This is a genomic window from Parabacteroides sp. KHUB-01 (genome assembly GCF_056640935.1).
Genome location: NZ_CM153256.1, coordinates 2,141,541 through 2,602,913 on the forward strand (window position 1 = coordinate 2,141,541; position 461,373 = coordinate 2,602,913).

The 461,373-nt window shown below is 38.8% G+C and carries 341 protein-coding genes, 11 tRNA genes, 9 rRNA genes, 4 pseudogenes and 1 riboswitch (2 of these 366 running past the window's edge); of the genes and pseudogenes, 246 read left to right on the forward strand and 119 right to left on the reverse strand.

Annotation, left to right across the window (positions count from 1 at the left end; genetic code table 11):
• Positions 1-1,606, reverse strand: partial view of an adenine deaminase gene (gene ade, locus ACYIAR_RS09325; RefSeq protein ID WP_480329109.1) — the 5' portion only. It extends 65 nt beyond the left edge of the window; the window shows 1,606 of its 1,671 coding nt (coding positions 1-1,606); it begins with the start codon at positions 1,604-1,606; the stop codon falls past the left edge of the window.
• Between the two features lie 195 nt (positions 1,607-1,801).
• On the opposite strand from ade, the gene ACYIAR_RS09330 reads away from it, so the two are divergent.
• A complete protein-coding gene (locus tag ACYIAR_RS09330) occupies positions 1,802-2,425 on the forward strand; it encodes a CatA-like O-acetyltransferase (RefSeq protein ID WP_480329111.1) in 624 nt (207 codons plus the stop codon).
• An 80-nt stretch (positions 2,426-2,505) separates the two neighbouring features.
• On the opposite strand, the gene ACYIAR_RS09335 is transcribed toward ACYIAR_RS09330, so the two are convergent.
• The 3 genes from ACYIAR_RS09335 to ACYIAR_RS09345 all read right to left on the reverse strand — a co-directional run bounded on the left by ACYIAR_RS09335 (position 2,506) and on the right by ACYIAR_RS09345 (position 4,108).
• Positions 2,506-2,727 (reverse strand): DUF2795 domain-containing protein, encoded by a 222-nt coding sequence (locus tag ACYIAR_RS09335; RefSeq protein WP_005633363.1) that lies wholly within the window; start codon positions 2,725-2,727, stop codon positions 2,506-2,508.
• Positions 2,728-2,800: 73 nt separating this feature from the next.
• A complete protein-coding gene (locus ACYIAR_RS09340; RefSeq protein WP_480329113.1) occupies positions 2,801-3,364 on the reverse strand; it encodes a cob(I)yrinic acid a,c-diamide adenosyltransferase in 564 nt (187 codons plus the stop codon).
• A gap of 24 nt (positions 3,365-3,388) precedes the next feature.
• Positions 3,389-4,108 carry an O-methyltransferase gene (locus tag ACYIAR_RS09345; RefSeq protein WP_480329115.1) on the reverse strand — a complete coding sequence of 240 codons (720 nt, stop codon included), beginning with the start codon at positions 4,106-4,108 and terminating at the stop codon, positions 3,389-3,391.
• Positions 4,109-4,405: 297 nt separating this feature from the next.
• On the opposite strand from ACYIAR_RS09345, the gene ACYIAR_RS09350 reads away from it, so the two are divergent.
• A complete protein-coding gene (locus ACYIAR_RS09350) occupies positions 4,406-5,338 on the forward strand; it encodes a YitT family protein (RefSeq protein ID WP_480329117.1) in 933 nt (310 codons plus the stop codon).
• 104 nt (positions 5,339-5,442) lie between these two features.
• On the opposite strand, the gene ACYIAR_RS09355 is transcribed toward ACYIAR_RS09350, so the two are convergent.
• The 8 genes from ACYIAR_RS09355 to ACYIAR_RS09390 form a co-directional block, all read right to left on the reverse strand.
• Positions 5,443-6,807 carry a sodium-dependent transporter gene (locus ACYIAR_RS09355; RefSeq protein WP_480329119.1) on the reverse strand — a complete coding sequence of 455 codons (1,365 nt, stop codon included), beginning with the start codon at positions 6,805-6,807 and terminating at the stop codon, positions 5,443-5,445.
• A 14-nt stretch (positions 6,808-6,821) separates the two neighbouring features.
• The gene (locus ACYIAR_RS09360; protein WP_480329121.1) at positions 6,822-7,478 is read right to left on the reverse strand and encodes an ABC transporter ATP-binding protein; all 657 of its coding nucleotides are present in this window, start codon (positions 7,476-7,478) and stop codon (positions 6,822-6,824) included.
• 4 nt (positions 7,479-7,482) lie between these two features.
• Positions 7,483-8,196, reverse strand: coding sequence for a tRNA threonylcarbamoyladenosine dehydratase (locus tag ACYIAR_RS09365; RefSeq protein WP_480329123.1), 714 nt, complete (start codon positions 8,194-8,196; stop codon positions 7,483-7,485).
• Positions 8,197-8,264: 68 nt separating this feature from the next.
• The gene (locus ACYIAR_RS09370; RefSeq protein ID WP_480329125.1) at positions 8,265-8,969 is read right to left on the reverse strand and encodes a ComEA family DNA-binding protein; all 705 of its coding nucleotides are present in this window, start codon (positions 8,967-8,969) and stop codon (positions 8,265-8,267) included.
• 212 nt (positions 8,970-9,181) lie between these two features.
• Complete coding sequence (locus ACYIAR_RS09375; protein WP_480329128.1) at positions 9,182-9,973, reverse strand: basic secretory protein-like protein; 792 nt, start codon at positions 9,971-9,973, stop codon at positions 9,182-9,184.
• A 171-nt stretch (positions 9,974-10,144) separates the two neighbouring features.
• Positions 10,145-12,472, reverse strand: a complete 2,328-nt coding sequence (locus ACYIAR_RS09380) for a GH92 family glycosyl hydrolase (RefSeq protein WP_480329130.1) — start codon at positions 12,470-12,472, stop codon at positions 10,145-10,147.
• Between the two features lie 130 nt (positions 12,473-12,602).
• Entirely contained in the window at positions 12,603-14,201 is a 1,599-nt protein-coding gene (locus tag ACYIAR_RS09385) for a RagB/SusD family nutrient uptake outer membrane protein (RefSeq protein WP_480329132.1), read from the reverse strand.
• A gap of 34 nt (positions 14,202-14,235) precedes the next feature.
• Positions 14,236-17,241 carry a SusC/RagA family TonB-linked outer membrane protein gene (locus ACYIAR_RS09390; RefSeq protein ID WP_480329134.1) on the reverse strand — a complete coding sequence of 1,002 codons (3,006 nt, stop codon included), beginning with the start codon at positions 17,239-17,241 and terminating at the stop codon, positions 14,236-14,238.
• A gap of 1,155 nt (positions 17,242-18,396) precedes the next feature.
• On the opposite strand from ACYIAR_RS09390, the gene ACYIAR_RS09395 reads away from it, so the two are divergent.
• From ACYIAR_RS09395 to ACYIAR_RS09410, 4 genes are read left to right on the forward strand one after another with little or no spacing between them, the layout of a single operon-like run.
• On the forward strand, positions 18,397-18,852 hold the full coding sequence (locus ACYIAR_RS09395; RefSeq protein ID WP_480329136.1) for a DUF4252 domain-containing protein: 456 nt from the start codon (positions 18,397-18,399) through the stop codon (positions 18,850-18,852).
• The gene (locus ACYIAR_RS09400; protein ID WP_480329139.1) at positions 18,842-19,348 is read left to right on the forward strand and encodes an RNA polymerase sigma factor; all 507 of its coding nucleotides are present in this window, start codon (positions 18,842-18,844) and stop codon (positions 19,346-19,348) included. Before ACYIAR_RS09395 ends, ACYIAR_RS09400 begins: the two co-directional genes overlap by 11 nt.
• The gene (locus ACYIAR_RS09405) at positions 19,345-19,755 is read left to right on the forward strand and encodes a hypothetical protein (RefSeq protein WP_480329141.1); all 411 of its coding nucleotides are present in this window, start codon (positions 19,345-19,347) and stop codon (positions 19,753-19,755) included. The genes ACYIAR_RS09400 and ACYIAR_RS09405 overlap by 4 nt, the downstream gene beginning before the upstream one ends.
• Positions 19,752-20,207 carry a DUF4252 domain-containing protein gene (locus tag ACYIAR_RS09410; RefSeq protein ID WP_480329143.1) on the forward strand — a complete coding sequence of 152 codons (456 nt, stop codon included), beginning with the start codon at positions 19,752-19,754 and terminating at the stop codon, positions 20,205-20,207. Before ACYIAR_RS09405 ends, ACYIAR_RS09410 begins: the two co-directional genes overlap by 4 nt.
• Before the next feature lie 65 nt (positions 20,208-20,272).
• Here the strand turns inward: ACYIAR_RS09410 and mutS are convergent, their stop codons facing one another.
• The 3 genes from mutS to ACYIAR_RS09425 form a co-directional block, all read right to left on the reverse strand.
• Complete coding sequence (mutS, locus tag ACYIAR_RS09415; RefSeq protein ID WP_480333613.1) at positions 20,273-22,864, reverse strand: DNA mismatch repair protein MutS; 2,592 nt, start codon at positions 22,862-22,864, stop codon at positions 20,273-20,275.
• 156 nt (positions 22,865-23,020) lie between these two features.
• The gene (gene lpdA, locus ACYIAR_RS09420; protein WP_480329145.1) at positions 23,021-24,367 is read right to left on the reverse strand and encodes a dihydrolipoyl dehydrogenase; all 1,347 of its coding nucleotides are present in this window, start codon (positions 24,365-24,367) and stop codon (positions 23,021-23,023) included.
• A 135-nt stretch (positions 24,368-24,502) separates the two neighbouring features.
• Positions 24,503-24,805, reverse strand: coding sequence for a PH domain-containing protein (locus ACYIAR_RS09425; RefSeq protein WP_480329147.1), 303 nt, complete (start codon positions 24,803-24,805; stop codon positions 24,503-24,505).
• Positions 24,806-25,009: 204 nt separating this feature from the next.
• Here ACYIAR_RS09425 and ACYIAR_RS09430 point away from each other — a divergent pair, with 204 nt between their 5' ends.
• The 3 genes and pseudogenes from ACYIAR_RS09430 to ACYIAR_RS09440 all read left to right on the forward strand — a co-directional run.
• Positions 25,010-26,104: an ISAs1 family transposase gene (locus ACYIAR_RS09430; RefSeq protein ID WP_480329149.1), complete on the forward strand. Its 1,095-nt coding sequence runs from the start codon at positions 25,010-25,012 to the stop codon at positions 26,102-26,104.
• 1,351 nt (positions 26,105-27,455) lie between these two features.
• A complete protein-coding gene (locus tag ACYIAR_RS09435) occupies positions 27,456-29,066 on the forward strand; it encodes a DUF6377 domain-containing protein (RefSeq protein ID WP_480329151.1) in 1,611 nt (536 codons plus the stop codon).
• Between the two features lie 32 nt (positions 29,067-29,098).
• Positions 29,099-29,785 (forward strand): annotated as a pseudogene (locus ACYIAR_RS09440) (TolB family protein); the annotation flags it as partial.
• A gap of 88 nt (positions 29,786-29,873) precedes the next feature.
• Here the strand turns inward: ACYIAR_RS09440 and ACYIAR_RS09445 are convergent.
• Together ACYIAR_RS09445 and ACYIAR_RS09450 are read right to left on the reverse strand one after the other, a co-directional pair.
• On the reverse strand, positions 29,874-31,148 hold the full coding sequence (locus ACYIAR_RS09445; RefSeq protein WP_480329153.1) for a hypothetical protein: 1,275 nt from the start codon (positions 31,146-31,148) through the stop codon (positions 29,874-29,876).
• A 12-nt stretch (positions 31,149-31,160) separates the two neighbouring features.
• Positions 31,161-33,518, reverse strand: a complete 2,358-nt coding sequence (locus ACYIAR_RS09450; RefSeq protein WP_480329155.1) for a TonB-dependent receptor — start codon at positions 33,516-33,518, stop codon at positions 31,161-31,163.
• Between the two features lie 143 nt (positions 33,519-33,661).
• Positions 33,662-33,865: riboswitch (cobalamin riboswitch) on the reverse strand.
• Positions 33,866-34,164: 299 nt separating this feature from the next.
• On the opposite strand from ACYIAR_RS09450, the gene ACYIAR_RS09455 reads away from it, so the two are divergent.
• Positions 34,165-35,262: an acyltransferase family protein gene (locus tag ACYIAR_RS09455; RefSeq protein ID WP_480329157.1), complete on the forward strand. Its 1,098-nt coding sequence runs from the start codon at positions 34,165-34,167 to the stop codon at positions 35,260-35,262.
• Between the two features lie 98 nt (positions 35,263-35,360).
• On the opposite strand, the gene ACYIAR_RS09460 is transcribed toward ACYIAR_RS09455, so the two are convergent.
• The 3 genes from ACYIAR_RS09460 to ACYIAR_RS09470 are packed head-to-tail and all read right to left on the reverse strand — an operon-like array spanning position 35,361 to position 39,013.
• The gene (locus ACYIAR_RS09460; RefSeq protein ID WP_480329160.1) at positions 35,361-36,140 is read right to left on the reverse strand and encodes a radical SAM protein; all 780 of its coding nucleotides are present in this window, start codon (positions 36,138-36,140) and stop codon (positions 35,361-35,363) included.
• Positions 36,141-36,174: 34 nt separating this feature from the next.
• Positions 36,175-38,190, reverse strand: a complete 2,016-nt coding sequence (locus ACYIAR_RS09465; protein WP_480329162.1) for a helix-hairpin-helix domain-containing protein — start codon at positions 38,188-38,190, stop codon at positions 36,175-36,177.
• A gap of 10 nt (positions 38,191-38,200) precedes the next feature.
• Positions 38,201-39,013: a PorV/PorQ family protein gene (locus tag ACYIAR_RS09470; protein ID WP_480329164.1), complete on the reverse strand. Its 813-nt coding sequence runs from the start codon at positions 39,011-39,013 to the stop codon at positions 38,201-38,203.
• Positions 39,014-39,228: 215 nt separating this feature from the next.
• Here ACYIAR_RS09470 and ACYIAR_RS09475 point away from each other — a divergent pair, with 215 nt between their 5' ends.
• Both ACYIAR_RS09475 and ACYIAR_RS09480 read left to right on the forward strand, forming a co-directional pair.
• Positions 39,229-39,786 (forward strand): DUF4294 domain-containing protein, encoded by a 558-nt coding sequence (locus ACYIAR_RS09475; RefSeq protein WP_480333615.1) that lies wholly within the window; start codon positions 39,229-39,231, stop codon positions 39,784-39,786.
• A 101-nt stretch (positions 39,787-39,887) separates the two neighbouring features.
• The gene (locus tag ACYIAR_RS09480; protein ID WP_480329166.1) at positions 39,888-41,432 is read left to right on the forward strand and encodes a family 43 glycosylhydrolase; all 1,545 of its coding nucleotides are present in this window, start codon (positions 39,888-39,890) and stop codon (positions 41,430-41,432) included.
• 81 nt (positions 41,433-41,513) lie between these two features.
• Here the strand turns inward: ACYIAR_RS09480 and ACYIAR_RS09485 are convergent, their stop codons facing one another.
• Positions 41,514-42,044, reverse strand: coding sequence for an RNA methyltransferase (locus ACYIAR_RS09485; RefSeq protein WP_480329169.1), 531 nt, complete (start codon positions 42,042-42,044; stop codon positions 41,514-41,516).
• An 891-nt stretch (positions 42,045-42,935) separates the two neighbouring features.
• On the opposite strand from ACYIAR_RS09485, the gene nadA reads away from it, so the two are divergent.
• Both nadA and tyrS read left to right on the forward strand, forming a co-directional pair.
• Positions 42,936-43,919, forward strand: coding sequence for a quinolinate synthase NadA (nadA, locus tag ACYIAR_RS09490; protein WP_480329171.1), 984 nt, complete (start codon positions 42,936-42,938; stop codon positions 43,917-43,919).
• Positions 43,920-44,165: 246 nt separating this feature from the next.
• A complete protein-coding gene (tyrS, locus tag ACYIAR_RS09495; protein ID WP_480329173.1) occupies positions 44,166-45,458 on the forward strand; it encodes a tyrosine--tRNA ligase in 1,293 nt (430 codons plus the stop codon).
• A gap of 301 nt (positions 45,459-45,759) precedes the next feature.
• Here tyrS and ACYIAR_RS09500 read toward each other — a convergent pair whose 3' ends face one another.
• A complete protein-coding gene (locus tag ACYIAR_RS09500; protein WP_480333617.1) occupies positions 45,760-46,800 on the reverse strand; it encodes an asparaginase in 1,041 nt (346 codons plus the stop codon).
• 351 nt (positions 46,801-47,151) lie between these two features.
• Between ACYIAR_RS09500 and ychF the strand changes: the two genes are divergently transcribed.
• The 3 genes from ychF (at position 47,152) to ACYIAR_RS09515 (ending at position 50,806) form a co-directional block, all read left to right on the forward strand.
• The gene (ychF, locus tag ACYIAR_RS09505; RefSeq protein WP_480329175.1) at positions 47,152-48,255 is read left to right on the forward strand and encodes a redox-regulated ATPase YchF; all 1,104 of its coding nucleotides are present in this window, start codon (positions 47,152-47,154) and stop codon (positions 48,253-48,255) included.
• 291 nt (positions 48,256-48,546) lie between these two features.
• Positions 48,547-50,124 (forward strand): L-aspartate oxidase, encoded by a 1,578-nt coding sequence (gene nadB, locus ACYIAR_RS09510; RefSeq protein WP_480329177.1) that lies wholly within the window; start codon positions 48,547-48,549, stop codon positions 50,122-50,124.
• A gap of 22 nt (positions 50,125-50,146) precedes the next feature.
• The gene (locus ACYIAR_RS09515) at positions 50,147-50,806 is read left to right on the forward strand and encodes a 3-keto-disaccharide hydrolase (RefSeq protein ID WP_480329179.1); all 660 of its coding nucleotides are present in this window, start codon (positions 50,147-50,149) and stop codon (positions 50,804-50,806) included.
• 88 nt (positions 50,807-50,894) lie between these two features.
• Here the strand turns inward: ACYIAR_RS09515 and rbr are convergent, their stop codons facing one another.
• Both rbr and ACYIAR_RS09525 read right to left on the reverse strand, forming a co-directional pair.
• Positions 50,895-51,473, reverse strand: coding sequence for a rubrerythrin (rbr, locus tag ACYIAR_RS09520; protein ID WP_480329181.1), 579 nt, complete (start codon positions 51,471-51,473; stop codon positions 50,895-50,897).
• A gap of 194 nt (positions 51,474-51,667) precedes the next feature.
• The gene (locus ACYIAR_RS09525) at positions 51,668-51,856 is read right to left on the reverse strand and encodes a heme-binding protein (protein ID WP_480329183.1); all 189 of its coding nucleotides are present in this window, start codon (positions 51,854-51,856) and stop codon (positions 51,668-51,670) included.
• Positions 51,857-52,166: 310 nt separating this feature from the next.
• Between ACYIAR_RS09525 and ACYIAR_RS09530 the strand changes: the two genes are divergently transcribed.
• The 4 genes from ACYIAR_RS09530 (at position 52,167) to ACYIAR_RS09545 (ending at position 58,252) form a co-directional block, all read left to right on the forward strand.
• Positions 52,167-53,846: a SulP family inorganic anion transporter gene (locus tag ACYIAR_RS09530; protein WP_480329185.1), complete on the forward strand. Its 1,680-nt coding sequence runs from the start codon at positions 52,167-52,169 to the stop codon at positions 53,844-53,846.
• A 19-nt stretch (positions 53,847-53,865) separates the two neighbouring features.
• Entirely contained in the window at positions 53,866-56,058 is a 2,193-nt protein-coding gene (locus tag ACYIAR_RS09535; protein WP_480329187.1) for a DUF4838 domain-containing protein, read from the forward strand.
• A gap of 245 nt (positions 56,059-56,303) precedes the next feature.
• Complete coding sequence (locus ACYIAR_RS09540; RefSeq protein ID WP_480329189.1) at positions 56,304-57,053, forward strand: NigD-like protein; 750 nt, start codon at positions 56,304-56,306, stop codon at positions 57,051-57,053.
• Positions 57,054-57,298: 245 nt separating this feature from the next.
• Entirely contained in the window at positions 57,299-58,252 is a 954-nt protein-coding gene (locus tag ACYIAR_RS09545; protein WP_480329191.1) for an alpha/beta hydrolase, read from the forward strand.
• Positions 58,253-58,343: 91 nt separating this feature from the next.
• Here the strand turns inward: ACYIAR_RS09545 and polA are convergent, their stop codons facing one another.
• Positions 58,344-61,109 (reverse strand): DNA polymerase I, encoded by a 2,766-nt coding sequence (polA, locus tag ACYIAR_RS09550; protein ID WP_480329193.1) that lies wholly within the window; start codon positions 61,107-61,109, stop codon positions 58,344-58,346.
• 99 nt (positions 61,110-61,208) lie between these two features.
• On the opposite strand from polA, the gene ACYIAR_RS09555 reads away from it, so the two are divergent.
• Positions 61,209-62,180 (forward strand): polyprenyl synthetase family protein, encoded by a 972-nt coding sequence (locus ACYIAR_RS09555; protein WP_480329195.1) that lies wholly within the window; start codon positions 61,209-61,211, stop codon positions 62,178-62,180.
• An 88-nt stretch (positions 62,181-62,268) separates the two neighbouring features.
• On the opposite strand, the gene deoC is transcribed toward ACYIAR_RS09555, so the two are convergent.
• The 6 genes from deoC to ybeY all read right to left on the reverse strand — a co-directional run bounded on the left by deoC (position 62,269) and on the right by ybeY (position 68,576).
• The gene (gene deoC / locus ACYIAR_RS09560; RefSeq protein ID WP_480329197.1) at positions 62,269-63,174 is read right to left on the reverse strand and encodes a deoxyribose-phosphate aldolase; all 906 of its coding nucleotides are present in this window, start codon (positions 63,172-63,174) and stop codon (positions 62,269-62,271) included.
• Positions 63,175-63,178: 4 nt separating this feature from the next.
• Positions 63,179-63,514 (reverse strand): nucleotide pyrophosphohydrolase, encoded by a 336-nt coding sequence (locus ACYIAR_RS09565; RefSeq protein ID WP_480329199.1) that lies wholly within the window; start codon positions 63,512-63,514, stop codon positions 63,179-63,181.
• A gap of 109 nt (positions 63,515-63,623) precedes the next feature.
• On the reverse strand, positions 63,624-64,076 hold the full coding sequence (gene dtd, locus ACYIAR_RS09570) for a D-aminoacyl-tRNA deacylase (protein ID WP_480329201.1): 453 nt from the start codon (positions 64,074-64,076) through the stop codon (positions 63,624-63,626).
• 20 nt (positions 64,077-64,096) lie between these two features.
• The gene (uvrC, locus tag ACYIAR_RS09575) at positions 64,097-65,908 is read right to left on the reverse strand and encodes an excinuclease ABC subunit UvrC (protein WP_480329203.1); all 1,812 of its coding nucleotides are present in this window, start codon (positions 65,906-65,908) and stop codon (positions 64,097-64,099) included.
• A gap of 85 nt (positions 65,909-65,993) precedes the next feature.
• The gene (gene mnmG / locus ACYIAR_RS09580) at positions 65,994-67,871 is read right to left on the reverse strand and encodes a tRNA uridine-5-carboxymethylaminomethyl(34) synthesis enzyme MnmG (RefSeq protein ID WP_480329205.1); all 1,878 of its coding nucleotides are present in this window, start codon (positions 67,869-67,871) and stop codon (positions 65,994-65,996) included.
• A gap of 273 nt (positions 67,872-68,144) precedes the next feature.
• Complete coding sequence (gene ybeY / locus ACYIAR_RS09585; protein WP_480329207.1) at positions 68,145-68,576, reverse strand: rRNA maturation RNase YbeY; 432 nt, start codon at positions 68,574-68,576, stop codon at positions 68,145-68,147.
• Positions 68,577-68,779: 203 nt separating this feature from the next.
• Here ybeY and ACYIAR_RS09590 point away from each other — a divergent pair, with 203 nt between their 5' ends.
• Entirely contained in the window at positions 68,780-69,589 is an 810-nt protein-coding gene (locus tag ACYIAR_RS09590; RefSeq protein ID WP_480329209.1) for an alpha/beta hydrolase, read from the forward strand.
• Here ACYIAR_RS09590 and ACYIAR_RS09595 read toward each other — a convergent pair.
• The 5 genes from ACYIAR_RS09595 to ACYIAR_RS09615 form a co-directional block, all read right to left on the reverse strand.
• Complete coding sequence (locus tag ACYIAR_RS09595) at positions 69,574-69,921, reverse strand: nucleotidyltransferase family protein (RefSeq protein WP_480329211.1); 348 nt, start codon at positions 69,919-69,921, stop codon at positions 69,574-69,576. The genes ACYIAR_RS09590 and ACYIAR_RS09595 overlap by 16 nt on opposite strands.
• Positions 69,891-70,340 carry a nucleotidyltransferase substrate binding protein gene (locus ACYIAR_RS09600; protein WP_480329213.1) on the reverse strand — a complete coding sequence of 150 codons (450 nt, stop codon included), beginning with the start codon at positions 70,338-70,340 and terminating at the stop codon, positions 69,891-69,893. The genes ACYIAR_RS09595 and ACYIAR_RS09600 overlap by 31 nt, the downstream gene beginning before the upstream one ends.
• 44 nt (positions 70,341-70,384) lie before the next feature.
• Positions 70,385-71,620 (reverse strand): nucleoside recognition domain-containing protein, encoded by a 1,236-nt coding sequence (locus ACYIAR_RS09605; protein WP_480329215.1) that lies wholly within the window; start codon positions 71,618-71,620, stop codon positions 70,385-70,387.
• A gap of 228 nt (positions 71,621-71,848) precedes the next feature.
• Positions 71,849-72,925, reverse strand: a complete 1,077-nt coding sequence (locus ACYIAR_RS09610) for an Sb-PDE family phosphodiesterase (protein ID WP_480329217.1) — start codon at positions 72,923-72,925, stop codon at positions 71,849-71,851.
• 84 nt (positions 72,926-73,009) lie between these two features.
• Positions 73,010-73,903, reverse strand: coding sequence for a DMT family transporter (locus ACYIAR_RS09615; protein ID WP_480329219.1), 894 nt, complete (start codon positions 73,901-73,903; stop codon positions 73,010-73,012).
• A gap of 162 nt (positions 73,904-74,065) precedes the next feature.
• Here ACYIAR_RS09615 and ACYIAR_RS09620 point away from each other — a divergent pair, with 162 nt between their 5' ends.
• The 13 genes from ACYIAR_RS09620 to ACYIAR_RS09680 all read left to right on the forward strand — a co-directional run bounded on the left by ACYIAR_RS09620 (position 74,066) and on the right by ACYIAR_RS09680 (position 95,586).
• Positions 74,066-75,601 carry a sulfatase gene (locus tag ACYIAR_RS09620; RefSeq protein ID WP_480329221.1) on the forward strand — a complete coding sequence of 512 codons (1,536 nt, stop codon included), beginning with the start codon at positions 74,066-74,068 and terminating at the stop codon, positions 75,599-75,601.
• 132 nt (positions 75,602-75,733) lie between these two features.
• Positions 75,734-76,291 carry an RNA polymerase sigma-70 factor gene (locus ACYIAR_RS09625; protein WP_480329224.1) on the forward strand — a complete coding sequence of 186 codons (558 nt, stop codon included), beginning with the start codon at positions 75,734-75,736 and terminating at the stop codon, positions 76,289-76,291.
• Between the two features lie 47 nt (positions 76,292-76,338).
• Positions 76,339-76,779: a DUF6078 family protein gene (locus ACYIAR_RS09630; protein ID WP_480329226.1), complete on the forward strand. Its 441-nt coding sequence runs from the start codon at positions 76,339-76,341 to the stop codon at positions 76,777-76,779.
• A gap of 216 nt (positions 76,780-76,995) precedes the next feature.
• A complete protein-coding gene (locus ACYIAR_RS09635) occupies positions 76,996-78,867 on the forward strand; it encodes a glycoside hydrolase (protein WP_480329228.1) in 1,872 nt (623 codons plus the stop codon).
• Between the two features lie 174 nt (positions 78,868-79,041).
• Entirely contained in the window at positions 79,042-81,507 is a 2,466-nt protein-coding gene (locus ACYIAR_RS09640; protein ID WP_480329229.1) for a glycoside hydrolase family 95 protein, read from the forward strand.
• A 218-nt stretch (positions 81,508-81,725) separates the two neighbouring features.
• Positions 81,726-82,673, forward strand: coding sequence for a FecR family protein (locus ACYIAR_RS09645; protein WP_480329230.1), 948 nt, complete (start codon positions 81,726-81,728; stop codon positions 82,671-82,673).
• 135 nt (positions 82,674-82,808) lie between these two features.
• Positions 82,809-86,288 (forward strand): TonB-dependent receptor, encoded by a 3,480-nt coding sequence (locus tag ACYIAR_RS09650; RefSeq protein WP_480329231.1) that lies wholly within the window; start codon positions 82,809-82,811, stop codon positions 86,286-86,288.
• 11 nt (positions 86,289-86,299) lie between these two features.
• Complete coding sequence (locus ACYIAR_RS09655; protein ID WP_480329233.1) at positions 86,300-87,940, forward strand: RagB/SusD family nutrient uptake outer membrane protein; 1,641 nt, start codon at positions 86,300-86,302, stop codon at positions 87,938-87,940.
• Between the two features lie 39 nt (positions 87,941-87,979).
• Complete coding sequence (locus ACYIAR_RS09660) at positions 87,980-89,494, forward strand: Gfo/Idh/MocA family protein (RefSeq protein ID WP_480329235.1); 1,515 nt, start codon at positions 87,980-87,982, stop codon at positions 89,492-89,494.
• A 188-nt stretch (positions 89,495-89,682) separates the two neighbouring features.
• On the forward strand, positions 89,683-90,492 hold the full coding sequence (locus ACYIAR_RS09665; RefSeq protein WP_480333619.1) for a sugar phosphate isomerase/epimerase family protein: 810 nt from the start codon (positions 89,683-89,685) through the stop codon (positions 90,490-90,492).
• An 84-nt stretch (positions 90,493-90,576) separates the two neighbouring features.
• Positions 90,577-92,307, forward strand: a complete 1,731-nt coding sequence (locus tag ACYIAR_RS09670) for an FAD-dependent oxidoreductase (RefSeq protein WP_480329237.1) — start codon at positions 90,577-90,579, stop codon at positions 92,305-92,307.
• 74 nt (positions 92,308-92,381) lie between these two features.
• A complete protein-coding gene (locus tag ACYIAR_RS09675) occupies positions 92,382-93,944 on the forward strand; it encodes a sulfatase family protein (protein ID WP_480329239.1) in 1,563 nt (520 codons plus the stop codon).
• Between the two features lie 112 nt (positions 93,945-94,056).
• Positions 94,057-95,586, forward strand: coding sequence for a sulfatase family protein (locus ACYIAR_RS09680; protein WP_480329241.1), 1,530 nt, complete (start codon positions 94,057-94,059; stop codon positions 95,584-95,586).
• 96 nt (positions 95,587-95,682) lie between these two features.
• Here ACYIAR_RS09680 and bamJ (ACYIAR_RS09685) read toward each other — a convergent pair whose 3' ends face one another.
• The 3 genes from bamJ (ACYIAR_RS09685) to ACYIAR_RS09695 form a co-directional block, all read right to left on the reverse strand.
• Complete coding sequence (gene bamJ / locus ACYIAR_RS09685; protein ID WP_480329243.1) at positions 95,683-96,264, reverse strand: BamJ family beta-barrel-assembly machinery protein; 582 nt, start codon at positions 96,262-96,264, stop codon at positions 95,683-95,685.
• Between the two features lie 5 nt (positions 96,265-96,269).
• Positions 96,270-97,814, reverse strand: coding sequence for a glycine--tRNA ligase (locus ACYIAR_RS09690; protein ID WP_480329245.1), 1,545 nt, complete (start codon positions 97,812-97,814; stop codon positions 96,270-96,272).
• A gap of 322 nt (positions 97,815-98,136) precedes the next feature.
• A complete protein-coding gene (locus ACYIAR_RS09695; protein WP_480329247.1) occupies positions 98,137-98,673 on the reverse strand; it encodes a GNAT family N-acetyltransferase in 537 nt (178 codons plus the stop codon).
• A gap of 487 nt (positions 98,674-99,160) precedes the next feature.
• Between ACYIAR_RS09695 and ACYIAR_RS09700 the strand changes: the two genes are divergently transcribed.
• From ACYIAR_RS09700 to bioD, 21 genes are all read left to right on the forward strand, one after another.
• Positions 99,161-101,896, forward strand: a complete 2,736-nt coding sequence (locus ACYIAR_RS09700) for a DNA gyrase/topoisomerase IV subunit A (protein WP_480329249.1) — start codon at positions 99,161-99,163, stop codon at positions 101,894-101,896.
• Positions 101,897-101,898: 2 nt separating this feature from the next.
• Positions 101,899-102,768: a DUF3316 domain-containing protein gene (locus tag ACYIAR_RS09705; RefSeq protein ID WP_480329251.1), complete on the forward strand. Its 870-nt coding sequence runs from the start codon at positions 101,899-101,901 to the stop codon at positions 102,766-102,768.
• Between the two features lie 12 nt (positions 102,769-102,780).
• Positions 102,781-103,809 (forward strand): S41 family peptidase, encoded by a 1,029-nt coding sequence (locus ACYIAR_RS09710; protein ID WP_480329253.1) that lies wholly within the window; start codon positions 102,781-102,783, stop codon positions 103,807-103,809.
• A gap of 59 nt (positions 103,810-103,868) precedes the next feature.
• Positions 103,869-103,950: transfer RNA gene (locus ACYIAR_RS09715), tRNA-Leu, on the forward strand.
• A 76-nt stretch (positions 103,951-104,026) separates the two neighbouring features.
• On the forward strand, positions 104,027-104,680 hold the full coding sequence (locus ACYIAR_RS09720) for a hypothetical protein (protein WP_480329255.1): 654 nt from the start codon (positions 104,027-104,029) through the stop codon (positions 104,678-104,680).
• 175 nt (positions 104,681-104,855) lie between these two features.
• Positions 104,856-105,866 (forward strand): DUF4837 family protein, encoded by a 1,011-nt coding sequence (locus ACYIAR_RS09725; protein WP_480329257.1) that lies wholly within the window; start codon positions 104,856-104,858, stop codon positions 105,864-105,866.
• Positions 105,867-106,321: 455 nt separating this feature from the next.
• A 16S ribosomal RNA gene (locus tag ACYIAR_RS09730) occupies positions 106,322-107,854 on the forward strand.
• Positions 107,855-107,976: 122 nt separating this feature from the next.
• A tRNA-Ile gene (locus tag ACYIAR_RS09735) sits at positions 107,977-108,050 on the forward strand.
• An 89-nt stretch (positions 108,051-108,139) separates the two neighbouring features.
• Positions 108,140-108,213 (forward strand) — tRNA-Ala (locus ACYIAR_RS09740).
• A 114-nt stretch (positions 108,214-108,327) separates the two neighbouring features.
• Positions 108,328-111,203, forward strand: a 23S ribosomal RNA gene (locus ACYIAR_RS09745).
• A 154-nt stretch (positions 111,204-111,357) separates the two neighbouring features.
• A 5S ribosomal RNA gene (rrf, locus tag ACYIAR_RS09750) occupies positions 111,358-111,468 on the forward strand.
• Together the 16S, 23S and 5S rRNA genes with 2 tRNA genes alongside form the textbook arrangement of a ribosomal RNA operon.
• Positions 111,469-111,641: 173 nt before the next feature.
• Entirely contained in the window at positions 111,642-112,253 is a 612-nt protein-coding gene (locus tag ACYIAR_RS09755) for a DUF4923 family protein (protein ID WP_480329259.1), read from the forward strand.
• 81 nt (positions 112,254-112,334) lie between these two features.
• Positions 112,335-113,399 (forward strand): DUF4831 family protein, encoded by a 1,065-nt coding sequence (locus ACYIAR_RS09760; RefSeq protein ID WP_480329261.1) that lies wholly within the window; start codon positions 112,335-112,337, stop codon positions 113,397-113,399.
• A 106-nt stretch (positions 113,400-113,505) separates the two neighbouring features.
• Positions 113,506-115,167 (forward strand): peptide MFS transporter, encoded by a 1,662-nt coding sequence (locus tag ACYIAR_RS09765; protein ID WP_480329263.1) that lies wholly within the window; start codon positions 113,506-113,508, stop codon positions 115,165-115,167.
• 12 nt (positions 115,168-115,179) lie between these two features.
• Positions 115,180-115,623, forward strand: coding sequence for a hypothetical protein (locus ACYIAR_RS09770; RefSeq protein ID WP_480329265.1), 444 nt, complete (start codon positions 115,180-115,182; stop codon positions 115,621-115,623).
• A 48-nt stretch (positions 115,624-115,671) separates the two neighbouring features.
• Entirely contained in the window at positions 115,672-116,655 is a 984-nt protein-coding gene (gene bioB, locus ACYIAR_RS09775) for a biotin synthase BioB (protein ID WP_480329267.1), read from the forward strand.
• Complete coding sequence (gene bioA, locus ACYIAR_RS09780) at positions 116,652-117,950, forward strand: adenosylmethionine--8-amino-7-oxononanoate transaminase (RefSeq protein ID WP_480329269.1); 1,299 nt, start codon at positions 116,652-116,654, stop codon at positions 117,948-117,950. Before bioB ends, bioA begins: the two co-directional genes overlap by 4 nt.
• A 143-nt stretch (positions 117,951-118,093) precedes the next feature.
• Positions 118,094-119,260 carry an 8-amino-7-oxononanoate synthase gene (locus tag ACYIAR_RS09785; RefSeq protein ID WP_480329271.1) on the forward strand — a complete coding sequence of 389 codons (1,167 nt, stop codon included), beginning with the start codon at positions 118,094-118,096 and terminating at the stop codon, positions 119,258-119,260.
• A gap of 109 nt (positions 119,261-119,369) precedes the next feature.
• A complete protein-coding gene (locus ACYIAR_RS09790) occupies positions 119,370-120,020 on the forward strand; it encodes a DUF452 family protein (RefSeq protein WP_480329273.1) in 651 nt (216 codons plus the stop codon).
• Positions 120,008-120,772 (forward strand): malonyl-ACP O-methyltransferase BioC, encoded by a 765-nt coding sequence (gene bioC / locus ACYIAR_RS09795; protein WP_480329275.1) that lies wholly within the window; start codon positions 120,008-120,010, stop codon positions 120,770-120,772. Before ACYIAR_RS09790 ends, bioC begins: the two co-directional genes overlap by 13 nt.
• Positions 120,773-120,842: 70 nt before the next feature.
• Positions 120,843-121,475 (forward strand): dethiobiotin synthase, encoded by a 633-nt coding sequence (bioD, locus tag ACYIAR_RS09800; RefSeq protein ID WP_480329277.1) that lies wholly within the window; start codon positions 120,843-120,845, stop codon positions 121,473-121,475.
• Between the two features lie 41 nt (positions 121,476-121,516).
• On the opposite strand, the gene ACYIAR_RS09805 is transcribed toward bioD, so the two are convergent.
• Together ACYIAR_RS09805 and ACYIAR_RS09810 are read right to left on the reverse strand one after the other, a co-directional pair.
• On the reverse strand, positions 121,517-122,041 hold the full coding sequence (locus ACYIAR_RS09805) for a low molecular weight protein-tyrosine-phosphatase (protein WP_480329279.1): 525 nt from the start codon (positions 122,039-122,041) through the stop codon (positions 121,517-121,519).
• A gap of 320 nt (positions 122,042-122,361) precedes the next feature.
• Entirely contained in the window at positions 122,362-123,264 is a 903-nt protein-coding gene (locus ACYIAR_RS09810; protein WP_480329281.1) for a helix-turn-helix domain-containing protein, read from the reverse strand.
• Positions 123,265-123,456: 192 nt separating this feature from the next.
• Here ACYIAR_RS09810 and ACYIAR_RS09815 point away from each other — a divergent pair, with 192 nt between their 5' ends.
• Genes ACYIAR_RS09815 through ACYIAR_RS09825 form a run of 3 tightly spaced genes read left to right on the forward strand, consistent with a single transcriptional unit; the run spans position 123,457 to position 129,140 of the window.
• Positions 123,457-124,563 carry an efflux RND transporter periplasmic adaptor subunit gene (locus ACYIAR_RS09815; protein WP_480329283.1) on the forward strand — a complete coding sequence of 369 codons (1,107 nt, stop codon included), beginning with the start codon at positions 123,457-123,459 and terminating at the stop codon, positions 124,561-124,563.
• Between the two features lie 16 nt (positions 124,564-124,579).
• Complete coding sequence (locus ACYIAR_RS09820) at positions 124,580-127,771, forward strand: efflux RND transporter permease subunit (protein WP_480329285.1); 3,192 nt, start codon at positions 124,580-124,582, stop codon at positions 127,769-127,771.
• A gap of 7 nt (positions 127,772-127,778) precedes the next feature.
• Positions 127,779-129,140 carry a TolC family protein gene (locus ACYIAR_RS09825; RefSeq protein WP_480329287.1) on the forward strand — a complete coding sequence of 454 codons (1,362 nt, stop codon included), beginning with the start codon at positions 127,779-127,781 and terminating at the stop codon, positions 129,138-129,140.
• 192 nt (positions 129,141-129,332) lie between these two features.
• On the opposite strand, the gene ACYIAR_RS09830 is transcribed toward ACYIAR_RS09825, so the two are convergent.
• The gene (locus ACYIAR_RS09830) at positions 129,333-130,169 is read right to left on the reverse strand and encodes a helix-turn-helix transcriptional regulator (protein ID WP_480329289.1); all 837 of its coding nucleotides are present in this window, start codon (positions 130,167-130,169) and stop codon (positions 129,333-129,335) included.
• Positions 130,170-130,313: 144 nt separating this feature from the next.
• On the opposite strand from ACYIAR_RS09830, the gene ACYIAR_RS09835 reads away from it, so the two are divergent.
• On the forward strand, positions 130,314-131,504 hold the full coding sequence (locus ACYIAR_RS09835) for a multidrug effflux MFS transporter (RefSeq protein ID WP_480329291.1): 1,191 nt from the start codon (positions 130,314-130,316) through the stop codon (positions 131,502-131,504).
• Positions 131,505-131,622: 118 nt separating this feature from the next.
• On the opposite strand, the gene ACYIAR_RS09840 is transcribed toward ACYIAR_RS09835, so the two are convergent.
• Positions 131,623-131,695 (reverse strand) — tRNA-Lys (locus ACYIAR_RS09840).
• Between the two features lie 168 nt (positions 131,696-131,863).
• Positions 131,864-134,038, reverse strand: a complete 2,175-nt coding sequence (locus tag ACYIAR_RS09845) for a tetratricopeptide repeat protein (protein WP_480329293.1) — start codon at positions 134,036-134,038, stop codon at positions 131,864-131,866.
• A 156-nt stretch (positions 134,039-134,194) separates the two neighbouring features.
• On the opposite strand from ACYIAR_RS09845, the gene lepA reads away from it, so the two are divergent.
• The 16 genes from lepA (at position 134,195) to ACYIAR_RS09925 (ending at position 152,308) form a co-directional block, all read left to right on the forward strand.
• On the forward strand, positions 134,195-135,982 hold the full coding sequence (gene lepA, locus ACYIAR_RS09850) for a translation elongation factor 4 (RefSeq protein WP_480329295.1): 1,788 nt from the start codon (positions 134,195-134,197) through the stop codon (positions 135,980-135,982).
• 712 nt (positions 135,983-136,694) lie between these two features.
• A 16S ribosomal RNA gene (locus ACYIAR_RS09855) occupies positions 136,695-138,227 on the forward strand.
• Between the two features lie 122 nt (positions 138,228-138,349).
• Positions 138,350-138,423 (forward strand) — tRNA-Ile (locus tag ACYIAR_RS09860).
• An 87-nt stretch (positions 138,424-138,510) separates the two neighbouring features.
• A tRNA-Asp gene (locus ACYIAR_RS09865) sits at positions 138,511-138,584 on the forward strand.
• Positions 138,585-138,592: 8 nt separating this feature from the next.
• Positions 138,593-138,666 (forward strand) — tRNA-Ala (locus ACYIAR_RS09870).
• Positions 138,667-138,780: 114 nt separating this feature from the next.
• Positions 138,781-141,656: ribosomal RNA gene (locus ACYIAR_RS09875) — 23S ribosomal RNA — on the forward strand.
• 154 nt (positions 141,657-141,810) lie between these two features.
• Positions 141,811-141,921 (forward strand): 5S ribosomal RNA (gene rrf / locus ACYIAR_RS09880).
• 180 nt (positions 141,922-142,101) lie between these two features.
• Positions 142,102-142,521 (forward strand): tRNA (adenosine(37)-N6)-threonylcarbamoyltransferase complex ATPase subunit type 1 TsaE, encoded by a 420-nt coding sequence (gene tsaE / locus ACYIAR_RS09885; protein ID WP_480329297.1) that lies wholly within the window; start codon positions 142,102-142,104, stop codon positions 142,519-142,521.
• Between the two features lie 21 nt (positions 142,522-142,542).
• Positions 142,543-142,755 carry an immunity 17 family protein gene (locus ACYIAR_RS09890; protein WP_480329299.1) on the forward strand — a complete coding sequence of 71 codons (213 nt, stop codon included), beginning with the start codon at positions 142,543-142,545 and terminating at the stop codon, positions 142,753-142,755.
• Positions 142,756-142,906: 151 nt separating this feature from the next.
• A complete protein-coding gene (locus ACYIAR_RS09895; RefSeq protein WP_480329301.1) occupies positions 142,907-144,139 on the forward strand; it encodes a 3-phosphoshikimate 1-carboxyvinyltransferase in 1,233 nt (410 codons plus the stop codon).
• 105 nt (positions 144,140-144,244) lie between these two features.
• Complete coding sequence (locus ACYIAR_RS09900; protein ID WP_480329303.1) at positions 144,245-144,661, forward strand: phospholipase; 417 nt, start codon at positions 144,245-144,247, stop codon at positions 144,659-144,661.
• A gap of 1 nt (position 144,662) precedes the next feature.
• Entirely contained in the window at positions 144,663-145,487 is an 825-nt protein-coding gene (locus ACYIAR_RS09905; RefSeq protein WP_480329305.1) for a metal ABC transporter permease, read from the forward strand.
• Entirely contained in the window at positions 145,484-148,936 is a 3,453-nt protein-coding gene (gene porW, locus ACYIAR_RS09910; RefSeq protein ID WP_480329308.1) for a type IX secretion system periplasmic lipoprotein PorW/SprE, read from the forward strand. Before ACYIAR_RS09905 ends, porW begins: the two co-directional genes overlap by 4 nt.
• A complete protein-coding gene (locus ACYIAR_RS09915) occupies positions 148,933-149,871 on the forward strand; it encodes a bifunctional riboflavin kinase/FAD synthetase (protein ID WP_480329310.1) in 939 nt (312 codons plus the stop codon). The genes porW and ACYIAR_RS09915 overlap by 4 nt, the downstream gene beginning before the upstream one ends.
• Before the next feature lie 109 nt (positions 149,872-149,980).
• On the forward strand, positions 149,981-151,030 hold the full coding sequence (locus tag ACYIAR_RS09920) for a M20 family metallo-hydrolase (RefSeq protein ID WP_480329312.1): 1,050 nt from the start codon (positions 149,981-149,983) through the stop codon (positions 151,028-151,030).
• 75 nt (positions 151,031-151,105) lie between these two features.
• Complete coding sequence (locus tag ACYIAR_RS09925) at positions 151,106-152,308, forward strand: lipopolysaccharide biosynthesis protein (protein WP_480329314.1); 1,203 nt, start codon at positions 151,106-151,108, stop codon at positions 152,306-152,308.
• Here ACYIAR_RS09925 and ACYIAR_RS09930 read toward each other — a convergent pair.
• Positions 152,281-153,966: a Na/Pi cotransporter family protein gene (locus tag ACYIAR_RS09930; protein WP_480329316.1), complete on the reverse strand. Its 1,686-nt coding sequence runs from the start codon at positions 153,964-153,966 to the stop codon at positions 152,281-152,283. The two genes, ACYIAR_RS09925 and ACYIAR_RS09930, sit on opposite strands and share 28 nt — an antisense overlap.
• A 194-nt stretch (positions 153,967-154,160) precedes the next feature.
• Here ACYIAR_RS09930 and ACYIAR_RS09935 point away from each other — a divergent pair, with 194 nt between their 5' ends.
• Positions 154,161-155,831, forward strand: a complete 1,671-nt coding sequence (locus ACYIAR_RS09935; protein WP_480333621.1) for a uridine kinase family protein — start codon at positions 154,161-154,163, stop codon at positions 155,829-155,831.
• A gap of 181 nt (positions 155,832-156,012) precedes the next feature.
• Here the strand turns inward: ACYIAR_RS09935 and ACYIAR_RS09940 are convergent, their stop codons facing one another.
• The 7 genes from ACYIAR_RS09940 to ACYIAR_RS09970 all read right to left on the reverse strand — a co-directional run bounded on the left by ACYIAR_RS09940 (position 156,013) and on the right by ACYIAR_RS09970 (position 163,636).
• On the reverse strand, positions 156,013-157,482 hold the full coding sequence (locus tag ACYIAR_RS09940) for a TonB family protein (protein WP_480329318.1): 1,470 nt from the start codon (positions 157,480-157,482) through the stop codon (positions 156,013-156,015).
• A gap of 159 nt (positions 157,483-157,641) precedes the next feature.
• Positions 157,642-158,016 (reverse strand): BlaI/MecI/CopY family transcriptional regulator, encoded by a 375-nt coding sequence (locus ACYIAR_RS09945; RefSeq protein WP_480329320.1) that lies wholly within the window; start codon positions 158,014-158,016, stop codon positions 157,642-157,644.
• Between the two features lie 404 nt (positions 158,017-158,420).
• Positions 158,421-159,515 (reverse strand): glycosyltransferase family 4 protein, encoded by a 1,095-nt coding sequence (locus ACYIAR_RS09950; RefSeq protein WP_480329322.1) that lies wholly within the window; start codon positions 159,513-159,515, stop codon positions 158,421-158,423.
• Complete coding sequence (locus tag ACYIAR_RS09955; protein WP_480329324.1) at positions 159,512-160,336, reverse strand: glycosyltransferase family 2 protein; 825 nt, start codon at positions 160,334-160,336, stop codon at positions 159,512-159,514. The genes ACYIAR_RS09950 and ACYIAR_RS09955 overlap by 4 nt, the downstream gene beginning before the upstream one ends.
• Positions 160,337-160,433: 97 nt before the next feature.
• Positions 160,434-161,882, reverse strand: a complete 1,449-nt coding sequence (locus tag ACYIAR_RS09960) for a glycosyltransferase (protein WP_480329326.1) — start codon at positions 161,880-161,882, stop codon at positions 160,434-160,436.
• Between the two features lie 84 nt (positions 161,883-161,966).
• Positions 161,967-162,683 carry a glycosyltransferase family 2 protein gene (locus tag ACYIAR_RS09965; protein WP_480329328.1) on the reverse strand — a complete coding sequence of 239 codons (717 nt, stop codon included), beginning with the start codon at positions 162,681-162,683 and terminating at the stop codon, positions 161,967-161,969.
• A 92-nt stretch (positions 162,684-162,775) separates the two neighbouring features.
• Positions 162,776-163,636: a hypothetical protein gene (locus ACYIAR_RS09970; RefSeq protein WP_480329330.1), complete on the reverse strand. Its 861-nt coding sequence runs from the start codon at positions 163,634-163,636 to the stop codon at positions 162,776-162,778.
• Between the two features lie 237 nt (positions 163,637-163,873).
• Here ACYIAR_RS09970 and ACYIAR_RS09975 point away from each other — a divergent pair, with 237 nt between their 5' ends.
• The 10 genes from ACYIAR_RS09975 (at position 163,874) to mtnA (ending at position 174,847) form a co-directional block, all read left to right on the forward strand.
• A complete protein-coding gene (locus ACYIAR_RS09975) occupies positions 163,874-164,767 on the forward strand; it encodes a serine O-acetyltransferase (protein ID WP_480329331.1) in 894 nt (297 codons plus the stop codon).
• A 75-nt stretch (positions 164,768-164,842) separates the two neighbouring features.
• Entirely contained in the window at positions 164,843-165,769 is a 927-nt protein-coding gene (cysK, locus tag ACYIAR_RS09980) for a cysteine synthase A (protein ID WP_480329333.1), read from the forward strand.
• Positions 165,770-165,825: 56 nt separating this feature from the next.
• Complete coding sequence (locus tag ACYIAR_RS09985) at positions 165,826-166,677, forward strand: exodeoxyribonuclease X C-terminal domain-containing protein (protein WP_480329335.1); 852 nt, start codon at positions 165,826-165,828, stop codon at positions 166,675-166,677.
• A gap of 210 nt (positions 166,678-166,887) precedes the next feature.
• Positions 166,888-168,090, forward strand: coding sequence for an MFS transporter (locus tag ACYIAR_RS09990; RefSeq protein WP_480333623.1), 1,203 nt, complete (start codon positions 166,888-166,890; stop codon positions 168,088-168,090).
• Between the two features lie 125 nt (positions 168,091-168,215).
• On the forward strand, positions 168,216-169,325 hold the full coding sequence (pdxB, locus tag ACYIAR_RS09995; RefSeq protein ID WP_480329337.1) for a 4-phosphoerythronate dehydrogenase PdxB: 1,110 nt from the start codon (positions 168,216-168,218) through the stop codon (positions 169,323-169,325).
• Positions 169,326-169,586: 261 nt separating this feature from the next.
• The gene (locus ACYIAR_RS10000) at positions 169,587-169,823 is read left to right on the forward strand and encodes an acyl carrier protein (protein WP_480329339.1); all 237 of its coding nucleotides are present in this window, start codon (positions 169,587-169,589) and stop codon (positions 169,821-169,823) included.
• A 24-nt stretch (positions 169,824-169,847) separates the two neighbouring features.
• Positions 169,848-171,113, forward strand: coding sequence for a beta-ketoacyl-ACP synthase II (gene fabF / locus ACYIAR_RS10005; protein WP_480329341.1), 1,266 nt, complete (start codon positions 169,848-169,850; stop codon positions 171,111-171,113).
• Position 171,114: 1 nt separating this feature from the next.
• Positions 171,115-172,041, forward strand: coding sequence for a ribonuclease III (gene rnc, locus ACYIAR_RS10010; RefSeq protein ID WP_480329343.1), 927 nt, complete (start codon positions 171,115-171,117; stop codon positions 172,039-172,041).
• Positions 172,042-172,162: 121 nt separating this feature from the next.
• Entirely contained in the window at positions 172,163-173,677 is a 1,515-nt protein-coding gene (locus tag ACYIAR_RS10015; RefSeq protein WP_480329345.1) for a GH3 auxin-responsive promoter family protein, read from the forward strand.
• Between the two features lie 102 nt (positions 173,678-173,779).
• Positions 173,780-174,847, forward strand: a complete 1,068-nt coding sequence (gene mtnA, locus ACYIAR_RS10020) for an S-methyl-5-thioribose-1-phosphate isomerase (RefSeq protein WP_480333625.1) — start codon at positions 173,780-173,782, stop codon at positions 174,845-174,847.
• A gap of 169 nt (positions 174,848-175,016) precedes the next feature.
• On the opposite strand, the gene ACYIAR_RS10025 is transcribed toward mtnA, so the two are convergent.
• The gene (locus ACYIAR_RS10025) at positions 175,017-178,148 is read right to left on the reverse strand and encodes a GH92 family glycosyl hydrolase (protein WP_480329347.1); all 3,132 of its coding nucleotides are present in this window, start codon (positions 178,146-178,148) and stop codon (positions 175,017-175,019) included.
• Positions 178,149-179,073: 925 nt separating this feature from the next.
• On the opposite strand from ACYIAR_RS10025, the gene ACYIAR_RS10030 reads away from it, so the two are divergent.
• The 5 genes from ACYIAR_RS10030 to ACYIAR_RS10050 all read left to right on the forward strand — a co-directional run bounded on the left by ACYIAR_RS10030 (position 179,074) and on the right by ACYIAR_RS10050 (position 186,185).
• The gene (locus ACYIAR_RS10030) at positions 179,074-180,648 is read left to right on the forward strand and encodes an ATP-binding protein (protein WP_480329349.1); all 1,575 of its coding nucleotides are present in this window, start codon (positions 179,074-179,076) and stop codon (positions 180,646-180,648) included.
• A 36-nt stretch (positions 180,649-180,684) separates the two neighbouring features.
• Positions 180,685-182,472, forward strand: a complete 1,788-nt coding sequence (locus tag ACYIAR_RS10035; RefSeq protein WP_480329351.1) for a tetratricopeptide repeat protein — start codon at positions 180,685-180,687, stop codon at positions 182,470-182,472.
• A gap of 289 nt (positions 182,473-182,761) precedes the next feature.
• Positions 182,762-183,343, forward strand: coding sequence for a porin family protein (locus ACYIAR_RS10040; protein WP_480329353.1), 582 nt, complete (start codon positions 182,762-182,764; stop codon positions 183,341-183,343).
• 237 nt (positions 183,344-183,580) lie between these two features.
• Positions 183,581-185,155 carry an ATP-binding protein gene (locus ACYIAR_RS10045; RefSeq protein ID WP_480329355.1) on the forward strand — a complete coding sequence of 525 codons (1,575 nt, stop codon included), beginning with the start codon at positions 183,581-183,583 and terminating at the stop codon, positions 185,153-185,155.
• Positions 185,156-185,222: 67 nt separating this feature from the next.
• Positions 185,223-186,185, forward strand: coding sequence for a sugar phosphate isomerase/epimerase family protein (locus tag ACYIAR_RS10050; protein WP_480329357.1), 963 nt, complete (start codon positions 185,223-185,225; stop codon positions 186,183-186,185).
• A 43-nt stretch (positions 186,186-186,228) separates the two neighbouring features.
• Here ACYIAR_RS10050 and ACYIAR_RS10055 read toward each other — a convergent pair whose 3' ends face one another.
• Entirely contained in the window at positions 186,229-187,500 is a 1,272-nt protein-coding gene (locus tag ACYIAR_RS10055) for a sensor histidine kinase (protein WP_480329359.1), read from the reverse strand.
• A complete protein-coding gene (locus tag ACYIAR_RS10060) occupies positions 187,497-188,864 on the reverse strand; it encodes a sigma-54-dependent transcriptional regulator (protein ID WP_480329361.1) in 1,368 nt (455 codons plus the stop codon). The genes ACYIAR_RS10055 and ACYIAR_RS10060 overlap by 4 nt, the downstream gene beginning before the upstream one ends.
• A gap of 259 nt (positions 188,865-189,123) precedes the next feature.
• Here ACYIAR_RS10060 and ACYIAR_RS10065 point away from each other — a divergent pair, with 259 nt between their 5' ends.
• From ACYIAR_RS10065 to ACYIAR_RS10090, 6 genes are all read left to right on the forward strand, one after another.
• A complete protein-coding gene (locus ACYIAR_RS10065; RefSeq protein WP_480329363.1) occupies positions 189,124-190,575 on the forward strand; it encodes a TolC family protein in 1,452 nt (483 codons plus the stop codon).
• 80 nt (positions 190,576-190,655) lie between these two features.
• Entirely contained in the window at positions 190,656-191,906 is a 1,251-nt protein-coding gene (locus tag ACYIAR_RS10070) for an efflux RND transporter periplasmic adaptor subunit (protein ID WP_480329365.1), read from the forward strand.
• 94 nt (positions 191,907-192,000) lie between these two features.
• Positions 192,001-194,367: an ABC transporter permease gene (locus tag ACYIAR_RS10075; protein WP_480329367.1), complete on the forward strand. Its 2,367-nt coding sequence runs from the start codon at positions 192,001-192,003 to the stop codon at positions 194,365-194,367.
• A gap of 176 nt (positions 194,368-194,543) precedes the next feature.
• Entirely contained in the window at positions 194,544-196,889 is a 2,346-nt protein-coding gene (locus tag ACYIAR_RS10080; RefSeq protein WP_480329370.1) for an ABC transporter permease, read from the forward strand.
• 110 nt (positions 196,890-196,999) lie between these two features.
• A complete protein-coding gene (locus ACYIAR_RS10085; RefSeq protein WP_480329371.1) occupies positions 197,000-197,671 on the forward strand; it encodes an ABC transporter ATP-binding protein in 672 nt (223 codons plus the stop codon).
• 116 nt (positions 197,672-197,787) lie between these two features.
• Complete coding sequence (locus ACYIAR_RS10090; RefSeq protein ID WP_480329373.1) at positions 197,788-199,629, forward strand: glycoside hydrolase family 13 protein; 1,842 nt, start codon at positions 197,788-197,790, stop codon at positions 199,627-199,629.
• 78 nt (positions 199,630-199,707) lie between these two features.
• On the opposite strand, the gene ACYIAR_RS10095 is transcribed toward ACYIAR_RS10090, so the two are convergent.
• The 3 genes from ACYIAR_RS10095 to ACYIAR_RS10105 all read right to left on the reverse strand — a co-directional run bounded on the left by ACYIAR_RS10095 (position 199,708) and on the right by ACYIAR_RS10105 (position 204,082).
• Entirely contained in the window at positions 199,708-201,363 is a 1,656-nt protein-coding gene (locus ACYIAR_RS10095; protein WP_480329375.1) for a ribulokinase, read from the reverse strand.
• Between the two features lie 369 nt (positions 201,364-201,732).
• Entirely contained in the window at positions 201,733-203,229 is a 1,497-nt protein-coding gene (araA, locus tag ACYIAR_RS10100) for an L-arabinose isomerase (protein WP_480329377.1), read from the reverse strand.
• A gap of 163 nt (positions 203,230-203,392) precedes the next feature.
• Positions 203,393-204,082, reverse strand: a complete 690-nt coding sequence (locus ACYIAR_RS10105) for an L-ribulose-5-phosphate 4-epimerase (protein ID WP_480329379.1) — start codon at positions 204,080-204,082, stop codon at positions 203,393-203,395.
• A gap of 438 nt (positions 204,083-204,520) precedes the next feature.
• Between ACYIAR_RS10105 and ACYIAR_RS10110 the strand changes: the two genes are divergently transcribed.
• The gene (locus ACYIAR_RS10110) at positions 204,521-204,763 is read left to right on the forward strand and encodes a toxin-antitoxin system protein (protein ID WP_480329381.1); all 243 of its coding nucleotides are present in this window, start codon (positions 204,521-204,523) and stop codon (positions 204,761-204,763) included.
• A gap of 460 nt (positions 204,764-205,223) precedes the next feature.
• A complete protein-coding gene (locus ACYIAR_RS10115) occupies positions 205,224-205,889 on the forward strand; it encodes a hypothetical protein (RefSeq protein WP_480329383.1) in 666 nt (221 codons plus the stop codon).
• Between the two features lie 94 nt (positions 205,890-205,983).
• Here ACYIAR_RS10115 and ACYIAR_RS10120 read toward each other — a convergent pair whose 3' ends face one another.
• Complete coding sequence (locus ACYIAR_RS10120) at positions 205,984-206,685, reverse strand: response regulator transcription factor (RefSeq protein ID WP_480329385.1); 702 nt, start codon at positions 206,683-206,685, stop codon at positions 205,984-205,986.
• 6 nt (positions 206,686-206,691) lie between these two features.
• A complete protein-coding gene (locus ACYIAR_RS10125; protein WP_480329387.1) occupies positions 206,692-208,020 on the reverse strand; it encodes a sensor histidine kinase in 1,329 nt (442 codons plus the stop codon).
• Between the two features lie 156 nt (positions 208,021-208,176).
• Between ACYIAR_RS10125 and ACYIAR_RS10130 the strand changes: the two genes are divergently transcribed.
• Entirely contained in the window at positions 208,177-210,465 is a 2,289-nt protein-coding gene (locus ACYIAR_RS10130) for a TonB-dependent receptor (protein WP_480329389.1), read from the forward strand.
• Between the two features lie 137 nt (positions 210,466-210,602).
• A complete protein-coding gene (locus ACYIAR_RS10135; RefSeq protein ID WP_480329391.1) occupies positions 210,603-211,190 on the forward strand; it encodes an LOG family protein in 588 nt (195 codons plus the stop codon).
• A 14-nt stretch (positions 211,191-211,204) separates the two neighbouring features.
• On the opposite strand, the gene ACYIAR_RS10140 is transcribed toward ACYIAR_RS10135, so the two are convergent.
• Entirely contained in the window at positions 211,205-213,505 is a 2,301-nt protein-coding gene (locus ACYIAR_RS10140) for a GH92 family glycosyl hydrolase (RefSeq protein ID WP_480329393.1), read from the reverse strand.
• 589 nt (positions 213,506-214,094) lie between these two features.
• Between ACYIAR_RS10140 and ACYIAR_RS10145 the strand changes: the two genes are divergently transcribed.
• Positions 214,095-214,697: a hypothetical protein gene (locus tag ACYIAR_RS10145; RefSeq protein ID WP_480329395.1), complete on the forward strand. Its 603-nt coding sequence runs from the start codon at positions 214,095-214,097 to the stop codon at positions 214,695-214,697.
• A 163-nt stretch (positions 214,698-214,860) separates the two neighbouring features.
• Here ACYIAR_RS10145 and porZ read toward each other — a convergent pair whose 3' ends face one another.
• Together porZ and ACYIAR_RS10155 are read right to left on the reverse strand one after the other, a co-directional pair.
• The gene (porZ, locus tag ACYIAR_RS10150) at positions 214,861-217,143 is read right to left on the reverse strand and encodes a type IX secretion system anionic LPS delivery protein PorZ (RefSeq protein WP_480329397.1); all 2,283 of its coding nucleotides are present in this window, start codon (positions 217,141-217,143) and stop codon (positions 214,861-214,863) included.
• 22 nt (positions 217,144-217,165) lie between these two features.
• On the reverse strand, positions 217,166-217,741 hold the full coding sequence (locus ACYIAR_RS10155; protein ID WP_480329399.1) for a non-canonical purine NTP diphosphatase: 576 nt from the start codon (positions 217,739-217,741) through the stop codon (positions 217,166-217,168).
• A 145-nt stretch (positions 217,742-217,886) separates the two neighbouring features.
• Here ACYIAR_RS10155 and ACYIAR_RS10160 point away from each other — a divergent pair, with 145 nt between their 5' ends.
• Entirely contained in the window at positions 217,887-219,392 is a 1,506-nt protein-coding gene (locus ACYIAR_RS10160) for a phosphoethanolamine transferase (protein ID WP_480329401.1), read from the forward strand.
• 93 nt (positions 219,393-219,485) lie between these two features.
• Here the strand turns inward: ACYIAR_RS10160 and ACYIAR_RS10165 are convergent, their stop codons facing one another.
• Positions 219,486-220,364 (reverse strand): YitT family protein, encoded by an 879-nt coding sequence (locus tag ACYIAR_RS10165; protein ID WP_480329403.1) that lies wholly within the window; start codon positions 220,362-220,364, stop codon positions 219,486-219,488.
• 171 nt (positions 220,365-220,535) lie between these two features.
• Positions 220,536-223,367, reverse strand: coding sequence for a leucine--tRNA ligase (gene leuS, locus ACYIAR_RS10170; protein ID WP_480329405.1), 2,832 nt, complete (start codon positions 223,365-223,367; stop codon positions 220,536-220,538).
• Between the two features lie 509 nt (positions 223,368-223,876).
• Here leuS and ACYIAR_RS10175 point away from each other — a divergent pair.
• Positions 223,877-225,103: a site-specific integrase gene (locus ACYIAR_RS10175; protein WP_480333627.1), complete on the forward strand. Its 1,227-nt coding sequence runs from the start codon at positions 223,877-223,879 to the stop codon at positions 225,101-225,103.
• 2 nt (positions 225,104-225,105) lie between these two features.
• Complete coding sequence (locus ACYIAR_RS10180) at positions 225,106-225,483, forward strand: virulence RhuM family protein (protein WP_480329408.1); 378 nt, start codon at positions 225,106-225,108, stop codon at positions 225,481-225,483.
• Between the two features lie 64 nt (positions 225,484-225,547).
• On the opposite strand, the gene ACYIAR_RS10185 is transcribed toward ACYIAR_RS10180, so the two are convergent.
• The 9 genes and pseudogenes from ACYIAR_RS10185 to ACYIAR_RS10225 form a co-directional block, all read right to left on the reverse strand.
• On the reverse strand, positions 225,548-225,877 hold the full coding sequence (locus ACYIAR_RS10185; protein ID WP_480329410.1) for a hypothetical protein: 330 nt from the start codon (positions 225,875-225,877) through the stop codon (positions 225,548-225,550).
• An 87-nt stretch (positions 225,878-225,964) separates the two neighbouring features.
• Positions 225,965-228,235, reverse strand: a complete 2,271-nt coding sequence (locus tag ACYIAR_RS10190; protein WP_480329412.1) for a DUF6562 domain-containing protein — start codon at positions 228,233-228,235, stop codon at positions 225,965-225,967.
• Between the two features lie 213 nt (positions 228,236-228,448).
• Entirely contained in the window at positions 228,449-229,495 is a 1,047-nt protein-coding gene (locus ACYIAR_RS10195) for a DUF6562 domain-containing protein (protein ID WP_480329414.1), read from the reverse strand.
• Complete coding sequence (locus ACYIAR_RS10200; protein ID WP_480329416.1) at positions 229,492-230,586, reverse strand: DUF3575 domain-containing protein; 1,095 nt, start codon at positions 230,584-230,586, stop codon at positions 229,492-229,494. The genes ACYIAR_RS10195 and ACYIAR_RS10200 overlap by 4 nt, the downstream gene beginning before the upstream one ends.
• A gap of 438 nt (positions 230,587-231,024) precedes the next feature.
• Positions 231,025-231,210 (reverse strand): annotated as a pseudogene (locus ACYIAR_RS10205) (site-specific integrase); the annotation flags it as partial.
• Between the two features lie 130 nt (positions 231,211-231,340).
• Positions 231,341-232,114 carry an IS21-like element helper ATPase IstB gene (gene istB, locus ACYIAR_RS10210; RefSeq protein WP_480329418.1) on the reverse strand — a complete coding sequence of 258 codons (774 nt, stop codon included), beginning with the start codon at positions 232,112-232,114 and terminating at the stop codon, positions 231,341-231,343.
• Positions 232,104-233,669 (reverse strand): IS21 family transposase, encoded by a 1,566-nt coding sequence (istA, locus tag ACYIAR_RS10215; protein ID WP_480329420.1) that lies wholly within the window; start codon positions 233,667-233,669, stop codon positions 232,104-232,106. Before istA ends, istB begins: the two co-directional genes overlap by 11 nt.
• A 225-nt stretch (positions 233,670-233,894) precedes the next feature.
• Positions 233,895-234,269, reverse strand: coding sequence for a plasmid mobilization protein (locus ACYIAR_RS10220; RefSeq protein WP_480329422.1), 375 nt, complete (start codon positions 234,267-234,269; stop codon positions 233,895-233,897).
• Positions 234,270-234,505: 236 nt separating this feature from the next.
• Entirely contained in the window at positions 234,506-235,012 is a 507-nt protein-coding gene (locus ACYIAR_RS10225; protein ID WP_480329424.1) for a DUF3408 domain-containing protein, read from the reverse strand.
• Positions 235,013-235,769: 757 nt separating this feature from the next.
• On the opposite strand from ACYIAR_RS10225, the gene ACYIAR_RS10230 reads away from it, so the two are divergent.
• The 5 genes from ACYIAR_RS10230 (at position 235,770) to ACYIAR_RS10250 (ending at position 238,839) form a co-directional block, all read left to right on the forward strand.
• Positions 235,770-236,081: a helix-turn-helix domain-containing protein gene (locus ACYIAR_RS10230; protein ID WP_480329426.1), complete on the forward strand. Its 312-nt coding sequence runs from the start codon at positions 235,770-235,772 to the stop codon at positions 236,079-236,081.
• A 38-nt stretch (positions 236,082-236,119) separates the two neighbouring features.
• Positions 236,120-236,431 carry a helix-turn-helix domain-containing protein gene (locus ACYIAR_RS10235; protein ID WP_455589812.1) on the forward strand — a complete coding sequence of 104 codons (312 nt, stop codon included), beginning with the start codon at positions 236,120-236,122 and terminating at the stop codon, positions 236,429-236,431.
• 127 nt (positions 236,432-236,558) lie between these two features.
• Positions 236,559-236,780 (forward strand): hypothetical protein, encoded by a 222-nt coding sequence (locus ACYIAR_RS10240; protein WP_480329428.1) that lies wholly within the window; start codon positions 236,559-236,561, stop codon positions 236,778-236,780.
• A 246-nt stretch (positions 236,781-237,026) separates the two neighbouring features.
• Complete coding sequence (locus ACYIAR_RS10245) at positions 237,027-237,590, forward strand: Crp/Fnr family transcriptional regulator (RefSeq protein WP_480329430.1); 564 nt, start codon at positions 237,027-237,029, stop codon at positions 237,588-237,590.
• A 112-nt stretch (positions 237,591-237,702) separates the two neighbouring features.
• Positions 237,703-238,839, forward strand: coding sequence for an acyltransferase family protein (locus ACYIAR_RS10250; RefSeq protein WP_480329432.1), 1,137 nt, complete (start codon positions 237,703-237,705; stop codon positions 238,837-238,839).
• Positions 238,840-238,968: 129 nt separating this feature from the next.
• On the opposite strand, the gene dpp7 is transcribed toward ACYIAR_RS10250, so the two are convergent.
• The 11 genes from dpp7 to ACYIAR_RS10305 all read right to left on the reverse strand — a co-directional run bounded on the left by dpp7 (position 238,969) and on the right by ACYIAR_RS10305 (position 254,618).
• Complete coding sequence (gene dpp7 / locus ACYIAR_RS10255) at positions 238,969-241,110, reverse strand: dipeptidyl-peptidase Dpp7 (protein ID WP_480329434.1); 2,142 nt, start codon at positions 241,108-241,110, stop codon at positions 238,969-238,971.
• Between the two features lie 3 nt (positions 241,111-241,113).
• Positions 241,114-242,472 carry a TIGR00341 family protein gene (locus ACYIAR_RS10260; protein WP_480329436.1) on the reverse strand — a complete coding sequence of 453 codons (1,359 nt, stop codon included), beginning with the start codon at positions 242,470-242,472 and terminating at the stop codon, positions 241,114-241,116.
• A 73-nt stretch (positions 242,473-242,545) separates the two neighbouring features.
• Entirely contained in the window at positions 242,546-244,030 is a 1,485-nt protein-coding gene (locus ACYIAR_RS10265; RefSeq protein WP_480329438.1) for a lipopolysaccharide biosynthesis protein, read from the reverse strand.
• 191 nt (positions 244,031-244,221) lie between these two features.
• Positions 244,222-245,247 carry a Holliday junction branch migration DNA helicase RuvB gene (gene ruvB / locus ACYIAR_RS10270; RefSeq protein ID WP_480329440.1) on the reverse strand — a complete coding sequence of 342 codons (1,026 nt, stop codon included), beginning with the start codon at positions 245,245-245,247 and terminating at the stop codon, positions 244,222-244,224.
• Positions 245,248-245,640: 393 nt separating this feature from the next.
• Positions 245,641-245,802: a hypothetical protein gene (locus ACYIAR_RS10275; protein ID WP_480329442.1), complete on the reverse strand. Its 162-nt coding sequence runs from the start codon at positions 245,800-245,802 to the stop codon at positions 245,641-245,643.
• A 12-nt stretch (positions 245,803-245,814) separates the two neighbouring features.
• On the reverse strand, positions 245,815-248,016 hold the full coding sequence (locus ACYIAR_RS10280) for a peptidase domain-containing ABC transporter (RefSeq protein ID WP_480329444.1): 2,202 nt from the start codon (positions 248,014-248,016) through the stop codon (positions 245,815-245,817).
• Positions 248,017-248,147: 131 nt separating this feature from the next.
• On the reverse strand, positions 248,148-250,436 hold the full coding sequence (locus tag ACYIAR_RS10285; protein WP_480329446.1) for an outer membrane beta-barrel protein: 2,289 nt from the start codon (positions 250,434-250,436) through the stop codon (positions 248,148-248,150).
• Between the two features lie 128 nt (positions 250,437-250,564).
• Positions 250,565-251,860 (reverse strand): radical SAM protein, encoded by a 1,296-nt coding sequence (locus ACYIAR_RS10290; RefSeq protein ID WP_480329448.1) that lies wholly within the window; start codon positions 251,858-251,860, stop codon positions 250,565-250,567.
• Between the two features lie 209 nt (positions 251,861-252,069).
• Positions 252,070-252,249 carry a hypothetical protein gene (locus ACYIAR_RS10295; RefSeq protein ID WP_480329450.1) on the reverse strand — a complete coding sequence of 60 codons (180 nt, stop codon included), beginning with the start codon at positions 252,247-252,249 and terminating at the stop codon, positions 252,070-252,072.
• A gap of 184 nt (positions 252,250-252,433) precedes the next feature.
• Complete coding sequence (locus ACYIAR_RS10300) at positions 252,434-252,802, reverse strand: DUF3244 domain-containing protein (RefSeq protein WP_480329452.1); 369 nt, start codon at positions 252,800-252,802, stop codon at positions 252,434-252,436.
• A gap of 157 nt (positions 252,803-252,959) precedes the next feature.
• Entirely contained in the window at positions 252,960-254,618 is a 1,659-nt protein-coding gene (locus ACYIAR_RS10305) for a hypothetical protein (RefSeq protein WP_480329454.1), read from the reverse strand.
• A 687-nt stretch (positions 254,619-255,305) separates the two neighbouring features.
• Here ACYIAR_RS10305 and ACYIAR_RS10310 point away from each other — a divergent pair.
• The 5 genes from ACYIAR_RS10310 (at position 255,306) to ACYIAR_RS10330 (ending at position 262,192) form a co-directional block, all read left to right on the forward strand.
• Entirely contained in the window at positions 255,306-255,614 is a 309-nt protein-coding gene (locus ACYIAR_RS10310) for a HigA family addiction module antitoxin (protein WP_480329456.1), read from the forward strand.
• A 76-nt stretch (positions 255,615-255,690) separates the two neighbouring features.
• Positions 255,691-256,968: a DUF2851 family protein gene (locus tag ACYIAR_RS10315; protein ID WP_480329458.1), complete on the forward strand. Its 1,278-nt coding sequence runs from the start codon at positions 255,691-255,693 to the stop codon at positions 256,966-256,968.
• A gap of 49 nt (positions 256,969-257,017) precedes the next feature.
• A complete protein-coding gene (locus ACYIAR_RS10320) occupies positions 257,018-258,934 on the forward strand; it encodes an Ig-like domain-containing protein (protein WP_480329460.1) in 1,917 nt (638 codons plus the stop codon).
• 13 nt (positions 258,935-258,947) lie between these two features.
• Positions 258,948-259,703: a DUF3108 domain-containing protein gene (locus tag ACYIAR_RS10325; protein WP_480329462.1), complete on the forward strand. Its 756-nt coding sequence runs from the start codon at positions 258,948-258,950 to the stop codon at positions 259,701-259,703.
• A gap of 77 nt (positions 259,704-259,780) precedes the next feature.
• The gene (locus ACYIAR_RS10330) at positions 259,781-262,192 is read left to right on the forward strand and encodes a hypothetical protein (protein WP_480329464.1); all 2,412 of its coding nucleotides are present in this window, start codon (positions 259,781-259,783) and stop codon (positions 262,190-262,192) included.
• A gap of 578 nt (positions 262,193-262,770) precedes the next feature.
• Here ACYIAR_RS10330 and ACYIAR_RS10335 read toward each other — a convergent pair.
• On the reverse strand, positions 262,771-263,184 hold the full coding sequence (locus ACYIAR_RS10335; protein ID WP_480329466.1) for a PaaI family thioesterase: 414 nt from the start codon (positions 263,182-263,184) through the stop codon (positions 262,771-262,773).
• 682 nt (positions 263,185-263,866) lie between these two features.
• A complete protein-coding gene (cysS, locus tag ACYIAR_RS10340) occupies positions 263,867-265,348 on the reverse strand; it encodes a cysteine--tRNA ligase (protein WP_480329468.1) in 1,482 nt (493 codons plus the stop codon).
• Positions 265,349-266,587: 1,239 nt separating this feature from the next.
• On the opposite strand from cysS, the gene ACYIAR_RS10345 reads away from it, so the two are divergent.
• Positions 266,588-267,064: a hypothetical protein gene (locus ACYIAR_RS10345; protein ID WP_480329470.1), complete on the forward strand. Its 477-nt coding sequence runs from the start codon at positions 266,588-266,590 to the stop codon at positions 267,062-267,064.
• Between the two features lie 54 nt (positions 267,065-267,118).
• Here ACYIAR_RS10345 and ACYIAR_RS10350 read toward each other — a convergent pair whose 3' ends face one another.
• On the reverse strand, positions 267,119-267,757 hold the full coding sequence (locus ACYIAR_RS10350; RefSeq protein WP_480329472.1) for a ribonuclease H1 domain-containing protein: 639 nt from the start codon (positions 267,755-267,757) through the stop codon (positions 267,119-267,121).
• Between the two features lie 78 nt (positions 267,758-267,835).
• Between ACYIAR_RS10350 and ACYIAR_RS10355 the strand changes: the two genes are divergently transcribed.
• The 7 genes from ACYIAR_RS10355 to ACYIAR_RS10385 all read left to right on the forward strand — a co-directional run bounded on the left by ACYIAR_RS10355 (position 267,836) and on the right by ACYIAR_RS10385 (position 275,659).
• A complete protein-coding gene (locus ACYIAR_RS10355; RefSeq protein WP_480329474.1) occupies positions 267,836-269,020 on the forward strand; it encodes an MFS transporter in 1,185 nt (394 codons plus the stop codon).
• Positions 269,021-269,249: 229 nt separating this feature from the next.
• Positions 269,250-269,777: a shikimate kinase gene (locus tag ACYIAR_RS10360; RefSeq protein ID WP_480329476.1), complete on the forward strand. Its 528-nt coding sequence runs from the start codon at positions 269,250-269,252 to the stop codon at positions 269,775-269,777.
• Positions 269,778-269,917: 140 nt separating this feature from the next.
• On the forward strand, positions 269,918-271,108 hold the full coding sequence (locus ACYIAR_RS10365; protein WP_480329478.1) for an alanine dehydrogenase: 1,191 nt from the start codon (positions 269,918-269,920) through the stop codon (positions 271,106-271,108).
• Positions 271,109-271,520: 412 nt separating this feature from the next.
• A complete protein-coding gene (locus tag ACYIAR_RS10370; protein ID WP_480329480.1) occupies positions 271,521-273,377 on the forward strand; it encodes a 2-oxoacid:acceptor oxidoreductase subunit alpha in 1,857 nt (618 codons plus the stop codon).
• Positions 273,378-273,380: 3 nt separating this feature from the next.
• Complete coding sequence (locus ACYIAR_RS10375; protein ID WP_480329482.1) at positions 273,381-274,397, forward strand: 2-oxoacid:ferredoxin oxidoreductase subunit beta; 1,017 nt, start codon at positions 273,381-273,383, stop codon at positions 274,395-274,397.
• Between the two features lie 134 nt (positions 274,398-274,531).
• Complete coding sequence (locus tag ACYIAR_RS10380) at positions 274,532-275,062, forward strand: hypothetical protein (protein WP_480329484.1); 531 nt, start codon at positions 274,532-274,534, stop codon at positions 275,060-275,062.
• Positions 275,063-275,215: 153 nt separating this feature from the next.
• Positions 275,216-275,659, forward strand: a complete 444-nt coding sequence (locus tag ACYIAR_RS10385; RefSeq protein WP_480329486.1) for a tellurite resistance TerB family protein — start codon at positions 275,216-275,218, stop codon at positions 275,657-275,659.
• Between the two features lie 233 nt (positions 275,660-275,892).
• Here the strand turns inward: ACYIAR_RS10385 and ACYIAR_RS10390 are convergent, their stop codons facing one another.
• Complete coding sequence (locus tag ACYIAR_RS10390) at positions 275,893-276,366, reverse strand: pyridoxamine 5'-phosphate oxidase family protein (RefSeq protein WP_480329488.1); 474 nt, start codon at positions 276,364-276,366, stop codon at positions 275,893-275,895.
• 229 nt (positions 276,367-276,595) lie between these two features.
• Between ACYIAR_RS10390 and ACYIAR_RS10395 the strand changes: the two genes are divergently transcribed.
• The 19 genes from ACYIAR_RS10395 to ACYIAR_RS10485 all read left to right on the forward strand — a co-directional run bounded on the left by ACYIAR_RS10395 (position 276,596) and on the right by ACYIAR_RS10485 (position 301,496).
• On the forward strand, positions 276,596-277,288 hold the full coding sequence (locus ACYIAR_RS10395; RefSeq protein WP_480329490.1) for a succinate dehydrogenase/fumarate reductase cytochrome b subunit: 693 nt from the start codon (positions 276,596-276,598) through the stop codon (positions 277,286-277,288).
• 95 nt (positions 277,289-277,383) lie between these two features.
• Positions 277,384-279,327, forward strand: a complete 1,944-nt coding sequence (locus ACYIAR_RS10400) for a fumarate reductase/succinate dehydrogenase flavoprotein subunit (protein ID WP_480329492.1) — start codon at positions 277,384-277,386, stop codon at positions 279,325-279,327.
• Between the two features lie 93 nt (positions 279,328-279,420).
• Entirely contained in the window at positions 279,421-280,176 is a 756-nt protein-coding gene (locus tag ACYIAR_RS10405; RefSeq protein ID WP_480329494.1) for a succinate dehydrogenase/fumarate reductase iron-sulfur subunit, read from the forward strand.
• Between the two features lie 227 nt (positions 280,177-280,403).
• Entirely contained in the window at positions 280,404-282,101 is a 1,698-nt protein-coding gene (locus ACYIAR_RS10410; RefSeq protein WP_480329496.1) for a tetratricopeptide repeat protein, read from the forward strand.
• A 206-nt stretch (positions 282,102-282,307) separates the two neighbouring features.
• The gene (locus tag ACYIAR_RS10415; RefSeq protein ID WP_480329498.1) at positions 282,308-282,781 is read left to right on the forward strand and encodes a hypothetical protein; all 474 of its coding nucleotides are present in this window, start codon (positions 282,308-282,310) and stop codon (positions 282,779-282,781) included.
• Positions 282,782-283,226: 445 nt separating this feature from the next.
• Positions 283,227-284,474: an efflux RND transporter periplasmic adaptor subunit gene (locus ACYIAR_RS10420; RefSeq protein ID WP_480329500.1), complete on the forward strand. Its 1,248-nt coding sequence runs from the start codon at positions 283,227-283,229 to the stop codon at positions 284,472-284,474.
• Positions 284,475-284,680: 206 nt separating this feature from the next.
• Complete coding sequence (locus ACYIAR_RS10425) at positions 284,681-285,919, forward strand: ABC transporter permease (RefSeq protein ID WP_480329502.1); 1,239 nt, start codon at positions 284,681-284,683, stop codon at positions 285,917-285,919.
• Between the two features lie 17 nt (positions 285,920-285,936).
• Complete coding sequence (locus tag ACYIAR_RS10430; protein ID WP_480329504.1) at positions 285,937-287,196, forward strand: ABC transporter permease; 1,260 nt, start codon at positions 285,937-285,939, stop codon at positions 287,194-287,196.
• A 139-nt stretch (positions 287,197-287,335) separates the two neighbouring features.
• Entirely contained in the window at positions 287,336-288,004 is a 669-nt protein-coding gene (locus ACYIAR_RS10435; protein ID WP_480329506.1) for an ABC transporter ATP-binding protein, read from the forward strand.
• 112 nt (positions 288,005-288,116) lie between these two features.
• Positions 288,117-289,385, forward strand: coding sequence for an ABC transporter permease (locus tag ACYIAR_RS10440; RefSeq protein WP_480329508.1), 1,269 nt, complete (start codon positions 288,117-288,119; stop codon positions 289,383-289,385).
• Positions 289,386-289,389: 4 nt separating this feature from the next.
• Positions 289,390-290,670 carry an ABC transporter permease gene (locus ACYIAR_RS10445; RefSeq protein ID WP_480329510.1) on the forward strand — a complete coding sequence of 427 codons (1,281 nt, stop codon included), beginning with the start codon at positions 289,390-289,392 and terminating at the stop codon, positions 290,668-290,670.
• Positions 290,671-290,970: 300 nt separating this feature from the next.
• Positions 290,971-292,230, forward strand: a complete 1,260-nt coding sequence (locus ACYIAR_RS10450; protein ID WP_480329512.1) for an ABC transporter permease — start codon at positions 290,971-290,973, stop codon at positions 292,228-292,230.
• A gap of 27 nt (positions 292,231-292,257) precedes the next feature.
• Positions 292,258-293,511: an ABC transporter permease gene (locus ACYIAR_RS10455; protein WP_480329513.1), complete on the forward strand. Its 1,254-nt coding sequence runs from the start codon at positions 292,258-292,260 to the stop codon at positions 293,509-293,511.
• 273 nt (positions 293,512-293,784) lie between these two features.
• The gene (locus tag ACYIAR_RS10460; RefSeq protein ID WP_480329514.1) at positions 293,785-295,044 is read left to right on the forward strand and encodes an ABC transporter permease; all 1,260 of its coding nucleotides are present in this window, start codon (positions 293,785-293,787) and stop codon (positions 295,042-295,044) included.
• 28 nt (positions 295,045-295,072) lie between these two features.
• On the forward strand, positions 295,073-296,329 hold the full coding sequence (locus ACYIAR_RS10465) for an ABC transporter permease (RefSeq protein WP_480329515.1): 1,257 nt from the start codon (positions 295,073-295,075) through the stop codon (positions 296,327-296,329).
• 491 nt (positions 296,330-296,820) lie between these two features.
• A complete protein-coding gene (locus ACYIAR_RS10470) occupies positions 296,821-298,299 on the forward strand; it encodes a TolC family protein (protein WP_480329516.1) in 1,479 nt (492 codons plus the stop codon).
• Positions 298,300-298,469: 170 nt separating this feature from the next.
• The gene (locus tag ACYIAR_RS10475; protein WP_480329517.1) at positions 298,470-299,819 is read left to right on the forward strand and encodes a sigma-54-dependent transcriptional regulator; all 1,350 of its coding nucleotides are present in this window, start codon (positions 298,470-298,472) and stop codon (positions 299,817-299,819) included.
• A complete protein-coding gene (locus ACYIAR_RS10480; RefSeq protein WP_480329518.1) occupies positions 299,810-301,105 on the forward strand; it encodes a sensor histidine kinase in 1,296 nt (431 codons plus the stop codon). The genes ACYIAR_RS10475 and ACYIAR_RS10480 overlap by 10 nt, the downstream gene beginning before the upstream one ends.
• An 88-nt stretch (positions 301,106-301,193) precedes the next feature.
• On the forward strand, positions 301,194-301,496 hold the full coding sequence (locus ACYIAR_RS10485) for a GNAT family N-acetyltransferase (protein ID WP_480329519.1): 303 nt from the start codon (positions 301,194-301,196) through the stop codon (positions 301,494-301,496).
• 6 nt (positions 301,497-301,502) lie between these two features.
• Here the strand turns inward: ACYIAR_RS10485 and ACYIAR_RS10490 are convergent, their stop codons facing one another.
• The 6 genes from ACYIAR_RS10490 to ACYIAR_RS10515 form a co-directional block, all read right to left on the reverse strand.
• Positions 301,503-302,054: a chromate transporter gene (locus ACYIAR_RS10490; RefSeq protein ID WP_480329520.1), complete on the reverse strand. Its 552-nt coding sequence runs from the start codon at positions 302,052-302,054 to the stop codon at positions 301,503-301,505.
• Positions 302,055-302,132: 78 nt separating this feature from the next.
• Positions 302,133-302,657 (reverse strand): chromate transporter, encoded by a 525-nt coding sequence (locus ACYIAR_RS10495; protein WP_480329521.1) that lies wholly within the window; start codon positions 302,655-302,657, stop codon positions 302,133-302,135.
• A 116-nt stretch (positions 302,658-302,773) separates the two neighbouring features.
• Positions 302,774-304,369: a S41 family peptidase gene (locus ACYIAR_RS10500; RefSeq protein WP_480329522.1), complete on the reverse strand. Its 1,596-nt coding sequence runs from the start codon at positions 304,367-304,369 to the stop codon at positions 302,774-302,776.
• A 66-nt stretch (positions 304,370-304,435) separates the two neighbouring features.
• Positions 304,436-304,888, reverse strand: a complete 453-nt coding sequence (gene coaD / locus ACYIAR_RS10505; protein WP_480329523.1) for a pantetheine-phosphate adenylyltransferase — start codon at positions 304,886-304,888, stop codon at positions 304,436-304,438.
• A 95-nt stretch (positions 304,889-304,983) separates the two neighbouring features.
• Entirely contained in the window at positions 304,984-306,828 is a 1,845-nt protein-coding gene (locus ACYIAR_RS10510; RefSeq protein ID WP_480329524.1) for a DNA topoisomerase IV subunit B, read from the reverse strand.
• 134 nt (positions 306,829-306,962) lie between these two features.
• Entirely contained in the window at positions 306,963-308,093 is a 1,131-nt protein-coding gene (locus tag ACYIAR_RS10515; protein ID WP_480329525.1) for a hypothetical protein, read from the reverse strand.
• 195 nt (positions 308,094-308,288) lie between these two features.
• On the opposite strand from ACYIAR_RS10515, the gene ACYIAR_RS10520 reads away from it, so the two are divergent.
• From ACYIAR_RS10520 to sppA, 3 genes are all read left to right on the forward strand, one after another.
• Positions 308,289-309,236 carry an SMP-30/gluconolactonase/LRE family protein gene (locus ACYIAR_RS10520; RefSeq protein WP_480329526.1) on the forward strand — a complete coding sequence of 316 codons (948 nt, stop codon included), beginning with the start codon at positions 308,289-308,291 and terminating at the stop codon, positions 309,234-309,236.
• A 72-nt stretch (positions 309,237-309,308) separates the two neighbouring features.
• Complete coding sequence (rnr, locus tag ACYIAR_RS10525) at positions 309,309-311,486, forward strand: ribonuclease R (RefSeq protein WP_480329527.1); 2,178 nt, start codon at positions 309,309-309,311, stop codon at positions 311,484-311,486.
• Between the two features lie 21 nt (positions 311,487-311,507).
• Positions 311,508-313,280 carry a signal peptide peptidase SppA gene (gene sppA, locus ACYIAR_RS10530; protein WP_480329528.1) on the forward strand — a complete coding sequence of 591 codons (1,773 nt, stop codon included), beginning with the start codon at positions 311,508-311,510 and terminating at the stop codon, positions 313,278-313,280.
• On the opposite strand, the gene ACYIAR_RS10535 is transcribed toward sppA, so the two are convergent.
• The 3 genes from ACYIAR_RS10535 to ACYIAR_RS10545 all read right to left on the reverse strand — a co-directional run bounded on the left by ACYIAR_RS10535 (position 313,281) and on the right by ACYIAR_RS10545 (position 315,763).
• A complete protein-coding gene (locus tag ACYIAR_RS10535) occupies positions 313,281-313,862 on the reverse strand; it encodes a Crp/Fnr family transcriptional regulator (RefSeq protein WP_480329529.1) in 582 nt (193 codons plus the stop codon).
• A 454-nt stretch (positions 313,863-314,316) separates the two neighbouring features.
• Positions 314,317-315,423 carry a PspC domain-containing protein gene (locus ACYIAR_RS10540; protein WP_480329530.1) on the reverse strand — a complete coding sequence of 369 codons (1,107 nt, stop codon included), beginning with the start codon at positions 315,421-315,423 and terminating at the stop codon, positions 314,317-314,319.
• Positions 315,424-315,436: 13 nt separating this feature from the next.
• Positions 315,437-315,763, reverse strand: coding sequence for a PadR family transcriptional regulator (locus tag ACYIAR_RS10545; protein WP_480329531.1), 327 nt, complete (start codon positions 315,761-315,763; stop codon positions 315,437-315,439).
• Positions 315,764-315,976: 213 nt separating this feature from the next.
• Between ACYIAR_RS10545 and ACYIAR_RS10550 the strand changes: the two genes are divergently transcribed.
• The 7 genes from ACYIAR_RS10550 (at position 315,977) to ACYIAR_RS10580 (ending at position 324,591) form a co-directional block, all read left to right on the forward strand.
• The gene (locus ACYIAR_RS10550; RefSeq protein ID WP_480329532.1) at positions 315,977-317,788 is read left to right on the forward strand and encodes an AMP-dependent synthetase/ligase; all 1,812 of its coding nucleotides are present in this window, start codon (positions 315,977-315,979) and stop codon (positions 317,786-317,788) included.
• 247 nt (positions 317,789-318,035) lie between these two features.
• A complete protein-coding gene (locus tag ACYIAR_RS10555) occupies positions 318,036-319,361 on the forward strand; it encodes a TolC family protein (RefSeq protein WP_480329533.1) in 1,326 nt (441 codons plus the stop codon).
• A gap of 99 nt (positions 319,362-319,460) precedes the next feature.
• A complete protein-coding gene (locus ACYIAR_RS10560) occupies positions 319,461-320,687 on the forward strand; it encodes an efflux RND transporter periplasmic adaptor subunit (protein ID WP_480329534.1) in 1,227 nt (408 codons plus the stop codon).
• An 11-nt stretch (positions 320,688-320,698) separates the two neighbouring features.
• Positions 320,699-321,439, forward strand: coding sequence for an ABC transporter ATP-binding protein (locus ACYIAR_RS10565; RefSeq protein ID WP_480329535.1), 741 nt, complete (start codon positions 320,699-320,701; stop codon positions 321,437-321,439).
• Between the two features lie 13 nt (positions 321,440-321,452).
• A complete protein-coding gene (locus ACYIAR_RS10570) occupies positions 321,453-322,673 on the forward strand; it encodes an ABC transporter permease (protein WP_480329536.1) in 1,221 nt (406 codons plus the stop codon).
• Positions 322,674-322,708: 35 nt separating this feature from the next.
• Positions 322,709-323,779 (forward strand): sensor histidine kinase, encoded by a 1,071-nt coding sequence (locus tag ACYIAR_RS10575; RefSeq protein ID WP_480329537.1) that lies wholly within the window; start codon positions 322,709-322,711, stop codon positions 323,777-323,779.
• Positions 323,780-323,844: 65 nt separating this feature from the next.
• Complete coding sequence (locus tag ACYIAR_RS10580; RefSeq protein ID WP_480329538.1) at positions 323,845-324,591, forward strand: LytR/AlgR family response regulator transcription factor; 747 nt, start codon at positions 323,845-323,847, stop codon at positions 324,589-324,591.
• A 125-nt stretch (positions 324,592-324,716) separates the two neighbouring features.
• Here the strand turns inward: ACYIAR_RS10580 and dacB are convergent, their stop codons facing one another.
• Complete coding sequence (gene dacB, locus ACYIAR_RS10585; protein WP_480329539.1) at positions 324,717-326,177, reverse strand: D-alanyl-D-alanine carboxypeptidase/D-alanyl-D-alanine endopeptidase; 1,461 nt, start codon at positions 326,175-326,177, stop codon at positions 324,717-324,719.
• Between the two features lie 124 nt (positions 326,178-326,301).
• On the opposite strand from dacB, the gene ACYIAR_RS10590 reads away from it, so the two are divergent.
• From ACYIAR_RS10590 to ACYIAR_RS10600, 3 genes are all read left to right on the forward strand, one after another.
• Positions 326,302-327,462, forward strand: a complete 1,161-nt coding sequence (locus tag ACYIAR_RS10590; protein ID WP_480329540.1) for an AI-2E family transporter — start codon at positions 326,302-326,304, stop codon at positions 327,460-327,462.
• A 67-nt stretch (positions 327,463-327,529) separates the two neighbouring features.
• Positions 327,530-327,605 (forward strand) — tRNA-Lys (locus ACYIAR_RS10595).
• A 198-nt stretch (positions 327,606-327,803) separates the two neighbouring features.
• The gene (locus tag ACYIAR_RS10600) at positions 327,804-329,003 is read left to right on the forward strand and encodes a 6-bladed beta-propeller (RefSeq protein ID WP_480329541.1); all 1,200 of its coding nucleotides are present in this window, start codon (positions 327,804-327,806) and stop codon (positions 329,001-329,003) included.
• Positions 329,004-329,151: 148 nt separating this feature from the next.
• Here the strand turns inward: ACYIAR_RS10600 and ACYIAR_RS10605 are convergent, their stop codons facing one another.
• Together ACYIAR_RS10605 and ACYIAR_RS10610 are read right to left on the reverse strand one after the other, a co-directional pair.
• Positions 329,152-329,988 carry a patatin-like phospholipase family protein gene (locus ACYIAR_RS10605; RefSeq protein ID WP_480329542.1) on the reverse strand — a complete coding sequence of 279 codons (837 nt, stop codon included), beginning with the start codon at positions 329,986-329,988 and terminating at the stop codon, positions 329,152-329,154.
• 8 nt (positions 329,989-329,996) lie between these two features.
• The gene (locus ACYIAR_RS10610; RefSeq protein ID WP_480329543.1) at positions 329,997-330,878 is read right to left on the reverse strand and encodes a helix-turn-helix domain-containing protein; all 882 of its coding nucleotides are present in this window, start codon (positions 330,876-330,878) and stop codon (positions 329,997-329,999) included.
• Between the two features lie 338 nt (positions 330,879-331,216).
• Between ACYIAR_RS10610 and ACYIAR_RS10615 the strand changes: the two genes are divergently transcribed.
• From ACYIAR_RS10615 to ACYIAR_RS10650, 8 genes are all read left to right on the forward strand, one after another.
• Positions 331,217-332,566 (forward strand): threonine/serine exporter family protein, encoded by a 1,350-nt coding sequence (locus ACYIAR_RS10615; RefSeq protein ID WP_480329544.1) that lies wholly within the window; start codon positions 331,217-331,219, stop codon positions 332,564-332,566.
• Positions 332,567-333,482: 916 nt separating this feature from the next.
• A 16S ribosomal RNA gene (locus ACYIAR_RS10620) occupies positions 333,483-335,015 on the forward strand.
• 122 nt (positions 335,016-335,137) lie between these two features.
• Positions 335,138-335,211 (forward strand) — tRNA-Ile (locus tag ACYIAR_RS10625).
• 14 nt (positions 335,212-335,225) lie between these two features.
• A tRNA-Asp gene (locus ACYIAR_RS10630) sits at positions 335,226-335,299 on the forward strand.
• A gap of 8 nt (positions 335,300-335,307) precedes the next feature.
• Positions 335,308-335,381, forward strand: a tRNA-Ala gene (locus ACYIAR_RS10635).
• Positions 335,382-335,495: 114 nt separating this feature from the next.
• Positions 335,496-338,371 (forward strand): 23S ribosomal RNA (locus tag ACYIAR_RS10640).
• Between the two features lie 154 nt (positions 338,372-338,525).
• Positions 338,526-338,636 (forward strand): 5S ribosomal RNA (gene rrf / locus ACYIAR_RS10645).
• 73 nt (positions 338,637-338,709) lie between these two features.
• Positions 338,710-339,882, forward strand: a complete 1,173-nt coding sequence (locus ACYIAR_RS10650; RefSeq protein ID WP_480329545.1) for an MFS transporter — start codon at positions 338,710-338,712, stop codon at positions 339,880-339,882.
• Here ACYIAR_RS10650 and ACYIAR_RS10655 read toward each other — a convergent pair.
• Positions 339,874-340,557 (reverse strand): SIR2 family NAD-dependent protein deacylase, encoded by a 684-nt coding sequence (locus ACYIAR_RS10655; protein ID WP_480329546.1) that lies wholly within the window; start codon positions 340,555-340,557, stop codon positions 339,874-339,876. The genes ACYIAR_RS10650 and ACYIAR_RS10655 overlap by 9 nt on opposite strands.
• A 235-nt stretch (positions 340,558-340,792) precedes the next feature.
• Here ACYIAR_RS10655 and ACYIAR_RS10660 point away from each other — a divergent pair, with 235 nt between their 5' ends.
• From ACYIAR_RS10660 to ACYIAR_RS10750, 19 genes are all read left to right on the forward strand, one after another.
• Positions 340,793-341,629 carry a hypothetical protein gene (locus ACYIAR_RS10660; protein WP_480329547.1) on the forward strand — a complete coding sequence of 279 codons (837 nt, stop codon included), beginning with the start codon at positions 340,793-340,795 and terminating at the stop codon, positions 341,627-341,629.
• A 95-nt stretch (positions 341,630-341,724) separates the two neighbouring features.
• The gene (bamJ, locus tag ACYIAR_RS10665) at positions 341,725-342,312 is read left to right on the forward strand and encodes a BamJ family beta-barrel-assembly machinery protein (protein ID WP_480329548.1); all 588 of its coding nucleotides are present in this window, start codon (positions 341,725-341,727) and stop codon (positions 342,310-342,312) included.
• Positions 342,313-342,417: 105 nt separating this feature from the next.
• Complete coding sequence (gene bamJ / locus ACYIAR_RS10670; RefSeq protein ID WP_480329549.1) at positions 342,418-343,116, forward strand: BamJ family beta-barrel-assembly machinery protein; 699 nt, start codon at positions 342,418-342,420, stop codon at positions 343,114-343,116.
• Between the two features lie 244 nt (positions 343,117-343,360).
• Positions 343,361-343,828 (forward strand): Lrp/AsnC family transcriptional regulator, encoded by a 468-nt coding sequence (locus ACYIAR_RS10675; RefSeq protein ID WP_480329550.1) that lies wholly within the window; start codon positions 343,361-343,363, stop codon positions 343,826-343,828.
• Between the two features lie 114 nt (positions 343,829-343,942).
• Entirely contained in the window at positions 343,943-345,328 is a 1,386-nt protein-coding gene (locus tag ACYIAR_RS10680; protein WP_480329551.1) for a S8 family peptidase, read from the forward strand.
• Complete coding sequence (xseA, locus tag ACYIAR_RS10685) at positions 345,300-346,649, forward strand: exodeoxyribonuclease VII large subunit (protein WP_480329552.1); 1,350 nt, start codon at positions 345,300-345,302, stop codon at positions 346,647-346,649. Before ACYIAR_RS10680 ends, xseA begins: the two co-directional genes overlap by 29 nt.
• 7 nt (positions 346,650-346,656) lie before the next feature.
• Complete coding sequence (gene xseB / locus ACYIAR_RS10690; RefSeq protein ID WP_480329553.1) at positions 346,657-346,857, forward strand: exodeoxyribonuclease VII small subunit; 201 nt, start codon at positions 346,657-346,659, stop codon at positions 346,855-346,857.
• Positions 346,854-347,546, forward strand: a complete 693-nt coding sequence (locus tag ACYIAR_RS10695) for a 2-C-methyl-D-erythritol 4-phosphate cytidylyltransferase (protein ID WP_480329554.1) — start codon at positions 346,854-346,856, stop codon at positions 347,544-347,546. The genes xseB and ACYIAR_RS10695 overlap by 4 nt, the downstream gene beginning before the upstream one ends.
• 3 nt (positions 347,547-347,549) lie before the next feature.
• Positions 347,550-349,649 (forward strand): ATP-dependent DNA helicase RecG, encoded by a 2,100-nt coding sequence (gene recG, locus ACYIAR_RS10700; RefSeq protein WP_480329555.1) that lies wholly within the window; start codon positions 347,550-347,552, stop codon positions 349,647-349,649.
• Positions 349,650-349,865: 216 nt separating this feature from the next.
• Positions 349,866-351,092 (forward strand): peptidoglycan DD-metalloendopeptidase family protein, encoded by a 1,227-nt coding sequence (locus ACYIAR_RS10705; RefSeq protein ID WP_480329556.1) that lies wholly within the window; start codon positions 349,866-349,868, stop codon positions 351,090-351,092.
• 357 nt (positions 351,093-351,449) lie between these two features.
• Positions 351,450-351,992, forward strand: coding sequence for a DUF1599 domain-containing protein (locus tag ACYIAR_RS10710; RefSeq protein ID WP_480329557.1), 543 nt, complete (start codon positions 351,450-351,452; stop codon positions 351,990-351,992).
• A gap of 22 nt (positions 351,993-352,014) precedes the next feature.
• A complete protein-coding gene (locus tag ACYIAR_RS10715) occupies positions 352,015-353,319 on the forward strand; it encodes a BT_3928 family protein (protein ID WP_480333629.1) in 1,305 nt (434 codons plus the stop codon).
• 9 nt (positions 353,320-353,328) lie between these two features.
• The gene (gene tpiA / locus ACYIAR_RS10720; protein WP_480329558.1) at positions 353,329-354,090 is read left to right on the forward strand and encodes a triose-phosphate isomerase; all 762 of its coding nucleotides are present in this window, start codon (positions 353,329-353,331) and stop codon (positions 354,088-354,090) included.
• A gap of 164 nt (positions 354,091-354,254) precedes the next feature.
• Complete coding sequence (locus tag ACYIAR_RS10725) at positions 354,255-354,764, forward strand: SPOR domain-containing protein (protein ID WP_480329559.1); 510 nt, start codon at positions 354,255-354,257, stop codon at positions 354,762-354,764.
• A 7-nt stretch (positions 354,765-354,771) separates the two neighbouring features.
• Positions 354,772-355,365: a GTP cyclohydrolase I FolE gene (gene folE, locus ACYIAR_RS10730; RefSeq protein ID WP_480329560.1), complete on the forward strand. Its 594-nt coding sequence runs from the start codon at positions 354,772-354,774 to the stop codon at positions 355,363-355,365.
• Positions 355,366-355,534: 169 nt separating this feature from the next.
• Entirely contained in the window at positions 355,535-356,995 is a 1,461-nt protein-coding gene (nhaC, locus tag ACYIAR_RS10735; protein ID WP_480329561.1) for a Na+/H+ antiporter NhaC, read from the forward strand.
• Positions 356,964-358,133 (forward strand): dicarboxylate/amino acid:cation symporter, encoded by a 1,170-nt coding sequence (locus ACYIAR_RS10740; protein ID WP_480329562.1) that lies wholly within the window; start codon positions 356,964-356,966, stop codon positions 358,131-358,133. Before nhaC ends, ACYIAR_RS10740 begins: the two co-directional genes overlap by 32 nt.
• Positions 358,134-358,286: 153 nt before the next feature.
• Positions 358,287-358,952: a hypothetical protein gene (locus tag ACYIAR_RS10745; RefSeq protein WP_480329563.1), complete on the forward strand. Its 666-nt coding sequence runs from the start codon at positions 358,287-358,289 to the stop codon at positions 358,950-358,952.
• Between the two features lie 681 nt (positions 358,953-359,633).
• Positions 359,634-361,202, forward strand: coding sequence for an ATP-binding protein (locus ACYIAR_RS10750; RefSeq protein WP_480329564.1), 1,569 nt, complete (start codon positions 359,634-359,636; stop codon positions 361,200-361,202).
• Between the two features lie 665 nt (positions 361,203-361,867).
• Here the strand turns inward: ACYIAR_RS10750 and ACYIAR_RS10755 are convergent.
• Together ACYIAR_RS10755 and ACYIAR_RS10760 are read right to left on the reverse strand one after the other, a co-directional pair.
• A complete protein-coding gene (locus tag ACYIAR_RS10755; RefSeq protein WP_480329565.1) occupies positions 361,868-362,188 on the reverse strand; it encodes a YbjQ family protein in 321 nt (106 codons plus the stop codon).
• Between the two features lie 92 nt (positions 362,189-362,280).
• A complete protein-coding gene (locus ACYIAR_RS10760) occupies positions 362,281-364,545 on the reverse strand; it encodes a GH92 family glycosyl hydrolase (protein ID WP_480329566.1) in 2,265 nt (754 codons plus the stop codon).
• A gap of 111 nt (positions 364,546-364,656) precedes the next feature.
• On the opposite strand from ACYIAR_RS10760, the gene ACYIAR_RS10765 reads away from it, so the two are divergent.
• The 3 genes from ACYIAR_RS10765 (at position 364,657) to ACYIAR_RS10775 (ending at position 366,760) form a co-directional block, all read left to right on the forward strand.
• The gene (locus ACYIAR_RS10765; RefSeq protein WP_480329567.1) at positions 364,657-364,935 is read left to right on the forward strand and encodes a LysO family transporter; all 279 of its coding nucleotides are present in this window, start codon (positions 364,657-364,659) and stop codon (positions 364,933-364,935) included.
• Complete coding sequence (locus ACYIAR_RS10770) at positions 364,932-365,558, forward strand: LysO family transporter (RefSeq protein ID WP_480329568.1); 627 nt, start codon at positions 364,932-364,934, stop codon at positions 365,556-365,558. The genes ACYIAR_RS10765 and ACYIAR_RS10770 overlap by 4 nt, the downstream gene beginning before the upstream one ends.
• A gap of 212 nt (positions 365,559-365,770) precedes the next feature.
• A complete protein-coding gene (locus tag ACYIAR_RS10775) occupies positions 365,771-366,760 on the forward strand; it encodes a rhodanese-like domain-containing protein (RefSeq protein WP_480329569.1) in 990 nt (329 codons plus the stop codon).
• Here ACYIAR_RS10775 and ACYIAR_RS10780 read toward each other — a convergent pair.
• Positions 366,755-367,636, reverse strand: a complete 882-nt coding sequence (locus tag ACYIAR_RS10780) for an AraC family transcriptional regulator (RefSeq protein WP_480329570.1) — start codon at positions 367,634-367,636, stop codon at positions 366,755-366,757. The two genes, ACYIAR_RS10775 and ACYIAR_RS10780, sit on opposite strands and share 6 nt — an antisense overlap.
• A 110-nt stretch (positions 367,637-367,746) precedes the next feature.
• Between ACYIAR_RS10780 and ACYIAR_RS10785 the strand changes: the two genes are divergently transcribed.
• From ACYIAR_RS10785 to ACYIAR_RS10830, 10 genes are all read left to right on the forward strand, one after another.
• Positions 367,747-369,228, forward strand: a complete 1,482-nt coding sequence (locus tag ACYIAR_RS10785) for a rhamnulokinase (RefSeq protein ID WP_480329571.1) — start codon at positions 367,747-367,749, stop codon at positions 369,226-369,228.
• Positions 369,229-369,235: 7 nt separating this feature from the next.
• Positions 369,236-370,495 (forward strand): L-rhamnose isomerase, encoded by a 1,260-nt coding sequence (locus ACYIAR_RS10790; RefSeq protein ID WP_480329572.1) that lies wholly within the window; start codon positions 369,236-369,238, stop codon positions 370,493-370,495.
• Between the two features lie 3 nt (positions 370,496-370,498).
• Positions 370,499-371,521: an L-rhamnose/proton symporter RhaT gene (gene rhaT / locus ACYIAR_RS10795; protein ID WP_480329573.1), complete on the forward strand. Its 1,023-nt coding sequence runs from the start codon at positions 370,499-370,501 to the stop codon at positions 371,519-371,521.
• Between the two features lie 68 nt (positions 371,522-371,589).
• Entirely contained in the window at positions 371,590-372,393 is an 804-nt protein-coding gene (rhaD, locus tag ACYIAR_RS10800) for a rhamnulose-1-phosphate aldolase (RefSeq protein ID WP_480329574.1), read from the forward strand.
• A 14-nt stretch (positions 372,394-372,407) separates the two neighbouring features.
• Complete coding sequence (locus ACYIAR_RS10805) at positions 372,408-374,192, forward strand: alpha-L-rhamnosidase-related protein (RefSeq protein WP_480329575.1); 1,785 nt, start codon at positions 372,408-372,410, stop codon at positions 374,190-374,192.
• A gap of 44 nt (positions 374,193-374,236) precedes the next feature.
• Positions 374,237-376,813, forward strand: coding sequence for a family 78 glycoside hydrolase catalytic domain (locus tag ACYIAR_RS10810; RefSeq protein WP_480329576.1), 2,577 nt, complete (start codon positions 374,237-374,239; stop codon positions 376,811-376,813).
• 73 nt (positions 376,814-376,886) lie between these two features.
• On the forward strand, positions 376,887-378,044 hold the full coding sequence (fucO, locus tag ACYIAR_RS10815; protein WP_480329577.1) for a lactaldehyde reductase: 1,158 nt from the start codon (positions 376,887-376,889) through the stop codon (positions 378,042-378,044).
• Positions 378,045-378,503: 459 nt separating this feature from the next.
• Positions 378,504-378,956: a CD225/dispanin family protein gene (locus ACYIAR_RS10820; RefSeq protein ID WP_480329578.1), complete on the forward strand. Its 453-nt coding sequence runs from the start codon at positions 378,504-378,506 to the stop codon at positions 378,954-378,956.
• Positions 378,957-378,967: 11 nt separating this feature from the next.
• A complete protein-coding gene (locus tag ACYIAR_RS10825) occupies positions 378,968-379,108 on the forward strand; it encodes a CD225/dispanin family protein (RefSeq protein WP_480329579.1) in 141 nt (46 codons plus the stop codon).
• 119 nt (positions 379,109-379,227) lie between these two features.
• Positions 379,228-379,593, forward strand: a complete 366-nt coding sequence (locus ACYIAR_RS10830; RefSeq protein ID WP_480329580.1) for a DUF2752 domain-containing protein — start codon at positions 379,228-379,230, stop codon at positions 379,591-379,593.
• A 57-nt stretch (positions 379,594-379,650) separates the two neighbouring features.
• On the opposite strand, the gene ACYIAR_RS10835 is transcribed toward ACYIAR_RS10830, so the two are convergent.
• The 7 genes and pseudogenes from ACYIAR_RS10835 to ACYIAR_RS10865 all read right to left on the reverse strand — a co-directional run bounded on the left by ACYIAR_RS10835 (position 379,651) and on the right by ACYIAR_RS10865 (position 387,690).
• Positions 379,651-380,844, reverse strand: coding sequence for an esterase (locus ACYIAR_RS10835; protein ID WP_480329581.1), 1,194 nt, complete (start codon positions 380,842-380,844; stop codon positions 379,651-379,653).
• A gap of 132 nt (positions 380,845-380,976) precedes the next feature.
• Positions 380,977-382,179 (reverse strand): hypothetical protein, encoded by a 1,203-nt coding sequence (locus ACYIAR_RS10840; protein ID WP_480329582.1) that lies wholly within the window; start codon positions 382,177-382,179, stop codon positions 380,977-380,979.
• A gap of 93 nt (positions 382,180-382,272) precedes the next feature.
• Positions 382,273-384,114: a DUF349 domain-containing protein gene (locus tag ACYIAR_RS10845; protein ID WP_480329583.1), complete on the reverse strand. Its 1,842-nt coding sequence runs from the start codon at positions 384,112-384,114 to the stop codon at positions 382,273-382,275.
• Between the two features lie 130 nt (positions 384,115-384,244).
• Positions 384,245-385,480, reverse strand: coding sequence for a sodium ion-translocating decarboxylase subunit beta (locus tag ACYIAR_RS10850; RefSeq protein ID WP_480329584.1), 1,236 nt, complete (start codon positions 385,478-385,480; stop codon positions 384,245-384,247).
• Positions 385,480-385,716, reverse strand: a pseudogene (locus ACYIAR_RS10855) (acetyl-CoA carboxylase biotin carboxyl carrier protein); the annotation flags it as partial. The gene ACYIAR_RS10850 and the pseudogene ACYIAR_RS10855, both read right to left, overlap by 1 nt.
• Positions 385,717-385,782: 66 nt before the next feature.
• Positions 385,783-387,369: pseudogene (locus tag ACYIAR_RS10860) on the reverse strand (oxaloacetate decarboxylase); the annotation flags it as partial.
• A 51-nt stretch (positions 387,370-387,420) separates the two neighbouring features.
• Positions 387,421-387,690, reverse strand: coding sequence for an OadG family protein (locus tag ACYIAR_RS10865; RefSeq protein WP_480329585.1), 270 nt, complete (start codon positions 387,688-387,690; stop codon positions 387,421-387,423).
• Positions 387,691-388,257: 567 nt separating this feature from the next.
• On the opposite strand from ACYIAR_RS10865, the gene ACYIAR_RS10870 reads away from it, so the two are divergent.
• The 16 genes from ACYIAR_RS10870 to tsf all read left to right on the forward strand — a co-directional run bounded on the left by ACYIAR_RS10870 (position 388,258) and on the right by tsf (position 404,607).
• Positions 388,258-390,120, forward strand: coding sequence for a biotin/lipoyl-containing protein (locus tag ACYIAR_RS10870; protein ID WP_480329586.1), 1,863 nt, complete (start codon positions 388,258-388,260; stop codon positions 390,118-390,120).
• A 317-nt stretch (positions 390,121-390,437) separates the two neighbouring features.
• Positions 390,438-391,532: an ISAs1 family transposase gene (locus ACYIAR_RS10875; protein WP_480329149.1), complete on the forward strand. Its 1,095-nt coding sequence runs from the start codon at positions 390,438-390,440 to the stop codon at positions 391,530-391,532.
• A 167-nt stretch (positions 391,533-391,699) separates the two neighbouring features.
• Positions 391,700-392,065 (forward strand): hypothetical protein, encoded by a 366-nt coding sequence (locus ACYIAR_RS10880; RefSeq protein WP_007901163.1) that lies wholly within the window; start codon positions 391,700-391,702, stop codon positions 392,063-392,065.
• Positions 392,059-392,391 (forward strand): IS66 family insertion sequence element accessory protein TnpB, encoded by a 333-nt coding sequence (tnpB, locus tag ACYIAR_RS10885; protein ID WP_008767179.1) that lies wholly within the window; start codon positions 392,059-392,061, stop codon positions 392,389-392,391. Before ACYIAR_RS10880 ends, tnpB begins: the two co-directional genes overlap by 7 nt.
• A gap of 90 nt (positions 392,392-392,481) precedes the next feature.
• The gene (gene tnpC, locus ACYIAR_RS10890) at positions 392,482-394,329 is read left to right on the forward strand and encodes an IS66 family transposase (RefSeq protein ID WP_008767178.1); all 1,848 of its coding nucleotides are present in this window, start codon (positions 392,482-392,484) and stop codon (positions 394,327-394,329) included.
• A 744-nt stretch (positions 394,330-395,073) separates the two neighbouring features.
• Positions 395,074-396,039, forward strand: coding sequence for a tetratricopeptide repeat protein (locus ACYIAR_RS10895; RefSeq protein WP_480329587.1), 966 nt, complete (start codon positions 395,074-395,076; stop codon positions 396,037-396,039).
• A gap of 233 nt (positions 396,040-396,272) precedes the next feature.
• Positions 396,273-396,425: a 50S ribosomal protein L34 gene (rpmH, locus tag ACYIAR_RS10900; protein ID WP_022456740.1), complete on the forward strand. Its 153-nt coding sequence runs from the start codon at positions 396,273-396,275 to the stop codon at positions 396,423-396,425.
• Between the two features lie 155 nt (positions 396,426-396,580).
• On the forward strand, positions 396,581-397,210 hold the full coding sequence (locus ACYIAR_RS10905) for a PASTA domain-containing protein (protein ID WP_480329588.1): 630 nt from the start codon (positions 396,581-396,583) through the stop codon (positions 397,208-397,210).
• A 2-nt stretch (positions 397,211-397,212) separates the two neighbouring features.
• The gene (locus ACYIAR_RS10910) at positions 397,213-398,292 is read left to right on the forward strand and encodes an RluA family pseudouridine synthase (RefSeq protein WP_480329589.1); all 1,080 of its coding nucleotides are present in this window, start codon (positions 397,213-397,215) and stop codon (positions 398,290-398,292) included.
• A 2-nt stretch (positions 398,293-398,294) separates the two neighbouring features.
• The gene (locus tag ACYIAR_RS10915) at positions 398,295-399,284 is read left to right on the forward strand and encodes a D-alanine--D-alanine ligase (protein WP_480329590.1); all 990 of its coding nucleotides are present in this window, start codon (positions 398,295-398,297) and stop codon (positions 399,282-399,284) included.
• Between the two features lie 110 nt (positions 399,285-399,394).
• Complete coding sequence (locus ACYIAR_RS10920; RefSeq protein WP_480329591.1) at positions 399,395-400,567, forward strand: 1-acyl-sn-glycerol-3-phosphate acyltransferase; 1,173 nt, start codon at positions 399,395-399,397, stop codon at positions 400,565-400,567.
• Between the two features lie 107 nt (positions 400,568-400,674).
• Entirely contained in the window at positions 400,675-401,310 is a 636-nt protein-coding gene (locus ACYIAR_RS10925) for a porin family protein (RefSeq protein ID WP_480329592.1), read from the forward strand.
• A 280-nt stretch (positions 401,311-401,590) separates the two neighbouring features.
• Entirely contained in the window at positions 401,591-402,046 is a 456-nt protein-coding gene (gene rplM, locus ACYIAR_RS10930; RefSeq protein ID WP_480329593.1) for a 50S ribosomal protein L13, read from the forward strand.
• Between the two features lie 5 nt (positions 402,047-402,051).
• Positions 402,052-402,438, forward strand: a complete 387-nt coding sequence (gene rpsI, locus ACYIAR_RS10935) for a 30S ribosomal protein S9 (RefSeq protein ID WP_480329594.1) — start codon at positions 402,052-402,054, stop codon at positions 402,436-402,438.
• A 195-nt stretch (positions 402,439-402,633) separates the two neighbouring features.
• Positions 402,634-403,473: a 30S ribosomal protein S2 gene (gene rpsB, locus ACYIAR_RS10940; RefSeq protein ID WP_480329595.1), complete on the forward strand. Its 840-nt coding sequence runs from the start codon at positions 402,634-402,636 to the stop codon at positions 403,471-403,473.
• 147 nt (positions 403,474-403,620) lie between these two features.
• Positions 403,621-404,607 (forward strand): translation elongation factor Ts, encoded by a 987-nt coding sequence (tsf, locus tag ACYIAR_RS10945; protein WP_480329596.1) that lies wholly within the window; start codon positions 403,621-403,623, stop codon positions 404,605-404,607.
• 67 nt (positions 404,608-404,674) lie between these two features.
• Here tsf and glsB read toward each other — a convergent pair whose 3' ends face one another.
• Entirely contained in the window at positions 404,675-405,637 is a 963-nt protein-coding gene (gene glsB, locus ACYIAR_RS10950) for a glycine N(alpha)-acyltransferase GlsB (RefSeq protein ID WP_480329597.1), read from the reverse strand.
• An 11-nt stretch (positions 405,638-405,648) separates the two neighbouring features.
• Positions 405,649-406,476 (reverse strand): lyso-glycine lipid O-acyltransferase GlsA, encoded by an 828-nt coding sequence (gene glsA, locus ACYIAR_RS10955; protein WP_480329598.1) that lies wholly within the window; start codon positions 406,474-406,476, stop codon positions 405,649-405,651.
• Between the two features lie 660 nt (positions 406,477-407,136).
• Here glsA and rsmH point away from each other — a divergent pair.
• The 26 genes from rsmH (at position 407,137) to sov (ending at position 445,758) form a co-directional block, all read left to right on the forward strand.
• Positions 407,137-408,054: a 16S rRNA (cytosine(1402)-N(4))-methyltransferase RsmH gene (gene rsmH, locus ACYIAR_RS10960; RefSeq protein ID WP_480329599.1), complete on the forward strand. Its 918-nt coding sequence runs from the start codon at positions 407,137-407,139 to the stop codon at positions 408,052-408,054.
• Between the two features lie 41 nt (positions 408,055-408,095).
• Positions 408,096-408,428 carry an FtsL-like putative cell division protein gene (locus ACYIAR_RS10965; protein ID WP_480329600.1) on the forward strand — a complete coding sequence of 111 codons (333 nt, stop codon included), beginning with the start codon at positions 408,096-408,098 and terminating at the stop codon, positions 408,426-408,428.
• Positions 408,428-410,608 (forward strand): penicillin-binding protein, encoded by a 2,181-nt coding sequence (locus tag ACYIAR_RS10970; protein WP_480333631.1) that lies wholly within the window; start codon positions 408,428-408,430, stop codon positions 410,606-410,608. The genes ACYIAR_RS10965 and ACYIAR_RS10970 overlap by 1 nt, the downstream gene beginning before the upstream one ends.
• 3 nt (positions 410,609-410,611) lie before the next feature.
• Positions 410,612-412,072: a UDP-N-acetylmuramoyl-L-alanyl-D-glutamate--2,6-diaminopimelate ligase gene (locus ACYIAR_RS10975; RefSeq protein WP_480329601.1), complete on the forward strand. Its 1,461-nt coding sequence runs from the start codon at positions 410,612-410,614 to the stop codon at positions 412,070-412,072.
• Between the two features lie 7 nt (positions 412,073-412,079).
• Complete coding sequence (gene mraY / locus ACYIAR_RS10980; protein ID WP_480329602.1) at positions 412,080-413,339, forward strand: phospho-N-acetylmuramoyl-pentapeptide-transferase; 1,260 nt, start codon at positions 412,080-412,082, stop codon at positions 413,337-413,339.
• Positions 413,340-413,409: 70 nt separating this feature from the next.
• Entirely contained in the window at positions 413,410-414,744 is a 1,335-nt protein-coding gene (murD, locus tag ACYIAR_RS10985) for a UDP-N-acetylmuramoyl-L-alanine--D-glutamate ligase (protein WP_480329603.1), read from the forward strand.
• 140 nt (positions 414,745-414,884) lie between these two features.
• Entirely contained in the window at positions 414,885-416,177 is a 1,293-nt protein-coding gene (locus ACYIAR_RS10990; RefSeq protein WP_480329604.1) for an FtsW/RodA/SpoVE family cell cycle protein, read from the forward strand.
• A 21-nt stretch (positions 416,178-416,198) separates the two neighbouring features.
• Positions 416,199-417,305, forward strand: a complete 1,107-nt coding sequence (gene murG, locus ACYIAR_RS10995; protein ID WP_480329605.1) for an undecaprenyldiphospho-muramoylpentapeptide beta-N-acetylglucosaminyltransferase — start codon at positions 416,199-416,201, stop codon at positions 417,303-417,305.
• Between the two features lie 35 nt (positions 417,306-417,340).
• Positions 417,341-418,726 (forward strand): UDP-N-acetylmuramate--L-alanine ligase, encoded by a 1,386-nt coding sequence (murC, locus tag ACYIAR_RS11000; protein WP_480329606.1) that lies wholly within the window; start codon positions 417,341-417,343, stop codon positions 418,724-418,726.
• Positions 418,719-419,447: a cell division protein FtsQ/DivIB gene (locus ACYIAR_RS11005; RefSeq protein WP_480329607.1), complete on the forward strand. Its 729-nt coding sequence runs from the start codon at positions 418,719-418,721 to the stop codon at positions 419,445-419,447. The genes murC and ACYIAR_RS11005 overlap by 8 nt, the downstream gene beginning before the upstream one ends.
• A gap of 4 nt (positions 419,448-419,451) precedes the next feature.
• The gene (gene ftsA, locus ACYIAR_RS11010; RefSeq protein WP_480329608.1) at positions 419,452-420,933 is read left to right on the forward strand and encodes a cell division protein FtsA; all 1,482 of its coding nucleotides are present in this window, start codon (positions 419,452-419,454) and stop codon (positions 420,931-420,933) included.
• Between the two features lie 28 nt (positions 420,934-420,961).
• Complete coding sequence (gene ftsZ / locus ACYIAR_RS11015) at positions 420,962-422,284, forward strand: cell division protein FtsZ (protein WP_480329609.1); 1,323 nt, start codon at positions 420,962-420,964, stop codon at positions 422,282-422,284.
• A gap of 17 nt (positions 422,285-422,301) precedes the next feature.
• On the forward strand, positions 422,302-422,751 hold the full coding sequence (locus tag ACYIAR_RS11020) for a GatB/YqeY domain-containing protein (protein WP_480329610.1): 450 nt from the start codon (positions 422,302-422,304) through the stop codon (positions 422,749-422,751).
• 95 nt (positions 422,752-422,846) lie between these two features.
• Positions 422,847-424,262 (forward strand): carbon starvation CstA family protein, encoded by a 1,416-nt coding sequence (locus ACYIAR_RS11025; RefSeq protein ID WP_480329611.1) that lies wholly within the window; start codon positions 422,847-422,849, stop codon positions 424,260-424,262.
• A 179-nt stretch (positions 424,263-424,441) separates the two neighbouring features.
• Positions 424,442-425,425: a GSCFA domain-containing protein gene (locus ACYIAR_RS11030; protein WP_480329612.1), complete on the forward strand. Its 984-nt coding sequence runs from the start codon at positions 424,442-424,444 to the stop codon at positions 425,423-425,425.
• Positions 425,426-425,430: 5 nt separating this feature from the next.
• Complete coding sequence (locus tag ACYIAR_RS11035; RefSeq protein WP_480329613.1) at positions 425,431-427,896, forward strand: bifunctional UDP-N-acetylmuramoyl-tripeptide:D-alanyl-D-alanine ligase/alanine racemase; 2,466 nt, start codon at positions 425,431-425,433, stop codon at positions 427,894-427,896.
• A gap of 66 nt (positions 427,897-427,962) precedes the next feature.
• The gene (locus ACYIAR_RS11040) at positions 427,963-428,820 is read left to right on the forward strand and encodes an enoyl-ACP reductase FabI (protein WP_480329614.1); all 858 of its coding nucleotides are present in this window, start codon (positions 427,963-427,965) and stop codon (positions 428,818-428,820) included.
• A 167-nt stretch (positions 428,821-428,987) separates the two neighbouring features.
• Positions 428,988-429,599: an L-threonylcarbamoyladenylate synthase gene (locus ACYIAR_RS11045; protein ID WP_480329615.1), complete on the forward strand. Its 612-nt coding sequence runs from the start codon at positions 428,988-428,990 to the stop codon at positions 429,597-429,599.
• 113 nt (positions 429,600-429,712) lie between these two features.
• Positions 429,713-430,591: an endonuclease/exonuclease/phosphatase family protein gene (locus tag ACYIAR_RS11050; protein WP_480329616.1), complete on the forward strand. Its 879-nt coding sequence runs from the start codon at positions 429,713-429,715 to the stop codon at positions 430,589-430,591.
• A 310-nt stretch (positions 430,592-430,901) separates the two neighbouring features.
• The gene (locus ACYIAR_RS11055) at positions 430,902-431,825 is read left to right on the forward strand and encodes a ribonuclease Z (RefSeq protein ID WP_480329617.1); all 924 of its coding nucleotides are present in this window, start codon (positions 430,902-430,904) and stop codon (positions 431,823-431,825) included.
• Positions 431,826-432,090: 265 nt separating this feature from the next.
• A complete protein-coding gene (locus ACYIAR_RS11060; protein WP_480329618.1) occupies positions 432,091-432,414 on the forward strand; it encodes a T9SS type A sorting domain-containing protein in 324 nt (107 codons plus the stop codon).
• A 517-nt stretch (positions 432,415-432,931) separates the two neighbouring features.
• Positions 432,932-434,845 carry a 1-deoxy-D-xylulose-5-phosphate synthase gene (gene dxs, locus ACYIAR_RS11065; RefSeq protein WP_480329619.1) on the forward strand — a complete coding sequence of 638 codons (1,914 nt, stop codon included), beginning with the start codon at positions 432,932-432,934 and terminating at the stop codon, positions 434,843-434,845.
• A 4-nt stretch (positions 434,846-434,849) separates the two neighbouring features.
• Positions 434,850-436,187 carry a Trk system potassium transporter TrkA gene (trkA, locus tag ACYIAR_RS11070; RefSeq protein ID WP_480329620.1) on the forward strand — a complete coding sequence of 446 codons (1,338 nt, stop codon included), beginning with the start codon at positions 434,850-434,852 and terminating at the stop codon, positions 436,185-436,187.
• Positions 436,188-436,193: 6 nt separating this feature from the next.
• Complete coding sequence (locus tag ACYIAR_RS11075) at positions 436,194-437,648, forward strand: TrkH family potassium uptake protein (protein WP_480329621.1); 1,455 nt, start codon at positions 436,194-436,196, stop codon at positions 437,646-437,648.
• A gap of 89 nt (positions 437,649-437,737) precedes the next feature.
• Positions 437,738-438,334, forward strand: coding sequence for a Holliday junction branch migration protein RuvA (gene ruvA / locus ACYIAR_RS11080; protein WP_480329622.1), 597 nt, complete (start codon positions 437,738-437,740; stop codon positions 438,332-438,334).
• Positions 438,331-445,758, forward strand: coding sequence for a T9SS outer membrane translocon Sov/SprA (sov, locus tag ACYIAR_RS11085; protein WP_480333633.1), 7,428 nt, complete (start codon positions 438,331-438,333; stop codon positions 445,756-445,758). Before ruvA ends, sov begins: the two co-directional genes overlap by 4 nt.
• Positions 445,759-445,954: 196 nt before the next feature.
• Here sov and ACYIAR_RS11090 read toward each other — a convergent pair whose 3' ends face one another.
• The gene (locus tag ACYIAR_RS11090; RefSeq protein WP_480329623.1) at positions 445,955-447,379 is read right to left on the reverse strand and encodes an arylsulfatase; all 1,425 of its coding nucleotides are present in this window, start codon (positions 447,377-447,379) and stop codon (positions 445,955-445,957) included.
• Positions 447,380-448,109: 730 nt separating this feature from the next.
• Between ACYIAR_RS11090 and ACYIAR_RS11095 the strand changes: the two genes are divergently transcribed.
• On the forward strand, positions 448,110-450,824 hold the full coding sequence (locus ACYIAR_RS11095) for a DUF6383 domain-containing protein (protein ID WP_480329624.1): 2,715 nt from the start codon (positions 448,110-448,112) through the stop codon (positions 450,822-450,824).
• A gap of 543 nt (positions 450,825-451,367) precedes the next feature.
• Here ACYIAR_RS11095 and ACYIAR_RS11100 read toward each other — a convergent pair.
• On the reverse strand, positions 451,368-452,312 hold the full coding sequence (locus tag ACYIAR_RS11100; RefSeq protein WP_480329625.1) for a hypothetical protein: 945 nt from the start codon (positions 452,310-452,312) through the stop codon (positions 451,368-451,370).
• 378 nt (positions 452,313-452,690) lie between these two features.
• On the opposite strand from ACYIAR_RS11100, the gene ACYIAR_RS11105 reads away from it, so the two are divergent.
• From ACYIAR_RS11105 to nagB, 6 genes are all read left to right on the forward strand, one after another.
• Positions 452,691-453,845, forward strand: a complete 1,155-nt coding sequence (locus ACYIAR_RS11105; RefSeq protein ID WP_480329626.1) for a Gfo/Idh/MocA family protein — start codon at positions 452,691-452,693, stop codon at positions 453,843-453,845.
• A 122-nt stretch (positions 453,846-453,967) separates the two neighbouring features.
• Positions 453,968-454,960: a sugar phosphate isomerase/epimerase family protein gene (locus ACYIAR_RS11110; protein WP_480329627.1), complete on the forward strand. Its 993-nt coding sequence runs from the start codon at positions 453,968-453,970 to the stop codon at positions 454,958-454,960.
• A gap of 220 nt (positions 454,961-455,180) precedes the next feature.
• Positions 455,181-456,077, forward strand: a complete 897-nt coding sequence (locus tag ACYIAR_RS11115; RefSeq protein ID WP_480329628.1) for a diaminopimelate dehydrogenase — start codon at positions 455,181-455,183, stop codon at positions 456,075-456,077.
• Between the two features lie 113 nt (positions 456,078-456,190).
• Positions 456,191-457,036 carry a prolipoprotein diacylglyceryl transferase gene (gene lgt, locus ACYIAR_RS11120; protein ID WP_480329629.1) on the forward strand — a complete coding sequence of 282 codons (846 nt, stop codon included), beginning with the start codon at positions 456,191-456,193 and terminating at the stop codon, positions 457,034-457,036.
• Positions 457,037-457,151: 115 nt separating this feature from the next.
• Positions 457,152-458,345 (forward strand): FprA family A-type flavoprotein, encoded by a 1,194-nt coding sequence (locus ACYIAR_RS11125; protein ID WP_480329630.1) that lies wholly within the window; start codon positions 457,152-457,154, stop codon positions 458,343-458,345.
• A gap of 74 nt (positions 458,346-458,419) precedes the next feature.
• The gene (nagB, locus tag ACYIAR_RS11130) at positions 458,420-459,232 is read left to right on the forward strand and encodes a glucosamine-6-phosphate deaminase (protein ID WP_480329631.1); all 813 of its coding nucleotides are present in this window, start codon (positions 458,420-458,422) and stop codon (positions 459,230-459,232) included.
• 92 nt (positions 459,233-459,324) lie between these two features.
• Here the strand turns inward: nagB and rsgA are convergent, their stop codons facing one another.
• The 3 genes from rsgA to ACYIAR_RS11145 all read right to left on the reverse strand — a co-directional run.
• Positions 459,325-460,257 (reverse strand): ribosome small subunit-dependent GTPase A, encoded by a 933-nt coding sequence (rsgA, locus tag ACYIAR_RS11135; protein WP_480329632.1) that lies wholly within the window; start codon positions 460,255-460,257, stop codon positions 459,325-459,327.
• Positions 460,258-460,821: a ribosome recycling factor gene (gene frr / locus ACYIAR_RS11140; protein ID WP_480329633.1), complete on the reverse strand. Its 564-nt coding sequence runs from the start codon at positions 460,819-460,821 to the stop codon at positions 460,258-460,260.
• A 112-nt stretch (positions 460,822-460,933) separates the two neighbouring features.
• On the reverse strand, positions 460,934-461,373 hold the final stretch of the coding sequence (locus ACYIAR_RS11145; protein WP_480329634.1) for an MFS transporter. It continues 706 nt past the right edge of the window; the window shows 440 of its 1,146 coding nt (coding positions 707-1,146); its start codon lies beyond the right edge, outside the window; it ends in the stop codon at positions 460,934-460,936.

The window sequence follows — 461,373 nt, forward strand, 5'->3', positions numbered from 1 at the left end:
GTTCCGGAATAACCGGTAATGCCATAAATGCCATGGTTATAAACGGGGCTTTCAATTTACATCCAAGACTCTTTGTTTTGGCATTAATACGATTATAGTTTTCTGCAATAGTATTTGCCGGTTCATGTGACATGAGGCCTGCAACCGGTAGCGGGAAAATATCTGTTTCATCATCCGAAACAACGCCTACACCGCCTTTATATCCAATCAGAGCATTAATGATTTTCACTAAATACTGGTTTGAAGAACCTATAGCCACAATATTATGACTGTCGTGAGCAATTGTTGCACCGATGGCTCCATTGCTGATATTGAATCCTTTGATAAATCCAACCTGAGGCTTGCCGTTTCCATAACGGTTATAAACAACTATTTTCTGTATTTTCGGATCAGACAATTCCTCAACTGGAACAATCTCTTTATCAGTCAGAAGCTCTCCATCAACGGCAACAATGACTTTTGCATAGCCTTTCGATGTGTCAAGAAAAATATCCTGAAGAGTTATCGGTTCTGCCTCAAAATTATTAGGCATAACATTTATACTATCATTCACTGTCAAATTATGATCTATCAGTCCATTTTTACTATCATAAACCAAATAACCGTCTATAATTGCAGAAACCACATTAAAATCCACAAGATTATCTACGGCAATGAAAGTAGCATTATCTCCTTTCCTCATCAACCCGACAGGCAGTTTATAATGATTTACAGGATTGATACATGCAGCCTGAAGAATATCCCATATTGAAATTCCTTTTGCTATGCCACGACGCACCAATGCATCAATATGCCCCGCTACAAGATCATCCGGATGTTTATCATCAGAACACAACATCACCATCTCAGGACTTTCTGAAATAATTGAATAAAGAGCATCAAAATTACGTGCAGCACTACCTTCTCTTATAATAACTTTGATTCCATTCTTGATTCTTTCACGTGCCTCTTCGACGGTAGAACATTCATGATCTGTAGATATACCGGCTTCGGCATACTTACGGAGGTCTTCTCCTTTTATTCCTGGAGCATGGCCGTCAACCTTTTTCCCAGCCTGAAGTGCGGCATCTATTTTGCCTATAACCTCTTTATCTTCGGCAATTACACCAGGATAGTTCATCATCTCTGCAAGAAAATATATATCGTCACGACGTATGTATTCCCTTGTCATATTTGCGTCAATATTTGCACCTGCCGTTTCCAGATGAGATGATGGAACACACGACGGAAGTCCGAAGAAAAATTTGAAGCGGGAATCTTTTGCATTACCTATCATGAAATCCAAACCTGCAATACCTAAAACATTTACTATTTCATGAGGATCGCAAACAGCATTTATTACTCCATGACAAACAGCCACTTTGGCGAAATTAACAGGCGTCATCATTGAACTTTCAATATGAATATGAGCGTCTGTCAAAGCTGGAAGATAATAAGGTGCATTTTCTTCTACCGAATCTATACGGATTATATCACTGATCACTCCATTTTTCACAACTATTACTCCAGGAAATACAGATTTTCCGGTAATATCAACAATATGCCCTTTGTAGGTTTCTGTAGAATTACTATTTATATGTTTTGCCATATAGTCAGTCAAATTCATAAAAACAATTTGAGAAAAATTTATTTGCTGCTTTTGAGAAAAGCTTAATAATAAAGAAGAAGCCGCTTGGCTTAAGTTCTGACATCTAATACTATCTTTAATTTCATATTAACGAAGATAGCAATATTTTTCGTATTTATAATGCTCTGTATCTGCCTTTGCTTATTTTTGTATAAAATACCACATTATAATATTATGACAAAGCACATCATTGACATTGAAAACTGGGAAAGAAAAGAGTATTATAATTTCTTTGGAATGATGGACAATCCATTCCTGGGTGTAACAGCAAAAGCTGATTTTTCCCAATGTTATATTCAGGCAAAAGAAGACGGCGAATCTTTTATGCTCTATTCTCTCCACAAAATCCTTAGAGCAGTTAATGCCATTCCGGAATTCAGATACAGAATTGAGGATGAAAACGTAGTTATTTATGACACAATCAGTGCAAGTTCAACGATAGGAAGAGAAAACGGAAGCTTTGGATTCGGATATTTCAATTATTACGAAGACAGGAAAGACTTTGTATCTGAAGCAAAGAAAGAAGTAAAAAGAATCAAGGAATCGTCCGGCTTATGTTTGGGTAAAGAAGAAGCAAGGATGGATTTAATCTACTATTCTCCACTTCCTTGGATTGATTTCACTGATATCAGCCATGCCGGAAATATAGCCAAAGGCCAGTCTATACCTAGAATTACTACAGGAAAACTAACAGAAACAGGAAACAAACTTGAAATGTCTGTTTCTGTTGAGCTGAACCACGGATTGGCAGACGGATATCATGTTGCCCAATTTTTCCGGCTTCTCAATGAAATGTAAGAAACAGTCATATTCTTAGGACATAAAAAAGAGGAACAAGGAAAATATTTTCCTGTTCCTCGTGTCAAACTATCTTCTAATTAATATTCTTCCTCGTTGAAAAAGAAATCCTCTTTACTTGGATAATCAGGCCAAATATCTTCCATACATTCATATATTTCACCTTCATCTTCCATTTCCTGCAAATTTTCGATTACTTCCAACGGAGCGCCTGAGCGCTGTGCATAATCAATAAGTTCATCTTTGGTCGCTGGCCAAGGAGCATCTTCTAGTTTAGAAGCTAATTCTAATGTCCAATACATATTGTTTTTAGTATTAAATGACTGAGTTAACAGTCAGGTTCTCAAATTTCACGCAAAAATAGAACTTTATTTTTTAGATGCAAGTATAATCCCAAATAATTTCTTTGCCATTTTGATTTATACATTCTTTTCGCGCTAAAACGAATAAATAGTCAGATAATCTGTTCATAAAGACCAGAACAGGTTCTTCAACTTTATGTTCTTCAGCAAGACGATAAATCTGGCGCTCAGCACGTCGGCAAACAGTTCTACAAACATGAGCCAAAGAAGCTGAACGGCATCCGCCAGGCAAAACAAAACTCTTCATCTTAGGCAGTTCGTTATCCAAACGATCAATCTCCCTTTCCAGTTTTTCTATGCTTTCAGGCGTAACTCTACTTTCTATTTTAAGCTCTGTTGTTTCTTGGTCTGTTGCCAAATAAGAACCTATAGTGAACAATTTATGCTGAATAAACAATAAGAAATCAGCATCTTCCTGACTATCCAATGATGTTATCAGTAATCCTATAAATGAATTCAATTCATCAATTGTGCCATAGCTTTCAATGCGCTGATGAGATTTAGGAACACGTTGTCCTCCAACAAGAGAAGTTGTTCCTTTATCTCCAGTTCCGGTATAAATCAAACTTTTCTTCATATTATCGTTCGTATTTATTTATTATCAAAAGTAAACTATATAATCCTTCCTGTGTAATCTTTTATTGAAAAAGACAAAACCTATATTATACAAATCAAAAGTAAGAACTACTTCAGATGTATTCTTCAACTCATTCCAAAACAATCTCATGTTTTTATTGTCACGTATTCCTTCAATAACGAATACTGTATCGGGATGAATATGCTTGATGCATTTATTAAACAATTCAGAAATAGAATTTGAATTATCAGAGCAGTTAAAAAAAACAAAATCAAATATTGGAATATCCTCAAATACTTCATCCAAAGTATGCGAATACTCTCCGATTTTTTTCTCCAGTTTTATATTCATATTAGAGAAAGCCCAATCGGACAATTCAGCATCCTTCTTATCTTCCTTTATTAAAACACTTTGCAATCCGGAAGAATATGCATTATAATACAAAGAAGATATACAATCTCCACCAATCTGTAATATTTTACGTGGTTTTATATAATTCATGAGTCTGAACAAAAGTTCTCCGTGGGAAACTTTTATCAACGATTTGTAATTATATTCAGATTTATATTTTATCTGTTTTCGTATAATATCAATACGGTCAAAACAATAATAAGGACAGCGTTCATCTATAACCTTTGTAATTAAATTAAAGGCGAATGGTGAATGAACACCAAAACCACGACGAAATCTCAGAAACCGATAAATAAGTACCGTTTTCCTCACTTTGTCAAATAATTGAAGCATAATATTTCCCTTCTCGTTAATTATGCGAAGATAGTATTTTTCATTTATATTTTCAGGTACATATTTACTTAAGTTTCGCAAGCTCAAATTTCAGCTAACAAGTTGACAATAACTATTAGATTATTAATTGTAAAGTAACATTTGTTTTTACCTTCTCAACCTGTCTATGAAGTATTGTTTACTTTTAAGCTGAACTACCTGCAAAACTTAAGTAAGTTATAATAAAATGCATATACCTATCTGTTGAAAATTCAATTTGTTTCATTACTTTTGCCGCTGTTTTAACATCTTTGTCTAATGAATAATAAATTATCAAAACTAACGAACCGCCAATATCTCCAAAGAGAAATGCAAGATTACGTTATGATTGCATTTGGTATGATATTGTATTGTATTGGTTGGACAGTTTTTTTACTGCCTAATGACATTACCACAGGAGGAGTTCCGGGTATTGCTTCTGTAGTATATTTTGCAATAAAGCTGCCAGTTCAATATGTTTATTTTGGCTTGAATGCAATCCTTCTTATGTTAGCCTTGAAAATTTTAGGCTTTAAGTTCAGTATCAAAACTATTTTTGCTGTTTTTGTATTAACGTTTTTATTGTCAATAACTCAAAAATGGACAAGTAATTTCCATATTCTAAGCGATCAGCCATTTATGGCTTGCGCTCTAGGTGCTTCATTTTGTGGAGCTGGTATTGGAGTTGCACTATCTTATAATGGTAGTACTGGAGGAACTGATATTGTTGCAGCCATAGTAAATAAATACAGAGATATATCTTTGGGACGAGTTATAATGTTCTGTGATATGATTATCATATCCTCAAGTTATTTTGTCCTGCAGGACTGGGAAAAAGTCGTATATGGCTATGTTACACTGTTCATTTGCAGTTTCGTTCTTGACCAGATAGTAAACAGTAACCGACAGTCTGTACAATTCTTCATTATATCAAAGCATTATGAGGAAATAGGTCATAGAATAAATAAAGACATGCATCGAGGCGTAACAGTTATTGATGGTACAGGTCTTTACACAGGTTTAGGTGTTAAAATGATGTTCGTGCTTGCTAAAAAGAGAGAATCAAATATGATTTTCCGTCTTATTCAAGATATTGACCCAGATGCATTTGTATCCCAAAGTGCTGTAATTGGTGTTTACGGAAAAGGATTTGATCATATAAAGATAAAATCCAAATCAACAGATAAAGAGAAAAAAAGAGACTCCGAATAAAAACTTAGGAAATACAAAAAAGAAGACACACTTATTCAAATGACTGATAAGTGTGTCTTCTTTTTTATATTCTCTTGTCAACTTGTATCTGAAACCTTTATCTACTATTTCAAGAAAATATTCATTAATCCAAGTTCATTAAGGAAAATCAAAGCAATTGCTATAGGAGCAATATACTTAATAAAAAACGCATAAGAACGGAAGAAGTAGAATTTTATACTTCCTTCGTTTGTAAGCTCAGCTTTAAGGATTTTATTATCTATTCTCAAACCGACAAAAATACAAATCAACATTCCTCCAAGCGGCATCATAATCTTCGCAGTCAGATAATCCAGAGCATCAAAGAAAATAAGTCCGCCTATCGTATATTCTTTCAGAACACCAAAAGATAACGAACTTATTATACCCAATATAGCTACACCAAACGAAACAACCCACGCAGCCTGCTTTCTGGTAATATGATATTCCTCATGCACATAAGCCGTTGCTACTTCGTGAAGCGAAATAGTTGATGTAAGAGCAGCTAACGCCAGCAAGATAAAGAAAATAAATGACCATGCATTTCCGAATGGCAACTGAGCAAATATATTAGGTAAAGTGATAAATACCAGTTCCGGCCCGGCTGTAGGCTCAATTCCAAAGCTAAACACAGCAGGGAAAACCAATATTCCAGCCAAAATAGCAACCAAAGTATTAATTACCGTAACCTGAAACGCCGTTCCCTGCAAATTCGTATCCTTGCTAAAATATGAAGAATAGGTTATCAAACATCCCATACCGATGCTTAATGAGAAAAACGTCTGCCCCATCGCACTTAAGATAACCGACGAAGTCACCTTGCTCATATCCGGAAGGAAAAAGAAAGCCAATCCTTCTTTTGCGCCAGACAATGTCAACGAACGTACACAGAGTAACAACAGTATAATAAATAACGCAGGCATCATAACCTTAGACGCACGTTCAATACCTTTCTCCACTCCTGCAGCTATGATATAATGAGTAAGACCAATAAAAACTATTGTCCACATTATTGGTCGGAACACTGATGTGGAAAAGCCTTTGAAATCAGCAGCGAAATCAGCCGTACTTTTATCAGAAAGCGAAGCACTTAAAGCTTGCCATATATATTCCAATGTCCATCCTGAAACTACAGAATAAAATCCCAATATTAAGAATGCCGCAGCAACGCCATTATATCCAATCAAAGGCCATTTCGTTCCAGGAGCCAGTTTCTTAAACGAACCTGCCGCATTGCTTCGTGTATGACGACCTATAAAAAACTCCGTAATCATTATAGGCAAACCAAGAAGAATGGTAAACAACATGAAAAAGAACAGAAAAGTTCCTCCTCCATTGGCACCAACCATATAAGGAAAACGCCATATACTACCCAATCCAACAGCACAACCAACTGTTGCTAATATCACACCTAATTTGCTACCAAAGGTAACTCGTTCCTTTTTAGCCATAACTTTTTTACTTGTTATTCGCGGACAACCAATCCGTCTTTAATATGAATCACTCTATCTGTATCTTTTGCCAACTGTTCATCGTGAGTTACAATGACGAAAGTCTGCTGCATCTTGTCTCTCAGCTCGAAAAACAATGAATGAAGCTCTTCTTTGTTTTTTGTATCAAGACTTCCCGAAGGTTCATCTGCAAGAATTACTACAGGATTATTAATCAGTGCACGAGCAACTGCCACTCTTTGCTTTTCACCTCCAGAAAGTTCCGAAGGCTTATGCGACATTCGTTCGCTCAATTTCAGAAAATCCAATATTTCTTTAGCCCTTTTTTCTGCCAACGAACTTTTTTCCTTTGCAATCAAAGCTGGAATCATGACATTCTCCAAAGCAGTAAATTCCGGTAATAGCTGATGAAACTGAAACACAAAACCTATGTTCTTGTTTCGGAATGCCGAAAGTTCCTTTTCCGGAAGATTCATCACATTAGTTCCATTGATTTCAAGGACACCATTATCCGGTGAATCCAATGTTCCTAGAATCTGAAGTAAGGTTGTTTTACCGGCACCACTTGGTCCTACAATCGAAACCACTTCTCCTTCCTGAATCTCCAAATTAATGCCTTTCAGCACTTGCAGAGAGCCAAAGCTTTTTGTAATATTATTTGCTTTTATCATATCTCTAAATATTCCTTATGACATAAGACGCAAGAAAACAACCAAATGTAGCCGGCATATATGATACAGTGCCGGTTGTAGTTCGCTTACATTCTTCGTCATTAACTTCTATAATAGCATCCGGATTTGCCATCTCAGTTGAGAAAACCACAGGCAAACCTTTCTGAATTCCCATTCCTCTCAAGCGCTTACGGACAGCTTTTGCCAACGCGCAATTTGATGACTTCGACAAATCAGCAATCTTTATTTGCGACGGATCCACCTTCGCTCCAGCTCCCATCGAGGAAACTATCGGAATATGTCGTTGCAACGCATGATATATCAGAAAAACCTTAGGGCTTAATGTATCAATGGCATCAACAACAAAGTCATATTTAGCTTCATCCAATATAGCTTCAGTACGCTCGTCCCGTAAAAACTCGTTTTTTACGATTAGTTCAAGCTCCGGATTTATATCCAAAAGTCTTTTTGCCACAACTTCAGCCTTTGGCTGACCAATCGTTGAGTGCAAAGCCGGAAGCTGACGGTTTATATTACTTTCATTGACCGTATCGGCATCAACTATCGTCATTTTACCAATTCCGGCACGGCATATCTGCTCTGCAGCGTAGGCACCAACTCCACCTAGCCCAACAACCAAAACATGGCAATCGGAAAGGTATTTCATCCTATCTTCGCCGAAAAGCAAAGATGTTCTAGATTTCCAATTATTATTCATTTGTTATAATTTGAACGCAAAAATAATAAATATGCAACAATTTATTCCATTTTTGATGAATATATTCATCATTCTGCATCAAAAGAAATATATGAGCAAAGTCTGATGTAATCATCTTCCTGAAATTCCTCCAAGAAACGTAATTCGTCCCAACTCTTTATTTCCCCTTTTCTTTTCCTTAGTTTCAGCATTACTTCAGCCTGAGAAAATGATATATAAGGATGGGCTGCCAATTCTTTGGCCGAAAGAATATTTATCTGAATTTTGGAAATCTTCGCCGTATCAACACTAAACCAATCTTTCAGCAACTCATATTTTGCCTCATCTATTCCATATACTTCTTTTAATTGTTCGATATGGCAAAACCCTCCAAGCAGATTTCTGTATTTTACAATTCTATTGGCAAAAGTACTGCCTATTCCTGGAACTCCTTTCAACACAGTTGTATCTGCCGAATTAATCTCTACAACTGTTCCTTTCGCAAACTTCCTTGTATAAGACGAATTTCCCTTTTTAGGACCAACCCAAGGTTTATAAAATTCACGCCTTTCTTTTTTGAATGCCGATGTCTTCTGATTCAGATTTCTATCATTCAATCTTACAGTGTCATTATTTATAATGGAATCTTTAGCTGAAATATAATGTGCCACCTGTCCGGATTCGGTTTTCCTTGTGAAAACAACTGTAATCCACGCTCCGACAACTAAGAACAGAAGAAGAATCAACGCTCTTCTTTCTCCTTTTGAGAAGTAAAACAAATCAAGCCATTTCATAGAATTAAGATTTTGATATTATGATGTAAAGATAATAAAAAATACGGAGAAGCCGAGTCACAGAGATATTTTATTGAGATTAATAAAAAGAGCTCTGAAGAAGCGGAATAATTGTATTTTAGTGCCGTTCCTTCAGAGCTTTTATTTAGGTAGGACTCCGTTACAATTGAGACCTGTAACCTCGTCTTCTTGTCAACTCGTCAACTTGTCAACTAAATATCCCCCATAGCCTTCTGATATTCTTCCCACAAAGCATCAATGCTCTGATCTTCACCCAAAGCATATTTTATTGCTCCATCAAAAGACCAAGGTATAACCTTCAGTGTACTTTGATTGAATTTCCTTAGAAAATCTGAATCCTTATTATCTGTCAGCCATGCAAGGAAAAATCCAGTTGTTTTATAGCCGTCAGTATAATGGCCACCTTTAGGTCTGTCTTCAGGTTTAAAACAACCATTCAGCAAACGAACAGCATCAGCCACACCTTCAATCATTGCCCAAAATGTTTTGTTTGTGCCATAGGTGCCGATTCCTTGGGGTTCGAGCTGGAAACCATGAGTAAGCTCGTGATAAAGAACACCACGTGTTTCATAATCCACTCTGGCTGTATCGTTATTTACAAAGCTCTTTTCAACCCATTGAGTGCTATAATCAATAGTGATTACAGGAGGTTCGCCACTCTTGGCAGAAACGCCATCATAATCCTTAAGATTATAACATATAGTTTCTATACCCGGAATACTGTCTTCAGGCGAGAAATATAAAGTTTTCAACACCTTTCTTGCCTGTTCAGCTATATATTTTTCCGGATTAGGAACAATAGCATGATAAATAGCCGAACCTTTTGTTTCAGGAGATAAATCTTTAAAATCAACGTCTCCGACATTATAGTCAGCCCACATATCTGTTGTTGTTTCCACAACTTCATCCGACTCTTTTTTATCATTACATGAAATCAATCCTCCTAAAACAAGGAAAATTCCCAATATATATTTACAATTCATATTTTTCAAATTATCAATTATTTTATGTTTCGCAAGTTGCTCAACTAAAAGTTTATAAGGCTTCAGAGACAAGTTAACAAGGTCAAAACACTTGCAACTTTACTATTAAACACTTATCAACTTGTCTTCTTGTCAACTTATTATCTGGAAGTTGGGCTTGCGAAATTTAATTCAATTAGTCATAGAATACGGTCTGTCTTCTCCTTCAAACACTCGCTTCTTGTTTGGTTTCGAAGTCATCTCAAATGTCAATGTTCCGCCATTCATTATATCATCCTGAGTAATATAACCTTTTGTATAAGGCTTTCCATTCAGACGGACAGATTTTACGTATCTGTTCTTGTCACTTATCTTTTCAGCTACAACTTCAAATGTTTTGCCGTTTTCAAGAGTTACTTTTATATAAGGAAGATATGGAGCACCAAGAACATACTGGTCAGTTCCCGGACATACAGGATAGAATCCCATTGCTGAGAAAATATACCATGCCGACATTTGGCCGCAATCGTCGTTACCACACAAACCATCAATATTGTTGCGATACATACGGTTCATAATCTCACGCTGCCAATATTGAGTTTTCCAAGGCTGTGAAGTCCAGGCATAAAGGAAAGGAACATGGTGACTTGGTTCATTTCCATGAACATATCCACCCAGCAAACCTTCTTTGGTAACATCTTCTGTATGCGCGAAGAATTCATCGGGCAAATGCATAGTAAACAATGAATCCAACTTACCGACAAATGCCTTTTCACCGCCCATCATCTTAATCAATCCGTTTACATCCTGAGGAACATAGAATGAATAGTTCAACGAATTACCTTCAATGAAGCCCTCGCCATGAGTACTCAACAAACTGAAATCTTTCTTGAAACTGCCATCGTTCATTCTCGGACGAGCATAACCCAATGAAGTATCAAATACATTAGAATAATTATTTGCTCTCTTCTTATAAGTTTCAGCAACCTTATTATTTCCAGCTATAAGAGCTGTGTTATAAATAGTCCAGTCGTCATATGCATATTCCAATGTAAGAGAAGCAGCACTTCCACTTCTTTCCAACGGTACATAACCTTTTTCCATATATTCCTTAGTTCCGTCATAATATGGAATAGTTGAGCTGCTCACCATAGCCTTCAAAGCTTCATCCTTATCTATTGGCAAACCTTTTGCAATAGCATCTGCCAGAACAGACACTGAATGATAACCAATCATACACCAGTTTTCGTTACCCATATGGCTCCATACAGGAAGAGCATGATGAACACTCTGCTCGCAATGCTTCATCATAGATTTTACGATATCAGTATTTACCTGGCGGTTGATTACATTAAACAACGGATGCAACGCACGGTATGTATCCCACACAGAAAATACAGTGTAGTTTTCAAACCCTTCAGCCTTATGAATATTATGGTCGATACCACGATATTGTCCGTCCACGTCTGTATATACACAAGGATTAATCATTGTATGATATAACGAAGTATAAAGCATTGCCAGCTGATCGTCACTACCTTTTGCATCCAACACAGACAAAGATTTTTCCCATGTGCTTTTAGCTTTATCAGAAAGTTGAGCGAAATCATAAGAAGAAGCCTCAGCCTGCAAATTCTTCAAAGCACCTTCTGTGCTGACACCTGAAAGAGCAACTTTCACTTCCAATTCCTGAGACTGGCTTGAATCAAAGTTGAAATAAGCAACAATTTTTCTGCCGCCTATATCAGGGAAATTCTCTTTCATATTGAATTTACCATAGCCACCACGATAGTCAACTTTCGCCTTTTCATCGCAACCATAATTAATAATAGGTTTTGAGAAAGACATAGCGAAATAAGTATAGTTGGTACGTGCCCAACCATTTGTTATGCGATAACCCGTAACCAGTGTATCATTCTCCACTCTTAGATTAGCCCAAAGAACTTTTCCGTCATAATTATAGATACCATGTATCAAATCCAGAATAATACGCTGTTCTTTCTTATCCTTCGGGAATGTATATTTATGAACACCTACTCGTTTTGTAGTTGTAAGCTGAGCCTTGATTCCATAGTCATCAAGCATAACTTCATAATAACCCGGGCGTGAGATTTCTGTTGAATGAGAGAAGCGTGAACGATAACCACTGTCCGGATCAGTTGCCGTACCAGGATTAAGTTTTAATTCTCCATTTGTAGGCATAACGAGAATATCACCCAAATCAGAATGTCCAGTACCGCTGAAATGAGTATGACTGAATCCCACAATTGTACTGTCCTTATATTGATAACCGGCACAATATTCGTAAGCTCTTGGCTGATATTTTCCATCAATGTTGTGAGGAATTGTGTCGGTATCCGGACTCAACTGAACTAGTCCGAAAGGAACACAGGCTCCGGGAAAAGTATGTCCCATTCCATTTGTTCCGATAATTGGATTCACTCTGTCAACAACAGAATTTTGAGCAAATGCTGTTGCTACAGAAACACAGAAACATGCTGTTAATTTTAAGAAATTCATGATATCATATTATTTGTGTTATAAAAAAAGGCAGCATGTCAAACGATTATCCAACATAATCTATGACACACTGCCTGCAAATTTATCAATTATAAATCAATTGAATGCTGAGCTTACCAAACATTTATAATCAATATAATGAATTAGCTGCATTTGGCTTCAAATTTGGATTAGATGCCAACTGTTTGCTTGGAACAGGGAACAAGTTATATTCAGCCTTCATACTTGCTTCATGATCCCACCAAGAAGTTGTAACATATTTTCCAAAACGAATCATATCAGTACGACGGCAACCTTCAAACGCAAATTCACGACCACGTTCTCTCAAGAATTCGTCCATAGTCAATGTTGCTGTAGTATATTTAGCCTTTTCCCAATCAGCAGCATCAAATGCACGTTCACGTACACTGTTAACCAAGTCAACAACTTCCTGATTTGCCTTGTTTCCATTCTTACGCATCAAAGCTTCAGCTTTCATAAACAAGATATCTGAATAACGGAAAATTACCCAGTCATTATCCTGGTCACCCAAAGACTGTTCGATAACTTCATATTTGATACTACGTGCGCCACTGTTTTCTTCTCCTTCAGTCATTGATTTGATATCTTTAACCAAAACAAGAGGTTCACCGGCATATTCCTCAGAACCTAACAAAGGCTGCGCATTTGTATCGAAATAATAATTACCGTTTTCATCTTTCTTACGTGGATACTGAGTACCAATCAAGAAACCTTCAGTTTTACGTTTGTCATTATCTGCAAATGAATCATAAAAATCAGGCTGACAAACAAGACCATTCCATGGACCACTCTTCAAGTTCCAACCAGACTGGTGTGCATAATGGAACCAGCGAAGATACCATCCCATACCTTTACCATAAATCTGGTCATAAGCAACTACCCAGATATTTTCTGTTGAAACTTTATCATTATCAGCTTTGAATGGATCGTTCCAGTTCTTATCCAAAACGAAACCGCCATTTGCCTGCAATTCGTTACAAACTGAAATACAATCGTCCAAATGAGCTGTGCCTGAATATACTTCAGCATTCAAATAAACTTTTGCAAGCAAAGCCATAGCTCCCCATTTTGATACTCGGCCGTATGAATCAATCTTGCTTTCTGACAAGCTAGGAATACTTTCTGTCAATTCCTTAACTACGTAATCAAATACTTCCTTACGAGTATTTGTTGCAGGATTCATTTCTCCGATTGTTTCAGTGATAGGAACATCACCATACAAATCCATAAGATACCAATAGCAATATGCACGGTAAGTACGCATTTCAGCTTTTGCCTGTTCTTTTGAAATAGGAACTTTCAATGCTTCAAAATCAATATTTTCAATATCAGCCAGCATATTGTTTGCCAAACCAATACCCATATACATCAAATACCATGCACGTTCTACCTCATTTTCAATTGGAGTCCACTGATGACGATGCAAACGTATCCATGCACCACCGTCATAACCGTGACGACCTTTCTGAGGCCATGCCAGTCCATCAGCTGTAAGCTCTTCCAAAGAATATGGAGCCTGGGCAAACATACTTCCACTGAAGTGTCCCCAAGGGCGAAGCAATGCAGCCATCACTTCATCACCTGATTTATAATAATTATCAGCTGTTACCTCACTATAGATCGTCTCATCCAAATTTGTACAAGACGGTGTTAGAAAAGTTGCACCCAGCAATGCCGCAGCAACACTCATTTTATATAATGCTTTCATAATAAATATGCTATCTAAAGTTTTTATACACTAATTAAAATCCTAAGTTAACACCAAATGTAAACGTACGAGTGAACGGATACATACCACGTTTTTCGATACCTGCTTCCAAACCTGTTACATTAACATCAGGATTCAAACCTTTGTATCCTGTAATTGTTGCCAAGTTTGTTACGTTTCCATAAAGGCGTAGATTTCTGATATATTTATTATCCTTGAAATTAAATGTATAACCAAGTGTAACATTATCAATTCTCAAGAAGTTTCCTTTTTCAAGATAATAATTACTGAAACGCGGATCCTCTTTTACACCTGATTCCAATGCATATTTATATACGTTAGTACCATTCTTGTCAATCTGAGCATTTGTACCAAAGTAAATCTTACCTTCATTCAAGATATCGAAGTCAAACATTCCACGCAAGAAGAAACTGAAATCGAAGTTCTTGTATGTAAATGAGTTCTGCAATCCGGCTTTAAACTTAGGCAAACCATTACCGATAAATGTACGGTCAGCGTCAGACAAACCTTCTTTACCGTCCAAATCTCTGTAAATATATTTACCATCTTTATCTATACCATCACATATAAATCCATAGAAAGAACCTACAGGATGACCTTCCTGCAAACGCTGAGAATAACCTAAGTTACCCGGAGAAGGCAAAGAATAACGGTCTTCGTAGCTAGCTTTATACATATCATTTGACAAAGAAGTCAATTTATTCTTTTCCCATGAGAATGTAAAGTTTGCATTATAAGTGAAGTCCTTAGTCTGAACAACAGCTGCATTCAAAGAAATCTCAATACCTGTATTCTTCATTGTACCTACGTTTGTAAGAATTGTGTTGTAAATCAATGAAGGCTGCTGAGCTGTATAAGAGCCTATCAAGTCTTTAGTTGTTCTCTGATACCAGTCGATTGTACCACTCAAGCGGTTATTGAAGAATGCATAATCAAAACCAACGTTGAATGAAATAGCCTTTTCCCATTTCAAATCTGGGTTAGGGTTGTTACTTGGTCCGTATGTAGCAGTAATCCAAGTGCCTGTATAAGGATCCCAATAACCTGCACCTGTACCATATTTAATCAAAGACATATAAGAATCTGTTGGCAAACTACCAGTAACACCATAACCAACACGGAATTTCAATACATCCAATGCTTCGAAGTTTTCCATGAATTCTTCACGTGAAATCATCCAACCAGCACTTACAGATGGGAACATAGCCCATTTATTGTTTGCACCGAACTTAGATGAACCTTCACGACGGATAGAAGCACTTGCCATATATTTACCGTCATAGTTGTAGTTCAAACGAGCAAAGAATGCTATCAACTTACTTGTAGTCTTATTACTTCTAATATCTGCAAGACCATCTTTCAAATATGAACCTGCACCCATATTATTTGTTTCAAATGCATCAGTAAGGAAACCATTGTTCTTAGCATTGAACCATTCTGTAGCAAAATCCTGATAGCTATAACCCAACAATGCTGTCAAATTATGTACATTATTGATTGATGTTACATAGTTTGCTGTCCATTCCATTGTCTTGTTTGTTGATAATAGATATTTCTTATAAGCTTCACCATTATCACCAGATTTTACAGCATCATAAGATTTACGGCTACGATAATAGCTATAATATTCATCATTCTTTTCTAATGCAAAGAAACCTGCAACATTCAATCCAGGAATAATTTCATACTGTGCTTTGAAGCTGCTCAACAAGTTCTTTTTCTCCAGTTTACGTGACTGCTGATTAATCTTTGCTACAGGATTGTAGTCGTCATAACCTGCATATGTTTCATAGAAACTTCCATCAGAATTGTAAATAGGAATTGTTGGGTTCATTCTTGTTGCCTGATAGAATACATCATAGTCATTATATGTACCATTTCCTGTATCTTCATTGTTTGCTAGATAATTACCCTTAATGTATGAATTTGACAAATTGAATGAAAGCAACAACTTGTCTTCCATTGAACGATGGTTAACAGCAATAGCTCCGTTAATAGTTTCACGGTCTGAATTGATAACTATACCCTCATTCTTACGATAGTTCAAAGATGCACGATAATTCATCTTATTATTACCACCTGTTGCTGTCAAGTTATGAACATGAGTAATATTGCCCTTGTTCAAAAGTAAATCGTATGCGTCATCTCTTCCACCGAAATCACGAATACGTTCATTATTGGTAGCCTTACCATAATCTGCAAATTCTTGAGCAGACAAAATATCCGGACGTTTAGCTACCTGTTCATTCATTATATAACCAGAATAATCAATCTGAGAAACACCAACTTGAGGACGTTTAGTTGTAACGATAATCACACCATTGTTACCACGTGTACCATAAATAGCTGCTGCAGAACCGTCCTTCAATACGTCCATAGCCTCAATATCTTCAGGAGCTATAGCATTCAATGATGACATATTACCAGGAACACCATCAATAATAATCAACGGTTCGTTATTACCTTTCAATGAAGAAGCACCACGCATCTGAATACTTGGAGCAGCATTAGGGTCAGAACTGTTTCTTGAAATAGTCAAACCTGCAACTCGACCTTCAACCAACTGCATAGGGTTCACAACCGGAGCTTTGTTGAAGTCTGAAGCTTTAACGCTTGTTACTGAAGATGTGATTTCCCCCTTTTTCTGAGAACCATAACCAACAACAACTACTTCTTCCAAAGTTTCAGAGTCTTCAGATAATTCAACATTCAAAGTTGACTGACCTGAATATGCTATTTCCTTTGTTTTGAAACCAATAAAAGAATATACCAAAGTACCTTTATCTGAAGGTAAATCCAATACATATTTACCATCAAAGTCTGTAGCAGTACCAGTAGTTGTTCCTTTAAGAACGATACTTACTCCAATTAATGGTTCACCACTAGCATCTTTAACAACGCCGGAAACTCGAGTTGTCTGCTGTGAAACTTCATTAACCTCATGACTCTTACATTTGTGTTTTCTGTACTTCCAAAAGCATAGGAAGGCGTTAACATCAAAGATAAACAAGTGACACATAAAACTTTACCTCCACTTTTCGCCATTTGCTGCAAAAAGTAAGGTTTTCCTTGATTTCCACTTATTCTCCTTTCCATAAAATTAAAATTAAATTTAAATTAATATTAGGTTGTTTTTTAACTACCAATTAATTATGTATACTATAATAATATTAGTTTGTCTTAATTTAAAAGTTGAACAAAGCATATTATCAGAAAAAATTCCTATAATATTGTAAGACTATTACAAATCATAATACTAATATAGATTAAAGGCTTATTTTTTCGAAATGCGAAATTAGTATTTTATTTGAATAAGCAACAACAAATTTGAAAAAAAATTAATTTATACATAAATAATTAATTCAAGGCAACCTCATTTGCCAGTTTTTCATTAGCTTATTTTTTCCTGAAGAATTTTACTCGCCTGCGCGTGCACTCTCACACTCATTAATGTTTATACTTTACTTTGTTTGGAAATGCTAGCATTTTCATCTTTCAACCTGGACATAACTCTATTCATATCCTTTAACTCCAGAAAATTATGTTTGAAAACTTGAGTTATATTGCCATCTAAAAACACATCCGACCCCATTCCAAAATACGTCCGTATATATTCTTCCGTGGGGCAATATATATTCTTTCGCGGGTTCGGACCTACAAAAAATATCTTCATAACTTTTTGGAAATGTTTTTGCATATATTCCGACTTTTTCCCTATGTTGAGTATTTCAGCGAGAGAATGTAGTTCTACAGAAAAAAAGATACTACCTTTTCAAAAAAAGCTCGTTATGTTTTTCCAAATTCATCGTTATGTTTTTCCTGAAACACTGAGAACTTTTTTCTCCCATGTTTCACAATTTCGTTATATTAGTGATTATCAAAGAAATCATGTGAATCTTGAATACATTTTAACATTTACAATATAAAGTGATTAAAAAGTTATCTTCACAAAACTAAAATTACATCATTCAACTGATTTACTAGACGTTAAGAAAATAGTAAAACGTTGTTTCAAAAAAAATCCGAAATTCGTGTAACAAACCATTCACCAGATTCGTCATTATTATGAAACTTTCAAATAGCTATAGAAAGAAAAGAGAAGTTGAGAAGTTGAGAAGTTGAGAAGTTGGCAAGACTTCAAAAAAACGTATAACCAAGAATAAATTAAAATGTCATGAAAAAATTATTTATTATAATTGCTTCATTTCTTGCAATAAGCGAGTTATCATACGGTCAGAATACTGTTGACGATTTGTTCAAACAGTTTGCGAAAAGAGAGAATACCACTTCCGTTCATATCGGAAAAATGACAATGGGCTTTGCTTCTCTATTTACCGAAACTATGGGTGTGAACAATATCGAAGTTATCGACCTTGAAGATTGCAGCGAAAACATCGGAGCTGAGTTTTGCAAAGCAGTTTCGGAACTGAAAGATCCGGAATATGAAACCATGATTTCAAGCAATGAAGATGACGAACGCACAAGAATTCTCGTAAAGATGGAAAAAGACTATATAAAGGAAATGGTTATCCTGACTTCGGGAGACGATAACGCTATTGTTAGGCTGAAAGGTAAAATCAAACCGGAAGATATAAACAAAGTAATCAACGAACACAAAGATGAAAACTGAGGAATTCAAAAAAAAATTCCTGTCATTTCATCCTAAACTGTACAGAATTGCTTTTGCGCTGACCGGCAGCCGTGAAGATTCTGAAGATTTGCTTCAGGAAACATACTGCAAACTTTGGAATCAGCGAGACGAACTGGAAAACATAGAGAATCCGGAAGCATATTGCATAACAGTGCTGAAACATAAATGTCTGGACTATCTCCGCTCCGCACAGGCAAACCGCACGGAAGTTGAAATTGAGAGTTGTTTTGATTTGCAAAGCGGAGCTTCGCCGGCAAAGGAGCTTGAAGAAAAGGAGAAACTGAAACAGGTGAAAAAGGCAATCGATATGTTGCCCGAAAATCAGAAACAGGTTGTCCGGCTTCACAGCATGGCGGAATGTTCGTATGAGGAGATAGAAGAAATTACAGGATTAAGTAACAACAATATAAGGACTCTCCTGTCGAGAGCCAGAAAACAGATAAAAGACAGAATTGAAAAATTATATGCACCATGAACGAGAAAGATATTGACAACTTGATAAAAAAGGCAATGGAAGATGAGGAAAAGTTGCCCGAAGGCTTGTCGATGCGTCTGGAACAGTATATTGACAATCTGGAAAACGACAATAAAAAGCAAACTTCCATCGGACGTATGTGGGTTTGGGCTGGCGGAATCGCGGCTTCTCTTCTGTTGGGTTTGGCTCTCATCCAATTTGATGGAAATGACAGGCAGCAGGAAGTAATGATTGCCGACACTTTCACAAATCCACAGGATGCTGCAGCCACTGCGGAAAAGACTTTGTGTTTCATCTCCACCAAGCTCAACAAAGGTCTGGATAAGGCAAATTCAGCCGACAGACATATCAAAAAAATAAATGATATTTTCAACAGTATTAACGACACAAAAACAAATCAACAATGAGAATAAAATATATTTTGATGGCATTATGCCTGATGATTTCTTCCGTTTGTATTGCTCAGGATAAATTATTTGAAAAATACGGAGAAAAAGATGGTGTTACTTCTGTGTATATCTCAAAGGCTATGTTCAAGATGATTCCATCACTGGATATTGAGGATTTGAATCTTAAGAATATGTCCGAAAAGATAAATTCCATGCAGATTTTATCCTGCGAGAAAAGGGAGACAGCAAAGGAAATGGAAAATGATTTCAAGAAAATAACCGGTTCTTATACTGAGCTGATGAGGGTAAAAGATGATGGTGACTCTGTTTTCTTCTACACCAAGCAAAAAGGAGAGCTGATTGAGGAGCTTTTGATGCTGGTTTCCGAACCTGACGAGTTTACGGTTATAAGAATTACGGGGAATTTCACGATTGAGGATATTCAGAAAATAACGGCTAAAGCAAGTTGACGAGGGAACAAGAGAACAAGTTGACAAGGAAATTATCTCCTGTCAACTTGTTCTCTTTTTTACTGTTACCCTTTAACTATCTTCTTTATCTCATTGAGTTTGTTCAATGCTTCAAGTGGAGTAAGATTATTGACATCAATATTTATTATCTCGTCACGAATCTGGCTGAGAACCGGGTCGTCGAGCTGGAAGAAACTCAACTGATATCCGCCGTCTTTCGATGTTGATTTAGATGCTGTTTTCACGGATTTGCCGGAAATTCCTTCCTGGCGGTTTTCACGTTCCAACTGTTTCAATATTTCATCGGCTCTGCCAACAATACTTTTCGGCATACCTGCCATTTTTGCCACATGAATACCAAAGCTGTGTTCACTTCCGCCCGGAACAAGTTTACGAAGGAATATAACCTTGTTTCCTACTTCCTTGACCGACACGTTATAATTCTTGATGCGCTTGAATGAGCGTTCCATTTCATTCAACTCATGATAATGAGTGGCAAAAAGAGTTTTGGCATGTGCATTCGGATGTTCGTGTATATATTCAACTATTGCCCAAGCAATTGAGATTCCGTCGTATGTACTGGTTCCTCGTCCGAGTTCGTCAAAGAGAACAAGGCTGCGCGATGTCATATTATTCAGAATGTCGGCGGCTTCGTTCATCTCGACCATAAAGGTTGATTCGCCTACGGAAATATTATCGGAAGCACCGACACGGGTAAATATTTTGTCAACTATTCCTATTCGCGCGCTTTCGGCAGGCACAAAACAACCTATCTGCGCCAGAAGAGTTATCAGCGCTGTCTGACGTAGCAAAGCTGACTTACCCGCCATATTCGGTCCGGTGATTATTATTATCTGCTGGCTGTCCTCGTCAAGATATACATCATTCGATATATAAGACTCGCCGAGAGGCAACTGTTTTTCAATAACCGGATGTCGTCCAGCCTTGATATCAATTATATCTGATTCGTCAACTACAGGACGGATATAACGGTTTTCCTCGGCAACCTTTGCAAACGACAGCAAACAGTCCAAACGGCCAACAAGGTTTGCATTGCACTGTATTGGCGGAATATATTCTGTGAGGCAAAGCACCAAATCATTGAAAAGACGTGATTCAAGAGACAATATTTTCTCTTCGGCTCCAAGGATTTTCTCTTCATATTCCTTGAGTTCTTCGGTGATGTAGCGTTCGGCATTTACCAGTGTCTGCTTTCTTATCCAGTCCTGTGGAACTTTGTCCTTATGCGTATTGCGTACTTCAATGTAATATCCGAATACGTTGTTGAACGCTATTTTCAGACTTGGGATTCCTGTTCGCTCAATCTCACGCTGCTGAACCTGCAAAAGATAGTCTTTTCCGGAATAAGCAATTGAACGGAGTTCGTCCAATTCGGGATTAACACCATTGGCTATCACTCCGCCTTTATTTATGAGTGAAGGCGGGTCGTTGTTGATTTCCTTCTCTATTCTGTCACGTATAAGCTGGCAAAGGTTTATCTGCTCGCCAATTCTGCAAAGAGTCGGTTCGCCGCTGTTCATACATGCTTCTTTGACCGGTTCCAAGGCAGACAAAGCCACTTTCAGCTGGACAACCTCACGCGGAGAAACTCTTCCAACAGCTACTTTTGAGATTATTCGCTCCAAATCTCCTATCTGCTCGAGCTGTGAATCCAGTAAGTCTTTAATCTCCGGATTACGGAAAAAGTAATCTACCACATCCAGACGCTCGTGAATAGGCTTAACATCCTTAAGCGGGAAAAGAATCCAGCGGCGGAGCATACGCGAACCCATCGGAGAAATCGTTTTGTCGATAATGTTGAGAAGGCTCTTTCCGTCTTCATTCATCGTCGATACAAGCTCAAGACTGCGGACCGTAAATTTATCCAATCTCACATATCTGTCTTCCTCGATGCGTGAAAGAGATGTAATATGCTGTATGTGTGTATGCTGTGTTATATCGAGATAATGCAGGATTGCACCGGCAGCAATTATGCCCAGTTTAAGATGCTGCACACCAAAACCCTTGAGATTCTTGGTTTCGAAATGTTTCAGAAGTCGCTCGTGAGCTGTTTCGGAAGTAAAAACCCAGTCGTCAAGCTCGAATGTGAAATAACGAGGTCCGAAACATTCCTCAAAATGCTTCTTCTCATTTCTCTCAATAAGAACTTCCTTTGGGGAAAAGTTGTTCAGAAGTTTATCCAAATAGTCCGGTGTTCCTTCTGCTGTAAGAAATTCGCCTGTTGAAATATCAAGCAAGGCAATGCCGCCATTGTTTTTCTCGAAATGAATTGCCGCAAGGAAGTTGTTTTCCTTATGGTTAAGTATATTGTCGTTGATTGAAACACCGGGAGTTACAAGTTCGGTAACACCTCGCTTCACCAGCTTCTTTGTCATTTTAGGATCTTCCAGCTGGTCGCATATCGCAACACGCTTTCCGGCTCTCACCAGTTTTGGCAAATATGTATCCAAGGCATGATGCGGGAATCCTGCCATTTCAACAGACTGGCCAACGCCGTTTGCCCTTTTTGTCTGAACAATACCTAAAATCTCGGCGCCGACAACTGCATCGTCGCCATACATTTCATAAAAGTCGCCTACTCGAAACAATAATATTGCATCAGGATGTTTTGCCTTGATGTCAAAATACTGTTTCATTAAAGGTGTTTCAACTATCTTTGCCACACTAATTTCGTTTTGAATTGTAACGTGCAAAAGTAGTAAAAAGTTGACGAGTTGACAAGGCAGCAGATTGATAAGGAAAATAACCCTTATCTCCTTGTTCCCTTGCCAACTCGTCAACTTGTCTCTATATTACACAAGTCCTTCCTTAATTATCTCTCCTACTGTAGGATGAGGGAATACGAAAGAACGGATTTCTTCTGCCTTCATTCCTTTTTCTATCGCAATTCCTGCAATTACAATCAACTCAGAAGAAGGATTTCCCAACATGTGTGCGCCAATCAAAGTTCCATCTTCCGAAAGGATTAATTTGCAAACGCCATTTCCCATTTCATTCTCGGCAACGAAACGTCCGGAAAAAGCCATAGGAACTTTCTTAACTGTATAAGGAACGCCTTCTGCCTGAAGTTCTTCTTCAGTCTTGCCAACTCCGGAAATCTCAGGATTAGTATATACAACGCCAGGAATAGCTTTATAGCTCATTTTGCGAGACTTTCCAAGTATATGGTCAATTGCGACTTCTGCTTCGCTGACTGCAGTATGTGCCAACAATGAAAAAGCAGTAATGTCACCACAAGCATAAACATTTGGAAGTGATGTCTGCATATATTCATTAACTTTCACACCATTGCGGAACGGTTCCAATGAAAGATTTTCCAAGCCAAAACCTTTTGTCACAGGGCGACGTCCGGTGCTCAACAGAATCTTTTCGCCTGTCAACACTGTTGTTTCTCCATCTTTCTCTATCGAAACTTCTGTGCCGTTTACAGCTGTCACCTTATAATTCAGATAGAACTTGACGCCACGTTTTGCATACTCCGCCTGAAGCATTTCCGACAACTCACGGTCCATCGGACCAAGAATTTTATCAATCATTTCAACAACATGAACTTCAACACCCATGCTGTTGAAGAATGATGCGAACTCCATACCAATCACACCACCGCCAATTATTACCAATGATGAAGGAAGTTCCTTAGCCTGCAATGCTTCGCGGCTAGTCCAGTATTCAGTTTCGCTCAATCCTGGTATTGGAGGTATAACCGTTTCAGAACCGGTGCAAATAAGAAGATTCGCTGCCTGATATTCATTATCGGCACAAAGGACAGTAATTGTTCCGTCATCATCACGACGCTGAATTTCAGCAACACCGGAAACGACTTCAACGCCGTTTTCTTTCATCTTCATCTTTATACCGGCAGTCAGTTTTTTCACAACCTTGTTCTTTCTGGCTATTATTTTCGGTAAATCAAATGAAGGCGATTCTGCAGATACCGCATATTTTGATGCGTGTTTGATATTGTCGTATGTCTTTGCAGAATAAAGAAGTGTTTTTGTTGGAATACAACCTTCATTCAAACAAACACCACCAAGAGCATTCTTCTCGAAAAGAACAGTTGACAAACCGTTCTTAGCTGCTAATTCTGCCGCTGTATAACCGGCAGGACCGCCTCCAATTATGGCTACGTCGTATTTCATAATTTTTTAGTTTATAAGTTTATAAGGTAATAAGTTTTAAGTTTTTGAGTTTTTGAGTTTTTGAGTTAACAAGTTTACAAGGATTAAACACGGAGTATTAATTTTTAATTAAAAAACTCCTTTACTTCTTAATAATTACTCCATTATCTCTATCTCCGGATTAATCTTCTGCAAAACCTTGACAAATTCTGCTTTTCGCGAAGGAGAAATAACTAACCAAGGTTTCTCACCTTTCCATACAACCAATCTGTCTAGAGATAAAGCATAACTAGATACTGGAGTACTTGTCGGTTCCAATGCTGTTATTTCTTCAATTGCTATTTTCTTTTCAGGGAAAAAACTGCAATGAACTATTAATTCTCCATCAGCTGTTATTTTATACCAAGTATTCAAGAGTATATGTATACATTCAAGAAAAACCAGTAATGATGATACCATAACAAATGCCGAAGCTCCCATGATAAAGGATTTAACAGCATAAAAACCTATAAGAAATAAAATTAAGTGATACCAAAGTCCCACTTTAGATTCAGGGCAACCGCATCAAAATTTGTAATCATCAGTGAAGTGTTTATCTGTGCCTCACCTTAGATTTGCAGCGGCAAACCGAAACAGAAATAGAAATGATAAATTTGCAGTGAAATGAATCCATCCAAGTATTTTTCAGAAGTTACCGATCCTCGTGTAACAGGTCGTTGTCTACATTTGTTGTCAGACATATTAATGATAGGTTTGTGTACTTACCTGACAGGCGGAACAGATTATGAGGATATGCGTCTGTTTACCTTGGAACGTGGAGAAAAACTTAAGGATATGCTTTCACTTCCTCACGGTGTACCTTCAAAAGATACGTTTGAGCGTGTGTTTCAACGCATAGACCCAACCGAATTAGAACATTGTCTTTGTAGTTATGGGAAGTCAATCCTGTCGGATTTATCAGAAAAACAGATTGTTATAGACGGGAAGAAGCAAAGTGGGACATCGCCGACCTCTCGCGGGAATAAAGGTCTGTACATTTTGAATGCCTGGGTAAGCGAGAACGAATTCTGTATATATCAGAAAAAAGTGGAAGACAAGTCCAATGAGATAACAGCCATTCCCGAAGTGTTGTCAGCCATAGATATTGAGGATGCAGTTATATCCATAGACGCTATGGGAACGCAACGTGAGGTTGTAGACTTGATACTTGAAAAGAAGGGGCATTATCTATTGTCGGTAAAAGGTAATCAGAAGTCTCTATATGAGGATATTGAATGTGCTTTTAAAGTACACGGCGGCCTTGATTCGGATACGACTGTGGAAAAAGACCATGGAAGGATAGAAGTCAGGAAATGCAGCATTCTTCCAGCCATGGAATATCTGCTTCCGGAAACCATTCAATCTTGGAAAGGACTAGGGACGATTGTAAAAATGGAATCAAGTAGGGAGATGAACGGGAAAACGGCTCTTGAAACCAGATATTATATCAGTGACGAGCAAGGATTAAGTGCGTCTTACTTTCAAAAAATAATAAGAGGACACTGGAGTATTGAGAACCAACTGCATTGGCATTTGGACGTTACTTTTAAAGAGGATGATTGCAGAGCGAGGAAAGGATATTCATCACAAAACCTGTCAGTGATTAGAAAAGTGGCTTTACATATCATCTCTGAACAAAAGGATAAGTTAAGCCTTAAAAAAAGACTTTACAAGGCAGCTTTGGATATTAACTATTTAAAAAAGTTATTGCAGTTCTGACCGGATGATCTGAATCATAAAAAAGAGGCCTCTTTTTATAAGAGTCCTCTCATAAGATCTTACGAATCATAGTCGAAAGACTTTGGTTGTAAAATCGACACGTAAAAAATCCAATCGCTAAGGTTGTTTTTCATAGTTAAGGTTTTGCTATCCGCAATATCCGCTTTATTTCCCAAATAACACATTTTTTTCAGAACTATTTTAACAAACCTGTTGCAAAACATATTTTGAATGGAATTTTGGTGCGGTTGCCCTGCTTTAGATTTAAAAACTCTATCCATTTTTACTTTTTTGCCATAAAGGTAATGAAAAAACATAATAGCAAATATGTTACTCTTACATTTTGTCAAAATCACATATATGCATAAAAAAAATGTATGCCCTTCTTTCACAAGAAGAACATACACAAAATTAACCTACTAAAATATCAACTTATTGATACAATTACAGTTAGCACTAAATCAATTACAAAAACCTTTATCGTCTTTTTTTATATGGGAAAATATAAAATTACTATTTAATATCCCTTGAAATATTATTATTTTATATACTGTATATTTTCATGGTATTAGAAATAATACTGTATAAAATATAGTGTTTTTACTTTTACTACTTTTCTTGCTCATTAAATTACACAGGCAAAAATATACAGATAAAAATATAATGATTTATCTTATAAATTTCATATAAACATATATAAATAATAAATTACTAATAAACAATATATTATATATAATATATATACTAAAAAATATAAACTATATATACATAAATCAGCAACAAAATAGAGATAAAACACAGTATATTTATTCAATAATTATGAATATAAAAATATAAAACAAATTGTTTTAATAGTATATGAAATAGATATATAAAAAGACAGTTTATAATTTGTAGAAGAAATAATACAATAAATTAAAGCTAAAATTCAAAATAGCTTAAACATTATACAGAAATAATATACACACTATGAAATCTAAAAAATATACTGGGAAAATTTAGGGAAAAACGTAAATAAGAAGAAGAAAAAAATAACCTAAACCTTTTTACCTAAAGATTAATACGAAAAACGTCATATTAGCAATGAAGATATGTCAGAAAACATATCATTTATATCCTTTATCTTTTTGGATATTTATTTATGTTCAACGTAAAATTATAGAAAAAGGAATACTACATCATTTTATATAAATATTCTATAAAGATTGAATAAACATAAAATATTAATAATCAGTATATATCTAAAAAATATTATTAATAAAAATATAAATGATATAAGCTTTTTTATAGAATATAAAACCTACAAATAAACTCAAATTAATTAAATTTGCGAACAAAAGCACAAATACATATGAAAGCCGTTTTAGTCATAATAACTATCGTTTCCTTTATATTTAATATTAAAGCTGATAATTCCTCAAGAATAAACAACAGTCTTAAGGAATTAGATAATACGCTTAATAAGCAATGGAAATACAATCAAATGAAAGAAGAAGAAATTGACAATCTTCATGAAAAACTACGCAATACACAAAATATTTATGAGAAATATGAAATATATGGAGATTTGTTTGAGGCTTTCAATAAATATCAAATGGATTCTGCTCTTTTTTATGTCAACCAACAAAAATATCTTTTACACAAGAATCCCAATATTGGCTCTATAGAAGATATACTTTTAAAAAGGGCTGAAGTTATGAGTATGATGAGTATGTATAAAGAGGCTGTTGAAACATTAAATGCTATAAAACGTGACCGCTTAACCAAAACATCCCAGCTCGTTACCTACTATGTTCAATCCAGAAATATTTACGGATATATGTCCGACTATGCCTTAAGTCAATATGAAAGGAAAAGATATAGAGATATAGCTAATCTTTATCAGGATTCTATGACTTATATTTACGATCAGACTAAATGTAAATGTTATGTCCTATTATTGGCAGACAAATTAAGAAATGAAGGTAAACATGAAGAATCTTTGAAAGAGATTGAAAAACAATTCAATGATACGACTATAAACAAAAGGTTAAAAGGTATGCTCGCATATAATATTGCTGAAGCTTATCAAAGACTTGGAGATGATGACAACTATTTGTATTACCTTATACAGTCAGCAATATATGATTTGCAGCTTTCAATAAGAGAGTATGTTGCTCTTCCCAAACTTGCTCTTATTCTATACGAAAACGGAGACATTGTAAGAGCTTACCGTTATCAGACAAGCTCAATGAATGATGCAGTAATATGTAATGCCAGATTAAGAACAATTGAAACGACTAGCATCTACCCTATTATCGACCGGGCTTATAAACTAAAAGAGAGCAGGAATAATACAATTAAAAAAGGTCTGTTCACTGGTATTACAATACTTATTCTTTTCCTTGGAAGTTCTATTATGTATGTAAAAAAACAAAATAGTAAACTTGCAGATACACGAAAAGCTCTTAGTAATGTAAATATTCAGCTTTCTGCAGCAAACGAAGAGCTTTCGCAATTGAATCAGGTAAAACAGCAATATCTGGCTTATTATCTGGATCAATGTACTATGTATTTGGACAAGCTTGAAGACTACAGGCGTTCGTTGAGCAAACTTGCCATAAACTCTAAAATCAATGAACTTTTCAAGGCTATTAAATCTGAGCAGTTTATCGAAGAGGAAAGAGAGAAATTCTATAAAAGCTTTGACGAAACATTCCTGAAGCTTTATCCTAATTTCGTTGAGCAATTCAATAATCTGCTAAATGATGATGAAAAGATTTATCCTAAAAAAGGAGAACTTCTTTGTACGGAAATAAGAATATTTGCTCTAATTAGACTTGGGATATCTGACAGTAATAAAATTGCGCGATTCTTAAGATATTCTATAAATACTATATATATTTACCGAAGCAAGGTCAGAAACAAAGCTAAAGGCGATAAAAATAACTTTGAAAATCAGATTATGAAGATTAAAGAGTAACTGAGGTTAGTTGACTAGTTGACAAGGAAAACGGCGAACCGGAAATCATCAACACCGGATTTGCTACAAACTGCAACAACGACCATGTTCTTTCTGCCGACGGACAGCAGATTGCTATCAGACATGGAACAAAAGAAGATCATAAATCCAGCATCTATGTTCTTCCTCTGAATGGTTCTGATTCTCCTCAATTAATAACACCTATGGCTCCTAGTTATCTGCACGGCTGGAGTCCCAATGGCAAATATCTGGCTTATTGCGCCGAAAGAAATGGCAATTTCGATATTTATACAATTCCTGCTGCCGGTGGTGAAGAGAAAAGGCTCACTACGGCTGACGACCTCGACGACGGACCTGAATATTCTCCATGCGGAAATTATATATGGTTCAACTCTGTGAGAAGCGGACTTATGCAAGTGTGGAGAATGAAAACAGACGGTTCAGAGCAAACTCAGATGACTTTTGATGAAGAACGTAATTCATGGTTTCCGCATATATCTCCCGATGGTGAAAAGATTGTTTTCATTGCTTACAGGAAAGGCGACTTAAAACCTAATGAGCACTTGGCTAATAAAAATGTTGAATTGCGGTTGATGCCGGCTAAAGGCGGTGAACCTAAGACAATTGTAAAATTATTTGGCGGACAAGGAACAATAAATGTCAATTCCTGGTCGCCGGATAGCAAGCATTTTGCTTTTGTGAGTTACAAGGTAGAATGAATATAAAGTTGACAAGGTTTCAGAGACAAGTTGACAAGGAAAAGCTGATACAACTTTAACCTTGTCAACTTGTTTTCTTGTAACCTTTTTATTTATCATTATCAATCAACACCAAACGGCTGAAATCATAACCTTCAGTGATTGTCATACCTTTTGTAGCTTTGCCTGTATTGATGTCATACACATAAATACATGGAGCAGAAGTTTCCGGATTAACTCCAATATAAGCATGTTGTGTTGTCACATAAGAACGCTGAGAGAATGTTCCGCTACAGAAAGGTAGATTCTTTCCGTCTGCCTGGATTTCTGTTTTCTGGTCTGTTGTAAGGTCAAGAATTGCGTAGTAGCAATTGTAGTTACTTCCCCAACCATCTTCACCTAACCCGCAATGAACAGGGTCCTGAATGTAAAGCAAAGCCTTGTTGCTGCCAAGATAGTCAACAGTTACTAGTTTTCCCTTGTCATAGTTATAACCTAAGTATGATTTGTCGAAATCCATTTCACCTTTGTTTATACGAAGAATACGGCCATACTGATAAGTAGTCTTTGGTGAGTTTGGTATTCTGTTGTTACAAGCAAGATACAAGTTGTCGTTTTCATCAAAGAACATCTTGTTTTGCAACAACTCACCATAAGCAGTTCCTGCCATCTGGTCTGCACGGTCTTCTTTAACTTCTTTCTCTACAGACATATCAGAAGGATTTATGAAAGCTGCATAGAAGTTTGTTTCTTCATTCTTATGCTGGAAGAAATAAATGATTTTATTGTCAGATTTTCTGTATCTTGCAAGACCAGAAGTACTGAACTTGTCACCTTCAGGACAAACCAAAGAAAGTTCGCCTTCTTCAATGATTCTCAAATCCTCGGCATTAAGTTTTGTCCACAGAATCTTGTTGGCAGAACCATTTGCAGCCAAAATAACCAATGTGTTATCATCAATCCAAGCGTGAGTATAACGGCGGTCTTTATATGTATTCTTTACGAAAGGCTGCTCTGCAATTCTTCTCAACTCATTGCCAACAATCTGGAACTTAACGAATCTGTCAGCAGAATTTGCAACCTGATAATAATACTTGCCTTTGATTATTGATTCCTGGTCCATATCTGCAGTAACATCGGCTCCGTCGTTCTTGAAGTCGATTGTTGTCTGCTCAGAAAGGTTTGTCAAACCCTTTACAAGAAGAGTTGTTTCCTTTCCCATACCACCAGTTTCACCGATTCCAACCCAAATATCAAAATGTGTTTCTTCTGTTTCTTCTTTGTTCGGATTATCAATTACAGGATCGTCTTCAGAACAGCTGCTGAAAATTGAACCGCACAAAGCTGTAGCCAATGTAAAGGCTAATAATTGTAACTTTTTCATTTATAATATAATTTAGTTTATGAATACTCTGAACTTACAGAAAAACGAACGTCCAGGTTTCTGGAGCATATAGTTGTCGTAAACTGTTTTGTCAAATATATTGTTGCATTCAAGTGATACGTTGTATCTTTCCTTAGCCCATGAATATGTGAGGCGCGCACTGTGAATATGCTGAGTAGGAATTCTTGATTTTGTTTCCAAAGCTCCATATCCTTCCCATGTGAGATAGAACCAGTGGACATACTGATAATCATAGCTTAAGCGGAACTTAGTGTCGTTAACAAACAAATCTCGCCAAGTAAAATCTATTTCGGCATTACCGAAAAGCCAAGGTCTGTTTGGCACCTTGTTGTTATATGATATCGAAGGCTTTCCGTCTTCTCTGTATTTCTTCTTGTCGCGGGCATCCTGATAACTGCAGTTAACTATTGCCTGAAGGAAATCTCCCCAATTGTATCTCACCTCACCTTCAACGCCTTTGATATCTACGCTTGATACGTTGTCGTATTGCATCATTCCTTCGCTTTCGGAAATCACGGCATAGATATAATCGTTCACATCTCTGTAGAATCCGTTTACTTCATAATAAAGCATATGTTCCGGAGCCAGGAGCATTGTGCCGAAAGCTCCAAGATTCACATTGTTGCTGCTCTCAGGCTTCAAGGCGATATTTGGATAAATAGTTGTTCCATTACCCAAAAGCTCGCGTGCCAAAGGCAAACGTACGCTATGTTCATAAGACAGTTTTAGCGCCAACTCATCAAGCAATGAATAACGGCTTCCCAATCCGTATCCTAAATGATTCTTTGTTGATTTGGAAGGAACTTCGTCCGAACCTGTTATCCATGACAAATCCTGCTGCTGGATATCGAGGTGATTTATATAATCCTTTATAAAATAAGTGTTTTCCATCTTTCCCGAGAAAAACGACTGATTGTATGACAATCCCAGTATATGTTTTGCCAATATATCGTTAGAAGGCTCAAACTCAGTGTCGATTTCATCATAACGGTCGTTTCCTGTTCTGTTGAGCAAATAATTCAGATTAAGAGAATGATGTCTGTTGAAAGAATAGTTCAAATTGGCACGCGCAATCGTCAACGGGCGGTTGTAATGACGCAGCGAACGGTCTTTTCCTGTAATCTCATTTCTCGAACTTTCAATATAATTTCCATTCCAGTCGTATTTGCGGAAAGCAGAATCGACTGTCAGAGAATAATCCCACGTATGTGAAACAGAAGCATTAAACTGAAGTCCATCAACAAGGAAATCCTTTTTCTGATAACGTGCCGAAATATTCCAGGCATGCGAAAACAGCTCTGCCTCGCCATAAACCTTTTTCTGCGTTGAACCGGTCTGAAGTTCCTTATCTACTTTCGAGAATGAACCAGAAACAAAGAACAAATCCGCCCAGCTGCGGTTTGTAACTCCAATTTCAATCTGGCCGAGAAGAGAAAAATAGTCGTCGTGAAAGCGGCGGCGGTCAACTGCAACATACTTACGGCTTTCCTCATCCCAAACCTCAACACCTTTCATCATATAGTTGTTCTTCGAATAATTCACACCGATGGTCGGGCGAATAAGAAGTCCGGTTTTCTTTTCAACAAACTGAGCATTCAAATCTGCCTTGTGAGTATGGAATGAACCTATTCCATAGGATAAATCCAAATAGTTTTTCTTTTCTTCTTTAGTTATAATATTGATTGCTCCGCCCAAAGCATCGGCTCCAAGACTGGCAGGAACTACTCCTTTGTATATTTCAACGCGGTCGATAAGGTTAACAGGCAAATTGGCTAGAGAAACTCCGCTACCTTTCGTATCAAGAGGCATGCCGTCGAGGAAATAGCGGACAGAGTTTCCGGACATTCCATTTATCGAAAGTTCGAAATCGGAACCCAAACCGCCTTCTTCACGGATACGGACACCGGTTGTCTTGTTTACAATCGAACTTATATTATTTACCGAAGTAGTGAGTGATTTCACGTCAAGAGCATTAACAGAAAAAGCACCTTCCTTTAGTTTCTGGCTCTTGGTTTTTCCATAAACCTCAACATTATCCAAATCAACTGTTCCGCTTTTCAGAACAATATCCACTCTCCTGTTCTCTTTAATGCTGATTTTCTGACTTGAAGTTTCATAACCAACCGACGAAACAAGGATTGTGTATGTTCCCGGCTTAACTTTTATCTCAAAATACCCGTTGTCATCCGAATATGTTCCTATGGAAGTATTCTCAATGGCAACGGCAGCTACAGCCACAGGATTCTTTCCTTCGTCTTTCACAAAACCGGAAAGACTGACTTTCTCCTGGGCATTCAGACTGGAGAAAAACGTGAAAAAAATGAATAATAAAATGTTTATATGTCTCATCACCAATTTATTTTCCGTAAAAAAAGCACAGAAAACCCGGATATAAACAAAATAAACGAACAAGAGTGTAAGTTTTTCAACAGCATAAATTTGAAATAACCTATTCAGATGTTTGTCTGCTTTGTATCCCGAAAGCTTTCCGACAAATAATCAAGGACTTGGCAGGTCTTCTGACTTGCTCCTTCTTCGTGACGCCTTCCCGTCGCTATCCAGACAGTGGCAAAAGATATGCCCGAAGAATCCAAAAGAGCTTACAGCAGCGGGTCTGTTCAGGATTCTCACCTGATTCCCTTTTCATTGTATGACTGAGATTTCAGACATACAACACCAAATCGGCTGCAAAGGTAGGTATTTATTATATAATATCTCATGTTTTTAACATCTAAATCAAACTATCAAATTCATATTATCATTTATTCAAGAAAATCAAGGGCTTACATTTTCATCATATTTCTATGCGTTGGAAAACTTTTTTCATATATTATGAAAAACTTTTTTCACCGCAATGAAAATTTTTTTCCATATATTATGAAAATCTTTTTCCACATATTATGGAATTTCTTTTCCACCACAATGAAATTCCGTATTTTTCCCAAACTCGGAAAAAATACTCTATCTTTGACAAGCAAACTTAATTCAAAATATCATGACACAAACTAACAGATTACTATCGCTGGACGTTATGCGAGGCATAACGATTGCCGGCATGATTCTGGTAAACGACCCAGGTTCGTGGGAATACGTTTATGCACCGCTGAGACATGCCAAATGGGATGGCTTCACTCCCACCGACCTTGTTTTCCCATTCTTTATGTTTATAATGGGAATTTCAATGTTCTTCTCGCTGAAGAAATATAATTTCCAACTTTCATCGGAAAGTGTGACTAAGATTGTTCGTCGCACAATTGTAATTTTCCTTGTAGGTTTTGGCTTGAATCTTTTCAACCATTTGTGGAACAATGGTTTCAGTCATTTCGAAAACCTGAGAATATTGGGTGTGATGCAGCGTTTGGCACTGGCTTACGGCTTTGGTTCGCTAATCGGACTTGCAATCAATCATAAATATATCCTTCATGTGGCAGCTTCGATTCTGTTGTTCTATGCAATACTTCTGGGAGCAACAGACAGCACAACTTTGAGCCCTGAAAGCTTGATAGCAGTTGTTGACAGAGCTGTTCTCGGAGCATCTCATATGTATCGCGACACTATGGCTGACGGAACAGTCATTGCCTTCGACCCAGAAGGTTTGTTGAGCTGTTTGGGAAGTATCGGTCATGTCCTGCTTGGATTCTATGTAGGAAAACTTATTATGGATGGGAAGAAGAACAACGAGCTGATTGTACGCAACATTTTTATTTTCGGAACAATTCTTGCTTTTGCCGGAATGTTGCTGAGCTATGGTTGCCCTATAAACAAGAAAATATGGAGCAGCACATTTGTGCTTACAACTTGCGGACTTGGTTCTCTCCTGCTCGGATTGCTGATTTGGATTATTGATATCAACAAGCGTAAGAATTGGACATTGTTCTTCGAGTCGTTCGGTATCAATCCTCTGTATCTTTATGTTCAGGCTGCAGTTCTTGCCACTTTGTTGCATGGTTTCCAGGCATACTTTTACAGTGATGTATTAGTGCCGCTTTGCGGAAATTATTTCGGCTCTCTGGTTTGGGCAGTATTGTTTGTTTTGCTGAACTGGATTCCGGGATATTGGTTGTATAAGAAGAGAATTTATATCAAGATATAATTTAGGGAACGAGTCGACAAAAGAACAAGTTGACAAGGAAATAAAAGAAATTATTTATTCTCTGTATATCTTGTTCCCTTGTCAACTCGTCAACTATATCAATACGATACCGAAACCTCAAACCCTTCTCTCCTAGCCTTTTCGGCAATAGCATCAAGCTCTTCCTTAGTAGCTTTTGACAGAGTTTTCAACGGAGTTTCACGGTCGATTGTGTAAATCATAACTTTTGACGGACGGATTTTCTTCAGAGCTTCAATCCAGCCTGATATTTCTTCGTCGGTAAGGTTATCAACAGACTCTCCGTCTCTTTCTCCATGCAGGAACATTGTCTGTATAATAAGTTTGCCATTGAAGCGGCAAAGGTTTTCCAACAACTTTTCGAAACAGAAGCCCGGCTGATTTGGATCGTTTATTTGTCTGATGCGTTTATCCAGGACAGAGTCCAGTTTCATTATGTTATCCTCAATCTTGCACAAAGCCTGGAAAACTTCTTCCTTATGAAGCATTGTTGAGTTTGAAAGAACAGCAATCTTAGCTGACGGACAATGCTCGTTGCGTATGGCAATGGTGTCATCTATTATTCCGGCAAAATCAGGATGCATTGTTGGTTCACCGTTTCCGGCAAAAGTAATTACATCCGGCACAAGACCTTCGGAACGCATAGCGTCGAGTTTCTCGGCAAGAGCTTTTTTTACTTCCTCGCGACGCGGCATAGAAAGACGCGGTTTGTGGTCCTTGTTGAAACCACATTCACAATAAATACAGTCAAATGTACAGAGCTTTCCATCTGTAGGAAACAAATTCATTCCCAAGGAAATGCCCAAACGGCGGCTGTGGATTGGACCGTAAACAATTTTATCAAATATAATAGTAGACATAAGCTTGTATTTTTATTCAAATGTACGCCTTTTCTCAAAATTTCCAACTCAAAACTGCATATAAATCTGTTTTGTTATTTCCCTTTATTTCCTCTGTATCTGTTCCGATAACATCGCGGTCTGAATAATATGTATGCGCCAGCTTTACGGAAAGTTTCAGAGATTTGAGAATATTCCATTGGAAAGTCAATGCCGCACGCAAACCTTCGCCGTAAAACGAAGGCATATAGAAGGCATAAAGTATGTTTTTCTCATATGAACTTATGCGTGTGTAATAATTGTCTGTTTGGAAATATGCAAAATATATATCTGCCTGAAACGGAAACTTTTCTTTCTTCCATCCTGCACGTTGCGACAGCATAAAGCCTTTGTTTCGTTCATTATCAACAGAAGTATATAAAACTCCGTCGGCAGACGAGCGCAAGGTCCAATTTCCGGCATTCACCGACAACTGAAAGCGGAGGCGTTGCTGAGTGTTGCTTCCGTCGCGCTGTTTATATTTATAACGGAGATATGTTGACAACCGTGAACTGAATGAATAATCCACCTGTGTCATATATTCCTTTCCGGACGAAGGATAATCAATCTGATATTTCAACCAGGGAAAACGGAAAATATCAACATAACCAGAGAATTTCCAATAAGGAAACGGGCTCCATTGCAATCCTGCATAAAATCCCTGTTCGTTCTGAACATAACCCTGTGAAAAAGCATTTCCGAAATAGGACTGATATTTACGGTCGTAATAACGATGGAGAAGCAGCATCGTAATGTATGAAGCAGGCGAGAGCTGCAAACCGTTGAGAGTTGCCAACGCTCCGTTCCGAGAAACGGCAGTTTCGCCATATATCTTAGCCCATGAGGTTTTCAACATATAATCAACACCAATGTTGAAATTACTTTTACCTCTGAAATAGAAAAGATTATAAGGTTGGGGAGAAGGATATAAACAATTACCGCCAAAATCATATCCCACAGCAGTCATTCCAATATGAAACGACGGCAAAGCAAAACGGATATTTCCTCCGTAAGTCTGCATAACTACAGTTTTGCGTTTATCCCAGTCGCGTTGCAAACGATGCAAGCCACTCGTCTGAACAGACGGAAAAGTATCATTCTCCAAAGCTGCATCTATCCGCCTGCGGGAATAGAATGCACTGAAATCCCAATTGCCGAAAGATGCAGTAGCTGCAGCTCCACGGAAAAAATCACTTTCGTTTGTTGAAAAGTGCCTGCGGAATCCGTTGTTTCGTCTTTCAGCCTGAGTGACAAGGGCTGAACGGCTAGGAGAGAAGTCGTTGCTTATAACCAGTCCTTGTCCGAACGAAACCTTATAATCACCTATTGCAAGAGTTTTCAACCATTTGAAATCCCGCAAAAGCAAATGAAACGAATAATAGTCATATCCTTTATGAACAGGTTTCCAAAACGGCTCGCCCATATCTTTTTCAGCAAGTAAACCAGCCTGAATCTTATCTTCATAAGCATAGGAGTATTTTACAGAAGTATAAAAAGCCTCGCCCAGATATTTACGGTTAGGATATTTATCCAGAATACTGTCGGAATATGAACAATATCCGCTTTTCTGTTGAAAACATTTATCATATCTGATTTGCAATTCATTGCGTCCTTGTTTCAACATATTCCTAAGAGTTATTGGAGCTTTATCAACAATATTATCCGATATATTCACAAAAGGAAGAATAAGCAAAATCGTTTGCCAGTCGAAATTATCAACAGCCTGCAGTTCATATATGGAAAGCATTTTCCCGTATCTTTTCCTATAATCCATAAGAGATGAAATCTGATTGTCCGAAAGGAAAGGCAAGCGCCTGAGTTGTTCATCGCTTACAGTATTCAAATCAAATGGATTTTCACTTAGGTAGGAAAGTTCTGTGTATAATGCTTCAGCCTTGGCTTCGTCTCCGGTTTCTTCGGCTATTTGCTCAACATATTCCTGCCACTTATCAACAGAATAAGTTTCTTGAGATTCAGCATTATAACAGGATATAAACATATATATAAACAAGATTGTTAACAGCTTTTTCATAACTATATTATTAGAAGTGAAACGACAAACCGGCAGCAAGCGAAGCGCCCAATACAGAATGATAAATTACAGAAGTGTCAATGCAGAAAGATTTCAATCTAATTCCGAAACCAAAACTTGGAAGGAGAGGAGCAATACATAATCCGCCACGAATATGAAAAATATCTTTTACCAGATATTCCATGCCTATTCCGCCTGTTAATCTATATTCGCTGTCCGTTCCGCAATAAAAGGATATCAACGTATTGTTGATAACATCATATTTGAAACCTAACAGAAAATCCCAATATTTTAATATCTCATTATCAGTTGATTCTTTATTAACAGAAACAGACGGGAAATCCTTTATCAACAATCCTATCGACAGTTTTTCCACAGGAGAATAAACAGCGCCAATATCCGTTGACAAACGTGAAGGCGTGTGTTCATATAAAGCAGACTGAAGAATATAATACTGGAAAGCTATGCCTAAAGACCAATGCTCGCCCAATGATTTGGCAAAGGCTGCACGGAACATTGTTTCCCGATATTCATCATAACCGAAAGAAGATATATAAAGACCTGTTGATAACTTATCATTAGGATATTGAAAACCCAGTGAAACTGTGCCTAACTCTTTCACCATATATCTGTTAATATACAATATATCAAGCATTTTAGAGTTTTGATATGAAAGAATAGCTGGATTATATTCCGTTGAAAACATAACTCCATTTCCGCCTAATGCCATAGAACGGATATTGGGAAGACGGATATTTTCTGAGCCTGTCACATTGCCGGAGAAAAGCAATGCAGCAATAAAAAGGAAGAATTTCTTTTTCATAGCCGGTAATTGGTTTTTGATTATTCAACACAGAGATTTATATTTAACTTATCTCTTACTTATATACTCACAAAAGTAGTATTTATCATAGATTTATCAAGTTATTAACAAACTTATTCTACAAGATTTACACCCTTTGATTATTTTTGCAACCAATGAAGCAAAGAAGAAAGATATATTATTCGGCATTCATGCTGTTGACAACTTGTTGGTTAATGGCTCAGGAGCAGAATAAACCTATAAAAATGAATGTTTTACCGGAAGGATATAATCGTGCATATCTTGATGGTAAAGACACTGTTGCTATAGTAAACCTTAGGGAAGTATATGTTTTTCCCAAAGTAAAGTTCAGAAACAGGAGAGAGGAACAGAAATATTGGAAGCTTGTGAGAGACGTAAAACGAACTCTTCCTTATGCTAAAATGGTTTATGAAACTCTTATTGAGACTTATGAATATATAGAAACATTGCCGGACGAGAAATCAAAACAGGAACATTTGAAAAGGATGGAAAAAGAGCTTTTTGCCGAATATAAACCACAGTTGAAAAAACTTACTTTCTCGCAGGGAAAACTACTTATCAAGCTGATAGACAGGGAATGTAATCAAAGCAGTTATCAACTTGTAAAAGCTTTCCTTGGCAGTTTCCGCGCCGGTTTCTGGAATTTCTTTGCAGGAATGTTTGGTGCCAGTCTTAAAGCTGAATATGATCCGAAAGGTGAGGATGCGATGACGGAAAGAATTGTGGTGCTTGTGGAAAACGGATTATTGTGAATCAGTTGACAAGGAAACAAGTTGAAGAGTTAACAAGGAATTATATATTAACATACTTGTCAACTCATCTCTGTAGCCTTTTCAACTCCAAATAAATTATCATGAAGAACATACTATTAACAGCAACTATCGGCCTTATCAGCCTTACAACTAACGCACAGCAAACGGATTCAAATTATTTTATGAATCCAATTATACATGGAGATATTCCTGATCCAACAATGATTAAAATTGACGGAACTTACTATGCGGCAGGAACTTCAACAGAATGGGCTCCATTTTATCCTGTTTTCAAATCAAATGATTTGATTAACTGGAAACAAATAGGACATATTTTCGACAAACAGCCGGAATGGACTGTCAACTCTTTCTGGGCACCGGAACTGTTTGTTATAAACGGTAAAATTTACTGTTATTACACTGCACGTGAGAAAGCTACCAATATATCTTACATTGGTGTAGCAACAGCTGATTCTCCGGAAGGAAAATTTACAGACCACGGTATAGTTGTCCGTTTCGGAAAAGAAGCTATCGACCCTTTTATATTTAATGATAACGGACAACTTTACATTACATGGAAAGCTTATGGTCTGGACGACAGACCTATAGAAATTCTTGGAAGCAAACTTTCCGCTGACGGATTGAGACTGGAAGGTGAGCCTTTCACCATGCTTGTAGATGAAAACCGTACCGGAATTGAAGGACAATATATATTCAAGAAAGATGATTATTACTATCTGATTTATGCAGCCAATTCTTGCTGCGGATACAATAGCGACTACAATGTTTGCGTTGCCCGCTCAAAGAAGTTCGACAGCTTATATGAAAATTATAATGGAAATCCAATTCTCCACGGCGGCGAAGGTGATTATAAATCTTGTGGACACGGAACAGGTGTAACAACCGACGACGGACGAATATTCTTCATGTGTCACGCTTACCTCAACGGAGATATGTTTTTCAACGGACGCCAACCTATATTGCAGGAATTGGAAGTAACAAAAGATAAATGGCTGAAATTCAAAACAGGAGAGTTGGCTGTAAGGAAACAATCATTACCATTCAAAGGTATAAGTCAAATTCCGGTGAAAGACTTTTATGATGATTTTGATGGTAAAAACCTAAAATATGATTGGACATGGAATTTTCCTTTCTCTGATGTTAAAGCAGAATTAAACCAAGGACAACTTTATCTTTCAGGGATTATGAAAGATAAGTCAAAGAACGGCTCAGTTCTTTGTCTGCGTCCTACAAGTTCTGAATATTCATATGAAACACATACATTGAATAAGGGAAACAACACAAAAGGTCTCACTTGGTATGGCGATGATAACTTCATGATTTCATGGGGAATTAACAACAATAATCTCGAACTCAGAAAAGTAGTTGACGGAAAAGAATCTGTTATTTTCTCTTCACCTTTCAACAATAAAGATATTTATCTTAAAACAACTGTTGAAAAAGGTTCATTATTGAAGTTCTATTACAGTGAAGACAACAGCAAATGGGTTTGCGTATCAGATAAAGCTATTGACTGTAAGGAATTTATAAGATGGGACAGAGTGCCTCGACCTGGATTAATACACTCTGGAAATAAGAACGAACCTTCTGTTTTCAGTTATTTCAGATACAAATTGACAAGATAACAAGTTAACAAGAAACGAGTTGACAAGGAATATATATTAACATCCTTGTCAACTCGTCCCCTTGTTCCCTTGTCAACCAAGTTATAAACTCATCTTGTTGAAAAACTCCCAAATAACAATTCCGGTAGTTACGGAAACATTCAGCGAATGTTTTGTTCCATATTGAGGTATTTCAATGCACATATCACATTTGTCAACAACAGACTGTTGAACACCTTTTACCTCATTTCCCATCACTATCGCATACTTTTCATCCTTGTCTAACTGCAACTTATCTAACATTACACTGCCTTCGACCTGTTCTATTGCACAAACAGTATAACCATCTTTCTTCAAGTTTTCAACAGCTTCAAGTGTATCATTGAAATATTTCCAATCAACTGTTTCTTCAGCTCCGAGTGCAGTTTTGTGAATTTCAGCATTAGGAGGACAAGCAGTTATGCCACACAAGTATATTGATTCCACACGGAATGCATCCGAAGTACGAAACACCGAACCTACGTTATTAAGGCTTCTGATATGGTCAAGTACCACAACCAGAGGAAGTTTGCGGCTCTCCTTGAACTCCTCAGGAGTAAGCCTGTTCATTTCTGTTACCTTTAATTTGCGCATATTATTTTCTTTTCCGCAAAAGTACGGAAATATTGTTTAAACCCCGTTGAAAAGCTATTAATAACTAGTGAACATAAAATGAAAAATAAATCTTGCATTATCCGGAATCTTATACATACAAGCTATGTTTTTTATGTTCCAAATAAGAACTTACATTATTTGTTACAAACTATCCACATGGTTTATACACAGAATAAACACCATTTCAGTTATTAACTTTTACACACATATGTTTTTCAACATATATGTAATAAAGTTCATAACAATAAGAAAAACAGTATATATATAAATAAACGCATTGTTAGTTTCTTTTTAATAAGCAGTGAATATCATTTAATAACTTTATATGCAAGAAATAGTTATCAAATGTTTTAACACTTTCAACAGACTATCATATTCATCATTTTATTTAAAAAAGAAAATATTAAAAAGATATATAATGATATAATGGTTGATATTGAATTGTGGATTGTGATGTGTTCTTTCTGAAGTAATGAAAACTTATATGTTTTGCCACGTTTGAATATATACTATTGAAAAAGTTTTTTCATACGGAAGAAAATTTATTTTCAACCGAGTGGAAATTATTTTTCATCTAGATGAAAAAAGTTTTTCAGCTTAGGAAAAATTGTTGGAAATGCAAAAGGCTGTAATACAGTGTTTAAAGTAAATAAGTAATGCTCCTGTCGTTTAAGGTCACGAAAATAGGAGAGTTTTATGTAAATTTGCAATTAAATGATTTAACTTTAGCAAGTTGCTCAACTTAAAAGTTGACAAGGTTTCAGAAACAAGTTGACAAGAAAACTCTGTGACTCTGAGACTTCAGTGTTTTAATAATCCTTGTTAACTTATTATTTTAAAGTAGGATAAAATAAATATATACATAATATTATGCAGAAACAGTCAATAGGTTATATGGACGTTCCGGTTCCTGGCGGAATCGACCTGAAAGAAGAAATCAACAGATTGAGAAAAGAAAAGAATGCGGTTATTCTGGCTCATTATTATCAGACAGGAGATATTCAGGACATAGCAGACTTTGTGGGCGACAGTCTGGCTCTTGCTCAGTGGGCTGCAAAGACAACTGCTGACATTATTGTTCTTTGTGGTGTTCATTTTATGGGTGAGACTGCAAAAATCATTTGTCCGGACAAGAAAGTGCTGGTGCCGGACTTGAACGCAGGATGTTCGCTTGCAGACAGTTGCCCGGCTGTTGAATTCGAAGAGTTCATAAAGGCTAATCCGGGTCACACTGTTATTTCGTATGTAAACACAACGGCTGCGGTGAAGGCTGTTACTGATGTTGTGGTGACTTCGACAAATGCCCGCCAGATTGTTGAAAGTTTGCCTGCTGACGAAAAGATTATTTTCGGACCGGACAGAAACCTTGGTAATTATATAAATAGTATTACAGGACGCAAGATGTTGCTTTGGAACGGAGCTTGCCATGTTCACGAACAATTCTCGCTCGAAAAGATTCTTGAGCTTAAGAAGCAGTATCCGGAAGCTGAAGTTATCACTCATCCTGAATGTAAACATTATATTGTTGAAATCTCGGATTTCGTTGGTTCAACAGCTGCATTGTTGAAACATGCGGTTAAGTCGGACAAGAAACAGTTCATCGTTGCTACAGAAAGCGGTGTTATCCACGAGATGCGCAAGCAATGTCCGGACAAGGAATTCATTCCTGCTCCTCCGGAAGACTCAACTTGTGCTTGCAATGAATGTAATTTCATGCGATTGAACACGATGGAAAAGCTTTATAACTGCCTGAAATACGAAATGCCAGAAATATTCGTAGATGAGGAAGTTCAGAAAAAAGCAATCAGACCGATAAAGCGTATGCTTGATATTTCGGAAAAGCTTGGACTTTGATTTTTATAGATGACGAGGGAACAAGGGGACGAGTTGACAAGGGGGTAAAAAATATACCTTGTCAACTCGTCTTCTTGTATCTTGTCCCCTGAATAAATTATATTTTCAAATAAACATATATATCTATATCAAAAAGTCGTATCTTTGCCGTACTGTCAGTTTTATGCCAGTCCAAATGAGCATATTAGGTGGACAGTGACACTTTAAGAATCAAATAAACGGAAAATATAACTAATTTTTAAATCGATGAATTTTGTAGAAGAACTAACATGGCGTGGGATGATACATACCATGATGCCAGGAACAGAAGAATTATTGCAGAAGGAAATGGTTACTGCTTATGTAGGTATTGACCCGACAGCCGATTCTTTGCATATCGGTCACCTTGTGAGTGTGATGATTCTTAGACACTTCCAGCGTTGTGGACATAAACCTCTTGCCTTGGTTGGTGGTGCGACAGGTATGATTGGCGACCCTTCCGGAAAATCAGCAGAACGTAATCTGCTTAACGAAGAAACATTGCGTCACAATCAGGAATGCATCAAAAAGCAGCTCAGCAAATTTTTGGATTTCGAATCTGACGCTCCTAACAAAGCTGAGCTTGTGAATAACTACGACTGGATGAAAGACTTCACTTTCTTGGATTTTGCCCGTACAGTTGGTAAACATATCACTGTAAACTATATGATGGCAAAAGACTCTGTTAAGAAACGTCTTAACGGTGAAGCTCGCGATGGTCTGTCTTTTACTGAATTTACTTATCAGCTTCTTCAGGGTTACGACTTCCTTCACCTTTATGAAACAAAGAATTGCAAGCTTCAGATGGGTGGTTCGGACCAGTGGGGAAATATCACAACAGGTGCTGAGCTTATCCGCCGCACAAACGGTGGGGAAGTGTTCGCTCTTACTTGTCCGTTGATTACTAAGGCTGACGGTGGAAAATTCGGTAAAACTGAATCTGGAAACATCTGGTTGGACCGCAGATATACTTCTCCTTATAAATTCTATCAGTTCTGGCTAAACGTGAGTGATGCTGATGCTGCTAAATATATCAAGATTTTCACATTCTTGTCAAAAGAAGAAGTTGAAGCTTTGATTGCTGAACAGGAAGCTGCTCCTCATTTGCGTCCTTTGCAGAAACGTCTTGCTAAGGAAGTTACTATCATGGTTCACTCTGAAGAAGATTATAATGCTGCTGTTGAGGCTTCAAATATTCTTTTCGGTAACGCAACTTCTGATTCATTGAAGAAACTAGACGAAGAAACTTTGTTGGACGTATTCAACGGTGTTCCTCAGTTTGAAGTTTCACGCGTAGATGTTGAAAACGGTATCAAATTGATAGATTTGTGTACTGAAAAGGCTAATGTGTTCCCATCAAAAGGTGAAATGAGAAAATTGATCCAGAGTGGTGGTGTTAGCGTAAACAAGGAAAAAGTTTCTGATGTTGATATGGTTATCACAACAGATGCTTTGTTGGACGGTAAATATTTGCTTGTTCAGAGAGGAAAGAAAAACTATTATTTGTTGATAGTGAAATAATTTTGCTTAAAGCCTTGCAAGGATAATATATTTGTATTATCTTTGCATCGCTTTTGATAAGCATCGGATTGTCTCATGGTGTAATGGTAGCACTACAGTTTTTGGTTCTGTCTGTCGAGGTTCGAATCCTCGTGAGACAACTCACAGAAAGTTTCGGTTCTAATTGAATCGGAACTTTTTTGTTTTTAGAAGAATTTGTTCAAGTAAATTTAAAACACAGAGACACAAAGTCACAGAGAAATTTACTGAATATAAATAAACTCTGTATCTCTGTGACTCTGTGTTTTATTATTTTTATTGCTCAATTATCAACCGTTATTTCTCCAGCAAGCGAACAACCCATATATTCTTTCACTTCTGAAGAAGACAAACCGAGTCCGAAAAGGAACATCATCTTTGTTACGGCACATTCCGTTGTGCTGTCGTATCCGCTTATAACACCGGTCTGCAACATTTTATATCCAGTTTCGTAACGATGCATTTCAACTCTTCCTGTATGGCATTGAGTGATGTTGACAATAACAATGCCGCGTTCTGAAGCATCTTTAAGCAGTTTCAGAAACCATTCCTTGCTTGGAGCATTTCCACTGCCGAAAGTTTCCAGCACTACGCCTTTGATTCCAGGAGTATTAAGCATGTTTCCAAACATTTGAGGAGACATGCCCGGGAATATTTTCAACAACATTACGTTGTTATCAAACTGATAGTGAGTTTTCAAAGGTCTTCTTAAAACAGGACGATACATCAAATGAGTATTGTAATGTATAGTTATTCCAGCCTGAGCAAGCGGTGGATAATTGTAGGAACGGAAAGCATTGAAATTTTCCGCATTTATTTTAGTAGTCCTGTTTCCTCGCATCAGATAATTCTCGAAGAAAATACATACTTCCTGAACTATTGGCATGCCATTTTCGGTTGCCGAAGCTATTTCAATTGCTGTAACAAGATTTTCTTTTCCATCAGTTCTCAAAACACCTATTGGAAGCTGCGAACCAGTAAGAATAACAGGTTTGCTCAGGTTTTCGAGCATAAAGCTTAAAGCTGAAGCTGTATATGACATTGTATCAGTTCCGTGAAGAACAACAAAGCCATCATAATCGTTATAATTGTCGGTTATGATTTTAGCCAGTTTAGCCCACGAATCCGGACCAATTTCAGATGAATCCATAGGATTCTTGAATTGGATGGAAGAAATATTACAATCCAAGTCTTCCAAATCGGGAACATGCTGTTTCAGATGCTCGAAATTGAAAGCTTCCAGAACACCGGTTTTCTGATTCTTTATCATACCAATAGTTCCACCAGTATAGATTAATAATATTGATTTGTTTTTTTCTTCCATCATTTTTCTTTTGTGTTCTGCTCTATGTTATTAATGATACAAAGATACAATGACATTTTGAAAGCACAAAGCATTGATTTGTCTATTTACTAGTTATATTTACTTACAAATAGATTTTTTATCCTTAATCTATTGTTTTAAGACAAAATCTCTTATTCCTCAAGTTCATAAAAATTAGTATCTTTGCAGAATTCAAAGCTTTAATGTTTACAAAGTTTACAAGAAAACGAGTTGACAAGCGGATAAGGATTTTAATATTAAACTTTCAACTTTCATTAATGCTTCTTGTCAACTTGTCTCTGAAGCCTTGTTTACTTTAATCTTGTTTTTAAATAAATAACAAAATAAATTATGGCGCTACAATGTGGTATAGTAGGTTTGCCTAACGTTGGTAAATCTACTCTTTTCAACTGTTTGTCAAATGCAAAAGCTCAGTCGGCAAACTTTCCTTTTTGTACTATTGAACCTAACGTAGGTGTTATTACTGTTCCAGATGAACGTTTGAATAAATTGGCTGAATTAATCAATCCTCAGCGTATTGTTCCTACAACAGTGGAAATTGTTGATATTGCAGGTTTGGTGAAAGGTGCCAGCAAAGGTGAAGGTTTGGGAAACAAGTTCCTGGCAAACATACGTGAAACAGATGCTATCATCCATGTGTTGCGTTGTTTCGATGACGACAATATTGTTCACGTTGACGGTTCTGTTGATCCTGTTCGTGACAAAGAAATAATTGATGCGGAGCTTCAGATTAAAGACCTTGAAACTGTTGACAGCCGTATTGCAAAAGTTCAAAAGCAGGCTCAGACAGGCGGAGACAAACAGGCTAAACTGGCTTATGATGTTCTTTGCAAATATAAGGAAGCTTTGGAACAGGGAAAGAGTGCGAGAACTGTAACTTTTGAAACTAAGGAAGAACAGAAAATAGCTCATGAGTTGTTCCTTTTGACAAGCAAACCTGTACTTTACTTGTGTAATGTTGACGAAAAAAGTGCAGTAAACGGAAACAAATATGTTGAAGCAGTTCGTGAAGCTGTAAAAGATGAAAATGCACAAATCTTGGTTGTTGCGGCTAAGATAGAAAGCGAAATTGCTGAATTCGAAACTTATGAGGAACGTCAGATGTTCCTTCAGGAAATAGGTTTGGAAGAATCTGGTGTCAGCCGTTTGATTAAGGCAGCTTATAAGCTTCTTAACCTTGAAACATTCCTTACTGCCGGTGTTCAGGAAGTACGTGCATGGACTTATCACAAAGGTTGGAAAGCTCCTCAGTGTGCCGGTGTTATTCACACAGATTTTGAGAAAGGATTTATCCGTGCTGAGGTGATTAAATATGAAGACTATATAAATTATGGTTCTGAAGCTGCTGTTAAAGAAGCCGGAAAGATGAGCGTTGAAGGTAAGGACTATGTAGTTCAGGATGGTGATATTATGCATTTCCGTTTCAATGTGTAAATATATAAGTTGACAAGGCTTTAGAAGACGAGTTGACAGGAAAGGAGTTAAAGGAAATATGGATTGCTGATTGTGGTCTGGTTTCTTTTAATTCCTTTTTGTTTTTAAGTTGACAAGGTTTCATAAACAAGTTAACAAGGTTAAATAGCTATCAATTCACAGCTGATTACCTAAAAACTCTTGTCAACTTGTTTTCTCGTCAACTTGTCAACTGATTTAATAAAACAATATTGACTTTTAGCAAACAACTAAAAAAAATAATAACTTTGTCTAACTTTAAATTTAAGTAAGATGGTACAAAGATTTGACTTCTTGGTAATCGGCTCCGGACTCGCCGGAATGAGCTTTGCTCTTAAAGTAGCACATAAAGGAAAAGTTGCTCTTATCTGTAAAGCCGGTATGGAAGAAGCTAATACATACTTTGCCCAAGGTGGTATTGCTTCAGTGACGAATCTCGCTGTCGATAATTTCGAAAAACATATCGAAGATACAATGATCGCCGGTGATTGGCTGAGCGATAGGGAAGCTGTAGAAAAGGTGGTTTGTGAAGCTCCGTCGCAAATCAAACAGCTTATAGAATGGGGCGTTAATTTCGACAAAAACGAAAAAGGTGAATTTGACCTTCACAAAGAAGGCGGACACTCTGAATTCCGTATACTTCATCATAAAGATAATACAGGAGCCGAAATACAGACAAGTCTGATTAAAGCTGTTGAGGCACATCCAAATATTACTGTTTTCAAGAATCATTATGCTGTTGAAATAATTACTCAGCATCATATGGGTATAATCGTAACTCGTCATACTCCTGGAATCAAATGCTTTGGTGCTTACATCTTAAATGAAGAGACTGGAATAGTTGATACATTCCTGTCAAAAGTTACTGTTATGGCAACAGGCGGATGCGAGGCTGTTTATCGTAACACTACAAATCCTTTGGTTGCTACCGGTGACGGAATTGCTATGGTTTATCGTGCCAAAGGTGCAGTGAAAGATATGGAATTCATTCAGTTCCATCCAACTGCCCTTTATAATCCGGGTGATCGTCCTTGTTTCCTTATAACTGAGGCAATGCGTGGTTATGGTGCAGTGCTTAGAAATCTGGCAGGAGAGGAGTTTATGCAGAAATATGACCCTCGTCTTTCTCTTGCTCCACGTGATATAGTGGCTCGTGCAATTGATAATGAGATGAAAACACGTGGTGAAGACCATGTTTATCTTGATGTAACTCATAAGGATCCGGAAGAAACAAAGAAACATTTCCCTAATATTTACAAGCATTGTCTTGGTTTGGGAATTGATATTACTAAAGATTATATCCCGGTTGCTCCTGCAGCGCATTATTTGTGTGGTGGTATAAAAGTTGATTTGAACGGACAATCAAGTATCCGCCGCCTTTATGCTTTGGGTGAATGTTCTTGTACAGGATTGCATGGCGGAAACAGATTGGCTTCAAATTCACTGATTGAAGCAATCGTTTATGCTGATGCAGCAGCAAAACATGCTTTGGAAACATTCAGCCGTTACGAATATAACACAGATATTCCTGAATGGAATGATGAAGGAACTATTACAAACGAGGAACGAGTTCTTATTACACAAAGTATGAAAGAAGTAAATCAGATAATGGAATGCTACGTTGGTATTGTACGAAGCAATCTTCGTCTGACAAGAGCCTGGAACCGTTTGGATATTCTTTATGAAGAAACAGAAAGACTGTTCAAACGCTGCAAGGCTTCACGTGAGATTTGTGAATTGCGTAATATGATAAATGTAGGCTATCTGATCACACGCCAGGCAATGGAAAGAAAAGAAAGCCGAGGTTTGCATTACACACTTGATTATCCTCCTGTGAAGAAAAACAAGTAAACAAATCTATAAATTTAATACCATGAAAAGAATTTTATTTGCTTTATCATTTTTGTTGTGCACAACAACATTCAGCTTTGCCAAAGATAACAAATGGCAATTATTGTTTGGTGATAATTTGGAGAAGGCTCAGTATAATCCGGAAGTATGGAGCATGAAAGATGGTGTCTTGAGTGCTGTAAAGGATGAATCAATCTGGACTACTGAAGAATATGAAAACTTTGAATTGGATTTGGAATTTAAGACAGATCATGAAACAAATAGTGGTGTTGTTGTTTATTGCACTGATATAAAAGATTGGATTCCTAATTCTGTGGAAATTCAGATTGCTGATGATCACTGTGAAAAGTGGGGAAATGGCAAACCTTATGAAAAGTGTGGAGCCATTTATGGTCACTTAGGTGCAAAACAAGATAAAGTTGTTAAGAAACCGGGAGAATGGAATCATATGAGAATACGTTGTAAGGGTAAGAATATATCTGTTATTCTAAATGGCAAGAAAGTTACTGATATGGATATGAACCTTTGGACTTCAGGAACTAAGAATCCTGATGGAAGTGATATTCCAAGTTGGTTGCCTAAACCTTTCTCAACTATTCCTACTAAAGGCTATATAGGTTTGCAGGGCAAACATGGCAATTCTCTTATCTGGTTCCGCAATGTTAAGGTAAGAAGTTTGTAATGCTATAGAAAACAAGGTGACGAGTTGACAAGAAATAAGGATTTTCCCCTTGTATCTTGTTCACTCGTCACCTTGTCACCTTATATAATTAATAATTCTGCTTCATTGGCTCAAAGAATGCCTGTGGATGCAAGCAAGCAGGACATTTCTGAGGAGCTTTCTTCGCTTCAATTACGAAACCACAGTTACGGCACTGCCACAAAATTTCTTCGTCTCTTTCAAATACTTTTTCAGCTTCAACGCGAGCCAACAACTGGCGGTAACGTTTTTCGTGTTCAGCTTCAACTTTTGAAATCATGCGGAAAGCAACTGCAACTTCAGGGAAGCCTTCTTCGTCAGCAATCTTTGCAAATTCAGGATAAAGTTCTGTCCATTCTTCATTTTCACCTGCTGCAGCTGCTGCAAGGTTTTCTTTAGTTGTAGAAATAATACCTGCAGGATAAGATGCTGTGATTTCAACCATTCCACCTTCAAGGAATTTGAAGAAACGTTTTGCGTGTTCTTTTTCCTGTTCAGCAGTTTCCATGAAAATAGCAGCAATCTGTTCGTAACCTTCTTTTTTTGCTACACTAGCAAAGTAAGTATAACGACCTCTAGCCTGTGATTCACCTGCGAATGATTTCAACAAATTCTGTTCTGTTCTTGTTCCTTTAATACTTTTTCCCATAACGCTAATTTTTATGTAATTATTAATTCTTTTGTGCTTGTCCCTTTGTTTCTTTTGGACATTGCAAAAGTATTTATTTGTTTTCAGATAATTCTTATTTATTTGAATGATAATTTCTATCACTTAATTGAATATATCTATTATAGATATTCCAGTAGATTATATGATTGATAAAAGCTTTGATATTCATTGAATTAAAGTTGCTTTTCGATAGCTGTTCTCGCTATTTCTGTATCATTATTTCCATGAGCTCCTCCAACTCCAATTCCACCTACAACAATGCCTTCTATAATTATAGGAATTCCACCGTCCATAACAGAAAAATTACTGTCTCCTGTTAGAACAGGCTCTGTATAATTATTTGTAGATTGTACTTTTGTCATAAATGTGAAAACAAATAATATGATTGAAATGCATAATAACCTTTTCATACAGCTTTACGATATATACTTAAATTAGAGCTAACTCTGCTAATATACATAAATAATTTATTTTATACTTCTTTATTCTCTACGTTAATTTTATATCATGAATAAATGTTTTGTAAAAGATATTTACAGAAACAGATTGTTTATTTAGTTATTGGTTATAACTGCTTGAAACTAAACAAAATTAGTTGTAGATATTCTTGAATATTTATATATTTTTTCATACATTTGCAACCTTTTAAAAATAAAAAATAGGCAAAAGAAAATGAGTATGAAATTAGATTTTCAGCCGAAATTAGTTTCTGCGCTGAAAAATTATTCCAAAGAGAAATTTATGACCGACCTTATGGCCGGTATTATTGTGGGTATTGTTGCCCTTCCGCTAGCCATTGCTTTTGGTATTGCTTCAGGTGTTAGTCCAGAGAAAGGACTTATAACTGCTATTATCGGTGGTTTTATTGTTTCTGCATTAGGTGGTAGTTCTATTCAGATTGGAGGACCTACAGGTGCATTTATCGTAATTGTTTATGGTATAATCCAAAACTTCGGTCTTGAAGGTTTGGCAATTGCAACAGTTGTTGCCGGTATTTTGCTTGTAATAATGGGAGCTTTGAAACTGGGAACAGTTATCAAGTTTATTCCTTATCCAATTGTAGTAGGATTCACCAGTGGTATCGCGCTTACTATTTTCACTACTCAGATTAAAGATTTATTCGGATTGACAATGGAAAAGGTTCCGGCCGATTTCATTTCAAAATGGATAGAATATGTAATAGCTTTCCCGACAATTAACTGGATGGCTTCGCTTGTTGGTATTTTAAGTATAATAATTATTGCCATAACTCCTAAGTTCTCAAAGAAAATCCCTGGTTCGCTTGTTGCAATTATCGTAATGACAATTGCTGTATATTGCCTTCGTACTTTCTTTGGAGTAACAGGAATTGAAACTATTGGCGACAGATTCACTATCAACGCTTCAATGCCACAGCCTGCTCCAATTCAGTTTGATATGGAAACTATCAACCTGTTGTTGCCTTCTGCTTTTACAATTGCAATATTGGGAGCTATTGAATCTTTGCTTTCTGCTACAGTTGCAGATGGTGTAACAGGCGACAAGCATAATTCAAATACAGAGCTTATTGCTCAGGGTGCTGCAAATATCATTGTTCCTTTGTTTGGTGGTATTCCTGTTACTGGTGCTATTGCACGTACTATGACAAATATCAACAACGGAGGTAAAACACCTATTGCCGGTATTATCCATGCTGTTGTTTTGCTGTTGATTCTTCTTTTCCTCGGCCCTTTGACAAAACATATACCTATGGCTTGTCTTGCTGGTGTTTTGGTTATTGTATCATATAATATGAGCCAGTGGCGTACATTCAAGTCGCTGATGAAGAATCCAAAGAGTGACGTATCTGTTTTGCTTGTGACATTCTTCCTGACTGTTATATTTGACCTTACAATCGCAATAGAGATAGGTTTGCTTATTGCAATGTTCTTGTTTATGAAACGTGTTGCTGAAACTACTCACGTTTCTGTTACTACTGACGAAATAGACCTTTCTGATGAAGGTGAAATATATCACGAAGAAGAAAAACTTAACTTGCCTAAAGGTGTTGAGGTTTACGAAATTGACGGTCCGTTCTTCTTTGGTGTTGCAAATAAATTTGATGATATTATGAACCGAATGGGCGACAAACCTAATATACGTATTATCCGTATGCGCCGTGTTCCGTTTATGGATTCTACAGGTTTGCACAACTTGGAAAGTTTGATTCGTATGTCGCAGTCAGAGAATATACATATCATTCTTTCAGGTGTAAATGAAAATGTCCATAAAGTTCTGACTAAATCAGGTGTTGAAGATTGCCTTGGTGCTGATAATGTTTGCAGTAATATCAACGAGGCAGTTGAAAAAGCCTGGAGCTTGTGCAAGAAATAAAAATAAATAAACCAACCATATGTCTTTTATCAGAAAAACATCATTACTGTATATGTTATTTATCTGTGTCTTTGCTTTAAAGGCACAGATAAATATTACTGAAAACGGGAAAGCTTTGTCGAGAATTATCGTTGTTGATGACAGCGAAACAAACTTGAAAGCTGCAAATCTTCTTAAGGATTTCGTATTGAAAATAAGCGGAGCTGAACTTAAGATTAAAGAAACTTCCAAATGGAAAGAAGGCGATATTATTATCGGGGAGAAAACTGATAAAGCCGGAGAAGACGGTTTTCAGCTTCTTTCTTCTAATGGTTGTCTTCATATTATGTCCGGCGGAGATAAAGGTGCTATTTATGGTGTAGTTACTTTGCTTGAGAAATATCTTGGAGTTCAGTATTATGCTTATGAAACATATACACTCAGCCAGAATCCTAACATCTCAATTCCAGAGATAAATCACTCAGAAACTCCTGCTTTCAGATACCGACAGACCTTCAGTTACGGTAATGAAGATCCGGTCTATAAATTATGGTTCCGCTTGGAAGAACCGAATGAGACTTTCATTAATAATATGTGGGTTCATACATTTGACCGTATTCTTCCTTCTGAACGATTCGGAAAAGAACATCCGGAATATTATTCCTTTATCAATGGTAAACATCGTCCGGGCAATCATAGCCAGTGGTGCCTGACTAATCCGGCAGTATTTGACGCAGCCGTGAAGCAGTTGGATTCTATTTTCAAGGCAAATCCCGGAATGCGTACTATATCTGTAAGTCAGAATGATGGAAATCACACCAACTGTACTTGCGACGAATGTAAGAAAGTTGATGAATATGAAGGTTCTCCTTCAGGAAATATAATCCGTTTCATGAATAAGCTAGCAGAGCGTTTTCCGGATAAGGAATTTTCTACTCTTGCTTATCTTTATTCAATGCAGCCGCCGAAGCATACAAAGCCACTGCCAAATGTGAACATTATGCTTTGCGATATTGACTGCAAACGTGAAGTTCCACTGACAGATAATGCCTCAGGACAGGATTTTATGCGTGCTCTAAAAGGCTGGTCCGAAATATCTGACAATATTTTTGTGTGGGATTATGGAATCAATTTCGACAATATTGTTTCTCCTTTCCCTAATTTCCATATTATACAGAAGAATATACAGCTTTTCAAGGAGCATAACGTTACGATGCATTTCTCTCAGGTGAATGGTATCAAAGGAGGTGATTTCTCTGAAATGCGTGCTTACATGATTGCCAAGCTTATGTGGAATCCTTATCAGGATGCTGACTCTCTTATGCTCAGCTTTATGAAAGGATATTACGGAGATGCAACTCCTTACCTATATCAGTATCACAAGATAATGCAAGGAGCTTTGCTTGCCAGTCATCAGCCGCTGTGGATTTATGATTCTCCTATATCACACAAAAACGGAATGCTTTGTCCGCAGCTTATAAAAACATACAACGAACTTTTTGATAAGGCAGAAGCTGCTGTGGCTGATAATAAATTGTATCTCGACCACGTCAGACTTTCACGTCTTCCGCTGATATATTCGGAACTTGAAATACTCAGAACTTATCCGGAACGTGATATGCAGACTGTAAAATCAAAACTTGAATTGTTCAGAACTATATCAGAAGAATTCGGAGTTAAGACTTTGAACGAGAGAAATAATCCTCCGGTAGAATACTATGAACTTTATAAAGAACGTTTCCTACCTTCTGAAAAGGTAAATCTTGCAGCAGGAGCTTCAGTAAGATGGATTCTTCCACCGAGCGATAAATATAAGGCGTTGGGTGATACGGCATTGACTGATGGACTATTTGGTGGAACAACATTCGTGGAAAGCTGGGTTGGCTGGGAAGGAAAGGATGCAAGTTTTGTTGTTGACTTGGGTTCGGAGAAAGAAATCAGCAGCATTGAGATTGATTTTCTTCATCAGTTGGGCGGATGGATTCTTTTGCCTAAAGGCGGAACTTACAGCGTTTCCACAAATAATCAGACATTCTTACCTTTCGGTTCGTTTGAGTTTGCCGAAGATAGAGACCCGAAGGTTAAGTTTGTTCGTGGAAAGGTTGCTGTGGATTCTCCTGTCAAAGCCAGATATATCAAAGTTGATATAAAAACTCTTGGAATGTGTCCTAGCTGGCATTATGGAGTTGGATATCCGGCTTGGTTCTTTATGGACGAAATAATGGTTTATTGATTTAAGTTTTGCAATTGCAAAACTTAAAAGTTGACAAGACTTTATAGGCAAGTTGACAAGGTAAAATCGTAAAAACCTTGTCAACTTGTTTTTTTTTGATTCGTTGGTTATCTGTCATTGATATTATTTTCAATAAATTTTTTTCTTTTCATGCAGCATTTTCAGCATTTCCTGCATTTAATAATATAGAAAGTTTCGGAAAATCATCGAGACTGGATAAACTTGAAAATTAATAATATCTGTTTATGAAAACCAATTTATTGAATTTAGGAAAAAGTGTATTGATGCTGGGAGTGCTGGCTTCTACGATGATGTTTCAGTCTTGTTTGAAGGACGATGACAATTATCATTATTCTGATTTGTTGCCTAATGCTTTGGTAACAGTAAAACCTGTTGACGGAGGAGATACTTATTTCCTTCAGCTCGACGACACAACTACATTGTTGCCGGTAAATGTTACTTCTTCTCCTTATGGAACAAAAGAAGTGCGTGCTTTGGTGAACTTTGAGGAAGTGAACGAACCAAGTGGAGAATATACAAAGGCAGTTCATATCAACTGGATGGATAGTATTCTTACTAAAACAATTGCTCCGGATTTGGGCCTTCAGAATGATTCTGTTTATGGAACTGACCCTGTAGAAATTGTAAACGATTGGGTTACGATTGCCGAAGACGGTTATCTTACTCTTCGCTTCCGTACAGAAAGAGGAGAGAAGCATTTCGTAAATTTGCTTTTGGGCAATAATCCTGAGAATCCGTATGAAGTAGAATTCCGCCACAATGCTTTCGGTAATAATTATGGTCCGATGGCTGATGGTTTGGTAGCTTTCCGTTTGGACAGTTTGCCTGATACAAAAGGTGAAACAGTTAATTTGAAACTTAAATGGAAATCTTATAGCGGAGACAAATCTGTTGAGTTCAAATATTGCACTCGCAAATCTACTCCGGCATCTGCTGCTTTGGCCGCTGAAAGAAGTGTGTTGAATTTGAATTAACATTTGTGCTTTACACATAATAGGTGAAAAACTTTTTCCATATAATATGAAAATTATTTTTCATATTATATGGAATTTTTGTTTCATCCCGATGAAAAAAGTTTTCCAAAGTATAAAATTGTACTGAAAATATAATTACCTGTTTTATAGTGTATTAAATAATAATAGAGCTTATACGGAAAAATTTTATTAAGTTTGTTAGTATATAAATTCTATATAATAATAAAACAATAATTCAGGTAGTTATGAGAGCCGTATTTTTCCTGTTTACATTATCTTTTCTGTTTGGATTTACCCAAATATCAAAAGCTTCAGAAATAGAAAAACAGACTTATATTTATGCTGTTTATGGAAAAGATACTTTGTATCTTGACAAATATGAAATGTCAGAACCAGTTAGCCAACAGCCACGTACAACCGTAGTTTTTGCTTTCGGCGGAGGTTTCAGAGGAGGAGACAGGGCTAGAAGTTCTTACGAACCTTATTTTCATTATCTTGCCAATGAAGGTTATGTTGTTATTTCAACGGATTATAGAACAACTTTAAGCAATATAAGTTCTGTAAAAATAGAAAAGCCTCAAGATTATATTCCTTTGCTTCAGAATGCAATTCAGACAGCTGTAAGTGATTTCTATTGTGCCACAAGTTTCGTTTTGCAGCATAAATCAGAGTGGAATATAAATCCGGAAATGATTATTGCAAGTGGTTCCAGTGCCGGAGCAATAACAGCTTCGCAAGCTGTTTATGGTTTGTGCAATGGATTTGTGAATGAGGCTGTTTTACCTAAGGATTTCAAATACGCAGGTTTGATATCTTTTGCCGGAGCAATTTGTTCACCAGGTCCATTGAAATGGACATCAAAGCCTGCACCTTGTTTGTTGTTCCATGGAGATGCAGATAGCATTGTTCCTTTTAAAGAGGCAGTTATTGGTCAGATGGGATTATATGGTTCGTCAACAATAGATGCATCTTTGGATAGCTTGAAAGTTCCGCATCAATTCTTCCAGTTCCGAAATTGCAGTCATGAAATTGCGGATACACCGATGCAGACACATTTGCCGGAGATTGGCAGATTTATATCTCGTTTTATTGAGAAAAAGGATTCGGTATATCAGCATATAGAAGAGGTTAATCCTGGAAAAGAAGATGTGTTCAAGGATTTCAAACTTGAGGATTATTTGAAGGCAAATGTGAACTGATGGATAAGTTGAGATAAAAATATGTATCGAAAAAATAAAACCCCAAAAGCACATACTCCTGTGCCTTTGGGGTTTTGTATATAAATGAACATCAATGAGCTTCAAGCCAACTTTTGCCTTCACCGTAATCTGCAATCAGAGGAACACGAAGTTTGATGACATTTTCCATAGAATCAAGAACTATTTCTTTCACCTTTTCATATTCATCTTTATAGACATTGAAGTTCAATTCGTCGTGAACTTGCAGAATCATACGGCTTTTTAGGCCTTCTTCTTCAAATCTTTGATGTATTTTAATCATTGCCAGTTTAATAATGTCGGCAGCACTTCCCTGAATTGGAGCATTTATGGCATTTCGTTCGGCATAACCACGGACAACTGCATTTCCGGAATTAATATCCGGAAGGAAACGTTTGCGCTTGAAAATAGTTTCAACATAGCCGTGTTCTTTGGCAACGCGGATACTTTCATCCATATATTTTCGTATTTCCGGATAAGTATTGAAATATCCGTCAATCAATTCTTTTGATTCTGCGCGTGGAATATTCAATCTTTCGGCAAGACCAAAAACAGAAATACCATAGATAATACCAAAGTTTGCTGTTTTTGCCTTTCGGCGCATATCGCTGGTTACTTCATTTATCGGAACATTATAAATCTTTGCAGCTGTAGCAGCGTGAATATCTTCGCCACTGACAAAAGCTTCAACCATGTGAGCATCGTTGCTAAGATGAGCCATAATGCGAAGTTCAATCTGCGAATAGTCGGCAGAGAAGAAAATGCAGTCGTCATTATCAGCCGTAAAAGCACGACGAATTTCACGTCCCATTTCATCACGGACAGGAATATTCTGCAGGTTCGGATTAGTTGAACTTAATCGTCCTGTAGCAGTTACAGCCTGGTTGAATGAAGTGTGAATCTTTCCGGTTTCTTTGTTTATAAGTTCCGGAAGAGCATCAATATAAGTGCTCAGTAATTTCTTCAAACCACGATATTCCAGAATCTTTCCGATTATCGGATGCTTTGAACGTAATTTTTCCAAAACCTCTTCGCTAGTGCTGTAGCCTCCGGTTTTTGTTTTCTTTGCTTTTTCATCCAATTTCATTCTGTCGAACAGAACTTCACCAATCTGTTTCGGTGAATTGATGTTGAATTCCAAACCGGCAAGTTCATGAATTTCCTTTTCCAATGAAACAAGTTGGCCGGAAAGAATTTCAGAAGATTCTTTCAAAGCAGATGTATCAAGAGTTACACCGGTTGCTTCCATTTCTGCCAGAACATAAATCAAAGGCATTTCAATATTATGGAACAAATCTTCTACTGATTCCTGTTTCAGCAGAGGTTCGAAGTAATCTTTAAGTTGCAAGGTTATGTCTGCATCTTCTGCAGCATATTCCGAAATCTGATTAAGCGGAACATTTCTCATGTTTCCCTGCTTTTTACCTTTCGGACCGATAAGCTCTTCGATTGATACAGTTTTATACTTCAAATATGTTTCCGCAAGGTAATCCATATTATGACGAAGTTCCGGATTTAGCAGATAGTGCGCAATCATTGTGTCGAAAAGTGGACCGGCAACTTTCACTCCATATTTTCTGAGAACAAGAATATCGAATTTTATATTCTGACCGATTTTCTGAATTTCCGGATTCTGCAGGGCAGGAGAGAAGCGGGCAACAATTTTCGTCGCTTCTTCTCTGTTTGCCGGAACCGGAACATACCAAGCTTCATTTTTGGTGATAGAAAACGACATTCCTACCAATTCTGCAGTCAGCGGGTCGATTCCGTCAGTTTCCGTGTCAAAACAGAAAAATTTCTGATTCGCCAAAATTGAGCAAATTTTGCTTATTTCTTCCTCATTATCAGCAATATGATATGTGTGAGGAGTGGATTTTAAGTCCGCGAGACTCGATTTTTTTTCAGCTTCCGTATTTTCGTCCGAAAAAATGGAAAAAAGTGAGCCTTGAACAGGACCAGATTTTACTTCTTTCTGCGGCTCTTGTTTAAATCTGTTAATAAAAGTTCTAAATTCTAATTCAGTATATATTTCGATTAGTTTATCTTCATTAACATTTTGCTTTTTGCAAGAGTCAGCATCAAATTCAATAGGAACATCAGTCTTGATTGTGGCAAGGAATTTTGAGAAACGGATTTGCTCAGCATTTTCTTCCACTTTCTTTTTCTGTGCACCTTTCAGTTTGTCTGTGTTCGCAAGAAGATTGTCTATACTACCAAAATCAGCGAGAAGTTTCTGAGCTGTTTTTTCGCCAACGCCAGGACAACCCGGAATGTTATCAGAGCTGTCGCCCATCAAACCGAGCAAATCTATTACTTGTTCCGTAGAAGAAAGATTGAATTTTGCCAACACTTCCGGAACGCCCATAATATCATATCCGCCGCCGTGCTTAGGTCTATACATATATATATTATCACCGACAAGCTGACCATAGTCTTTATCCGGCGTCATCATATATACGGTGAAACCTTTCTGTGCAGCCTGTTTGGATATAGTTCCGATTACATCGTCAGCTTCATATCCCGGAACTTCAAGAATTGGTATATTATATGCTTCGATAATATCTCTGATAATAGGAACAGATTGTCTGATCACTTCGGGAGTTTCTTCGCGCTGAGCCTTGTATTGTTCGAAGGCTTCATGACGGAAAGTCGGTCCTTTCGGGTCGAAAGCAACGGCAACATGGCTGGGATTTTCTTTTTTGAGAACATCTTCCAATATATTCACAAATCCGAAAATAGCCGAAGTGTTGAAACCTTTCGAATTGATTCGAGGGCTTCTTATCAGCGCATAATATGAGCGATAAATAAGCGCATAAGCATCTATAAGGAGTAATTTCATTCTTATGAATAGGTTTTTGTGTGACAAACTTCGGTAAATGTACAAAAAAACTAGCTTACTCGATACTTTTTGCTACTTTTGCGTATCGTTGATATTTTTATGAAAGATAGAAGTAAAATAGAGGAACCGGTAGCAGCTGCATTTGCACGTTTCAACGAAGAGTTTGAATCATCTCTTCGCAGTGAGACTCGTCTGCTTCAGTCTGCCATTGAGCAGATATTGAATTCTACCGGAAAGCATGTAAGGCCATTGTTGGTGCTGCTCTCTGCCGAAGCTTGCGGTGGAGTAAACGATTCTACTATAAATGCATCCATATTTCTGGAATTGCTTCATACAGCAACATTGATACATGATGATGTAATTGATGAGACAAAACAACGCCGAGGTGTTCCTTCGTTGAATGCCATTTTTGATAATCGTGTTTCTGTTTTAGTTGGAGATTATGTTCTTTCAACAGCTTTGATTCGTTCAATACAGACAGGAAATTTGCGTATTATCGGTATAGTTTCAAATTTGGGAAGAGACTTGTCCGAAGGAGAAATAAAGCAACTTGAAACAGCAGATGAAAGCATAATTGATGAAGACTGCTATATGCAGGTTATATTCAAGAAGACTGCAACACTGCTTTCTGCCTGTGCTGAGATTGGCGCAATTTCTGCTAATGCAACAGAACACGAAATAGAAGTCCTGAAACGCTTTGGTGAATATTTAGGATACAGTTTCCAGATTAAAGACGATATATTCGATTATTTCCATGATTTGAATATCGGAAAACCGACAGGCAACGATATCCGTGAAGGAAAGATTACTCTTCCTTTATTATATGCATTACGGTCGGGTGGGGAAGAAGCTGAGAATTTCCGCCGCATAATTTTGGAAAAAGATTTCACTACTGAAAATATTGAATCTCTGATTGAGTTTGCCAAGGCAAAAGGTGGAATTGAATATGCTGAATCCCGAATGAGAGAATTTTATAACAAAGCGTTGGCAGAATTGGATTCTCTGAAAGATTCACCTGCAAGACAAGGTTTGAAGGATTTGGCAGAATATGTAATCGAAAGAAAGAAATAATCTATTCGTTAAACAAAATAAGTTGACAAGAATGCAAGTGATAAATCTTGAATCTTGTCAACTTATTTTTTTATGTTCTCAGCAGTTTTTATTTACCAAGTCTTTTCTCTATATCCTGAACAAGGCTGCTTGCACCGATACGGAACAAGTCGCTGTTCAACCATTCTTCACCAAGAATTTCCTTTACAATTGTATAATAGTTCACAGCGTCTTCTGCAGTTCTTATGCCGCCGGCAACCTTTATACCAATCTTATTTCCGGTCAATTCGTGATATTGCTTGATAACTTTACAGATTGTATATGCAGCTTCCGGAGTTGCTCCAGGATAACCTTTGCCTGTAGAAGTCTTGATAAAATCAGCTCCAGAATATGCAGCAAGAATAGAAGCTTTACGGATATTTTCAGCGCTTACCAAAGCTCCGCTTTCAATGATTACTTTCATCTTTCCTTCGCGGCAACTTGATTTGATTTCTTCCAATTCATCGCAAAGTTCCTCATAGTTTTCTTCAAGGAAATAGCCAATATTGATAACTGTATCGATTTCATCAGCTCCTTCCATAACAGCCATTGCTGTTTCTGCAACCTTGATTTCTGTGAAAGTCTGTGAAGCAGGGAAGCCGCCACAAACTGAAGCAATATGAACTTTGTCAGCTCGCAAAGCCTGTTTTACTGTTTCCACGAATATTGGATAAACACAGATAGCAGCCACATTTGGAACATCAGGACGAGTTCCTTCATAGTCGTTCACACTCTCAACCATTTTCCACACGCTTTCTTTTGTGTCGATAGAAGTAAGTGTTGTAAGGTCGATACATCCATGAATTTTCTTCAAGACTTCCGGAGTGAAGTTCTCTCTTGCATGTTTATCAAGAATAGTAGTTACGGCTGTAGCTACTTTTTCATCACTTCCTGCAGCTTCAAATTTCGCGAATGATTCGTGATATTTGTCAGATTTAGGAGTTCCCAAATCTTCATAATCTTGAAATTGTTCCATAATCTTATTGTAGTTTATTATTGTTTATATGTCTTTCTTTATCTCTCTGAGTTTTCTTTGCCAGATTCTTTTCGAATGCAGCTGTAAGATCAATACCTGTCTGGTTGGCGAGGCATATCAAAACCCATAATACATCTGCCATTTCATCGGACAAATCTTTGTTTTTGTCACTTTCCTTGAAGGATTGTTCGCCATATTTGCGGGCAATAATTCTTGCCACTTCACCTACTTCTTCAGTAAGTATTGCCATATTCGTAAGCTCGTTGAAATATCGGACGCCGTAAGTTTTTATCCAATTGTCCACGGTTTCCTGAGCTTGTTTTAATGTGATTTCTGACATAGATGTTTGTTTAGGGGACGAGTTGACGAGTTAACAAGTTGACAAGGTTATTATCTTAGATTCTATAAAAACCTTGTCAACTCGTTCCCTTGTTCCCTCGTATCTGTTACTACTCTTTATTCTGTGAATCTATCAAAATAGTTACCGGTCCATCGTTCAAAAGCTCCACTTTCATATCTGCACCGAATGTTCCAGTCTGAACCTGTTTACCTAAATTAATGCTCATTTCATCGCAAAACTTCTCATACATTGGAATAGCAAAATCAGGTTTCGAAGCTTTGATATATGAAGGACGGTTTCCTTTCTTTGTTGAAGCGTGCAAAGTAAACTGACTTACCACAAGAATTTCTCCGTCAATGTCAGTAACCGAGCGGTTCATTACACCGTTTTCATCGTCAAAAATTCTAAGCGCACAAATCTTCTTGCAAAGCCAGTCTATGTCTTCCTGTGTATCTCTGTCTTCAATACCAACTAGAATAAGTAAGCCTTTTCCAATTTTAGATTTCAAGTTTCCGTCGATAGTAACGGAAGCATATTTTACACGTTGAATAACTGTTCTCATAATTTCCTATATCAATTTAATTATTTAGATAAACTCTCTTTTATGACTTTTGCTTTTGCTTCACCGACCACTTCTTTGAGATCTTCAAATGAAGCCTCCTTGATACGTTTCACACTTTTGAAGTGTTTCAGCAAAGCAGTTTTTGTTTTTTCTCCAACACCTTTTATAGTATCAAGTTCCGAGCGTGTCTGGTTTTTGCTTCGCTTATCTTTATGGAATGTGATGGCAAATCGGTGAACTTCGTCTTGCATTCTGGTGAGCAAATGAAACAGCGGACTGTTAAGCTGCATTCCAACTGTGACGGGAGGGAAGCCAAACAAAAGTTCTGCTGTACGATGTTTTCCATCTTTTGCCAAACCTGCTATCGGAATATTCAGATTAAGTTCGTCTTCGATAACTGAACGGACAACTTCCATTTGTCCTTTTCCACCATCGGTAATAATCAAATCCGGAAGAGGAAGATTCTCTTCTTTTGCCCTGCTGTATCTGCGTCGGACAACTTCCTTCATTGAAGCATAATCGTCAGGACCGACAACTGTCTTTATATTATATTTCCTGTAATCATTCTTCGATGGTTTCGCCATTTTGAATACAACACAAGCTGCAACGGCATCACTTCCCTGAATATTCGAATTATCGAAACATTCGATATGAACAGGCAATTTTGGCAAGTGCAACGCATCTTGAATCTCTTTCAGAAGTCTTGTGTTTCGCTGTTCCGGATTCAATTTTTCTGCTTGTTTCAGCTTGTCTATTTTATATTGTTTGCCGTTCATCTCCGAAAGTTCCAGCAATTTCTTTTTGTCTCCCCGTTGTGGAATGGTAAAGCTGACGCCTTCCATTTCTATATCTATTTCGAACGGAACAATAATCTCTTTTGCCCGGCTTTTGAATCTTTCTCTCATCTCAACGATACCAAGAGCCAAAAGTTCTTCTTTCGTTTCTTCAAGACGTTTTTTATATTCGAAAGTGTATGCTTGAACAATTGCGCCATTACCAATATGCATATAATTAATGTATGCAGAATTGTCGTTTTCCGTAATAGAAAAAACATCCAGATTGTGAAGCATCGGTGGAACTACTGTAGATTTTGATCTGTAATTTTCGATAGCTTCGTATTTAAGTTTTACTTTCTGCGCTTCTTCAAACTTTAGTTCCGATGCTAGTTTCTGCATTTCGTCATAAAGAAGTTTACTTACTTGAGAAATATTACCTCGGAGAATTTCCTTTATCTCGGAAATGTTTTGCTGGTATTCTTCCATAGTTTGCAAGCCTTCGCACGGACCTTTGCATCGTTTTATATGATATTCCAGGCAGACTTTATATTTGCCTTCGCGAATACTTTCCGGAGTCAGCGAATGCTTGCAAGTACGAATCGGATAAAGTTCCTTTATTAATTGCAGCATTAATTTTGCTGTGTAAACTGAAGGGTAGGGACCGTAATATCTTGAGCCGTCTCTGACGATATTTCTGGTTTGATATACTCTTGGAAAATATTCGTTCTTTACTACAATTGACGGATAAGTTTTGTCGTCTTTCAACAGGACGTTGTATCTCGGCCTGTATTGCTTGATTAGATTATTCTCCAAAAGTAGGGCATCTTCTTCCGTATCTACAACAATATATTTTATATCCCGGATTTGTTTTACGAGGACTTTAGTCTTGTTGCTGTCGTGCTCTTTATTGAAATAGGAAGATACACGCCTCTTTAAATTCTTAGCTTTTCCGACATATATAATAGTCCCGTTACTGTCGAAGTATTGGTAGCATCCCGGCTTTTCCGGGATTACTGCCAATATGCTTTTTATATGTTCCGCAGATTCTTTGTTCATTTACTTTTTTCTAGTTTAAAATGCTATAATCAGCAAGTTATGTGTTCTTGTTAAAGTAATGTTTCACGTGGAACACATATGAGGTTTATCTGCCGAGAAGGACCAGCAAGATGTTTATATCGTTAGGAGATATGCCTGGAATTCGACTTGCCTGGGCTATCGTCTCCGGGTCTATTCTCGTCAGCTTCTGTCTGGCTTCTGTCGATAAAGATTGGATAGACATATAGTCGAACTTGCCTTTGATTCGTATATTCTCCAGACGGTTTATTTTGTCTGCGATTACTTGTTCGCGCTTAATGTAGCCGCTATATTTTATCAGGATTTCTGCAGCTTCAATAATTTCATCTTTTCTGCTTTCCGGAACTTTGTCCAACTCTGCTTTGAGGGCCGGAATCAATTCTGCAAGATTTGTAAGGTTGAGCTGCGGACGAAGAACCAATGTCTCAAGTTTGCATCCGTGAGCAAGGGGAGTTGTTCCCAGCTTTTCCAAACCATCATTTATATATTGAGGTTTGATTGAATAGTTCGCACAGAAATTAATCAATGCATCGCGGCTCTCTTTTTTCTCATTTAGCAATCTATATCTGTCAGCTTTTGCCAAACCAAGATTGTGTGATTTTTCAGTGAGTCGCATATCTGCATCATCCTGTCGAAGCAATATTCTGTATTCAGCTCTTGATGTAAACATACGATATGGCTCGTCAACACCTTTAGTCACCAAGTCGTCGATAAGCACTCCAATATATGCTTCGTCACGTCCAAGGATGAAAGGCTCTCCGCCGTGGCAATTAATATGAGCATTTATTCCGGCTACCAAACCTTGTCCGCCTGCTTCTTCATATCCTGTTGTTCCGTTTATCTGTCCGGCAAAGAAAAGATTCTTGATTTGCTTTGTCTCCAGATTATGGTTTAATTGTGTCGGGTCGAAGAAATCGTATTCTATTGCATAACCCGGGCGGAATATCTGAACATCGCGGAATGCAGGAATTGCCTGTAAAGCCCGAAGCTGAACATCAAGCGGGAGAGAAGATGAGAAACCGTTCAGATATAATTCTGTTGTGTTTTCACCTTCCGGTTCCAGGAACAACTGGTGTTGTGTCTTGTCTGCGAATGTTACAATTTTAGTTTCGATACTTGGGCAATATCTCGGACCAATACTTTTTATCTGTCCGTTGTAAAGAGGAGAGTCAGGCAAACCTTCGCGCAAAATCTCATGACAACGTTCGTTTGTGAAGCAAGTCCAGCAGCATAGTTGTTTCAGCTCACGATGTACGTTGTCCATATAGGAGAATTTGTGGAAATCATTTTCTCCTGGCTGCACTTCCATTTCATCGAAATGAACACTTCGTGCATCAATACGTACCGGAGTTCCCGTTTTCATTCTGTCGGATTTAATACCGAGAGAAAGCAATTGCTCAGTTAAACCAGTAGCTGCAGGTTCAGAGATTCGTCCACCTTTGATTTGTGTGCGTCCGATATGCATCAATCCGTTCAGGAAAGTTCCGTTTGTCAGAACAACAGCTCCGGCATGAAATTCCACGCCCATTCCTGTTTTCACACCAACAACACGATTACCGTCCATCAACAGCTCGTGAACCATATCCTGCCATATGGACAGATTAGGAGTGTTTTCCAAAATACCTCTCCAGCATTCGATGAAACGGGCACGGTCGCTTTGCGCTCTCGGGCTCCACATTGCAGGGCCTTTACTTCTGTTAAGCATACGGAATTGGATGGCTGTGCGGTCTGTCACTATACCCATCTGTCCACCCAAGGCATCAATCTCTCTAACGATTTGACCTTTTGCAATACCACCAACAGCCGGATTACAGCTCATCTGGGCAATCTTGTTCATGTCCATTGTGATGAGCAAAGTCTTCGAGCCTAGATTAGCTGCCGCAGCTGCTGCTTCACAACCGGCATGTCCGGCTCCTACAACTATTACATCGTAATTGAAAATCATCGTATATTTTTCTGTTTTTTATTCTTTTGCAAAGATAGTTAAGATGGAGCAGACAACCATTGCTCTTATTCTTTTTTATGGAATCCTCGGCGGGTAGCAGTATTTGTGGTTTGTGGTATGAAATATCTTCGAACAAAAGTTTTGGAGGCATCGAATCCGTTTTTTGCAGGGCCGAACCCAAATCCGCGTGGGGCCGTATATATTTAAACGTAGGACCGGACCTACGCGCCGGCAGGTTCGGTCCTATATTTTGGAATATATAATTATGTATTGTCATCTCTTACATTCTTCCGGGAGTATGGCAAGAGCTTTGTTTTCGTTCTCTTCCATAATTTCTCTTTCTCCCGGACCTTTGTCGTTTATTCCGCAAAGATGAAGAATTCCGTGGATTATTGTACGGTGAAGTTCTTCGTTATATTCTGTATTGAATTTTTCAGCGTTAGTCTTCACAGTATCCAAGCTTATGAACAGGTCGCCGGATATTTTATTCCCGCTTGTATAATCGAAAGTGATAATATCCGTATAATAATCGTGCTGCAAATACTGACGGTTTACTTCCAGTATTTTTTCATCAGAACAGAAAATATAGGAAATATCTCCGGTTTTCTTTCCATGTGTTTCCGCTACTTTTCTCACCCATCCACTCACTGCGTCCTGGTTTATGGCTGGAAGTTCTATGTCTTCGGAATAATAAAAAATTGCCATCTTTTTATTTGTTTGAAGTTTGATTCTGCGAAATTAATCTATTTCGTTTTGCTTTTCAAATCTTCCATAATTTTGTGTGATTTTTTATCTTTGAGCAAAGAAATGAATATTGCTTTGTTGAGTGATAATAGTGCTAACTGAAATATGATTCAAGTCTCAGAACTTAGAGTATATGATTTTGTCTAACAATAAACTTTTATGATATGAAACGATTACTTTGGTTAACCATGCTTTGCTGTCTGTTTGTTTTGACAGCCCAAGCTTCAGATTATGTTTACAAGCGCAACATTCCTTATCGTACGCAAATGCCCAATGCTTATGCCGACTCAATGTGCCGGTTGGATATTGCCAGTCCTGAAGGTGCAGCAAAATCTCCGGTTCTGGTGTGGTTTCATGGAGGAGGACTTACAGGAGGTAGCCGTGAAATTCCAGAAGAATTATTGAAAGAAGGTTTGATAGTTGTAGGTGTTGAATACCGTTTGTCGCCACAAGTGAAAACTTTGGAGATTGTTGATGATGCCGCTGCTGCAGTTGCATGGGTTTTCAATAATATTGGGGAATATGGAGGTGACACTTCTTCCATATATATTGCCGGACATTCAGCCGGAGGATATTTGGTTAATATGATTGGATTGGATAAATCATGGCTGCAGAAATATAATGTAGATGCAGATTTGCTAGCAGGAATTATTCCTTTCAGCGGTCAGGTCATAACACATTTTGCTACCAGAAAGGAGCAAGGCCTGGAACCATTGCAACCAACTATTGACAGGACTGCTCCTCTGTATCATGTAAGAAAAGATTGCGCACCGATTCTGATAATCTCCGGCGACAGAGAAAAAGAGCTCTTTGGCAGATACGAGGAGACAGCCTATTTCTGGAGAATGCTAAAACTTGTCGGTCATCCTGATATTACGATTTACGAACTCGACGGCTTCGACCACGGAACAATGTGCCGCGCAGGTTTCCCGCTTGCCGTTGATTTCATCCGTCAGCATCAGTTGAAGAAATAATTTGCCATATTCAGGTCGCGTCTGTAGATTGTGATTCCAACTCTTTCAATGTGCGATCTCAATCCTGCATTTTTTATTCCTCTAAAATCGACAAGATCTATCATGAAAGGAATAAGAGATGCTTCGAATATTGCCAGAATTGTAGATATATCATCCAGATTTATTTTCTCTCCAATAATGGCAATGTCGATATCTGAGCCTTTCTTAGGGCAGCCTTTAGCTCGCGAACCAAATAATACAGCTTCCTTCACTTTGGGGAAGCTGTATAAAATTCTATGAATTTCTTTCAGCGTTTCCTTGTCTAATACTGTGTTACCAAATTCCCAAGCCATTCGTGAAGTTCTTTTAGTTGGTCATAATATTTGTCTTGTATTTCCGAAACAACATGAAGCGAAACATCTTCGTAGTAGGAATGTGCCATCATGTTTCGGTCGTTCAAAGCCTTCAGCCACGGTTTGGCGTCAGAAATGAATCCACATTGAAAAGCTTTTCTGATTGCATGCTTTGGCGATGAAACATGAAACCCTTCCGACTCCAGATAATCCTTCAATGTTTTCCATCCGAGTTCGAACGTATACTCAAATGTCTGTATCAGTCCTGCCTGGAGCAGAAAATGATTCGGCTCATGTTTAATAATAGTAATAGCTTCGGTCAGTCTGCCAAAAGCCTTAGTGTAATAATTGAATCGTTGTTTCCATCTGATGTCATAATCTATTTCCTCTTTGACATCCTCTTTTTGTTCTTCTTCCATCTTTAATTTTTAGTCATGTAGTCATAAATGTCTTTTCTGTTTCGTCAGCTTCCGAAAAACAGATAAGCCAGACCAATTGAAGCTAGCGCTCCGGCAAGGTCTGCCAGTAAAGAGCATGAAACTGTGTATCGTGAATTTCGTATGCCGACGCTTCCGTAATATAAGGCAACCACATAAAAAGTCGTATCGCTCGAACCTTGAACTATTGAAGCCAGTCTGCCTACGAACGAATCCGCTCCGTAAGTATTCATCGCGTCAAGCATCATCCCGCGGGCACCGCTTCCGCTCAATGGTTTCATAAGCATTGTTGGCAAGGCTTCGACAAAATCGGAATTAAGTCCGACTGCTTCCACACAAAATCTTACTGCATCAATCACAAAATTCATCGCCCCCGAAGCTCGGAACACACCTATTGCCACTAGCACGGCTATAAGATATGGTATAATAGTTATTGCTGTTTGAAATCCTTCTTTTGCTCCTTCAATAAAAGTTTCATAAACGTTTATACGTTTTCTGATGCCACTAACAATAAATCCACAAATAATGGAGAACAGGAGAGTGTTGGCAAAAACTGTGGAATAAAGAGAAACTTCCTCTTGCGGCATTGAGCGGAACAGAACTACCAAACCTCCGATTAATGTTATCAGACCGCCGAAAAACAATATCAGATTTTTCTGCAGAATATTTATTCTCTGTTTGAAACATACGGCAAGAATTGCAACGAGTGTTGAAGTGAAAGTTGCCAGCATAATTGGCAGGAACACATCCGAAGGATTTGCCGCGCCAAGCTGGGCACGATACATCATAATGGTAATCGGTATCAGTGTCAGCCCCGATGCATTTATGCAAAGGAACATAATCATCGGATTGCTTGCCGTGTCTTTATCCTTATTGAATTCCTGCATTTGTTGCATTGCTTTCAATCCCATCGGAGTCGCAGCATTGTCAAGCCCGAGCAGATTAGCTGAAAGATTCATGAATATCGAACCCGTCACCGGATGCTCTTTGGGAATCTCCGGAAACAGTTTGCAGAAAACAGGAGAAGCAAGTTTGGCGAAAGCCTGGATAACTCCACCCTTTTCTCCGATTTTCATAATGCCGAGCCAGAGAGAAAGTACGCCGGTCAGACCGATTGAAATCTCAAATCCTGTTTTTGCTGACGAGAACGTGTTATTGATAATCTCAGTGAACACATTTGTATCTCCGAGAAAAACAAGCTTTCCCATTGCCACCACAAAAGCAATCAGAAAGAATCCAATCCATATATAGTTCAATACCATTTTTAAGAAGTTTAGTCTTATGGCTGCAAATGTAAGTTATTTATACAGACGAGAAAAATAAAAAAGCTGCAAACCCATGAGCTTTTGTGCTTTCCGGTTTTGCAGCTATGCCTTTTTCATTGGTTGGTTTAAAGGCCAGGGAAAATGAAATGTATGTGCGTTTAAGTAAATGTAAGAGCTAGAATTTTCATTTACGCTTTGTTAAGAGAAAAATATATGTGATGTTTTTCAAAGTCTAAAGCTATAGGTTAAACCTTTTCCCGGTGCAATCCACAAATTAGTCACTTCGAAGTTTACATCGCCTTGCGTTTTGTTGTTTTCGAAGCGAACAGATATTGTGTGTTTGCAGTGCGGTTTTATAGTGTATTCACGGAAATAGATAACATCTTTGTCGTGTTCAGTCTTTTTCAGATTGAACTCCAGGTCAGAGTCATTATATAATGTAACTCTTGCGCTGTTTCCATTTCTTTTTATTGATTCAATTTTAATGGAGTTTTCGAAAATCTCTTTCAGGAACACTTCTTCGCCTATCAGATTGTTCTGATGATAAACGGCTGTCCTGCGATTTTCCAAAGCTTCGCGTATTCCCGCCTCGCTTCTTTCCTTAGCGAAGACGAGTGTCATTGTTCTGTGTTCGCCTTTGGCAAAATCAATATCTGCCTGTATTGGCTGGTGAACATCAGAATTACCCATCATTGTAAGTTTTTTGTCCAGACACCACTGGTGAGCTTCCGGGGAATAATTCCCGTTTACAACTTCAATACCATGCATGCATCCGCTGTTCAACAAATCTGTGTGAGCGTCCCACCAAAGAGTTGTGTCCGGTTGCTGTGTGTCCCATGCCGGATGATTCCAGAATATGAAAGCATTTTGCTTCTTTGCTTCGTTGAAAGCATCTTTATATTCTTTTTTGTCCAAGGCATCAGCATCCGAAATGAATATGGCATTGCTGTGTCCTGGCGGCATCGAACGAGTGATTTCGCTACCCTTTATAAGGATGATATTTCTGTCGTCAGCATATTTCTTTGCAATATCAAATGAACGGTCGTGAGCTGCATTTATATCTTCCTTGTGCGGACGATATTCGATGTGCTCAGTCAGAGAAATAGCATCAAGTCCTTCTCTGTATGCTTCGTCAACTCGCACTGTTGGCCAAACTGTTCCGTCCGAGAAAACTGTATGGATATGGAAATCGCATTTCAGAGTTTCGTAACCTTTCAGGTCTGGAATCTGTATTTCGTTTCTTGTCTGTGCCTGACAGAACATTGAAACTAACAAAGCCGGAATTAATAAACTCTTTTTCATCAGATATTGTTTTCTTTTGCGAGAGCAAAGTAACAGCATCTACTTTTCAGAAAGGTTTAGGCTTGATTACAATTTAATGACATATTACTTTTTTGTGGAAAAGAATACGCCGAGAAGAACCAGAACAACTCCGCCAATAGCATAAACCGTAAGTTTCTCATCCAGGAACATCGAAGCGGCTACGGTTGTGAAAAGTGGATTCAGATAAAGATAGTTTGACGATTGTATTGTGCCAAGCTGCTTCAGAACAATATTCCACACAACAAAACAAACCAGCGAAGCCAACACTCCAAGAAAAGCCAGATTCATCCAAACAGCAGGATTGGCAAAACCTTCCGCAGCGAAACTGAAAGGCTTCAGCAGAAATACCGGCAAAACAGTAAGCAATCCGTAAAAGAAAACTTTTCTGGTGATAAATGCTGAATTATATCTTCCCGACAGTTTCCTTATGATAAGACTATAGACCGACCACGACAATGCTGCAGCAAGTGTCAGCAAATCTCCTGCAGGAGAAAGTTGCAGCACGAAGCTGCCGTTGAATATAAGCAGGGCAACTCCAATCAATGCAATTACCGAACCAATAATAATCGGCCGGTTCACTTTTTCATCTTTGTCGGTTAGCAGCGACAGCATTGTTGTCAGCAGCGGAGTTGTACATATAATAAATGCAACATTTGTAGTTTGCGTATAACTCAAAGCCGTGTTTTCAGTCAGGAAATAAAGACTTCCTCCCGTAAAGCCAGAGAGGAGAAGAAGCAATTCGTCTCGCCAACTCTTGGCAAACAGCTTTGCCGGAGAAATAAACCAAATACCGATGTAGGCAACAAGGAAACGGAGAAGAAATATCTCGTGTGGCTGCAAACCATTTTCGATAAGAACTTTTGTTGATATGAATGTTGTTCCCCAAACACCAACAGTTAGTATCGCAAGTATGTGATACAGTTTGGAAGATTCTTTTGTAGGCAGAATATTATTCATGACTGTCTGTATAAAAACGAGGCAAAATTAGTGATTAAATCTTCAATTTTAATATTTTTGCTTTGTTATGTCAATTTTGTTAACTCCGGAAATTTTGATGACATTCACTTTGTGTTTCCTTTGAAATTTCTTCATATAAATCAATAAAACAGAATATCTCTTATGAATAAAGTAAGCACTATCATTTCGGCTGCGGCATTATCATTTGCCGGAATTGCCGCAAACGCCGAGAACAAACCGAATATTATTGTCTTCCTTGTTGATGATATGGGATTGATGGATACATCACTTCCTTTCGTTGTTGATGAAAACGGCAATCCTATAGAGCAGCCTCTTAACCGATGGTACAGAACTCCAAATATGGAAAGACTTGCCGAAACAGGAATCCGTTTCTCAACTTTCTATGCCCAGAGTGTGAGTTCGCCATCGCGCACTTCATTGATGACCGGACAGAACGCCACCCGACACAGAACTACAAACTGGATTAATTCCGAATCAAACAACAGAACTCCATATGGACCGCGTGAGTGGAACTGGAAAGGTATCGATTCGAGTGTTTTCACTCTTCCGCGTTTATTGCATACTCAAGGTTATAAAACCATACATGTAGGAAAGGCTCATTTCGGATGTATTGGCAGTGAAGGTGAGTTTCCTCAGAATATAGGATTCGATGTAAATATCGCAGGTTCGTCTATCGGTCAGCCTGGAAGTTATCTTGGCGAGGAAGGATATGGAAATATTGCCGGATATAAACCAAGAGCTGTTCCAGGACTTGAGAAATATCATGGTTCGGAAACTTTCCTGACCGATGCATTGACCCTTGAAGCCAAAGCTGAAATGGATAAAGCTATAGCCGAAGGAAAACCTTTCTACCTGAACATGGCTCATTATGCCCTGCATGCTCCTTTTATGGCAGATAAGCGTTTCCTTTCGCACTACGAAGGTGATGCTTCGAAGAGCGATGCTGCAAAAGCATTTGCAACTTTAGTGGAAGGAATGGATAAATCCCTTGGCGAAATAATGGACTATCTTGTTGAGAAAGGTGTTGCCGAAAACACTCTTATAATATTCCTTGGTGATAATGGCGGTGATGCTCCTTTAGGACCGGCACGTGAATATGCTTCTTCTGCTCCTTTACGTGGAAAGAAAGGTACGGAGTTCGAAGGTGGAATGCGAGTGCCATTCATCATTTCGTGGGCAAAACCAAATGCAAAAAACAAATTGCAAAAAGCTTTCCCGGTTGCTTCCGGTAAAGTACAAACTCAGATGGGAACGATAATGGATGTTTATCCTACGCTTGCTTCTTTGAGTGGAGCTGAGATTCCGCAATCTCATGCTGTGGATGGACAGAATCTTAAGCCGCTTCTTCAGGGAAACAGTTCTGCCGAGAGAGAAAATGTTTTCCTTATGCATTTCCCGCACAGCCATCGCGGAAGCTATTTCACCGTTTATCGTGAAGGCAACTGGAAAATAATTTATTATTATAATCCCGAACATCCCGAACGTCCGGAGTGTCTTCTTTATAATCTTAAAGATGACCCGTTTGAGAAGAATGAACTTTCAGAAACAAATCCTTCCAAGAGAAATGAAATGTTGAAGACGATGATTGCGCGTCTTGAAAAAGAAGGCGCTCTTTATCCTGTGGATTTCGAAGGAAATGTTGTGAAACCGGATTTGGATTACTTCTTGAGTAAGTAAGCTTCAGAAACAAGTTGACAAGGGAAAGAACTCTTGTCAACTTGTTTCCTCGTTAACTTGTATCTGTTATAATTTGTAAATACAATTTCTTTTTACTAACATTGTGGAACATTAGCTAAAAAGGGAAGTAGTATGTCGGCAATGATGAGTTTTAGCGATATATATACATTATATTATAAGCGTTCATTTATGTTCGTAAAATCTTATGTACGCTACGACCAGGTTGCTGAAGATATTACATCCGAATCTTTGATACAGTTGTGGGAAACGATGAAGACGGAAACGGTTGAGCATCCTTTGGCTTTGCTTATAACAATTCTCCGTAATCGTTCGCTGAACTACCTGAAGCGTCAGGAAACCAAACTTGAGGTGATGGAGAATATATCTTCTGTTCAGATAAGAGATATAAACTATCGTATAATGAGTCTTGAGGCATGTGATCCGTCGACTATTTATACAGATGATATAAATCATATCATTAATGAAACTCTCAATTCTTTACCAGAGCAGACACAACGCATTTTCCGTATGAGCCGTTATGAGCAAATGTCGGTCAAGGAAATTGCCGAAAAGATGGGTGTCTCATCAAAAACTGTGGAATATCACATCACTAAAGCCCTTAAGGAACTGCGTATTTCTCTGAAGGATTATTTACCTATGGCACTTTTCTTTTTCAAGGAAATTATTTAGCTGATTTGTAAACTCAAAAACTTACAAACTTAAAAACTAATAATATTATGAATGAAATTCTAGATTACGACAAATTCCCTGTATCTTTTGTTCATTGCTTCAATGAAAAATGCACACGTAAAGCTGAATGCCTTAGATATAGTGTGGCTTCGAATGTGCCAGCTTCCAGAAAAGTGGTGACAAGTGTTAATCCTGTGTCTATTATTCCTTTAACTGGGGAAAACTGTGAAATGTTTGTACTTGACAAACCGGAAATGTTTGCCAAAGGTTTTAATATGATGCTTAACTCTATGCCTTATGCCGAGGCTTTGGCTGCAAAGCGCATAATGAAACATTATCTTGGACTGTCTACATATTATCGCTGTCTTAAAAAGGAAAGACTTATCAGTCCTAACGAACAGAATTCAATAATTTCTTTGCTGAAAAAATCCGGAATAAAGACCGAATTTAAATTTGACGAATATGTCGAATATTACGATTTAGGGTAATATTCTGATTCATTGCTATTTGCATTTTCAGGATTTTTTTTGAGGTTGGAAAACTTTTTTCATAATATATGGAAATAAATTTTCATGCTGATGAAAAAGAATTTTCATAATATATGGAAAAAGTTTTTCATAATATGTGGAAAAAAAGTTTCATTACAATGAAAAATTGTAGTTTAGCAGTCGTATCCTTATTTATATAATGTAAACTTTAAAATCATGAGAAAACAATTTAAGTGTGTGTTGGCTATGCTCGCCTTGTTTTCTGCCACTTCTTTGTCTGCACAGACAGAAGTTATGGCTTGGGGAAATATGAGTGGTATCCGTGTGGATGGCGAGCTTATGGAATTTGAATCTTCTTTTCGTGTAGGTAAACCTGGAGGAGAAATGGAAATCAGTGGAAAAGAAAGACAATCTTTTCCAAAGTATCACCGTGATGGAAATATGCAGGAAGTTACGACTCCTATACGTGGAGTGACGCTTCATCAGCAGGTCTGTGACACTGAGAAGGGTGTTGCCGAGGTGGTTCTCACTGCAAAAAGTGACACAGTTCTGCCGGGAGCTTCAGTTTATTTCTGTATGGAATTGCCATCTCCCCGTTATGGCAGTGTGATAGTGGACAACGGACGGGAAATCCAGATTAACGGCAAAGGACGAACATTGAAACTCAGCTTGAAGCAGAAGAAAAATGCCTTCGTCCGTGATGAAGACGGAAACAAGGTAGTTTATATTCCTGTGATGGACCGAGTTCGCCGTGGTTCGGAAAAAACTTTGAAATTCAAGATTTCTGCTGATGGTGAAATAAACAATACAGCAGCAAATGTTTCATTGGATTTGCAGAATCCGGGCAGACTGTTTATGGGTATGGGCGGAAATTTCCGTTTGCAGAATCCTAAGAACGACCCGAAAGTCATCGACTATTGCTTGCAGAATATGAGAGTTGCTTATGGCCGTGTGGAAATGCCATGGCAGAAATGGCAGCCGGATGAAACAACAGACCCTATTGCCGAAGCAAGAAAAGGTAATCTTGACGAGCACGTGCGCCGTTCGATGGAAATGGCACAGCGTTTACAGGCAAAAGGTATGCCGGTAATCGTAAGCTGTTGGTTCCCGCCTGTTTGGGCAATAGATGGCAAGCCGGAGGATTACAAACGCAAGGGCGGTATCCAGGCTTATCGTCTGAATCCACAGAAAGAAAAGCAGATATATAAGTCGCTTGCTGATTATCTTGTTTATTTGAAGCAGGAATATGGAGTTGAAACTGTGATGTTCTCGTTCAACGAATCTGATTTGGGTATTGATGTATTGTTCACAGCCGAAGAGCATGCCCGCTTTATCAAAGGTTTCGGAGCTTATATAGCTGAACGCGGATTGTCAACGACACTTCTTCTCGGCGATAATTCAGATGCAACAACTTTGAGTTTCCTTGATGCCGCATTGAATGATAAATCAGTTTGGCAATATATCGGAGCCGTCTCTTTCCATTCATGGCGAGGATGTGATGATGCTACGTTGAAGAGGTGGGCAGATATTTCGAAGAAAATAAACAAACCTTTGATTGTAGGCGAGGGAAGTACGGATGCAGCAGCATGGCGTTATCCGGAAATCTTTGGCGAATCAACATTTGCCTTCTACGAAATCAATCTTTATGTTCGTCTTTGCGCCATCTGCCAACCTTTGTCTATCCTGCAATGGCAGCTCACTTCAGACTATTCACTTCTTTGGGGCGACGGAATTTTCGGCAGTGAAGGACCTTTGCGCCCAACCCAGCGTTTCTGGAACATCAAACAGCTGGCATCAACTCCTGAAAACTCATTCGCTATTCCTTTGGATTGCGACAAGAAAGAAGTGAATGCTACAGCATTCGGCAATATTTCCAAAGGAGAATATGCCGTTCACTTGGTAAATAATGGCGCCGCTTGTGAAGCCATCGTTACCGGCTTACCTGAAAATATTACTTCATGCCGTGCTTATGTAACCAACTCAGAACGCTCAATGGATGAACTGAAATCAATTAAAGTTGAATCCGGAAAGGTTGTTGTTGAGATGCCGGGGTTGAGTTTTGTGACGGTGATGGTGGAAAGTCGGTGATATTCCAGGTTGATATAATTAACATTGGTATATCTAGTTATTTATAACTTCGTGTGAGATTATATTTGTAACGATTAATAAATAGATAATATATTGAATAAGATTTTAGGGTGCTTAGTAATAAGCATCCTATATTTTATTCTGTATAAACTCTAATCTAAATAAGTAAAAAACATGAAAACCTTAAAATCATATATATTATGGATTAGTTTGTCTTTCCTTCCTTTTTCTTCTCAAGGTCAGTTGAAGTTATGGTATAAAGCACCTGCAGAAAGATGGGCAGAAGCTTTACCTATAGGTAATTCTAAATTAGGGGCAATGGTATATGGTGGAGTTGAGAAAGAAGAACTTCAATTGAATGAAGAAACTTTCTGGGCTGGAGGTCCATATCGTAATGATAATCCGGAAGCCCATAATAATTTGGAAGAGGTTCGTCAGTTGATATTTTCAGGAAAGAATCTTGAGGCTCAGGATTTGATAGATAAGACTTTTTATACTAACTCACACGGTATGCCTTATTTGACATTGGGTAGTTTGGTGATTCACAATCAAAATACTGCAAAAGCTTCAGATTATTATCGTGAGTTAGATTTGGAAAAGGCAATTATTACTACAAGTTATAAAGTAGACCAGACAAAATTTAGTCGTGAAGTATTTGCTTCATTGGTCGATCCAGTGATTATCTTGCGTTATACATCAGATAAGCCAGGTATGTTGGATCTGAAAGTTGGATATGAATCCCCATTAGAACATCAGGTACGACATCAAGGAAAGAAGCTTATTATGCGTAGCCGTGGAACAGACCATGAAGGCATCAAAGGTGTTGTTGAGGCTGAAACACAAACTCAAGCACTTGTAAAAGGTGGAAAGATGTGGATAGACGATCAATATATTCATATTCAAGATGCAGATACGGTGACACTTTATGTAACTGCAGCAACAAATTTTGTTGATTATCACACTGTAAGTGCAAATGAGAGTAAAAGAGCTTCAAGGCAGTTGGAAGTGGCTATGAAGAAGACATATGAAGATGCATTACAAGGGCATTTATCTATGTACCAGACTCAATTTAACCGTGTTTCTCTTAATTTGGGTAAAAGTGATTCGGAAAAAGAGGAAACAATAAATCGAATTGCAAATTTCCATAAAGGAAATGATTTACCTTTGGTTGCCTTGATGTTCCAGTATGGTCGTTATTTACTTATATCTTCGTCTCAACCAGGGGGACAACCTGCAAATTTACAGGGTATTTGGAATAATATGCTTTTACCTCCATGGGATTCAAAATATACAATAAATATCAATACAGAAATGAATTATTGGCCCGCAGAAGTAACGAATCTGACAGAAACACATGAACCTTTATTTGATATGATTCGTGATTTGTCTATAACTGGACGGGAAACAGCTCGGATTATGTATGGAGCTAATGGCTGGGTAGCCCATCATAATACTGATTTATGGAGAATAACAGGAGCTGTTGATCGTGCGTTTTATGGGACATGGCCTAATGGAGGAGCTTGGCTTTCCACACATTTGTGGCAACATTATTTATATACTGGAGATATAAATTTCTTGAAAGATATTTATCCTATTTTGAAAGGTGCAGCAGATTTTTATTTGTCGTTTTTGATTCAACATCCACATTATAAATGGATGGTGTGTGCTCCTTCTATGTCTCCAGAACATGGACCTGGAGGTGAGGATACAGAACAAGCATCTACTATTACAGCTGGATGTACAATGGATAACCAGATTGTGTTTGATGTTTTAAGCCAAGCTTTAGATGCTACAAAAGTATTGAATGGTTCCTTGTCTTATCAGGATTCTTTAAAACAAATGTTGAACCATTTACCACCTATGCAGATTGGTAAATATAACCAACTACAAGAATGGCTTGAGGATGTAGATAATCCAGAAGACAAGCATCGTCATATTTCACATGTTTACGGCCTTTATCCAAGTAATCAGATTTCTCCTTATTCTAACCCTTTATTGTTTCAGGCAGCTAAGAATACATTGATACAACGTGGTGATGAAGCTACTGGTTGGTCGATGGGATGGAAAATAAATCTGTGGGCACGTTTGTTAGATGGAAATCATGCTTTTGAAATGATTAAACATTTATTGGAACTGCTGCCTGGTGATGAATGGAAAAATGAATATCCCCAAGGACGTATTTATCCGAATATGTTGGATGCACATCCTCCTTTCCAAATAGATGGTAATTTTGGTTATACTTCAGGAGTCGCTGAAATGTTATTACAAAGTCATGACGGTGCTTTACATTTATTACCTGCTTTGCCAGATGCTTGGCAACAGGGATATGTAAGAGGTTTGGTTGGTCGTGGTGGTTTTGTTGTGGATATTGATTGGAATGGAGGTCAATTATCTTCGGTACAGATACATTCACGTTTGGGAGGCTTTTTGCGTATACGTTCGTATGTTCCACTGGAAGGTGAAGGACTAGTTGAGGCTAAAGGAGAGAATCCAAATCCGTTTTATAAAATTGCTAATATAAAGGAACCGTTGGTTTCAGACCAAATACAACCTCAATATCCTTTATTATTACGAGTTTATGAATATGATTTGGATACAAAGTCTGGATGTTCTTATTCTTTTACAAGAAAGATATTATAATTCTAAGGAGTTTAAAAGAATAATAGTGTTTATATCGAATAAGGAATAGGGCTAATAATTGTCAGTACCCTAAAACCTTATTCGATATAATTTTTAATGAATGATGTGATTGAAAAATAAATATGTTAAAATAAAATTTTTTCTATTTTCTTCATTTTTTGTTTAGGGATGTCTTTTCATGAATTGTCTTAATATATAGAAACGGAAAAAAGAATATAATGGATAAAGATTTATTATACCGTTACATATCCGGTAATATTAGTGATGTTGAGGCAGAAAAAGTAGTTGAATGGCTTGACGAAGACGAAAAAAACGTAAAAGAATTTATGGCTTTGCACCAGCTTTACAATATAACTGTAATGAATCAGGAAGAAGAGAAAGCAAGTGCAAAGAAAAGTAGAAGGTTCTTTTTACCAAATTCTATTAAATATGACTTGCTTAAAATTGCGGCGGCAGTTTTATTGGTATTAGGCGGTCAGGCTTTGTGGTCTTCAATGAATAAAGAAACTGTTGATACACCAGAATATTATCAGACATTGATTGTTCCGGCAGGCCAGAGGGCGGAAGTTGTGTTGCCGGACAGCACAAAAGTGTGGTTGAACGCAGATTCACGCTTGGTATATCCGGTATCTTTCAATAGTAAAAGCCGAACAGTTGAATTGGAAGGTGAAGCTTATTTTGATGTTAAGCGTAATGAAAATTCACCATTCGTTGTTCATACATCAAAAATAGATGTTAAGGTTTTAGGTACGGAATTTAATGTTAGAGCATATCCGGAACAATCGGAGTCGGAGGTAGCTTTGCTTCGAGGAAGTGTTGAATTGAACAGCCCAAACAATTCTGCAGTTTACAGAATGAAACCGGGAGAACAGGTAAAGATAAAAGATAACCATTATTTATCATCAGCGATAGTTGATAATGACTATTTCAAATGGAAAGAAGGTTTGATTTGCTTTAAGGATGAGTCTATTCAAGATATAATGACAAAATTGTCTTTGTATTTTGATATAAACATAAGAGTTGAAAACACGGGATTGAAAACAGAACGATATACGGGAAAGTTCCGTTCGAAAGACGGTGTTGAGCAAGTTCTTAAGGTTTTACAGCTTGAGCATAGATTCAGATATGTTAAGGATAATGAGAAGAATGAGATAATAATTAAATAAATAACAGCCTATGGGAAAGGATAAATAAGGAAAATCCCGGATAATGCTGCCACATTTTCCGGGATTGTAAGGTCAGTATATTCTGACTAAAACGGGAATATAATCAGAAATACAAACATCTAATATCGCAAAATTATGAAAAAAAAGTTGATAAGGGTATCTAATGCCTTGTTGTTAACCGAATTTAAGCACATTTTTAAGATTATGAAAATTACTTCTCTTCTAGGATTTGTATGTGTTGCCTCGGCTTTTGCTGCACCAATGGACGCGCAAACAATGCGTGTTGACATTTCTGCAAATCAGACTCCAGCTAAAGAGGTGATTAAACAAATCGAAGAACAAACCGATTATCTTTTTGTGTATAATAAAAAAGTTAACCTTAATAATAAGGTAACATTAGATGCTTCGGATATTACTGTTGCCGAGGCTCTTAACAGTATTTTCTCCGGTACTGATATTGTCTATGCAATGGAAGGAAATAACATCTTGTTAATGAATAAGAAGGAAGATTCTGTTCAGCAAAATGGAAAAACAAAGCAAATCACAGGAACTGTGGTTGATGCTTCAGGTATTCCTGTTATCGGTGCTAATGTTATGGTGAAAGGTACTACAAACGGAACGATTACTGATATGAACGGAAAGTTTGTGTTGGAGGTTCCGGAAGGATCTGTGTTGGATATTTCTTATATTGGGTATATAAATCAAATAATTAATGTCGGAAAGAATAATAGTTTTAATATAGCATTAAAGGAGGATACACAGAAACTTGACGAAGTTGTTGTGGTGGGGTATGGTACATTCAAGAAAAGTGATCTTACAGGAGCTATAACACAGGTTAAAGGTGATGAGATATCAAATTTACCATTAAGAAGTGCTGCTGATGCTTTACAAGGTAAAGCTGCCGGTGTAACAATAACAGCAAATTCTGGTAGCCCTGGCTCTTTGGGGGATGTAAGAATTCGTGGTATTGGAACATTAAATGGAAATAATCCTTTGTATGTTGTTGACGGTATGCCTCAAAGTGATATTGGATGGCTGAATCCTCGAGATATAGAGAATTTGGAAGTTTTGAAGGATGCATCAGCACAAGCTATATATGGAGCTCGTGCAGCTAATGGCGTAATTCTAATTACAACAAAACGGGGAACAAAAGGTAGTACGTATAGAAGCAATATAGAGTTTGATATGACTGTAGGTTTTCAATCTGCTTCTAAAAAATACGATATGTTGGATGCAGAAGGTTTTATGGAATATAAAAATAGAGCTTATGCTGCAGCAGGAATGCCTCTTTTAGAAGATTTTTCAACAGCAGAGAAACGTGAGCAAATTCTTTCTTTTTTGGAAAAGAATGGTGGTCGTGAGGGCACAGACTGGTGGGATGAGATAACAAGAAATCCTTCAGAAGCAATTAATCAAAATTATAATTTAGCTTTTTCTGGAGGTATTGATAAGTTAAGATATCGTTCTAGTTTTGGTTATATGAATCAACAAGGTATTTTGAGGGGGTCTGATTACGAAAGACTATCAGGAAGATTGAATTTGGATTCAGAAGTAACAAAATGGTTGAATGTGTCTACAAATTTTAATGTTATATATGAAGGTAGAACAAATATACAGGAAAATGATTCTTACACAGCTACTGTTTTCTCTACAGCTGCTGCTGATCCAATTACTCCTGTTTATAGGAATAATTTGATTGATGTTCCTGATTTTTTATATGATAGAATTTATAATGGATATGAACCGACAAATGAATGGTCAAAATATACAGGTGTACTATATTCAAATAAACCTAATACAGTAGCTCAAGTAGATCGTTCTTCATTAAACAAATGGAGAGGTTTTGCGACAAAAGGAAGTATTACTGGAGAAATAAAGCTTTTCCCATTCTTGACTTTTAAATCTAGTTTTTCTATAGACTTGATAAGAAATCAGTCAGATGGTTTTATCCCTAAGTATTATTTGGATGGAGATGAATATAGTACTTATGCAACGGTTAGTAGGAGTATATCTAATACCGATTATTGGGTTTTTGATAATTATCTGACATATAATCAGAAATTTGGTCGTCATTCTATTATGGCTATGGCTGGTTCATCAGCAGAAAAAAATAGATATGAATATATTTACACTGCAAAACAAGGTATGGCTAATAACGATGAGAGACTACAGATTCTTAATGCTGGGACAATAAATCCTCAGTCTAATGGATATGTATCAATAACATCTTTAAATTCATATTTTGGACGTGCATTTTATTCTTATGATAATAAATACATGCTTACGGTTAATATGCGTTGGGATGGATCATCTCAATTTGCATCAGGAAACAGGTGGGGCTTTTTTCCTTCTATTTCTGGAGGATGGAATTTCTCTGAAGAGCATTTTATGGAAAATATAGATTGGCTATCTCAAGGAAAATTGAGGTTAGGCTGGGGAGAAATAGGTAATCAAACAATACCGTTAGATGCATATTTAAATACTTTTGGAGATGGAGGATATTATATATTTGGAAATAAGAATACATCTTTATCTGGAGGCAGAATACAAGTTGGAAATGCAGATTTAAAATGGGAAACAACAAAGCAACTGGATTTGGGTTTAGATTTGGCTTTTTTTGATGGGTCATTTAGAGCTTCTTTTGACTATTTTGATAGAGAGACTAAAGATATGTTAGTGCAAGTTCCATCTCCTTCAAGTTTGGGATTTCCTAATAATCCATGGGTTAATGCTGGAAGTATTAGCAATAGAGGTATAGAATTGACATTAATGTATGATGGGAAAATAGGTTCAGATTTTACTTATCATATAAATGGTAATTTATCTACATATAGAAACAAAGTGTTGGATTTGGGTAGTGACTCTAATATACCAGGAAAAGGCATTCACTTAGGATATTATAGCTATACAATGACAGAGGTTGGAATGCCTATAGGGTATTATTATGGATATAAGACTGATGGTGTTTTCCAGACACAAAATGAAATAGATAGTTATGTTAATAATGGATCTATAGTAATGCCAAATGCTAAACCTGGAGACTTAAAATTCGTAGATTTAAATAAAGATGGAAAACTTGATGAAGGAGATAGAACTATGGTTGGAAACCCTCATCCTGATTTTACATTTGGTTTAACATTTGGAGCAGAGTATAAAGGATTTGATTTCACAGCATTTTTCCAAGGTTCTGTAGGTAATGATATCTTGAATATTCTTAAATATGATTTGTATGGTGGTGTTGGTTGGTATAATGCTCCCAAAGATATTCTTACTAAATTTTGGGATGGCCCAGGAAGTACAAATGAGAATTTTGCTATTGACGCAAATAGCCGTTTAAATAGGGAAATGTCTTCTTGGTTTGTGGAAGATGGATCATATGTTAGACTTAAAAATCTTCAAATTGGATATACACTGCCTAAATCATGGACGGAAAAAATACATTTTAATAATTTAAGAGTTTATGTGGCTGCTCAGAATCTATTCACTATAACTAAATATTCAGGTTTGGATCCTGAAATAGGTGAGTTGAATGGAAACCCTTTGTATAAAGGTGTTGATATGGGTTTTTATCCTCAAGCTAGGACATTAATGTTTGGTGTTAGTATGAAATTATAATTGAAAGAATTATGAAAACGAATATATTAGAAAAATTATTGACTGTATTTTTAAGTCTTTCTCTATTAAGTTGCAATTCTGATTTTTTGGATAGAGAACAGTTGGGTGTACTAGATGAGGAAACTTATATAAGTACAGCAGATGCAGGATATAAATTATTGACTAATTGTTATATTCCAATGTTAGACAATTGGAATTATCAAGTTGCTAAATTTGAAATTGGAGAATCTTTTGCTGATAATTCAATGAAAGGAGGTTCAGATGCTGCGGATAGAGTTATGGTAACGGAAGTTTCAAGAGGTAATCCTACAACAACAAATGGATTATTATATGATTATTGGAATCATCGTTATCGTACTGCAATATCTGCATGTAACGTATTTTTATCTCTTGTAACTCCAGAAAAAGAATTAATAGATGCAAATGGAGCTCTAATTCCTGAAGAAACGAAAAAACGTTGGATATCAGAAGTTTATTTTCTTCGTGCTTTTTATTATTTTGATTTAGCAATAGTGTTTGGAAATATACCTATTGTAGATAAGGTTTTAACAGCAGCGGATAAAAATACTATAGTAAAATCAGATAGAATGGATGTGTTAAACTTTATTGTGTCTGATTTGGATAAGGCAATATCTGAAGATAATTTGATTAGTGTAAAAGATTTACCTTCTTCTGAGATAGGTCGTGTTACAAAGGAAGCTGCATTATCATTTCGTGCAAGAGTAAAAATGTTTTATAATGATTATGTTGGTGCAAAAGAAGATTTAGCTAAGGTTGTAAATAGTGGTTATTATGAGTTGGCAAATGATTATCAATCATTATTTAATAGTTTTGATGAAGGATACTTATCTAAAGAAGCAGTATTTATAACTATTCAGTCATATATACCAAATTATACAGGTGGAAGTGTTTGTCCTCAAATGAATATGGGACGAAACAATGTAGGAGGTTGGGGAGGGCAGTGCCCAACTAATGACTTAGTTGCAGAGTATGAAGTAGGAGACCCTCGTTTAACTCATACTGTAATGTCATCTGGAGATATATTTTACAAAGCAGATGGAGTAACAACGGAGGTACATGATTATACAGGATATGATAATTTTACGTTACAACATAGTAGAAAACAATGGGTTGATTATTCTAGAAGACCAACTGGAAATTTGACGCAAACAGACTGGACCTTTTATCATATAAGGTATGCTGATGTATTATTAATGTACGCTGAGTGTTTGATAGAAACTGATGATAATAAGCAATTAGCTGTAGATCTTATAAATAAAGTTCGTAAAAGAGCTTTTGTCTCTACTTCATCTACAGATAAATATGCTCAATATCGTAGATTTAATATATCAGATGATAAAAAGGTGACAGAGGATATTTTTGAAAGTAAATATAAAATAAAAGTTACTGATGATTTACGAAAAGCAGTAAGACATGAACGTCGAGTTGAGTTAGCAGGAGAAGGGCTTAGATTATATGATTTATTAAGATGGGGTACTTTTGTTCAAACTATGCAAGCTTTTGGTAAAACTCCTGAAGGTCAATATTCTGGTACAGGAACTTTAGTGACAGATAAAACATGGCCTTATCCTATACCTCAAAACGAGATAGACTATGTTGGAGGAAGTTTGACTCAAAACGACAATTATTAATAGAATATATTATGTTTATTTTAAATAGAATATTGTATTATGAAAAACTTTTCAAGAAGAGAATTTTTAAAGACTAGCGCATTTGCTGCAGCTGGATTAACAATTGTTCCAAGTTCTGTTTTAGGCAAGTCTCATGGTTTTGTTTCTCCTAGTGATAAACTAAATATTGCAGGTATAGGTGTCGGAGGAATGGGGCGTAGAAATCTAAAGAACATGAGCACTGAAAATATAGTTGCTTTATGTGATGTTGATTGGCATTATGCTGAAAAGACATTTAATGATTATCCTAAAGCTAAGAGATTTAAGGATTGGCGTGTTATGTTTGATGAGATGGGTAAATCTATAGATGCTATAATGGTAGCAACTCCAGATCATACTCATGCAGGTGTAACAGCTCATGCTATAACATTAGGAAAACATTGCTATACACAGAAACCTTTGACACATTCTGTATATGAATCCCGTTTGTTAACAAAATTGGCAAAGAAATATAAAGTGGCCACACAAATGGGTAATCAAGGAAATTCATTCGATTGGTGTCGTCAGATTGCAGAATGGATATGGGCTGGAGTTATAGGTGATGTTTATGAGGTTCATTGTTGGACAGACCGCCCAATTTGGCCTCAGGGTTTGATGAAACCTAAGGATTTAGTAAAATGTCCAAAGACTTTAGATTGGGATTTATTTATTGGGCCAGCAGAAAAACGACCATATAATCCTGTTTATACTCCTTGGAACTGGCGTGGATGGTGGGATTTTGGAACTGGCGCTCTTGGTGATATGGCTTGTCATATAATGGATCCTTTGTATTGGGCTTTGGATTTGAAGTATCCGACTAGTGTAATAGGTAGTTCAACATTGAGTAATTTATACTCTCCTCCTCATGCTCAGATAGTAACATATACATTCCCGGAACGTCCGGCTAGAGGTAACGTAAAGATGCCTGAGGTTAAAGTTTACTGGTACGATGGAGGACTTATGCCTCCTCGTCCAGAAGAATTAAAAGATGGACAGATGATGGGTGATGAAAATGGAGGAATAATCTTTATTGGAACAAAAGGAAAAATAATGACAGGATGCTACGGAATGAATCCTACATTATTACCAATATCTGATATGGATCACTTTAACCAGCCGAAACCAAGTATTCCTAGAGTAAAAGGTGGAAATGGAAATATTTGGGATACAAATGCTCATGAACAAGACTGGATTCGTGCATGTAAAGAATCTCCAGAAAATAGAGTAGAGGCTTCTTCTAATTTCCAATTTTCTGGTCCTTTCAATGAGATGGTTGTTATGGGTGTTCTAGCAGTAAGATTATCTGGTTTACAAGGATTGCATCGTGAATTGATGTGGGATGGAGAAAATATGAAGTTTACTAATATATCCCCGAATGACAAGATAAAGATTGTAACAGTGGACGACTTTAAAGTTATAGATGGAGATCCAAGGTTTGATCGTCGATTTGCAGAGTTCAATGCATTGGACGTTGCTAATGAATGGATTAATCATACATATAGGAATGGTTTTTCTTTACCAGAGATGCCACAATAAATTTTAGAAATTTAAGTTGCAATTTTTCAGATACAAGTTGACAAGATTATAAACTTATTACTTTTGAGAAATATAGTTTAAAAGGAACTTGTCAACTTGTTTTTCAATGTTTGCTTATTCTTATAAAATTTGAAGAATCTAATATGAAAAAGTATAGTTTATTATTGTTTATTTCTATTTGTATAGGAATGTTATTTGCTTGTAATGGCAATAAGACAATTGCTGAAAAGAATGGCTGGAATTTAGCAATTCAATCTTACTCATTTCATAAATTTACACTTCTAGAAGCTTTAGATAAAACACAGGAATTAGGAGTGAAGTATATTGAGATATTTCCAGGTCATAAAATTGGAGGAAAATGGGGTGACAAGGTTTTTGATTTTAATCTTGATTTAGATACACGTAAAGAACTTAAAGATATTGCAAAATCTAAAGGAATAAAAATAATTTCAACAGGAGTCTATGTTGCAGAAAAATCTTCTGGTTGGGAGAAAATGTTTGCTTTCGCAAAAGATATGGGAATGGAATATATTTCCTGTGAGCCAGCTCTTAATGATTGGGATTTGGTTGAGAAGTTGGCTGAGAAATATAATATAAAGGTATCAGTTCATAATCATCCTAAGCCATCAGATTATTGGAATCCTGATAATTTGCTGGATGCAATATCAAAAAGAAGTAATCTTATAGGTTCTTGTGCAGATGTAGGACATTGGAATCGTGAAGGGCTTAATCATATTGAATGTTTGAAAAAGATGGAGGGACGTTTGATATCTTTGCACTTTAAAGATATAAAAAATGAACCTAATGAGAATAATTGGCGTGATGATACTATTTGGGGTAAAGGAGTTCTTGATGTGAAATCTATGCTTAAAGAATTGGAAAGACAGGGCTTTAAGGGGATGTTTACTATAGAATATGAATATAACTGGGATAATTCTGTTCCAGATATAAAGGAATGTATAATGTATTTTAATAAAGCTTCCGAAGAAATTTTATAACGTTTATTTTAGATTATAATTACAATCAGTACATATTCTATAACTTTATGAATATGTACTGATTTTTTTAATTTTTATGCTATTATGGATAGAAGAAATTTTTTTGGAGAATTGATGATGGGGAGTGGAATATATTTCTCTTCTGTTCTTACATCTTGTTCTTCTACTAGTAATAAAATAGATGTGGGAAAAAGAGTAGTTATTGATACTCTATCTGAAAGTTTTATATCTGATATAATAATTGCGGGAGCAGGTGTCGGTGGATATGCATCTGCTTTATCTGCATTGAAAAATGGTCTTACAGTTGTTATGACAGAAGAGACAGACTGGATTGGTGGACAACTTACGCAACAGATGGTCCCACCTGATGAACATCCTTGGATTGAAGAATTTGGTTCAACCTCTTCTTATCGTAAATTGAGGAATATGGTAAGGGATTATTATAGGAGTTTTTATCCCTTAAAAGAAGAAGAGTTAGAGAATAAATATCTGAATCCAGGGAAAGGTTCAGTTTCTAGATTATGTTCTGAACCTAAAGTTTGGCTTCATGTTATGGAGAATATGTTGATGCCATATATTTCATCTGGACGATTAATTCTTTTGCTTGAACATAAAGTTGTTTCTGCAGAAATGGAAAAAACAAAGGTGAAATCCTTAAATGTTAAAAATTTAAAAAATGGAAAAGAAATAACTCTTTATGCTGAGTATTTTGTAGATGCAACAGAATTAGGAGACTTATTACCAATAACAGGAACAGAATATGTAACTGGGGCAGAATCAAAAAATGAGACAAATGAACTTCATGCTTCAGAATATAAAGATCCTACAAATGAGCAGGCATTTACAATGTGTTTTGCTTTGGATTATATGCCAGGTGAAGACTGGACTATAAGAAAACCTGAGGAGTATGATTTTTGGAGAAATTATGTACCAGATCTCAAAAGAAAATGGTCAGGAAATCTTTTGTCTTTGACATATTGTAATCCACAAACATTAGAACCGCGGACCTTTGATTTTCATCCTGAAGGAAAAGTATTCAATAATAGGATGAATTGGTGGAATTATCGTAAGATAATAGACAAGAATACATTTGAAACAGGTTTCTATAAAGGTGATATATCTTTGATTAACTGGCCTCAAAATGATTATATTTTAGGTAGAATTGTGGATGTTTCAGATGAGGAATTTAGGTATAATATTGAGCGGGCAAAACAATTGAGTTTATCATTAGTCTATTGGCTACAAACAGAAGTGGAACGTCCAGACGGAGGTAAAGGATGGAAAGGTTTACGTTTAAGAAATGATATATCAGGTACTCAAGATGGATTGGCAAAATATCCTTATGTTAGAGAATCAAGGAGAATTAAATCAGTTTTTACAATCAAAGAGGAACATGTAGGTAAAGAACAACGTGAAATGTATTTATCTAAAGGAGAAAAGTTACGAAGTTCAGATTTCTATGATAGTGTTGGTGTTGGTTATTATCATATAGATTTACATCCTTCAACAGGTGGTGATAATTATATTGACTTCCCATCTTTACGCTATGAGATACCTTTAGGTGCGTTAATACCTGTAAAAACAGAAAATTTGTTACCCGCATGTAAGAATATAGGAACAACTCATATAACAAATGGATGTTATCGTCTCCATCCTACAGAATGGGGAATCGGTGAAGCCGTTGGTGCTTTAGTTAAATATGCTTTGGACAAGAAAGTTCGTCCACGAGATATTAGGGAGGATAGTGCTCTACTTAAAGGTTTTCAAGATATGTTATGTAATCAAGGTGTTGAATTGAAGTGGCCTGATGAATAGAAATAAAAGTATTATTGTTTAATGTTTAATACCTTTAGTGTTATATTTGTAACAATAATCAATAGTATAATATCATGTCCCCAAACTACCTATTAATCCCAATTACAGCATTAGCCGTTTCTTCCTGCTCAACACAGAAAGAATCAAAGGAAAAGGCGCAGAAACCTATGAATATCATCTATATAATGTCGGATGATCATTCATATCAGACAATCAGTGCGTATGACAAGAGGTTTATAAATACGCCTAATATTGATCGTATAGCAAACGAAGGTGTACGTTTTACTAACAGTTTTGTGGCAAATTCCATAAGCGGACCTAGTCGTGCCTGTATGCTGACAGGAAAACATAGTCATGCTAATGGTTTCACAGATAATAGTGCGGTTTTTGATGGAAGCCAACAGACGTTTCCTAAATTGTTACAGAAAGCCGGATATGAAACTGCGGTTATTGGTAAATGGCATCTGACTTCTGAACCGACAGGATTTGACTATTCGGAAATATTGATTGGACAGGGAATCTATTATAATGCCCCGTTTATAAAGAATGGAGAGAAAATAGAATCTAAAGGTTATGCAACGAATGTGATTACAGACAAAGCCATTGACTGGATGGAAAATATCAGAGACAAGAATAAGCCTTTCTGTCTGTTGTTGCATCACAAAGCTCCTCACCGCACATGGATGCCTGATTTGCAGGATTTGGAACTTTTCAGTGACACAACTTTTGAGTTGCCGGCAAATTTCTATGACGATTATAAAGGCAGACGTGCTGCTGCAGAGCAGGAGATGAGTATAATCAAAGATATGGATTTGGTTTATGACCTTAAACTTGCGGATAAGGAGAACGAAATACATTCTGGTGATTTGGAAAAAGCCGGACGTAGTATGTATGATAGCATGACTCCGGAAGAAAAAGCAGCATGGGATAAACATTACGATCCGATTATAAAGAAATTCAAGGAAGCAAAACTGTCGGGAAAGAAACTTGCTGAATGGAAATACCAGCAATATATGCGTGATTATTTGCGTGTGATTCATTCCATAGATCGTAATATCGGCCGTGTATTGGATTATCTGGAAGATAAAGGCATGCTTGAAAACACTATGATTGTCTATACTTCAGACCAAGGTTTCTATATGGGCGAGCATGGTTGGTTCGACAAGCGTTTTATGTATGAAGAATCTTTCCGTACTCCTTTGCTTGTCCGTTTACCAGGAGGAAAGAAAGGCGATATTAATGAATTTGTCCAGAATATAGATTATGGACCAACAATTCTGGATCTTGCCGGAGTTGAAGTTCCTGAAGATATGCATGGAGAATCGTTCTTGCCATTGCTGAAAGGTGAGAAAGTGGATGATTGGCGCAAGTCGCTTTATTACCATTTCTATGAATATCCGGCGGAGCATGCTGTGAAACGTCATTACGGAGTAAGAACTGACCGTTATAAACTTATCCATTTCTATAATGATATAGATGAATGGGAACTTTATGACTTGAAAGAAGATCCTTCAGAAATGAATAACTTATATGGTAAAGCCGGCTACGAGGAAATAACTAAGCAGCTTCAGAACGAACTGGTAAGTTTGCAGAAACAGTATAACGACACAACGGCATTGAAACTGAATAATTTCTAGGAATTAATCTTAAAAGTTTCGCAAATTCGACTTTCAAATGACGAGTTAACAAGGAAACAAGTTGACAAGAAAGTTGAGCAACTATAGAAACTTAAATAATCAATATAATATTATGAAACTGACACCAATTTTACCTTTGGCAATTTCCTCTTTCCTTTTATCCTGCAATTCAGGGAATAAGGTTGAAGAGCAGAATAATCGGAAGCCAAACGTTATTTTTATCCTTGCAGATGATATAGGATATGGAGATTTGAGTTGTAACGGAGCAAAAACAATAAATACTCCAAATGTAGATAAGCTGGCAAATGCCGGAGTAAGATTTACTGATGCTCATGCTGTGGCGGCAACAAGTACGCCTTCAAGATATTCTCTTTTCACGGGACATTATGCCTGGAGACGTAATGATACAGGAATTGCAACCGGTGATGCCGGAATGATAATCCGCCCTGAGCAGCCAACAATTGCAGATATGTTCCGCGAATGTGGATACACAACAGGTGCAATTGGTAAATGGCATCTTGGTTTGGGTGATAAAGCAGGAAGTCAGGATTGGAATGGCTTTATAACTCCCGGACCTCAGGATATCGGATTCGACTATTCTTATCTTATGGCAGCAACCGGCGACCGTGTGCCTTGCGTTTATGTGGAAAACCAGCGTATAGTTAATCTTGATCCGAATGATCCGATTGCTGTCAGCTATAAAGAACCTTTTCCCGGAGAACCTTTGGGAAAAGACCATCCTGAGATGTTGACAAATCTTAAACCTAGTCATGGTCACGATATGGCAATTGTCAACGGTATTTCCCGTATCGGTTATATGAAAGGAGGAAAATCTGCTTTATGGAAAGATGAGTTTATTGCAGACAGTATTGCCGGAAAGGCTGTTGATTTCATAAATAAACACCAGTCAAGTCCGTTCTTCCTGTATGTTGGAACAAATGACATTCATGTTCCACGTTTCCCGCATCCAAGATTTGTTGGAAAAAGCGGAATGGGACCACGTGGAGATTCATTGCTTCAGTTCGACTGGATTGTCGGTCAGATTATAGCAGCTTTGGAGAAAAACGGTTTGATGGAAAATACCTTGATTGTCCTTACAAGTGATAACGGTCCGGTTGTTGATGACGGTTATCAGGATCAGGCTGTTGAACTGTTGGGCGATCATACACCTTGGGGCGAGTTCCGTGGTGGAAAATACAGTAACTTCGAGGCTGGGACACGTGTTCCTTTCATTGTATGCTGGCCGGGACAAGTTCAGCCAAAGGTTTCTGATGCTTTGGTTTCTCATATTGACTTGTATGCTTCAATGGCTAAATTGGTAGGAAAGGAACTTCAGCCAGGGGCAGCACCAGATAGTAAAGATTATTTGTCTGCTTTCTTAGGCGAAGACAACAAAGGTCGTGAATATGTTATCGAAGCTGCCGGTTCTTTATCTGTTTCTGATGGCAATTGGAAATATATCAAACCAAGCAAAGGCGCAGCTTATGCGAAAGAAACAAACACAGAGTTGGGAAATGACAAAGCCGAACAATTATACAATCTTAAAGAAGATATCGGCGAAAAGAATAATGTCGCAGCTCAGAATCCGGAAGTCGTAGAGCGCTTGAAGAATATTTTGGAGAAAGAGAGAAATAAGCAATAAATAAAGTTTAATGATAAAAAAGGAGACACAGACCTTACAGAGTTATTATATTCTGTAGTCTGTGTCTCCTTTATGTTTTATCCTTCGGATGGAATATTACTGCTCAGTAATTTCGGCCACTTCCATATCAAACACAAGTGTTGAATATGGAAGAATATCAACTTCACCTCTAGAATCACCTGTTACTCCATATCCCAACTGATATGGAATCCATACTTCCCATCGGTCGCCAACGTGCATGTGTTGCAATGCTGTTGACCAACCGTCAACTACACCAGATACCTCAAATTCTGCCGGGTCATATCCTTCTTCATCCATTTTCTGGTCAAATACAACACCTTTTGTAAGTACAGAATCAAGGTCTTCAATCAAATTACCGTCTTCATCTTTGATAAGACAACCTTTGTAGTAAGCCTTTACAGTACTTGTGTAGTAAATTCTTGTTGTATCAGTTCCTTCTTTGATTACACGATACAGAATATAACCATCACCACTTTGAGAATCCAACTTCTTGAAACCACTCTTTTCCAGGTTTAGCCCTCGCAATGTAAAGGCCTCACCATTCGCTTTTTTCCAATCTTCGTCAACAGCAAGAACATTGTCATCATCCTTGTTGCATGATGCCAGGACTATTCCGAAGAGCAGAACAAGCCATGTTAAATTCAAAAATTTTCTCATCTTATTTATTCTGTAATTTTCTTCAAAAGGTTCTTCATACTAACCTTCTCAGAAATGATATTATGCAAATCTTCGATACGAACTCTTTCCTGTTCCATTGTGTCGCGGAAACGGATAGTCACACAGTTGTCCTTCAATGTATCGTGGTCAACAGTGATACAATAAGGAGTACCGATAGCATCCTGACGACGGTAACGTTTACCGATTGAGTCTTTTTCGTCATACTGGCAACGGAAGTCGAAGCGCAACATGTTGATGATTTCCTCAGCCTTTTCTGGCAGACCATCTTTCTTAACCAAAGGCAATACAGCCAATTTGATTGGAGCCAAAGCTGCAGGTAATTTCAAAACAACACGAGTTTCGCCGTTTTCCAATGTCTCTTCGCAGTATGAACCTGCCATGATGCTCAAGAACACACGGTCAACACCGATAGAAGTTTCGATTACATACGGAGTATAGCTCTTGTTCAACTCTGGATCGAAATACTGAATTTTCTTTCCTGAGAATTTTTCGTGCTGGCTCAAGTCGAAGTCTGTACGGCTGTGAATACCTTCAACTTCCTTGAAACCGAATGGCATTTCAAATTCGATATCTGTTGCAGCATTAGCATAGTGAGCCAATTTCTCATGGTCGTGATAACGATATTTTTCGTCGCCCAATCCAAGAGCCTTATGCCATTTCAAGCGAGTTTCTTTCCATTTCTTGAACCATTCCATTTCTTCGCCCGGACGAACAAAGAACTGCATTTCCATCTGTTCGAACTCACGCATACGGAAAATGAATTGGCGAGCTACGATTTCGTTACGGAACGCCTTACCAATCTGTGCGATACCGAATGGAATCTTCATACGTCCTGTTTTCTGTACGTTCAGGAAGTTAACGAAAATACCCTGAGCTGTTTCCGGACGCAAATAAACCTTCATAGCTCCGTCGGCTGTTGAACCCATGTCTGTTGCGAACATAAGGTTGAACTGACGAACTTCTGTCCAGTTGCGAGTTCCTGAAATTGGACATACAATTTCGCAGTCCAAAATCAACTGACGCAAATCTTCGAAGTTTGAGTCATTCATATCTTTTGAATAACGTTCGTGGATTTCGTTCCACTTAGCCTGGTGTTCAAGAACGCGAGGATTTGTTGCGCGGAACTGAGCTTCGTCGAAAGCATCACCAAAGCGTTTTGCTGCTTTAGCCACTTCCTTGTTTATTTTTTCTTCAATTTTGCCCAGATGATCTTCAATCAAAACGTCAGCACGGTAACGTTTCTTTGAATCTTTGTTGTCAATCAATGGGTCATTGAAAGCATCGACATGGCCAGAAGCCTTCCAAATAGTCGGGTGCATAAAGATTGCTGAATCGATACCTACAACATTCTCATGCAGCAGGGTCATGCTATCCCACCAATATTTCTTGATATTGTTTTTCAACTCCACACCATACTGTCCGTAGTCGTAAACAGCGCCCAAACCATCATAAATTTCTGATGATGGGAATACGAAACCATACTCTTTACAGTGTGATACTAATTTCTTAAATACATCTTCTTGTGCCATAAGTCTTTAGTTGTTTGGTTTTTGAGTTTGTGAGTTTATAAGTTTTATACTTTAATATGATTTTCCCTTAAGATAAAACTTGCAAACTGACAGACTTAAGAACTTTATAGAATAATCTGTTTAATCAAATTGCAAAGTAAATGATTTTTTGTCAAATAGCTTGCTTTTTGCTACCTAATTCGTATTTGTATAATTAAAGTTTTCCAAAACTTTGATTGCAGGAAACAAGATACGAGCTAACGAGTTGACGAGGTTTTTCTATGCTTTTCTTGGGTTGTTCATACTTAATAACCTTGTCAACTCGTCTATGAAACCTTGTCTCTTAAATATACCTGAGTGCTTCTTTATAGGCAACTCTTCTGATATCCGCTATATATTCATCCAGTTTTTCTGGATTTTCAGTTCCCATAATCCATAACGGCAAGGAATCTTCATCTTTCTTATAACTTGGCTGGATATATTCTTTATTCAATATTTCCATTCCGTTGCGGCGATAGAAGTTAATTCTTCTTTCAGTCATTTCGTCGGTTGGCGGTTCCACTTCCAAAAGTTGAGGCTTGTCCAGATTCTGCTTCCACCATTCCAAAACCTTCTGTCCTATTTTGTGATTACGCATTTCCGGGAAAACGGCAAGATGCTCCATATAGAAGAATTCTCCCATATTCCAGTAAACCGCCAGTCCGCTAAGATTTCCGTCAAGTTCGATTGCGCAGAAATTCATTTCCTCTACTTCTTCAATCATTCGTTTCAGCTGAGGAATAGTCCTTCTTTCTTCCTCCGGAAACGAAATAATATAAAGTTCCGTAAGTTTTTCCAAAATCTGCTCGTCTGCTTTTCTAATTCTTTTCAGTGTAATCATAAATATAAAATTTAGGTTTAAGTGAATATTGCAAAGATAATAGCTTACTGTGATTTTCCCATAAATCTGATTTTTATGCTGGTGAAACTTTTTTCTCATAATATGTGAAAAACTTTTTCCATATATTATGAAAATTATTTTTCATCTAGATGAAATTTTTGTTCCATATATTATGAAAAAAGTTTTCCAGGCCGCTGAAAAATCGTGAAAATGTAATTGCTTGATTTGTAGTATTATATACATAAGGGCTTTGCCCCTGTAATTTGCATAGTTTCTTTCATGGTCCATATATAACCCAAATATGGGTTTCCGGATTGGAAAATTGAGATTTTTTACTCTTACTAAATTCAAAAACTTTCTCAAAAAAGGCGTTTTGTTATTCCGGTAAAATAGGTAATTATACTTATAACATGCTGATACTAGGGTAACAGTTGGAAGAAAATTCGTATATTTACACCAAATTTGGAAAATTGGCTTGTTTAATAATATGAGACCTGAAGATATCGAAGACGAAATTACCTCAATGAACGAAGATGCTGATGAAAATGCGTTGAATAATAACCAGGAAAATTTTGACGGGGAGACGGATAGCAATGCACATTCTGATTATAAAGCACCGGCTAAGTCTGACGACAGAGTCGTTCACCACTTGTCCGGAATGTATCAGAGCTGGTTTTTGGATTATGCCTCTTATGTAATCCTTGAGCGTGCTGTGCCTCATATCAACGACGGTTTGAAGCCTGTGCAGAGACGTATCCTTCATTCAATGAAAAGACTGGACGACGGACGCTACAACAAGGTGGCGAACATCGTTGGTCACACAATGCAGTTTCACCCGCATGGCGACGCTTCAATTGGTGATGCTCTTGTTCAGCTTGGGCAGAAGGATTTGCTGATTGACTGCCAGGGAAACTGGGGTAACATTCTGACGGGCGACGGAGCTGCTGCTCCTCGTTATATCGAGGCCAGATTGTCCAAATTCGCATTGGAAACAGTTTTCAATCCTAAAACAACTTTGTGGCAATTGTCGTATGACGGACGTAATCGTGAGCCGGTTACTCTCCCTATCAAATTCCCTTTGCTTCTGGCACAGGGCGTTGAGGGTATTGCCGTAGGTTTGTCTTCAAAAATATTACCTCATAACTTCAATGAGCTTCTGGATGCTTCGGTTGCATATCTCCGTGGCGAGGAATTTACTCTTTCTCCTGATTTCCAGACAGGCGGATATATTGATGTAAGCAAGTATAACGACGGCGAGCGTGGCGGTTCGGTTAAGGTTCGTGCCAAAATCGGAAAGATTGACAACAAAACTTTGGTGATTAGTGCCATTCCTTACGGACGTACAACTTCGTCGGTTATCGAATCTATCCTTAAAGCCAATGACAAGGGAAAGATTAAAATCAAGAAAGTTGATGATAACACTGCGAAGAATGTGGAAATTCTGGTGCATCTTGCTCCGGGAGTTTCGTCGGACAAGACAATCGATGCATTGTATGCATTTACTGATTGCGAAATAAGCATTTCTCCAAACTGCTGCGTTATCAAGGACGACAAGCCGCATTTCCTTTCCGTAAGCGACGTGTTGCGCCATTCTGCCGACACCACATTGGGTTTGCTTCGCCAGGAACTTGAAATCGAAAAAGCAGAATTGTCCGAAACCCTCTTCTTTGCTTCGTTGGAAAAAATATTCATCGAAGAAAGAATATATAAGGATAAAGAATTTGAAGAGGCAAAAGATATGGACCAGGCAGTGGCACATATCGACAGTCGTCTTGAGCCGTTCAAGCCAACTTTTATACGTGAGGTGACTCGTGATGATATATTGAAACTGATGGAAATCAAGATGGGACGTATCTTGAAATTCAATTCAGATAAATGTGACGCACAAATTGCCCAGATAAAGGAACAGATAGAGGAGATAAACCGTCATCTTGCCAATATAGTAGATTATACAATCGACTGGTTCCTCCGCTTGAAGGAGAAATATGGAAGCCGCTATCCGCGTGTGACAGAAATCAGAAGCTTCGATATGATTGAGGCAAGCAAAGTTGCCGAGGCAAACGAAAAACTGTATATCAACCGTGCAGAGGGCTTTATCGGAACAAGTTTGAAGAAAGATGAGTTTGTGGCAAATTGCTCGGATATCGACGATATTCTGATTATTTACCGAAACGGTTCGTATAAAGTGGTTCGTGTAAGCGAGAAGATGTTTGTCGGCAAGGATATACTTTATTTGAATATTTTCAAACGAAACGATACTCGTACAATATATAATGTGATTTATCGCGACGGAAAGCAGGGCACTAATTTTATCAAGAGATTTGCCATAACTGCTTTGGCGCGCGAGCGAGAATATGATTTGACAAAGGGAACAGAAGGTTCACGCATATTATATTTCAGTGTGAATCCTAATGGAGAGGCAGAAACTGTGAAGGTTATCCTTAAGCCGAAGCCTCGCCAGCGTCTGCTTGTGTTCGAGAAAGATTTCAGCACAGTGCCTATCAAATCCAGAACTTCCATAGGTAATGTGCTTACAAAGGCAGAAGTTCATAAGATTTCGTTGAAGCAGCGCGGAAGCTCCACTTTGGGTGGCCGCATGGTTTGGTTCGACTGGGATGTGCTTCGCCTGAATTACGACGGACGTGGGGAAGAGCTCGGAGAATTCCAAAGCAGCGATTCTATCCTTGTAATCCTCAAGAACGGAGATTTCTATACTACAAGTTTCGACTTGAGTAATCATTATGAGAAGAATATTCTTACAATCGAGAAATTCAATCCGTCGAAAATATGGACGGCAATAGTTTATGATGCCGACCAGAAATATCCTTATATCAAGAGATTTGCGCTTGAGGCAACATCTCGAAAACAGAACTTCGTTGGCGAAAATCCGAAGAACGAGCTTCTGATGCTTACCGATGAGGCTTATCCTCGTTTCGAAGTTGTGTTTGGTGGCAATGATGCTTTCCGTGAGCCGTTGATAATTGATGCCGATGAGTTCTCACTGATAAAGGGATTCAAGGCAAAAGGAAAACGACTTACAACATATAGTGTTGAGACAATCAACGAACTGGAGTCAATCCGTAAACCTGAAGAAACAGAAGAACAGGCAAAAGATGATTCCGAAAACGTATTGCCTGATGGTGATGAACAGGAAGGAGAAATCACTGAAGAATCTCCTTCGGATATTATTGATGAGATAACCGGACAGATGAAATTGTTCTGATTATGAAGTACAGGTGGGTTTTGTTGTTGTCGGCAATGGCATTTCTGTTTTCCTGTTTTAGTGTTGAGGCGCAGGATGGGACTTCGGATTTGCCACGTTCGGTCAATGCCTCGACGATGATTGGTGTGGGAAGATATAATATAATGGATACATATCTTTCTCCGGGTAGTAATATGAATTATTCCGGCTTTGCTCTCCGTGTGACCGACGAGCGCATGAAATATACGAAACTGTGTGATGGTCGTATATTACGCCAGCAGTTGTTTCAGATAGATTATGCTTCAACTCTTAATCCTGCAGGAACATTGAGGGAATATGCCGGATTTATTGACTATACTCTTGGGTATCATTATGATTTCCCTGTTCTTCCTGGCTTGCGGCTGTTAGCCGGAGCTTCAGTTCATGTTTTGCTTGGTGGAATATATAATATACAATCATCAAATAATCCGGCATCAGCAAAAGCTGATTTGGACTTGAATTTGTCCGGGATGGCATTTTATTCCTTCAAAATAGGAAAACTCCCGCTGTTCTTGCGCTATCAGTTGCAGTTGCCTTTTGCCGGAGTATTGTTTTCGCCTAAATATGGCCAGTCTTATTACGAGATATTCCAGTTGGGCAATTCGTCCGGAGTTGTTCCTTTTACTTCATTCCATAATAAATTTGTAGTAAAGAATACTTTAACCGTAGATATACCGCTTCCTTTCATTACTCTGCGTGCCGGTTATATGGGTAGTCAGTATCATTTGGATGTCAACGGAATACAGAGCCATTTGAACTCCCGTTATTTTGTTATCGGTTTTGTAAAAGAGTTTATTACAATAGGAGGGAAGCGTAACCGCTCTGCCGGACAGTGTAAAGGTATTTATGACTAAACTTATGTTTATATGAGAAATAAGCTGTTTTGTTTGTTGACGCTATTGCTATTTGTTTCCTGCGAGAAGGAAGTTGAATATACACCTTCGCCAAAGGAAAACTTTGATGCTTTATGGCGAATATTGGATGAGAATTATTGTTTCTTTGAATATAAGGAAGTTGACTGGGATGATGTTTACGACCGTTATTCTGTGCAATTGACGGATACGATGAATCAGTTCGAGCTGTTTGACCTGATGGGTGATATGTTGCGGGAACTGAAAGACGGTCATACAAATTTGATGTCTCCTTTTGATGTTTCCAGATATTGGGATTGGTATGAGGATTATCCTGATAATTTTGATTCTAAAATATTGGAGAATTATCTGGGAACTGATTACAGAATAGCTGGAGGAATGCAATATAAGACTTTGGAAAACGGGGAGATAGGTTATATTTATTATCCTAGTTTTTCGAGTGGCGTAGGTGAAACAAATTTGGATTACGTTATTTATTCCTTCAAGGATTGTAAGGGCCTGATAATAGATATTCGTGGAAATGGCGGTGGAACGCTTACTTACTCCGAACGTATAGCTGCAAGATTTGTTGAGGGAACAATAACTACCGGATATATTCAACATAAAACAGGTAAAGGACATAATGATTTTTCTGAGCCTTATCCTTTGACATTGACAGAGGCAACGGAACATTCACGCTGGTATCGTCCGGTTGTGGTTCTGACAAATAGAGAGTGTTATAGCTCTGCTAATGATTTTGTGCAATCAATGCGTCTTTTGCCTCAAGTTCTGATTATGGGTGATAAGACCGGTGGAGGAAGTGGTTTTCCTTTTAATTCGGAATTGCCTAATGGCTGGACAGTCCGTTTTTCAGGAAGTAGAACTTTAGGGGTTGAAAAAGAACAACTGGAATTCGGTATTGAACCGGATGTCTATGTTTCTATGAAAGATGTTGATAAAGAGAAAGGTAAGGATACTATAATAGAGGAAGCAATAAAGTATATAAAGAATACAGGTAATGATTCTTCAAAAAAAATCGAATAAAATTTGGCAAATAATTTGGAGGGAATAAAAAAATGATTACCTTTGCACTCGAAATCAATGCGGCTGTGGTGTAATTGGTAGCCACGTCAGACTTAGGATCTGATGCTTCACGGCGTGGGGGTTCGAGTCCCTTCAGCCGCACAACGAAAAGCTCTTCTGCGAAAGCAGGAGGGCTTTTTTTACATATAGCTTTCACAGTCTTAAAGGTTAAACTATTATGGAATGGGACTTTGTTTATTCTTTCCTTTATTTGCCGGTGCTTCTTCTGGCAGTTGTTTTATCGTACAGGCTTGGTTTGAGGCAGGGCAAGAGTTTGTCTTCTATAAATTCCAGTAAGCAGAAACTGCAGAGTCGTAAAAATGATTTGTCTCGTTTTGCTGAAGAGAGGTTTTCTTATCTGAAGGAAATTAATGTTCTTTCTTCAGAGCTGGAAGATGCCAGACAGAAATCGGAGCTTTATGATGAAAAACAAAAGCAGTTGAAATTATTCAGGCAGAAACTGCTTGTTTGCGAACAGCAGATAAAGGAGTTGCAAGCTGATGGTTTCTATGAATGGGGAATAAACGTGGTTCGGAATATTAATGAAAATCCTCAATCTCTTTCTTTGTCCAGAAAAGAATGGAATGAATTTCTGCATTTTTCTGACGAAGTATTTGGAGGCTTTCTAACGTCTTTAAACCTTAAGTATGATTTGACTTTACATGATCAGGAATTATGCTGCATGATTAAATGGGGAATTGGAAGAAAGCAGCAGCTTATCGTTTTCAATAATACTTCTGATGCGTTGACCAAGTCCAGGAATAGATTGAAGAAGCGTTTGCTCTTGAAAGAATCGGAAGAACTGGATGAATTTGTGCTTCTTTATAGATAATTTTTCGGTTATTTTCTTTTTGAGATTGTCTGGTTTTGTATTTGTTTGGGATTAGTGTTAGTGTTGTAAAGGTTTGAATAATAGCAGTTCCTTTGCTAATGTGTTTGTCCGGTGTTGTTATCTGCAGGTTTATTTTTTGCTGCATAATTTTGCACAAAACAAAAACTTGTATCTTATGAAAGCGTATAATTTATTTGTTGCGTTGTCGTTTTTAGCTTTGCTGTTTTCGGGCTGTAGAAATTCTACTTCTAAAAGTATAGCAGCTTTTCAGAGTGCTTCCGGGTTGCCATTTGAAACTTTATTGGTTGTTGATGAAAAGTTTTCGGATAGTCCGCTGGTTGATAGCTTGAAAATGAAACTTACCGAGGCTTATCCTTCATTGCCGCAGGCGGAACCTACAACAAAACTTATGGTTTGCAGCGCGAAGGATTTTACTGGTCTGATGCGTTATGTGCGAAATATAGTGATATTGGATATCAATCCAGCATTATACACAAAAGCGTCTATTGTTAAGAAAGATGATGTGTGGGCTAAAAGACAGCTGGTGGTAAACTTGCAAAGTCCTACGCTTGAGGAATTGGAAAAGAGAATATATGGGAAACCTAATGTTGTTTTGCAGGGGATTGTTAAGGAGGAAAGATTGCGCTATACTTCTTTCTTGAAAGATAATCATAGTTTTTGGGTTGACAGTTTGGTTAATTCTTCTTTTGGAATAAGATTGTGTGCGCCTGAAGATATGAGTGCTTTCCGTAAAGGGGATGATTTTATCTGGGTTTCTAATGATGCTCCTACTGGAAGAATGGATATGTTGGTGTATAGATTGAAATCTTTGAAAGAAAATGGCGCTATAGATATAAAAGATAAATTGGTTTATTTAAGGGATTCGGTGTTGAAAATAAATTTGCCTGGAGCGTTCCCTGGTTCATATATGCAAACAGAAAAGAAATTTTTCCCGGTAAACATTGATAAGTCCAAGATTGATGGCCGTGATTGTTTTGTAATGCGAGGACTATGGAAAATGCATGGTGATAAAATGGGCGGACCTTTTGTTGCATATTTTATTAAAGACGAAATAAAAGGTGATTATATCGTAGTGGAAGGTTTTGTATATTCTCCGGAAAGTAAAAAGAAAGTGTATATGCATATCTTGGAATCATCTATAAATACGGTCAAGCTTGATATTTGAAATAGCATTGAAGCGCTTTGAAGTAAAAAAATGATACTTTTAAATGTATTGATTTCTAGTTGAATATAAAGCTATATTGTAAATTGTGAGAAAAAAGTATGAAAAATATTTTGTGTAATTGAAAAATATGTATTAGTTTTGCATCCGCAATCGAGAGAGATAGCGGTAATAAATGATGAACAAATGGAGAATTTTTATTGAATCTTCAGAGTGTAGGAATCCTCAAAATTCCGAAAGCTGAAGAAAAAATAAAAAAAACTTCCGAAAAAATTTGGAAGATTAAAATAAAAGTTCTTACCTTTGCAACCGCAATCAAAAATAACGATAGCGACTAAGTTCTTTGAAAATATTACATATATCAACAAGTAGTACAAGTATTTTGAGAATAAATACCGTCAATACTTGATAAATCGAGAAGTAACGGAATCTTGAGCATAAGACATAAACAATTTATAACAACGAAGAGTTTGATCCTGGCTCAGGATGAACGCTAGCGACAGGCTTAACACATGCAAGTCGAGGGGCAGCGGGATAGTTGGCTTGCCAACTATTGCCGGCGACCGGCGCACGGGTGAGTAACGCGTATGCAACTTACCTATCAGAGGGGGATAGCTCATCGAAAGATGAATTAATACCGCATAAAACAGGGGTCCCGCATGGGAATATTTGTTAAAGATTCATCGCTGATAGATAGGCATGCGTTCCATTAGGCAGTTGGCGGGGTAACGGCCCACCAAACCGACGATGGATAGGGGTTCTGAGAGGAAGGTCCCCCACACTGGTACTGAGACACGGACCAGACTCCTACGGGAGGCAGCAGTGAGGAATATTGGTCAATGGACGGAAGTCTGAACCAGCCAAGTCGCGTGAAGGATGAAGGTTCTATGGATTGTAAACTTCTTTTATAGGGGAATAAAAAATTCCACGTGTGGGATCTTGTATGTACCCTATGAATAAGCATCGGCTAACTCCGTGCCAGCAGCCGCGGTAATACGGAGGATGCGAGCGTTATCCGGATTTATTGGGTTTAAAGGGTGCGTAGGTGGTCTTTTAAGTCAGCGGTGAAAGTTTGTGGCTTAACCATAAAATTGCCATTGATACTGGGAGACTTGAGTGTGTTTGAGGTAGGCGGAATGCGTAGTGTAGCGGTGAAATGCATAGATATTACGCAGAACTCCGATTGCGAAGGCAGCTTACTAAACCATAACTGACACTGAAGCACGAAAGCGTGGGTATCGAACAGGATTAGATACCCTGGTAGTCCACGCAGTAAACGATGATTACTAGGAGTTTGCGATATAATGTAAGCTCTACAGCGAAAGCGTTAAGTAATCCACCTGGGGAGTACGCCGGCAACGGTGAAACTCAAAGGAATTGACGGGGGCCCGCACAAGCGGAGGAACATGTGGTTTAATTCGATGATACGCGAGGAACCTTACCCGGGTTTGAACGCAGGGGGACCGGTCAGGAAACTGACTTTCTAGCAATAGCCGCTTGCGAGGTGCTGCATGGTTGTCGTCAGCTCGTGCCGTGAGGTGTCGGCTTAAGTGCCATAACGAGCGCAACCCTTGCCGTTAGTTACTAACAAGTAAAGTTGAGGACTCTAGCGGGACTGCCAGCGTAAGCTGTGAGGAAGGCGGGGATGACGTCAAATCAGCACGGCCCTTACATCCGGGGCGACACACGTGTTACAATGGCGTGGACAAAGAGTTGCGACCTGGCGACAGGGAGCTAATCTCGAAACCACGTCTCAGTTCGGATCGGAGTCTGCAACTCGACTCCGTGAAGCTGGATTCGCTAGTAATCGCGCATCAGCCATGGCGCGGTGAATACGTTCCCGGGCCTTGTACACACCGCCCGTCAAGCCATGGGAGCCGGGAGTACCTGAAGTCTGTAACCGCAAGGAACGGCCTAGGGTAAAACTGGTGACTGGGGCTAAGTCGTAACAAGGTAGCCGTACCGGAAGGTGCGGCTGGAACACCTCCTTTCTGGAGCGAGAGTTTCCGTGAAGATTATCAAGTGGTATTGAATCTCCACTTGTACTACGGTTGGATATATGAAAAAAAGATAAAAAAGAGAAAGATGAAGCTGGGAAACCGGCAAAGTTGACAGTCCTATAGCTCAGTTGGTTAGAGCGCTACACTGATAATGTAGAGGTCGGCAGTTCAACTCTGCCTGGGACTACTCCGGAAAGAAACGATGAAAAATTTCTTTCCTTTTTATTTGCGGAAAAGAAAAAAGTTTCATACCTTTGCAGCCGCAAATGAAAAAACGGGGGATTAGCTCAGCTGGCTAGAGCATCTGCCTTGCACGCAGAGGGTCAACGGTTCGAATCCGTTATTCTCCACATAGCCTTGAAAAAGGTATAAGATCTTTGACATGTTGGACGATAAAGAGAAAGTTTTTAAAAAGTAGAGCAAGCTTAAGATATATCAATCCGGTACGTTGATGTACCAGATAAGGAAAAGTAAGCAAGGGCAGACGGTGGATGCCTTGGCTCTCGGAGGCGAAGAAGGACGTGATAAGCTGCGAAAAGCCCGGGGGAGATGCAAATAATCCCTGATCCCGGGATCTCCGAATGGGGCAACCCGGCAGGTTGAAGACCTGCCATCTCGTTAGAGAAGCGAACGCGGGGAACTGAAACATCTAAGTACCCGTAGGAAGAGAAAACAAAAGTGATTCCGCAAGTAGTGGCGAGCGAACGCGGAACAGCCCAAACCGATGTTGTCTAGGCAATATCGGGGTAGTAGGACCACGCTGTGGCAAGAAATTATCGAAGTAGAACGTTTTGGAAAGAACGGCCAAAGACGGTGACAGCCCGGTATACGAATCGATAACGAAGCCTAGTGGAATCCTGAGTAGCGCGGGACACGAGAAATCCTGTGTGAATCAGCGGGGCCCATCCCGTAAGGCTAAATACTCCCGAGAGACCGATAGCGAACCAGTACTGTGAAGGAAAGGTGAAAAGAACCTCGAACAGAGGAGTGAAATAGACCCTGAACCCGTCTGCCTACAAGCGGTCGGAGCAGCTTCGTGCTGTGACGGCGTGCCTTTTGCATAATGAACCTACGAGTTACTTTCAGTGGCAAGGTTAAGTAATTAAGTTACGGAGCCGAAGCGAAAGCGAGTCTTAATAGGGCGTTATAGTCACTGGGAGTAGACGCGAAACCAAGTGATCTACCCTTGGCCAGGATGAAGGTTGGGTAACACCAACTGGAGGTCCGAATGGGTATACGTTGAAAAGTGTTCCAATGAGCTGAGGGTAGGGGTGAAAGGCTAATCAAACTTGGAGATAGCTCGTACTCCCCGAAATGCATTTAGGTGCAGCCTGTGGTTAGTATAACATGAGGTAGAGCGACTGATTGGATGCGAGGGCTTCACCGCCTATCAAGTCCAGATAAACTCCGAATGCGTGTTATATATTGCCATGGAGTGAGGGCATGGGTGCTAAGGTCCATGTCCGAGAGGAGAAGAATCCAGACCACCTGCTAAGGTCCCCAAATAATAGTTAAGTTGAACTAACGAAGTCAGATTGCAGAGACAGCTAGGATGTTGGCTTGGAAGCAGCCATTCATTTAAAGAGTGCGTAACAGCTCACTAGTCGAGGAGTTTGGCGTGGATAATAATCGGGCATAAAACTATTTACCGAAGCAGTGGATCTCGTAAGAGATGGTAGGGGAGCATTCCGGCGGCGCTGAAGATAGAGGATGACCTTTGTTGGAGCTTCCGGAAAAGCAAATGTAGGTATAAGTAACGATAAAGGAGGTGAGAAACCTCCTCGCCGAAAGACTAAGGTTTCCTGATCAACGTTAATCGGATCAGGGTAAGTCGGGACCTAAGGATAAGCCGAACGGCGAAGCCGATGGAAGAAACGGTTAATATTCCGTTACTACTTTATGGAGTGACGTGGAGACGGAGAAGTGACAGTCCTGCCGGCTGACGGAATAGCCGGTTGAAGGGTGTAGATTAAGATTTCTGTAGGCAAATCCGCAGAGAGAGTCGAACCTGACAGTATGCCGCGTACTTGTACAAGGCAAAATGGATGTAACCATGCTCCCTAGAAAATCCGCTAAACATATTCATGAAGTACCCGTACCACAAACGGACACACGTAGTTGGGTTGAAAATACTGAGGCGCTCGAGTGAGTCACGGTTAAGGAACTAGGCAAAATGGTCCTGTAACTTCGGGATAAAGGACGCCTGCTTCGGCAGGCCGCAGAGAATAGGCCCAGGCGACTGTTTAACAAAAACACATGGCTGTGCGAAATAGTTAACATGAAGTATACAGCCTGACACCTGCCCGGTGCTGGAAGGTTAAGAGGAGATGTCATCGCAAGAGAAGCATTGAATTGAAGCCCCAGTAAACGGCGGCCGTAACTATAACGGTCCTAAGGTAGCGAAATTCCTTGTCGGGTAAGTTCCGACCTGCACGAATGGTGTAACGATCTGGGCACTGTCTCAACCGTGAGCTCGGTGAAATTGTAGTATCGGTGAAGATGCCGATTACCCGCGATGGGACGAAAAGACCCCGTGAACCTTTACTATAGCTTTACATTGAATTTGGGCACTTGATGTGTAGGATAGGTCGGAGGCTAAGAAGCAGGTACGCCAGTATTTGTGGAGCCGTCGTTGAAATACGACCCTTTGATTGTTTGAATTCTAACCCGCAGAAGCGGGGACACTGTATGGTGGGTAGTTTGACTGGGGTGGTCGCCTCCAAAAGCGTAACGGAGGCTTCTAAAGGTACCCTCAGACCGATTGGTAACCGGTCGCAGAGTGTAATGGCATAAGGGTGCTTGACTGGGAGACATACAAGTCGATCAGGTAGGAAACTAGAGCATAGTGATCCGGTGGTTCCGTATGGAAGGGCCATCGCTCAAAGGATAAAAGGTACTCCGGGGATAACAGGCTGATCATTCCCAAGAGCTCATATCGACGGAATGGTTTGGCACCTCGATGTCGGCTCGTCACATCCTGGGGCTGGAGAAGGTCCCAAGGGTTGGGCTGTTCGCCCATTAAAGTGGCACGCGAGCTGGGTTCAGAACGTCGTGAGACAGTTCGGTCTCTATCTATCGTGGGCGTAGGATATTTGAGGGGCTCTGACACTAGTACGAGAGGACCGTGTTGGACGAACCGCTGGTTTACCGGTTGTACCGCCAGGTGCACCGCCGGGTATCTAAGTTCGGATTGGATAAGTGCTGAAAGCATCTAAGTACGAAGCCAGCCTCAAGATAAGATATCCCTGAGGGTCGTTGTAGACTACGACGTTGATAGGCTACAGGTGTAAAGACAGTGATGTCAAAGCCGAGTAGTACTAATTGCCCGAGACTTTTCCTTATTGGAAGGATTGATAGATTTTAAGGCACTGGAAGTTCAGTGTTAGTTCTACGAAAAGAACTCTCTTTATTGTCACAGACATGTAACTTTTAAGTTAAAGAGTAAGAAACTTAAAAACTCAAAAACTTAAAAACTAAAGACCTTAAAAAGATATTAAGGTGGTTATAGCATTGGGGTTCCACCTCTTCCCATTCCGAACAGAGAAGTTAAGCCCAATCACGCCGATGGTACTGCGTAAAAGTGGGAGAGTAGGTAGCCGCCGTTTTAGAAAGTGAAGAGACTCGGTTCCGAAAGGAATCGGGTCTTTTTTTTATATACTAGTGCTAGTTTATATATTAGTTAAATCTTGATTAAGCTTATTTGTTTACTTATTTGTTTATATGAAAATATTAAGCATTTTCTGTAAATTTGTAATTGATGATTTAGCAATATATTTTTATGAGAAAGTTAGTATTATTATTTGTAGCAGTTATTTTTGTATTTACAGTAAAAGCCCAATCACTTAAGGATATTTTAAATTCTCAAACTGTAAAGGATGTGGTTACAAGCGTAACAGGAGGAAAACAGTTATCTAATGAAGCATTAAAAGGCAATTGGCTTTATATTTCGCCAGCAGTGCAATTAAATGGCGATAACGCTATAAAAAATATAGCCGGAACAGTTGCAACTTCTGAGTTAGAGAAAAAACTAAGTGAATATTGCAATAAAGTAGGAATTGTTGAAGGTGTGTTTAATTATACCTTCAATAGTGACAATACATTTATTTGCCAATTGAAGTCTTCTAAATTGAATGGCTCGTATACGATAAATTCCGATGGAAAAAGCATAGATATGAGTTATACTATAGCCAGTAAGAAAATAATCACACTTACGGCAAATGTGGTAATAACAAATAATAATTTGACATTACTATTCAATGCAGACAAATTGCTTGATTTTATCGAAAAGATATCTTCTATTAGTTCAAATCAATCACTTCAGACAATAAGTAAATTAGCATCTCAATATGATGGCGTAATGTTAGGATTTGAATTACAGAAGCAAAACTGAAAAACTGAATAGTTAAAATAATACATATTCAAAAAAGATTTTATAGATTTGCTTTCTATAAATTAAAAAGTCAAAATGTATATGAAGAATATTATATTCATAATGTCTTTACTCCTTTCACTGTCTGTTTCAGCTCAGACGAAAGTGGTTAAACGAAATGCTGTTAAAGCAAATGATTTCGGTATTACATATTCGTTGCCAAAGACTAATTTAGTTGTAGGTGCTGAAGTTACTAAGGTAACTTGCAAAGCTGGTCCTTATTACAAATATGCTGAGAAATATCTAAATGTAAAGGATATAGTTTTGGAGGACCAGGTTTATTATGAATTGGATAAAATAAAACTGGAAAACAAAGGTGTTCCAGATTCTGAAAATACATATATTGTTTCTTTTAAGCCTGGAACTGTAGCGCCATTTGCTTGTTTGACTGAAGATGGTTTGTTATGTTCAATTAATTCAGAATATATACCAGCTAAAGCTGAAAACAATGATTCAAAAAAATCATCCAAGTCTTCGACTAAAGCTGATGCGTCAGTTTATTCGGAAGAGTTGTTGATGGCAGGCTCAACGGCAAAGCAGGCAGAAGTGGCAGCAAAGCAAATCTATAGAATCAGAGAGAGCCGTATGAATATATTGACCGGTGATGCTGATAATCTTCCACCAGATGGCGAAGCAATGAAACTTGTTATTCAGCAACTGGAAGAACAGGAAAATGCATTGACAGCATTGTTTGTTGGTACAAAAGTAAAAGAATCGCAGTATTATGATGTGACAGTCGTTCCTTCTGATGATTTGAAACAAGACGTATTATTCCGCTTCTCTCCATATTTAGGAATTCTTAATGCCGATGATTTGGGTGGAGAACCAATATATATTGATTTAACAGCGACAGAGCGTGCTCCAATCTTGGATGAAAAAGAAGCTGAGAAGAAAGAAAAGTCTTTGAAAGGAATTGTATATAATATTCCTGGTAAAGCAAATGTAGAAATATATTCAAATAAAAAGACATTCTTCAAGGGTGAAGCCCAAATAACCCAATTTGGCTCAAAAGAAGCTTTGGCGCCAGTTATGTTTGAGGATAAGAAAGCTCCAGTGAAAGTAATCTTCTATCCTGAAACCGGAGCAATAAAACAGATTATTCAGTAACAATTTATCAGGTGACAAGTTGACAAGGCCTCAGATACAAGGTTGTTTCCTTGTCAACTTGTTAACTAATAAACTCAAAAACTAATAAACTCAAAAACTAAAAATTATGTTTGAAGGACAACCTAAAGGATTGTATGCGTTAGCCTTGGCTAATACCGGCGAGCGATTCGGTTATTACACGATGCTTGCGATTTTTACTTTGTTTTTACAGGCAAAGTTTGGTTTCTCTGCAGCAACAACATCAACTATTTTCGGTGGATTCTTAGCTGCTGTTTATTTCATGCCTCTTGTAGGTGGTGTTTTAGCAGATAAATTCGGATATGGAAAGATGGTAACATCCGGTATCGTTATTATGTTTGCCGGTTATGTTCTGTTGTCTATTCCGACATCAGCAGAAGCCGGTAAGATGATGATGTTTGGTGCTTTGGCATTGATTGCAGTCGGAACAGGTCTTTTCAAAGGAAATCTGCAAGTAATGGTCGGAAACCTTTATGATGCGCCTGAATATAAAGCTAAACGTGATACAGCTTTCAGTATATTTTATATGGCAATCAATATTGGTGCTATGTATGCTCCAACAGCTGCAACAAAAGTAACCAATTATATTTTGGCGAAATCTGGTTTGAGTTATGTCCCTCAAATTCCTTCTTTGGCTCACCAGTTCCTGAATGGAAATATTACTCCTGAAAATGAAGCGACATTGAAAGCATTGCAGAGTGCACAAGGTTTTGTGGGTGATACAGCTGCTTTCTGTTCTACATATATTGAGAAATTGTCTGAGGCTTATAACTATGGTTTTGCTGTAGCTTGTGTTTCTTTGATTTTCTCTATAATTATTTATTATGCTTTCCGTTCAACATTCAAACATGCTGATTACAACTCAAAACAGGCTAAACCTGCAAATGTTGTGGAAGAAGAATTGACACCGGCACAGACTAAGGAACGTATCACTGCATTGCTTCTTGTGTTTGCTGTTGTTATTTTCTTCTGGATGGCATTCCATCAGAATGGTTTGACTCTAACATTCTTTGCCCGTGACTATACAGTACAGTCAATCACAGGCGTTGACCGTCTAGGATTTGACATTATTAACTTGACATTATTGTTAGTTGTTGTTTATTCATTATTCTCTGTATTCCAGTCAAAAACTGGTAAAGGAAAGGGTATTTCTGCTGCCGTAATTCTTGCATCTTTGGGATTACTTGGATTGAATTATAGCTCAATGGATACAGAACTTTCAATCCTTCCTCAGATTTTCCAGCAGTTTAACCCATTCTTTGTAATTGCATTGACTCCGGTGTCATTGGCTGTATTCGGTGCTCTTGCAAAAAAAGGAAAAGAACCATCTGCTCCTCGTAAAATTGGAATCGGTATGTTGATTGCATCAATCGGTTTCTTGATTATGGCTGTTGGTTCAATTGGTTTGCCAACTCCGGCTGAATTGGAAACAAATGGTATTGACAGTTCTGCATTGGTTTCACCGAACCTTTTGATTTCAACATATCTGGTATTGACATTTGCTGAATTGCTTTTGTCTCCGATGGGTATTTCATTCGTATCTAAGGTAGCTCCTCCTAAGTATAAAGGCTCAATGATGGGATTGTGGTTCGTTGCAACTGCAATAGGTAACTATCTTGTAGCTATTATCGGATATTTGTGGGGCGGAATGGAATTGTGGATGGTATGGAGCGTACTTATCGTATGCTGTTTGCTTGCTGCATTGTTCATCTTCTCTATCATGAAACGATTGGAAAAAGTAGCTGCTTAATTAGTATAATAAATGCAAAGCGTTAGTTTCACATATAATTTAAAGAATCAGTCATTACGTTTCCGTCGATGGAGCCGTAAGCGCTATGCTGCATTTGTCAGCTTGCACCATACGGTTACTATGGGATGCCTGTCTGCAAATGTAGCAGACAGATTGCAGGGAAAGCAAAGTTCTCTCCATTCTTCAGAGAGAATATGCACTTCTTCATATAAACTAATGGAGAATTTACCTGATGATATGATTTCTGCAGATAAAGATATCTCGTTATCTATAAATATATGTGAAACTATTATGCTGCCAGTAGTATTGGCAACTTCAGCTTCTGAGGGATACTACGGACAAAATATTATAAAAGATATATCTGAAAAGACAGAAGATACCGCATTTATATTGCGGTATCTTCTGTCTTTTTTTATTGGAGTTAAGAAGTCAAGTAGGAATATCTTGTTTCCTTAAGCCTTGTCAACTCGTCAACTAATAAACTTAATAACTTAAAAACTTAAAATGAATATAACATTACTCAAACAAAAACTATTCGATGGAGGTAAAATCACTACTGAAGAAGCAAAGTGGCTTGCCTTTGATGCCGATAAAGAAGAATTATATGAGGCAGCTCATGAAATAACTCAGCATTTCATGGGTAATAAGTTTGATACTTGTTCCATCATCAATGCAAAGAGTGGAAACTGCAGCGAGGATTGTAAATGGTGTGCCCAGTCTGTTCATTACAAGACTTCGGCAGAACTCTATCCTTTGCTTCCTGCTAAAAGTATTCTTGACCAGGCTGCCTATAACGACAAAAAAGGTGTGCGACGCTTTGCATTAGTTACCAGTGGTAAACGTGTTACTCCTTCTGATATGGCGAAAATAGCTGATACGGTAAAGATGATAAAGAAAGAAACAGGAATCCACTGTTGTGCTTCAATGGGACTTTTGGGTGAAGATGCACTTAGAACTTTATTTGAAAGCGGTGTAGAGAATTATCATTGTAACATTGAAACAGCTCCATCTTATTTCCCGTCACTTTGCTCTACTCACACGATAGAACAGAAGATGGAAACAATACATACAGCGCGCCGCATAGGTTTCCGTATCTGCAGTGGCGGTATAATAGGAATGGGAGAAAGCATGGAACAAAGAATTGAAATGGCAACCTTCCTCCGTGACGAGGAAATATTGTCAATTCCTCTGAATCTTCTCCAGCCAATACCTGGAACACCTTTGGAAAATACTCCTTCTTTATCAACTGAAGAATTGCTTACTACTATAGCAATATTCCGCTGGATTAATCCGAAAGCATATCTCCGTTTTTCCGGCGGCAGAAAGCAATTGAGTGAAGATATCCAGAAGAAGGCTTTGTATATTGGTATAAATTCTGCTATAACAGGAGATTTGCTTACAACTGCCGGATGCGGCATCGACCATGATAAGGAATTATTCACCTCTGCCGGTTATTCGCTGACAGAAAATACTGATTGGGAAAAATGAATACATACAGTGACGATATAAATAATATGCTGGATTTCGACCGTGAACATATCTGGCATCCTTATACTTCAACAATTAATCCTCTTCCTGTATTTCCGGTTGTCGGAGCGGAAGGTGTAAGAATCAAACTTGCCGACGGACGTGAACTTATCGACGGTATGTCATCATGGTGGGCTGCAGTTCATGGATACAATAATCCCGTGCTTAATGCAGCTGCTGAAAACCAATTGAAGAAGATGAGCCATATAATGTTTGGCGGAATAACTCACCAGCCGGCAGTTGAGCTGATATCAAAACTTCTTCCTTTGCTTCCTCCATCAATGGATAAAGTATTCCTTGCCGACAGTGGTTCGGTTGCCGTAGAGGTTGCTTTGAAAATGGCTATCCAGTATTGGCAGTCGTTGGGTAAAGCATCAAAGCATTCGTTCGCAACTATCCGTAGCGGATATCATGGCGATACTTGGCATGCGATGTCTGTATGTGACCCTGTGACTGGTATGCATGGTCTTTTTGCCGGAGCTTTGCCTGTGCAATATTTCTTGCCACAACCATCTGTCCGTTTCGCTGATGAATGGGATGAAGCTGCAATTGAGCCGCTCCGCGACTTATTAGACAAACATTCTGATGAAATAGCAGCTTTGATTCTTGAACCAATTGTTCAGGGTGCCGGCGGAATGTATTTCTATTCTCCACAATATCTGGTGCGAGCACGTGAATTGTGTAATCAATATAATGTTTTGCTTATCTTCGATGAGATAGCTACCGGATTCGGACGCACAGGAAAACTATTCGCGTGGGAACATGCCGGAGTAGAGCCGGATATTATGTGTATAGGAAAAGCTCTTACCGGAGGTTATCTTACCCTATCTGCAACAATTACTACAAAGCCAATTGCTGATACTATTTGTTCCGGAGAGGCTGGATGCTTTATGCACGGACCAACCTTTATGGGCAATCCGCTTGCCTGCGCTATAGCTTCTGCATCTGTAAGCTTACTTCTGGAAAGTAATTGGCAGGCAAACGTAAAGAGAATAGAAAAGCAACTCAAGGAAGAATTGGCTCCAGCAGCAGATTTTGATTCGGTGAAGGAAGTGCGTGTACTTGGTGCTATCGGTGTGCTTGAGATGAAAGAGCCCGTGAATATGGCAGTCCTTCAGCAGCGTTTTGTTGAAGAAGGAATATGGGTACGTCCGTTCGGCCGCCTTGTTTATCTTATGCCTCCATTTATAATCAAAGAAGAAGAACTAAGAAAACTGACTTCCGGATTATTAAAGGTCATAAAAGCTCAGGAATAATCAGCGCTTAAAGTTTTGCACAAAAAATATGGTAATGTTTTTTCAGAAACATCCGTTGTTTTTCTGGAAATGTCAAATGTTTTTAGAAAAACAACAGGAGTTTCCGGAAGCAAGTTTCACCATTTCCAAAAGTAAATATAAAAATGAATATAAAAGAGCATCTATCATCATTGGATAAGGCTGGAAACCTAAGACGCTTGCCTCAAATTATACAGGAAGGCAAATGGGTAATAAGGGAAGATATGCGAATGCTGAATCTATCCTCAAACGATTATCTGGGTTTGGCTTCCGGAAGTGATTTACAACAGGAGTTCTTGGATATTTGCCCTAAGAGAGATTTGCGTTTCTCATCATCTTCTTCAAGACTTCTTACGGGTAATTTCCCTATTTGTGAAGAATTGGAGGAAATTCTATCTACAGCCTTTGGCAAAGAAGCAGCATTGCTTTTCAATAGCGGTTATCATGCCAATACAGGGATATTACCGGCGTTGAGTGATAAGTCTACATTGATTGTTGCCGATAAGTTGGTTCATGCAAGTCTAATTGACGGAATACTGCTTGGTTCTGCAACATTCCGCAGATTCCCACATCAGGATTTGGCTCGTTTGGAGAAAATCCTTGAGGCAGAGGCTTCGCAATACGAAAAAGTTTTTGTCGTAGTTGAAAGTGTTTACAGCATGGACGGTGATGTTACAGATCTTCGTCATCTTGTAGCATTGAAGAAAAAGTATCCTAATGTTATGTTATATGTGGATGAAGCGCATGCAATAGGCGTTCGAGGAAAGAATGGCTTGGGAATAGCAGAAGAGCAGGATTGCATTGCAGACATAGACTTACTGGTAGGAACTTTTGGAAAGGCGCTTGCATCAATGGGGGCTTATGTTGTTTGTACTAAAGAAATACGCGAATATTTGGTAAATACAATGCGCCCTTTAATCTTCAGTACTGCATTGCCTCCTTTTCAATGGGCGTGGACTGCTTTTGTATTTTCCCGTTTGAAGGATTTTTCAGAAAGAAGAGATAAACTTAGCAGTAATAGCTCCTATCTTGCGTCAGCCTTGAATGGTAAGGGTGGTGAGATATCAGAAAGTCATATAGTCCCTTTGATGGTAGGAGACAGTGCTGAGTGTATAATCCGTGCAGAATATCTCCAGCGCAAAGGATTTTATTGTATGCCAGTCCGACCACCGACAGTGCCTAAAGGAACTTCGCGAATCCGTTTTTCACTCACCGCAAATGTTGAGCGGGAAGAACTGGAAACTTTGGTGGATATTATTAAGACAAGTCTCGCAAGCTCGATTTATAGATAACAAGTTGACGAGTTTACAAGTTGACAAGAAGAAAACCCTTGTCAACTTGTCTCTGAAGCCTTGTCAACTTTTAGTTATACAACTGCAAAATTTAAAAACAAAATATCATATGAGAATTGAAAAGACAATACACGACGGAAATAGCAGACTAGTGCTTTTCTTCAGCGGATGGGCAGCTACGCCTGTGCAGTTTCGCCATCTTTCAGCCGGTGACGCTGATTGCTGGATTGTCTATGACTATCGTTCGCTTGATTTTCCTGAAATACCGGAGCATTATACAGAAATACATCTGATAGCTTGGTCTATGGGAGTATGGGTTGCTTCTCAAGTTGTTCCTGAATCTCGCTTGACGACGGCAACTGCTATCAACGGAACTCCTTATCCCGGACATGATGAATGGGGTATTCCTGTAAATATTTTCCAGGGAACATTGGAACGTCTTGACGAGGCAAACTGGGCACGCTTCTGCCGTCGTATGTGTGGCAGCCGTACTCTTGCCGTACGTTACGAAGAACTTACGGACCGTCGCGTCGAAGAGTTGAAAGAAGAGTTGTCTTTTCTTAACGAACAGATGAAACAGTGTGGAAGTAACGAATTGTTTGTATGGAATAAAGCATTTGTATCATTGTCTGATCATGTGGTTCCGTCGGAGAATCAGTTATGTTATTGGAAACGTGCCGGTGTAAGAACTATAGAACTTGACGCTCCGCATCATCCTTTTCATCTGTGGAGTACTTGGGAGGAAATATGGAAGGAATAGATTTGTCACATATTGCCCGCCGCTTTGCTCGTGCTTGCCGTACATATGATGATGAAGCAGTTGCACAACAGAAGATTTGCCGTACTGCAGCAGGATATTTAGCAGAAATTACCGAATCTTTATCCGTAAATACTGCATTGGAAATAGGATGCGGGACAGGTGGATTCACGGAGTATCTTCAATCTATGTTCTCTTCGGCAATATGGACATTGAATGATTTGTGCGAGGAATCTGTTGCAATTGCCACTCGTTTTGCAAAGGGAAATACTATTGTAATTGCTGGTGATGCCGAGAAAATAAGTTGGACTTCTCATTACGATCTGATAGTTTCTGCTTCAGCTGTTCAATGGTTCCGACGCCCGGATGCATGGATAGCTGCTATGGCAAATATTCAGGAAGAAGGGGGAATATTATTCTTTACGACGTTTCTGCCCGGAACTCTATCCGAGATTCGTTCAATAACATCTAAAGGTCTGGATTATCCGACAACTGACGATTGGCGTGTATGGCTTGCCGATTATTATGATGTAGTACTGATTAAGGACGAAGAAATAGTTCTCACATTTGATACACCAATGGATGTACTCAAACATCTTAAACTAACAGGGGTGACGGCAACCGGCAATGAATTCTGGACACGCTCAAAATTGGAAGAATTCTCCGTTTCATATAAAAAACTGTATTCCGAGCCAGACGGGAGAGTTAAGCTTACATATCATCCTGTGTATTTTGCTTGCAGGAGAAAGAAATAAAAGTAGAAAAGTGGACGAGTTAACGACTTGACAAGGAAGTCGTTTCTCTAATTAATAAACTGATAAAACAATGAATAAAGAAAAAGTATGGTTTGTGACAGGAATAGACACAAACATTGGTAAAACTTATGCAACAGCCTATCTGGCAAAAGGATTGGCTGCCGAAAACCATTCTGTAATTACTCAGAAAATGATTCAGACAGGTTGCGACAAGGTTTCTGAAGATATAGAGATGCATCGTAAATTGCTTGGTATGGATTTTCTGGAAGAAGATAAAAACGGACTTACATGTCCTTATATTTTATCTTATCCTTGTTCTCCGCATATGGCAGCAGAAAGGGATAATGTTGATATAGATGTTGACAGAATAACAAAAGCTACTGAACAATTAGCTGAAAAATATGAGTATGTTTTGTTGGAAGGAGCAGGAGGATTGATGGTTCCAATCACCCATGATATGCTTACTATTGACTATATTAAACAGCAGGGTTACCCGGTAGTTCTTGTTACAAACGGAAAGTTGGGAAGTCTGAATCATACATTGCTTTCAATCTATGCTTGTCAGCAATATGGAATTGAGATTAAGAAAATAGTATATAATCTATATCCACGCTACGACGAGGAAATAGAACAGAATACATTGGAATATCTTCGCCGCCATTTCCCGAATATTACTTTGGAATTGATGGGAGAGATAGGATGACCGAGGACAAGTTGACGAGTTGACAAGGGGGAACAAGGTACTTAACCCTTGTCAACTTGTTCCCTTGTCAACATGTTTTCTTTAATAAATTCTAGTAATCCACCGCAAGCATCTTCAAGCAAATCAAGAACAAGCTCAAAACCTGATGCTCCACCATAATAAGGGTCGGGAACATAGTCATAAAGTTTGTTCTTTGAAAACTCAGTCATTTGATGAATCTTTTTTACTGAATCCAAATCCGGAGCCTTTTCTTTCAGGTCATCAACATTCCTGTTGTCCATACCAATTATAAGATCGAACTTATAGAAATCCTCAGTCCTTACCGGGCGTGAAATAGAATCAAGATTATAACCTCGCCTTATGGCATGGGCACGCATTCTGCTGTCAGCATTCTCTCCTTCATGATGGTTGATTATTCCTGCAGAATCAATGTAAATCTTATCTGTAAGATTCTCATCAGCAACAAGCTTTTTCATTACTGCTTCAGCTGAAGGGGAACGGCATATATTCCCGAGACATACAAAAAGAACACTGTATTTATTAAATGTAGATTTATTATTTTCCATGTTTTATTTATATTAATCCGTTTAAATCTAAATGATTTAAGTTTCGCAAGTTGCTCAACTTAAAAGTTAACAAGACTTCAGATACGAGTTGACAAGGTCAGAACACTTGTAATTTCACGAATTATTATCCAAAAATCTTGTTAACTTGTCTTCTTGTCAACTTGTTATCTGGAAGTTGGGCCCAGCGAAACTTGAATAAATGATATGCCTATAAATTTATCCCCTTTAAAAAGTATATTCACAAAGATAAAAATACAGAATATATTATAATGCAGGAAGTTTTTGTAATCTTTTTATTGTTGCACTCACTTATGTTTTAACTATTGTTGTTTTATTCTATTATTACTGCGGAATTCTATTGGAGTCATCCCCAAATGCTTTTTTACATATTGTGAGAAAAAAGATATATTGGAGAACTCAAAATCGATTGCAATTTCTTTGATGCTTTTGTTTGAGAACTTTAATTCTGTAATAATATGTTCTATTGTATTTTCATTAATAATCTTCAGAGCATTTTTACCGCTTATTTTTTTTATGATTCTTGATAGATATTTTGATGAATATCCTAAAATATCAGCATAATAATCTAAAGTACGGTGTCTGCCGTTATCCCTTGATAATGTTTCCATGAATTGTTTGAAGATAAAGTCTGGTTGTTTAATGATGTCTTCAAAACTGTAGGAATACTTTTCTGTAGTTTTTTTTGTGTCAGCTATAAATTCTCCGAAGAAAGCTGAAGCTATATATAGCAAAATCTCTTTTTGGTATTTATCTATATTGCTATTTACTTTAATTTCTATCAGATTCAGATACTGGTTAAATAAGGTCATTTCTTCTTCAGTAAAGTGTTTTATAGGATTTTGTTGTAGAAATCTGATTGATTTCCAGGTGTCTTTGTCAGTTTGAAATAATTTTCTTATGAATCTGCTAGAGAAACAAAAAACTTTGATTTTAGAATCTGTAGATTCATTTATTCTTCTTATTATGGTATTAGGCAGACTTGATAAAATATCATTATTACCCAAATGTCTTATAGAGTTATTTAATTCAATATTAATAGAACCTTCTGCACAATATATCATAATGAATACTTCAAGTTTTACGCTTTGGTTTCCTAAAAATATATTATCCAGATTATTTGTAATAAAAAGATAGTCATCTGCATAACTATTATGTGAGCAGGACTCTTTTAGCATATCTAAACTTATGTATGTGATTTCCATATATTTTTTTATGCAAATATGCTGATTTTTATTAGAGAATTAATGTTGTAAAAAACCATAACATTATTGTATTTTCTGTATTTAACAAAATATAGAGAAAAATGAGAAAATAGAATATATCTGTCTGAAAATCCGTTGTGTTTTTTGTTCAGATGAAGTCTACTTTTGCGCATATTTTTAAAACCTATAAATATGATTATTAAAACTATGCGTTTAAAATTTTGCTTTTTAATTATTGCGAGTATGATTGGAATTACATCCTGCCGGAATAAGCAGGATGAGCAAATAAAGCAAAACTATTCTATTTTAAAAATTAATGCAGTATCTGATAAAGAAATAACAACATCCTATTCTGCTTCTATTCAAGGAAAGCAAGATATAGACATTTATCCTCAAATAACTGGCTATATTGTTAAGTTGAATGTATCAGAAGGAGATGTTGTTAAGAAAGGTGAGGTCTTATTTGTAATAGATCAAATTCCATACAAAGCTGCTCTTGAAACAGCAATTGCTGATGTGAAAGTTGCTGAAGCAAGTCTTGCTACAGCAGAACTCACATATGAGAGTACCAAAAAGTTGTTTGAACAAAAGGTAGTTTCGGAATATAATTTGAAAACTACCAGAAATTCTTATCTAACAGCTAAAGCTCAATTGGCGCAGGCTGAAGCTAGAGAAATAAACGCTCGAAATGATTTATCATATACAGAAGTAAAAAGTCCTAGTGATGGAGTTGTTGGAAAACTTCCTTTCCGAGTAGGAACATTGGTAAGCCCTAGTATGCAAGAACCTTTAACTACCGTTTCTGACAATTCTCAGATGTATGTGTATTTCTCAATGACAGAAAATCAATTATTGAGTTTGGCACGTCAGTATGGTTCAATTAACAAGGCTCTTCAAGACATGCCAATGATTCAACTACAGTTGAATGATAATTCAATTTATGAAGAAAAAGGTAAAGTAGAGTCTGTAAGTGGAGTTATCGATAAAGAAACTGGTACGGTAGTAGCTCGTGCTGTTTTTCCCAATAAATCAAATCTCCTTTTTAGTGGTCTGTCAGGAAATATATTGATTCCTAGTAGTTATGATAATTGTATAGTTATTCCTCAAGAGGCAACAGTTCAGTTACAGGATAAAATGATAGTTTATAAAGTTGTTGATGGCAAAGCACAGTCTGCTCTTATAACAGTTGCTCCTGTTAATGACGGTCATGAATATATTGTATTAAATGGCCTGAAATTGGGAGACGAAATTATAGCTGATGGTGCAGGCATGATACGTGAAGGAACTCAAGTTAAATAATAATGAACTTTATTATATGAAAGGAAATATATTTATAAAGAGACCTGTAATGGCCTTATCCATATCAATATTGATATTGATTGTAGGGTTTATATCACTTTATATGTTACCTGTTGAACAGTATCCAGATATTGCTCCTCCAACAGTCAGAGTTGAGGCTACATATACGGGTGCCAATGCCGAAGCTGTATTAAATAGTGTTATCATGCCATTGGAAGAAAGTATAAACGGTGTGGAAAACATGATTTATATTACTTCAACTGCTACTAACTCCGGAACAGCTGAAATTCTTGTATATTTCAAACAAGGTACGGATCCTGATATGGCTGCGGTTAATGTTCAGAACCGTGTATCTGAGGCACAAGGACTTTTACCTTCTGAAGTTACAGCTATAGGTGTCAGTGTGATGAAGAGGCAAAACAGTTTTTTGCAGATAAATACCCTTATTAGTCCGGATAAACGTTTTGACGAAACATTCCTAGCAAATTACTTGGATATAAATGTTATACCACAAATAAAACGAATTCAGGGTGTTGGTGATGTTCAGCTGATGGGTGATACTTATAGTATGCGTATTTGGATGAAACCAGATAGGATGGCTCAATATGGACTTGTTCCTTCTGATATTACTACTGTTTTGGGAGAACAGAATATTGAGGCTCCTACAGGTTCTTTAGCTGAAAGTTCAGATCGTGTTTTTCAGTACACAATGAAATATAAAGGTCGTTTGAAGAATGTAGAGGAGTTTGAAAATATTGTTATTCGTTCAAGGAATGATGGTTCTGTTTTGCGTCTTAAAGATGTTGCGGATGTTGAGCTTGGACGTCTGTCATATAGTTTTCATGGTGAAGCAGATGGTGTTCCTGGCGTAACATTCATGACATATCAGGTGGCAGGAGCAAATGCAACAGCTGTAAATGAAGAAATTTCTAAACTATTGGATGAAATTTCTGAAGATTTACCTACTGGTACAAAGTTCATTCAAATGATGAGTGTGAATGACTTCCTTTTTGCTTCTATACATAATGTCGTTGAAACATTGGTTATAGCTATTATTCTTGTAATATTGGTTGTATATTTTTTCTTGCACGACTTAAAGAGTACGATTATTCCTTCAGTATCAATTATTGTATCTTTAGTAGGAACATTCGCATTTCTTATTGTTGCCGATTTCAGTATTAATATTCTTACTTTGTTTGCTTTGGTCTTGGCTATTGGTACTGTTGTTGATGATGCAATTATTGTTGTTGAGGCTGTTCAGGCGAAATTTGATGTCGGATATAAATCCTCATATCTTGCCACTAAAGATGCAATGAGCGATGTGACTATGGCAGTTGTTTCATGTACTTTTGTGTTTATGGCTGTGTTTATTCCTGTAACATTTATGGGAGGAACATCTGGGGTTTTCTATACTCAGTTTGGTGTTACTATGGCTGTTTCTGTAGGTATATCTTGCTTGAATGCCTTGACTCTTTGTCCGGCGTTGTGTGCCATGATGATGAAAGCTACCGATAGTGAAAAGTCGTCACGTAGTTTAAGCGGAAGAATTAAAACTGCATATAATGTCTCATTCAATGCTATGATGGGAAAATATAAGAAAGGATTGATGTTTTTCTTTCATCACCGTTGGATGGTATGGACTTCTTTGATCGTATCAATGGCTTTGTTGGTTTATTTGATGGCTACAACAAAAACCGGTCTTGTTCCACAAGAAGATCAGGGTACTATGATGATTAATGTCAGCAGTTCTCCAGGAAACTCTTTGGCTGAAACAAATAAAATTATGGATAAGGTTCAAGACGTTTTAAGAGAAACGCCAGAGATTGAGCACTATTCAAGAATTACCGGTTTTGGTCTGATTTCAGGACAAGGAACTTCATATGGCTCTGTAATTGTTCGTCTTCGTAATTGGGATGATCGAAAGGGAAAGGAACATACTGTAGATGCTGTTATGGCAAGGCTAAACCAGCGTTTCAGTGAGATTAAAGAGGCCCAGATATTTTGTTTTCAGCCAGCAATGATTCCTGGTTATGGTACAGGAAACTCTGTAGAACTTTATATGGAAGATAAAACAGGTGGAGATATGGAACCTTTTTACAATGTTGTGATGAAGTTCTTACAAGAATTAAATAAACGACCGGAAGTTGCTATGGCTTATAGTTCATATGCAATGAACTTCCCTCAGATAGCAGTAGATATTGACGCCGCTAAATGTAAAAGAGCCGGAATTTCTCCAAATGATGTCTTGAGTGCTTTGGGTAGCTATTGTGGTGGATCATATGTGTCAAATTTCAATAAGTTTGGAAAGGTTTATCGTGTTATGCTTCAGGCTTCTCCAGATCAACGTCTTGACAGACAATCTTTGGATAATATGTTTGTCAGAAATGGAGATAAAATGGCTCCTATAAGTCAGTTCGTAACATTGCGTACTGTTTTGGGGGCTGAGATTGCCAAGCGTTTTAATTTGTATAATACTATTAATGTAAATGTGAATGCAGCTACTGGTTATTCTTCAGGAGAAGTACAAAAGGCTATTAAAGAAATAGCATCTCAGACTCTTCCATCGGGATACGATTATGAATATGGTGGTATGGCAAGAGAGGAAGCTTCAAGTGGGGGTGCTCAAACAATATTTATTTATACAATTTGTATTGTTTTGATTTATCTGATTCTGTCGTGCCTTTATGAAAGTTTTCTTATTCCATTGGCAGTTATATTGTCAGTCCCGTTCGGACTTATGGGAAGTTTCTTGTTCGCCAAAATAGCAGGTCTTGAAAACAATATCTATTTGCAGACCGGTGCGATTATGCTTATAGGTTTGTTAGCTAAGACAGCTATTTTGATTACAGAGTATGCTTTGGAAAGAAGACGAAAAGGGGTAGGTATAATTTCTGCAGCTTACTATGCTGCTCAAGCACGTTTCCGCCCGATTTTAATGACAGTTCTTTGTATGATTTTCGGTATGTTGCCTTTGATGTTTTCAACTGGTGCGGGTGCAAACGGAAATAGTTCTTTGGCTACTGGTGTAGTTGGTGGTATGTTGATTGGAACTTTGGCGTTATTATTTGTTGTTCCAGTATTCTTTATAGTCTTTGAATATTTACAGGAAAGACTTCGTGGTCCTTTACAGAAAGAACCAGATATGCAAGTCGCATATGAGAAGGAAAAAATATTGGAAGAAAAGAGAACTTTTAAATCAGAACAGTAAAAATAATATGAAAAAGACAATAGTATTATTCAGTATAAGTACATTGTTTACGGGTTGTGGAATTTATTCAAATTACCAGCCACAGACTTCTGTCCCTGATAATCTTTATGGGGAAGAGGTTGATATTTCCGATACAACCAATATCGGAAATATCAAATGGTGCGATTTCTTTAAAGATAAATATTTGCTGGAGTTGATAGAAAGAGGAATAAAAAATAATACTGATGTCCGGACTGCACAATTACGTGTAGAAGAAGCCAAAGCTTCACTTCTCTCCGCTAAGTTGTCGTTTTTGCCTTCTTTTGCTTTCGCTCCGCAAGGTAGTATAACACATGTTGAATCTCAGACATCTCGAACCTACACTTTGCCTGTTACTGCAAGTTGGGAAATAGATTTGTTTGGAAAATTGAGAAATGCTAAACGTCAGGCTCAGGCAGCCTTGATTCAAAGTGAAGATTATAAACAAGCGGTATATTCTGAACTTGTTTCCAATATTGCTAATACATATTATACATTGCTTATGTTGGACGAACAGTTGAGAATTTCCAAAGAAACTGCTCAATCTTGGGAAGAAACTGTTTCTTCTACTCAAGCATTGATGGACGCCGGATTAGCAGATGAATCTGCTGTTTCCCAGATGAAGGCAACTTATTTTGAAGTTAAAAACTCAGTGATTGATTTGGAAGAACAGATAAACCAGACGGAAAATACTCTAGCTTTACTTTTAGCCGAAACTCCTCATTCTTTTGAGAGAGGAAAGCTTGCGGAACAGAATTTTTCAGCTGAATGGTCGGTCGGAGTTCCTCTGCAGATTCTTTCCAATCGTCCAGATGTACGTATGGCAGAGCGCTCGTTGGAGCAGGCTTTTTATGTAACAAATCAGGCTAATGCAGCTTTTTATCCTTCAATTACTTTAAGCGGTAGTGCCGGATGGACAAATTCTTTAGGTGAAATAATTTCTAATCCAGGAAAATTCTTGGCTTCAGCTGTTGGTTCACTTACAGAGCCATTGTTCAATAGAGGAACATTAATTGCTCAGCGCAGAATAGCAAAAGCTCAACAGGAAGAAGCATTGTTGGCTTTTAATCAAAGTTTGCTTGATGCCGGAGTTGAGGTAAATGATGCCTTGGTTTCATATCAGGTAAGCAAGAAAAAAAGAGAGAATTATGAATCTCAAATATCCTCATTACAGAATGCTTTAAGAAGTGTTTCCTTATTGATGCAGAATGGTAATACTACTTATCTGGAAGTCTTGACCGCCAAACAAAGTTTGTTGTCAGCTGAATTGGCACAGGTTGCCAATTGTTTTAAAGAGATACAAAGTATGATTAATCTCTACCAGGCATTGGGTGGAGGTCAGGAATTGTGATATAAATAATCCTTTGACGGAATATTCTACTCTCTATTTGTTTATTTGTTTATCCATCTTTTCTTCGGAATATTCCTCAAAGGATTTATTTTAAAAGCAAATTAAGTGTTCATTTTTTTTCAATTTGTTTTATTTGCTCTTTAAATATGGTAAATATACATTGTATAATGTGATTTGCTAATCTCATATAATTCAGGGTTGTTTTTGTATACGGTATTCCTTGGGAGAGACTCCAGAGTTTTTTTTGAAAAAACGGCTCAGGTATGAAGAGTCAGGGAAATGACAGAGGGAGGCAATTTCTGCAATTGATAAAGCCGGATTGTTGAGCAAGACTTTCAGTTCGGCTGTCAACTGTTCGTCGATAAGTATTTTAGGACTCTTACCATTGGAATAGGTTTCCGTGATTTCGTTTAGGTAACGTGGAGAAATACATAGCTTTTCGGCATAGAATGATACTTGGTGCATTTGTGCGGCATGTTCGTGAATAAGATGCATGAACTTGTGAAACAAGAGTTGTTTTCGTGTGTATGATTTGGCAACAGATACATAAGTATCAGGGATTGAACTGAAAATCCACATCAGCATACTTTGTAGGAAATTCAGTTCCAGCCGTTCTCTGAATACTGAAGAAGGCTGAGTAAAAAGTAACTGTCCCATGTTCATCCATAGGCTTATGTTTTCCCAACTTTCTTTTTCGTGGTTGTATTGAGGGAATTCTCTCATGTAGTTGAAATACGTTGTATCGAGTGAAATGGCTGCCTGTAGAAAAAGCTTCTTTGGATAAAGTAGAAAGCGGACATGAAAATCGTCAGATGCTTCTATGAGTTGCATGATACTTCCTTCCCAAAAAATTAGTTCCGACATTTTGTGTAGATGAAATTGTTGCGCGCCGGTGGATAGAATACCTTCTCCGCTGGTACATAACAGTTGTATGCCACAGTCGAAGTTGAGTAGGGATGCTTTTAGAAAGGCGAGATTTCCTTCGTCATAATGGATGGAGGAAAGAGATGATAATAAGGAAATATCCATGTGAAAATGATTTTATGAAACAAAAATACGGTTTTTTATTAAGAAATAGATTGTTTAGTTCCGATTATGAAAAGTTTTGTACTGTAAAAGAAAGGAAAGTACTTCGTCATAATATCTAATTTTGCAACGTTTAAAAAGGATATTATGACAAGAAGTAATTCTCAATTATTTATTCTCGTATTTTTGGGTATATTAACAGCATTTGGTCCGTTTGTGACTGATATGTATTTGCCTACGCTGCCTGCTATGACCGGATATTTCCATACTACTTCCTCGCAAGTGCAGTTAGGATTGACGGCTAGTATGATAGGATTGGCTGTTGGCCAACTGTTTTTTGGACCGTTGAGTGACAAGTATGGTCGTCGTTTCCCTTTGATTGTGGCTATGTGTCTGTTTCTTTTGGCTACACTGGGATGTCTTTATTCTCGTACAATCATGCAGTTTGTGGGATGGAGATTGGTGCAGGGAATAGCTGGAGCAGGAGGGATTGTGATTTCACGTTCCATTGCAGCAGATAAATATTCTGGAAGGGAATTGGCAAAGATGTTGGCTATTATTGGAGCTATCAATGGTGTAGCTCCGGTGGCAGCACCTGTTGCTGGAGGAGGAATGGCTGAAAGTGTAGGTTGGCACGGCATTTTCTGGGTATTGTTTGGGTTAGGCGTGTTATTACTGGTAGGAAGTTTGCATTTTGCAGAGTCTTTACCGGTTGAACGTCGGCAGAATGCGCGTTGGCTGGATGTATACAATAGCTTTCTTACTGTCATTCACAACCGTAGGTATATGTGTTATATCCTTCAGTTCGGTTTTGCTCAGGGAGTGTTGTTTGCTAATATTGCCTCCTCTCCTTTTATTATGCAACAACATTATGGATTTTCGCCTTTAATGTTCAGTATTTGTTTTGGAGCCAATGCCCTAGCCATTGTCATTTCTGCAACTTCTGCCGTCAAATTTGCCCATCCGGAACATGCATTATATAGAGGAAGTATCGGAATGGTAATTGCTTCTTCTTTTCTATGTGTAGCATTGTGTGTTGGTTGTAGTTTCTGGATATATGAAGTGTTACTTCTTGCATTACTTTTCATGTTAGGGCTAACCTTTACTGCTTCTAATACACTGGCAATGGATTGTGAACGGTCAAATGCAGGTATGGCATCGGCCTTATTGGGGGCATTAGGATTTGCTTTTGGGGGTGTGGTATCTCCACTTGTAGGATTGGGGAATATTATGGTATCTACCGGAATATTGTTTTTTACAGGCTCTGTATGTGCATTTGTTTGTACCCGCATAGCGCTTCGACGTGCTTTCTCATTGGCTCAATATTACCGTAAATGATTTTGTAGTAATCAAAAATTCAAAACTTTGTAGATATAGAATGTCACACAAACCTCAGGTTTTGCAGTATCAATAAAAAAAGATCGCTGATAATTTTCATTATCAGCGGTCTTTTTAGTGATCCGCCTGGGGCTCGAACCCAGGACCCCAACATTAAAAGTGTTGTGCTCTACCTGCTGAGCTAGCGAATCATCCTATGTAATGCAATTATCTCATGATTACGGGTGCAAAGATAGGTGTTTATTTTGTTCTGTGCAATACTTTTGAAATAAAAAAATAAATTTAATGCTGCATTTATTAATTGCTTTTGAGCTAATATATTGATATGCAGCATTAAAAATGTATGATATTTTTTTGAATTATATTATTTCTTCATTAGAATAATACTTCAATAAGTCCATAAAAACAGGAATTTCCTCCTTTTCGAACCCAGCTTTTTCCAATTCCGGAATATCTTGTTCGAACTCTTCTTTGAATTTATCGAACTTATAATCCGCCAATGATATGGCTTTCTTATAAAATAGAAGAGCACCTTTCATATTCTGAAGAATCAATTCCGTATGTCCGGCATTAAGATAATCGTGAATATTCGGAGTTGTTTCTTCCAATATTTTCTTATAATAATTTCTTGCCATATCATATTTACCGGTAAGGAATGAACACCAGGCAATAGGTCGCCATGCCTTATGGCTTTTTGTGTCAAGATAATCTACCTTATAATAATATTTCAGAGCTTCGCTGTAATTTTTAAGCTCAAGATGGCAATGTCCGATACTGATTTGCACAGAGAGATTATCCGGATCTTTTTCCTCATATCTGTGATAATATTCCAGAGCTTTCTGAGGTTCTTTCTTCAAACGATAACAGTTTGCAATTCTTCTGATAACCCATTTGCTGTTCATATTCAGCAAATCTGCCTGGAGATATGCTTCAAGTGCTCCGTCCAAATCTTCCAGCATTTGCTTGCAATATCCGATTTTCTGGAAAAGAGTATCATTAGATGCATCTTTTTCAACAAGCCTGTTGTATATCTTTAATGCCTCGCTGAAATAATTCTTTTGCAGATAATATTCTGCGATAGGAGTTGGGTCGCCACCTTCAAAGAAAAATTTGTCGATTATTGGAAGATTATGGAAATCCAGTGGATAAGTGAATATATCATCAAAATCAAGATGAGCCGGATGCAATTTATAAAACCTGTATAAATCCTGGATATATTGTCCGACCACAAGCTTGAAACTGTCTTTCGATGTCTTTATTTCATTATTTTTCTGTTCTAGCATTTCCACAGCCTGGCTGTCAATTTGCGCGCTCATCGATTGTCTGAATTGCTCAGGAATCTCAAGCATACTCAGATACAGTGAATATTTGTCTGAATTGCACATATATGGCGAAACTCTTACCAGTGCTTCCACCATTGAATTCTGTGCAGAGTTCTTTTCCTGTTTCCCAAAATATGGGTTATCTTTTCTGAAAGGAACAAACCAGTTTGATATTTCTCTGAAGAAAGGATAATTCTTCAGATGCACAAACGTAGAGTGCATAACGTCCGCACCTTCAAGCTGCAAGTCGCTGAATTCTGTCATCATTTTGCTGAGCTCTTTGTCAGCAAAAATCTTTTCCTGCCATTCCGGATTCATTTCATCTCCCAATTGTTCCGGAGTTATATCTTTCAGATTTATCTTTTCGCTTATCTTCGGATTCAGTTTCATCATTTCCGGGATAATCTCGTTCTGAAGTTTATGGCAAATTTTTTCAGTCTCTCTTGAAAGAATGAATTTCAGGATTATTATTTGAGCTTCATCCAAAAAGGCTTGTCCTTTTTCTTTATGGAGATTTATTACCTTTTCTTGAATATCATTGTATAACCATATTCTTTTTCTGTAAAAATATAATGACAGTAAAATCGAAACAAGAGCTCTAGCCTTGATTTCTATTTCATCGGACAAGTAAAGTTTGAATAATATCATTACTTTTTCACTGTCGAATACTTCCTGAATACTCAACCACAGAGATGAGGCAATCTGGCATTTTATCCAATTTTCTATTTCCGGGTCTTCAATTATATCTTTCAGTCCGGCAGCTTCTTCAATGCTCAGGCTGCTGTTTGTCCAGATTTTTTTGAACAGAGAATTTACATATTTTTCTTTCTCTTCCGGATTTGAAGATTTTATATATGACTGAATTTCAACGAAAGATTTGTCCGGACTGAATTTGTTTGTCCGCAAAGTGTTGAAGAATAACCTTGATGATTCTTTTGACAAGGCTTTGATTCGTACCTTATCTGTCAGTTCATAGCAGTCTCTCAGCAGGTCGGTATATATTTTATGTTGCATAGGGTCAGCAAATCCCTCCAATTTGTAGCGCAACATATATTTATATGTATTTTGCAGACCATCCAGTTTGTCCTGGAACTCATAATTGTAACTTCCGGCAATCAGGCCTTGCAAATGGTCAAATGCATTCTTCAGCTCTTTGTTGTCCAAAAAACCGATAATGCGGTTATATGTCTTATTTATTTCTTGTGTAGTCATATAAAAAATTAGTGTCTTAAAGCACAAAGTTAACAGCTTTTATGTAAGAGGATAATATTTGAACTGAAAAAAACAGAAAAAATCGTATCTTTGCAGATAATCCGAAAAATGCTTTGGAACAACTGTTTAAAATAGAAAAGACAAATAATATATTATATGAAGAATATCCGAAATTTCTGTATCATTGCTCACATCGATCATGGGAAAAGTACGTTGGCAGACCGTTTGCTTGAATACACAAATACTGTTGAAGGGCGCGATATGCAGGCTCAAGTCCTTGATGATATGGATTTGGAACGTGAGCGAGGTATCACTATCAAAAGCCACGCTATCCAAATGAAATATAAATATAAAGGTGAAGAGTATATTTTGAATCTTATTGATACTCCGGGACACGTGGACTTTTCTTACGAGGTTTCTCGTTCGATTGCTGCTTGTGAAGGTGCATTGCTTATCGTTGATGCAGCTCAGGGTATTCAGGCTCAGACTATTTCAAACCTTTATATGGCAATCGACAATAATCTGGAGATTATACCTGTACTTAACAAGATAGACTTGCCAAGTGCAATGCCTGATGAGGTTGAAGACCAGATTGTTGAACTTTTGGGTTGCGACCGTTCGGATATTTTGCGTGCTAGCGGAAAGACAGGAGAAGGTGTTTATGATATTCTTAATACAATTGTTGAGAAAGTTCCTGCTCCATCAGGCGATCCGGATGCACCGCTGCAGTGTCTGATTTTCGACTCTGTTTTCAATTCATTCCGTGGAATCATTGCTTATTTCAAGGTCGTAAACGGAAGTCTTCGTAAAGGAGACCATGTAAAGTTTATTGCTACGGGAAAAGAATATGATGCCGATGAGGTTGGTGTTCTGAAGTTGGATATGTCACCGCGTGATGAGATTAAGACTGGTGACGTAGGATATATCATTTCCGGTATAAAAACATCAAAGGAAGTAAGAGTAGGAGATACTATTACTCATGTGGCTCGTCCGGCAGAAAAGGCTATCGAAGGTTTTGAGGAGGTGAAACCGATGGTCTTTGCCGGTGTATATCCTATAGATACGGAAGATTTTGAGAATCTTCGTTCTTCGTTGGAAAAATTGCAGCTCAACGATGCTTCTCTGACATTTCAGCCGGAAAGTTCTGCAGCTTTGGGCTTCGGTTTCAGATGCGGTTTCTTAGGGTTGCTTCACATGGAAATTGTTCAGGAACGTTTGGACCGAGAATTCAATATGAATGTTATCACAACTGTGCCTAACGTTTCATATAAAGTATATGACAAAAAAGGAAATTGTTCGGAAGTTCATAATCCGAGCGGTTTGCCAGACCCAACATTGATTGACCATATTGAAGAGCCGTTTATCAGAGCTTCGGTTATTACTAATACAGCATATATTGGTCCGATTATGACTCTGTGTTTGGGTAAACGTGGTATATTGGTTAAGCAGAGTTATATTTCCGGTGATAGAGTTGAGATTTTCTATGACCTGCCACTGGGCGAAATAGTGATAGACTTCTATGATAAATTGAAGAGTATTTCAAAAGGATATGCTTCATTTGATTATCATTTGCACGATTTCCGTCCGAGCCGTTTGGTCAAACTGGATATTTTGTTGAATGGAGAGCCTGTCGATGCCTTGTCAACATTGACACATATCGACAATAGTGTTCCTTTTGGCCGCCGTATGTGTGAAAAACTTAAAGAGTTGATTCCTCGTCAGCAGTTTGATATAGCAATCCAGGCTGCTATTGGTGCTAAAATCATAGCACGTGAAACTATCAAGGCAGTTCGTAAGGATGTTACGGCGAAATGTTATGGTGGTGATATTTCTCGTAAACGAAAATTGTTGGAAAAACAGAAAGAGGGAAAGAAGCGAATGAAACAGATTGGTACGGTAGAAGTTCCTCAAAAAGCATTCCTCGCAGTTCTGAAACTTGATTAAATAATTATTATAACAACACGTATGTCTCAGGTTAGTATTTCTTAAACATACGTGTTTCTTTTTATAGTCGTTTAATCTACTTGCTTCATTCAATGCATTCATATATCAGATTTATTGTAATAAAAATATCGATTCACCTAGGTGAGTCAATAAATTTAATATGATGAATAGGGGTTATTATAATTATGAATCGTAGAATTTATTATGAAGAAGTTCATAAATGATTTTGTAATGTTTTTCTCCATCATCTTGTAATCTCGTTCCCTCGTCAACTTATCTTCTAAAAAAAACTTCCCTTTCTATTCCTCTGATACTCAGCTAAACTTAAAAATAATTCAAAAATTCTTCCCAAAATATTTTGCAGATTCAAAAATCCGTTCTACTTTTGCACCCGCAATCGAGAGAGATGCGGTAGTCAACATGATGAAGAGGTAAAGGAAAGTAATTCTGTCAGAGATAGGTGAGGTTGGTAAATCCAAGCGAAAATCCGAAAGCTGAAGAAAAAATAAAAAAAACTTCCGAAAAAATTTGGAAGATTAAAATAAAAGTTCTTACCTTTGCAACCGCAATCAAAAATAACGATAGCGACTAAGTTCTTTGAAAATATTACATATATCAACAAGTAGTACAAGTATTTTGAGAATAAATACCGTCAATACTTGATAAATCGAGAAGTAACGGAATCTTGAGCATAAGACATAAACAATTTATAACAACGAAGAGTTTGATCCTGGCTCAGGATGAACGCTAGCGACAGGCTTAACACATGCAAGTCGAGGGGCAGCGGGATAGTTGGCTTGCCAACTATTGCCGGCGACCGGCGCACGGGTGAGTAACGCGTATGCAACTTACCTATCAGAGGGGGATAGCTCATCGAAAGATGAATTAATACCGCATAAAACAGGGGTCCCGCATGGGAATATTTGTTAAAGATTCATCGCTGATAGATAGGCATGCGTTCCATTAGGCAGTTGGCGGGGTAACGGCCCACCAAACCGACGATGGATAGGGGTTCTGAGAGGAAGGTCCCCCACACTGGTACTGAGACACGGACCAGACTCCTACGGGAGGCAGCAGTGAGGAATATTGGTCAATGGACGGAAGTCTGAACCAGCCAAGTCGCGTGAAGGATGAAGGTTCTATGGATTGTAAACTTCTTTTATAGGGGAATAAAAAATTCCACGTGTGGGATCTTGTATGTACCCTATGAATAAGCATCGGCTAACTCCGTGCCAGCAGCCGCGGTAATACGGAGGATGCGAGCGTTATCCGGATTTATTGGGTTTAAAGGGTGCGTAGGTGGTCTTTTAAGTCAGCGGTGAAAGTTTGTGGCTTAACCATAAAATTGCCATTGATACTGGGAGACTTGAGTGTGTTTGAGGTAGGCGGAATGCGTAGTGTAGCGGTGAAATGCATAGATATTACGCAGAACTCCGATTGCGAAGGCAGCTTACTAAACCATAACTGACACTGAAGCACGAAAGCGTGGGTATCGAACAGGATTAGATACCCTGGTAGTCCACGCAGTAAACGATGATTACTAGGAGTTTGCGATATAATGTAAGCTCTACAGCGAAAGCGTTAAGTAATCCACCTGGGGAGTACGCCGGCAACGGTGAAACTCAAAGGAATTGACGGGGGCCCGCACAAGCGGAGGAACATGTGGTTTAATTCGATGATACGCGAGGAACCTTACCCGGGTTTGAACGCAGGGGGACCGGTCAGGAAACTGACTTTCTAGCAATAGCCGCTTGCGAGGTGCTGCATGGTTGTCGTCAGCTCGTGCCGTGAGGTGTCGGCTTAAGTGCCATAACGAGCGCAACCCTTGCCGTTAGTTACTAACAAGTAAAGTTGAGGACTCTAGCGGGACTGCCAGCGTAAGCTGTGAGGAAGGCGGGGATGACGTCAAATCAGCACGGCCCTTACATCCGGGGCGACACACGTGTTACAATGGCGTGGACAAAGAGTTGCGACCTGGCGACAGGGAGCTAATCTCGAAACCACGTCTCAGTTCGGATCGGAGTCTGCAACTCGACTCCGTGAAGCTGGATTCGCTAGTAATCGCGCATCAGCCATGGCGCGGTGAATACGTTCCCGGGCCTTGTACACACCGCCCGTCAAGCCATGGGAGCCGGGAGTACCTGAAGTCTGTAACCGCAAGGAACGGCCTAGGGTAAAACTGGTGACTGGGGCTAAGTCGTAACAAGGTAGCCGTACCGGAAGGTGCGGCTGGAACACCTCCTTTCTGGAGCGAGAGTTTCCGTGAAGATTATCAAGTGGTATTGAATCTCCACTTGTACTACGGTTGGATATATGAAAAAAAGATAAAAAAGAGAAAGATGAAGCTGGGAAACCGGCAAAGTTGACAGTCCTATAGCTCAGTTGGTTAGAGCGCTACACTGATAATGTAGAGGTCGGCAGTTCAACTCTGCCTGGGACTACTCCAAAAAAAGTTGTGGAATCTTTTGGTAGTTTAAAAATAAGTATTACCTTTGCAAACCACAACGGTAGCTCTTTGAAAGATAAATGGTGCGTTAGTTCAGCTGGTTAGAATACATGCCTGTCACGCATGGGGTCACGGGTTCGAGTCCCGTACGCACCGCTTAAATTGGGGGATTAGCTCAGCTGGCTAGAGCATCTGCCTTGCACGCAGAGGGTCAACGGTTCGAATCCGTTATTCTCCACATAGCCTTGAAAAAGGTATAAGATCTTTGACATGTTGGACGATAAAGAGAAAGTTTTTAAAAAGTAGAGCAAGCTTAAGATATATCAATCCGGTACGTTGATGTACCAGATAAGGAAAAGTAAGCAAGGGCAGACGGTGGATGCCTTGGCTCTCGGAGGCGAAGAAGGACGTGATAAGCTGCGAAAAGCCCGGGGGAGATGCAAATAATCCCTGATCCCGGGATCTCCGAATGGGGCAACCCGGCAGGTTGAAGACCTGCCATCTCGTTAGAGAAGCGAACGCGGGGAACTGAAACATCTAAGTACCCGTAGGAAGAGAAAACAAAAGTGATTCCGCAAGTAGTGGCGAGCGAACGCGGAACAGCCCAAACCGATGTTGTCTAGGCAATATCGGGGTAGTAGGACCACGCTGTGGCAAGAAATTATCGAAGTAGAACGTTTTGGAAAGAACGGCCAAAGACGGTGACAGCCCGGTATACGAATCGATAACGAAGCCTAGTGGAATCCTGAGTAGCGCGGGACACGAGAAATCCTGTGTGAATCAGCGGGGCCCATCCCGTAAGGCTAAATACTCCCGAGAGACCGATAGCGAACCAGTACTGTGAAGGAAAGGTGAAAAGAACCTCGAACAGAGGAGTGAAATAGACCCTGAACCCGTCTGCCTACAAGCGGTCGGAGCAGCTTCGTGCTGTGACGGCGTGCCTTTTGCATAATGAACCTACGAGTTACTTTCAGTGGCAAGGTTAAGTAATTAAGTTACGGAGCCGAAGCGAAAGCGAGTCTTAATAGGGCGTTATAGTCACTGGGAGTAGACGCGAAACCAAGTGATCTACCCTTGGCCAGGATGAAGGTTGGGTAACACCAACTGGAGGTCCGAATGGGTATACGTTGAAAAGTGTTCCAATGAGCTGAGGGTAGGGGTGAAAGGCTAATCAAACTTGGAGATAGCTCGTACTCCCCGAAATGCATTTAGGTGCAGCCTGTGGTTAGTATAACATGAGGTAGAGCGACTGATTGGATGCGAGGGCTTCACCGCCTATCAAGTCCAGATAAACTCCGAATGCGTGTTATATATTGCCATGGAGTGAGGGCATGGGTGCTAAGGTCCATGTCCGAGAGGAGAAGAATCCAGACCACCTGCTAAGGTCCCCAAATAATAGTTAAGTTGAACTAACGAAGTCAGATTGCAGAGACAGCTAGGATGTTGGCTTGGAAGCAGCCATTCATTTAAAGAGTGCGTAACAGCTCACTAGTCGAGGAGTTTGGCGTGGATAATAATCGGGCATAAAACTATTTACCGAAGCAGTGGATCTCGTAAGAGATGGTAGGGGAGCATTCCGGCGGCGCTGAAGATAGAGGATGACCTTTGTTGGAGCTTCCGGAAAAGCAAATGTAGGTATAAGTAACGATAAAGGAGGTGAGAAACCTCCTCGCCGAAAGACTAAGGTTTCCTGATCAACGTTAATCGGATCAGGGTAAGTCGGGACCTAAGGATAAGCCGAACGGCGAAGCCGATGGAAGAAACGGTTAATATTCCGTTACTACTTTATGGAGTGACGTGGAGACGGAGAAGTGACAGTCCTGCCGGCTGACGGAATAGCCGGTTGAAGGGTGTAGATTAAGATTTCTGTAGGCAAATCCGCAGAGAGAGTCGAACCTGACAGTATGCCGCGTACTTGTACAAGGCAAAATGGATGTAACCATGCTCCCTAGAAAATCCGCTAAACATATTCATGAAGTACCCGTACCACAAACGGACACACGTAGTTGGGTTGAAAATACTGAGGCGCTCGAGTGAGTCACGGTTAAGGAACTAGGCAAAATGGTCCTGTAACTTCGGGATAAAGGACGCCTGCTTCGGCAGGCCGCAGAGAATAGGCCCAGGCGACTGTTTAACAAAAACACATGGCTGTGCGAAATAGTTAACATGAAGTATACAGCCTGACACCTGCCCGGTGCTGGAAGGTTAAGAGGAGATGTCATCGCAAGAGAAGCATTGAATTGAAGCCCCAGTAAACGGCGGCCGTAACTATAACGGTCCTAAGGTAGCGAAATTCCTTGTCGGGTAAGTTCCGACCTGCACGAATGGTGTAACGATCTGGGCACTGTCTCAACCGTGAGCTCGGTGAAATTGTAGTATCGGTGAAGATGCCGATTACCCGCGATGGGACGAAAAGACCCCGTGAACCTTTACTATAGCTTTACATTGAATTTGGGCACTTGATGTGTAGGATAGGTCGGAGGCTAAGAAGCAGGTACGCCAGTATTTGTGGAGCCGTCGTTGAAATACGACCCTTTGATTGTTTGAATTCTAACCCGCAGAAGCGGGGACACTGTATGGTGGGTAGTTTGACTGGGGTGGTCGCCTCCAAAAGCGTAACGGAGGCTTCTAAAGGTACCCTCAGACCGATTGGTAACCGGTCGCAGAGTGTAATGGCATAAGGGTGCTTGACTGGGAGACATACAAGTCGATCAGGTAGGAAACTAGAGCATAGTGATCCGGTGGTTCCGTATGGAAGGGCCATCGCTCAAAGGATAAAAGGTACTCCGGGGATAACAGGCTGATCATTCCCAAGAGCTCATATCGACGGAATGGTTTGGCACCTCGATGTCGGCTCGTCACATCCTGGGGCTGGAGAAGGTCCCAAGGGTTGGGCTGTTCGCCCATTAAAGTGGCACGCGAGCTGGGTTCAGAACGTCGTGAGACAGTTCGGTCTCTATCTATCGTGGGCGTAGGATATTTGAGGGGCTCTGACACTAGTACGAGAGGACCGTGTTGGACGAACCGCTGGTTTACCGGTTGTACCGCCAGGTGCACCGCCGGGTATCTAAGTTCGGATTGGATAAGTGCTGAAAGCATCTAAGTACGAAGCCAGCCTCAAGATAAGATATCCCTGAGGGTCGTTGTAGACTACGACGTTGATAGGCTACAGGTGTAAAGACAGTGATGTCAAAGCCGAGTAGTACTAATTGCCCGAGACTTTTCCTTATTGGAAGGATTGATAGATTTTAAGGCACTGGAAGTTCAGTGTTAGTTCTACGAAAAGAACTCTCTTTATTGTCACAGACATGTAACTTTTAAGTTAAAGAGTAAGAAACTTAAAAACTCAAAAACTTAAAAACTAAAGACCTTAAAAAGATATTAAGGTGGTTATAGCATTGGGGTTCCACCTCTTCCCATTCCGAACAGAGAAGTTAAGCCCAATCACGCCGATGGTACTGCGTAAAAGTGGGAGAGTAGGTAGCCGCCGTTTTAGAAAGTGAAGAGACTCGGTTCCGAAAGGAATCGGGTCTTTTTTTGTTTATAAGATTTATAACCGTTATTCTTTGATAAGAAGTATCAATCAATCATCATTTCTTAAAAAGAAATACTACCTTTGTGAATATGATTTCTTATATATTGCAATAGAATATATTATTCCAAACATACAGTTATGCAAACAATCCAAATATCAAGTTTAGAAAATATCCGTGAAGCTGCGAAAGAATTCATTGCAGCAATGGACGATAGAACTGTTTTTGCTTTTCGTGGAAATATGGGCGCTGGTAAAACAACTTTTATCAAAGCAATTTGCGAAGAATTAGGAGTTGAAGATGTAATAAACAGTCCTACATTTGCCATAGTAAATGAATATAGAAGCGATGAAACTGGTGAATTAATATATCATTTTGATTTTTACAGAATCAATAAGTTGAGTGAAGCTGAAGATATAGGAACTGAAGATTATTTCTATAGCGGAGCTTTATGTTTCATTGAATGGCCTGAAAAGATTGAAGAACTTTTACCTGGCGATGTGGTTGAAGTTAATATATCAGAGAATCCTGATGGAACTAGAACTGTAACCGTAGATTAAAGATATTATAAGACAGATAAAATGAATCCTACAGATTATTTTATATTTGTTTTGTTTATAGCATTAGGCTGCTTCTCTATGATAGCAGCCTTATTTAATTTAGACTGGTATTTCCGTACTAGTGCAGCGCAAAGCTTTGTGAATTGGTTTGGACGAAAAGGTGCACGAATATTTTATTTGCTCTTGGGTGTTTTACTAATAATTTGTGGCTGTTTAGGTATCATTTATTGGTAGATTGAGCTAAATTTTCAGTATTTTTGTCCTCAATCATAATTCGTAAGTAGTTGATTTTATCGGTTTGTAAATTTTAGAGTTTTTCTGATGGATTAACGCAATAACTTATAAACTTACAAGCTCGGAAACAAAAGAACTAAATACCTGTATAATGAAATATTTAATAACTCCTCCTAGTTATCCAATTAAAGCATCGGTAAAACTGCCGGCATCAAAGAGTATCAGTAACCGAGCGTTAATATTGAATGCACTAAGTTATAGCCCTTATGATATAAGCAATCTTTCTGATTGTGATGATACGGAAGTAATGGTTCGTGCTCTTAACTCAAATGATTCTACATTTGATATTAAGGCTGCAGGAACTGCTATGCGTTTTATGACCGCTTTTCTATCTAAAATTGTAGGGGAATGGGTATTGACAGGTTCCGAAAGAATGAAGAATCGTCCAATCCGGATTCTGGTTGATGCTTTGAATTCTGTAGGAGCAAGAATAGAATATTTGGAGAAAGAAGGTTTTCCTCCTTTGAAGATATATGGGTCAGCATTGAACGGTGGAGAAATTGAACTTGACGGTAGTGTTAGTTCTCAATATATTTCAGCCTTACTTATGGTAGCTCCTTTAATGAAGGATGGGTTGAAACTGAAACTGAAAGGTGATATTATTTCCAGACCTTATATTAATATTACCTTGAAGATGATGGAGGCTTTTGGCGTTTCTGCAGATTGGAAAGGAAATATTATAGAGGTGAAGCCACAGGACTATAATCCTGTTCCATATACGGTGGAATCAGATTGGAGTGCTGCATCATATTGGTATGAAATAAAATCTTTCTCAGAATCTTCGGAAATTGAATTGTGCGGATTGTTTGAAAATAGTCTTCAAGGAGATTCTTTCGGCGCAAGATTGTTTGAACAATTGGGTGTTGTAACGGAGTTTGATAAAGGAACAGGAGTTAAGTTGATTTCTTCTGGAAAATCATGTGATATGCTGGAAGCTGATTTGGTAAATATTCCGGATTTGGCTCAGACTTTTGTTGTGGCAAGTGTTATGAAAGGAGTTCCTTTCCGTTTCAGTGGTTTGCAGAGCTTGAAGATTAAGGAAACAGATAGAATAACAGCGTTGAAGAATGAGTGCAAGAAATTAGGCTATGTTTTGAATGACTACAATGATTCTGTTTTGGAATGGACCGGTGAGAGATGCGCAGCAGATGATATACCTGTTATCAGCACTTATGAAGATCACAGAATGGCAATGTCGTTTGCTCCGGCAGCTTTATTGTTGCCTAAAGGTATAGTTATAGATGAGCCTGGTGTTGTATCGAAGAGTTATCCTGCTTTTTGGAATGATTTAAAAGGTGCGGGAATAGATGTCAGGGAAGCTTGAAATAAGGAGTTAATAAGACAAGAAGGAATATATTATTTCTGTATCCTTGTCAACTTGTCCCCCTATCAACTATAAACTCATAAACTTAAAAACTCATAAACTCAAATGATATATATAATATTAAGTCTATTGGTATTGGGTGTTGTTTCTGCCATTATAGGTTATTTAAGAAACAAGAAGCTTCAGGGTATGTTGGAACGTGGAGAAATAGATTCAATCCCTGAGCCGCAAGAACTGACGGAAGAATGTTGTGGGCAACACGAGACTTGTGAGAAAGACAGTCTTCTTGCCGCTGTAAGTAAAGGAATAGAATATTATAACGATGAAGAACTGGACCGTTTTAAAGGTCTTGAAGGTGATGCATATTCTGAAGAAGAAGTTGAAGAGTTTCGTGAGGTTCTTTATACTTTGCAGGAGACAGAAGTTGCTGGCTGGATAAGAAGTTTGCAATTGAGAAATGTGAATCTTCCGGATGCTCTTAAAGATGAAGCTTTCCTTATAGTTGGCGAGAGGAGACATTGATATGGAATTATTGGAATATGCTTTTTTCCGTAATGCATTGCTTGGTTGTATGCTTACAGCTATAGTGTGTGGTTTGGTAGGTACATATATTGTTTCCCGACGTTTGGTGTTTATAAGTGGTGGAATAACTCATGCTTCATTTGGTGGACTTGGATTAGGTTTTTATCTTGGAATAAATCCAGTATTATCAGCTTTGTTTTTTGCGGTGATGTCAGCTTTAGGCGTAGCATGGATGAGCCGTTCCAGAGGATTGAGAGAAGACTCTGCAATAGCAGGAGTGTGGTCATTAGGTATGGCTTTGGGAGTAATATTTATATCATTGTCTCCCGGATATGCACCTGATATGTCGAACTATCTGTTTGGAAATATCCTGATGGTTACTTCCGGAGATATTATAGCATTGGCAGCTTTTGCACTTTTACTCTTTATAATGTTTGCATTTTGGCAGCGAGAAATTGTGTATGTCGCGTTTGATTCTGATTTTGCTCATACTGTAAATCTTCCGGTAAAATTCTTGGAATATCTGATGATGTGTATTGTGGCTGTGGCAATAGTCCTTTCTATACGTCTGGTTGGGATAATGCTTCTTATGAGTATGCTTACATTACCTCAGACAATAATGAATATGTGGTGTTCTGACTTTAAAAAGATAGCTATTGGTAGTGTTTTGATAGGTTTTTTGGGGTCTGTTGCAGGTTTATGCCTGTCTTACACAATGAATGTACCATCTGGTGCGTTTATAATACTGATTTATGTATTGATGTTCTTCGTTTCGGCGGGAATAAAGGCTGCATTAAATAAATTAATAAACAGAAAACTCGTTTGAAAAGTATACGCTACATATTGTTTTTTCTTCTTCTTTGTATTGTGGCAGGTTGTTCTACAAAGAAGAATACGGCTGCCAGCAGGTTTTATCATGCTTTGACATCACGTTATAATATTTATTATAACGGTAAAGTCTCTTTTGATGAAGCCTTGAAGGCACAGCAGACAGGTTATCAGGAAAACTATACCGAAATGATTCTGATGTATCCGGTTAGTTCTTTGCCAAAAGATAAGGCAGAGCCTGGTGGTCCGTTCGACCGTGCAATTGAGAAAAGCAATAAGGCTATAAAGCTGCACTCTATAAAGACTAAACCTAAAAAGAAACCAGGATGGAGAAACGATCCAAAGCAGCGTAAATTGCAGGAACAGGAAGAATACAATCCTTTCTTGAAGAATTGCTGGATGATGCTGGGAGAGGCTCAGTTTTATAACGGAGATTTCCTGCAAGCTTCAGCTACGTTTTCGTATATTTCTCGTCACTATGCTACAGATGAGACAATTGTTGCTGAATCCAGATTATGGCAGGCTCGTTGCTATTCGGAAATGGGATGGATGTATGAAGCCGAGGATATTCTTACAAAACTGAATACTGGAGGAATACCTGATAAGACCAGACCTTATTATGAAACAGTTTATGCTGATTATTTGATTAAGAATGGAAACTTTGAAGAAGCCATTCCTTATATGAAAACAGCCATAAAGGCTGAGAAAAGCCGTTTACAGAAAAGCCGTATGAAATATCTGCTTGGTCAGATGTATGCTGAATTGGGAAGAAATGCGGAGGCTTATAAATATTTTGGAGAAGTTGCCCGTTCAAATCCTCCATATGATTTGGAATTTGCTGCACGAATACGCCAGACAGAGGTTTATGTTGGTGCAGACAACCGTAAAGTTGTACGAATGCTTGAGCGTATGGCTCGTAATCCTAAAAATAAAGAATTGCTGGATCAGGTGTATTACGCTTTGGGTAATGTTTATATTTCGAAGCAAGACACTGCAAATGCGATAAAGAATTATGAGCTGGGCGTTGAGAAAAGTGTTCGCAACGGTATGGATAAGGCTATTTGCCAGATTCGCTTGGGTGATTTGTATTTTAAGATGAAAGATTATATCAAGGCTCAACCAAACTTTAGCGGAGCCTTGTCTGGAATAAGCAAGGAATATAAGGATTACGACCGTATATCTAAACTTTCTGCAGTATTGGATGAACTTGTTGTTCATGCCGAAGCAGTGCAGCTACAGGATAGTTTGCAGACATTGGCCCGTATGCCGGAGGCTGAACGTCTTGCCGTAATTGATAAAATAATTGAAAAAGTAAAGAAGGAAGAGGAAGAAGCAAAGGCTCTTGCTGAGAAAGAAGCTTATCTTGCAGAGCAGGAAGCAAAGGGTAGTGGAATAGACCGTCCTGGAACTGAAGCCCAGACTGTTACTATACCTGTAGCAGGTGGTGGTTCTACATTCTATTTCTATAATACTCAGACTGTGTCACAGGGTAAAGCTCAATTCCAGAGAAAATGGGGACGAAGAGCTTTGGAAGATGACTGGCGTCGTCGTAACAAACAAATGTCCACTTTTGATGAACCTATGGATACTGAAGAAGGTGAGCTTGCTGATGGCGAAGGACAAGCAGTAGAAGGTGCTGCAATTACTGATTCGTCTGCCGTTGCTGCCGATGACCCTAAGAGCCGAGAGTTTTATCTCCAGCAATTGCCTATGACTCCAGAAGATGTGGAGGCTTCTAATATTATAATAATAGATGGCCTTTATAATATGGCTATGATTTATAAAGATAAGTTGGAAGATTTATCTCTAGCTATAGAAGGTTTTGAGGAACTTGAAAGAAGATTCCCAGAAAATTCCCATTTGCTTGAAAGTTATTATCAGCTTTATCTCCTTGCGTTAAGAACAAAAGATACTGCCTTGGCAAATAAATATAAAGAAAAGCTTATTGCTGCATTCCCTGAAAGTGATTATGCTGTTGCGATTGCTGATCCAAATTACGAGCGTAACATCAGAATGATGGATGTAGTTCAGGATTCATTGTATGAAGCAACATACAACCGCTATCTTGCTACAGATGTGGAAACAGTAAGGCGAAACTTCAAGTATATGCAGGAAAAATATCCATTGGCTAAACTTATGCCTAAGTTTATGTTCCTGGATGCCTTGACTTATGTACAAACAGGAGATGCCGAAGGGTTCAAGACTGCATTAAAGGCTTTGGTAGAGAAATATCCGGATGCAGATGTAATAGACCTTGCCGGTGAAATGCTTAAAGGAGTTCTCCGCGGTAGAGCAATGGTACAAGGAGGAGTTACCGGTATGACATGGAATCTTCGTTTTGGAGCTGAGGGTGATATGGTATCTGCGGCTGACTCAGCAAGGACATTCAATTCGGAAAAGAATACACCTTATCGTATGATGTTGGTTTATTCTGTTGGTGATGTTGATAAAAATCGTCTTCTGTTCAATGTCGCTGCATATAACTTTGCTAATTTCATGGTTAAGGAACTTGATGTGACAATTGAGGAACAAGGACCTGTAGGAATGCTTCATATCAGTGGTTTCTATAGTTTTGATGAGGCTTTGCAATATTATCGTATGATATATGATAAGGATGGATATGCAAGCGCTTTGGATAAAGCTGTAATAGCTTTGCCTATATCAGAAGATAACTATGAAACATTGATGCACGGTAAGACATTAGATGAATATATGGTATTCTTCGATGAGAATTTCGGTAATGAAGCAAAGGCAATATCTGCTAGATGGAAAGCTCGTAAAGAAACGGAGATAACGAGAGCTGAAAGTCCGGATAAGGATGATAAGGAAGTTTCACCTGAAGTTCCTGTTGAAACACTTAAACCTCAAATCTTGCATATAGAAGTGCCGGAAGAGGAAGTGATAATTCATGTGGATACCGTAATTCCAGTCCTTTTGCCTGAACAGGTAAACCAGCCGGCTGTAGTTCCTGCTGTTGAGGAAGAGCAGGGTCTTACTTTGAAAGATATTGAGGAAATCCGTAAACGTGAAGCAGAAGCCGAAGAAGCTCGTCGTGAAGAAGCTCGTAAGGCTTTCGAAGAAGAACAAAAAGCAGAGAAAGAACTTCAGGAACGTCTTGCCAAAGAAAGAGCTGATTTGGAAAAGAAACGTGAAGAAGAGGAAAAAGCTCTGCTCAAAGCCAAGAAAGAGAAAGAAAGACAACTAGAGAAAGAACGTAAAGAAAAATTAAAGCAAGCTGAAGAAGAACGCGAAGCAAAACTTAAAGCTCGTGAACAGCTGCGTAAGGAAAAAGAACGAGAATACAAGGAAAGAATGAAGCAACTTGCGAAAGAACGCAAAGCCAAAGAAAGAGCATATAAACAGAAACTTAAAGAAAAAGAACGTGCTCGTAAGGCTGAGTTGGAAGCCAAGGAAAAGGCTCGCAAGCAAAAAAATAAACAAGAATGATTCTGATAACTGATACAAAAGATATAAAGGAAAAGAACCTTGTTGCCACTATCGGATTTTTCGACGGTGTCCATGCAGGACACCGCTCTCTGATAGGTGAGCTTAAACAGGAGGCTGCTAGAAGGAATATGGCATCTGCAGTAATTACTTTTGCTGTGCATCCTAGAATGGTTCTTAACACGGATTATAAGCCAGCTTTGTTGAGTTCATATTCTGAAAAGATAGCTTTACTTGATGCTACAGGTATAGACTATTGCATTGTTCTGGATTTTACCTATGAACTTTCCTGTTTATCAGCAAAAGATTTTATAGAGAAAGTACTGTATAAGGAGATGAATGTCCGAGTATTACTCATAGGTTATGACCATCGTTTCGGACACGACCGTAAGGATGGTTTTGAGCAGTATGTTTCATATGGAAAGGCGTGTGGAATGGATGTGCTTCGTGCTTCTTGTCTTGAGACACCAGGTGAGATTGTCAGTTCTTCTGTTATCAGACGTCTTATATCATGTGGAAAAGTTGCTGAAGCTGCGGATTTTCTTACCTATTATTATTCAATAACGGGAAAAGTTGTGGAAGGACATAAATTGGGAAGAACTATTGGTTTCCCAACAGCTAATATTTTACCTGATGAACCATTAAAACTAATCCCATCTCCAGGAGTATATGCAGTTCGTTTATATATGGATAATTTATATTATAATGGAATGCTTTATATAGGAAATCGTCCGACAGTAAATAACGGTAGCGATGTTTCAATAGAGGTTAATATTTTTGACTTTTCTGGAGATTTATATGGCAAAACCGTAACTGTAAGTTTTATTTCCAGAACGAGAGATGATATCCGTTTCGAATCAATAGATGAGCTTAAGGCTCAGTTGGAGAAGGATAAAGGGGAGTGCCGGAAGGAGTTAAGGAGTCAAGAAGTCAAGTAGAAATATCTATCTACTGAAACCTTGTCAACTCGTTAACTCGTCAACTTCTCCACTTATCAACTAATAAACTCAAAAACTCAAAAACTCAAAAACTCAAAAACTCAAAAATATGTTCTACTATTCAATAGACCTCTTGAAGAAAATGATTTCCATTCCGTCTTTCAGTCGGGATGAAACAAAAGTCGCCGATTTTTTGGAAAATGAATGGCGCAGTAAAGGACATAAAGTTTCCCGAGTAGGGAATAATATCATACTTACAGATGGAAATCTGGATTTGAGCAAGCCTACAATATTACTAAATTCACATATAGATACAGTCAAGCCTGTTTCGGGTTGGACAAAAGACTCATTTACTCCTGAAGAAACAGAGGATGAGCGTTTGTATGGACTGGGAAGCAATGATGCAGGAGCAAGTGTAGTATCTCTCTATTCAGCCTTTTGCAGATTGACAGAGCATGAGCAACCTTATAATCTTATATTCCTTGCTTCATGTGAAGAGGAAGTTTCAGGTAAGAATGGTATCGAAGCCGCATTAAAACAATTGCCTCCAATATCTTTTGCTGTTGTAGGTGAACCAACAGGAATGCATCCTGCTGTAGCTGAAAAAGGACTAATGGTACTAGATTGCGTGGCAAAGGGAAAGGCTGGACATGCTGCACGAAATGAGGGTGTGAATGCTATCTACAAAGCTATGAAAGATATCGAATGGTTCGCAACATACCAGTTCCCTGAGAAAAGTGATTTTCTTGGTCCGGTTAAGATGAGTGTAACGGTTGTGAATGCCGGCACGCAGCACAATGTTGTTCCTGACCGTTGCGAGTTTGTGGTGGACGTTCGTTCCAATGAGTGTTATTCTAATGAAGAACTATATCGTCTGATACAGCAGAATGTAGAATGCGAGGTTACGCCACGCAGCTTCAGACTTAACTCTTCAAGGACTGATTTGAATCATCCTTTTGTTCGTCGTGCGGTAATGATGGGACTTGAACCATTCGGCTCACCAACTTTGAGTGACCAGGCACTGATGTCGTTTCCTTCTGTTAAGATTGGTCCGGGTCAATCATCCCGTTCACATTCGGCAGATGAATATATTTGTCTGATGGAAATACGTGAGGCTATTGAGGTTTATGTCCGTTTGCTTGATGGCCTGCATATTTAGTTAACAAGTTGACATGGCTTCAGATGCAAGGATTGGAATTAACCTTGTTAACTTTTGCCTATAAAATCTGTTATTATGGGTTTGCTTAAGAAAACATTTTCCACTATTGTCTCGCGCTATTTGGCTGCAGCATTGAACTTTGCAATAATAATCATTAATGCAAAGCTATTAGGTGCCGAAGGCGTGGGAAGAATAGGCATAATATTGGCTTCCGTAAATCTTGCTGTTATGCTGAACAGTATGTTTTGCGGAAGCACAATTGTATATTTTATGCAACAATATACTATGCGGCGTATAATGTTTCCTTCTTACCTGTGGATTATGTTTGTTTCAGCCATTTCATCTTTTGTTATGATGTGGTTGGGAATGATTCCTTCTGAATATACTATTGTAGTATATATTCTCACGCTTCTGAACTCGCTTGTTGCAGCTAATTCCCGTTTTCTTTTAGGGAAGGACAATGTGAAAGCATTTAATATTGTTTTTCTTCTTCAAAGCGCTTTCCTTTTTTTCATACTGATGTTTATATATTATATCATCGGTTCGCATGAGGTGACAGATTATATAAACGGCATGTATATTTCCAACTTTACGGCTTTAGCAGTAAGCGCTGTTTATTTATATAAACCTTATCGGGAAGAAAAAGATACAAATACAACACCTTATTCACAGGTTTTCCGTCGTATGTTTACATATGGAATATGGAGTAATGCCGATAATATGGCGGAGTCAATATCAACACGCCTGAGCTATTTCTTTGTAAATACTTGGGCAGGACTTTCGTCTGTTGGATTATTGGACGGAGCAACCCGTATTTCCGAAAGCGTATGGCACATAAGCCGTGCTGTAGGTTATATTGCTAATAGCGAAGTGGCACGCAGCGAAACAAAATCCCATGGCCGTAGTGTTACTTTAAAGCTTTTGAAGCTTACATTCTTCTCAACGTTTGCTCTTATGGGAGTTATTCTTCTTATCCCTGAGAAATTATTTACGGCTTATATATTCAGTTCTCAATTTGAGGGTATTACTGTGGTTATACGTTGTCTTGCTCCAGGTATAATAGCAGCAGCCTGTAACACCGTTTTATGTCAGTATTTCATAGCTGGTGGAATGATAAAATATAGCGCCATCAGCTCTATCTTCGGACTTGTTGCCGCATCTCTTTTCGGAGTTATATTTGTTCCTGCTTATGGAGTTGCAGGAGGAGCTGCGGCAACATCTGCCGGTTATTGCGTGATGGCGCTAAGCAATTATATTTTCTTTTCAACCAAAGCTTGAACCACGTTCAGAACATAGTCGCCAAGCTTTTCACTTTCGCTTACCATATCCATGTAGTAAACACCGTCCTGATACTGGTAAAGCTTGTTGTTGATATCTTCGATATTCTTAGCCTTCAACTGAGAACGATAGTTGTTTATTTCGTTTTCGATATTGTAAGAAGGATTGATATCGCTGTGAGTTTGGTCTGTTTTGTGGATTAAGACATTCATTCTGTCCAATGCCTGAGAAACGAGAGCAAACATTCTGTCAATATGTTCGTTTTGTTCCTGAGTGAAAGAAGACTTGTGTTCATTTCTTCTCTTGATGCTTCTTGCAAGGTTGTTACAAGAGTCGGCAATACTTTCAATTTCAGAAACTGCACGAAGCATAACTCGTATTTCTTCTTTACTTTCCGAGCTCAATCGACCTTCAGAAACCGCAGTAAGGTAGTTGGCGATTTCAATTTCCATTCGGTCACTGATATTCTCGTATTTCTCGATACGGTTATATATTTTCAGGAAAGCTTCTTCGTTCTTTTCATAGAACAACTCTTTTACCATGTTGAACATTTTACCGGTACGTTCAGCAAACAGAGTGATTTCTTTCTGAGCCTGAAGAACTGAAAGCTCAGATGTTGAAAGCATACCACCAGTGATGAATCTGAGTCTGTATTCTTCCTCATCTTCTTTAGGTTTGATAAGCCATGATACAGCTTTTTCGATGTAATTTACAAACCATATCATGATAAAAGTATTACAGATGTTGAAACATGTATGGAACACTGAAAGTTTAAAAGGCACAGCAACTGCAGGATCTGTTACGTGCATTCCCTTTTCTACGATGAGAGAAACAAGAGAAGTGAAAGGATAGAAAACCAACAATACCCAGCAAACGCCGAATACGTTGAACAGGAAGTGTGCCAGTGCAGCACGGCGAGCTTGTGTATTACCTGTAAGTGCCGCAATGTTTGCAGTGATTGTTGTTCCGATGTTTTCACCCAAAACAAGCGCAATACCAAGCTGGTAATCAATCCAGCCGTTTGCACAAAGAATAAGAGTAATTGCCATTGTTGCTGAAGAAGACTGAACAATGACAGTCATTATAGTACCGATTAAAAGGAAAATCAGGATTGAGAAGAATCCCATGTCTGCGAAGCTCTGCACAAAAGCAAGCATATCTGGATTTGCACTCAGGTCCGGTGCGGAAGTCTTAAGGCTTTCAAGTCCCATGAAAAGGAACGAGAAACCGAAAATAATCTCACCCAGAGATTTTCTGGAGCTTTTGTTGGAGAAAAGGAGTGGAATACCGAATGCCAGAAGCGGCAGCGCAAACACAGAAATGTTGACTTTGAAACCGAGAGTTGAGATAATCCATGCGGTAACGGTTGTACCGATGTTTGCTCCCATGATAACGCCAATAGATTGGCCAAGAGTAAGTAGACCAGCATTAACAAAGCTTACAACCATAACGGTTGTTGCGGAAGAGGACTGAATCAGAGCGGTTATCAGTAACCCCGTTAAAACTCCCGTGACTCTGTTTGTGGTCATTGCCGTAAGAATTTTACGGAGCCTGTCGCCCGCAAATTTCTGCAATCCTTCACTCATGACCTTCATACCATAAAGGAAGAAGGCTAACGATCCCAATAATTTCAGGAGGTCGAAAAATGAATATTCCATTAAAATAAAGTTTAAGTGGATTGATTATCCGATTAATATTCCTAACTTGGGAGACAAATATACGAAATTAAATTAAGTTAACAAGGTGACAAGGGCACAAGTTGACGAGGGAATTATGGAACAAATAGACGAGATTCTTTTCCCTTGTATCAGAAGCCTTGTTCCTATGTCAACTTATAAACTCAAAAATTCAAATCATGCCCACAATAACAATTTACTGCAAGAACACTTCCACCTATAAGGAAGTACCGATGGGAGCATCACTAGCCGAAATATACACAGCAATCGGAGCTCCTCTGCATTATCGTCCTATGAATGCTCAGGTTAATAACCGTACATGCTCACTAAGTTTCCGTTGTTGGCAACCGAAAGATATCGAGTATGTCGATTATACAAGTATGTCCGGAATGAGAACATATCTGCGCTCGCTTTGTCATATATTCTCCAAAGCTGTACATGATATTTTCCCTAATGCAAGCCTGAAGTTGGAACATGCTGTTTCCAAAGGTTATTTCTGTGTTATCAACAATGGCGAAAACCCGATAGGAGAGGAAGATATAAAACGGATAAAGGACAGAATGCAGGATATTATCAACGCAGATATTCCTTTCATCCGTCGTTCTATTCACACAACGGATGCGATAACTCTTTTCAACGAACATAATATGCCCGATAAAGCCCGGCTTATTGAAACAACCGGAATGCTTTATACGACTTACTACGACTTGGACGGATATATAAATTATTTCTACGGCAGTCTTACTCCGTCGACAGGATATATTCATCTGTTCGACCTTATGCCTTATTCCGGTGGAATCCTGCTGCGTGTTCCAAGCCGAAAGAATCCTATGGAACTTGAGCCTTTCGTCCGTCAGGATAAAATGCTGAATGTATATAAGGAGCATCTTTTGTTTCAGGATGCTTTGGATTTGAGTAATGTCGGTGACCTTAATATGGCAATCAAAAAAGGAAAAGCAGCCGGAGTGATTATGATTTCCGAGGCTTTGCAGGAAAAACAGATTGCTCATATTGCCGATGAGATTGCTGAAAGATATGCCGATGGCGTGCGCATTGTCCTTATTGCCGGTCCGTCTTCTTCCGGAAAGACAACAACTTGCAAACGATTGGAAATACAGCTTGCCACAAACCGCCTCAGTCCTGTAGGAATTTCTCTGGATGATTATTTCGTGAATAGGGAAGACACTCCTAAAGACGAAAACGGAGATTATGACTTTGAATCACTTTATGCTCTGGACCTCGATTATTTCAACAGTGATTTGAACAAATTAGTTTCCGGAGAAGAAATAGAATTGCCGTCGTTCGATTTCAATACAGGCAAACGTGTGTATAAAGGCAAGAAGTTGAAATTGAAGAAAAACTCAGTTATAGTAATTGAGGGAATACATGCTTTGAATCCTGAGCTTACTTCACATATTCCGGATAAACTTAAATATCGTGTTTATGTTTCGGCTCTAACTTCAATTTCCTTGGATGATCATAACTGGATTCCAACAACTGACAACCGACTTATCCGACGTATTGTGCGCGACAGTAAATTCCGCGGTTATTCTGCCGAAGATACAATAATGCGCTGGCCAAGTGTGCGCCGTGGTGAGGACAAATGGATTTTCCCTTATCAGGAAAATGCCGATGCTATGCTCAACAGCGCGATGCTTTATGAGCTTGCAGTTCTTCGTCCGTATGTCGAACCAGTGCTGAACGAAGTACCGGAATCTTCTCCTGCATATACCGAAGCATATCGCCTTCGCCGCTTCCTGCAATATTTCAAATGTATTCCGGAATCTGAAATTCCTATGACTTCTCTGTTGAGGGAATTTCTGGGAGGAGGAAAGTTTGAGTATTAAATAATTTAAGTTTCGCAAGTTGCTCAACTTAAAAGTTAACAAGGCTTCAGATACAAGTTGACAAGGTCAGAACACCTATAATTTCACGAATTATTATCCAACAATCTTGTCAACTTGTATTCTTGTCAACTTGTTATCTGGAAGTTGAGCTTGCGAAACTTGAATTATAATCTTACGTTTGTTATTGGAGCTTGAATAGTACCGGAATAGTATATCTTACATTGACAACTTGTCCATCATGTTTGCCAGGTTTCCATTTAGGCATATTCTCGATTACGCGAATTGCTTCCTTGTCCAATAGTGGGTCGACGCCACGGAGAACTTCAACATTGTTTATGCTTCCATCCTTGTCCACCACCATCGCAAGAATTACTCTACCCTGAATGCCTTTTTCCTGAGCTTCGACCGGATATTTTATTTCTTTTGAGATGAATTTCAAAAGACCGTCAAGTCCTCCGGGAAATTCCGGCATTTCATCCACTACTGTGAATACTTTGTTACTGCCTTCCGTAGTGCTCTCAACTTTCCTGTTCTCCTGTCTGTTTTTTTCTGTAACTGTTATTCCGGCATAGGCATCCTTGACAGGAATATTTTCAAGTCTGATTTTCATCCCATCCTGAATATCTTTTACAGCAATTTCCCTAGACTGGAAAGAAGGAAAACCAATTGATAAAGTATCGTCAGTTGACGCTTCAATAGTGAATTCTCCATTCGAATCAGATATCGTTCCGAGATTTGTTCCTTTGATTACAACCGTAGCACCCATAATAATTCCCGAATCGTCAACAACAAAAGCTTTGACCTTTGTTTTTGACGCTTCATCCGATGTTACGTTTTGCTTCGATTGCGGAGAATTGCAATAACTGAACAACAACATAAATCCTATAAGTGGAAGCAGCAGCAGACGCTTTGCTTTCTCGATTCTTTTTGAAGGCTTTTTGTTCATCATAATAATCCGATTTTTAACAGATAAAACATTAAAACTATTATATAAGTTAGCTGCAGCCTTATTATAACTTAAACCAAGAAGATGATATTGATAGCTTTTGCTGTCAATTCCACTGAGCAACACCTTGCGGTCTGCCAGATATTCCAGGTTGTCTCTCACCTCGCGTTTCAGCAACCATGCAAAAGGATTTATCCAACAGATGATAGTTACTATTTCTGCTATCAGAACATCAATTGTATGATATTGCGCTACGTGAGCTTTTTCGTGAAGCAGAATCTCTTCAAGTTCATTTTCTGAATGAGCTTTCGGATAAATGAATATATTGTTGAAAAACGAGAACGGACCTGAATATGACGGGAGCAGACAAACTTCCGTATCATTGATATTCGTTTTGTGGCATTTCAACGCCAGATTTATCAGAAACAGAAATTTGTAAACGAAACGGACTGACAACGCAATCCATCCTGCTGCGATTACAAAATATAACGATTGCCTGGCTATTTCTCCCCAGTTGATTCCAACCTGTTCCGCCTTTACTTCTATTTCCGGCAGAATCTGGCTGTAAAATCCGCTCAAACCGGCAATATATGATTCCGGTTCGATGAATTTTTGTATGCTTATCAGTGGGAAGATAATGGCTATTACCGGAAAGAACATCAGCAAAAACCTTCTCCACACCAGGAATGTGTCTTTTTCAAACATTAGCCGGTAAAATATGTAGAACACGGCTAATGCAATATTTATTTTAAGGTAATAAAGCATTTGAGTTTTTGAGTTTATAGGTTTGTAAGTTTATGAGTTGACGAGGGAACAAGGCTTCAGATACAAGGGGAAATTAACCCTTGTTCCCTTGTCAACCTGTCAACCGTTGGATTCGTCCTTTCCCTTCTCAATCATATTAATAATCTCGTCCAAATCTTCTTTTGAGATTTTCTCTTCTTTTGCGAAGAACGAAACAAGATCTTTATATGAGTTGCCGAAATATCCGGAAACAAACGAGCCTATGAAATTACTTTTATATTCTGATTGCTGAACAACCGGAGTATATTCATAAACATTACCAATATGTCTTCCTTTTATGTATTTCTTTTTCTCAAGATTTCTTACCACTGAAGCCAGTGTTGTGTATGGTGGTTTAGGATCTTCATACAGGTTCAGTATATCTCTGACGCAACATGCTTCAAGTTTCCAAATCATTTTCATTGCCTTTTCTTCTTGAGGAGTGAGCTTTTCCATATTTATTCTTTTTAATTGATTACTACTGTCGCAAATCTACGCATAATTCGTAATAGTGGTGTAAATAGAAGGTTAAAAGAATTTAAAAGGAAGAATTATATTATTTGGATGTTATTGGGCAAGTTTCTGATGGTGCAACTTTATTGGCGTTGTGCAATGTTTAGTTTCTGTATTTTATATTGTTTTCATAACTCTTTGTGGCAGTTTTCATATCTCTTGATAGGAATGGCAATAATTGTTTTCGCCACAGCTGTGGAGAGATTAAATCACAGTTGTGGCGAAATTAGGTCACGGGTGTGATTTAATTAGGTCACAGCTGTGGCGAAACTAGTTGGGTAAATCTTAATAAACAGATAATAATTTATTCCTTGCCAACTTTCATCTAAAGCCTTGTCAACCTAATATTATCTGTTCATCACTTTCCTATATGTTTCCAATGTCTTCTTTGCCGTTTCTTCCCAAGTGAACAGGCGAACGCGCGACAATCCGGCGTTGATCAGTTCCTGTCTGCGCTCTTCATCTGAGCAAAGTCTTTTGATAGACTGATATATTGAGTCCGGATTTTCCGGTTGGAAATATTCTCCGGCTTCGGCAGCAACTTCCGGGAAACAACTGGCATTGCTCAATGCTACGGGACATTTGTTGATATAAGCTTCCAGAATAGGAATGCCGAAACCTTCATAAAGAGAAGGATAAACAAAAATGCGAGCCTGCTGATAAAGTTGTCCTAATTCAAAATCATTTGCCCGTATATGCATTATTCTGTCCGACAAACCTGAATCTTCGAAAAGCTTTATTTCTGCTTTCTTCCAGGCTTTTCCGGTACAGATAAGATGCAGAGCCTTATCTTCGTGAGCCAGACGCGAGAAGGCTTCGAAGAATGTTGCGAAATTTTTATATCCGTGGCGGTCGCCTACATATAATATATATTTCTCAGGAAGGCGGAGTCCGTTGTATGGAATCATTTCCTGAGCAATTCCGTGATATATTATGTCGATTTTTTCTTCCGGAACGTCAAAGAATCTGATAAGGTCAGCTTTTGTGCGTTGGCTGATTGCAATTATTCGCGAAGCATTACTTACGGTTTCCTTTTTCCAAGCCGTCATCTTGTCGGCATTGCCGAAATATTGCGGGAACAGTTCGTGATTCATATCATGAACTGTTATAACATAAGGCTTTCCTTTAGGCAGAACGTCCAGAAAATAAGGATTATAATACGTAGGATGGAAAATATCATAATCGCCTTTACGTATTTCTTTTTGGCTAACGGAAAGATTATATTTTTTAATCGGTCCTTTCAGCCATTTATAAGGTCTTTCCGGAAGATAAAGAGCAGGACAATTGCCGGAACTTTTCAAATAATGGTTTGTTGTAACGCCAAGTGAGAGCTTAACGTTGCAATCCAGCTTTTGTCTTAATTCGAAGAAATATCTTGAAATACCGCCAAACTTCTGCATCTCGAAAGTCTGATGGTCGAAAAGTACTGTTTGTTTGCTCATCTCTTTCTGTTTTTGACAATACGACGATAATTCTTTTCCCTTATTTTACCCAAATATGATTTCGGAATCATACTGTGGAGAGCTTCCTTCAGATGTACTCGCAGACATTTGAAGGCAAACCATATTTTCCATTTAGCAGTGTTTTCCACACCGTGTATGCGTGCATATTCTCTGTTTACCTGAAGTCGGTTCTTTGATGAGGCGCCTTGTTCGGATTCGAATCGTGCCACAACCTTTTCAACATAGTGGAATTTGCCGCCTTGCATATAATATCTGTAGAAAAAGGCATAGTCTGCTGCCAGACGGAACGAAGTGTCGAACTTCTCCTTTCTCATCAAGTCGCCGTCCACAAATACGGACTGATGGCAGAACGACATCTTTTTCCGGAGATAATCCACCGGTTTCGGAAGCATTTCTATTTCTCCGAAATCAAGGGCAAGAACGGTGTTCCCGTAAACAATCTTTGCTTCTCCATAATCCGTATTGGAGAAAAAGCTGGAGAGAACATTTCCGGAATAGAAATTATCGCCGGCATTCATGAAATTTATCCATTTCCCTTTTGCCAGTTTCAGCCCTTTGTTCATTGCGTCATAAATACCTTTGTCCGGTTCGCTGACTATGACCAGCGGAATATTCCTGTCGGCAAAATCCTTTTCCTTGCTGCGTATAAGCTGCAAAGTTGAGTCGGTGGATGCTCCGTCAATCAATATATATTCCAGATTAGGATAGTCTTGAGCCAGAACAGAATCCATCGTAGGAATTATGCAATTCTCGGCATTGAAACAAACTGTTATAACTGAAACCAGAGGATAAGATTCCATTTTTAGTTTTTGAGTTTATTAGTTTTTAAGTTTATTAGTTGACAAGTTTACAAGGCTTCAGATACAAGGTATTTATACTTATTCCCTTGTCAACTTGTTAACTTGTTCCCTTGTTAACTATCTTGATACATTGCTCTTTGTCAAAGCCCCGAGCCTCTGCATACGCACCAATCATCACACGTATGGTTTCTTCGTCCATTGGAAGACGTTCGAAGTTCTTGCAGCCTTTTTCCAAATTTACCTTTCCGAAAGTAAGGCGATTGAGGTCGATTATCTCAATCTTTATTTCCGGCAAATCATCGCGGAACAGAATATTTCCGGCTGAATAATCTTCGTGATACAAACCGGCTTCGTGCATACGTGCCGTTACTTTTCCTATTTCCTGTAATATTTCATTTTTCCTTTCAAATGATTTCTTTGCGAAATCACGGAAAGTGTAAGGACATTCCGATTTCAGGCAAACGAAATAACTTTTGTCGAACAGGCAGCAATTCCCTTTCGTTATAAAACCTACGGGTTGAGGCGAGCCAATTCCGTTTGAGCGGAACAACTCTGCATACTGATAAGCTCTTTCTGCCTTTGACGAGCGGAAATATTCATATACAATGCGGTTGATGAAATGCGGACGCTTGTATGATTTCACTATCATTGTGCCTTGAGGAGTTTCTTTCTCCCGCAATTCATTTCTCCCTTTATATATTGATATTCCATCATTGTCAAATGATTGAGGAAGATTATAAATCCAAGGCGAAAGACTTTTGAACTCTTCAGAAACAAAAACTTTCGATGGTGAGAAAATTCCGGATATGAAGTTTATTACACGCGACCATGTACGTCTGTAACGCAACGGACCGCCAAGGAAGCGGTGGAAAAACTCCGGATGCCTGCGGTTGAGAACAGCAATTACGTGTTTCTTCAAGGCTCTGTCGGTTACACGTTTAGAGCCTTCACGCACTCTGTAATGGAGAGCAATGTAAGGAAGTTTCCTGACTTCGCCGCCGTCTTTGAGCATGGAAATCCAGAATTCCCAGTCTTCGCGCGCTATAATTTCCTCACAATATCCTCCGATTCTTTCCCAGTCGGATTTGCGATACATAGCGCAAGTGTCCATTATGTTTTTTCTCGCTATAAGCTTAAGCGAGAAAGGAGGTAATTTCCATTCTCCACTTCTTGCACCGAAGAAGTCGGAGCGAGGCGCAACAACTTTAACCTCCGGATTGTCCTTCAGTATTGCTGCAGCATCGCCTATAAAAGTTGGCTCAACCAAATTGTCTGCATCCACCGGAAGAATATAGATGCCGTTTGCCTTTGAAATAGCATTGTTTCGGGCAGCACAAGCTCCTGCATTTTTCTGCGTGAACACTTTCACACGGCTGTCTTTTTCCGCAAAACTGCGTGCGACTGCCAGTGAATTGTCCTTCGAGCCATCGTCCATTACGATAACCTCAAATGAAGGATAGACCGACGACAAAACAGATTCCAGCGTTTCGGCAAGGAACGTTTCCATATTATAAACCGGAATAACCACGGAAACCATCGGAGACATATGATTTGAGTTTTTGAGTTTTTAAGTTTATTAGTTGGCAAGGCAAGCCTCTTGTTTCTGTAGCCTTGTTCCCTTGTCTCTGTATTATATCTTATCCAGCCCTTTTGTGAACTTCAGCCAGTAATATTTCAGAGGATTCGTATATTTCAACTGTTTCCACGGGCGACTGCTGTGCGGGCGGTGCCAAACAGGAAGATTGGTGAAAAGATAGTTTGTGAATCCTTCTTTCAGTGAACGGTGTGAGATTGTCACATCGTGCCAGTTCTTTTCCGGGTCCAAATTATGGAAATCAAATTTGTTGAGGAAGTTCAAAGTAAGAAGAGAACAGCAGAAACTTAGATGCTTTTTCTCGGCAAACACCATATTCTCTTTTCCTTTGGCAAAAAGATACGGATAATTGATTTCTCCTTTTTCATCAACAGTAACGGAAGCGGCAATTCCGCAGTCCTTTCTTTCCATTGCTCCGTCAAACAGTTTTTGGATTGTGTCCGGACGCACTACCACATCCGATTCGATAATCATCAGACCGGCTTCTTCAGCTTTGGCAAGCTCTTGCGAGCGCTGCAAAACCAGCAGATAGTTTGGTGACGGATGCGTAGTCAAATCCGAAAGATTCACCAGCGTGAATCCCATCTTTTCGGAAGCTTCCTTCAGACGTGCAGTATTCTCTTCGGTGCTGAAGTCATTATATATATAATATGTATATGGAACGGAAACGTCAGATGCTAAGATAGCTTCTGCCGTTTGTAGAGTCAACTCAATGGAATCTTTTACCGGAGTGATAATATGTAACTTCTTCATACAATAATGTATTCTGCTTTCAACAAGGTCCAAAGGTACAATATTATTTGTTCACATTCAAGCAATTTGAATCTTTGGCACTTTTGCCGGAATCAGAATTTTCTGATATAAGCAATAGAATATGAATCATACAAGATATCTCTTATTCCATGTTTATATCTGAAGGAAAGCACATTCTTTTTCAGTTCGTATTCCAGTTTAAGTCTTAGCTGTATTGGCTTGTCACCATCACCGCGATAACCGTTGAATCCGGAAACGTCGCAATCCAGAAGGAAATTCCGGTATGTTCCTCTTGCTCCTGCGCCATAACAGAAAGCATCGTTCTGGCGATGTTTAGTGTCGTTAGTCATCCAGCAATAGAATCCGGCAAGCATCTGAAGTCTGAATGATGCGTTGCACGATTCATCTTCCCAAAGATTACGGCCGATATTACAATCAAACCAATATGAAGCTGCATCTGTAAATCGGGCATCACAAAGTCTGCCTCCGCTGGCTGTCTTTATATTGGCGCTTATAACCATATCCACCCATTTCTTGTTACGGAGAATCTGATAATAGCAGTTTACAATGACATCGCCGAAACAAGGAATAGGAGAAGATGTTTCTACGGCAGAACGCTCGTCGCACACAGCTTCCGAAGTTTTATACCATTCCTGAACCACACCGCTTACCGACAAACCTGCTCGCCCTTTTACGATTGGAATATACAGACGTGCATAAAGGTTTTTTGTCTTGTCTCCGGGCATTGTGTGATATTCGCCGCGAACTTCAACTTCCCATTCCGAACCAAGGTCTGCGCCCATCATCTCAGGAATAGGGAAAGCATTTGCTCCGAAATATCTTGGAGTGTATTTGAGGAATTCCATTTTCTCCCACCAACCTTCGGCTCTCAGAGGAATTGCAGCAGTGAGAAGTAAAAACAGAAAAATATATTTAAGCAAATGTTTTGTCATTTTATATATGTAAGCTTAAGTGATTGAATATATTTTGTGAAAAGATGGACAAAAGTATGAAATCTGATGTTTTTTGCAAACAAAATGATTGTGATATGTGCTGGAGTTTTTATTTTTGTGAAAGGAGAAGAGGATATGAGGAGTTAAGGAGTCAAGTAGTTAAGAAGTTAAGTAGTCAAGGAGTTTTTTATTTCTTGTCTCTGTAGCCTTGTCAACTCGTCAACTAAAAAGTTATTTATGGAAAAGAAAGACTATACATCTATATTAAATAATGCAGTGGATGCCCTTTCCGACCCACAATCATACCGCGGACTGTTTCATAAGCAGAAAGACGGTGAGGCAATTCCTTCGTGGAAAACATTGTCGAAGATTGTGGAACTGTCAAGGGCAATCCTTTTTCCCGGATATTTCGGGAAATCATCAGTTCACAGCCGTACGATTAATTATCATATCGGTGTGAATGTGGAGGAAGTGTTCCGTATGCTTGCAGGACAAATACAGGCTGGTCTGTGCTTTGGCGCAGCAAACTGTGAGAGTTTGTCGCATGAATCTCCTTGCAGTGAGAATGCTACACGTATAGCTGCCGATTTTATTTCGAGATTGCCGGAGATTCGCCGTATATTGGCAACTGATGTTGAGGCTGCATATTTCGGAGACCCGGCTGCAACTTGCTTTGGCGAGATTATCTGTTGTTATCCTGCAATAAGGGCGGTAACTAACTACCGCATTGCCCATGAACTGTACAAGCTTCATGTTCCGCTTATCCCAAGAATAATTACTGAAATGGCGCATTCCGAAACAGGAATAGATATTCATCCAGGAGCAGAAATAGGACATCATTTCACCATCGACCACGGAACAGGTGTTGTTATTGGTGAAACATGTATAATAGGGAATCACGTGAAACTTTATCAGGGCGTAACTCTCGGAGCTAAAAGCTTCCCTTTGGATGAAGATGGAAATCCGATAAAAGGTATTCCACGTCATCCTATTCTTGAGGATGAAGTTACGGTTTATTCTAACGCAACTATTCTTGGAAGAATTACTATCGGTAAAGGTGCGACAATTGGAGGAAACATTTGGGTTACGGAGAATGTTGCGGCTGGACAAAGGATTGTACAGAGAAAATAAGAGAAGTTGACAAGTTGACAAGGGTTTTTTCTTGTTTCCTTGTTACCTCGTCCCCTCGTATCTAAATAATAATATATGGAAAGAAACATCAAAAACTCACTCATAGAACTTATAGGCAGCACACCATTGTTGCGCCTGTCCAATATTTTCGGCAATGAAGGCAGTGAAGCTGAAGTGTTGGTAAAAATAGAATACTTCAATCCAGGAGGAAGTGTGAAAGACCGCGCTGCACTTTCAATGATTGAAGATGCCGAAAAGAAAGGTTTATTGAAACCTGGAGGAACAATTATAGAACCGACAAGTGGAAACACCGGTGTTGGTCTGGCTTGGATTGCAGCCATCAGAGGTTATAAACTTATCCTTACAATGCCGGAAACTATGAGCATTGAAAGGAGAATGTTATTGAAAGCCTATGGCGGTGAATTGGTTCTGACTCCTGGAAATTTAGGAATGAAAGGAGCGATAGAAAAAGCGGAAGAATTGAATAAATCTATCCCGGGTTCCGTTATTCTCCGTCAGTTCGACAATCCGGCTAATCCTGCTGCACACAAGCAGACTGCAAAGGAAATATGGAAAGATACGGCTGGAAATATTGATTGCTTTATAGCTTGTGTGGGAACAGGCGGAACTCTTACCGGAACAGGAAGAGCTCTGAAAGCAATGAATCCTGACATTAATATTATTGGAGTTGAGCCTGCATCTTCTCCGGTATTGTCAGGAGGAAAAGCCGGAGCTCATAAGATTCAGGGAATTGGCGCAGGTTTTGTTCCTTCAATATATGACTCAACAATTGCCGACAGAATAATCACCGTTTCTGATGATGAGGCAATGGAAACAATGCGTCTGCTTGCCAGAACTGAAGGTCTTTTGGTTGGTATTTCTTCCGGTGCAGCTGTCAGTGCAGCTCTGAAAGTATGCAGAGAAGAGAAATATAAAGGAAAACGTATAGTTGTTCTTTTACCTGATACAGGAGAAAGATATTTGTCTTCAGGCGTGTTCTGAGGGAATGAACATATATACGGACTTGTCAGTTAGTCAACTTTTTAAATCTGAACATTATGGCAAATCCGAGAATACCGGGGCTGTCAGAAGCCGAAATGACAAAGGCTTTTGACAAGCTCAACAATTATAACAGGAATAAGAAATCCTACAAAGATGTGGGCTGTTATCTGGTTGTGCTTCCGCACGAAGGTTACAGCAAATATAGTTTGTGGATTTATACACCTTTGCTGGAACGCAGGGCAGTTTTGTTCATAAGCGAGCTGAGCGAGGATTTTTATATTTCGATGCGTTTCGTGACGTCGGAACTATGGTATTCCGAACGTTGTATATTCCTTGTGGATTATAACCAGAAACGAATGCAGACTCACGGCGATGACCTTATATCATTCGGGAAATACAGAGGGCATTATTTATATGAGATATTGAGAATCGACCCGTCATATATCAATTGGTTAGGATGTAAGTTCAATGCACGCATTCCTAAGCAGGAACGTATGGTGAAGATGTCTCAGGCATATATGCTTTTCTATATGGACAGACTGAAGAAGAAGAGCACTCAGCCTTATCGCAACAGTAAATTCTTGGGCAAGAAAGGCGATAAAATAAAAAGCCTTTCTGTGAAAGTCTTGAGAGTAAATCCTGAAGATGACCCATATTTGACGAAAGTTGAGGGAAACACTCCTTTGTTCTTTGTCCGCCAGAAAATAATGGCTGTCGATCATAATGGCAATCTTGTTGTCTTCAGTATTCCTGCCCAATTCCCCAGCTACGAATCCGGCAAGCTTTCTGCAATGGAGAAGAAATATATTCCGGGCGAAGTGCTTGGTATTGCTTCTGCACGCATTGCCGCTACTTATGTAAGTCATAACATTTGCTTCACCCGGCTTAATTATGTGAAGATGGAATAGGCGATATGTCATAACTCTGTTATTCAGATATTTGCATTTCTAGCCTTTTTTATATTGCTGAAAAACTTTTTTCATAGGGAAGAAAATAAATTTTCACCCGTATGAAAAAGAATTTTCATCGGCATGAAAAACTTTTTCCAGGCCTATGGAAAAGGTTGGGACATTAATCTTACTTTTGCACAGGATTTAGGTTTTCGATGTTTAGATATTATGGGCAAGGATAAAATGCTTTCGCCGAATTTCTGTTATATACTGGCGGCGAATTTTCTGTTGTATTTTGCATTCTACCTGATTATGCCGATTATGGCATTTTATTTGCAGGAAGAGTTTGGGGCAGATAAGACTTGGATAGGATTTATATTGTCCTGTTATACTGTGGCATGTCTGTGCATCAGACCTTTTTCCGGTTATTTGCTGGATACATTCTCGCGCCGTCCTCTTTATCTTGTTGCTTATCTTGTGTTTATTGCTGTGTTTGGAGGATATATTCTTGCCACTACCATAACATTGTTCGTTGCGTTGCGTATCATCCATGGTATTGCATTCGGAATGGTTACTGTTGCCGGAAACACACTGGTCATTGATGTTCTGCCTTCGTCGAGACGAGGAGAAGGAATCAGTTACTACGGACTGGCAAACAACATGGCAATGAGTTTCGGACCTATGATTGGTCTGTTTATGCACAATACATATTCTTATCCTTTTATATTTGCCTGCTCATTATTGTCCGGAAGTTTGGGTATGATAATGGCGTATATGGTGAAGACATCATACCGTGCTCCGGTAAAAAGAGAGCCGATATCATTGGACCGTTTCTTCCTTAAGAAAGGAATATGGGCGGGAATATCACTTCTACTTTTATCTATTCCATATGGAATGACTTCTACATATGTGGCAATGTATGCGGAGGAAATAGGTATAACCGTAAATTCGGGATTGTATTTTACATTCATGGCGATTGGCCTTGCTACATCGCGTATTATATCCGGAAAACAAGTAGATAAGGGAAGGATAACTCTTGTCATAACTTTAGGTATGTATCTTGCCGCCGGAACATTCTTCTGCCTTTCAGCATTGCATCTCCTTGCCGGATGGAATATTACATTAAGTTCTTATTTATATATAATCATAGCATTGATGCAGGGTATAGCGTTCGGAACAATGTTCCCGGCATTCAATACTTTGTTTGTAAATCTGGCTCAGAATAATCAGAGAGGAACGGCAACATCCACATATCTTACAAGTTGGGATGTGGGTACAGGTGCCGGACTTATGATTGGCGGACACATAGCGCAGCAGTGGGGTGGCTTTGAATACGCATATCTGTTTGGCGCAAGTCTGACGATAGTTTCAATTCTGTTTTTCCGATTCAAGGCAGGTCCACATTTTGAGAAGAATAAGTTGAGAGGATAGGAGCTAGGGTAAGAAGTTAAGAAGTCAAGGAGTTAAGAAGATATTCCCTATTTCCTATAGCCTTGTCAACTCGTCATCTTGTCAACTCGTCCCCTATAATTATAAATATAAATAACTGATTCAAAATGAAAATCATTGCCGATAACACAGTGCCATTCCTTAAAGGAGTAGCAGAGCCTGTGGCTGATATAGAATATATAAATTCAAAGGAATTCACACCGGAAAAGGTTAGTGATGCCGATGCGCTTATAGTGCGTAGTATAGATAAATGTACGCGTGAATTGCTAACCGGCAGTAAGGTTAAGCTTATAACTACAGCCACAATTGGTTTTGACCATATTGATACTCATTATTGCGATGAGGCAGGAATAACATGGTTCAATGCTCCGGGCTGCAATGCGGAGTCTGTAGGGCTTTATGTGCTTTCATCCTTGATTGCGGTGTCATTGCGTAGTGGCGAAGAGCTCAAGGGTAAGACTTTGGGAATTGTCGGTGTTGGTCATGTTGGTCGTGTAGTTGAAAGAATAGCAGGATATATGGGAATGAAAGTTCTTCGTAATGACCCGCCTCGTCAGGAGAAGGAGGGAAGTGACGGTTTTGTTTCTCTGGATACTATCGCTGAGGAATCTGATATAATAACCTTGCATGTTCCATTAACCAAAGAAGGAAAATATCCTACATGGCATCTTGCAAATACATCCTTTTTTGATAAACTTCGTAAAAAGCCTTGGTTGGTAAATAGCTGTCGTGGTGCAGTTCACGACACTGAAGCTTTGCTCAAAGCCGTTAAGGAAGGGAAAATCAGCCGTCTGATATTGGATTGTTGGGAAAACGAACCAACCATAAATCGGGAATTACTTTCTCTTTGTGACATAGCAACTCCTCATATTGCAGGTTTCTCAGCCGATGGAAAAGCGAATGGAACACGTGCTTGTTTGATGAATATTGAGAAATATTTTGATATAAGATTTGATAAATTGAAAGATGTGGTTCCTCCAGCACCGGCGAATGATGTAATAGATATGGATAAGTTTGGTGACAGTCACCGTGTTGAACAGGCAGTCCTAAGCTGTTTCAATCCGGAAAATATAGACAGTGAATTACGTCGGAAACCGGAAGATTTCGAGCTGTTCCGTACAAATTATAAGCATCCTCGCGAACTTCTTGCCTATAAGGTGGTAAATGCCCGGGAGGAAGAGAAAAAACAGCTCCGGAATCTTGGATTTTCCTGCTGAAACATGGATGAATCAGATGCCCAAAATTTCTATACATAAATGGATTTATCAGGGTATGTTTATTCAATTTGTAACTGATATAAATGTTAAATAGTTAGAAATTTGGCATAGTTTGGAGCATTTTAATGCACAAGAAAAGAAAAAATGTGCAATAATCAGCATTTTTAATGTAGTAAATTTGTGTTGTTACGTAAAAAATTCTTTTCTTTGCAGTGAAAAATAAAAAAGTAAATTCATATTATTAATCTAAATTAAAAAGTTATGTCTGAAGTTGCATCTAAAGTAAAAGCTATCATCGTTGATAAATTAAGTGTAGAAGAATCTGAAGTTACTAACGAAGCAAGCTTTACTAACGATTTAGGAGCAGACTCTCTTGATACAGTAGAATTGATTATGGAATTCGAAAAAGAATTCGGTATCTCAATTCCTGATGATCAAGCAGAAAAGATTACAACAGTAGGCGACGCTATCGCTTATATCGAAGCTAACGCGAAGTAATCAACCCCTTTTATAAAAAAAGGTATGGAATTAAAAAGAGTAGTAGTAACAGGTCTTGGTGCTATTTCTCCTCTTGGTAATACCCTCGCAGAAACCTGGGAGGGTATTATTAATGGTAAAAGCGGTGCAGGACCTATTACTCATTTTGACGCAAGTAAGTTTAAGACACAGTTTGCATGCGAAGTGAAGAACTTCGATTCATCATTGTATGTTGATCGTAAGGAAGCGCGCAAATGTGATCGTTATAGTTTGTTGGCCATCGGTGCAGCAAAACAAGCAATTGAAGATGCAGCGATGGACTTGGACAACGAAGACAAAAACCGCATAGGTGTTATCTTCGCTGCCGGTATTGGTGGTATCAAAACATTCGAAGATGAGGTAATGGGCTATGCTCAGACTAAAGATACAATCGGTCCGAAGTTCAATCCTTTCTTCATCCCTAAGATGATTGCTGATATCGCAGCCGGTCATATCTCTATGATTTATGGTTTCCGTGGTCCTAACTTTGCCACTGTTTCAGCTTGTGCATCTTCAACAAATGCTATTGCTGATGCATTCAACTATATCCGTTTGGGTAAAGCTAATGTAATTGTAACAGGTGGTGCAGAAGCTGCTATTGCTGCTGCAGGTGTTGGCGGATTCAACTCAATGAATGCATTGTCAACTCGCAACGATTCTCCGGAAACAGCATCTCGTCCGTTCAGTGCAAGCCGCGACGGTTTCGTTATGGGTGAAGGTTCTGCTTGCCTTGTGCTTGAAGAACTTGAACATGCTTTGGCTCGTGGTGCTAAAATCTATGCTGAAGTTGCAGGCGCAGGTATGTCAGCAGATGCTTATCACTTGACAGCAACTCATCCGGAAGGTCTTGGTGCACGCTTGACAATGACTAACGCTTTGGAAGATGCGGAAATGAAACCTGAAGACATTGACTATATCAATGTTCACGGAACATCAACACCAGTAGGTGATATCTCTGAAGCTAAGGCAATCAAGGAAGTATTTGGTGAGCATGCATATAAACTTAATATCAGCTCAACAAAGTCTATGACAGGCCATTTGCTTGGTGCTGCAGGTGCTTTGGAAGCTATTATCAGTGTAATGGCTGTTAAGGAAGATATCGTTCCTCCAACAATCAACCATGCTGAAGGCGATGAAGATCCTGAAATTGACTACAATTTGAACTTTACTTTCAATAATGCTCAGAAACGTACTGTCAATGCAGCTCTTTCAAATACATTCGGTTTCGGTGGTCACAATGCTACTGTTATCGTTAAAAAATTTGTGAAGTAACGTGTTATCACAATTATACAAGAAAATAAGGCTCCTTAAGAATAAAGGTAAGGAGCCTTATTTGTCTATTTACAAGATTACCGGTTATTACCCGGACGATATCAAGATTTACGAGCAGGCATTTCTTCACAGATCTTCGTCTGTCGAGGACGAGAATGGAAAATCACTTAACAACGAACGTTTGGAATTTCTGGGTGATGCTATTCTGGATGCCATAGTCGCTGATATTGTCTATGTTCATTTCCCTAATAAAAAGGAAGGTTATCTTACTAACACGCGTTCAAAAATAGTGAAGCGTGAGACATTGAACCATATAGCCCTCGAGCTTGGTCTTGATAAGATGGTGAAATATGCTACCAAGGTAAGTACTCACAATAATTATATATACGGAAATGCCTTGGAAGCACTTATTGGTGCTGTTTATCTGGATCACGGTTATTCTGCTGCTTTCGATTTCATAAGTAAGATTATCATCAGCAAATATATCGACCTTGATAATATTGCTAAGAAAGAAATGAACTTCAAATCGCATCTTATAGAATGGGGACAGAAAAACAAATTGTCCGTTGATTTCAGTATTATTGAATCATTCAACGATAATGACGGCAACCCGGTTTTTCAGACTTCTATAATTCTTGAGGGCGAGATACAAATGGGTATCGGAATAGGATATACAAAGAAAGAATCTCATCAGAACGCTGCACAAATGGCTTTGAAAAAGCTGCGCACGGACAAAGAATTCCAGCAGCTTGTCAATGATATAAAGAAAAAGAAAAAAGAAGCTCGTGCTGCCGAAAATAGTTCTGAGGTGAACAGTAGTGAACCTGTTGTTTCAAACGAACAGCCGGTCCTGACTGAGATTCAGACGGAAGAATTGGAACAAGAAAATACATCTCTGCAGACACAACAGGAATCTGTGGAAAAGTAAACAATAGATAAAGGAGGTAATAAGTCAGGATTTCATGCTTTTGACATATTGCCTCCTTTTTTATATCCGTAAGTTTGCATACATTTGCGTAATCTAATATCATTATCAGCAAAAATAGGCAATGGATTTATTAACAAAAAGTATTTCCGTATTTTTCCATTCCCGTCAGAAGGCTATTGAAAAATACTATAATCATGCTCATGAACTGCAGGATTTGCAGCTGAAATATCTTCTGAAAACTGCTGAGAAAACAGAATGGGGCAAAAGATATGGCTTCAACACAATTCATTCACATAATGATTTCTGCCGTATTCCAGTACAGACTTACGACTCTTTGAAGGCTGACATAAAGCGTATGCTTAATGGGGAGAGTAATATTATCTGGCCTACTCCCGTAAAATGGTTTGCCAAAAGCAGCGGCACAACAAGTGATAAAAGTAAATTCCTTCCGGTTACTTCTGAAGTTCTTAAGAAAACTCATTATCAGGGCGGTTTTGACACTGTCGCTTTATATTTGCGCAATAATCCGCAAAGTCGTTTTTTTCAAGGAAAAGGGCTGATTCTTGGTGGCAGTCACAGTCCATCGCCTCTGAATAAGGATATTCATTGTGGCGACCTTTCAGCTGTTCTTTTGCAGAATCTTAATCCGCTGGTTGAAACTATCCGTGTCCCTGAAAAGAAGATAATCCTGATGGATGAATGGGAAAGTAAAATAAAATCCATTGTTGAAAATACGTATAATAAGAATGTTTCCAACATATCCGGTGTTCCTTCCTGGATGCTTGTGCTTATCAAGGCTGTGATGAAAAAAGCAGGTGCGGAATATCTGACTGATGTATGGCCCAATCTCGAAGTATTCTTCCATGGAGGAATAAGTTTCAATCCTTATCGTGAACAGTATAAGTCGCTTATTCCATCGGACAAGATGCATTATATGGAAACTTATAACGCTTCCGAAGGTTTCTTCGGTATTCAGGACGACCCGAATGATGCCTCACTTCTGCTTATGCTCGATTATGGAATATATTACGAGTTTATTCCGCTCAATGAATTGGAGAATGATAATCCGACCGTATTGCCTCTTGAAGCGGTGGAAACCGGTAAAAATTATGCAATGCTTATCTCAACTCCCGGTGGTTTGTGGAGATATGAGATAGGGGATACAGTATGCTTTACTTCTACAAATCCATATAAATTTGTAATCTCTGGCAGAACAAAACATTTCATAAATGCCTTTGGCGAGGAACTTATGGTTCATAATGCCGATAAAGCTCTTGCCGAAGCCTGTAAACTTACCGGTGCAGTCATTACTGATTATACCGTGGCTCCTCTGTTCCTCCTTAACAATGCAAAAGGCCGTCATCAGTGGCTGATTGAATTTGACAGGCAACCTGAGTCATTAGCTGAATTTGCCCATATACTTGACTTTAAACTTCAGGAGGCAAATTCAGATTATGAGGCGAAACGATATAAGGAAATATCACTTCAGCCTTTAGAAGTCATTCCTGCACGTAAGAATTGCTTCTATGACTGGCTCAAAATGAAAGGGAAAGAAGGCGGACAGCATAAAATCCCGCGTCTGAGCAATAACCGCATTATTTTGGAAGAACTGCTGAAGATGAATAACGGGATTTGAAAAATTTGTAAACTCAAAAACTCAAAAACTCAAAAACTCAAAAACTCAAAAACTCAAAAACTTATATCTATGATATCCCCTAAACAAATAGGCCTGGACAAACTGGAGCAAACTTTCTCTTTGCCTGATGTTGTTACATTAAACGAGAAAGAAGATTGCCTTGTAATCCTTGACCAAACTCAACTTCCGGAACGGGAGATTTTCCTTAAAATTGAAGATGAAAAAGATCTGATAGATGCAATTGTACGATTAAAGGTCAGAGGAGCACCTGCAATTGGAGTTGCCGCAGCAGCAGGATTGTATGTTTGCTTCGTGCGTACTTTATTGTCAGTTTCTTCTGTGTCTCTTCTGAAAGAAGAATTTATGGCGTTGGCTGACAGAATTAGAGCTAGTCGACCAACTGCTGTTAATCTTTCGTGGGCACTCAACAGGATGGCTGATTGTTTCAATCAATATATAAACGGTAAGGAAATTCTTTCAGAGGAAGATTCTTTTGAATTGAAATCTCGTTTATTATCTGAGGCTATTAAAATCAAGGATGAGGATATAGAAATGTGCAGACAAATAGCTTCGCATGGAGTAGATTTGATTTCAGAAGGAAGCCGAATACTCACACATTGCAATGCTGGTCATCTTGCGGTGTCACGTTATGGAACAGCTCTTGCTCCAATCTATCTGGCGCAGGCTATGGGCTTGAATCCTAAAGTATATGCAGACGAAACACGCCCGTTGTTACAGGGCGCACGTCTTACCGCATACGAGTTGATGAGGTTTGGGGTTGATACAACTTTATCCTGCGATAATATGGCTGCATCATTGATGAGCCGTGGAATGGTTGATATGGTAATGGTTGGTTGTGACCGAATAGCGGCAAATGGCGATGTAGCAAACAAAATTGGAACTTGCGGACTTGCGGTTCTGGCACATCACTATGGCATCCCGTTCTATGTCCTGGGACCTAGCAGCACGTTTGATAAAGATACACCTACGGGGAATGATATTGTTATTGAACAGCGTTCCGCATATGAAGTAACCGAAATGCATTACATTCACCGTATGGCTCCCGAAAATGTAAAGGTTTATAATCCTGCATTCGATGTTACTCCTGCATCTCTTGTCACTGCATATGTAACGGAAAAAGGAGTTTTCAAAAATGTGGATTTAATGTAGTAATGTGTTGAAAAAAGATAGCAATGTTGAAATTGCAATAATTGTTTTATAAAAAACCTTCCGGAAAAATTTCTCCGGAAGTTTTTTTGTTAACCAAACAAATCTTTTTAATCCATTAAAGACTTTACTGTAATATGTCAGTTATTATCTAGTTCTTATGTTTGTGGATTTATTTTTCTACACCCCACTTTTTATTAGGTTTGTCACCCATTTCAAGTACTAAGGTTCCACCTTTCAGCAATTCTGATGCCGGGAATTTGAAAGAATTCAGAGGCTTGCCGTTGAGAGTAGCAGACTGAATATATTTGTTCAGACGTGAAGCGTTGCGTGCTTCGATAACGAATTTGTCGCCACGACCATAACGGTTGTCTAGTCTGATAATAGTCTTTTCATACAACGGGCTTGCGATTTCATAAACCGGATTAATATTACATCCTCCGTCTGTTTGGAATAATCCTATCGCAGCCATGATGAACCATGCACTCATTTGTCCCTGGTCTTCATCGCCAAGATAAGCATTTGCAATACCTGCGCCATAGTAGCGGTCGATGATTGAACGGCTCCATTTTTGAGTTTCCCAAGGTTTGCCCACCCAGTTAAATAGAAAAGCGAAATGCATTGACTGCTGGTTGCCCTGCACTACAGGGAAATCCCAATATTGGTCGTTTGGAGCATTGTAGCGCCATGGTTCGCTTGCTTGGAATCCCCATTCCAGACGTTCTATGAAACGTTTCTTGCCCATATAATCAGCCAGTGCCGGAACATCCTGGGGAACAAAATATGTAAGCTGCCAAGCATTTCCTTCAACATAATGCTGGTTTGCTCCTGAACGGAACGGGTCGAAATCTTTTGCCCATTTACCTTTGCTGTCTTTCAGAACGGCAAAACCTGATTTGCGGTCTATTACGTTTTTCCACCAGTAACCGCGTTCGTTGAATTTCTTGTAGATGTCATCCTTGCCAAGAGCTTTCGCAAACTGTCCTACAGTCCAGTCATCGTAGGAATATTCAAGAGAATTGGAGAAACGTCCCTGGTCAGACGGAACGTAACCATGTTCCAGATAAGTTTTCAAATCTCGGTTTCCGGCATATCCGTCGAATACTTTTTGTGATGGAGTGCTTTGCATTTTCAACATAGCTTCGAGTGCCTTGTCAGTGTCAAAGTCGCGTATACCCATTTGGTATGTACCAACGATAAGAGGAATTTCATGTTCTGCAACCATTACAGGGATATAATTCATACCAGCAGGGCCTTTAGCCAGCCATCCGTTGGCATCATACATGGCAAGCTGTGAGTTTACCCATCGTTTGCTCCATTCCGGAGTGACAAGATTCCAGAACTGGTTAAGATTCCAGAATGTATTCCAGAAAGCATCACATCCCAAAGCCATATCGTCAGAATTAGCCAGGCGGCGAACCTTCTTGTCTGTCGAAATCCATTCACCGTTTACGTCGCTCCATGTATTACGGCTACAAAGGGCTCGATACATATTGTTGTAGAAACGAGTCTTTTCCTGACTGTCTGCTGTATTTATCTGAACACGTCCGAAAATGTCGTTCCATACATCAAGCTGGTTTTTCTTGACAGCTTCGAAATTCCAACCGAATGGTCGTGTTATTTCTGTCTCAAGGTTCAGACTGGCATTCTCAATACTAACCAGAGAAATACCTGAACGAACCTGAACAACAGGATTGTTCTTGACATCGAATTGCAGATATGCTCCTGCATCCTTCAAGTCTTTAGCTTTAAGGATGGTGTCGCGTCTGACTTCTCCATCTACCCAAATACCCATATCTGCGATAGGCTGGTCAAATTCAAGAACAAAATGAAGCTTATAGTCTTGGTCAGCATCATCACTCCATACATTCTTTGACAACTGATGACTTACACCTTCGATTCTATAATCGTTGACACGGCGCAGCTCAACTTCGCGAAGCATATAGTCGTATTCTGTCGGGATGTGCAAATCCACAAGGATACGTGCTCCTTCGCGGTCTGTCGGGAATGTATATCTTTGGAAACCGCATCGGGTTGTGGCAGTCAGTTCTGCCTTAATATCATAGTCCTCAAGATTTATCGCATAATATCCGATACCGGCTTTTTCCGTGCGTTTATCAATACGTGAACGATATCCGGAATCCGGATCAGCTTCGTCACCTTCCTGAATAACCAGTTTGCCGTTTGTAGGCATCAGGCCTAATCCGCCCAAAGTCCATTCATGGATATGGCTGAAGCAACCGATATTTTCAAACGTAGGTTGGTATCCGCTTTGCCATCCGCTGTTCTGGTTGTCCGGACTGAGCTTAACCATACTGAAAGGCATCCATGGTCCCGGTGCAATCATCCAGCGTGAGTGTCCTGTTCCTATGCGTGTGTCAACATAGTCGGCAAGGGTCTGTTCCGGTTTCTGAGAACGGGTCACTGAACCTTTGGCAATAACTTTACCGTCAGCTTTCACTACATAGTTGCTTTTCTTGTCAGCTTTAACTGCCGGCATTGGAGCTTCCAGGATATATCGTGCAGTATCCAGGCGTTGTGAGAAAACTTTTTTGCCGTCAAGTTCAACTTCAAGGTTCGGCCTTCCTGAAAGCTCTTCAACATCGACAAGTAAAGGCTGAACACTGTTTCCGTTGTCTTTCAACTCGTATTCTGCTGCTTTTACGTTACGCACAAAAGCTTTTCCAGGCTTTACAAGAGAAACACCGGACGGACCTTCAAGCATTACCTGGTCGAACATAATCCACGAACCTTGAAGGACAGACAGACGTATCTCGTTTCCTCCTTCGTGCAGGCATTCCGGATTAACAGGAATTTCAATTCTGTTTTCAGTAGTGCCGGATAAATCACCTGTTATAGAGTTTTTGTTTTTACCTTTTGGCAATTGGAATTTCCATATTTCTCCGTTCACGGTAACCTTCAAAAGTGGAGGTAATTCAACTGCATTATCCAGAACGTCGATAACCAGTTTCCACTGTTTCGACGAAGAAGGCATTTTTTCTATTCCGAAAAGTATGGTTGTTTCGTGAGTACGCCAGCCGGAAGTTCCTCCTGTGCCGCCCCATCCGTCGGATGGTCCGGGAATGATATAAGGAAAGTCTTTCTCTGCATCAGAATGTCCGATAAGGAAATATCTGTCTTCATATCCGAAATCATGTGCCAGATAGTCCTTGTATTTGTCCGGAGCCAATGCGAATCCTTTGGCGCTGTTGTCGTTGTTGCCTATTGTCCATATCTGTTCGGCAAATATTGGCTGCGAACAGAATGCCGTAGCTAATAATAAAGAGGCTATTCGTTTATTCATGATATTGTTGTGTTTTTATGCAAAATAACGGAAAAAATTACCAGGAAGGATGGTTGTTTTTTATTATGTGGTTGGACTATCTTATGAAATTGAAGTTTCGCGTGATTCCAGTCCTTTAACTTGTTAAGTTTTAATGATGATACATTATATTTACATTGTTAAAATTCCATATATTTCGCCGTTTTAGTATCATTAATTGAAAATAACAGACTTTTTGCTAACTCGTGATTTGTTCATTTTGATTCTGAAAAATTGATTTTTCTCTTCTTTTTCTATCATTTCAGAAAATCATTGCAATGATTTGGGTAAGTTATCTCAATCGTTTCACCAAGTTATTGTAATGATTCGGGACACTCTTCACAATGATTACCTCAAGTCATTGCAATCAAATTTTTAACAAATGCTCTAGTTAGTTTAATAAATTGTTTTTTAGTGAAAAAATGGACGTTAAAACTATGTTTTTTATTCAGGAATAAGAAAATATACGATTGTTTTGGGAAAGATATTTTGATATGTAATCTTTGTTTTTCTTTTACTCTTTGATATTGGAGTTGAAAATCATTGCAATGAATAATATATTTTGTAAGTTTTATATGAAAAATACTGTCAATTTGTATTTCCTTAAGTTCATGAGAATGCCATCGTTTTGGAATATTTGTAGTTTGCTCTGAAATAACGGAATCTCAGGGTAGTTAATTTGTCATAATGTCAAATTGACAAAATGATATTTCGCTGATTAAGTTTAGCAAGTTACTCAACCTGAAAGTTAACAAGGCTACAGAGACAAGTTGACAAGGAAAAATATCAGTTACTTTACATAGGATTATTAGAAAAACTTGAATTAATGAAAACTATGCATTCATTTGCCTCTGCAATTATCTTTTACTAACTTTGTTACATAGCAAAACATAAATTTATCCCGATAATGAAATACCCAATAGGCATCCAAAGTTTCGACCGGCTGATAGAAGACGGTTTTGTATATGTTGATAAGACAGATATGGTTTATTCCTTGGTTAAGGAGGGCACGATATACTTTCTGAGCCGTCCGCGCCGTTTCGGAAAAAGTCTTTTGGTATCTACATTGAAGAATTATTTCCTTGGCAGGAAAGAACTGTTTAAGGGCTTGAAGATAGATTCGTTGGAGAATGAGTGGAAGGTTTATCCTGTGTTCCACATGGATTTCAATGGGGGAGAATATACCTTGCCCGGTTCGTTGAGAAGTGCTATTCTCGGTTATATCAGCCGATGGGAAAAGGAATATGATATAGAGAGCGTGGAACAGGAAGTAAATCTTGGTATGCGTTTTAAGGAAGTATTGTCAAAAGCCCATGAAGTAAGCGGCCACCGAGCAGTGGTGTTGGTGGATGAGTATGACAAGCCGATACTCGATGTTCTTGATATAGATAAGGATTTGGAAGAAGAACACCGTAATATATTGAAAGGATTCTATTCTGTATTTAAAAGTGCAGACGAGCATCTGCAATTTGTATTTCTGACAGGAGTGACGAAGTTTTCCCAGGTCAGCGTGTTCAGCGGATTCAACCAGCTGTTCGATATAAGTATGCACAGTAAATATGAAACATTGTGCGGAATATCGCAGGAAGAACTTGATTTAATATTTCATGAACCGATAACGGATATGTCCAAGACATACGGATGCTCCTATGAAGAAATGAGGTCAATGCTTAAGTCCCAGTATGACGGTTATCATTTCAGTAAGAGAATGACGGATGTATATAATCCTTTCAGCCTACTGAATGCGTTTGCAACATTGGATATATCAGACTATTGGTTCAAAAGCGGAACACCAACATATCTCATCCGTCTGTTATCCCATACGAACGAGAATATGAATGAGATAACCGGAAAATATTATTCAGCTGAGGAGTTTATCGATTATAAGGCAAGCGTAGAACTACCATTGCCAATGATATACCAGAGCGGTTATCTTACGATAAAAGACTTTGATTTACGTCGTAATGCATTTCTTCTGGACTATCCGAATAATGAGGTCAAGAAGGGCTTTTTATCATTAGTGGCAGGAAGTTATTTCAATACCAAAGAAAGTATCTATTCATGGATACGTAATGCCTCTTTTCAACTTGAGGATGGAATGATAGAAGATTTCCGTGCTGGACTGACCTCATTCCTTGCTAGCATACCGTACACAATGCGCAGGAAGGAGAACGAGCGTGAGCGGGAAAGATACTTCCATTATACATTCTACCTGATAATGCGCCTTATAGGAGTTTATACAGTTTATACGGAAAAGGTCCAGAGCCATGGTCGTGTCGATTGCATAGTTGAGACATCGGGATATATTTATATCTTCGAGTTCAAGCTTGACGGAAGCTCTGATGAAGCCATGCGCCAGATAGAAGAAAAAGGATATGCGCGTGAATATGAATCAGACAACCGCAAGTTGTATAAGATAGGTGCGGTGTTTTCATCAGAGACTGGAACGATAGAGGAGTGGAGAATATCTGAGAGGGAATAATAGAAAATTTATTATATCAAAAAAACCTTTTATACCATGAGAACCTATATATATTATTGTGTGTTGCTGATATTTTCATTACTTATATCAGGGTGTCGTAAGAAAGCCTCGATTTCACCTGTTTTGCAAGAAGCAGAATCGTTGTTACCTACCGATCCAGACAGTGCTTACCGTCTGCTGGAGGCTTTACCGTCTCCTGAAAAAAGTCGTAATCTTGAATATGCTACTTGGTGTTTGCTGTTTACCCAGGCGAAGGATAAGAGTTACCGAACGCATACTTCGGATTCTTTGATACGTTTTGCTACTGATTATTTCCGAACCTCAGGAGATAGGAAGCGTTATGCTACTGCCCTTTACACTTCCGGTCGTGTTGCCTCTGAGCTTGATGAACCTGATGATGCTGTCCGTTTTTATATAGAGGCGGAGGAAGTAGGAAGGGAAGTTGGAGATTATTATTTACTACATCTGATTACTTCTCATTTGGGAACTCTTTATGCGCACAGACGTTTTATGGACAAAGCTTCCGATACTTATCGGCGGTCATTGGAATATGCGGAGCAGTCCGGGGATAAGACGGATATTTCGAATGCTTGTTGTTCTTTGGGACGCATTTATGGTTTGCAGGAGAATTGGACCAAGGCAGATTCCTGTTATACTCTGGCTATACAGGTGGCTCGTGAAGCGGGTGATCCGGATTTTTTAAGTAAAGTTTTGTGCGAGTCGATTTTTATCATGGTGCAGATAGGCAATTTTGAGCGGGCAGAAGTTTGTTATCAGGAAATTGATACCTTGGTACAGGTCGATAAATGGCGTGGAAAGTATCAGTATTATGTGGGAAAAGGAAATCTTTTCCGTTTGCAGAAGAAATATCTATTGGCCATTCCTTATTTGGAAAAATCTCTCTCTTCGGATAATCCTTATACGCGTCGTTCGGCTTGTAAGAGGTTGTATTTAACTTATCGGGAAGAAGGGGATTATGCGAAAGCCTTTGAATATGTAGAGACCTATTGGGCAATTCAGGATTCAATCAAAGCTAATGAACATTTAGAGGCGATAGCCAAGGTAGAGGCAAAATACAACCAGGAGAAATTAAAACGTCATAATCAGGAGTTGGTTTGGAAATCCCGTTTGCTTTCTTGTGTAATTTTGTTGGCATTCTTGTCTTTATGGCTTATGTTTTTGTATGGCCGGCGTTATTATCGGAAAATCATCCGTCAGAAAGAAGCCCGTTTGGCGGGTTTGTCGGAACAAGTACGGAAATTGGAGAAGCAGAAGGAATCTAATTTGCAGCAGATAGCTTGTAAAGAGGATGAACTGAAAAAATTGTCCGAATTGTTGGATACCAGCCGAATCCACCAGTCAGATTGGAATATCCAAAAAGAGGAATTGCAGGTGTCGATTAATTCTTATAAACAAGCTAATCGGAAATTGGAGGAAGAATTGGAACAGTTACGAAAGAAACTTTCCGGTCGTCAGGTGACTTCTCGGGAAATAGCGGTTTCATCTCCCGGATCGATTTGTTGGAAAGATACAGTGTATGCCCGATTACAAAATGCTCCATATTGCCTGAAGGATGAAGATTGGGCAGAATTGTGCGGTTTTACGGATCTGGTGCACCATCATTTCTTGTCCCGCCTGAAAAAAGAGTTCCCGTCGTTGACCGAAAATGATATACATTATTGCTGTTTGTTTCGCTGGGCGTTTCCCAATTCCACGATAGCAACGGTTATGAATGTGTCACCAACCAGTGTCAGCCAGTGGAAACAGCGTTTCAAGAAGAAAGTAAACCAGTCTGAAATCGATACGTTTATTCGGGAATATTAGCCATAAAATAGGTATAGGAAAGTTCAGGAATTTCCTTCGGAAGAAATCATATTTTCCTCCGAAGGAAATTTTATTTTCTTCCGAACCTAATTCAAATTGGGTTCGGAAGTAATTTTGTTTGCTTATTTTAACGTGACGAGAAAAGCCCGTTGTATATATAAAATGGCACTTGCTTTTGCTAATGCGTTGGTATCTACTGGATTAGTATTTGAAATTTGTATATATGGATTTTTTGCTTTGTTGATTGGAGGGAGATAATTTTGCGACAAAACAAAAAATAATAGTTATCATGAAAAAAGTATGTTTGTTTTTGCTGTTAATGTTTAATGTATTTATAGCAAGTGCGCAATTTACAGTAGCTCCAGAATTGGGACTTTCAGCATTGAGTTACAATGGTGCCGGTGTTGGTTGGAAACCGGCGATAAAAGTAGGAGCATCCGTAGAGTATATGTTCCAATCCAATTTCTCTATAGAATCTGGATTGTTTTATACCCAGAGAGGATATTCCAAAGCTTTGGTAGATATACCACATGATATTTATAAGGCTGAAGCTCCATCTTTGGTCCGTCACCTTTTGCAGATGCCAATACATGCACGTTATTCCTGGAATATAGCAGATGAAACACGTTTGTTTGTAAGTGCTGGTCCTTATATAGGATTGTATTTGGCAAATAACTGGAAAAACACTCAGTTATATAAAGATTCAAGAGCGGGAAACACCTTTGACTGGGGATTTTCAGCTTCAGCCGGTGTTGAGGTTAAGCGAATGTTTTTCCGATTGGGATATGATATCTCACTTGGAAATGAGTTTGGAGATGGAGTAGCAGTCCGTTATAATGTAGGTACCCTTTCTGTAGGTTATAAGTTTTGAAAACATATATGAATCAGTAGTTAGAGGAGTAAAGTAATGACTCTTTTAACTACTGATTATTATTAATTGATATATAGTATATTGGCAAAACCTATTTTATATTATTGAATATCTTATCCTCTTTGTATTCTGTTAATTTATCTGGTTGATATTTATTGAAAAGCCTTATATTCATTTGCCCCTCCAATTATCTTTTACTAACTTTGTTACATATCAGAACATAAATTTATCCCGATAATGAAATACCCAATAGGCATCCAAAGTTTCGACCGGCTGATAGAAGACGGTTTTGTATATGTTGATAAGACAGATATGGTTTATTCCTTGGTTAAGGAGGGAACGATATACTTTCTGAGCCGTCCCCGCCGTTTTGGGAAAAGTCTTTTGGTATCCACATTGAAAAATTATTTCCTTGGCAGGAAAGAACTGTTTAAGGGATTGAAGATAGATTCGTTGGAGAAGGAGTGGAAGGTTTATCCTGTGTTCCACATGGATTTCAATGGTGGAAATTTTACTTGTAAAGGAGCTCTTAATGCCATGATTGATGACTATATATCAGGCTGGGAGAAACTTTATGATATATCGGGAGTTGATAAGGAAGTCGGTTTGGGTGTGAGATTCAGGCATGTATTGTCAAAAGCTCATGAAGTAAGCGGTCGCCGAGCAGTGGTATTGGTGGATGAGTATGACAAGCCGATACTTGATGTACTTGATGTGGATAAGGATTTGGAAGAAGAACACCGTAATATATTGAAAGGTTTTTATTCTGTATTTAAAAGTGCGGACGAGCACCTACAATTTGTATTTCTGACAGGAGTGACGAAGTTCTCCCAGGTCAGCGTGTTCAGCGGATTCAACCAGCCGTTCGATATCAGTATGCATGGCAAGTATGAGACATTGTGCGGTATTTCTCAGGCAGAACTTGAAGCTTCTTTCCGAGAATCAATAGATGAGATGAGGGAATTTTACAGATGTTCCTATGAAGAAATGATGTCGATGCTTAAATCCCAGTATGACGGTTATCATTTCAGTGATAAAATGACAGATGTGTATAATCCCTTCAGCCTGTTGAATGCTTTTTCGACAGGAAGGGTAAGTGACTATTGGTTCAAGAGTGGAACACCAACATATCTTATCCGTCTGTTATCCCATACGAACGAAAATATGAATGAGATAACCGGAAAATATTATTCAGCTGAGGAGTTTATCGATTATAAGGCAACAGTAGAACTGCCATTGCCAATGATATACCAGAGCGGTTATCTTACGATAAAAGATTTTGATTTACGGCGAAACGCATTTCTCTTGGATTATCCGAATAATGAGGTCAAGAAGGGCTTTTTGTCATTAGTGGCAGGAAGTTATTTCAATACCAAAGAAAGTATCTATTCATGGATACGTAATGCCTCTTTCCAGCTTGAGGATGGAATGATAGAAGATTTCCGTATCGGATTGACCTCATTCCTTGCAAGTATCCCATACACAATGCGCAGGAAGGAGAACGAGCGCGAGCGGGAAAGATACTTCCATTATACATTCTACCTGATAATGCGCCTTATAGGAGTTTATACAGTTTATACAGAGAAAGTCCAGAGCCATGGTCGTGTTGACTGTATCGTTGAAACACCTGAATATATTTATATCTTCGAATTCAAGCTTGACGGAAGTGTGGATGATGCAATGCGCCAGATAGAAGAAAAAGGATATGCGCGAGAATATGAATCAGACAATCGCAAGCTGTATAAGATAGGTGCGGTGTTCTCATCGGATACTGGGACGATAGAGGAGTGGAATATGGTTGAGAGAAATTAATGTGTTGAAGACTCAAGAAAATTTAGTATTATAAATTTACTACATTGTTAACTTAAAATTTTATGTTATGATAAACAGAAGAGACTTTTTACGTAATGCTTCTTTAGTTGCTTTAGGAGGATTGTTGGCAGGTAAACCGGATATGCTTTCTGCAACATCTACATCTGTTTTTTCAGATATGGAGGCTAATTCCAGTAAGAATTTCGGATTGCAGATTTATTCTTTGGGAAAAGAATTGACAGAAAATGTTCCGGAAGGCTTGAAGAAGGTTAAGAGTTATGGTTACAACTATATTGAGCTTGCAGGTTATAAAGACGGACGTTTGCATGGAATGACATTGAAAGAGTTCAAGAAAATCTGTGATGACTGTGGTTTGGAGATACGCAGTACTCATGTTAATCCTCCTGTACGTGAATATACAAAATCCAATAAGCAGCAAATAATGGATTATTGGAAAAAAACTGCAGCTGACCATGCAGAGATAGGTTGTAAATTACTGATTCAGCCAGGACAACCGTCAACACGTAGTAAGGAAGAAGTTGAGTATGTCGGTGAGATATTTAATGGAGCAGGGGAAATAGCTAAGGCTGCCGGTCTTAAGTTCGGTTATCACAACCATGAAGGTGAGTTCGCTTATGTGAAAGCAGGCGGAAAGGAATCTTTATTTGGACGCAGAGCTGTTCCGCGTGAGTCTAAGGATGAATATGAAATCATTTATGACGGTTTTATGAAATATACGGATCCGTCGCTGGTTTTCTTTGAAATGGATGTTTATTGGACAGTTATGGGGCAACAGGATCCTGTTGAATATATGAACAAGTACAAAAAACGCATTCAGGCACTGCATATCAAGGATAAAGCTGTATTAGGTAAATCCGGCATGATGAATTTCGAACAAATATTTAAACTGGCTTATTCAAATGGAATAAAGAGTTTCTTCGTCGAATTGGAAGGTATGAAGGGTGGAACACAATTCGAGGGAGTAAAAGGCTGTGCTGATTATCTTCTTGGAGCGAAATTTGTAAAATAAGATTTTGAAAGTCATATTTCCCAATGCTGGAAATATGACTTTTTTATACGCTCTCTGCTTCAATAACAAACGTGCTTCCTTCTCCATCTTTGGAAGTAGCATATATACTTCCTCCATGCATAGTTATAATCTGGCGGCAAAGACTGAGACCGATTCCGGAACCGGAATGACGAGTGGTGAAGAAAGGAATGAAAATACGATCCATAACTTCCGGCAGAATGCCTTCGCCATTGTCGGAGACTGAGGATATGATTTTATCTTGTTCCATTTTGGCGGAGATTCCTATTGCCGGATTTTCTTTGGAGGCACAAGCTTCGATAGCGTTTTTAATAAGGTTTATAAATACCTGTTCCATTTGTGAACGGTCTGCGTAGAAGCATAAGCCTTCGTTTTTCAAACTGAAAGATATGAAAGGCTGCGGAAAAAGTTTCTTCAAATCTGAAAAGAAATCCTTGATTGGTATTTTGTTTTTCACCGGAGGAGCAACACGTGTAAGCCGGCGATAATTCTCTACAAAATCAAGCAAACCTTTGCTACGGCGGTGAATCACTTCAATACCATGACGTACCGTAGCAGTGTCGTATACTGAATCTGCTGTGTTGCAACGCTCGCTAAGTGTTTCCGAAAGAGAGATGATAGGAGTTATGGAATTCATGATTTCGTGCGTAAGAACTCTGATAAGTTTTTGCCATGCTTCCATCTCTTTCCTTTCCAGGGCGTGATGTATGTTTTTCAGGCATACAATCCGGTGCTCTATTCCTTTTATGAATATACGGCTAGTTTCGACAGACAATTCTATTGGATAGGAGTCGTTGTCCATTCGTATCACTTTTTCGTTGTTATTTACGGCAGAAAGGATATTTTCCGGAATAAAAGGTTTATTGCCTATAATATTTACAGAGGCTTTGTTGCACCATTCTATTTTCCCGTTACTGCTACATACAATCATCGCGTTTTCTGTTTTGGAGAGAAGGTTTTCATAGAAATGCCTTTTCATCTCCTGTGTAGTGAACTTGTCACTAAGTTTCCGTAGCGCGGCAGAGAGTTCGTCGGCAAGTTCGGTCATTTCACTGTCGCTGAAAGGTGGTCTGATGGTTTGAGTGAGGTCGTTCTGCCTGATACAGTTTACGAGATATTTCCAGCTTTTCAACTGTTTCATCTGCATCATATACAGACTTATGGCTATACATATTATTAACAGGACAGGAACTACGATACAGAAAAGTATATCTGCGGCAATGCCATAGGCAAGAGCCACAGACAAGACAATGAGTCCGGCTATATGAGCTGAAAGCTTGAATATATATGTTCTCATAATTTGTATTTTTCTATTTTCCGATAAAGAGAGAATCTGGTTATACCCAGAAGTTCTGCTGCATAGCTGATATTTCCGCTGCTGAGGCGCATTGCACGTTCAATAGCGTTTTTCTCTACCTGTTCAAGATTCAGGATTTCGTCGGTACTTTTTCTCTTTTCTGCGCTTGAAGGATAAAGAGGAAAATCCGCAGGGCGCAACATATTCCCTCCGGCAAGTATGACGGCACGCTCGATAACATTCTGCAACTCTCTTACGTTGCCCGGCCAGTTGTATTTTAGCAGCTTCGATTCTGCCTCACGAGTAATACCACTTATATTCTTCCTGTATTTCCTGTTATAATGTTTCAGGAAATGTTCGGACAGCAGGATGATGTCGTTGCCACGTTCGCGGAGAGGCGGTATTTTAATCTCAATCGTATTTATCCTGTATAATAAATCCTGCCTGAAACTTCCTTCTGAAACCATATCGCCAAGGTTGGCATTTGTAGCACAAATAAGGCGAACATCTACCGGTATATTTTCAACTGCGCCCAGACGAGTTATATAACGCTTCTCTATAGCCGTCAGCAACTTCGCCTGCATAGGCATTGAGAGATTTCCTATTTCGTCGAGAAAAAGAGTGCCGCCGTTTGCTGCTTCGAAACGTCCGGGTTTTGACTTGCGGGCATCTGTGAAAGCTCCCTTCTCATATCCGAAAAGTTCGCTTTCGAAGAGTTGTTCCGGAATACTGCCGAGGTCTATTGTGATGAAAGTCTCGTTGCTGCGCGGAGAATAATGTTTGAGCAGGCGAGCCACCACGTCTTTACCCGTCCCGTTTTCCCCGGTTATCAGGATATTCGCATCTGTTTCGGAAAGCCGGATGATGGTATCTTTTATCTTTATCATCTCTGGAGATTCGCCAATAAGCAGAGGTGAATCGCTCCCGGAGTTGATTACGTTCATTTTCTCCTGTAGCCTTCCTACTTCTTTCCTTGATAAGCTTAGCTTAATAGCCGACGAAAGAGTTGCAAGCAGTTTTTCCTTTTCCCATGGTTTTGAGATGAAGTCTGTGGCTCCTGCCTTGATAGCCTTTACAGCTTTTTCCGTATCTGAATATGCAGTCATGAATATCACAATTGCGTCAGGATTGATGGCAAGAATCTGTTCAAGACATTCAAAACCTTCCTGTCCGCTTACGGCATCACGCTTAAAATTCATATCCAAAAGAATTACATCCGGATTGAAACTGTGCATGAAATGCTCGATGCGCGACGGCTGTGTAGTCACCTTTATCTTCTCCACATAAGGTTCGAGCAGAAGATTAAGAGCGAAGAGCACATCTTCGTTATCGTCGATTATTAATATTTTCCCTTTGTTTTCCATATTGGCAAATATATAAGTTATATGCATAGGTTGTGTGTGCGATAACGCACGATTTTTGTGCGCTTTCGCACTAGGATGAAGAAGAAGATTTATGAGTATTGCCTTGTAATATATTAAGTTATCGTTGTGGCATGGTTTTTGAATTTAATTCAGCGCAGAGTCGTTGGTAAATTGAAAATTAATTCTCTGTGACTCTGTGTTGATAAATACTTGTCAACTAATAAACTTAAAAACTCAAAAACTAATAAACTCAAAATATATGTACTTAAAGGCTCTCATACTTCTATTGCTCCCTTTGTCCATGGCTGCACAGAACACCATTCAGCTTACCTTATGGGAGTCAATAAAAATGGCACAGGATTTTTCGCCTGAGGCAAGGGCTGCCGAGCATACTTATCGCGCAGCTTATTGGAGTTATAGGGCATATAAGGCAAATTATCTTCCGGGAGTGAGTCTTGTTTCCACCCCTTTTCTGAATAGGCAGATAAACAAGATTACCCAGCCAGACGGAACGGAGCAGTTTATCCGGCAGAATCAGCTGAGCACGAACCTTTCACTGGAGATTAGCCAGAATATATGGTTTACGGGCGGAAACGTCTTTGTGCAGACCGGAACCCAAAGGATTGACGAGCTCTCGTCGAAATCAAAATCATACAGCACGATACCATTCTCAATAGGTTACAGCCAATCAATATTTGGATATAACAGCCTTAAGTGGGACAGGAAGATTGAGCCGGTACGTTTCAAAGAAGCCCGTAAGACATATGCGGAAACATTGGAGCTTATTTCCGCCAAGACTTGCGAACTGTTTTTCAATCTTGCAACGGCACAGGCTAATCTGAAAATAGCTGAGGCTAATTATGCTTCGGCAGATACTTTATACAGATATGCCCGTGGAAGATATGAAATAGGAAGTATAACGGAGAATGAGATGCTCCAACTTGAGGTAAACAAGTTGAATGAGGAAACTAATATGATGAAAGCCAGTATTGAGGTGGACGACGCCATGCTTACTTTCCGTTCATTCCTTGGTATAAGAGACGGGACAGAAATAGAAGTTACACTCAACCCTGAAGATATAGAGCCTTTTGAGGTTCCTCTGGACAAGGCTTTGGCTCTTGCCTACGAGAACAGTCCCGAAATGGAGACATACGAACGCTTGCGCTTGGAAAGCAAAAGTAACCTTGCGGCGGCAAGGGCGGAACGAGGTTTGAAAGCGGATTTGTATTTGCAATTTGGCTTGTCGCAAACAGGAAACGAACTCCTTGTTTCATACCGCAATCCTATGAACCAGCAATATGTAAGTCTTTCATTGGCTGTTCCTATCCTCGATTGGGGAAAGGGAAAAGGAAAGGTTCGTGTAGCAAAATCTCAAATTGAACTTGTGGAAACGCAGGTAGGGCAGGCGTTGACGGACTTCGAGCTTAATGTGCATAAGATGGTGCGTCAGTTCAATCTCCAGGCTAAACAGGTTGAGGTGGCAATCAAGACAGATGAAACGGCTCGTAAGCGTTATGACGTGGCAATGAAACTTTATCTGATGGGTAAATCATCCATACTGGATTTGAATGCTGCCACTGCTGAGAAAGACTCAGCACGACGTAATTGCTTATCTGCGATGAAAACTTACTGGACATTGTATTTCGGATTGAGGAGTATGACACAGTATGATTTCAGGAATGGATGTGAAATAGAAATATCCTATTTATAAAATCTACGAGTTTCCGTGTCTCCATGTTGAAAAATAATATAACTCAAAAACTAATAAACTTAAAAACTCAAAAACTTAAAATGGATATCAAACTGGAAAAGAAACCCTGGTATATCAGATACCGTTATCATATCATCGGAGGAGCATTGCTTTTTATAGGATTGATATACGTAATCGTCCTTGCCTCAGGACCAAGCCGTCTGCGTATCAGTTCTGATGAAATCATGATAGAGGAAGTCCGGAACGATGATTTTATGGAATTTGTTGATGTAGAAGGCGTGGTGCATCCCATACTTACTATAGTTGTAAACTCGCGTGAGGCTGGGAACGTGGACCGAATAGTCGGAGAGGAAGGCAGTCTGCTTAAAAAAGGAGATACGATACTCACTCTCACTAATCCCAATCTGCTGCGTGAGATAGAAGACCAGCAGGATGAGTGGGAAAAGCAGCGTATATCCTATCAGGAAAAGGCTCTGGAAATGGAACAGAAAAGCCTTACGCTGAAACAGCAAACTCTCGAAGCCGAATATGAATTGAACAAAATCCGTAAAAGTTTCTCGCTGGAGAAAGAAGAATATGCGATGGGTATCCGCAGCAAGGCACAGTTGGAAGTGTCGGAAGATGAATTCCGTTATAAAACAGAATCCACACGCCTGAAACTGAAAAGCCTGCAAAGTGATTCGGCGATGACGATAATAAGGAAAGAGCTTCTTCTGAACGATTTCAATCGTGAGGAGAAAAAACTTTTGAGAAGCCGGCAGAGAATGGAAGATTTGGTGGTTCGTTCACCGTTGGACGGTCAGTTGAGTTTCGTAAAGGTTACTCCCGGCCAGCAGGTAACAGCCGGAGAGAATATAGCTGAAGTGAAGGTTATGGACCAGTTTAAAATCAACACCTCAATCAGCGAATATTATATCGACAGGGTGACGAGCGGATTGCCGGCGACAATTACTTATCAGGGAAAACGCTATCCTTTGAAAGTTAGCAAGGTCATTCCTGAAGTGAAAGACCGCCTTTTCGAGGTCGATTTGGTGTTTACCGGAGAAATGCCCGAGAATGTCCGCCTCGGGAAAAGCTATAGAGTACAGATTGAACTCGGTCAGCCCGAAAAAACAATTGTCATACCTCGTGGAAATTTCTATCAGCAGACCGGAGGGCAATGGATTTATAAGGTGAATGCGGATAAAACCAAAGCAGTGAAAGTTCCCCTGAGCATTGGACGGCAAAACCCTCGCCAGTATGAAGTGACTGACGGATTGCAACCCGGAGAGTTTGTGATAGTCTCGGGATATGATAAATTTGGAGGGGCGGAGGTGCTGGAGTTGAGGTGAAACTAAACAAATTGACAAGGTGTTATGAGCGAATAAAAAATTTGTATTTGAGGTCTTGTCAACAAATGAACTAATAAACTTAATAACTAACATTATGAAAACACTTAAACACGCTATTCGTTATTTGTTTCGTTCAAAGACTTATACGACAATAAATCTTATAGGCTTGTCGTTTAGTCTGGCTTGTTGCCTGTTACTTGTTCATTATATCCATAGAGAGTTGACAGTGGATACTCATTGTGTGGACAGGGAGAATATATATGCTGTGAAAATGAATATGCAGGGAAATTCATATTTGGGAGAGATAAAGGATAAACAAAGTGTTGGTATAGATGTATCGTCAATAAAGAATTCAACCCGTATCCTTCCTTCACAGAATGATTTTATTATAAACGGGGAACATCGGTTTGTTACCCGCACGCTTGGCATAGATAGTTTATTCTTCAAGTTTTTTGACTATAAGCTATTGCAAGGAACAACAGATATGGATATTCCGGAGTCTGTATGGTTAATGAAAGATTTTGCTGATAAGGTTTTTGGAAAAGAAAATCCGGTAGGGAAGGTTATAGGATATTCGAACGGTAAAGAATTGGTGGTAAAAGGAATATTGAATCAACCAGAGAATAAGACTTCGATAAACTTTGATATACTGGTACCGATTTCATTTGTAGGAGGAAATATGACGCCAATGGAATTCTATTCATTTACAGAAGGAACAGATGTGTCAAAGTTGAATATGGAAGGAAACAAACAGCATAAACTTTATCCTTCAGATGCTGATTCGCGTGAATTTACATTTGAGTTTATTCCTGTAAAAGATGTTTATCTTGACCAGTCTTTGAAAAGGGAATTGACGGATATGATTTATGGCGGAAATCGTTTTTACCTGATGATTACGACTGGAGTTTGTCTGTTGTTGTTTGTAACAGGCCTTCTTAATTTCGTGAATATTTATTTGATAACATTGCTGAAACGAGGAAAGGAATACGGCTTGAAACGGGTTTTCGGAGCTTCCGGCAGGAATGTCTTTCTGCAGATATGGACAGAGAATTTTCTATTGATGGCTCTTTCTCTGGTAATAGCCTGGCTTTTTATGGAAATAATGATTATTCCTCTCGGAGATATGTTAGATATAACATATGAATATAAAATGTTTGATTTCTTGTCAGCATTGGCTATTCTTATTGTAGTTCCGATATTGACTTCGATTTATCCTTACTGGAAATATAGCAATACGTCGCCGGTATTATCTATACGTTCTGTCAGTCTTAGTATATCGTCGGTACGGATGCGTAAAGTATTCTTGAGTGTTCAGTATGTTTTGACGTTTTTGTTGTTGTCTATGTCTTTTTATTTTAATAATCAACTAGAAGTCATGCTCAATACAGAGCCAGGTTTCAGAACTAAAGATGTGATAATTGCAAATCTGGTTTATGAATCAAAAGATTTCCAGAGCTATACACCCGAATATATGCAACAAAGAATGCAACGAGTTTCAGCGATTGACGCCAAGTTGTCTTCGTGCCCTGATATAGAACAGTGGGAAGCAAGCTATATTGATATTTTAAACGGTGATTATGAAAGTAATTTCTTTAATGGAGAAGGACAGAAATTCACATTGAATATGCGTCTTGCTTCTCCTCGTTTTTTTGACTTGTATGATATCCGTTTTCAAGAATGTGCATCTGGAGATAAATTAAGTTTTGATGGAGCATTTTGTGTTGCCGTTTTAAATAGGGCTGCAATGGATTTGCTGGGTTACGATAATATTCAGGGCGCTGTTATAACTGAAGAAACTCCAATGATGTCGAGAGGAAGACAGAATGCGACATTCCCTGTTGTTGCAGTTGTAGAAGACTATTACGGAGGTCACCTCTCTTTAGGCAAGAAACCAACGGTATTCTTTGTTATGGAGAATATAAGTGGGGATTTTTATCAGATTGCTTGTGTTCCGGGAAAGGTTAAGAATGTTTTATCTTATTTGGAAAAAGTAGAAAAAGATGTGTATGGCAGTGGAGATTTCTCTTATACTATGCTTGAGGATGATGTAGCTAAATTGTATGCGAATGACAGACGTATAGCTAATATTTACACCGTATTTGCCATAGTTGCTATAGTGGTCTCTTGCCTTGGACTGTTCGGAATCTCATTGTTTGATATGCGGCAGCATTATAAGGAAATTGCAATACGCAAAATAAATGGAGCCGGATTCAAGGAAATAAATCTGATGTTTTTAAGGAAATATCTTATGTTACTGATAATATCCTTTATAGTTTCCATTCCGTTGTCATTGATGTTGATTTTCAGCTATACAGATAATTTTGTTGTTAAGGCTCAGGTAGGTATTGATATCTTCCTGTTTGCTTTTGTAATAGTTACAGTGATTTCTTTAGGAACATTATACTGGCAAGTCCATAAGGCGGCAAGTATAAATCCGGCAGAGACAATTAAAACAGAATAGTTGACAAGGAAACAAGTGGAATTACCTTGTATCTGAAGCCTTGTCAACTCTAAGGAGTCAAGAAGTTAAGTAGTTAAGAAGTCAAGAAGAAATATCTTATTTCTTGTAGCCTTGTCAACTCGTCAACTTGTCAACTAATAAACTTAAAAACTTAAAAACTCAAAAACTCAAAACATATGCCCCTTGCATTTACTCTCAAAATGATTTTCCGTAGTTGGTGGAGAAACAAACTGTTTTTCCTCATAGCGGTGACAAGTCTTTCAATCGGATTGGCTGGGACTAATCTTTTGATGACATATTTCGTACATGATTATTTCATAGAGGAAGGCAATCCATATAAAGATCGTATTTTCTGTCTGCGGCAGGATAATCCGTTTGAACGAGACCAGAAAGTAGCTTATGCTGCAGGTGATGCTTCTATGAAGATAAAGGAAACAATTCCCGGAGTAGAGGATTATTTCAGAATACAAAGTTTCGGGAATGCTTCTGTGGAATATGACGGACAGACTTCGGACAATTTGAATATTATAGGAGTGGATTCCACATTGAACAGCTTTTTCCCTATGACTGTTGTATCCGGTGATTTGTCGCAGGCACTAGGCAAGCCGGATAAGGTTGCAATGAGCCGGTCATACTCCAAGCGTATGTTTGGAAACGACAATCCATTGGGAAAGTCTTTGAAAATTCATTTTGATGAAGGGATGAAGATTGTTGAGGTGGTTGCGATAGTGGAGGATAACACTCAGTCGTTGCTGAAATTTGATATGCTTTCAAAGCTGTCCGATGATTATTATGGAGGAGTGACTTTTATAAGATTGTCGAATGGCGTTTCTCCGTCAAAAATAGAGTCTGCCATCCGTGCTGATGAATCCATAAAGACTTTATTGCCGGGACAAACGCAATATTATGTTGATAAGCTTTCTGATTTGTATTTTGTTTCCGCAAAAGGAACAAGCCAGCAGCCATTGCCTTTCATACAGCAAGCACAAGTACAGTTGTTGTATGCCGGGATTCTGTCCGCATTACTTATTCTGGTGATTGCCTGCTGCAATTATACGAATATGAATATTAGCCGGATGATGCAGCAGTTGAAGATGATCCATGTGGAAAAACTTATGGGAGGCTCGATGAGGGAAATACGTACGCAGTTGTTTGGTGACGTGTTGCTGACTGTTATCATTTCGTTTCTGTTCTCAATGATTATAATAGCGGACGTGTTACCTTATTTTAATTCCGTACTTGGTTCACGTCTTACATTCTCGTTTTTCTTCAGTGGAATGATGTTTCCGATACTTGTTGTTTTTATGTTGGTGATTGCCGTTATCCCTGCATGGTATGCGAGCCGCCGGCTGATGAAAATGGATTATTCGGAATATAGGACTACATATACGGGACGAAACAGACAGCTTTTTGTCGGTGCGCTAGTTGTTGTACAGTTTGCTATTGCTTGTGCTTTGGTGTTGGCTACAGATATGGCATATAAGCAGAAAGAACTGATTGTTAGCAGGGCTTGTCATTATGAGGGACTGATTGAAATTGGAGATATGTTTGCACCACCCGCAGCGCCTATGAAGGCAGCGCTGGAGGAAGATGTGGAAGGAATAAAATCCGTAACCCTGTCGAAAAGCTCGATATTGTATTCTTTTATCAGAGAATTGAATATACCTCAATATGACGGTTCGGAAAAACACAGCTTCCTGCTTATGATATATAGCGATACCTCTCTGGTCAGAACTATGGGATTACGCCAGTTGTCGGGATATTCTCCGGATAAGCTTCATCAGCAGTTTTCATATCCTGCATTGGTAAATGAAAGTTACGTGCGTAATCTTGTTCCTGAAGGAGTAGATCCAATAGGGAGAACATTGAGGGAATTTGATGAATTGGCAGATTCATTATATGTGGTAGGTGGAGTAATAAATGATTTTCCGGTCAATTCCTTGGAAAATGAAATAACTCCTGCTGTCATTTATTTGCCGCCAGCATCCGAAATGGCTAAGGCAAATGTGCTACATATAAAGATGGATATCCAGAATAAGGAAGAAACTATAAGCCGCATCAAAACAAAATGGGAAGAAGTGAACGAAGGCGTTGATTTCAAATACATAGATATGTATTCGGATTTTATGGATAAAAACAAACGCTTCACTTCTTATTCGGAGATTATAACCATTTATGCAGTAATAGGCTTGTTGCTTACTTTGTTTGGATTGATGGGAATATCCTGGTATGCAATCCGACAGAGAAGCCGTGAGATACGGATACGCAAGATTCACGGAGCAAACAACCGTGATATTCTTTGGCTGTTGAACAAGCCGTTCATAATACAGGCAACGATTGCTTATCTGATGGCATTACCTGTTACATATGGATTGGTCTCTTCATGGCTTGAACAGTTTGCATATCATGTTTCATTTTCTCTATTTGATTTTATCCTGCCATTATTTGCAGTATGGATTGTTGCGGTAGTTACGGTTGGTATTAATTCATCGTGTTTAAAAAGGAGTCAAGAAGTTAAGTAGTCAAGGAGTCAAGAAGAAATATCTTATTTCCTGAAGCCTTGTCAACTTGTCCCCTTGTCAACTAATAACTCAAAAACTTAAAAACTAATAACCTCAAAAACTCAAAACATATGCTTAAAACAGAAAATTTAAAGAAAGTATTCCGCACAGACGAAGTGGAAACTTGGGCGTTGAACAACGTAAATATCGAAGTGAAAAAAGGCGAATTTGTAGCCATAATGGGACCATCCGGTTGCGGCAAGTCCACGTTGATGAACATCCTGGGATTGTTGGATAATCCTACGGAAGGAACATATTATCTGGACGGAGTCGAGGTATCCAAATACTCAGAAGCCGAGCGTACGAATCTGAGGAAAGGAGTTATTGGCTTTGTGTTCCAGAGTTTCAACCTGATTGATGAGCTGAATGTGTATGAGAACATAGAGCTTCCGCTCCTTTATATGGGAATTCCTTCTGATGAACGTAAGCGCAGGGTAGAGGAAGCAATGGAAAGAATGTCTATTGCCCATCGTGCCAAGCACTTCCCTCAGCAGCTTTCCGGAGGTCAGCAGCAGCGTGTGGCAATAGCACGTGCCGTTGTGGCAAATCCAAAACTTATATTAGCCGACGAGCCAACCGGAAATCTTGATTCTCGCAATGGAAAAGAAGTGATGGAACTTCTTACGGAACTAAACCATGAAGGAACAACTGTGGTTATGGTTACGCATTCTCAACATGATGCCGGATATGCCGGAAGAATTATTAACCTTTTCGACGGTCAGATAGTTTCGGAATACAATTAATCAGGTCCTATAATTTTAAGTAAGAAAATCAAAAGATATAAGAGAAATTATGAACATAGCGATAAAAGCGTTAATTTTATCTGAAACTTAGTTTTTGTAACGCTAAATATTTATATATGAAAAAGCTAGTATTATTTCTCTTATGTTTTTTGAGTGTTTGTTCTGTATATTCCATTGAGGTGTCAAGGATGGAGCCTTCCTGCTGGTGGGTAGGAATGAAAAATCCGGAATTACAGATTATGGTGTATGGTGATAATATTGCAGAGTCAAAGGTGCATATTGATTATCCGGGAGTAAAAATCAAGGAAGTTGTTGAGTTGGAAAATCCCAATTATCTGTTTATTTATTTGGATATATCCAAGGAAGCTTCTCCAGGAGTAATGAATTTGACATTCCAGAAAGGAAAAGAAAGTCTAACCAAGAATTTTGAGTTGAAGGAAAGGAATAAAAAACCTGGAGCTGCCGGTTTTTCTTCTGCGGATGTTATGTATCTGATAACTCCGGACCGTTTTGCAAATGCAGATCCGTCAAATGATAATCTGGATGATGTGAAAATTGACCGTTCAAAGGCTGGTGCACGTCATGGTGGTGACTTACGCGGTATTATAAATAAGTTGGATTATATTCGCGATTTAGGCTTTACTACAATCTGGTTGAATCCAGTGTTGGAGAACAGGATGCCAGGTGGTTCTTATCATGGATATGCTATTACGGATTTTTATCAGGTGGATCCTCGTTTTGGAACAAACGAAGAATATTGTGAGCTTGTAGATAAAGCACATGAAAAAGGTCTGAAAGTTGTGATGGATATGATTTTCAACCATTGCGGCAGTTCTCACTGGTGGCTGAAGGATTTCCCTTCTTCGGATTGGTTGAACAATCAGGAAAACTATGTTCAGACAAATCATTATAAGTGGACTCTTATGGATGTTCATGCTCCTAAATCAGAAAAGGATATTCTGGTTAACGGATGGTTCACCAGAGGTATGCCGGACTTGAACCAAAAGAACAAGCATTTGGCACGCTATTTGGTTCAGAACAGTATCTGGTGGATTGAATATGCACGTATAGATGGTATTCGCCAGGATACTCATCCTTATGCAGATTCTGAATTTATGGCTGCATGGTGTAAGGAAGTGGAAAATGAATATCCGGACTTCAATATTGTGGGTGAGGCGTGGTATCCGAGAGGGACAGCTTCTGCCTGGTGGCAAAGGGATTCAAAATTGAATGAATCAAACAGTAACCTGAAAACGGTAATGGATTTTGATTTGACTTTCACTTGCCAAAAGGCATTTGTGGATGAATGTTCAAGCAGTGAAGGTTCAGAAGCAGGTTTGTTCAAGATTTATGAAGTGATTGCCCAGGATTTTATGTTTTCAGACCCAAACAATATTTTGACTTTCCTGGATAATCATGACTTAGGCCGTTTTATGCGAAAAGGAGAATCTGACTTGAGAAGATATAAACAGGCAATAGCATTTTTATTGACTACACGCGGAATACCTCAGATTTATTATGGAACGGAAATCCTGATGTATGGAACCAAAGCGGAAGGTGACGGTGTTATCCGCACAGATTTTCCTGGAGGCTGGAGTGGCGACCCAAAGAATGCTTTCACTGCCGAAGGACGTACGGATTTGCAGAATGAAGCATGGAACTATATGAAAAAACTCTTGAACTGGAGGAAAGGTTGTGATGCAGTGAAAGAAGGAAAACTAATCCATTATACTCCGGACCAGTCTGGTTGTTATGTATATGCAAGAATTAAAGGAGACAAGACTGTCCTGGTTTTAATGAATGGAACAAATCAGAATAAGGCATTAGATATGAAACGCTTCCATGAGGTTATAAAGGATTCTCGTTCGGGAAAGGATGTTATAACAGAAACTACTGTTCCGGTTGACGGAACTGTTGAAATTCCTGCACGTGGTATTTATATTTTGGAGCTTCTCTAAATTTCAAGTTGACAAGGAGAAGATGTTTAGATTCTCCTTGTCAACTCGTCAACTTATAGTTAGTCTTGTGAAACTGAATCAATTCTTTTCAGTGAACTTGCCAAGAGCAAGATATTTCTCATACAATCCCTGATATACAGCCGCACGTGCAGCATCAGGATAATATTCTTTGGCAAAGCCTGAATTCATAGCTGCAATAGCATCTTCTACCTTAGGATATACGCCGGCAGCTGTTGCTGCAAACATTGCTGCTCCCAATGCACAAGCCTGGTCGGTGTTGCACACTTTCACAGGCATATTCAGAACGTCGCTCAATGTCTGCATTACGAAAGGAGATTTCAGAGCAATACCTCCGATTCCAATTACATTGTCAATTTTCACACCTTCGTTGCGGAAACGGTCCACAATAGCTTTTCCTCCGAAAGCCGTTGCTTCAACCAATGCACGGAAGATTCGTGGAGCGTCAGAACCGAGACTCAGACCAGTGATACTTCCTTTCAGCATCTGGTTTGCATCCGGAGTACGACGGCCATTGATCCAGTCTGTTGCAATGATTGTACTTTCTTCCATTGGAATTTTTTCTGCTTCGGCAGTAAGTTCAGGTATGATTCTGTCTGAAGTTTCCTCAATAAGTTTCTTCTTTGTTTCTTCATCAATGATTGATGATTTAGCCAGAATATTCTTTAGCGGGAACTCAAGGACTTTCTTGAACCAGGCATATACATCACCGAATGCAGACTGACCTGCTTCCAGACCAACCATTCCAGGGATTACAGAACCATCCACCTGACCGCAAATACCTTTGATAAGATTATCTCCGATTTCTTCATACGAAGCCACCATCACGTCGCAAGTTGATGTTCCTATAACGCGGACAAAAGTATGAGGAGTTACTCCAGCTCCTACTGCTCCCATATGGCAATCGAAAGCTCCACCGGCAACAACGACATTAGTTGTAAGTCCCAATTTTTCTGCCCATTCTTCAGTAAGATGGCCGACTGGTTTATCTGCAGTTTCTGTGTCGGTGAATAGTCTTTCTCTGAATCCTGCAAGAAGTGGGTCCAGCTCAGTAAGGAATTCTTCACTTGGCAGACCGCCCCATTTAGGATGCCACATGGCTTTGTGACCGCAAGCACAACGGCTACGCACAATGTCTTTTGATGATGAAACTCCTGTCAGTAATGCCGGAAGCCATTCGCAATGTTCAACGATTGAATATGCAGCCTTTCTGACAGCTTCATCTTCACGCAGAACATGAAGAGCCTTTGCCCAATACCATTCAGAGGAATAGATTCCTCCTTCGTATGCAGAATAGTCGATATCCCATTTCTTGCAAAGAGCGTTGATTTCAGCAGCTTCGTTTACTGCAGTGTGGTCTTTCCACAAAACGAACATTGCATTAGGATTTTCAGCAAATTCAGGCAACATAGATAGAGGCACTCCATTCTTGTCTGTGAATACAGGAGTTGAGCCGGTAGTGTCGAATGCTATACCGACTACTTTTTCTGCTGTTCCTTCAGGGCATTCAGCCAATGCTTCACGAACAGTTGCAATCAGTACGTCTATATAATCCTGCGGATGCTGTCTGTACTGGTTGATTGAAGGGTTGCAATATTTCCCTTCCTTCCATCGCGGATAATATTTAACCGCAGTGGCTATAGTTTTTCCCGTTTCGGCATTCACTATTACGGCGCGTGCCGAGTCGGTTCCGTAGTCTAAACCGATGACGAACATAGGATTTGAGTTTATTAGTTTTTGAGTTTTTAAGTTTATTAGTTTGTTTTTGAGTTGACGAGTTGACAAGTTGACAAGGTTTGTTCCAACGGATTTGCAATCCGTTGGTTTGTTTAGGTGGATTTGCAATCCGCATTTTCCAACGGGATTACAAATCACAACTGAACATTGTGTCGCCCCTTCAGGGCTTTTTTGGGGGGAGGGGTGGTGTCATTGTTAACCCGGGGCTGATACCCCGGGCTATCAAATCCGCATGTGCGGATTTGTGTAAGGCTTTCAGCCTATGTTTTGCAACACCCACCTATAAAAAGGATTTCAGCCTTTTCTACCTTGTATCTGTAGCCTTGTCAACTTGTTTCTGAAACCTTGTTATCTCAACATATAATAAACTTCATTCATCCTAAGCTCTTTCTTGAAGTCGTTCAGGTTGGTATTCTTGTCGATAACAACCATTTCGATACCTGCGATATCTGCGAAATCCTGCAAATATTCAACAGAAAGGTCGAAAGAGAATGCAGTATGATGAGTACCGCCAGCCATAATCCATGCAGCAGCACCAACTTCAAGATTTGGTTGAGGAATCCACAATGCAGAAGCAACCGGAAGTTTAGGCAGAGGTTTGCTCTTGATACAATCAACAACATTTACAATCATACGGAAACGGTTGCCCATATCAACGATAGTTGCAGCAACACCTTCACCCTGTTTGCTAGTGAACACAAGGCGAGCAGTTTCACTGTCAATACCGATGCTCAGCCTGTGTACTTCCAGTTTAGGTTTGTGTTCTGCGATAAGCGGACAAACTTCAAGCATATGTGCCTGAAGAATTGCACTTCTTTCGCCATCAAAATTCAAAGTATAGTCTTCAAGGAAAGAACATCCTTTAGGCATGCCCTGGCTCATGAACCACATAGAACGGTAAAGTGCCGCAGTTTTCCAGTCGCCTTCTGCGCCGAAACCATAACCTTCGCTCATCAATCTCTGTGAAGCTAAACCAGGAATCTGGTCGAATTCGCCCAAGTCGTCGAAGTTAGTAGTGAAACCTTTTGCTCCTTTATCCTTCAAAAGGCGGCGTAATGCGATTTCTGCCTTAGCAGAGTTCCATACTTTTGTATATGCTTCTGTTCCCGGTTCTTCCAATTTTGGGTCGTGGTCATATTCTGCCCAATATTGTTCAACCAAAGCTTTTGTATCTTCATCGCTTACAGCTTTATAATAAACCATAAGGTCATTGATTGGGCAATAGTCAACGTGATATCCCAAAGTTTGTTCAGCAGAAACTTTGTCGCCATCTGTAACAGCTACGTTATTCATCTGGTCACCGAATCTCAAGATAAGCATATCCTGAGCATCAGCCCAAGCAGCACATACACGCATCCAAGCAGCGATTTTCTTCTGAGCTGATTCGTCCTGCCAGTGGCCTACAACGATTTTGCGGTTCTTTCTCATGCGTGCGCAGATATGTCCGAATTCGCGGTCACCGTGAGCAGACTGGTTCAAGTTCATGAAATCCATGTCGATTGAATCCCAAGGAATTTCCTTGTTATATTGTGTGTGGAAGTGCAACAATGGTTTTCTCAGTTCCTGCAAGCCGTGAATCCACATTTTTGCAGGTGAGAATGTATGCATCCATGTGATAACACCGATACATTTATCATCGTTGTTTGCAGCTTTCAAAGCAGCTGTCACTTCTTTTGCTGAGTTTACTGTTCCTTTATAAACAACCTTCACAGGAAGATTGCCTGTGGCATTCAAGCCTGCTACCATTTCATTACTATGTGCGTCTACTGCGATTACGGCGTCGCCACCATACAATAACTGTGCTCCGGTTATAAACCAGACTTCGAATTGATCATAAGAGTTCATAGGATTTAAGTTTTAAAGTTTATAATGTTTTGAGTTTTTTAGTTTTTAAGTTTATGAGTTGACAAGGGGACAAGTTGACAAGGCTTCAGGAAATAAGATATTTCTTCTTGACTTCTTAACTACTTAACTACTTAACTACTTAACTTCTTGACTCCTTTACTCCTCATTTCCCTTGTCCATAATATGCTCCCGGTCCATGTTTCCTGTTGAAATGCTTTTCCACCAACAGTGGATTCATTGTCAGTGCAGGATTTATGGAGAAAGAGAAGCATGCCATTTTTGCGACCTGTTCCATAACTACAGCATTATGAACGGCATCAGCTGCATCTTTTCCCCATGAGAAAGGACCGTGGTTCTTTACCAGAACTCCGGGAGTATGAACCGGATTTATACCGTTGAAGCGGCGCACTATGACATTACCTGTTTCAAGTTCATAGTTACCCATCACTTCTTCTTCAGTCATATCTTCTGTACAAGGAATATCGTCATGAAAATAGTCGGCATGAGTTGTTCCGATGTTAGGAATATCTTTCCCTGCCTGAGCCCAAGCAGTTGCATAAGTGGAATGTGTATGGACCACGGCGCCAATTTCCTTGAAATTCCTATACAACACAAGATGTGTCGGAGTGTCGCTCGATGGTTTCAGTTTACCTTCTATAATATTACCGTCCAGGTCAACAACCACCATATCTTCAGCCTTCATTGTTTCATAGGAAACTCCGCTTGGCTTTATTACAACCAAATTGCTTTCGCGGTCGATAGCCGAAACATTTCCCCATGTGAAAATAACCAGCCCGTGTTTTACCAAATCCAGATTTGCGCGGAAAACTTTTTCTTTTAAAACTTCCAGCATATTATTAATTATTTATATAAGTTTCGCAAGTTGCTCTACTTAAAAGTTTATAAGGCAAAATACCAGTTAATCCGTTAACTGAAAGTTGAGTCTGCAGAAACTTGATTTATTTGCTCTTTGGTTTGTGAGTCTATAAGTTTTACATCAATTAAATACATGCAAATTATCACTCATCTACTTATTGCGAAAGTAGGAGTTATTTGAATAGCTTGATTATCTTATTGATATGTTATATAGCATAAATGTGTTTTATGTACACTTTTCTGAAAGGATTTATGTAAAATATAATTAAATGGAATTTTGTGTTATACAATTTCAAAGTAGATAAGTATAAAAAGTCTAAGTTTTATTATAAAATCGATTATTAATAATCAATATTTTAAAAACAGAATTTTGTCATATCATATAAATATATTATTTTGGTAAATAAAATGTTATATGAGAACAATTTCAAGAAAGCAAGTGTCTTTCCGTTTGCGTGAGGATTTATTAATATCTTTAAAAGATGGAGCAAGGAGAGCTAATATAAGTCTAAATACTTTTGTAGAAAGTATATTAATTGATGCTGTAAATTTTAAGCCTAATGAAGAAACTATTAGTGCAATAAATGAGGCACATATATCAAGAGAGAAGAAGCTTTTTGATAGTGTTGAAAGTTTAATGGATGAGCTTAGAAAGTAAAGGCCAAAATACATCCGACCCCAATTCCAAATATATATAGAAGTATCTCCAAATATATATAGAAGTATTTTGAGCTACGTCCGTATATATTTTTAGGTGAAAAAGGTTTAGTTTTTATATCATTTTAGTTATTGTCTCATTCCTATACAAGGACTTTCCAAAACTATCTTTCATCTTTTGTAAATATGATTGATAATCAGGGAAATCCTGTGATTTTATACAAACTTCACAAAACTAGAGCTTAAATCACAATATTCTTCTGATAGATAAGATTTTGTCTAAAATGTGAAACTACACAATAGTAAATTCACTGGTATATTGCATAAAAACTGCTTATGTTTCCGGAAAAACATAGGTAGCTTTCAGACGGAACACTACTATGTTTCCATAGTAATACAATATATTTTATGTTACTATCGTTATACTTCAAGAGTTTAATTTTAATATAAAAATGCTATTTATGAGAAGAATATTATTGTATTTGTTGTGCTTTTTATCTTGTGTAGCTTCCTTATCTGCACAGAGTTTATGGAAACTGGAGGGTGGTATTCATATGGATAAAACAAAAGACTGGGGGAAAACGAATTCTGTTTATTTTAATGTTGGTACAGAATATTTGGATAGAGGTTGGTTTAATTTGTCAAGTAATATCGGTATATTAAGACATGGAATAGTATTTGATGTAACTAGTGATGCCGGGAATATTATTTATGATATAACAAGTTCTGGAACTTTTCTGACTTTGAATACTATCTTTGATGTTAAGAAAACATCATCTGATGGTTATACTTTTTATTTAGGGGCAGGTCCTAAATTGGATGTACTATTAGGTTCTGGTTTGGATTCAAAATATGGACATTCAGAATTTGATGATTCTTATTTAGTTGATTTCTCTCCTGTAGTTTTTGGAATGCGTTGTGAGCTTGGTGTAAAGAAGCGTTTTGGTAAAGCAACAGATGTAGGGCTTGTTGTAGCCTATCAACCATCGTTTACAAATATCATAAAACATTTGTCTGCTTTTAATCAATCAATAAATGTAGGTTTGACTATAGGATATGAGTTCTCGGCAGGGAAAAATACTCAAGGAGAAAAAGCGGCTAAAAGGACTTTAAAATTAAGGAGATAAAAGAGAAGATTCTTCATAAAAGCAAAAAGACCTAAGGTTTAATCTTTAGGTCTTTTTTTGATATTGTATATGAAAGGTTCGGAAATAGATTATCTCAATCCTCCAAACAAATCCCAACCCCTTTCAACACATTCAATGAAATGTTGGAGTCTTTGGACAAATATTTTCGGAGTTTTGTAATAAAGACATCAAGACTTCTGGAAGAGTAGAAATCAGAAACGCCCCAGATAGTGTTGAGGATGTGTTCTCTGCTTACAACTTTGCCTTTTTCCTTGCAGAGCATTTCAAGAATTTTCGCCTCCTTTGCTGTAAGAGACTGTTTCTCTTCGTCGTGGCAAAGGAGATTTTGTGAAGGAGTAAAGGAATATTTACCAATTGGGTAGATGATTTCTTCCGCCTTGTCCTCAGCTTTCGTAGCAGATATATTTTGTCTTATTTTCAATACGGCTCTGATATGCGCATCAAGTTCTTCGGGAAGAAAAGGCTTTTTGATATAAAAGTCGGCTCCTGCCTGATAACCGTTTATTACATCGCGGGCATTGGTGAGTCCGGTAATGAAAATCACAGCAATCGAAGGATAATGTTCCCTTATATGCTGAACCATTGTCATTCCATCCATTACCGGCATTTCAACATCCGAAACAATAACATCAAACGTATCTTTTGCCAAAGCATCCAGACCGTCTTTTCCGTTGACTACAGATTCGACCTCATAGCCTCCGATAATTTGCTCCAGACTGCTTTTAAGGATAAAACTAAGGTTCTTGTCATCTTCAACCAATAATACACGTATCATATTCTGTTATTTTTTTATTGGCAATGTTATTACAAATTCGCTGTATTTTCCTTCCACACTGTTCAGCGATACGTTGCCGTTCATTGCTGTAACGACTTTATATACATAATTCAAGCCAAGACCGAAGCCTGCAACTTTTCTGTCTTTCCGGTATTCCAGTCCGCCACGGTGAAATTTGTCGAATATGTGTTTCTGTTCTTTCAACGGAATTCCCCAACCATTGTCCCATACTTTTATTACAACCGAATTGCTTTGCAGCTCTGCCGATAATTTTATGGTAACATCTTTATTGGAATATTTCAGAGAATTGTCAATCAGATTGCTGATAACTTCTTTCAGATATTCTTTGTCTGTTGTCATATTTAACGGCTGTGGGCAATCTTGCAGAAAAGTAACATTCTTATCTGTCTTGACATTATATTTCATCACAAGTTCTTCAAATAATACCGACAAATCAACTTCTTCAGAAGTAAACTTAAGTCTGGATTGTTCCAGTTTGGCTATTGTTAATATTTTTTCCGAGAGATTCAGAAGATGAGAATTTTCCTCATTTATAATAGAGAAATATTGCTTTTTTAATTCTGGTTTGTTGTCCATCAGTCCGCTTTCCAAAGCATGACTTGCCATGGTAATTGTGTTGATAGGCGTTTTCATATCGTGAATCATGGCATAAGTGAAATCTTGCCTGATTAGAGCTATTTTGTTTTGTCGGATAATAATTCTTACCTGATAAACTATACACCAGACAACAAAGCAGAGGAGCAAAGCTGTTGCTATAAGCAGAAAACTCATTTTACGGAAAACGATAATATAAGGATTGACTATTACAGCCTGAACATACTCCGTCCTTTCCCAATTTAGTGAGACTGCTGATGTTTTCACTGTTCTGAAGAATCCGTTTGGATGAGATTCGTTGTCTGTTTCCAGTGAATTTCCAAGAGAATCAACCTTCATGCAATACAACTCAGCCTTATAACCTTCTTCTTCCAATGAGCTTTTGAATATAGAGTCAAGCAACGGAAGTGATGTTTGCGATTGATACAAAGAATCTGCATAATGATTGAGGAAAGATATAATATGTTCCTTTAGTCTTTGGTCATTTAGATTCTCGTCGTAGTTCATATTTGAGGAAAGATTCAATGTCGTGTCTACTCCGGAAATTTCGCTTAACCGTTCAATAGTTTCATTCAATACAGCTTTTGGAAAAAGACGGTTCCCGGTTTGATACAACTGATGCTCCAGCAATTGGTATGTGTTTGCCAACCATACGGATTGCAAAATCAATATGATTATCAGTCCGAGGAATGTAATTATTTTAATGTATTTCCCAATCATATATCTCGTTTTGCCGGTAAAAGTAGTGAAAACATCTTTTGAGGTTATCTGTCCGAAAAAGATATAACAATTAATTAACAAAGCCATAACATGAGGATAACCTATTATCGGGAGATAAACCGGTTACTTTGCCGCAGAAATTAAAACAAGCATATTATGAAGAGATTCTTACTTTTTATTCTGGGTGTTGCTGCCTGTTCTGTTCATCTGATGGCACAGAATATCAGAGGCAAAGTTGTTGATTACGAGAATAAACCAATTGAAGCGGTAACTGTTGTCATGCAGTCCGCAGATTCCGTATATGTGGATGCCGCGATAACAGATGTGAACGGAGATTTCACATTCAATCATAATATTGAACATTATCGTCTGATTTTCCAGCATCTTCTTTATGAAACAGTGTCGGAAGAATTTAAGGAAGATAGTGCCGGTGTAATTATTATGAAGGAAAAGGATTATACACTGAACGAGGTAGTTGTAAAAGGAGAGCGTCCACTGGTGAAAGCAGTTAATGGTTCACTGACTTATGACGTTGCCGTGATAGCAGAAAAGTCGGCAGTCAGCAATGCTTACGATGCAATTACCCGCTTGCCCGGCGTAATGGAACAAAATGGAGCTTTGAATCTGTTGGGAGCAGGTGAGGTTACAGTTATTCTTAACGGAAAACCTTCTTCCATGACTGGAGAACAGCTGACGAATCTGCTCAGAAACACTCCGGTGTCGAATGTGGAAAAAGCAGAGGTGATGTATAGCGCACCGGCAAAATACAGAGTGAGAGGCGCTGTAATAAATGTAGAACTTAAAAGACAGAAATCTGAAAATTCCTTTGTCCGTGGCGAAGTTGGAGGAACTTTTACACAAGGAAAATATTCACGTGGCAAAGGAGATTTGAATCTTTCTTTCGTAGGAGAAAAATTAACTGCCGATGTTTTGTATTCTGCCGATTATTCGAAAGTGAAAACAGCTTATGATTTCATATCTCACCACACGGTAAATGGGAAAGTATATGACGTGGACCAATATAATGACGGCTCAAAAAGAAACATGGCTCATAATATCCGCACTTCTTTAGACTATCAGATAGCGGAGAATGACAATATTAATATGGCATATACAGCGGCCATAAGTCCGAATGCCAAGAGCGTGGACAACTCAAAAGGAAGTTTGTCCGAATCATCAAATATAACTACAGGCAATGAGCAGATGCATAATGTAAATGTTGACTATACTTCCAATTGGGGAATGAATGTTGGTCTTGATTATACATATTATTCTTATCCCAGACTACAGGACTTCAAGAATATTGCAGCCGATGGCAGTAAGGATAATTTCCTTATGAACAGCAATCAGAACATCAATCGTTGGAATGTATATGCCGGACAGAATCATTCTTTGGTTGCCGGTTGGAATATAAACTATGGAATCAATTTCTCTTTTGCCAATGAAAAGAGCTCACAGGTTTATAAACCTAAGGATGGAAAAGATATGTCTTCATTGAATACAGACACTGAACTGGGCGAGAAAACATATAATTTTTATGGTGGATTTGAGAAAGCATTCAATGAGCGTCTTTCTCTTTCTCTGTCTGTTGCCGGTGAATATTATAAACTGGCAGACTATGACAAATGGGCTGTGTATCCGTCAATGCAATTGAGTTTCATACCATCAGCTTCGCATATTTTCCAATTGTCATTTTCATCAGATAAGAAATATCCGGATTATTGGGAAATGCAGGATGTTACAGGATACATCAACGGATATTCAAAGGTTAAAGGAAATCCGCTGTTGCGCCCGTCATCTGAATATACTGCAAATCTCACATACGTTTTGATGAGTAAATATATATTCAATATTTATTATACCCATGAAAAAGATTTGTTTGCTCAGCTGGCTTATCAGAATCCTGATGAACTGTCGATGTTATATCAGACTGTAAATTTCGATTATGAACAGAACTATGGTATATCGGCAGTGATTCCGTTTACGGTTGGAAATTTCTGGAACTCGCGAATCACTCTTGACGGTTCGTATTTCAGAGACGTATGCCGCAAGTTTCATGATATAAGCTTTGACAATTCCGTTTGGCGAGGTGTGGCAATGATGAACAATACATTTAATATTTCATCAAAACCATCATTAAGCCTTGAGTTGAACGGTTTGTATGTTTCTCCATCCATTCAGGGAATTTATGATCTTACATCTATATGGAAAGTTGATGCCGGACTGAAATGGACTTTTGCTGATAAAAATGCTGAACTTCGTTTTACGGCTAATGATATATTCAACAGTGCCGCACCTGACGCGACAATTAATTACAAAGGTCAGAACTTCAAAACTCTCCAGCATGCAGACAGCAGATATTTGTCAGTTTCGTTCACCTACAAATTCGGCGGCTTCAAGTCGAAGGAACATAAGAAGGTGGATGTTTCGAGGTTTGGGTATTGAGTTTTATGAGTAGACAAGGTTTCAGGAACAAGTTGACAAGAAAATATAGATTATGCAAAACTTGTCAACTCGTCCCCTCGTCAACTTGTCTCTTATCTTTATTGGATTTATCTTTGCAGCATGGGATATAAATGTTTATGAAGAAAATAAATTCAATCTGTGTATATTGTGCTTCAAGCACCAAAATAAATCAAGTATATTTCGATGCTGCAAACCGTTTGGGAAAAATTCTTGCGGAAAAGGGGATACGTATAATTAACGGAGCGGGAAATATCGGTCTTATGGGCGAGATTTCAGATTCGGCACTTGCTGCCGGAGGAAAAGTAACCGGAGTGATTCCTCATTTTATGGTTGAGCAGGGTTGGAATCATACAGGACTTACGGAACTTATTGAAGTGCCTGATATGCACGTAAGGAAGCAGACAATGGCTCGTATGTCTGATGCTGTAATTGCCTTGCCTGGAGGTTGTGGAACTATGGAGGAACTTTTGGAGATTATCACATGGAAACAGCTTGGGCTGTATCTTCATCCGATAGTAATATTGAATGTAAACGGTTTTTTCAATCCTTTGCTGGAGATGCTCCGTCGTGCGGTGGATGAGAATTTTATGCGTGAGCAGCACAGTGCAATATGGGCTGTTGCCGAAACTCCGGAAGAAGCTGTGGAGCTTGTGCTTTCTTTGCCGGATTGGGACAAGAATATACGGCGTTTTGCTGCAATATAAGATTTGGGGTGTGTTTATTCCACACCCCATTTTTTATTTGGCTCGTCGCCTAAAGTCAATTCCAATGTTCCTCCTTTCATAATATCGGCATAATCCAGATAACAATGATTATATGTTTTTCCGTTCAGTTTTGCTGATTGGATATATACACTCTTAGGAGATTCTTTTTTCACCATTATCTTGAAATGTTTTGAAGGACCGACTTCAATATTTACTTCATCGAATATCGGAGATGTCAATTCCATACGTGTGTCGCCCGGACAAATAGGATGTATTCCTGCTGAGGCGAGAACATACCAGGCAGACATTTGTCCTACGTCTTCATTTCCAACCAAACCTTTCACATCATTCTTATATGCATTGTGGCAAATATAGCCGGACCAATATTGGGTTTTCCAAGGTTCGCCCAATCTGTTGTAAAGGAAAGGAACGTGATGAACCGGCTCGTTTGCATGATTATAGAACTGGTTCCAAAGGAAGTCCGACGGAGTGTTGTCGAACATATAATCCAAGTCGCGGACAGTCAGCTCTCTTCCTCCTTTAAGCTTAATTAGACCTTCAATGTCGTGAGGAACAAACCAACCTTGCTGGAAAGGATTTGACTCTACGCTGCCGAAGCCTTCTGTCAATCGTCCTTTTTCCGGCCAAGGAAGGAAATTACCTTCTTTGTCTTTCGGGCAGAAACTGTTGTGGCTTGCGTCAAAGATGTTTTTGTATGACTGCGACAATTCTCTGTATCGCTTCTCATCTTCGCTTTTACCTAACTCTTTTGCTAATTCTGCCATACACCATTCCGTATAGGCATATTCCAATGTCTGAGAAATGGAGTTTGGAGTATAACCAAGTGGAGTATTACCGAACTTCTTTGATGTAAGGTCAGCAAAACGCCACGCCTTTTCTATATCATAACCTATTATACCTTTCTTATAGGCATCTGCCAGAACCGAAATTGCTGGATTTCCCACCATACAACCGCTGTATGCATTCAGAAACTCCCATCTTTCCAGATAATTCTGACCACTTTCCTCGGCCAATGTAATCAGAGAGTTGAGAATATCGTGGATTACATCCGGACGGATAATAGTGAGCAATGGCATCTGGCTGCGGAAGACATCCCAACCGCTGAATATCGTACGTTTGTTGAAGTCTTTTGTTTCGTGCACTTTTTTGTCGCCTCCGATATATTTGCCGTCAACATCGGAATACAGACGTGGGTCGAGCATTGTGCGATATAATGCAGTATAGAAAATAACTTTATCATCTTCGTTGTCTGTCTCAACAGAAATCTTAGACAGGGCTTTTTCCCATTTATCCTGGCTTTCGCTCAGTGTCTGTTTGAAATTCCAGTGAGGAATTTCCGCCTCAAGATTCTTTTTTGCTCCCTCTTCACTTACAAAAGAAATACCAGCTTTCAGAAAAACTTCTTCATCTTTTTCAGTTTCGAATTCGGTGAAGAAACCGATATGTTTACCGGAATATTCCTTTACTTGCCTGTGAATTTCAGCCTTTGAAGTAAGTTGTTGGAATGCTTCGGATTCGATAAACTCACGTTTGCGAGATTGTCCTTCGGGAATAGCCACCGACCATACACCGTAATTTTTCAGAGGCTTTGAGAATTGGGCATAAAAATAAACAGTGTAATCTCCCTTTCCGTCGCCATTTCCCCAACCGCCACCGTCGGGTGTACAAACCATTTTTCCAGTGATTGTATTTTCATTTACTACGCGCACTTCCTGCCAAGTTGAAGTTCCGCCGACGCGGCGTGCAAGGTCAATCTGTATTCTTGATTCTTTGTTTTCCGGATATGTGAATTTAAGGAAACCGCAGCGCTGTGAAACTGTGGCTTCGGTTGTGATATTATAGTCACTGAGCAATACACGATAATATCCGGCTTCGGCATATTCGCTGTCTTTTGCATAGCGCGACCTGTATCCGGCATCGGGATTGTCCAAATGGCCGGAGTTAGTGTGCATTTTGCCTATTGTAGGCATAACCAGGAAATTCCCCAAATCTCCATACCAGCCGATTCCGCTCATTTGGGTGAAGGCAAAGCCTTCGATACTTCGGTGTTCGTCGCTGTAGCCCGGACCGTTATCTCCACCGGTAATTGTATTCGGACTTACTTGCACCAAACCAAAAGGAGAAGTTGCTCCGGGAATAGTTTTACCCAATCCGTGGGCAGCTCCCGCATCTTTGATATTCGTACTTGCTCCGATAAATGGATTTACATACTCAACTTTACGTTTTTTCTCGTTCCCAGCCCACAATGAAATGGAGGACAAAACGAAAAGAACGGTTAACAACTTTAGTTTCATGGATTTATTTTTCGATAATATATGTTGTATTAATTATGATTAAGTCTTTGTCTTATTATTTATAAGTATCGCAATTTGCTCAACTTAAAAGTAAACAAGGCTTCAGATATAAGTTGAGCTTGCGAAACTTCAATTATATAATTTCAATATACGGGTTGAAAATACTAATATTTCATAAAAGTATCGGTATGCGATAGGGGGAAAATATATTACGTGTGTTTATCATAATATATCCATAATTTATGATATTTGATATATTGTTGTATTCCAGTAAATTACATTTTCAGTCTTTTTTTAAGGCTTGGAAAAAGTTTTTCATATATTATGAAAAAGAATTTTCATTAGGGTGAAAAAAGATTTTCACAATATATGGAAAAAAAGTTTCATATATTATGGAATGCTGGAATGATTACATTCATTTTTTGGCAGATAAGAAAATAAGTTTTCAAAGTCTTTGAAAAACCTTGTAAACTTGTTCTTTTGTCTTCTTGTAAACTATAAATATAATTGAGTTTTTATGGGAGTGAACAGGTTTTTACCATTATTTCTGATTTTAGTGTTGATGAGCGGATGCGGCTCTTCAAGAAAAATGAATAAAAGTGAGAAAGCGGGATTGGGAGCTATAATCGGTTCTTGGGTTGGAGAATTATTTGGAAGAGGAGTAGGAAGTGCGATAGATTCCGACAATGGTGAGGAAATAGGCGGAATTATAGGAGCAATGGCTGGAGGAGCCGCCGGTTCGACAATAGCTTATAATAAGGCTGAAAGGGAAGATGCTGCCAAGTTGGCTACATCAAACGATTATAAGCACCCGGCATCATTGATGGCTATTCCTCTGTTGAAAATAGAGAATTGTTATGTCGGTGATGATGTTTCGGCAAACGAACCTTTATATGGTGGAAAAGATTATGAATTGAAATTTGATATTGTCAATAACGGGAATTATGCAGCTCTTGATGTTGTACCGGATATAAAGGTTGTCAAAAATGCTTCGAAGGTGGAATTACAGGAAATTGTTCCCGTCGGTGATATTCCGGCTCGTGGAAAAATAACATATAAGGTGCGAATGAAAACATCGCCTAAGCTGAAACGTGGCAAGGTAGTTTTCTCTGTTTCGCTGAAAGAAAGAAAAGGATTTAGCACGGATTATGTGAAGTTTGAGATGAGGGTTGGGAAACACAAACCCCTATAAACAATTAAAGGCTGTCTCACGACAACCCCTAATCAAACTTTGTTAACCTTAAATCTAATACTATTATGAAAAAACCACGGTGCAAAGGTAGCCTTTTTCCGTGGTTTGTCAAGTCTTTTTCGGCTAATAGTTGTTAAAGCTGTTTTAAATTGATTTAAAACAGCTATTTTATAACCATAATCTTGGTCACAACGCTCTCTTTTGCCTTTTCTGTGGCAGATAATACGAGATAAACACCAGTAGCAACGCGGCGACCACTGATATTTCTGCAATCCCAAGAGAATTGTCCGCCAGTACATTTGCCCTGATAAATCAGATTGCCGGCAACGTCGGTAATTTTTACACTACTCTGGTCCATAAGTCCGGTGATAATCACTTTCTGGTCGAAATCCGGACGGACTGGATTCGGATAAGCGTGTACTGATGAGAAATCCTCACTTCCTTCGGTTGCGTCACCAATATATGATACTATTCCTTTGTCTGTTCCGAAGAATACTTCTCCCGTTTTCGGGTCGATAGCTATACTTTGCACACGATTAGAGAACAACGGAGAATTATCCGTAGTGAAATTCTCAATCACTTCAGTTCCGTCTTCGTTTACAAGGAACACACCGGAGCTTTCCGTAGCAAGCCATTTTCGATTGCCGCCGTCAACGGCAATTGCATTTATTTGCTCTCCATTCAGAAGATAGTCAGATTCGTCAGCCAAAACAATACGGTTGAAACGCAAGTCTTCAATGTTTGAAGGCATATAACATACAACCGGACCGATATTTGTTCCAACCCAGATTGCTCCGTTCTTGTCTTCAGCCATACAATAGAAAAGGCTAGCCGACAAAGTTTCGCCTTGTGAACTGATAAGTGACGTATATAATTTATATGTATCATCCGAAGTGTCGTCCAGTGTACCTTTATCATCCATAGCGAAAATACCGGCATTTGTAGCACGCATATTATTCACAATCTTGAAATTATTCTTTGTGATGATAAGTTTATCCGTAGTTGTTGACTGATTAATCGGAGTGTTGTTGAACGTAATCCAATTGCCGTCTTTTTGCAGCACGTTGATTGTTGAATTTACTCCACTGCTGACAACCCAAAGATTTCCGCTTTCATCAAATGTGAGTCCTGTGACACGTACATAATGCTTTGATGTTCCTACAGCAGACTGAAGCGGACTGTTTCCAACAGTATAATGATTCAGAACTTGTCCGTCTTTTATCTCAAACAAACCTTCGCCATATGAGGCAATGAAGAATCTGCTTGTATCGGCAGGGTCGGTTACGGCGCAGAGGAAGTCCTGGCAATAGTCTATTCCTGCTTGTTTGGGTAATTTCGATTCATCGAGATTTATCCAGTTGTTGTCTTTATATCTCATGAAAGTAGCAGGCTGGTTTTCTCTTTCAGCCCATCTTGCTCCGCCTGTCACAAGCAATTGCCCGAATTCATGCGACATAAAATACGGAAGATTCCTTTTCGGACTGTTGATTGCCGGTTGTTCCACAATTTTCTTGAATGAAGAAGAATTTCCGTCTTTCTGAACACCAAGAATTCCGGAGGTGGAATTGGCAATCCAATAAGTATTTCCCTTCAGAGTCGTAATATCCTGAATTGTACTAAGCCCGGTAATCTGCTCTGTTGAAGTAAGACTGTTTGAAATATAAACTTTTCCGTTGGTAAAACTCATCAGTTTTCCGTTTTCCAACTTGAAGCCTTTTATTCCGGCATCTTTAAATAATGTATTCACTGTTCCGTCTGCCGTCTGATAAAACACACCGTTAGATGGAACATAGAAACAAAGGACATTCTGGAAACTTGCAATGTTTCTGATACTTTTTGCCTCAAAAGCCGAAGAGTTCACACTGTGGCTGCTCCAGTTGTTGCTGTCCAAAAGATTGTCGTTTACGTTTCCTTTCTTCACTCCTTCGTCGGTCACGGCATATACATAATTGTTTAGTACAGCACTTGCATATACATTGCCAATCATGTAAGTGTCGGTCACTTCTCTTTTCTTCAGATTGACAACCATTATTCCGAATTGTGAAGATACATATGCATATTCCTTGTTGAAAGAAACAGTGTTGACTGTTTTATCCTGGATTGTTGTATTTTCTTTCAGGAAAGGAAGATTGTAGGTTGTCCCTTCAGCGATTATGTCGATATTACCATTGCTATATACAATCAGCAAAGCATCGGCCTCGGAATTATAACCTATCTGAGTTATGTCAACATCACTCAGAGAATTCAGTCTGGAGTAAGTGTTGAGGCTATTGTCTTCCTGCTTGAACGAATACAAAGCACCATTGGCAACGGCAAAAACTTCCTGATTTGCCTGGGCAATCTTAGTCGTGTTGTTATACGAAAGATATGACTGCCATCTTCCGTATTGCGCGTTGATTGCCAAACAAAATGAAAGGCATAATAATATGTTGAGAATTTTCCTCATTATTCAGACATTTGATGTGTTTTTATTTCTTTAAAAAAGCGCTAAGCTTCTTGACAGCTTCGGCACGGTGACTGATATTGTTCTTTATATCGTTGCCTAATTCAGCAAAAGTAAGGTCATAGCCTTCCGGAACAAAAATCGGGTCGTAACCGAATCCGCTGTCACCACGTTTCTCCTCGATTATATTACCTTTTACTATGCCTTCGAATGTATATTCTTTTCCGTCGAGCAGTAAAGCGATAACAGTGCGGAAACGGGCTTTTCTGTTTTCCTTGCCTTCCATTTCATGGAGTAATTTCTTCATATTTGCCTCAGAATCGTGACCCGGACCGGCATAGCGGGCGGAGAAAACACCGGGAGCGTTGTTGAGAGCTTCAACTTCAAGACCTGTATCGTCGGCAAAGCAATCCATACCGAATTTATCTTTTATATATTGTGCTTTCTGCATAGCGTTGCCTTCCAGCGTATCGGCAGTTTCCGGAATATCATCGTGGCAGCCTATTTCCTTCAGACTGGCAATTTGGAAATCATTGCCAAGGATGGCTCTTACTTCTTCCAGTTTGTGTGCATTGTTGGTTGCAAATACTAAAGTTTTCATTGTCTTTATGATTATGTTTTTATTTTTGTACAAAAATACGGTTTTACAATTGTTTTACGTTATATAGATATAATATTAATTCTGGTCTCGTTGGCTCTGTTTGATTTAAAGTTGACGAGGCATCAGAGACAAGTTGATAAATAAAATGAAAAGGAACAGTTTCCGATATATTAGTTTCAGTTTTATATCAGCATTGCTGATAGCCTTGCTTTTTACATCGTCCGATTTCGTTTCAATGCCTGTTCAGTCGTTGAAAGACGTTGTGATAGTCGGAATGCAATGGGGCGTTATGCTCGCTGCTCTTTTTGCCCTGATGCTGGTGATAGCTTCGGCAAGATTGCTGTTTGCTGTTTCTTTTCCTGTTATTACGGTTCTCAGTGCCACACTTACCTATTTCCGTTACACCATGAATGCCGTGCTTACTCCTATGATATTGGATGCGGCGCTCGACAATGACATACAGACATCTGCCGACCTGGTTTCTCTCGGTCTTATTATGCTTCTTCTGTTTGCCGGAATCATATCATTTTTCTGGTGCAGATACAGATGGAAACATATAAGCAATGAAAAACCTTTGGTCTCGGTAATCGTCGGATTGGCAGGATTGTTTATCCTTACTGGTATCGACAAACTGAGCCGTCCGATATCAGAACGTATTCCTTTCAATATTTATTATACTGTCAGCAGATATTTAGAAGAAAAAGAGGCCTTGAGCAGTGAAAGGATAGATTTAAGTGAAGGAGCTTTCTGCAAGGAGGGTTCTCTTACTGTTGTTCTTGTAATCGGTGAATCGCTGCGCCCGGACCATTTGGGAATAAACGGTTATGAAAGAAATACAACACCAAAATTACAGGCTGAGAATATTATATCTTTCCCGTCTGTATATACTCATCAAACATACACGATGCGCAGTATTCCGCATTTGCTGACTCGTGCGGACAGTTCTGATTTCAACAGAGCCTACACCGAGAAATCATTTGTTCATATATTCAATCATTGTGGATTTGAATCTTTCTGGCTGGCAAATCAGGAGCCTGCAAAGACATTCGTATCTTTTATGAATGAATGCGACAATCTGGAATATGCCAATATAAACAAATCATCATACGTTTATGACAAGTGGCTGGACAAAGATTTGTTGCCATTGCTGGACAAAGCTCTGTCCTCATCTCATGAAAGAAAACTTATAATCCTCCACACAATAGGTTCGCATTGGTGGTATAATTCGCATTTCGATGAAGAAACAACAATGTTCAAGCCGATAGTGAAAAGCCGAGTTATTTCTTCTTGTACTCCTGAAGAAATGATAAATTCATATGACAATACTGTTGTATATACAGATTATTTCCTTTCGGAAGTTATAAACCGATTGAGGAATGAAAAGGCTGTAATGATATTCCAGTCCGACCACGGAGAAGCATTAGGCGAAGATGGAATATGGCTTCACGCCTCCGAAACAGAAGCAGCTCATTATGCTGCCGGCTTTGTATGGATGTCGGATTCTTACAGTGAAAGTTTTCCTGATTACAGGGCGAAGGCTGAAGATAACAGTAAAAAAAGAATCAGAACCGATTACCTCTTTCACTCCATATTGGATGCAGCAGGAATCAGTTCTGATTATATAGATTATACTTTGAGTATATTCAGATAGAAATACAAAGGATAAATTCTTAAGCTTATTAGTTGACGAGGAAAATAATCTGTAGCCTTGTCTACTTGTCAACTTGTTAACTTGTCAACTGTATCACGCCTTAATCGGATCAAATCCTTCTCCAAACACACCTCTCGTAGGGCTCTGTGAAATAAAGGCATTGTGATCTATTCGTTTCACCAGTCTGAACACTGTAACAGATTCAGATTTGCGGGCAACAACCATAACCACTTTTACCGGTTTTTTGGAATATCCGCCAGTTCCGTCCAGAATTGTACAACCTCGTCCAAGTTCGTTGATTATACGATCTGCAATTTCGTCATGCTTTTGCGAGAAAATGAAGAATTGCACGGATTCACGTGAACCATTGACTACTTGGTCGATCATATAATTGCTGACAACCATTTCAACGAAACCAAAAACAATCTTTTCAACATCATGGAACAATATATATGATGAACCGATGATTACGAAATCGAGCATAAGCATTGCTCTACCTATAGATATATTCTTATATTTCGTTATGATTGCTCCAATTATATCAGTACCACCCGTACTTCCGTTTGATGCAAATATAAGTCCCAGACCTGTACCGCAAAGCAAACCACCAATGATGATACACATAAACGGCTCATTCTTGATAATAGGTTCAGTGAATATATTCTCAAACAGAGTAAGTGATGCGGAAAGCGAGAAAACTCCGAAAATAGTTTTTATCAAAAACTTCAGTCCGAGAATTTTCAGTGCTATTGCAAGCAGCAGGATATTTATTACAAAATAGGAAACAGAAACCGGAATCATTTGCCCGGTTGCAAAATATATCAGGGCGCAAAGACCGCTTAGACCACCTGTGATAATTTCATTAGACAAGATAAAACCGTTGAAGCCGAAACCATAGATTAATGTGCCGACAATAATCATCAGATAATCACGCAGATCATATTTGTCTAGACTTGATTTTAAGAATTGCATAACTGCCTCCTTTCTATAATTGTTGATATTTTTAAGTTTTGCAGGTTACTTAATTTAACAAGTTTATAAGGGAATAAGATAAGTATTTATAATTATACTAGTCAATTTGTGCCTTTGTTAACTTGTCTCCTTAATAATTTAACCTGCAAAACTTCAGTATTTATTAAATCCTTATCCGATTACGATATTCACAATCTTTTTCGGAACAACGATAATCTTCTTCACGCTTTTACCTTCCATCCATTTAGCAGAATTTTCGTGTCCCAAAGCAGCCTTTTCGATATCTTCTTTCGACATATCAGCCGGCAATTCAAGATTGAAGCGAGCTTTACCGTTGAAAGAAATTGCATATACTGCTGTGTTCTCAATCAGATATTTTTCTTCAAATTTAGGCCAAGCTGCATCGCAAACAGTTGTTTCGTTGCCCAGTTTATGCCACAATTCTTCTGCGATATGTGGAGCAAACGGAGCAAGAATAACCATCAACGGTTCGAGAATGCTCTTCTTGCTGCACTTCATTGAAGTAAGTTCGTTTATACAAATCATAAACGCACTGATTGAAGTGTTGTATGAGAAGTTTTCTATATCTGTTGTTACTTTCTTGATTAGCTTATGCAATGATTTCAATTCTTCAGCAGTTGGCTCTGCATCTGTTACCTGCCAGTCTGTACGGCTGTAGAACAATGACCACAATTTCTTCAAGAAGCGGTGAACACCGTCGATACCATTTGTATCCCAAGGCTTAGACTGTTCAATCGGACCAAGGAACATTTCATACAAACGTAAAGTGTCAGCACCATAACGCTCAACTATTACATCAGGGTTAACCACGTTGAACATTGATTTTGACATCTTTTCAACTGCCCATCCGCAAACGTATTTGCCATCTTCAAGAATGAATTCTGCGTTGTTATATTCCGGACGCCAGTTCTTGAATGCTTCAACATCAAGAATATCGTTTGATACGATGTTAACGTCAACATGAAGCGGAGTAACATCATACTGATCTTTCAATCCGAGAGAAACAAAAGTATTAGTATCTTTTATACGATAAACGAAGTTTGAACGTCCCTGAATCATACCTTGGTTAACCAATTTCTGGAATGGTTCTTCTTTCACGCTGAAACCAAGATCGTGAAGGAATTTGTTCCAGAAACGAGAATAAATCAAGTGACCTGTAGCGTGTTCTGTACCGCCTACATACAAGTCAACATTCTGCCAGTATTCATCAGCTTCTTTTGAAACCAAAGCTTCGTCGTTGTGCGGATCCATGTAGCGCAAGTAATAAGCACTTGAACCTGCAAAGCCTGGCATAGTGTTCAGCTCAAGAGGGAAAACAGTCTTGTTGTCAATCAAAGAATTTTCAACAACTTCTCCGGTTTCAATATTCCAAGCCCATTTTGTTGCATGTCCCAATGGAGGCTCGCCGCTTTCAGTAGGCAAGAACTTAGCTACCTCAGGCAATTCCAAAGGCAATTTGCTTTCGTCAATCATATAAGGCATACCGTCTTTGTAATATACAGGGAACGGTTCGCCCCAATAACGCTGGCGAGAGAAAATAGCATCACGCAAACGGTAGTTTACTTTTACTCGTCCAAGCTGATGCTCTTTTACATATTTCTTTGTTGCAGCAATAGCTTCTTTGATAGTCAGTCCGTTCAAAGACAAATCGCAATATGGAGTAACGCCTGCTTTCGGTGAGTTGCAAACAATACCTTCTTTTGCGTCAAAGCTTTCTTCGCTTACGTCGCAACCTTCAACAAGCGGAACAATAGGCAAATTGAAATGTTTTGCGAAAGCATAGTCACGGCTGTCGTGTGCAGGAACGGCCATGATAGCACCTGTTCCGTAACCAGCCAATACGTAGTCGCTAATCCATACCGGAACAGAATCGCCTGTAAATGGATTGATTGCGTATGAACCACTGAATACACCAGTCACACGGCGGTCAGCAATACGTTCGCGTTCTGTACGTTTCTTTGTACGGTCCAGATAAGCTTCCACTTCAGCCTTCTGTTCTTCAGTAGTAAGCATTGGAACCAATTCGCTTTCCGGAGCCAACACCATGAATGTAACACCGAACATAGTATCCGCACGAGTAGTAAAGATAGTAAATTCGATGTCGCTGTCTTTCACACGGAAACGAACTTCAGTACCTTCAGAACGTCCAATCCAGTTACGCTGAGTTTCTTTCAATGAATCTGTCCAGTCTACATTGTCTAAACCATCCAACAAACGCTGTGCGTAAGCAGAAACACGCAAACACCACTGGCGCATCTTCTTCTGTACTACAGGATGACCACCACGCTCAGAAACACCGTCAACAACTTCGTCGTTAGCCAACACTGTTCCCAAAGCCGGACACCAGTTCACCATTGTTTCACCAAGGTAAGCGATACGGTAGTTCATCAGTATTTCCTGCTGTTCCTTTTCGCTCTTAGCTTTCCATTCATCAGCAGTGAAAGAAAGTTCTTCGCTGCAAGCTACATCCAGCCCTTCAGTACCTTTCTGTTCGAAATGCTCGATAAGCATGCTGATAGGCTGAGCTTTCTGACATGAATTGCAATAGAAGCTGTTGAACATCTTCTGGAAAGCCCACTGTGTCCAGTGATAATATTTAGGGTCGCAAGTACGGACTTCGCGGTCCCAGTCAAAGCTGAAACCAATCTTGTCCAACTGTTCGCGGTAACGGTTGATATTGTTTACAGTTGTAATAGCCGGATGCTGACCAGTCTGAATAGCATACTGTTCTGCAGGCAAACCGTAAGCATCGTAACCCATAGGATGCAATACGTTATATCCCTGAAGACGTTTGTATCGTGAGTAAATATCTGAAGCGATATATCCCAGCGGATGTCCTACGTGCAAACCTGCTCCTGATGGATAAGGGAACATATCCAGCACATAATATTTCGGTTTATCGTTTTTCTCAACTTTATAAACCTTGTTGGCGATCCAGTATTCGCGCCATTTCTTTTCAATTTCTCTGAAATTGTAATCCATAACTTTTATATGTCGTTTTTTATGTTATTCTTTTGTAAGAATGAAGAGTAATGCTGCAAAAGTACATAAACATTCTTAATATAATGGAATGGAAAGTCATAAATTCAAGTTGTGTAAGCTCAGTTTTAGTGATGAACAGATAGGGCTGCGAGCCGGCAATGTTATCATATATAGATTTATCAATTATAATATTCCTTATTTCTGTGTATTTTTGTCTTTATAGAAAAAGCACAGAACCAAAGATAAAAAATATCTCTGGAAAAATCAATCAGAAATGGAGAAATGATGATGGCGAAACTGTAGTTCAATGACTTATGAAGACAATCGCAGACAAACCGTTCTTTGCAAAAAAGCAAGGAAATGAAAGGTAATGAAGCGAGACGGTTTTCAAATCATTACCCACTTGTCGGGTCAAGATTTCAGTCGGTGGAGAATGTTTCTATCTTCTGCATCATTTTGCATATCAATGTATAATTCGCTGATAACTAATTTTGTAATCAAAAAAATGGATTATGCGAAGTACATTCAAGGTGCTGTTCTACGTGAACGGAAGCAAGGAGAAAAACGGTATTGTCCCCATCATGGGACGAGTGACTATCAACGGCTCTGTAGCCCAGTTCAGTTGCAAGTGTTCTATCCCAAAGGAACTTTGGGATGCAAAGGGCAACCGAGCGAAGGGTAAAAGTAAGGAGGCTCGTGACATTAACCTTTCATTGGATAATATCAAGGCACAAATCATCAAGCACTATCAACGCCTGTCGGACAGGGAGGCGTTTGTTACGGCTGACATGGTGCGCAACGCCTATCAAGGCATCGGTACGGAATATGAAACCCTGCTCGGTGCGTTTGACAAGGACAACGAGAGTTTCAAGAAACGTATCGGTGTTGACCGGGCTTTGAGTTCCTATCAGGTCAGGGTAAGGGCAAGAAACCATCTGGCTTCTTTCATCAGGAAGAACTACAAGCGGAATGACATGTCCATGCTCGAACTTACTCCCGACTTCATCAAGGAGTATGAAATCTATCTTTCAACGGATGCGGGTCTGCACAATGGCAGTGTATGGTCTAATTGCATGTGGTTGAAAACAATCGTGGCAAAAGCCCATTATAACGGGCTGACCCCGAGAAACCCGTTCGCACAGTATCGGGTCAACCAGAACATAAAAGACCGGGCCTATCTGACGGAAGATGAAATCAAGGCTGTAATGACACACGAGTTTGCGGATGGTAGGCTGGCTTATATCCGTGATTTGTTTGTTTTCGCCAGTTTCACCGCCTTGTCTTTTGTGGATATTAAGGAGCTGACCACCGATGACATTGTGGATGTGAACGGTGAGAAATGGATATTGTCGAAGCGGCACAAAACAAAAGTGCCGTTCCAAGTGAAGCTGTTGGATATTCCCTTGCAGATTATCAGGCGTTATGAGCCATTTCAGGAAAACAAGTTCATATTTCCCGACCTCAACTACTGGTCTATATGCAAGCCGTTGAAAAGGATGATACGGGAGTGCGGAATAGAAAAGCCGATTTCATTTCATTGTTCGAGGCATGGGTTTGCCACGCTCGCTTTGAGCAAAGGGATGCCGATAGAGAGCGTGAGCAAGATTTTGGGTCACACGAACATTGTTACCACGCAGAAATACGCCAAAGTGACCACCGAAAAGATAGACAGGGATTTGACGGTGCTCGGCAATCAACTCAACCGGTCGTTCAACAATATCTCAATAACGGTGTAACTATGAAAAGGACAATTATATCAATCAGCGAGAATGGTACGGTAAATATTCCAAGTGCTGAAATATGGATGTCGGAAATGGAACTGGTGGAGCTGTTCGGGGTGATATCCCCGACACTCCGAGCTGCCATAAAAGCCATATACAGGAATGGAGGGTTTTGCCCGTCAAGCACTCAAAGATACAGGGCCGTTACTCCGACAATTTGGGCAATATTCTACAATCTTGAAGTGATTGTTGCACTTGCCTTTCGTTTGAATACCTATGAGGCAAATATGATTCGGCAAAGAGTCTTGAAGAGTGTTTACCAACGAAAAAAGAAGAACATAAATCTTTTAATATCTTTTGGTAGATTGCAGTCCCAAAGTTCTGTGAAGTCTTGATATAGTAGAGCCGTGCTACGGTCTTGTGGCACGGCTTTTAAGTATTTTTGAGGGTATAGATTTGTCACAAATGTTTTAACAGCTTTGTCCATCTGACATAATCATCAAGATTTATAGATAACAGAAACATCAAATGAACAATGTCTTTACTATACTCTTCCGAATTATTACCGAATAACTGTTTCATCACTCTCTTATCCGCTTCTGCAAAAGGCATAAGAATCTCATTTGAATAACCATATACAATGTTCATAGGCTCTATTCCTATTTGGCTTAGTATATAAACAGATACCCCGTATGCTATCCAAGTATCACTTTTGTCATTGTAATACAGATGCACGGCAGATCCATCGTTTACACACTCATTTATGGTTCTCAATGTCGTGTCGATCATACCTAAAAACGAGGTTAGTTATTCGTAACGAAGAAAATCAAAAGGGGCAAGGTTGTTTCCTTGCCCCTAAAATGTCAAACCTAATAATTACTTAACTGTAACAGTGCCGGTGTATTCGTTTTCACCTTTGACAAGGTTCGATGTCGAAGCGGCTGCATCATTAACAGTTACGCCATCAACAAGAACATTCTCCAAAGTGGCACCGCAACCATAAGCACGACCAATAAGAGCCCCTGTGCGAACGCTGTTGTTACCTGTAATAGCAGAAGCATTGATAGACGAGTTCTTTATAACAACTTCGGTTGTTGAACCGCTAACAAAACCGACAAAGCCACCAGTCGAGTTACCAGCCTGAATATCGGCATTGTAGATATGAACATTGTCAATCACAATATTTGCGCCCTGAAGGTCTGACCAAAGGGCAGCTGCTGCAAAAGATGCATTTTTAGCAGTGATTCCTTTGATTACAAGGTTCTTGATCACTTTCTTTCCACCGATAGCATCACCACGGAACAAAGAGATTGCATAGTTTCCGCCTTGATCTTTGCAAACCACGTTAGATATTGTGTGCCCCTGACCATCAAATACGTCGCCGTCACCCTGCAACTCGATATTTTTACTCATCGTAGCACCTTTAAAATCAATGTCGGCTGTCAGGACAACCAATGTGGACGCTTTACTCGATGTATTAATTTTGCAAAGTTCTTCTGCTGTTGACACGAAAATAGCGCCTTCCAAGGATGTCTTGGAAACTTTGACATCTTCGCCAGCCGTCAAATTTGTATTATCGCCAACAACCGGCTGGATAGAAGACTCGCTACGACGAGAAGCATAATAAGCGTCGATAGTAGTGCTGGTAACGGTAGAGTTCTCTACGTTCACAGTACCAACAGGACGACCAACGAGACCGGCAACATAGCCGGATTCGTTTTCTACGGCATAGTTTGAAATCTCGGAGCCGTCAACTGTACAGTTTTCGACATTAAGTGTTGCACCGCTTGCAACGAATCCTACAAGACCGCCCACAGACTGAACTCCGCAAAGATTTGCATTCTTCACATTCACACCGTTCAATGTAACAGTTTTGCCAGTCTGAACATCACCGAAGATAGTACCAACATATCCCTGATCAGGATTTGCACATTCAGCAGTTACATTCTCAATAGTTACATTCTTTACGGTCACACTTGCGGAAGCATCGCCCTGGAAAAGACCGTTTGAATAGTAGCTCCCACCGCAAAGGAGAGTCATATTGGACATTGTAAAGCCTTGTCCATCAAATTCTCCGTCAAAACCGAGACCTTTTACTTCATGACCACCAAAGTCAATGTTTGCAGCTAACTTGATATTCTTGCCTTGTACTCCATTCTGCTTAAGATAAATCCATTCAGCAGCAGTTGATACAGTCCATTCTCTATCATTTGAGGCAGGCTCTGTAACAGTCTTGCCATCCCATACTACAACTTCATAATCAGGAGTTTCATAATCAGGCTTAATCGTAATATTGAAATCGGCAGGGTCTGTCAAAATCTTGCCATAGATATTGGTACGGTAGTTACGCTGAACAGGGACAGAAGCATATTCACGTTCAATGCTATGTGTGCCATCGGTAACAGTAAAGTCAACCTCCACCAGTTCTTTCTCGCTCGCTACAAGCAGATAGTTCATTGACAAGTATTTAACATCGGCAACAGGGAATGTTTCTCCTGCATCAGGAATGTTAGCCATAGCATAAGTCATTTCAGTTTCGTTAGAAACTGCACCATCAAACAAGTTAAGAGTTTTATATACATTTTTAACCGTTACTGTGCTCTGTGTTGGATTAAAAGCTGCAGTTGATGATTCTGTTGCATCGGTAGTACCGATGTTCAACTGAGCGAACGGGCGGGACAAAGTGATTGTCTTGTTGATAGCCCCGTCAACCAACAAAGACTTCTCAACTGCAAAGAAAGCATCGCGATTTTCGTCCTGGCTTGTCAAATTGTCAGCAACAGTGATTGTCTGTGCAGCGGCATCAAATGTATAAGGTGTATTTTCTGCATCAGCCCAAAACAGAATATCGTAACTCTTGCCAGTTACCAAACGAAGATTTACTGTTGCTGTCTTGTTGCTAAATGTTACTTGATTTTCTCTGGTAATAAGTGGCGTTTTTGAATTTGCCTCGTAAACAGCATAGGTCAGCGTTTTTGCTGTAAGACCGTCTGAGTAGGCACGAGTTACAATACCAGGCTGTTCCAGAGTGAATGAAACAATACTTTCTTTGCCCGACTGAATTGCATCCAGCTCGTCATTCTGACACGATGTTGCGAACAGCATCGCTGTTGCTGCAAACATTCCTAAAAATAGTTTTTTGACCATTTTGTTTTAATTTAAATAATTAGTACTAATTTACCCTTTTTAAAATTCCGTATTTTATTGCGGAGGCTGCTGTTAATCTATCCCCCCCGAAAAAAGGAAAATGGAGGAATAAATAATCTTTCTGTGCACCGTAGTCCTTCAATAACGGTGTAATACGGTTTTGTTTTCTTTGTCTTTCTGCTTGTTGTTATCGTTTTATAGGTTATACATAATTTATTTAATCTCAATATTAAAATCTCCGTTATAATCGGGATTGATACCCACACTGCCCGTTGCCTTTGAAGTAAGGAAATTACCTCTCACGATGGTCAGCTTGCTGCGTACGAGTGGTACTTCCACCGTATTGGTGCTGCTCAACAGTTCACCGTCTTTGTCATATACTTCTACCGCCACGTTTGTTTTGGATTCCGTGCCGTTCACAAAGACATAATCGAAGCCCAATTCTATCTCGTGTTCGTCAAGAGGTATCATTTTTCCGTCAAAGAAAACTCCCGTCCAACTGTCATTGGGTTTGTTGGTGAACATATTAAATGAACATGGCATAAAGCCCGTGTATCGGAATACTACTCTATAATCATCGGGATTGATGGTGCGTGAAGCTGTTTTGCCTTTAGATGCGGCACTTTCCAAAACCTGTCCGATAAATTCCTCCAGGTCGGTGGATATGAATTTGAATTTGGCAAGCGGTCTTTCCAACTGTATGAACGCTTCCTGCTCCACAACTCCGCCATCTGAATACTGGTCATATAGAACTGTCGCTTGTACTGTTCCACGAAAAGCATCCTGAAAATCGTTGTTGCCCTCGTAACTCTCTTGGTCCGGATAGGTGATTTCAGCGAAATTGCTCGTATTGTAATACTTATCGCCACTTGTGCCTTTACCTACATGGTCGCTCCATACGATGAAATTGTAGAAACCTTGATTCAGATTCAACCGTATGCTGTGGTCTTTCTCTTCGTCAAGATGCCTTGTATAGACTATTGTCGTATCTGCCTGACGAGTGAAGTTTTCTCCGTCCTCGCTTCTGTATACATTAATGATATAACGCATATCATGTTCTGCCAACTGATTGCCAGAACGTGTCGTGTAATTTATCTCTTCATGGATGGGGAGTTGGGTCTTGCAATTCAAATGTAATGTGAACGGCACTTTTTCCGGAATCTCTGGAAACTCATGCACATCACAGCTTGCCATGCCGAAAGCGAAAGACAAGAGAACCAGCATATACATTATTATATTATGTGTATATCCTCTTTTCATCTTGCGCCTCCTTTCTTTTTCAAATCGAATGTATAGGAAAACGATACCGCTGCCTGGTCTATGCCGACATAGGTTTTCTTTTCGGTATAGACCAACAGTCCGTTATGATAGTTGCGGAACTTATCGTGATGCAGCTTGTATGCTCCCGCACCGATGGAGAACTCCATCTTCCAACGCTTATTCCCGCTTATCGGCAGGCGGTAGCCGACTGCCAAGCCGCCACCTAACGCAGGGGATTTCCCTTCATGGTCTTGCGTGCGGTATTCGCCGTTAGTGGCGACATTGTAGTGACCGATGCCGATGTGTCCTCCTGCATACCATCCGTCATTGTCGTCCCTGAACCAATAGCGTATTTCCGGCTGTATCATGGCGGTACGGAATTTCACCGTGGATTTGAAATAGTTCCATGCTGAATAATATACCGGAAGATTGAATGACCAATGCCTGCAAAGGTCTATTTCAACGGCGGTATTGGCAATCGCCAGTCCCAATCCGAGCGCGTTGGTTTTTACATACAGTTTACGTCCCCATTCTTTTACGGCGGGGGTAGGATCGGGAACTGTATCAACAATTACCGGGGCAGGGAGAACGGCCTCTGTCGTGTCTGCGGAAACTTCCACTTCTTCAATTACAGGTTCAGGTACGACAACGGGAGGAGGACTCACCTGTTTGAACGTGACAATGACCATGCTGGCGTTGCGCATAGGACTGAAAAAGCGGCGGAACAGTTCGTCCCAGACCCTGCCGCCGTCCAACCTTTGTAACTTGGGAATACGGCTGTCGATGTTTCTACCGTTACGGTACTTCACGATTTCGGGTTTCTCGCCGAGGATGGAAAGTATTTCATGCTTGTGTGCCATTTCCGATTCCGATACTCGTTCGGCAAGATAATCCCACGCGATATAGTTGTCATCGTAAGTGATGATGCTGTCGGATACTTCGATTTTACTCCGTACAAGCGTTTCAAGCGCTTTCATACGTCCGTTCGCGAGTTGTCTGTTCCATTCGTAAGAACCTTCGGGTGAAGCCACGCCGCAGAACGAAAGCCGGGTAACTTCCACCGTCGTGTCATTAAGTATTCCCTGCAACATACCGGTTATCTCCCGGATTCTTTCGGCATTGTTTCCATACGTGGGGTCTATCCGTGTACTGTTCACACGGAAGTCCACCATGACCTCCGAACGGTTCTCTTGCGAGTAGGCAGCACTTGCCCATAAAAGCGTGAGAACCAGTATTGTATAGCACCTGTTTGTCCGCATAAATTATATTTTTGATAACCTTCTCTTTGTAAGAGTTTACTATCTCTTTGTAAGAGAAGACGATGTGGAAATTTTCTTTTGGGAATGAGGGATTTGTCCAATCGGACTTATCCCATTTGCTCAACAATCCTCTTACAGTACACAACAAAATTGTTCACTCGCACAACTTTTTTAGCCATTTATAGTGTGATTTGCAGTATTTTGCCTATATTTGCATCGTTAAAATCTTCTCTTACAAAGAGAGGTTCCATTCGCTCAACAATCCTTTCCTTACAGAGATTTCAATATCAGGCTGTTTGCCTTGTCTATCGCCATGTTGTCCAGCGAGGCAAGATAAATCCGGGTGGTAGCCTCCGAGTCATGCCCCATTCCGTCGCTGATGACCGACAAGGGGATATTCTTGCTCTTGGCGATGCTCGCCCATGAATGGCGGGCGGAATACATGGTCAGGGGCAGCTGGAAAATATAAAGTCACTTGACCCACTATTATACTCTAAATTGACCCATCAAAAAAATATTAGAATTAAGTAGAGAAAAATGCATTTTAACCCGGGTCAGTTTCAATTATAATTCTTTATAGCAGATACTACTTCTTTTTAGCATTAATCTTTCTTACAGAATCTCCCGTTAGTTCAATTTTGTGTGCCGTATGTACAATTCTGTCCAGGATTGCATCAGCTACAGTAGGATCTCCAATTGCATCATACCAGCTTTCAACTGGAAGTTGTGATGTTATTATGATTGATTTTATTCCGTGTCTGTCTTCTATTATTTCCATAAGTATTGACCTTTCCCTGGCATCCAGTCCTATAAGAAAGAGATCGTCTAAAATAAGCAGTGAACACTTTTCAATTTTTTTCATCTCAGATTCTATAGTTCCCTTGTTTTTGGCCATTTTAAGCTGTCCCATAAGCTTTGACGCATTGGAGTATAAAGTTCTGACTCCATTTTTGCATGCTTCATATCCTATTGCTGAAGCTATATAGCTTTTACCTGTTCCGGAGCTTCCTGTGATAAAAATATTCTGTCCGTCTCTTATAAAATCAAGAGAAGCAAGTCTCTCGAACTGGTTCCGGTCAAGGTTCCGTTTTATTGTATAGTCTATTTTTTCCATATATGCCTTATATCTGAAGTTTGCAGATCTTATCAGTCGCTCAATGCTTACATTGCGTCTGTAATCATACTCGCTTTCAAGAAGCCATTTCAGGAACTCATCGTTTGTCATACCATCAGAGGATGTTGTCCTGCAGTCATTCCTGTATGTTTCAAGCATACCGTAAAAACGTAATTTGGAGAGTAACTCCATTATTCTGTCCATATTTTTTCCGACAGTTCTGTTTGTTTTATTATTACTTGTCATTTTTATCCATATTTTTAGAGTTATAATAATCCTTACCTCTGAGATTTCTGTGTTTAGGGGTAAGTTCAGGAGCAAGCCCCTCCATTTGTATATGATACTTTTCATCTTCCCTATTTACCAGAAGGCTTTCAAGTTCGTTGAACCCGAACATGCAGGATTCCATTGCTATCTGGCATGCAAGAACCACTCTGTCGTGTCCGAAACGTTCCACAAGACATAATATACCATCAGCTGAACGTATAGCCTGAACAGGATATTTTTTGGCAACAGCCACCAACTTTATATACTCTTCCACTACCGGGTCTATTTCACGTGCCTTGCGGTATATATCATCCATTCTGATTCTGTATTCATGTAGTACTCCGGGAAGTTTATGGGAAGGTTTTTCTGAATAAGTGAAAGGTGTATCATCCCTGCGATGTGTCGTTATGTGTCTGAATTTATGATATATCTCCACAGTGTCCCCATCATACAGTAATTCTACAGCATCGCCTATATACTCTTTAGGAACACTGTAATAGTGATTGTTAAGCGATACATAACTGTTTTTCATGACAGTTGCCGTTTTCCGGTTTTTTGATATAAATCTTGTTGCCGGCAATATATGTAGCCTGTCTTTCTCGACCTCGAGGAAACGCTCCCTACGGCTGTAGCTGCGGTTGTACATCTTTCGGCTGTTCAATGCGTCAGTATGTTTCATTATTTCTATGTTCAAGGCTTCAATATCATTGAATTTCAATCCTGTCATCTTTGAATATACCTCCCTGTAAAGCAGTCTTACAGCATTTTCAACCAAAGCCTTGTCTTTGGGTTTGCGCACTCTTGCCGGAAAGACAACACAACCATAATGGTCTGCAAATGCCGCAAAGTCGTCATTTATTACAGGCTCTATTCCACCGGGCTTTGTTACGGCAGATTTGAGGTTGTCGGGAACTATGGCATTTGGTACACCTCCAAAATAATGGAAAGCATTTTCACATGCCTGGATAAGATATTCTTTCTTTTGCGATGGTACAGCCTCGTAATAAGTAATCTGACTGCATGGAAGTATCGCAGCAAAGACTTCTACGGGAACCTTATCACCCGTATTCCTGTCTGAAATATAAAGTTTGTCACCGGCAAAATCCACATACATCTGATCACAAGCTATATGATCTATGCGTCCAACCGGTATTTTTACCTCCCTTTCACGTCTGAGATACAGGCAGAATGAACAATAACTGTAACCTTGGGGACGGTTTCTCAGATACTCCTCATACAAGGACCTTCTTGTTGTTCCACGGGATTTAAGTCGTTTAATGTACTCAGGTATATGTTCTTGAAGATACTTATACTCTGCAGATCCTGTTGATTCGTTGTCAGTCTCCGTACCGAAAAGTTCATGCAGATGATGCTCGTCCATTTTCAACAGGCGTTCCAGCTCTATACCCATATCCTCGTATATTCGGATATACCGTTTTACTGTATTACGTGAAATCAGAAGAGAAGAACTGATACTACGGATACTCATTCCTGACTGGTAGCACCGCAGTATGTGCTTGATTCTTATTTTCATTCTTTAAAATTTTTATTCGGTTAATGATACCGGGTTAAAATGCTTTTTAAAGTACAAAAACAAGACTGAAATGTGGTAATTCTATAGGGTCAATTTTTATTATAATCTAAGTGGGTCAGTTTCGGTTATAAAGGTGGGTCAGGTGATTTTTATAATAGTGGGTCAAGTGACTTTATATTTTCCAGACACATCTGCCGAAGGTCTGTCCTTTTTTTATTTTACCAATCATCGTGACCTCCTTCCCGTGGACTTGTATTGCTGCATGATCTCCTTGAGTTTATGCAGCAATGCCGTTATCATCTCGTTGGTACGGTAGAATCCCGTCTGGTGCGACAACTTGGCAAGTTGGTTCAGGTTGTTTGCCATTCCCACGAGGTTGCGCATGGTGGCGGCTTCCTCCGTCGAATGCTTGGCCACGACTTGGGCTTCAAATGCGGAATCACGTATGTACTCGGCAAGCGTCCTGTTGGCTTGCCGACTTCTGCGGAGCAGTCGCTCATAGTCGGGCTTGGAGAACTTCACCGTTACCGACTTTGTCAACTTGCGGAGGCTGCCGGCTTTCGGTCTGCCTCTCGCCTTGAGTTTTCTGTTATCATCCATGTTGTTTGATTCTGATAATTGATAGTCTTTTTGTTTTTTGTCCCTTTACAATCTGCGACCACCGGGAGCGGATTGCCTCCACTCTTCGGGAGTGGAGCGAGGTTTTCGGGATGCCCGAAAGATAACCTCGCCAACTCCCGAAACTGAAGTTCGGTTCATCCTCCGCTTATGGCGGTTTATCAGACATTTTTTCTTGATTGTGAGTAAACTCTGTTTTCACACTATAACGAATGAACTTAAAGTCTCCTCCACTGCTCGAAATCCTCGTTATAGATTTCAAGGTGCTGCCGGGCGATGTTCTCAATCAGTCCCGAAACGCTCATCTTCCGACCTCCGAGTTTGCGGACAAATTCATCCAGCCTGTCCCTCACCTCGCAGCTGACGAACACGGGCTTGCGGTCATCGATTCTCGGAACTTGCAGGAAGGTGTTGCGGTACTCTTCCAGAGACATGCGGCGTTGCTTGCTGCTGATGCGGCGTGGTGTGCCGTAGGCGGGCACAAGCTCTGTGGCTGGCTTGTCCGATTCAGGAATTTCTGCCGTCCCATTCTCCGGGCCTGTCGGTACAGGTTCTACCTTTTTAATCGGTTCTGCCGTTTCTCCCCCGTTCGAGTATTCGGCAGGAAAGAAACCCTGCGAGACAAGAAGCTCCTTCATGGCATTCCCTTTCGGCTCTTGTGAACTGCTTGGGAGATACACCTCCGTAATGGTTCTCATCTCCTCTTCTGTCATTTTTCTCTTCATACTTGATATGTTTTTAAGAGTTAATACTGTGGTCTTGGTGTGTGCCTTGACCTGTTATCGTGAGCAAAGGAAGTATGTATATTACACTGTGTCAAGCAAATGGAGGCAGTGTGGCAATTATGTTCTATTCTGCATTTCACAGACTGAATCACCGGTGCGGACTGCTATGATTTGCACACGTTATTTGATTGCAGGGAAAAATCCATTAAGGGCTATTTCGGAAAGGACAACCGGCAAGGCAATAAATAAAAAGGCTACGGGCTGACGGACTTTCGATAACATCGGGAGTCGGTCTGCCTGTAGCCTTGAAGTAATAGCTGATGAAAATCCGTAAAAATTGAAGCCGGAGCCATGGCAAGCATTTTCAGTCTGATGCAATCTGTCTGAAAATGCTTGCTTCCTTAAATACAAATAGGTGAAAATTCTTTGGCCTGTTGCCTGTATGAAACATAGTGCAAACTGTACTTGGTATAATCAGAATTGTAGTTTAACGGTCTGTTCTATGAGGGTATCATGTCCACTGACTGTGCAACATGAGGACAATCGACGCAATATGCCGTCACACGTTTGAAAAGCCATTGCCGTATGGAATTTCCTGCTTTTATTTGCATAGGCGGCAGGTAAAAAGCGGGTGAAGGAGCCGACGGCTTCCATACCGGTGCCACAAGCTGCCACTTTCAGAAAACGCTTGGTAGTGTGCGCAAGGCCCCTTTATCTTAGCGGAACGAAAGCGAATATTAACATAAAAATGAATGATATGGAATTTGTGATTTTTGAAAAGAAAGCATTTGAGGAAATGGCTGCGAAGTTGGAAAACTTCATGCAGCGGGTGGATAACCTTTGCCATCGTCACGGTGGAAAGAAGCCCCAAAGGTGGCTCGACCATCAGGAGGTATGTCAGGCATTGAGGATTAGCAAACGAACCTTGCAGACACTTCGGGATAACGGGACACTTGCCTATACCAAAATCGGGAACAGAACTTTCTACCGTCCCGAAGACGTGGAGCGTGTCATCGTGAAGGTGGAGGACAGAAGAAAGGAAGCCTGTTGGAACGGTAGAACTATTTGAGATGGCAGGGTATGGAATAACATTAAAACATCAGAGATATGCACAACGAATTAAAGACAAAAGACGATGCTTGGATTCAGTCCATCCATAGCAGCATTGACCGCTTGTCGGTCAGGATTGACAGTATTACCAACAATGCCGCCCCCATCCTCAATGAGGAGGACTATTTGTGTGACAAGGAGGTATCGCGGTTATTGAAAGTCAGCCGCAGGACTTTGAGCGACTATCGTGCCAACGGCACACTGCCTTACTATGTACTCGGAGGGAAGGTCTTGTATAAAAGGAGCGAGATAGAGGAGGTGCTACGGCAGGGATATAGGGATGCAAGCCGGATGAAAGGTGGCGGATAAACTAAATCTTTTTTCTGGAGGGAGCGCAGTTTGCCGTCTGCCTATTTATTGATTGTCCTAAAAATATACCTCCCCTAAGAAAAGAGAAACAGCATATGGACAGGTTATAAAATCTGAACCTGTCCATATGCTGTTTCTCTTTCGTTTTTTTCTTTTCCGTCAGTCGCTTGTTTCCGTTGTCGTCTGCATTTCAAAGTACAGACCTGAAAGTGGAAAGGTTTTCGGGCGGAATACGCTCGCTGCGGAGCAAGAGGAAGATTCCGGCCGAAACAGCTTGCCGCCTGACCTTTCAACTTTCAATGAAGGTCTGTACTACCTTCGCAGACGAGCAAAGGAAACGGGAGATTGACGGAATCGGGAATCATATCCCATTCGGAGAATTGAATTGAAACCGGAATAATCCGAATGAAACCGGAAAACATTGATGTTTTTTTGTCAGTTCAGAAAAAAAATATACCTTTGTGAACAGATGAGTTATACATCACGCAATTTATGTAAGTATGTAGAAACCAGAACGGTCGCCAACTCATTACCTCACTTTTTGACAATCCGAACAACTGATTTAATTTCAGTGGATTATTAGATTATTCCAAAGATGAATAATATAATTGAAAAAATGACTTCCATATGTCCAGTTTCGGATGAGACATTGCAGGCTTTAAAAGAAAAACTGACATTATGCCATTTCCCAAAACGCTACCAGTTGGTCAAGGAAAATACATTCTGCAAATCTGCTTATTTTCTTGAAGAAGGTATGACACGTTCGTTCTGGCTTGTAAACGGAGAAGAAATTACCACTTCTTTTTCCACAGAGGGAGGAATTGTGTTCAGCATGGACGAGCTTTACTACAACAAGCCAAGTGAGGAATTTGTAGAAACACTGGAAGACACTGTCGCTTATCGTATAGCTTTGAGTGATTTGCTCGAGCTGTTTCATACAAATATAGAGTTGGCTAACTGGGGACGTATAATACATCAGGATGAATATCGCCGTTTGCACCGTTCTCATAAGGAACGTCTCACTTTACCGGCAAAGGAACGTTACGAAGAGTTCCAGCGTCAATTTCCGGAAGTATGCCGTCGTGCCAATTTAGGATATATAGCGTCATATTTGGGAATTACTCCTTCAACCCTCAGCCGTATTCGTTCGCAAAAGTGATACGGGAACAAAACTGATTTTGACTTAGAACAAAAGAATTAGATATACTTTTACTTACTTTTGCAGCATCACCGGTGGCTTATTACAAACAACTTAAACCATTTTAAATATCATGCAAAAAATATCCTCTGCATCATTTGCAGACACTAAACAACATTACGAGCTGTTGGACGGTCTCAGAGGTGTTGCCGCCCTTCTCGTAGTTTGCTATCACATTTTTGAAGGTTATGCCTTTGCCGGTGGAACAATGATTGAAAGCATCAATCACGGATACCTTGCTGTTGATTTCTTCTTTATGCTTTCGGGTTTTGTCATTGCTTATGCCTATGATGAGCGTTGGAACAGAACACTGACCTTGAAGAGTTTCTTCAAACGTCGTCTGATACGTTTGCATCCTATGGTGGTCATGGGCGCTGTTCTTGGTTTCATAACATATCTGATACAGGGAAGCGTTCAATGGAGTGGGGAACATATAGCGTTTTCTATGGTTATGCTTTCCTTGCTTTGTTCCATGTTGTTTATTCCAGCATATCCGGGAGCAGGATATGAGGTGCGTGGCAATGGGGAAATGTTTCCTCTCAACGGACCAAGCTGGTCTTTGTTCTTCGAGTATATAGGCAACATTTTATATGCATTGTTCATACGTAGATTGTCCAACAAAGGTTTGGGTGTGCTTGTCCTGCTTCTTGGAGTTGCGTGGAGCGCATTCGCGTTGACCGATGCATCCGGTTATCAAAGTATAGGTGTTGGCTGGACATTGGACGTGACAAATTTCTTCGGAGGTCTGCTTCGTATGCTTTTCCCGTTTACTATGGGAATGTTTCTGATGCGTAACTTCAGGGAAATACCTGTCAGAGGAGCTTTTTGGATATGTTCTTTAGTTCTTCTCCTTTTGTTTATTGTGCCTTTTGTTGAGGGCAATGAACCTGTTTTATGGAACGGAGCTTATGAGATGTTTTGTGTGATTCTTGTTTTTCCTGTTCTTATTCTTTTGGGCGCTTCAGGAAAAACAACAGACAAACGCTCAACTATGATTTGCAAATTCCTCGGAGATTTGTCTTATCCTTTATATATCGTTCACTATCCTTTCATGTATTTGTTCTATGCATGGCTTATAAAGAATCAGCTCTTCACTTTTGCCGAAACGTGGTATGTTGCAATTCCTGTAGTCTGCTGGAATATAGTTTTGGCTTATGTTTGTTTGAAACTGTATGATGAGCCGCTGAGGAGATGGTTGGCTAAGAGGTAATTCGTAAAACAGAAAACTATATAAAGAAAAGAGACACTGAAAACACAAAACAGATTCTAAATCGAAATCCTTGTGTTTTCAGTGTCTCTTTATTTATATTCTATCGAATATTAATCAGCTCTCTGTGTCTTACTTAACCAACTTAAGCTCCTCAATCAACCTTGGGCATTTACCCCATTTGTCAATCATAAACAGCACATAGCGGATATCAACACCGATACAACGCTGCAATTCCGGTTCGAAAGCAATATCGCCACTCATTGCTTCCCAGTTTCCGTCGAAAGCAAGACCGATAAGGCGTGCATTCTTGTCGAAGATAGGGCTACCTGAGTTACCTCCGGTGATATCATTGTTAGTAAGGAAGCAAAGCTGCAAATCTCCGTTTTCGTTTGCATACTGTCCGAAATCCTTGCTACGGATCAAATCCAGAATTTCTTCCTGAACCCAGAACTCATCGTTTTCAGGATCTTCCTTTTCAAGAATACCTTTGTGAGTTGAGAAATAGTCATACCATCCCGCATCATAAGGACGATAACCGCCGATTGAACCATAGCTCAGACGCATAGTGAAGTTTGCGTCAGAATAATAAGTCTTGTCAGGATTCATTTCCATCAAACCTTCAAGGAAGAGGCGTTCGCCTTTGTCAATATCGAAGCTTGCTTTGTTTCCGTTCTGATAAATATCCATGAAAGCAGTGAAAACAGATTCAGCCAATTCCACAGCCGGGTCTTTTGCAAGTTTCTTGCTCAGGTTTGGATTGCTCAGGAATTCTTCCACTTTATCCAATGAAAGAAGCTGGGTTTTCTTGAACAAGTCAGCAGCATATTTCTTGTAGTCGCCTTTATATTTCTTGTCTATTTTCTGATATATTTCAGGAAGATATTGAGCCGGAACTCTTACTTTGGCAATTGCAAGCATAGCTCCAAGTACTTCCTGATCCAGTCTTGGTTCATAATCCTTGAAGAAAGGCAGAACGCGGTCTTCCATGAATACCTTTCTGTCTTCATCTGTTGAACCTTTAGCGTCGAAGCTGTTTATCATTCTTGCAAGGCGTGTGATTTCTGTACCGGAAAGCAATGTTTCCATCAGATAAGTACGTGCATTCACAATTTCGTTTGAAGAAGTATAGCCATTCTTAAGAAGACTCAACACTTCGCCATATTTTTCCTGGCGTTTCGGATCTTTTGCCACCCAATTAGCGAATTCTTCTTCAAGAGCTTCTTTGCGGGCAACAACGTCAAGGCGTGCAAGACCCTTGTTCATACCGATTGAATTCTTCCAGTAGTTTGAACTTCCGGCATATTTTGAAGCATATTTGATACGCACTTCATCACTTGCCGACATAGCCTTTTTCCAAATCTCCTGTTTGATACCGCGCACTTCGATACGAGGAACATTGCTGTCTTCGATACGCTGTTTTACTCCCCAAGAAGAAAGATAGCGGCTTGTGCTGCCCGGGAAACCGATAGTCATCGCATAATCTTTTTCCTGATAGCCTTGCAATGAAACTTCGGCAACATATTTCGGAGTATATGGTTTGTTGTTCGCGTCATATTCAGCCGGCTGGTTGTTTGCGTTGGCATAAACGCGGAATACAGAGAAGTCACCTGTGTGTCGTGGCCACATCCAGTTGTCAGTGTCACCGCCGAATTTACCCACTGATGAAGGTGGAGCAAACACCATACGCACGTCGCGGAACACATTATAAACAATCAGATAATACTTGTTATTTGAATAGAAAGGAATCACATCGGCTGCCTTGAATTCGTCTGTTCCGATTGAGTCGCAAAGGAAATTACCGATTGAATCGGCAGCAGCAAGGCGTTCGCTTTCGTCAGCAATACCGCTGATTTTTGACATTATTCGTTCTGTAACGTCAATAGTCTTGTCGAGGTATCTTACCGAAAGTCCCGGAACAGGAAGTTCTTCTTCCTTTGACTGTGAAACGAAACCGTCTTTCAGGTAGTCGTGCTCAACACTACTCAACTGCTGGATAGCTCCGTATCCGCAATGGTGGTTGGTGAACACCAAACCTTCGTTAGATACTGTGATACCTGTACATCCGCCGCCAAAAATTATGACTGCATTTGCAACGCAAGGATCAGTCTCGCTGTATAACTGTTCGTACGTAGGCTTGAAACCCAATTCCTGCATACGTGCCAGATTCTGTTTTGTAAGTTCCTTCAGAACCCACATACCTTCGTCGGCATGAGCTGAACCTGCTGCAAGGAAGCACAGCAAGGCAACTCCGATTTTCTTGATTAGATTCATAATTTATTCTATTAGTAATTTGATATTCTTTACATTCTCTCTCGAAGCAATCCACTCTTTTATCTTCTCTTTGTCTTTTTCCTGAAGCTTCTTGCCGCATTTCAGATATACCAGAAGAACAGAATCTTCTTTCAGTGATGCAGAATTTACGATTGTTGTGTGGGCACACGACACTGCTTCTACTTCAGGGAACAGAACCTTTATCTCAGGTGTAAGATTCTTGCTTGTCTTTTGACACTCTTCGTAATTGCTTATCTGATTCTTCAATGAGTCAATTTCAATAGTCTGCATACGCAGCAAATCTTCCGAGTTCTTATATAAGTCCTGCATAAGAAGGCTCTTCAGGTGGTTTATGTCCTGCTCGCCTTGTCCGAATCCCTGTTGGACAACAAGTGCAGTGTTGTGCAATCCATATTTCCCCAACTTGGATTCTGCGTTGACTATAAGGTCTTCCGAAACATGGTCGCCAATCAGAACAACCTTTATTTCTTTTTTCTCTTTCGTATCTGTTATGACTTTGTTCAGGACCTGAGTGTTAGGGAAGTTCAATTCGGAGTTGACAAACGTAATTGCCATCTGCTGGAAATATGTCTTTCTTATAAGATTATAGCTGAGGTATATACTTGGAACAATAGTGAATAACACTATTATACCCACATACCGGCTCACAGTCTTTTCCCTGTCTTTGTCCAGGAATTCTTTCTTGGGATATTTCAGCAAACGTACCACCAGATATGTGGCAAGGCTTATAAACACCGTATTTATGAAATAAAGATAGAAAGCTCCGAAGAAATAATAGAAATTTCCGGTAGCCAGTCCGAAGCCTGCCGTACACAGCGGTGGCATCAAAGCCGTTGCGATTGCTACTCCGGGAATTACGTTTCCTTTATATTTTGTGGAGCTTGCCACTATTCCCGCCAATCCGCCGAAGAATGCTATAAGCACGTCATAAAGCGTTGGCTGCGTTCTGGCAAGCAACTCGCTTTGTGCTTCGCTTATCGGTGATATAAGGAAATAAAGTGATGATGTGATAACACTGAAAATCGTAGCCGTGGCAAAGTTGCGGAACGAACGTTTGATAAGCTCGAAGTCATTAATACCCAGCCCCAGTCCGAAACCCATAATCGGTCCCATCAGCGGAGATATAAGCATGGCACCTATAATCACAGCCGTTGAGTTTGTGTTCAATCCCAATGATGCTATGAATGTGGCAAAAATAAGAACCCAAAGGTTCATTCCCTTAAATTCAACACCGCGGCGAATAGATTCGATGGTTTCCGCCTCGTCTTCTTTGTCGTGCTGCAAATCGAAGTTACGGACAAAGAAATCTTTTATGTATTTATGAAGGTTTTTATCTCCCATCTCTTGTTATGATTTTTTGATTTTGCAAAGATAAGTTTTAGGAGTAAGTTGGCAAGGGAACGAGAGAACAAGATTACCTTGAAATTCTCGCCCTCTGCAAAACATTCTCCTTTTTCAGAACAATACCTGCATAAACCAGCAGAAGCACAGTTCTGTATCCCAGTCTCAACCATTCCGATTCTATCTCCGGATACATGGCTAAAGCATAAAGCACAGCAGCCAGGCAGAAATATGTCGCAGCCGATTTGAGGTCGTATTTAATAGGGAATTTCTTCTGCCCGATAAAATACGACAAAACCATCATCAGCAGGTTGCATACAAACGAAGCCCATGCGCAAGCCATATAACCATACGACGGTGCAAACAGAATGATGATTGCCACAGTAGCCACACAGCCTGCAGCAGAGAAATATGCTCCCCATTCTGTCTGGTCGATAAGCTTATACCATAATGACAGATTGAAATAAATACCGAAGAAGAACTCTCCGAGCATCACAATCGGAACCACACGCAATCCCGGATAATAATTCTCTCCAACGAAATATTTCAATATGTCGAGATAGAACATTACGCCGAGGAAAATAAACAGAGCGAAGATTATGAAATATTTCATTGCCTCGCTGTATGCCTTCTTGTTGTCGTCGCTCTTGTTTCGGGCAAAGATGAAAGGCTCGTATGCGTAGCGGAATGCCTGAATGAACATTACCATAACAACCGCTATTTTGAAGCAAGCTCCGTATATTCCCAACTGTTCGTTGGCATAATCCTTGTCCTCGAAAAGAAACGGAAACAGAATCTTATCCGCAGTCTGGTTGAATATTCCCGCTATTCCCAGAATCAGGATAGGGAAGGAGTATCTCAATATTTCTTTCAGAAGAGCAGTGTTACAGCGTGACTTGAATGCCGGGAACATATAAGGCAGCAACATCACGAAAGTTGCCAGCGTAGTAACCACATTGGCTACGAACACATATCCCACTCCATAGTCCGGACGGAAAAACCATGATATGCTTTCCGGATGGCTCTCGTAAATTGCAGGACAAGCGATAAGGAAAAAGATATTAAGGGCAATATTGAGGAAAATGTTGAAAAGCCTTATTCCAGCAAAGCGCCATGCAAGCCCTTTATATCTCAGGTATGCGAATGGAATACAGCAGAATGCGTCCACCGCAACAATTCCCGCCATCATCGCTATATATTCCGGATGCTCGCCATAGCCTATGCCGTTACATATCGGCTGCAAGAACAGCATTACCAGAACGAAAAACAGGGCAGAGGTGAATCCCAGTGATGCCAGCACCGTGCTGTAAACCCGCATTGGCTCCTGTTCTTCCTTTTTGTTGATGAAACGGAAGAAACCCGTTTCCATTCCGTACGTAAGTATTACCAGCAGCAGTGCCGTCCATCCGTAGAGGTTTGTCACCACTCCGAAGTCTCCCGTATTTGTAAAGACGCGTGTGTACATCGGCACAAGCATCCAGTTCAGGAAACGGCCCAATATGCTGCTAAGTCCGTAAACGGCTGTCTCTTTGGCGAGACGTTTTATTCCTGATGACATGTTTTGAGTTTTTAAGTTTATAAGTTCAGTTGATGAGTTGACAAGTTGACGAGTTAACAAGTTGACAAGGTTTGTTCCAACGGATTTGCAATCCGTTGGTTCAATCAGGCGGATTTATAATCCGCATTAATAGGTAAGGATTACAAATCCAATGGAACGGAATTCCCCTTCTTGACTTCTTAACTCCTCCCTCAATCAAACAACCCTTTCTCCCAATCTCCCCTCGTCCTTCCAAGATGACTGTATGCAAGCTCAGTCACCTCACGTCCGCGCGGAGTTCGCTTGATGAAACCCTCTTTAATGAGGAAAGGCTCATATACTTCCTCAAGAGTTCCGGGGTCTTCTCCCAGGGCCGTAGCCATAGTGGTAAGTCCCACCGGTCCGCCCTTGAATTTGTCAATCATTATCGACAGCAGTTTGTTGTCAATCTGGTCCAGACCGTAGCGGTCGATATTCAGAGCCTCCAGAGCATAGCAGGCAATAGCCTTGTCTATTGTGCCGTTACCTTTCACCTGGGCAAAATCCCTCACCCTTCGCAGCAATGCGTTGGCGATACGAGGCGTGCCACGGCTTCGTGAAGCAATTTCTTTTGCCGCCTGGGTGTCACATTCCATATTCAGTAACGCTGCGCTTCGCAGGACAATCTTTGTCAGGGTGTCGATATTATAATATTCCAGATGCATATTTATGCCGAAGCGCGCACGCAGAGGACTGGTCAGCAAACCGCTTCGTGTGGTAGCGCCAATCAGCGTGAACGGGGCAAGGTCAATCTGTATGGACCTTGCGCTCGGTCCTTTGTCAATCATAATATCTATTCGATAGTCCTCCATTGCCGAATACAGATACTCTTCCACAATCGGACTTAAGCGGTGAATCTCGTCGATGAACAGCACATCGTTCTTTTCGAGCGAAGTCAGAATACCGGCTAGGTCGCCCGGCTTGTCCAGCACCGGTCCCGAAGTGACCTTGAAACCGACACCAAGCTCATTAGCGATAATGTTGGACAGTGTTGTCTTTCCCAATCCTGGAGGTCCATGCAGCAGAACGTGGTCCAGCGCTTCCTTGCGCATACGTGCTGCCATTACGAACACACGCAGGTTTTCAACCACTTTTGCCTGTCCGCTGAAATCCTCGAACGACAGAGGGCGTAGCGCGTTTTCATATTCGCGCTCGCTTTCCGGCATACGTGTGTCTCTTATATCGAATTCTTCTTCCATTTATCAAATTATCTTTGTTGCTTTTGATTTGCAAAATTAATGAAAGGATAAGTAGAGACAAAATAAAAAAACTTCCGAAACAAATTTGTTTTTCTTCCGTAAGTAATTCAATTTTCTTTCGGAAGAAAATGAAGTTCCATTCGGATGGAAATGGCGGAAATTTTATATGCGTTGTTTCGCAAAAAAAGGTAAGCATCTTTCCCGGAAAAGCTCGTAGTGTTTCTGAAAAAAGATGCCTACCTTTTTTGTGAGACATAGTAGTGTTTTGTTTTTTTATACTGTTTTAATCACCTCATGCAGGGGATTTTTACTTTTGCAAGTTTCACAATTTTACTATATCGTTAATTATCAGTGAAATCATGTGACTTAAGAACGTTTGTTAACATTCGCATATTATACGTTTTGCATCATAACACCGACAACTGCCAAAATCAGTATAAATACCAATAAAAGAACAGTGTTTCCCCAGCGTACAAGAAACGGAGGCATTTCTCCCATTATATTGCGAACCTTTTCACTGCGTAATTCTATCTTGTTTTTTTCTTCCTGTTCCATAGCATAGAAATTTTAATTGCCTAATTCGAGTTGGTTTTTTACAAGGTTGAAATATGCGCCTTTTTTGTTTATCAATTCCGTATGGGTTCCTGTTTCCATAATTCTTCCTTTGTCCATAACCACTATCTGGTCTGCATTGCGCACGGTACTTAATCTGTGTGCCACTATTACAACAGTTTTGCCTTTGTAGAACTCCGACAGGTTTTCCACAATTGCACGCTCGTTGTTTGCGTCAAGTGAATTGGTAGCCTCGTCAAAATACAGGAACAAAGGGTTTTTGTAAACGGCACGGGCAATCAGTACGCGCTGCCTTTGTCCTTGGCTTATCCCTTGTCCGTCAGGACCGATTTTTGTATTGTATTTTAACGGCAACCGTTCTATGAACTCCTCGGCGTTGGCAATTCTCACGGCATTGAGCAACCGTTCTGTATCTATTTCTTCATCATCCACCGCAATGTTGCGTGCTATGGATTCTGAAAAAATATATCCGTCCTGCATCACAGCCCCGCATATACCTCTCCACCAACGCAGGTTGAACCGGCACAAATCTTCTCCACCCACAGTGATACGTCCTGCCACAGGAGTGTAATATCCAAGCAACAATTTTATGAGTGTAGTCTTCCCGCTGCCGCTTGTTCCCACAATAGCAGTTATTTTGCCTTCAGGTATTGTGAGGCATATGTCATCCATTACCTTTGGCGAATGTATCCCTTCATATTGGAATGTCACGTGTTCCAGTTTTATTTCCTTGCCGTCAAGAGATGTTGTAACTCTCTCGTCAGAGTCTTCTTCTTCCCTCGTCCTTATCTCGCTCATCCGTTCAAGGGATATTTGTACATCCTGCCAGTTGTAGATGAATTGCACGAACTGCTCCACAGGAGCGTTCAGTTGCCCTATAATATATTGGATAGCGAGCATCATACCCAATGAAAGGTTTCCGTTTATTACCGAAGTGGCTGCGACTACTGTGATTATGATGTTCTTCACCTCGTTAATCAATATGCTTCCGGCTTCCTGGTTTTGTTGCAGCTTCATCGCCTCAATGTTGGTATAGAACAGGTCGGCTTGCACGTCCTCCCATTCCCATCGTCTGCGCCTTTCGCAATGTTGCAGTTTTATTTCCTGCATTCCGATAAGCATTTGCATTGTTTTGCTTTGGTTGCGCGCGCGTTGTTCAAAATATATATAGTCCAATAAACGTCTGCGCTTCAGGAATAGGAACACCCATGCCCCGTAAAGCATACTTCCCGCAAGGAAAATCAGGAATATTACGATATTGTAATATAGCAGGACCCCACCGAAAACAATAAAGCTGAAAGCCGAAAACATCACGTTCAGTGTCTGAGCCGTCAGGAAACGTTCCACGCGCTCATGGTCGTTTATGCGTTGCAGCAAATCACCTACCATCTTCGTGTCGAAGAATGACATAGGCAGCTTCATTAGTTTTATGAGGAAGTCCGAAAGCAGGGATATGTTCACCCTTGTTGATATATGCAGCAATATCCATCTTCGGATAAAATCCACAGATGCGCGTCCGAGCACCAGCATCAACTGTCCTGCAAGTATCAGATATATGAAGTTAAGGTCTTTTCCGGCAATACCCTTGTCCACAATAGCTTGAGTAAGGAATGGGAATATTATTTGCAGTATGCTTCCCAAAAGCAATCCCAAAAGCAGTTGTACGAAATATTTCCGATATGGTTTTATGTAGCCCCACAGAAATCGTACGGGGTTTTCCATTTTCCCTGAATCTCCGTGTCGTTCATAAAAAGCCGGAGTAGGAGCCAATGCCATTATTATCCCTTTTTCTTCTCCTCTGTTTCTGGTGCTTATCCATGCGTCCCTCATTGTATCTTCATCTATGCGAAGCAGGTTCTTTGCCGGGTCGGCGATGTAGAATATGCGTTCACCGTCACGCCGTGTCTTTACATCATAAAGCACAACGAAATGTTCCTGGTTCCAATGCAGGATACAGGGAAAAGGGCGTTGCTCCACCACCTTTTCCAAAGTCATACGCCCGCATACGGTTCGGAAACCCAAATATTCGGCTGCATCACTCAAGCTCAGCATCGACACGCCTTCACGGGTGACCAGACAAATACGTTGCATCGTCTCCGCACGGTATTCCCGTCCATAGAACTTGGCAATCATCCTTAGGCAGGTTGCGCCGCATTCCATGGAATCGGGTTGGGTGATATGGGGAAAAGATTTCATTGTTTTATTTATAATATAATTATGTATGATAGATAGTTGTTTTCTTAAAATCGGTTTAGTTGTTTTGCTCTTGCTTCCATACCCTGATATTTATTCGGGATAGAATTGAATTTCTTGATTCAAACAACGAACTACATTTTTGTTTTACTATCAATGAAAATGCCGGAATCCATATCTGTGTTGTTCAACCGTTGTTTCATAGAACGTTTTATACTCTTGCCGAAAGGTAATGTATAGGCAATCCGCAAATATGTTAGTCCTTTGAAATTATTCCATGCTTTAGTTTCCCGATAGTAAACTGCACTGCCGGAGACGGTTTCGGAGATATGAGGGTCGTGCATGAATAAAGTAGTCAATGAAAGCGTCAAGCTTTTCTTCTTCCAAGACAAGGTTGCGCTGTAATAATTGTTGTCCTTCTCCAGAAGCATACCATTAAGTCCTTTGTTTTTAAGGATGACCATACCTTCCAATGTAAAGTCCTTATAAGATGCAGACAAACTCATATTGACAAAATGATGCCAATGTTTGTAAATTGAGTGATTTATGGAAGAACTTTGGTAAGCTGCCTCATAATAACAAGCAGCGTTCAGGAAATCGAACGGATTCCAACTGAGATAAATTTGCCCCATTGCTTGCTGAGCGTTGCTAATGTTGTCATATCTTTTTTGGATATATGAACCTTTGTTTTCATAAATCGGGTAATATGGATGGCGGGCATAATCATAATATGCGGCTATCTCCATAAACAACCCGGGTCGGTTATAATTATAAAGCAAATGATTTACGACCTTATAATAAGACTTCAAATTCGGATTTCCTATGCTTAATATAGTTGGTTCTATATAAACCGGGCTATTCGTCAATAAAGATATATTGGGAGAATAAGCCGATAACGACGATCTCAGTTTCAAGGAAGAAACCTTGTTCATTTTATATGTCAGGGAAAGCATAGGTTTCAATATAAAGGAGGACAATCGGGTATCCGTTTGCTGGATATTTTCCTCTGCTCCCATACCTAATGTATAAATCAACTTGCCTTTTCTTCCTGACCAATCCGCATACATATAAATATTATGTGAAAGGTTATGGTTTTGCTTCTCGCCATCTTCGTTCATACGATATTGTTCGTCTAGGGTTTTATAAAAATAACGTATTCCGGCACTCAGCATATTGTCGGATTGGAAACGTTTTTCATATTCGCCTTCCATGATTAGCGAATAGGATTGGTTGTCGAGCCTGGTAACAATATTGTAATTGTCTCCTTTCAATGAACGGTCTGATTTGGAATCATAATACGTATTAACAATATTGAATGAGATTTCTTGTTCATTCTTCATCTGTTTGGAAAAGTACAAATCCAATGAAGGGGATAAATAATGAGTCTTGACAAACAAATGCGATAAGTCTTCTGTAATTGGTTTCCCCGCTTCTATTCCTGATGACAATTGTGGATAATTTTCTGAACCGGGATTAATTGACAAAGTCGCTTTTGAGACGAACAAATAATTATCATTTTTATTCCGTGAATAAGAGGCTTGTATTTTATGATATTGTCCGGTATAATTTCCATTTTGTCCGTTCTTCTCTAAATTATATTCTTTATCTCCATTCAATGTGTATTTATAAGACTGAGAAAAGCGGTTCTTGTCCAGATTGCGATAGTCAATAAAATAGCGGAGCGTGTAATCGTTCTCACCTGAACTATAACGACCTTGCAGAACATCGGTGCCGAATCCTGCCATAAAACTGTTTTCCAAGTTTGCTGTTATGTATCCGCCTTTTTCTTTCGCCTGTCGAGTTGTGACCATTAATACGGATTCATAGCCAGAATGCAAATACTTTACAGGAGGTTCTGGGAAATACTCTGCCTTTTGAATATCCTCTGGACGTAATCCCAACAAATCCAGTTCATTTGCCTTGATGCCATTGCACAATATCAAAATGCTTTGGGCTTTCTTGTTTACCAATTTGTTGGTGGAAGCATCGATTTTTATTTGTGGTATGTTCGTCATCAAATCCAAAGCAGTAGCGGATTTTTCTCTTTCTCGTTTGGAAAAATGTTTGACATTCTTTTCTCCTAAGACTTCCAAGTTATTGGATACGACAACTATTTCTTCTAAAGGATTTATAGCCTCTTTCATTCTCAATGTATCCAAAACTATTGATTCCTTATCCAATATAACTGTTACTTCTTGAGATTCAAAGCCTATCATGGAGGTGACAATCCGGTAACTTCCTTTTACCAAATCCATAAACTTAAATTCCCCGTTCTGATTGCTAACTACACCTTTGTTATAATGTATCATGTCATTTCCGGTATAGAGTAGAATATTGACACCTGATAATAATATTCCAGTTTCATCTGCAACTACTCCTTTTATCATATATTTTTCATTTATATCAAGTCTGTCTTGACTCATCTCTACTTGATTTATTGTAGTAGCGTATAGTCTCGATATAAACAAACTTAAAGAAATAAGCATCCCTATTAAAATAACACGTATATCCATTATAACTGTTTTTATAAGTGAAAAGTAATAATTATCTTTTATTGTGTAAATATTCTTTTTTGAAGTTCTTCTTGTTTGAAATTATAAAAGATAAATTCTTCCATAGATAGTCCCGTATCATCTACCATACAATTAAAATCATCTCCTGCTTTTATCTTATGATTACATGGACCTAAACAAGCTGGATAAAGTTTACATCTCAGACATTTATCTGGGGAACGTTGTATCATATTTTGAGCAATTTCAGACATTTTCCATTGAATATTTCCACTTTCTATATCTAATGTACCTTCTGTATGTTTTTCATCAAAAGCTTCTAATGTAGAACACTTAAAAATTTTACCATCATAGTTGATAAGGACTTCGTTTAATCTTTCAGCAAAACAAATATCTCCCCTTGGTATAGAGTAATAATCTACAATAAAACCTTCATTATAGATAGCTTGTAGTGTATCAAGAATTAATTCCTTTCCTATTGTTTCTATAGGAACTTGCCATACTTTTCTTAATATAATAAAATTTCTTTTTCTATCTAGCTGAGATATATCGTTAAGTATTTCGGATATATTTTTCAATGTTTTATCATCAAAATTTATTCTAATCCATACTCGCGCATTTGGTATATATTCTTGAATTCTATAAATATTTTTGACAATTAATTTATATGTACCTTTATGATTTTTCTTAATAAATCGTATCTGATTATGCTTTGCAGGATCTCCATCTAATGTTATTTGGAACATACATCTAAAATCCTTTAAGAAAATAAGCATAGCTTTAGATATTAATGTAGCATTTGTTGTGAAATCTACCAATAAAGATAACTTCTTAACCTCTGTAAATTCTTTACAAAATATTAAAATTTCCTTAATCGCTTCAAAATTCTTCAGTGGCTCACCACCAAAAAAAGAGATTTTTAGTTCTTTATATGGTTGCAAATCATATTTTTGCACAATATTTTTCTTTATTGCTTCTAAAATCTTTGAGGTTATCATACTACCCTCTTTTTTTGATTCGTAACAATACCAACAATCTAAATTACATTCCAAAGTTGTGTTTATTACTATATTATATTGGTTGGTATCAAATTTTAATTGTGCCCGCTTAAATTCTACAATGGAACATTCATTTATATTGTCATTTATAATAAATTTATGTTTTTCCAACAAATTATAGAAATCAATATCAAATTGTTTAATCTCTTCAGGCTGTTTTGTTTGATATGCACTAAACTTATTCTTATTGACAAAGAGATAAGTATTATTCATAGCATTGTAATATAAATAAATCTTATCTGATAGTTTTATATTTGATATATAACTTCCTTTCTTCATATCTTGTTTTCTTTAAAATTAAGGTACATAGATAAAAAGTGGAAAAAACATATATTACATAATTGCTCTTTTATAGAGAAATATAGCAAAGTTTATCCAATGTATATTACCTATGTACCTTTTTAGTTTTCATTTATTACCTTGTCTATCATATGGTATATATCACCATTGATAAAGTAGATGTATTAATTCAATAACTCATCATTATGTCAACAATGGCAGCCTGTTCCTGTATTTTTAGTACCACAATGGCAGCCTGTACCAGAATTTTCTACTGAATCTTGGTCATTTGCGTTGCCTCCTTTTAATAAAAGCATTTCATTTGTTTCTAATTCTTCAATAATAGAAACAGGCAAAGTCATAAATTCTTGATTTCTTAAATTTCCCATTTTTTGTATTTTTACATATTAAGACTGAAGTTTAACTATCTCCTCACCACTACAACCTCTGTCCATATAACTCATAGTGAGGCAGATATAATTACGCGTATTATATTGTTCAATTCAATTGACCGTTTGGAAAATTATTTCACGATCTTATTTTCCTTACAATTCTGTTATTTTATAAGACTTTTCAACGAACAAAACACCCTACAAATGCCTTTTCCCCATACTCAACCACAATCTCATACACCCCTGTTTCCAAAGCCGACAAATCAATGGTTTCCTGATATATATCCGTATAACTATATTCATAAACGGTATTTCCGGATTTGTCTGTAATAGAAACCCAAGCTGTTGCAGGAGATTCATATAAACAAATGGTCACGAAACCGTCTTCAATATAGCCTGTGATAGGTAATAGGGAACGTTCTACTTTCTTTTGATCAGTGTCTTCCCATTTTATTTGATCCTTATGTTCTCCGGTAGTTTTCCCGAAAATATTTTCACTATAAAAAATTGTTCCTAACAGAAGCAGACTAGATAATAAGAGTTTTCTCATAATTTCTTTCTTTTTATAAATTTATGAAAGCAAAATAAGTGAAGTTGTAACTGGAAAATCTAAGTAGTTATGTGATTTTTTTATTTAATAAAAGCTGTATAATAGCAACTTGTAATCTTTTATTGTTTTTTATATTGAAAAATCTAATTTTTAATGATTAATTTACGATAAAAGGCAACAACAATTCTTCTAATGTTTTGTTTACTGTAGGGAAACATGATTTTTTGATTTTCTGTTTATACGAAGAAACAGTGTCTGCCTGTAATAACAATACATCCGCCACTTTTGATGTTTTTACCCCCATAACAGAAAGTTGGCAAATACGTATTTCCTGTTCCGAAAGTTTCGGGAATGATTTTTTCAATGATTCTGTAAACATTGGATAAATGGAAATGAAAGCATCTTCATATAATTTCCATTCTTTCTTCTCAAACGCCGGAAGAATATCTTTCTTACCTCCATAAAGTTTTTTCAGAAACGAATGACGACGGCATTGCTCCCGATTCAAGGCATTGAATTTCTCCAATAACTGCAAATTCTCCTGTTCAATTTGCTCTTTTGCCTGTATATTCTTCCCGGAATATTGATTAGGCTGTTCCTGCAATTTCCGTATAGAAGCCTCGTTTTCACGGATAGTTTCGGTTAATTTCTTAATTTCCCGTTGGTAATATTGTTTTTTGTACTGCTGCCGATAAGCCAGACCTACAAAAAAGGCTGTCAATCCCATTAAACCTAAAATGATAAAATTTTTTGTGCGAAGCAGTGATTTATGTTCCCTTGTAATTTCTTTTGTTTCTTGCTTTTGCTGCAAACGGACAACATCTTCCGTTTGTTTGGAGCGGTCAAGGCTATCCGCCAGTTCTTCATATTTTTTCTGGTATGCATACGCCTTTCCCGGATTTCCTTCTTTTTGAGCCAATTCTGCCAAATAAGAATTAGCTAAACACAAAGTTGGCAGGTAAGAAGCCTCCAAGGCTTGCTCCAGATAAAACCGGGCAGAATCCAGACGGTTCATTTGGAGATACAGATTGCCGATATTATTATAAATAGCATAAGGTTTTTCAGTTGAACATTTTATTCCTGAATATAAATGGAATAGGGCTTGTTCATAGTCCCCCTTTGTGTAGTACATATATCCTAACCGATGATGAATTCCTTCCATAATATCCCTGTTGCCGATTAACTTTGCCAAAGAAAGGGCTTGCTTGTATATAATAATTGCGCTGTCAGCCTGATAATTCGCCATATAAGTTTCCCCTATCTTTTTCAAGGTATTTGCTATTTTCAGCGTATCCCGGGCTTGTTGATAATAACCATAGGCTTCACGGTAATAAGCCTGTGCTTCCGGATATAGATAATTATGCCAATTGACATTACCTAAAAAGTTTGCAATTCTGCCTCTTAATGAAAAATCTGTTGAATTTGCAGTCAGTTCCTTTGCTTTTAGAAAGTCTTCCGTAGCCATAGCCCATTCTTCCCAGTCGCTGTGTATTCTCCCGGTCAGATACCAAGCCTTTGCGAGCCTTGTCATATCATTGCTTTTCTCGAAGAAAGTTCTCGCTTCGGCAATAAGGCTGTCGGTGGTATGTTCTTTGTATAATTTGTCAGCAGCTTCCGTTTTTATGTTTATGAAGAGAGCACGGTCTGCTTCCGTCATCATTTCTGAGTTTATCGAGTCGAGCGTGCAGAAAACGCTGTCCGGGGCTTCGCCTACTTTTGATTCAAGCCGCAGAAGTTCCTCGCTGTAATGCGGTGTGTCATTACAGGCTGAAAGAGTTATTATCAGCAGAATAAAGTTAAGTATGTATTTCACCATTTGTCTAAAGTCTATAATTTGAGTTTCGCAAGAAAAAATCCGTTTCCCTGTGTTTTGCAGGTTATATGTATGGCGAAGATAGTGAAATTCTGCCGAAATTCTATTTCAACTTAATAACATCTTTCTTGTAGTTTACAACTTTTCCTAATTTGATTTTTTTATAGTTGTTCTTGCGGCTAATGATGGTTTGTAAACAGCTGTAATTTTTACCGTGACAGAAATTCATGGTTTGCCCTATGTCATAGTGGCGTATTAGTTGAATACATTTTTTCAAGCGAATAACACGTGCCGTCATACACTTTTTCAAACGAATCGTATTTTGGTGTCGGTCTGAATTTTGGCTGAAGGCCTTTAATTTTACAGCGTAGGGCAACGCCCTACGTTTTTGACCGTCACATACTTATGCGCCCTGAAAGGGCATAACTTCCCTCAGTTCCGCCCCTTCAGGGCTTATTATAGGGTATACACATTGAAACACAGGGCGTTGCCCTGTGCTATATAATTTAAGGCCTTCAGCCAAAAAATGTTCGTGGTGGTCTGAAAATTATTGTTTAATTTCAAATTGTAAGCTTTCTAAATACAATATTTAGTTTTGCAACACCCTCTGAAAAAAATTATATTTGCATTGCGAACGAATAGATTGATAATGGAAATATTTTGGAATTATCAAATCATTATAAATAGAATATGGGAACATATACTTGTCAACGCCCTATACATCCGGGCGAGCTTCTTAAAGAAGAGATAGAAAGCCGTAAGTTGGTACAGACCAAGCTTGCCGCACAGATGGGTGTTTCATATAAAATGGTGAATGATATATTAAATTGCCACCGTCCTTTGACAACTCAAACAGCATTGTTGTTTGAAGCTACTTTAGGAATTAGCGCGAGATTGTTGATGAGGATGCAGTTGGATTGTAATATGCAGCAGACGCAAAGTGACAAATCATTTATGGAACGTCTTAACGAGATACGCAAGTATGCCGCTTTGTTGTAATTTATCATCCTAAAAGCTTAATGCTTAATATTTATTCTTATCTTTATAGCCAAACAACCACCAAAACAATTTGGCTATGGAAAATCTACTGCATTATATTTGGAAATACCGCCTTTATACGGCAACATCACTTACCACTGTTGACGGCTTGCCTTTGGAGATAATAGACCCCGGAGTGCAGAACACAGATTCCGGTCCGGACTTTTTCAATGCTAAAATTATGATTGACGGGACATTGTGGGCAGGCAGCGTTGAAATCCACCTTAAGGCTTCCGATTGGAAAGCCCATAACCATCATGCCGACAAGGCTTATGATGTGGTGATACTGCATGTTGTGGGCGAAAGCGATTGCGTTGTGAGGAGAACCAACGGAGAGGTTATCCCTCAATTCCGCCTTGTGGTGGACGAGTCGTTGCGCCGCAATATGGATTGGCTTCTTGGTCGTGATGTGCCTGTGCCTTGCCTTTATCGTTTGAGAGAAATAGAACCGCTTCACCGCACAATGTGGCTCGACGCGTTGCTGAGTGAAAGGCTGGAGAGAAAGACCGATGATATTTGCCGCTGGCTGGATATTTGCAGCGGCGACTGGAACGAGGCGTTTTATATAGCATTGTGCCGTAATTTCGGTTTCGGGGTGAACAGCGACGCATTCGAGAGACTGGCAAGGAGTCTGCCTTTCCGTTTCATAAGGAAACAGAGGGCAAGCGGCACGCAAGTCGAGGCTATGTTTTTCGGACAGGCGGGACTGCTGGAAGCCGATGAAGACGACCATTACTACAGGCTTCTTCAGCGTGAATATAAATTCCTTGCCCACAAATTTTCCCTGAAGCCGTTGGACGCTACATTGTTCCGCTCCTTGAGAATGCGCCCCGGCACTACTCCACATCTTAAGTTGGCACAGCTCGCAATGCTGTGGGTGCGCTATGATACATTGTTCTCGGCATTGCTCGAAGTCAAGACACCGGGTGAGATAAAACAGTTTTTCCGCGTGTCGCCTTCGGAATATTGGAAGACTCATTTTCGTTTCGGGGTTGTTTCGCCGGAGAAGGATAAGCCGCTCGGTGAGGCTGCGTTGGGAATAATACTGATAAACACGGTTGTCCCCATGTTTTTCGCTTATTCCAAGAAACGCTCCATGCCTGAATATGCCGGCCGTGCATTGCGTTTGTTGGAAACTATTCCTGCCGAGGACAACAGCATCGTTTCTACTTTTCGCCGTGGAGGACTAGTTGCACGGCATGCGGGCGACTCACAATCTCTCATACAATTGAAACGCGAATATTGCGAGAAGAAAAAATGCCTGTTCTGCCGCTTTGGCTTCCAGCTGTTAAAAAAGGGAAACACAAAGGGGTAGTTCGGACGGAAATTCCTATTTTTGCGTCACTTTATCAATGTTATATTAAATGAAGAACAAGCAAAAGACAAGGATTCTGTTTCTGGCGGCATTGCTGTCGGTGATATTATATTCGTGTGCCAACATCGGTTCGCCCAATGGCGGGCCATATGACGAACAGCCTCCGAAATTCATCGGAAGTGTGCCTGCTCCTAATGCTGTAAATTATAAAGGGAAAACTGTCGATATATTCTTCGATGAACTTATACAGATAGAAAGTCCGTCGCAGAATGTTATTATAACTCCTCCTCAGAAGGAATTGCCGATAATCAGGGCATCGGGGAAAAAAGCGCATATCGAACTTTTGGATACTTTGCTGGAAAATACTACTTATACGATAGATTTCGGCAGTTATCTTACTGACAATAATGAGAAGAATCCTTTGGAAAACTTTTCGTTTGCATTCTCTACAGGGGATGTGCTGGATTCTCTTGAAGTTTCCGGTTTCCTGCTAAATGCGGAGAATATGGAACCTATGCTGGGAATAACTATCGGTGTGCATTCCGACCTTGCCGATTCTGCCTTTGTGAAGAAACGTTTCGTACGTACGAGCCGAACCAACGATCGTGGGCGTTTCGTAATCCGTAATCTTGCGCCGGGAACTTATCGCATCTATGCCCTTAATGACGTAAACAGGGATTACCGCTTTGACCAGCCGGGTGAGGACATCGCCTTTACCGACTCGCTGATTGTGCCTTCGTTTGAGTTTGCTTCGCGTCGTGACACATTGTGGAAAGACTCCGTTACTATTGATACTATAAAGACTATCGGTTATACACGCTTTATGCCGGACAATATCGAGCTTCGCCTTTTCAAGGAGAAATTCGAACGTCAGTATATTAGCAAGCCGAAGTGGGAGGACGAGCGTTTCTTTACTCTTGCTTTCAATGCTCCGCTGGACACATTGCCTGTGCCACGTCCGCTAAATTTCGAGCCGGCTATGGACAAATGGTATGTTGCACAGCCGTCAGACGGGAATAAGTCTGTAAACATCTGGCTTATCGACTCAACTGTGTATAAGCGGGATTCTCTTTCTTTTGAACTTACTTATCCTAAGAGTGATTCGCTGAATATTCTCCGTCCGCAAACCGATACTTTCGACCTTGCAATCCGCCGCCGTCCTGCTCCTAAAAAGAAGAAACTTAAGGAAGGCGAAACAGAACCTATCGAGTTTATCGGCCTTAATATCGACGCACCTTCGTCAATGGACATATTCGACACGGTTACTGTTGACCTCGACGCTCCTGTCCTCGACCTTAAGAAAGAGCATTTCTATCTCGACATGATGGTGGATTCTGTGTGGCAACCTGTAGATTTCGACTTTTATCAGGATTCTGCTAATATCCTAAGATATTATATCAGCCGCAAATGGAAATATGGCGAGGAATATCATATAGAGGTGGATTCTGCTTCGATTTATAATGTGTATGGCAAGTTCAACAATGGCTTCAAAACAGAGTTCAAGATAAAGACAGAGGACAGTTACGGTCATTTGTTCATCAATATCATAGGAGCTGACACTACGGCTTACGTTGAACTTCTCAACAGCAGCGACCAGCCAGTGCGCCATTCGAGGGTTAAAAACGGAGGCGCGTTGTTTATGGACTTGAAGCCGGACAAGTATTTCGCCCGCCTTGTTGTCGATTCTAACGGCAACGATAAGTGGGATACCGGAAATTATGCCGAGAAGCGCCAGCCGGAGAAGGTGTATTATTCTCCCAAGATTTACACGATAATGCAGAACTTCGAGGTTGAGGAAACATGGGATATCAACGCTGCTCCTGCCGACAAGCAGAAACCGCTCGACATCACCAAGAACAAACCTAAGGAACTTACAAAGAAGAAACGAAACTATAAAGATGAAGGCAAGGCTCAGAAAAGCTCCAACAGCAGCGGCATTCCGGGAATGTCGGGACTTGGTTTTTAAGCTGTTTGTCATAATGGCTGCGTTTGTGTTGTTTTATGACGTGAAAGCACAAGCGCCGGTTCCTTCCTACAAGTTTGTTGAAGGCGAGTCAATAGAAATGCAGCTTTATTTCAAATGGGGCTTGCTGATGCCTAAGGCTGGCGTGGCTCGCCTGTCCGTATCAACAGATAAATATAAAGGTGAAGATGTATGGAAATATTCTCTGGATTTTCACACACAGGGAATATTCGAGAAAGTGTTTCCTATGCGCGACACTCTATATTCCTGCTTTTCCAAGTCGTCGCTCCGCCTGCTTTATTCGGAAAAGAGGAGTGATGAGGGGAAATATTATTCGGTTGACAAACTTGCTTTCTCTTATGACGGAGATAAAACCTCGGCAAAATCATTGCGCTATACACCTAAGGCTGTGAAGGTAGATACAGTTCTCACTGCCGACAAGGGTTTGCTTCTGGATATGCTTTCTGCCACTATGTTCCTTCGTTCCATAGATTGGAACAATCTTTCATTTGACGAGGCTATTCCTTTTCAGATAGCTATCGGTCGTGATGTTGTCAAATCAGCTTTTCGATATTCCGGACAGCAAATCGTGGAATATTCCGGCGTGAAATATGCTACCCGCCATTTCTATATAGATGTCTACGATGAGGCGTTCACCCAAAGCCGTGCGGCAGGTGAGGTGTGGATTAGCGACGACGAACGCCATTATCCCGTAAAGGTGAGGGCGAAGCTGAATATTGGGGCTGCAGAAGCCTATTGTATAGGTTTGTAGTGCGCATTACTTTTTTCCTGTCGCCAATTTTCTATATCTTTGCCTTTAAATATCAGAAAAACATCTTTAAACTAATCATGAAACGAAATTACAGAAAAGCAGCACTTCTGCTTGCGGGTTTCACGTTTGCCTTTACCACATGGGCACAGGAAATCTCGCTTAAAACAAAAGACACACAAATCAAAGTTGACGAACAGGGTAATTATTCTTCTATCCAGGTTTGCGGAAAAGAAATCCTTCAGGAAAAAGATTATCCGGTGATAACTGCCGGAACAGGAGGAAAGCTGGTGAAACCTGTATCTTTGAAGAAAAGCGGCAACCAGCTCAAGCTGACTATGGAAGATGGCGGAAAAATTACGCTCCGCTATCGTGAGAGTGATGCCTGCGTAAGACTTGAGGCTGTCTCTGTGCCTCAGCAGTATGATATCATCCTGTTCGGTCCTATGGGAGTTACAATCAATGAAGTTGTAGGTGATGTAATCGGCGTGGCTCAGGGAAACAACGTCGCATTTGGCGTACAGGCGCTGAATATGAAAACAACGGCTGGTATTCCACAGGAATATGCTGAAGCCGTGCAGAATGCTTTTTCTTATAAGGGCGAACCGGCAACTCTTTCTGTAAGCACTGTGCCAGGTTTCCAACAAGCCGCTACCAAAACAGGAGACGGAGCGGTTTATCAGTTTGCGGCTCGCCGTCGCGACCGTGAGGAATATCGTCCGGTTCAGCGTATAGAAAAATCTCTGACATTGCCGGTGAAAGGCGAGGACGGACCAATCCGTGGCGCGGCAGTTGCCTTGTTCGGTTCTCAGCAGTCCGAAGCATTGCAGCGTATCGGTGAAATTGAGGTTGCCGAAGGTCTTCCGCATCCGATGCTGAAAGGCGAATGGGGAAAGACATCGCGTGAGGCAATGAAATCGTATCTTATCTCTGATTTCTCGGAAAAGAATTTCGATGTAATATTGGAAAAGGCTAAGATTGCCGGCTTTGATTATGTATATCACGAAGGTCCGTTTGAGGATTGGGGACACTTCAACTGGAGCGAATCTTTTGTGACCGGTGGCGATGCTGGAGTGAAGGCTTTGGTTGATAAGGCTGCTGCCGTAGGTATTGGTGTCGGTGTGCATACTTTGAGCAACTTCACTACTACCAATGACGCATACGTTACTCCTGTGCCGTCAAAGCATTTGTTGAAGCAAGGAGCATTGAGCCTTCTATCTCCGCTCGACAAAGAGCAGACAGAAATTCGAATCAAGAAGTCTGATTTGTTTGCGATGCCTATGACGCTTAACGGATTGCAGATTGATGACGAACTTATCTCATACGGCAAAGTGGAGGAAGAAGGAGATGTGATGGTACTTAAAAACTGCAAGCGCGGAGCGTTCGGTACAACTCCTGCCGCTCACGAACAGAACACACCTCTTTATAAATTGTGGGATTATCCGTACAAGACATTCTTCCCGGATTTGGAATTGCAGGATGCTTATGCCGACCGCCTTGCTGAGATAATGAACAAAACAGGTTTGTGCCAGATTTCATTCGATGGCCTGGAAGGCTGCTCATATACCGGACATGATGATTATGCTATGGCTCGTTTCGTCGAGAGAATGTTCCGCCAGGTGAATCATCCTTTGCGTAACGACGCAAGCCGCCTGACTCATTACTTGTGGCATATCCACAGCTACACAAACTGGGGTGAACCTTGGGGCGAGGCAATGCGTACCGGACAGGTGGAAAGCCGTATAAAGAACCAGGCTTTCTATCACCGCAATCTTTTCCCTCGTATGCTCGGCTGGTTCCTTATCCGTTTGGCAGACCGCAAGCAGGAATGTACTTCTCTTGAGGACCTTGAATGGGCAATGTCTGAAGCGGCAGGTTTCGACGCAGGTTATGCCATGACTATACGCAGCAATACTTTCCGTCGCCACGGACAGATAGACAAACTTCTGGAAGCTATCCATAATTGGGATTATTTGCGCGAAAAACAGGCTTTCACTGCCGAGCAACGCGAACGCCTTCGCGACCCAAAGACCGAATGGCATTTGGAAAAGAAATCCGAAACAGATTTCCTTCTTTATCCGCTTAATATATCAAAGACATATACTTGCAACCTTGGCGAGATGCAGCCGGGACAGCCTGGCGGTGCCGACTGGGCTTGGGAAACTCCATACGGCGGCGGTTATGCGATACGCCTCAGAGTTGATGGTGACGGAACAATAAAGAATCCGAAGTTTACAACTCCTGACGGCGTGATTATGTTCCCTTGCGAAATCAGCGACCGACAGTATCTGCTTTATACTTTCGACGGTAAAGCCGTTGTTACCGACAAGAATTATAATGTATTGGAAGAAGTGCAACCCGAAGGCGAAGCCCGTATTCCTGAAGGTTCTTCTGCTGTATCATTCTCTTGCGAGTTGGTGAGCGAGGATGCTCCGGATGTGTTGATAAGGCATATTACAAGGGGAGAGGCAGAAAGGATAGTTGTTAAGTAGATAATTGCAAAATATTAGCTATAAGCTTTAGATTTTAAATCTTAGGGTATTTCCCCAAGATTTTGAATTTTGATTAATCAGTTCTGGATGGGCGATACTATCGTATGTAAGTGTCGCTCCTTCAGAGCTTTTTTTATCTCATCTGAAAGAGGGTGTTGCAAAACTAAATATTGAATTTAGAAAACTTACAATTTGAAATTTATCAATAAGTTTCAGACAATCACGAACATCTTTTGGCTGAAGGCCTTAAATTATATAGCACAGGGCAACGCCCTGTGTTTCAGAGGTTATACCCTATAATAAGCCCTGAAAGGGCGGAACTGAGTGAAGTTATGCCCTTTCAGGGCGTATAAGTATGTGACGGTCAAAAACGTAGGGCGTTGCCCTACGCTGTAAAATTTAAGGCCTTCAGCCAAAATTTAGATAGAAATATACTTTCGATATAAATTAATATTGAACTGTTCCTTATTTATAGGTTTCAATCTGAAACTTTTTAAAATATCGGTTTGAGTTTTGCAACTCCTTCCTAAAAGAGTATCGCCCTTTTAGAACTTATTTGGTTGTAGATGTTTTGAATGTTAAACATTTACAATCTCCTCAAACGGCAACTGGACATCTTTCCTATATCCCGAGCCGCTCATAATCGCAACAACCTCACCATTCTCATTTGTTACCTTCACTTCGCACAGGGAAAGGCGTTTCTTGTTGAGAGTTTCAGTTGCTTCAGCATAAAGATACCCTTTGCTTTCCGCTTTCAGGAACTGGATATTTGAGGTCACAGATAAAGTAAGTTTTGCATGGCTGTTAGTTGCCGCCGCAAAAGCAAGGTCGGCAAGAGTGAATATTGCGCCACCTTGGCAAACACCTCCGCCATTAAGATGTTCAGGTGTAATCATCATACGCGCTTTGGCGTATCCGCTTCTTGTTTTCAATAATTCAACGCCGGCATTTACGGCGAAGCGGTCGTTCTGTAGAAATTCTGAAATTGTCATATTGTATTTGATGAGTTAACAAGTTGGCAAGGTGAGTGACAACTATTTTTTAATTTAAATAACGTGAGTTCGACGAATCTGATCTATCAATCAAGGCTGAAAGCCTTGTCAAATCAGGCATTTGCCTGATTTGTATAGCCCAGGGCGTGAGCCCTGGGTAAATGTAACCACCATCCGTTCTAAGCTCTGAAAGAGCGACTCTCTATTAACGACAAAAACATAACAGAACATTGTGTCGCCCCTTCAGGGCTTTGTTTTATTATATGTCTGTGACCCAGGGCTCACGCCCTGGGCTATAAAAAGGCTTTCAGCCTTAATTATGTCCTTTTTCCTGGAATAATCCATTCTCCAAAACAGTTAACATTTTTAATTCGTCGAACTCCCGTTAAATAAGTAGAAAATTTTTGTCAATTCTTTATTTTAGAGTTTAACTTGCGAAACTTGAGTTAAATATGATCATTAAAGTAGTTTTTCTAATTCTTCAACAGATGGAAATAGTTTCTTAGAAAGTTCTCATCTTTCTCAAACTAGGAGCTGAGAAACCTCTTAAACCGGGTAGGTATTTGCTTGGTATTCCTTTACTAATTTAAGTTTAGCAATTGTTAAATCAAAGTGTAGAATACATATAGTAAGGTGACAAGTTCTTTTAACCTTGTCACCTCGTTCCCTCGTCACCTGCAAATTATATTTTCCATTCCGCTCCGTCCTTAGTATCTTTGATAGTAAAGCCGATTGCGGTAAGTTCATTTCTGATTTTGTCCGAAGTTGCCCAATCCTTGTTAGCCTTAGCCTGCTGGCGGATTGAAAGAAGCAAATCCACAGCTTTTGAGAAAGCTTCGCGGCTGTTGTCCTGTCCGCTTGCTGCGGCAGTTGCAGTGTCCTGCATACCAAGGATATCGAATACGAATAGATGGAACACTTCCTGAAGTTCCTTCAAATCTTCTGCAGAGATTGAGCCCTTGCCGTCTTTAACAGAGTTGATGGCACGTGCCGCGTCAAACAGATGAGAAATTACGATAGGAGAGTTCAGGTCGTCATTCATTGCTTCATAGCATTTCTCACGCAAACCTTTCACGTCCACAGTTGTTGTTTCGCCGGCTTTCAGTTTCATCAGGTTGCTGTATGCGTCCATCAGACGGGCAAGTCCTTTTTCGCTTGCCTGAAGAGCCTCGTTACTGAAATCAACAGTGCTGCGATAATGAGCCTGAAGGATGAAGAAACGGATAGTCATTGCGTTATATGCCTGAGCAAGCAATTCGTGTTCGCCGGTGAAGAACTGGTCAAGAGTAATGAAATTACCCAAAGACTTACCCATCTTCTGTCCGTTGATGGTAATCATATTGTTATGCATCCAATAATGAACCATATCTTTTCCCTGTGAAGCCACAGCCTGCGCAATTTCGCATTCGTGGTGAGGGAAAATCAAGTCCATACCGCCACCGTGTATATCGAAGCTTTCGCCAAGGTATTTCTTACCCATAGCCGTACATTCGCAATGCCAACCAGGGAAACCGTTGCTCCAAGGTGAAGGCCAGCGCATGATATGCTCAGGTTGGGCGCACTTCCACAAAGCAAAGTCTATCGGATTACGTTTCTCTTCCTGACCGTCAAGCGCGCGTGTAGTGTTCAGCATATCGTCGATATTACGTCCTGAAAGAACACCGTATTTATGGTCTTTGTTATATTTCTCAACATCGAAATATACAGAACCCTGGCTTTCGTAAGCATAACCATTGTCAAGGATATTTTTCACCAGTTCAATCTGTTCGATGATATGTCCGCTGGCATGAGGCTCGATACTTGGAGGAAGCACGTTCAATGCGTCCATTGCCTTGTGATAGCGGTTCAGATAATACTGCACCACTTCCATCGGTTCCAACTGCTCCAAACGGGCTTTCTTTGCAATCTTGTCTTCTCCGCTGTCGGCATCATGTTCCAAATGGCCTACATCGGTGATATTACGCACATAACGAACCTTATATCCCAAATGTTTCAGATAACGGAACAAAAGGTCGAAAGTGATTGCAGGGCGGGCGTGTCCCAGATGGGCATCGCCGTAAACAGTCGGTCCGCAGACATACATACCAACATGTGGCTCATGCAGCGGAACGAATTTTTCCTTTCTTCTCGAAAGCGTGTTATAAATATGTAAAGGATGTTCCATATTTTTTGTGTGAAATTTGTAATGTGGCAAAGATAGAGATATTTCACTGTTTTTACAATGTCGTAACCTGCAATTCAGCTATTTCTCCTAATAAATAATTTACTTAAGTTTCGCAAGTTGCCAATGTTTCATATAAAAGTTGAGAAGTTCAAATACCTGTGAAAACCTCAAGAATCCAATGCCAAAATGGCAGTCGTGCGCCTCTGAAAATTCCTTATTTTTAGCGAAATAGCTATTTGTAATAACGCTAAAATAGAATGAATACAATCGTTCCGGAAAATCATTGCAATGATTCCGGGAAATGATTGTGAAGACTTCACTGAGTTATTGCAATGATTTGGCGCAACGATTGCAATGATTTCCTGAAACCATTGCAATGAAATTTTTAACACATGGAAATTTCCCCTTAAAAACCTCTTTTCTATGCCCGAAAACCCTCCAAAAAACGGTTTTTTTCATCAGGAACGATAAAAAACACAAACAAAACCAGAGTGATATTTTGATTTGGAATTATAAAAGATAATTACACAAATCCAACAGAAACAGAAATGATTCAGATGATTTTTATCCCGTGTAAGCAATTATTGATGTTTTGTTTACAAATTGTATTTCCTAAACTCTCTGAGAATGCGTTTTGTCGGGGTTTCTTGATATATGTGCGTAAAAAATCGATTCTCACGGTGTTTAGCTGACATAATGGCGGGATTCTTTCAGAAGTAGATTATTTGTTCTTTTCTGTATCCTTGCGAGTGTTAATAAATATTTAAAAGTCACATGATTTCGTTGACAATTAATGAAATAGTCAGATTGTGGAACTTGCGGAAGTAAAATACCCCTGCATGAGGTGATTAAAACTGTATAAAAAAACAAAACACTACTATGTCTCACAAAAAAGGTAGGCATCTTTCCCGGAAAAGCTCGTAATGTTTCTAAAAAAAGATGCCGACCTTTTTTCGGAAATAACCCATTTAAAATTTCTGTAATTTACGTCCGAATGTAGCTTAAATTCTTTCCGAAAGAAAATTGAATTACTTACGGAAGAAAAACAAATTTGTTTCGGAAGAAATACTACTGAGATATAGACCTGCAAATAACAAATAGAGTTGTTGAACATAACAGAAATGGATAAAAGGTGAATTTGAATAAATGATTAGATTATTTTAACTGGAAGATTTCGTACAGAAGATATATTGTTCTATATATTCGTGGGTAATATATGTAATACTTAAATTTAATAATATGAGTGGGTTAGAATTCAAAAGAGATGGATTGAAATGTTTTCGTTTTTTGTTAATATGTTTTTCCCTATTCTTTACGGTTAACAATCATGTCTCGGGTGGGGAAATAGAAGTTCGTTCTGGTGTATCAGTAGGAGACAGGTTGGGACTCCATGTTGGAGCTTATTATGATATTCCGCTATCAGGTATATTTTCAATACAAACCGGAGCATTGTTGCATACAACAAATGATGCTGACCGTGCCTCTATTGGGGTTAACGCACCCGTGTATGCTTCTTTTCATTTGCCGGTCAGCCAGTCTGCAAAAGTCCGTTTGAATTGCGGCGCGTTTGTTGGCGCAAGCAAAGGCTTTGATGCTGGTTTTACTGCTGATGCCGGTGTTGAATGGAAAAGATTTTATACAGGTATAAATTATTTTCATGATTTTACGGAATATGGAACTTTCCATTCTGGTATTTCTTTTGGTTACAGGTTTTGATTGAATTTTGTTTCAAAAGAAAAAAGTTCTATCGGATTGTTTTTGGGGGGGAATCTATTTCCTCCCAAAATCCGCCGGAATCTCTCCCCACACAGCAGTTTCCCATTTAAGGATTTGTGTGGTATATTCATTTTCGTTGAGCCATTTTTCTGCACGTTCGATAAGTTGGAAAATCTGTTCGTTGACGGGTGTGCGTTCAAGCAAAGTTTTACATTTCTTTTTCTTCACCCATAAAATGGCATTACGGCTGTCCGAATATAAAGGCAGGTTGCTGCCCTTGAGTTTCAGAAGAGCAAGCCCATGGACAATGGCAAGAAATTCGCCTACGTTGTTTGTCCCTTCTTTCATAGGTCCGATATGGAAAATCTCCTGACCTGTGGCAACATAAACACCACGATATTCCATATCGCCAGGATTACCGCTACACGCCGCATCGACGGCAATACTTTCATTTATCGGATTGCCGATTGGAGCGTCAACTTCCCACACCGGTTTGGAATCCTTTTTGCCGGAATATTTCTTCAGATAATGCTCGTGACCCTGTTCGAAAGCAAGAGCGGCGGCGTCTCGGTCTTCAAAAGACTTATATTTTGCGCCTTCCTGTCCGTCCACTTGCGCCTTGCAATCCGCCCAGTTGTCGTAGATACCCGGATTCAAGCCTTGCCAAACTACGTAGAATTTCTTTTTTGCCATTTTGTTATATTATTCTCTTGTGTGCGCAAAGTTAAGAAATTTGTACTTTTGTGGGCTTAAAAATAAATATTGATTCTTATGAATAAATCGTTACTGTCACTGGCTCTTGGTACATTCGCCCTCGGAATGGTGGAATTTGGAATGATGGGCATTTTGAGTGACATAGCTTCCGACCTTGAGATAAGTGTTGTGAAGGCAGGACATTTGATTTCTGCGTATTCTATTGGTGTAGCTGTTGGTGCCCCATCTTTGTTGCTTCTCAGAAAACAGCCTTTGCGCCGTTTGATGTTGTTGTTGGCTACTGTAATTGCATTGGGAAATGCAATGGTTGCATTATCGCCGAATTATGGGTGTTTGTTGGTCGCTAGATTTATTTCAGGTTTGCCTCACGGCGCATTTTTCGGAGCAGGAGCAATAGTTTGTTCACGAATTGCCGAACCGGGAAAAGGAGCTACTGCCGTTGCCGTATTGGTTGGAGGAATGACTGTCGCAAATCTGATAGGAGTTCCTGTTTTTACATTTATCTGTCATACGTTGTCATGGCGTTTACCTTTTGGAATTGTAGCTTTGATTGGCGTCATGACGTTTATTGCCATTAGATGCTGGGTTCCGGCATTGCCGTCTCTGCCTGATACGGGTTTGAAAGGACAGTTCCGCTTTCTTTCCAAACCGGCTCCATGGCTGATTTATGCCGGAGTGTTCTTCGGTCAGGCAAGTGTGTATTGTTGGATGAGCTATATTGCACCTATAATGACTAAAGTAACCGGATTTTCAGATGCTTCAATGACGTTCATAATGGTTCTTGTTGGGGCTGGTATGGTGTTTGGAAACTTTTATGCCGGCAAGCTTGCCGATAAGTATTCACCATCAATTGTGTCTGCAACGATAGCTGCAATAATGATTGTGCTGATGCCAATGATTTATTTGTGCTCGTCATATAAAATACCGTCACTTATATTTGCCTTCATAGCTTCGGGACTGTTGTTTGGACTTGGAGGTCCGTTGCAGTATCTTATAGTTCGTTATGCCAAAGGAGGAGAGATGCTTGGAGGTGCAGGAATACAAATTTCGTTCAACGTATCGAATGCCGTAGCTGCTGCTATGGGTGGCGCTGTAATTGATATGGGTTATGGATTGGCTTCACCGGCTTTGGCTGGAGTTCCTTGTGCAGTTGTCGGAGCTGTAGCTTTATATATATTGTTTTTACAGGAAAAACACAGGAACGACCAGTCTGTTAATGTAATTCAAGTTTCGCAAGCTTAACATTAATTTGGCGGGCATACAAGAAAACAAGTTGACAAGAGTCTCATGATAATTAAATTGCGAAATAACTTTTTCACAAATTTTTCGTGTTTAATTAAGATTTTCCATATGTTTGTAATCGTGTTAGTTCAAACGATTAATGAAATTAATATAAATGAGATTTTGCATTTTCAGCCAGATTTGGTTCGGCTATGTTGAGTATGCAGAATTATGAATAAATAAAGAAAATATGCAACGTATATTTCTTACAGGCTATATGGGTGCCGGCAAGACAACAGTAGGAAAGGAACTTGCCGAGAGAACTGGCCTTTCTTTTATTGACCTGGATGTGTTTATCGAAGAGCGTTATCACAGAACGGTCAGCCGTTTGTTTGCCGAATACGGCGAAGACAAATTCAGAGATATAGAACGCAGGCTGCTTCACGAAGTTGCTGAGTTCGAAGATATAATAATTTCTACCGGTGGCGGAACTCCTTGTTTCTTTGACAATATGGAGTTTATGAATGCTGCCGGAAAGACTGTGTATCTGCAAGTGTCGGTTGATGAGCTTGCCGCCCGTCTGGAAACTTGCCGCCATACACGTCCGGTTCTGCAGAACAGAACGGGTGAGGAGCTTAAGAGCTTTATAACTGATAGTTTGCAAAAGAGACTTCCTTTTTATGAAAAGGCTCAGATGATATTTCCGGCAGAGACAATGCTTACTTATGAAGACATTGTAAAGGTTGTTGATGACTTGAAGGTGAAGCTGGGAATTTGAGATGACAAGGTTTCAGAGACAAGTTGACGAGTTAACAAGTTGACAAGTATTTAAGTAATACCTTATGTCTGTTCCCTTGTATCTGAAACCTTGTCCCCTTGTATCTAAATTATAAACCTAATAAATCTCTATAAAATATTATGATATCAAACCTTGAATCGAATATTCCCCAGGAACTTCTGAAAGAACTTGGAAGAGCCGGCGGACGACTGTGGATTGGAATTCCACGTGAAATCCGTCGTGGAGAGCAGCGCCTTGCGCTTACGCCCGAAGCCGTTGAGATATTAGTCATGGCAGGTCATAAGGTGTGGGTTGAAACAGATGCCGGTTTGGGAATAAGCTATTCGGACAACCATTATTCCGAGGCAGGAGCAGAGATTGTTTCCAGTTCGGCAGAAGTATATCAGGCAGATATTATCCTGAAAATACTTCCTCCTACGCTTCAGGAAGTTGCAATGATGAAACCGCGGACGACTCTTTTTTCTTTCGTGCAGCCACGACTGATCAGCCAGGAAATATTAGCCATGATGTCCGCAAAAAGGATAAATGCCGTTGCCTATGAACTGTTGAAAGACAACAGGCAGAAATCGCCGGTGCTGAATATTATTTCCGAGATTGAAGGAACTGCGGCAATAACTGTTGCCGCTGATTTGCTGAGTAATACTCATGGTGGCAAGGGTATATTGCTTGGAGGAATACCTGGAGTATCACCGACCGAGGTTGTGATAGTCGGTGCCGGACATGCCGGAACTGTGGCGGCTCGTGCAGCCTTGGCTCTTGGAGCGTCGGTAAAGGTATTCGACAATGATATTAATAATCTACGTACGATACAAACCGTGTTGGGGCACGGACTTTTTACTTCGAATTTCCATCCTCATGTGCTTCATAATGCTCTTTGCACGGCTGATGTGGTGATTGGAGCCATGCGATATATCGATTCTGCAAAACATTATGTAGTTGCTGAGGAGTTGATAAGCCGTATGAAGCGAGGTTCGCTTATTATTGATTTGAGAATAAGCCAGGGCGGATGCTTTGAAACGACTTGTGACCTGCCTGCGGATGCTCCGGAAGTGTTTGAGCAGTATGGAGTGCTTCACTATTGCCGCCCTAATATCAGTAATCAGGTGGCACGTACAGCTTCTATGGCATTGAGCAATGTTTTTGTTCCTCTGTTTCTTGAGTTGGGAGATTATAGCTCCATCCAGAATTGTGCCAAATCTGATGATGGATTCAAGAGCGGTATATATATGTATGCTGGAAAACTGGTGAACGATTATGTGGCTTCATTCTTTAATTTGAGGGCAAATAATATTGATATATTTATGCTGTGATATTTATCCTTCTAGTTACTACTATCATGCGTAAGCTTATCTGATAGAAACTGTATGAAGAAGTTGGCAACTGTCAATTACTCAATGTGTAATAAAAAATATTTGAATAAGATACGAACTATTTCGGATGGTATAAGTGTAAAATATAGACTTTATTTGCTTGAGTTATTGTCTGTTGTAAATCTTAAGCTGTTTATCCAAATATTTTCCCCAATAATTTAACAAATCAAACTATTGAACAAATTTGAATTTGTAAAGTTTATTTTATTAATTTGCCGTTATTATTTACAGGAGCTTTACAAGTGGCGAGGTTATAAGTTGAGCAGATTATTATAATCTGATATTTTCCCCTTGTCCTCTTGTATTTGAAGCCTTGTCAACTATAATTAAAGCATATTTTAAATATAATATCATGACAGAACAGACAAAAGTAACAACATTGGAAAAGGTTGTAATTCGTTTTTCCGGTGACTCCGGAGACGGAATGCAGTTGACCGGAACAATCTTTTCAAATCTGTCGGCAATTTTCGGAAATGAAATCTCGACATTCCCGGATTATCCGGCAGAAGTGCGTGCCCCACAGGGAACACTTAGTGGCGTATCAGGTTTCCAAGTTCATCTAGGTTCGAGAAAGATATTCACTCCTGGTGACAAGGCTGACGTTCTTGTAGCAATGAACCCGGCAGCTTTGAAGGTTAATGTGAAGAATCTGAAACCGAATGCTATTGTCTTGATTGATACTGATTCATTCCAGAAGAGTGATTTGGAAAAGGCTCAGTTCACAACAGACGAACCGTTCAAGGAACTTGGTCTGACAGGTGTTCAGGTTGTTGCTGCTCCTATATCAACAATGGTTAAGGACGGACTGGCAGAGTTTGGCTTGGACAATAAGTCTGCATTGCGTTGCAAGAATATGTTCGCACTAGGACTTGTATGCTGGTTGTTCGAACGTCCGTTGGAAGAAGCAATGCATATGCTTCAGAATAAGTTTGCCAAGAAACCTGTAATTGCTCAGGCAAATATCAAGGCTCTTACCGACGGTTATAATTATGGTCATAATATTCATGCTTCTGTTTCAACATACCGTATTGAAAGCAAGAAAGCAAAACCTGGTGTATATACAGATGTAAACGGTAACAAGGCTACTTCATACGGTCTTATTGCTGCAGCTGAAAAAGCAGGTTTGAGATTGTTCCTCGGCAGTTATCCTATTACTCCTGCAACAGATATCCTTCATGAGTTGTCAAAGAGAAAAGACCTTGGTGTAATCACTGTTCAGGCTGAAGATGAAATTGCCGGTGTATGTACATCAATAGGCGCAAGTTTTGCAGGTTGTCTTGCTGCAACTTCAACTTCAGGTCCTGGTCTTGCCCTTAAGAGTGAGGCTATCGGTTTGGCTGTTATCGCTGAAATTCCTCTTGTTGTGATTGATGTTCAGCGTGGTGGTCCGTCAACAGGTATGCCAACAAAATCAGAACAGACAGACTTGATGCAGGCTTTATACGGACGTAACGGTGAATGTCCGGCTGTTGTGGTTGCCGCTGCTACTCCAACAGACTGTTTCGATATGGCATTCTGGGCAGGTAAACTTGCCGTTGAACATATGACACCTGTAATTCTTCTTACAGATGCATTTATTGCCAACGGTTCTTCTGCATGGAGATTGCCTGATTTGGAAGATTATCCGGAAATCAAACCTAATTATGTATGTAATTACAAGGGTGACAAACCTTGGAAACCATATCGCCGTGATTTGGAAAGCATGGTTCGTTATTGGGCTGTTCCTGGAATGGAAGGTTTCACACACCGCCTTGGAGGTTTGGAAAAAGACTATGACACAAGTGCTATTTCAACAGAGCCGGCAAACCACCAGAAGATGGTTCGTACACGTCAGGAAAAGATTGACAGAGTTGCTGATTATATTCCTAATGTTGAGGTTTTGGGTGATGAAGATGCAGACTTGCTGATTGTAGGTTGGGGCGGAACATACGGTCATTTGTATGAAGCAATGGAAACTATGCATGAACAGGGCAAGAAAGTTGCTTTCGCTCATTTCAGATTCATCAATCCGCTGCCTAAGAATACTGTTGAAGTGCTTAAGAAATATCCGAAGGTTGTTGTTGCTGAACAGAATAACGGTCAGTTTGCAAACTACCTTAGAAGTAAGGTGGATGATTTCAATCCTTATAAAGTGGACCGCGTGGAAGGTCAGCCTTTCGTAGTTGCCGGTCTGGTTGAAGAATTTACTAAAATATTGGAGGAGGCATAAAAGATGGTAGCAGAAGAATTAAAATATTTACCGAAAGATTATAAAAGTGACCAGTATGTTCGCTGGTGTCCGGGTTGTGGCGACCATGCCGTTTTGAACTGCCTGCACAAGGCTATGGCAGAAGTGGGCGTTGCACCTCACAATATGGCTGTGATTTCAGGTATCGGCTGTTCTTCACGTTTGCCATATTATATGAATACATACGGATTCCACACTATCCACGGTCGTGGTGCGGCTATTGCAACAGGTGTGAAAACAGCACGTCCGGATTTGAGTGTTTGGTTGATTACAGGTGATGGCGACTGCCTTGCAATCGGTGGAAACCATTTCATTCATGCCGTACGCCGTAATGTGGATTTGAACATCGTTCTTTTCAATAATAAAATCTATGGTTTGACTAAAGGTCAGTATTCTCCGACTTCAGACCGTGGTTTCGTTTCAAAGAGTTCTCCATACGGAACAGTTGAAGATCCGTTTATCCCTGCTGAATTGGCTTTGGGCGCACGTGGTAATTTCTTTGCCCGTGCAATCGATGTTGATTTGAAAAATACAACAGATATCCTTGCTGCTTCAGCTCGCCACAAAGGTGCTTCTGTAACTGAAGTTCTTGTAAACTGTGTTATCTTCAACAATGGTATCCACAAACAGATTACCGACAAAGAATTCCGAGCAGAACGTACAATATTCCTTCGTCATGGCGAAAAGATGGTTTATGGCGCCAACAATGATAAAGGTATTGTTTTGGACGGATTGAAATTGAAGTCAGTTACAATCGGTCAGGATGGTTATACTTTGGATGACGTTCTGGTTCATGACGCACATTGCAAGGACAATACTTTGCATATGATGTTGGCTATGATGAGCGGCGATATGCCTGTGGCTCTTGGAGTAATCCGTGATGTTGAAGCTCCGACTTATGATGAGTCAGTTCATCAGCAGCTTGCTGAGGTGCAGCAGAAAATGCCTAACCGCACTCTTAAGGAATTCCTTTTGAGCGGTGAAACTTGGGAAATAAAATAGTTTAAGTTTGGCTTTGACCGACTTCAAGGTTGGTGAGGCTATAGAGACGAGTTGGCAAGGATGTTAATATATATTCTTTGTCAACTCGTCAACTTGTATCTTGTCATCTGAATAATAGTGTAATAAATATAAGCATGAAAGAGTCTTATCTTACTGTAATTTGTGTTTTGATCTGTATTTTGGTAATCCTTTCAGGAGGTGTAGGATATGTGTTTTATAAATATACATTGATTGAATGGTGGTTGCCGGTGTTGGTAGCTCTTGTTCCTGCAGTATTGACATTGTCTCTTTATAAATCATGGAGTCAGTTCTTTGGTATCACAAACAGATTTATTGGAATAACATGTCATATAATATGTGTTGGAGTAGTAAGTTATATGCTGTTTATTATATGTAATTACAGATTCAGAGATGTGGATAGCCGGCAAGAGGTAAATGTGTCGGTAACGAAATATTCCCAAGAACATGAACGACGTAACAAAACAGGAAGACATCATTATAAAAAGGAAAAAGTAAAAAGATATTATTTGGAAATTACATTCGAAGATGGTCTGACAAAGACTCTTATAATTTCAAGAGACAAATATAATGCGATAAAGGGAAGTAGTATGAAAATTTACCAGGAGAAAGGCTTGTTAGGTTTTCCGGTCATTATCCTGCCTTAATGTTGTATTATTTATATAGGTTACCGTTACGCCTTATGACATACATAATAAATTATTATTACACCGTTTGATTTACATGATTTATTTGTTATCTTTGATGTAATGGAATTGAAATAAAAACCAATATATTGTTTAACATCTAAAATTACTGTTATGGGATTATTTGATAAGATTTTTCAGTCAGTATCTGAAGATACAAAGCTTACCCAGCAGGAAGCTTTTGCCGGAATAGCTGTAGCTATAGCTGGAGCAGATGGTAGTATTGCTGTTTCTGAGTGGGATGGTATTGTAAATTATATCCGTAGATTGAGAATTTATGATAACTTTTCAGGTCCTGCTTTTGATAAACTTTTTGACAAGCTTTTCAAAATACTGAAAAATAAAGGTGTTGGTGCATTGGTGAAATCTTCAGCAGAAGCATTGACTGATGATTTGAAACTTACAGCATTTGCATGTGCGGTTGATATTGCGTTGGCAGACGGTGTGATCGAAGACGAAGAGAAAAATGTAATTAATGAACTTGCACAAGCATTGGAAATACCTGAAAAAACGGCTGTTTCCATTATTGAAGTGATGATAATCAAGAATAAAGTATAAAAGCGTACGCTTATAAAATATTGCTAGTCAGCAATTATGACGCGGAGAAACGTTGAAATATGAGATTCGTTTCTCCGTGTTTTTTTATATCCGAATGTAACTTGAATTTCTTCCGAAAGAAAACAAAATTCCTTTCGGAAGAAAAATGCATTTGTTTCGGAAGAAAATGAAATTACATTCGGAAGTAATTTCACCTTGTTCTCTTGCCTCTCTTGTCTGTTTATTTCCTGATATTATTTTTTGTGAGGAGCTCCGAATTCCTTACAAGTAACTTCGTCGAGTTTTACTTTCCAGATTTTTACGTTACGTACAGCAGGAGCTCCATATTTGAATTCTTTGTCCGAATACTGCTTCATTATAATGTTGAGGGCTTCTTCTTTTTTGTCGAAATCCTCTTCATATTCAACCTTCCCCCAGCTGATTACACTTTTTGAACGCATGCGGTAACTGCACGCAACTTCGGGATGCTGGAAAATAAGTTCGTGGTCGGTGCTGAATGTTATGCAAACCCTTGGATTTCGGGAAAGTATGGAAATGCTGCGTCCTTCCTGAGCGGAATGAAGATATACCACTCCGTCCTCGTATCCGAAATTCATAGGAATAACATATGGCGTTCCGTCGGTATCAGCCATGCCAACAAAACAGATATCACATTTTCTGATTATAGAATCAATCAATTCCTGATTTTCGTGTATGAGTGTTTTCATCTTTGATAATTATTAATTAATACTGAAAAAACAGTGCAAGTTATAAAAAAAACAGAATAATGAACTTGTTTTTTCCTGAACATCTTACTTGTTAAAAGTTTGACCTCATTTAAAGAAATATTTCTTTATTCTATTGCTTGAATTCTAGATTTAGCATACCTTTGCATTTATTAAACGTATTGTGTCTGATAATTTTTTAACACAATTAAATAACTTAATTTATTATCTTATGTGGTTACTTAATTCTTCTATTGGAAGGAAACTGGTAATGAGTATTTCCGGTCTCTTCCTTATTCTGTTTTTATTGTTCCACCTGTCGATGAACATTGCGGCAGTATTTTCAGGAGAAGCATACAACTTGGTATGTTCTTTGTTGGGAGCAAACTGGTATGCTGTGGCTGCAACATTGGTTTTGGCTGCAGGTGTAGTTGTTCACTTTGTTTATGCATGGTTGCTTACAGTGCAGAACCGTAAGGCTCGCGGTAATGACCGTTATGCATTGAACTCACGTCCGAAAGGCGTTGAATGGGCATCACAGAACATGTTCGTGTTGGGTTTGATCGTGATTCTTTTCATGGTTCTTCACTTCTCACAGTTCTGGTATAAGATGATGTTCGCTGAATTGATCGGCCATCACGAAGTGGCTCTTGGTTCTGCTATGGTTTCTCCTCAGGACGGTGCAGCATTCATCAACTATTACTTCCAGGGTAACATTGTAATCACTGTACTTTATTTGGTATGGTATGCAGCATTGTGGTTCCACTTGACACACGGTTTCTGGTCAGCAATCCACACTTTGGGTTGGAGCAACACAATTTGGTTGAACCGTTGGGAATGCATCTCTAAATGGGTTGCTACAATCATCTGCGGTGCATTTGCTGTGATTACAATTATATTCTATTTGAATGGAGTAGGAGCGTAAAATTAAAGTAGACAAGGCAACAGTAAACAAGATACAAGGTTGATAATCTTGTTAACTCGTCAACTTGTCAACTGATAAACTTAAAAATAAATTATATGACTCAGATAAATTCAAAAATCCCTCAGGGCCCTTTGGCTGAGAAGTGGAAAAATTATAAAGATCACCAGAAATTGGTGAACCCGGCAAATAAACGCCGTTTGGATATCATCGTTGTTGGTACAGGTTTGGCTGGTGCTTCAGCTGCTGCATCATTGGCAGAAATGGGATTCAACGTGTTGAACTTCTGTATTCAGGACTCTCCACGTCGTGCTCACTCAATTGCTGCACAGGGTGGTATCAATGCTGCTAAGAACTATCAGAATGATGGTGACTCAGTTTACCGTTTGTTCTACGATACAATCAAGGGTGGTGACTACCGTGCACGTGAAGCAAACGTATATCGTTTGGCTGAAGTGTCAAATTCTATCATCGACCAGTGCGTAGCTCAGGGTGTTCCTTTTGCTCGTGAATATGGTGGTTTGTTGGATAACCGTTCATTTGGTGGTGCTCAGGTATCGCGTACGTTCTATGCCCGCGGTCAGACCGGTCAGCAGTTGCTTTTGGGTGCTTATTCTGCATTGAGCCGCCAGATTGGTTTGGGTAAAGTTAAGATGTATACTCGTCACGAAATGTTGGACGTTGTTAAAGTTGACGGTCGTGCTCGTGGTATCATCGCTCGTAACTTGGTTACAGGTGCTATCGAACGTTATGCTGCTCACGCAGTAGTTGTTGCAACAGGTGGTTATGTAAATACATTCTTCTTGTCAACAAACGCTATGGCATCAAACGGTTCTGCAGCATGGCAGTGCTACAAGAAAGGTGCATACTTCGCAAACCCATGTATGGTTCAGATTCACCCAACTTGTATCCCTGTTAAAGGTGACTATCAGTCAAAATTGACTTTGATGTCAGAATCTTTGCGTAACGATGGTCGTATCTGGGTTCCTAAGAAACTTGAAGATGCAAAAGCATTGCAGGCTGGAACTAAGAAAGGTAAAGATATTCCTGAAGAAGACCGTGACTACTACTTGGAACGCCGTTATCCTGCATTCGGTAACTTGGTTCCTCGTGACGTTGCATCACGTGCTGCAAAAGAACGTTGTGACGCTGGTTTCGGTGTAAACAACACAGGTTTGGCTGTATTCCTTGACTTCTCTGACGCTATCAAACGTCTTGGTAAGGATGTGGTTAAACAGAAATATGGTAACTTGTTCGATATGTACGAAGAAATTACCAACGATGATCCATATGAAACTCCAATGATGATCTATCCTGCATTGCACTATTCAATGGGTGGTCTTTGGGTTGACTATGAATTGCAGACTTCTATTCCTGGTTTGTTCGCTATTGGTGAAGCTAACTTCTCTGACCACGGTGCTAACCGTTTGGGTGCATCTGCATTGATGCAGGGATTGGCTGACGGTTACTTCGTATTGCCATATACAATCCAGAACTATCTTGCAGACCAGATTCAGGTTCCTCGTTTCAGCACAGACCTTCCGGAATTTGTTGAAGCTGAAAAAGCTATCAAGGCTCGTATCCAGAAGTTGATGAGCATCAAGGGTAAAGAATCTGTAGATTCAATCCACCGCAAACTTGGTCATATCATGTGGGAACATATTGGTATGGCTCGTGATGAAAAAGGTTTGCAGGAAGCTATCGAAATGTTGAAAGACTTGAAGAAGGAATTCTGGAGCAATGTATATGTTCCTGGTGATCCAGAAAACTTGAATGTCGAATTGGAAAAAGCTTTGCGTTTGGCTGACTTTATCGAAATCGGTACTTTGATGGCTCGTGATGCTTTGAACCGTGCTGAATCTTGTGGTGGTCACTTCCGTACAGAACACCAGACTGAAGAAGGTGAAGCATTGCGCCACGACGACAAGTTCATGTATGTAGCTTGTTGGGAATATCAGGGTGAAGACAAAGATCCTGTTATGCTCAAGGAAGATTTGAACTATGAGTTTGTGGTTCCTCAGACACGTAATTACAAAAAGTAAGTTTGTAAGTTTATAAGTTTTATAGAACTTAAAAACTCAATAACAGTAAAACTTAAAAACTAATAAACTAAAAAACTTAAAAACTAAAAAAGTATGGACAAAGATATAAAAGTAACGCTTAAAGTTTGGCGTCAAAGAGGTCCTAAAGAAAAAGGACAGTTCGAGACTTACCAAATCGACAAAATCAATCAGAGTGTTTCTTTCTTGGAAATGTTGGACATTTTGAATGAGCGTTTGGTTAGCGAAGGAAAAGAACCAATTGTATTCGATCACGACTGCCGTGAAGGTATCTGCGGTATGTGTTCATTGTATGTAAACGGTCATCCTCATGGACCTGCAACAGGTGCAACAACTTGTCAGTTGTATATGCGTCGTTTCCATGATGGCGAAACTATTACTATCGAACCGTGGCGTTCTGCAGGTTTCCCTGTAATCCGCGACTTGATGGTTGACCGTTCTGCTTATGATAAAATCATGCAGGCTGGTGGTTTCGTATCTGTAAACACAGGTGGTGTTCCTGATGCTAATGCAATTCCAATTCCTAAGAAAGATGCTGACTTGGCAATGGATGCTGCTGCTTGTATCGGTTGTGGTGCTTGTGCTGCTGCATGTAAGAATGGTTCAGCTATGTTGTTCGTTTCTGCTAAAGTAAGCCAGTTGGCATTGTTGCCACAGGGTCGTGTTGAAGCTGCTCGCCGTGCTAAGGCAATGGTTGCTAAAATGGACGAACTTGGTTTCGGTAACTGTACTAACACTCGTGCTTGCGAAATGGAATGTCCTAAGAACATTTCTGTTAGCAACATCGCTCGCTTGAACCGTGAGTTCTTGAAAGCTAAATTGAAAGACTAATATTATTGTCTTAGATATTTTTGTAAAGAGGCCTGGCTTTGTGCTGGGCCTCCTTTTTTGTAGGAGTTAAGTAGTTAAGGTGAATATGTTGGGGAGGTAATATCTTTCTATATATTTAGATAATATAGGATTCGTCTCAGCAAAAAATCAAGCAAGCTTATTTTTTTCTGCTTTCGACTTTCACTATATTTGTTTTTCGTTAAAAACAATAAGCAGTTCCATTTGGTATGAGGTTGGTGTATTCGGTTCTTATCTTGCTGTGCATATGTTTGATGTCCGGTTGTCTGTCGGAGAGTGAGCGCGAGGCTATCCGTCTTATGGATCGGGCCGAATCCTTGTTACAGTCCAACCCGCATGGGGCTTATGAGGTGTTGGATAGTGTTAAGCATCCGGAATCTTTAAATTCCCGGTTTGTTTCTCGTTGGTGTATGATGGTGGGATATTTGTCGGATACAATTCATACTCCGTTGCCTTATCTGGATGATTTGGATCGGGCTTGTATGTATTTAGCCAAACATGGTAGCGTAAAGGAACAAGCACTTATGTTGTATTACTGGGGGCGTTCGTTATCTGAGGAACGCTTGTATTCTCCAGCTCTGCAAGCCTTTTTGGAAGCGGAACAGAAAAGCTTGGAAGAAAAAGATTACAAAATGGCTGGGATGGCTTCGGATTATATTGCCCGGATTTATCATAATCAAGTCAATTATAATTTGGCTAAGAATGAATATTTGGAAACTGCCGAGTATTTCAGAAAAGCTGGTGACCGCAAACGTTTCGGCTTTTCGCTCAGGTATGTAGGACGGGAATATGCGGCGTTGGATTCGTTTGAACAGGCTTTGAACTATATGAGCCTGGCTTACGATGTTATCGTCGAAGTGGGGGATTCTTCTGATATTTCCACTGTTTATAATGGATTCGGGAATGTGTACTTGATGCAGGGAGATTACGAATCAGCTAAGCGTTGCTTTTATAAATCCATTGCTTGGTGTTCTCGGCATGCGTCACCTACGTATGCAGCTTTGGGATATTTGTATTTGAATACCGATAGTTTTTCACAAGCGGAGCATTGTTTTCGAGAAGCGCAAAAGCCTACAGAGAATCGGGCTACGCATATTGATTTGCTTCACCATTTTGCAGAATTGGAGGAAAAGAAAGGTAATTCTGCTAAAGCTCTTTCATATATGAAGCAATATGTCGATTCTACCGAATCTTACATTATTGGATTGAGGAAATCGAACTTGGACAAGGCGAAAACATTGTTCGACCGGAAGCTGATGGTTAAGGAAAATATTCGTTTGTATAAGGAACAAGAACGTTACAAAGGTGTTTTTGTCTGTATGGTTTTTGTCGTCATTCTTGTGATTATTACTCATTTATATCAGATGAACCGGAAAAGCCGCCGTATTATCCAACAAGAACAGGATTTGCAGGAAAAGATAGAAGCGCAACATTCCTTGCAGAAAGAAATCCAGGAGTTGAACGAACAGTTGAAACAAAAACTTCAAGACGAACAAGAATATAACCGTCTGTTGGAACATAGCCGTAAGCTTCGCATACAGTATCAACAGCAGTGTATTTATCTGGTAGAAAATTCGACCATATATAAAAAAATGTGCAAAGCCGCCGATCCTCAAAAGCAAACAGCTTTGACGGAAAAAGATTGGAATGCCATCTACAAGCTCCTTGATTCCTTGTATCCGAGTCTGGATGCTGTTTTAAGTCGGCACGGTTTGACTCTTACTGAGAAGAAATACGCATATTTATCTTTCTTCCGTTTGGAAGATAAACAGGAGGCTATCCTATTGGCTGTAGAAGCCGGCACACCCAAGAAATACCATAACCGTATCCGCCAGAAATTAGGAATCAACCGGATGGAAGAGAAGGTTTACCTTTATCTGGCCCGCCATTCCCAAGCTTTATCCTAAGTTGCTGATTCTCGCTTTGTTTTTCCGGATATTGTCTACCTTTTAATTTTTATCGGATTGTAAATGATTGATACATAAAATATTCTTAATACTATCTGTCTACCTTTAAAACGCTGATTCCTTTTGTAGGTTCGGAATGTAGGGCTTTTTTTGCAGCTGTAATTTAAAAAAACAAGGATATGAAGATTGTAAATAAATTCATTTTAATGAAGAAACTGTTCTTATTACTGATTACTTGTTTAAGTACCGCTTTAACCTTCGCACAGACGAAGAGCATCGAGTTCGAACCTCGTGTCGGTACTTCCTTGCTTACGACATTCGACGGCGATATGAGTGTGGGTTATAATTTGGGCGGAATGGCTGCATTCCCGGTTACGGATAAATTTTATATTAATCCGGGAATCTCATTTTTTGCCACCCAAATGTCCGGCGAAGATGTGGCAGTTTTGCATATACCTGTTTATGCTTCTTACCGCATTCCGGTACAGGAAAGCCGCTTGCGTCTAAATGTTGGGCCATATGCCCAGTTGGGTATGGCGTATGATTTTGGCCTTTCCGCCGAGATTGGACTTGAATACAGAAGGTGGTACGGCGGGATCAATGCTTACCAGACTTTGTTGCTGGATGAGAATGCTACTTTCTTTGGTCTCTCGTTTGGTTATAAGTTCTTGTTGAAGTAATTGATTTTAATAGAGAAGATAACAATATAAAGGCCCGGAAGTCGGAATAGGCTTCTGGGCTTTTTCTTTTGTTTTAGAAGATATATAAACTTTTGCTTATTCCTTTTGTGCGTCACGTCCTTTTCGGTCCAAAAGGTGGAGCATGGAACTTTGGCAGAAGCGAGTTTGTTTTTTCCTTTGTAGGAGAAAGAAAAATTTGCCAGATATGCTTTGTGGTAAAACGATAACCGAAAACGAACATTATTAGTGTTCGAAAACGGACACTTGTTATTTCACGTATATTGTATTCCAATTAGTTATGTTTTTGGCATAGGATTTGTAAAAGAAGGAGTAGAGAATTCTTGGAAATTGAAAATTAAAAATTGAAAACAAAATTTCTGGGTTCTCTTTTTTCTGTGTTGAAAAATAAACTCAAAAACTTAAAAACTCAAAAACTTAAAAATATATGGATCGCGAAATATCAAAAGAACAACGTGTTCGTGAACAAAGGAAAATATGGATAAAATGGGGAGGAGCTTTGCTTGCCGGAATTCTTGCTGTTGTCGGTATAATGAATTTTATGCAGCAGAGTTTGCAGGCTAAGGATTTGGTGTTTTCCGTTGTGGATGAAGGAAGCATAGATGTTTCAGTTAGTGCTTCCGGAAAAGTGGTTCCGGCTTTCGAGGAAATAATAAATTCTCCTATTAATTCCAGAATACTTGAGGTGTATAAAAAAGGTGGTGATTCTGTAGATATTGGAACTCCTATTCTGCGCCTGGACTTGCTAAGTGCAGAGAATGATTACAAAAAACAGCTCGACGAAGTGCAGATGAACCAATTGAAACTTGAGCAGCTCCGAATACAGAACAAAAGTAAACTTTCGGAGATGGAAATGCAATTGAAGGTTTCAAGGATGGAACTAAGCCGTAAGGCTGTTGAACTTAAGAATGAACAATATCTTGACAGTCTTGGAGCGGGAACTACAGATAAAGTGCGTCAGGTGGAACTTGATTATAATGTCAGTAAACTGAAACTGGAAGAAGACGAACAAAAATATATAAATGAACAGGCTACTGCTGATGCGGATTTGAAAGTGAAACAATTGGAGCTTAACATAGCACGCAAGAATCTTGAAGAGACCAAACGTACACTTGATGACGCACGTATTAAAGCTCCTAGAAAGGCAATCCTTACTTATGTTAATACGGAAATCGGTGCGCAGGTAGCTCAGGGAGAGAAGGTGGCTGTAGTGTCAGACTTGTCACATTTTAAGATTGAGGGAGAGATTGCAGATACATACGGAGACCGAATTGCCGCAGGTAGCCGTGCAATAGTTAAGATAGGAAAAGACGAACTTGAAGGAGTGGTTACAGATATAACTCCATTATCAAAGAATGGTGTGATGGCTTTCTCGGTCCGTCTGGAGCAGGATAATCATAAACGACTACGTTCCGGTTTGAAAACAGACGTGTATGTATTGACTGCCGTTAAAGATGCAGTCAAGCGTATTGCTAACGGAAGTTATTATGTAGGTCCGGGTGAATATGAGTTGTTTGTACGTTCCGGAAACGAATTGTTGAAACGGAAAGTCCAGTTGGGTGACAGCAACTATGAACTGGTGGAAGTCGTCAGCGGACTTGAACCCGGAGATCAGGTTGTTGTATCGGATATGAGTAACTATAAGAATAAGAGAAAAATGAAATTAGATGAATAATGTGATGATGAATGAATAAGGATTCACTATCGGACGAGGAGACGATGTGAATCGTACTCCTCGTCAATTCAGTTAACAAGTGAACAAGGCTTCAGATACAAGATTATTCCCTTGTCAACTTGTTAAGTCATCAACTAATAAACTTAAAAAACTTACAAACTCAAAAACTCAAAATGTTTAAACAATACATCAAACAGGCATTTCAAATGCTGAAAGAGAACCGGCTGGTAAGCTCAATCTCTATTATAGGAACGGCAATTTCCATCACGATGATTATGATGGTGGTGCTGGTGTTGCAGGTACAGGTGGCTAATTATTATCCAGAAGAACATCGTGACAGGATGTTGTTTGTGGAAGACGGAACCTGTGTGGAAAGTGAAGGTTCACGAAATAACGGAAATATGTCAGATGAAGCAGTTCGAGAATGCTTCTATTCATTGAAGACACCGGAAGCTGTAACGGCTTATGCTCATGGAACAGAACCAGTATCAACTTTAGACAAACGTAATTATAAAGCGTACACCGTTAAAATGGTAGATACTAATTTCTGGAAAATATTTTCATTCAATTTCATAAAAGGAGCACCTTTTACTGAAGCGGATTTTTCTTCAGGTATCAGACAAGTAGTCGTTACTGAATGGATGGCAAAGGAATTATTCGGAACAGTAGATGTAGTCGGTAAAGAAATAAAGCTCAATGCCGGTATAGGCCGTATTTGCGGAGTTGTTGAGAATGTAAGTAAGGCTGCTTCGTCTGCTTATGCGGATGTTTGGTTTCCTTATACGGCATGGCCTTTGTTGGAACAATCTCGTGAGTTGGAGAATCTGTCAGGACGTTTCAGTGTAATTCTTTTGGCAAAGAAATCAAGTGACTTTGATTCCATCCGTAAAGAATTGGACCAGCAGATTGCCCGTTATAATGCTACAAAAGAAAATTATAAGATTTCGTTCTTTGAGAATCCGATTACCCAATGGGACAAAGCTATGGGGTCGGTAGGGCAGGCTTATGTTAAATGGAAAGATTATTGGTTGGAAACAGGTGGCGCTATGCTTTTTCTGCTGCTTGTACCTGTTCTTAATTTACTTGGAGTTACACAATCCTCTATACGCAAACGTCAGGCAGAGATAGGCGTACGTAAAGCTTTTGGTGCGACAAGTGGGAAAATAGTTTCTCAGGTGTTGTATGAGAATGGAGTTATGTCTTTGATTGGTGGAATGTTTGGCTTGTGTCTCTCTTGGGCATTGTTCCCATTATGTAAGGATTTTCTTCTGAAATCAAGTGATACAGCTCTTCGTGCAGAGATGCTATTCCGTCCGGAGGCATTTATTCTTGCATTACTTTTCTGTATGTTGATAAATTTTCTGTCGGCGGGTTTACCTGCATGGTGGATTTCACGCAAACCAATTTGTGATGCGCTGAAGAATGGTGAGGAAACAAATAAATAACGATAAAATAAACTAATATGATAAAGCATCTTTTTACTATAATTTGGAACCAGCGAAGCGGGAATATTTGGATATTCCTTGAGTTGCTGTTGGTGACAGCCATTTTGTGGGTGATGGCAGATTCTTTGTTGGTTGATACTTATACTTATCAGCAACCTCTGGGATATGATATAACTAATACGTATAGTGTCGAATTTAATAAAGAATATACATCTTCATTACCAGATTCATTACAGGATAACAAGACAGATTCAGAGAATTTACTTCGTTTGATCGATAATTTGCGTCATTGCCCGGAAGTTGAGGCGGTAAGTTTATCTTCCGGTGCTACACCTTATACATTTTATCGTAGATATAGAAATGGTTTGATATTGACTGACGACACAACATATAATCCGGATATATGGAGATGGTATTTGGCTGCTCCTGATTATTGCCGTGTGTTCAGACTGCAAACACCTGATGGTAAACCTCTATATAATGAGGTTATGAATAATCCTGGAACATTGATTATACCGGAGAATGTAGTAGAAGGTTTATTCGGTACATCAGATGCTGTGGGTAAGATGGTGAAACAGGGGGTTGAAGATAATCCTAAGCAAATTACGGCAGTGATGCAACCTATGCGTGAAATGGAGTTTGATAAAGCCAGAGGACATTATTTGACATGTTTGAAGACGGAACAGGAAATTCTGGATCTTATATCTGATAACAGTATTTATTATGTAGAATGCGTACTTAGGATGAAAGACGGATTTAATCTTGAAAATATGAATGCTTTCCTACAGGCGCAGGGTGACCGTTTGCAAGCAGGTGATGTGTATGTTTCAACAATGAAACCCATCAGCGAATATCGCTCCGAAAGATTGAAACCACGTTTGGACAATCAGAAGAAGAAAATCGCAATGGTAGCTTTCATGTTGGTAAATATATTCTTTGGAATTGTCGGTACATTCTGGTTGCGAACACAATCACGTAGAGCGGAAATAGGGCTTCGTGCCGCTTTAGGAGCTTCCAAAAGGCAATTGCAGAAAGAACTGTTCATGGAAGGAGTCATCCTTCTTGCCCTTACTCTTCCTTTCCTGCTTATATTCCTGATAAACATGCTTTATCTTGATATGCCTGATACATACAGGTTGGAATATACATGGTGGCGTTTCCTTATAACTGTATCTGTATCATACTTGTTGATGGGTAGTATGATTTATTTTGGAATACGCATTCCGGCACGGAAGATAATGAGGATGAATCCGGCTGAGACGCTTCATTATGAATAGAAGAGGAACAAGTTAACGAGGTAACAAGTTGACAAGGTTTCAGATACAAGATTATTCCCTTGTCAACTTGTCAACTCGTCAACTTGTTAACTTGTCAACTAATAAACTCAAAAACTAATAAACTCAAAAACTTAAAAATATGATTACATTAAGAAACCTCGAGAAAGTATATCGAACAAAAGAGATTGAAACAGTTGCATTGGAAAATGTAAATCTGACAGTGGAAAAAGGTGAATTCCTAAGTATCATGGGACCATCAGGTTGCGGCAAGTCAACATTGCTAAATATAATGGGACTTCTTGACCAACCGACAAGCGGAACAGTAGAAATAGCCGGAGTGCAGACAGCTTCGATGAACGACAAACAGCTTGCCGCTTTCCGAAACAAAACATTAGGCTTTGTGTTCCAGTCGTTCCATCTTATAAATTCTCTGAATGTTCTGGATAATGTGGAACTTCCGCTTCTTTATCGTCCGAATGTATCGGCGAAAGAACGCCGTGAAGCTGCTGTTGCGGTGCTTGAGAAAGTCGGCTTGTCACATCGTATGCGTCACTTCCCAACACAGCTTTCAGGTGGTCAGTGCCAACGTGTTGCTATTGCCCGTGCTATCATCGGTAATCCGGAAATAATACTTGCCGACGAGCCTACCGGTAATTTGGATTCAAAGATGGGAGCTGAGGTAATGGAAATACTTCATAAGCTGAACAAAGAAGACGGACGTACAATTGTGATGGTGACTCACAATGAGAACCAGGCAAAACAAACCTCAAGGATTGTCAGCTTCTTTGATGGAAGACAGGTGGAGTGAGAGACAAGTTGACAAGGTAACAAGGCTTCAGATTTTTTCCTGATGCCTTGTCAACTCGTCCCCTTGTCCCCTCAAAAACTTAAAAACTAATAAACTCAAAAACTCAAATCATATGCCCAACATCAACCAACATATCAAACAGTCGTGGCGCCTCATTGGGCAAAACAAACTGGCGGCATCGCTTTCCATATTGGGAACAGCTGTAGCTGTATGTATGATTATGGTTTTTGTCATTTTGTTTATAGCCAACACTGCGTCATTCAAACCGGAAACGCACCGTGCTGATACATATTATGTAACGTATGTGAAAGTTGAAGGAAAGGATGACGGACGACGGATTTCGTTTGCAACTTTAGGCTTGCCCTTTATCAAGGAGTGTTTTTATCCTTTGGAATCCGCAGAATTGGTTACAGCCGTTGTGCGTGACAAATGGCAAAAACAGACTTTATTATCGATGGATGGAAGGAATTCCTTCAATGCATCTGTATTGGAAACCGACACGGATTTCTGGCGTTTATACGATTTTGAGTTCGTTGCCGGAAAACCATATTCTGAAGCTGCTTTTGAAAGTGGACTTCCCGAAGTCGTAATCAGTGATAAGGTTGCTCATGCTATATTCGGGAATGAACAGGTTGTAGGAAAAGAAATAAAGATAAATTATCTGGTTTATCGTGTGAGCGGAGTGGTGAAGAACATCTCACGTTTTGCTGACAAAGCATTTGCGGATGTGTGGATTCCTTATACATCAGGAACGGATTTGTACGAAAACTGGGAAGGTATCACCGGCGCTTTCGAATGTTATATGCTTTTGAAGGACGGCTGCAGTCCGGATGATTTACGTACTGAACTGAATAAGCGTATTGCTAATTACAATTCCGGTCTTTCAGATATCCGTGCTAATATTATGAATCAGCCAGTATCTCATATTGAAAGTTGGATAATAGGAGACGGAAATAATGAGTCACTTTTAAGCGTTTTCATGCGTCTTTTTATTGTCGCTTTTATCATTCTATTAGTGCCAGCACTGAATATTTCAGGAATAATCTTTGCATGGACAAGGAAACGCATTCCGGAATACGCATTGCGACAAGCTTATGGAGCGACCAGAAAGATAATAATGCTTCAAGTCGTGCTTGAGAATTTGCTGGTGACTTTAATAGGTGGAGCGTTAGGTTTTGTATTCTCTTACGCTGCCCTTGCCAGCATGGGCGACTGGCTGATGATTACATCTTTGGGACAGGAAGAACTCTCGCTACAGATGGTTAACATCTGGGTGTTTGTAGCTGTATTTATTCTTTGCTTATTGTTAAATCTGCTTTCGGCTGCATTCCCTGCATGGAAATCTACACGGCAGCAAATCTCCGAAGCTTTAAACAGTTAATGGTATGATAAAATCAATAATACAACAAATGTGGAACGAAAGGAAAGCCAATTTGCTTATCTTTCTGGAACTGCTGGTAGTTTTTATATGCCTGCTGTATGCCTCGGACTATCTGTATGTGAAATATAAGGAATACAAACAGCCGTTGGGCTTTGATATCTCACATGTATATAAAGTATGGCTTGGCGTTGTCCCTCAAAACAGTGCGGATTATGATACTACAGCTGTGCATACCACAAATGGAATGGATGATTTCTTCACAATCTTAGACCGTTTGGAAAAGGACTCGCGTGTGGAATCTGTGGGTTATACTTCAAACAATCATTTCCATTATATGTACTTCAATCAATTTGCCACTTTCCACGGCAATGGCATAAAGCGTTACGGCTTTGTGAGAGATGTGGATCCCTCGTATTTCCGTGTTTTCAAAGTGAAGACCGCAGACGGTGAGTCATGGGAAAAGCTTGAGAAGACTTTGGAGAATAATGGAATTGTAGTCACTTCTACAGTGGCAAAGGCTTATTATGGCAGTCCGCTTGAAGGACGAGGGAAAGAAATTTGGATTACGGACCAGGGTAGTACTGACAGTACAGCCTATCGCATAGGCGAAGTCTGCGAGTTCCAACGCTACCATGAGTTTTCTTCATTTGATTATGCTTATTACCGTAATCTTGGCGGACGGGATGAATTGAATAAATATGGAATTGAAATACTTTCAGGAACTATAAACCTGTTTGTGCGTATGAAGCCTTCGGCAGATAAGCCTGCTCTTATGCAGCAGTTCAGGAAAGATATGGAGCAACAACTGAGGTTAGGAAACATATATCTTTCCGATGTTACTCCGATGAGTTATTATCGTGAGGAAATTCTGCGTTCAGCTTTTGATAATATAAGACTTTATTCAACAGGTATATTATTCCTTTTGTTTAATGTGTTGCTGGGTATAGTCGGAACATTCTGGTTCCGCTCCCGTCAGAGAATTCCTGAGATAGGTCTGCGCATGGCAGTAGGCGCTTCACGGTCCGAAGTCTTTTCCTGGCTGGTGACTGAGGGTGTTATCCTGCTTGTTGTGGCTGCTTTGCCTGCTGCATTGGTATATATGAATATGGCACATTTGGATATTCTTGTGCAGACATCAATGAAGGACCTTTCATTGTGGGACCGTTTCGCCCATAGTTTCATTATAACCCTGCTTCTGCTTCTTATAATGATAATTACAGGTATATCGTTCCCTGCACGTCAGGCAGCACGGTTGAATCCGACGGATGCGTTGAAAGATGAATAGGTTGCAAGGTAACGAGTTGACAAGGAAACAAGGCTTCAGATATAAGGATAAAACTTCCGTTCCCATTGGATTTGCAATCCAATGGATATAAATTAAGGATTTGTAATCCTTACCTGTAATGCGGATTATAAATCCGCCTAATTGAACCAACGGATTGCAAATCCGTTGGAACATAGTCAAGTAGTCAAGAAGGAAAACCTTATTTCCTGTAGCCTTGTCAACTTGTCAACTAATAAACTAACAAACTTAAAAACTCATAAACTCAAAATGTATCTCTATTTCAAACAAGCCTGGCACCTGATGAAACAGAACCGTTTCTTCAGTGCCGTATATATCATCGGAACCGGACTGGCAATCTCGATGGTGATGGTGCTGGCTGTGGTTTATCATATACGCACGGCTAATATAGCGCCGGAGACGCATCGCGACAGAATGGCGTATATGGCTAATGTCGCTTATTATTATAATGAAAACAAAGGCAGGTGGAGCAGTTCTTTGGGAGTACGCTATGTTAAAGAGGTTATTTTGAAGTTGAAAACTCCGGAAGCAATTGCAGTCACAACTGATCCGATATTCCAGTTTATTCAGGGTGGAGAGATGTTTGCATTCGTTCCAGGAAATGACAGGCAACCCAAGGTTCTGTATTTGGGCTGTAACGACGGATTTTGGAAAGTATTCGATTTCGACTTTATCTACGGAAAGCCCTTCGGCGAGTCCGACTTCGAGTCCGGGGTGAGAACTGCTGTAGTTTGCCGCTCATTGGCAAGGCAACTTTTCGGCAAAGAAGATGTCGTAGGAGAAACTTTGCAACTGAACGAAGTGGAATACCACATCTGCGGAGTGGTGGAAGATGTCTCAGGTACTATGGAAAGTACTTATGCACAGCTGTGGATTCCTTATACGTCAATGTCTGGTATTATGGATGAATCCGGAGGAGAACGGGCTGCTACTGTTGGAAAACTAATGGCATATGCGTTGCTTCAGAACAAGAAAGATTTTCCTGTACTTAAAGCAGAATTTGATGAAGCTGTCAAACGATATAACACCACATTGGTGGAAGGACAGGTGAAGGAAGCTGGTATCGAGTCGTCGTCATTTACTGTTATGGGCGTGAAGCTTTCGGATGCATATTTTGCGATTGTAGTCTTGTTACTGCTTTTCCTTCTTGTCCCGGCTTTGAATATTTCGGGGCTGAACGCGTCGCACATCCAGGACCGTATGGCTGAGATAGGTATTCGTAAGGCTTTTGGCGCGCCTCGTTGGACTCTGTTTACACAGATATTTGTGGAGAATTTGCTATTGATGTTTCCAGGTAGTCTTGCAGGTCTTATGTTTTCTTACGGATTGGTAGCTATGTATAAGAACATGTTGCTTGCCAACAGCTATCAGAATTTCGTTTCAGGAAATTTGGAGCCCATTACTTTATCTGCCGGGATGTTATTGAACTGGCAAGTGTTCCTCTATGCCACAGTAGTCTGCTTGCTGTTGAATCTGCTCTCATCAATGGTTCCGGTTTGGAACGCTCTGAAGGCTGATATTGTAAGCTCATTGAATAAGTGAAAATACAACTGGTAAACTCATGAAAGTATGATAAAACATGTTTTTAAAATAATAAGGGCGCAATTCCGTAGTAATATGTGGATATTGGCTGAGTTGATGGTGGTATTTGTTGCCTTGTGGGTTATGACAGACTATTTCATCAGACAATACACCTTGTATCGTCAACCTGTAGGATTTGACATAGACCGCGTGTATAATGTTTCACTTTCAAGAAGACCGGCAGACTCTCCGCAGTTCATAAATTATCCTGAGGGAAGCGAGGAACCGGAACGTAACCTTGAACGTATAGCTGAGCGTATAAGGCAACATCCTGATGTGGAGGCTGTGTGCCTTTCATCAAATTCTTTGCCATATACAGTGAGCAAGATTACTTGGCAATTGAGACGAGACAGCATATTGCATGAGATTCGCCAGTTCCAGGTCAGTCCGGACTATTTCAGAGTGTTTGGCATAACACCTGCGGCTGGTGGTTCTCCCGACGAATTGGCGCAGAGGATTGTAAATCCCGGCTTGGTCATGTCTGCTGATATGGCAGAGGCGTTTTTCGGAAGAACAAATGTTGTTGGTGAGGAGCTGGTATGTGAACAAGACACGATGAAAATCGTTGCCGTTACTGAACCGGTACGTAATGACGAATATAACCGGGAATTTAACTACGCATGGTTCGAACTTCTTGACAGGACAAGGAGCGAGATTCTCAACGAGGAAACTTGCATGTATACAGAGATAACATTCCGTATCCGTCCGAATGTGGAGAAAGCAGGTTTTGAGGAACGTTTCATGAAAGAGATGCGTTTGAACCTGCAAGCAGGAAACTTCTGGGTTTCGGATGTGGAGTGTTATAACGATATACGTGATATATATATGGAGAGAAATTCAAACTCCAATGGTCAGCAAATCATTTCGTCTGTAATGCTCTTCCTTTTGGTTAATGTGTTCCTTGCCGTAATCGGTTCGTTCTGGTTTCGTGTTAGCAGACGTAAGGAAGAATTGGGATTACGCATGGCAATGGGTTCGACACGTAGCGGACTTATGCTCTACATTGTGACAGAGAGTCTGCTGCTCTTGCTGATAGCATCGCTGCCGGCTATGCTGATATGTGCCAATATTGTGTATGCCGATGTTATTCCGGCATCTTCGGCAGAGTCGCCGCTGCTACGCTTTATTGTGGTGTCGGTTATTACATGGCTCGCTCTGGCAGTGATAATTGTCCTCGGCGTGTGGTATCCGGCATACAGGGCGTCAAAGGTTGCTCCTTCGGAAGCGTTGAAAGATGAATAGGTTGCAAGGTAACGAGTAGATAAGGGAGCAAGGCATCAGAGATAAGGATAAAACTTCCGTTCCATTAGATTTGCAATCCAATGGATATAAATTAAGGATTATAAATCCGCCTGATTGAACCAACGGATTGCAAATCCCTTGGAACAGAGTCAAGTAGTCAAGAAGGAAAACCTTATTCCCTGTAGCCTTGTCAACTTGTTAACTAATAAACTAATAAACTTAAAAACTCATAAACTCAAAATGTATCTCTATTTTAAACAAGCCTGGCACCTGATGAAACAGAACCGTTTCTTCAGTGCCGTATATATCATCGGAACCGGACTGGCAATCTCGATGGTGATGGTGCTGGCTGTGGTTTATCATATCCGCACGGCTAATATTGCACCGGAAGTGCATCGCGACAGAATGTGCTATTTGGATTTTGTCATATATAAATATAGTGAAGGGGATGGTTCGTACAGTAGTTCGTTGGGCATATGTTATGTAAAAGATGTGGTTCTAACATTGAAAAAACCGGAAGCTATCGCTATAACAACTTCTCCAATATATCAATATTTCCAGGGAGGAGAAATGTTCGCTTCAGTTGCAGGTAATGATAATGAAACGAAAATCATATATATGGGGTGTAATGCCGATTTCTGGAAAGTTTATGAATTTCATTTCATTTATGGCAAGCCTTTCGCTGAGTCTGATTTTGAATCCGGATTGAGAACAGTTGTTCTTTGCCGTTCAATGGCTAGAAATTTATTTGGTCGTGAAGATGTTGTTGGACAAACTGTGATGTTGAATGAGGTGGAATACCGTGTGTGTGGTGTAGTGGAAGATGTATCTGCCACTTTGGAACATACATATTCGCAAGCATGGATGCCTTATACATCAATGTCGAATGTCATAGCTGAATCCGTAGATGAAAGAGAAAATACAGTAGGTAAATTACAGGCAAATATTTTGCTCCGGGATAATAATGACATTACAGCTGTACAGGCAGAACTTGAGGAAGCAGTGAAAAAATATAATACTACATTGGTAGGAGGAAAGGTTATTGATCCTAAAATCAAACCTACAACTCTTTCTGTAATGGGAGTGAGCAGCTCAAAGGCATATCTTGCAATTGCTCTTTTGCTTTTGCTTTTCTTGCTTGTTCCGGCTTTGAATATTTCCGGACTTAACGCTTCGCATATCCAGGACCGAATGTCAGAAATAGGTATTCGTAAGGCTTTTGGTGCTCCACGTGGAACATTATTTACACAGATATTCGTGGAAAATTTGGTACTTATGATTCCTGGAAGTCTTGCCGGTTTATTGTTCTCTTATGGATTGGTGGATATGTATAAGAATATATTGCTGGCAAACAGTTACCAACAGTTTATAACGGAAGAATCAGATGTGATAACATTGTCTGCCGGAATGCTTATGAACTGGCAGGTATTCCTGTATGCTGCAGCAGTGTGTCTGTTGTTGAATCTGCTTTCGTCTATGGTCCCTGTTTGGAACGCAATAAGGTCGAACATAGTAAGTGCATTGAATAAATGAAAAACAAACTCATAAACTCTAGAAACGTATGATAAAACATATTTTGAAAATTATACAGGCGCAATTCCGCAGTAACTTGTGGATACTGGCTGAGTTGATGGTAGTGTTTGTTGCTTTGTGGGTAATGACGGATTATTATATTACGCAACGAACTTTGTTCAATCGCCCTGTCGGTTTCAACACTGACCGTGTATATAAAGTGGCTCTTTCAATTAAGTCAGAAGATTCACCTTCGTTCATTGTATATCCTAAAGAAAGTGAAGAGCCAAAGCAGAATTTTGATATTATCGTTGATAGAATCAGACGGCACCCTGATGTTGAGGCTGTAGGTTTGTCAATGTATTCGTTGCCATATATTTCATCCATGAGTGTACGAGGTTTGCGAAAAGACAGTATTGAATACTGGAATGTACGTCAATATAATGTTAACCCTGATTATTTCCGGGTGTTCGATATACATACGGCAAATGGCGGTTCGCCTGATGAGCTGGCTAGTCTGATTGAAAAACCTGGTCTGATTATATCATCAAATCTGGCGTATGATTTTTTCAATCGTACAAATGTTTTGGGTGAAGAGTTGGTGAGCGATAAGGATACTATGAAAATAATTGCCCTTACTGAGCCTGTCCGCAGTGATGAATATAATGATAATATGCCTTATGCTTGGTTTGCTCGGATGGATGCATTGACGCAAGGAGATATTCCGGAAAGTACATGCATGAATATACAGATAACATTCCGCATACGTCCGAATGTCAATAAAGCTGGTTTTGAAAAACGCTTTATGAAAGAGATGCGCCAGCAATTGCGGGCGGGTAATTTCTGGGTTTCCAGCATTCAGAGTTATAATGATATACGTGAGAAATACCTTGAAAAAACTTCCAACTCCAGCGGACAGCAGGTAATATCGTCTGTTATGATATTCCTATTGGTTAATGTGTTCCTTGCCGTAATCGGTTCGTTCTGGTTCCGTGTGAGCAGGCGCAAGGAAGAACTGGGATTGCGCATGGCGATGGGTTCGTCCAGAGGAGGACTAATGCTCTTCACCGTGGTTGAGAGTTTGCTTCTCTTGTTGATAGCATCTTTACCGGCATTGTTTATATGCGGAAATTTGGTTTATGCGGATATAGTTTCTGCATCTTCGGCAGAGTCGCCGTTGCTGCGTTTTGTTGAAGTTTCGGTTATTACTTGGCTGGTTCTGGCTGTGATAATAATCCTTGGTGTTTGGTATCCGGCATATAGGGCGTCAAAAGTTGCTCCTTCGGATGCGTTGAGGGCAGAATAATTGATATTCAAAAAAGGTAACGAGGTTTCTGGAAAAACATCGTTACCTTTTTTTTGAAACATCGTTATCTTTTTTACGGTAATATACAGTGTTTTTTTGTACTTCGTCAATTTAGGTACATCAATCAAGGCTGAAAGCCTTAATAATATATCTTGTTAAACTCTATTATAACTTCCACCTAAATTGATGAAAGTCCATGGGAGTTTGTCAATCTCTGAAAATCCATCCGTAAATAATAGCAAAATACTTCCGAATCCAACTGAATTTTCTTTCGGAACAAATTGTATTTTCTTCCGAAAGTAATTTGATTTTCTTCCGAACCAAATTTTAGATGGATTCGGATGCAATTATTATCTTTACTAAAACAATGTTCGAAATCGGAAAAAAGTGTCCGATATTGAACACCTTGCTTTTTGCTTACCTCAGTAAATCACGTAGTTATGATTGTGGCACATTGTTTGCTGTTATCCGTGTAAAAATTAAAGACGGATATGAAACGGTTTATAATGTTATGTATGATTTATATGTCGGCAGCAGTTGCAGCTGTCGCTGCCGAACCGGAAAACTATGTTGTGAAGCTGACGCTTGAGGATGCGATACGCCAGGCAAGAACACAGTCGCTTGATGCGGCGGTTGCGATAAATAAGATGAAAACTTCGTATTGGGAGTTTCGAACTTATAAGGCTGAGCAGCTTCCGGAAATAATATTCAAAGGAACATTGCCTTCTTACAGCAAGCAATATTCCAAATATCAGCAGTCTGACGGTTCTTACACTTATGTGCAGAACAATGTACTGGGATTGAACGGAGAGTTATCAATTGAGCAGAATATTGCGCTGACAGGAGGTAAGATTTCCTTGAATACGTCTCTCGACTTCACCCGCCAATTGGGAACAGGTGCATATAATGAGTTTATGAGTGTTCCGGTGGGACTGACACTTAATCAGCCGATATTCGGTGTGAACAACCAGAAATGGCAACGCCGTATTGAGCCGGTGCGTTATGAAGAAGCAAAGGCGGAATATCTGGAAAGTATGGAAGAGGTTACGATAACTACAATAACGCATTATTTCAACCTTCTTCTTGCCAAAGATAATTTGGATATTTGCCTTCAGAACTTGGAGAATGCAGAGAAACTTTATGAAATCGCTATCGCAAAGCGTAAAATCGGACATATTTCGGAAGTGGATCTTATGCAACTCAAACAGTCGGCTTTGCAGGCAAAGGGTAAGGTTACAGAGGCTCGCTCCAATTTCAACTCCATGATGTTTCAGTTGCGCTCGTTTCTTGCAATAGGTGAGGATGTTACTATTGAACCCGTAGTGCCGGAAGTTGTTCCGGGAATAAGGATGGAATATAACAGTGTGCTGGAAAAGGCGAGAGACAATAACTCGTTTTCGAAAAATATAATGCGCCGCCAGCTTGAGGCAGATTATGCAGTAGCAACAGCGAAAGGCGAACGAAGGAGCATAAATTTGTTCGCATCTGTTGGATATACGGGAAAGGACCGTATGTTTGCAGGAGCATACAATCCTCTAAAGAATAACCAGATTGTTGAGGTGGGAGTTTCCATACCTATTCTTGATTGGGGAAAACGAAAGGGGAAAGTGCGTGTTGCGGAATCGAACCGTGAAACCGAGCTTTCGAAAATCCGTCAGGAGGAAATGACATTCAACCAGAATATTTTCCTTTTGGTTGAGAATTTCAACAATCAGGCGGCACAGCTGGAGATTGCTTCGGAGGTTGATTCTCTGGCTGAGAAAAGATATTTGACTTCGATAGAAACTTTCATGGTTGGCAAGATTGATATTCTTGAGTTGAATGATGCCAGGGATTCGAAAGACAATGCCAAGCAGAAGCATATCGAGGAATTGTATTACTATTGGAGATATTTTTACAATATAAGAAGTCTGACGTTGTATGACTTTGTTAATGGGGTAGGAATAGAGATGGAGGAGGAACTCTTTTAAGTGGACGAGGGGACGGCTTTAGGAATGAGGGCATGGTTAACTCAGTTTAATTGGAGTCAAGAAGTCAAGGAGGAATACATTATTTCCTGTTGCCTTGTCAACTTGTCAACTCGTCAACTCGTCCTCTTGTCCCCTCTTCAACTCAAAAACTTATAAACTTATAAACTCAAATGATACTAATTATAGACGATGATGCCGTTGTACGTTCTTCTTTGACGTTCCTTTTGAAGCGAGCCGGACACACTCCTGTGGCTGTGGGCAGTCCAAAGGAAGCAATATCTGCTGTTCGTGAGAAGGACTTCCGTCTGGTGCTGATGGATATGAACTATTCGCTGACGACAACCGGCGAGGAAGGTTTGCATTTGCTCCGTCAGGTAAAGGCGCTCCGTCCGGAATTACCTGTGATATTGATGACTGCTTGGGGTTCGATTTCTCTTGCTGTTCAGGGAATGCAGGCAGGAGCTTTTGATTTTGTCACTAAACCTTGGAATAATCTGATGCTGCTTAAGTCTGTGAATAATGCGCTTGAGCTGACATCGCCCGAAACCAAGGAGAAGGAAGATGATACGCCTGCTTGTTTCGACAAGATAATAGGAAAGAGCTGGGCTATCAAGACTGTGCTAGATACTGTAGCGCGCATTGCTCCTACAACTGCTTCTGTTTTGATTACCGGAGAGAGCGGTACGGGAAAGGAATTGATAGCCGAAGCAATTCACAGCAACAGTAAACGTGGCGACAAACCTTTTGTTAAGGTGAATCTTGGAGGAATTTCGCAGAGTTTATTCGAAAGTGAGATGTTCGGACATAAGAAAGGAGCTTTTACCGACGCTTATATTGACCGAGTAGGACGTTTTGAGCTTGCCGATAAAGGAACTATTTTCCTGGATGAGATTGGCGAACTGGATTTGTCGTGTCAGGTAAAATTGCTTCGAGTGCTGCAGGAGCAAACCTTTGAGGTGCTTGGCGACAGTCGTCCGCGAAAGGTTGATGTCCGAGTGGTAAGTGCTACGAACAAAGACCTGCAGGATATGGTGAGAGAACATTCATTCCGTGAAGATTTGTTTTATAGGATAAATCTGATTACGGTTCATCTTCCGGCATTGCGTGAACGACGTGAGGATATACCGTTGCTGGTGCGTCATTTTGCGACTAAGATGGCAGAAAGCAATGGACAGCCAGTTGCGGAATTTTCTCCGGAGGCATTGTCTTATTTGCAGAAGTTGCCGTTCCCCGGTAATATCAGAGAATTGAAGAACATGGTGGAACGAACTCTTCTTGTATCGGGACGTCAAAGGATAGAAGCATCGGATTTGGAGCGTTTCGGAAATGTTCAGTCTGCCGATGTTTTCTCAGGAACACCTTTTGAAGGTCTTACATTGGAGCAGTTGGAAAAGAAAAGGATTCTTCAGGCATTGGACAAATATGGCAACAATCTTTCGAAGGCTGCCGAGACGTTGGGCATAAGCCGTTCAGCTTTGTACCGCCGTCTTGAAAAATATGGAATAAAGATATGCGACTGAAATATATATTCCTGATATTTGTGTTTCTTCTGGCTGTCCTTGTTGCTCTTATCATCTGTTTGTGGAAATATGAGGATGCCGGATGGATATTCTTTGTCCTGGAAGGATGGACATTATTGCTTTTCGGATATTTGTATTATTTCTATCAGAGAGTGATAAAACCTCTTTACACCTTGGGAAATGGTATGGATTTGCTGAATGAGCAGGACTTCAGTTCGCGTCTTGGATATGTAGGGCAGAAGGATACGGACCGCATAGTCAGTGTGTTCAACCGCATGATGGACCAGCTTAAGAATGAAAGATTACGTTTGCTTGAGCAGAATCATTTTCTGGATTTGCTGATTAATGCTTCGCCGATGGGTGTTGTCATTCTGGATTTGGAAGGTAAGATACATTCGTTGAACCAGGCTGCGCTGCGTTTACTTGATATTAATGAAAATGAATTGAAAGGACAGAATTTTCAGGGTGCGGACAATATGCTGATATCGGAAATGAGGAAGATTCCGTTGGACAGCACTTCAACGGTGAGATTGGGGGATGCCAACATCTACCGTTGTTCGCATTATTCTTTTCTTGACAGAGGTTTCAAACGCGAATTCTATCTTATAGAGGAAATGACACGCGAGGTATTTATGGTTGAACGTAAAGCTTATGAGAAAGTTATCCGTATGATTTCTCATGAAGTGAACAATACAACCGGAGGAATAATATCTACGTTGGATACTCTGGAGTCAACATTTTCAGGAATGGAAGATATGAATGATGTTTGCGAAGTTCTTCAAGTTTCTATTGAACGCTGCTTGAGAATGAGCAAGTTTATTACTAATTTTGCTGATGTGGTTCGAATACCCGAACCACAGTTGAAGCCGGAATCTTTGAATAGTGTAATCCTTTCCAACCGTCCTTTTATGGAGAATATATGTTCGGGAAGGAATATCAGTATTAATATATATACTGATGAAACTATGCCGGATGTGATGCTCGACAGAGTGTTGTTTGAGCAAGTGCTTATAAACATTGTTAAGAATTCGGCTGAGTCAATCGGTGAAAATGGAAATATTACATTGCGTACATCTTCCAAACCTTTGTCTCTTGAAATAACAGACGACGGTAAAGGTATAGATAAGGAAACGGCAACAAAACTTTTCACTCCGTTCTTTTCAACCAAGCCTAATGGGCAGGGCATAGGATTGATATTTATACGTGAGGTTTTGCAGGCGCATGGATGTTCATTCTCACTTAGAACTTATGCGGATGGTATGACCAGGTTCAGGATCATGTTTTGAGAAACAGAGTTTTCTCCTCGTTAACTTGTCAACTTGTTTCCTCGTCAACTGATAAACTTAAAAACTAACAAACTTAAAACTTAAATCTATGTTTATAGTCCACGACACAAACAGACAACGCTTTGTAGCCGAAGTGGATGGTTGCAAAGCATATGTTGACTACTCTTTGCATGACGGAGGTTTGGATATCCGCCATACTGTAGTTCCTCAGGAAATAGGTGGTAGAGGAGTTGCCGCTGCCTTGGTGAAAACTGCATATGATTATGCTGTTGCCCAAAATCTTAAAGTAATAGCCACATGTTCATATGCCGTTGTTTGGTTGAAACGGCATCCTGAATATAATGGTTCTCCAAGTGCGGATTATTGTGGAGAAGGAACTTGCGCTTTATAATTGGTATCACCAATAAAGCAAAATTCCTGCAACTCCGGCAAGAAGAATCATCAGAATAGGATGAATTTTGAATTTCCATGTCAGAATAAAGGCGGCTAAGAATATAAGGCCGCTTTTATAGTCTATAAAGTTCTCGTGATTCATAAGCAACAAGGCTGCGGCAGCAATCAATCCGACAGTCACCGGACGAAGACCTGTAAATGCTGCTTCCACATATTTGTTGTTTTTGAACTTTGCAAAAGCATACGAAATGCCAAGTACAAGAAGAAAAGACGGCAGACAGACCGCAAATGTTGTAAGGCAAGAACCTAGTATGCTGACTGCAGGAGAATATCCTGCATTATGTATGGCTGTATAGCCTATATATGTAGCGCTGTTTATCCCAATTGGTCCCGGTGTCATTTGTGAGATTGCGACAATGTCGGTGAATTCCTGTAAAGATATCCATCCGTAACGGTCCACAACATCTGCTTGAATCAAAGAAAGCATTGCGTATCCGCCGCCGAATCCCAGGATACCAATTTTGAGGTAGACGTATAATAGTTGGAGCCAAATCATGATTTTGAGTTTTTAAGTTTTTGAGTTTATTAGTTGACGAGGGAACAAGTTGACGAGTTGACAAGGATGATTTTATTTTCAACTTCTCATTTTCCAATTAATAATTCCTCCTGCAATTGCAGCTATAATTATCCATGCAGGTGATATTCCTCCAAGCCAAATTAGTAATGCTGCGCCGATAGGAATTATCAACTGTTTATATGAAAGCTTTATTGAACGAGCTGTGGTGATACAAGGAACAACAATCAATGCTACAACTGCGGGACGCAGACCTTTGAAAGCTTTTTCTACCCATTCATTATCTTTTACCTGTGTAAAAAACATTGCAATTGCCAGAATGATTAGAAATGATGGAAGAATTGTTCCTAATGCACAGCAAATAGCTCCTTTTGTTTTTTTCAGTCTGTATCCGACAAATATGGAAATATTGACTGCAAAGATACCAGGCAGGGATTGTGTGACTGCAAATACATCTATGAAATCTTGCTTTGTCATCCAGCCTCTGTCCACTACTTCACGCTGTATTAACGGAAGCATGGCATATCCACCACCGATGGTAAACATACCAATACGCATAAAGGTGATAAATAGGGTCCAGTACATTTTGAGTTTTTGAGTTTATTAGTTTTTAAATTTTTTAGTTGACGAGGAAACAAGTTTACGAGTTGACAAGGCAACAGGAAATAATATATTCCTTCTAGACTCCTCTACTACTATATCTATTTCCCTCTTCCCAAAATCTTATTATAGATTTCATCATCATTGATAATTTTCAATGCTTCATTATAGCTGTCGCTTGCATTGTTGATTATCTGGAAATATTCATTCATATCATATAAATCTCGGGCAATAAGAGCTTTTATCTGTAATTTGATAAGAGCAAGAGATTTGTTGTATTCTTCTTCCTTGAATTCTATTTTTTCTTTTTCAGCCATAGATTTCATATCCTGAAGAATTTCTTCTCCAACTTCAAACTCTTCATTATACTTTGAGAATTTCTTATATTCTTTTTTGAGTTTGTCGCGGTATTTGTCTTCATAGTTCATTGCTGCACGGTTTATTATACCACTAGCAACAAGTTTGCGATGATACGTTGTATATTTTGTGGTATCAACCGGAATAAATACGTCAGGCATAATACCTCCGCCACCATAAACAATACGATTAGTTTCCAATGTGTTGAACTTCATAGAATCCGGGAAATGGATGCTGTCGGCACTAAGAAGTTCTCCTTTGTTATAACGGTTAATTAAATCACGGTCGTATTCATCCTGCTTACCGTTTTCGTAATGTTTCTGGATACATCTGCCTGTTGGTGTGTAATATCTTGCAACAGTAAGTCTTATCATAGAGCCGTCAGGCAGAGGAATAGGCTTCTGAACCAAACCTTTTCCAAAAGTTCTTCTTCCGACAATAACACCTCTATCCCAGTCTTGTATTGCTCCTGAAAGAATTTCACTGGCACTAGCTGAAGACTCATCAACAAGAATGATTAATTTGCCGTCTTCCAACTCACCACGATATGTAGCTTTGGCTTCTTCTCTTCTTTGTCTTAGTCCTTCAGTATAAACAATCAATTTCTTTTTACTTAGGAACTGGTCTGCAAGTTCGATGGCAATATTAAGATAACCACCGCCATTTCCCTGTAAATCCAAGATAAGGTTTTTCATACCTTTTTTCTTTAGGTTTATCATTGCCTCCTCTATTTCGCTTGAAGAAGAAGCCGCAAATCTGTTCAGTTTTATGTATCCGGTTGATTTATCTGCCATGTAGGCGGCATCCAGACTGTGAACAGGAATTTTACCTCTGGTTATTTTGAATGATATTAATTCATTTTGGTTTCTGCGTTTTACTTTGACGTTTACTTCAGAACCTTTCGGACCACGGAGACGTTTCATAATCTCACTGGTTTTCATTTTGACTCCGGCTATTACAGTGTCGTTAACTGCTACAATTCTGTCTCCAGCCATAATCCCAACTTTTTCCGATGGGCCACCTGGAATTACCTGAATCACATAGACCGTATCAGTAAGCATATTGAATTGGATACCAATACCATCAAAATTACCAACCAGCGGAGTTGTCATTTCTTTAGTTTCTTCTGGATCTGTATAAGTAGAGTGTGGATCCAATTTATCCAACATACCAACTATAGCATCTTCAACGAGCTTGCTCTCGTCGGTTTTATCAACGTAAAGATTCTCGATAGCATATAATGCAAGTTGAAGTTTTTTTGCATTCATCTGAGTGGAATTTTGTGCCGACGCAGAGAATATTGAATTTATAATTAACAAAGTAATCAGTAGATGTTTCATTTTGAGTTTTTAAGTTTTTGAGTTTTTTAGTTAGTTGACGAGTTGACAAGTTGACAAGGTTTTCTTCTATCCTTTTTTAGGGGATGGAAGGAAATTAGATACATCTTTCCCGAAATGCAGTAATTCTCTTACTACACTTGAACTGATATGAGCATATTCTGGTTTTGACAACAAAAATATTGTTTCAATTCCTGATATTAATCGGTTTACGTCAGCAATATTTTTCTCATATTCAAAGTCAATAATAGAGCGTATACCTCGTAATATATATGAAGCATTACATTCTTTTGCAAAATCAGTAGTGAGATTACTGTATGCAACAACTTCCACTCTTGAATCACCTTCGTATAAAGATTTTATTGTGGCAATCCTTTCTTCCAGAGAAAAGCAACATCTTTTATTTTCATTAATGCCTATGGCAATTATAACTTTATCACCTATTGATAAAGCTCTTTCAACCAATGATTGGTGACCAACTGTAAATGGGTCGAAAGAGCCGGGAAATAGTATGGTGGACATGTTTTGAGTTTTTAAGTTTGTGAGTTCTTTAGTTTTTAAGTTGACAGTTCTGTTACAACGGAACTGTCTTGTTAACTCGTTCTCTTGTCAAATTGTTACCTGTCTGAGATAATATCTTCTTCGATAACAAGATTGTCTATAATGAAATTCTGTCTTTCCATAGTGTTTTTACCCATATAGAATTCCAGCATTTCTTTTACAGCATCTTCCTTTTTCATTGTTACCTGATCCAGGCGTATATCTTTTCCGATAAAATGGCGGAATTCGTCTGGCGAGATTTCCCCAAGACCTTTGAATCGTGTAATTTCAGGATTCTTTCCTAAAGAATTAATTGCAGCTATACGCTCTTCTTCACTATAACAATAAATAGTTTTCTGTTTGTTTCTAACTCTGAAAAGAGGAGTTTGCAAAATATAAACATGATTACCTTTTATCAGGTCCGGGAAGAACTGAAGGAAAAATGTTATAAGCAGCAAACGTATATGCATACCGTCAACATCGGCATCAGTTGCAATAATTACTTTATTGTATCTTAGTCCGTCAAGTCCGTCTTCTATATTCAGCGCTGCCTGAAGAAGATTAAACTCTTCATTTTCATATACGATTTTCTTTGTAAGTCCGTAACTGTTCAAAGGTTTACCTCGCAAGCTGAAAACGGCCTGGAAGTTTGGATCGCGGCTTTTAGTGATAGAACCGCTTGCAGAATCTCCCTCAGTTATGAAAATACAACTGTCTTCCCTTTGGTCTCCGCGCGCATCATTCAGGTGAATGCGACAGTCTCTTAATTTCTTATTATGGAGATTTGCCTTTTTTGCTCTTTCTCGCGCAAGTTTTGTTACTCCGGCAATAGCTTTCCTCTCTTTCTCAGATTCAAGTATTTTACGGAGCATAGCATCTGATATATCCAGATTCTTATGAAGAAAGTTGTCAAGTTCCTTTTTGATGAAATCGTTTATGAACTTAGAAACTGTAGGACCTTCAGGACCCATATCTTTTGAGCCAAGCTTTGTTTTTGTCTGGCTTTCAAACACTGGTTCTTCAACCTTTATACTGATTGCAGCAACTATGCCGGCACGTATATCAGAATAGTCGAAGTTTTTGTTGTAATATTCTTTTATAACTCGTCCGATAGCTTCCTTGAAAGCGGAAAGGTGAGTACCGCCCTGAGTTGTATATTGTCCGTTGACAAAAGAATAATACTCTTCTCCGTACTGATTACTATGGGTTATTACCACTTCTATGTCTTCTCCTTTAAGATGGATAGGAGCATAAAGCGGGTCGGTTGTCATATATTCACCTAGCAAATCAACCAGACCATGGCGTGAGAAGAATTTTCTACCATTATATATGATAGTAAGTCCTGAATTAAGGAATACATAATTCTTCAAAAGACTTTCTATATAAGTTTCCTTATAATGATAATCTTTGAAAATATCTTTGTCAGGAATGAAGAATACTGATGTTCCGTTAGGTTCGTCTGTTGGTGTTATTTCAGATTCTTCAGTTATTATAGCCTTGCTGTATTCAACCCTTTTGCATTCTCCATCTCTGTAGCTTGAAATCAGGAAATAACTACTTAAAGCATTGACAGCCTTAATGCCCACACCATTAAGACCTACTGATTTTTTGAAAGCTTTACTGTCGTATTTTGCACCAGTATTCATTTTGCTTGATACATCGACTACTTTACCTAGAGGAACACCTCGTCCGTAATCTCTTACAGCAACAGTGCCTTCTTCAACTGTAACCTCAATAGTTTTACCGAAGCCCATCATGTATTCGTCGATAGAGTTGTCCAGTACTTCTTTTAGCAGTACATAAATTCCATCGTCGGCATAACTTCCGTCACCAAGTTTGCCGATATACATACCCGGTCTACGACGGATATGCTCCATCCAATCCAGGGTTTTTATGTCTTCGTCATTATAATTTGTGGGCATATGTTTGAATTTTTGAGTTTTAAAGTTTATTAGTCGACGAGCTCAGTCCCTGAGAATTTGCACTCCGTAGTTTAATATGGCAGAATTACAATCCGTATTTCCTAACGGATTTGCAAATTCAAAGTAACTATATCTTACAAGTCTTTTATAAACGCTCTTCTCGTTTTATGATGTTCGCGTTTGAAATAATCCCATTGAGCTTGAACCGCTGCATTAGATTCCAGCTCCGGATTACTTTCAGCGTATTCTACACCTAATTTGTTGTAAATAGGAATAAGGTCATTGAATAAAAGGGCATTGACTCCTTTGCTTTGATACTCAGGTAAAACTCCCATTAGATATAAATCCACTACTTTTGGTTTTGTTTTAAGAGCCTTCAATAAATGAATCCATCCAAATGGGAACAACTTACCTTTAGCTTTTTGCATAGCTCTTGATAAATTTGGAAGAGATATTCCAAAACCAACAACTTCGTCGTCTGCCTCACGTACAATCAATGTTACCAAATCATAGCGAAGCATTGGAATATACATTTTTATATAATAGTCAATCTGCTTTTGTGTAAGTTTTGAAAACCCATACAGAGGAGCATATGAAGCATTAAGAGTTTGGAAAACCTTTTGTGCATATGGCATGATTGCTTTTTCGTTTGTAAACTTCATGATTTTCAAACCATATTTTTTCTTTACGATTTCCCCGATACGCTGGTGCTTTTCAGGAATACCTTCTTTAGGAACGAAAATCTTGAATTCATGCCAATCTTGGTCTTTTGTATATCCCATTCTATCCATTTGTTTTGGATAGTAAGGATAATTGTATATGGTAGCCATAGTTCCCAACTGGTCAAAACCTTCAATAAGCATACCTTCATGGTCCATATCTGTAAATCCTAACGGACCGTGAATCTGCGTCATACCTTTTGAACGTCCCCAGTCTTCCACAGCTTTGAATAGAGCGTCAACAACTTCGTTGTCATCAATGAAATCAACGAATCCGAAACGGACTCTTTTCTGATTCCAGGTTTCGTTACTACCATGATTAATTATACCAGCAATTCTTCCGACAATTTTACCGTTTTTATATGCTAAGAATAATTTTGCGTCACACACTTCAAATGCCGGATTCTTAGCTCTGTCAAGAGTAAGCATTTCTTCCTCAATTAACCCGGGAATATGATACTTATTTCCTTTGTAAAGTTCTATATTGAACTTAACGAATTGCTTAATCTCCTTTTTACTTGTTATTTCTTTTATCTCTACGCTCATGGATTATCAAGTTTGAATGGCAAATTTATGAAAATTATTTTAATATGAGGATAATAGAAAATAAACACTCCTTTATTTTATTGTATTACGCCTTTATTTTATACTTTTGTTTCTTATAATTTAGTATAAAAGAGAATCCTGTATAACGGGAGTTTTCATGGATGAATTGTTTCTAAATAAAGTAATTTATAAATAATGAAGTATAGTTTATTTTTCTGTTCCGTTTTGTATGGGCTTTTAGCTGTTCTTTCATCCTGTCAGGAAGTACCGGTGGTAAAAGCTGAGCTGTTGAAAGAAATGCAGGCAACTACAGGTGAAGGTGCAATATGGCATTCGGATAGAAAAACATTGTTTTGGGTTGATATTGAGGGTAAGACACTTTATGAATATTCTCCTGAAAGAAATAATAATAGGGAATGGATGTTTGATAGTATGATTTCTACTGTTGTTCCGGAGTCAGACTCAACAGTTGTGGTTGCTTTACAGAATAAGATTGTCCGCTTCAATTTAAACACAGAAGAACAGACTCTTGTCGCTAGAATCCCGACAAATGGAGGTAAACTACGCTGTAATGATGGAAAGTGTGGTCCTTCTGGCCGTTTATGGGTTGGAACTATGGTTCTTGACGGTAAACCGGGCGACGCATCATTATATTGTGTAAGTTCAGAAGGAGAAACAGTTGAAATGCTCAATAATAAAACAATTTCTAACGGCTTGGCTTGGTCTCCTCAGAAAAGATTTATGTATTATATTGATACACCAACTAATAAAGTTGACAGATATCGTTATGATATGTCTGATGTTGAGATTCTTCATGATGGGGTTGCTTTCCATATACCGAAAGAATATGGTTCTCCGGATGGAATGACTGTAGATTCGGAAGGAAATCTTTGGATTGCTCATTGGGGTGGTTCTGGTGTGTATTGTTATAATCCTTATACCGGAGAGTTACTGATGAAAGTTGAGGTTCCTGCTTTGAATGTTACTTCTTGTGCGTTTGGCGGACCGGATTTGGATATGCTTTATATAACTACTGCTCGTTCCGGCCTGACGGAAAAACAGCTGGAAGAATATCCATTGAGTGGAAGTCTTTTTGTCTGCAAGCCGGGAGTAAAGGGAGTTGAAGCTTATAGATTTAAATAATAGTCTGTGGCTTATAAAAAAGATTATTTGTTTTGTATTAATTGTTTCCGCTATTAATAAATTTCTAGTACGATGACAAAGAAAAACAAAGGGAAAAAAGATAAAAAGGAGAAGAAAGAGAAGAAAAACTCTTCGAAAAGAATGAAAAAAGACGTAATGATAAATCGCATTGTGTCTTTATTCCAGTCATCTCCTAAAGAACCATTCAATTATAAGCAGGTAAGTAAACTTATCGGTGTAGAGAATCATGTTCAGAAACTCCAGGTCGCTGATTTGCTTTATGATTTGTCTGATTCTGGTTTTATTGTTGAAATAGACCGTGGCAGATATCGCATGAATTCGCTTGGAAATGTAGCTGAAGGTACTTTCGTGAGACGTAGTAACGGTAAAAATTCATTTATTCCGGATAATGGTGAAGCTCCTGTATTTGTAGCAGAACGTAATTCCGGTCATGCAATGGATGGAGATAGAGTGAAAGTTCAGATTTTTGCTAAAAGGAAAGGTGCTGAACCGGAAGGAGAAGTAATCGAAGTGCTGGAAAGTAAAGAGCGTGTGTTTGTGGGTAAATTACAAGTTGCTAAAGGTTTTGCCTTTCTTATTACTGAAAACAAAACTTTGGCAAATGATATTTTTATCCCGAAAGACAAACTTAATGGCGGAAAAAACGGAGACAAAGCTATTGTCCGTATAATGGAATGGCCCGAAGGTGCAAAGAATCCTTTAGGTGAGGTTGTTGATGTTCTGGGAAAAGCTGGTCAGAATAATGCTGAGATGCACGCAATATTGGCAGAATTCGGTTTGCCTTATAAGTATCCGGAAAATGTAGAAAAAGCAGCCGACAGAATTTCTGATGTAATTACTGAGGAAGAAATCGCAAAACGCGAAGATTTTCGTAAAGTTCTTACTTTTACAATTGACCCGAGAGATGCAAAGGACTTTGACGATGCCTTGTCTTTCCGTATTCTTGATAACGGAAATATCGAAGTTGGTGTTCATATTGCCGATGTAACATATTATGTTCATCCTGAAAGTGTAATAGATAGAGAAGCTTTCAGTCGTGCAACTTCAGTGTATCTTGTGGACAGAACTATTCCTATGTTGCCGGAAAGGCTTTGCAATCAGATTTGCTCACTTCGTCCGGATGAAGAGAAACTTTGTTTTTCTGCAATATTTGAAATGAATGAAAAGGCAGAAGTTCTGAAATCACGTATATGCAGGACTGTGATAAAGAGTGACCGTCGTTTTACATATGAAGAAGCTCAGCAGGTAATTGAGACTGGTGAAGGCGACTGCAAAGAAGCTATATTGTGTCTTGATAAACTTGCAAAACAGCTTCGCGAGAAACGATTCGCTAACGGTGCTATAAACTTTGACCGTTATGAAGTCAAATTCGAAATAGACGAGAATGGCAAGCCTACGAGCGTATATTTCAAGGTGTCAAAAGATGCAAACAAGCTGATAGAAGAATTTATGCTTCTTGCAAACAGAACTGTTGCCGAGTTCGTTGGCCGTCCTCCGAAAGGAAAGACAAAGAAAACATTTGTTTATCGTATACATGAATTGCCGGATCCGGAAAAGATGCAGAATTTTTCATCGTTTATTCGTCGTTTTGGATATAATCTTAAAACAGAGGGTACAAAGAGTGACGTTTCAAAAGGTATAAATAATCTTTTGGATAATGTTCAGGGAAAGCCGGAAGAGAATCTTATCGAAACTGTTGCTATCAGAGCAATGCAAAAGGCTCGTTATTCCACAGATAATATTGGTCACTATGGTTTGGCTTTCGATTATTATGCTCATTTCACATCACCAATCCGCCGTTATCCTGATATGATGGTTCATCGTCTGTTAGAAAAATATCTTGCAGGTGGACGAAGTGTGGTGAAGAAAAAATATGAAGACATGTGTGACCATTGTTCGTCAATGGAGCAGGTGGCAGCAAATGCTGAACGAGCTTCAATAAAATATAAACAGGTTGAGTTTATGAGTGATAAGCTCGGTCGTGTTTACGACGGTGTGATTTCTGGAGTTACAGAGTGGGGCTTGTATGTCGAACTTAATGAAAACAAATGTGAAGGTCTTATCCCAATGCGAGATTTGGATGATGACTTCTATGAGTTTGATGAAAAGAACTATTGTCTGATAGGAAGACGTAAAAAACGTCAGTATCGTTTGGGTGACCCAATAACAATCAAGGTTGCTCAAGCAAATCTTGAGAGAAAACAGCTGGATTTCCAACTTGTTGAATAAATATTTATAAACTCAAATTATATGAAACAATTCTTTAAGACTATGTTGGCTTCCACAGTCGGAGTCTTCATTGCTATGGGAATCATTATTTTCATAATGATTTCTGTATTTGCTGGTATGTTAGTATCAAGTTCGAGCAGCACTGCTTATACTCCTAAACCGAACACGGTTCTTAAACTGGATTTGCGTGGAGTTCTTGCCGAACAGGTTCAGGAAAATCCTTTCTCATCAATTTTGGGAGAAGATGTAGAAAAACTTTCGGTTGCAGATATTGTTAAAGCAATCCGAAAAGCAAAAGATTGTCCTGAGATTGTTGGTATTTATATGAATGCAAGTTCGTTGTCTGGTGGTTTTGCTTCAATGGAAACAATAAGACGTGAGCTTGAAAGCTTCAAGGAAAGTGATAAGTTTATTGTTGCATATTCAGATGCCTATACTCAAGGAACATATTATTTGTCAAGTGTGGCAGATTCAATCTTCCTTAATCCTCAAGGTTCTGTAGCATTGACAGGTTTGTCTTCTCAAGGAGTATTCTTTACTGGTTTGGCCGAAAAACTTGGGGTTAAATACGAGATTTTCAAAGTCGGTACATTCAAAAGTGCTGTTGAACCATATATGTTGAAGGAATTCAGTGATGCAAACCGTGAGCAGCTTACATCTTTCCTAAATGATATTTGGTATCATATACTTGAAAATGTTTCAAAATCTCGTTCTGTAGATATTGAGACTTTGAACAAATATCTGAATGAAGGTTTGGCTATGGGTGAAGCTGAAAATGCTTTGCAATATAAGCTTGCTGATGCTTTGTCATATCGTCATGATGCAGAAAACTCTGTAAAGCGTTTGGCTGGTCAGGATGTTGATGGAAAACTTAAGTCGGCTTCTGTTAAAAATATGCTGAATATTGTTGAAATGCCGGAAACGAATGAGGATAAGGTTGCAATCCTATACGCAGAAGGTTCAATTATGCCTGAATCTGCACAAAGCACTATGAGTGGTGAAGCTCTTATCACTGAAAAAATGGTTGATGAGATATACAAGTTAAAGGGTGATAAAAGTGTGAAAGCTGTGGTTTTCCGTGTAAATTCTCCTGGTGGAAGTGCGTATATTTCTGAACAGATATGGAAAGCTGTTGTAGATTTGAAGGCTGAAAAGCCTATTGTGGTTTCAATGGGTGATTATGCAGCTTCAGGCGGTTATTACATTTCTTGTGCAGCTAATAAAATAGTTGCAGAACCGACAACTCTTACTGGTTCAATTGGCGTGTTCGGAACTTTCCCAGTTTTGGCAGGAACTATGGATAAAATAGGAGTTACTACAGATGTAGTAAAGACTAACAATTTTGCCGATATGGGAAATATGCTTCGTCCTATGCGTGATGATGAGCGTGTCCTTATACAGCGCAGCATTGAGCGTACTTATGATTTGTTCCTTACTCGTTGTGCCGACGGAAGAGGAAAATCAAAAGACGCTATTGATGAGATTGGTCAAGGTCGTGTATGGACTGGAGCTCAGGCTTTGGAAAGAGGTCTTGTAGACAGACTTGGTGGCGTTGATGTCGCAATTGAAGAGGCTGCTGCTCTGGCAGGAATAACAAAATATAATATTTTTACGGCTAATAAACCTAAAGACTTGATTACAGAACTTATGGAAAGTATGAAAAGCGATGCGGAAATGTCGTTTAGCAGATATTTTATGTCTTCAGAAGAATTAAATATCATGAACGCTATTCGTGAAGCTAAAGCTGTAAAAGGCATCCAGGCAAGAATGCCTTTCACTTATCAAGGCTTGTAATCATTTTGACTTACGTGCTATGTTGCTCCGCAATCTGCTTAAAGATTGCGGAGTAATTTTTAAGTATGAAGCTATATATTTTAAAGGAACATGTTGGAATAGTTCCGGTCGTTCATTAAGTAGAGTTAAATATCGTTCTTTCGCACGAAAATCTCCTCCTGTCAGAATTTCCTGATCAATGTATAAAAATTGACGTTCAAACAATTTCCTTCCAATGTTTGCATTCTCTATTGACTGATAAAAATAATCCTCTAAATCGGTTTTGCTTATTTTGTACAAAATGCTGTTGCTTAGAGCTTCGACATATATAAGAGAATTTTCGTTAGCAACATAACCCCAAGTTGACATAACGGCTTCGCCTTCGATAGCGAACCAAAGAGTAGTATCTACTCCATCCTGATAATAATAACCTCTCCAGCAACCTTCTGCTATTAGAAAAAAATCAGTATTCTTTTCGCCTGGTCTTACCAGAATTTCTCCTTTCTGAAAATGTACTTTTTCCATTCTCCGGACTAATTCAATACCGCTCTTTAAAGGAACGTTATAATAGTTGCAGAATTTTGTCAGAAATTTATCAGTCATAATTTCAGAAGTTTGGTATTTTAATTATAGGTGCAAATTTAGCCTAAAAAAATCTCTTTACCTTTTATCCTTTCATCGTGAAATTACTATTGGAGATAACAAAAATATTATTCGGATGAAAAAAATCTGGGGTCGGACTAAATTTTCCGTAGGTTCGCTCCTATTTCAGCGTGGGACAATATATATTTTGACGTAGGTTCGGACCTATTCAGATAATTATATTGTGGAATTATAGTATTTTAAAATGTGTATTTTTTTATCAATTCCGAATTTTTCTGAATGTATAACAATATAATGTTGGTTACGATAGTGATTTATAAATAAAGAATTGTATCTTTGTTGCGATTCAAGTAAATTGAAATTTAAAATATTCATTAGTGGTTTTTACTCATAAAAGTTTGTTAACCTTTTAAAAGAAAAGGTCCCTCTGTGACAGAGCGACCTTTTTGTTTTTTTACGGCAGATAGAAATAATTCCCCGATCCAGTGTTATGCCACATCCAGAAAGGTCCGTCGTTAGTCCATATCAATTGTCCCATTTGTTGTATGTAGATGAAGAACAATGCAGTGCAAATCAACCACAGAACTAATAGAACCCATTTCGCTCCTGTTGGCATAGGTTTCCATTTAAACAGATATACACCTATAATATAAATAAGTGATATCACCGGAATTCCAATCATCAGCATAGTTCCGATAGAATATAATACTGCAGCTCCTGTTGTAATATCTCCATTAAGTAAGTCTATACCGAAAGGTGATATGTGGTAGAGAAAACTTGTACCACCGATAAGAAGAGAGAAGAACACAATGAATAGAACTAACAGGATTATACACAGAACAGGTAACAGTATGATTCCGGCAGCAACAGCAAATATCTTTAGTACAACTCCAATTACTTGGACGAAAATATCTGCTATTTTCTGTAATCCGCTTCTCCCTTCTCCGGATTTCGCATAATTGTTTATGTGGTCACTGACTTTCTCGAATCCGTCGGTAACTGTTTTCCCTATGTTTTCAATGGTGATTTTTTCACCACGCATCTGTAATCTTTCAGTAGCAGTGTGTGCTATAGGCATAATAATCCAAAGAACCAGATATATAGGAATTATGTAGCCGAAGAAAATCATTGCAAAGAATATAATTCTCAAAGCAGTTGGGTCCCAACCGAAATATGCAGCAATACCACCGCAAACGCCTCCGATAATTTTATTGTCCGGATCGCGCATAAGTCTTTTTTTGTAGTTCGAGCTTTCATGTTGGGCTTGAGTATGGCTTTCTGAATTATTGCACTCTTCTTCTTCGAATATTTCTTCAGGTTTTCCCATACGTTTGATAACATCCTCAACCTGTTCAATAGTGATAACTTCGTATCCCAAACGTATTCTTTCATTAAATAATTCCGCGAATCTCATTTCGAAATCGTTCATTATTTCTTCAGAACCTTCTTCTTTTTGGAAATGTATTCTCAGATTCGACAAATATTTGTCTAACAGCTGATACGCATCTTCATCTATGTGGAAAACACTGCCGCCTAAGTTGGCTGTAACTGTTTTTTTCATTGTATGATAGTTTTTAGTTGTTTTTAATATGGTTTATGGTATCGTTGATTTCCTGCCAGGCAGATTCAAGTTCACCTAAAAATACTTCTCCATCGGATGTCAGTTCATAATACTTCCTTGGAGGACCTTGAGTTGATTCTATCCATTGATAGCTTAACAAACCACCGTTTTTCAAACGGGTGAGGAGTGGATATAGCGTACCTTCAACTACTATGAGCTTGGCTTCCTGCAGTTTTTGTATTATATCTGAAGTGTAGGCAGGCTCTTTTCGAAGTAGAAGGAGAATGCAATATTCCAATGTCCCTTTTCGCATTTGTGATTTAACATTTTCCGCATTCATATCTACTGGTGTTTTTATTCTGTAGCAAATATATGTAATACTTGTGTACTATGTTATACATACTACCTTAAATTATCTTTATTTAACATATAAATTGCATAAAGCTCTGGAAAATTGCACAAAAAGCCCGATTGTGTGTAAAAATAATCTTATCAGTCCCTTTTGTTTGTTTTAAAATTGTACTTTTGCAGAAAATTAAAAATTTTAATTATTATGGTTTATCACCACTTTGCCGAGATGATTCATCGTCAGGCAGAAAAATATGGAAATCGTGCGGCATTGAAATATCGTGATGCGGTTTCTGGAAATTGGTTGAAAATATCTTGGAATGATTTTTCAGAAAAAGTCAGATTAACAGCTGAAGCTTTAGCTGAATTTGGAGTTGAGGTGCAGGAAAATATTGGAGTATATTCTCAGAATATGCCGCAGTGTTTGTATGCTTATTTTGGTATTTACGGTAACCGTGCGGTTGATGTGCCAATGTATGCAACAAGCTCTCCATCACAAATTGCTTTTATAGTTGAAGATGCACAGATACATACATTGTTTGTAGGTGAGCAGCTTCAGTATAATAATGCATTTATTGTTCAGCGTCAGTTGCCGAACATATTAAAGCGCTTGGTTATTTTTGATTCTTCAGTAAAACTGAATCCTGAAGATAAGACTTCTGTTTATTTTGACGACTTTATCCGTTTGGGAGACAATGCACATGCAGAAAGTACAGTGAAAATACGTACTAATCAGGCTTTACCGACTGATACTGCAACAATAATATATACTTCCGGAACTACAGGACAGCCAAAGGGTGTTATTCTTACTCATGCAAATTATCTTGAAGCTATGCGTACGCATGAAATAAGAATCCCTCAAATTACAGATAAGGATACTTCAATGTGCTTCTTGCCTTTAACCCATATTTTTGAGAGAGGTTGGACTTGTGTCTGTCTTACAAGAGGTGCTTTGGTGGCTATAAATCATGACCCGAAAATGATTCAAAAGACATTACCGGAAGTCAGACCGACAGCTATGAGTAATGTTCCCCGTTTTTGGGAAAAAGTATATATAGGAGTACAGGAAAAGATAGAGAAATCTTCTCCTTTCATGCAGAAAGTATTCAGAAATGCTATAGCTGTAGGCCGTGAATATAACCTGGATTATAAGAGAAAAGGATTGAAAGCTCCGGCTGCATTGAGCGCTAAGTTCCATTTTTATGATAAAACTGTTTTTTCTTTGTTGAAAAAGGTACTTGGAATACAGCGTGGCAGATTTTTCCCTGTTGCAGGTGCTCCTCTTTCAGAACATGTTGCTGAGTTTTTGCTTTCAGTTAATATACCTATTAAGTACGGTTACGGACTTAGTGAAACAACAGCTACTGTTTGTTTCTGGCCTGAAGAAAATTATGAGGTTTCTTCCATTGGTAAGATTATGCCGGATTTGGAGGTGAAAATTGATCCGGATAATAATGAAATTCTTGTCAAGGGAAAAACTGTAATGGCTGGATATTATAAACGTCCTGAAGAGAACAAAAAGAGCTTTACTGAAGATGGATTTTTCCGTACTGGTGATGCTGGTCGCCTTGAAAATGGTAATTTATATTTTACTGAGAGAATAAAGGATTTGTATAAGACTTCGAACGGAAAATATATTGCACCTCAAGCTATAGAGCTGAGCATTTCAAGTGATGTGTATATTGAGCAGGTAGCAGTAATTGGTGATGAACGTAAATTCGTAAGTGCCCTTATAGTTCCTAACATAGCTTTACTTAAGGAATATGCTGCCGAACAGAATATATCTTATGAAAGTGATGAAGAATTACTTTCAAACAACTTGATATATAAGAAAATTGAATCACGAATAGAGGAAAGGCAGAAGCATTTGGCAGGATTTGAAAAAATAAAGCGTTTTACACTTCTATCTAAACCATTCTCAATGGAAGGAGGAGAGTTGACAGATACTCTTAAAATACGTAGACGAGTTGTTTTGCAGAAATATGCAAAAGAAATAGAAGCGATGTATGCAGAGTGACATTCTAAACAAACAGTTTAAGTTTAATATGATTATATAATTAAACTATAGGTAATATGCATAAGGCGTAAAGTCAATTTTGACTTTGCGCCTTATGCATATTACCTATATTATTATGATGTGTTTTATACACGTTTTATGTCTTTATTTATAAGTTTTGTCGATGAAATAACCCCATTGGACGAGTTTGTTTGTAACCCGTATTTGCCCAGATTAATTTTGCTTTCGAAAAGAAGATAATATGGAGATGAAACAAATAGGGTTCGTTTTGTTGGTAGTATGGTTAAGTTTATTCAACTCGAAGCAGGTGAAGGCTCAGGAGCAACCAGATGTTTGGACCTTGCGTTCTTGTTTGGATTATGCATTGCAGAATAACATCCAAATAAAGAAAAGTAAAGTGGCGCATGAATCAGGTTTGGAAGATACGGAGCAGGCAAGAGCACAATTGTTCCCGAGTCTTTCCGCTTCAGTTACACAGGGATATGTAAATTATCCTTCATCAGAAGCTGCAACCAACAATAGTTATAGCGGAAATTATTCCGTAAGTGCAAACTGGACATTGTTTGATGCAGGTAAGCGCTATCAGGCATTGAAGCAACAACGTATCCAGAATGAGGTAGATGAATTATCTATCGAACAGAGCGAGAATGATATACAGATTGCTATTGTTCAGACATATCTGCAAGTTATGTATGCGATGGAATCTGTAAGGATTAATGAGAATACTGTTGAGGTTTCGAAAGCGCAACGCGATCGAGCTATTGAGATGTTGAAAGTTGGGTCTATTTCGGCAGTTGACTTGGCACAATTGGAAAGTCAGTATAGTACTGACAAATACCAGCTGGTAGTTGCTCAAACGAATTTGGACAATTATCGCTTGCAATTGAAGCAGCTGCTCGAGCTTGATATCACAGATGAGATGAAGTTCTCCATGCCGGAGATTAGTGATGATGAGGTAACGGTTCCTTTACCAGAAAAGACTGTGATATATTCTACTTCTTTGGCTGTTATGCCGGAGGTGAAAAGTGGCGAGTTGGCTGTCGAAATTGCTGAACTTGAGAAAAAGAAGGCTAAAGCTGGATTTTTCCCTACAATATCATTGAATGCCGGAATAGGAACAGGGCATCTTTCAGGTACTGACTATACTTATGGAAGTCAGATATGGAACAAATTCAATGAAAGCATTGGTTTGACATTAAGTATACCAATTTTTTCAAACAGAGAACATAAAACTGCTTATAATAAAGCTAAACTTGCTGTAACAACCAGTACGCTTAATTTACTGGATACACAAAAAGAACTGTTGAAAACGGTAGAAAGTATTTATCTTGATGCGACTTCTTCGCAAAATCAGTTCCTTTCTGCCAAAGAGAAACTTTCATATTTGCAGCAAAGTTATGATTTGATAGAACAACAGTTTTATTTAGGTTTGAAAAATACTTTGGAATTGTTGACTGAGAAGAATAATCTTCTTAATGCACAGCAGGAAGTATTGCAAACGAAATACATGGCTATTATGAGTATGGAGCTTCTGAATATTTATCAGAAGAAGCCTGTAAAGGTCTCCATATAACCACTAATGATATTCACTCCACTCTCTTTTGAATTACTCCGCAACCTTCGGGTTGCGGAGTTTTATAAAAACAGATAAAAATAATAACTATAAATATTTATGAATAAGAAGAAAGCTCTTATTGGTGCCGCCATTGTGATTGTTGTGGCAGGTGCTTATTTCTTGTTCGCTGGAAAAAAAACAAGAAATACTGTGAGTCTGGAAACTGCAAAAGTTACCAGAACTTCAATTTCAAATGTTGTTACGGCAACCGGAACGGTTGAACCTGTTACGGAAGTTGAAGTAGGTACACAGGTATCAGGCATAATAGACAAACTATATGCCGATTATAATGATGTGGTTAAAGCAGGTCAACTGATCGCCGAAATGGATAAGGTCAATCTTCAGGCCGAGTTGAATTCTGCCAGTGCTCAGTTAGCTAGTAGCAAGACTGAATATGAATACCAACAGAAAAATTATGCCAGAAGTAAGGTGCTGTATGAGAAAAAGTTGATAAGCGATTACGATTACGAAACGGCTACATATAATTACGAAAAGGCAAAAGCAGCTTATGATCAAAGTCAGGCTGCAATGGTGAAAGTTCGTCGAAACTTGGAATATGCAACCATAACAAGTCCTATTGATGGTGTTATTATCAGCAAAGCGGTTGAAGAGGGACAGACTGTTGCAGCAGGATTTGAAACTCCTACATTGTTTACTATTGCTGCCGATCTTACAAAAATGCAGGTTATAGCTGATGTTGATGAGGCTGATATAGGAGGAGTAAAAGAAGGCCAGCGAGTTACATTTACTGTTGATGCATATCCTGAAGATGTATTTGAAGGAACAGTTTCTCAGGTGCGTCTTGGTGAAAGCTCTGATAGTTCAACTTCAGCTTCGTCTTCAAGTTCAACATCTACGGTTGTAACTTATGAGGTAGTAATTACAGCGGAAAATCCGGATTTGAAGTTGAAACCACGTTTGACAGCTAATGTAACAATATATACTATGGAACGTCAGAATGTATTGACTGTGCCGAACAAGTCTTTACGTTTTGTCCCGGATATGCAGCTGTTACAGGAAATAGGTTTGGTTGCAGACAATTCTAGTTTGTCAGATTCTGCAGGAAAAAGAATGGTATGGGTAAAACAAAATAATGTTCTAAAACCTCAGATTGTTGAAGTCGGAACAAGTGACAGTAATGTATCTGAAATAAAAGAAGGATTAGCAGAAGGAGATGAAGTTGCTGTTGAAATATCTTCTGTAATGCCTATGGTTCAGGAAGCCCAGTCTGAACGAAGTCCGTTTATGCCTGGCCCTCCGGGAGGAAATAAGAAAGGAAAATAAGTGGAGAATTTATGAAAGAGATAATAAAACTTGACAATATTCGCAGAGACTTTATTGTAGGAGACGAAGTTGTTCATGCATTGCGAGGTGTTTCTTTTACTATATATGAAGGTGAGTTCGTGACTATAATGGGAACTTCAGGCTCTGGTAAAAGTACTTTGCTGAATACGCTTGGTTGTCTGGATACACCAACTAGTGGTGAATATTATCTCGATGGTGTATCTGTCCGGACAATGGGAAAAAGAGCGAGAGCAACATTGCGGAACCGGAAGATTGGCTTTGTTTTTCAGAATTATAATCTTTTACCAAAAACGACTGCTATCGAGAATGTAGAATTACCATTGATGTATAATCCGTCTTTCAGTGCAGTTGAACGTAGGGAGAAAGCCATTGCGGCTTTGATTGCAGTTGGACTAGGGGATCGTCTTAATCATAAGAGTAATCAGATGTCTGGTGGTCAGATGCAGCGCGTTGCTATCGCAAGAGCATTAGTAAATGATCCTGCAGTGATTCTTGCCGATGAAGCAACAGGAAACCTTGATACAAGAACAAGTTTTGAGATTCTTGTGTTGTTCCAGAAACTTCATGCTGAAGGCAGAACAATAATATTTGTAACTCACAATCCTGAGATTGCACAATATAGCAGCCGTAACATTATGTTGCGTGACGGACATATTACTTCCGACGTTAAGAATGATAATATATTAAGTGCGGCTGAGGCTTTGGCTGCTTTGCCTAAGAGCGATGATTAAATAAGAAAAGGAAATGAATACGATAAATCTATTGAAAATAGCAATACGAGCTTTGGCAAACAATAAGCTAAGAGGCTTTCTAACTATGCTTGGTATCATCATTGGTGTAGCTTCAGTTATCACCATGCTTGCTATCGGACAAGGTTCGAAAAAGAGTATTCAGGCAGAAATCAGCGAGATGGGTTCTAATATGATTATGATTCATCCAGGAGGAGATATGGTGGGTGGTGTTCGTCAGGATGCTTCCAGCATGGAGACTTTGAAACTTAAGGATTATGAAGATATAATAAATGAAACTCGTTATGTCGCTGCTGTATCCGCTTCAGTAAATAGTAGTGGACAAGCTATTTATGGTTCAAACAATGCTCCGACAACAGTATATGGTATATCTCCGGATTATATGGAAATCAGGAGATATAAAGTTGAAGAAGGAGAAATGTTTACAGAAAAAGATGTAACAACAGCTGCTAAGGTTTGTGTTATAGGAAAAACAATTGTTGACAATCTTTTTACAAATGGAGAGAATCCTGTAGGAAAGATTATCCGTTTTCAGAAAATACCTTTTCGCGTTATTGGTGTCTTGGAAAGCAAAGGTTATAACACAATGGGTATGGACCAGGATGATTTGATACTTGCTCCATATACTACTGTGCAGAAACGTCTTCTTGCAATTACTCATTTACAGGAAATAGTATGTTCAGCTTTACAAGAACAATATACCGAACAAGCCATGGATGAAATTTCAGAAATACTTCGCCGCAATCACAAACTTAAACAAGGAGATGATGATGATTTTACAATTCGTAGTCAGCAAGAGCTAAGCAATATGTTGACAAATACGACTGATATGTTGACTGTTTTGCTTGCGGCTGTGGCGGGTATTTCTCTTTTAGTCGGAGGTATTGGTATTATGAATATAATGTATGTTTCTGTAACCGAACGAACTCGTGAAATAGGCTTGAGAATGAGTATTGGCGCAAAAGGTATTGATATTCTTGCCCAATTCCTTATTGAGTCAATCCTTATAAGTGTTACAGGTGGTTTGATAGGTGTTCTTTTGGGAGTAGGTTCAGCTTTATTGGTAAATCAGGTGGCACATTTCCCGATTTATATACAACCGTGGAGCGTTATTCTGTCATTTGCTGTATGTACTGTTACCGGTGTTTTCTTCGGATGGTATCCGGCAAAGAAAGCTGCAGATTTAGACCCTATAGAAGCCATACGTTATGAATAATCTTATTAAATTAGCACGATAAAAAGAAACATTTTATGGTAACGGAACAGAATACATATACAGGTTCAAGTAAAAATGTGAAGCGAATAGGTGGTATCATACATATTGTAGCTTGGGGAATATTGTTTGGCTTGCCTTTTTTCTTCACAGGAAGAGAAAATGAATCAGTGACTATTGAGAGTTATACTCGATTTGTTCTTGTTCCATTATCATTTATGTTTGTTTTTTATGTGAATTATTTTGTGCTTGTTCAGCGTTACTTGTTTTCAAAGCAGACTCTAAGCTTTTTCCTTGCCAATGTCATTCTGATTGCTTTTACGATGATACTGGTTCATTTTATTATGCAGATTATACCAGATTCTTTACAAGAATGCCGACCTCATAGGGAATCTCAGTTAAGGAATATTATTGGTTTTTTCTTTGGCAATATAATGCTTTATATTTTAGTGTCTGCTCTAAGTGTGGCAATCCGAATGACGGACAGATGGTATAAAACTGAAGCAGTAAGAAAAGAATTGGAAAGGAGCCGTTCCGAAGCGGAACTTCAGAATCTGAAAAGTCAGCTTAATCCTCATTTCTTGTTTAATACATTAAATAATATATATAGTCTGATTGTTTTCAGTCCTGAACGGGCTCAGGATGCTGTTCATGATTTGAGCAGGTTGTTGCGTTATGTTCTTTATGAAAGTTCTCACCCCAAAGTCCCTTTGGAAAAAGAGCTTGATTTTATTAATAATTATGTAGAACTGATGCGAATCCGTCTTCCAGAACATGTAAGACTTTCTACAGATATTGATCGAGAATCTTCAACAGGTGTTTTTATTGCTCCTTTATTATTTATTTCTCTTATTGAGAATGCATTCAAACATGGAGTTAGTAATAATAAGCCTTCATTTATTGATATGTCGATAAGAGTTGATGGAGGAAAACTTATTTGTAGAATAGAAAACAGTTCTTTTCCAAAAGAAAGTAAAGATAAAAGTGGTTCCGGAATAGGGCTTGTAAACTTGAAGAAAAGATTGGAACTTCTTTATCCCGGAAATTATTCTTTTACATCAGAACAGAGAGGAGAGAATTATTTTAGTGAGTTAATCTTGTCTATTTAAAAAAGTTGATGTGTTGAGAATGTTATTTATCTCAACTCAAAAACTCAAAAACTTAAAAATGCAATATGATTTTAACTTGTGCAATTATTGACGATGAGCCTTTAGCCGTTAGTTTGCTTGAAAGCTATGTGAAAAAAACACCATACCTTTCTTTGAAGGGTAAATATAACAGTGCTCTTAATGCTCTTTCAGAGTTAAATGAGAATCCTGTAGACCTTTTGTTTCTTGACATTCAGATGCCGGAGCTTAATGGTATGGAATTCTCAAAGATTATAACACCTGAAACAAGAATTATTTTTACAACGGCATTTGAACAATATGCTCTTGATAGCTATAAAGTAAATGCATTGGATTATCTGTTGAAACCAATCAGTTATTCAGATTTTCTTAAGTCTGCGCAAAAAGCTTTACAATGGTATGAATTGGTTCGCCGTCCGTCATCAGATGGCCAGTCATCCTCTGCAAAAGATGAAGTTGACAGCATATTTATAAAAACGGAATATAAATTGGTCCAGGTTGATTTGCGAAAAGTCCTATATATAGAAGGCTTGAAAGATTATGTAAAAATATATATTGAAGACGAACCGCATCCATTGCTATCTTTGATGAGTATGAAGGCAATGGAAGATTTATTGCCTGCAAGCCGTTTTGTCCGTGTTCATCGTTCGTTTATTGTACAGCCGGAAAAGATAAAAGTGATAGAACGTAACCGTATTGTGTTCGGTAAGGAATATATACCTATTTCGGATAATTATAAACAGAAGTTCTACGATTTCCTTTCGCAGCGTTCTATATTTTTAGCCAAGCAATAAAGATTATAATTTATCAGTCAAAATATGGTTCGGGTGTATTCCAGCATGGGCTCGATCTCAGTTCAATTTGGGTTCGGTCCCATGCTGAGTTAGGTCCGGATATATTGGGGCTTATTTCCTTAATATTAAAAAATATTATTCAGGAGGTTTCCCATTTGCTTGGTCATTTCGCTACTCTTACCTTTATATTGATTTATAAGGAAAACAACAGAATATGTTTTTTCTCCTTTATCTATATAGCCGGCATAGCCTTTTACACCACTCATACTTCCGCTTTTTAGTTTTGCTTTGCCTTGGAGTTCCGTTCCTTTCATGAAATTACGGACTGAGCCGCTTATACCGGCAGCAGGTAATGATTCAACGAAAATTTTTCCGTATTTTTCGTCTTTATACATTATTGTCAGTAATTTCCCCAAAAATGCTGTTGTTATCTTGTCTGTTGGAGCTAGACCGCTTCCGTCGTACATTACAAGTTCAGAAACATCCAGGCTTTTACTTTTCCAGTATTCTTTTATTATGTTTATACCTTTATTGAATGAAGAAATAACTTCTCCTTTTTGAGCTTTATAGGAAAGACCGACAGTCTTGATTATAGCATCTGCGTAAAGATTATGGCTGGCATGGTTGGTTACTCGGACTATTTCTGCCAAAGTAGGAGAATAGGTACTTATTATTTCTGTTTTTTTGTTGCTGCTCCATTTTCCTTGTTCTTTCAGAATTCTATAGCACGAAGCAGCTTTGTCTGTAGATATTCCGTTCTTCTTAAGCTCTCTTTCCAGATCTTGTGCAATGAAAAGAGCCGGATCTGGAATATCTCCTTTCAATGTTATTGATTCTTTGTTTGCCGGAACTACACCATATAAATATCTTTCTTTACTGAAAGGAGTACCTAAAATATATGTACTGTCACTTCTGACTTGTGCTGATTTCAGGTAATTATGAAATGTAGTTACAGCTTTTTCAGGATTACAGCTGATTATTTTAGGCTTTGAACCGGGATTTCCTGAACGCAACTGCAATTTGTACATATTGTCGAAAACAGACAAGCCATAGCTTCCAGCTCCGTAATAACTTCCCATGTCTTCATAAACCCATTTCAATGATAAACCTTCAGAATCAAAGATACTTTCGTCGGCAATAACTGCTCCGGTTATATTTCTTATCCCTAATTGTTTGATTGCGCTTATCCATTCATTTATAAATTCTTTTGACTCCGGGGCAAAATGAGAAGAGCCTAAAGTCGGATCTCCGCTACCTTTTATATAAATATTACCATGCAGAACACCTTCTTTAATTGTGCCGTCGTAACTTATGGTTGTCTTGTATCTGAAGTCACTGCCAAGAATGTCTAATGCTCCGGCAGTAGTTACCAACTTCATTAATGAAGCCGGAGTAAGCATAATTTCATTATTAAGTTCACAAATTGTTTTATCCGAGTTAATATCATGGATATAACACGAAAAAATCGCTCCTTCAGCAAATGGTTTATCATTGAATGTCTTTATAGGACTAAGATTTTGGGCATTTACAATTGCAAGATTGTAATATATAAATAATAGGTATAAAAATTTCTTTATTGTCATCATACTTTGTATATCTTTGTAATAAACAAAGATAGTGAAAGGCGAGAGGAGAGCAAAATAAAAAACTTGTTTTTGATTTTGCTATTCCGAGCCGAATCTTATTTTATTTAAAGATAATGAAAATATAATGGATTCCATGTTCGACAGACCGTTTACGTTTGACCGTGTTGTGCGCATAATGTTCAGCTTGGCCATAATAGCTGGTATAATTTATTTGATAGCTGTTTTAAAAAATGCATTACTGCCATTTTTGATAGCCTGGCTTATGGCATATATGATGCAGCCGTTTGTGAAGTTCTTCCAATATAAACTTAAGTTGAAGAATCGTATATTGTCAATAGTTGCAGTGCTTTTCTCTTGCCTCCTTATTGCATCACTTTTAGTGGTGATGGTAATTCCTTCAATTATTCAGGAAGCAGACAAAACTTTGGTTTTGTTGACTTCTCATCAACCGGGAGATAGTCATATACCGTTTATTCCTAAGTCATGGATAGATTATCTTGAACAGAATTGGGATATAGTCCAGTTGATGGATTTGGTTAGTAAAGAAAATATTATCAATGCCTTCAAGCAGATAGCTCCCAAAATGTGGTATATACTATCCAACACTTTTTCAGTGTTGTTTAGTGTTACCATTGTATTTGTAATATTCCTCTACTTTATATTTATATTGATAGACTACGAACGTATAGCCAGAGGTTGGATGCGTCTTATCCCTGTTCGTTACAGACCTTTTGTGTCAGGTTTGGCTTTTGATGTTGAACAGAGTATGAACCGTTATTTCCGAGGTCAGTCTTTGATAGCTTTATGTGTAGGAGTTTTATTGGCAATAGGGTTTAAAATAATAAATTTCCCTTTAGCTGTCACTCTTGGGCTATTTATTGGTTTTCTTAATCTTATACCATATTTGCAGACTATCGGTATTATACCTATGGTTTTGCTTAGTTTACTTAAATCTGCTGAGACTGGTGAAAACTTCTGGATTATATTTGGCTTATCTTTGTTAGTTTTAGGAATTGTCCAGACAATACAGGATTTATATCTTACTCCGAAGATAATGGGAAAGGCAATGGGGCTTAATCCTGCAATAATATTATTGTCTTTGTCTATTTGGGGAACGTTGTTAGGGTTTATAGGTTTGATTGTTGCTTTGCCATTGACAACACTTTGTTTGTCTTATTATAAAAGGTTTATTTTGTCCGAAAATATTGATGTACAGATGGAAACTGATGAGGATAAAATACCCTTACAAGAAAAAAATGAAGTTTTTTCGAAAAAAAATGGCTGAAACTATTGCAGATTCAAAAATAGTTCTTACCTTTGCAGCCGTAATCGAAAAACGATAACATAATGATGATTCGCTAGCTCAGCAGGTAGAGCACAACACTTTTAATGTTGGGGTCCTGGGTTCGAGCCCCAGGCGGATCACCAAAAGAAAAGCCGTTGATAACGTTAAGTTGTCAACGGCTTTCTTTTTTTCTCAATTTAAAAGCCAATAATATTCTATTTATTTACGAAAAAAATGTAATGTAATAATTGCTATATATCTACTAAACTTTAGTATCTTTACGCTATATCCTATAATAATAAAGAAATATCCAATTATTAACTTTAAATCCAGTAAATATTATGCGTACTATTTTTCAACTAAGCATTCTCTTTCTGGCTGTATTAATGGCTGGTTGTGGAGAAAACAGTAATGACAATACCCAGTGGATAGAAAAATGCAGTATAGTTGCCAATCGGACGGTAGTGAACGGCGATACGGTAATAACGTGTGATATGTCTGCAGTTAAAGAGTCCGTTCGCATACCGTTCAGCATGTTCTTCGAGCCTTTGGAAGTCGTTAAGCTGGACAATAGCAATGAAGACGCATTGGTGAGTGAAGCCCACATGATAACCGTGGCAGACAATTATTTGGGAATAAACGTTGCTCACTATCCATATAAACTATTTACCCGCCAGGGAAAGTTTATATGCCGTGTAGGAAATATCGGACAAGGTCCAGGCGAATATGATCTGATTTATGATAGCCAGATTGATGAAGCCAACAACCGTATTTACATATTGCCATGGACTACGAAACAAATACTGTCTTATGACTTAAAGGGGAATTATCTTGGAAGCATCCCGCTGCCTTACATGGTTAGAAAAGGAAAGATAAAGGTGGACTATGACAAACAACAGGTGGCAGTGCTCCAACTTGCTTTTATGGGTGAGCCGGTGGCTTGGGTGCAGGACATGGAAGGGAATATCCTATTAGAAAACAAATCCCCGCAGATGGACATGGCACCGGATTATAGCAACGAGATTAGCTTGTTCCAGACAGGTGGTTCCGGTCTGGTATTCTCAATACACCATTATATGCCGACTGCGGATTCATTATATACTTACTGCACGGACAACAACAGACTTATCCCGCTATTTACAACGGATTTTGGCAGCGAAATACCAAGTCATACTTTTAAAGGTTGCGGCAATTACTATCTCACGGACATCTACGGTCCCAACACCGACCCTAAGACCATGCATCTGTACACCGCCATGGAGGTAAGGCGGATTATTGTTGACAAGCAGACACTGCGAGGTGCATATTATAAAATGGAAAACCGTGCGCTTGGCGGAATAGCTTTGGAAAGCAAGCGTTGGTTTTTGAATGAATACGGCTATACGGTATGCTGGGATCCGGGCGACCTGCTTGACCTCATAGAAGAGCGGTTGGAAGACCCGAAGATACCTATTGCAGACCGTGAGTTTTTGAACGTCTGGAAGTCAAAGATTTCGCCGGATGATAACGGTTATGTGATATTGGGGAAGAAGAAAGAATAAATACATTTTCTGTAGTGTTAAACAATATTTTTCTGTTTTTTCTTATGTTTAAATTTTAGAATCAAATAAAAACAGGAAGACTTACTTATTAAGTAAAGTCTTCCTGTAAGGATTGTATTTTGCAGATATAGTGTAGCCCGTTTATATATTATATAGTATTATCAAGATATTTTTTCTTGAAATAATCTTTTCCGCTTTCTAATAAAAAATGGTTTTCGTTATTCCAGGCTTTTTCTAAAGCATTATTCATTTCGTTATATCCGATTTGATATATTTCTTTAGCTCTCTTAAGTTCGAATGTTTTATATTTTAGTACGGAATCAATTTCTAATATCCAGTCGCATAGTTTTTCATCTTCAACTACATTTGCTTTAAATACATATTGAAAAGATTTGGCAGCTACATATAGCATGTTTTCTTTATGTTCGTCTATCAGATGAGGATTCACATTTATAGCCATTACTCTTTGACATAAACCTTTTATTGGACTTACAGGCAGGTTCTTGAATAATCCTCCATCAACATATCTTACACCATTTATTTTTACTGGTTCAAATATTACCGGAAGAGTGCATGATGCCATAATTATGGGGACAAGCTCTCCTGATGTGAAGTCCACAAACTTTCCGTTGTCAAAATCTGAAGCAATAACATGTAATGGAATTTTTAAGTCTTCAAAATACTTTACTGGTAGAATCTGTTTGAGAAATTTTGCGAATCCGTCGTATTTTAGAAATGCTTTGTTTGGCAATGTGAATTTGAGAAAATCTGTTACCTCATGTTTTATGAAATGTTCTAACATTTCTTCAGGTGAAATACCAGCTGCATATAATGCACCAACTACCGCTCCTGCACTTGTTCCTGATATTACATTAGGATAAATACCTCTTTCTTCCATTGCTTTAATAGCTCCAATATGTGCAAAACCTTTCGCTCCGCCACCACTAAGTGCCAGACCAAGATTATATTTCGTATTAGTTGCCATGTTGTCTGTTATGAGTTTTTATAACGTTTAGGTGATATTCCTGTCAATCGCTTGAAATATTTACCGAAAAAAGAAGGCGAAGGGAAATTTAATTTGTATGCAATTTCCTGAATTGTATATTGAGTATGTTTTATCATTGTTTTAGCTTCCAGAATGACATATTCATTTATCCATTCTACAGCCGTTTTACCGCTATATTCTTTAACAAGTTTGGAAAGGTAATTTGTTGTTATTCCTATTTTTTCTGCATAATAGGATAAATTGCGTTCAGTTGAATGGTGTTGCGCAAGAAGTTCCATAAAACTTTCAAATATTTCTTCATTCCTTTCTTTTGCAAGAGGATGTTGTTCTATATTCAGTTGTATTTTAGATGTTATACAATTAAGCTTACAGAATAAAGAATGAATTATACCTTCGAGAATTATTTCTTTATTTCCGTCTTTGCTTAGAATTATATCTTCAAGCAGAAGATAATATTTTTCAAGAGTCCTTATATCGGTATAATCTAATGATACAAATGGGATTCTTTTTGCAAATAGGTATAATTTCATCAGATCTTTCATTTTAATATTTACTTTTTTGAAAAATTCTGATGAAATAATAATTGGATATATCTTCAGATTATTCATATTATTTATCTGAATGATATTTTCAGGAATATTGAAAGCCAGAATGCCTGGTCTCAATTTATATTTTTGAAGATTGATTTGTATATCAGCCTCTCCATTTACGCAAAACAGCAAGACAAATGCGTCCAGACGTCTTGGACTGTCAAAGAGATTATTCTTTATTTCGATATTTCCAGTCAGTATTATTCCATCATCTAATGCATTAATATCTAGAGATGTATCTTTTAGTTGGCTGAAAGATATTTTTTCAATTGTATTCATGATTCAGACTAATTTTTGCCAAAAATAGCCATATGAAGGATTCAAATCAATATACCTGTTTCTCAATTCTTTAAATGGAACATTTTATTCCTTTGTAAGACCTTAATTATTCACGATAATGAAATTTATTAAGCTAGACTCGGGGATTAATCAACTATATGCTTTATTTCAATATGGATTTATTGAATTGTCATATCAGATGATTTTTTGTAATTTTGCGGCTCATTTACAGACCGAACCTTCTTTGTTCGGTTAATCTATCCTTGCTTAATCTTAAAAATGCCATTGGAAATATACTGTGTGTTTGATTTGAATTTATAATTGTATATATACAAAATATGGCGAGCGAAAACTTTACAGAGAAAGAAGTCTTGTTGTTGCGACGTAAATTGGATCTTTTACTTCGTACGGGAAAATTGTTGATGGAAAGTGCGGCTGATACTAACCGTATCGACCGTAATATGAAACGTGTGGCTGCTTTTATGGGGATTCCCGAAGAGAAGTTGCATATTGATATTCGTTGGACCATGATAATGGTCAACGTAAGTGACGAGAAGCATTCTTTCTCAAAATTCCAGAAATGTGAAAAGCATGGAGTTAATATGACAACCATTTCACTTGTCAGTGACCTTTCCTGGAAAGCAATCGAACAGGATTATTCACTTGACCAGTATGAAGAGGAGCTTGAGCAGATAGCCAAGAAACCAAGAAATTATACTCCTTATTTTGTTGCGGTTTGTGCCGGCTTTGCGTGTGGTGGTTTCTGTAAGCTTTTTGGTTGTGATTGGATTGCTTTTTTCTTGGCGTCCATATGTGCATTTGTAGGTTTTAGAATTCGTGCCCGTTGCATTGATTTTGGCATAAATCATTATATGAGTATGGCTATTGCTGCATTTGTAGCAACATGTCTTGCATATGCGTCTTCTTTTTCTGGATGGTCTTCTACTCCATATCATCCATTGTTGGCTTGTGCTTTGTTTATTGTGCCAGGAGTTCCTCTTATCAATTTTGTTGATGATATGATTAATAATTTTCTTTTGGTTGGAATAACTCGAGCAGCCAATACCGCAATGATGGTTGGTGCTATGACATTTGGTATAACTTTTGCTCTTAGAGTTCTGGTGATGAATGATATCAAGATTGACCAGAAGTTTTCGGAACTAAGTATGGTTCCTCACGATCCTTATTATGTTTATGCAATAGCTGCAGCAATAGCTGCAATGGGTTTTTCCACAATATTCAATATTCCCCGTCGTTTGTTGTGGGTTGTAGCCTTAGGAGGAGTTATTGCTGTGTGTACTCGAAATTTCGTGAACTTTGAGCTTGGCTTTGGTCCTGTAATCGGTTCATTTATGGGAAGTTTCGTGGTGAGTTTGATTGCAGTGAAAGCTGTACATTGGTTTCATGTGCCAAATCACGTATTGACAATACCTTCTGTAATTCCTATGATTCCTGGAGTTCTGATGTATAGATCCGTTTTGGCTTTTATCAATATGCATGGTGTAGTAGGTGAGGTTACAAATGCCTTTTCCAATGGTATAAATTCAGCACTTATTATCTTGTGTATATCTTTAGGTGTTGCAGTTCCTAATATCTTTGCTCGTCGATATATTGCAAAAGACAGACAAATGCATTTGCAGGAAATATTGGAAAAACGTCGCCAGAGAGGTAAATTTATAGAATGGTAAAGCCTATTTACTGAAAAGTAAAAGCACATTATATATTTAGGATTGAAAGATAAACTTTTATCCTTGATATATAATGTGCTTTTTGCATTTTATATTTTGTCTAATATATGGTTGTATCTGAATTTGCTTCTTACTTATCAATTCAGGTATATGCGTTCCATTAATTATCTTGTGTTACCCAAAAGTTTAAGATGTTAATCTGGATTTATAATGAATATATGATAGATTTATGCTTATTATATAGTGATAAGATAGTATTCAGAATATCGATTCACCTAGGTGGGTTAATCAACTCACCTAGGTGAGCCAATCAATCCACCTAGGTTAGCCGATTAACTCACCTAGGTGAGTCAATAAATTTAATATGATGAATAGGGGTTATTATAATTATGAATCGTAGAATTTATTATGAAGAAGTTCATAAATGATTTTGTAATGTTTTTCTCCATCATCTTGTAATCTCGTTCCCTCGTCAACTTATCTTCTAAAAAAAACTTCCCTTTCTATTCCTCTGATACTCAGCTAAACTTAAAAATAATTCAAAAATTCTTCCCAAAATATTTTGCAGATTCAAAAATCCGTTCTACTTTTGCACCCGCAATCGAGAGAGATGCGGTAGTCAACATGATGAAGAGGTAAAGGAAAGTAATTCTGTCAGAGATAGGTGAGGTTGGTAAATCCAAGCGAAAATCCGAAAGCTGAAGAAAAAATAAAAAAAACTTCCGAAAAAATTTGGAAGATTAAAATAAAAGTTCTTACCTTTGCAACCGCAATCAAAAATAACGATAGCGACTAAGTTCTTTGAAAATATTACATATATCAACAAGTAGTACAAGTATTTTGAGAATAAATACCGTCAATACTTGATAAATCGAGAAGTAACGGAATCTTGAGCATAAGACATAAACAATTTATAACAACGAAGAGTTTGATCCTGGCTCAGGATGAACGCTAGCGACAGGCTTAACACATGCAAGTCGAGGGGCAGCGGGATAGTTGGCTTGCCAACTATTGCCGGCGACCGGCGCACGGGTGAGTAACGCGTATGCAACTTACCTATCAGAGGGGGATAGCTCATCGAAAGATGAATTAATACCGCATAAAACAGGGGTCCCGCATGGGAATATTTGTTAAAGATTCATCGCTGATAGATAGGCATGCGTTCCATTAGGCAGTTGGCGGGGTAACGGCCCACCAAACCGACGATGGATAGGGGTTCTGAGAGGAAGGTCCCCCACACTGGTACTGAGACACGGACCAGACTCCTACGGGAGGCAGCAGTGAGGAATATTGGTCAATGGACGGAAGTCTGAACCAGCCAAGTCGCGTGAAGGATGAAGGTTCTATGGATTGTAAACTTCTTTTATAGGGGAATAAAAAATTCCACGTGTGGGATCTTGTATGTACCCTATGAATAAGCATCGGCTAACTCCGTGCCAGCAGCCGCGGTAATACGGAGGATGCGAGCGTTATCCGGATTTATTGGGTTTAAAGGGTGCGTAGGTGGTCTTTTAAGTCAGCGGTGAAAGTTTGTGGCTTAACCATAAAATTGCCATTGATACTGGGAGACTTGAGTGTGTTTGAGGTAGGCGGAATGCGTAGTGTAGCGGTGAAATGCATAGATATTACGCAGAACTCCGATTGCGAAGGCAGCTTACTAAACCATAACTGACACTGAAGCACGAAAGCGTGGGTATCGAACAGGATTAGATACCCTGGTAGTCCACGCAGTAAACGATGATTACTAGGAGTTTGCGATATAATGTAAGCTCTACAGCGAAAGCGTTAAGTAATCCACCTGGGGAGTACGCCGGCAACGGTGAAACTCAAAGGAATTGACGGGGGCCCGCACAAGCGGAGGAACATGTGGTTTAATTCGATGATACGCGAGGAACCTTACCCGGGTTTGAACGCAGGGGGACCGGTCAGGAAACTGACTTTCTAGCAATAGCCGCTTGCGAGGTGCTGCATGGTTGTCGTCAGCTCGTGCCGTGAGGTGTCGGCTTAAGTGCCATAACGAGCGCAACCCTTGCCGTTAGTTACTAACAAGTAAAGTTGAGGACTCTAGCGGGACTGCCAGCGTAAGCTGTGAGGAAGGCGGGGATGACGTCAAATCAGCACGGCCCTTACATCCGGGGCGACACACGTGTTACAATGGCGTGGACAAAGAGTTGCGACCTGGCGACAGGGAGCTAATCTCGAAACCACGTCTCAGTTCGGATCGGAGTCTGCAACTCGACTCCGTGAAGCTGGATTCGCTAGTAATCGCGCATCAGCCATGGCGCGGTGAATACGTTCCCGGGCCTTGTACACACCGCCCGTCAAGCCATGGGAGCCGGGAGTACCTGAAGTCTGTAACCGCAAGGAACGGCCTAGGGTAAAACTGGTGACTGGGGCTAAGTCGTAACAAGGTAGCCGTACCGGAAGGTGCGGCTGGAACACCTCCTTTCTGGAGCGAGAGTTTCCGTGAAGATTATCAAGTGGTATTGAATCTCCACTTGTACTACGTTGGATATATGAAAAAAAGATAAAAAGAGAGAAAGATGAAGCTGGGAAACCGGCAAAGTTGACAGTCCTATAGCTCAGTTGGTTAGAGCGCTACACTGATAATGTAGAGGTCGGCAGTTCAACTCTGCCTGGGACTACTTCTCAAATGAATGGTGCGTTAGTTCAGCTGGTTAGAATACATGCCTGTCACGCATGGGGTCACGGGTTCGAGTCCCGTACGCACCGCTTAAATTGGGGGATTAGCTCAGCTGGCTAGAGCATCTGCCTTGCACGCAGAGGGTCAACGGTTCGAATCCGTTATTCTCCACATAGCCTTGAAAAAGGTATAAGATCTTTGACATGTTGGACGATAAAGAGAAAGTTTTTAAAAAGTAGAGCAAGCTTAAGATATATCAATCCGGTACGTTGATGTACCAGATAAGGAAAAGTAAGCAAGGGCAGACGGTGGATGCCTTGGCTCTCGGAGGCGAAGAAGGACGTGATAAGCTGCGAAAAGCCCGGGGGAGATGCAAATAATCCCTGATCCCGGGATCTCCGAATGGGGCAACCCGGCAGGTTGAAGACCTGCCATCTCGTTAGAGAAGCGAACGCGGGGAACTGAAACATCTAAGTACCCGTAGGAAGAGAAAACAAAAGTGATTCCGCAAGTAGTGGCGAGCGAACGCGGAACAGCCCAAACCGATGTTGTCTAGGCAATATCGGGGTAGTAGGACCACGCTGTGGCAAGAAATTATCGAAGTAGAACGTTTTGGAAAGAACGGCCAAAGACGGTGACAGCCCGGTATACGAATCGATAACGAAGCCTAGTGGAATCCTGAGTAGCGCGGGACACGAGAAATCCTGTGTGAATCAGCGGGGCCCATCCCGTAAGGCTAAATACTCCCGAGAGACCGATAGCGAACCAGTACTGTGAAGGAAAGGTGAAAAGAACCTCGAACAGAGGAGTGAAATAGACCCTGAACCCGTCTGCCTACAAGCGGTCGGAGCAGCTTCGTGCTGTGACGGCGTGCCTTTTGCATAATGAACCTACGAGTTACTTTCAGTGGCAAGGTTAAGTAATTAAGTTACGGAGCCGAAGCGAAAGCGAGTCTTAATAGGGCGTTATAGTCACTGGGAGTAGACGCGAAACCAAGTGATCTACCCTTGGCCAGGATGAAGGTTGGGTAACACCAACTGGAGGTCCGAATGGGTATACGTTGAAAAGTGTTCCAATGAGCTGAGGGTAGGGGTGAAAGGCTAATCAAACTTGGAGATAGCTCGTACTCCCCGAAATGCATTTAGGTGCAGCCTGTGGTTAGTATAACATGAGGTAGAGCGACTGATTGGATGCGAGGGCTTCACCGCCTATCAAGTCCAGATAAACTCCGAATGCGTGTTATATATTGCCATGGAGTGAGGGCATGGGTGCTAAGGTCCATGTCCGAGAGGAGAAGAATCCAGACCACCTGCTAAGGTCCCCAAATAATAGTTAAGTTGAACTAACGAAGTCAGATTGCAGAGACAGCTAGGATGTTGGCTTGGAAGCAGCCATTCATTTAAAGAGTGCGTAACAGCTCACTAGTCGAGGAGTTTGGCGTGGATAATAATCGGGCATAAAACTATTTACCGAAGCAGTGGATCTCGTAAGAGATGGTAGGGGAGCATTCCGGCGGCGCTGAAGATAGAGGATGACCTTTGTTGGAGCTTCCGGAAAAGCAAATGTAGGTATAAGTAACGATAAAGGAGGTGAGAAACCTCCTCGCCGAAAGACTAAGGTTTCCTGATCAACGTTAATCGGATCAGGGTAAGTCGGGACCTAAGGATAAGCCGAACGGCGAAGCCGATGGAAGAAACGGTTAATATTCCGTTACTACTTTATGGAGTGACGTGGAGACGGAGAAGTGACAGTCCTGCCGGCTGACGGAATAGCCGGTTGAAGGGTGTAGATTAAGATTTCTGTAGGCAAATCCGCAGAGAGAGTCGAACCTGACAGTATGCCGCGTACTTGTACAAGGCAAAATGGATGTAACCATGCTCCCTAGAAAATCCGCTAAACATATTCATGAAGTACCCGTACCACAAACGGACACACGTAGTTGGGTTGAAAATACTGAGGCGCTCGAGTGAGTCACGGTTAAGGAACTAGGCAAAATGGTCCTGTAACTTCGGGATAAAGGACGCCTGCTTCGGCAGGCCGCAGAGAATAGGCCCAGGCGACTGTTTAACAAAAACACATGGCTGTGCGAAATAGTTAACATGAAGTATACAGCCTGACACCTGCCCGGTGCTGGAAGGTTAAGAGGAGATGTCATCGCAAGAGAAGCATTGAATTGAAGCCCCAGTAAACGGCGGCCGTAACTATAACGGTCCTAAGGTAGCGAAATTCCTTGTCGGGTAAGTTCCGACCTGCACGAATGGTGTAACGATCTGGGCACTGTCTCAACCGTGAGCTCGGTGAAATTGTAGTATCGGTGAAGATGCCGATTACCCGCGATGGGACGAAAAGACCCCGTGAACCTTTACTATAGCTTTACATTGAATTTGGGCACTTGATGTGTAGGATAGGTCGGAGGCTAAGAAGCAGGTACGCCAGTATTTGTGGAGCCGTCGTTGAAATACGACCCTTTGATTGTTTGAATTCTAACCCGCAGAAGCGGGGACACTGTATGGTGGGTAGTTTGACTGGGGTGGTCGCCTCCAAAAGCGTAACGGAGGCTTCTAAAGGTACCCTCAGACCGATTGGTAACCGGTCGCAGAGTGTAATGGCATAAGGGTGCTTGACTGGGAGACATACAAGTCGATCAGGTAGGAAACTAGAGCATAGTGATCCGGTGGTTCCGTATGGAAGGGCCATCGCTCAAAGGATAAAAGGTACTCCGGGGATAACAGGCTGATCATTCCCAAGAGCTCATATCGACGGAATGGTTTGGCACCTCGATGTCGGCTCGTCACATCCTGGGGCTGGAGAAGGTCCCAAGGGTTGGGCTGTTCGCCCATTAAAGTGGCACGCGAGCTGGGTTCAGAACGTCGTGAGACAGTTCGGTCTCTATCTATCGTGGGCGTAGGATATTTGAGGGGCTCTGACACTAGTACGAGAGGACCGTGTTGGACGAACCGCTGGTTTACCGGTTGTACCGCCAGGTGCACCGCCGGGTATCTAAGTTCGGATTGGATAAGTGCTGAAAGCATCTAAGTACGAAGCCAGCCTCAAGATAAGATATCCCTGAGGGTCGTTGTAGACTACGACGTTGATAGGCTACAGGTGTAAAGACAGTGATGTCAAAGCCGAGTAGTACTAATTGCCCGAGACTTTTCCTTATTGGAAGGATTGATAGATTTTAAGGCACTGGAAGTTCAGTGTTAGTTCTACGAAAAGAACTCTCTTTATTGTCACAGACATGTAACTTTTAAGTTAAAGAGTAAGAAACTTAAAAACTCAAAAACTTAAAAACTAAAGACCTTAAAAAGATATTAAGGTGGTTATAGCATTGGGGTTCCACCTCTTCCCATTCCGAACAGAGAAGTTAAGCCCAATCACGCCGATGGTACTGCGTAAAAGTGGGAGAGTAGGTAGCCGCCGTTTTAGAAAGCGAAGAGACTCGGTTCCGAAAGGAATCGGGTCTTTTTTTTGTTTATATAATATGTATTAATAAAATATGGAAAGAATAATATTGAAAGAGAATGCTGGTTTGCCTGCAAGTTTATTGTGGACTTTGGCTATTGTTGCCGGAATTTCTGTTGCAAACTTATATTATAATCAGCCTCTTCTTTATCAAATCAGTCAGGATTTGCAAGTCTCGGAGTTTAAGACAAACCTGATTTCTATGATAACACAGATAGGATACGCTTTAGGGTTATTATTTATAATACCATTAGCTGATTTATTACCTCGAAGAAAAATAATTTTGATAAACTTCTCCATACTTGTATTTTCTCTATTATCTATTTCTATAGCGAAAAACATAAATCTTATTTTCATAGCTTCTCTTTTAACCGGTATTTGTTCTATTATACCACAAATTTTTATTCCTGTAGCTGCACAGTTTTCTACTCCGGAAACAAAAGGAAAAAATGTTGGTATAGTTGTATCAGGTCTACTTACCGGGATATTATCATCACGAGTGGTTAGTGGCGTCGTTGGTGAGATAATGGGTTGGAGATTCATGTTTGTTGTAGCAGCTGTTTTAATGATAATATCTGCTATTGTTGTTATGAGAGTAATGCCTGACATCAAACCGAACTTCGAAGGGAAATATAGTGAATTGATGAAATCTCTTTTGACTTTGGTTCGTGATTATCCAGTATTACGCATTTCAGCGCTTCGTTCCGGTTTTGCGTTCGGCAGCTTTTTAGCAATGTGGAGTTGTCTTGCTTTCAGAATGGAACAGGCACCTTTTTATGCAGGCAGTCATATTGTAGGACTTTTAGGTTTGTGTGGTATTGCAGGAGCTTTGTCGGCATCGTTTGTCGGAAGATATGTGAGTAAAGTTGGTGTAAAGAATTTTAATTATATTGGATGTGGACTTTTGTTTTTATCATGGCTTTGTCTTAGCTTGCTTGGAAATACTTATGCCGGTATAATAGCAGGAATAATAATAATAGATATTGGAATGCAATGTATTCAGCTAAGCAACCAGACAACAATATTCAGTCTAAATCCTAAAGCCTCTAACCGAATAAATACTATATTTATGACAACTTATTTTGTTGGAGGAGCAACCGGAACATTCCTGGCAGGAACAGCCTGGTCCGTTTATGGTTGGAATGGAGTTGTAGCTGCAGGAATATTCCTTACAATATGCTCATTAATTGTTAATAGTTCAAAGTAATATTTCTCTGAGACGTTTTACGCCTTCTGATGCTCCACATTTAATATGTATGACATCGTCACGGTAAGTTTTCACGTCTTTAGGGTCGATAAGATAAATCGGTTGTCCGCGTCTGACATAATTAATCAGACCGGCAGCCGGATAAACATTAAGAGAAGTCCCAATTATAACCATAATATCGCATTCTTCAATTTCACGGATTGCTGGGTCAATCATAGGAACAGCTTCTCCGAACCAGACTATGAAAGGTCGTAACTGAATTCCATTTTCATCTTTATCTCCAAGATTTATTTCAGGTTTGTTTACCGGAATATCATAAGTTTTTGTAAGGTTATTAACCGGACAAGCCTTCATTAATTCCCCATGCAAATGAATAACATTTGAACTCCCTGCTCTTTCGTGAAGGTTATCTACGTTTTGGGTTATGATATGCATATCGAAATCTTTTTCCATTTCTGCCAAACCAATATGTCCGGCATTAGGTTTACAGTTCAGAAGTTCTTTACGGCGTTGATTATAGAAATCCAGAACCAGTTGGGGATTTTTATTGAAACCTTCAGGAGTTGCCACATCTTCAATTCTATGTTTTTCCCATAGACCATCGGAATCTCTGAAAGTAGATATACCACTTTCAGCGCTCATTCCTGCACCGGTTAGTACTGCTATACGTTTCATATCTCAATATATTTAGAAATAGTTGAATTATTAATTTACTCTGTTCTTATAATATGTTGTCGGAACAAATAATTAAATAAGCGGAAGCAAGTTAATAAGATTTTGTAATCTTGACAACATAATCAGAAGTATTAAACTATCATATATTTATTGTTAGTGTTGGTTGTTTTATCATATACCTTGTCAACTGAAAAACTTAAGCTATCTTTGCCGTGATTATTAATGCATAAGACGTATGAAAAAATACAACTTATATACGCTGTCGGCAATTACATTTGCTATGATTATGTCATCTTGTAATGGAGATGCCAAGAAAGCTCAGGAAAGATTGGATAAAGCACAGTCATATTATGAACAAGGTGATTTTTTCTCTGCCCGTAATGAGATAGATTCCATCAGAGCTTTATATCCTAAAGAAGTAGATGCATTGAAGAATGCGTTGGAATTGATGAGAAAAGTTGACTTCAAGGAATCTGAACGAAACCTGGCGTATTGCGACAGTCTTCTACCAATAAGAATGCAAGAAGTAGAAGATTTGAAGAAAGGCTTCGTGTTTGAGAAAGACTCGGATTATCAGGAAATAGGTAATTATATCTGGAAACAGCAAACTATCGAAAGAAATGTTCAGCGTTGCTATATCAGATGCGGAGTTGACGAACGAGGCGAAATGTATTTGGCAAGTGTATATTTTGGTGGTAAACCTATAAATCATACAGGTATTAGACTTAGCGCCGGAGGTGATTTATTTGCTGAGACTGCTTCAATTCCTTATGATGGTGGTATTAACTACAGATTTAAGGATATGGGAAATACAACAGAAGTTGTAACTTATAAAGGTGATGCAGGAAAGGATGCTGTTCAGTTTATTTATGATAATTCTGACAAGCGTATTAAAGTAGAATATACAGGAGGGAAACCTTATGTAATTTATATTGCAGAGGGAGACAAGAAAGCTTTAACAGCAACATATAATTTAGCTTCAGTGTTGAGTGATATTGACCACTTAAAGACTGAAAAGCAGAAAGCAGAAAAAAAACAGGCATATTTGAAGAATAAGTTAGAGAGTTTGTAAGTTTTTAAGTTATTGAGTTATTGTGTTTAGATTAAAAACATTACTTTTGCCTCCCGTAATAAAATATGCTAGAACATAATTAATTTATAATATAAATGGATAAAGTAAGCTACGCACTAGGTTTGAGTATTGGAAACAACTTCCAAAATTCAGGAATAAAAGAATTGAACATTGAAGACTTTGTAAAAGGTTTGAGCGATGTGTTGAATGAAACTCAGCCGGCTATCACTTATGATGAAGCTAAACAAGTAATAAATGAATTCTTTATGAAGCTTCAGCAGGAAAAGATGGAAATCAATAAGAAAGCTGGAGAAGAATTCTTGAATATCAACCGTCATAAAGCTGGTGTTGTTGAATTGCCTAGCGGTCTGCAGTATCAAGTTTTGCAGAAAGGTAATGGAGAAAAACCTAAAGCAACTGATAAAGTAAAATGCCATTATCATGGAACTTTAATCAATGGAACTGTATTCGACAGCTCTATTGAACGTGGTCAGCCTGCTGTATTTGGTGTAAATCAGGTAATCCCAGGTTGGGTTGAAGCTCTTCAGTTGATGGAAGTTGGTTCAAAATGGCGTTTGTTCATTCCTTCAAATCTTGCATATGGTGAACATGGGGCAGGAGAAATGATTGAACCTAACAGTACATTGATTTTTGATGTTGAGTTACTTGATATTGTAAAATAATATATAGTTGACAAGTTGACGAATATTTTTTATCTAAAAGTGTATTAGGTTTTGTCAGTTACAGTAAAACATCAATCTAAAGAATAAATTAAAACTTAAAATACGATGAACAAATTAAATGTTTTGGCTGCTGCAGCAGCAGTAGCCTTTGGTGCAGTTGCTACATCTTGTGATTCTAAACCAAGTGCAAAACTAAACAACTCAGTTGATAGTGTAAGCTATGCAATTGGTGTTAGCACAGGTGCAGGTTATAAGGAAAATTTGAAAACTTTGCCTGGTGGCGAAGCAAATGTTGATGCTTTGATTGCTGGTTTCATCGAAGCTATTAAAGGTGATTCAACAAAAATGAATCCACAGGCAGCTCAGGCTTATATCCAGACTTACTTTGTAGAAGCACAGGCAAAGGAAGCTAAGAAAAATAAAGAAGAAGGAGAAAAGTTCTTGGCTGAAAACAAGACAAAAGAAGGTGTTATCACTACTGAAAGTGGTTTACAATATAAGGTTATTACTGAAGGTACAGGTGCAAAACCAACTGAAAAGGATCGTGTAAAAGTTCATTATACTGGAACATTGCTTGATGGAACTAAGTTTGATAGCTCTGTAGATCGTGGTGAACCAGCAGAATTTGGCGTTACTCAGGTAATCAAAGGTTGGACAGAAGGTTTGCAGATTATGCCTGTAGGTTCAAAATATATTTTCTGGATTCCTTCTGAATTGGCTTATGGTGATCGTCCTGCAGGTCCAACTATCAAAGCAAATAGTGTTTTGAAATTCGAAGTTGAGTTGTTGGAAATTGTAAAGTAACTTTATAAGGTTATTGGACCAGTTTAAATAGAAACTACTCAATAGTTATAAAAAATGCGGTGAAATCATGTTGTATAGCATGTTTTTGCCGCTTTTTTTATTAATTATCTGATTTTTTCTTTCAAAATGATATGTGATTAAAAATATTTGTATATTTTTGATATTGAATTAAGGCAGAGTTGATAATCTGCTTCAGAACCTCTATAGCTGTCATCAGCTGTTATATTATAAGAACATTAAAAATATGGAAAAAGTAGACAAACTAGATCGCCAGATTTTGAGTATCATCTCAAAGAATGCCAGAATACCGTTCAAAGATGTAGCAGAAGAATGCGGAGTTTCACGTGCCGCAATTCATCAGCGTGTTCAGCGTATGATTGATATGAACGTAATAGTCGGTTCCGGTTATCATATAAATCCTAAAGTTTTGGGTTATAATACTTGTACATATATAGGTGTTAAACTAGAACGTGGTTCTATGTATAAGGATGTGGTTCCTGAATTTGAGAAAATCCCGGAAGTAGTAGAATGCCATTTTACAACAGGTCCTTATACAATGCTTATAAAATTATATGCACGTGACAACGAACATTTGATGGAGCTGTTGAATGGACAAATTCAGGAAATACCTGGTGTAACAGCTACTGAAACTCTTATATCTCTTCGTCAGAGTGTGAAGAGAGAAATGCCGATATGTGATTTTGAAGAATAATATATCTGTTTTTATTATTAATATCTTATGTTTTTCGGGTATATATGATTTTTCCCGGAAAACATAAGATATTGTTTTAGTTATGGATTTATAAAAAATACTCTTCCGGATAATATGAAATTGATAAGAGTTTTTGCTTTGTCATTCTTTTTTCTGATTTCAGTATCTAGCCTTTTTGCCGAAGATTTCCGTTTTCGTGTTTACCTGAATGAAAAAGGGTGTGATAATAGCATAATTGCCAAACCTGAACTCTTCCTTTCTGAAACAGCTATTTCCCGTCGGGAAAAACAAGGAATAGATATTAATTATAGTGATTTGCCATTTAGTTCTCGAATTCTGTCAGAGATAAAAAACTGTGGAGTACGCATTGTCACTAAAAGCAAGTGGATGCAGACTGTTGTCGTTGAAAGTTCGGATTCTGCAGTTGTTTCCAGAATAAAGAATTTGCCTGTTGTCGATTCTGTTCGCCTTGTTTGGAGAGGAGATGCTTCTTATAAGCTTCCACAAAAAGCTAATAATAAATATCCTATAACAGAACAAAGATTGAAGGATTTTTATGGAGTTGGTAAACTGCATATTGATATGCTGAATGGAAGAAAACTCCATAAGAAAGGATATTGTGGTGAAGGAATAAAGATAGCAGTTATAGATGCCGGTTTTAAGAACGCAGACATGATGGAGTTCTTTGACAATGTAAATATTGCCGGAACATTTAATGCTCAGAATCCCGAAGAGACTGTGTTTAGTGGAGATGAGCATGGAACAAAAGTATTGTCATGTATTGCAGCAAATAAACCTAATTATTTTGTAGGAACTGCTCCGGCTGCAGAATATTGGCTGATGAAAAGTGAAGATATGCGCTCGGAATACCCGATTGAAGAAGACTATTGGATAGCAGCTGTAGAATATGCGGACAGCGTAGGGGTTGATGTTATTACTTCATCATTGGGATATTATAAATATGATGATGGATTAGGTTATAAACATGAGGATTTGAATGGCAAGACAGCATTGATAAGTAGGGCTGCAACAATAGTAGCAGAGAAAGGCATATTAATATTTACCAGTGCAGGAAATGAAGGAGGAGGAGAATGGGAAAAAATAACATTTCCGGCGGATGCTGATAAGGTTGTTACAGTTGGATCTGTAGATTCAAAAAAGGAGAGAAGTGTTTTCAGTTCATCAGGTTATAGTGCTGATGGCCGTATTAAACCTGATGTAGTAGCATTAGGGACCAATTGTAATGTTGTAGACGAAGACGGAAAGGTCCGAATGGCTAGTGGTACATCTTTCGCAACTCCTATAATGGCAGGTATAGGAGCTTGTTTGTGGCAAGCTTTACCATGGCTTACTAGTCAGGATATTGTACGTTTGTTACATGAATATTCATCGGAAGCAGATAAGCCAACTCCGGAAAAGGGTTATGGCATTCCGGATATTTACAAAATATATAAAAAGGAGAAGAAGAAATATGGCAGTTCGAAGAAGTATAAAAATTGATGAAGACGACAGAGGCTGTACGCTTTCTGAGATAATGGGACGTGTTCGTTCTGTTATAAACAATACGTTTAGTGAAACATATTGGATTAAGGCGGAAACCAGTGATGTTCGTATCAATACTTCTTCAGGGCATTGTTATTTGGAATTTATAGAGAAAAGTGAAGAAAGTAATCAGATAATTGCCCGTGCCAGAGGTTATATCTGGGCAAAGGTTTTCAGATTGTTGAAACCTTATTTCGAAATGGAAACGAACCAGGTGTTTGGTTCCGGAATAAAAGTTCTAGTAAAAGTTTCGTTGGATTTCCATGAACTTTATGGTTTTAGTCTTAATGTTTTGGACATTGACCCTAGTTATACAGTAGGTGATATGGTCCGGAAAAAAATGGAAATAATAAGGAGACTGAAGGATGAAGGAGTTTTTACTCTGAATAAAGAACTTTGTTTGCCAGACTTGCCTCAAAAGATAGCTGTGATAACTTCTCCTACCGCAGCAGGATATGAGGATTTTGTGAATCAGCTGGAAAATAATAAATCAGGATATCCTTTTTATATCAAGTTGTTTCCGGCATTGATGCAAGGTGACAAGACTGAAGAGTCCGTTATTGCTGCATTAGATAGAATATATGACAATTACGAGTTGTTTGATGTTGTTGTTATAATCCGTGGAGGAGGAGCCACATCAGATTTGAACAGCTTTGATTCATATTTGCTGGCTGCAAGTTGTGCACAGTTCCCTTTACCGATATTAACAGGTATAGGTCATGAGAGAGATGATACTGTGGTTGATATGGTTGCTCACACTCGTTTGAAAACGCCAACGGCTGTTGCTGCATTTTTGTTGGATTGCATAGGACGTCAGGCAGAGGAACTGGAATCATTACAACGCAGAATGGTTAACTCGGCAGTCAATATTATATCATCACATCAGAATTTCATAAAATTACTTTCAAACCGTTTCCCGGAAAGAGTTATTAACAGGATAGAACGTAACAGAGGTGAGTTAAATAAAATGGCAATGCGCCTTCCTTCTGTATCATCATCACTGCTGTTGCGACAGGATAAAATGCTGGAATTATTACAAAACAAAATAATTGTAGCGACGGAAAGAAGAAAACAGAAAGAACTGCGATTTCTGGAATTGACAGAGCAGTTCATAAAAATGGCCTCGCCGGAATATATTCTCAAAAAGGGTTATAACATAACCATGGTAAACGGAAAGATAATAAAATCCGTAAAGGAAGTTTCTCCGGGAGAAACATTAACTGTATTCTGGAGCGATGGAAATGTGAACGCAAAAGTTGAAAATAAGTTTGAAAATTGAAAAGATTATGGGAAATAATAAAGAGACATATAATGAAGCCGTGACGAAGTTAAGGCGCATTGTCGCTGATATAGAGAATGAGGAGCTTGATGTTGATTTGTTGTCTGAAAAAGTAAAGGAAGCTACTCGCTTGATAAAACTGTGCAAAGAGAAATTATATAAAGTAGATGAAGACGTGAAAAAAGTATTGGAGGAATTGGATTCATGAGAAACTTTGTCGTTATAGTAGCCGGAGGTAAAGGTCTTAGAATGGGCGGAGATTTACCAAAACAATTTATTCCAATGCATGGAAAACCATTGCTGATGCATACTCTCGAAGCATTTTATAAATGGAATAATGAAGCTGAGATTATCCTGGTGTTGCCATTGGATCATCAGCCTTATTGGCAAATGCTATGTAAGGAAATAGGATGTAAAGTACCACATAGAGTTGTTACCGGTGGAGAAACAAGATTTCATTCTGTAAGAAATGGTCTCGAAGTTATAGAGTCAGAATTGCTCAGCAATGGAGAACAGGCTATTATTGCGGTTCATGATGGCGTGCGTCCGTTCGTTTCGTCCGATACAATTGATTCTTGTTTTAAGTCTGCTGAAAATAATGGAGCAGCAGTCCCTGTTTTACCGATGATAGATTCTTTGAGAGAGATAAAAAGTGAAGAAGAAAGCTCTCCTGTTGACAGAAGTAAATATTGTTCTGTTCAGACTCCACAAGTTTTCCGTTCTGATATTTTATTTGAATCATATAAACAGGAATATAACAGTTTGTTTACTGATGATGCTTCAGTTGTTGAAGCAAAAGGCTTTAAAGTGTCGTTAGTAAAAGGAAATCGTGAGAATATAAAAATAACGACTCCATTTGATTTGCTAATAGCAAAAGCTATCTTTGAGGAAAAATAAATAATGTTGGATTTAGACAAGCGTTCCATAGTTTATCTGCCCGGAGTTGGTCCGAAAAAAGCAGATGTATTGCAGAAAGAAGCCAATATAGCTTCTTTTGAAGATTTGTTGTATTATTTCCCATATAAATATATTGACCGAAGTCGTTTCTATAAAATATCTGAGATTAGGGGAAATATGCCATACATACAACTTAAGGGACGAATTTTGTCTTTTGAGGAAATAGGTGAGGGTAGAACCAAACGCTTGGTTGGCAAATTTTCCGACGGTAGCGGACTTATGGATTTAGTCTGGTTCAAAGGCTTGGCTTATGTCAAGGATAAGATAAAAATCGGAGTTGAATATATAGTTTTCGGTAAACCTGTAGAATTCGGTCATACATTTAATATAGCTCATCCTGATATAGATTCCGTTGAGCAAAGTGGTCAGGTGGCAAACGGATTGACACCTTATTATAACACAACGGAAAGGATGAAGAAATCTTTTCTTAATTCCCGAGCAATACAGAATCTGCAATATACATTGCTGACTAACATTAATTGGTATTTACCAGAAATTTTACCGAATAACATTATTACATCTTTGGGCTTGATGTCTTTTTCTGAAGCTATGAAGAATATTCATTTCCCGGAATCAACTGAGAAACTCAGAAGAGCACAAGCAAGATTGAAGTTTGACGAATTATTTTTCATTCAGCTGAATATGCTGAAGTCGGCATATAACAGACAGCGAAAACTTCAAGGTATTCCGTTTTTGAAAGTCGGCGACTATTTCAATACGTTCTATAAAGATTATTTGCCGTTTGAACTTACCGGTGCGCAAAAGCGTGTAGTTCGTGAAATGCGTGCGGATATGGGAAGTGGCAGACAGATGAACAGACTTCTTCAGGGAGATGTTGGAAGTGGAAAGACTCTTGTCGGTTTGCTTGCAATGCTTCTTGCATTGGACAACAACACTCAAGCATGCATGATGGCTCCGACAGAAATTCTGGCAGCACAGCATTATGCAACAATAAAATCCTTTTTGAAGGATATGGACATAAATGTTGCTTTGCTGACCGGCTCAACAAAGAAGTCCGAAAGGAATAAAATCCTGCCTGCCATTGCTAATGGAGAAATACAGATTGTTATCGGAACTCATGCGCTGATTGAGGAAACAGTTGTTTTCTCATCATTAGGATTGGCAATAATTGATGAACAGCACAGGTTCGGAGTTGAACAACGCTCAAAACTATGGGGTAAGAATAATGCGGTGGTTCCTCATGTCCTGGTAATGACAGCAACTCCAATTCCGCGTACTTTGGCAATGACATTGTATGGAGATTTGGATGTCTCTGTTATAGACGAGTTGCCGCCGGGACGTAAACCTATAATGACCATGCACCGCTATGATAATAATAAAGCCCAGCTCTTTGATTTCCTGCGTTCGGAAATACGAAAAGGCAGACAGGTTTATGTTGTCTATCCTTTGATAGAAGGAAATGAGAAATTGGATTATAAAAGTCTTGAAGAAGGATTTGAGAATTTCAAGGAAGTCTTTCCTGAATATAAGGTATGTATGGTTCACGGCAAAATGAAAGCCGCAGAGAAAGATAAAGAAATGCAGAAGTTTATTTCGGGAGAAGCCAATATACTTATGGCAACAACTGTAATAGAAGTTGGGGTTAATGTGCCTAATGCTTCCGTAATGGTTATCGAAAGTGCTGAAAGATTTGGTCTTTCACAGCTTCATCAGTTGAGAGGACGAGTGGGCCGCGGCGCGGAACAATCTTATTGCATACTTGTATCTTCTTATAAATTGAGTAATGAAACCCGAAAAAGGCTTGATATAATGGTTAAAAGTAACAATGGGTTTGAAATTGCTGAGGCAGATTTGAAACTGCGCGGATATGGAGATTTGGAAGGAACAAGGCAAAGTGGTGACGGCATTGATTTGAAGATAGCCAATTTGGCTTCCGACGGTCAGATTCTGCAAATCGCAAGAGATATGGCAATTAAAGTTTTGGACGAAGACCCTGATTTATCTTCCGAAACATACAGATTACTGAACGAAAGGCTGAAAAGTTTGTTCTCGAAAAAGATTAATTGGGGATTAATTAGTTGATATGTTGTATAACATATATTTTGTAACTGTTTGTTTAATTGTATTTTAAGTCATTTTATTAACATTTGAGAATTCTATTGAAGAAAAATTTCAGTAATAGATTTGTGATATATTTTTGAAATTCCGAACTTTGACATGCTGAGAATTAGCAGATTGTTAATAATAAGCCGAATTCTCTTCAATCACTTGAATAAGAATGCTTGAATTATTGTTGAAATGACTTTAAAAACACTATTGTCGCTATGTTTGGGCGTTGTTATGATTCCAGTAGCGAATGCCGTTGAACCTGAAAAGAAACAAACATCAGAGCAGATAACAGCACAAACAGAAATTTTGGATCGTCATGTATCAGAATTGATGGCTGATAGGGTAGGTTTTAAGAAAGATTTGTCTTCTGTAAAAATATTGGAAGCCGAATACGAAGAAATCCTATCTCATGAGTCATTGATGTTTCCAGCTGAAGATTTATACGGTTCAAATTGGGATACAAGATGGGTTGACCCGTTTAAGGGTTCAAATGAAAAGGTTGAGTTCCCTGATTCATGTGCAATTGACTGTTCTTCTTTTGTTTATCCTATAGCTATTGATTCAATAGCAAGAGTAACATCAAAATATGGACCTCGTCGCAGAAGAATGCATAAAGGTATTGACTTGAAAGTCTTGAAAGGTGATACCATCCGTGCAGCCTTCGACGGAAAAGTTCGTATCCGTAATTTTGAACGCCGTGGATATGGTTATTATCTGGTTATCCGCCATCCTAATGGTTTGGAAACAGTCTATGGTCATCTTTCAAAACAATTAGTTCAGGTTAATGATATAGTGAAGGCTGGTCAGCCAATTGGTTTGGGAGGAAATACAGGTCGTTCAACAGGTTCACATTTGCATTTTGAAACAAGATTCCTCGGACAGGCTATAAATCCTGCAGAAATAATTGATTTTGAAAATGGTGTTCCTCATGAGGATAAATATGTTTTCCATAATGTGAAAATCAACGGTAGAAAGAGTAATATATATACTTCTTCAAGTAACCAGATGGTTTATCACAGAGTTAAATCAGGTGATACATTAGGAAAGATAGCAAGAATGTATGGAACAACTGTTAGTGAGCTTTGCAGATTGAATGGACTGAAGAGTACTTCGATGTTAAGAATCGGTCAGTCAATTCGTTGTTCTGCAGGTGTAGAACAGGCTAATAATAATCGCCCATCAAAGGCTACTGCAAAAAAAGTTGTTGTTGAGGCAAAACAGGAAGCCGTAGCAGCATTAAATGACAATAATTCTGCAGAACAAAGTAATGAACCTGTATATCATAGAATAAAATCAGGTGATACATTAGGTGCTATAGCATTGCGTTATGGCACAACAGTTTCGAAATTATGTGAATTGAATGGAATAACAAAGACTACGGTTTTACGTATAGGCCGTGCAATTCGTTGTTCATAATTGCTGATAAGTTCCTGAAAATAAGTGAAAGGCATAAAGGTTTTCCTTTGTGCCTTTTTATTTTCTATAGCAATCATAAACTTGAGTAAAAAATATGTTTCTAAGCTTAATTTAAAATATATCTAGATATATGGTAATTTGGGGCCGTATTTATTCTCAAATATATACGGCCCCAAATGAATTTAGGTTCGGCCTTAATTATTTTTTCTGTTGTTGTTTTTTCTGATGTGTTCGGACGTGTTTTCAGTATCTTTTCTTCAGATAGGATGCGGCTCGGTAAAATCAAAATCAAAAACAAGCTTTTGATTTTGATTCTACGCTCACCTTTCACTATCTTTGCCGTATAATTCGGATAATATGCAAGATACGAAACAACAATTTGAAAAAGTTATATCAATATGTCGTGATCTTTTCGAAAAGAAACTCAAGGACTATGGTCCTTCATGGCGTATTATGAGACCGACTTCATTGACTGATCAGATATTTATAAAGGCAAACCGAATACGAAGCCTTGAAATCAAGGGCGTTAGTATGGTTAATGAGGGAATTCGTCCTGAATTCATTGGAATTGTCAATTATGGGATAATTGGTCTTATCCAGTTGGCAAAGGGTTTTTCTGATACAACTGATATAACTAACGAAGAGGCTTTGGAGTTGTATGATAAATATATGACGGAAACGAAAGAACTTATGTATGCTAAAAATCATGACTATGATGAGGCGTGGCGTAGTATGCGAATAAGTTCATATACTGATCTGATACTTATGAAGCTTTATCGAACCAAACAAATCGAAAGTCATGACGGAAAGACTTTGGTTTCAGAAGGCATAGATGCCAATTATATGGATATGGTAAATTATGCATTGTTCGGTTTGATAAAACTTGAGTTTGGCGAGTGATAATACATACATGAATTTATCAATGAACGGAAAAGAGATTGTTGAAAAAGTCTTGGCGGAAGCCGGCAGAATACTTATTGGCGTCGTTTTCATTTTCTCAGGTTTTGTAAAGGCTGTTGATCCAATGGGTGGCGCTATTAAGATAGATGACTATCTTAAGGCTTTCGGTTTGGATTTTCTGCATATATTTTCTGTTACATTGTCGATGAACCTGGCTGCATTTGAGTTTATGCTGGGTGTATGTATGTTGTTGGGAGTATATAGAAGATATACATCATTCCTCACATTGGTGTTTATGCTTTTCATGACTCCACTCACATTGTATCTGGCATTGTTCAACCCTGTTTCTGATTGTGGATGTTTTGGTGATGCTCTGGTGCTTACCAATTGGGAAACCTTTCTTAAGAATGTAGTTTTGCTTTCTGCTGCTATATATACATTTGTCTATAATCAGAAACTATATCAATTATATACATATAAGGTATATTGGTTTGTAGCCTTGTTCTCATACCTTTATATGTTGTTGTTTGCCAATATAAATTACAATCATCTTCCTGTCATTGATTTCAGGCCGTTCAAGGTTGGGGTAAATATTCCGTCGCAGATGGAAATACCTGAAGGTGCTCCGCAGGATGAATATGAATATTCGTTCATATATGAAAAAGATGGTGTTCAGAAAGAGTTTACGCTTGATAATTATCCAAGCAACGATTCTAGCTGGGTATTTGTCGATTCAAAAACGACATTAATAAAGCAGGGATATGTCCCGCCAATCAGCAATTTCTCCGTTACGACACTGGATGGAGTTGATGTTACTGACAGCTTGCTGAGTGATAGCAGAGCTTTGTATCTTCTGATTGCTCCGGACCTGAAAAAAGCAAGTGATGAAAGAATCGACGAAATCAATAATGTGTTCGACTTTACTCAGGAATATGATAATTTAGGCTTTTATTGTATTACCGGTTCTACAGAAGATGAAATCAATAAATGGATAGATTATACAGGAGCCGAATATTCATTTTTGTTTGCTGATGAGGTAGTGTTGAAAACTATAATCCGTTCAAATCCGGGATTGGTCCTGATAAAAGATGGAACAATACTTGCCAAATGGCATTATAACGATATTCCGGACGAACAAGTTCTGGACGCGCTGACCAAATCATATTTGGCAGGAAATAAACAAAATATTAAAGAAGAAGCGGAACTATTAACCAACCTATTGACTTTTACCGTACCTTTGCTGTTCGTTTGGGGGTACGACTGGTTTAGAAACAAACGAAAGAAAAAAAGAAAAATAATTTTTGTATCACATACTTTATATAAATAATTTAAGATTATGAGAAAGAACATTGTTGCAGGAAACTGGAAAATGAACACTACTCTGGCTGAAGGCTTGGAGTTGGCAAAAGGCTTGAACGAAGCTTTGAAAAACAAAACAACTAACTGTGATGTTATCATCGGTACTCCGTTCACTCACTTGGCAAGCGTAGCTGCTGCTATCGATACTAACAAAATCGGTGTAGCTGCTGAAAACTGTGCAGATAAAGTAAGCGGTGCTTTCACAGGTGAAGTTTCTGCTGCTATGGTTGCTTCAACAGGTGCTAAATATGTTATTTTGGGTCACTCTGAACGTCGTGCTTACTATCACGAAACTCCAGAAATCCTTAAGACTAAAGTTGAATTGGCTTTGGCTAACGGTTTGACTCCAATCTTCTGTATTGGTGAAGTTTTGGAAGAAAGAGAAGCTGGCAAACACTTCGAAGTTGTTGACGCACAGATCGAAGGTTCTTTGTTCAACTTGTCTGCTGAAGATTTCGGTAAAATCATCTTGGCTTACGAACCAGTTTGGGCTATCGGTACTGGTAAAACTGCTACAGCTGACCAGGCTGAAGAAATCCACGCTCACATCCGTGCTACATTGGCTGCTAAATATGGTAACGAAGTTGCTGACAACTGCACTATCCTTTACGGTGGTAGCTGCAACGGCGGTAACGCAAAAGAATTGTTCGCTAAACCAAACGTTGACGGTGGTTTGATTGGTGGTGCTTCTTTGGCAGTTGAAAAATTCATGCCTATTATCGAAGCTTTCGATAAATAATTTTTTTATTTAAGTTTCGTATTGCTCAACTTTGTTTATAGTTGATAAGTTTACAAGAGAACAAGTTGACAAGGAATATCTTGTTAACTTGTTTCTGAAGCCTTGTCAACTATATGCAAGTTGAGTTTGCGAAACTTGAACTATTTAAAATCTAAATATATAGTATGAGATATTTCCTTGGACTTTTGTTTGTCGCTTTGTGTTCGGCTTTTAGTTTGTCGGCTCAAACAACTGATGATAATGCTGCAACGGTGCATGTCATGACGATATTTGACAGACTGTCGTCACGACAGGCAGGTAAGGGTGTTGTAACCGTTAATCAGTCTGATGAGATAAAACGATTGGTCGGAGCACGAAAATACGGAAAGAATGTTGAGACAACAGAGAATGAAACTTTCCTGAAAATCCAGGGATTCCGAACACAGGTTTTCTCCGGAAATAACCAGCGTAAATCAAAAGATGAAGCTTTTAAGAAAGAAAAAGAAATAAAGGAATTATTTCCGGATATGCCGACTTATGTAACCTACAACGCTCCGTTCTGGAAATTGCGTGTAGGCGATTTTCGCTCGCACGAAGAAGCTTATCGTACTTTGAGGCTGCTTATGGACGCATTCCCTTCATACGCCAAAGAGATGTACATAGTTAAAGAAGAAGTAAAAATTCCATTGAATTAAATAATATATGTCTGAGTTGAACGAAGAAATAATATTGAAAAACAGAGAAGTTCTCGCTGACCATTATCGTGAGGTTTTGACTCTGTTAGGTGAAAATCCTGAACGTGAAGGCTTGCTGAAAACACCTATGCGTGTGGCAAAGGCAATGCAGTTCCTTACCAAAGGATATAACGAAGACCCGGAAGCCGTTTTACGTTCTGCAATGTTCCAGGAAGAAGATTACAAACAGATGGTCATTGTTAAGGATATTGATTTCTTTTCGCTTTGCGAACATCATATGTTGCCGTTTTTCGGAAAGGCGCACATCGCGTATATTCCTAAAAAATACATTACCGGTTTGAGCAAGATTCCTCGTGTTGTAGATATTTTTGCCCGCCGTTTGCAGATTCAGGAACGACTGACTATGCAGATTAAAGATTGTATTCAGAAAACTCTTGATCCTCTTGGCGTAATGGTTGTTATCGAGGCACAGCACATGTGTATGCAAATGCGTGGAGTTGAGAAACAGAATTCTCTTACCACAACATCTGATTTTACAGGATTCTTCCAGCAGGCAAAAACAAGAGAAGAATTTATGAATCTTATAAAGCATAATAAGTAATTCAAGTTTCGCAAGCTCAACTTCCAGATAACAAGTTGACAAGATGACAAGTTAGGATATTAATTCGTTAAATTACAGGTGTTCTGACCTTGTTAACTTGTATCTGAATCCTTGTAAACTTTTAAGTTGAGCTTGCGAAACTTAAACAATTAACAGAAATATCAGTATAATGACTAAAGGCAAACTTCCTTCAGCTTGGATTTCCATCATTCCTATTGTTTCATTAGTAATACTTCTTTTCATTACAATTAATACTTTCGGCAGTGATGCTCTTAGCGGTGCCAGTCAAGTGGTTCTGCTAACATCAACCGCAATATGCTCTGCATTGGCAATAATTGTTTCGAAGATTCACTGGAAAAAGATTGAGGAAGCAATTTGCAATAACATATTAGGCGTTTCTGTTGCGTTGATTATCCTTCTGTTGATAGGAGCTTTGTCTGGAGCATGGATGGTAAGCGGCGTTGTCCCGACGCTGATTTATTATGGAATGCAAATACTTCACCCTCATTTTTTCCTCGTATCGTGCTGCATAATTTGTGCCGTGATTTCAGTTATGACCGGAAGTTCATGGACAACTATTGCAACAATAGGAATTGCACTTATGGGAATAGGTGAGGCTCAGGGCTTTTCAACTGGTTGGGTTGCCGGAGCCATTATCTCAGGAGCTTATTTCGGAGACAAAGTTTCTCCTTTGTCTGATACCACTGTCCTTGCCTCGTCTGTAACCAACACACCGCTTTTCTCGCATATAAGATATATGATGTTTACAACAGTGCCGTCGATGACTATTACTCTGTTGATATTTCTTATCGCAGGTTTAAGCCATGAATCAGGCAGCGCTGACCAGATAGTTGAATTCTCAAATTCTTTGAAGGAAACATTTAATATATCATTATGGCTGCTATTGGTTCCTGTTATTACAGGAGTGCTGATATCACGCAAAGTCCCTTCAATAATCACGTTGTTCATATCGGCAGCTCTTGCCGGAGTTTGTGCTATTATTTTCCAGCCTCACTTGCTTCATGAAATATCAGGTACAGGAGTTGAGGACTCAATTTCTTTATTTAAAGGTACATTCATGACATTCTATGGAAGCACTCAGGTTGAAACCGGAAACGAAGCTTTGAATTCCTTGGTTGCAACACGTGGAATGGCAGGAATGATGAATACAATATGGCTTATTATATGTGCCATGTGTTTCGGCGGAGCAATGACGGCAAGCGGAATGCTCGAAAGTATTACTTCCGTTTTCCTCAGATTTATGAAGAAAAGAGCCAGCATGGTTGCATCTACAGTCGTTGCCGGACTGACTCTGAATATATGTACTGCCGACCAGTATATATCTATTATTCTTACAGGAAATATGTTCAAGGATATCTATAAGAAGCAAGGCTATGAAAGCCGCCTTCTCAGCCGTACTACAGAGGATGCCGTAACCGTAACATCTGTTCTTATTCCATGGAATACGTGCGGTATGACTCAGGCAACTATCCTCGGTGTAGGAACTTTAACATATTTACCATATTGCTTTTTTAACCTTATTAGTCCTTTAATGAGTATATTTATTGCCATTTTAGGATTCAAAATCAAACAACATCATGAAAAAACTGAAGGTCTCACTGCTGGCTAAGGTTGTAATTGCCATTTTAGCCGGAATTATTTTCGGCAATTTCTTGCCAATCAGTATAGCTCGTATATTTGTAACTTTCAATTCATTGTTTGGAAGTTTCCTGTCTTTTGCCATTCCTCTGATTATTGTCGGACTTGTCACTCCGGCAATTGGTGACTTGGGCAAAGGTGCCGGAAAGCTTCTAGCCATAACAGCTGCAATAGCATACGGCTCAACCATATTCTCCGGTTTTTTCACTTATTTCAGCGGAATGAACATTTTTCCGCAAATATTGCCTGTCAACACCGAGCTTACGGCAATTGAGAATCCAGAGGATTTCATGCTGCAATCCTATTTTTCCGTCGCAATGCCGCCGGTTATGGATGTAATGACAGCATTGCTTTTGTCTTTCACTGTCGGACTCGGGCTTTCCTATATTAATGGAACAGCACTTAAAGAATGTTTCAACGATTTCAAGGATATAATAACTCTTGTCATTGAGGCAGTAATTATCCCACTTCTTCCGCTTCATATTTTCGGTATCTTCCTTAACATGACTGTCAGCGGTCAGGTTATGAATATCATTTCTATGTTCCTGAAAGTTATTCTGGTTATTTTTGTCCTTCATGTTCTGCTTTTGCTTATACAATTCAGTATAGCCGGACTTGTGAGTAAACGTAATCCGCTTAAGCTTTTGCGAAACATGTTGCCGGCATACGCAACAGCCTTGGGAACTCAGTCTTCAGCAGCAACTATTCCTGTTACTCTTGCCCAGACGGTAAAGAACGGTGTACGTGAGAATATAGCAATATTTACCGTCCCTCTTTGCGCAACAATCCATCTTGCCGGAAGCACAATGAAAATTGTGGCTTGTGCTATGGCAATACTTATTATGTCTGGCGAAACAATTTCCTTCCCTCAAATTGCAGGTTTTATCATGATGCTTGGAATAAGCATGGTTGCAGCTCCCGGAGTTCCTGGCGGTGCAATTATGGCTGCTCTTGGAATCCTTCAAAGCATGCTTGGCTTTAATGAAACATTACAGGCTCTGATGATTGCGCTTTATATTGCTATGGATAGTTTCGGTACGGCATGCAATGTTACTGGTGATGGTGCGATAGCTGTGATAGTTGATAGGATTGCAGGGAAAGGGAAGTGATAAGGAATAAGAATAAATTTGAAAATAATAACCACAGTTTTATCATTATATTTGCGTTTAAGACTTAAACTGTTGTTGAGGAGTGGATTTGAGCAGATGTTTGGTTAAGTTGAAAATTTAGATGGTTCATTACTAATCAAATAAATTAACATTATGAAGCACAAATCAATATCAAAAATTTTACTGTATGTAGCAGCAATTCTGTTATGTACGGAAGTCTATTCGCAGGAAAAGGAATTTAAGAGATTCAGTGTAGGGATTTCCTATTCATTCAAGGATCGCATAAAAGAAATGGGAGCTGGACGTCCTAAAGTCTATCCAATGGAATTATCATTCAGATATAATCTCACGGATAAGCACTCTTTGCATTTGGATGTTCCATTTGGTTGGCGTAACGATGAGGAATGGTACAAAGAAGATGTTCTTTTATATATAAGAGAGAAACGCCTTTATGGTATAGGTTTAGGCTATGATTATAACATTATTGATTATAAGAATCTTTATCTGTTTGCAGGTGGAGGGTTGGAGTATCAGAGGTTCAAATCAAGACAGACTGATATATTTAAAGATGTTATGATTGGAGCCTACACTTATAGTGGAGAAAATTTCTGGTATAATGATTATGCTATTTACCCTGAAATCGGTTTTCGATATGTCTGGCGTTTTATAGGTATTGAGGCAAAATACAGGTGTTATTTTTCCATTACAAGCTATGATCAAAATATATGGTTGGGTTATGATCATCCCCAATATGAGGAATCAGATCATAATGGTTATATAAATCATTCATTCAGATGTGGATTGTTTTTCTTTTTTTAATGCTGATGTTGATAAATATTAAAAACATATGATTGCATTGATAATTAATGGTATATCGAGGTCGTGAAACTTGAAAAAGTAAATAGGTGACGAAATTAAGTTGTGATCTTTTCTAAGGTCGGCACCTTTCTCAGAAAAGACTAGAGTGCTTCTAAATAAAGATGTTTACCTTTTTCTGGAAATAACCTATTTAAAATTTTGGAAATTTACATTCGAATGTAACTTAAATTCCTTCCGAAAGAAAATTGAATTACTTACGGAAGAAAAACAAATTTGTTTCGGAAGTAAATTTGATAATATCCGTAGCTGTTTTTTGTCTGAAACCGAAACGATAGAGGAATGAAAAATGGTTGAAAGATAGAATATTATGTTTTACAACATAAATAGGTAAAAAGAATAAAAAAAGTTTGCAATTAAATAAAATAAATATTTTCTTTGAAAAAAGAAAAAACAGAACCTTAACTATGAAAAAATAACCTTGACTATGAACAAAAAAGATTTTACATTACCATTCCTTTGCTATGAAATGTAAGATCTTTTGGAGGGACTCACTTTATGGGTCCCTCTTTTTCTGTTGAGCTTATTTAATAAGCATAGCCTAAAAAGAATTTAATGCTTGTTTTAATAGTAACCTTTTATTAATTTTGTTATTATAGTGTTGGAAATAAATACATATCAGCAATGAAATATCCTATAGGCCTCCAAAGTTTCGACCAGTTGATAGAAGATGGTTATGTTTATGTGGACAAGACCGATATGGTTTACAGTCTGGCAACAGAAGGAAAGATATACTTTCTGAGCCGTCCCCGCCGTTTCGGAAAAAGTCTTCTAGTGTCTACATTGAAGAATTATTTTCTGGGTAGGAAGGAATTGTTCAAGGGTTTGAAGATAGAATCATTGGAGAAAGATTGGAAAGTATATCCTGTTTTTCATTTAGATTTCAATGGAGGAGATTTCACACAAAAAGGAGTTTTGAAGCAATGGATAAGTGATTTTATTTCTTTGTGGGAGGATAAGTATGAGCTTAAATCAAATCCCAACAATCCTATCGGGTTGAGATTCTTAAGATTGCTTGAGCATGTGCATAATATACATGGCTGTCGTGCTGTAGTTTTGGTAGATGAGTATGATAAGCCAATACTAGATGTACTGGATGTAGATAAGAACTTGGAAGAGGAGCATCGCAATATATTGAAAGGCTTCTATTCAGTATTCAAGAGTGCGGATGAACATCTTCAGTTTGTGTTTCTGACAGGTGTGACGAAGTTTTCTCAGGTCAGTGTATTCAGCGGATTCAATCAGCCTTTTGATATCAGTATGCATGGCAAGTATGAAACACTATGTGGAATATCGCAGGCGGAACTTGAGGCAACTTTCCGAGAACCGATAGATAAAATGAGAGAATTTTACAGATGTTCATATGATGCAATGATGACTATGCTAAAATCTCAGTATGACGGTTATCATTTTAGTGATAATATGACAGATGTATATAATCCATTCAGCCTTCTGAATGCCTTCTCGACGAAAAGAATAAGTGATTACTGGTTTAAGAGCGGCACACCAACATATCTGATACGTTTGTTATCTCATACTAATGAAAATATGAATGAGATAACTGGAAAGTATTATTTTGCAGAGGAGTTTATCGATTATAAAGCGACGGTTGAGCAACCATTACCGATGATATATCAGAGCGGTTACCTGACGATAAAGGATTTCAACTTGCGCCGTAATGCCTTTCTTCTGGATTATCCAAATAATGAGGTAAAGAAAGGATTTCTGTCGTTAATAGCGGGAAGTTATTTCAAGACCAACGAAAGTATCTATTCCTGGATACAGAATGCCGCAATCCTGTTGGAGGATGGAAAGATTGAAGACTTCCGAATAGGTTTAACATCTTTCCTTGCGAGTATTCCATACACAATGCGCAGGAAGGAAAATGAACGGGAGCGTGAAAGATATTTCCATTATACATTCTATTTGATAATGCGCCTGATCAGTGTATATACAGTTTATACTGAGAAAGTTCAAAGCCATGGTCGTGTTGATTGTATAGTAGAGACACCTGAATATATTTATATCTTCGAGTTCAAATTGGATGGAAATGCAGAAGAAGCAATGCGGCAGATAGAGGATAAAGGTTATGTTCGGGAATATGAGTCAGATAACCGAAGGCTTTATAAGATTGGAGCTGTTTTTTCGTCTGAAACCGGAACAATAGAAGAATGGAAAATAGCTGAAAGATAGAATATTATGTTTTATAGCACAGATGAGTAAAAATGAATAAAAAAGTTTGCAATTAAACAAAATAAATATTTTCTTTGTGAAAAAGATGATCTTAACTATGGAAAAATAACCTTAATTATGAAAGAAAAAGATTTTACATTACCATTCCTTTGCTATGAAATGTAAGATCTTTTGGAGGGGTTCATTATATGGACCCCTCTTTTTCTGTTTATCTTAAACTAAAAAGGGTTTGGAAATATCAGAAAAATAATAAATGTATGTTTTACAACATAAATAGGTAAAAAAGAGTAAAAAAAGTTTGTATTTAAATAATATAAATATTTCCTTTGGAACATGGAAAAAGTGAGAACCTTAACTATGAAAAAATAACCTTAATTATGAAAAATAGAGATTTTACATTGTCAAATTTATATTGTGAAATGTAAAATCTTTTAGAGGGATTCATATTATGGATCCCTCTTTTTTCTTTTCTATTATCCTAATAAAAAATTGAAGGATAAATTTTTATTAATGTTAGCTATATTATTACGTCGTGATTGTTTTTTTGTTTGAGATAGTAATGCCAGAAGATTAAGAGATTATATAAAAAAGGCTTCAGATACAAGTAAACAAGATAAAAGTATGATACTTCTTCTATTCGTATCTGAAGCCTTTCCAAATATAAATCATTGATACCAAACAGCAGTACCTGAAGCCGTAACCATCAACATACTTCCATTGGCTCCAACTGTTTCATAATCTAGGTCAATTGCGATAACAGCATTAGCTCCCATTCGCTCTGCCTGTTCTTTCATTTCCTGTAAAGCTGTTTCCTTTGCTTCACGTAGAACACTTTCGTATGAAGAAGATCTGCCGCCTACTATATCACGGATTCCGGCAAAGAAATCCTTGAATACATTTGCACCTATTATAGTTTCTCCTGAAACAATACCATAATATCTTGTGATATCGTGGCCTTCGATTGTGTTGGTTGTAGTTAATAACATAATAATTAGTTTATAGTAGTAAAGAAATTATGTAATCAAGGAGTTAATAAGGATTTATGATTCCTTATTTATCTCCTTGACTTTTTATCATATCAATGTGAAGCAGACATTTCTATCTCCATCTTACCGCCTTTGACTATATCAGAATGAGAGAAGAAAGGAGTTTCCAAAGATTTTCCGTTCAACTTGACAGATTTTACATATTTATTTTCCGGAGTATTGTTCTTGACAATAATATCAAAGCTGCCATTTTCAACTTTTATAGAAACTTTGTCTACCATTGGACGGCCAATTGCATATACTGGAATTCCCGGACAAACCTGATAGAATCCCATAGCGCTCAGCACATACCAAGCAGACATCTGTCCGCAATCCTCATTTCCGATAATTCCGTCCGGAGCGTTGGTATAGAAATTACGCATTATGAAATCAAGTCTTTCCTGACCTTTCCATGGTGAATCAGTCCAGTTATATAGATAAGCCATATGATGACTTGGCTCGTTTCCGTGAGCATACTGACCAATCAGACCAGTGATATCTCCCGAAGCTTCTGCTCCGTCAATCTGAGAAGAAGTTGTAAACAATGTATCCAAGCGAGTTTCCAATTCCTTACGTCCGCCAATAGCTTCGATGAAGTTGTCCATATCGTGTGGCGCAAAGAAACTCCACTGGAATGCATTTCCTTCAGTATAGTCACTCTTCATATGTGAAGAATAACGAGGATTGAAAGGAGTTCTGAACGAACCGTCGCCCATAACCGGACGCATCATTCTTGTTTCCGGGTCCAAGTAGCGTTTGTAATAAGCTGCCTTTTTCATGTATTCTTCTTCGAGAGCCTTGTCGCCGGCTGCTTTTGCAATCATAGCAACGCACCAGTCGTTATAAGCCATCTCAACGCCCCATGAAACTGATTCAGGAATAGAATCAGCAGGAACGAATCCATATTTTTCCTTATAATATACGTGCTTTGTAATGAGGTCAAGTTCGCGTGTTCCTTTGAATTTCTCAGCTAAATCTTCACGGTAAACAGAAGAACGTGCAGCAGCTTCTGCCCACAATTTCATATCTTCACCGTTTGTCAAATCCTTGCATACAAGGTCTGCAAGAACTGCCACTGCAGGATAAGCAACCATACAGCCAGTATAGCTGGAAGCCAAAGGCCATTTCGGAAGAATTGTTCCTTCTTTATATCCCTGAACCAAAGATTCGCCCATAGACTGTGCAAGAGCCGGATTAATGATTGTCATCAACGGATGAAGCGCACGGAAAGTATCCCACAAAGAGAAAGCTGTATAGTTTGTATATCCCGGAGTTGCAGTATGTACTTTCTTATCCATACCCAGATACTTGCCGTCAACATCCTGATAAGCAAAAGGTGCAATCATTGTATGATACAAAGCCGTGTAGAAATTCTTAAGAACCATAGGGTCACTGCTTTCAATCTTAAGTTTGTTCAAAGCCTTGTTCCATATATCGGCAGATTCCTGTCGTACTTCTTCAAAGTCCCATCCCGGAATTTCCTTTTCCATATTCAATTGAGCTCCTTCCGGACTTACAGGTGAAAGAGCTACTTTTACATACAAAGGCTCATTTGATTCCTTGAACTTGTAGTGGAACTTAAGGTCTTTGTCTGTATTAAGTTTCAGGAAAAGAGAATCAGAGCGGAGTTTTCCGTCCAAATACTGATAAACTGTTTCGATTTTCTCAGAGAATACAATTCTGTATGATACTGAATGAAAATGAGCCCAACCCTGAGTTTCGTATGTTCCTTCAACGATTGAATCGTTCACGAACCAGAATTCGTTGCCGGTAATTTTATGTCCCCAGTTAGGCTGAAGTATGTGTCCCAAGTCCAGCATCACACGTCTTTCCTTCGGATTGTCGTATGTGTATTTATGGAAACCTACGCGCTCTGTTGAAGTCAATTCAACATTCACTCCGAAATTATCCAGGCGGACTGAATAATATCCCGGTGTAGCTTTCTCTGTCTCTTTCTTGAAAGTTGCAACCGGCTTTATTGAATCTTCTCCGCAATATGGAAGCAGAGCGATGTCTCCCAAATCACCGATTCCTGTTCCAGAAAGATGTGTATGACTGAATGCATATATCTGATTGTCATCATAATGATAACCGCTGCTGGCATCCCAACCCATGATGTGAGTGTCCGGACTCAACTGAACCATTGAATACGGGCGAGTTGCTCCAGGGAAAGTATGTCCGTGAAAACCAGTTCCGATAAACGGGTCAACATACTGGTTCAAGTCAGCCAAAGTATCGGCTGACTGTGAATTTTTCTGCGAGCATGATACCGAGAGTAATGCCACAGCCGCTGAAAGTAAAAAGATTTTTTTCTTCACTGTTTTGAAATGATTTATTTGTTTGATTTGTTTTGAGCAAAATATATTTGCAAACTTACGGAAAAATAACGACTTACATTTATATTTGCAACCAAATTTCAATCTTTTATCATGTTTACAGTTATTTCTATATTCTTTGGAGGAATTATTCTTGGATATATATTCAAGAATATTTCTGTGTTGCAGAAACTTGGAAAACCTATTTTTACTACAGTCCTTATTTTGCTGTTTATTCTCGGAATAAGCATCGGTGCTAACGAGGAGATTGTACGGAATTTTGCATCACTAGGTTCTCAGGCATTGATACTTGCACTTGCCGGAACTTTGGGAAGCGTATGCCTAGCCAAATTAGTATATCATTTCTTCTTTGAGAAAGGAGGAAAGATATGAAAGGCAGTTTACTTGTTGTGGCAGTCTTTATGCTCGGATGTTTCATCGGTTATGCGGGAATGTATCCGGAAGAAATATTTACATTCAATGTTGAGGTGTATGTGCTTTATTTGCTTATGTTCCTGGTTGGACTGAGCGTGGGTAGCGACAAGCAGTTGAAAGATATTCTGAAAAGTATAAGACCCAAGCTGCTTCTTGTTCCTTTGTCAACCATTATCGGAACACTTTCGTTTACGGCTATTGCTTCATATTTCATCTCAAAATGGAGCATTTGGCAGTGCCTTGCCGTTGGTAGCGGATTTGGATATTATTCTCTTTCTTCAATACTTATCACTCAGTTTACCGAAAAATCTTTGGGCACTCAATTAGGTGCTGAACTTGGTGCTATAGCTTTGATGTGTAACGTGATACGTGAGATTATCGCATTGCTTGGTGCACCATTCCTGGTGAAATATTTCGGCAGACTTGCGCCTATCAGTGCTGGAGGTGCAACAACAATGGATACAACTTTGCCTATAATAACTAGATATTGCGGCAAGGAGATGGTTTTCATCTCTATTTTCCATGGTGTGTTGGTCGATTTCACCGTGCCTTTCTTCGTATCTTTCTTCTGCAGTTTGTGATTGGGAGAATGATTTGCCGATATTTTGTAGTGAGACTTTGTGCTTTGTGTTAAATATCTGAAGTATAATCATTTGTATTTTCAGGTTATTTTTTTAGGTTGGAAAACTTTTTTCATCCGCATGAAAAATTTTTTTCACAGGCAAGAAAATACTTTTTCACCCGGATGAAAAAAGTTTTTCACTAGATATCAGATAAAAGAATTATTACAATTATGAATATTAGAAAACTTACAGTTCTGTTTATATCTGCTTTTGTCGGATTGTCGGTAAATGCGTCGGACAAAAAAACGGGTTCAATTCTTGAGTTGTCGGATGTCGTTACAATCTCTGGCACTAAAGTTAATACCTTGGATGAGGTAAAAGCAAAATATATTCTTGTTGAAACTTCATCGTCGGACAGTTCTTCTTTTAAGAAAGACCGTGAACAATATTTCACGGATGTGTATAACCACTATAAAAAGTCAGGATTTGAATGGGTGACGAAATATAATTCTGAATCTTCAGCCTTGTATCTTGTTGACTCCGATGGCTTGATTTATGCCGTGGAAGAAGATTTGAGGAAAGAAGGATTGGAAAGAGTGCTTCGTGTGCTTTTCCCTAAAACACCGGTTTATCGCACTCTGGATGTTGAAACTTTCGATAAAAAGGTTTCTGAGATGAACAATTTGCAGGTAGTTGACGTGCGTACTGAGGATGAATATAATGCAGGCACAGTTCCCGGCTCTGTTCTGATTGATATGAAAAAGAAAGATTTCTCTCATAAAGCAGATTCATTGTTGGATAAATCCAAGCCTGTTGCCGTATTCTGCAAAGGCGGGGTGAGAAGCCGTAAAGCTGCTTGGAAACTGGTTGATATGGGTTTTGAGGTTCTGAATCTCGACAAAGGTTATGACAGCTGGAAGAAATATAAAGGCTCGTCGGTAATTCTTACAGCAAGGATGGAAATAAAGCCGGACTGCATTGAGGATTTCAAGGGAATAGCAGCTCCATTGATTGAGGCTACACGCAAGGAAGCCGGATGCGTCCGCTACGAACTTTATCAGGACAGCAACAATCCTTGTCTTTTCTTTTTCTTTGAAGAATATAAGGACGATGCTGCCAATCTGTATCATTCAAAGCAGGAATATCTTAAAGAATTCAAGGCAAAACGCGAACCTATGCTTAAGTCCGCGCCGAAAGCTATAGTTTATAAAACTTTATAAATCCCTGTATTCTTTCGGGGTCAGTCCTTCTCTTTTCTTGAAGAAAGTGGAGAATTGACCCACGTTCTCGAAGTGCAGTTTATATGCAATCTCTGTGATGTTCAAAGATGTACGGGTGAGAAGCTCCTTTGCATAGTTCAGCCGCAACTGAATTTGGTATTGCGCAGGAGAAACTCCCGTATATTCCTTGAATGTTTTTCTGAACCACGAATATCCGAGCCCAAGTTGCGACGCGATTTCTTCGGGCGAAAGAGGATTCTCTATCTCTGATTTCATTATTCTTCGTGCTTCGTCGAGCTTCTCTTTTACATAAGTATTTTCGAAAGAACGGTTTTTCTGCTTGTAGAATATAGTGCTTGTGATGTGATGCAACAATCCGGCAAGCATAATCTGAAAACCTGATTTTTCTTCGTTGGCGATATGCAGTAAATCTTCATAAAGGCTTAGGAGTGAATTGCTGATGCCCAATTCCAGTACAGGTTTGTCTATGGAAAAGAATCTTTTCGCAATCAGATTCTCCATATAAATTCCTTTGAATCCAATCCAATATTCCTGCCATCCGGATTCTTTGTCCGGCGAGTAGTTATGCCATTCTCCCGGAAAAAGAATAATTAAATCTCCGGCTTTAACTTGCCGTTTTTTGCAGTGGTCAGATATGAAAGAGCCGCTGCCTTTTACTATATAAACAAACTGATATTCGTTAAGTATGCGTCCGTTTTGTGGGAGAAAATTATAACTCTCCGGATGCTGCAATGGCGGATACATTGTGTGTGGCGGAATATCCTGAAATCCAGCCGTGGTCACAATCGTTCCCCAAGCTTCGTCGTTTGCGCTGTAGGTGAGATAATATATTTGGTCTTTCTTGTGTGTCTCCATAATTTATATCAGAATTGAAAGGTTTAAAATCAATATGTGTATTTTTTTATGTCTGCAAGCAGATAACTTTGCTCAAAAGTAATAAAAAACCTCAAATCATATAGCTTATTATGGAAGTGAACACTTTTCTGGCATTCGACATTGGAGCGACAAGTGGGCGTGCAGTCCTGATGGAATTCAAGGACGGAAAGTTTGAAATGGAAGAAATACATCGTTTTTCAAATGGCATATTGGAGCTTCACGGACGTTATTATTGGGATATATTCCATATCTATAATGAACTGAAAGAAGCTCTCCGTTATTGTGGAAAAAGAAATATTCGCCTTACGTCTGTTGGAATCGACACTTGGGGCGTGGATTTTGGTTTTGTTGGCCCGGATGGAGTTATACTCGGACTGCCGAGAGCTTATCGCGACCCTTACACAGAGAAATCTCCGGAGCGTTTCTTTACCGAAAAGATGTCGCAGAAAGAAGTTTATGAGCGGACGGGAATACAGATAATGAATTTCAACAGCCTTTTCCAGCTTTATCAGATGTCTGCTTATAGTTTTTCACCTCTATCACAAGCTTCTGCAGCTTTGCTTATTCCGGATTTGCTTTCATATATGCTTACGGGGAAAATGGTGTGTGAATATACTGATGCTTCAACGGCTCAGATTGTAAATCCATATACAAAGAAAATAGATGAGGAATTGTTGAATGCAGCAGGCGTTCCAGCATCGCTTTTCAGAGAAATTGTTTTCCCGGGAACAGAGGTTGGTTTGCTTACGGAAGCTTTGTGCAAGGAAACAGGATTGGAACCAGTTCCGGTTATTGCAGTTGCCGGACACGATACAGCTTCGGCTGTTGCTGCCGTTCCTGCTCAAAACAGAAATTTCGCGTTCTTGAGCAGCGGAACATGGAGTTTGATGGGAATCGAGACAGATTCTCCTATCATAACAGAAGAATCGTATAATGAGAATTTCACCAATGAGGGCGGAGTGGACGGAACAATCCGTTTTCTGAAGAATATTACCGGAATGTGGCTTCTTGAGCGTTGCCGTGAGGAGTGGAAACGCTCGGGACATGATTATTCATATCCGGAACTGTTGGATATGATGAAAGAAGAAATTCCTTTCCGAAGTTTGGTAAATCCTAACGATTCAAGTTTTGACAATCCTGAAAATATGCAGGAGGCGATTTGTGGATATTGCCGAAGAACTCAGCAGCCGGTTCCAGAATCAGTCGGGCAGTTTGTCCGATGTATATTTGAAAGTCTTGCTTTCAGCTATCGTAAAGTGTTGGATATACTTAAACGAATGTCTCCTTTTCCAATTGAATGTCTGCATGTGATAGGCGGTGGAGCCAAAAATGATTTCCTGAATCAGTTGATAGCGGATGTAATACAGATGCCGGTCATTGCCGGACCATCTGAAGCCACGGCAATAGGAAACGGTTTGATTCAGGCACGTTCTGCAGGACTGGTGAGTGACCGTTGGGAAATGCGGCGCATGATATTGTCGGTTGTTTCTCCTAAAATATTTGTTCCGAATAGTGGTGCCGGACAATATGACCGTGAATATTCTGAATATTTAAGTTTAACCTCAAAATAATATGATTATGATTAAGGAAAAGAACGTGATTGAAGCCTATGAAATGGCAAAAGAAAGATATGCCTCTCTTGGAGTAGATACAGAAAAAGCTATGGAGCAATTGCAGAAAATAGCATTATCTCTACATTGCTGGCAGACAGATGATGTGTCTGGCTTTGAGAACCAAGGAGGAGAATTGACCGGCGGAATTCAGGTTACAGGAAATTATCCCGGACGTGCCAGAAATATTGATGAGGTTCGTGCCGATATACTCAAAGCTTCGTCACTGATTCCCGGAAAACATCGTTTGAATCTTCATGCAATATATGGTGATTTTGAGGGAAAAGTAGTGGACCGTGATGAGATTGAACCTTGCCACTTCAAGAGTTGGATGGATTGGGCAAAGGAAAATGATATGAAACTTGATTTCAACAGCACTTCTTTCTCTCATCCTAAAAGTGGAAATCTTACTTTGTCAAATCCGGACGATGAAATCAGGAATTTCTGGATTGAGCATACAAAACGCTGTCGTTGGATAAGTGAAGAAATGGGAAAGGCTCAAAATGACCCTTGTATAATGAATCTTTGGATTCATGACGGAAGCAAGGAAGTTCCAGCCAGCCGGTTGAAATATCGTCAGATTCTTGAAAAATCCTTGGATGAGATATTTGCGGTTGATTATAAGAATATGAAAGATTGTATTGAAGCAAAGCTCTTTGGAATAGGTCTTGAAAGTTATACAGTCGGTTCGTATGATTTCTATCTTGGTTATGGCGTGAAAAACCAGAAGATGGTAACTTTGGATACAGGACATTTCCATTTGTCTGAAAGCATTGCCGACAAGATTTCATCTTTGCTTCTCTTCACTCCGGAAATTATGCTTCATGTGAGCCGCCCAATCAGATGGGACAGTGACCACGTTGTGGTAATGAACGATGAATTACTTGATTTGTCGCGTGAATTAGTTCGCTCCGGAGCATTGGACAGAATACATATCGGACTTGATTATTTTGATGCTACGATAAACAGAATCGGCGCTTATGTGATTGGAGTTAGAGCTGCACAGAAAGCATTGTTGCAGGCATTGCTCGAACCGTCAGCTTTGCTTCAGGAATATGAAGATTCCGGACGTTTGTTCCAGCGCCTGGCATTGCAGGAAGAAGCAAAGAATATGCCTTGGAATGCAGTGTGGGATATGTTCTGTATGAAGAATGAAGTTCCGGTAGGAAACGGATATATTACGGAAATAGAAAGATATGAAAATGAAGTGACCGGTAAAAGAATGTAGGATATGGATATTCTTGTTGGTTTACTGATTATAGCATTGGGAAGTTTGGGACAGAGTAGTTCTTATGTTCCGATAAATAAGATAAAATCATGGAGTTGGGAAAGTTTCTGGCTGGTTCAGGGAATATTTGCCTGGATAATTTTTCCATTGCTTGGAACTTTGTTGGCATTGCCTTCCGGAACCGGCATCCTTGATTTATTTCAGATGGAAGGAAGTATGATGTCCGTCTTTTACGGAATGTTGTGGGGAATCGGAGGTCTTACTTTTGGTCTGAGCATGCGTTATTTGGGAGTTGCTTTAGGACAGAGTATTGCTTTGGGAACTTGTGCCGGTTTCGGCACACTTTTCCCGGCAGTGATGCAAGGCAAGAACTTGTTTCAAGGTGAAGGATTAGTTTTGTTGTTTGGGGTGTGCATAACTCTTGCTGGTATAGCTATTATAGGCTATGCCGGAAGTTTGCGCTCACGCAATATGACAGAAGAAGAGAAGAAGGCTGCCGTTAAAGACTTTGCACTGAGTAAAGGTTTGGCAGTGGCATTGCTGGCAGGTGTTATGAGTGCATGCTTTAATCTTGGGCTTGAGGCTGGAGCTCCGGTTTCTGAACTTATGCGTGAAAAAGGGGCAAATGAATTGTTCGTTATGAATCCTGTTATTATGCTGGTAACAATGGGTGGCTTTGTAACAAATGCTGTTTATTGTATTTATCAGAATAAAATAAATAACACAGGTAAGGAATATTTTTCAGTTTCTGGAGAAGTAATAGCTAATAATGTTGTATTTTGCCTTTTGGCAGGTTTGCTTTGGTATTCTCAATTCTTCGGATTGGGAATGGGGAAAAGTTTCTTTACCGATTCTCCGGTTATGATGGCTTTTTCATGGAGCATACTGATGTCGTTGAACGTAATTTTCAGTAATATATGGGGAATTATATTAAAGGAATGGAAAGGAGCAGACTCTAAGACTGTATTTGTTTTGGTTCTTGGAATGTGTGTACTTATATTTTCTTTGATATTTCCTAATATTTGAGAATATAAAACGATTGGTATTACAAGACTAAAACTATATAAACTCAAAAACTTAAAAACTCAAAAAATATGATAGATTTAAGAAATAACAAATCTCTGATGTCCGAAATAGGACGAATAGCAGAAGTGGCAGGCTATTTATGGACCAAAGGTTGGGCTGAACGTAATGGTGGAAATATATCTGTAAATGTTACAGACTTGCTTAGTGAAACTGAGAAATCACTTCCTGCGTTGTTACCGCCAGTTGAATTGCCTGAAAAGATGACATTCCTTGCAGGACATATATTTTATGTTACAGGAACAGGTAAGAGAATGCGTTATGTGGCTCAATCACCTTTTGATAATGGTTCTTTGATTCGTATTTCAAAAGATGGCTTAAGTTATGAGATTATTGCAGAGCAGCCGATAAAACCAACATCAGAATTGCCTTCGCATCTTATGATGCATAATTATGTTCGTAGTACAGGTCGTGATAATAAAGTGGTTTTGCATACTCATCCTACAGATTTAATTGGTATGACTCATTGCCGTCGTTTTTTGGATTCTGCATTGCTTACCAAGACGTTATGGAGCATGATTCCTGAGTGCCGTATAATTGTTCCTAAAGGAATTGGAATTGTTCCATATGAAATTCCAGGAACTGTAGAATTGGCTAAAGCAACTATCAAGCAATTGGCAGAACATGATGTTGTATTTTGGGAAAAACATGGAATATTGGCAGTAGGAGAGGACTTGATAGAATGTTTCGATGCAATTGATACTTTGAGCAAATCTGCACAAATATTCTTTAGTGCAAGAATGGCTTCAGGAGAAGATCCTGTTGGAATGACTCAGCAACAGCTTGATGATTTGGTTCCGGCTTTTGGACTATGATTAATGCCTAGCTTATGCGTAAAATAGTATTTATTACTGGACTATTACTGACTTGCGTATCCTTGTTTTCGCAACAACGCGATTCAAGGGTACGCGATTATATTTCGCCTGTGCGAATTATATGGAAGCAGGATAGTGCCAACATAATAAATGGACAATATTTGTTGTCGGCAGGAAATGGACAGTCTGATTTGTCAAATAGTCGTGTGTGCCTGATGAAAAGCACGCACACACAATTTCCGGCATTACTTTTGGATTTTGGTAAAGAGATACAAGGCGGTATTCAGATAGTAACCGGAATGCCTGGAAATCATGAACCTGTGCGAGTTCGTATCCGCTTCGGAGAATCTGTAAGCGAGGCAATGTGTGATATTGACGGTAAGAACGGTGCTACCAATGACCATGCCATGCGTGATTTCCAGATTTCACTTCCATGGTTGGGTGTAACAGAAGTTGGAAATTCCGGTTTTCGTTTTGTACGTATAGATTTGATAGATGACTCAGCAGAACTTCAGATTAAGGAAATAAGGGCAATATCAACATATCGTGATATTCCGTATAAAGGTTCGTTCAAATGTAATGATGAACGGTTAAATCAAATATGGCAAACCGGAGCATACACTGTTCACCTTAATATGCAGGAATATTTGTGGGATGGAATAAAGCGCGACCGTCTTGTTTGGATTGGCGATATGCATCCGGAAGTTATGACGATAAATTCTGTTTTCGGATATAACGAGGTAGTTCCTAAAAGTCTTGATCTAACTCGTGATATAACTCCATTGCCATCTTGGATGAATGGTATAAGCTCTTATTCGATATGGTGGTTGCTTATTCAGCGCGACTGGTATTTGTATAACGGAGATGTGGCATATCTTGAATCACAGAAGCCCTATCTTACCGGACTCCTGAAACTTCTTATATCTAAGATAGATGATAATGGGAAGGAAAAACTTGATGGAATGAGATTTCTTGACTGGCCTTCAAATGCGAATCCCGAAGCTATAAATGCAGGTTTACAGGCTTTGATGGTACAAGCAATGAAATATGGCTCAGAACTATGCCTTTTGTTAGGAGAAGAAAGTCTTGCTTCAGAATGTAATAAAGCTGAGGAAAAATTACGTGAAGCGGCAGCTAATGTAATTGAACCTTTCCTTTCATTAGATAGAAAACCGACCGAACCAGGAATGAAACAGGCTGCAGCTTTGTTGGCTTGGGCAGGGCTTCTTGATGCTTCCGAAGCTGATAAGAAATATTTGTCCGTTGAAGGAGGACGTGGATTTTCTACATTCTATGGATATTATATGTTATGCTCTATGGCTTTGGCCGGTAATTATTCCGGAGCACTTGATATAATCAGAGAATATTGGGGAGCAATGCTAGATATGGGAGCAACTACGTTTTGGGAAGATTTCAATTTGGATTGGTTACCTGATGCAGCACCGATTGATGAAATTGTACCGGAAGGTAAAAAAGATATTCATGGAGATTTCGGCGCTTATTGTTATAAAGGTTTCCGCCATAGTCTTTGTCATGGCTGGGCTTCCGGACCGACTTCGTGGTTGACTGCAAATGTACTTGGTGTTAAAGTTCTTGAACCGGGTTGTTCAGTCCTTCTTATAGAACCTCATCTTGCTGATTTGGAATGGACAGAGGGAACTTTCCCGACTCCAAAGGGAATAGTCAGGATTCGCCATGATAAACGTCCGGACGGTTCTGTTGCTTCTAAGGTTGAGGCTCCGGATGGAATAAAGATTATAATTAGTAATAAGGAACATGTTGGCAAGACAACAAAATAATTAGAAACCCTTGTAAAAACTTTGTTCTTTTAAAATTACATGTTATGAATAAAAAGACTTTCTTAATATTGGCAGTTTCTGCAACTATGTTAACTGCTTGTGAACAGACAAACAATGATATAATTCCTGTAAATCTTCGTACTGAATATCTTGTAAATCCGATAGGTCTGGACACTGAAAATCCTCGTTTTACTTGGGAATATGCAGGAAAAGATACAACATTTATTCCGGGACATTATGAGATATTTATCGGAACATCTCCGGACAATCTTTCTTTGTACGACGAAAATAAGGAACTTGAACCGGATACACGTTATTATTGGCAAGTAAAAGTGTGGGACAGTAATAATAAAATATGTCGTATATCTGAAACTGCCAGTTTTGAACTTGGTAAAGGTGAGAATGCGGAATGGAAAGCAAAATGGATAACTGATGATAAGGATAAGGAATACGAACCAGCTCCAATGTTCCGTAAAAGTTTCACTGTTGATAAGTCTGTTAAATCTGCACGACTTTATGTTTCAGCTGCCGGTTATTATGAGATGTTTATTAATGGCAAGCGTGTTGGTGAGAACTTCCTTGATCCGGGATATACACATTTTGATAAGCGGAATTTATATGTGACACATGATGTTACTGAACTTTTGCAGAATGGAGATAATGCATTAGCTGCCGTTTTAGGTAATGGCTGGTATAATGAACAATCTGTTGCCGTATGGAATTTCCATGAAGCTCGTTGGAGAAACCGTCCAAGAATGTTATGTGAGATGAGGATTGCTTATGAAGACGGAACTTCGGAAACTATTGTATCTGATGATACTTGGCGTACAACTTGTGGACCATATACTTATAATAATATTTACAGTGGTGACCGTTATGATGCTCGTCTTGAACCGGAAGGTTGGAAATTTCCTTCATTTGATGACTCTTCATGGAAACATGCGCTTGAAACATCTTCTCCCTCTGATTTGATTGTTGCTCAGGAAATGCCGGGTATTCGGGTAACAGAAGAATTCAAACCTGTATCTGTTAAATCGTTTAGTGATAAATTATATGTTTTCTCCTTTCCTAAAAACATTGCCGGATTATGCCGTTTGAAGGTTAAAGGTGAAGCAGGCACACATATAACGGTTAAACATGGAGAACTGCTTAAGGAAAACGGACGTTTGGAACAGGGTAATATAAATGTTTATTATCATCCTGTAAAACCGGGAGAAGTATTCCAGATGGACGAGTATTATCTGAAAGGAACAGGTGACGAGGAAATATTTGTTCCATCATTCTCATATCATGGATTCCAATATGTGGAAGTAGAAAGTGACAAACCGCTAAAGTTAACAGAGGAGAATCTTACTGCCTTGTTTATTCATACAGATGTCAAGCCTGTAGGAACTTTTTCTTGTTCAAATGAAACATTTAATAAGATATGGAATGCAACGATGCAGGCATATCGCAGCAATCTTCACAGTATTCCAACAGATTGCCCGCAGCGTGAGAAAAACGGTTGGACCGCTGATGCTCATGTTGCCATCGACCTTGGACTCCTTGGCTTTGATGGCATAAAGTTTTATGAGAAATGGATGAACGATATTATAGACAATCAGCGTGAAGGTGGGGATATTTCAGGTATAATCCCTTCAAGTGGTTGGGGATATGGTGAGTTCCCTGGTCCGGTATGGGATGCTGTAATGTTCATAATACCAAATGCTTTGTATAATTATTATGGAACAATTGAAAGTATAGAAAAGTTGTATCCTACTATGGAACATTATCTGTCCTATCTCAAGACAAAGGAAAAAAATGGTTCTCTAACTTTTGGTTTGAGTGACTGGGTATATTGGAAAGCAACGACAAATAATGAATATACATCCACTGCTTATTATTATCTGGATAATAAACTGATGGCCCGTTTTGCTTCACTTCTTGGAAAAGATCCTACACCATATTTGAAGAAAGCAGAGGAGTTGAAGAACAGAATTAATGGAAAGTTCTTTAATACTCAATCTGCAACATATGCTGAAGGAACTCAGGCAGCACAGGCGTTAGCATTGTATCTTGGACTTGTTCCGGAAGGAAAAGAACAGGCTGTAGCAGAAAAGCTTCATGAACTGGTTGTGAATAATGATTATTTCCTTGATTTCGGTTTGATTGGTTCCAAAACAGTTCCAGCAATGCTTACTCGTTACGGATATATTGAAGATGTCATGAAAATGATTATGAAAAAAGAAGCTCCATCATGGGGATATTGGGTGGAGACTATGGGTTATAATACTTTGCCTGAAACATGGACTCTCAGTCCTGAATTCCGTGACGCATCATTGAATCATGTTTTTCTTGGTGACATATCAGCCTGGATGATGAATAATATAGCGGGAATAAATTATGATGAAAATTCTCCTGGTTTCCGTAAAATACGTATTTCTCCTCATTTCCCTGAAAATATGGATTGGGCAAAGGGTTCTTATAAATCTATAGCAGGAGAAATTTCTACGGAGTGGAAGAGAACTGCAGATGGAAAGATTAAGCTTACAGTGAAAATTCCTTTGGGAGCAACAGCAGAATTGGTGGTTAATGGAGAATCTAGGGAATTGACGGCTGGATTACATATTTTGGATATATGATATATGTTGATGTCTTTTATAATCTAGTCAAATTGTATTTGAAACATTGTAATCTTTAATAAACTATATACTTATGAATAGAATGATATTAAATGAGACTTCCTATTTTGGAGCAGGAAGTCGCGAAAGTATTGCCATTGAAGCTAAACGAAGAGGTTATAAGAAAGCATTTTTTGTAACAGACAAAGATTTGATCCGCTTTAAGGTCGCAGATAAAATCATAGAAGTATTTGATAAAAATAATATTCCGTATGAAATTTATAGTGACCTGAAAGCAAATCCGACTATTAAGAATGTGCAGAATGGTGTATCGGCATTTAAAGCTTCTGGAGCGGATTTTATAGTTGCCCTGGGGGGCGGTTCCTCTATTGATACAGCAAAGGGTATTGGCATAGTGGTTAATAACCCTGAATTCTCTGATGTTTGTTCTTTGGAAGGGGTTGCTGGTACCAGAAATAAGGCAGTTCCCACATTTGCTCTTCCAACAACGGCAGGTACTGCTGCTGAGGTAACAATTAATTATGTAATTATAGATGAGAATGCCAAGAAGAAAATGGTATGTGTAGATCCTAATGACATACCTTCTGTTGCTATTGTGGATCCAGAATTAATGTATTCAATGCCTAAAGGGCTTACTGCTGCAACAGGTATGGATGCTTTGACTCATGCGATTGAAAGTTATATTACTCCCGGAGCATGGGTTATGTCTGACATGTTTGAATTGAAAGCTATTGAAATGATAGCTGCAAATTTGAAGAATGCAGTAGATGATGGTAGTGATGTTGTTGCACGTGAAGCAATGTCACAGGCTCAGTATATTGCCGGAATGGGATTCAGTAATGTTGGTTTGGGTATAGTTCATTCTATGGCACATCCTCTGGGTGCTCATTATGATACTCCACATGGAGTAGCCAATGCTTTGTTGTTACCTTATGTTATGGAATATAATGCCAATTCTCCAGCTGCTCCAAAATATATAAATATAGCTAAAGCAATGGGAGTAAATACTGAAGGAATGAGTGTTGAAGATGGAGTAAATGCCGCAATAGAAGCCGTACGTAAGTTGTCTTTAAGTATTGGTATTCCTCAGAAACTTTGTGAAATCGGAGTGCGTGAAGAAGATTTGCATATGTTGGCAATAGATGCTTTTAATGATGTATGTACAGGAGGCAATCCTCGCCCTACCTCTGTGGAGGATATAGAGGCATTGTATCATAAAGCTTATAGATGAAAATGAGAAAATAGAAGGATATTCTTTTTATTAAACCAATTCATAGAAAATCTTATATTTATAACGACCTTAAATGTAAATATGATAGGAGTTGTTGATTGTATTATTTAATATTATAATGCTTTATTTTGAAAAGCTTTATTATACTTTGTAAAAAAGAGATATTAAGGAAATCTAACTTTAAGTGATTTTCTTAATACTCTTTTTTATTATGAATAAATAAACTATTTTTGAAAGTGATTTTTAAGATTTCATTTTATATATTTGTATTATACTTAATGTCATTTATATTAGGTATATATAATGAAAGGTGTAGTTTACTTGTCTTCAAAAGTCTGACTTTGGGGTATTTGTATATTTAGATATTTTTATTACCTGATAAAGATTGGGTAAACGTAGTTCCCACATCTTTTAATTTAATAATATTCCTATAGGGAACGGGAATTTAATACTATTTATATGGAATTCTATATTTTAATTAACAATGTAAAGCAAGGTCCTTTTTCTATTGAAGAATTAAAAGCAAAAGGAATTTCAAGAGAGACAATGGTTTGGACTGCTGGACAATCACAATGGTTGCCGGTATATCAAGTTCCCGAGTTGAATTCATTAGTTCAGGAAATTCCTCCAGAACCACCAACTACCAAGAAAGAAATGCCAAAGACATGGTTGGTTGAATCTATTTTGGTTACAATTTTATGCTGTTTGCCTTTTGGTATTGCCGGTATTGTAAATGCTACTAAAGTTGATTCTTTATATTTGAGTGGAAATTATGAACAGGCTCAAATACATTCAAACAATGCCCGAAAGTGGATTATTTGGTCGTTAGCTAGTGCCGTTATTTTCTGGCTTCTTTATTTACTAGTTATTGTTTTTATTGCTTTTTCAGCTAGTAGTGATGTTAATTATTAAATATAAATATTATGGAAACAAACACTTGTCCTAAAACATGGTTAACAGAATCAATTCTGGTTACTATTTTTTGTTGTTTACCTTTTGGTATAATTGGTATTATTAATGCATCCAAAGTCAGTTCTTTATATGCTCAAGAAAAATATGCGTAGGCAGAATTAAGAAGTGCAAATGCTGAAAAGTGGGTTAAAATATCATTCTTTGTAGGTTTGGTATGTGGTATTATTTCGTTTATAATCAATTTTCTACATTTGTTTTAATGTCTGATTAAATGAATAAAATACTTTTAGGAATTTTAGCTGTATCGGTTTTGGTTTTGATTTATTATAAATTCAATCCAAGTGATATAGCTATTTTTCCCAAATGTCCGTTTCTATTATTAACTGGGTTAAAATGTCCTGGATGTGGCTCTCAAAGAGCAATTCATAGTCTTCTTCATTTTGATATATTGGGAGCAATAAGATATAATTTATTATTTGTTTTATCACTACCTTTAATAGTAATATTATCTTATGCAGAAATAATGAGGAATAAGAAACCTGCATTATATATAAAGTTACATAAGGCAAAATTCATTTGGTTTATCTTTGGAACAGTTATTTTATGGTGGATTATCAGAAATATTTTTGATATATGATTATAAACAAAAACATCCAACCTATAAAAAGGCTGGATGTTTAATATGAAATTCTTATTATTTAAAAAGCATCGGAACAAATTCTGACAAGTAAATTCTCCAGTTTCTCCATATATGTCCACCATCACTTTCTCTGTATATATATGGATAATTATGTTTGTCTAACATTTCTCTGTATTCAACATTAGCTTTATAAAGGAAGTCTGTTTTTCCTATAGCAATCCAATAAAGTTTTGGTGCTTTTTCAAATTGTTTTGCCAACTTACCCTCTAAATTTTTATAGATATCAGAATCCTTTTCTTTATCAGGAAGAATTGCAGCAGAGAACAGACCAACATAGTCAAATTTATCAGGATATTCTTTTGAGATATGTAGAGAATGATAACCACCCATTGAGAGTCCGGCAATAGCACGGCTTGATTTCTTCTTATCTACTCTATAATTTTTTTCTATGAAATTTATTATTTCAGGGAAAGTACTTTCCATTGTTCCTTCCATAGTTCTAGGAAGAGCAGTTGTTGGTTTATATAAACCAAGAGATGATTCACCTGGTGCTGCCTCTTGGTCTACATTTCCGTTTGGCATTACTACAATCATTGGTTTTGCTTTCCCCTGAGCAATAAGATTATCTAAGATTTGAGCAGTTCTTCCAAGAGTTATCCATGCTTCTTCATCACCGCCCATACCGTGTAATAAATATAATACAGGATAACGTTTTCCACTAGTTTCATAACCAGCAGGAGTATAAACAGTCAGTCGACGGTCATATCCTAATGCGTCACTATGATACCAGCGTTTTGAGACTGTTCCATGAGGTACTTTATTCACGCTATATAAATCACCAGGCTCACCTTTAACTATAAAAATATTAAAGACTGATGCTACATCACGGCTTACATATACATTGTTAGGATCTGTAACTTTTAATCCGTCTACAATGAATGAATAGTTATATAATTCGGAAGCAAGTGGTTCTGGTGTTGTATATTCCCATACTCCATCTTTTCCTTCTTTAAGATTTGCATCTCCCGGAACATCAACTTTACCGAATTGAGTATCAATTTTTACTGTAGGAAGAAAATCACCTGTAACTTTTACCTGAATTGCTTTAGGTGCGTAATATCTGAAAGTTACAGTATTATCCGGATTTATCTCCGGAGAAACAATGTTCTGGCCACCCCATAGCGATTGCTGGGCAAAAGTGGCAATGCAGATAAAGAATGCTGCTAATAAAAGATTTACTTTTCTCATGGTTTTAATAATTTAGAAATAAACTTGTGGTTTAAAATTTGTTTACTTCTCAAATATGGCAATTATATTTTGATGTTTATATGCTTTAAGTGTATAATTGTGTATTAATTGATTAACATCAAGATGATATTGCTATTTACATATAATGTATGCTTTATAATGAGTATTTTCATTAATTGGGCATAATGAGAAATATCCTTTGATTATTTTCCCATTATTAATAGAAAGAGGATAGGATTCGCACATTCCTTTATGCTTTCTTAAAACAGCTCCTTTTTCTTTTTCAAACGAAACTATGAATTTACCAGTAGTTTCATTATGAATAAAATTTCTTGACAGTTGCAAAGCTACCATTCCCATAGTGCATCTCATATTAATTTCTACACATGGGTGAATGTAAAATTCATTGTTTTCCTTATAAATGAGCATATCAACACCAAGAAAACCTTCATATTCATTTGAGAATATTGTTTGTAAGGCTTTGATTAGTTTTTCTTTAGTCAATAGTATTTGCTCTTTTGATACATATTTGATAAGTTCATTCTCTAGTATATCTTCTTTTCCTAATAAATTACCGCTATATGCTCCGCGTTCTTCAGTAGAGAATACAGATAGGCCTTCGTATTTGATATTCCCTTTACCATCAGAATAGAATTCCATTGCAAAGTCCATATATTTATCTAATGCTGGCTCTATACTGACTTCTCCTTGTTTCTCAATTACACTTTTAGCCCACATTTCTTCTTTGTTTCCCCAGCGCTCAGAATCCTGAATCCATAATAGTCCTCGGCCAGAAGAGGAAAAAGGTGATTTAAGAATCAACTTTTCTTTTCTGTGCAGATTAATATAATCAGAAAGCATATTGATATTATTACAGAAAAGAGGGACTGATGGAAGTTTGAGTGACGGATATTCACCAGACAATATTTCAAGACATAGTCGTGAAGATTGTCTTCCTGTTAGAACCTTATATTTCTCATTCCATTCTCTGACGTTTATTTTATTATTATTTAGTAAAGAGAAAATATTTAGGGCTTGAGGTGATATTCCCCATGGGAAAGCTTCTATGTTTTCGTCAGAAATTAATCTCTCTTTAATATTCTTACGATTAACAGGTTTGGCTAATTCTTTATTGAATATTTGTTCACAATGTTGATGAAAAGTTATAGAAAAATCTTGCTCGGTTAGAACAAAGTCGTTTGATTTACCATACCACATAGGCAATAAGGATAAATCTTCAGTCATAATTCTTACATTTGTAGGAGCAGTATAATTCTTTTTCCCTTGCCAAACGGCAGTTTCGTGTCCTGGGTTGAAATAGTGAATATTAGCCAATGTTTTTAGTTTTTAGAATGATAAAAACTGCGGGCCGGCAAGAATAAATATAATACATGCCAACTCGCAGTCTGTAATATAGGAGAAATGTTATTAATCCAAATTTTCGTCGATTGTCTCAATTTTTTTGACAGTAAGAGCCATATCGTCTTTTAGTTTTTCAATCTTACGTTCCATTTCTTTGATAAGACCGTTTCCTCCTTTAGAAGAAATATTTAGGAATCCGATGTTATTTTCGTATGTTTGAAGTTCATTTTTCATTCTGTCATACATACGCATCAATTTTTCCCTTTCATTGTATAGTTTGTTTTTACTGCGCTCACCGCTCATTATGTCGTTTACATTGTTGCGGAATGACTGCATTTTTCTATCATTCTTACTTATTTTAAGTTTATCGTATAATGAGTTTACAGCATCATGGTAAGCTTTGTAAATTTTGTCCTTTTCCTTGAAAGGGACATGACCAATAGAATTCCATTCAGCAATAAGTTCTTTCAGGCTATCAAATGCGTTTTCAATATTTTCTGATTCTAACAGCTCTTTAACTTTTGCGATAACAGTCTTTTTCTTTGCAAGATTTTCCTTCTCTTCGTTTTTCTGGGAACTAGTGTTCTTTTCTTTTTGTTCGAAGAAATAGTCACATGCAGTTATGAAACGTTTCCATATAGCATCTGAATGCTTACGAGAAACTGAACCTACAGTTTTCCATTCTTTTTGCAAAGCAATGAATTTCTCAGTTGTAGCTTTCCAGTCTGTGCTGTCCTTTAATGATTCTGCTTTCTCACAAAGTTCACGTTTCTTTGCAAGATTATTGTCCATTTCAGATTTTGCCTGTTTGTAAAATTCTGTTTTCTTGTTGAAATAGTTATCGCAGGCAGCACGGAAACGTTCGAAAATTTTGACATTATATTTCTTTGGAGCAAATCCAATAGTTTTCCATTTTTCTTGAAGTTCCAGAACAGTTTTACTTTTATCTTCCCAGTCTTTATAAGACTTTAAAGAAGAAAAGTCAATAGCTTCAATTTCTTCGCAAATAGCTGTTTTTGCAGCTAGATTATCCTGTTCTTTAGCTTTCAGTGATTCAAAATGCTGTTGATGGCGTTTATTTATAACTGTAGAAGCAGCTTTGAATCTACTCCACAAACCATCTCTTAACTCTTTAGCAACCGGACCGATTTCTCTCCATTGCTGGTGTAGTTTTTGCAACTGATAGAAAGCAGAAACAGCATCCTCTTCATCTTTTAGTTTTTCAACAGTTTCACACAACGCTGTTTTCATTTCAAGATTTTTCTTGAAATCGTAGTCGCGGAACTGATTGTTTATTTTTATGATATCATAGAATTTTTCAGAGTAGGTCTGATAGCTTTTCCATAAATCATTAACATGTTCTTGAGGAATATTCTGTATTTCCTTCCATTTTTGTTGTATTTCTTTGAAATCGTTGTAAAGCTTGTTGAAGTCTTCGTGGCTTTCACATAAGGCTTTCAGTTGCTCTATTAACTGAAGTTTTATAGCATAGTTTTCGTTTTTGATACGTTCTTCTTCTGCTAAAATCACAGCTCTTTTTTCCTTATATTCTGCCAATAATGCTTTCAGAGCGGTTTCTTCTTTATTTTCGGGTACTGTAAAATCCTTTTCTTCGCCGCCGTTTTCAATAAATTCTTTTTTCAATTCGTCAACTTCGTTTCTTCGGATTTTATAGAAAGCTTGTTTTAAAGCTTCCACTTCGCTACGAGTTGTTTCTTCCGGATTACTTACTATCTGACTTAATTTTTCCAGAATTCCTTCTTTGGTCAGCTTGTTTGCAGCAACATTTGCTTCGACAGAATTATTTACTGTATCCATAGAGCTTTCTGCATATTCAGCAGAAGCTGTTTCATTTTCTAATTTGCCTGCGTCTTCAGCAGGCAAATTTGTCTCAAGAGTGTCCTTCATATTCATTGTGTTTAAATAAGAAAAGGATATAACATTCCCACTATTATTTTACAAATAAAGCTAAATAATTTGGTTTAACCTCATATTTATGCAAGTATTTGCAGATTTAAATTAAAAAATGCGAATATATCTAACCTAAGAAAGATATAAGAACGCCTGCAGCAACAGCTGAACCAATCACTCCGGAAATATTACTTGCCATACAGTATTGCAAAACATGGTTTTTTGGATCATATTTCAATGCAATTTCGTTGGCAACTCTCGAAGCCATTGGTACAGCACTCAGACCTGTCGCACCAATAAGTGGGTTTATCTTCTTTTTACTGAACAAATTGAATATCTTAACAAAGATAATACCTCCGGCAATTGACAGAGCAAAAGCTAAGAAACCTCCGATAACTATTCCAATTGTTGTCAGATTCAGGAAAGCTTCAGTTGTCATTGTTGCTCCAACTGAAAGACCTAAGAAAATTGTAGCAGCATTCATAATACTGTTGGATGCAGCGTCGAACAAGCGTGATGTGCTGTTCCCAACTTCTTTGATAAGATTACCGAACATCAACATACCAATCAGTGGCACAGCACTAGGAACAAACAGTGCAACAACTGTTGTAACTGCAATCGGAAATATTATTTTCAGAACACGAAGATTCTTGATTTCAGTTGTAGAAGGAAATTTCTTTTCCTGCTCCTTCATATTGATGGATAATTCTTTTTTCGTACATAATAATTTTACTACTAAAGGAATTATTACCGGAACAAGTGCCATATAAGAATATGCAGCGATAGCAATAGGACCAAGCAAATGAGGCGCTAGTTTAATGGTAGTGAAAATGGCTGTTGGTCCGTCTGCTCCACCAATAATACCGAGTGAAGCTGCTTCTTTCGGAGTAAATCCCATTAGTATCGCAACTAATAGCACAGTGAAAATGCCAAGCTGTGCAGCTGCTCCAAAAATTGAAAGACGCAGATTGCGAAGCATCGGTCCGAAGTCTGTCAATGCACCAACACCCATAAATATAATAGGAGGTAAGAATCCGGTTTTAATGAGCATATAATATATGAAGTTCATCAAACCTAATTCGTGAGCAATGTCGTGCAAAGGCATTTCCCATATATTCTTCATCACTCCGTTTATTTCTATCATTCCGTTTTCGTCAGCTTGGATAACGCCCATTTCTCCACCAGGAAAATTGGCGAGCAATACGCCGAATGCTATCGGAATAAGCAGTAATGGCTCATATTGTTTTTTTATACCCAGGTAAAGCAATATGAAAGCTATTACATACATAATCAGAAACTGCGGTTCAGCAATAATATTGCTGAATGCAGTCATCTGATATAAATTGTCGAATATATCGTTCATTATTGTATAGTCATTAGTACATCATCTTCCGAAACTGCATCGCCTGGACCGAAACAGATGGAAGTAACTGTACCGCTGAATTCAGCGCGAACAGCATTGTATGTTTTCATTGCTTCAACATAACATAGAATATCTCCTTCATTTACTTTGTCACCTACAGCAACAGGTTTATCTGAAGTATTCTTTACAAGGAAGAATTTTCCTTCAAGAGGTGAAAGAACTTCTTTGCCTGGTCCATTTGCTTGTTTATTTTCCACTATAGGAGATGGATTTGCTGCAGGTTGCTTTGTTTGTTCGCTGTTTTGACCAAAAGAAACTGTTACGCGATATGCCTGACCATTTACATCTACAGTCATAGTTTGCGGGCCATCAGGCAATGCAACCTTTACTTCAGAAGATGTAGTTTGAGTATTTGCAGGTTTAGCCTTTTCTGATCTGCGTTTTGCAACATCTGCTTTAAACTCGATTTTGGCTTTTCCAGAACGATAAGCCTCATACTGTGCAGGATGCATAGCATATTCAAACAATTCTTCTTCATCCTCGCCAACTTCCCATTGCTTTTCGTTCATCAGTTTACGATATTTATCCAACGAATTAGGATAATTGTCCTGAGGATTTCCTTCAAAGAATTTACGTCCTTCAGCATAAGCTTTGTCAATCAGTTCCTGTGCAAGTGGACCAGGAAGTCTGCCGGCTTTACCAAGAAGCATATCCCAAATATCATCAGCAATCATGCTCCAGCGTTCTTTGCCTTTTTCCATTTGCATAACATTCATAAGAGCAAGATTCTTGACATACTGGCTGAATGGAGTAACTAGTGGAGGATAACCTACGCGTGGCCAAACGTATGCAACTTCATCGAAAAGCTTAATGAGCAAGTCGTCCTGAGTGAGTGCCGGTTTTCCACTTTTTGCACGGCTCTTGTTTATTGATTCAAGATTCTTTTCCAAATCAGACATCAGACTTCCCATCATTCCACCAGGAAGACCTGGAGCTATAAGCAGAGAGTTCATCAATCTGTTTCGTGGACTTATATATAAACCTAAGAAGTCGTCCATAAATTCCTGAATCATAGAGCGAACTTTCATATATGCGCTCATGTTGATTTCAGGAACATTGAAACCGGCATCTTTAAGCATAGCCTGAACAGTAAGCAAATCAGCATGTCCGGTTCCCCATGAAAGAGGTTCCATGCCAACATCTATGTAGTCGCATCCAGCTTTGCAAACTTCGAGGATTGAAGCAACATTGAATCCAGGACCAGCATGACTGTGATATTGTATAGTAATTTCCGGATATTCTTTTTTGATATTGGCTACAATCTGACCGAGAGTATAAGGACGGCCGATACCTGCCATATCTTTGATACATATTTCATCTGCTCCAGCTTTTATCAATTCATATGCCATGTTTGTGTAATATTCAACAGTGTGAATTGGTGAATGTGTGATACACAAACAGCACTGTGAAATCATACCAGCATCTTTAGCATATTTGATAGATGGTATAATATTTCTTACATCATTCAAACCGCAGAATGTGCGGGCGATATCTGTACCTTGTGCTTTTTTAACTTTATAGAATAATTGACGGACATCTGCAGGAACAGGACTCATGCGTAGGCCATTCAGAGCGCGGTCCAGCATATGTGTTTGTATTCCTGCTTCATGAAAAGGCTTTGTCCATTCTCTTACGGAAATATTAGGATTTTCTCCAAACAGCAAATTAACTTGTTCAAAACCTCCACCATTAGTCTCTACGCGGGCAAAACATCCCATTTCTATAATGGCTGGAGCAATACGAGTCAACTGATCTACTCTTGGTACATATTTCCCGGCAGATTGCCACATGTCACGAAATACCAAGCTGAATTTAATTTCTTTTTTCATGATATTATATTGTAAAAAAGGTTGTACATTAAAGTATTTATAAGGATTGTTCTAAGCTTTTTCTATTTTTGTGACTTTCCCTCTACCATGGGTAATAATGCTTACAGCTGAAATAATTGCAGCAACTTCTTCGTTAGGAAGATTTGAGGGAGAGTTTGTTTGTTTTAAATTTTTTGATGGTTGAATTTTCACTTCTTCGGGAGCATACTTATTTACAAGTATAATTAGTCCTTTCCCTAAATAAATAACGATAAGAAGAATGGCGAAAACTGTTGTCATTCCAACTATCATAAGTAATAGACCTGTTCCTAAGTTTTCCATAATATATTTAATTAAAAGCACTGTTTATTTGAGGTTTAACAATGTGTCTGCCTATTTTTAGCAATGCAAATATATAAAAATATTTTATCTAACAGCTGATATTTGTAATATTTTGTAAGTGTAGTGGTCTCGTAAATTTATTAATGTTATATAAATATCTTATTTTGTTATAAATAGATAAGATATAATTTAAACGTATTTCTATAATAATATTCAGTGTCGTGAAATATAAACTTTTTGTGTGGTTAAATATTTATTGACATAATGATAAAAATTACATAAAGATATTGTGTATCTCTTGTTTATGTGATAACTTTTTGATAATTTTCCACCGTAAAATAAAGATATGTACAGGTAATATTTTCTATTATAAAGTCCATTTATATAGATATGTGTATATATTGGTTTTTTAAGAATTTATTACCTTTGTGAGAGATTTAAAGAGGTATTTGATTTTAATCAATTTTTGAAGAAAAGCTTATTAGGAGGTTCAAATTTCCATTGAGCTGGTGAGATTTGAAACAATAATCTAAGTTGGCTATTGTCTTTGAAATAAAATAGAAAACTATGTCACAGAAACTTTTGATTCGAGATTTAACGCTGAGAGACGGACAGCAATCATCATTTGCAACCAGAATGAAACAGTCTCAGATTGAACGTGTGTTACCATTCTATAAAGATGCAGGTTTCTTTGCAATGGAAGTATGGGGTGGAGCCGTTCCAGATTCAGTTATGCGTTATTTGAATGAAAATCCTTGGGATCGACTTGAGAAAATTAAAGCAGCAGTTGGGGATGTTTCTAAGTTGACAGCTTTATCCAGAGGACGAAATCTCTTCGGCTATAGTCCTTATACTGATGAGATTATTGAAGGATTTTGCCGGAATTCAATCGAGTCCGGTTTGGGCATAATGCGTATATTCGACGCTTTGAATGATGTTAACAACGTAAAGTCTACAATCAAGTATGTACGTAAGTATGGCGGAATTGCTGACTGTGCTGTTTGTTATACTATAGATCCGCATTTTACTTTCGCTGAAAGAGTGAAAGCTGCTTTGAAAGGAAAGAAACTTCCAAAAGCTGTGTTTACAGATGAATATTTCTTGAAGAAGGCAAAAGAAATGGAAGCTCTTGGAGCCGATATGATTACAATCAAAGACATGAGTGGTTTGATTCCACCTCGTCGTGTTGGTGGTTTAATCAGATTGTTCAAAAAGAATCTAAGCATTCCGGTTGATTTCCATACACATTGTACTCCAGGATACGGATTGGCTTCAGTTCTTACTGCTATTGTAAACGGTGTTGATATTGTTGATACTAATATGTGGTATTTTGCCGGAGGTCCGGCTGCTCCTGCTATTGAGCTTATCTATATCTTCTGTAAAAAGATGGGTATTGATTTGGGTATCAATATGGAAGCTGTAGCAAAAATTAATGTTGAGTTGAAAGAAATCAGAAAAGAATTGGAAGCTTTTGATGCGGTAAAACAATTCCCGAATCCTTTCAATCCGTTGACTGATACATTGCCTGCTGAAATAGATTCTTTGTTTGACAAGGCTATCGAACTTGCCCGTGCTGACAAAGAAGAAGAATTGCTGGACGTTTGCCACAAGATTGAAGCATATTTCAATTTCCCGAAACCAAACGAATTGGTTAAGAATGCGGAAATTCCAGGTGGTATGTACACAAATATGGTTGCTCAGTTGAAACAGTTGAAAGCTGAATCTATCCTGGAACAGGCAATGAAACTTATTCCTCATGTTCGTTTGGATGCAGGTTTGCCACCGTTGGTTACTCCAACAAGCCAGATTGTCGGCGCTCAGGCTGTAAACTGTGCTTTGGATATAAAGAACGGAAAACCAGTTTATTCAAATGTTTCAAATCAGTTCGTTAATTTGGTAAAAGGTGAATATGGAAAGACTCCTATACCTGTTGACCCAGATTTCCGTCTGAAAATTGCTGGCGTACGTGAAGAAACTCCGTATGATACTTCAAAATATCAGATGCAGCCTAATCCGGAACTTGAGGATTGCGGCGGAGTGAAATTGGCGGAAAATGAAAAAGAGGTTTTGCTTCTTGAATTGTTCCCATTGGTTGCTAAATCATATCTGACTGGCGTTAAGAAGGCTAAATATCAAGCTCAGATGCAGAAAGAAGAAGTTGCTGCTCCTGTAAAAGAAGAAGCTGCTCCTAAGGCTGAAACTCATCGTCCCATTACCGGTCATGTAATTTCTGCTCCAATGCCTGGACGTGTTATAGCTATTAAGGTTAAGGAAGGCGATGTTGTCAAACGTAATCAGGAAATGCTTGTTCTTGAAGCCATGAAGATGGAAAACAGTATTTTGTCTGATTATCCTGGAACTATCAAGCAAATTCTTGTTTCAGAGGGTGATGCAGTTGCTGCAGATGCTCCTTTGTTTGAATTGGAATAAGAAGCTTTGTTCTTTTACTAAAAAAGGTATGAACGGAATTTTGTTTTAGTTCATATAAAATATTTCCGGGGCCGAACCTATTAGTCCGTAGGTTCGGCCCTATTTTTATTTATATATTGCCCCACGCAGACGTAGGTTCGGATATGTTTTCTGGCAAATATGTATAGATTTATGCTTGAATTCCTTCCGTAAGTAATGTATTTTTCAGGGCAACCGCATCAAAATTTGTAATCATCAGTGAAGTGTTTATCTGTGCCTCACCTTAGATTTGCAGCGGCAAACCGAAACAGAAATAGAAATGATAAATTTGCAGTGAAATGAATCCATCCAAGTATTTTTCAGAAGTTACCGATCCTCGTGTAACAGGTCGTTGTCTACATTTGTTGTCAGACATATTAATGATAGGTTTGTGTACTTACCTGACAGGCGGAACAGATTATGAGGATATGCGTCTGTTTACCTTGGAACGTGGAGAAAAACTTAAGGATATGCTTTCACTTCCTCACGGTGTACCTTCAAAAGATACGTTTGAGCGTGTGTTTCAACGCATAGACCCAACCGAATTAGAACATTGTCTTTGTAGTTATGGGAAGTCAATCCTGTCGGATTTATCAGAAAAACAGATTGTTATAGACGGGAAGAAGCAAAGTGGGACATCGCCGACCTCTCGCGGGAATAAAGGTCTGTACATTTTGAATGCCTGGGTAAGCGAGAACGAATTCTGTATATATCAGAAAAAAGTGGAAGACAAGTCCAATGAGATAACAGCCATTCCCGAAGTGTTGTCAGCCATAGATATTGAGGATGCAGTTATATCCATAGACGCTATGGGAACGCAACGTGAGGTTGTAGACTTGATACTTGAAAAGAAGGGGCATTATCTATTGTCGGTAAAAGGTAATCAGAAGTCTCTATATGAGGATATTGAATGTGCTTTTAAAGTACACGGCGGCCTTGATTCGGATACGACTGTGGAAAAAGACCATGGAAGGATAGAAGTCAGGAAATGCAGCATTCTTCCAGCCATGGAATATCTGCTTCCGGAAACCATTCAATCTTGGAAAGGACTAGGGACGATTGTAAAAATGGAATCAAGTAGGGAGATGAACGGGAAAACGGCTCTTGAAACCAGATATTATATCAGTGACGAGCAAGGATTAAGTGCGTCTTACTTTCAAAAAATAATAAGAGGACACTGGAGTATTGAGAACCAACTGCATTGGCATTTGGACGTTACTTTTAAAGAGGATGATTGCAGAGCGAGGAAAGGATATTCATCACAAAACCTGTCAGTGATTAGAAAAGTGGCTTTACATATCATCTCTGAACAAAAGGATAAGTTAAGCCTTAAAAAAAGACTTTACAAGGCAGCTTTGGATATTAACTATTTAAAAAAGTTATTGCAGTTCTGACCGGATGATCTGAATCATAAAAAAGAGGCCTCTTTTTATAAGAGACCTCTCATAAGATCTTACGAATCATAGTCGAAAGACTTTGGTTGGTAAGCTTCCAAAATTGGCGTATTGACTAGCATGTTTCTTTCCCATACCTTCGTGCTAAACTTAAAACTTGAAAGATTATGTTTAGCGAAAAAGATTTTGAAAGACTGTGGTTCCTCTACAAAACCGAGGGTGAGCCCAATGGAGTTTCCATCAACTCGTTCTGCATTGGTAACAATATTCCATACACGGCATTCTATGACTGGTTCAAGAAGACACAGAAAAAGGTTGTACCTGTAGAAGTTGAAGGAATTCCGGAAGAGCTGATTCGGACAGGCAATGAAGAACGGCAGGAGGTTGCTAAAGACAAGCTCAAACGTACAACTCCCCATAAAGGAAGCATTATGGTGACGATAAGAACTCGTGAGGGCTTGTGCATACAGAAGAAAGGCTTAGACTATCAGGGGCTGAAAACACTGGTAGAGAAACTGGAGGGCTTATGCTGAGCATCAACGGTCTTCACAACTTCTACTACCTTCCTGAGCTTCACGATATGAGATGCAAGGCTCAGCGTATATGCGAGATAATCCGAGGTCGATACCACCGTGATCCATTGAATGGTGATGTTTACATGTTCATGTCTAAAGACCAGCGCAAGGTTCGCATGATACACTATGAGCGCAATGCCTATTATCTTCATGAGAAGTCCTTCATAAAGGGCTACAGGTTCATGAGGATAGAGCGCAAGGATGACGTGACAGTGTATAAGATAGACTGGAAAGACCTGGTCACGATACTTGAAACTCCGGTAATAACGAGCATAAGAATTTAATGATAAAACTCTGAATATCAGCAATAAAAGCTCTCTAAATATTTGCGTATCTCACTGAAAATGAGTATCTTTACATAAAATTTAGAGAACATGGAAACAGAGGAACTTATAGAACACATACTCAGACAGAAGCATCTTGAAGAGATGATGAACAGACCCGAAAAGGAGCATACACCCCTTGAAGGTATGGATAATGAGCAGATAAAGAGGTTCGCCCTGTTCCTGTTTGAGGAGAATCAGAGCAAGAGCAAGCAGCTTGACGAAATGATAGCACGGCTTGATGAAATAGGAAAAGACCTGAAGGAGTCCAATAAGAAAATAGACTCCCTTACAAATGCCCTGCTTAAGGCAAACAGCAAGGCTGACAAGGTTGTCCTTGAATACAAGCTCCGCGATAAGGAGTATAAAAAACTTGAGAAAAAGTATAATGCCCTTTTAGAACGTCTTTCCATTATGAATACCCAGACCTATGCCTCTTCCAAAAGTCTCAAAGGTATTGACCGTAAAAGGGTCGTAAAAGGGAAGCATGATGACAAGGATGATTTTGACGGTACTCCTACTGCTCCACCAAGCGAGGTCCCACAGCCGGACTCTTCCGCATCATGCGACACGCAGGATACTCCGAAGGCTTCCCTTTCCAAGGAAAGACCATACAGGAAAGGAATGACATACAATAAGACTTGTGTAGGTACACCGATTATACACAGGTCTGATTATACAATGCTTCCTGAGGATTCTGTTGTAATATCGTCAAGCTACCGTAAAATAAGAAGCATTGTGAGCCATATTGAGGAACATCACTTTGAGGTACTTAAGGTGAAGCATGCCGACGGCAGGATTGAAAGCATGTTCCTTCCTATGAAGGATGACGTCCGGGCAAGCCTTTATGACGAGATAGTACCGGGTACAAGCATTACGGCAAACATGCTCTCGTATCTGATGTTTAACCGCTTCCAGATGTCAACACCGGCATACAGGGAGGCGAAGAACCGTCTGTCGGATATGGACTGGAACACCTCTGTGCAGAACCTGCTGAACTGGGCCGACAAAGGTGCCATGCAGCTCAATAAGCTGATACCTGCCCTCAAGAAGATTGCCCTTCAGGACGGTGCCAACGTGAATGTGGACGAGACATGGCTCCGCTATCACGCATACAATAAGAAACGAAAGACCTATATGTGGTGTCTGGTAAACAGAAAAGCGCGTATAGTCATCTTCTTCTACGAGGATACAACGGATGATGAAGGTGTACAGAAACATGGAGGCAGGAACAGAAATGTGTTGAAGGAGTTCCTTGGTGATGCAAAAATCAAATCACTGCAGAGTGACGGTTACAACGTATATATGTATCTAGACAATGAACTTATGGATATAGAGCATCTCTGCTGTCTGGCTCATGCAAGAGCCAAGTTCAAGTACGCCTACGACCAGGGAAGTCTGCAGGCAAGAATCTTCCTTGAGCTGATAGCAAAGCTATACGGCATGGAAGAGACTTACCGTCGGGAAAAACTTACTGCGGACGAGATTTACAGCAGAAGGAACGGTAAGGAAACGACGGAAATCATCGAGAAGTTAAGGACGGAGCTTTATGATTTGCTGGCAAATCCGGATGAGAGCCGAAGCGAACTTATGAGCAAGGCCCTTAACTATCTGAAGAACTTCTGGAATCAGATCTTCTCCTACAGAAATGACGGAGAATACTCCATAGACAATATGACAGCAGAAAGAGCGATAAGACCAATCACTGTCCAACGAAAGAACAGCCTGTTCTTCGGAAGCGTGAAAGGAATACAGAACTCCGCAATCTATAATACCTTTATAGAAACCTGCAAACAGGCAGGAGTCTCCTTCAGGAATTACTTCTGCAAGCTGCTAAGAGAATTAAAGAAGGGAAGAACGGATTACGAAAACCTTCTTCCCATGACAATATGCAAATAATAATCGTTAAATTTGTGGATTCTTTTTTAGACGGGTGCCGACTGGCGCCCGTCTAAAAGGGGCTACCCTAAAATTGGAAGTTTACCTTTGGTTGTAAAATCGACACGTAAAAAATCCAATCGCTAAGGTTGTTTTTCATAGTTAAGGTTTTGCTATCCGCAATATCCGCTTTATTTCCCAAATAACACATTTTTTTCAGAACTATTTTAACAAACCTGTTGCAAAACATATTTTGAATGGAATTTTGGTGCGGTTGCCCTGTGTATTTTTCTTTCGGAACAAAATCATTTTCTTTTCGGAAGTAATTTGAATTACATTCGGATGTAAATTTAGGCAGATTCTAATAGGATATTACAGAAAAAAGGTCGGCATCTTTTTTCAGAAACACTACGATGTTTTTTTGGAAAGCTGCCGACCTTTTTTTTGAAACATTACGTCGTTATAATTTTTGTGCCCTTTTTTACCTGATTATATACAGAGAGTTTGCCGTTGTTAGTTTCACAATTTCTTTACTTTGTTGATATATAGGTGATTGTTGTGAAGTTTGAATGTTTTTTAACATAAGGCTTATTTGATGTTGTAAACCTGTCTAATGAAAGTTGGGCCAGACAAAACTTGGATTATATAATTTTCGTATTAATATTGATTTTTTCTACCTTTGCCAAGCCTATATGTTTTTGAGTCCTATCATCTTGTCTGAAAACAGAAAAGGTAAAGTTTAAAAACAAGAAATCAGTAATTAGTATGGTGAATTTTTTTAAGTCTATATTTTCCGGTAAAGAAGAAACAGAAGAAGAATTGAAAGCACGTAATGAAGAGAAGAATTTCGATATATTGAAATATGATGGAATACGTGCTACAAAAATGTGTGGTAAATTGCCTTATGCGATAAAGTGTTTTACTGAAGCCTTAAATATAAAGGAAGATATGGAAACACGTACTTTGCTTGCTTCGGCATATCTTTCATTTGGAAAGCCAGAAGAAGCATTGTTGCAGGCGAATAAAATGGTTGAGCTTGAACCGGAAAATATTGAGGCTCGTCTTATCAGAATACACATATTGTTTTTGTTGGATCGTGACTCTGAAGTCCCTGCGGATTGTCAGGCTATAATATCTGTTGACCCGGATAATTATATGGCATATTTCCAAATGGCAAAGGCAAAGAAAGCTATTGGAGATGTTTTTGGTGCTATTGCTGATCTAACAAAAGCTATAGCTTTGAAAGATGATTTTGCAGGAGCATATCAGTTGAGAGCTGAAGTGTTTTTGCTAATGCGTCAGGGAAAAGAAGCTTTGGAAGATATTTCGAAAGTTATAGAACTGACTCCGGAGGAAGAAACTGCATATTTGTTGCGAGGAAGAGTTCATGCTCTTATGAATGATGCGGAAAAAGCAGAGGCGGATTTTTCTTATGTGTTGGAATTGAATCCTTTCCAAATAGATGCATATTTGCTTAAAAGTAGTTTGATGACGGCTTTGGGTAAAAATGAAGATGCTCTGGCTTTCATTGATGAAGCAATTGAAGTTAATACCGAGTCTGGAGCCTTATACGCAGAAAGAGGACGTATCAGAAATATCCTTGGAGATAAAAAAGGAGCATTTGAGGATGTGAAAAAATCTGTGGAACTAAATCCGAATGGAGAGGTTGCTCAAATGTGTAATGGTCAGCATTCCAATTTCGGAAACATGTATAAAGGAGGAATATTTTGATTTTTCCTTACATCCTAATAATGTAATTGTCTGAAAATTCTTGTCAACTTGCTTTGTTGTCAACTCGTAACCTGAACATTAATATTGCCGGATATCGGTAAATATAGAGGGTTTCAGTAGGTACGGAAATAAACTTGACAAAAATTATTCTGCTAATTCTTTGTTTATTAAAAAAAAGGCTCTATCTTTGCGGCTCGAATTGGTATGCAAATAATTAAATAAAAATAGAAACGATGAAAAGAACATTCCAACCATCTAACAGAAAAAGAAAGAACAAACACGGTTTCCGTTCAAGAATGGCTACAGCTAATGGCCGTCGCGTATTGGCTGCTCGTCGCGCAAAAGGTAGAGCAAAATTGACAGTATCTGACGAATACAACGGATAATTCTGTTTGCGGAACGTAAAAGATTTAGTGAAAGTAAAGGTTTTATATGAAAGCCTTTACTTTCTTTGTTTTTATACGTATCTTTGTTATTGGTTATGAGTTGTGTTTGTAGTCGCAACTCAAGTCTTTTAACTCAAAAACAAGAACAATAGAAAATGGACAATTGGGGAATAAGGTTTATCAAGAATCCTTTTGTATGGAATTTTTTGTTGATGATAGTTGTTGGCTGTGCTTTGGTTTATGGAACTTTAAGCTGGCTTGATAGTTATACGCGTCATAACGAGGCTGTTGTTGTTCCTGATGTGAAAGGTTTGTCGTTGGAAAATGCTGAAAAATTATTTGCAAATTCAGGTCTTCGCTATAATGTTATAGATTCAGTGTTCTCAAAAGATGTAAATCCGGGAGATATCGTTGAGGTTGTGCCGGAGGCTGGTTCGAAAGTAAAACAAGGACGAATAGTTTTTGTTACAATAAATGCCTTGACAGCTCAGATGGCTTCTATGCCGGAAGTAGCCGATTTGTCTTTTCGTCAGGCTTATGCAGTGTTGCGTTCACTTGGATTTAAGAAGATAGAAGTTAAGTTTGTCCCAGGAGAATATAAAGACTTGGCAATAGGTGTTGAGCGAAATGCGGTTATGATACCGAAAGGTGAGAAAGTTCCGTTGTCTTCAACAATAACATTAGTTGTAAGTAATGGTCAGGATGTTGTTGATTCACTGGCAATAGATAGTTTGGATATGGCTCCTGTTGAATCGTTGGATAGTGATCTTGAAAAGTGGTTTTGAAAATGAGTGATTTTATTAATGATATTGACGACGATTCGTTAGACGAAGATTTCTTGGATTTTTCAGAGGAGGAAGCTCAACCGGAAGAATACGAGCATTTTCGTTTTGTGGCAGATAAGGGACAGAAACTTTTGCGTGTTGACAAGTTCCTTGTTGACCGTATGACCAATACTACCCGAAACCGTATACAGCAGGCTGCTGAAGCTGGAGCTATACGCGTTAATGATGTCCCGGTCAAAAGTAACTATAGGGTTAAGCCATTTGATGTGGTTACACTTGTGCTTGACAGACCTCGATATTCAAATGAAATTGTTCCTGAAGATATTCCATTAAATATAGTATATGAGGATGATGATTTGCTGGTTATAAATAAACCGGCAGGTTTGGTTGTACATCCTGGTGTGGGAAATTGGAGTGGAACTATGTTGAACGCTCTTGCATATCATCTTAAGGATGACCCTCGTTTTGATGTCAAGAATCCGAGGATGGGATTGGTGCATCGAATAGATAAAGATACTTCTGGTTTACTTGTTGTTGCCAAGAATCCTGAGGCAAAAGCTCATTTGAGCCTTCAGTTCTTTAACAAGACTACAAAGCGAAAATATAGAGCTTTGGTTTGGGGTATTGTTCAGGAAGATGAAGGAACAGTGGTCGGTAGTATCGGACGCAATCCTAAGGACCGTTTGCAAATGATGTGTTTCCCTGACAATTCTCAAGGTAAATATGCTGTTACGCATTACACAGTCCTTGAACGCTTGGGATATGTTACATTGGTTGAGTGTCGTTTGGAAACCGGCCGTACGCATCAGATACGTGTACACATGAAGCATATTGGTCATGTGCTTTTTAATGATGAGCGTTACGGAGGAAATGAAATATTGAAAGGAACAACATTTTCAAAATATAAACAATTTGTACAGAATTGTTTTGCCATTTGCCCTCGTCAGGCTCTTCATGCAAAGACTTTGGGCTTTGTTCATCCGCGTACAGGAGAAGAAATGTTTTTTGATTCTGAAATAGCAGATGATATGGCTCAGCTAATAGATAAATGGCGGACATATTCAACAACTAAAGAGTTATGATTATGAAAAAGAATATAGCAATAGTGGCAGGAGGCTATTCTTCAGAAGTTGTAGTTTCCTTAAAAAGTGCTGAAGGAATTTATTCTTTTATTGATAAAGACAAATATAATTTATATATTGCAATCCTGAAAAAGGAATATTGGGTTGTAAGACTATCTGATGGAACAGAAACTCCGATTAATAAGAATGATTTCAGTTTTTGTGAAAATCAGGAAGTTAAGAAATTTGACTTTGCTTATATAACAATACATGGAACTCCGGGAGAGGACGGACGCCTACAGGGATATTTTGATATGATAGGAATCCCTTATTCTTCATGCAGTGCCTTGGTTAGTGCTCTTACATTTAATAAATATGTATGTAATCATTATCTGAGTGCTTTTGGTGTTAAGATAGCGCGTTCTATACGCCTTATGAACGGACAGACAATTGAGGCTGATGAGGCTGTGAATCAACTAGGTCTTCCTATATTTGTTAAGCCTAATGATGGCGGAAGCAGTTTTGGCGTAACCAAAGTCAAAGAAAAAGAAGCTTTGCAGGCCGCAGTTGATAAGGCTTTTGCTGAAGGCAGAGAAGTGGTTTTGGAAAGCTTTATAAAAGGAACTGAGGTGACTTGCGGTTGTTATAAGATTAAAGGGAAAGAAGTTGTTTTCCCGATTACGGAAGTTGTAACGAGCAATGAGTTCTTTGATTACGACGCTAAATATAACGGTCAGGTTGAGGAAATAACTCCTGCAAGATTATCTGAAGATCTTACTTTGAAGATTCAGCGTGAAACATCAAGAATATATGATATTCTGGGAGCAAAAGGCTTGATACGTGTAGATTATATTATTCCGGAAGATGGTGAGCCTATGTTGTTGGAAATAAATACTACACCGGGAATGACAGCTACTAGCTTTATTCCACAGCAAGTCCGTGCTGCAGGGCTGAATATTACAGATGTTATGACGGACATTATTGAGGATTCGTTGAATAAAGCAGTTATTTGAATTTCGAGTAACTGAAAAAAGTCTAATGAGAGTATTAAAGAATTATGGGTTGAAAGACGTGTGGATATTTTTATAAATATGTCTCAGACTCGTTGGAAAATATAAAAGTTATGGATATAGAAACAGTTTCCCCAAATTTTGAGGACATCCGACCGCTGAACCAAAGTGAAGTGAAGGGTGCTATAGAAGAACTGCTGGCTAATGACGACTTTAAACGAGCAATTCGTTACATTAAACCTAATATGGACTGGGAACAGTTTGCTGCAGCTATGCGTTCATGTCAGACAAAGGAGCAGTTTAAGTCAACGCTGTCCTATGATGCAGTTATGACTGTTGCGAAAAAGACCACATTCTCGCTCACAGTTTCAGGTAGAAGCCGATTGCCGGAAGGAAAGCCTGCATGTACATTTATGTCAAATCATCGTGACATTGTTTTGGATGCGTCATTCCTTAATGTATTGCTTTATGAGGTTGGATATGGCATGACTCAAGTAGCTATCGGTGATAATCTGCTGATTCGTCCTTGGATTGAAACTTTGGTTCGTTTGAACAATAGTTTTATTGTGAAACGAGGTGTTTCGGTTAGACAGATGCTTGAAGTTAGCGGAACACTGTCTGCATATATAAATAAAACTATAAAGGAAACAGGTGAGTCTGTATGGATTGCTCAGCGTGAAGGCCGTGCTAAAGATTCCAACGACCGTACGCAGCCAAGTTTGCTTAAGATGCTTGCTATGGCTGGAGGAAATGATATCTTGTCAACCCTAGTTTCTCTTAATATTGTTCCGGTTTCCATATCTTATGAGTATGACCCTTGTGATTATCTGAAAGCAAAAGAATTTCAGCAGAAGAGAGATGATCCTAACTATCATAAAACTCAAAGAGATGATTTGCTGAATATGGAAACAGGTATATTGTCTTATAAGGGAAGAGTGCATTTTACTATTGCAGGTCCTATTAATGATGCAATAAAATCGCTTGACCCAACTATGGATAGGAATGAACTCTTTGCTTCTGTAGCAGCTATAATCGATAAGGAAATATATAAGAATTACAGATTCTATCCTGGTAATTATGTTGCCTATGATTTGCTGACAGGCTCTCATAGGTTTAGCAGTCATTATAGCGTGAAGGAAAAGAAGAATTTTGAATCCTATTTGCAAGGTCAATTGGATAAAATAGTTTTGCCTAATAAGGATGAAGCATTCCTTCGTACTAAAATATTAGAAATGTATGTTAATCCATTGAAGAACTATCTTCAGACAGTAGGTCAGACAGTTTGATGATATAATTGGTGATTATGCTGAGGGGAAATTGATAGCGTTGAGTTGTTCTTTGCTCTTCCTGTGTATTTCTTACCTTATTATTATAATGTAAAAAATAGAAGTCTATGAACAGATTGGGGTTGCTTATAGTAGTTATGCTTTCGGTGATAACGACAGCAATGGGGCAGGTGGAATTCGGCGTTCGTGCCGGAGGTTCCTACTCTTCATTGACTCAGCGTTTTGAAGATTCGTATATGTCGGGAGGAAAGATGGGTTTCAGTGTTGCTGGTATTGCTGATATTCACCTTTATAAACGTCTTTCATTGCGTCCTGAGATAGCATTTGTGAATCAGGGAGGAAGCTATTATTCACAACCCGTACAGTCTGAGTTGGCAGCATATAATAAGTATAGATATTATTCAATACAGGTACCAGTCAATTTAGCCTTTTCATTTAATTTATCAGATATACTATTTTCGGTATTTGCTGGTCCGGCATTGGATTTTTCGTTGTTTGGCAAAACTAATACTCAAAGCAATGAATTAGATTCGGATATAAACTTTGGAGTTGAAAAGGAGAAGGATCTGAAACGCTTTGATTTGGGAGTCAATCTTGGTATAGCTGTGGAATACAGTAAGTTCTTTTTCTCAATAGATGCTTTATGTGGAACTTTGGACAGGCGTTCTGTTGAGAGAAAAGGTGAGTCTTCAGTTTTTCAGAATAATGTTACATTTTCTCTAGGGTATTTTTTCAGAAAGTAAATACTGAACAATATAAATATGTAATAGTCTTTTTCGTAAAGCTTTTGGATTGCTTAGCGAAAAAGACTATTGTTTTTTTGTTTTATACTTTATTATGAGATATTCTGCTGAATATCATATAAAAATTTTTGTATTTCAAATAAAAGTAGTAATTTTGCAAGCCGATTATTATCAAATTGTACTAAAAGTTTAGTTCTTAGGACATTGTCGTTGCATGTGTCCGTAGCGGCAATAGAATAAGAAAGTTTTTTTGATTTATTAATTATTAAAATTTTAAGCAGTGGATACTTTAAGTTTTAAGACCATTTCTGCAAACAAAGCAACTGTAAACAAAGAATGGGTCATCGTTGACGCTGAAGGCCAGACTTTGGGTCGTCTTTGTGCAAAAGTAGCAAAACTTTTGCGCGGCAAGTACAAACCAAATTTTACTCCGCACGTTGATTGTGGTGATAACGTAATTATCATCAATGCAGACAAAGTAGTTATGTCTCGTGACAAAATGAACAGCCGTGTTTATTTGAGATACACAGGCTATCCAGGTGGACAGATTGAATACACTCCAGCCGATTTGATGGCTAAGGGTCCAAGCTATTTGTTCCGTAAAGTAGTAAAAGGTATGTTGCCAAAGAATCGTCTTGGTGCAAAACTGTTGAACAATATGTATGTTTATGCAGGTACAGAACACAAGCACGAAGCTCAGCAGCCTAAGTCAATCGATATAAACTCATATAAATAATAACAATGGAAGTAGTAAATGCAATAGGAAGACGTAAAGCCGCAGTTGCTCGCGTATTCATCAGCGAAGGAACAGGAAAGATTACAATCAACAACCGCGATCTTGCAAATTACTTTCCTTCATCAATTCTTCAGTTTATTGTAAAGCAGCCGTTAGCAAAATTGAACGTTGCAGAACAGTATGATGTTAAGATCAACTTGGACGGTGGTGGTTTCAAGGGTCAGTCAGAAGCTGCTCGTTTGGCTATCGCTCGTGCATTGGTTAAGATTAATCCGGAAGACAAAGCTGCATTACGTGCAGAAGGCTTCATCACTCGCGATCCTCGCTCTGTTGAACGTAAGAAACCGGGTCGTCCAAAAGCTCGTAAGAGATTCCAGTTCAGTAAACGTTAATTTTGAGTTTGTAAGTTTGTTAGTTTATAAGTTTGTCGGTTTGCCGGCTCAAGAACTTAAAAACTCAAAAACTAAAGAACTGAAAAAGCGTTTAGTATCTAAACTTACAGGATTCATTTTACATGCAGATGTGCAGAATGACTACCTGAAGGTTGTATAAACAAAGAATGTAAACGATTTAAGAAAGAAAAAACAATGTCAAGAGTTAATTTTGATCAATTATTGGAAGCTGGTGTTCACTTCGGACACTTAAAAAGAAAGTGGAACCCTGCTATGGCTCCTTATATCTTCATGGAGCGCAATGGTATTCATATCATTGACCTTTATAAAACAGTTGCTAAAGTAGATGAAGCAGCAGAAGTAATGAAAAACTTGGCTAAACAAGGTAAGAAAGTACTTTTCGTTGCTACTAAAAAACAGGCTAAACAAGTTGTTGCTGATAAGGCTGCATCTGTTGGTATGCCATACGTAATCGAACGTTGGCCGGGTGGTATGTTGACAAACTTCCCTACTATCCGTAAAGCTATCAAGAAGATGGCTACTATCGACAAGATGACAAAAGACGGTACATTTGATAATTTGTCAAAGAGAGAAAAATTACAGATTACTCGCCAGCGCGCTAAGTTGGAAAAGACTTTGGGTTCAATCGCTGATTTGACTCGTCTTCCTTCTGCTTTGTTCGTTGTTGACGTAATGAAAGAACATATCGCAGTTCGTGAAGCTAACCGTTTGGGTATTCCTGTATTCGGTATGGTTGATACAAACTCAGATCCTAGCAACGTTGATTACGTTATCCCAGCTAACGATGACGCTACAAAATCAGTAGAAGTTATCTTGGGTGCTATCTGCGAAGCTATGAACGAAGGTTTGCAGGAACGCAAAGCTGAAAAAGTTGATGCTGAAGCAGCTGGTGAAGGCGAAGCTCCAAAAAGAGAACGTAAAGCTAAAGCTGTAAAGAAAGAACGTACTAAGAAAGAAGACGAAGAAGCTTTGAACGCTAACGTTGCTGGTAAGTACGCTAAAGACGAAGAATAATCAATTGACAGTTGAACATTGACAATTGAAGATTAAATTCAAAATATAATGGACAATTGGCATTGGCAGTCTTTATAATTGTCAATTGTCAATTGTCCATTTTCATTTTAAACCGACTTTAATACTAATAAATAAAAGAATAATATTATGGCTGTAACTATGGCAGATATTACCAAGCTTCGCAAAATGAGTGGAGCTGGTATGATGGACTGTAAGAAGGCTTTGACAGAGTCTAACGGTGACATCGATAAAGCAATGGAAATTATCCGTAAAAAAGGACAGGCTATTGCTGCAAAACGTTCTGATCGCGATGCTTCTGAAGGTTGCGTATTGGCAAAGAAAGATGGTGGTTTCGCTGCTGTTATCGCATTGAAATGTGAAACTGACTTCGTTGCTAAGAACGCTGATTTCGTTGCTTTGACTCAGGCTATCCTTGATGCTGCTGTTGCTAACAAATGTAAGACTTTGGACGAAGTTAAGGCTTTGCCAATGGGTAACGGAACTATTCAGGATGCAGTTGTTGACCGTAGCGGTATCACTGGTGAAAAAATGGAATTGGATGGTTATAGCGTAGTTGAAGGTGCATACGTAACTACTTACAACCATATGAACAAAAACCAGTTGTGTACTATCGCTGCATTTAACAAAGAATCTGCTGCTGCTCACAACGTAGCTATGCAGATTGCAGCTATGAACCCAATCGCAATCGATGAAGCTGGCGTTCCTGAATCAGTTAAAGAATCAGAAATCCAGGTTGCTATCGAAAAGACTAAAGCTGAACAGGTTCAGAAAGCTGTTGAAGCTGCTTTGAAGAAAGCTGGTATCAATCCTGCTCACGTTGACAGCGAAGATCATATGGAAAGCAACATGGCTAAAGGCTGGATTACAGCTGAAGACGTTGCTAAAGCTAAAGAAATCATCGCTACAGTTTCTGCTGAAAAAGCAGCTAACTTGCCACAGGCTATGATTGAAAATATCGCTAAAGGTCGCTTGAGCAAGTTCTTGAAAGAAGTTTGCTTGTTGAACCAGGAAGATATCATGGACGGTAAGAAGACTGTAAGAGAAACAATGAAGGAAGCTGATCCTGAATTGCAGATCTTGTCTTTCAAACGTTTGACTTTGCGTGCTGAATAATATTAAATATTCTGCTAATAAAAAATCCAACTAACATTAGTTAGTTGGATTTTTTTTGTTTCTATATTTATGCATTTTTCAGAATATCTGGACTTCCACATTCCTCTTTCAAGAATGTTTCGATGTGCCTTTTTTTCTTTTCCTCCAGAATTTCATCAATCTTGATTAATATTCCTGTTTCCTCTACTTCTCCGAACTCGTGATTGATTGCTGTGCCAAACACTTTCATTTTTGGAGAAAGACTCATATACGCATTTACAAGTGGCGGAACATTTATGCCTAATTTTCTCACCTCCTGATTCAGTATTTTGTAATCATCCTTGAAATCATTGTTACAGAACAAATCTTTCATCAAATCTTCATTAGTGTCAGTTTGCAATGGATATATTGGTGAAACAAGAGATTCCTCGTCCGGAAAATGTTTTTTCAGAAAATAGAGAATCATGTTTCTTGCTTCGGTATTATATGTATTATACATCGTAACTTTACCAAAGAAATATTGCAAAGTTGGATTTACTACCGGCAATGCTCCAAGTCCGTCCCATAAATTGTCAAGGACAAACAAACCTTTGCTACTGTTGCGTGTCGCCTGATATTCCAATGCAACAAATGAGCGACCTAATTCAACGGTATAAGGCAGATACTCTTTTATGAATTTCTGTGAGAAATTGAAAAGATGTGATGTAGCAAGTACAGGTTTGCCATCTTTGTCAAATCTGATATCAGAACCACAGAGGAAACGATAACCGCCAAGTATTTGCTCATCATCCGGATTCCATACGATAAGCTGTCTGTAAGCATCCGGCATCGTGTCAAATTCGTCTATGTCAACAGCTTCTCCTGTTCCTCCTCCATAGAATCTGAAAGCGGCTTCGCGCAGTCTTCCAATCTCTTGCATAACATTGGGTGAGTCTTGGGCTGTAATGATATAGATTTCATTGTTCGACTTATTCGTCCGTCGAAGCATTTTTTCCTTGGTAAGCTCTTGTTTAAGCAAATTTCTGTCAACAGGTGAAATAATGTCTTTCATATGCGAATTTATTATTTTGCTTTGAGATTATACACAATATTCCTTACTTCCTTTGCCCATTCGTCGGCTTTCCTTGTTTTGTCAAAAGTTTGCCATGGAATCGGCTTGCCAAAGTAAACATTAAACACTTTCTGCTTACTGCAGAACATCTCATCAGGAAGATAAATCATGGCAACATTGAATTTGATGCCTACAAATTTCCTGAGTTTGTCAATATTATAGAAGAAATTAGAGTTCTTTCCTTCGAAAAAAACCGGAACAATATCTCTTTTATATTCTACGGATTTTTGTATAAACGACTTCTTCCACTCCAAATCAGATATAACGCCGTTTTCTTTTCTGGAACATAATCCGGCAGGAAATGTCAGTATTTGTTTGTCCGACGAATACGCATTATCAATCAGTGTCGCATTCCGTTTGCTTTGCGCTCCATGTTTGTTTATCGGAATAAATATTGACTGTAAGTTAGGTATAAATAATAACAAATCATTCACAAGATAGAGAATATTATTGTCGAACTTCTCACCAATTAAAGCCGACAGGCAAATTCCATCCAGTCCTCCCAATGGGTGATTAGATGCAAATATGTAGCGTTTATCAGTTGGTATATTTTCCAAGCCGTTAGGATTTATTGTTATACCGAAATATTTAATAAGCGCTTTCATAAAATCTACACCATCCAGGTCTTTATATTCCCTTAGAATGTAGTTGATTTCATCTTGATGAATAGTGCGCTTCAAATAGTTTATCAGAAATTCCGGAACTTTCTTGGCTGCAGATGGAGCCTTTTTGTACAGAATTTCTTTAATGTCTATTTGAGGAACATTTTCGTTTATCATGTTTTGTTATATATTTTTTGCAAATATATTATATTATAATCAAATGGAGTGTTCAATTGTTCCTTTTTTTGAATATTATGTGCTTTTACTTGAAAAATAGTATGTCAGATGTTTTGCCGAATGATTTTTTTAATTTAATACTATCAGATGTGTTCCATATTGATTGTTAAAACTTTAAAACATAATGATATTGTATTATAAAATCCTTATTTAAAGTTCAGATATATTTCTTGTAAAATCAATAATTACCGTTATAATCTTAAAACTAAGTCTTAGATTATAGAAACTAAGCTTGGGTTTCTAAAAACTTAGATTTAATTTGTATAAACTAAGACTTAGTTTTCAACTTAAATAACTACTTGTAAAACTATAGCGAAAGTATTTGTAGTTTGAGATAAGAGATTCTGTTAGAGAAGTGGCTTATAGATTGGTTTTTCTGGAAATATGCCTGAAACATTTCAATATTAAAAAGCTTGACTTGGTGATAGATTGGATTTTCAGCCGTTCATATAACTTGCGGATAAATACCTGTTGAAAACTTTTTCTTACTTTTCGCCATTTTTGATATGTTCATGTATATGGAAATATGTAACTTTACAATCTAATTGATAGGGATGTAGCTATGTGGCATAATCCGTGTATTAATTTGAACGCTAAGAAATGGAAAATAACGAATTTAATTATCATATACCTGTGTTGCTTGAGGAAAGTCTGGAAGGCATGAATATAGTTCCGGACGGCACTTATGTGGATGTTACTTTCGGCGGAGGCGGTCACTCGCGTGCCATATTGAAACGCCTTGGAGATGATGGTTGCCTTTACGGTTTCGACCAGGATGCGGATGCCGAGAAAAATATACCGGATGACGAACATTTCATTTTTGTCCGTAGCAATTTCAGATACCTGTATAATTTCATGCGCTATCATGGTGAGGTTGGTAATGTTGATGCTGTTTTGGCAGATTTAGGAGTGTCTTCTCATCATTTTGACGATAAAGACCGAGGCTTCTCTTTCAGATTCGACGGAGCTTTGGATATGCGAATGAATACACGTGCGGGCGCAACTGCAGCCGATGTGCTTAATGAATATACCGAAGAAGCTTTGGCTGATTTGTTCTATCTCTATGGAGAGTTGAAAACAGCACGTAAACTTGCTTCGGCTGTTGTTAGATATCGTTCGGAAAAGAAAATTGAGATGATTGCCGATTTGCTTGAAATAGCCAAACCTTTCGTTGGAAAAGACAAGGAAAAGAAAGTGCTTGCGCAAATTTTCCAGGCTCTTCGCATCGAGGTCAACGATGAGATGAGAGCTTTGCGCGAAATGTTGCTGGGCACATTGAAGATTCTTAAACCTGGAGGAAGACTTGTAGTCATCACATATCATTCCTTGGAAGACCGTTTGGTTAAGAATTTCATCAAGACTGGTAATTTTGAAGGAAAAGTGGAGCAGGACTTTTTCGGAAATGTAGCTTCTCCTTTCAAAACAGTGAACAATAAAGTAATTGTTCCGTCAGCGGAAGAAATACAGCGCAATCCGCGTTCACGAAGCGCAAAACTCAGAATTGCGGAGAAATTGTAAAAGCATAAAGAAGTTTGACTCAATATAAAAGAATAAGTAAAATGCCGGAAAATAAAGATTCAAAACATATATCAATTTGGTATATACTTGGTGGTGGTATATTGAAAGAAGACTTTATAGTCAAACATACACGTATGGTTGTGTTGGTTATTTGTTTGATTTTCTTCGCAATAACTAACAGATATACTTGCGACCAGAAGTTGAATGAGATAGACCGTTTGCAACAGCAATTACGTGACGTCAGATTTGAAGCATTGTCTATTTCTTCAGAATTGACCGGCAACAGCCGCCAGTCTCAGGTTGAGTTACTTATCGAAGAACAAGGAATTGATTTGGAAGGAGCGAAAACCCCTCCATATGAACTGTATAAATGATGAAAACTGAAGAAAACGAAATAAAGGACAAACCTAAGGACAATAATAAGAGAATCTGGGTATATTATAATATTGCGATTTTTATCCTGAGCCTTGTTCTGGTAGCTATTATTTGGCGAACATGCACAATTATGTTCGTTGAAAAAAGCCAATGGGAAGAAGTTGCAAAGCATCAGGTGCGTCCGAACCATACAATCAAGCCTGGACGTGGAAATATTTATTCTTGCGACGGGAAGCTGATGGCAACAAGTGTGCCACGATATTATACATATATCGATTTCCGTTCCGGTCCTTTTTTGACAGATACTTTCTTGCATTCCAAATATAACGGAATAGATTCATTGTCAATTTATCTTTCAAGAAAGTTCAAGGATAAGACACCTGCAGGATATAAGGCATACCTTAGAAGAGGTCTTGCTTCAAAAAGCCGACAGTTCCTTTTGGTTGAGCGTAAAGTCTCTTACTACGAACTTAAGGAAATGAAGAAATTCCCGTTCCTGCGCCTGAAGAATAAATATCAGAGTGGTTTTTATTATAGGGAAATGGTTCAGCGTGAGAAACCTTTCGGCTCTTTGGCTTCACGAACTATTGGAGATATTTATGGTGAGATTGATACATCCGGAGTTTCAAGAGGAAAGAATGGCTTGGAGTTGCAATACGATTCTTTGCTCCGTGGTGTTCCTGGAGTAAGTTCAGTTCGTCGAATTGGTGGACGATGGACTAATGTTACGGAAGTTGAACCTATCGACGGTATGGATATTATTTCAACTATCGACATAAATATTCAGGATATAACTGAAAAGTCATTGGTTGATATGTTGAAAAAGATTGATGCCGCTTCGGGAACTGCAGTCGTAATGGAAGTTGCAACCGGAGAAATCAAGGCTATTACCAATATGGCTCGTATCCGTGAAGGAGTTTATGCTGAAACAAAGAACCATGCTGTTGCAGACGAGATAGAGCCGGGTTCAACTTTCAAGGTTGCTTCAATGATGGTAGCGTTGGAAGATGGTGTTTGCCAGCCAGGTGATACGGTTGATACAGGAAATGGTATTTATATGTATCATGGCTCTAGAATGACAGACCATAACAACAACAGAGGCGGATACAAGAAGATTACGGCAGAACAGGCTATCTGGAATTCATCAAATATTGGTGTAGCCAAGATAATATTGAAAGGCTATGAAAATAACCCGACAAAGTTTGTTGAAGGATTGTATCGACTTGGCTTGAATGAGGATTTGCATTTGGAGATTCCTGGTGCCGGAAGAGCTAAAATCCGCCGTCCGGATGATACACTTCGTTATTGGTCAAAAACTACTTTGCCATGGATGTCATTCGGTTATGAAACTCAGATTCCTCCTATTTATACTCTGACATTCTATAATGCCATAGCAAATGGAGGAAAGATGATTCGCCCTATATTCACTAAAAGGATAGTGAATAATGGAAAAGTTGTGAAAAGCTTTTCAACAGAAGTTGTCCGTGAATCTATATGCTCGGAAAGGACGTTGGAAATAATCAAGAGCATGTTGTTGGGAGTTGTTAAGCATGGTACAGGACGTGCGGTTGACTCTGAGGTTATTAATATAGCAGGAAAAACCGGTACGGCACAGATTGCTTCCGGCGGTGTTTACCGAAGAGCAGGACACCAGATTTCGTTTTGCGGATATTTCCCGGCAGAAAAACCTCAATACAGTTGTATTGTAGTTATCCGACAGCCAAGAATCGGTTATCCTTCCGGCGGTGTAATGTCCGGTGGTGTTGTGAGAGCAATTGCTGAGAAGATATATGCAAGCCATACTATTAATAATGTAGAAGAAATTGCTCGAGATTCAATGGCTGTGTTATATCCTTCAGTTAAATCTGGAGATTTGAATGCTCTTTCAACAGTTCTTGAAGAGTTGGATATTGATTTGGATACCGACAGTCTGACTCAACAGCAATGGGTAAAAGTAAATAGTAATCCAGACGCTAACACTTTGGTGGCTGAAGATATAAATATAAAAGACGAATTGGTTCCTAATGTTGTTGGAATGGGAGCCAAAGACGCTATTTATCTTATGGAATCAAAAGGTTTGCGCGTACATATAAATGGTATGGGCAGAGTTGCGTCACAAAGTATTTTACCTGGAAGACGAATAGTGAAAGGACAAACAATTTCTTTAATACTGAGATAAATTATGAAACTTGAAGATTTAGTTAAGGCATTAAAAATATATGTTCTGCATGGAAATGCAGAAGTTGAAGTAGCAGGTGTTCAGTCTGATTCAAGGAAAGTTGCTGAAGGTGATATGTTCGTAGCAGTTCGCGGAACAGTTTCTGACGGACATGCATATATAGAGAAAGCAGTAAACCAGGGCGCTTCAGTTGTTGTTTGTGAGGAAATACCTGACGGTATGGAGTCTGAATGTAATTTTGTTGTAGTCCCTGATTCGGCAGAAGCTTTGGGTTTGCTTATCTCGCAGTGGTATGATAATCCTTCACGCAAGCTTAAACTTGTTGGAGTTACCGGAACAAATGGAAAGACAACAATTGCTACGGTGCTTTACAATATGTTTCGTGTAATGGGTCATAAGGTTGGACTTATATCAACAGTATGTAACTATATTGATGACAAGCCAATACCGACTGAACATACTACACCTGATGCCATAACATTGCATTCATTGATGGCGCAAATGGTTGAAGCCGGATGTGAGTATGCATTTATGGAAGTCAGTTCACATTCTATTGACCAAAAGCGAATAAGCGGATTGGATTTCAATGGCGGTATTTTTACTAATTTGACAAGAGACCATTTGGACTATCATAAGACTGTTGAGAACTATTTGAAAGCTAAGAAGAAATTCTTTGATGACCTTCCACCATATGCTTTTGCTCTTACAAATGCAGATGACAAATCAGGAATGGTTATGCTTCAGAACACAGCTGCTCGTAAATTGTCTTATTCATTAAGGTCGATGGCAGACTTCAAGGCAAAAATTATTGAAGCTCATTTCGAAGGAACAGAATTGTTGATTGACAATAAAGAGGTGTTCGTGAATTTCGTAGGCCGTTTCAATGCATATAATTTATTGGCAGTTTATGGTGCTGCAGTATCATTGGGCAAGTCGCCGGACGAAATTCTGTTGGTGTTGAGTTCGCTTCATCCGGTATCAGGACGATTTGAAACAATTCGCTCTCCGAAAGGTTATACGGCAATAGTTGATTATGCACATACTCCGGATGCTTTGACTAATGTGTTGAACAGTATTCACGAAGTATTGGAAGGTTCCGGCAGAATAATCACAGTTGTTGGATGTGGCGGAAACAGAGATAAAGGCAAACGTCCGATAATGGCGAAAGAAGCTGTGAAACTTAGTGACCAGGTTATATTAACGTCAGACAATCCAAGATTTGAGAAACCTGAAGATATTATTAATGATATGCTTGAAGGCTTGAATTCGGAGGATAAAGAGAAAACAGTTTGTATTACCGACAGAGCACAGGCTATAAAGACAGCTGCAATGTTGGCAAACAAAGGAGACGTAATTCTTGTTGCAGGAAAAGGACATGAAGATTATCAGGAAGTGGCAGGAGTAAAACATCATTTTGATGACAGAGAAAAATTAAGAGAAATATTTTTAACACAGCAAGCTTAAGTGAGAAATGTTATACTACTTATTTAATTATTTGGATCAATTGGATTTTCCGGGTGCCGGAATGTTCAAATATGTTTCGTTCAGATCAGGTTTGGCATTGATTTTGTCCTTGTTTATTGCAACAGCTATTGGCAGGAGAATAATCGACAAACTGCAATATTTGCAGATAGGCGAAACTGTAAGAAATCTTGGTCTTGAAGGACAGATGAGCAAGAAAGGCACTCCGACTATGGGTGGAATAATTATCATTATAGCAATATTGGTCCCGACAATACTTTTCGCTAAGCTAACGAATATTTATCTGCTATTGATGATTATAACAACTGTTTGGCTTGGAGCATTGGGCTTTGCCGACGACTATATAAAAGTGTTCAAGAAAAACAAAGAAGGAATGCATGGCCGTTTCAAGATTATAGGTCAGGTTGGTCTTGGACTGATTGTCGGCTTGGTTTTGTTCTTGAGTCCAGATGTTGTGATTCGAGAAAATATAGAAGTCCGAAAGGGTGAGATGTTGCAAGAAGTAAAATTTCATCCGCAAGAAACCAAATCAACAAAAACAACTATACCTTTTATGAAAAACAACAATTTCGATTATGCGAAATTAGTTGAGTTTGCCGGTGATTATAAGGAAGAAGCTGCATGGGTAGTTTTTGTTTTGATGGTGATATTTGTAGTAACTGCGGTTTCTAACGGAGCAAATCTTACTGATGGCCTTGACGGATTGGCTGCTGGTTCTTCGGCGATAATTGGTATAGCCTTGGGTATATTGGCATATATGTCGTCGCACGTTGAGTTTGCTTCCTTCCTGAATATAATGTTTATACCGGGAGCTGAAGAACTTGTGGTGTTTGCTTCTGCATTCATCGGTGCTACTGTAGGATTCCTTTGGTATAATGCATATCCTGCACAGGTATTCATGGGTGATACCGGAAGCTTGACATTGGGCGGTATTATTGCAGTTTTTGCGATAATCATCCGTAAAGAATTGCTGATACCTATATTATGTGGAATATTCCTTGCAGAGAGTCTTTCAGTAATGATGCAGGTATTTTACTTTAAATATACCAAAAAGAAATATGGCGAAGGAAGGAGAATATTTAAGATGACTCCTTTGCACCATCATTTCCAGAAGGCTGGTAATATGGGAATACAGGCAATTATACAAAAACCACTGAATGTGGTTCCGGAATCAAAGATAGTTGTTCGATTCTGGTTGATAGGTATAATTCTGGCTGTTATTACTATTGTTACATTAAAGATGAGATAGAAACAGAGTATAACTTTAGTTCTGTGTTGATAACCTTTTATGGTTTGCGGAACATAAATATATAATTAAGATGAAACGTATAGTTATTTTAGGAGCTGGTGAAAGCGGTTGTGGAGCTGCTGTTTTGGCTAAGGCTAAAGGATTTGAGGTGTTTGTATCAGACAGTTCTTCAATTAAACCTAAATATAAGGAAATGCTGGATTCTCATAAAATAGAATGGGAGGAAGGTTTGCACACTGAGGAAAAAATCTTGAATGCTGATGAGATAATCAAAAGCCCGGGAATACCGGATAAAGCTCCTATAATAAAGAAAATAAAGGAACAGAACATACATATTATTTCTGAAATCGAATTTGCCGGTCGTTATTCTGATTCAAAGATGATATGTATCACTGGAAGTAACGGAAAGACAACAACAACAATGCTTACATATCATATTCTGAAACAAGCCGGAGTAGATGTAGGATTGGCCGGAAATGTTGGAAACAGCCTGGCATTGCAGGTTGCCGAAGATCCTCATTCAGTATATGTTATTGAATTGAGCAGCTTCCAGTTGGACAATATGTATGATTTCAAGGCTGATATTGCAATATTGTTGAATATCACTCCTGATCATCTGGACAGATATAATTATGAAATGCAGAATTATATTGATGCTAAGTTCCGCATAATTCAGAACCAGACAGAAAAGGATGCATTTATATATTGGAACAGCGATCCGATTATCCGGAAAGAAATTGAAAAGCATAATCCGAAAGCTACACTTTATCCTTTTGACGAATCATACAGCGAAGGTGTAAAAGGATATGTTGACAATAAGCAAATAAAAATAGAAACAATAAACGGGGAATTTACCATGGATCAAGAACTTTTAGCGTTGACAGGAACACACAATCTGTATAATTCTTTGGCAGCAAGTATTGCTTCTAAAATTATGGATATACACAACGAGCAGATAAGAGCTTCTCTGAGTGATTTTGCCGGTGTGGAACATCGTTTGGAAAAGGTGGCCAGAGTTCGTGGTGTAGATTATATAAACGATTCAAAGGCTACAAATGTAAATTCATGCTGGTATGCTTTGCAAAGTATGACAACTCCTGTTGTATTGATTTTGGGAGGAACTGATAAGGGTAATGATTATACTGAAATACAGCAATTGGTAGAATCAAAAGTTCATAGCCTGATATTTTTAGGTGTGGATAATGCCAAGCTGCATAAATTCTTTGATTCAATGGGTAAGAATATTGCGGATGCCCGTTCAATGAAAGAAGCTGTTGATTTGGCTTATCAGATGGCTAAGAAAGGTGATACAGTTCTGTTGTCTCCTTGCTGTGCAAGTTTCGACTTGTTTAACAGCTATGAGGATCGTGGCCGTCAGTTTAAGGAATGTGTCCGTAATCTTTAATGTCGCATTTGGTTTTGTCCTTGTTTGTGCGTTTAGCCTATGGTGTTGTCTGCCAAATTGGTCAATATAAATGAATCTTGTATTGCCGGTTCATGGATAAACGTAATTGTTTTTATTGAATAAGGAAGGAGAACAATAATATGGTAGAGTTATTCAAACGATTATTTAAAGGAGACCGAGTAATATGGATTGTTTTCTTTTTGCTATGTCTGTATTCATTGGTTTTTGTTTATAGTGCGACAAGTACTATAGCCTATAAAAGCGCAAGTATTATAAGTCCAATCGTTCGTCATGCTGCTTTTTTAGGAGCGGGGCTTGTCGGTATATTAGTGTTTCATAATATACCATATGGTAAATTTAAATGGTTGGGCATTGCTTTACCTTTTGTATTTATACTTCTTCTTATAACATTGAAGTGGGGAGTTGAGATAAATGGAGAACGTCGTTGGTTGGAAATTTTTGGCATTCAGTTTCAACCTTCGGAAATAGCAAAACTTTCATTGATCAGCTTCATTGCTTTACTTTTAAGTAAGCGGGATATATTGACTGATAAACAGATATTTTGGACTATACTGACTGGTGCTGGTTTGATTTGTGGAGCTATTTTCCCTACAAACGGTTCTACAGCGTTGTTGTTATTTGGGTTTACAATAATAATGATGACAATAGGACAAGTATCATTTAAACGTATATCTAAGTTATGTATATCATTGGGAGCAGCATTGATGTTATTCGTAATGTTCTTGAAATTTGCTCCGGATAGCTTGGTTAACAGTCGTTTTTTTCCTGATAGATTTGTGACCTGGAAATCCCGAATAGAAAAATTCTCCTCAGACGAACCTATGGTGGAAGAGAATGGAAAGATTAAGGATGAGTATTTCCAGGTAGTGCATTCACAAATTGCCATCGCAAAAGGTGGCGTTTTTGGTAAAGGTCCCGGATATGGCGATCAGAGAGATGTTCTTCCCCAGGCATTTTCTGATTTTATTTATTCGATAATACTTGAGGAAGGAGGTCTTATATTAGGAGTGTTCCTTTTGTTCTTGTATCTGGTCCTTTTGGTTAGAGTTGGGATGATAGCTAATAAATGTAAGAGTCTTTTCCCTAAGTTTCTTGTAATTGGATGCGGATTGCTATTGGGGCTTCAGGCTATTATTAATCTAGCAGTAGCTGTGCATCTTATACCGGTGACAGGACAACCTCTTCCGTTGATAAGTCGTGGAGGAACATCAACGGTTATTAGTTGTGTTTATATAGGAATAATACTTAGTGTAAGCCGATTTGCCGCAAATATGGGAAATGAGGTAGATGATTTCCCTGAAGAGGAAAAGAAAGACGAAGAAAATGTATTGCCAATAACAATTTCGGAAGAAGATGTGGCTAATTGGGTTCCTGACGTATCGGACGATAATTTGGCAAAACAGAGGAATTAATATTGATAAAATAGAACTAAGATGAAACAATATAGATTTATAATAAGTGGTGGGGGAACAGGAGGTCATATTTTCCCGGCAATATCAATAGCCAATACATTGAGAAGCCGTTTCCCTGAATGTGAAATTCTTTTTGTTGGAGCAGAAGATAGAATGGAGATGGAAAAAGTACCTGCAGCAGGTTATGAAATAAAAGGTTTGCCTGTATGCGGATTCAACCGTTCATCTTTGTTGAAGAATATCCGAGTCTTAAAGCAGCTTTTTGTCAGCTTGGGACAAGCCAAGAATATTATAAATGAGTTTAAGCCTGATATTGTTATCGGTGTGGGAGGTTATGCAAGTGGACCAACATTATGGAGTGCTGCCTCTCTTGGTATACCGACATTGATACAGGAACAGAATTCATACGCAGGAGTTACAAATAAGCTGTTGTCTAAAAAAGCAGACAGAATATGTGTAGCATATGATGGTATGGAAAAGTTCTTCCCAAAGGAAAAGATTGTTTTGACAGGAAACCCTGTCAGGAAAGACTTGGAATTTGAGGAAGGAAAAAGAGAAGAAGCATTGAAGTTCTTCGGACTTTCACCTGAAAAGAAAACCATATTGGTTGTTGGAGGAAGTTTGGGCGCAAGAACTATTAATCATAGTATACAAGGCGGTTTGGATAAATTATTTGCTTCGGATGTTCAGGTAATATGGCAGACTGGACGTTATTATCACGAAGATGCAATCCGCCATCTAAAGGCATATTTGGGAATACCGGTTTGGTGTTCTGATTTTATTTCCAGAATGGATTATGCTTATTCAGCTGCAGATTTGGTAATATCCCGAGCTGGGGCAGGAACAATTTCCGAACTTTGCGTTTTGAAGAAGCCGGTAATACTTGTTCCTTCACCAAATGTGGCAGAAGACCATCAGACAAAGAATGCCCAGGCATTGGTGAACAAGGAAGCTGCAATTATGATTTCAGATGCTGATTCACGTTCGCAACTAGTTGAAAAAGCACTTGAGGTTGTGAATGATGATATGTTATTGCAGAAGCTTAGCGATAATATCTCTAAAATGGCATTTCATAATAGTGCTGATAGAATAGTTGATGAAATTGTAAGTATTATAGAACGAAAATAACTTTTGTTATTTGTCTTATATAAGAAAGAACAAATATGAATATAGAAACAATTAAATCAGTATATTTCGTTGGAGCTGGTGGTATCGGAATGAGTGCCTTGGTTCGTTATTTCCTGTCAAAAGGTAAAAATGTTGCCGGCTATGATAAAACTCCTTCTGATTTAACCGAAACTCTTATAAAAGAAGGAGCAGACATACATTATGACGATAATATATGTCTGATACCGGACTATTGCAAGGACAAGGAATCTACACTTGTTGTTTTTACTCCTGCAATTCCTAATACTCATAGTGAGCTTTCATATTTCAGAAACAATGGATTTGAAATTATGAAGAGAGCACAAGTTCTTGGTATTATTACTAAGAGCTCAAGAGGATTATGTGTTGCCGGAACTCACGGAAAGACTACAACATCTTCGATGTTGGCTCATTTGCTCAAACAGTCGCATGTTGATTGTAATGCCTTCCTTGGTGGAATATTGAAGAATTACAATAGCAATCTGATGCTCTCGGATAAAAGCGACTTGACTGTTGTTGAAGCTGATGAATATGACCGTTCTTTTCATTGGCTGAGTCCGTATATGGCTGTCATCACGGCTGTTGACCCAGACCATTTGGATATATACGGAACAGAAGATGCGTATAGAGAAAGTTTCGAACATTTTACTTCTCTTATAAGGCCGGGTGGAGTTTTGCTCTTGAAAAAAGGAGTAAACATCAAACCACGTTTGAATGAAAATGTACGGATGTATACATATTCGGCTTCTGATGGCGGCGATTTCCATGCAAAAAATATCAGGATTGGAAATGGCGAAATAATATTTGACTTTTATGGTCCGGAAGTTGAAATTAAAGATGTATCTTTAGGCGTTCCAGTTAAGATAAACATAGAGAATGGTGTAGCAGCGATGGCTTTGGCTTTTCTTAACGGTGTCACAGAGGAAGAAATCCGTAAAGGTATGGCTTCTTTTGAAGGTCCGGCACGTCGTTTTGATTTCCATTTGAAAAAGGATGATATAGTATTACTAGACGATTATGCTCATCATCCGGCAGAATTAAAAGCAAGTATTGTCTCAGTTAAAGAACTTTATGCCGGTAAAAGAATAACAGGCATATTTCAGCCGCATCTTTATTCGAGAACGCGTGATTTTGCATCAGATTTTGCATCTAGTTTGTCTTTGTTGGACGAGCTTGTTTTATTGGATATATATCCTGCAAGGGAAGAGCCTATTCCGGGAGTAACATCTGAAATTATATTCAAAGATGTCACAATATCTGATAAACATTTGATAAAAAAAGAGGAATTACTTGATTATATCAAGTCTAATTTATCGACATTTGAAGTTGTAGTAATGCTTGGTGCCGGTAATATTGACAGATTGATTGAGCCTGTTAAACAAATTTTGGAGAATCGTGGTTAGAACATTATCTATAGTGCTTGCAACTATTCTTTGTGGATATATATTAGTTGTTTCCTTATTGCTTACTCATAAATCGCATGATGCTGTTTGTGAGGATGTCTTGTTTGTTGTACGTGACAGTTTGGACAAACATTTCATCAATGAAGCAGATTTGGGAGGAATATTGCGACGTGAAGGTGTGAAAATACTTAACGAGCCTATTGATGAAATAAATACTGAACAGATAGAAAATGTTCTGCGTAAGAATGATATGATAGCAGATGTTCAGGTTTATAAGACTCCATCAAATAAGATTAAAATGGAAGTGGAGCAGAAAATGCCTATTTTAAGGGTGATAACTCCAACCAAATCTTATTATATCGACAATAAAGGTAGTTCAATGGCCTTAAGCCGTAGATATGTTGCTTTGGTTCCGGTAGCAAGTGGTGCTATTGAAAAAGAGTTTGCAATGACAGATTTATACAAATTTGCATTATTTTTGCAAGAAGATGAATTCTGGAATAATCAAATAGAGCAGATATTTGTTCATCCGGATGGCGATGTTGAACTAATACCAAGAGTTGGAAAGCATAGAATTTTACTAGGCTCTTTCTCGGACTTTCGGGAGAAACTTGATAATTTAATGTTGTTTTATCAACAGGCAATTCCTAAAGTTGGATGGGAAAAGTATAGTATTATAAATTTAAAATATAAAAACCAGATTGTTTGTACAAAAAGATAATAATATGATATACACGGACTTTATAGCAGCTATTGACCTTGGGACATCTCATATTGTCGGAATGGTCGGGACTAAGAACGAATCAGGTGCATTGACTAACATTATATACGAATTGGAGAAATCCGATATGTGTATGAGGAGAGGATGTGTATATAATGTTGAGGATACAGCATATAAAATAACAGCCTTGCTTCGGAAGCTTGAAAATAAACTAGGCGGGGCAAAAATATCAAAAGTATATATTGGTATTGGTGGTTATTCTCTTCATTCTGTTGAACACGTCGTATCAAAAGTTCTTGGTACGGAAACTGAAATAACTGAAAGCGTGTTGAGGAGTTTGGATGAGGAATGTTTAACTTACAAACCTTCAAAAATTGATGTTTTTGCTATAGCTGCTCCTGTGTATTATTTGGATGGAAAGGAAGATATTAATCCTATAGGTGTTACTTGTTCAAGAATTGAGGCAAGATATAAGCTTATAGTAGGACGTCCTTTGTTGCGTTCTTCTATTGAAAAGAATCTTGCTGCAAGAATAAAGTGCGAAATCCCAGCAATAATTGTTTCTCCATTGGCTTTGGGTGATTTCGTCTTGACAGAGCAGGAGAAAAGACAGGGCTGCATCTTGATTGATTTCGGTGCAGGAGTTACTTCTGTTTCTGCATATAAGAACGGTAAACTACAGATGCTTTATGTTTTGCCTTTCGGTAGCAATCTGATAACTCGTGATATCAAGAGCTTGAATGTTTCTGAACAGGAAGCAGAGCGTTTGAAGAGAGCTTATGGTAGTGCCATCATAGAAAAAGATTCAGAACAACAGGTAATCGAGATAAGCAGAACTGACAAAGTTGGTTTGAGTGAAATCAAACTTATTGACTTGAATGAAATCGTTGAGGCTCGTTCAAGAGAGATAATTGAGAATGTTTATGCTCGTTTGGCTGATGCTGGTATAACAAAAGAATCAAATTATAAGGTTGTCATTTCCGGAGGTGGTTCTGCTTTGAAGAATATGCGTGAAGCGTTGAGCAATCGTCTGAATATGGAAGTGCGTTATGCTTCAGCTCGTCGTGACTTGGTTGACTCAAAGGATATGATTGTCAACAATACAGAATATACTCTTGCCGCAGCTTTGTTGTTGCAGGGTAAAGAAAACTGTATGCAGAAGCCTGCCGAGCCGGAACATAAGATTATTCCAACAATTATAAGCAAACCTGTTGAAAAGAAAGTTCCTGAAGTTAAGGAAGTGGAGAAACCTGAACCTCAGGTTGTAGTCCCTAAGCCTGAAGTTATAGTGGAAGAAAAGCCTAGAGTTTCTGTTGAGGATGCTAATGTCCAGAAACAAACAGTAACTGAGACTGAGAAGCAAAATAATTCAACAGAGAGCAATAATAATAAAAAGTCTCAAAAGAAAAGTCATTTCGGTGGACTCTTCTCAGGCTTTAAGGATATGTTCGACAAAATGACGAATGTTGATGATAAAGATTATTAATCAGTATAATACATAAAATACTAGTATCATGGATAATGAAATACTAAATTTTGGAGTTCCTTCATACTCGCAGACTTTGATTAAAGTTATTGGAGTTGGTGGCGGTGGTGGTAATGCCGTTACTAATATGTATAAAGAAGGTATTGATAATGTTTCTTTTGTTTTATGTAATACTGATAATCAAGCATTGCATAAGTCTGAAGTACCAAATAAATTGCTTATTGGCCGTAACACAACCAGCGGACTTGGTTCGGGAAACGTTCCTGAAAGAGGTATGAAAGCCGCTATGGAAAGTGAAGGTGACATCCGTTCTATGCTTAACGATGGAACTAAGATGGCATTTATCACTGCCGGTATGGGCGGAGGTACAGGTACAGGTGCCGGACCTATCGTAGCTAAGATTTCTAAGGAAATGGGAATATTGACTGTGGGTATTGTTACTATCCCGTTCCTTTTCGAAGGTCGTCCTAAGATTGTAAAGGCAGTTAAGGGTGTAAAAGAAATGGCGCAGAATGTAGATGCTCTGTTGGTAATAAACAATGAGCGTTTGCGCGAGCTTTATTCTGAAGAAAGAATGAGTGTTCCTCAGGCTTATAAGAAGGCTGACGAAACATTGACAGTTGCGGCTAAAAGTATTGCAGAAATCATTACTACAGATTTAGAGCAGAATGTCGACTTTGCCGATGTTGACTTTACTATGCGCAATAGTGGTGTAGCTTTGATAAGTGTTGGTTATGCTGAAGGTGAAAGACGTTTGCAGCGTGCTATCGATGAAGCCTTGAGAAGTACATTAGTAAACGATATAGATAATATATTCAATGCCCAGCGAGTTGCCTTCGTTATTTATTATAGTCATGAAGATGCTTTGAGAATTGATGAAATGGATGATATCCATAATTTCATGGCAAGATTCAACACTGAATACGAAGTTAAATGGGGACATGGATTTGATGATTCTCTCGGTTCAAAGATAAAGATTACTATTCTTGTTACCGGTTTTGGTTTGGAAGATGTATTGTCAGACCAGCAGCAGTCTATTGGCTCGGAAGAGGAACGTCGTGCTGCCGCAGAGCGTGAACGTGCTCTACAGAAACAGAAAGAAGAGGAAAACAATCTTATCAGCCGTTATTATAAAGGTTATATGTCTTTCCGCCCTCGTGCCGAAGTTGTGGTGCTTTCATCAAAGGAACTGGAAGACGATGACGATACATTTATAAATTTCCTTGAGAATACACCAACTTATAAACGAAACAGCAGAGACGTTATGCAGTTCCGCCGTGTGCCTACATCTGGCAACGATAATAATGGTGGTTCATCTTCTTCAGGAAATAAAGCAGTGATTAGTTTTTAATAATAAAATTCTATAATATGGATTTGTTTGAAAAGGTCAGTGAAGACATTAAAAACGCAATGAAAGCGAAAGACAAAGTAGCTTTGGAAACTTTGAGAAACGTAAAAAAAGTTTTTCTGGAAGCAAAAACTGCTCCGGGTGCAAATGATACACTTTCTGATGCTGATGCATTGAAGTTGATTCAGAAACTTGTAAAACAGGGAAAAGATTCTGCTTCTATTTATGTTGGTCAGGGACGTCAGGATTTGGCTGATGCCGAATTGGCTCAGGTAGCTGTTTTGGAAAAATATTTGCCACAGCAGATAAGTGCTGAGGAGCTTGAAAACGAATTGAAGAACATTATTGCACAGGTAGGCGCAGCCGGACCTAAAGATATGGGTAAAGTTATGGGTGTAGCTTCAAAGGCTTTGGCAGGTCGTGCTGAAGGTCGTGCAATTTCAGAAACAGTAAAGCGTCTTTTGGCTTAAATGATTATAATATAACAATAAAGCCATGCCATTATGCCCCTTGAGAGTAATAATTGAAAAGCATATTGGCATGGCAATTTTTTTATAGTAGAAATATGATAACATTCTCACTTTGTTTGCTTACTCTAATCCTGGGATATTTCTTTTATGGAAAGTTCCTGGAAAGAATGATGAAACTTGACCCTTCACGCAAGACTCCTGCATTCCTCAAACAGGATGGCGTTGATTATATACCAATGCCAACGTGGAAAATATTTATGATTCAGTTTCTGAATATTGCCGGACTTGGTCCTATATTCGGTGCGATAATGGGTGCAAAATTCGGAACTGCATCGTTTTTATGGATTGTTTTGGGAAGTATATTTGCCGGAGCAGTTCATGATTTCATAGCCGGTGTTTTGTCTCTTCGTCATGACGGTGAAAGTTTGCCGGAAATTATAGGACGTTTCCTTGGAAATAACTTCAAGCAGTTTATGCGTGGTTTCACTGTTGTTCTGATGGTTCTGGTCGGTGTCGTATTTGTTGCCGGACCAGCCGGCTTGCTTGCAAGTCTAACTCCGGAACATCTGGATACTTTCTTTTGGATAATTGTTGTTTTCCTTTATTATATATTGGCAACACTTCTTCCTGTTGATAAAATTATCGGAAAAGTTTATCCATTGTTTGCGATAGCTTTGTTGTTTATGGCAGTCGGCATTTTGGTGATGCTTTTTGTTAATAATCCAGATTTGCCTGAGATAACAGATGGATTGACAAATACACATCCTGAAGGATTACCAATTTTCCCTATAATGTTTGTCAGCATTGCCTGTGGAGCTATTTCCGGTTTCCATGCCACTCAAAGTCCGTTGATGGCTCGTTGTCTTACTAACGAGAAGCACGCTTATCCCGTATTCTACGGAGCAATGATTACTGAAGGTATTGTTGCTTTGATTTGGGCAGCAGCTGCTACATATTTCTTCGGAGAAAATGGAATGGAAGAAAGCAATGCTGCAGTTGTTGTTGACAGCATAACAAAGAACTGGTTGGGAACTGTCGGAGGTATATTGGCAATCTTAGGTGTCATTGCTGCTCCTATTACTTCCGGTGACACAGCTTTCCGTTCGGCTAGATTGATCGTTGCCGATTTCCTTAATCTGGAGCAGAAAAGTATATCCAAGAGATTGCTAATATCAATCCCAATGTTTATTATAGCTATTGCTTTGTTGATGTATTCTCTGAAAGACAAGAATGGCTTTGATATGATTTGGAGATATTTTGCATGGTGTAATCAGACTTTGGCAGTATTTACATTGTGGGCTTTGACTGTTTATCTGACTAAGGAAAAGCTTTGTTATTGGGTGACTCTCATCCCGGCATTGTTTATGACTGCTGTTTGTTCTACTTATATTTTGGTTGCTCCCGAAGGTTTCGGCATCAATTATGAGGTTGGATTGATTATAGGTCTTTTGGCTGTTGTCGTCAGTGCATTTATTTTCTTTGCCTGGAAACGTCGTCAGTCTGTTTGCTGAAATATCTGATTTTATAGAATAAGTAATAATAATTCTATACTTAAATAATAGAATTTACATATTTGATTCCCTATAAAAAACACTGCGATGTTTTCGAAAAAACATCGCAGTGTTTCGTTTGAAACATAGTAGTGTTTTTGGGGAAACATCACAGTGTTTTTATAGCAATAATATTTATAATGGATTTCTTTACGAAAATAACTTTCCCTGAAGTAAAACGGAAATATGATTATACTGACAGATTTCTGTTGTTAGGTTCTTGCTTTGCAGAAAATATCGGTAAGCAACTTGCGTATTCAAAGTTCTCCATAGATATAAATCCGTTTGGCATACAGTATAATCCTTCTTCCATTAGCCGTGCGTTAAGGCTGCTTCTCAATGGCAAACCTTTTTCTGTGTCAGATTTGTTCTGCGAAAAAGGTATATATTATAGCTTTATGCATCATGGAAGTTTCTCGGCAGATACGGAAAACGGATGTCTTGAGCTTATAAACTCACGTTTTGTGAAAGCGGCAGAAAGAATCAGAACTGCGTCCGTTCTGGTGGTTACGTTAGGAACAGCATGGGTTTATAAACTGAAGAGTACGGGAGAAATAGTATCAAATTGCCACAAAATGCCGGAAAAGATGTTTGTCCGTGAACGCTTGAATGTGGACGAAATTGTTGAGGATTGGTCCTTATTGCTGAATGATTTGTTTTCTGTAAATCCGGGAATGAATGTTTTGTTTACGGTCAGCCCAATACGCCATTGGAAAGACGGGGCTCACGAAAACCAGCTGAGTAAGGCAACCTTGCTTTTAGCCGTTGATGAATTGAAAAGGAAATTTGTTGGTAAAATAGATTATTTCCCATCTTACGAAATAGTGATGGACGAACTTCGTGATTACAGGTTTTATGCCGATGACATGATTCATCCGTCGCCACTGGCTGTAAATTATATTTGGGAAAAGTTCTGTGAGTATTATATCACGCCTCAGTCAAAAGAGGTAATGAAAGAAATCGAAGAAATACGGAAAGCCATTGCCCACCGTCCTTTCAGGCCGGAGAGCGAAGCTTATCGCCAATTTATGTTTCAAACTTTGTTAAAGATTGATGGAATTAGAGAGAAATTTCCTTACTTTGATTTCACAGAAGAGAAAATGTTTGTAGAATCTAAACTGTAATAAAGATGGAGTATTCGATAAAACAGGTGGCAGAAATTATAAATGCGAGACCAAGTGAGTGGCATGATGATAATATAAGTATTTTGCTTACTGATAGTCGCCGGTTATCTTTCCCGGAATCCAGCTTGTTTTTTGCATTGAAAACTAAGACTAATGATGGTCATAGATATATAAAAGAATTATATAATCTGAGAGTCAGAAACTTTGTGGTGAGTGAAAATCTTCCGGAGTTTTCAACAATGCCTGATGCTAATTTCCTTTATGTGAAAGATACACTTCGGGCATTGCAGAAGCTGGTGACTTTCCATCGCAAGCAATTCTCCATTCCTGTTATAGGAATTACTGGCAGTAACGGCAAAACAATAGTTAAGGAATTTCTTTATCAGTTGTTGAGAAATGAGTTTAATATAGTCCGTTCGCCACGAAGCTACAACTCGCAGCTTGGTGTTCCTCTTTCGGTATGGGCAATGAACGAGAAACATACATTAGGAATATTTGAGGCAGGAATTTCCCAACCGGACGAAATGGATAATTTGCAGCCGATAATAGCTCCGACTATTGGTGTTATCACAAGCATTGACGAAGCCCATCAGGAGAATTTCGTCTCAATGAACCAGAAATGCCTCGAGAAGTTGTCTTTGTTTTCCGAATGTGAAGCTATTATTTATGACGGCGACAATATGTTGATTGCAAACGCCATCGAAGCATCTTGTCTTTCTCATAAGGCTATAATATGGAGCAGAACCGACACTGACGCTCCTTTATATATTGAATCTATAGAAAAACATAAGACAGAAACTGTAATCAGATGTACTCAGTTGGGATTTGACCGGGTTTATGTTATTCCGTTTACAGATGATGCTTCGATTGAGAACGTAATACATTGTATCGCCATAATGCTTTATCTCAAGCCGACAAGCGTCAATGACACAGAGAAATTCCGTCATCTGGAACCGGTTGCAATGCGTCTCGAAGTCAAAGATGGAATAAACAACTGTTCTCTTATAAATGATACATATAATTCAGATATCAATTCTTTGGATATAGCATTGGACTTCCTGCAAAGCCGTAAAGTTGGAAAGAATATGAAATCGACTTTGATTCTTTCTGACATTCTTCAGTCGGGAACATTGCCTAAATCTCTTTATAAGAAAGTCGCTGATTTGATAGAGAGGAAAAAGGTGGACCGTCTTATTGGTATTGGAAGAGACTTGAAAGAATATGAATCCATCTTTACTTTGGAGAAGGAATTTTATAAGACAACAGATGAATTCCTTGCTTCTTTTTCGGAAGATAATTTCAGGGATGAGATAATTCTTATAAAAGGTTCACGTCATTTCTGTTTTGAGAAAATATCAGAATGCCTGGAAAAGAAAGTGCATGAAACTATCCTTGAGGTTAATCTGGATGCTGTTGTTCATAACTATAATTTCTACAGGTCAAAACTTAAGCCGGAAACCAAGATGGTTTGTATGGTGAAGGCTTCGGCTTATGGCGCAGGCTCATTTGAGTTGGCAAAGACATTGCAGGAACATCGTTGTGATTATCTTGCCGTTGCCGTTGCTGACGAAGGCGCTGATTTGCGTAAGGAAGGAATAACAATTCCTATAATGGTGATGAATCCGGAATTCAGCAGTTTCAACGTAATGTTCTCGAATAATCTTGAACCGGAAGTTTACAGTTTCCGTTTGCTGGACGCAATGATTAAGGAAACCGAACGTCGTGGCATAACATCATATCCTATACATATTAAGATTGATACAGGAATGCATCGCTTGGGCTTCAGACCGGAAGATGTTCCGGAAATATGCAAGCGATTGTCATTGCAGACCGGAGTTCAGGTTCGTTCAATATTCTCTCATCTTGCAGGAAGTGACTCTCCGGAGTTTGATGATTTCACACTTTCACAAATTGAGAAATTCCAGAAAGCTGCCGCTGAATTGGAATCTCTTTTGGATTATAAAGTAATAAAACATATTCTAAACTCTGCAGGTATTGAGCGTTTCCCGCAATATCAGATGGATATGGTGCGTTTGGGAATCGGATTGTATGGAGTAAGTGCTTCGGGAATCAAGGGATTGAGAAACGTAAGTACTCTTAAGACGACTATATTGCAGATACAGGAAGTTCCAAAAGGGGATTCTATAGGATATAGCCGCAGGACATTTGTTGACAGAGACTCAAGGATTGCAATTATTCCTATCGGTTATGCTGATGGTATGGATAGACATTTCAGTAACCGTAACGGGGAGGTCTTGGTTAATGGAAAGCGTTGTCCGATTGTTGGAAACATATGTATGGATGCTTGTATGATTGATGTTACAGATGTAGATGCCAAGGAAGGCGACAAGGTTGTAGTCTTTGATGACGAGTTGTCGGTCAGCGAACTTTCGGAACGTCTGAAAACAATTCCTTATGAGATAATGACATCTGTTTCTCCAAGGGTAAAACGGATATATTATAGGGAATAATTTAATAAAGTTGCATAACTAGCAGATTTATTGTATTTTTGCGCCGTAAAATATAAAGGTATAAGTATGGGTCATAATTTATTGAAAGGCAAAAAAGGTATTATCTTCGGTGCTTTGAATGATATGTCTATTGCCTGGAAAGTGGCAGAAAAGGCAGTTGAAGAAGGTGCGGTTATCACTTTGAGTAATACACCAATGGCTGTCAGAATGGGTCAAGTTGACGAACTTGGCAAGAAACTTAACGCTGAAGTTATTCCTGCAGATGCAACAAGTGTTGAAGATCTTCAGACTGTATTTTCAAAGTCTGTGGAAATATTGGGCGGTCCGGTGGATTTCGTGCTCCACTCAATCGGTATGAGTCCAAATGTTCGCAAGAAACGCACATATGATGATTTGGACTATAACTTCCTTGAGAAGACATTAGATATTTCAGCTATTTCATTCCATAAGATGTTGCAGGTAGCTAAGAAACAGGATGCTATTGCTGAGTATGGTTCTGTTGTAGCTTTGAGTTATGTTGCTGCTCAGCGTACATTCTTTGGTTATAACGATATGGCTGATGCTAAGAGTTTGTTGGAATCAATTGCCCGTAGCTTTGGTTATATATATGGACGTGAAAAGAATGTTCGTATCAACACAATCTCTCAGTCTCCAACTCCAACTACTGCCGGTAACGGTGTGAAAGGTATGGAACACTTGATGGATTTTGCAAACAAGATGAGTCCGCTAGGCAACGCTACAGCTGACGAATGTGCTGACTATTGCGTAATGATGTTCTCAGACTTCACTCGCAAGGTGACTATGCAGAATCTTTATCACGATGGAGGTTTCTCAAGCATGGGTATGAGTTTGCGTGCTATGAACCAGTACAGCAAAGGAATGGAAGAATATACTGACGAGAACGGTCATATTATTTATGGCTAAACTTTTGAAAAATTAGTTGACTTGAAGATAAGTTGACAAGAAATAACAGGAAGAGCTTTGATAAGAATTGTAAAATTCTTTCCGAAGCTCTTTCTTTTTTATGTAATTAATGTTTAATAGATGTCCGCTTCTTTATAACTTTGCCACAACAATAAAAATACACTGCAATGTTTCTTAAGATTTATCCGGAAAATCCGAATCCCCGTGAAATATCCAAGGTGATTGATACTTTGAGAGACGGAGGACTGATTGTTTATCCTACTGATACAGTTTATGCTATAGGTTGTGATGCTCTGAATGTTCGTGCAGTTGAACGTATTTGCCGAATGAAGGGTGTGAATCCTCAGAAGAGCAACTTGTCTATTATTTGTTATGATTTATCCAATCTGAGTGAATATGCCAAAGTAAGCAATTCTGCATTCAAACTGATGAAGAAGAATTTGCCTGGTGCATTTACATTTATTCTGCCTACAAGCTCAGAGTTGCCTAAGATTTATAAAAACAGAAAAGAAGTTGGTATAAGAGTTCCGGATAATAATATCGCCAGAACAATTGTTGCAGAGTTGGGAAATCCTATTCTTACTATGTCTATTCATGATGAAGATGATGACGTGTTGGAATATTCAACTGACCCAGAATTGATTTATGAGAAATATGGTAATTCTGTAGATCTGGTTATTGACGGAGGTTATGGTGGAATTGAACCGTCTACTGTAGTTGACTGTACAACCGATGATTTCGATGTAGTGCGTCAGGGGAAAGGAGAATTGGTTATTTGATTATTGATGTATGGGAATATTTTTTAGTAGTCAAGTAGTCAATTTACTAGTGCTTATTCCTTGTAGCCTTATCAACTCAAAAACTAACAAACTCAAAAACTCAAATTATATTTATGAAAAAGTTTCTTTTAATGGCTTTGACAGTTGCATTCTGCAGCTGTTCAGGTAACAAAAAGCAGGCAACTCCGGAAGTTGCAGATGAAAAGGCTCATATAGAATGGGCTACATTTAATATCCGTCTTAATACAGATGCAGACAGTTTGAACAGCTGGAAGTACAGAAAAGACAACGTCTGCAAGTATATTTTGGACAAAAAAATGGATATTGTCGGAATGCAGGAAGTTTTGCAGAATCAGATGGATGATCTTAAAGCCGGTTTACCAGGTTATGCAGCAATCGGTGTTGCTCGTGAAGACGGAAAAACTAAAGGTGAATATTCTGCTATATTCTACAGAACAGATAAATTCGAGGTTTTGGATAGCAACACATTCTGGCTTTCACAATATCCGGACAGTGTAGGTTTCATCGGTTGGGATGGAGCTTGTACTAGAATCGCAACTTGGGGAAAGTTCAAGGATAAAAAGACTGGAAAAATATTTATGGGTGTGAACACTCATTTTGACCATGTCGGTGTTGAAGCTCGTAAAAATGGTGCATTACTTATCATACAGCGTATAAAAGAAATCGTTGGTGACCAGCCAGCTGTTCTTACAGGTGATTTTAATGTTTCAGATTCTTCAGATGCATATCAGACTTTGACAACAAACGAATTTGTGTTGAAGGATGCTCATAAGATTGCTGATAAAGTTTCTGGTCCGGCTTATACTTTCCATGATTTTGGTCGTTTGGCTACAGACAAACGTGAGAAGATTGATTTCATTTTCGTCACTCCTCAGATTCATGTGATTAGTTCTGAAATTGCTCAGGAAGCAGAAGGTCCAACAGGATATTTGAGCGATCATAATCCTCAAATTGTTTCATTGGAGTTTTAATGACAATTGTTGAAAAACTTGTTGAAAACTCAGTTGAAAACCTGGTTTTATTAACTACATGTATAAAAAAAGGAAACGGCGAAGCTCGCGCTTGGCCGTTTCTACATTTAACCGTTTTAAACAAAAAGAAAAAGTAAGTTAAGGTCGTATTCAACTTAATTTTATGCTTCACTTGTGATGTGATAGCGAACAAAATTAAACATTTCCTTCTTAATGAATAAGTGAATTGTTTCCTTTTTAATATTTTTTAGCAAATGACGTTTTGGTCTGTTTAGCTTTTTATATTTAGAAGAAGACTGGAAGTATTTTTATGGCAGATTTTAGTATAAATATTTTAGGTTGCGGTTCGGCTTTGCCAACAACTAGGCATTTGCCAACATCTCAGGTTGTCGATCTCAGGGATAAGTTGTATATGATAGACTGCGGTGAAGGAACTCAATTGCAAATGCGTAGAATGAGAGTTAAGTTCAGCCGGTTGATGCATATTTTCATATCCCATGCTCATGGCGATCATTGTTTTGGATTGCCTGGATTAGTTTCAACATTGGGAATGCTAGGGCGAAATGGAGATTTGTTTATACACGGACCTGCAGAACTTGAAACCTATATTAATTCTTTTCTGGAGTTTTTCTGTCAAGGACTGCCTTTCAATGTGGTGTTTAATCCGATAGATACTTCTAAATATTCATTGGTGATGGAAGACCGTTCAGTGTCAGTTTATTCTATTCCGTTAAAGCATCGTGTAAATTGTTGTGGATATTTATTTGTTGAAAAGCCCAAGGAAGCACATATTATAAAAGACATGATTGACTTCTATAATGTTCCTGTAAGGGAAATTCAGTATATAAAAAAAGGAGCTGATTTTATAACACCTGACGGAGAAGTGATTCTCAATTCACGTTTAACCAAGCCAGCGGCACCTCCTAAAAAGTATGCTTATTGTTCGGATACTGCATTCTTGCCGGAAATAGTACAATGGATAAAAAATGTAGATTTACTTTATCATGAGGCTACATTTGTTGAGGCTGATGCTGCACGAGCAAAAGAAACTTATCATTCAACAGCTCGTCAGGCGGCAGAAATAGCAAAACGTGCGGGTGTGAAGAAACTTATTATCGGACATTATTCTGCCCGTTATGAATCTATTGATGTATTGCAGAAAGAAGCAGCAGAAGTTTTCCCTTCTGTGCAGGCTGTAAATGAGGGAATGATATTTGATTTGACAAAGATTTAAGTTATATGGTATTTGGCTTTGCAGACAAAATCAAAAACAAATTTTTATTTTGTTCTGCACTCGCCTTTCGTTATATTTTGATAATATAGGATACGGCTCGGCATATCAAAATAAAAAACAAGTTTTTTATTTTGTTCTGCACTCGCCTTTCGCTATATTTTGATAATATAGGATACGGCTCGGCATACCAAAATCAAAAACAAGTTTTTTATTTTGTTCTGCACTCGCCTTTCACTATATTTGTAGTCGATAAGAATATGTCTTGATGAAGCGCTTACTGTTCAACATATTTATGATTATGTTTTTGTCTGCCTTAACCCTTCAGGCTCAGTCTGGAAGTAAGTCAGGCACAGACTCTCATTTGTCTTATCATGAAGAAAAACCGGCTATTGAAATAATTGTTTATGACAACACTGTGAAGGTTGCAAATGCCCCTGTTGGTAGTTTTTTGGAAATATATAGTGTTGTTGGTATAAAAGTAAAAGAAATAGAAATGAAGCAGCCTTCAGGCGAATACTACATTAATCTGGCAAAAGGCTATTATATAATCCGTATAGCAGACACGGTAAGGAAAATTGCTTTGAGATAATCTGTTTTGCGGGATTTCTTTCCTTTATTAATTCCCCCTTTTCAAAAAATTACATTTTACTTTTGGATTAAAAATCTCTTTGTTTTTGACATTTTGATATCTAACTTATCGCTTGAAAATTTATATAAAACATTAAGTAAATTTCTTTCGGAAGTAATCAGAATTGTATCCGTATGTAATTGAATTTTCTTTCGGAAGTAATTAGTTTTTCTTTCGAAAGGAATTACGCTTTCCTTCCGAAGGAAAACAGCAAAAATGTATAAAATCACCAGAAAATAAGAATACCTGGAAAAATTTTTTGTCAAAATGTAAGTTGGAACCTTCTATTACTCCAGTGTAATATATAAGAAAAACTTTTATTTGGTTATCTTTGCAAATTGACTTTGTCGTTTTTCTTTGTTTTTCTGTTGTTGGAGAAACAAAGATGGCATTTATGAATAAATGCTTATAATATTCCTCTGCATAAAACCGTTGAGGAATAAACTAATTCATTATTTTTGTAAAAAAAGAACACGATATGGCCGAATATAAAGAAGAACATTTGTTAGATAACATCAACAATCCAGGAGACTTGAGACAGCTTCCTACGGATATATTGCCTGAAGTCTGCAATGAATTGCGGCAATATATAATTGATGTCTTGTCCGAAAATCCCGGACATCTTGGTGCCAGCTTGGGTACTGTGGAACTAACAGTGGCTCTGCATTATGTTTTTAATACGCCTTATGACAGAATCGTGTGGGATGTCGGACATCAGGCATATGGACATAAAATTTTGACAGGAAGACGCGAAGCTTTTCATACTCTTAGGAAATTTCACGGAATAAGTGGTTTCCCAAATCCTTTCGAAAGCGAGTATGATGCCTTTATTGCCGGACATGCTTCCAATTCAATTTCTGCGGCTATGGGAATTTCTGTTGCTTCAGCTTTGAAAAAGGAGGAAAACAGACATGTTATTGCAGTGATTGGAGATGGCGCAATGACGGGTGGTCTGGCTTTTGAAGGTTTGAACAATGCTTCGGTGAATCCTAATAATCTTCTGATTATATTGAACGACAATAATATGGCGATTGACCATAATGTTGGTGGTTTGAGCCAGTATCTTGTTGACATAACAACCAGTCAGGCATATAACAAAATGCGTTACGACGTTTATAAAGGTTTGAAAAAAATAAAACTTATAAACGACGGACGACGTGACAATATATTGCGTTTTAACAATAGTCTGAAAGCGTTGCTTACGCAGCAGCATAATTTGTTTGAAGGCTTTAGCATAAGATATTTCGGACCGGTTGACGGACACGATGTTGAATATCTTGTAAAGCTTTTGAATGATATAAAGGATTTGAAAGGTCCTAAGTTGTTGCATATCAAAACAAAGAAAGGAAAAGGTTTCAAACCAGCCGAAGAATCAGCTACAGAATGGCATGCTCCGGGAAAATTTGATAAAGAAACCGGAAAAAGAATAATAGCACGTTCTATAGATGAACCTCAGTTGTATCAGGATGTGTTTGGCCATACTCTTGTGGAGCTAGCTGAAAATGATGAACGTATTGTTGGTGTAACTCCGGCTATGCCAACCGGATGCTCAATGACGTATATGATGAAAGAGTTTCCAGACCGTGCCTTTGATGTAGGTATTGCTGAAGGACATGCCGTTACATTTTCAGCTGGATTGGCTAAGGAGGGAATGATACCTTTCTGCAATATTTATTCTTCATTTATGCAGCGTGCATATGATATGGTTATACATGATGTCGCGCTTCAGAATCTTCATGTAATCATGTGTCTGGACCGTGCAGGTCTTGTTGGTGAAGACGGAGCGACTCACCATGGTGTGTTTGACCTTGCGTATATGCGTCCGATACCTAACCTGACAATAGCTTCTCCGCTAAACGAATGTGATTTGAGGAACCTGATGTTTACTGCATATTCTGCGCAGAATGGTCCTTTTGTTATTCGTTATCCACGTGGTAAAGGCGAAAAACGCAATTGGCGTACGCCTCTTGAAGTTCTTCCTATAGGAAAAGGTCAGAAACTTAAGGATGGAGAAGATGTTGCTGTTCTTTCATTAGGTCCTATTGGAAATGAAGTTACAAAGGCTATATCTTTGCTGGATGCGGAAAATATCTCCGTTGCCCATTATGATATGATTTATCTTAAGCCTTTGGATGAGGCGCTTTTACACGAAGTCGGCAAGAAGTTCCGAAAGGTTATTACCGTTGAGAATGGAGTGATAAACGGTGGCTTTGGTAGTGCTGTCCTGGAATTTATGGCGGATAATGGTTATACGCCTCAGATTCGCAGAATAGGAATTCCGGACCGTTTCATCGAACATGGAACAATTCCAGAATTATATCGTCTGTGTGGTATGGATGCCGAAGGAATTTCAGCACAGATAAAAGACATACTAACTCAAAAACTTGAATAAACTTATGAAAGTCATTATAGCAGGTGCTGGAGAAGTCGGTACCCACTTAGCAAAATTGTTATCGCAGGAGAATCAGGATATAGTTCTGATGGACCCAAACGAAGAGCGTTTGAATTTCACCCATGCCGGAATGGAAATATTACCGATGGTTGGAAACCCTACATGTCTTCAGGATTTGGAAGAAGCCGGAATTAAGAAGGCTGATTTGTTCATAAGCGTAACTCCGGAGGAAACTACAAATATAACGTCTTGTATATTGGCTCATAAACTTGGTGCACACAAGACATTTGCCCGTATAAACAATTACGAATATTTGAAGCCTAAGAACAAAGAACTGTTCGAGAATATGGGAATCAATTTTATGATTTACCCTGAAATGCTTGCGGCAAAGGAAATTGTTACGGCAATTCGTCGTCCGTGGACTCGCCAGTATTGGGAATTGTTTGATGGAGCATTGATTCTTATCGGAGTGAAGGTGCGCGACAATGCACGTATTGTAAATATGCAGCTCTCAGAATTGCTAAGTGAAGACAAGCTTTTCCATATTGTGGCAATTAAGAGGAGAAATGAAACTATAATTCCGGGTGGTAGCGACAAGGTAGAATCTGGAGATTTACTTTTCTTTACTACAACTAAGGAACATATCGAAGAAGTACGTTTGCTTGCCGGCAAGGAAGATCCAGAGGTAAAGAAAATAATAATAATGGGCGGTAGCCGTATTGCTATACGTACAAGTCAGTATCTACCTAATAATATCCGAATAAAAATTATAGAAACGGATAAGGAGAAAAGTTACAGAATAGCGGAAAAAGTTCCAGGAAATGTACTTATTATCAATGGTGATGGACGTGACACTGAGTTGCTTAAGCAGGAAAGTATTCATGATGCGCAGGCATTTATAGCTCTTACAGATAACTCCAGCACAAACATTTTGGCTTGCTTAGCTGCTAAAAGAATGGGTGTGTTCAAAACTATTGCAAAAATTGAGAATATAGACTACATACCTCTTGCAGAGAGTATGGATATAGGTACAGTTATCAACAAAAAATTGATAGCGGCAAGCCATATTTATCAGTTCTTGCTTGATGCAGACGTTTCAAATGTAAAATGCCTAACTTTTGCCAATGCTGATGTGGCAGAATTGGTTGCACGTCCTAATTCACGAATAACACGTAAACCTGTACGTGAACTTGGTTTGCCGAAGGATATGACATTGGGAGGATTGATTAGAAATGGAGTTCCTATGATGATTGACGGTGATACACAGATACAGGCATATGACCATGTTGTTGTGTTCTGTCTTGACACTGCTATGCGTAAACTGGAGAATTATTTTAATTAATCTGTCATGCTGAACGTTCGTTTCATATTCAAGATGTTGGGAATAATGTTTGTTCTTGAAACATTGTTCATGCTGGCAGCTACAGCTGTCGCTTTTATTTATAAGGGTGATGATTTCCGACCTTTGGCCTTGTCTTCCGGAATACTACTTTTAGTTGGTTTTTTGCTTTATGCTATAGGTTTTAAGGCTAACGAACATACTGCAGGTCGTCGCGAAGGTATGCTTACGGTTACACTTACTTGGGTATTGTTCTCGTTTTTTGGAATGTTACCATTTTATTTAGGTGGATATATCGATAATATTACTGATGCATATTTTGAGACGATGTCAGGTTTCACGACAACTGGCTCTACTATTCTTACAAATATAGAAGCTTTGCCTGAAGGAATATTGTTTTGGAGAAGTCTTACTCAGTGGCAAGGCGGTATTGGAATGATTGTCTTTACAGTTGCTTTGATGCCTATTTTTGGAGGTGGTGCTTCTCAGATGTTTGATGCAGAAACTCCTGGTATAACACATGAGCGTTTTCGTCCGCGTATTGCTCAGGTCGCAAAACGATTGTGGGGTGTATATCTTTTTCTTACCATATTGTTGGCATTTCTTTTATGGCTTGGACCGATGGATGTTTATGATGCTGTGAATCACAGTATGACTTGTATGTCAACAGGTGGATATTCTACAAAAAATGCAAGTATTGCACATTGGAATTCACCATATATAGAATATATTATTTCGATATTCATGTGTATTGGGGCGACAAACATGACTCTTATCTACTTCTTTATGAATGGTAAAGTCATGAAGCTTTTGAAGGATGAAGAAACAATATGGTTTTATGCCATTGTTGTATTAGCTGTTGCAGTAACATTTATATGGATATATTTTAATGGAATTGTGACAGATGTTGAATTAGCTTTCCGTCAGGCATTTTTCCAGGTGACATCGATAATATCTACTTGTGGTTTTGCAACGGCGGACTATATACCTTGGGGGCCATTCTTCTGGATGTTTGCATTGCTGCTAATGATGATATGTGGCTGTGCCGGTTCAACAAGCGGAGGTTTGAAAACAGGACGAGTTGCAATATTGGTGAAAAACCTGTTCAATGAGTTCAAGAAGCAGACACATCCGCATGCAATTATTCCTGTACGAATGAATGGAAGAGTGATATCTTCCGAGCTTGTTCATAGAGTGTTGGCTTTTGCTTTTATTTATGTCGGTCTGATGATGTTTACCAGCTTTATTCTTCTTGCTGACGGAGTCGGATTTGAGGAAGCTTTAGGAGCAAGTGTTTCGGCTGTAAGTAATACAGGTCCTGGTTTGGGAAGTTGCGGACCGGTTTATAATTTTTCTGAATTACCCGATTTGTCCAAGTGGGTGTTGAGTTTTGCTATGATGACCGGACGTTTGGAACTATTCACTGTTCTAACAATACTGCTGCCTGGTTTCTGGAAGCAATAATGTTAATATAAGCCAATTAATATTAATGCAATATACGTAAAGTGTAATCTTTGCGTTATCAGATAAGCAGGTTTTGCTTAATTATTACTATGATTGAATATATAAAAGGTGATATAGATGAAATCACTCCGGCTAGAATGGTCTTGGAGTGTAATGGGATTGGTTATGAGATATTCATATCTCTGAATACATATTCAAAGCTTCAAAGAGATAAGTCAGCAAAAATATATATATACGAAGTTATACGTGAGGATACACATATCCTTTATGGATTTGCTGATAAGGATGAAAGAGTATGCTTTGTTGCATTGATTGGTGTTTCGGGAGTCGGACCCAATACAGCACGTATGATTCTTTCTGCATTGACACCTTCTCAATTGATGCAGGTGTTTGCCGAGGATGATGTAAGGGCTCTTACTGCAGTAAAAGGAATTGGGCTTAAAACAGCTCAGCGTGTTTTGGTTGACTTGAAGAATAAACTTACTTTGGAAGTTGCTGAAAGCCGTGGTTCTGCAGCAGTTGAAGTCGGAACGTCACGCTCTGTTGTGGCAGAAGAGGCTGTTGCAGCTTTGGTTATGCTTGGATTTCAGAAACAGGCAGCACAAAAAACTGTTTCTGCTTTACTTAAAAAACAGCCTGATATGAAAGTTGAAGGTGTTATTAAGGAGGCTCTCAAATGTCTATGATTTATCGTAAGAGATATTCATTTATTTTATTATTTCTTCTTCTTGCTGGTGCAGTAGCTGCATTGCAGGGCGACAAGGCTTTGGATTTTTCATTGCCTGAGGCTTTGTATGCTCCGTTGGAGCAAGACCAGGATACGGTGGCTCGTTTTCCTGTAGCTAAAACTTTGCCTGAGGGTTATGAGGATTTGATTTCCAAACATCCTGCGGATTTGAAATCTCCTGAAAATATTACTACAACTATTGAATACGATTTACGTTCCGGAGCATATATCGTAAAAACCAAGCTTGGGGATATGGTTCTGGGAACTCCTATGGTGCTTACTCCTGAAGAATATATGGAGTATAGCCAAGTTCAGTCGCTAAATAGTTATTTCAGACAGAAGAATGCCGAGGAATATGAGAAAGAGGTAAACAAGAAATTCAATCTTACCGATATGCAGTTCAATATCGGTGCGGCAGAGAAGGTGTTTGGTCCAGGTGGTGTAAGAGTGAAAACCCAAGGAACAGCCGAGGTTTCTCTTGGACTTAAGAACACGACAACTAATAATCCTTCGTTGCCGGAACGTGCCCGCAGCCGAACTTTCTTTAATTTCGATGAAACTGTTCAGCTTAATGTTCAGGCTCAGGTTGGTACGAAGGTTAATTTCGGTATGAACTATAATACTGAAACTTCTTTCGACTTTGACTCAAAACAGCTGAAATTGGCATATACCGGTGAGGAAGATGAAATTATAAAGAATATTGAAGCCGGTAATGTGAGTATGACAACTAGCAACTCATTGATTAATGGTGGTGCTGCGTTGTTCGGTATGAAAGCAGATTTGCAGTTTGGTAAGTTGCGTGTGAACACTCTTTTTGCACAGCAGGAGTCTGAATCCAAGACTGTAAACTCTCAAGGTGGTGTGCAAACTCAACCGTTCGAAATTACTGTTGACCAATATGATGAGAATCGTCATTTTTTCCTTTCATATTATTTCCGTGACAAATTTGATGCGGCAATGCAGACATTGCCGTTGGTAAATTCTGCTGTTATTATTAACAGGGTTGAAGTTTGGGTTACCAATAAACAGGGAAATTATGATCAGGCACGTAATATTGTTGCTTTCTCGGATTTGGCAGAACGTGACCATATCTCAAATCCGATGTTTTCTCCTTCAGGCACATCTCAATATCCCAATAATGAAGCGAATACTTTATATAGGACAATAGTTAATAATTATCCTGATGCGCGTGATGTAAGTAAAGTTACTCAAGCATTAGGCTCTGTTCTAGAAGGTGGACGTGACTTTGAGAAAGTGGAAAGTGCGCGTAAGTTGAATGAATCGGAATATACTCTTAATGAGAAACTGGGATATATCTCGTTGAAAACTCAACTTCAAGCGGACGAAGTTCTGGCTGTTGCTTTTGAATTTACAGCCGGCGGACAAGTTTTCCAGGTTGGTGAATTTTCAACTGATAATTCAGAGAATACAACATCATGTTTGTATTTGAAATTGCTTAAGGGTACAAACATGTCTCCATCGATGCCTTTTTGGGATTTGATGATGAAGAATGTTTATTCACTTGGCGCTTATTCCGTACAAAAGGAGAAATTCCGTATGGATATTATGTATCAGAGCGATACAACAGGTACTTATGTGAATTATCTTTCTGAAGGAAATGTAAAGGATGAAATTCTTCTGAGAGTTATGAACCTTGACCGTTTGGACTCAAAAGATGAGGCTTATCCGGATGGATTCTTCGACTTTGTTGATGGTTATACAATCCTCTCAGAAAATGGTAAGATTATTTTCCCGGTTGTTGAACCGTTCGGTGAACATTTGAGAAAGAAAATCGGTAATGATGCTATTGTTGATAAATATGTGTATCAGGAGTTGTATGACTCAACATTGACTTATGCTCGTCAGATTGCAGAGAAGAACAAGTTCCTTCTTCGTGGTGAGTACAAGGCTTCATCCGGTGCGGAGATTGTTCTTGGTGCTACCAATGTGGCTCGTGGTTCGGTTAAGGTGACAGCGGGAGGTGCTACTCTTACTGAAAATGTCGATTATACGGTTGACTATGCTTCTGGTATCGTAACCATTTTGAATGAAAGTATCATTTCCAGTGGAACTCCGGTCAGTGTATCTTTAGAGAATCAGTCAACGTACAGTATGCAACGAAAGACAGTTATGGGTGTGGATTTGAATTATCAGTTCAATCCAAACTTCAACATGGGTGCAACCATAATGCATATGTCTGAAATGCCTATGACAACGAAGACTGTGATGGGAGACGAATCCGTAAAGAATACTCTTTGGGGTATGAATGCTTCATATAAAGGTGAAAGTCAGTGGCTGACAAATATGTTGGATAAGCTGCCTTTACTTACTCTTACTAAGCCAAGCCAGATTGCTTTCAATGCAGAATTTGCTCAGCTTATTGCAGGACATTATGAAAATAAATATACCGGAGAATATTCTTATCTGGATGATTTCGAGTCAACTCAAAGCAGCTTTGACTTGCTGAATCCGTATGCTTGGATGCTTGCAAGTACTCCATATGAAGATGGAGCTGGCGCTCGTTTCCCTGAAGCCTCAAAAGTAAATGATGTTACGTATGGACATAACCGTTCTTTGTTGGCTTGGTACACTATTGACGGTATCTTTACAAGACGAAATTCACGCTCTTTGCCATCTCATATTACAAAGGATGACCTCTCAAACCATTATGTACGTGCCGTACAGATGGAAGAACTTTTCCCTAACAGAGAGCAGATGTATAATGAGGACAACCTTTTGTCTGTCCTGAATGTGGCATATTATCCGACAGAACGTGGTCCGTATAACCTGGATGCTGACCGTGTTAATTCCGACGGTACATTGCAGGAGCCGGAAAAACGCTGGGGTGGTATGATGCGTAAGATGGATCAGGTGGATTTTGAGACAGCAAATATCGAATATATTGAGTTCTGGCTTTTGGACCCGTTTATCTATAATACAGCTTCTTCCGGTGGTGATTTGTATTTCAACCTTGGTGATGTATCGGAAGATGTATTGAAGGATGAGAAGAAATTCTTCGAAAACGGTTTGCCTGTTGATGGCGATATGAGTCGTGTTGATACAACAGTTTGGGGTAAAGTTCCTACACAGCAGAGCACTGTTTACGCATTCGATAATACGGCAGGAGCTCGTGAACTTCAGGATGTTGGTTTGAATGGTTTATCTTCAGCAGAAGAAAAGGAATTCCCTGCATATAAGGAGTTCATTGAAAAATTGAGACCGAAGTTGTCTGCTGATGTTATTCAGAAGATGGAAGCAGACCCGCTGTCTGTTATCAACAACCCGTCAGGTGATAAATTCCACTATTTCCGTGGTTCAGATTATGACGAAAAGCAGTTAAGCATATTGGAACGCTACAAACGTTACAACGGAACTGAAGGTAACTCACAGGAATCTGTTGAGGCATATAGCACAGCTGCAAAAACAGTTCCGGATGTTGAAGACTTGAATCAGGATAATACTCTTAACGAAAACGAAAAGTATTATGAATATCGAGTTTCTATCCGTCCTTCTGATATGAAAGTCGGAATGAATTATATTATTAATCAGCAGACTTCAACAGTACGTTTGGAAAATGGTACAACTGAAACTGTCAACTGGTATCAGTTCAAGATACCTATCAAGCAATACGAACGCAAGATTGGTTCAATCAACGACTTTAAATCTATGCGTTTCCTCAGAATGTATATGACAGGATTTAAAGATTCAACTGTTTTACGTTTCGGTTCGTTTGAACTTGTAAGAGGTGACTGGCGTACTTATGAACGTACACTTATGCCGGCAGATGCAGCTCCTGCAGCTGAGGCTACATTGGAAGTATCAACAGTTAATATTGAAGAGAATGCAGATAAAACACCGGTCAACTACGTGTTGCCTCCGGGCGTAACTCGTATGCGCGACCCGAGTCAGCCGCAGCTTCGTCAGCAGAACGAGCAGGCACTTTCTTTGAAAGTGACAAATTTGGCAGCGAGAGATGCACGTGCTGTATATAAGAGTACTAATTATGATATGCGTCAGTATGGCCGTTTGCAGCTCTTTACTCACGCAGAATCTTTCATAAATGACGTTACAGGACTTTCTGCCGGCGATTTGTCTGTGTTTATCCGTTTGGGTTCTGACTATACAAATAACTATTATGAATATTCAGTGCCATTGAGACTAACTCCTCACGGAAAGTATTCATCAGATAATTCGTCTGACCAGGAAACTGTTTGGCCGGAAGAGAATATGATTAATGTCGCATTTGAGCGTCTTACAGATCTGAAGTTGAACCGAAATAAGAAGAAGCGTACTGGTGAAAGCGGAATAACATTCCAGACTGTTTATTCCGAACCGGACCCGGACAACACACGCAACACTATTTCAATCATCGGTAATCCTTCTTTGGCAGAAGTGAAGATTATTATGATTGGTGTCCGCAACAACTCTAAAGACATAAAGAGTGCGGAAGTTTGGGTGAACGAGTTGCGTCTTACTGATTTCAACGAAGAGGGCGGATGGGCAGCCAATGCCAATCTGAATATGGTATTGTCGGACCTTGGTTCTGTTAATATGGCGGGACGTATTGAAACTGCCGGTTTCGGTGCGCTTGACCAGTCTGTAAGCGAACGCCGCCTTGACGATTACACTCAATACAGTGTTTCGACTTCATTGGAACTTGGAAAGTTCTTCCCGGAAAAGGCTAAAGTAAGTATTCCGTTCTATTATGCTTATTCTAACGAGACAACAACTCCTAAGTATAATCCGTTGGATAAGGATATAGAACTGAAAGACGCTTTGGATAATGCTTCGACTAAGGCAGAGAAGGATTCAATTAAGGAGCAGTCCATCACACGAACAACAATCAAGAGCGTTTCGTTCAATAATGTTAAGGTGGATGTGAAGAGTAAGAATCCTATGCCTTACGACCCGGCAAACTTCACTTTGGGATATTCTTATAGTGAGAACAATTTCAAGAATCCGGAAACATCTTACGAAACAACTAAAAACTATAACGGTAATTTTGCTTACTCATACACTCCGTATGTTAAGCCGTTCAAACCGTTTGGAAAGATGAAAAAGAGCACAGGTGCCAACAAATATCTGAAACAGCTGGCATTTAATTATGTGCCTTCTAACATCAGTTTCCAGACTGCTATGTTGAGGAATTATTATGAAATACAGCTTAGAGACCTTACAAACGGAGGAAACAATAAGATTCCGGTTTCATTCAGCCAGGAATTCTATTGGGACCGTGCTTTCAGTTTACGCTGGGATTTCACCAACAACCTCAGTATGCAGTTTACTTCGGGAACAAATGCACGTATTGAGGAACCTCATGTGCAGGTGAATAAAGAATTGAATCCGGACCAGTATCAGGTATGGAAAGATTCAGTAAAGCAGAGTATCCGTGATTTGGGTAAACCTATGAAATACGACCAGCAATTCAATGTAACCTGGAATATGCCTTTCCAGCAGATTCCTGTGCTTGATTGGGTCAATAGTTCTGCTACATATAATGCTTCATATAATTGGGACCGCGGAGCTCAGATTGAAGGAGATGTTCAGATTGGTAATACAATCAAGAACCAGCGTCAGCTTAACTGGCAAGGTGCTTTCAATCTTCAGACACTTTATAACAAAAGTCCGTATCTGAAGAAAATAAACCAGAAGTTCAATGCTTCGTCACGAACAAATTCGCGTAACAATAGAAATAAGAAAGAGCAGGAGAAGAAAAAGAAGCAGGTAAAACTCGAAAAGGAAATCACTTTGAGTATGGACAGCAATGTGGTTGTTCAGCACGGAATGTTCACTAAGAAAGTACATATCGTGGCAAAAGGTGCGAACGGAAAGACTTATAAGATTAAATATAAGCCTTTGAACTATGCGCAGGTAGAGATAACAACCCGTGATACGGCTCATCTTAAGCTTACGATATATCCGGGACCGTCCGAAACTGAAGATAGAATGAATAAGATTCTTGAGCACAGCTCTCGCTTCTTGATGATGTTGCGCCGTGTCAATGTTCAGTATTCGTTGACCGACGGAATGATGTTGCCTGGCTTCCTTCCTGAAGTTGGAGATATTTTCGGACAGACACGTTCATCAATAGGAATGGCTCCTGGTTTGGGCTTTGCCTTCGGCGGTGTAAGCAAGAGATATATTGAAGAGGCTGATGAGAAAGGATGGCTGATTAAGAACAGCGAAACAAATATCAACCCAGCAATTATCAACAGTACAAAGAATCTTAATATCCGAGCTAATCTCGAGCCGATAAGCGGTCTTAAAATTGACCTTACAGCTAATAGAGTTGACACTCGTAATACAGAGATTCAATATATGTATGAAGGTTCTCCGGAAGTCCTCGGCGGAAGTTTCACTATGACTACGATAGCTTTGGGTAGCGCTTTCGGTAGCACAGGAAATGCAGGAAACAACTACGCATCTAAAGTTTTCGATACATTCCTTGCAAACCGTGAAGTAATAGCTTCTCGCCTCGAAGCTGTATATGCCGGAACATCATATCCTGGAACAGGATTCATGTCCGGAAGTCCGTTTGCCGGTCAGCCATATAACCCGAATAACGGAAAGGTCAGTTTGAACTCTGCCGATGTCCTTATTCCAGCTTTCATTGCTGCCTATACAGGAAAGAATCCGTCGAAAGTCGGACTTACTCCATTCCCGTCTGTTAAGAGTCTGCTTCCGAACTGGAATGTTACATACAACGGTTTGATGAAGATTCCGGCTATACAGAAATACTTCAAGACAATGAATCTTCTTCATCAGTATAGATGTACATACAGCGTCGGTTCATTCTCTTCTTTCCTTAACTGGGTTGATGCAGGACAGGATGGTTTGGGATATATACGTGATGTACTTACCGGAAATCCAACTCCTTCTTCTCCTTACGACATTTCAGCCGTAAGCATAACAGAAGGATTCAGTCCGTTGTTTGGTGTTGATGCAACTATGCTCAACAATATTACAGGTAAAGTGGAATATCGCAAGACAAGAAACTTGAATCTCAACATCTCTTCTTACCAGATTGTTGAGTCTCTTTCAAACGAGTTTGTTGTTGGTATCGGATATAAATATACTGAGTTCAACAAAGTGCTTGGAATGAAAAAAACGGCTAATTTCAGCAATGACCTTACAGTTCGTCTCGACTTCTCTTATCGCAAGATGCAGTCGCTTATCCGTAAGATTGAAGACAAGCTTACTCAGGCAACAAGTGGAAATGTAGCCAAGACAATTCAGTTCTCTGCCGATTATGGTTTGAGCCGTGCTCTCACAGTTCGTGCTTTCTATGATTTGCAGATTAACAAGCCTTTGGTTTCAAGTGCGTCTTATCCGACTTCAAACAGTAATTATGGTATTAGCTTGAGATTCTCATTGGCGCAGTAGGAGAGAAGGGTTTCGCAAGTTGATGGAATTTAAAGTTGACAAGGAATCATTATCCACCAAAATTTGAGCACTGAAGGAGTGACACTAATATAAATTTTGTGTCGCTCCTTCAGAGCTCCTTCTTTATATATCACTTCAAACCTAGGGTTCACACCCTAGGCTAAACGAGTATCTCCCCTTTGGGGTTTATCAGAATTTATTGCCTCTTCTCTCTCCCAAAATCAAAATACTCCGAAGCTGTTCTGACACTATCCATTTTTGCCGCCATCGCCTTCACCTTATCCGGAAATTGGCCGGCAAGATTATTATCTTCATGAACATCGCAACTCAAGTCATAAAGCTCATATCTTGAGTTTCCATTTATAGGCTGTCGGATAAGTTTGAAGTTTCCTTCTCTTATAGCCTGCCAACCTTTGCTTTCGTGGAATTCCCAATACAGATAATCGTGTTCTTCCTTCTGCTTATTGTTTTTCAGAAGAGGAAGGAATGAAATACCGTCAGTTTCGGCAGTGAGAGTTGTTCCGGTCAGCTCTGCCAATGTCGGCATCACATCCCAGAAAGCAGTTACATGATTTGTTGTTTTTCCTTCCTTTATGGTCTTTGGCCACCAGGCAATCATAGGAACTCTTATACCTCCTTCATAGGCATCTCTCTTTATACCTTTAAGCGGTCCGGAACTCTTGAAGAAATCCGGTTTTGCACCACCTTCGGCATGAGGACCGTTGTCGCTGGTGAATATAACCAAAGTGTTCTTCTCCAAACCAAGTTTCTTAAGTTCGGCCATTACTTCTCCAACATACATATCCAAACGTGAAACCATAGCGGCAAACGAAGCACAAGGTTTTTCCGAAGTGTTGTATCCGCCCCAAGTATGTTCGAACTTTCCGATATATGGAGTTTCCTTGAAACTGTTTTCATACATATTATATATGGAATCATGCGGCAAGTTCAGCTCAGCGTGCGGAAGCGTGTACGTAAGCATAGCAAAGAAAGGCTTGTCCTTATTGTCATTGATAAACTTCAGAGCCTGCTTGTGAATCAAATCCTGCGAATAAGTTTTCTTTGCATTGTTGACATTCTCCGGGAAATAAACAGTGTCCTTGTTATGCCACAAATGGTCCGGATAGAACGAATGAGACTGTCGCTGGCAATTGTAGCCATAGAACTCATCGAATCCCATATCATTAGGAACCGAAGCTGAGCCGGGATTTCCCAATCCCCATTTTCCGAACATACCCGTCGTGTAGCCGGCAGATTTCATCAACCGTCCGAGAGTGAAAGTTCCAGCAGCCATCGGCTGCTGTCCTTCTGGAGCTATTTCCTTGTTGCCTCGAATTTGTGTATGCCCCGTGTGAAGTCCCGTCATCAGCGAGCATCTGGACGGAGCGCTCACCGAGCATCCGGCATAATTCTGTGTAAACAGCAAACCTTCGCTTGCCATGCGGTCAATATTTGGAGTTTTTATCAGCTGTTGTCCGTAGCAACCCAAATCACCATAACCCAAGTCGTCGGCAAGAATGTAAATAACATTTACCGGAATATTTTTCTTTTCACTTTCTGAGCAGGAAATAAGTCCTCCACACAATGCTGCAGACAGACCCAATAAGATTCTTGATTCCATAATGTTTCCGAGGTTTTTGTTTGTTCAGTTCTAAAGTCATATTGGCATAGAACTTTATCTATGTTTTTGACGTAATACCAATTCTATTTGTAAATATAGTGAAAGGCGAGTGCAGAGCAAAATAAAAAACTTGTTTTTTTACGTTGTGTATTTGTTAATATATACAAAGGTAAAATTAGGGCTAATAAATGAGACTATAAAATACTTATAAAACGGGTTGTTTGTTAATGTATAGTAAATCAGTGAATTATATTTTCAGTAGATTTTTTGAGGCTGAAAAAGTTTTTTCACAATATATGGAAAAACTTTTTCATATATTGTGAAAATTAAATTCCATAATATATGAAAAAAAAGTTTCACAATATATGGAAATTAAATTTCAATGCGATGAAAATTTAAATAGTTTTTAAGGATTGGTTTATTCTTCTTATATCTATTGCTTAAAATAAGAAATGGCTAGAAAAAACGGACGTTTTTTCTAGCCATCATGTTGCAAAGGTACTTCTTTCTTTCGTACCTGCAAATTTTCTTGTTGTTTTTTTGCCGATTAGCCTGTTTTCTTATCACTTAGCTTGTAATTGCTGTACGAAACCAAAGATTTCAAGTACAAACATTTTATTTGTCGAATACCTCAAATATGTGGTAAGAAAAAACGTCCCTTTTTTCTTACCACATAACCACAAATTTGACATTTAATTTACATTATTATAAACTAAAAATTAAAGTGATTATGAACAAGAAATTTACTTTTATGGTGGCTGCGCTGTTGGCTGCTACTTCAGCTTTTGCTCAGCTTTCAACTGATCGTAAAGTAGAATTAAAGGATTTTGTCTCAGGACGTGCTTATTATTTGGCTGCGACTCATGCTACTCATAGTTTGGCATTGCAGGCTTTTACTGCAGCTTCTTTTTACCAAGAAGGTGATATTAAACCTGAATCAGTTAAAGAAGATGCTCAGTGGTTCGTAGAGAAAAATGCTCAAGGTCAATATTCTTTTAAGAATTTGGAAGGCTTGTATTTGGCATTTAAACTAGAAAATGGTAGTTATGTAGCAGAAACCAATAAAGATGAAGCGAAAAAAGAAACAGCTTTGCGTTGGTTTAAATATGCTGCTGATGGTAAACTTCAGTTGATGAATGTTGAAGGTGAAGCATTGTATTTAGGATTGAAATCATCTGCAAGCACATATGTACCTGCTGTTTTAAAATCAACTGATTATGTTCAAAAGAACAACTTCTCACTTTTCGAAGCTTACAATACTCAGGTTTCAGTTCAAGATCTTAAAAAAGATGAAGGCACAAACTTCTCTCTAAGCTTTGGTGAAACATCTTTGCAGGGTGATTCTACATTTGTAGATTTAACTGTAGTTACACTTAAGAATGATATTGCTGCAAATGTATCAGATAAAACATCAGCATTCTCTTTGTCTGGAGAAGAATTCTTATTAATGGTTTCAGGTAAAGCAACTGATGGTGAAATCGCTAATGCTGATGATTTTAAAGCAGCTAAATTTGTTTACTTGACTAAAAATAAAGTTGATAACAACCAGATTACTGATGCTGTTTCAGGCTACAGATATGATGTTATCTCAGGTGCTGAGTTGATTAAAACTGCAAACAAAATTGACTTGGATAATGCTAAGTTTACTGCATATACATCAGCAAATCAGGAAGGTTATATCTTCAAACAGTCAAATGTTTTAGATTCTGAAGAAGTTATTTGGGTAGACAAAGTAGATGCAGCAAATCAAGTTTCTTATGTCGCTTCAAGATTGGAAGATTGCCACAAGTCACCGGTAGAAATCGTAGCAGGTAAAGGTACACGTGTTGCAGCTTCAACAGTTGCTAATAAGCAGATGTTGGTTGTTAATGTAACAGCTACAAAGAAAGATGATGCTAAAGTTTATGCTTTGGGATTGAATGATTATGATTCTGACGTGAATTTGTATGAAAAGAAATCTGAAGCTTCATTGAATTATCCAAAGGGACAGTGGTTGGTAACAGCAGGTGGAGATGAAAATACTATAACATTGGTTAATATTCAGAATCCTGAACAGAAAGTTGAAAATATTGCATTGTATGAAGCTGCAGGTAAAGGAACTTATGCAATCAAAAATGTTTCTGATTTTTCAGGATGTGAAACAATTACTTTGACAGAAGTTGCTGATTATAATAAAGAAAATGGTTATTTGAATCTTGAAGAAGTAGTTGGTCAGAAATATACTTTGAGAACTCAGGATGTATTCTCATATGTTGGAACAGATGTTGTTGATGCATATTTGAAGTTAGAAGATAATACTTTCAAAACAACTCCTTTTGCAGAACAAGCTGCTGAATGGAATATTTCTAAAGTATTAGAATCAGGCAAAACAAATGCTGATACAACAAAAGTAACATTGGATACTTATAAGTATTATGCTGCTGATGGTACTCAGAAAGAAGTTAAGAAAGAAGTATTGCGTTATGCATTTAAATATACTTTAGAAACTGAAGGTAAATATATAGCTAATAGCTATAAACCTAATGACACATCTTTGTCATTCTTTATTCGTGAGGTATCAAAAGATAGATTTGTAATTGCATATAGTGATCAAGATGTATTGAGTATTAATAATAATACTACAGTTGGAGTTAATAATGCAGTTTCAGCTAAAGCATTTGCCATCGAACCAGTAGTTGCTGCTCCTTCATTCGAAGCAACAAGCAAGCATGTAACATTCTCTACATTTGCAGGTGGTTCAATGACTAATTTGAATAATGCAGCTGTATTGACAAAAGAAACAGAAGAATTGACTGCTGATAACTTCAAATTCTATGTTGATTCAGTTAATGCAGATTATGTTACACCAAACTTCTTCATTTCATTAAATGGTAAATATTTGGTTGATGGTAATCAGGTTGTAGCTGATGCAACAACAGCATGTGAGTTGGATAAGATTACTGTAGATGAAAGAGACGCAATCATTGAGTCTGCAGAATATCTAGAAGCTAAACGATTAATGTTTGTTGATGCTAAACGTGTTGAAGGACAGGATAAATTAGTTGTTGATGGCGATACAATCGATACACCTTCAACATATAAATTCCAGATTTTGTCTGATGATAACGGCAATTATGCATTGAGAACTGCAAATGGTTATGTTCAGAATGTCAATGGTCAGTTGGTATTGACAAATAGCGATGAAAATGCAGAATTGTTCACAATCGAAGATACAACTGCTCCAACATCAAACGAAGGCGTAGTTGCTTCTGAAGTTAAAGTAATCGCTAACAACGGTTCAATCGTAGTTAAGAACGCTGCTGGTAAGAACGTAGTAGTATCTACAATCTTAGGTCAGGTAGTAGCTAACGAAGTATTGACATCAGACAACGCAACAATCAATGTACCTGCAGGTATCGTAGTGGTTGCTGTTGAAGGTGAAAGCTTCAAAGTAAATGTAAAATAAGTTTATAAGTTAATGAGTTTTTGAGTTTGTAAGTTCAATCTTACAACTCAAAGCTCATGGCTTAGAAAACATAGAGTTTATGGTTTCGAAGTAAACTAAAAAACTTAGAAACTAAAAAACTCAAAAACTTAAAAAGTAACCCGTGACGGGCGAACAATTTAGTTATTAATAATAATAGTAATAGTAGGAAGCCTAGCTTGAGCTTCCCATAAAAAAAGTTCTAAAAATCTGCCCAATTATGTAACCTCGTGAGAAGTGAAAGGGCAGAATAATAAAAACAGAAAAGGACGTTTCTAATCAAAGGAAGCGTCCTTTTTTATATTATACTGCTCAATAACATAAAAAAGTATTCCGAATTTTGTTAGGCTTTTATGATAGTAAATCATATTTTTGTGATAGACTGAATCAGAAATATTGAAGAATATGCTTGAAAAAGCACGAAGATATAATCCCAATTTTATATATAGGTATTTAGTCCTTTTGTGAAATGAGGTTAGGTTGGGTGGCGCGCTTGGTTAGCGTGCCACCTTTTTTATAAATAGTTTATTCTTCTTCTATTTCATTCTCAATAGTTTCTCCCCAGTCCGTATTAACCTCGAATACGAAGGACGCGTCGCTGCTTACATTATATAATGTACCAGTATATCTAGTGATGCGGTTTACGTAAATAGGAGCATCCGTGATAGTTTTCTCTCTCAGCAACTCTCCGCTTTCATCTAAAGCTTTCAGGTTGATGTTGCTGATTGTGCCCGGCTCTGTTTGTGGAACAAATGTAAATATGTGATGACTTGGGCCTTGGGCGGCAGCATAATCTTCTGCAGAGAAAGAGACTGTGCGGGAGAATGGAACGGTTGTTTCCGTGGCATAGCCATTCAGAATATCGAAAGAATTGTATATTCCGGATGCGGTAATTTGATATGACTTTACTTTTTCCGGAACCTCGTCTCTCGGTACAATTTCTATTTTTGAAATAATTCTGTCAAGAGTTATGGTTTCGTTGAAGTCGGTTCCAACTACCACTTCAAATTCTTTGGAAGAATAGAAACATTCCTTCATCTCTTCGGGAAATGTAAGAATGTTTCCTTCAGCTGTGACTTGTTCAAACGGATGGACAAGGAAACAGAAAGTGTATATTCCGGCTTCAAATACATCTGTGATGTTAAGAGATTTTGGCTCTGCAACGTCGATGCTCTGCAGTTTTACCAGATTCAAATCCTGGTCGTAAACAGCATATTCAACAGTGCTGAATAATGAGGACGAAGGTTCTTCTGTAGGATTTTCTGTTGAGCTGCTGTTTTCTGCTTCCGGCTCTGAAGGCAGATTACCGGGCATTGCTTTTGTGCCGAAAGGAATGATTTCCGGCTCAAGTTCGATATTGAATGAAACTTTTACCAACTGATTAGTCTTTTCAATCAACGGTTCGTTTTCTGAGCTGCAAGCTCCAAGCAGCAGGATTGCTGCTGAGAGAAGATAATTCTGATACTTCATAGTCAGGTTTTTTGTAGTTAATAATGTTTGTTTAATTTGAGCCTGGTTGTTGGATATGTGAACAACCAAACTGCGGATAACAAAGTAATGCAATAAATTTTAATTTGAAAAATATTTGGAGAGAAATGTGTGTTGTTATTATTGGATTGTATATATTTGTGATGATGTGACCATTGCGTTACTCAAGTTTTACAAGTGTAGTTTTCAGTTAAGGAGTTGACAAGAAAACTAGTTGACAAGGTTTTTCCGATAATTAATTACGGAGTAATGCTATTTTTCCCTTGTCAACTTGTCTCTGTAGCCTTGTTAACTTTCAGGTTGAGTAACTTGCTAAACTTAATCACATTAAAAAAGTTTTCACCTTAAACATATACTATCATGTGCAGAAAAATTAGAATGGGTATGATTGGTGGCGGACCAGGCTCTTTCATTGGAGCTGTTCATCGCATGGCTGCCAATTTGGACGGACAAATCGAGTTGGTATGTGGATGTTTCAGTTCCACACCTGAGAAATCTAAAGAAACAGGTAAGGCTTTGTTCCTTCCTCCTGAAAGAGTTTATTCTTCATGGCAGGAAATGATTGAGAAAGAAGCTGAGCTTCCTGAAGATGTCCGTATGGATTTTGTATCAATCGTTACTCCGAATCATGTACACTTCGCTCCGGCAATGATGGCTTTGGAAAAAGGCTTTCATGTTGCACTGGACAAACCTATGACTTTCACTCTTGATGAGGCTCGCCAGTTGGCTGCAAAAGTGAAGGAAACAGGAAAATTGTTCCTTTTGACTCACACTTACACAGGTTATCCAATGGTTAAAGAGGCTCGTGCTCGCGTGGCTCGTGGAGAATTGGGTAAAATCAGACGTATTTATGTGGAATATCCTCAGGGCTGGTTGTATAACGACTGTGCAGCAGGTAATAAGCAAGCTGCGTGGCGTGTTGACCCTAAGCGCTCAGGAAAGGCTGGCTGTATGGGTGATATTGGTACTCATGCCTTTAATTTGGCTGAATATATAACAGGATTGAAAGCAACTGAAATATGTGGCGAATTGAATACTTTTGTTCCGGGACGTTTGCTTGACGACGATGGTGCGGCTCTTATTCGTTATGAAGGCGGTGCGCGTGGTGTTCTGATGGCAAGTCAGATTGCTGTAGGTTGTGAAAATAGCCTTCGTATCAGAGTGTTCGGCGAAAAAGGAACTTTGGAATGGGCTCAGGAAGAACCAAATACTTTGTATATGCGTTGGCCGGACCGACCAATGGAAGTTCTCAGAACAAACAATTCTTATGTTTCTCCGATTTCTGCATATAACAGCAGAGTGCCGGCAGGACATCCGGAAGGTTATCTTGAAGCTTTCGCTAATCTTTACAGAAATTTCGCAACAGCTTTGCGTGCGTTGATTGAAGGAAAACAACCAACTCCTGAATCTCTTGATTTCCCTTCTGCCGAAGAAGGAGTACGCGGAATGCTATTCATCGAAACTATTGTTTCAACCGGGGAGAAAGGAGAGAAGTGGTTGAAGTTGGAGGAGTAGGAGAGAAGAAGTTGAGGAGTTAAGTAGTCAAGGAGTCAAGAAGAAATATCTTATTTCCTGTAACCTTGTCACCTCGTCAACTAATAAACTAACAAACTAAAAAACTTATAAACTAAAAATCTATGTCCCGTAAAGTAACACTATATACATTGCAGTGGGGCGATCTCCCACTCGAAACAGTTTGCCAAAAGGCGCGCGAATTCGGTTATGACGGTTTAGAGCTGGGTTTGCCTAACCATGTTGACGTACGTCGTACAGAACCGGAATATTATCAAGGTATAAAAGATTTGCTGGCAAAATATGATTTGGAGTTGTATGCAATATCAACACATCTTATCGGTCAGGCAGTATGTGACAAGATTGATCATCGTCATCAGCAAATCCTTCCGGATTATATTTGGGGCGACGGAGATCCTGAAGGAGTAAAGGCTCGCGCTGCTGAAGAATTGATACGCACTGCACATGCTGCTAAGATGCTTGGAGTAGATACTGTTGTCGGATTTACAGGAAGTCCGATTTGGGCATATCTGTATTCATTTCCACCAGTAAGTGAGCAGATGATAGAAGACGGATATCGTGAATTTGCTGAAAGATTCACTCCTATTTTGGATGAATATCAGAAATTGGGAGTTCGTTATGCTTTGGAAGTTCATCCGACAGAAATTGCATTCGACACTGTTTCTGCAGAAAGAGCATTGAAGGCTTTGAATTATCATCCTGCATTCGGTTTCAACTATGACCCAAGTCATTTGGGATATCAGGGTGTGGATTATGTTGATTTCATATATAATTTCTCTGACAGGATATTCCATGTACATATGAAAGATGTATATTGGAGTGATAAGCCGATGAAGGTTGGAGTATTTGGCGGTCATGTTACATTCGGTGATCCTCGCCGTTACTGGAATTTCCGCAGTTTGGGCAGAGGACGCATAAACTTTGAGGAGATTATACGTGCGTTGAATTCTATCGGTTATCAAGGCCCGTTGTCAGTTGAGTGGGAAGACAGTGCAATGGACCGTGAACATGGAGCAAGAGAATCATGCGAATTTGTAAAACGCATGGATTTCCAGCCTTCTGCTCATGCGTTTGATGCTTGTTTTGAGAAGAAATAGAATAGAAGTTGACAAGGTTTCAGAGACAAGTAGGCAAGGTACTCTTGTCTCCTTGTTTCTTTGTTCCCTTGTCAACTTGTTAGCATGTTTCCTCGTTTTCACATTATCTTGTCGATATTTAACAAATATATATCGTATAAAGTAAAAATAACATTGAACTGTTATCTTGCCAACATTAAATTAGTTACCTTTGCGACTGATAGAATTTAATATTTAAGGTATGAAGAAGATTAGAGCAGCCATTGTAGGTTATGGCAATATTGGTAAGTATGTGTTGGAAGCGATAGAGGCAGCTCCGGATTTTGAAGTAGCAGGTGTAATTCGCCGCAACCCTAATGATGTTCCGGCAGAATTGGCATCATATCCTGTTGTTGACAGCATTACCAAACTTGAGAATGTAGATGTTGCAGTTTTGGCAACTCCAACTCGTCAGGTAGAACATTTTGCAAAAGAAATATTGGCATTGGGTATCAACACTGTTGATAGCTTTGATATTCATGGTGGAATTGTTGATTTGCGCCGTTCTTTGGATGAGGTAGCAAAAGCTCATAATACTGTTGCAATTATTTCTGCTGGTTGGGATCCGGGAAGCGACTCTGTTGTTCGTGCATTGTTGGAAGCAATGGTTCCAAAAGGAATTACATATACAAACTTCGGCCCAGGTATGAGTATGGGACATACAGTAGCAGTTAAAGCTATCGAAGGTGTTAAAGCTGCTTTGAGTATGACTATTCCATTGGGAACAGGTGTTCATCGCCGTATGGTTTATATCGAAGTTAAAGATGGTTATGACTTCAAGGAAGTTGCAGCAGCAATCAAGGCTGATGACTACTTTGCACATGACGAAACTCACGTAATGCAGGTGGAATGTGTTGACAACTTGTTGGATATGGGTCATGGTGTTAACTTGGTTCGTAAAGGTGTTTCTGGAAAGACTCAGAATCAGTTGATCGAATTTGATATGAAGATCAACAACCCGGCACTTACTGCTCAGATTTTGGTAGCAGTGGCTCGTGCAAGTATGAAACAGAAACCAGGTGCATACACAATGATTGAAATCCCAGTTATTGATATGTTGTTTGGTGATAAGGAAAGCTTGATTAAGCGTTTGGTTTAATTATAAGTGAACTTTTGAAAAAGAATTTTGTTTCTTAAATAATAACATGGAGACACTGAGCTGCAGACGTTAAATCTGTGTCTCTGTGTCTTTGTGTTTAATATTGGTTTTCGATGTTGGATTTTATAACATGGACTGCAGATCCTGCAATATTTTCAATCGGCTCACGCGAGATTCGCTGGTATGGATTGGCATTTGCCATAGGATTCTGGATAGGATATATGATTGTCCAGAAGATGTGGAAGCAGGAAGGTCTGAAGCAGGAGTGGATAGATTCACTTCTGATTTATACTATATTAGGAACGGTTATAGGAGCTCGTTTGGGGCATTGTTTGTTCTATGCTCCAGGTTATTATCTGGCAAATCCGGTTGAAATATTGAAGATATGGGAAGGTGGATTGGCCAGTCATGGTGGTACTTTGGGTATTATTATTGCAATTTATTACTATTCCAAGAGAGTCAGTCATAAGAGTATGATGTGGGCTTTCGACAAGCTTGTTGTTCCTACAGGTTTGGTCGCTGCAATGATTCGTCTTGGAAATCTTATGAATCATGAAATCTATGGACATCCGACAGATATGCCTTGGGGATTCCGTTTTATAGAGAATCTGCATGCCTGGAGAATGGGAGCAGAGCCGGTATTCTCTGCGCCGAGCCATCCGACTCAGCTTTATGAAGCATTATGCTATTTGCTGACATTCTTCCTTTGTATGTGGCTATATTTCAAGAAAGAGGCATGGAAAAAAGAAGGTCTTATCTTCGGTGTATTTATGATATGCATTTTCGGAGCTCGTTTCTTTATCGAGTTTATGAAAAATGACCAGGAAGCTTTCGAAGCAGATATGCTTTTGAATATGGGACAGTTGCTTAGTATTCCTTTTGTGCTTGCCGGAATATGGTTTGTTTGGAGAGCAATGAAGAAAGGAGATAAGGAAATAAGTAGTCAAGGAGTTAAGTAGTTAAGTAGTCAAGGAGATAGAGGGCTTGTTTTTCTGTAGCCTTGTTAACTTGTCAACTTGTCCCTTCAAAAACTAATAAACTTAAAAACTAATAAACTCAAAAACTCAAAATATAATGTATAGACTGAAAGAAATAGCAGACAAAATTTATTATGTAGGAGTGAATGACCGTCAGAAAGTATTGTTTGAAAATATGTGGCCATTGCCTTATGGTGTGTCATACAACTCATATTTGATAGTAGATGATAAAACAGTTCTTGTAGATACTGTTGATGTTTGTTATGCCGATACTTTCTTGAAGAAAATTGAAGATGCTTTGAACGGTCGTCCTTTGGATTATCTTATTGTAAATCACATGGAGCCAGATCATGCAGGAAGCATACGTCTGTTACGTCAGTTGTATCCGGATGTACAGATTGTCGGTAACAAGAAAACATTTGAAATGCTGAATGGTTTTCATGGTATCACAACAGGACTTCATGAAGTTAAAGAAGGTGATTCTTTGGAATTAGGAAAACATACATTAAGTTTTTATATGGCGCCAATGGTGCATTGGCCAGAAGTTATGGTTACATATGACCAGACCGATAAGATTCTATTCTCAGCTGATGCGTTCGGAACTTATGGAGCATTGGATGGCGGAGTTCTGGATACAGAATTGATTCTGGATCATATCTGGGATGAAATGCGACGTTATTATGCTAATATTGTCGGCAAATATGGTAGTCCGGTTCAGAAAGCTTTGCAGAAACTTTCAGGCTTGGAAATAAAGATGATTTGCTCTACTCATGGTCCTGTTTGGACAAAACATATACCAGAAGTAGTTGATATCTATGATAAGCTGAGCCGTTATGAAGGAGAAGACGGAGTAGTTCTTGTTTATGGTAGCATGTATGGCAATACGGAACAGATGGCTGAGGCTATTGCTGCTTCATTGTCTGCTCATGGAGTTAAGAAAATCGTTGTTCATAATGTCAGCAAGTCACATTCTTCTTATATCCTAAAAGATTTGTTTAAGTATAAGGGTGTTATAATAGGTTGTCCTACATATTGCAACCAATTGTATCCTGAAGTTGATTCATTAATTTCCAAAATAGAACTTCGAGAACTAAAGAATCGTTATTTCGGTTATTTTGGTTCTTTCTCATGGGCTGGTGCTGCTGTTAAACGTTTGACTGCATTCGCTGAAAAGGTGAAATGGGAAGTTGTTGGTGAGCCAGTTGAGCAGAAACAAGGTTTGCAGCCGGATAAATATGAAGCATGCTGGAATCTAGGAAAAGCAATGGCTGAGAAATTGAATAATAAGTAAAATATTATAAATCGGGAAGACAGGTTTGCATGTATTTTTTATGAAAACCTGTCTTCTAAAAAAACACAAGTATTATGAGATTAATTATTGAACCGAATTACGAACAGTTGTCAAAATGGGCAGCCAATTACGTAGCAGCTAAAATCAAGAAAGCAAATCCTACAGCGGAAAAACCATTTATTTTAGGTTTGCCAACAGGTTCTTCTCCTCTTGGTATGTACAAGAATCTTATAGAACTGTATAAACAAGGAGTTGTTTCTTTCCAGAATGTTATAACATTCAATATGGATGAATATGTAGGACTTCCAAAAGAACATCCGGAAAGCTATCATTCATTTATGTGGAATAACTTCTTCAGCCATATTGATATTAAACCTGAAAATGTTAATATCTTGAACGGTAATGCAGAAGATTTGGAAGCTGAATGTGCTGCTTATGAAGCTAAAATGAAGGCTGTTGGCGGTGTTGATTTGTTCTTGGGTGGTATTGGTCCTGATGGTCATATCGCATTCAACGAACCAGGTTCATCATTGGCTTCACGTACACGAATCAAGACTTTGACAACAGATACTATCATTGCAAACTCTCGTTTCTTTGATAATGATGTTAATAAAGTTCCTAAGACTGCTGTCACTGTTGGTGTTGGTACAGTTCTTGATGCTAAGGAAGTATTGATTATGGTTAACGGACACAACAAGGCGCGTGCTTTGCAGCAGGCTGTTGAGGGTGCTGTAAACCAGATGTGGACTATCACTGCTTTGCAGTTGCATCCAAAAGGAATCATTGTTTGTGATGAAGCTGCTTGTGCTGAAATGAAAGTTGGTACATATAATTATTTCAAAGATATTGAAAAAGACAATTTGTGTCCATGTTCTTTGTTGAAATAATCCGATAGTATTATATATCAGCAGATAAATAAAAAACGCCTTAGTTCTGGGAACTGAGGCGTTTTTTATGTTTATGATTTCAATTTTTCCGATTAGAAATCTTCTCTGTACTTGCTTTCGTCCTTATCATCCAAAATACTGAGGTAACTTTTATATCTGGATTCACTGATATAATGTTCTTCTACAGCTTTCAGCACTGCACATCCTGGTTCATGTCGATGAGTACAATCCCCGAATTTGCAATTAGATGATATTTTGAAAATTTCAGGGAAATAGTGTGATATTTCAGCTTCTTCCATATCAATGGTTCCAAAGCCCTTGATTCCCGGAGTGTCAATGATATAACCTCCATCAGGCAGAGAAATCATTTCTGAGAATGTTGTTGTATGCATTCCTTTATTATGATATTCTGAAATATCTCCTGTGCGCAATTTAGCGTTTGGAACCAGTTTGTTTATTATTGTTGATTTTCCAACACCAGAATGACCTGAAAGTACGGTTATTTTGTTTTTCAACTCATCTCGTAATAAGTCAAGTCCTTCTTCTGAACGTGCACATAACTTAGAGCAAGGATAACCTATGGTTGTATACAGGTGAATAAGACCTTCGAGATATTCCCTGTCTTCAGCATTGTAGCGGTCAATTTTGTTGAAAACCAATTTTACAGGAACTCTGTAAGCTTCAGCTGTTGCAAGAAATCTGTCAATGAATACGGTTGTTGTAATCGGATAATTAACGGTTACAATCAACATAGCCTGATCAACATTTGCCGCGATTATGTGAGACTGTTTGGAAAGATTGGAGGCCCTTCTGATAATATAGTTCTTGCGGTCTTCGATTTCTGTTATGAAGGCCGTTCCTTCCTGATTGGTCTCAATCTGTACATAGTCACCTACGGCAATAGGATTTGTTGTACGTATTCCTTTAAGACGAAAATTACCTTTGATTTTACTTTCAATGTCTTTTCCGTCTTCTGTACGTACAGTGTACCAGCTACCAGTATTTTTAATGACGAGTCCTTTCATTTACACAGTCATGATTTCTTTTTCTTTAGCAGCATAAAGTTCGTCGATTTTCTTGATATATTTATCATGTATTTTCTGAACTTCATTTTCTGCATCTTTTTCTACGTCTTCAGGAACACCATCGTTTTTTACACTCTTCTTAAGAGCTTCAATAGCATCACGACGAGCATTTCTTACGCTAATCTTAGCTGTTTCAGCTTCTTGTTTTGACTGTTTTGCCAAATTACGACGACGGTCTTCAGTCAATGGAGGAATACCAAGACGGATGATTTCACCATTGTTTTCAGGAGTGATTCCAACTTCTGAATTTAGAATAGCTTTCTCTATTTCTTTTATCAGACTTTTTTCCCAAGGAGTAATAATGATCGTTTTTGCATCCGGAGTATTGATAGACGCAACACTGCTTAATGGAGCCAAGCTGCCATAGTAAGGAACGCGGATGCCGTCAAGAATCTTTGGGTTTGCTTTTCCTGCACGGATGTGTGCCAATTGTTCGTCAAGATAACTGATAGCGAATGTCATTTTTTCTTCCGCTGCTTTAATATACTGCTTTGTGTCGACCATATAATTAAATATTTTGTTGATATTTTGTTATGTTTCAATGAAAAATATGAAATGTATTTGTTTAACAAAAGTAATAAAGTTTTCCAAGAAACAAAAATGAGTTCCTTTTATTTTACCTCTTAAGCTTAAAACATAGGAAAATAAGGTAACAAATACCCATCAACAAGATTCCTAAAGCCCAGCTTTGATATTTTGTTTGGTCAGATGTAAGTCCCATTAAAAATGGGAAAACAGCACCTCCAAATAATCCCATAATCATTAGACTTGAAATGTCATATTTCCTATATTCTTCGTGATGCATAGCTTCAGCGAATATGATAGGGAAAATGTTGGAATTTCCGATACCTACCAATGCTACAGCTGAATATAAATACAAACTGGAATCTGTTATACATAACATTATTATACCGGCAAGCATACATAAAACACTTCCTCCGAAAACATTTCGCATTGATGTTTTCATTAGGATAAAGGCTCCAGTGAAACATCCTATTGTACGGAATATAAAATATGTACTTGTTGCCAATCCTGCTTCTTCAAGAGGAATATTAA

Bases quoted from the DNA above. Each gene is read 5' to 3' on its own strand.
- uvrC (WP_480329203.1), bottom strand. From the start codon at position 65,908: ATGAACAAAGAATCTGCGGAACATATAAAAAGCATATTGGCAGTAATC.
- ACYIAR_RS09895 (WP_480329301.1), top strand. From the start codon at position 142,907: ATGAAATATTTAATAACTCCTCCTAGTTATCCAATTAAAGCATCGGTA.
- glsB (WP_480329597.1), bottom strand. From the start codon at position 405,637: ATGAAAGACATTATTTCACCTGTTGACAGAAATTTGCTTAAACAAGAG.
- ACYIAR_RS09665 (WP_480333619.1), top strand. From the start codon at position 89,683: ATGTTATTTGCTTGTAATGGCAATAAGACAATTGCTGAAAAGAATGGC.
- ACYIAR_RS10050 (WP_480329357.1), top strand. From the start codon at position 185,223: ATGATAAACAGAAGAGACTTTTTACGTAATGCTTCTTTAGTTGCTTTA.
- ACYIAR_RS10375 (WP_480329482.1), top strand. From the start codon at position 273,381: ATGGTAGCAGAAGAATTAAAATATTTACCGAAAGATTATAAAAGTGAC.
- ACYIAR_RS09340 (WP_480329113.1), bottom strand. From the start codon at position 3,364: ATGAAGAAAAGTTTGATTTATACCGGAACTGGAGATAAAGGAACAACT.
- ACYIAR_RS10775 (WP_480329569.1), top strand. From the start codon at position 365,771: ATGAATATTAGAAAACTTACAGTTCTGTTTATATCTGCTTTTGTCGGA.
- mraY (WP_480329602.1), top strand. From the start codon at position 412,080: ATGTTATACTACTTATTTAATTATTTGGATCAATTGGATTTTCCGGGT.
- rnr (WP_480329527.1), top strand. From the start codon at position 309,309: ATGACAAAGAAAAACAAAGGGAAAAAAGATAAAAAGGAGAAGAAAGAG.
- ACYIAR_RS10230 (WP_480329426.1), top strand. From the start codon at position 235,770: ATGGAATTTGTGATTTTTGAAAAGAAAGCATTTGAGGAAATGGCTGCG.
- ACYIAR_RS09500 (WP_480333617.1), bottom strand. From the start codon at position 46,800: ATGGAAGAAAAAAACAAATCAATATTATTAATCTATACTGGTGGAACT.
- xseB (WP_480329553.1), top strand. From the start codon at position 346,657: ATGGGAAATAATAAAGAGACATATAATGAAGCCGTGACGAAGTTAAGG.
- ACYIAR_RS09845 (WP_480329293.1), bottom strand. From the start codon at position 134,038: ATGACTACACAAGAAATAAATAAGACATATAACCGCATTATCGGTTTT.
- ACYIAR_RS10875 (WP_480329149.1), top strand. From the start codon at position 390,438: ATGAATCCATCCAAGTATTTTTCAGAAGTTACCGATCCTCGTGTAACA.
- fabF (WP_480329341.1), top strand. From the start codon at position 169,848: ATGGAATTAAAAAGAGTAGTAGTAACAGGTCTTGGTGCTATTTCTCCT.
- ACYIAR_RS09355 (WP_480329119.1), bottom strand. From the start codon at position 6,807: ATGGCTAAAAAGGAACGAGTTACCTTTGGTAGCAAATTAGGTGTGATA.
- ACYIAR_RS10880 (WP_007901163.1), top strand. From the start codon at position 391,700: ATGTTTAGCGAAAAAGATTTTGAAAGACTGTGGTTCCTCTACAAAACC.
- bamJ (WP_480329243.1), bottom strand. From the start codon at position 96,264: ATGAGAAAATTTTTGAATTTAACATGGCTTGTTCTGCTCTTCGGAATA.
- ACYIAR_RS09830 (WP_480329289.1), bottom strand. From the start codon at position 130,169: ATGGATATTTCCTTATTATCATCTCTTTCCTCCATCCATTATGACGAA.
- ACYIAR_RS10500 (WP_480329522.1), bottom strand. From the start codon at position 304,369: ATGAAACATCTACTGATTACTTTGTTAATTATAAATTCAATATTCTCT.
- rsmH (WP_480329599.1), top strand. From the start codon at position 407,137: ATGGAAAATAACGAATTTAATTATCATATACCTGTGTTGCTTGAGGAA.
- ACYIAR_RS10220 (WP_480329422.1), bottom strand. From the start codon at position 234,269: ATGGATGATAACAGAAAACTCAAGGCGAGAGGCAGACCGAAAGCCGGC.
- ACYIAR_RS09485 (WP_480329169.1), bottom strand. From the start codon at position 42,044: ATGCGCAAATTAAAGGTAACAGAAATGAACAGGCTTACTCCTGAGGAG.
- ACYIAR_RS11115 (WP_480329628.1), top strand. From the start codon at position 455,181: ATGAAGAAGATTAGAGCAGCCATTGTAGGTTATGGCAATATTGGTAAG.
- ACYIAR_RS09770 (WP_480329265.1), top strand. From the start codon at position 115,180: ATGCAAAGCGTTAGTTTCACATATAATTTAAAGAATCAGTCATTACGT.
- ACYIAR_RS10195 (WP_480329414.1), bottom strand. From the start codon at position 229,495: ATGAAAAGAGGATATACACATAATATAATAATGTATATGCTGGTTCTC.
- ACYIAR_RS10570 (WP_480329536.1), top strand. From the start codon at position 321,453: ATGAATACGATAAATCTATTGAAAATAGCAATACGAGCTTTGGCAAAC.
- ACYIAR_RS10600 (WP_480329541.1), top strand. From the start codon at position 327,804: ATGCGTACTATTTTTCAACTAAGCATTCTCTTTCTGGCTGTATTAATG.
- coaD (WP_480329523.1), bottom strand. From the start codon at position 304,888: ATGTCCACCATACTATTTCCCGGCTCTTTCGACCCATTTACAGTTGGT.
- rhaD (WP_480329574.1), top strand. From the start codon at position 371,590: ATGATAGATTTAAGAAATAACAAATCTCTGATGTCCGAAATAGGACGA.
- ACYIAR_RS10415 (WP_480329498.1), top strand. From the start codon at position 282,308: ATGAAGAAACTGTTCTTATTACTGATTACTTGTTTAAGTACCGCTTTA.
- ACYIAR_RS09455 (WP_480329157.1), top strand. From the start codon at position 34,165: ATGACACAAACTAACAGATTACTATCGCTGGACGTTATGCGAGGCATA.
- ACYIAR_RS10335 (WP_480329466.1), bottom strand. From the start codon at position 263,184: ATGACAATTTCAGAATTTCTACAGAACGACCGCTTCGCCGTAAATGCC.
- rpsI (WP_480329594.1), top strand. From the start codon at position 402,052: ATGGAAGTAGTAAATGCAATAGGAAGACGTAAAGCCGCAGTTGCTCGC.
- bioB (WP_480329267.1), top strand. From the start codon at position 115,672: ATGAATATAACATTACTCAAACAAAAACTATTCGATGGAGGTAAAATC.
- mutS (WP_480333613.1), bottom strand. From the start codon at position 22,864: ATGAAACAGTATTTTGACATCAAGGCAAAACATCCTGATGCAATATTA.
- ACYIAR_RS10835 (WP_480329581.1), bottom strand. From the start codon at position 380,844: ATGAGAAAAGTAAATCTTTTATTAGCAGCATTCTTTATCTGCATTGCC.
- ACYIAR_RS09900 (WP_480329303.1), top strand. From the start codon at position 144,245: ATGATATATATAATATTAAGTCTATTGGTATTGGGTGTTGTTTCTGCC.
- ACYIAR_RS10845 (WP_480329583.1), bottom strand. From the start codon at position 384,114: ATGAAGGACACTCTTGAGACAAATTTGCCTGCTGAAGACGCAGGCAAA.
- murC (WP_480329606.1), top strand. From the start codon at position 417,341: ATGAATATAGAAACAATTAAATCAGTATATTTCGTTGGAGCTGGTGGT.
- ACYIAR_RS10915 (WP_480329590.1), top strand. From the start codon at position 398,295: ATGAAAAAGAATATAGCAATAGTGGCAGGAGGCTATTCTTCAGAAGTT.
- ACYIAR_RS09345 (WP_480329115.1), bottom strand. From the start codon at position 4,108: ATGCTTCAATTATTTGACAAAGTGAGGAAAACGGTACTTATTTATCGG.
- ACYIAR_RS10510 (WP_480329524.1), bottom strand. From the start codon at position 306,828: ATGCCCACAAATTATAATGACGAAGACATAAAAACCCTGGATTGGATG.
- ACYIAR_RS09760 (WP_480329261.1), top strand. From the start codon at position 112,335: ATGAAGAATATTATATTCATAATGTCTTTACTCCTTTCACTGTCTGTT.
- ACYIAR_RS10770 (WP_480329568.1), top strand. From the start codon at position 364,932: ATGAAAGGCAGTTTACTTGTTGTGGCAGTCTTTATGCTCGGATGTTTC.
- ACYIAR_RS09610 (WP_480329217.1), bottom strand. From the start codon at position 72,925: ATGAAAAAGAGTTTATTAATTCCGGCTTTGTTAGTTTCAATGTTCTGT.
- ACYIAR_RS10965 (WP_480329600.1), top strand. From the start codon at position 408,096: ATGCCGGAAAATAAAGATTCAAAACATATATCAATTTGGTATATACTT.
- ACYIAR_RS09955 (WP_480329324.1), bottom strand. From the start codon at position 160,336: ATGGAATCTTATCCTCTGGTTTCAGTTATAACAGTTTGTTTCAATGCC.
- istB (WP_480329418.1), bottom strand. From the start codon at position 232,114: ATGACAAGTAATAATAAAACAAACAGAACTGTCGGAAAAAATATGGAC.
- ACYIAR_RS10905 (WP_480329588.1), top strand. From the start codon at position 396,581: ATGGACAATTGGGGAATAAGGTTTATCAAGAATCCTTTTGTATGGAAT.
- ACYIAR_RS10115 (WP_480329383.1), top strand. From the start codon at position 205,224: ATGAGAAGAATATTATTGTATTTGTTGTGCTTTTTATCTTGTGTAGCT.
- ftsZ (WP_480329609.1), top strand. From the start codon at position 420,962: ATGGATAATGAAATACTAAATTTTGGAGTTCCTTCATACTCGCAGACT.
- ACYIAR_RS10425 (WP_480329502.1), top strand. From the start codon at position 284,681: ATGCTGAAAGAGAACCGGCTGGTAAGCTCAATCTCTATTATAGGAACG.
- ACYIAR_RS10575 (WP_480329537.1), top strand. From the start codon at position 322,709: ATGGTAACGGAACAGAATACATATACAGGTTCAAGTAAAAATGTGAAG.
- ACYIAR_RS10710 (WP_480329557.1), top strand. From the start codon at position 351,450: ATGCAAGATACGAAACAACAATTTGAAAAAGTTATATCAATATGTCGT.
- ACYIAR_RS10225 (WP_480329424.1), bottom strand. From the start codon at position 235,012: ATGAAGAGAAAAATGACAGAAGAGGAGATGAGAACCATTACGGAGGTG.
- ACYIAR_RS11075 (WP_480329621.1), top strand. From the start codon at position 436,194: ATGCTGAACGTTCGTTTCATATTCAAGATGTTGGGAATAATGTTTGTT.
- ACYIAR_RS10310 (WP_480329456.1), top strand. From the start codon at position 255,306: ATGGGAACATATACTTGTCAACGCCCTATACATCCGGGCGAGCTTCTT.
- glsA (WP_480329598.1), bottom strand. From the start codon at position 406,476: ATGATAAACGAAAATGTTCCTCAAATAGACATTAAAGAAATTCTGTAC.
- ACYIAR_RS10345 (WP_480329470.1), top strand. From the start codon at position 266,588: ATGAGTGGGTTAGAATTCAAAAGAGATGGATTGAAATGTTTTCGTTTT.
- ybeY (WP_480329207.1), bottom strand. From the start codon at position 68,576: ATGGCAATTTTTTATTATTCCGAAGACATAGAACTTCCAGCCATAAAC.
- ACYIAR_RS10605 (WP_480329542.1), bottom strand. From the start codon at position 329,988: ATGGCAACTAATACGAAATATAATCTTGGTCTGGCACTTAGTGGTGGC.
- ACYIAR_RS10180 (WP_480329408.1), top strand. From the start codon at position 225,106: ATGAAAAGGACAATTATATCAATCAGCGAGAATGGTACGGTAAATATT.
- ACYIAR_RS10540 (WP_480329530.1), bottom strand. From the start codon at position 315,423: ATGAAAAAAACAGTTACAGCCAACTTAGGCGGCAGTGTTTTCCACATA.
- ACYIAR_RS10325 (WP_480329462.1), top strand. From the start codon at position 258,948: ATGGCTGCGTTTGTGTTGTTTTATGACGTGAAAGCACAAGCGCCGGTT.
- ACYIAR_RS09545 (WP_480329191.1), top strand. From the start codon at position 57,299: ATGAGAGCCGTATTTTTCCTGTTTACATTATCTTTTCTGTTTGGATTT.
- ACYIAR_RS09920 (WP_480329312.1), top strand. From the start codon at position 149,981: ATGTTCTACTATTCAATAGACCTCTTGAAGAAAATGATTTCCATTCCG.
- ACYIAR_RS10075 (WP_480329367.1), top strand. From the start codon at position 192,001: ATGAAAACACTTAAACACGCTATTCGTTATTTGTTTCGTTCAAAGACT.
- ACYIAR_RS09425 (WP_480329147.1), bottom strand. From the start codon at position 24,805: ATGGTATCATCATTACTGGTTTTTCTTGAATGTATACATATACTCTTG.
- ACYIAR_RS09465 (WP_480329162.1), bottom strand. From the start codon at position 38,190: ATGAAAAAGCTGTTAACAATCTTGTTTATATATATGTTTATATCCTGT.
- ACYIAR_RS10480 (WP_480329518.1), top strand. From the start codon at position 299,810: ATGCGACTGAAATATATATTCCTGATATTTGTGTTTCTTCTGGCTGTC.
- ACYIAR_RS10460 (WP_480329514.1), top strand. From the start codon at position 293,785: ATGAAACAGAACCGTTTCTTCAGTGCCGTATATATCATCGGAACCGGA.
- ACYIAR_RS09725 (WP_480329257.1), top strand. From the start codon at position 104,856: ATGAAAGCGTATAATTTATTTGTTGCGTTGTCGTTTTTAGCTTTGCTG.
- ACYIAR_RS10305 (WP_480329454.1), bottom strand. From the start codon at position 254,618: ATGGTGAAATACATACTTAACTTTATTCTGCTGATAATAACTCTTTCA.
- araA (WP_480329377.1), bottom strand. From the start codon at position 203,229: ATGAACTCTTATGATCAATTCGAAGTCTGGTTTATAACCGGAGCACAG.
- ACYIAR_RS10865 (WP_480329585.1), bottom strand. From the start codon at position 387,690: ATGGAAAACTTAGGAACAGGTCTATTACTTATGATAGTTGGAATGACA.
- ACYIAR_RS10000 (WP_480329339.1), top strand. From the start codon at position 169,587: ATGTCTGAAGTTGCATCTAAAGTAAAAGCTATCATCGTTGATAAATTA.
- ACYIAR_RS10145 (WP_480329395.1), top strand. From the start codon at position 214,095: ATGAATAAAAGTGAGAAAGCGGGATTGGGAGCTATAATCGGTTCTTGG.
- fucO (WP_480329577.1), top strand. From the start codon at position 376,887: ATGAATAGAATGATATTAAATGAGACTTCCTATTTTGGAGCAGGAAGT.
- ACYIAR_RS09625 (WP_480329224.1), top strand. From the start codon at position 75,734: ATGTCGGCAATGATGAGTTTTAGCGATATATATACATTATATTATAAG.
- ACYIAR_RS10810 (WP_480329576.1), top strand. From the start codon at position 374,237: ATGAATAAAAAGACTTTCTTAATATTGGCAGTTTCTGCAACTATGTTA.
- ACYIAR_RS10355 (WP_480329474.1), top strand. From the start codon at position 267,836: ATGAATAAATCGTTACTGTCACTGGCTCTTGGTACATTCGCCCTCGGA.
- ACYIAR_RS09525 (WP_480329183.1), bottom strand. From the start codon at position 51,856: ATGACAAAAGTACAATCTACAAATAATTATACAGAGCCTGTTCTAACA.
- ACYIAR_RS09410 (WP_480329143.1), top strand. From the start codon at position 19,752: ATGAGAATAAAATATATTTTGATGGCATTATGCCTGATGATTTCTTCC.
- ACYIAR_RS10705 (WP_480329556.1), top strand. From the start codon at position 349,866: ATGACTTTAAAAACACTATTGTCGCTATGTTTGGGCGTTGTTATGATT.
- ACYIAR_RS10545 (WP_480329531.1), bottom strand. From the start codon at position 315,763: ATGAATGCGGAAAATGTTAAATCACAAATGCGAAAAGGGACATTGGAA.
- ACYIAR_RS09650 (WP_480329231.1), top strand. From the start codon at position 82,809: ATGAAAAAAAAGTTGATAAGGGTATCTAATGCCTTGTTGTTAACCGAA.
- ACYIAR_RS10030 (WP_480329349.1), top strand. From the start codon at position 179,074: ATGAAATACCCAATAGGCATCCAAAGTTTCGACCGGCTGATAGAAGAC.
- ACYIAR_RS10495 (WP_480329521.1), bottom strand. From the start codon at position 302,657: ATGTACTGGACCCTATTTATCACCTTTATGCGTATTGGTATGTTTACC.
- ACYIAR_RS09615 (WP_480329219.1), bottom strand. From the start codon at position 73,903: ATGAATAATATTCTGCCTACAAAAGAATCTTCCAAACTGTATCACATA.
- ACYIAR_RS10655 (WP_480329546.1), bottom strand. From the start codon at position 340,557: ATGAAACGTATAGCAGTACTAACCGGTGCAGGAATGAGCGCTGAAAGT.
- ACYIAR_RS10755 (WP_480329565.1), bottom strand. From the start codon at position 362,188: ATGTTATTAACTACAACCAACACAATCGAAGGCCACGATATCACAAGA.
- ACYIAR_RS11045 (WP_480329615.1), top strand. From the start codon at position 428,988: ATGTTTCTTAAGATTTATCCGGAAAATCCGAATCCCCGTGAAATATCC.
- ACYIAR_RS10455 (WP_480329513.1), top strand. From the start codon at position 292,258: ATGATAAAACATGTTTTTAAAATAATAAGGGCGCAATTCCGTAGTAAT.
- cysK (WP_480329333.1), top strand. From the start codon at position 164,843: ATGGAAAGAAACATCAAAAACTCACTCATAGAACTTATAGGCAGCACA.
- ACYIAR_RS09835 (WP_480329291.1), top strand. From the start codon at position 130,314: ATGACAAGAAGTAATTCTCAATTATTTATTCTCGTATTTTTGGGTATA.
- ACYIAR_RS10350 (WP_480329472.1), bottom strand. From the start codon at position 267,757: ATGGCAAAAAAGAAATTCTACGTAGTTTGGCAAGGCTTGAATCCGGGT.
- ACYIAR_RS10560 (WP_480329534.1), top strand. From the start codon at position 319,461: ATGAATAAGAAGAAAGCTCTTATTGGTGCCGCCATTGTGATTGTTGTG.
- ACYIAR_RS10675 (WP_480329550.1), top strand. From the start codon at position 343,361: ATGGAAAAAGTAGACAAACTAGATCGCCAGATTTTGAGTATCATCTCA.
- ACYIAR_RS09915 (WP_480329310.1), top strand. From the start codon at position 148,933: ATGATTCTGATAACTGATACAAAAGATATAAAGGAAAAGAACCTTGTT.
- lpdA (WP_480329145.1), bottom strand. From the start codon at position 24,367: ATGAAATACGACGTAGCCATAATTGGAGGCGGTCCTGCCGGTTATACA.
- ACYIAR_RS10085 (WP_480329371.1), top strand. From the start codon at position 197,000: ATGCTTAAAACAGAAAATTTAAAGAAAGTATTCCGCACAGACGAAGTG.
- sppA (WP_480329528.1), top strand. From the start codon at position 311,508: ATGAAACAATTCTTTAAGACTATGTTGGCTTCCACAGTCGGAGTCTTC.
- ACYIAR_RS09785 (WP_480329271.1), top strand. From the start codon at position 118,094: ATGAATATAAAAGAGCATCTATCATCATTGGATAAGGCTGGAAACCTA.
- ACYIAR_RS09670 (WP_480329237.1), top strand. From the start codon at position 90,577: ATGGATAGAAGAAATTTTTTTGGAGAATTGATGATGGGGAGTGGAATA.
- ACYIAR_RS10445 (WP_480329510.1), top strand. From the start codon at position 289,390: ATGATAAAATCAATAATACAACAAATGTGGAACGAAAGGAAAGCCAAT.
- ACYIAR_RS10825 (WP_480329579.1), top strand. From the start codon at position 378,968: ATGGAAACAAACACTTGTCCTAAAACATGGTTAACAGAATCAATTCTG.
- ACYIAR_RS11030 (WP_480329612.1), top strand. From the start codon at position 424,442: ATGGATTTCTTTACGAAAATAACTTTCCCTGAAGTAAAACGGAAATAT.
- ACYIAR_RS10110 (WP_480329381.1), top strand. From the start codon at position 204,521: ATGAGAACAATTTCAAGAAAGCAAGTGTCTTTCCGTTTGCGTGAGGAT.
- deoC (WP_480329197.1), bottom strand. From the start codon at position 63,174: ATGGAACAATTTCAAGATTATGAAGATTTGGGAACTCCTAAATCTGAC.
- ACYIAR_RS10740 (WP_480329562.1), top strand. From the start codon at position 356,964: ATGAAAAAACTGAAGGTCTCACTGCTGGCTAAGGTTGTAATTGCCATT.
- ftsA (WP_480329608.1), top strand. From the start codon at position 419,452: ATGATATACACGGACTTTATAGCAGCTATTGACCTTGGGACATCTCAT.
- ACYIAR_RS10925 (WP_480329592.1), top strand. From the start codon at position 400,675: ATGAACAGATTGGGGTTGCTTATAGTAGTTATGCTTTCGGTGATAACG.
- ACYIAR_RS10660 (WP_480329547.1), top strand. From the start codon at position 340,793: ATGAAAAAATACAACTTATATACGCTGTCGGCAATTACATTTGCTATG.
- ACYIAR_RS10750 (WP_480329564.1), top strand. From the start codon at position 359,634: ATGAAATATCCTATAGGCCTCCAAAGTTTCGACCAGTTGATAGAAGAT.
- ACYIAR_RS09330 (WP_480329111.1), top strand. From the start codon at position 1,802: ATGACAAAGCACATCATTGACATTGAAAACTGGGAAAGAAAAGAGTAT.
- dpp7 (WP_480329434.1), bottom strand. From the start codon at position 241,110: ATGAATCTAATCAAGAAAATCGGAGTTGCCTTGCTGTGCTTCCTTGCA.
- ACYIAR_RS10290 (WP_480329448.1), bottom strand. From the start codon at position 251,860: ATGAAGAAAGGAAGTTATATATCAAATATAAAACTATCAGATAAGATT.
- ACYIAR_RS09805 (WP_480329279.1), bottom strand. From the start codon at position 122,041: ATGGAAAATAATAAATCTACATTTAATAAATACAGTGTTCTTTTTGTA.
- ACYIAR_RS10040 (WP_480329353.1), top strand. From the start codon at position 182,762: ATGAAAAAAGTATGTTTGTTTTTGCTGTTAATGTTTAATGTATTTATA.
- ACYIAR_RS09365 (WP_480329123.1), bottom strand. From the start codon at position 8,196: ATGAATAATAATTGGAAATCTAGAACATCTTTGCTTTTCGGCGAAGAT.
- rbr (WP_480329181.1), bottom strand. From the start codon at position 51,473: ATGGGAAAAAGTATTAAAGGAACAAGAACAGAACAGAATTTGTTGAAA.
- ACYIAR_RS09480 (WP_480329166.1), top strand. From the start codon at position 39,888: ATGAAGAACATACTATTAACAGCAACTATCGGCCTTATCAGCCTTACA.
- ACYIAR_RS10465 (WP_480329515.1), top strand. From the start codon at position 295,073: ATGATAAAACATATTTTGAAAATTATACAGGCGCAATTCCGCAGTAAC.
- ACYIAR_RS11100 (WP_480329625.1), bottom strand. From the start codon at position 452,312: ATGAAGTATCAGAATTATCTTCTCTCAGCAGCAATCCTGCTGCTTGGA.
- nadA (WP_480329171.1), top strand. From the start codon at position 42,936: ATGCAGAAACAGTCAATAGGTTATATGGACGTTCCGGTTCCTGGCGGA.
- ACYIAR_RS09350 (WP_480329117.1), top strand. From the start codon at position 4,406: ATGAATAATAAATTATCAAAACTAACGAACCGCCAATATCTCCAAAGA.
- polA (WP_480329193.1), bottom strand. From the start codon at position 61,109: ATGAAATTACTCCTTATAGATGCTTATGCGCTTATTTATCGCTCATAT.
- ACYIAR_RS10135 (WP_480329391.1), top strand. From the start codon at position 210,603: ATGAAGAAAATAAATTCAATCTGTGTATATTGTGCTTCAAGCACCAAA.
- ACYIAR_RS11110 (WP_480329627.1), top strand. From the start codon at position 453,968: ATGTCCCGTAAAGTAACACTATATACATTGCAGTGGGGCGATCTCCCA.
- ACYIAR_RS09590 (WP_480329209.1), top strand. From the start codon at position 68,780: ATGAAACGATTACTTTGGTTAACCATGCTTTGCTGTCTGTTTGTTTTG.
- ACYIAR_RS10250 (WP_480329432.1), top strand. From the start codon at position 237,703: ATGCAAAAAATATCCTCTGCATCATTTGCAGACACTAAACAACATTAC.
- ACYIAR_RS10015 (WP_480329345.1), top strand. From the start codon at position 172,163: ATGGATTTATTAACAAAAAGTATTTCCGTATTTTTCCATTCCCGTCAG.
- nagB (WP_480329631.1), top strand. From the start codon at position 458,420: ATGAGATTAATTATTGAACCGAATTACGAACAGTTGTCAAAATGGGCA.
- ACYIAR_RS10475 (WP_480329517.1), top strand. From the start codon at position 298,470: ATGATACTAATTATAGACGATGATGCCGTTGTACGTTCTTCTTTGACG.
- ACYIAR_RS10820 (WP_480329578.1), top strand. From the start codon at position 378,504: ATGGAATTCTATATTTTAATTAACAATGTAAAGCAAGGTCCTTTTTCT.
- ACYIAR_RS10520 (WP_480329526.1), top strand. From the start codon at position 308,289: ATGAAGTATAGTTTATTTTTCTGTTCCGTTTTGTATGGGCTTTTAGCT.
- ACYIAR_RS10470 (WP_480329516.1), top strand. From the start codon at position 296,821: ATGAAACGGTTTATAATGTTATGTATGATTTATATGTCGGCAGCAGTT.
- ACYIAR_RS10555 (WP_480329533.1), top strand. From the start codon at position 318,036: ATGAAACAAATAGGGTTCGTTTTGTTGGTAGTATGGTTAAGTTTATTC.
- ACYIAR_RS09530 (WP_480329185.1), top strand. From the start codon at position 52,167: ATGAGTATGAAATTAGATTTTCAGCCGAAATTAGTTTCTGCGCTGAAA.
- ACYIAR_RS11105 (WP_480329626.1), top strand. From the start codon at position 452,691: ATGTGCAGAAAAATTAGAATGGGTATGATTGGTGGCGGACCAGGCTCT.
- ACYIAR_RS10390 (WP_480329488.1), bottom strand. From the start codon at position 276,366: ATGAAAACACTCATACACGAAAATCAGGAATTGATTGATTCTATAATC.
- ACYIAR_RS10405 (WP_480329494.1), top strand. From the start codon at position 279,421: ATGGACAAAGATATAAAAGTAACGCTTAAAGTTTGGCGTCAAAGAGGT.
- ACYIAR_RS09555 (WP_480329195.1), top strand. From the start codon at position 61,209: ATGAAAGATAGAAGTAAAATAGAGGAACCGGTAGCAGCTGCATTTGCA.
- ACYIAR_RS10975 (WP_480329601.1), top strand. From the start codon at position 410,612: ATGAAACTTGAAGATTTAGTTAAGGCATTAAAAATATATGTTCTGCAT.
- ACYIAR_RS10550 (WP_480329532.1), top strand. From the start codon at position 315,977: ATGGTTTATCACCACTTTGCCGAGATGATTCATCGTCAGGCAGAAAAA.
- ACYIAR_RS09430 (WP_480329149.1), top strand. From the start codon at position 25,010: ATGAATCCATCCAAGTATTTTTCAGAAGTTACCGATCCTCGTGTAACA.
- ACYIAR_RS09930 (WP_480329316.1), bottom strand. From the start codon at position 153,966: ATGGAATATTCATTTTTCGACCTCCTGAAATTATTGGGATCGTTAGCC.
- ACYIAR_RS09700 (WP_480329249.1), top strand. From the start codon at position 99,161: ATGAGACCTGAAGATATCGAAGACGAAATTACCTCAATGAACGAAGAT.
- ACYIAR_RS09690 (WP_480329245.1), bottom strand. From the start codon at position 97,814: ATGGCACAAGAAGATGTATTTAAGAAATTAGTATCACACTGTAAAGAG.
- ACYIAR_RS09815 (WP_480329283.1), top strand. From the start codon at position 123,457: ATGATTATTAAAACTATGCGTTTAAAATTTTGCTTTTTAATTATTGCG.
- ACYIAR_RS10400 (WP_480329492.1), top strand. From the start codon at position 277,384: ATGACTCAGATAAATTCAAAAATCCCTCAGGGCCCTTTGGCTGAGAAG.
- ACYIAR_RS09675 (WP_480329239.1), top strand. From the start codon at position 92,382: ATGTCCCCAAACTACCTATTAATCCCAATTACAGCATTAGCCGTTTCT.
- ACYIAR_RS09435 (WP_480329151.1), top strand. From the start codon at position 27,456: ATGAAAGCCGTTTTAGTCATAATAACTATCGTTTCCTTTATATTTAAT.
- ACYIAR_RS10330 (WP_480329464.1), top strand. From the start codon at position 259,781: ATGAAACGAAATTACAGAAAAGCAGCACTTCTGCTTGCGGGTTTCACG.
- lepA (WP_480329295.1), top strand. From the start codon at position 134,195: ATGAAGAATATCCGAAATTTCTGTATCATTGCTCACATCGATCATGGG.
- ACYIAR_RS11125 (WP_480329630.1), top strand. From the start codon at position 457,152: ATGTATAGACTGAAAGAAATAGCAGACAAAATTTATTATGTAGGAGTG.
- ACYIAR_RS09405 (WP_480329141.1), top strand. From the start codon at position 19,345: ATGAACGAGAAAGATATTGACAACTTGATAAAAAAGGCAATGGAAGAT.
- cysS (WP_480329468.1), bottom strand. From the start codon at position 265,348: ATGGAACATCCTTTACATATTTATAACACGCTTTCGAGAAGAAAGGAA.
- ACYIAR_RS10060 (WP_480329361.1), bottom strand. From the start codon at position 188,864: ATGGAAAACAAAGGGAAAATATTAATAATCGACGATAACGAAGATGTG.
- ACYIAR_RS11055 (WP_480329617.1), top strand. From the start codon at position 430,902: ATGGCAGATTTTAGTATAAATATTTTAGGTTGCGGTTCGGCTTTGCCA.
- ACYIAR_RS10190 (WP_480329412.1), bottom strand. From the start codon at position 228,235: ATGGTCAAAAAACTATTTTTAGGAATGTTTGCAGCAACAGCGATGCTG.
- tnpC (WP_008767178.1), top strand. From the start codon at position 392,482: ATGGAAACAGAGGAACTTATAGAACACATACTCAGACAGAAGCATCTT.
- ACYIAR_RS10025 (WP_480329347.1), bottom strand. From the start codon at position 178,148: ATGAATAAACGAATAGCCTCTTTATTATTAGCTACGGCATTCTGTTCG.
- ACYIAR_RS09645 (WP_480329230.1), top strand. From the start codon at position 81,726: ATGGATAAAGATTTATTATACCGTTACATATCCGGTAATATTAGTGAT.
- ACYIAR_RS11060 (WP_480329618.1), top strand. From the start codon at position 432,091: ATGAAGCGCTTACTGTTCAACATATTTATGATTATGTTTTTGTCTGCC.
- ACYIAR_RS10910 (WP_480329589.1), top strand. From the start codon at position 397,213: ATGAGTGATTTTATTAATGATATTGACGACGATTCGTTAGACGAAGAT.
- ACYIAR_RS11020 (WP_480329610.1), top strand. From the start codon at position 422,302: ATGGATTTGTTTGAAAAGGTCAGTGAAGACATTAAAAACGCAATGAAA.
- bioD (WP_480329277.1), top strand. From the start codon at position 120,843: ATGAATAAAGAAAAAGTATGGTTTGTGACAGGAATAGACACAAACATT.
- ACYIAR_RS10490 (WP_480329520.1), bottom strand. From the start codon at position 302,054: ATGATTTGGCTCCAACTATTATACGTCTACCTCAAAATTGGTATCCTG.
- ACYIAR_RS10430 (WP_480329504.1), top strand. From the start codon at position 285,937: ATGATAAAGCATCTTTTTACTATAATTTGGAACCAGCGAAGCGGGAAT.
- ACYIAR_RS09595 (WP_480329211.1), bottom strand. From the start codon at position 69,921: ATGGCTTGGGAATTTGGTAACACAGTATTAGACAAGGAAACGCTGAAA.
- ACYIAR_RS09540 (WP_480329189.1), top strand. From the start codon at position 56,304: ATGAAAACCAATTTATTGAATTTAGGAAAAAGTGTATTGATGCTGGGA.
- ACYIAR_RS10410 (WP_480329496.1), top strand. From the start codon at position 280,404: ATGAGGTTGGTGTATTCGGTTCTTATCTTGCTGTGCATATGTTTGATG.
- dacB (WP_480329539.1), bottom strand. From the start codon at position 326,177: ATGATGACAATAAAGAAATTTTTATACCTATTATTTATATATTACAAT.
- tsaE (WP_480329297.1), top strand. From the start codon at position 142,102: ATGCAAACAATCCAAATATCAAGTTTAGAAAATATCCGTGAAGCTGCG.
- ACYIAR_RS10240 (WP_480329428.1), top strand. From the start codon at position 236,559: ATGCTGTTTCTCTTTCGTTTTTTTCTTTTCCGTCAGTCGCTTGTTTCC.
- ACYIAR_RS09960 (WP_480329326.1), bottom strand. From the start codon at position 161,882: ATGTCTCCGATGGTTTCCGTGGTTATTCCGGTTTATAATATGGAAACG.
- ACYIAR_RS09630 (WP_480329226.1), top strand. From the start codon at position 76,339: ATGAATGAAATTCTAGATTACGACAAATTCCCTGTATCTTTTGTTCAT.
- ACYIAR_RS10920 (WP_480329591.1), top strand. From the start codon at position 399,395: ATGGATATAGAAACAGTTTCCCCAAATTTTGAGGACATCCGACCGCTG.
- ACYIAR_RS09975 (WP_480329331.1), top strand. From the start codon at position 163,874: ATGGAAAAGAAAGACTATACATCTATATTAAATAATGCAGTGGATGCC.
- ACYIAR_RS10235 (WP_455589812.1), top strand. From the start codon at position 236,120: ATGCACAACGAATTAAAGACAAAAGACGATGCTTGGATTCAGTCCATC.
- ACYIAR_RS10990 (WP_480329604.1), top strand. From the start codon at position 414,885: ATGGTAGAGTTATTCAAACGATTATTTAAAGGAGACCGAGTAATATGG.
- ruvA (WP_480329622.1), top strand. From the start codon at position 437,738: ATGATTGAATATATAAAAGGTGATATAGATGAAATCACTCCGGCTAGA.
- ACYIAR_RS10785 (WP_480329571.1), top strand. From the start codon at position 367,747: ATGGAAGTGAACACTTTTCTGGCATTCGACATTGGAGCGACAAGTGGG.
- ACYIAR_RS10420 (WP_480329500.1), top strand. From the start codon at position 283,227: ATGGATCGCGAAATATCAAAAGAACAACGTGTTCGTGAACAAAGGAAA.
- ACYIAR_RS10715 (WP_480333629.1), top strand. From the start codon at position 352,015: ATGAACGGAAAAGAGATTGTTGAAAAAGTCTTGGCGGAAGCCGGCAGA.
- ACYIAR_RS09535 (WP_480329187.1), top strand. From the start codon at position 53,866: ATGTCTTTTATCAGAAAAACATCATTACTGTATATGTTATTTATCTGT.
- ACYIAR_RS09445 (WP_480329153.1), bottom strand. From the start codon at position 31,148: ATGAAAAAGTTACAATTATTAGCCTTTACATTGGCTACAGCTTTGTGC.
- ACYIAR_RS10435 (WP_480329506.1), top strand. From the start codon at position 287,336: ATGATTACATTAAGAAACCTCGAGAAAGTATATCGAACAAAAGAGATT.
- ACYIAR_RS09385 (WP_480329132.1), bottom strand. From the start codon at position 14,201: ATGAAAGCATTATATAAAATGAGTGTTGCTGCGGCATTGCTGGGTGCA.
- ACYIAR_RS10130 (WP_480329389.1), top strand. From the start codon at position 208,177: ATGAAGAGATTCTTACTTTTTATTCTGGGTGTTGCTGCCTGTTCTGTT.
- bamJ (WP_480329548.1), top strand. From the start codon at position 341,725: ATGGATAAAGTAAGCTACGCACTAGGTTTGAGTATTGGAAACAACTTC.
- ACYIAR_RS10070 (WP_480329365.1), top strand. From the start codon at position 190,656: ATGGATATCAAACTGGAAAAGAAACCCTGGTATATCAGATACCGTTAT.
- ACYIAR_RS10535 (WP_480329529.1), bottom strand. From the start codon at position 313,862: ATGACTGATAAATTTCTGACAAAATTCTGCAACTATTATAACGTTCCT.
- ACYIAR_RS10895 (WP_480329587.1), top strand. From the start codon at position 395,074: ATGGTGAATTTTTTTAAGTCTATATTTTCCGGTAAAGAAGAAACAGAA.
- ACYIAR_RS11090 (WP_480329623.1), bottom strand. From the start codon at position 447,379: ATGGAATCAAGAATCTTATTGGGTCTGTCTGCAGCATTGTGTGGAGGA.
- ACYIAR_RS10765 (WP_480329567.1), top strand. From the start codon at position 364,657: ATGTTTACAGTTATTTCTATATTCTTTGGAGGAATTATTCTTGGATAT.
- ACYIAR_RS09965 (WP_480329328.1), bottom strand. From the start codon at position 162,683: ATGAAGAAGTTACATATTATCACTCCGGTAAAAGATTCCATTGAGTTG.
- ACYIAR_RS11050 (WP_480329616.1), top strand. From the start codon at position 429,713: ATGAAAAAGTTTCTTTTAATGGCTTTGACAGTTGCATTCTGCAGCTGT.
- ACYIAR_RS09450 (WP_480329155.1), bottom strand. From the start codon at position 33,518: ATGAGACATATAAACATTTTATTATTCATTTTTTTCACGTTTTTCTCC.
- ACYIAR_RS10805 (WP_480329575.1), top strand. From the start codon at position 372,408: ATGCGTAAAATAGTATTTATTACTGGACTATTACTGACTTGCGTATCC.
- murD (WP_480329603.1), top strand. From the start codon at position 413,410: ATGAAACGTATAGTTATTTTAGGAGCTGGTGAAAGCGGTTGTGGAGCT.
- ACYIAR_RS11035 (WP_480329613.1), top strand. From the start codon at position 425,431: ATGGAGTATTCGATAAAACAGGTGGCAGAAATTATAAATGCGAGACCA.
- ACYIAR_RS11025 (WP_480329611.1), top strand. From the start codon at position 422,847: ATGATAACATTCTCACTTTGTTTGCTTACTCTAATCCTGGGATATTTC.
- ACYIAR_RS10280 (WP_480329444.1), bottom strand. From the start codon at position 248,016: ATGAAATCTTTTCCCCATATCACCCAACCCGATTCCATGGAATGCGGC.
- ACYIAR_RS10105 (WP_480329379.1), bottom strand. From the start codon at position 204,082: ATGCTGGAAGTTTTAAAAGAAAAAGTTTTCCGCGCAAATCTGGATTTG.
- bamJ (WP_480329549.1), top strand. From the start codon at position 342,418: ATGAACAAATTAAATGTTTTGGCTGCTGCAGCAGCAGTAGCCTTTGGT.
- ACYIAR_RS10970 (WP_480333631.1), top strand. From the start codon at position 408,428: ATGAAAACTGAAGAAAACGAAATAAAGGACAAACCTAAGGACAATAAT.
- ACYIAR_RS09790 (WP_480329273.1), top strand. From the start codon at position 119,370: ATGAGAATTGAAAAGACAATACACGACGGAAATAGCAGACTAGTGCTT.
- tyrS (WP_480329173.1), top strand. From the start codon at position 44,166: ATGAATTTTGTAGAAGAACTAACATGGCGTGGGATGATACATACCATG.
- tnpB (WP_008767179.1), top strand. From the start codon at position 392,059: ATGCTGAGCATCAACGGTCTTCACAACTTCTACTACCTTCCTGAGCTT.
- rpmH (WP_022456740.1), top strand. From the start codon at position 396,273: ATGAAAAGAACATTCCAACCATCTAACAGAAAAAGAAAGAACAAACAC.
- ACYIAR_RS09390 (WP_480329134.1), bottom strand. From the start codon at position 17,241: ATGTGTCACTTGTTTATCTTTGATGTTAACGCCTTCCTATGCTTTTGG.
- ACYIAR_RS10565 (WP_480329535.1), top strand. From the start codon at position 320,699: ATGAAAGAGATAATAAAACTTGACAATATTCGCAGAGACTTTATTGTA.
- ACYIAR_RS10300 (WP_480329452.1), bottom strand. From the start codon at position 252,802: ATGAGAAAACTCTTATTATCTAGTCTGCTTCTGTTAGGAACAATTTTT.
- ACYIAR_RS09565 (WP_480329199.1), bottom strand. From the start codon at position 63,514: ATGTCAGAAATCACATTAAAACAAGCTCAGGAAACCGTGGACAATTGG.
- ACYIAR_RS09925 (WP_480329314.1), top strand. From the start codon at position 151,106: ATGGGTTTGCTTAAGAAAACATTTTCCACTATTGTCTCGCGCTATTTG.
- ACYIAR_RS09660 (WP_480329235.1), top strand. From the start codon at position 87,980: ATGAAAAACTTTTCAAGAAGAGAATTTTTAAAGACTAGCGCATTTGCT.
- ACYIAR_RS10870 (WP_480329586.1), top strand. From the start codon at position 388,258: ATGTCACAGAAACTTTTGATTCGAGATTTAACGCTGAGAGACGGACAG.
- rsgA (WP_480329632.1), bottom strand. From the start codon at position 460,257: ATGAAAGGACTCGTCATTAAAAATACTGGTAGCTGGTACACTGTACGT.
- ACYIAR_RS10125 (WP_480329387.1), bottom strand. From the start codon at position 208,020: ATGATTGGGAAATACATTAAAATAATTACATTCCTCGGACTGATAATC.
- ACYIAR_RS09820 (WP_480329285.1), top strand. From the start codon at position 124,580: ATGAAAGGAAATATATTTATAAAGAGACCTGTAATGGCCTTATCCATA.
- ACYIAR_RS09400 (WP_480329139.1), top strand. From the start codon at position 18,842: ATGAAAACTGAGGAATTCAAAAAAAAATTCCTGTCATTTCATCCTAAA.
- rpsB (WP_480329595.1), top strand. From the start codon at position 402,634: ATGTCAAGAGTTAATTTTGATCAATTATTGGAAGCTGGTGTTCACTTC.
- ACYIAR_RS10385 (WP_480329486.1), top strand. From the start codon at position 275,216: ATGGGATTATTTGATAAGATTTTTCAGTCAGTATCTGAAGATACAAAG.
- ACYIAR_RS10090 (WP_480329373.1), top strand. From the start codon at position 197,788: ATGAAAAAGCTAGTATTATTTCTCTTATGTTTTTTGAGTGTTTGTTCT.
- ACYIAR_RS10275 (WP_480329442.1), bottom strand. From the start codon at position 245,802: ATGGAACAGGAAGAAAAAAACAAGATAGAATTACGCAGTGAAAAGGTT.
- ACYIAR_RS09705 (WP_480329251.1), top strand. From the start codon at position 101,899: ATGAAGTACAGGTGGGTTTTGTTGTTGTCGGCAATGGCATTTCTGTTT.
- dxs (WP_480329619.1), top strand. From the start codon at position 432,932: ATGGCCGAATATAAAGAAGAACATTTGTTAGATAACATCAACAATCCA.
- ACYIAR_RS10790 (WP_480329572.1), top strand. From the start codon at position 369,236: ATGATTAAGGAAAAGAACGTGATTGAAGCCTATGAAATGGCAAAAGAA.
- ACYIAR_RS09370 (WP_480329125.1), bottom strand. From the start codon at position 8,969: ATGAAATGGCTTGATTTGTTTTACTTCTCAAAAGGAGAAAGAAGAGCG.
- ACYIAR_RS09655 (WP_480329233.1), top strand. From the start codon at position 86,300: ATGAAAACGAATATATTAGAAAAATTATTGACTGTATTTTTAAGTCTT.
- tpiA (WP_480329558.1), top strand. From the start codon at position 353,329: ATGAGAAAGAACATTGTTGCAGGAAACTGGAAAATGAACACTACTCTG.
- ACYIAR_RS09825 (WP_480329287.1), top strand. From the start codon at position 127,779: ATGAAAAAGACAATAGTATTATTCAGTATAAGTACATTGTTTACGGGT.
- ACYIAR_RS10245 (WP_480329430.1), top strand. From the start codon at position 237,027: ATGAATAATATAATTGAAAAAATGACTTCCATATGTCCAGTTTCGGAT.
- ACYIAR_RS10065 (WP_480329363.1), top strand. From the start codon at position 189,124: ATGTACTTAAAGGCTCTCATACTTCTATTGCTCCCTTTGTCCATGGCT.
- ACYIAR_RS10315 (WP_480329458.1), top strand. From the start codon at position 255,691: ATGGAAAATCTACTGCATTATATTTGGAAATACCGCCTTTATACGGCA.
- bioA (WP_480329269.1), top strand. From the start codon at position 116,652: ATGAATACATACAGTGACGATATAAATAATATGCTGGATTTCGACCGT.
- ACYIAR_RS09950 (WP_480329322.1), bottom strand. From the start codon at position 159,515: ATGAGCAAACAAACAGTACTTTTCGACCATCAGACTTTCGAGATGCAG.
- ACYIAR_RS10395 (WP_480329490.1), top strand. From the start codon at position 276,596: ATGTGGTTACTTAATTCTTCTATTGGAAGGAAACTGGTAATGAGTATT.
- ACYIAR_RS10095 (WP_480329375.1), bottom strand. From the start codon at position 201,363: ATGTTCGTCATCGGTTTAGACTACGGAACCGACTCGGCACGCGCCGTA.
- pdxB (WP_480329337.1), top strand. From the start codon at position 168,216: ATGAAAATCATTGCCGATAACACAGTGCCATTCCTTAAAGGAGTAGCA.
- ACYIAR_RS09635 (WP_480329228.1), top strand. From the start codon at position 76,996: ATGAGAAAACAATTTAAGTGTGTGTTGGCTATGCTCGCCTTGTTTTCT.
- ACYIAR_RS10580 (WP_480329538.1), top strand. From the start codon at position 323,845: ATGATTTTAACTTGTGCAATTATTGACGATGAGCCTTTAGCCGTTAGT.
- ruvB (WP_480329440.1), bottom strand. From the start codon at position 245,247: ATGGAAGAAGAATTCGATATAAGAGACACACGTATGCCGGAAAGCGAG.
- porZ (WP_480329397.1), bottom strand. From the start codon at position 217,143: ATGAGGAAAATTCTCAACATATTATTATGCCTTTCATTTTGTTTGGCA.
- ACYIAR_RS09940 (WP_480329318.1), bottom strand. From the start codon at position 157,482: ATGTTTGAAAAAGACACATTCCTGGTGTGGAGAAGGTTTTTGCTGATG.
- rhaT (WP_480329573.1), top strand. From the start codon at position 370,499: ATGGATATTCTTGTTGGTTTACTGATTATAGCATTGGGAAGTTTGGGA.
- nhaC (WP_480329561.1), top strand. From the start codon at position 355,535: ATGACTAAAGGCAAACTTCCTTCAGCTTGGATTTCCATCATTCCTATT.
- ACYIAR_RS10160 (WP_480329401.1), top strand. From the start codon at position 217,887: ATGAAAAGGAACAGTTTCCGATATATTAGTTTCAGTTTTATATCAGCA.
- ACYIAR_RS10055 (WP_480329359.1), bottom strand. From the start codon at position 187,500: ATGAGAACATATATATTCAAGCTTTCAGCTCATATAGCCGGACTCATT.
- ACYIAR_RS10080 (WP_480329370.1), top strand. From the start codon at position 194,544: ATGCCCCTTGCATTTACTCTCAAAATGATTTTCCGTAGTTGGTGGAGA.
- ACYIAR_RS10725 (WP_480329559.1), top strand. From the start codon at position 354,255: ATGAGATATTTCCTTGGACTTTTGTTTGTCGCTTTGTGTTCGGCTTTT.
- ACYIAR_RS09620 (WP_480329221.1), top strand. From the start codon at position 74,066: ATGAATAAAGTAAGCACTATCATTTCGGCTGCGGCATTATCATTTGCC.
- leuS (WP_480329405.1), bottom strand. From the start codon at position 223,367: ATGGATTACAATTTCAGAGAAATTGAAAAGAAATGGCGCGAATACTGG.
- ACYIAR_RS10320 (WP_480329460.1), top strand. From the start codon at position 257,018: ATGAAGAACAAGCAAAAGACAAGGATTCTGTTTCTGGCGGCATTGCTG.
- ACYIAR_RS09720 (WP_480329255.1), top strand. From the start codon at position 104,027: ATGGAATGGGACTTTGTTTATTCTTTCCTTTATTTGCCGGTGCTTCTT.
- bioC (WP_480329275.1), top strand. From the start codon at position 120,008: ATGGAAGGAATAGATTTGTCACATATTGCCCGCCGCTTTGCTCGTGCT.
- murG (WP_480329605.1), top strand. From the start codon at position 416,199: ATGAAACAATATAGATTTATAATAAGTGGTGGGGGAACAGGAGGTCAT.
- ACYIAR_RS10830 (WP_480329580.1), top strand. From the start codon at position 379,228: ATGAATAAAATACTTTTAGGAATTTTAGCTGTATCGGTTTTGGTTTTG.
- xseA (WP_480329552.1), top strand. From the start codon at position 345,300: ATGGCAGTTCGAAGAAGTATAAAAATTGATGAAGACGACAGAGGCTGT.
- ACYIAR_RS09985 (WP_480329335.1), top strand. From the start codon at position 165,826: ATGGCAAATCCGAGAATACCGGGGCTGTCAGAAGCCGAAATGACAAAG.
- ACYIAR_RS09945 (WP_480329320.1), bottom strand. From the start codon at position 158,016: ATGGAAAAGCTCACTCCTCAAGAAGAAAAGGCAATGAAAATGATTTGG.
- ACYIAR_RS10680 (WP_480329551.1), top strand. From the start codon at position 343,943: ATGAAATTGATAAGAGTTTTTGCTTTGTCATTCTTTTTTCTGATTTCA.
- ACYIAR_RS10440 (WP_480329508.1), top strand. From the start codon at position 288,117: ATGCCCAACATCAACCAACATATCAAACAGTCGTGGCGCCTCATTGGG.
- ACYIAR_RS09640 (WP_480329229.1), top strand. From the start codon at position 79,042: ATGAAAACCTTAAAATCATATATATTATGGATTAGTTTGTCTTTCCTT.
- ACYIAR_RS11095 (WP_480329624.1), top strand. From the start codon at position 448,110: ATGAACAAGAAATTTACTTTTATGGTGGCTGCGCTGTTGGCTGCTACT.
- ACYIAR_RS09515 (WP_480329179.1), top strand. From the start codon at position 50,147: ATGAAAAGAATTTTATTTGCTTTATCATTTTTGTTGTGCACAACAACA.
- ACYIAR_RS10650 (WP_480329545.1), top strand. From the start codon at position 338,710: ATGGAAAGAATAATATTGAAAGAGAATGCTGGTTTGCCTGCAAGTTTA.
- ACYIAR_RS10200 (WP_480329416.1), bottom strand. From the start codon at position 230,586: ATGTTGCAGGGAATACTTAATGACACGACGGTGGAAGTTACCCGGCTT.
- mnmG (WP_480329205.1), bottom strand. From the start codon at position 67,871: ATGATTTTCAATTACGATGTAATAGTTGTAGGAGCCGGACATGCCGGT.
- tsf (WP_480329596.1), top strand. From the start codon at position 403,621: ATGGCTGTAACTATGGCAGATATTACCAAGCTTCGCAAAATGAGTGGA.
- ACYIAR_RS10695 (WP_480329554.1), top strand. From the start codon at position 346,854: ATGAGAAACTTTGTCGTTATAGTAGCCGGAGGTAAAGGTCTTAGAATG.
- ACYIAR_RS10045 (WP_480329355.1), top strand. From the start codon at position 183,581: ATGAAATACCCAATAGGCATCCAAAGTTTCGACCGGCTGATAGAAGAC.
- istA (WP_480329420.1), bottom strand. From the start codon at position 233,669: ATGAAAATAAGAATCAAGCACATACTGCGGTGCTACCAGTCAGGAATG.
- ACYIAR_RS09395 (WP_480329136.1), top strand. From the start codon at position 18,397: ATGAAAAAATTATTTATTATAATTGCTTCATTTCTTGCAATAAGCGAG.
- ACYIAR_RS09360 (WP_480329121.1), bottom strand. From the start codon at position 7,478: ATGATAAAAGCAAATAATATTACAAAAAGCTTTGGCTCTCTGCAAGTG.
- ACYIAR_RS09475 (WP_480333615.1), top strand. From the start codon at position 39,229: ATGGCTCAGGAGCAGAATAAACCTATAAAAATGAATGTTTTACCGGAA.
- ACYIAR_RS09695 (WP_480329247.1), bottom strand. From the start codon at position 98,673: ATGATTACACTGAAAAGAATTAGAAAAGCAGACGAGCAGATTTTGGAA.
- ACYIAR_RS10035 (WP_480329351.1), top strand. From the start codon at position 180,685: ATGAGAACCTATATATATTATTGTGTGTTGCTGATATTTTCATTACTT.
- ACYIAR_RS10360 (WP_480329476.1), top strand. From the start codon at position 269,250: ATGCAACGTATATTTCTTACAGGCTATATGGGTGCCGGCAAGACAACA.
- ACYIAR_RS10165 (WP_480329403.1), bottom strand. From the start codon at position 220,364: ATGCAATTCTTAAAATCAAGTCTAGACAAATATGATCTGCGTGATTAT.
- ACYIAR_RS09810 (WP_480329281.1), bottom strand. From the start codon at position 123,264: ATGGAAATCACATACATAAGTTTAGATATGCTAAAAGAGTCCTGCTCA.
- sov (WP_480333633.1), top strand. From the start codon at position 438,331: ATGATTTATCGTAAGAGATATTCATTTATTTTATTATTTCTTCTTCTT.
- ACYIAR_RS09890 (WP_480329299.1), top strand. From the start codon at position 142,543: ATGAATCCTACAGATTATTTTATATTTGTTTTGTTTATAGCATTAGGC.
- folE (WP_480329560.1), top strand. From the start codon at position 354,772: ATGTCTGAGTTGAACGAAGAAATAATATTGAAAAACAGAGAAGTTCTC.
- ACYIAR_RS10515 (WP_480329525.1), bottom strand. From the start codon at position 308,093: ATGAGCGTAGAGATAAAAGAAATAACAAGTAAAAAGGAGATTAAGCAA.
- ACYIAR_RS10780 (WP_480329570.1), bottom strand. From the start codon at position 367,636: ATGGAGACACACAAGAAAGACCAAATATATTATCTCACCTACAGCGCA.
- ACYIAR_RS10140 (WP_480329393.1), bottom strand. From the start codon at position 213,505: ATGAAACTAAAGTTGTTAACCGTTCTTTTCGTTTTGTCCTCCATTTCA.
- ACYIAR_RS10485 (WP_480329519.1), top strand. From the start codon at position 301,194: ATGTTTATAGTCCACGACACAAACAGACAACGCTTTGTAGCCGAAGTG.
- ACYIAR_RS09375 (WP_480329128.1), bottom strand. From the start codon at position 9,973: ATGAATTGTAAATATATATTGGGAATTTTCCTTGTTTTAGGAGGATTG.
- trkA (WP_480329620.1), top strand. From the start codon at position 434,850: ATGAAAGTCATTATAGCAGGTGCTGGAGAAGTCGGTACCCACTTAGCA.
- ACYIAR_RS10450 (WP_480329512.1), top strand. From the start codon at position 290,971: ATGAAACAGAACCGTTTCTTCAGTGCCGTATATATCATCGGAACCGGA.
- ACYIAR_RS10185 (WP_480329410.1), bottom strand. From the start codon at position 225,877: ATGATCGACACGACATTGAGAACCATAAATGAGTGTGTAAACGATGGA.
- ACYIAR_RS10260 (WP_480329436.1), bottom strand. From the start codon at position 242,472: ATGGGAGATAAAAACCTTCATAAATACATAAAAGATTTCTTTGTCCGT.
- ACYIAR_RS10120 (WP_480329385.1), bottom strand. From the start codon at position 206,685: ATGATACGTGTATTATTGGTTGAAGATGACAAGAACCTTAGTTTTATC.
- frr (WP_480329633.1), bottom strand. From the start codon at position 460,821: ATGGTCGACACAAAGCAGTATATTAAAGCAGCGGAAGAAAAAATGACA.
- ACYIAR_RS09680 (WP_480329241.1), top strand. From the start codon at position 94,057: ATGAAACTGACACCAATTTTACCTTTGGCAATTTCCTCTTTCCTTTTA.
- ACYIAR_RS09710 (WP_480329253.1), top strand. From the start codon at position 102,781: ATGAGAAATAAGCTGTTTTGTTTGTTGACGCTATTGCTATTTGTTTCC.
- ACYIAR_RS09600 (WP_480329213.1), bottom strand. From the start codon at position 70,340: ATGGAAGAAGAACAAAAAGAGGATGTCAAAGAGGAAATAGATTATGAC.
- ACYIAR_RS09460 (WP_480329160.1), bottom strand. From the start codon at position 36,140: ATGTCTACTATTATATTTGATAAAATTGTTTACGGTCCAATCCACAGC.
- ACYIAR_RS09990 (WP_480333623.1), top strand. From the start codon at position 166,888: ATGGGCAAGGATAAAATGCTTTCGCCGAATTTCTGTTATATACTGGCG.
- ACYIAR_RS10285 (WP_480329446.1), bottom strand. From the start codon at position 250,436: ATGAGTCAAGACAGACTTGATATAAATGAAAAATATATGATAAAAGGA.
- ACYIAR_RS09755 (WP_480329259.1), top strand. From the start codon at position 111,642: ATGAGAAAGTTAGTATTATTATTTGTAGCAGTTATTTTTGTATTTACA.
- ACYIAR_RS11040 (WP_480329614.1), top strand. From the start codon at position 427,963: ATGGGTCATAATTTATTGAAAGGCAAAAAAGGTATTATCTTCGGTGCT.
- ACYIAR_RS09765 (WP_480329263.1), top strand. From the start codon at position 113,506: ATGTTTGAAGGACAACCTAAAGGATTGTATGCGTTAGCCTTGGCTAAT.
- ACYIAR_RS10380 (WP_480329484.1), top strand. From the start codon at position 274,532: ATGAAAGAGTCTTATCTTACTGTAATTTGTGTTTTGATCTGTATTTTG.
- dtd (WP_480329201.1), bottom strand. From the start codon at position 64,076: ATGAGAACAGTTATTCAACGTGTAAAATATGCTTCCGTTACTATCGAC.
- ACYIAR_RS10610 (WP_480329543.1), bottom strand. From the start codon at position 330,878: ATGAATACAATTGAAAAAATATCTTTCAGCCAACTAAAAGATACATCT.
- ACYIAR_RS10365 (WP_480329478.1), top strand. From the start codon at position 269,918: ATGATATCAAACCTTGAATCGAATATTCCCCAGGAACTTCTGAAAGAA.
- lgt (WP_480329629.1), top strand. From the start codon at position 456,191: ATGTTGGATTTTATAACATGGACTGCAGATCCTGCAATATTTTCAATC.
- ACYIAR_RS10590 (WP_480329540.1), top strand. From the start codon at position 326,302: ATGGATTCCATGTTCGACAGACCGTTTACGTTTGACCGTGTTGTGCGC.
- ACYIAR_RS10745 (WP_480329563.1), top strand. From the start codon at position 358,287: ATGAAGCACAAATCAATATCAAAAATTTTACTGTATGTAGCAGCAATT.
- ychF (WP_480329175.1), top strand. From the start codon at position 47,152: ATGGCGCTACAATGTGGTATAGTAGGTTTGCCTAACGTTGGTAAATCT.
- ACYIAR_RS10265 (WP_480329438.1), bottom strand. From the start codon at position 244,030: ATGTCATCAGGAATAAAACGTCTCGCCAAAGAGACAGCCGTTTACGGA.
- nadB (WP_480329177.1), top strand. From the start codon at position 48,547: ATGGTACAAAGATTTGACTTCTTGGTAATCGGCTCCGGACTCGCCGGA.
- ACYIAR_RS10615 (WP_480329544.1), top strand. From the start codon at position 331,217: ATGGCGAGCGAAAACTTTACAGAGAAAGAAGTCTTGTTGTTGCGACGT.
- ACYIAR_RS10370 (WP_480329480.1), top strand. From the start codon at position 271,521: ATGACAGAACAGACAAAAGTAACAACATTGGAAAAGGTTGTAATTCGT.
- ACYIAR_RS10295 (WP_480329450.1), bottom strand. From the start codon at position 252,249: ATGGGAAATTTAAGAAATCAAGAATTTATGACTTTGCCTGTTTCTATT.
- ACYIAR_RS09605 (WP_480329215.1), bottom strand. From the start codon at position 71,620: ATGGTATTGAACTATATATGGATTGGATTCTTTCTGATTGCTTTTGTG.
- ACYIAR_RS09970 (WP_480329330.1), bottom strand. From the start codon at position 163,636: ATGACAAAACATTTGCTTAAATATATTTTTCTGTTTTTACTTCTCACT.
- ACYIAR_RS09335 (WP_005633363.1), bottom strand. From the start codon at position 2,727: ATGTATTGGACATTAGAATTAGCTTCTAAACTAGAAGATGCTCCTTGG.
- ACYIAR_RS09905 (WP_480329305.1), top strand. From the start codon at position 144,663: ATGGAATTATTGGAATATGCTTTTTTCCGTAATGCATTGCTTGGTTGT.
- ACYIAR_RS10155 (WP_480329399.1), bottom strand. From the start codon at position 217,741: ATGAAAACTTTAGTATTTGCAACCAACAATGCACACAAACTGGAAGAA.
- ACYIAR_RS09470 (WP_480329164.1), bottom strand. From the start codon at position 39,013: ATGAAAAAGAAATTCTTCCTTTTTATTGCTGCATTGCTTTTCTCCGGC.
- ACYIAR_RS10850 (WP_480329584.1), bottom strand. From the start codon at position 385,480: ATGAACGATATATTCGACAATTTATATCAGATGACTGCATTCAGCAAT.
- ACYIAR_RS09380 (WP_480329130.1), bottom strand. From the start codon at position 12,472: ATGAATTTCTTAAAATTAACAGCATGTTTCTGTGTTTCTGTAGCAACA.
- recG (WP_480329555.1), top strand. From the start codon at position 347,550: ATGTTGGATTTAGACAAGCGTTCCATAGTTTATCTGCCCGGAGTTGGT.